The sequence below is a fragment of the Syntrophomonas sp. DTU019 genome (genome assembly GCA_913757435.1).
Lineage (GTDB): Bacteria > Bacillota > Syntrophomonadia > Syntrophomonadales > Syntrophomonadaceae > DTU019.
Map to the genome: position 1 here is coordinate 1 of CAJYDM010000002.1, position 461,373 is coordinate 461,373.

The following is a 461,373-nucleotide window of genomic DNA, read 5'->3' on the forward strand; positions in this document are numbered from 1 at the left end:
ACCGCATCATTCGGAGCCGGAGTGGCTGTAGCCGGCTCAGCTACGGCAGCGGACTGCTGTGCTGCCTGGCACCCGCTGACTGCCAATACCAGCAGGACCAACACCAATATCAAGACCAGCTTTCCTGCGCAATTCTTCATGACCATCCTCCTCCTGGACTTACCTCCCCTTGCACTACCCGCTGCCGGCTGGTACACAAACCCAGCCGGCAGTCTTGATAATGCATGCGGATATGGTTAGCGACAAGCCTGCTTAGCTTAAGTTAGAGCACAGATAACGGTAAATGATGACCGCAGTCTCAGCCCGGCTCAGGGATCTGCTCCCTGCGAAGCTGCCATCCGGGTATCCAGTCATCAGTCCGGTGTGGTGCATGTAGGCCACTGCTTCCCTGGCCCAATCCGGAACCAACTCGCTGTCCGCATAAAGCAAGGCTGCCTCATTGGACAGCGAATTTTCACCGCCTAGATTTAGCAGAATCACTGCGGCTTCATAGCGGCTGATGGATTTACCAGGCCTGAAAGTACCGTCGGCATAGCCACTTAGAAGCTTGTTTTGGCAGGCGCAGCGGACTGCGGGTTCGAACCAGTCCACCGCACTCACGTCTGTGAACATGCAACGGGGCCCATTTTCATCGGGCTGTAATCCAGCCGCAGTCACCACCAGGCGTACAAACTCAGCCCGGGTTATGTTCCTGCCAGGTTCGAAACCCAAGCCGGTTCCGGAAATAATATTCTGGCCGGCCAGAATCTCAATGGCATCCTTAGCCCAGGCATAGTCTTGGATATCGTCAAATCCCCGTCGCGGGGGCTTTTGTACGACCGCGAAGGCAGTGAAGTGATCGATCTGGAAAACCACCAGACCGGTTTCAAGATCGATCACTGCCGGCAGGGGGACCCATTGACCGGTTTCTTCATCGAACCAGGCCGGTACCAGAGCATCTATATCAATATCCGCAGTGAGGGCTACCTTGATGCCTATGGTAACCGGGTGCGCAAAGACGGTACCGGAGGGGCCGAACTCATATACCGAGGAACCTAGTCTCACCGCGTATTGTGAAGGTTGTTCACCTGAGGGAAGTTCTTTTATGGAAATCTCTACCGGCTGGCTGAGGGCCTGCTCAGGAACCATCAACACAATTTCCTGGTCGCCAATATGCATTGCTTCTTCACCGGCCAGGGCCTTAAGATCAACCTGGTTGGCGGCCAGCAAGCCTTGCAAGGCTTCAGCCTCCGCCGGGGTCATTTTATTCTCGGCATTAAGCGGTTTTAGCGATAGAGTAGCATCGATTTGAGCAGTGTATTGCTGCAAGGCGGTTTTCGTCTCTTCATCCGAGGCGTTCATTTCCGGCAGCTTGTTTAGGGTTTCAGATTTGGTGAGTTCATCCCAGCTAGGGCCTTCAAACCGGGCATCAGTACTGTACCACCAGATGATCCGGTCTCCTTCTGAAACCTTATGATCCTTTGCCGTACACGAGGGGGAGATGCCATTAACACTGTAGCACCAGCCGTTTTGCCCGGAATTGCGCTGGCCGTCAATCTCAATTACAAAGCCTTCTGCATCCGGTGAAAAACTCCAGCTCAAACCGGTGGCGTCCAGTGCCGCCATTGCGCTGAAGCCGAACGGTCCGTCTTTTTCAATGGTGACTTCTTGAGGGGCAAACAGCAGTTCCCCTTCTGCTCCCACCACAGCTATCTTAACCTTGATAGTATCGGAACTGCCTGGACTGCCGCCACTTCCGCCACTTCCCGGGCCGGTCGGGGAGTCGCCAGCCCCGCCCAAATCAAATTTTTTATCAAACATCAGCAAGGCTATCAAGCTATCGGCGGTCCCGGCCAGATTGCCTATTTTGCCAGAATCCTCCTGCTGGCTGATCAAGTAGAGAATGGGATTGTTTTCGCTGTCGCCCCAATCACCGGCACATGGATTGATATCCAAATCTACTAGTGCTTTGACAACTTCTGCGGTAGACCAGATATTGGCTGTAGCACTCATGCCATCCGTGAAGGAACCGTCATCATTCCGTTGCGTTGCCAGGTAGGATAGGGCCTTGGTGACGGGTTCGCTGTCTTTCGGTTGCCCGAGGATCAACAAGGCTCTTATAGCGAAAGTGGTCATATCAGGTGAGGTAGGACCGCCGACCACCCAGCTAAAGCCTCCATTGCTGCTGGCTGAATTCAACAGCCATTGCCGGGCTGCCAGAGCATTGGGTATTTCGACTCCAGCTTCATCAAGTGCTGTAATTGCCCAGTAATGGGTGTGTACGTAGTCTTCTTCGCCGCTATCGCCGAAATGCCCATTGGCATCCTGCAATGCGATTAAATCGGCCACCAGGTTATGACCAGCAAAATCAGCCGGGTCACCACCGCCAGCTTTTATTTCCATAATGGTCTGAGCCAGCTGAGCAGTTGTATTTATATTTGCATCATAATCAGCGAGCAATTGCTGCTGTAAATAATCCAGGTCGGTTTTACCGTTGCGGGTAATCGTAGTAAGATCAACCCCAGCCTTATATAAGGCCAGGGCTGATTTTGGCCCTAGCTTGCCGCTATCTTCCTGTTGGTCGATCAAATATGCTACCGCCTTAGCGATGCTGGAGCTCACCGTGGGTGTATCTGACGCTGATGCAGTAACTGTCAGCGGAATGCCCGCAGTTCTCAGCAATCTTGGATAGCTGCCAGGCACATCCTTGCTCACCCGCAAGGTGTAGCTTCCAGCCTCAAGACCTGTCATAACCGCTTCACCTTGTGCATTGGTGGTGTATTCTACACCGTCACAGCTTACTGTGGCACCTTCCACCAGAACTTCAACCGTCTGCGCGGTATTCCAGTCATAATAGCTGGAGCTTACGGTGACGGTTATCTCCTCGCCGCTCCGCGGTTCTTTCGGGCTGATGGATACTTCCGGAATCAAGGTGTCAGGCGGGTACATCCCGTAGTAAAATACCAGCTCATCCCCGTCCTGCACCTCGTAGTCGGCTGCACCCACTTCAGCCATGGCCCCGTTCACCAAAAACAGCCAGCCGTCAAAACCCCCGAATTGACCGGCTTCCTCCCCGGCTATCGAGTTTATATACTTGCCATAGCCGCTTTCGGTAATTTCATAGGCTATATTCCCCTCGTTCAGGGCCTGTTCCAGGGCGTCCAAGGCGCTCGCCGGCGCTCCGCTGGACACGACGTTGACTTCGCCATCAAACAGATTCTGGCTGCTGCCCTCTACCCTTACGGCAACGGTCTTGCCTGCAGGCAATGATACTGTCAGCGGAATACCCGCAGTTCTTAGCAATCTCGGATAGCTGCCTGCCACATCCTTGCTCACCCGCAAGGTGTAGCTCCCAGCCTCAAGACCTGTTATAACCGCTTCACCCTGTGCATTGGTGGTGTATTCCACACCGTCACAGCTTACTGTGGCACCTTCCACCAGAACTTCAACCGTCTGTGAACTGTTCCAGTCATAATAGCTGGAGCTTACGGTAACAGTAATCTCCTCGCCGCTCTGAGGTTCTTCCTGACTGATGGACACTTCCGGAATCAGGGTGTCAGGTGGATACATCCCGTAGTAAAACACCAGTTCATCCCCGTCCTGCACCTCGTAGTCGGCTGCACCCACTTCGGCCATGGCCCCGTTCACTAAAAACAGCCAGCCGTCAAAGCCTCCGAATTGACCGGCTTCCTCCCCATCTATCGAGTTTATGTACTTGCCATAGCCGCCTTCGATAATTTCATAGGCGATATTCTCCTCGTTCAGGGCCTGTTCCAGAGCGTCCAAGGCGCTCGCTGGCGCTCCGCTGGACTCGACGTTGACTTCGCCATCAAACAGATTCTGACTGCTGCCTTCCACCCTGATAGCAACGCTTATATTGTCACTCCCAGCGGCAGGTAGCACTGCCATGGTACACAGCAGCACTGCAACTATAGTAAATAAAACCACTATTTGTCTTCGCATTTTGCTCGTCTCCTCTTCCCTTGGAATTCAGCGCATGACCTATTTATTAGTGAGATCACTTGCCTGTAATTGTCTAAGTCTATAAATATAAAAAGCCTCAACTTCTCCTATGAAAAGTTGAGGCAACATAACCCGTACGCACCTATCCCCCTTTCCTTGCGAAGGTTGATTATGCAGTACATTGGGCAGGTCTCCTGACTTGCAGTTTTGCATCTTCCCCCCTTCCCAGATCTGATCTGACCCAGTGGTATATGGGGAAGCATACCTGCTTACAGTGGCGCGACCGTTCAGGATTTTCACCTGATTCCCTATTATCCTCATACAGAGGCACCCAGTGCACACAAATATTCAGTTCGTGATATAGAGTATATAACAAGCGATTCGAAATAGCAAGTATTATTGTCAATATTTGTCTTTGTAATCCAAATCTGTTATTCAATCATTTCAATGGCCTCTTGACAATTAAAGTTACAATTGAATCCAGAAGCAAGCTTTAAATCCGAAATTAAAAAAACTGGTTGTTTCAGTAAATTTGTGGAGAGGAGTCTGAAGTTATGGAACTTTGTCACAATCTGCCCTTTGGAATATTTTCGTGGTTTGGATGGGTCATGCCACTGCAAAAGAGGTTGGAGTTGATTCGACAGGCTGGATTTGCATCCACCTCACTGTGGTGGGAAGACGAGATGGGCACTCCCCAAATTGATAGGTTTAGAATGGTGTGCATGGTCAGGGATTGCGGCTTAAATCTGGACAATGTGCATGTTCCCTATGATCACATTGATGATATCTGGTCAGAAAACAAATCCTGTCGCAATAATATCATCAATCAATACCTGATATGGATAGATGAACTCGCTCAATACAGCATCCCCACCATGGTCATGCATATCATGGATCACTTCTATCCCCCACTGCCCAACCAGTATGGCTTGGAGAGTATAGAGCGAATTGTGGCTGCCGCCCGGGAAGCCGGGGTTTTGATTGCCATCGAAAACACCGGTGATGTAGGCTTGATCGACTATGTTTTGACCCATATTGACTCGGATCATGTGGGCTTTTGCTATGACAGCTCCCATGATTGGCTGTACAGCGCGAAAAAAGCCAGAATCCTTGATAAATGGGGCCACCGGCTATTATGTACCCATTTATCAGATAATGACGGTAAACTGGATCGCCACTGGCTACCAGGCCAGGGAAGCATAGATTGGCAGGTGATTCGCCGGCTCTTGCCGCCCGATAATTACCGGGGCATAATCAGTCTGGAAGTAATTGCTAGTAAGAGCCAGCAGACAGCTATGACACCACAACAATATCTTGATGAAGCCTATGAAAAACTGGAACTCCTGTTCAGCAAGGGGCCAACAGAGGGACGTTCTTGATTCTCCTGTTTTTCCATTATTATAACAGGGCGATTAATAAATGAAAAATGAGGCCAACAAGAGAACATCTCTCTGTTGCCCTTGTTGGCTTAGTTGCTCAGCCCTTCGATGAAGGCCAAGACATTTTGGCCCAGGACGGAGTGGTTGTAGCCGCCCTCTAGAATACCGAAACAACCGCCCAGGTTGCGTCGGGCCGCTTGCCGCATCATCCGCCCCATGGTGGTGTAATCCTCAGTCTTTAAAAGCCCACCCCAGTCTTTTTCGGCATTATCGAACCCGGCCGAAGCGGCGATCATGTCGGCATCGGTTGCATTGAGAGCCTTCTCCACCTGTTCCAGGTAGCCGCTGCGGCTCTGCCGGGAGGGGTTGAGGATGGTTATGTAGGGCCGGCTGCCCAGGGTATTGATGTTGCCGTCGCCTTCATGCAGGTCGAAGTCGAGGATGAAAGCCTTTTTTATCTGGCCCTGGCCTACCAGTTTCTCTATAGCGATGGCCATATTATTGAAATAGCAAAATCCCCAGGAGCTGTGAGCCGAGGCATGATGACCGGGGGGGCGGATCAGGGCGAAACAAGGCTCAGTCAACCCAATCTGAGCGGCCATTATGGCCCCGCCGGCAGCCAGGGCGGCGATGTCATAGATACCTTTGCGCTCTACCGCGGCCACATGTTCCCGGGTGTGGATCTGAAGGATATCCAGTTCTGTGGCCGGTTGCGGTGTGACCCAGGTGACCTTCCCCTGCAAGGCTTCGACTACCGCCTCCATCCTGCCCCGCTTGGCGGCGGGATCGGACGCGTACACCTGGTTATAATCCTCATGATAAACGACCTTCATTGCGACTCATCCTCCTTTTCAGCAATACCCTAACAGTATTTGCATCGAACTCAGCTGGCTGCCTCTGCCCTCATGGATACCCTCATACCGGCACTCTTGTTGGGTGCGGCAGCATTTCCCGTACCTCTCTCACTTTTTAGACCTGAAATGGGGCTCTGGCCTTAACTGCTAAATAGTAGTATTGTGGTCACTTTATAGGCGCCACTTGCAACTCTCTAAATATCTCATTATGGACAGGGAATCAGGCCCAGGTTTTTAATAAGTTTGGCCCCATCCACCCCCTGCAGCCAGGTGATGACGGTCCGGGATTTGTGATCCGGTGCAAGGTCAGCGCGAATAACCGCATAATAGCCATCAGCCAGCGGATATCTGCCGTCAGCAATGTTTTCCGGGCTGGGCGGAACGCCCTCAAAGGAGAGAATCTTCAAATGCTCGCCGATGCCAGTCATTTCATTCATCTGCTGCAGGTAAGTATAGAGGGTATAGCCCAGTGCATAGCTGTTGGTCGGCTTTCCTGACAGGCCGCCGTTATGATAGAAGGCTACCTGCTCCAGCATGCCCTCCATAGTCAGCTCAACATGATTGCGTTGAATGGCCGGATGCATTTTCTCATTTTTCAATATTAAATTGTCCATCTGAGACTGGCTGCCGCTGTCAGAATTGCGGCAAATAGGAATCAGTTTTCTGTTCGGTCCTCCGAGTTCACTCCAGTTGGTGATCCCATTGTTAATATATATTTCTCTGACCTGCTCCGATGTTATGGAATCGGTTGTGTTTTCAGCGGGGGTGATAAATATTAGTGCTTCAGCCGCAACTTTGTGGAATTCCAATTCAACACCCGCATTGTCGGCCTTTTGCAGTACCTCAGCAGAGGCATATGGTACGATGATCATATCCACCTTGCCATCAATTAAGAGCTCATAAGAGGGTACGGTTTTGGATGCTTGCACAGGATACCCTGGTCTGTTGTGGGCATCGTCGCCAAACATAGCCCGGTATACAGCCTGTACGATGGCAAGTGTCGAAGTTGATCCGTCAATTAGTGGGTAATTTTCCGTCGTGATCCCCAGGGCATCAGCACTGGCAGTAGTGGTGCCGCTAATCATGCCTGAGGAGGCGGGCGGGGTAGGCAACGCTGCCGGCTGTTTTACTGCAGTGGTGTCAGTGTCAGCGCATGCACCAAAGGTCAACATCATGGCAATAGCCAACACCAGAACAACGATTTTCCTCAAAGGTATCCTTCCCTTTCCTGTTTACATTTTCTTGGCTAACTACAGCATTTGATGCTCTGCATGGTAAGCTCGATCACTTTGTATATTTTATGATTTTATAAGTCATCCACAATGCCGATACCATAAAAATCAGCCATATTACCCAAATGATTTTAAGCAAAGGCAGGGTCAAATATACCCCCAGGAGTATCCCGGAAGAAATCATCAGCATTTTGAAAAAACCATAATCTATAGCAGTGTATTGTCGTGCTGCTCCCAGTACTCGGCCAACCAGATTCAACATGTTCATGCCTCTTTTGGTTAATGCTCTTTAAATCACGCCGTTTGTGCTGATGTAGGTATTGATTTTACTAATCATATTGTATCATGCTGCACTGGGTTCAGAATTTGCAACTATGTCAGGCGGGAGCAAGAAAACGAAGAACCTCCGCAGGATGCTAGTTTTTGCAAAAGAAGCAGAAAGAACGTGTCTGCTTCCTTCCCCGGAGGCCAACAGAGGGCGTTCTTATTGTTGGCCTTTGAGATAAGGCCGAGCCACTTGGATTAGTGTTGATATTATATTAATGTCTAGAAAGCCAACGAAAAGACGTCCCTGTGTTGCTGTGTTGGATTTGTGTTGGATTAAACTATTTAAAAACGCCCATCCTTTAAAACATAGGGTGGGCGTTCTTCTTTGGCGTTCCCGGCATGCACAACGCAGTCTTTCAGGCATTTTGTTTTTAATAAGCTGTTGGCGGCTGTAATTCTTGTGGGGTTGAACCTATCGGATTATTATTGCGAATAATAAATAGGAAAACAGGGAAAAGGCACAATAGAATCGATAGCACGGTATAGAGCACAGCCTGAGATGTATAGATTTCAAAAAGTTTGTAAGCAAACAATGCTGCGAAGACCAGAAGCGCAACACTTATAAGAACCCCTAATACTGGAATACCTACCAGAATCCCGCCGCCTACAAATATTACCGGACACCACAGACCAAGATTATCCAGATGATAACCAAAAGCATCCATTTCTTTCACTAATAAACCCATAATGTACAGGTCGGCGATTGGAATCCAGCCCAGCCAGGGGTTCTCAATCCCCCGATTTGCAGCCAGGGTCTGCAATGCAACCGATTTCAAAACATAGAAAACTACTGCAATCACCAACAAAATAAAAAAGGTGGCGGCTCCCGCAATTGCTATGACAGTACTCATACTACTACTCAGCTCCTTTATGTCTCGTTTTATTTTTAAAAAAATCCGGTAATTCACCATATTCGCCACGATTATTCAGTTTTCCTGTTAAATGTAGGAAAAGTCAGGGTTAACTTCCTAAATTGGTGACAGATGGGGACGTTCCTTTTTTGTCACCTTTGGTGACAAAGGTGACAAAAAAGGAACGTCCCCATCTGTCACCAAAACCTGCTCAAAAGCGAACTGGCGGACATGATCGCCAGTTGGTTTTACTTCGATAATACTATATTTTAGTTGCAAATCGGTTAGAGTTCATTAAGCTACATAATGCTAATAGAATCGCTGGTTTCACCAATGGGTTGATATACTAAACCGTTTATAATAACACTTTCGACCATGAAGGTGTATGTTCCCATAGCAGACTTGGTCTGGTCGGAAGTCAGGGTAGCAACTCCGTCCAGGCCGGTACTACCCTTGTCAGCATCGGCAGCGGGGCTGCTCCAACGTCCTAAAATAGTGGCATCAGCAATCAGCGCCCCGGGTTCGCCTACACTAACCCTAGCCTCGACACGGGTGAAAACGTTTTTACCAGCCGTCTTGAATCGCGGTGTCAGGTCAATACTGATATTTACGGTTTTGGTCGTGGCCAACGGCCAATTTAAGGCCGAAAAAGCATCCACCAAACCCCAACCGTAAGTTTCATCCCAACCACACTCACCCAGATCCAGGGCGGTCTCCTGCAAGGCGTTGCGCACCTGGGAGGGGGTGGTGGCACTGCCCCCAGCGATTACCAGAGCGGCAACCCCGGCTACGTGGGAAGAGGACATGGAGGTTCCAAGATAAGGCCAATAACCGAAATCACTGAAATCCCGGGTTTGCGGATTAAAGGTCTGCTGCAGTATTCCGTCGCCAACAAAGGCGCCATTCTCATCTAGAGCAGGTATCCGCCAGGAGCCACCAGGTCGAGTCCTTTTCCATAGTTGGAGTAATCAGCCACGGTCTTGTCTGAACAGGTGGCCCCCACCGCGATGACATAGTCATTATAGGCGGCGGGATAGCAGAGCTTGCGCGAACCATCGTTGCCCGCGGCAGCGACTATAGTGACTCCTTTGCCATATGCATAGGCCAGGGCGTCTTTCAGCACCGAGGAAGGCTGAGATCCCCCCAGACTGAGATTGATGACCTGGGCGCCCTTATCGGCAGCCCAGCGAATGCCGCTGGCAATATCGGCATAAGAACCTGACCCGTCGCTGTCCAGCACCTTGATGGGCATCAGGGTAGCGCCAAAAGCAATTCCAGCCACTCCTATGCTATTATTGGTGCTCTGGGCGATAGTGCCGGCCAGATGGCTTCCATGGCTGTTGTCATCATTAGGATGGGTATCCTGATTGACAAAATCGTACGCGATGCTGAAAGCTTATTTAAGGCCCACATCTATGATGAAACAGCCTTGTTGATCTCCTTGTCGAAAAGATCCATGGAGTGCTGCAATATACCAGCGATCTCAGGAGCGATCATGCCGCGAATAAATTGATTGAAAGACTCGGCCTCCGGCACCAGCTGGTTAATCGCCAAATCACGCCCTTTTTCGGTCAGATATATCTTGGTGCCGCGGCGGTCATCAGGGTCATCTTTCCTTTGTACCAGGTTTTCTTTTTCCAGCCGGTCAATCAGTCCGGTGAGTGCGGAGCTGTCCAATTCTATACGGGCAGCAATATCTTTGACGCTGGAACCCTCATAGTTGTTGACGTCCAGAATCACGAAACTTTGCGGCGCGGTGATCCCATATTCTGAACAGCGGGCTGTCCATAGCCGGCTTACTTTGCGGGAAATGGCATTCAGTCGAAAACACCAAAAATCAGTAAATTGCATTATTTTGATTCAACCCCTCAGCCCAAATAAATCTGTATTACTTAACTTCATATATATAAATTAAATCTCGATCATCAAAAACCGTGCCAGCCTTCTCATCCCATCCTCCTTAATTAGCCTGGTTACTTCAAACTGTGGGAATCAGCGCTTCCTTAGGATATCCCCGGCCAGGATGATCTGCTGCATATGCAAGACTCCTTCAATCTGGGGGCCCATAGCAGCATCCCGGTACACCCTGGCAATCTCGGCATCCTGCATGAGGCCATAGGAACCATGCACATCCAGGGAAATCCGGGCTGCTTCCTGGGCATTGCGGGCTACCACTGCTTTGGCTAGGGCTGCTTCCCGGGCAAAATCCCGGTAACTCTTAGGATCATTGGCCAGGAACCCCAGCCGGTAGCAGAGCCAGCGTGACGATTCATATAGTCCGGCTATTTCCGCCACTTTCAGCTGAATGGCCTGGAACTTGGCAATGGGCTGTTCGCGGTGAGTTCTTTCGTTGGCATACCGCACCGCCAGTTCCAAGGCGGCCAGGGTGCTTCCCAGCGCCAGCGAGTTCATCCCGATCTTACCGTAGGCGATGCCAAATTGCAGAATCGGATAGCCATCGCCGATTTTCCCCAGCACATTGTCCAGCGGCACAACCACATCCTTGAGGTTAAAGTCCACCACATCCCCGCCGTGCCAGCCCAACTTTTCCCACGGCTGGGAGATGGAGTAGCCGGGACAGAACTTGTCAATGATAAATGCGGTAGGAACCCCGCTTTCAGCCTCAATGGCGAAGACAGTCAGAGGCCCCTGGTATCCTGCATTGGATATGAATCGTTTGGCGCCATTCAAGATGAATTCATCGCCCCGTCTTACTGCAGTTGTGGTCAGCTGCTTGGGATCGGAGCCGGTTCCGGGCTCGGTAAAGGCAAAGGAGGCGATATGCTCCCCGCTGGCCGCTTTGGGCAGAAAGCGTGCTTTCTGCTCATCAGTGCCGAAGTTGGCTATGGCTCCCAAACCGAGGTTATGAGCCGACAGGATCAGCCCCGGGCCGCAATGCACACGCGCTATTTGTTCCATGGCCAGGACATAGCTCAAATACCCCGCCCCGGCACCGCCGTATTGTTCAGGAATGTTCATCCCGAACAGATCCAGTCCGGCCAGTCCGGCCAGACCGGCCAGGATCTCGTCGGGTACGCGGTTTTCCTTTTCAATCCTCCTGGTCGCCGGACGCAGGTACTGCTCGGCAAACTCCCGGGCCATCTGTTGAATCAATAACTCTTCTGTGCTAAAGGTAAAATCCACTTTTCATCCGCTCCTCTCAAACCTGGCTTATTATTTCCGGTTGTTTTGATATAGTTAATTCCATTGCTGTAGCTCACGTTTCATATGGCTGCAGCATACATGGTTATCCTGAGGCTTTGGCTTCGTTCCCCCTCATCTCGTTTATTTGGTTGCCGAATTTCTAATAATAGCTATTCTCCAGGTAGGTGGCGCTGACCGAGCTTTGCTGGATTTATTTATGCATTGATTACTTACATGTTATTTGCTTATATGCAACCAAATTAGCATTATCAGTTTGAGCCTGTCAATCAGTTTATTTGTCAGCTTATGGGTTATTATGCCCGGATGACAATATACTGATCATGGCCCGTTCTTCCACTTCTTCGGCAGGGTCTAAAAGCACCTCCGGTGCTTTTGGAGCGGCTTAAGACATGGTTATTACCGAAGGCGATATAGCGGGAATGATATTAAAATAAAGCGTGGCGAGGGGAATGTAAGCCATAAATAAAGTTTACATGTAAGTAATCCCAATCATTATCCCAGTTCAAGGCTCATACGTGATCTGTGAGCGCTACAGCAGAAAACAACATATTAGTCCCCCGTTTGTTCCGGGCTGGCGCAGATTTTCCGGCAGCCACATCCCGATAGGCTCATAAAGAGCTTGCTTGATGCTGCACAATTCGCCCCAGATATCACAACCCACCTCGTTGCAGTAATCGAAATAGTTATCGGCCTTTACTCCCCTTTTTAAAATAAGCCTTCTGGGCGGTCTATCCACCCCCTGCACAAAGATGACTTTAGTATCGGTCTTGTCTGGCATATTAACAGCTCCCTTCATCTTAATGAGGTGATAATCACGGATGCTGGTGGGCATAAAAAGCGGTATCATGGGGGTGTTCTTACGGTAATCCTGCGGGGTCATGCCGAATCTATCCGAAAAGGCCCGGGTGAAAACCTCATGTGAATTGAAGGCGAAATCAAGAGCCACGTCTATGACACGTTTGCTATCATCCCAGAGTTCAATGGCGGCTCGGGATAAGCGCAGCCAGCGCATGTATTCCAGGGGCGTTTTGCCAATGTACTCCTTGAATGTTCGCGAAGTATACCACGGGGAATAGCCCGCTGCCCAAATGGATGTTTTCTCCTGCCGCCCTGTTAGTAATGCGTCCTGTGCTGGGAAAAGAGTATGTTGAGTCTTCCCGGACTTTCCTGGCTCCGGCCATTGATTTCTTTGTAGAAGAAAAAAAGAAGGGAATCGACTATCTTTTATACGCTGCTCCCCTGGCTTTGTATTTTCACGTTTCGCCTTATGCTGATCCACTTGATCCTGTAATCGCCGCCACTTATGCCATGATTACCGCTGAAACCCTGGGCTTGGGCAGTTGTATGATAGGAACAGTAGCCTATGGTTTCGATATAGCAAGGAGCTGAAGAAAAAATACGGTATACCAGCCAGAAATCAGCAGGGGATAATGTTAATAATGGGCTACCCGGCGGTAAAATACAGGCGAGGTATTAAGCGCGCTTTAGCCAATGTCACTTATTACTGAGTATATGACAGATGGGGGGGTGACAAATGGGAGTTCCATCCCAATCAAAACCGGCTGGAGGCTGTTTAGCACCCCGCTTGTTCATGGCAATGATCGCTTGGGCTTGGTATTTATCTCTAATCAGAGAGTAGATTTCACGATGGTCATAGCCAGCGTCCATCAAGAAATATTCTATTTTGGATTTGGTATTTGAACAACACTGCTTCACCAGTTCCAAAGCCACACTGGAATCAGAACAGTTAGCCGGTGTTACCTTCATTGCTATGGGAAGCCCGGACTTTAAATCGGTGCCAATGTGAAGCTTGTAGCCGAACCACTTGATGGGATTGCCGTTGGTATCACTCTTAATACCCCAATCAGCGGCTTTACCATCCTGGATAATATTCTTGCGGGGAACGGACTTCTCATAGGCTTCTACCTTGGTAGCATCAATTGCTACTGAAGAAAGATCCAGCAGGTCCGTTTCCTCTGCTTGTTTAACCAGAGCAGAAAACAGTGTTTGTAAGCAACCGCTCTTAGCAAGTTTTGCATAAAAACGACTGAAACAAGAATTACTTGGCGCAGTGCCAAAGGGTTCAAAGCCACAAACATACCTTAATATGGATCATAGCTAAGACGTTCAACCAGTTGGGTAAAAGTACCCATATTCTCTAGCCTCATCGCTATCACGGCATTTAACATTGCATGAGCTGGATACGGTTTGGGTCCGGCTTTTTTCTCACCGGGTTTATTCAATTTAGCAAGAACTGGTTGTAAATCAAGGGTGTCAATTATTTTCTCAAGCCTTGATTTTGGCTGCATTTTCAATGCGTCTTCAAAGGAGAAAATGCAGTTCTGTCGAATATTCATAAGTGACTTCTCCTCTCACGGGTTATTTGTTTAGTCACTTATTAATTCGACAAAATGGGGGGTGAAGTCCTTTTTCTGTGCGACTAAAACCCCGGTATTTTAGCCTTAGGTATTATGCAAAAGTCTCAATTTATAAGAGGAATCATTTTCAGGAGGATTGTAATGACAGCGGAGATTGGCGTTATCATGAAGAAATATTTTGGCTTCGCGAGTTTTAAACCGGGACAGGCGGAGATCATTGCAAGCATCCGGCAACAGCGGGATACTTTATCGGTATTGCCCACCGGTGGCGGGAAATCACTTTGTTATCAACTGCCCGCCTTAGTGCTGCCTGGCATCACCTTGGTGATTTCACCGCTCATTGCCTTGATGAAAGATCAGGTAGATGCTCTCAATATCCAGGGCATCGCAGCATCTCTGGTCAACAGTTCCCTCTCCGGCAAGGAAGTGCGGACGCGCTTATGGCAGGCTTCCCAGGGAGAATATAAACTGCTCTATGTAGCCCCTGAAAGACTGCAATCGGAGCAATTTAACGATCTGTTGCGGGAATTGCCCATATCACTAGTGGCAGTTGATGAGGCCCACTGCCTTTCTCAATGGGGGCATGATTTTCGCCCCAGCTATCTGGGTATCGGCTCCTGGGTGGCATCTCAGGCGAGGCGGCCTATTATAGCGGCATTTACGGCCACCGCCACAGAACGGGTTAGGGAAGACATTGTTCATAGCCTGGGTTTACAGCAGCCACAGGTCTTTGTAAATAGTTTTGACCGCCCCAATCTGCGCTTTGCAGTAATTAAGAGCGGTGATCGCGGCCAGTTTATAACACATTACTTAAAAGACCATCCGGAACAGTCCGGGATTATCTATGCAGCAACCCGAAAAGAAGTGGACCGCCTCCATGACAATTTGATAGCCCAGGGGGTTAAGGCGGCAAAATACCATGCCGGCATGAATAATCAAGATAGAAGCACCGCCCAGGAGGATTTTATTTATGACCGTATCCAGGCCATAGTGGCTACCAACGCCTTCGGTCTGGGCATCGATAAATCCAATGCCGCTTTTGTGATCCATCACAATATGCCCCGTCATCTGGAAGCCTACTATCAGGAGGCGGGGAGGGCCGGCAGGGATGGAGAGAAGGCGGATTGCATCCTGCTCTATCAGCCCGCCGACATACAGATGCAAAAGTATTTGATCGAACAGAGTATTCTGTCTGAACAGAGAAAACAGGTGGAATATGCCAAACTCCAGGATATGATCGACTATTGCCATACCTCGGGTTGCCTGCGCGCCTATATTCTCAAATATTTCGGGGAAAACCCTGCTGCCGAGAATTGCAGCAACTGCTCCAATTGCAATGATTTTGAAATTCAGGACGTTACCATTGAATCCCAAAAGGTATTTTCCTGCATCTACCGAATGAGACAGCAATACGGCAGTTCATTGGTGGCAGCGGTACTGAATGGCTCCAGGCAAAAGCGCATCATGGAGTTGGGTTTCGATGGGCTGTCCACTTATGGCATTTTAAAGGAGTGGACCGCCGCGCAAACAGTTGAATTCATCCATCTACTGGCAGCCGAAGAATATCTCCATATCAGCACAGGACAATACCCAGTGGTTAGACTCAGCCCGAAAGCCTTCCCTGTTCTGCGCGGCCAGGAGCCGGTACTCATTCGCATGCTTCCCAAGCCGCAAGCCGCATTACCTCGCGATCAGATCTTGCAAGCCTTGCGATCCTTGCGCCAAACTATCGCTCAGCAGCAGCAAGTGCCTCCTTACGTCGTCTTTTCGGACAAGACTCTGAGGGAAATGGCTGATCGCCTGCCTTTAGAACGGGAAGCCATGCTGAGTATTACCGGTGTAGGCGAGGTCAAATATGATAAATACGGCCGGTCTTTCCTAGAGTTGATCGGCCAATATGCAGGCGAAAAAACTATTTCGTCAGAATTTCAAGGCGAGTCCACGGAAAAAAGGCCCCGTCAAAAGGGTCCGGCTTCAAAACAAAAACTGGAGCAAGCCCCTCCAACCCGGGAGGAGAAAACGCCTACTCATATTTTGAGCTGGCAATTGTTCCATACAGGCCAAAGTGTTGCGGAAATAGCCCGCCAACGCCAGCGGGGCATCATAACTATACAAGGGCACCTGATCCAGGCTGCTGGGGAAGGCTATGCGGTGGACTGGAGTCAATTCATCACCGAACAACAAGAGGAGCAGGTGCTGCAGGCCGCCAGGCAAGTTGGATTTGAGAAATTAAAACCTATCAAAGAAATTCTCCCTGATGAAATCGACTACTTCATGATTAAGATCACTTTATTTAAAAATGGCCTGAAGGGAAGCAGAGTGACTGGTAGTGACACATAGGGACGTCAGGCTGTGCGAATAGTCCTTGAATTCATGAACTGTGCTCTCAAAGTGGGGGACGGTCGCAACATTCCGAGCTAAATGCTAGCCTCCATCCCATATATCAGCCTCAAATCAGCCAAAAGCGGGGCGCTTAAAAAACGTAGAATAGTCTTTACACAGTCTGACGTTCGCCTCTGGCTATGCCAGCTTTACAAATACTCTGCTCCGGGAAAGCGAGAATACGAACAGGCTCACCCAAATGAGCCCGAATGACAGCAGGTGGCCGCGGGTAAAAGGCTCGTGGTAGGCTATAACCCCAAGCAGCAGGGTGATGGTGGGGCTGATATACTGCAGAAAACCTACCACCACCAGGGGCAGAAGTTTGGTTCCGGCCGCAAACAAGACCAGGGGGATGGCTGTCACCGCCCCAGCCCCCATCAGCAGCAGACTGACCGGGGTAAAGCTGAACTCGAAGGAGCTGCTGCCAGTGGATAAAACATAGCTCAGATAGGGCACGGCGAAAGAACAGGTCAGGAGAGTTTCCAGGGTAAGGCCGGTTACGGAACCGATATCGACCGTCTTTTTGATAAGGCCATAAAGCCCGAAAGTCACTGCCAAAACCATGGCCACCCAGGGGAAGGCACCATATTGCAAGGTCAGGCTAAAAACACCCGCCGCTGCCAGCAGGAAAGCGATCAACTGCCCCATCGACAGTCGCTCCTTGATGACGATTACCCCCAGCATAACGCTGACCAGGGGGTTGATGTAATAACCCAGACTGGTTTGCACAATGTGGTCGTTATTGACCGCCCAAATATAGGTGAGCCAGTTGAGATTGAGTATCACTGCGGCGATAAATACGGTGGCCATTTTGCCGGGCTGCCGGGCGATCTGAGCAGTCTCGTTGCAGAATTCCTTGAATTTTCCGGTGGCCAGCAAGGGGGCCAACAAGAAGCCGAAAGCCCAGATGATGCGGTGGGCCAGTATCTGGACTGGGGGCACGTTTTGCAGCAGCTTCCAGTAAATAGGCAGAATTCCCCAAAGCAGGTATGCTCCCACCATATATCCTATCCCGGCTGCATTTGGATTGCGTTTTAAAATCTTCATTTCTTTCACTTGTACTTACCATCAGACATACCGCTAATTATAGTTTTCTGATGGTATCTTGGCAAGCCGGATTAGATCTGTGGTAAGTGGGTGCAAAAACGCCTTTTCCAGGGGTCATGAAGTTGACATTTAAGGAACGTCCCCATTTGTCACCAGGAACGTCCCCATTTGTCACCCATTTGTCACCGTCAATTATCGACGTTTTTTCTGGGCTTAAAGGCAGGCTGGGCTGTCCCTTGGTGGCTTGGGCTATAGGCAGTATGCTGCCGCGCTCTTGACTCGATTCTGAGAACCGCCAGAATCGCCCATCTGCCAATTAAGCCTACCGCAAATAATAAAATATAAGAAAAAGCTGGGCCTATATATACAGATTGAATGCCCAAGGATTGGTATAGTGGTGCTATTGCAAATACCGGGGCGGCAATTGCCAGTGCGTTCCAGCCAATATATTTAGCCCAGGAGTCTGAGTATTGATAGGCCAGCATCAAAAGTATAGGCACAATTGAGAAGTCGAACGGAAAAGGTGCTGGAAGAATTGGGAACAGTCTAATGTTAAGCTGCCACAGAGCTCTGGTAGTTCCGGCGATATTTATAAAGACTACCATCACCGAGACAAAAGACCCGAACAGCAATATCTCCAACAGACGTTTTTTGTCCAGTAACTTAATCCAAACCGCATAAAAGATAACCAGCATGGCGATCAGGCCGAACCACTGAGCCGAAAATAGTTCTTCACTGAGTTAATGGTTATATGTTAAATCCCAGAGAGCCACTCTGTATTGGTGAAGCGTATTGACGTAATCCATAACTACCCTCCACTGCTGTCTTATATTGCTTAATATCCCCGGGAGTTATAAAAACATTCCCCAACAGATGGTGACAGATGGGGACGTTCCTGGTGACAGATGGGTGACAGATGGGGACGTTCCTTATTTGTCAACCTGTGTCAACCTGAGTATGGCGAAACCATCCGGGGATGACCTTCGGCTCACAGGCAATTCCGCCAGGAGTCGTAGTAATTGTCTCGATAGGAAGCAGCAGTCAGGTAGCGGTGCACTTTGAGGCGCAGCTTGTTTATGTCTTCCAGGGTATGGTCACTTTTTCGCTCCTTGCTACATCCCTGAATTGGAGCGCAAGACCACCACATAAGTCCCTTCATGGTTTTGGGCGTATACCTGATCATAGCCGCCTTCCCAAAGCCCAATTTTCATAATAAACTCATATTTTCCGTCTCCATTCAGATCGGCGATATCTGTCAGTTTCAGGGTATGGCAATGGTTGATATCCCTAATGTCATACTGTCCCCCGCTGAAGGTGACCGGGCCCGCTTTAAAACGGCGCAGATCATTGTGCAGGATCTGTGTCTTCCCGTCATCATCCTGATAGAGAAGGACGGAAAATGTTCCTACATCATCCTTGGTCCCCTCTCCTTCAATGATAGGCCAGTAGTCGTTTTCTTCCGGATTGGGGTGGTTGGCCGCAAATACATACTCTTCTCTGCCTTCGCCATCAAAATCGCCTTTGAAGCCTTGTATAAATTTCGAAACGGTATTGCCCATATCGGCATCAGCAAACAGCTTTTTCAACGTACTCTCCGCCTCGGTTGTGGCGGGCACATTCTTTTCATATCAGACAGGAAGTTGATAGAAGCTGAGTTGGTCACCAAAATGCCTTCATTCTGCTGATAGCTCCAATTCCCTCCGCTGGGGAAATAGGCCCAGAATGAATATTTAGGGATCTGCAGGCCGCTAAGCTCATTTCCCAGAGTGGTAGGCAGCGAAAATATCCGGTGACTGGCGTGGCTGTTTCCCTCAAAACGATAGAGCTCACCATATTGGGAAAACTTCTCCTTGATCCCCTCCGACTCAAAGCTGCCCAGGCCAAAGTCCTCTTCGGTCAGCCAGATGATACTCTTGGCATCGCCTAAAAGAGCTTGATCCTTGTAAACATGGTATTCCGGTACTGCCAGCAGGTCTTTGGCATAAAAATCGGAGGCATTCCCCGTTCCAGCTCTGTAATTTCCGCTGGTATCACTTAGGCTGTGCCAACCGCTTTTGTCATAACTGCCCAAGAGAAGCCCACCGGTGAAGTAGTAGGCTGTCTGCTCCCCGCTTTGATCTTTAGTTTCCTAGTCAGGCTCTTTTTCACCGCTTGGCTGATTCACCGGGACATCCTTTCCTGCCGGGTTCTTCTGCTCACCCTGGCAGGCGCTTAATGAAAACACCATCATGAGGATCATTATGCATAATATAAAACGTTTCATTTTACACCCGCTGCCTTTACTTAATTATTCATGTTAGACAGCTGCGATATATTTCAGGCTGTCAACTCATTTAACTTCCTACCTTAGGTACGTTTATTAAGTGACTTGCTTACTCTGGCACATCATATTTTATGACCACTTCTCTCCGCCTTGCTTGTCAACAGAGGGACGTCAGACTGTGTTAAAACTTTTCTACGTTTTTGGGGCGCCCCACTCTTGGGTGATTTGGGTATGATTATGGGATGGAGGCTAGCATTTAGCTCGGAATGTTACGACCGCCCCCCACTTTGAGAGCACAGTTCATGAATTCAAGGACTTTTCGCACAGTCTGACTTTCTTGTTGGCCCTCTGTTGGCCCATCAAAACGACCACTACCTCACTTCTGACCGAATACTGGTTTATATAGGAGGAGGGTGGTGGCATTATGTTGGTTATGGATAAAACCACCTTGTTGATTGTTGTATTCAGAGGGCCTTGGCCAGGACGGTACATGATTCCAACCTGATTTACGGCAACTGGACCAGAACTATGTAGCCTCAGATGCGGTATCCTCTCGCGCCTCCTGGAACCGCATGGCGGCCTTGCAATGTATGCGGGAGCTGGGGGCGATGATCACTACCACCGAGATGGCCTGGTTCGAAATGATGAGGACTTACGAAGATGAGTTGTTCCGGCAGTTCATTAAAATCGTAAAATAGGGCATGGCGATAACCCCGGGCCGGCGGACTTGGCAGAGATCGTCCTGGTTATTCAAGTATCCGCAGGCTTTATGATTCAGATGTCAGCGTAATAAATATCCGCCCATGCCAGGGTGTCGTATCGTCCGAACAACAGGGAGATGTGCACATCGCCGGTAAAGATGTCCACATTGTGCAGCGTTGTGGCAAATCTGTAATCACGGGTAAAATAGCTGCCCGGATTTCCCGGTGTCTGCTCTTCTTGGCTCACTGAGGGGAACTCTTTAATCACATCCTGATAGGCATCACCCAGCTTGATGCCCCGGAAAATTGCATCCAAGTACTCCCGGATGTTGATTGATACCAGGTATTGGGTTTTATCATCGCTTTGTTGTCGGGGGAGGGTGCGGAAGGTATAGTACCATCCATCCACATTAACCAGGGTATAATCGGCGAAATCATCTGCACTGCGCTCATAGGCGTCTTCGGGCAGGTTCAGCAACCTTTTGGCCTCATCCAGGGTCATGCCGATGGAAAGCCCGTGGAAGGATTGCAATTCATCAGGGCTCACCTTTTTGGAGTGATCCCTTTCCTGCGGAGGCGGAGCAAATGACCCCTGACGGGGTGTCAGCGTAAATTTGCTAAACTTCAGGTAATACGAGTCTCCTTCCGGAATCTCGGTGAAAGTTGCCTTCACATCCATGGTATGAAACGTTTCCATGGCAGGGTCGGCTGCCACAATCCTGCGGTCAAAATCCGGTAGCATGCGTCCGTTTGGGATTTGGTACAGTTTGAAAACCGCCTGGCGGCTGCCGTCGCCGTTATCGGCAAGCTTTACTAGAAGCAGCCGGTGCACCCGTACCACGTCCTCAACTACACTGCCCAGCTGCACCTCTCCGTTTGTGGTCTCACTCGAAATCCCGGTGCTGTATCGTTTGGGTCTTATCCCGAAATACTTCGTTAGGACATTGTCTATCTGCCCCTTGGTGCGGATGCTGGCCGGCTTGCCTTCGATCGGTTGGGTATTCATGAAGGCGAAGTATATCACATCATCCTGCAGGGTATTTTCGTTGACGGTGAATATCCGATTATCCACCAGGGTGTGACGCTCAACAAAATAGTTGTAGTATTTCGATACCACAGATTCGGTCAGCTTTATTTCTTTCTGTAGAGTTTGGTTTGAAGCATGTGCATAACCCGGGTCGGTGCTGCCTTGATCTTCCCTGTCACCAGCAGCGGGAGGCCCATTTAACACCGGGGATGATGAAAGGGGGAGGGTTCCAGACGGTGGAAGTGTGCCCGCTGCTTCTTTGCTGGAAGAAGTGGGGTCTGCACAGCCGGACAGCAGCACGGTCAAGGCCAAACACAGATACAACAAAACTTTTCTCATGGAATTACCCCTTCTCTTGGAAAATGGCGGTAATCGTCATTCCCTCTAGGGATGGGGCGAAACCGCGGCAAGGCCGGGTACCAGCCGGGAAAGCCCTCATCACCTTGGTATAGGCGGGTCAAACGGCCAAGATCGCGGCGGCCATGTAGACGCTGACCGCACTGCATTGACATGGTATTGCGGAACCAACCGTTTTATCCAAATCTAGCCATATAAGAAGTAGACGCTGACTACGGCGTTTTCTTTCATCGTCTCACGCTAATCTCTGTTACCCCATATTCCCGTGCTATGCTGTCCTGGCTTCCTTTACCTCGCTTGTACCTTTCAACTGCTTCCAATTTCTTTTCATAGCTGATGTTCCTTATATCCATAGAAAAGCTCCCCTCTGCGTAGTCCTGAGTTTTGTTATTTCAGGTGTCTGCTCATTGGGGAGCATGCCAAAAAAGGAACGTCCCCATCTGTCACCCCAACTGATTTAAACTTTATTTTGCTTATAACTTAACGTAAAGCCTTATGACTTTTTAGTAATAGGCAGCCATACTTCACACCTATAATCTTGTGCCTGCTGGTCTCCTTCGAAATACACCTCAATGTCAGGTGCATTAGCATATTCGTATCCGGATGTGGGCAGCCATTCTGTTATAATACGTTTTTGCAATTCCTGAATAGCAGTTGGCATAGCACCAACACATTCAAAAATTGCCCATGTACATTTCGGCACATTGTATTCTAGCATTCCGTCGGGGGTTCTCTGGTCAGTAGCAACTGCAATATAATAATCAAGATCTTGCCCATTCATGCAAGTGCTTACACCCAGCAAGCCATACGGTTCCTTATCCATTAGCTTAAGTATCTCCGGCACGATCCCGCTTTGTATTGCTTTTCCCCAAAACAGCGGTACCTTTTCAAAGCATTCCTCAACACTCATGTTGTAGTGCTCTTTTATACCGACGATTCTAAATGCTTCCATTGTCAGGACCTTATAATTCATCTCAGCATCTCCTTTAATTGTTATTTTGAAGCTGATACGTGGATATGCTTTGAGAGCTGCCCCTTTGGTTCTTGCCTCCGTTGGGGAAACTCCATGAACATTATGGAAAGCTCGATTAAAGGAAGTAGGCGAATCATATCCGTATTTAAGCGCAATATCAATAATTTTTTCGCTGCCGCATTGTAAGTCGAAAGCTGCCAGGGTCATCCTTCTGCGTCTGATATATTCGGCAAGCGGAACATCTGCGATATAGGAAAACATTCTTTGAAAATGAAAAGTTGAACAACATGCAATTTGTGCTGCTTTCTCATAGCTGATTTCTTTTTCGAGATTCGCTTCGATATAATCCACTGCTTCATTTAACCTTGATATCCATTCCATCCTATCACCTCCTTACAATCAAAAGGATATAGTAAACCTGTGCTGTGATCCTCGCATTTGTTGCACAAATATGAGAGGTTCGTTTTTCCAATGAAAGGGGTTGCTGCGAGTATTGTAGAATTATATAACAAATTATTATAAGGTGGTAACCATGTCCCCATGTTAGACGAATTCGTTATAATGAGCTGCAGGTCTTTTAGCTTTTAGACAGCTGGATCCTGATGATCCCCCGGTTGAACAGGATTAATAAAAGTAAAAGGAGTTTGCAATGGACGACAATGATTTAATACTTGACGGGAGCCATCACCTGGCCTTTGAGGAAATCTCCAGGTACATCGAAGAACCCGCTTTAAGCTTTTGGATCGATCTCAACTCTTTTCTGCAGAATAAATATAAAGCCAAACCAAAGATGAGCTATAGTAAATGTTCCATGCAAAGAGGATGGAATGTCAAATATCAAAAATCCGGCAAATCGCTCTGCACACTCTATCCGGAAAAGGAAATCTTCATTTTACTGATCGTTATTAAACTGGATCTGGTTCCCATCATTGAAGCTCTGGAAAACGAATTTGAACCGGCAGTCCTGGATTTAGTAAGATCGGCGCGCCCATTTAACGGCACCAAATGGCTCATGATAAAGGTGGAAAGCGAAGCAGTCCTGAAAAATGTTCGTGAACTGCTGGTTTTAAAACATGACTTACCGGTTTCCTAAAAGCAGAGGACAGATTGAGGTGAAAGGTGACACCTCCCCCGTCCCCGTGTCCCCCGGAAGCGATGGATGCGGCCAGCCGGGTCATCATATTATTCAACTGGTGGAGACTTCGGGCAAAGTAACCGCCTAGTAAGGATTCACCTGATATCCGTTTTACTCAGCCTGGCTGACCGTATCACATCATTCGCTGTGCTTGATAATATGTCCATTATATCCTCCATGGCATAATCCTTGGGAAGTAAACCATTGGCAGCCATAATCGAAAGTCCTAATTGGAATACTTTCATTTTCAGCAAAATGGTTTTTAACTCATCTGCCGTAAACCCTTGCAGTTCAGGGTCCTTTTGCATCTCTTCAATTAATTCAGGCATCATCTTCTCATCGTATTCCTGCATATAGTCATTATTTTTCAGAACCAAATCTCTGAAAAGCACGCTGTATTCCACGGCAAAGCGCAGACTTGCCCGCCCCATATCCCGGAATGGGGCTCCCTGGCTTTCTTCAACAAAAAGCTGTTGACTGATACTTATGATCTTTTCTATCAAAGCTTCCATCAGTTCATCGGTATTCTTAAAATTCACATAGATGGGGGCTACAGAACTGCCCATCTTTTCCGCGATCTTTCTCATGGTTATCTTATCAATTCCTTCTGTACTGGCGATCTCAAAAGCTGCTTCAATGATCTGTTCTCTAGAAAATTTAATTTTTGGTCCCATAACAAGCCATCCTTTGTACATTATTTTATATACTACGTACGTTTTTGTAACTCACGTTATGCTGTTGATCGGAATTGTCCAATACTTTCACCCTACCCCTTTAAAATATCACTAACTTAGCAAATTCCAATAATTCAACATCCACATCAGTGCCATAACAGCCAGGGTAAATACACTGTAATGAACGCGGGAGAGCCGCCCCCACAATCCCTTCCACCAGGCAAACACAGTAAAAGGCAGCAGCAAACCACTGAAGATCCACATAAGGGTGGGCAGTAAATCAAGTAAAGGCGGGTTTTCTATCGCCGTATACGCTTCTTTTGGCAATTGGTATAAGGGATCAATGCCTGAAGAGAAAAAAGTGGAGAACATAAGCAAGATGCTGATGCTGGTACCGATCCCAACCCAGGAAGCAATGGCATAAAGCCTGGAACCTTTATCTTTTCCCTTCTTGAACAAATCGGCTATATTTCTGATAATCCAGTAAATAAGCGAAATTATTATGATCAACATTATACTTCCGGCAGCCAGGGCTGTGAAACTCAGGGTTGAATAAAACGGCGCTTTCGAATAGGTCATAGGGCCATCGGTGGTCAGCATTATCCTGCCTAAAGGATCTGTTTTAAAAATAATCTTCTGAAACTGTCCCAGGGAATCCTGAGTCCTTCCTTCTCTCAGGTTCTGATACATACCCGGCTCGATTTCAACAAATTTATTGATTTCTCCGCCATGGGTCACCAGAAGATAGCCCTCTTCATTTACATCAACATTAATAATCCCCCCGGCTAATATACTGACGATCTTCTCATCAGTGGTGACACTTTTCCGGTTCATCTGGTATTCGCCGGTAAAACGCTCCGCCCTTTCCCGGCTGCCTTCGCCAGGCACTGCCTTTATCGGGGCTGCTATGGGATAGTAAAGATCCATAAACTCTTGAAAGATCTCGGTTTGGAGGAGATGATTACCCCCGCTGCAGGAAATAAAAATTCCGGTATCCTCTTCCGGCAGCAAATAAAGGCCTGAGTTATAGAGCATGGTACTTCCGCCATGAAAAAGCACCTTTTGGCCATTAAAGACCCCCTCTATGAAGCCCAGCGTCATGCCTCCTAACGTCGGGTCATAGGTAAAATGCTGCTCATGCATTTCTTTGACTGTTTCTTCCCTAAGGATCCGCCCTCCATTAACAGCACCACCAGATAAATGGGCCATCATGAAATTGGCCATATCCGCAGCGGTACTGCTCATGCTGCCTGCTGGTTCGAGCATGATGTATTCGAAACCTGCTTCCGTATAAGACCCATTTATAAATCGGTAGGGTTTCGCAATACGGGCGGGCGGGTTCAGCGTGGGAGGCTGCCGGTAGGTACTGTTATTCATATTCAACGGTGTGAAAATATTTTTCTCAACATAATCTGAAAAAGGCATACCCGATACTCTTTCTACAATATGGCCTGCCAAAGCAGTACCATAATTTGAATAGGCGGCAACTTCTCCAGCGGGAAATATCCTGGCAGGCTGGTATTTCTTCATATATTCATTCAGGGGCAGAAGTTCCTCCTCCGAAAGTCGGAAAAGTTTTTCGGGGTAATCTTCAAAACCTGGGGTGTGGGTCATCAAATGGGTCATGGTTATTGGTCCTGTATTCGTGTTCCGCAGAGGTTTTTCAAGCTGGGGTGATATTTCAAAATCCAAATACTCATTAATATTGGTGTTCAGATCCAGCTTGCCATCTTCAACCAGCTGCATTACTGCCGTCCAGGTAATCAATTTTGAAGTAGAGCCAATACGAAAAAGGGTAGTATCGGGATCCACCGGGATATTATTCTCTATATCTGCCTGACCGAATCCTTTCTTATATACGATTTGGCCGTTCTTCACCACTGATACGGCTGCATTGGGAATATGATATTTCTCCATTTTAGATTTCATTGAGTTGTCAAAAAAGCTTTCCAGGCTGGTATCTTTATTGTTGTTTGCACAAGCTGCATTTGTAGATAAGGTCAAAATAAAGGCTATCAAGATAACAACTAAGGTCAGATATTTACTTCTTTTAAACATTCGTCCCCCTCATTTCTATCTTAATCTTTGACCTATACGCAGTCTGCCTTTTAGGAAGCTGCCGATCCGCCCATAAGTTCAGCGACTCTCCGTATGGTTATATCATCTATTGCTTCAGTCTCAACTATCTAAAAAGGCCGAATCAATTATTAGGTCAGCTGCATATTTGAGCTCAGGTACCGTAGCAACACCACCCTTCTAGTAATACATATATTATATAACACTTGTTATATTATATGTAACATAAATCAATATATGTTACAAGAAGTTTTTGACCAACAGAACCAACAGAGGAACCAACAGAGAACCAACAGAGAGAACCAACAGAGGGACGTTCTTTCTGTTGGCCCTCTGTTGGACCATCAAAACGACCACCATCTCACATCTGAGCGAATGCTGGTTTATGATAGACTTACCATAATATAGTTATTAAGGTGAAGGCTGGCATTATGTTGGTTATGTGCCAAAATGGGGACGTTCCTTTCGGGCTTAGGCAGCATACCTATTTCATAAGGATGTCTTAACCCTAAAAGGGAACAAAAAAGGACCGTCCCCATCTGTCCATTCAGAGCATTGGCGATAATATTGCTCTTTTCGGCATTATGTAGCAACGACAAGCCGCCGATGATCATCTGCAGGGCTTTGGCAATGTTGTCACCACACTTTGCCCCGATTTGAATCCCAATTTCACGAGGAGAGCCAAAGCATTCGATGACATTTAAGCGTCTCTGCTCCCTCATAGACTACAACCTCCCTTTCACTCCCAGCCAAAAATATAGCCACATGGTTCCTATATTCTCTTCCTCGCTCATTTCGGGCCGAAAAATGATCCCGTTCAACAGCCCATCGCGAAAGTTCAAATAAGCGAACAGCATTTTTGCCGGATCACCGCGGGGGATTATCCCGGAACGCATCCCCTCGGCAATTGCCTCCTCAATCCATTTTTCCACAACAGCCTGATACTCTTTTATCTCCGCATAAAATCTGCTGTAAATATCAGATGGGGTAAAAAACAGACCCTGAATCCAAAAAGCCTGAATATCAGAATTTTCAGTATAGTATCCAACATATTGTTCAAACATTTGCCGGAGCTTTTCCTCTGCGGAGCTGTCTTGACATTGGTTCATTATCCGCTGCGTCATGGTAATATAGTCTTGCTGCAGGTCCTCATAGATGGCAAAAAAGAGCTCTTCTTTGCCCCTGTAATGCGCATACAGAGAAGCCTTCTTGATGCCCACCAGCTCAGCTATTTCGTTCATGGTAGTGCCCTCATAGCCCTTGCGGGCAAACAATGGCAAGGTGTTACTGCCACCCCATAATGTCCGGTGATAGACGGTGTAATTTGGCCAAAAGTTGACGGATGTGCTGACCGTTTGTAAACGGTAAAATAAAAGGGAGAAAAATTGGCCACTAAAAACGGAGAATATTTACCTTAATGTTCCAAACCAGCTAAAATTGTAGGGTAAAAGACTACAATTATGCGAGGAGAGGAACCAGGTGAAGGGGTGGCCGATGTATCAAGAATTACAGCAGCTAAAGGAGATGGGGCTTAATAAATCACAAGTTCAACGGCAGTTGGGCATAGATTGGAAAACAGTTGATCGTTATTGGGAGGTGACGCCAGACGAATATGACGAAATAAGAAAAAACACAAAAAGAACCAGAAAGCTTGAAAAATACGAAGAACAAATTGTGAGGTGGTTACAGGAACATCCCGACATGTCATCAGCACAAATACAAGATTGGCTTAAACAGCATTATTTAGATTATCAGGGAAAGGAGAGAACGCTTAGACGATTTATCAGGAGTTTACGGATTCAGTATAACATTAAGAAGCCTATTATCCAGCGTCAATACCAAGCAGTGGAAGAACTGCCCATGGGTTATCAGGCACAAGTAGATTTAGGTTTTACCACCCTGGTAAATACCCAGGGGCAGCGGGTAAAGCTCACAGGATTTGGGCTGGTTCTCTCACACAGCCGTTATAAATATGTTGAATGGGACGATAAGCCACTTACAGCAGCCAGATTCATACAGGTGCATTATCGGGCCTTTGAATACATAGGAGGGGTGCCAGAAGAAATTGTGTACGATCAGGACAGGCTCCTGGCTATAAACGAAAACTTTGGGGATATCATATACACAGCAGAATTCGAGAGATTCCGGCAGCAGATGGGTTTTAAGATATATCTTTGCCGCAAAAGTGATCCGGAGACCAAGGGCAAAATTGAGGCAGTTATCAAATATGCCAAAGGCAACTACGCCAGGCACCGGATATTTGACAACATTCAAGCATTTAATCAGGGGTGTATAGAATGGCTGAACAGAACAGCAAACGCCAATATACATGGCACAACAAAAAAGGTACCGGCAGAAGTGTTTAAAGAAGAACAAAAACACTTAAAACCGATACCGACCATAATTAATCAACCTGAAGAAATTATAACAAGACAGGTACGCAAAGACAATATCATTTGGTACAACAGCAACCGATATACTTTGCCCCTGGGCACTTACCATCCTGAAAGAGAAGTGAAGATTAAAGCAGACCAGGGCATACTAATCGTTTTTGACCTTGAAACCGATGAAGAGCTGGCCCGTCATGAAATATCTCTGGATAAAGGCCGATTGATCAGGAATAACAATCATAAACGCGACCATTCTGCCCGGATAGCCGAATTATATCAAGATACCCTGGCCAATATGGGAGGAAGTGAAATAGCAGCTGTTTTCCTCGATGGTATTCGTAAAGAAAAACCCAGATATGTTCGTGACCAGTATAATCTCATTATCCAAACGATTAAAAATTACTCTTTGGAAACAATATCCCAGGCATTAGATTATTGTGTGGAAAGGAGTATTTTTAGCGCAGTTGAATTCAAGACCGCCCTGGAGTATTTTGCCCAGCAAAACAACAGCCCGGCGGAAACTATACTTGATACGTCTGCCATACCTCTTGCCTATCGGATTAAAACCGAGATCAGAAATATTAGCGAATACGCCGCTATTTATGGAGGTATGAGTATTGAACAAGGCCGAAGAAACCAGGACTTATTTAAGAAGCCTTAACCTTTCCTGGTGCAGAGACAACCTGGATCAAACCCTGCAGACAGCAAGCAGTACCGACATATCCTATCTGGATTTTCTTAACCGGCTGCTGCAGGGAGAGATAAACTACCGTGAAAAAAGATCTGAAGAGCGCCGGATGAAGATGGCGGGGTTTCCCTTTGTTAAAAGCATAGATGAATTCGATTTTGCATTTCAGCGTTCTATTACCCGTAAACAGGTTAATCAATTGCTGGATATGCAATGGATTGAGAAGTTCTACAATCTGATTTTCCTTGGGCCTCCGGGAGTGGGGAAAACTCATTTGGCTGTAGCTATCGGGCTTGAGGCTGTGAAAAAAGGTTACAAGGTAAGCTTCGTAAATATGGATGATTTAATCAAGCATCTTAAGCTGGAAACTACCTCAACCCGGAGCCGCCAGAGGATGAAACGGATCATGGCTTCAGATTTAGTGGTAATTGATGAGATAGGTTTTGTCCCCATTACCAGGCAGGAAGCTAATTTGTTTTTTCAATTGATATCATCACTTTATGAACAGACGGCCTTAATAATAACTTCAAACAAGGGTTTTGAAGACTGGGCCGAATTGATGGGAGACCCGGTTATAACTACCGCTATCCTGGATCGAATCGCTCATCATAGTGAGATATTCAATCTGACCGGCGACAGTTACCGCCTTAAACATCGAGATTCTATACTAAGACTGTAGTCCTATGGAAAATTATTGGCCAAAATTTCTCCAAAATACTTGACCGCTTACACCGTTTGGGCAGCCCCTTAAGGGGCAGGGAGAACTAACTCAATTCTCCCTGAACAACTAGCTTAACCATATGATCATCAATAATGTTACGTTTGTTCTGAGCTCCATAAAGCAGACAATGAGTGCAGACCTTGTTAACCATTCGCGCTGCTCCACTTGAAAACTTGAATATCTCATCAACAGCGTTATCAGAGAAAATATCATGTTCGGCACCGGCATAAGCCAGGTGTCTTTTTACATATTCGCCAACCTGAGAGCGATCCAGGTGAGGCAGCTTGCATTGTATGTCGATGCGTTGCCTGATGGCCGAATAGGACTGAAGCTTAAGCCTATCCCAGAGTTCATTCTGGCCTACCAGAATCAAAGCCATCGGGCTTTTGGCGTCCATTTTGAAATTCAACAGGAACCTGACTTCTTCCAACATCTCTTTGTCCAATAGATGGGCTTCATCCACGATAACCACGGGCTGCAGGTGGTGGATACCCTGCATCAGTTCGATCTCTTTATGTAGTTGCCGTTTAGCGTCTCCCCGGTAGAATTTAGCCTCACAGCCCAATTGCTCTAATAGGCCTTTGTAGAAATGCCGAGGTGTTAACTTGGAATCAGCCAAGTACATCACCATATACCGAGATGTGTCCAGGATTTCTTTAAAGCACCTTATGGTAGTGGTCTTACCGGTTCCACAGTCTCCGGTTAATACTGCAAACATCTGCCGCTGGGCGGTGTACTCAAGCCTCCCCAGGGTTTCTTCCAGCAGGTGTGACTGATACAACTGATCAGTGGGTATATCCCTGGAAAAAGGTGTCTTTTGGAGACCATAGAAACTTTCAAACATGCCCTTCGCCCTCCTTGCTTACTGAACGATAGGAAACGGCGGGGGTATAGTTGTCTTTGCGCTCCTGGTGCTTAATAGCTGCTGCTTGGAGCAGCCTTGATGAATCAGTGGGTTCTTTCTGCATGAATTCGGGTAAGGGCGGTCTCTTACCCGCCCGTTCTCCAATCACCAGTTGCCGGGCTTTAAAGGGCTGGTGTCCTTCATATTCGATGGTAAGTTCACTAATATCTGCCGGATCGAAGATGACATCGACTTTGCAGCCGATAAAAGTCAGACCTACTTCGTATTTTCTGCTTTCAAAGCTGATACAGCCTGATTTATCTACCTTTCTTTCCTCACAGTGCATAAATGCACTGGCTAGTATTTCCGGATCAAGGTATTTCAAGGTCTTACGGTCACTCTGGTATGCCACTGCCGGACTAAGCTCACCCTCTATTCCGGAATGAGGCTTGTGCTGGTAGCATTCCTCCAGCCAGACTGTGAACAACTGATTTAATCTGTCTAAGGTTTGTGGTTCCTCTAATCTGGCCTCTGCTAAAAATGAGTCAACCACCCGGTTAAAACGTTCAACTTTGCCAGTGGCTTCGGGGGAATAGGGTTTTGCAAACAGTAGCCTGATTCCCATCTTGGCACAGGCTCGATTCATCCATTTGTTGCGGTACTGACCGCCGTTATCAAAGTATACTTTTTCCGGAACGCCGTATTTTAGGATGGCTTTCTTGAAACAGTCTTCAACAATTATTTGGTCTAATACCGGGTAGAACTCACCATGCAGAATGAAGCGAGTAGCGTCATCCACAAATGTAACCAGGTAGACTTGCTTCTTTTTACCTTCCTTGCCGATGGGCAGGTAGGGCCCGTATTTTATGTCAGAATGCCAGAGCTGGTTACGGTATTTCTGCTGATAACGTCTGGCAGCTACACCGGTACCGGTATACATGCGCATTTGCCGACTACTGTAACCTCTCTGGGCTAACTTTTCCTGCAGGGTGCTACGCTTGATCTGTCCTGGCTGAACTAAGCCCTCCCACTCCATGATCTGAATGATTTGGGATATGCTGCGACTGGGTACTTGGCGGCGCAGCAATATGGCCTGCTCCAGGACGTTAATGGGAACTGCTTCTTCGCTACACCGTTTGCCTCTGCCTTTGGGCTTTAGTCCGTTAAATCCTTCTTTCCTGTACAGGTCTAGATACCTGCGTAAGGTGCGCTCGGATATCCCGGTCTGTTCACATATCCGGGTTTTGATTACCTTAGCCTGTCCGGCATCCAGGCCTTCAGCAAGGAGTGGGGCCAGCATATGCACCCGCTGGGCCGCTATCTCTTCTGCCTTCTTGTCATTTCTCAATGCTCAAGCCTCCTTTTTAAGCTTTAACATTGAGTTTACCTTTACACTTTTATGGACAAAACGCTGAACGGGTATGTGACCATAAATTTAAATTGGCTATGGGTTTGACAACTCTGGCCAGCCAACCGGGTGCATCTCCTACATGCTGCCAGATCCTGTGGAGCTTGGACGGGGGAAGGCTGGATAAACCTCCCACAGATTCCTTTAGATCATACCTTAGGATTATTGATGTCAGGCAACTCTGGAAGTAGTCAGCTCTTTCAAAAAACCAGTTCTGCCACCGCTTAAGGGTAGACTCATCTGCAATTACACTCATCTGTCTTTCCTCGGTAATTGTAGTTTCTATACTCTCCCGCACATGGTGTTTGTAAGGAACTAATATATCCGGAAGTTCATGATGAATCCTTTTGCAGTCAACACATCTCAGTCTACGAATACTCAAAACTATCTTGTTTCCATGGGTATTGATACAGCTTCTTTTGCGGCTGCCTATCACCTTTAATCCCCCGCTGCAGCAGGGACAAGGAATCTGCTCCAAGCTCCTAACAGAAAACACCCTTGGAAGGGTTCTCTATCAGCTCATATTTTGATACAATAACCATACTTGGTGTGGACGTCTCTGGTGCTTCTGTTGGTCGCATTAGCACATTTATACAGAGGCGTCTTTCCTTTCTGTATAATATGGTCATTATATCCAGCTATTTTTGGTCAGGCAACTCCGTCAGCTTTTGGACGGGTTAGGTTGGCTTTAACAGCAAGGCCTTGCTCTTAATAATTTGTTTGGTTGAATTCGTGATAATATCCTTAATGTTTCTTTTCCTACCTTCCGGTAGGTAGCATAAATATACAGGATCAATACCCGTGCTGCCAATACTGTCAATCTCAAGTTTCGCCGCAGCTCAAATGGGGAGGCCAAGCAAGAACCGTTCCTACTTGCGCACCTTCTGAAAGTTATCTTCCCTTAGCCATGTAGATATAGTAAATACACTTGAAAGGCAGAACATGAAGATGAAAAGAAGTGTGCTTGGCTTGATCTTAACTCTGCTGTTGGTAGTGGGCGTGTCTGCACTGGCTTATGGGGCTCAGGGTGCCGAAAACATAGATGTTGCCCTGCCGGAGTTTAAAGTAACTATCAACGGTGAAGAGATTGATAACAGCTACAGCCAATACCCGTTGATAGTCTACAAGGATATCACCTATTTTCCTATGACCTATAATGACTGCCGCTTTTTAGGTTTGGAAACATCTTGGAGAGGCAATGCTGCAGGCCTGTCTATAGAAACCACTGCAGTAACCGCAGCCTACAATCCCTACCGGACCTCGGCCAAAAACAGCCGCCAGCAGGTCGCTTCCATTCCTGTCTTTCCCGTTATGGTAAATGGAAAGGCCATTGAAAACAGTAAGCAAGAATACCCCCTGCTGGTTTTTCGCAATATTACCTATTTCCCACTCACCTGGAATTATGGGGTCGATGAATTCGGGTGGGACTACAGCTTTGACAGTAACAACGGGTTGGTGATCAATTCAGATAATAAAAAACTGGAACAGAAGCAGCTGCCCGGCAACAGGGCCAAGCAAGCAGACGGTAGCTTTAAAAACAATGTGGCAGTAACCAATGCTTATGTTTATTACGAAGATGCTAAAGGGCAGATCATCCAGGCCCTACTATCCGATACTTCCAACACAAAAGCAGTATATCAGCTCCCGGTATGGACCTATGGGTGGCAGGATGTGGACGGGAAAACCCTTGTTTATGCCAACCTTTACGCTGAAGACGGGCAGGCTTTTTTGACCTATCACCAGGGCGGGGCAACCATGGGAACCGATTATCTGCTCAGGCTTAATGACGATGGTACCACCACCCTGCTCAATGACACCAGATACAATATCAAAAGTTTTGGGGACATAAGCATCAAATATTGGGCCGGGCCAGCTCCTGGACCTGGAAATCTTTTTATTCAAGGAAAAGATGGTGAGTGGTTGCCCCTGGGCAATCCGGACCTGCTTTACGGCTGGGCCTGGAGAGTGAGAGAAGACCAGAGCAGAGGAGGCGGTTCTTCACAGGATGTGTATTTGGTCGGTGATGACCTTTATATCCTGGGCTTTGATATCATGGCTGAGGCTGAAAACACAAGCACCACCGGGATATATACTACCGGGATATATAAAGTGAATATCCATACCAATGAAACCCTTCGCATCAGTGAAAGGGAAGTAACGGCCTTTATAATCGAAGGAAATTACATCTATTATGCAAGTAAAGGCAGTATTTATCGCTATTCTTTGGGTGACGGCACCGAGGAATTGCTTAAAGAGTTGGTAAAGGTACCAAATAAAATAGGAAAATTTTCGGTCTTAAACGGCAATGTCTATTGGCAGGACGGGCTGGATCAGAACCTCTATAACCTGAAAGGAGAGAACTTAAACGCGGGGGCAGAGCTTGATGGCATCAAGCTTTGCGGAGATAATAAAGAGTATCTGGTATGTACTTTTACCGAAACTGCCCAGTCAAAATACCGCATCATGGTTTTTGACCACAACGGCAAAGTCGTTTTCAAAACCTCAGACAAAGCCTATAGCAACAACATTTATATAAGCGGCAACAAAATATATTTTTACAATATTAGTTCAGGAACTGTCTGTATTGGTGAGCTGAGATAAATCTGCTGCCCTGAGTCAGTCCCTTTGTTGGCCCTACACTCTAAACTTACTATCTCCAATAACTTTTGCTAAACTGCCAAAGTGAAGACAAAATAATTTGTACTGAATCCTCCTCCAGTACAGGTCTCTAAAACTACATAATCCTTCATCCTGGAGGCAAGGTGATCAGTAAAGCGAATATCAATCCCCATTAAAAAGGTCATATCGTCAGCTATATAATGGCCTCCGAACTTATTATAGACTTGGTTACTATCCATCATTCCGGCTCCATTTTATTTCACTAAATTGCTTTGTTCTCGGTTGTATTATTCTAGATCAACCAACAGGAAACTAGATTAAGCAGCTGTGGTGACTCAAGGGGGGGAGTTGCCCAGACCGGGCCACCTGCAGATCTCTTGTTCCCGACTTGACTTCGGTGAGAGTGGGGGCTGATATACTGCAAAAATCCACCACCCCCAGGGACAGCAGTTTGGGTGCGGCAGCGAACAAGACCAGGGGTATGGCTGTCACCACCCCGGCCCCCATCAGTAGCAGACTGACTGGGGCCAGATTGAACTCAAAGCAGCTGTTCTCGACAGCCTCGCGGTTTTTCCACCAGGCCTTTTTTAGCCCTGCAACAGATTTAAATACTGCGAAAGTCTTTCTTTTACGTACTCTCCGACCATATTGACCATTGGCGAGGCGTCATTGTCCAAATAATAGCTGTCAAAGCAGGCATAGTATTTTCTTCTGTCGGTGAATTTCACATCGATTGGCGGGTAGCCTGCCTGCATAAGCATGAGGTTCAGTATCAGCCGTCCGGTGCGCCCATTTCCATCGATGAAGGGGTGGATTCCCTCAAAGTTGAGGTGAAACAGAGCCGCTGTTTCGATGCTGTGCCGGTTGTCGCGGGACATATCCGCAACCAGTCGTTCCATTTGAACCGGAACCAGGTAAGGCTGCGGAGGTTCGTGGTGCGAGCCCATAATCTTTACCGGGATTTTCCGGTACGCCCCCTTATCTTCCGGCCTATTCATCAGGACGAGAGCGTGGATTTCACGGATGATCCGTTCAGAAATCGGGACCTTAGCGCTGACCAGCGAAACGGCATAAAGGAAGGCATCACGGTGCCCCACCGCCTCCAGATGGTCTTGCAGCGGTTTTCGGTCAATCGTTATGCCCTCCAAGGCCAGCGCGGTTTCCTGCAGCGTGAGTGTGCTACCCTCGATGGCATTTGAGTTGTAGGTAAATTCCACCAGGAATTCGTCCTGCAAACGTTTCGACTCCCCAACCGTCAATGGACGCCGACGGTCAAGCTCCGCCTTCATCTCATCGACAGACGTAAACAGTGCGCGGTATTGTTCCGGGATATCCTTGCCGCGCAGAGCGCGCCCGTCAATCGGCTTCAACGCGTTTTCGGGAATGAGATAGGAACGCCCCTTCTTAATGACGCCTTCTATCCGTCCTTCTGCACAGAGCAGACGAACACGGCGGTCGGATAGGCCCCACCGCTCCGAGGCCTGCTTTACGGTGATATATGGCATCGTTTCACCTCCTCAGTGTTTTATAGTATATCATATTAACGGAATATTATCGGGATTTATTCGGTTATTATGGTCTTATTATTCCGATAAAATTCGAGTCTGCTCTATTTCAAACACCTCATTTAGTGTTTGGATAGCCTCCCAGGCTCTATGGCACGTTTGCGTTATTTGGAGGTAAACCTGCAGACTTCCTCATAATTGAAGTCTCTCCACTTACCCCAATTGGAGGTTTGATAATCTGGAGGTGAATAGATAAGAAGATTTGCAGAGATGTCTCTACTGCTGAACTTAATGTAATTCAGCACAGAACTAGAAGGTTAAAACCTCGTATCAGTGCAAAGGGGTGCAAGTAAGCGGCATAATGCAGAGACAATCAGCATTCGCGGCCCTTCGGGTCGTGGCAGGCTTTTCTTATGTGTGCTGACAGGTTTTTGTCAGCAGTGCTACAGTATTGGGAACCAATATTGATTTGCTATTTATGCCGCAATTAAGAAGTTTCGACAAGTTTGGTGTCGGAGGTTCTACGCATATAGTATTACACTACTCCTGAGGCCGTTGTGCCTAATTGTGTGCGGGAAGCAGAAAGGGCATCCTTAGGGCTTCCCTTCCTAGGGTTCTCTTTTTGATGCTTGGCTGGCTTGGAGTTTTTTGATTCCATCCGACAGCCAATCTAAGGCCCCCGGGGTGTTTTCCCACGCCTTTCGAGCCCCAGCAGTATAGATTACGGCTTCTCCTTCGCTCCCCCAGCTATAGAAGTCAGGGAGTTGAAAAGGGAGCGGTTTCAACCGCAGCAGGAAAGCGGGCACATGAGAGTTTGACACCCAAGCCTGCTGCAAATCATCACCAGAGACACTTTGTCCTCTTCTGAAGTGCAGCAGGGCTCTACTGTATAGAAAAAAGCACGATTCTGCCTCATACTCCATCAGAATTCTGGCAGCCTCCACATCCCGTTCTTCTTCCAGCAGGCAATTGACCAGGATATAGCGAATTCCCTGATTGTCATTGGGGTTTAATCTCAACAACTCTTTATAGTTGTCGATAGCCTCTGGTTTATGTCCATTTTTCCACAGACCTTTCGACCAGCCTGCCAAAGCTCTCATGTAAGGGCGACTTTCAGATTCTATCCAGAAATGGCCGACATACCTTTTGAAATACAAATCCCCCAAGGCCATTGCGCCGAACTTGACCCCTTGCTCATATAAATGCTGGCGTTCCTCGGGTTCCCTGCTTTTTTCCGCCAGAAGATTATAGGCGTCGGCACAAAATGGAGATATACGCAACGCCTTGCGGGCCAAAGCCAGGCTTTTTTGCCAATTAGGTTCTTCCCAGGCCTCATAGACCAAATCCTGCGCCTGTTGAAGTTTCTCGCGAGAAAACACCGGAAAATCCGAAGATACCTTTTTCTTGCTGCGCTTAGGCTTTTGCATTTCTACATCGACGGCGTTCTGGGCATGCTTGGTAAGAACTAAACCGGAGTTTCCGGTGCCGCCCTCGGTGAAAAGGTTGATGAAATCAGGGTATGGCGGAACGATCCGGGAATGACCTTCGGCTGGCAGACAATTCCGCCAAAAGTCATAATAATTGTCTCGATAGGGAGCAGCAATCAGGTCGCGGTACACTTTGAAGCGCAGCTTGTTTATGCCCTCCAGGGTATGGTCCACAGTTCTGCCCATCCAAAACAATAGGTTGTCTTCAATATCTCTGATTACTCTCACCCCGGAAGCAAAACCACTGGTCGGGTGTATTACCTGGATGTTAAGACCGGCTAATCCGGGCTTTAGGCCATCAATATCAAGGGTGCGTGGAATCATAATCGTCTCCGGCATTCCCCAGATGAACTTATCTTCCCCCACCTCTTCGCTCCAGGCATAGTATAAAAAATCCGCCAGAGGGATAAGCCTTTTGGTGGTGGTGATTTTTAGGGTGAAGGTGCCGCTGAAGTGGTCCCGCAAAATATAGTAGACCACATGCTCCTTCCTTGATTTGGCGACGTTTTTTAGATTTACATCCATCGGCTTATCCTGATACTTTACTTGACCATCACCACCCAGGTACAAATGCTTTGATACCGAAACCAGCAGTTGGTGCAGCTGATTGGAATATTCACTGACAATTCGATTGCGCATCTCATTCGCTCCTTAAGGCACTTAGCGGACTAGATTCCTGCAGTCAGACCTTTCTCGATCTCAGCATTAAATTGCTCCTCGGTCAGCATACCCACTGACTGAGGCTCATTTTGCGGGAGCTTCAGTTCAAAAGGAATACCTCGGTGGAGCACCACCTGCCTGAGAAAAAGCCCGATTGCGTTGGACATCGGGATGCCAAGCTGCTCTAAAACACGCTCTGCCTGTTCTTTGACTTCCGGTTCTACTCGGGCAAATATATTTGATGTTCTTGCCATAAAGGCACCTCCTATTCTGAATTATTATGATCTGATGTATTGCGAAAAGCGATCGTTTAGCTGCATGGTTGCTAGCATCAACCGCCTATCTAAATAAAAGCTGGTACAGTGTTGCCATCAGAGTGTCGGGCGGTGGGGTTGTCAACATACGGGGAAAGCCGATTAACATATTTATCAGACTGTTTTTAAGTACAATAAAAGAATCTGTCAATGAAGAAGCAGGGAACGGGCCTTCCCGCACCCCCTTCCCTAGTCTACTTTTTTGATTGTTTATCGGCTTCGAGTGTCTTTATTTTATTCGCTAGTTTTCGGTAGCTGCTGCGTGCTGCACTTACATCCCATACTTAGCCCTAAACTCACCAATCCAGTCATTATGCCGACCGCTGACGGTTATGGCTGCAACCACCTTCTGAATGGTGACAGCACCAATGCGGTCTCGTTTGCTCTCCGGAATAAAAGATTGCAGGAAAGGCCAAAGCCCGAGAGTGGTCCCGCCGTGTTTCGATTGGCGCATAAAAGCCGGGTTTCTCTCATCGTATAACAGTACAAAGATCCCTTTATTATGCAAAGCAAATATGGCTTCTCTGAAAAATTGATAGTAGTTGGCCAACGGGCATATTGGGCTTGCGGTCATATTGCCCTCTAAGAAACCATGTTCCTGCAGACGATTCCAATACTGTCTGCCAATATGATGCAAATAGCAGTTATTAAGGCCAATCTGGCATGGGTTGCGCCCTTCGCAGTCGCCATTTGCAAACAACGTACAGCCGCCAAACTCCTTCTCAGATAATTTGGACTCCACAAACAAAACCACATCTGAACCGGTTATAACCAGATCGATTGAGGTGGGCTGCCCGGAATCTTCATTGAAAACAGTTCTGTCGGTCAACTCGAACCGGGCGCTTATTTCACCTTGCGGCCAATTCATTCCGGCATCATTGAAAGCGGGTTGCAATGACTCCAGATCGTCGCGGACAATCAGCGGTCCTAACAGGTTAAACAACATAGCCTGGCTGCTTAAGCCATGGTGAATATACTTATGTAGGGTATAGGCTTCTTTGCCCTTGCTGACTTCTCGCTGGGCCTTGATATAGGCAACCACATCAGAACATATGATGTTCTTGGGCCAGTTATCGAACTCATCCAAAATGAATGGATATCTGGAATGCACGTTGTAGCCCTTGGACTTAAACCATGCCGCCGCAACCTTTCGCAGATCCCGTTCATAATGACTGTAGCGCGGATATGGCCATGTCCTGGCCAGGCGTCTGCTGCTCATGCACTCTCCTCCTCCAATAATAAATCGATATAGAGGTTATTAAGTCAATCTGCCAACCATCTTTATAAGTGGGTATAGATTTTTATTTTTCTCCTACCTCTAAAGCCCAGATAAAGACTGTGGAGAATGCCCTGCAATCCACCCCTCAACCAGCTGTGTTCTGAAGCAGACTTACATGGAAGGTCTCACCCATCGCTATTTTCTGCCAGGCAGGTTTACCGTCTATGATCTTGATCCCGAAGGTGGGGCGTCCATCCTGCCATCGTTCATCCTGGCCCAAATAGTTGGCGAACCGTTCACCAATAGATGTAACTGCTGACCTGGAACTAGCTTAGTAATTGCGGCATTCAAAGTTGGGTCACAATGACTAGCCCAGATACAGCCCTGGTCGCGTTTCTTCATAACAAACCTATCCCCCCTTGTAGTCTCCTCTAGGATTATTAGAGAGCAAGTTCTGCTCGCAAGTATTGCACATTAATCACCATGTCCACAGCCAGTTGATTCAGCCACACTGTATCCAATCATAAATAAAGCCGATTGTAAGGCCATTAGCTGCATCTTCTGGTCTAAGTTATTGAAATTTGATTGTGTATTTTCAAGAATCGCCTTTAAGAGCCAGTTGGCCTTAATATTGCTTTCGGTATGCCTTTTAGGGTTGTTTACTAATTCCGGGAATATGTAAGGTCCTTTGCTCGGATTCCTCCGGTTGACGCTGCCCGGTTTGTAAGTCTGCTCTTTTCCCCGGCCCCAGGCAAAAAGTAGTTCAGGCGGAACTCGATTTAGTTTTATGGCTTCGCAAAACTTACGAACGAGGACACCTAACGCGGCTCCAACTCTGCCATCGTATATTATGAAATCTTCTATATACAGCGAATATATCTTGGTGAAGCCGGAATTCATTATAATGCTGTCGCGGTAATACTCTCTTAATAATAAATCACTGCTGAAAATCTGCTCAACTTCCCTAAGGTAATTGCATATTTGGCTGCCAAGCTGCTGAATCCTTTTGTCGTTTTTATTCCGTACCCCACCCCACTGCAGTATCAGGAGACAGTGTTTTGAGCAGGCCGCATGGTCCATGTTCTCGATGCTGTTTCTTAGCCCCAAAGATAATCCTCCCAAGTAACGAGCACTTTCTTCAAGGCTGCTGCCGCTCAACTGATGGCCGGTAAATGGGTCAACACATCTAAACGGCCAGTGGTAGGTTTCATATGCTGAATAAATGGAATCGCATGCCCAGTATTTGGCGGGCTTCTTCATCTGGTAGGAATGGCAGAAACCGTTTGGGCTGTCCAGCTTGGGTTCAATCCATTTTACAAAGTCTTTAACCGAAGCACTGTTGATATAATCTAATTTTCTCATCGCCTGCCCTCATTTCGGATAGCACAAGGTTGTTTACACGGTTTAACACAATTTATTACCGCCGCCGTACAATCAGTTGCGTGCCAGAATAATACCTTCGCCTGCTCCAGCAGCCTACACATCTGACCATCATCGTTTTCCCCGGTTCTTCCGCTCAGATCCGTCAGCCATCTATCTGGTAAGGCCTCCTTACCGTATAGTGCACCCATAGCAGTCCCAACAATGGCAGCAATAGTATCGTTATCGCGTGTATCGTTCACTGCTCGTATAATGGCCTGTTCCGGATCTTGACCGTATTTCATCAGAATATATAGTGTCGACGGAATGGTCTCAAGCAAATAAGTCCCTGAATACCAATAATCGCACGCTTTCACCACTGACCAATTATTGGTCCAGGCCTGGTCTATCAGTTTTTCGCAGTAGTCAGCTAGACCACCGCAATAATCCGTGATATGAGGGGTGCGCGGTCTGTAATCGTGCCTGATCTCCAAATCCCTGATCACCTTTGTAAATTCTTCCTTATACCACCAAGGGTCTGGCGGAGATGTCATTCCTAAGAGCTGCCAAACCAAATACACAAAAGCCACGGATGCTGCGATGGCAGCTGAGTCATTATGAGTAATGGCAGCAAGTAATGCTGTATCCACCCACAAATCTGCAGATGGTGAGTTCAAATAAGGGAACACAACCGGGGCAATTCTCATGATTGCACCATTTCCCGCTGATTTTACAGCTGCATCATACCAGGGCTTACCCCCTTTATAGTTTCGCAAGAAACCTCTTACGCTTTGACCGATTCCGAAAATATTCTGGCAAGAAAACCTCCTGGCTATATGCTCCGGATTCATGTGGCGATCCGCTATCATTTGTTCCAATGTCCAGAAGGCCAATTGGCTGTCATCCGATGGCAAACCCAAAGCACTACGATTGGCATGTCTATTGGGAAGGTAATTCGTTATTTCTCCATGTTTTGCGTAGCGCTCCCTAGGGGTCAAGCTCTCACTGGTATTCCCCAAAGCATCGCCTATGGCCAAACCCAGCATCATGCCCTCAACATACGAAAATTGGAACTGTGCAGGCAGTGGGTCGGGAGGTACATCAAATATAATACCGTCACGGACTTCAATCTGATTGTCCTGTAGCAACCTCTTGAGAATAGTCCTATTGGCGCTCATTGGGTCCACTCCTTTGTAGATGAGTGTAAGAGGTGGAAAATGCTTTTGGTTAATACTTGTTTCGGGTTAACTCCTTTAGGCTCTCTGGTCATTACGGTAATGACCAATGGTTTGCAGAATATCATCTGCCAACGCAACAGAAAACTTATCACATAAATATAACACCATACTGATATAAGTAGATGTTGCCTCGGTAAATCTTTCTGCCAGGATATAGTGGTATGTTTTTGCTATATAGTTTTCCCACAAGAACAAATAGATTTTTTCGCTGTCGGGTTCAGTGTCAATTGCTTCTACTATCAATGGTGCAACGCGGTAATACTCTTTAATCAGCAAATTGACGTTTTTGTCCCGTTCTTTCATAAAGTCGCGGTATTTTTTCATCAGTATCAATTCCGGACAATCGTCCTCTTTCTTTAAAGCCAAACAAGTGGCAGTGGTGATAAAGCACAACCCGCCTCGTGAGCTGCTGCTGCTGGAGGAGCCGCTGTAACTATATGAAGAGCTTGATGAATAGCTCCGCTCTGAGCTGTAGGAGGTGGTCCGGCTCGAGTTGCTCTCAATCCAACTAACAACCTTGTCATACTGGGCTTTAGCCTTTGGGTGTCCCTTCTGATGGGCTTTATTAAAATACTCCTTGGCCTTCTGCAGATCTTGAGCGGTCCCTTTGCCGTATTGATACATATTGCCGCAGCGATAGAGTGCATAGGGAGAATTGCACTTTTGAAGATATTCCATGGAGCGACGATAGTCTTCCCGCTTAAAAAACAAATGCCCCAGTTTTTCGGTGGCATTTAAATTATCTGGTTCTTGGGAGATGATGTATTGATATAGTTCAATAACATTATCGTATTTTTCTGCCATCTCTTCTTCAGATAAGTACTTATAATAGGTAGACATTACTTTGTCATAAAATTCCTCCGCCAATACCTTAATGGCGGGTAAATAGCCATAGGAGGCAGCCATTTTCAGGTTTGTTATCGCCTTGGCGTATTGTTTATCCTTGATTTGCATCCCTAAATCATAGTTTGCAACCGGAACCATATTTTGGGCTAAACTTTCTAAACTTATATCCTGACTCACTTTACTTAGCTCGTAAAGTCTTTCCCCGGATGGCATATGCTCCATTTCTAAAGCTTGAAAATAGAGGCGGATGGCTTGCTGCAGGTTGCTGTGCTCTAACCCTTGCGCTTTATAGTAACATTCCCGGGCGGTCGTTGGTGTGCGGATTTTAGAGGCGATGCGAGTATAATCATTATCATTAAGGCCCAGTGTTTCTCCCATGATTATTTTGGCCCTTTGCACCAACAGCAGGCTCTCATCTTCGTTGTGCAGTTTTGCTAAAGCTGCCTCAGAAATCCTTTCGTTTTTGGCATGGTAAATCAGCATATCCAAGATGTAGTAATAGGGATAGTTGATTGCTCTTAATCTTTCTGCATATTCTTTGGCCAGGCGATAATCTTCGGCTTGAATCAGCCTGAAGGCCAGCTTACTCCACACCTCGCTCATATTGTCGTGGTATACCCTGACCTTTGGCGCATGGTCTGCGGAAGGGTTCATGGCCTTTTCAAAAAAAGCCTCCAAATTAAGAGCGTTTTTAACTAAGGCATCCATTTTGGCTTTCAGCTCCAGATAGCTATTCTGGGCCTTTTCGATGGTGTGCTTGAGGCTGTTGCGAATGTTTTTGGCTTTCTCATTAGTATCATCATGATCGATTTTAACTAGATCAGCGTTGATGTTGCCTAAACGCTTACTCAATTTCTGGGTGTAAGCTAGGTAAAACTGATCGATTTCCAGCAATATTAAGCGAATCTCATCAACAAAGGCATAGTTTATACAGGGCCTACATATTGAATTTAGGACTGCGCCCAGTTCCTCAGCGGTAATAAGGGAGATATTAGCGCGCAATCCCGGATGAGACGCCAAAAACTCCGGCTTATAACTTTCCTCAAGAATTACCCAGACCGGTTTAAAACTTCTGTTCTGTAGGTAATGCAAATGTTTCAGGCTTCTTATATTATCCTTAGCAGCGTAAACAATGAAGCAGTCGACTTTTTCTTCCAGAGCGGTATTAAAATCCTTGAATTTGAGGGTGTAATCAGGAAAATGGGCAATCACACAATCATCTAAGCTGATCTCAGCCGGCACCGAAAAAGCATTGACCAGGTTGCGGATATCGATTCTATATTTATATAATTGCCTTGTCACCTCGCGAAATTCGGTATGGTTTAACTGCACCTCTTTTTCCAGCACATTCAGTGCTTCCACCTCATCAGCGGATGAAGGTACGCAAATACTTGGCACATTGGTGTTTAAGGCCATTTTTTTCAAAGCGGCGTCAGATACCAGTTTTGCCAGCACCTCATTAAAAGTCGCCGGGTCAGATCCCATAACGCCTATGACCGTTTTCCCGATCAATTCCGAATATAAGACCAGGATTTCGATCTTATCGAGGATCCTTTTGATTTCGGACAAGATCCGCGCTTTATTTGGAACTAAGCTCTGGGCTAGTTGGTCAGAAAAGTCTTTGTTGATCTCTTTATATAACCCATCAAACAAGCGCTCCAGTTCTGAGCTTTTATCGGCTTCATCGTCTAATAACTTGGCCAGTAGGGTGATTTCTTGTTCACTTCGATCCATAGTCTCTCCTATTGGGTGAGTGTTTGGAAAGAATTTCGAATATTCCAGCTCACCTGATTTAATCTCTTTCGACAATCGTAAATGATCTTAAGCTGATCAAAACAATCCGTGTATAATTCCGCTAAAGATTTAACCGACAAAATATCCTCAGAGCGGAAGATAACATTACCAAGGAAATTACGCTCATTGATAGCATTTGCGTTCATATTGTCAAAGACAGTATTGAGCGAAGAGATGATATTATTTAATTGCTGACCGATATCTTCCTTCCGATCCGAGTAAGCTGATGCCGTTTCTAAGAAATCGCTAATATAGGCTTTTCCGAGGTACTCTTTAGCCCATAAGGAGGAATATGCCGTCACCGCATAAACCTTCAGATCGGTCTTTTTAAGCACTTTCCGGCTCTCTTCAAGGATCTTTTTGATGTCTGCTTCGATCTTTTTGTCAGCTTTATTAAAAACAAACAGGATGGGGGTGGGGATGCCTAAGGATTTAATAAAATCTATGTCCCGGTTTTGTATGATCCCGTTTTCAATGTCCACTAACCAGATCAAAAAATCGCAGGACTTCAATTGATCAAAGGCCTTTTGTTCGTCAGAGACGGATTTTTTGGTGTTGGCGTCATATTTGCTGTAACCTGGGGTATCTAAGATGGCGATTCGGTCATGGACAATGGCCTCACTCTTGATCACCAGGTTCCTGACAAAATGGGAAAACCCCAATTTATACTTATCATAGAACTCGTGAGTCAGCGCCTGCATGGCCTGCAGATCCAATTCCACTTCCTGGTTGTTAGAGGTAAAAGCACACATTGAACTCCTGTCAGAATTTAAGATATAGGTAGGGATAGAGGTGGTCGGTTTTTGATCCTCCGGTAAAATATCATTCTCTAAGAGCGCATTGATGAATTTTGACTTGCCCGCGCTGAATTTGCCCCCAATGCCGATAATGGTTTTGTCGCTTAGCAAACGGATCTTTTTGTATTCCTCGATTTTATCGCTGATCTTATTGAGCTGAATACTGAGACTGACTTCATTGGACAAATTAAGATTGCGAACCGCATTGAGCAGGCTGTAATCCAATAAGTAGTCTAGTTCACGAACTTGCTTGCCCTTTTCATAATCTTTTTCAGCGCTTAGAAGTTTGGCCACTAATTCCAACCCTTTTGCCGGGTCATTGAGATATATATTACCTGCGTCTTGCGCCAAATCCGATTCTAATGCTTCGATATCATCATCATCCCACAGTCCCATTTACTGCCTTCCTCCATATGCTTTTAAAAGTTGTTTATGGTTCTTGATGTCCTCAATAAACCTTTGATAATTGGCAATGCTGGTTTCTTTGTCCTGCAAATGATCCTGAAGAGCCCGAATATTGGCAGAGAGATGGTCATTGACGCTATCCACAAAGGTCGCGGCTTGTTCCTTCAAAATACTCTCGATCTCTTCCCCGGTCCTTTGCAGTTTAGCGCAGATATCTTTAGTCACCTTTTGCAGGACTTCTTCTTGTTTGAGCATCAATTCATGGATCTGATCGCCTTGAACATAGGCTGAAGAAAAGGTTCGCAAAAGCATTTCATTATAGATCTCTGCGTCAATGGCGATCTTGGGCAAAACCAATTTTTGAAGCACCAATTCTAAGGGTGCTAAAATATCATTTTCATCAAAGCTGGTATTACTAAGATCGAAGGCTTGTAATACGCTGTCCTTGACCTTTTTCTGAACACCGCTGATATTGATGGCCTTTCCCAGGTCGCTGTTGATGATCTGCTGTGCTTTGTTGATGTATTCACGAATATTGGCCATAACATCATGGACGCTGGCGGTATGGACAGTCACCGTTTCGGTATAATGTTTGGTGCTTTTAAAGATCCACCAGCCTTCCTGATAGGAGCCATGATTGGTTTTATGTTCTTTCCCGGTTTGTACATCGGTATAGTTTTTGACAACGCACCTGACATCGGCAGAAATATCATTGATATACTTCTGCGATTCGACGGCGGTGATCTCAAAGATGGTTTTGATCTGTTGGCGCATTGAATTGAGTTTAGCGTTTAAGATGTTGAGCTTCTCTTCTAACTTTCCTTTGTCATAGCAATGCAGATCGGTCAGATTACGTGTCGCCTGGATATTGATATCTTCTAAAAGAGTTAGAAAATTGCTGCGCTCCGTCATGATGGTGCGCTTGCTCTTATCCTCCAGGATTTTCTGCTTGTCCGCTAAGATTGTGCTAAAAGTCTTTGCTTTGACCCGTTCCAGGTTAGAAAATTCAAACAGCAGCTCCGGCGTGGGGTCAAAGTTACTGAACCTTTTGCGCAGACTATTCAGGATATGGTTTTCATATTCTGATAAAGGCAGCTTAGCGGATAATTTTCTCGCTGCGCTATATATCAACGCAGAGATATAAAAAGGCGGTAATGAATCATTTAACTTGGTTAGTACCTGTGAGTTGCCAAAGGAGCTGAGTTCCAAGCATTTTTGTATGTTGGTCTGGGCTTGTGCATTCAGCGTATTTTGGGTGGCTCTTAAAGCGGAAGCAAAAGCCACGGTTTGACCTCTTTTGGCAGGAAAATCCAATAAGGCCGAGTCAAATTTGCTGCCGATCAAATAGATATTCTGGATCCCTTCACTGGGCAGAGTGTTGGTGATAAAACTGATATCCTCGCTGTTTAGAAATTGACCGGAGTAACTCAGCAAAAAAACTAAGTCACATTTCATCAAGAACTTTTTGGTGGTAACACTGCGCGATAAGATGGGGTCATTTAAACCCGGGGTATCGATGATCTCCATATCCTTGAGCAGAGCATTATTCAATCCGAGTTCAATGTATTTAACTATAGGTGTGAATCGGCCTGAAGCGCCAACATACTGTTCCAGATCCTTTTCAACGTTAGATATGGAGATGGCAGCCTCAGTATTGAGCAGCTCACCGATGGGTAAGCTTCGTTCTTGCACCATGGTGGTGAGTTCTTTACACACCTTATACTCTGAGGCGATCCCTTCTTCGATGGAAAACCGCTCAGCCTCTTCATCGATATATCCATAAAAATCTGCAGACCCTTGGATCAGATGCCGTTCTTGATAAATCCTCAGATATTCTTCGTCATATTTACCAGATAGAAATTCTACTTGCTTCCAATCGTAATCCGTATAAAATACCACCCTGGCAGATTGCTGAGGTGAATAAACCAACTTGGTCAAGGCGGCAGTCATCGGTGTGGCTGCTTGTGGCAGGATATCTTTGCCCTTGAAAACCAGCCCATTTAGGAAGCTTGATTTACCGACTTTTACCTCCCCTACTATGCCGATTCTCAGGGTCCGATCGGTATTGAGGATAGACTCCAGATTTTCTTTAACCAGGTCATATCGGTTTTGAAACTTTAGAATGTATTCAGGGTTAATCAGCTGCTCATCAGGGTTGAGCTGGTCAGAGATCTTATCGATCAGTTGGAGAAAGTCGTTACTCGCTTGCGCCTTCATGAAAATTTCCTTTCAGTTAGTAACAGGTTTAATGCTTAGAGTGCGGCGGCCATCGCTTGTAATTTGGCCAGATCTTGATCGATCTCTTCATGATACTGTTGCAGATTAAACAGCTCTGCCGTTTTTTGGCTCTTAAGTTCATCCAGTGCGGCTATTTCCATATCAATCAGCCCATTAAAATGCATTTCGATCTGAAGGAGCATTTGTTGTTCCACTTCCAGCAAGGATTTCTTGATCTCGGGTTCAAGCTTGGCTAGCATGTTGGGGACAACCTCGTTAACGATCTTACTCTGCAGTGATTTTAGTTGATGGGACTGATTCATACCGGTCAATAACTGCAGTATATCGGGTAAAAAGATAATTAATAACTCCAGCCACGGCGCAACAGCAGTGGTTGTTATGGCTAAAGCCGTCAAGACACTCTTGTACAGGCCGTTGTAGTTTCCTGCTTTGGAAGAGATATCTCTTAACTTAGTCATTACGATAGAGGCTTTATTAGCAAGCACTCCTGCATCGATCCCATCTATTTGTTCGATTTTTAGATTCCCTACGAACTCATTGAAGCTAAGTTCAATATTCTTCTCAGTCGAACTAAGTAACACCGGACGAATAAGGTTGTTCACCGACTGACTGAAGGCTTGACCACCAGCTTGGGCGCTTGAGGTCAGCGTTGCCGCGTTAGAAATCAGAACCTGCTGCATATCTGCAAGAATGCTGCTCTTTACAGTTGTTTGCATCCTATTATGTAATTTGGACTTCTCAACTCTCATGCTGTCTAATAAGGAAACCCTGGCTTTCTCTCTTTTACTAATAGCTATATCAAGTTCGTGAGCATCAAAATCAAGAGAGTGTTTGATGGTATCTAAAGCACCCGCGGCGTTTTCGATCAAAAAGATCATCCTGTCCTTAAACTTCTTCTCCATGAGGATCTGCGGGTTAAAGGACTTTATGTTTGAAAGGAGGAAATCCTCAATGTTTTCATCATGTTTTGAAATGGGTGTGATCATAGGGCTATAACCTAAGACCCTTTTAACATCCTCGGTTACCTTACTTTTGATGTTTTCAACATCCGAAGGAATGCGTTTATCACATTTATTCAGCAGGAAACTGATATTCTCGCTGTATTTGTTTATTTCACCTAAAAAATTCAGAGCGCTTTGGGAGATAGCCCCCTTTTCGCAGTCTATCACGAAGAGATAGGCCACGCCTTGATCTATATATTGCATTAAGGCTTTATTATGCTGCTCTACTCCGGAATCGAATCCGGGCATATCGACAATAATATAGTCCCATAGTTCCTTTAAAACTGAACTATTGATGAAGTAACGATACTTTAAATAATCTTCTACAGAGTAATTAGCTATTTCGCTCAGCCCACAGCTGGACTCCATATTATTTTTGCTGGTCAACATGACATGTTCGTCTTCTCCGTATACCAGTTCAGTTGCGATCGCCGTTTCAGGTCGCAAATCTTCCTCAAGCAAATCTCTATTCAGTAAGGAGTTTATCAACGCTGACTTACCCGCGCTAAACCCGCCGACAAACAAAACCTTAACCTTAAAACCCACTAATTCCATATTAATCGCAGTCGCTTCATTGGTTAATTTTTCTAATGAATACCTTTTTAAAATCTCATTGGTTTGCGCTAGATTATTGATATACCCGTCTTTATCAATCATTTATCTCTCTTTCCCTTTCTGAATCTTTAGTTTGTTAACCTGCTTCACTCTTAATTTAAATCTATTTACGTTGATTTCCTTTGAGCGACCTGCTAGCCTAATCCTAATGTTTGCTGATAAAGTCTGGGACTTGACCATCTTGTCTCTCTGTCCAGCAAACGGGCATGCTTGTTTTTCTAATCAATTCGGTCATCAATATCCTTCTTTTCGGCTCTGTTGAGCAGCTCTCGGAGTCTACAGGTGGATTCCGCCCTTAAACTCTCGCTTGTATCCCCCATGCCAATCTCCCCCTCACCTATTTCTACTGTTACTTTAACCTGTGTCTGCCTTTCATCCCTTCGTTAAAACCTGAGTGCTCAGGAGTTTACCATCTATTGTTTGTCCAGCAATACCTTTATTTACAAAATTCCCCACTATCGACAATATTCCTTCATTTACCATCAGGTTCCAATTATATCGGTTTACATAAATCCCCCAGCGCAAACTAATCCCGGCGATCTCCGGTCTGGCGTCAAGCCAGCAGTACCAACATGTACAGTCCCTATCCTCTATTCCTTTTGTCCCGGCCTTCAAAGTCCGCCTCGATATCTGCTTTCCAAGCAGGGTCGAGGTCTAGGTTGGCTCGCCAAGCGCTGACCGCATTACTGACCACCTCGTAATTCAGTAAGGTGCCCTGACAGTCGGCATGGTAGTTGGCGGCCCGGGCAGCTCCTATCCCAAATCTGGCCGCGGTAGAGATCGCGTCGATGTTGGCACCGAGAAAAATAAATTCCCAGCCGTATTCCCGCTGCTGCTGTTCGACCATTTTCTTGATCTTCCTGTAGCTGTACTCCCGGCTAGCATTTTCCATGCCGTCAGTGGTTATGACAACCATCACTTTATCAGCCCGTTCTTTGGTGCTGCTCTTCCGCTGCGCGGCGCTGATCATGTTAATGGTCTTGCCGACTGCATCCAGCAGGGCGGTGCAGCCGCCAATAACATATTCTTTGTCAGTAATGGGGCGGATGTTTTTGATATCGACCCGATTGTGCAGCACTTCGTAACCATCGTCGAACAGTATTGTGGTGACCACTGCTTCGCCCGGTTCTTGCTGCTGTTTTTTCAGCAAGGCATTGTAACCGCCAATGGTGTCGCTTTCCAAGCCGGACATTGACCCGCTTTTGTCAAGGATAAATACCAGTTCAGTCCTCATTTTTGTTATCCTCCTTTAATTTGTTAATTAGAGCATAACAATTTGATGAGTCGACTGGGTCGCCTGCAAAGCGACAATTAAGCACCGAGTGGATTCTGCTTGAACTCAGATAAAGCCTCGTTTAGTTCTTGGATGTTATAATTGCCTTCCAAAATAAAGTACTCAATGACCAAATCGGATATACTGCTGTGAGATAGAGTGTAGCCGGCTCTGCCGAGCAGATCGAGTGTTTCATCCAGATTTAATCTAAGTGCTATGGCAAACGCTATGGCGGTCGCCTTGCTGGGGCTGTAATCGCTTCTGCTGCGGATTTTTGAAAACAGCTTGCGGTCGATATCGGCCCTTTTATAGGTTTCAACGTCTGTCAGGCCTTTTTCATCGATCAACCTAAGCAGCATCTGCGAGAAAGACTCCTCAAGCTGGTCTATAACATCGCTGAGGTTCCTTTTTATCATGGCTGCTGCGGACTTTATAACAAAAGCATGTGTTATTTCGCCCAATTGGAATTCGTCAGTTTCAAAGTCCCTGTAAATATGACCTAAAAGATGTATTGCCTCATAATTTTCATCTATATATTTTTGGATGGCAGAATAGAGTTTTTCGTTCAGTCACCACCACCCCCGATCATTTTTGGACTGGCATCAAGCAAAGTGTCCCAGGCTCGCTTTTCAATATTGGACCCAGAGGCTGCGTAGTAAATAAATTGTGGTTTATCTAAATATTTTCTTTCCATTCCAGCAATTTCCTCTAAATAATCCCTACTTTTTACATCGTTGTTCCTTAATGCTTATGTTTGGGGTAAAGGGCAGCCCCTTCTTCTCTTCCAGGGTGCCGTGTAAGTTCTTCACCATCTCCGCAATATACCAGGCATGTTACTAGTCCAAATATTTTTGGCCCTATCTCGATTTCAGGTCTTTATTTCTAAACATTTCGGTGGGGAGAGCTGGTCTGAAAGTGTATTGAAATTGATTTATAAAATAGAGATTTCGGCGCTGATCGCAAGGCCTCATGGGAGTTAACCTCGCCAATGTGATGACTCAACTTTTTCCATATAATAAAGCAAACAGGTGACAAAAAGCTGTCACCCGTCCGATGTAACGCATCAACATACGGATATATCTAATCGCTACAACTATTAATTCTTTTTTAAGACACTGTTAATCCGAAATCAGCAAGACGCTGCCTGCATATTTCCCGCTCTTCGTCAGTAAACAAGGAAGCATATTTTTCCTGTAGAACATGAGCCTCTACCGACAGATCCAACCGTCCATGTTCCCACAAAACCTCGAATCCATAAGTTCCCCCGTCTTTGGATATGAGTTTCTTCGCCGTCTTCAGCCCTCCCTCGCGCGACAACATCTGCAAAAACCGTGAAGCATTGTATCCTAGTTCCTTCTTTGCGGTGTGGTAGATATTCAACATCTCTGCATTAAACTGTTTTTCTAAGAGTTCCATCGTATTCTCCTTCCCATATGAATGGCACCCTGCCATGCCTCGAGGCCAACAGTCCCTCGACTTTAGCCTCTGCTTCTATATTAATGAATACTGCTTCGTAAAACCGCCAGGGTTCTGCCTGGTGAGGTCCTGAGATAGCAATAATCCGTGGTTATGGGGGGTGTGGTAAGTAGAGCCTCCTTTAATATCATAGCGCAGCATCTGCTCAATGGTACCCTTCTCATATAGAGGTTCTACTGTATTACGGGCTATTGTCAAATATGGTGTCGATCCCCCAAAATACATCACCACTCGTTTAATGGCGTTCCGTTCAATATAATCCTTTAAAATGCCAGGCAGGTTTCTAGTCCAAATACTTTTGGCCGGCGAATCGGACATTTGAAGGTTATAGTCTTGGATCAGCTCCAAGGGGTGCAATAAGCCGTATAATGCAGAGACAATCAGCAGTCGGGGGCCATTCGGGTCGTGGCAGGCTTTCCTTATGTGGGCTGCCAGGTTTTTGTCAGCAGTATACAAGGTACCTGTGTAGCGGTCAACAGCGGGCATATACCTGCCAACTGTTTCACCGCCAAAATCAGGGCCGCTGGCTATGTCCTTATTCTTGGCATATTCCCCGCTAGTAAATGAAGTCTTGGTTTTCACCGTTGTCAAGAGTTCGTTTTGAGCTGTCAGTAGTCTTTTGTGAGTATCGTTTGCTATTTCACCGGCTATTGACGGAGTACTTCCATTCCAGCTACTTCCTCCGCTCTTCTTGCGAGCACAGCATGGGAATAACATTAATGTATCCGCCGCAAATCTCATGAAAATCCCCCCTTACATTTTATCAACCAGGCTTTTCAGAACCCTAAGAAACGCCGGATCATCACTGGCAGTAACATGATCTACATTCCACAACCCCGAATTCTGAACATAAGGGTGTGCACAGTGTTTACCCAACCACTGAAGTGACGGCCTATCTATCGGTGGTCTTTGATAGTTGCTCAATAACCCAATAGCATTGTGTTCTATATATCCCCTCAAGCTGTCCGGCCCAGTAGGGTCATCCACCTCCATATACAGTAATGGCATGTGCCCGATGGTTTGGCTGACGAGACATTCTAGGCGGATTTCCCCCTGTCTTATGCTCTGGCTGGCGGAACTGCCCCTGCCCCAGGTGGGAATATCAATTCCCTGTCTGTTCATAATCGCTGTGCCAACATGCAGACGAAAAATTGAACCCCGGTGGTTGCCGCCACCAGCCGCTTTACCATTGATATTCCCCCGGTGCTGGCGCAGCCGTTCCAGAGTGTGGTGTTTTAACCCTGCTTCAGACCATGGGTTCCAACCCTTACAACCCTCAACCTATCGCTACCCGCCCTGGTTTCTCCGGATTCAAAAAAGAAGTACACTCCTCGGCGGGGCCAATCCATTTTGCCATCACATTCAAGCAGCTTTCTAAATCCGGTCCTGCTTTTCAATTCCTCTAATATGCTATAGAAACATTCAAGGTTTAAAGCTCTATTCATTGCGGACCTCTCCCTCACACGCAACCCTTTTTTTGCATACTAGCAGACCGGAGAAATAAAGGATAGATTAACAAGTGTTCTAGTTAATACATATGAATACAGTTACTAAAAGCTTCTCTAATCCCATTATGGAGGAGTTTTATATTCTGCACGGGGGATTTTTTGTCGAAAGATTTTGTTTATTACTACGCTCGAGTAGTAAAAGGACCGACCCCATGTTGAAAGAGGTGAAACAAGATGACTGGTTCACGCTCCCTCTATTCAAGGAAGGACAGATTGGATGTTTTAACCTTTATAAATCGGCAAAAAGGAAAATTGGTGTTCAACACATCTGCGGAGACTAAACGAGAAATAGTGGCAACCTATGTTAAGAATGCCACTATATTGTTCCTTCACGATGCTCCTATCTCAAGGATTGCCTTATTTTTTAATCGGTTGGGCAAGTTATGTGATGATGATGTCAGCAGCTCCCTCGCCCCTCCAGAATATGTACGGCTCACTGGCGACTGCCAAGGCCCTAACCTTGATTCTATTATCGGGTCCGACCCACCTGGCGTGTACTGCGCTGGCGTAAACTCCTAAAACAAAGACTTTCTTAGGCGACCTGTCTGCTTGTACCAGCCTCTTTAATGGCCGCCCAAACGGAAAAACGTAGTCCATAAGATCCTCCATATTAATTTGTTAACGCATTTCGTTATTTTACCACCGACCGGTTGGTTCGCTTTTTGCGCCGCAGGTTAATAGAAACAATATAATCGCTGATCAAGACATTATATTGTCACCGATTATATTTTGTCCGCCACAGCCTCCCCCGCCCCTCGCACTCGACCTCGCCCCGGTTATGAGTCAGGGGGATGGTCGATGGTTCTTTTGACTCACCCTAACTTATGCCCTGCCCACCTTTGACTGACCGAGCGTTTTCAACCCCTTCAAAATATTCGGTAAACAAGGACTTACCGCTTTAGGTAAGGTACAGCCGCTCCACCGCCCGGGTTATAGCGATATAGAGCAGAGCTACATCGCGCTGAATATCCTCCTCCAAAGCCAGGGGGAAGTTGTCCACATTGCAGACGAACACCAGATAATTCAACTCGTGCCGACGCGCACCAATAAATTTATAGTATGAAGGTCGGTGGCTAATCGGCTGAAGGCGGAGGAAGATTTGCTTACAATTGAGGGGTTCGAAAAGAAAGCAGAGAAGCATGAGAAAGAAATGCCGGAGATAATCAATTGAATATGTTTCAGCTGGCGAGTATTCGCAGTATTAGGAAGAAAGGCACAACCAGAACCCCTTTACCCTGTCTGCTTACCACGTAGACCCCGGCCAGGGATGATGATAATGGATTCGCGCAACTCAGGGTAATCGATGGGGCCGTCCCCGTCTGTCCATAATTTTGGTTCTAAATAAGCGCTTATCCCAATACACAGAGGATTCCGTCATTAAAATATAAATAATATTCCTTATTGTCTTCTTTATAATGCCATTGATTGAGCTCTACATTATTAAACAGCAGTTTTTTTACCGAAAGAGGCTTGCCGACCACTTCTTCAACCTCGCTCTCGCTCATACCAGGGTATATTTCATACTTTTCAGATAGTCCGTAAAAATCCTTATTCATACTAAAGCCCCCTGTCTATTTGTTTTTCCACTTTGGCTCATTTATTATCATTCAAACTACCAACTGCTCAGGCAATCTGAGCGGGTCCTTCTTGCGGAATAGACCTTTCAGAGGGATGCCTGCCTGGTCCATCAAGTCTAGGCTTTGTTTTCCACCTCACAACATAAGGATGATCCCTCCAGGTGTATGCCTGCTTGGTCCATCAAATCTAGGCTTGTTCCTCTCTACCTCACAGTAAAAGGATGATCCTGCCGGGCGGATGACTGCCTTGGTCGATTGAAATCAATCTTTGGGTGACAAAAAAGGACCGTCCCCATCTGTCAACATCTGCCAAATCTAGGCTTTGTGTCTTTCCACCACAGTGGGAAGCGGTTTATAGGAGTCAACACCCAGCTGTTTTACTATAGTAGTTCCATCCCCGTTTTTTATAGTGATCCAGGTTTTAACCAAAGCCCCATCCATCCCTTGTACTACCACTTTTTCGGTCCCTTTGGGGAGGGATGGGTTATGGCGGTAAACCACCCTGGTGCTGTATTTTTCGAGTACTTCATGGTGCCATTCGACCGCAGGAGCCGGCTCCTGGCCATAAAACGCCACATACAATCTGTTATCCACGCCTTGCGCCCAAATCAATATGGGGGTGGGGCGGTCATTTTTGAACCTGATATCGGCAACACCGGTGGTCACGGTGGCATCCTGCCCATATGGAACATAGGGCACCGGCATACTGTGGGGGTGTCGTTCTATAACCGGCAAATTTGACAATATGGCAACATTGTATAGAGTTGAAGCCATTTTACAGACTCCCCCTCCCACCGTGGTTCTCAGTTCGGAGCCGATGTATACTGTTAAAGCCAACCTAACCCGTCCAAAAGCTGACGGAGTTGCCTGACCAAAAATAGCTGGATATAATGACCATATTATACAGAAAGGAAAGACGCCTCTGTATAAATGTGCTAATGCGACCAACAGAAGCACCAGAGACGTCCACACCAAGTATGGTTATTGTATCAAAATATGAGCTGATAGAGAACCCTTCCAAGGGTGTTTTCTGTTAGGAGCTTGGAGCAGATTCCTTGTCCCTGCTGCAGCGGGGGATTAAAGGTGATAGGCAGCCGCAAAAGAAGCTGTATCAATACCCATGGAAACAAGATAGTTTTGAGTATTCGTAGACTGAGATGTGTTGACTGCAAAAGGATTCATCATGAACTTCCGGATATATTAGTTCCTTACAAACACCATGTGCGGGAGAGTATAGAAACTACAATTACCGAGGAAAGACAGATGAGTGTAATTGCAGATGAGTCTACCCTTAAGCGGTGGCAGAACTGGTTTTTTGAAAGAGCTGACTACTTCCAGAGTTGCCTGACATCAATAATCCTAAGGTATGATCTAAAGGAATCTGTGGGAGGTTTATCCAGCCTTCCCCCGTCCAAGCTCCACAGGATCTGGCAGCATGTAGGAGATGCACCCGGTTGGCTGGCCAGAGTTGTCAAACCCATAGCCAATTTAAATTTATGGTCACATACCCGTTCAGCGTTTTGTCCATAAAAGTGTAAAGGTAAACTCAATGTTAAAGCTTAAAAAGGAGGCTTGAGCATTGAGAAATGACAAGAAGGCAGAAGAGATAGCGGCCCAGCGGGTGCATATGCTGGCCCCACTCCTTGCTGAAGGCCTGGATGCCGGACAGGCTAAGGTAATCAAAACCCGGATATGTGAACAGACCGGGATATCCGAGCGCACCTTACGCAGGTATCTAGACCTGTACAGGAAAGAAGGATTTAACGGACTAAAGCCCAAAGGCAGAGGCAAACGGTGTAGCGAAGAAGCAGTTCCCATTAACGTCCTGGAGCAGGCCATATTGCTGCGCCGCCAAGTACCCAGTCGCAGCATATCCCAAATCATTCAGATCATGGAGTGGGAGGGCTTAGTTCAGCCAGGACAGATCAAGCGTAGCACCCTGCAGGAAAAGTTAGCCCAGAGAGGTTACAGTAGTCGGCAAATGCGCATGTATACCGGTACCGGTGTAGCTGCCAGACGTTATCAGCAGAAATACCGTAACCAGCTCTGGCATTCTGACATAAAATACGGGCCCTACCTGCCCATCGGCAAGGAAGGTAAAAAGAAGCAAGTCTACCTGGTTACATTTGTGGATGACGCTACTCGCTTCATTCTGCATGGTGAGTTCTACCCGGTATTAGACCAAATAATTGTTGAAGACTGTTTCAAGAAAGCCATCCTAAAATACGGCGTTCCGGAAAAAGTATACTTTGATAACGGCGGTCAGTACCGCAACAAATGGATGAATCGAGCCTGTGCCAAGATGGGAATCAGGCTACTGTTTGCAAAACCCTATTCCCCCGAAGCCACTGGCAAAGTTGAACGTTTTAACCGGGTGGTTGACTCATTTTTAGCAGAGGCCAGATTAGAGGAACCACAAACCTTAGACAGATTAAATCAGTTGTTCACAGTCTGGCTGGAGGAATGCTACCAGCACAAGCCTCATTCCGGAATAGAGGGTGAGCTTAGTCCGGCAGTGGCATACCAGAGTGACCGTAAGACCTTGAAATACCTTGATCCGGAAATACTAGCCAGTGCATTTATGCACTGTGAGGAAAGAAAGGTAGATAAATCAGGCTGTATCAGCTTTGAAAGCAGAAAATACGAAGTAGGTCTGACTTTTATCGGCTGCAAAGTCGATGTCATCTTCGATCCGGCAGATATTAGTGAACTTACCATCGAATATGAAGGACACCAGCCCTTTAAAGCCCGGCAACTGGTGATTGGAGAACGGGCGGGTAAGAGACCGCCCTTACCCGAATTCATGCAGAAAGAACCCACTGATTCATCAAGGCTGCTCCAAGCAGCAGCTATTAAGCACCAGGAGCGCAAAGACAACTATACCCCCGCCGTTTCCTATCGTTCAGTAAGCAAGGAGGGCGAAGGGCATGTTTGAAAGTTTCTATGGTCTCCAAAAGACACCTTTTTCCAGGGATATACCCACTGATCAGTTGTATCAGTCACACCTGCTGGAAGAAACCCTGGGGAGGCTTGAGTACACCGCCCAGCGGCAGATGTTTGCAGTATTAACCGGAGACTGTGGAACCGGTAAGACCACTACCATAAGGTGCTTTAAAGAAATCCTGGACACATCTCGGTATATGGTGATGTACTTGGCTGATTCCAAGTTAACACCTCGGCATTTCTACAAAGGCCTATTAGAGCAATTGGGCTGTGAGGCTAAATTCTACCGGGGAGACGCTAAACGGCAACTACATAAAGAGATCGAACTGATGCAGGGTATCCACCACCTGCAGCCCGTGGTTATCGTGGATGAAGCCCATCTATTGGACAAAGAGATGTTGGAAGAAGTCAGGTTCCTGTTGAATTTCAAAATGGACGCCAAAAGCCCGATGGCTTTGATTCTGGTAGGCCAGAATGAACTCTGGGATAGGCTTAAGCTTCAGTCCTATTCGGCCATCAGGCAACGCATCGACATACAATGCAAGCTGCCTCACCTGGATCGCTCTCAGGTTGGCGAATATGTAAAAAGACACCTGGCTTATGCCGGTGCCGAACATGATATTTTCTCTGATAACGCTGTTGATGAGATATTCAAGTTTTCAAGTGGAGCAGCGCGAATGGTTAACAAGGTCTGCACTCATTGTCTGCTTTATGGAGCTCAGAACAAACGTAACATTATTGATGATCATATGGTTAAGCTAGTTGTTCAGGGAGAATTGAGTTAGTTCTCCCTGCCCCTTAAGGGGCTGCCCAAACGGTGTAAGCGGTCAAGTATTTTGGAGAAATTTTGGCCAATAATTTTCCATAGGACTACAGTCTTAGTATAGAATCTCGATGTTTAAGGCGGTAACTGTCGCCGGTCAGATTGAATATCTCACTATGATGAGCGATTCGATCCAGGATAGCGGTAGTTATAACCGGGTCTCCCATCAATTCGGCCCAGTCTTCAAAACCCTTGTTTGAAGTTATTATTAAGGCCGTCTGTTCATAAAGTGATGATATCAATTGAAAAAACAAATTAGCTTCCTGCCTGGTAATGGGGACAAAACCTATCTCATCAATTACCACTAAATCTGAAGCCATGATCCGTTTCATCCTCTGGCGGCTCCGGGTTGAGGTAGTTTCCAGCTTAAGATGCTTGATTAAATCATCCATATTTACGAAGCTTACCTTGTAACCTTTTTTCACAGCCTCAAGCCCGATAGCTACAGCCAAATGAGTTTTCCCCACTCCCGGAGGCCCAAGGAAAATCAGATTGTAGAACTTCTCAATCCATTGCATATCCAGCAATTGATTAACCTGTTTACGGGTAATAGAACGCTGAAATGCAAAATCGAATTCATCTATGCTTTTAACAAAGGGAAACCCCGCCATCTTCATCCGGCGCTCTTCAGATCTTTTTTCACGGTAGTTTATCTCTCCCTGCAGCAGCCGGTTAAGAAAATCCAGATAGGATATGTCGGTACTGCTTGCTGTCTGCAGGGTTTGATCCAGGTTGTCTCTGCACCAGGAAAGGTTAAGGCTTCTTAAATAAGTCCTGGTTTCTTCGGCCTTGTTCAATACTCATACCTCCATAAATAGCGGCGTATTCGCTAATATTTCTGATCTCGGTTTTAATCCGATAGGCAAGAGGTATGGCAGACGTATCAAGTATAGTTTCCGCCGGGCTGTTGTTTTGCTGGGCAAAATACTCCAGGGCGGTCTTGAATTCAACTGCGCTAAAAATACTCCTTTCCACACAATAATCTAATGCCTGGGATATTGTTTCCAAAGAGTAATTTTTAATCGTTTGGATAATGAGATTATACTGGTCACGAACATATCTGGGTTTTTCTTTACGAATACCATCGAGGAAAACAGCTGCTATTTCACTTCCTCCCATATTGGCCAGGGTATCTTGATATAATTCGGCTATCCGGGCAGAATGGTCGCGTTTATGATTGTTATTCCTGATCAATCGGCCTTTATCCAGAGATATTTCATGACGGGCCAGCTCTTCATCGGTTTCAAGGTCAAAAACGATTAGTATGCCCTGGTCTGCTTTAATCTTCACTTCTCTTTCAGGATGGTAAGTGCCCAGGGGCAAAGTATATCGGTTGCTGTTGTACCAAATGATATTGTCTTTGCGTACCTGTCTTGTTATAATTTCTTCAGGTTGATTAATTATGGTCGGTATCGGTTTTAAGTGTTTTTGTTCTTCTTTAAACACTTCTGCCGGTACCTTTTTTGTTGTGCCATGTATATTGGCGTTTGCTGTTCTGTTCAGCCATTCTATACACCCCTGATTAAATGCTTGAATGTTGTCAAATATCCGGTGCCTGGCGTAGTTGCCTTTGGCATATTTGATAACTGCCTCAATTTTGCCCTTGGTCTCCGGATCACTTTTGCGGCAAAGATATATCTTAAAACCCATCTGCTGCCGGAATCTCTCGAATTCTGCTGTGTATATGATATCCCCAAAGTTTTCGTTTATAGCCAGGAGCCTGTCCTGATCGTACACAATTTCTTCTGGCACCCCTCCTATGTATTCAAAGGCCCGATAATGCACCTGTATGAATCTGGCTGCTGTAAGTGGCTTATCGTCCCATTCAACATATTTATAACGGCTGTGTGAGAGAACCAGCCCAAATCCTGTGAGCTTTACCCGCTGCCCCTGGGTATTTACCAGGGTGGTAAAACCTAAATCTACTTGTGCCTGATAACCCATGGGCAGTTCTTCCACTGCTTGGTATTGACGCTGGATAATAGGCTTCTTAATGTTATACTGAATCCGTAAACTCCTGATAAATCGTCTAAGCGTTCTCTCCTTTCCCTGATAATCTAAATAATGCTGTTTAAGCCAATCTTGTATTTGTGCTGATGACATGTCGGGATGTTCCTGTAACCACCTCACAATTTGTTCTTCGTATTTTTCAAGCTTTCTGGTTCTTTTTGTGTTTTTTCTTATTTCGTCATATTCGTCTGGCGTCACCTCCCAATAACGATCAACTGTTTTCCAATCTATGCCCAACTGCCGTTGAACTTGTGATTTATTAAGCCCCATCTCCTTTAGCTGCTGTAATTCTTGATACATCGGCCACCCCTTCACCTGGTTCCTCTCCTCGCATAATTGTAGTCTTTTACCCTACAATTTTAGCTGGTTTGGAACATTAAGGTAAATATTCTCCGTTTTTAGTGGCCAATTTTTCTCCCTTTTATTTTACCGTTTACAAACGGTCAGCACATCCGTCAACTTTTGGCCAAATTACACCGTCTATCACCGGACATTATGGGGTGGCAGTAACAGTATACCGGTCCGGCTCGAAATCCCTGGGGACTTTTATAAGGGCCAATAGTATTGTTCATGGAAAATACTTTCCCCGGTTTTACTACCGTTCCGGCTAGAATTTGAGCAGCGTGGTGCACATTGTGTTCTTCCCCTGGCAAAGGATCATGCAAGACCGTACAGAAAGCGGCCAACAGAACCGGGGTATTATACTGGGCCTGAGCCTTTTGGAATGATTCATCATTCAGCCAGGGAACGTCCGCTACTGGCCCCGATGAAACAGGCGACGCAGCCTGATTGCTAACATTTACGGGTTCAGTCTCGGATATATTCTTGGTACTGATCTTATTTGTTTCTTTAAATGCAAAACTAAAGGTGAGGATTAAAATTATAAAAACACCTAAAACCAGGACAATCTTCTTCAGCACAACGCTTTCCTCCAGATAAGTTTGGTTATATTCAGTGTGCCCAATATGGCGGTCCATAATTGACCTTGGATGACAGGTGGCCACATGACAAAAAAGGAACGTCCCCATCTGTCAAAGACCCCTTCGTTTTCGCTGCTGCCTCCTTTGCCTCTTCTGTATCACCCCTGATTAAACGTAAAAGAAGCACGGATCCCGTGCTTCCTTAACATAAAAAATAGACCCCAATTAGAGTCTTTGAACTAAATTTTTTTATAAAAGTCTTCTTCTGATACCTGAAGCTGCCTTTTAATGATTTCTTTCCAAAGATGGCCCTTGATTTCACCCGTCCCCATCGAAACTTTGGTGCGCTTCAATGTGCCGTCAGGCATGATTTTTCGATAAAACCAATGATCGGTGGTTTTATAAAGTTCCCACCCGTCTCTTTCGCAGAATCTCTTCAAATCTCTCCAACTAGGCATCGATTAATCCCTTTACTTCGTCCAGATCCTCCGCCAGCAATACTCTAAGAATATAGGGGTAATGCTGCCGGCGGTTATTAGAAGCGAAATACAGTTGGAATTGATCGTAGTATTCCTGGGCGTATTCTATTAATTCCTCGGCCAACCTGGTTACTGCCTGTGCATGGTCTGCAGCATTAATAGCCAGATCAAAACCTTCCAGGATCGCAGTGACCGAACCATCCTCTTCAGCACTATAAATCGGCTTAAATCTGTACCCTTTCAGCAACCCTAAAACCTGTGCATTGGAGAGCAGCATTAGTTTGTCCCGGTTTCTTTTTAATGCCACCGGTTTCTCTCTTACTGCTTTATCGATTGCAGACGAAAAATTCTTTCTGATATCCGTCGCCGGTATTGTTTGCATAAAACTCACCTGCCTCACCTCCATTGTATATTATGTACATAGTGTACGCAATGGCAGAACGGATTATGCCGGGAATGTCTCGAATGAGGGAAGCGTGTAAAAATAGAGAGCCGCCTCTGCCCAGCGATTATCCACTGCTCAGGGCCAAATCTACGGTCCTGACGCCCCATATCGGTTATGCAACTCAGGAAGCCATGCAAAGAAGAGCCAATATAGTATTCCAAAACATATCCGCCTGGTTGAACCACCAACCCCAGAATGTCATAAAATATCGATAGTTTGCACCCGGCCCCCTGTCACGGCAGATAACACTACAATAGCTGCTCCCAATTACGTCTGCCGTATAATATCCTGATAATGGTTACTGTCCGTTCTTTTTCAGCAATGATATAGAACACAATGTAGTTGTCTATCACCAGTCTGCGTATACCCTGAGAGGCCAGACTCCCATCTGCCACCAACTCGTGGCGGGTCGGCATTTCAGCGAGACTCATCACCTGGTCTTTAATTCTATCGACCAACCTCTGTGCTGATACCGGTTCCCGCAGCTCTATGGCAATATAGTGTGCTATTTGCTGCAAGTCTTCCGCTGCCGGTTTGGTCATCATGACCTTATAGTGCTTCATTTGGGAATCCCGCTGATAACTTTTTCAAACACATCCTCAGCCGGCACAACCTTGTTTTTCTTGTGGGCATCCAATCCTTCGTCCAGCAGTTTGTAAAGTTCAAACCGACCCACCAGCTTTTCGTAAACGTCAATACTCATGACCACCAAATCGCCTTGTCCATTTTTTGTGATATATACCGGCTCGGAATAATTGTGGCAGAACTCAGAGATTTCGTTGTACTTATTCCTGAGCTCAGAGCTGGGCACTATTTTCGGCATGGAATGCACCTCCGCCATTATTATATGCATATTTTATCAATATATTGATATGATGTCTGAGTATTCCGACGGTTTTGAGCCAGTGAATCCGATACGTAGAGCCACATAATCCGAAGTTGAGAGCCATTGGTTTTCAAAAAGAAATCCGCAATAGAGAGCCACTATCGTAAGTATTACAATGAAATTGCGGTAACGCCGTAATACTTACGAAGGGAGGACATATTTATGTCCAAGGAAAAACAAATTTTGCAGCTTCGCACAAAGGGCTATAGCCAGCGAAGAATTGCAGATACCTTGAGGGTATCCAGAAACACAGTAGCAAAGGTGTTTAAGGCATTTGAGAAACATCCGGTTTCCGAGGATTCCTTGAATACCTTAAACGATCAGGAACTTCATCAGCAGTTGTTCCCAGAGGAATCACAAGTGCCGGTTCTTGTTAATCCTGATTACGATTATGTCCATAAGGAACTTCTGAAAAGCGGTGTAACATTAAAGCTTCTATGGGAAGAATATGTGGATACCTGCCGCCGTTCAGAAAAGCCTCCGTACATGTATTCCCAATTCTGCAAACTTTACCAGGAATACGTGAACAAGCACAGTCTTACCCTGCATATCAAACATAAACCTGGAGATAAACTGATGGTGGATTGGGTAGGTACACCCTTGCCTCTTTACGACAAGTTGACCGGGAAAAGCTCTAAGGTTTATCTGTTTGCCGCCACACTGCCATTCAGCATGTACTGTTTTGCAAAAGCCTGTCTTACCATGAAAGAGGAAGACTGGATCAATGTGCATATTAGCATGTATGAGTATTTCGGAGCATCCACCAGATTGCTTATCCCAGATAATCTCAAGACGGGGATACTCAGCAACAAAAAATATGAAGATCCCATCGTTAATCGTGCTTATCAGGAATTAGCAGATCATTATCAGACAGCCATTCTTCCTGCCAGAGTACTCAAACCTAAGGACAAAGCTGCTGTGGAAGGGACTGCGGGACAAGTTACATCCCACATAATTGCCAAACTGCGTAACCGTCAGTTCTTTAATATCAATGAGATGAATGCAGCAATTAGGAAAGAACTGGATCGTTTCAATCACAATGAATTCCAGAAAAGAGAGGGTAGCCGGTATTCTGTATTCATGGAAGAAGAGCTTCCATTCATGCCACCATTGCCCCAATACCCGTATGAGTTTGCACAATGGAAAACTGCTACCGTTCAGCTGAATTACCACATAGCGGTAGATTACCAGAACTACTCGATTCCCTATGAGTACGTCAAGAAAAAAGTGGATGTAAGATACACCAAAAACGTGATTGAAGTCTTCTACAAAGGTTCCCGTATTTGCAGCCACAAGCGAATTTATGGAATGCGTGGGCAGTATTCCACGGTCATTGATCATATGCCCGCAAATCATCAGCTATATAGTGAGTGGGACTCTGCACGTTTCCTGAAATGGGCTACAGGCATTGGGGATTCTACAAAAGATGTTGTGCAGAAACTGTTTGATTCATACCGGGTAGAGGAACAGGCCTATAAGGGCTGCCTGTCCCTGTTGAAACTGGCAGATAAATACTCGCCTGAACGCCTGGAAAACGCATGTAGAATAGCACTTATCCGGATTCCCAGCCCCCGGTATAAAAATATTAGACTGATATTGGAATCCGGTCAAGACAAAAAGGATAAAGGTGCTTCCCAATCACATTTTTCATCATCAGCATCTAACAAGTATGCCTACGTAAGAGGGGCTGGCTATTACGGAGGTGGAAGCCGTGAAGAATGAGACATTAAGAAAGCTGAAGAACATGCGTCTTCCTGCATTTGCTGAAGCTTACCAAAAGCAGGTTGAGAATGAGATAGAGTATCAGTCATTGTCTTTCCACGAAAGGTTAGCGCTATTAGCAGATGCTGAATATGATTCCAGACATAACAACAACATCCGGCGTCTGATTAAGAATGCCAAATTTGTGAACTCATCCGCTTTTCTTGGAAATATTGAGTATCTTCCAGACCGGCATCTGAACCGTGATCTGTTGGAAAGTCTGGCCGATAATGAATTTATCCGTCAGAGTCTCAATGTCATCCTCATAGGGGCTACTGGATCTGGCAAAACCTTTATTTCCAATGCCCTTGGGGTCAATGCCTGTCAGTCAGGTTATAAAACGAGATACATCCGCCTACCTGAACTGTTCAGCGAATTTGAAGCAGCAAGGGTCCAGGGGAAGTATCAACAGCTCATGAAGCAGTATCAAAAATACTCCCTGATGATTCTGGACGAGTTCCTGCTGATTCCCACCTCTGATTCTGAACAGAGAGATTTGCTCGAACTGATGGAATCCCGTTGCGGTCAATCATCTACTATCATCTGTTCTCAGTTTGTCCCTGAAGGTTGGCATGAAAGACTGGGAGGAGGTGCCTTGGCCGATTCCATACTGGATAGAATCATCCCATCAGCATATACCATGATAATTGATGGAGATGTTTCCATGCGTCAGAGAAAACGACGAATACCAGAATAATATGAACATACTTCTGGAGCCATCCTAAGGGGTGGCTCCCACCATCAACACAGTGGCTCTATGTAAAAGATTGAGTGGCTCTTTTTTAGGAGATTAGGTGGCTCTGGAAACTCGTAATATTCAATGTCCATGTGAGAAGATGGCCTTGGCTTTTACCCGTCCCCATAGATACTTTGGTGCGGCTTCAATGTGCCGTCAAGTATGATTTTAAAACTCACCTGCCTCACCCCATTGTATATTGTGTAAATAGTACTTTACTTCACACACTCCCTGGTGCTTTATGCGGCAACAGCAGCAAGTATTCTGGCCGGTTCAAATCCATGAACCTCACCGGCATAACGAGCCCGGCGCAGATCCCCCACCCCACTCTTCACTCCGGCCATTCGGGCCAATCTCCGAATCACGGCATATATATGTCCCGGCTTCATCGACCACCCCGGACCAGATCCTACAAACAGGTAGTCGCCCCGCAGTATCGGCCTGAGAATTCCGTAATGTTCCAAAGCCAGGCAGGCCCTGGCATGCAGAGAGACCCGGCGCTCACCCACAGCTATGGAGTCAGAATCAGCATTCCAGCCAACCTCATATCTGAGGCTGCACAGTTCGCGTACCGACAGGCCAGCGTAAAGCAGCTCCACCACAGCGCGATCCCGTATATTAATAACATCCTGGTGGACTTCGGCACGCAGGCGTTGGACCCCGTCCCAGGCCTTTTGCATCTGTTCTTTGTTTATTTCCTCGCGGCCAGCGCGGGAAACCAGTTCCAAAGGATTGCCTTTTAGTAATCCCTTGCTCAGCAGGAAACGAGCAAAAGCAGACAGGGCCGACAAGCGCCGGTTTACGGTGGAAGGACGCAGATCCCGGTCGTATAAGAGATTGTCTTTGTAAGATTGCAATTTATGGGGATTAAACTGTTTTAACAGGCCGCCATTCTTCTTTTGGCTGCCGCAATAAGTGGCAAACTCAGCCAGAGCTCGGCCATAACTCTTGACAGTAGACTCCTTGCGGCCCTGCAGCCGCAGGTAGGCAGCAAAACAAACCCGGTAATTCATCAGCAATCCCCTCTTTGGCAGATGATAGTACATCTTATGTATTTGGAAGGAATTGGCTATTTCTGAAACCTACCTCATTAGCCACCTGTAATCCTGCCTACAATCCACAATATATTCAACGTACACTGTCTGATCCTTGATTTGGTATAAAATTAGATACCATTTTTCAATGAACATCTTGTGGTATTTGTTTGGCGGAATAAACTCGGCCTCCAGAAAAGGGAAACGTTCCGGCATGTGATGGAGGGTACGGATGGCACCTATCAAATCGTTTTTGATTTTGCGGGCGGCGGTGGGACTTTTCTGCGCCAGAAACCGGACCTGGCACGCCAGCATTTGACGGGCGCGTTCGGAAACAATCACCTTATAATGAGGCTTTCTATCCATGTTCCGCCTCATCAATAATGCTATCCAGATAGCTGTCCAGTTCATCTGGCGTTACTCCGGCACGACCGGCCAGACGATCTTCCTCTACGGCCAGCAGTTCTTCCCGCAGCTTCAGCATTTTTTCACGGCGGGCAAACGATTCTATATCCATCACCACCAGATCGCCCTCGCCGTTTTTAGTAAGATACACCGGCTCACCGGTAGACCTGCACAAATCAGCTATCTCATTATAGTTCTGCCGGATGCTTGCGGACGGTTTAATCTGCACGGGATCAACCCCTCATAGTATAATTATAATAATATTATATGTTTATCATGCTATGTCATCAACTGCTTTGTTTGTCGTCGATCTCTTTGATAATTCTCCCCCAGAAGCAAAAACATTTTTCGGATTTGATTACCTGGATATCATCATCCTTGGCTTTAAGGGATTCCCGCATCTTTTGTAAATCGAACCATTGATCTTATTGTAGACCTGCGAACTTCAAATCGCCTGCCTTCTCAAAATGCACTTCAGGCAGAACGATTTTAATCTCGTCTTCCGAGTCTTCCTTTTGCCAGTACACAATAAATCTCACCTGGGCGTCCTTAGGTCGGTAGCCCTTACTGATCCAAGCACCAATTTCCCTGGCTGCCTGTTTAGATACCATTATTACCGGCACCCCTTTGGCAGTGCGGCAGCATTCCCCGTCAAAGCTCAGCACATCGCCGCTTTTTAGGCCATTAATCATATTCTGGCGGGGTATAAAGAAATCCAGCCAAACATCCTTATGAGTAAGCTGCATGGCCAGATGAGCCGGATGCACATATTGCTTGGAGTCGAAGCAAATATTAAGGCCCTCAGTTTTGATGTTGTCGAGATAGTTCCCATTGCAATGAATGGTCAGATTCCTTATTGCCCTGGTCATGCCCACATATAGCAGGCGTTTGCGTTCGTCCGCACCGGTGTTGAAATGGTCCAGCATCAAGAACACGTTGTCAAACTCGCGTCCCTTGGCTTTGTGTATAGTTGAAACAAATATAGTCTCCCTGTTGAAACCGAAGAAATCCTCCAGCTTGGATTCGCGGATAAACATCTCCAAATCGGACTTATATTTTGTACTTGGGTTGGTATATTCAAAATCCTTGACGACATTGGCAGTTATATCGAAATTGGCACTATCGCCGTATTTTCGCTTCAGTGCCCATTTAGCTCTTACCCACATATCATCGCTAACGGTGTAGCTGCCATCATCCATCTGCAGCCGGTTCAAGAAAAACCTTATTTCCAAGAGGTTGTATAGATTGAATCCATCATTGGTTTGAATCAGCCGCGCTGTCATCCCGTTTTTCATAAGCAATCCGGTTATTTGCAGGGCCTCTTCATTGGTATTGGTTAATACACAGGTCGATCCGGTCAGTTCCGCCGACAGGATATCATTCACCAGCGGAGTGATCAGGTTAGTATTTCTGCTATACCGTATCAGCCTTATGGTGCCATTGTCTTTTTGCTGCGCTATTATCGGGGTTTCTTTTAATCTGTACGGTATCCTTTTTACATACTGGTTGGTATAGTCAACTAGATTGCTTTTACTGCGATAGTTCTCTACCAATTCGTACTTGACCGCACCTTTGTCCTCCAGAATCATTTTAAGGTACTTCGAGCTGGCCCCTCTGAACTCATAGATATTCTGGTCATCATCTCCCACCGCAATCAGGCGCATGTCCTCATTCTGCTCCAGCAAAGCCTCAACCAAGGCATATTCGTTTGCATCCATGTCCTGGGCTTCGTCGATTACCAAGACTGTCTTGGTAATTCGGCTGGGCTCCACTTCCCCGTTCTTTATCTTTTTAACCGTTTCTTGTATGATATCTGCCGAATTTTCCACAGTGCCAACCCGTCCCAATAAGTCGAAGCAATAAGAGTGGAAGGTCTTAATTTCAACAAAATGGGCAGCAGAGCCGATCAGCTTAATGAGGCGTTTCTTAAATTCAGTGGCCGCAGACCTCGAAAAGGTCACCATCAGTAATTGTTCGTGCTTGACATCTTCCATGAAAAGCAAGGAAGCCAGCTTGTGCACCAGAATCCTGGTCTTGCCACTCCCCGGTCCGGCTGCCACTACTATGTACTTTGATTTACTGTCATTGATGATTTCCAATTGCAGCGGTGATAACTGGCCAAATACCTCTCTGAACTTCTGTGGTGTAATGGGTCTATTAATCTCATCTTTTCGATTCCCCTTAAAATATTTAGTCAAAAAGGTATTATAGTTCAGCCGGAAATAATCATCAACGAATTCCAGGGCGGCTTTGTACGACTCCAGCATCTTGCGGGCGTATTCTCCGACAATGTGAATCTGCTGGGTTTTATTCTGGTAGTACTGGTTGAGCTTCGAGTAGTCCTCGTTTTTATAATTCTTGCGATTGTTTTTCTCCAGTCGTTCTATAGTGAGCGCGTTGTAGACTACCAGGAAGCCGCCTTCAATGGTAAGGGCTTCTATTCTTGACAAATAAAAAAGTGCGTCCTCAATCTCTTTTAAGCCGACCTCTCTATCGAAAAGCCCTATTTGATTATCTATATGCTCTTTCAGTTCCAACAGGGAAAACTCAACCAGAACCTCATTCGAGCTAGTCTCTTCCCCACTGCTGAGCTGGTAAAAATACTCAACTATATTGTCTGCCAAATCATTGCGCCTGGCCACTAGCTTCACAAATTCATCCTGGTCATACATAAACTTGGCCGCGATATGGTTCGTGGAGACATGCTGTTTCTTTATCCATTGCTTTATAGCCCATAAATTTAAGATAGTCTTGATTTTTGAGGTGGTGGTATCATTGCAGCCAGTTTCCTGGGCATCCTGATTCAGTTTCTTGATATTAAATACTTCTTCTTCGCTTCCTACCATATCTGAAACTAAGAACCTTTCGATGCGGTGGAATGATTTCAATATATTCCGAGAACGGTTGGCGTTGTCTTGCTTCCTGATAAAGACTGTTAAGTCTTTTCTGTCGCCCAGTATTTTCTCCAGGCGCAGCAGATTAACTGCATCGACCACTTCCTCTTTTTCCAAGCCCAAGTGATCTGCGATATAGTCAACCCTGCTTTCCGGTGAATCATCCAATTGCTGCCTGCTTCGGCTTGAAATCAGCTTCTTGATAATTCGTATAGCATTTACCCTTTGTTTCTCATCAAACCTTTGCGATGCGTTTATGCGGTTAATGGCCTCTTCAGCAGTCTTCACTTGGATGCTGTCAGCGTACACCCGGGGCATATTCTGGCCGCGCCGGATATACCCAGACTGTTCCAAAGCCAAAACAGCGGTTTTGACTCTGGTTTCAATCTCTTTCACATTATCGTCCCATCCAGCTCTTCTAGCGATCTCCAGAGCTGACCGGGAAGCGGTAGCCCTAAATCTGGTGATATCTTTAATCGCTTTCCATATCTGCTGGATTTCTTGAATGCTGAGTTTGGTTTGGTTGAGAAGGATAAAGTGCTTGCTCAAATCATCATCATTAAACAGAACGAAACAATCGGCGGATATACTCTCATCCCGCCCCGCCCGGCCGGCTTCCTGAACGTAATTTTCCAGGGAGTCGGATATCTCGAAGTGGATTACCATGCCGACATCCTTCTTGTCCACTCCCATGCCAAAAGCCGATGTGGCCACCATTATCTGTACCTTGCCACTTATAAACAGATCCTGGTTTTCAGATTTTTCGCGATTATCCATCCTGCCATGATAGGGTCTAGCGGAAAAGCCATCGGCCGTCAGCCTCTCTGCCAATTGATAAGCCTTCCTGGTACGTGAAACGTAAATAATGGTGGGGCAGTTCTTTTCCTGAATCAAATCTCGAACGGTATTATACTTCTCTTCTTCGGTGTCTTTATGAAACACTCTGTAGCGCAGGTTGCGCCTAGTTGCTCTAGTAGAGAATAACTCCAGGTCAAGATTGAGTTTCTCTTTGAAATACTGGCGGATGTCTTCTATCACCTGAGGTTTGGCGGTAGCAGTGAAGCAGGACACCGGAATGCTATCGGCCAGGTTCTTCTGCTCTTGTAATGATTTGATGAAATCACCTATATACAAATAATCAACCCTGAAATCCTGCCCCCAGGAAGAAAAGCAATGCGCCTCATCAATTACAAAACGTACTACATTCCTGCCTAAGAGCAGACGTTCGATAGTCTTGGAGCGAAGGGACTCCGGGGAAATATAGAGTATCGAAGCAGAGCCTTCCTCTACCCGTTCGAATGACTTTGCCCGTTCAATCGGGTCGAGCAACCCGTTTATGGTCACTGCCTCAGTAATGCCCATTTTCTCCAGGTTGTCAACCTGGTCTTTCATGAGCGACTGTAAAGGAGAGATTACCACAGTCAGACCTTTGGTATTTTCACCGCTCATCAATGCCGGGATCTGAAAAGTAATCGATTTGCCGCCACCGGTAGGAAATATTGATAAAAGCGATCGGTTGTCAATAGCCGCTTGTACAGCCTTCTCCTGTAAAGGCTCCCCGTCAAATGTTCGGTAGGAATCATAGCCGAAAAACCTCTTCAATCCTGCATGGACATCAAGTGCCTGGTTGCAGTAAGCGCAGCCCTTTATACAGGGTTTGCTGCGCAGTATGTACATTACCCTCTCTATATCAGGGTAGTTCCTGGTTACCCAGCGCGGCGTAATGGAATAGCGGCTGTTGGTATTGATTAGGGCCAGGCAGTAAGACAACTCTACCGGGTGTTCGGCAATAAGCCTCTCCAGATCGGCCCCTTCACACATCCGGCCTTGGAATTGTTGACGGATCATGCCCTCAATATTGTTCTCCGTTGACACAAATCCAACGAATTCAAAAAAGGATCGAAACTCCTCTTCATTCCCCAGGAGTCCATAATAGATCTGTTTTAATAAATCATCGGTTAGGTTAAAAGCGGTGACCTCGTCAAAGAACAGATCCCTGGCTTTGATGGCATCATTTAAAGGATTATTTAGTTCGTCGGTCTGTAGTTTATCGTCTTTTAGAAGGGCATGGTAAGGTTTCTTCGGAAACATCAAGGGGGAGAGATACAACGTATCTAATACCCGAAGCTCTTCAATCCCGGCTGTAGTCATCATAGGCCGTATATATTTTAAATCATGCTTGAAGATGTTATGACCGCATATGTACTCCGAGCCCCGCAAAAATGCTGCAAAATCAGAGCTTGAAGTGGAATGAAACGTACGATTATCACCCTTGATCGCGCCAAGGTCTAGTATCTTCCCGCTATTGGGCTCAACCTCGGTATCAATGAAAGTGATAGGTTTCATAGGTTCACCACCCTAGTAGTTCCACAATTAAATCTGCATCTCAATATCCTTACGTACGTCCATTCCTACAGCAATATTATCGATAAAATTCTAAAACACGGTCACCATACGGCTGTTTTTAGTTCTACGACACACTGATTCTTAATTTTATAACTACTAATCGTACTTAACCTCGCGCCTAAGCTGCTCAATAGAGTACCGTTCTCTATCTTCAATGCATATCTCGCTAAAATACACAGGGTGCTGGCTTAGCAATCGACTTATGTCAGAATTTAATATTAACTGCATATGATTGTGTTCAGCTACTTGCTTAACAGAATCAGTAATCCCTTCTACTACATGTGGAATATCGCCATTGGAATTCTTGCGTCAATCAGGCAATCGTTTCGGCTTTGCGGTTACCCGGTTGTAAGTGAGATGTATTCATCTCATTAATTTGCTTTAAATAGTTCCAAAGCCTACCATTCTGCTTAAGCTCAGGGATGCTTGGATCGAAATTAGGAGGAGTTGGCTTAAAACGACCGTCGTCTCGCTGCAGTTCGTATTCCTTACGCTGGTAATCACGCAGAGCGTCTATGTTGATCTCATCTACCAGAATCGAATGGTTAGTTCCGCCTTTTGTTTTAATTAAATCCCTCAACTCGGCTTTGGTGGGAGATATGACCCGGCTATCTCCAAAGTCGGAAGAGTTGGCCTGGATACAATAACAATGCAAATCCCGGCACAAGGTCTCCATAATACTACCAAAGTAAGGAATATCTCGATTCCATTCAACGGCCACCGTCAAATCCGCGAAGGATTGGAATAGCGCACGTTCTTCAATGGATGCCAACTCAAAGCAGCAATAAACGGAGAACCACAGATCCTTCCAATGAAACAACTGATACTCGTTACCATGAAGTGGTTCCAATCGGTATCCTTTGATTTTTCGTTTTTCTTCTGGAGAGAAATGAGCCTTTTGGTGGTAAACGATATGGGCAAATTTATACTCATCTTTGCGATACGGAAGAATCACTGCAGTCAAGTTATAAACTTGCTGTTGTCTGCCCTCAACCTTGGGCGAGAGAATATGCTCCACGCCTGTAATTAGCGCCATTTGATTGTATGCGCACAATCTAGAAATATTAGGAATCCACTCCCATGGAAGAAAGTTTTCCGGTAGTACCAGCAGATCTACGTTCAGCACAAGTGCCTCTTTTAACAGATTGTAAACCTGTTGATATCTTTCATAGGATCGATTGGGGGTTCCAGTCAGCGCCAGCTTGAAATCATTTTCATATAGTCTCGCATTCCCGATGGCGACTTTGATCTTTTTGGCCGCTGGCGTATCAACAGATACCGCATAACATGGTTTAGCTCTGTTATGGATCTTTTCAACTTTGATATTTTCAAATTCAGATATCTTGCTCGTATCCTTCTCTATACAATAATTATCAAGTAAATAGCGTTCTCGAATGTGAGCCCATTGTTCGCCAGGCGAAGCAATTTCTTTCCCGGCGGCGATATTTTTACATGCGAAAGCGTATGAGATTTCCTGTGGTGTTACCATATAAGGGAAGTACACATAGCTTTTCGACATCTTTGTCCAGTCGACGCTAGCAATGAAAGATTCCAAATGACACAGATTGATAGTTTTATCCTTCTGTGTAAATACATTTTCTTTCAGCCATCCAATGGGTAGTGGCAATACGTATTTGTTAACCATGCGACTGCGGCAATATTGAGTGCGTAGCTCTGTTACTTTATGGAACAAGGTTGCTTCATTTTGGAATACCTTCCCTACAGCATCTTGAATGTGTTTCAAAACGTCATCTATTTTAGGTCCCCAGTATAGAGCCGTAGTACGGCAAACAGCTACGTTCAGATATAAAACCAGTGCATGACGGGATTGGTTCTCCGGCACTTTGATGAGCTCAGGCGGGACATTATATGCAGCAATAGCATCTATGATATTTATTACCAGCTTTTCGTAATTCTCTAGGCGGTCATTGACGATCATTATTTCCAAAAGGCGTTCCCAAAGCGTATAGTTTTCGATAAGAGTGCGCTTGTTTAGAATGGTCAGCAAATCTCGGTCGAAAGCGCTTTCCTTCTTATCACGTATCATACTGCCGGCCTTGCGGTATTTTCCAAGAAATTTAGATAAAGAAAACTTATCCACAGAAACACCTGTGACACCGCGCAGCTTGTGTAGGGTCTCATCATTTTGCATCTTGAAAATTTCGCTATAATTGTTTTTCCCCAATATATGATCCATATCTGGCAAAAAGCGAAACTCACTGGCGTTCTGCCCGATTTGAGTGCGGAAGCAATCAAGCAGAGCCCTGGTCGCTCCTTCTCGGAAGTAAAATACCTTTACCTTATCATTTTGAATTTGGATTTCCGGCTTAACCGTTGATGTACTGTCTTTCAGCAAAACAGCCGGGTTAATGCGATAACCTATACCTTGATACTTGTCGCAGTTTTCTTGATTACTATATTCCTGTTTGCTTGCTTCCTGCTTTTTTTCAAATGTCCTTTTCTGTGAAGGGGTCATTTCATCTAATTCCAGCGGCAGAAAGAGTTGAATCTGCTTGCAGACATCTGGCATCTTCTCTACCTCAGAGCAGGAGCAGAAATAGTATTCGATTACATCCTGGGCTGTAAGCTTGGAGCCATCCGTGCTCTTTCCATGTGCTCGCTTGCGCAGGGGACTATTTTTTTCCACCTTGTCTACTATGATAATATCGTCTACATATCTTCCGTAGTACACCGGATTAAATCGTCGATTGATAGCCTCGTCAAAAGGGGTTAGTATCCAGTTTGAAAGGATGTTCGATGGCAAAAATCCAATAGGTAGAAATACACGTTCACCCAAAGGAAGCTCTGGGTCAGAATTTATCTCACGAACCTTCTGAGAATACTCCTTCAGGACACGATAAACGAAGTCGTGTAACTGCTTTGCCCAGACAGGGAGTTCTTTGTTATGTGAAGCGAATTGAAAAATTCTGTCAAAGCTATCCTCAGGAAAATGCACTCCGTAGAAAAAGCTACGCAGGTCAAGCGTTATAATCAACGCATCCTGCTTGTTATCTAGTCGTTCCTTTGCATATGACAAAGCAGTATCCCGCCAGCTTTCATACTGGGAGAAATAAGGTTCAAACAAATAAGGGGAGTAAGTAATATCTCCACTGTCAGCGTTGTAAAGATTCTTGCGCAGGCGGTTTCCATAGGAATGCTCATACATGAGCAGGTTATCTGTGTCATTACGATTATCCAGTTCCGCACCGACGGTAAGCACCCATATAGTACCGAGAATATGTCCACCTACCGGCAAATCAATAAAGTACTGCGCCTTTTCCATCTCAATCGGCTCATTGTCTGCATTGAAAATCACCTGATTTTCCGGCCAAGAGTGAAGCTTTTTGGGATAGACTAGTACATCAATTTTGCTGGTGATATCTTCTACATAATCCTTCCATTTATCGTCGTTCTGTTCGAGAACTTCTACTATTTTGTCAAGGTTTTCTTCTAGACTCTCGTTTTCAAAGGATACAAGCTGATGAATCAGCGGGAGTCGTGTTTTATCAAAATACACATTGCCTTTGAGTTTTTTGTAAGCTTTCTTGACCCACTCTTTTGTTGAACAGTCGTTATTCATGGCCAATCCCCTTCATCCAATAAGAATATCTTCTAAAAGTTCCTTTCCGTATCGCGCAGCCTTGACCTCTCCCACGCCGGAAATCTGCAAAAATAAATTGTCCATGGCAAAACCCCAAATAAGAACTTCAATTTTGTGATTGCCTTGTCGGTTAATCCTCGTAGATTTCGTCCTTATCCATTTCCTCTCCGCTAGATTCACTGTCACTTAGAGCTACGTCTATGGATGGTTGTTTACCCATTGCTTTTTCAATTAGGTCAAGAAACGCCCGAAGCCGGTATTCAAAAAACCCTTCAAAATCATCTTTTCTTATCATCGATGGTTCGATCAAGTGCGAACACAATATTTCATCCATTCTATCAGGCTCAATTTCTGCGGTCTTCTGCAACCGTGCTAAGTACAGACTTGGAGCTTTGCCACCTATCATACGGTTGGTTTTTGCAGACAGGGGAGTTTTGTTCAAAATGCAATCGCAACGCCTGGCTTTAATGTTGTTATTTCTACAATAGTCTCTAGGGAATATGTGGTGAATATCGATTTTCTCATCGAAGTACTTCTGGTGGTCAACTGGATCTCCACTACGAAAATCTTGTCCACCAAAACGTAACAGCAGCGCTGATAGCCCCTTATAGGCTGCACTATTACGGGTTCTGAGGCTAAATAGCCTTGATGCAACAAAATTGGCATCTGTAATGGTACTTGGCTCGTTGCCTCCGTTAATCCATTGCACTAACTCAGGAAAATCCTTTGAAAACCTGGTTTCAATAGCACCGCCATACAGTTCTCCCAGAACCCCACACCAATACCACCTAGCAATCTTATTCTTAACCCCATCAGTATCAGCCTTATCTTTAAGCAACCCCAAAAAAGCCGCTAGCGGAACCAACTGAGTACGGTAAGGAAGATCCCGGCTGTCATAGATTTTCTGATTGTATAAGAATTGAACCGCCCGTAAAAAACCATCGGTTGCTACATTTGCCCAGCTTTGATAATCTGCTAATGACAAACTAAGTATGTCTTTACGTTTACAACTCACTGCAGTCTTACTATCTTTCAATCTCTTATCATATGTAGCCAGCAGGGTAACCGCCTGTAAGAAATCAGTATTCTCTAATCCCCTCAGCACCTTATGTTTGTATAACTGCTTCTCTCTTTCCGCCCAATCGTCACGTAATTGAAAATCTTCAGCAGCATATGTAGCGGTTAGCAACTCAAAAACTGTCAAGGATACTCCTCCGGTATTGACTTTCTCAAAGACCTGGCAGACCGCTTCCTTGGGAGTATCCTTTCCCAATGTAATCACGGGAATTTGATACTGTTCAAACCGTTTTATAATCTCTTTATTAAACTCGTTAAAACGTTTCAGTTTGTCTTTGTTATACTCGAAGTATTCATCATATCCAGACTTCCATTCAAAGAAATCCTGTATAAGCGAAAGTGGGAATACTCCTGCCTCATATTCTTTTTCCCACGTACTGAAGTCTTCCACTGGTTTTCCCCAAAGATCTTTCTTTATTTTTTCAGCGGGAACCGAAATAATTGCCTCTTCTCTATCAATTTGGGGATCCAAAGCCTTATCGATATCAATATAGTACCAGCGTGTAATTGGCGTATTGCGGCTGTCTTTTGTGGATACCGGTTCTCCCAAAAACAGTGCCTGGAACAGAGAAGTTAACCGTTGCTGACCGTCTAGAATTAAGCAATCCGGGTCTGGTTTGCTACCAGATAGCTTTGCTCCCTCAACCAAACGAGTCTTAAATCTGACGTCGGTATTCCCGGTCTGCATCATCATAACCGCTCCAATTGGGTAAGACAATGAGACACTCGCCAAAATACTTTTAATGTGTTCATCATCCCATACCCACCCACGTTGAAAATCTGGTAGTTGCGTCTTTCCATGTTGTATATCATTTAACAGTTTAAAAAGGTATTCTTTTGTACTATCAAAGGTTGAAATATTCATACTATCCTCCCTGTACAGAGTATTGCAGCCAATTCGGGCCAAAGGTCTCGGCAAACAGCTCCACAAACAGCTCTTCCGCCTCGGTGGCCCTATCCACGGACGGAAAATACTAATAATCTTTCATAAAGTCTCCTCCCCCATCAGCAGGAGCTCTCTCTAATATATCCTCTTGTCCGTATAACCCTGTCTCCGAACGTAAGCGTCAAACACGAACACCTATAAATCAAGAATCACTTGTAGTATCCTTATGATCTGGCATTCTGCAATCAACTGGCAGTGAATCTGACCAGGGTAGCAAGCTATTTATGGTTGCAGAATCTTGCGTATTTACATTGGGTAAGTGTTCAAACAGATAAACAAGGTAATTGTAGGGCTTCAGATTATTCTCCTTAGCCGTTTCGATAATGCTGTATATGATTGCACTCCCCTTGGCACCCCTGGGGGTGTTTGAGAATAGGAAGTTCTTACGTCCAATAATAAACGGCTTAATCGAGCGCTCCGCCCGATTGTTATCTATCTCCAACCTACCATCCAGCAGGAAGTGGTTTAAATCATCCCATTGATTCAAACAATAAGTGATGGCCTGACCAAAGGCGCTCTTAGGCAGAGTTTGTTGCCGCTGTTTTTTGAGCCAGGTGTAAAAGTCGTCGAGCATCGGCTTACTTAACTCCAGCCGTTTTTCGTAACGTTGCTGACTGGATAGCTCTTTCAATTGTCGCTCAATAACAAATAATCGATTACAGTAATCTAAACCCACGCTAGCTGCCACTGGCTTGTCTTTCTGCTCAGTAGGCAATGCCTTTAGTGCTTCGGTAAATTTCCTGCGTGCATGCGCCCAGCAGCCAACCAGTGTCACACCAGTCAGTTTACCATAGCCACTGTAGCCATCGGTTTGCAGATAGCCCGTAAATCCAGACAAGAAACTGTTCGGATGTTTGCTGGCTCTAGTTGTCTGGTAATCATACAGAACAATAGCTGGCCCATCCCTTCCGGTTCGGTAGAGCCACATGTAGGACTTGGATTCGGCTAAACGGCCCGGTTCTTTCAATACTTGCAGGGTTGACTCGTCAGCATGCAGGATATCCCGCTGAAGCAGCTGCTCATGCATTCGGTCATAGATTATCTTAAGCCAGGGATCGGCGGCATTTAGCAACCAATTTGCCATGGTCTGGCGTGACAGATCAATACCCAGACGCGAAAACTGCTGTTCCTGACGGTACAAAGGCAGACTGCTGGTGTACTTTTGATCCATTATGTAAGCCAATATGGAGGGGGAAGCCAGGCTGCCCGGTAATATTGGCTTGGGCATTTCAGCCTTAATTATCGGTGTCGTAATGTTATCTGTTTCGCACTGACGGCAAGCATATATGTATTGGACATGTTTGACGACTGAAACCTGGGCCGGTATGATCTTAAGTTCCTGCCTGACCTGAGTGCTCATCTCATGCAGGGCACACTTACAGCTTGGGCAGAATTGCTCGTGTTCTTCAAGACGGTATTCGATAACTTCAACCGGCAGGTCCTTAAGCTTGTCTTCTCTCTGACCGGCCTGCTTTTTCTTGCGCTGATATGTGATCGTTTCCACGGTCGGCTCTTCAAGCTCGGGGTTCGCACTATCTTCAGCTTCATTAAACAGGCTGATCTGCTCTGGAGTGGTCTTCTCACTAGAAGCACCGAACTGCTTTGCACGGCTCAACCGGAACTGTTCCTCATACCACTTTAATTTGGCATTAAGCTCAGCAATTTGTTGGTTCTGTTTAAGTATCTCAGCATTGAGTTGTTCAATTATCAAGTCCGAATTTTCTTGCATATCCATAGCTATATTATACCGTAAAATCGGCCTTTTTGCACTATGAAAATGCCTAAATATCCGGGTTTAGAACCGTTTTCTGTTAAAGAATAATTCGTTGTTTAACTGCTTTATGAGCCTGAGTTTGTTTTATAGATAAGCCATCCAGTAGCCAGCGGAATTCGCGGTAGCTGATGCTAACCACCTCGGTTTTATCTGTCGGCCAGTTAAACTTGCCGCGCTCCAAACGCCGGTAATGCAACCAGAAGCCATTATGCTCCCACTGCAATATCTTGAGTTTGTCACGCTTGCGATTGCAGAACACAAATAGACTCGGGCTAAACGGATCCAGATCAAACGCTTCTTTGACTAACACTGCCAATCCGTCAATCGATTTTCTAAGATCAGTACTGCCGCAGGCCAGATAAACCTGCCTGATTGATATTTCACTGATCATATTGTCTGCAGGACCTGCATGATCTCGCGCAACAGCTGCTGATCAAATCCTTTTTTGACCTCAATTGTTGCTTGTCCGATATGCATTGCTATGGTGTCTGGGTCAAGACTTACCCGGTCTAATCCCAGGGCAAGCCATTTTACAGGTTGATTGTTGTCCGCCTGGCTGAAGCGCAGCTTCTTACGCCAATAGTAAAATTGATGTACTTTGACTGAATGATCATTGCACCAGGCAGCTATACTTTTACCGCTGACTTGATGTTCTGCCAGACGCTGTTCCCACAGGCTGCGCAGATCATTGCCTATCATTCCTGAACACCTCATTGTTTTTGTGTTCAGGTTATTTTCTCATCTTTTGTTGCTACGCTCATATGTGTGAAGTTTTTGACGCTTACATCTCAAAAGCATTACCTGATCCAATTGTTCCAGTAATTTTATCATGGAAAAACCTGGTCAATTCTTGATCAAACGGAGTTGAAACTTCGCTAAGTATTATATCCTCTGCATCAGATTCAGGATTTTCTTTTATATACCTCTGTGAAAATTTTTTAGGGACATCATGTACGATAAGGGCATCAACGGCCAAAGTATTTAGACTATTTTTCATGTTTACGCTCCTTCGTTCAGCTCAAAACCTCACAAGAACATTGCTGTACTACTCTATCTTAAAAATTTTAGCTCCCTGGGCCAATAGCTGTCGGTTATATTCACTATCCAAAGTGTAGAATATCTGGTGTCTTTGCGACAATTCCAAACACAGTTGTTCTAAATTACCACACGGGTGTGCATACGGAATAAACAAAGTATGCGATAAAGCAGCCAGTATGCTGTTGCGTTTTAGAGAACTGGCTGTGCTAATGCGCTTTATATCAGTTTCAAACGGAGACAGCAAAAGCAAACGATCCTGATCGAGTAGGGTACGATATTCTGGTTTCAGGCGCATGCCTTGAAGGCTGCGCGCAAGCATGATAATAACAGGAGACGTGCCCCGTATTATAATCTGCAGCGCCTCCTGCTCGACCGGCGAATGAAAACCACTGGCAATGGAATAATCACAGTTGCGTATGACTTTGAAGATGTCGCCGATTTTTAATATCAGGGAGGGGGGGCAGTATTGTGAACAGGCAAATCCCATAACTTTATTTTGTAACAAAGAGGAATTGCCGAGGCAGTGGAGATACCCCGGTGCTTTTTCGCCCAGGCGTTGGTAGAGCGGGTGGGGATAATTTTCATTTCCTTTCGCTATAGAAAACGTTTTATTATTAATCATAACTTGGCTTCTAGGTACTTTCTCCCCTCATCGCTAATTTCCCAAATCCCCCGAGGAGAATCGTTTTTTAATAAGCCTTCGTCAACCATGGCTTGACGTGACCACTGAGCGGTATTTCGCCACAGATATAGTATCAGGATCAGGATGGCAGGTGGTCACAATCAACGTCTTTTAATATACCCATGTGCTTTTCCAGCTCAGCCAGAACTACCCCTGCATGCGCCGAGCCTCCGCTTTCACAAAGGATTTTCAGATATGGGCAGACGGATTCTGGTTACGGAAGTGCATTCCCCTGTGGGTAATCTTCCTGGCTCCGCGCTCATCAATCTCAGTATTACAGGGTTCCTATTTCAGCATCCTGTAACCTTCTTCATCAGAAAACAGAGCCTCCCATTTCTTCAGCTGAAACTTCGTCTCTGAAAGATAATGAGTCTGGAGCTTCTTTACTAGGTTGCGCTGAAAGTCCCTCTCTGCCAAACGTGGAGCATTGATTCTGCCCTAGGGTGACGCGCGTTTCAATTTTCCCTCCAGTAACATTTCGAAAGCCGCAGAAACATCGTCCAGATTGCGATCTAGTTTATACCCCCGTCCATTAATTAGTTTTATCCACAGACCCATTTAAAACCCATACGGTACTTTACTATCATAGTTAACAATAGTTTGTTTCCTCATCATAAAACCATAATGTTGCTGCGTTATCAATTCTACAATAGATGGGTTTGGATAACCTTGGATAAAAATTCTTGATAAACAATTTTCCAGTTTTGATGATTGTTTTCATATACTTTTATTTGTATATTCATCCATTAACTTTCTACACAAGTACGATTGACCTTATTTTATACGCTTCTTATACCGTCGTATATTGGAAATTCAAGATCCTCCGATTAAGATCGACAGTTTGTCGTTAATATAAAATACCAATAAAATAGTGAGCTACTTAGAACTGAAATAATAACATTTCTACTTTCTGTGTTCTGAGCATATAAATAATTTTCACGACTTGACACCGATATTTCGCCATTTAACTGGAAATAAGGTCGGAAATTAGTGAATATTTTCCAGTATCTCCCTCCGCCTATTCTATAATAGATTATAAAATCCGATTCGTTAAGTAAGGAGTTTTTTAGCGCTCTCTTGTCTTTAAGAATCTTATTAATTATATCTGCTTCTATTACATGTCCAGCTTTAGGAATAACATAGTCTTTTATATAGACATCATTAACTTCATATCGGATTAAGTTAAACAAATATAATCGTTCGCTGGAAGTCCATTTTATAAATGTGGTAGAATGCCTAGTACTAGGACTATTGCTCTTACTTCCAATTATTATGGTAATTAGTATCTCAGCTCCTGCAAAAAGTTTACTAGGCCGCTCCGCATAACTGCTGAACCATAGATTAGAACATGCTGAATTTAATGTCTGCTGAACTAAATGCATTCGTTGAGTGCAAGTTATACTGATCGGAACAATAAGCCCAACTTTACCGTATCCGTTTAATAAAAAGACGGATCTCTCAACCGTATAACTGTACAGATTGCCACACGACTCCGTAGTATAATTCATTATTCTATAATTTTTTCTTACCTTGCTATATTCTACATATGGCGGATTGCCAATAATCACATCAAACCCCATATTCTTTTCCATAATCCCATAAAACTCAACCAGCCAATGAAAGGGTTGATGTGTATTTAGCCAATGTTCGTATTGTTTCATATTTTTAGTATTCCTGGCATCTATTCCATATTCACCTGCTAGGTATTCATTTAATTCTTTTTCTAGATTCAGTAAACGTGCCTTTAACTGTTGTTTGGTTGAGGTATAATCACTACTACTAAACTGATGGTCAAAATGACCACTTTGCATCTTCTGAAACAGCAAGAACATCCGATCAACTTCTTCTAGCCTTTCCTTAATAGCAGTTAACGGGTCGTCAAATAGTCCTCCCTTAATAAACTAATTATTTCATCCAATGTCTCTTGTTTTCACAGTATTTCATTTTATTCACGGACAGCATATCTCTTGATTATTACATCTTTGTGTAATTATGGATGATGACGGGTAACCTCACTCAAGGCCGCGTGTTTTCTGTATTGTGGCCAGAGGGATTTCACATCGTCTCCCGGCAGCAAACCTCCCATGTCTTCCTGGGTCTTCGCCCTAAATTCCTTCGTCCTGCCTATCCAAGAGGTGAAACGTCAGTCATGCTCCTAGACGGGGTCATTGCCCTATGGAAAAATTCAACCTGACTGTCCCGGCTCTCCGTTTTATGAGTCTGTATTAGTGTTAATTCTATTCAACATCCTATGGTGCTCAGTTTACGGCATTACCCTTGCTCCAAGGATGTGCTTCTTAGTTTCAGTAAGGTCTCAGCTTCCTTTATGCCGCCTGCTGCATAGGTTGATGGATATCATTTAGCATCTTTTCTGGGTCGTAATCTACACCTTTGCTTAACAATGCATAGAATATGCGAATTAATTTCCCGCAAAGGGCGACAATGGACTGCATTTTGTTAAGCGGGTTGTTTTCCCGCGTAAGATTCCTTTGATGAAGTGATCGAAATTCAGGATTATGGGCTAGTATGGCAATCATGGCAAAGAATAAACTGTGTCTCAACCGTTTTCTGCCTCGCCGGCTGATGGTGGTTTTCCCTTTGTGTTTACCGGAACTGTTCGCCACCAAGTTAAAGCCTGCTAGTTTCTGGATCTGACGTGGATCTTGAAATCTGCTGATATCTCCTACTTCGCCCACAAATGTTGCTGCTGTGCCTAAACCCACCCCTTTAATATCTAAGAGTTTACTGGCATTGGGAACTTGCATCAGTAGCTCCAGCATGAGTTGTTCCAGGCCTTCATATTGTTTACAGTATAGATCGTATTGTGCCAGTAGGTTTTTCAAACTGGCTTCGGAGGCTAATTTGCCACTGGTTCTACCTATACTGTTACTGGCTACTTTTACAAGTGCCTCTGCACGTTTAAAACTGGGACGTTTCATTTCTGTTTTCCATGTCTCGCAAATCTTTCTGGCTCCTGCTTCTACAATCTTTTCCGGGGTGGGAAAGGATCTCAGGGTGATCAGTGCTGCGTTTCTGCGCCAGTCTTTAAAGACCTTCTGGAATTCTGGAAACCTTATATCCAGCCATCTTACGACTCGATTGTGGATGGATGTCAATTGCTCCTGCAATCGCTCCCGTTCTGCCACCGCTTCTCTTAGTTCCTGATAGATATCATCGGGTATGTACACTTCCCGGTAACGTCCATCTTTGACCAGCATAGCGATGGTCTTACAATCTTTACTATCGTTTTTACTTGGGCTGTTATCATCCAATTCTTTGGTCCGATTAACATGGAACGGATTCACTATGGCCAGCTTATGGCCCTGGCGCTTAAGATGATCACCCAACACAAACCAATAATGTCCTGTAGGTTCAAAGCCGGCTACGATCTCTGTCTTGCCTTTCTGCTTACATATATCCTGCATCCACTGGTCTAGAAGTTTAAATCCTTCCGCTGTGTTGCTAAATTTCAGCAGTCTGGCCAGCTCAATCCCCCTGTAATCAAAGGCTCGTGCGTAGTGGGTCTCTTTTGCTACATCAATACCAACTACTAATGTTTCATTTTTGATTTGCGAAATCTTCTGATTTTGTGTATTTTTCATATAGGGACGCCTCCTCAATCTTTTGTCTTGTGCCTTTCTTTGACTGGGATCAGCACAATTCAATTGTAATTGACTGGCGTCTCTTTTTTCAAAGACCTCTGTTAAGCATTACAGGAATGCTCCAATATTAGGGGAATTCTTTATACTGTTTTCAACTTCCTGGTAGCTGGTAAAGCCTACCAGGGTATTACCGGTCTTAATATTAAAATCAATATCGGGCAGGGGTTCCAGTTCATTTGCTTCTTCAACTTGGGCTACCAGTTTCAGGAATAGACGCAGTTTGCATATTTCCACCGCTTCCGGCATAATGTCTACCCCATATAGGTTTTGTACGATAATTGATTTTAATATGGAATAACGCCGGTTACGATGACGTTGATACAGCTGGATAATCTCACGAAAATCTTGTAGTTTGTCAGCTCTACTTCCCTTTTCCTGAGTCTCTTCCAGCAAGAAAAGCATCCGGTCCAGACAAGCTTCATATAAAGGTTCCAAAATGTTTAAAGCCGCAAACAGGAAGGCACCCGAGCCGCAGGTCGGATCAAGAATACTCATTCCGCGCTGATAGGCTTCATTAGATTTGCGAGGTATTCTGCCAGCTAGAGTATAATAAAAAGCGCGAATTAATTGGGGGTCATCACTATTTTCAATGACATCCTGGGCAAACTGACGGATATTGAGATTGTAAGTAATCAAATCATTGATAGATTTTATCTCACCCGCCTGCATTTTCTCCATGATTTCAGCACAACGCTGACGACGGGTTATCACTTCGCGCCATATTTCTGTGGGTAAGGCATATTGTTCAGGAGCCAATGTGTTCCATCCACCTCGAAGGGAAATGTCATTAATACCCTTGGCTATATTTTCCGGTAGTTCTAATTCCATGCCCTTTAACATGGGCGGATAAATATACCTCGCAGGATTTTCGGCTAAGATATTAAAGACACTATCATCACCCGAAAATGATTGGGGTAACTTACGCTGCACTTCGTCAAAGAGGAAGGGTATTATCGTGTTCTTGCTAATATATTCGGTGATGTCTTCCTTGGTATAGTAAGCCCCCATTTGTTTCTGGTTAATGTATTTTTCAAAAATGTACCCCAATATGTCCGGGTTGATTTCATTGCCCTCCACGATGGGCCGTTCATCCAAACGCCAGTTAAATCCTTCAAAGAAATTAAAAACATTCTCAAAGGCTTGATCTGCAATATCAATATCGGGAAAATTAATTTCTATTTCGTGCTTCATAAACAGGCCGCCGTTCAGATAGGGAACATCTCCCAATAATTGAATATCTTTAGGAGTTCGTTTATCCTTGGGGCAGGCAAAGCCGCCAAAAAATAGGGGCTGCAGAAAATGGCGATAATAAAGATCCGGACCATCCTGCTGTGATTGCCGCAGTCTATTATGCAGGTAATCATGATCATTGTCTAAACATCCGTTATTATCCCTGAATGCTTTCTTCTGAATAAAGTAAATAAACATCAGTCGATTCATCATTACGGAAGAATACCAGCTTAATTGCTCGTCAGGCAGGCCATTAATAAAGGACATGAAAAGCTCACGTTGCTTTTTAAATTTATCGTAGAAACTGCGGGTAACCTGATCCTCCAGAGCGAAAGCCTGATCGACAGTTTGGGTGGCCTGAATTATGGTTATTTCGGCATCTTCCATAAACTGCTCCATGGTAAAAGTTATCGCATTCAATTTCTCAATTAGTAGCGTTCCGGAACGACCTTTAATGTGTTTGATTTCTCGACAGACTTCAGGCTTTCCCGTTTCACGGCGTACCCGCTGCCATATTTGCTCAGTTTCAGCCTCATCACAGAAGATTATCAAGTGCTCCATCTTTTGTTTGGTCAGCTGTTTCTCGATGGCCCGTCGTATCGGTCGTACAGGGATAATGCCTTCCGCATTGGGTGAGCAACGATAAACCACTAATCCCTGGCCATCAGCTACTGGATGAAGGTGATAATTCTCACTATTTATATTTAGACTTATATCTTCTTCGTCACTATAATTCCAGCCAACTTCTTCTATAAAGAGGTCTTCAAATGCAAATGAATCCAGATATTTTTTGACGCGATCAGGATTAAGCTGCATTAATCATTTACCTCCTCTTCATTCTTCAGTCCCATTGAACACACGATCAAAGGATCAGTCAATTGCCCCTGACTTTGTTTAATGCACAACCTCCGCTCTTCCCAGAGTTCCAATACCAGACGTGCCAGTTCTTCATCACTGGCTTCGGCTTTAAGTTGGCGCATAATAGCCTCAGTGGCAATCTCGGTTAAAGGATACTTGTATACCTCATCGATAGCTGAATTTAATGAAGGTATCTCAAAAACCGTGCTTTCACGGTTTCCCATAAGACGTTTTAAGCGATTATAAATTTTATACCGTGGTTTGCTTTTGGGTCCCAATTGTCCCCCAGAGTTGCGATGTTGTTCAACCAGATTCTTTACTCCGTTTTGCACCAAATCGTGATGGTTTACAGAACGAATTAATGCTGGGGTATCAGGATAGCATCTGGCAGCGCGCAAAATGGCCAGCTGCGACTGACTGACGATGTTTCCGTCTTGATCAACCCAGGTCAAGGAATCATTGTCTGCATTTCCCTTCATATAGACCAATACTCCCGCAGGTTGATCTTTTTTGCTGCGATGACTCCTACTAGAATACACCACCGGCGGTAATGCAGGTATTATATTGGCCAGTTCAGGTTGCTTTTCGATAGCCTTTTTCCATATTTCAAAGGCATAGGATGCCAGATCCACCTCATCATCCTCTTCCCCGTCCAGAACACCTGCTTTCTCAGTATAAAGATCGCGAACTACCTGATCATCCTGATCATCATCAAAAAATATTTCATCGGTTCCTACGACTTCGGCACTCTCATGCAGGCGTTTGTAAACGGTAAAATAAAAGGGAGAAAAATTGGCCACTAAAAACGGAGAATATTTACCTTAATGTTCCAAACCAGCTAAAATTGTAGGGTAAAATACTACAATTATGCGAGGAGAGGAACCAGGTGAAGGGGTGGCCGATGTATCAAGAATTACAGCAGCTAAAGGAGATGGGGCTTAATAAATCACAAGTTCAACGGCAGTTGGGCATAGATTGGAAAACAGTTGATCGTTATTGGGAGGTGACGCCAGACGAATATGACGAAATAAGAAAAAACACAAAAAGAACCAGAAAGCTTGAAAAATACGAAGAACAAATTGTGAGGTGGTTACAGGAACATCCCGACATGTCATCAGCACAAATACAAGATTGGCTTAAACAGCATTATTTAGATTATCAGGGAAAGGAGAGAACGCTTAGACGATTTATCAGGAGTTTACGGATTCAGTATAACATTAAGAAGCCTATTATCCAGCGTCAATACCAAGCAGTGGAAGAACTGCCCATGGGTTATCAGGCACAAGTAGATTTAGGTTTTACCACCCTGGTAAATACCCAGGGGCAGCGGGTAAAGCTCACAGGATTTGGGCTGGTTCTCTCACACAGCCGTTATAAATATGTTGAATGGGACGATAAGCCACTTACAGCAGCCAGATTCATACAGGTGCATTATCGGGCCTTTGAATACATAGGAGGGGTGCCAGAAGAAATTGTGTACGATCAGGACAGGCTCCTGGCTATAAACGAAAACTTTGGGGATATCATATACACAGCAGAATTCGAGAGATTCCGGCAGCAGATGGGTTTTAAGATATATCTTTGCCGCAAAAGTGATCCGGAGACCAAGGGCAAAATTGAGGCAGTTATCAAATATGCCAAAGGCAACTACGCCAGGCACCGGATATTTGACAACATTCAAGCATTTAATCAGGGGTGTATAGAATGGCTGAACAGAACAGCAAACGCCAATATACATGGCACAACAAAAAAGGTACCGGCAGAAGTGTTTAAAGAAGAACAAAAACACTTAAAACCGATACCGACCATAATTAATCAACCTGAAGAAATTATAACAAGACAGGTACGCAAAGACAATATCATTTGGTACAACAGCAACCGATATACTTTGCCCCTGGGCACTTACCATCCTGAAAGAGAAGTGAAGATTAAAGCAGACCAGGGCATACTAATCGTTTTTGACCTTGAAACCGATGAAGAGCTGGCCCGTCATGAAATATCTCTGGATAAAGGCCGATTGATCAGGAATAACAATCATAAACGCGACCATTCTGCCCGGATAGCCGAATTATATCAAGATACCCTGGCCAATATGGGAGGAAGTGAAATAGCAGCTGTTTTCCTCGATGGTATTCGTAAAGAAAAACCCAGATATGTTCGTGACCAGTATAATCTCATTATCCAAACGATTAAAAATTACTCTTTGGAAACAATATCCCAGGCATTAGATTATTGTGTGGAAAGGAGTATTTTTAGCGCAGTTGAATTCAAGACCGCCCTGGAGTATTTTGCCCAGCAAAACAACAGCCCGGCGGAAACTATACTTGATACGTCTGCCATACCTCTTGCCTATCGGATTAAAACCGAGATCAGAAATATTAGCGAATACGCCGCTATTTATGGAGGTATGAGTATTGAACAAGGCCGAAGAAACCAGGACTTATTTAAGAAGCCTTAACCTTTCCTGGTGCAGAGACAACCTGGATCAAACCCTGCAGACAGCAAGCAGTACCGACATATCCTATCTGGATTTTCTTAACCGGCTGCTGCAGGGAGAGATAAACTACCGTGAAAAAAGATCTGAAGAGCGCCGGATGAAGATGGCGGGGTTTCCCTTTGTTAAAAGCATAGATGAATTCGATTTTGCATTTCAGCGTTCTATTACCCGTAAACAGGTTAATCAATTGCTGGATATGCAATGGATTGAGAAGTTCTACAATCTGATTTTCCTTGGGCCTCCGGGAGTGGGGAAAACTCATTTGGCTGTAGCTATCGGGCTTGAGGCTGTGAAAAAAGGTTACAAGGTAAGCTTCGTAAATATGGATGATTTAATCAAGCATCTTAAGCTGGAAACTACCTCAACCCGGAGCCGCCAGAGGATGAAACGGATCATGGCTTCAGATTTAGTGGTAATTGATGAGATAGGTTTTGTCCCCATTACCAGGCAGGAAGCTAATTTGTTTTTTCAATTGATATCATCACTTTATGAACAGACGGCCTTAATAATAACTTCAAACAAGGGTTTTGAAGACTGGGCCGAATTGATGGGAGACCCGGTTATAACTACCGCTATCCTGGATCGAATCGCTCATCATAGTGAGATATTCAATCTGACCGGCGACAGTTACCGCCTTAAACATCGAGATTCTATACTAAGACTGTAGTCCTATGGAAAATTATTGGCCAAAATTTCTCCAAAATACTTGACCGCTTACAGCGTTGTCTTACTCTCCGTCGTAGAGCCAGAATGTTCTCCACACCATCAACCGGCAAAAAGGAATAACATAATATCCTTTCTGCATGTTGACCGATTCTATCCACACGACCAGCTCGTTGTACTAAACGTATAATAGCCCAGGGCAAATCATAATTAACCACTATGGAACAATCCTGCAAATTTTGACCTTCGCTTAATACATCGGTGGCGATAAGAACTCTAATCTCTTGGTTCTTTTTGATGGACCAGTTCTTGCCGTTACTGATCGGGCTAAAGCGCCAAGCCAGCACCGTCGGATCGGCGCTTTGACCGGTTGCCGCTTCGATTTCTTTTACTCCCTGACGCTGAAGCTGTTCCTTCAGATAGTTTGCTGTATCAGCAAACTGGGTAAATACCAATATTTTCTCTCTCGGATGTGTGACCGTAATAAGTTCATGCAGGGCATTTAATTTATGATCATTTTCCACCCGCCATTCTCCGGTCTTGGCTAATAGTTTTATCAATGCTCGGGCATCCTGTTCCAGATCGTCTCTTAGATCAGGTTTGAAGAGGTCACTACGCAGCCATTTAAAGCGCCGCTTATAATGAGTACGATAGCTATCATATATTGTACCGGCGTGATTTAAAAAATCTGCTTCCGAATAGAGGCAGATGGGTTTTTCTATAGGCTGATCATTATCATCTGTTTCATCATCAGCGAATATGCTGACTACCGGATCAACTGCATCCAAATCCTCATCAGAAAAGCGAGCGTCCAACATCTCGGCATCCTGCGTTCCAATGGGCAATGGCAGATTATTCTCAATGGCATATAAATAAACATAGTTGCGTAATATATGACGTTCCAGGGAGAGTATAAATGATTGGCCGCTGCTTTCAAGTCTCTTAAATAGATTGGTACGGCAAAAACCCATTAAGCGTTTCCCAGCGCGGGAAAGTCCTTGTAATTGCTTAACCTCAACAGGTGTAGGAGGCTTATGAGGTTTGGTGGCTTCGTAGTTTCCTAATCCATATCGGGGTAGATTAAGTTCATCAATCACATTTACCACTTCATTCGAATATAAACGCGCATACTGATCACTGGCATCCTGCTCATTTATCGCAAATGTTAGAGTATGTGGTATGCGAATGGGGAAATATGATCGTCTGCCTTCTTCCAAAGGCAAATAATAACGGCCGTTTTCATCGACTTGGGCATAGTTTTCAATAATAAAACTCCGAGTTCTGCGCACCAGATACATACGCATAAGATCCCGCCAGTCATCTGGATAGTCACTCTTTTCAAATGCAGCTATCGTATAAGGGGAGTATTGAAAACGTCTTATAAAATCCGTTTCACGCATATCCTGCATACGCAAAAACATTTCCGGTCTAATCCCCAGATTCTGTTCATCGGATATAAACAACCTCAATTGATTGGATAGATCGTTGTATGTCTTGTTATAAGGAGTTGCGGTCAATAATATGACCCGACTGCCGACAGATTCTAAATATTCCTTAATCACTTGATATCTTTTGCCATCTCGATTGCGTAAGTTGTGACTCTCATCAATGACGACCAATTTATATGATTTGGTCTCAGGCAGATCGTTTATTACGTTCCCAATTGACATTACTTTTCCGCGCAGGCCATAGGTCTCGCGATAATCCTCCCACATCTTTTGAAGTTTTGGCGGACAAATTATCAGTGTTTCCCATCCATGATCATCTTCAAAGATACGAGCCAAGGCGGTAGCGGTAAGGGTCTTTCCCATACCAACCACATCACCGATTACAACCCCACCACGGCGATTAAGATGATGGGCAGCAATTTTCACCGCTGCTTCCTGAAAATCAAATAACCGGTTTTTAAAGACGGCTGGTATCCGAAATTCTGATAAACCCACGCGGGCATCCTGAGAAAGATGATAGACCATTTTCATATATATGTAATAAGGTGGTAAGGGTACTTCGCGTGCCCAGCTCTCATCAATTACTTTGACCAAATCCTCGGAAATATCGATACACCAGCGGTCATTCCAGCGGTCTTCAAACCAGTTCTCCAGTTTGTTACAAGCATCATGATCGAGAACATCAATATTTAATTCACCCTGCTTAGACAATCCTGCAAAGGTAAGGTTACTGCTACCCAGATAGCCTACTGCCGGATTAATGGGGTCAGGCCGAAACAGCAAATACAGCTTGGCATGAAGTGGGTGACGCAAGAATAGCTTCACTATGACCTTTTTACTTTTGATCTGTTTAACCAGTTTTCTCAAACCATCTTCATCATCGTTTGTTGGCACTCCGATGGTAAGCTGTTTACGGAATTCTTCCGCTAACTGTTTTCTTTTTTGAGCTGCAACACGCATATCGATTCGCTGCTCTTTGTCTCCATCTATACTAAATGCAACTCGCAAATCCTGGACGGGAAGACGTTGCATACCTACCAGGAGACGACAGCATTGCCCATTTTCCCCAGACCAGTGTTCAATATGTGATTCTAGGTGTTTCCATCCCCGGAGATTAAAGTATCCAACACAAAAATCGGCACGGTCTGAATGGTCCAACGTTAACTGCAAAGTAGGTAATAAAGTATTTTCGATATTGTCAAAGATTTGCGGCATTAGACACCCTTCCTTCCAAAAATACAGCAAGCTGAAATAATATGAGATTAAAAACCGTTTATTGTCTAAGTCATAGAGAGTTTAAGCAGAACATGTTTAGCACAGCTGAAGGTTCTTAAAATCATTGGCGGTAGTTTGGTTTCTCGTATGTGATATTGTAATTTACCTATCTACCTTTGTTTAATTGCTAATCATTACTGTCAACTTTGGCCGTTTCTACAACTATCTCTTTTCTGATACTGCTTTTTCCTTTAATCATAGTTTCCACCATATTTACAGCCTTAAGAACAGTTTCAATACTAATATCGGGGATTTCTTCGCTATTGCCTAGATACCCGTTCAGATATTCTGCTGACGGATTCTTAATCCCCATCCTCTCACATACCAACCAGCAAACACTTTCGGCTTCAAATTCCTTAACATCCCTTGGGAGCATTGGCCTACCAGTCCACCATTTATCACTCGGACTGCCAAGGTGTCCGCAAAATAGATGCCCTAATTCATGGGCTATCGTGGCAAACTTAGTCTCTATTGGACGGTTTCTATTTATAACTATGTTGTAAAGAATCTTAATCCAATACACCTTATTTGATTTAACTACAGCCTGCTGTTCGGGGTTTCTTTTATTCTGTACTAATCCTGCGCTACTCGACCCGTGGTCAGATTCATAATAAGCAATACCGTAGTTAATAAGGCTGTTTAATAGTCTGTTATAATCAACAATGCCTATTTTACCTTCAACTCTGAATGGGTTTAATAATTCAGGCGGAAATGGCTTTGTGCCTACAGTATCTCCAAGTTCAAAAACAAATGTCACCGGTCCAAATGGGCGCAATATTACGAGCGGCCTAGCTCCGGGCACAATTTGCCTACCGAACCTCTCCCTCCAAACCGACGCTGATGCAACATATTGGCTGCCTGGTTTCTGAATATTGATAAGCATTGCATTGAAGGGCGCCATTTCTGGGAACTTCTTGATGAACTTAAGAAGGTCAGAATAATCCTGGCTTCGGCGATATGTACCGATTTCTTGGAATAGTTTATCTAGTTCGGGGGTATCTTTCTTGGCCATATGGTACCATTCAATTTCATGTGGTTCCTTATACATACATTTACCAGATACTAAATATTTACAATGAGTATTGTGAGCCAGACATCATCCAGCTTTTAATAATTTTTCTGACTTACTGCTTTCAACTATTGCTATCACTTATTAACGGATTTAATGGGTCCTCAAATATCTAATAAGAACCCATATAAGCCAAAGCCCCCCAGTAAAGAGTGTCATAACAAAATCGAATAGGATACCGAACCAACTTTGTTGTTTCATGGCGAAAACTCCATTCAATAGACGAATACAAAAGGAACGGGCTTCATACAGTGCTCAACACAATAAACGAATTCCTAATTCCATAGGCTTCTATTGGGAAGAGTGAGCACCCAGGCTCGTTATAGTTAGGGTGCTCATTAAGTTTATTGGACATCGTTGAGCCAATCATTTGCTTGTTTACGATGTTTATCCGTAATTACAGAATTTACTGCAGCCATTGCTGCCGCTATCGCTCCAGCATCATCTGCAAACCCGACAGCGGCAATCACGTCTGGTATTGCATCGGCTGGCCATATAAAGTAAGCTAGTGCTGCAACAATGGTTGTTTTTGCCCATAAGGGGGTTCCGTTATCTACCATAGTATTGTACATGGTAACAGCATCTGGTACGAAAGGAACCTTTGCAGCAAATTGCTTAACCTTACTGAAAAAACCCCTTTTAACATAGTCCTCTTGGGATTCCCCAGCATGTTGTTCAAAGTCCTTATCATTGTTTGCATAATCTCTTGACATTGTTTTCCTCCCTCTCCAAATTTAATTTGACGCACAGTATTCAACAAACTAAACCACCATAAGGCCTTTCCCCATTTATATCTCAAAGGATGGACAATATGTTGTCACCCTTCGATTCTGTTAATATATAAGAAAATTCCAGATAATGACTAGGAAGTCAATACCCTTAGCGCGGAAACTAAATCCCATGCTTCCCAGTACCTGCGGTTGACCCTCTCCACTTCCCTCTCAACCCCCAGCCACCCCTTAACCTCATCGATCCGTGCCTTAAGTGGCAGTTTTTTATTGGCCGCCGGGCGGGAGAGTTTATTCTCTAATGAACTGAGGTTTTCCACGATGTCCTGATGCAGAGCAGTTGCAGATATCTTGGTCAACCAATCTGGTTTTTCGCTTACAAGACCGGGGAATCTCAAGTAAATATCGTTACATTCTGCTATCTGCAGATTGGCTTGCCGTCCTGCCTGTTTAGCCAACATATTGATCAAGATTTTTGTTCTTCTGCCGCCAAAATGAAACACATAAGTTTCATTCTCGGTCTGAACTATTGGCCAAACATCGTCGGGAATATCAAGAAAGTATCTCAAGGCCTGGGCCTGGTTGCTGCTGTCCGGGCCTTCAAAGCCCACATAACCCCAACTGGCTTCCTCCTGCGCTTTCTTCTGCTTGGTAACCAGCAGCCGGTTGGATTCGATGCCTTGCACCTGCAGTTTCTTACCTCCGGTTTTAAGCCCTTTGCCCTGGCTGTATCTGACCCCGGAGGCGATCCTTTCCCCGGTGGTGGCATCTACCACTTGGTAGCCGCCTTTGTCTTCGATATTGCTATGGATGAATCCAGTTCCCATGCGGTCTAACCAGAATCGTCCCAGTTTTATTCTGCCATGGTCATTGACCAGTTCGCTTTCAGTCACCAGGGTATCTAACAGGCCTTGCAAGGGTTGGCCGGGCACACACTCATTGATCAGCGATTGTATTTTCTCGAGGCTTCTATAACCTTTCGGTGACTGAAATATGTATGAAGCCACTTGCTGGCGGGCCACAGCGTAGTGTGGCCCTGGGACATTATCGCCCAGGAACCCGTATCTAGCCGCCTCCAGCATGGCGGAATTTATCAAAGCATCCTTTTCATTGCTGGCACAGAATAAGACTCGGGTCTTATTAGTGCGGCGGTTGCCGCGCCCGATGCGCTGCAAGAGATCAGACACATTTGGGGCGGGGCCGTTTAACACCACTAAATCGATATCCCCTATATCTATCCCCAGCTCCAAAGTAGAGGTAGCAAAAATTATCACCGCATCTGATTTCCTGGCAATTTCCTCGGCCTGTTCGCGGATGTGCTGGCTCAAGCTGCCGTGATGGGCCAGGATTTCATAGCCATGGTGGGTCAGCTCTTCCCTCATGGTGTAGGCCAAATAGTCCACATCTTTCCTGGCATTGCAGAACACCAGGATTTTTTCTTTTTGGGGCTCTTTTGCTATGTAAGTTAATAGACTGTCTATTAGTCGTTTTGGTTCTTGGGGTGAGGCAATGCATTCTATCTCTCTTTTACCTTTAACCACAACCGGCTGGCCACCGGGAATGAAGGCTTCTAAGACCAATTCCGGGTTGTTTATGGTAGCGCTCAGCCCTACCACCTGGATAGCCTGGCTGCGGCACCAGCCTTTTTCCCGGGCCTGCTTTTTAAGTTTCCTTAGGCGCTGCAACAGCCACCTGACCTGTTCGCCACGGGCACTCCCATACAACAGATGGATCTCGTCGAGCACAATAGCGACCGTATCAGCCAGTATATGCCCGTGTGCAGTTTTGCCCCGGCACAGCAAGGAGTCGAATGATTCCGGAGTGGTGAGGATCACCTGGGCCCGCTCACAGGCCATATCATGATGGTCTCCGGTCCTGCGGGCCACGGTTAATCCCAATTCCTTTAAAGCATCGGCCAGCCGGCCATAAAGGTCATTTACCAAGGCCCGCGTCGGTGTGACATAGAGGATTTTCCACGGGGTGATTCGGTCAATGTTCCGTTCCACCAGAGGGGCGCACACCGCTTCGGTTTTGCCGCTGGCGGTAGCCGAACAGAGCAGGATGTCGCGGCCTTGGCTGATTACCGGAATGGCCGCCCGTTGCACTGCGGTCAACCGTCCGAACCTGCCGAAGAATGCCGACCAGGCCCGGGGCATGCTGGCTGCAAGCTGACGATCCAGTTTAAGATCAGGATCAATTGCCACTGCTCCTTGACCTCCCCGGACCGTATTCATTATCCAGAACCGCCATATAGTATTTGATGAAAGCCCGCACCAGATCGGTTTGGTCGCGGCTTTCCAAGAGCATCTGGGTTTTGTCTATCAGACCCTGGTCATAACTGGCTGCTATCTGGTAAGTGGATTGATATAGGGTATAGATACTGTTGGCCAGTTGCTCTTTCTGGGCATCGGACCAGGGGTTGAGGAAATACTGTTTACCACCGCCGCTATCCACCAAGTTTTCAACCCAGGGGTCGCCCTTGTGCCCGTCCTGGCTAACAGCCCCAATAAAGATGGCTAACGGGGCTGGCGGAATACGGAAATCCTGTGAAACGTAGTGTTCCAAAACGCTGATTAACTCTCTGGCCTTGGCCCGGTCTGAGGCGCTTAACATGCGATGAGCCTCAAATTCATCAATAGTGATTACTAAGCCCTTATAGCCTGCGGCCTTAGCCAGTACGGCATGCCCGGCCAGAGACATTATGAACATTATGAATTTATCGCGGGCTCCTTTGGCTACCATCGGCTTGAAGTTGATTTGCGCCCGCTTGAGGTTGGTTTCCATAGCCAAATCGGCTTTGACCTGGGTTGCGCTGACATTCTCGCTGCCAGCTAAACATTCCTCCAAAAGGTGAGCCAAGCCTTCGATTTGCTGGCTGGTTTTCAGTTTGCGGATGAAATCGAAGTTTTCGGGAAAATAGTCTAAGTCTTTTAGAGGTTTTGGTATGGAGTCATAACCATTTTGCATGGCTTTAAGATAAACATCCAGCAAGGGCATCTCTATGCTTAAGTCCTTGCCTTCAAGGGATAACCAGATATTATACAACAGCCTCTGCGGGGCCGAGAAATTATTACTCTTGCCGTCGATCTCTATTTTAGCCGCCAAATAGCCCTGATCCAGGGCAATCTGTCTGACCAGGGCCATGGTATGACTCTTTCCGGTGCCAAAAGGCCCGCATATTTCGTGAATACGGCATTTCCGGGCGGGAAGGCAATTTCCGATCCATCCCGCCATATCTTGGTATCCCACCGTTAAGAACTCCAGGTGGGATTCCGGCACCAGACCGAAGCGTAAGGCTTCCAGGGCTTTGACTTGCTGGAATTTATCCATATCCACAGCCGCTCTAACCGGTGGCGACATTTCCGGGATGTCGTTTTCCTCATCTATGGCGGCGATGTTGTCATAGGATTGTTTAATAGTCAACCCGGCGGGAGAGACCAGCTTGACCAAAGCGCCATCACCGGTCAGTTTTACAATTATGGCTTCTCCCAGTTGTTTGACCAGGACTTTCATGCCGGTGCGAAATCCCATCATTCCTATACCTCATCTTCCTCAAGCGGAGATACTGCGGCTGCGGCCTCCAAGGAGCCACGGTTGAGTATGTTTAACAGCAGTGTGGAGGTGCGTTTGGTCATCTCCCTGCGGCTGCTGCTGGATATGTCCTCTTCGATGATATCCGCTGCGATCTGGTTGATTTTATTGATGGCCTGGCTCTTATCAACGGCTAGTGGCATCCCGGCATGATCATAAAGCAAATCCGCCAGACGATGGCCAATTTTTCTCAGTTCTGCTTCCCGGTCAGTGGGTGCCGTTAGACTGATCAAGGCAGCGTAATCATTCCCGTCCATGAAGCCCTGTCCCGGGGGGGTGTCGATGCGCTGCTTTAAAGCCATGTATTGCATCATGCTCTGTACCACTTCATCGGTTAAGGCATAGACGAAAAACACCGCACCACCGGCCAGGTCGTTTATTACCCCGATATCGGCCCTTAATAAGGCCAGAATCTTTTGTATTTTATCTTTGCTGGTTTGCTGGAACCCGATGTCGGCTTCATCCAAGCACACCACGGTTCCCTTAAATCCTGCATAGCGGATAAACTGGAACATGGAGAACATGGCCTGGCTGGCACATAGTTTCAATTCGTCACCTTTTACCGGCTGTTCTCCCAGACGACTGGCTATTTCTTTACTATCAAAGGCTCCCTCCAGCCACTGGCAGGCGGTCTTGAAACCGTCTTGATCTTCTTGGTCATAATACCTGACTGCCTTTTGGGCTACACGCGCGAATTTGTCCAACTTAAAATCATGGTCAGTGATGCCATTAAGCCAACCTTGAAAAGCTGCTTCGGCTGCATCGGGGTCAGGCAGCATACCCTGCACGTTCTTTGCAGAGGCCGTCAGCATTTCTCTCATGCCCCGCCCGGAAGAGTCGGGCATGCGCAGGTTGCGGACGATTTCCTTATAAACCAGGAGACGGTTGCTATAATCCAGGTCTTTGTCCAAACTGACCTCTGAAGTGGCAAACCCCTGATTGGCCGCGATCTCCATCAGCTGGCGCAAGAAATGGGTTTTTCCGGAGCCAAATGGACCCACCACGAACTTCTCGGCTGATCCCCCGCGAACGGCAATGCGGTTTTGCAGATATACCTTATTAAGGCGCTCGAAAACATTTTCATAGCCAACCCCGAACAGGCTGCAGCCCGCTGCCGGTGCCACCCCATTGGTAGCCATGGTCTCTAAAATGCCGATGTAATCAATAGTCACCTTTCTCTCCCCCTTATCCGCTCCATCGCTAAGACAGCGAGCCCTTTCATCAAGTCCCGCTTGTAGCCGCTGCCGGCGTTTTGTTCGATTATCCTGGTACCCTGCTGGTTCATGGTCTCAGCCAGACCTTGGCAGGATGCGCCGCATTTTTCGACTACTGCACATAAGCGGCCAATCGACTGTTCCAGGAATAGCTCGGCTTCCCGAGCGGTATTGACTTGTTCCAGGCCTAAAACAGGCCAGCGCCAGGAACCATTTATGCCTTGATCTCTTACCATGGCCAGGCGCTGCCCCAGGGCTTGATAGTGTATAATCATGGTTTCCAGGAATCCCGGCAGTATGGTAAAGACCACAATGGTGCGAGGCAGGGTGCCGGTTATGCACCCGTCCACCAGATGGCGCATCAGATTAGCCGCATTTAGTTGCTTTTGGTTGGGCTTGCCGCCTTTAGGCTGAAATGATTTTTCATTCTCATCGAATAGGAACATGAAGCCAGACAGGCCTAATATGTTAAGGCTTTCAATGAGAGTCTTGATAAATGCTTCGGCATTGCGTTCATTTAAAGAATTCTTGACCCCATAAATACCGGCCCTTTTTAAGTCCGCTGCGGTTACTTTATCGCCATGCAGGAAAGCGCGCAGCAAATTCGCCTTAGTGGTGTTGCTATTACTCTGCTGAACGGCCTGAAAGATGGCGTTTTTAAATCCCGGATGGGGCATAGGGGTGGTTTTTAATTGCGCTAGGCCTTTCGCTCCCTGGCGGCCTAAGGAGGTCACGATATTAAACAATGACCGCACCGGTTCACCATTAATATTGGCCTGCATATTCTGGAGAATATATCGAGTGATGGCCTTCCAGTCCTCCAGGCGGAGGTCCGAGGACAGGTCGGTCCTTACTACTGCAAATCCTGCTTCCAAGGCCCGCTCTTCCAATAGTTTGAGCAGATGGGTTTTACCGGCTCCATATGGCCCCTCAAAAAATCGGCAGGTAGAGCCGCCACCAGCTACCAGGTGGTCGCATATCTCCTCGACAAAAAACCTCAGGTAGTGATCACTGCCAACATCAAAGACTGAGGCGTTGGTCTGTGGCGGTTCACCGTATTCAGCCATAGTTTCCAAGGCGGTTATTATAGCATCAGGAGTGACATCTGTTAGGTACATATCTGATTTCCTTCTTGGTGCCGGGCCTATTCAAGTGCCTTTTGGCCTCGGCTGCCGTGGTCATCTCAAATTTCCTTCTTGCGCTTGTTTTACATAACAGATAAACCTGTATTCATTAGCGGCCTCCAAGCCGTTTACTACTACCCCATTGCCTTTATTGACCTCGCTCATACTGCCCGTCTGCCAGGCTAGCTTGATCTCTGCAGGGATTTGGGATGTCATACTGCGGTACAGATCGAGGTTGTATAAAAAGGCGTACTTAGGGAATTCAACAAAGCGGTCCAGTTTAAGGTGAGGTTTTTTGGTTTCATACCTGCTTCTTACCAGGGCGATGCGAACCTCGCGGTAGAAATCATTAATTGCCACCAGCGATTGGTCCAGGCTGCGGGAATTCCTTTTGCGGGCTTCCACATAAGCCTCCCAGAATACCTTGGTCAACAATTCAGGAGGCAGAGCGGCCTTCTCTAATAGCGTTAAGGCGGTCCCTTCGGCCTTTTGGATATCTTCCACAGAACCCACTGACTGCCACTTGGTCAGATTCTCCTGGTTGTAACAGAAGCTGATCATGGCTTGTTCAAAGTTGATTTGCAGCTCCAAGGGGCCGATCCGCCAGCCTTTGATAAACTCGCGGGTAGCTTTGCCGCTCTGCTGTGCGTCCCTGATGTAGGCAGAGATCAGGCGTTTAATGTTGTTGGCGCGATTATGGCGGGCAGTAGTGACAAAGGATTGCGCCTTGGTTTTATAGGCTTGATAGTGATGAATGAACTCCGCATCATTGGGCATAGTCTGCAAGGCCTTATCTAATTGCGCTAAAGCCTGGGGGTCGGATGCTTTTATCTTAGCTATGCTTTCAAACCATTTGCTTAAACTTTTAGCTTCTTTCTGGATCTCTTTAAAGGATTGAGTTTCGTTGAAACCGTCTATATTCTCAGGCACCTGGGGACCACTCCTTACAAAAATATCCAAATGCGCTTAATCCACACTTTAGTAAAATTTTCTAGAAATAGTTACACAATTCCTGCAAAAACGGTACGTTTTTGCGGAGTGGGCGTGACTCTCCTCGATATTTTTCTCTTATTGTAATGACAGCGCAAAGCAAATATATCTATTTGATTGCATTGATGCATATAATACGATATTATCAAGCTGTAGAAAGGAGTTGATACTGTGGCTAGCACGACCAACTTAAATATTCGTGTAGATGAGGAATTAAAACGCAAGGCTGAGGCCTTATTTGCCGAACTGGGGCTTAATATGTCCACAGCCATGAATATTTTCCTGCGGCATGCCGTTCGCTACGGCGGCATTCCTTTTGATCTCCGTATTGAAAGGCCAAATGCCGAAACCCTAGCTGCAATTGATGATGTCAATCACAATCGAAATATGAGCAAAACCTTTGACAGCGTTAGTGCGTTAATGGAGGATCTGAATGCTTAGAATCAGGTACTCCAGTCGGTTCAAAAAAGACTTCAGGGCAGTTGTCAGGCGCGGCTATGATGTCCGGCTGTTAGAAGAAGTCCTTAACCTGCTGGTTCACGAAAAGGCGCTTCCTTATAAGTACCTTGATCATCCTCTTGCCGGTAACTATGCCGGGCATCGGGAATGCCATATAACCCCTGACTGGCTGTTAGTTTATAAGGTTGAAAGAGACATCTTAATACTGTCTTTGACACGAACCGGGACACATAGTGACCTGTTTTAGTCTGTCGGCACACGATTGCAGAAGCTATGAACTATTAGGTAATGCCAAATAGTTTGAATATCTCGATTTCACAAGTTAAATCGGCTACCAATGCCGGAACAGTTATTCTTTTTTCCGAAGGCGCTAGCTGGAATAAATAAAACCTACGCAAAGGGTATTAGGATGTTCTTCTCGTTCCGTTTCCGCAACAAAACCGTAAAAGAGCTCCGCAAGAACCGGGGCTACACCGCCAATGAGCTGGCGCAGACACTCAAGATAAAACCCAGCATCATACATCGGGTTGACGATACCCCACTTAAAAACGTGCCAGAACCGCTATATTCCAAATTGCTCCCCATCTTGCGCGGCGATGAGGTTGACAAAGCCCCATGGCTGTAGAATTTACCTCACCCATTCACAGCCGATATGCACTTCACTGTGCTATTCCCCACTAATCATCATGTATCCTGAGTAGACCAGATAGGCCCGTCATTATATTACGTCTCGTTTTATTCTTGTATAGTTCTTTTGTAACTAGATTATATATGTCACTTGAGGACGAAAGCCTAAAAGCGTTTTCAATCAAATTATCTAGATCTGAATCGTCCCACTCATCTATTATGTTTTTAAGCGAGGTAGTGTTAATCTTTGATTTTGCAGTCTTAATCTCAACGTATTTTTGCAAAAGTTCCCGCTTCATTACGGTTTTGCCTTTCTCATAGGCTCTATCAATTTCTTCTGTGACTAACTGAATCAAGGCATCTTTAGTGTCACCTATTTCATGGTTTGATACAGTGATATCTGGCTGTAGCGTTGTCGCTGCCTCTGCTCGATAAGCTTCGACTTCGTATTGCGCGATGGCTCTCTCCACCTCATCTATGGCAACTATCGAAAATAGATGACCTTCGATGTTTAAAACGGGCTGAAAGCTATTGTTGTTTATTAGGGTTTCTACATTCACAGATTCAGCACCATCAATTTGACTCATTACTAACACTGAAAGTCTACTATTGTCCTCAAGCTTTTCCCTGCGTTCACCATCGATTCGATACTGGCGTAAATGCAATCTGTAGGATTCCATTTTACCTACAGCCATGTCGACCTCTTGCCCTGTGGCAATGTCTCTAATATAGTTAATGAAATAATTTGACGCACCATTGTCCACTCTGGCTATCTGTCCCATATGCACTACTGGTGGAGCGTGATTAATTAATTCGTTATAGTTTAATATCTGTGATTTTACGGGAATACCACCTGCCTCAAGATTGACGGTGATCACCCCCGACTCATTATCCAAGCCCGGTATCAAATCGATTGACCTAGCCCCGGTTTTATCTATGTGTATTTGATAGATAGGTTCCCATCTTCCACCTTGTTTATCGAACACGATTAATGGTGCTGTCTGCCCTTCACCTTCCATAATGATCTGGTTCCTCTTAGCTTGTATCAAATTGGTTTTAGGGGTGATTAAAGTCCCGGCTTCAACCAATACAACTATTCTCTTGTTCTTATAGTCCCAGATCCCGTAAGTATTTTCACACAGGCGCTCGATCAGATCGCGATATCGAGGTACCAAAGCTAAACTTTGAGCTAGTGTGCCATTGCCGCTGTAGTCATTTATTACTTCGGCATGACTAAAACATTCCTTGAAAAGTTTTGTAATACAGGGCATCCGTGAACTGCCGCCGGCAAGGAATACCTTTTCAACAGGCTTACCATCGTTTATTTGCCGTAGTAGTGCTGTGATCTGTGTACGTATGTAGTCCAGGCCGGGTTTAAGGGCTGCCTCTAGGTCAGAACGTGATATGTTTATTTTGAGTTCTCCAAACCTGCAGGGATGCTTTAAAGTGGTGGTTGTTTTGCTTGAAAGGGATATTTTACTTTCCTCTATCGCATCCCACAGAGGGTAGTCCTCTATCTCTGAGGCTCTCTTGACCTCGTAACTCCTGGTCAGTTGCGGCACGCGTTCTCCGACCCATTCCATCAGGTACTCATCAAATCGGTTGCCCGCCATATCGCATCTTATCTGGCTCAAAACCTTGATATGGAAATCCCCTTCGATAGCTGTCAGGTCAAAGATGCACATATCCAGGGTTCCACCGCCGTGGTCCGCAACCATGACCCGCTGCGTACCTGACTGCTTGTAATCCAAACCGCAGCGCAGCGCTATAGCCAGTGGCTCAGGGAAAAGAATTATAGCATTTTTATCTGCTGCCCATTTAGCCCTTATCAGACTATTGATGATTCTTTTCCTTCCCAATTCTGAATAACCCAGCGGCAGTCCTACCACTACTCGCTCAGCTGCAGCGAATTGACGTGACCGTTCATATAAATCCTTGAATATGAAATCCAATGATTCAACCAGTTCATGCTCCTGATATACCCCACCCCCGCTCTTGGGAATTGGATGCCTTTTAACCTCCAACTGGTACTCAGGATCGTTGTTTATCGGAATCAAACACTGTTCCATCTGATCATACTTAAACTGTGGTACTGCATTTATTATCCGTTTGATCGATACTTCTCCACGCGCTGATTGGTCAGCAGCCAGTTTGAAGTTGCGCAATTCTACACCATTAGATAACCGGGCTATCGTCTTGATAACCTGTTTATCCACTCTGGATTTTTCGTCCAGATTAATCAGTTGGGGTTCCTGTCTCTGATCTCCTGACCATCTTGCTACTGCGCAACGGGTGGTCCCAAAGTCAATACCTATAATAGCCATCCGTATCCCCCCATCGTCCAGCTATTTGACCATAGCATGCCTAACCAGGGTACCATCGTTCATGCAGATGCCTGGAAATATTATTTGTATCCCGTCACCGGGTTGAAGGTCCTGATTGCTTCGATGTATTGCTGGATCAAAACCCGAGTTGGAAGCACCAATTTCAGTTATCAATCGGCCACCGATAGCGTATATCATCTCTGCTATACAGGCCTGTACGGCCTGCTGTGCATCTATCGGCGCTTCCTGGAGGCATATAAAGGCTCTTTCGATATTTAGGCTTATGCCCATCAGGATTCGCAAATTCACCTGATACTGTAGTGGGATGAATGACTGTAGGTTCTGATGATCGAAAAGTACCTGTTCCCACGCCATCAGGTAGTCTTCTGGGTTGGCGATGTCTGTCGTTTCTGATTTTAGAACAGTATCCAGCTGCTGTTCCTGACTGACCAGGATGTCCTCAACTATCGAAAGGCAATCCTGAAAATATCCGCCTATATAATCTGCGGTTGCGGGGTGGCATTGGTTTGCGCAAGCGGTGATGTGAGCTATTGATTTATTGATTCTATTTAAGCACTCGACTCGATACTGGCGCAATTCCCCGGACAATTGAGATCGTTGCATATCTAGATTCGAGCGCGCCTGATTTAAATAAGATAGAAAAATAATGGCTGACGAAGGCCAGTTGATTTCTATAAGATGTGAATAAGCCTTTCGGAAGCCTAAATCCGCCATACCCAATCGGGTGAAAAATATCAGTCCGGATAGAAGGTCTGCACTGCGGCGCAACCAATCATCCATGATGTCTGCAGACAGATCTGTATATTGGTGCAACTGCTCTGATTGCGGAATTTCCAGGTCATAACCCGGCTTGCTATAGAACTCGTTGAGAGCGGTTGCCAGTACATGTCGATAGTTTGATGTTACCGGTTTACTTTTCTGAAACAACTCTATGCTGTCGGGACGGGCTCGTAATTCTCTGAGAACAGCATCGTGGAGTGAACGATCGTGAGTGTATTCGGTATAGACGGCTAATTTCTCCAACAACCATACCAGATCAGACACGCTGTCCAATTGAGGCGTGAAGCGATCCAATGCCTGAATCAAAATATTGGGCACTGAATCGGGACTCCGTTTGTGCAGATCCTCCAGCAATGCATCACGTTTTTTGCAACGGTGCAATACAGGAACTTCGCGGCCGCCGCTATAGCCCAACAACTCTAGATACACTTCAGCGCGATCTTGCCAATGGTCGGCCAGTTCCATATACAGGGCAGTTCTCTTTACAAAATCCTCTGTCTTGGCAGTTGGCAGTAATTTTGAGCGAAGCAGGAGTCTTGCCGCTCTGACTTTGGCTGATATAGAACCTGTTTCGAATGCTTTTACCAAGGAGTCTTTAAATATGGGTATGAGTTCGTGATGCTGCTCCAAATGCCGTATCCCATTCTCCAAGTTAGAGGGGCTGCTGAACAGTTTTCTGATTACCTCATTACGTACCTTTGGCGGAAGAACTGCAAACAATTGCTGCTGCTCGATGCAACTCAATTTGCATACACTGTCGATGAGAACTTTATCTTTTATCCCCGCCCCAAAAAATGCCAATATGGTCGTACAATATCTCAAAATGGACGCAGACATTTTGGGCTTGGGCTTGGATTTCGATGGGGCAAGAAGACTCAATGCATGATTGCGCGCCTGTTCTTCAAAGGCAGGGTATTCTTTCAACACTTTGAGCCAGCTCAGTAATTCATTGATAGATAATTGTGCCAGTCTGGGATGCAGGTCTTCTATAGAAAAATCTTGTATGGCTTGAAGTGAAGGAGTATTGGTTTTCAATAGTGCCAGAATATTATCTCTATCACCAATCTGAATTATCAGACCTTTCACCTTGCGGGCTAATTCCAGTTTACCTTTGTCAGGCTTCTTAGTTGAGGCCAGTTTATTCTCGATTTCTTTAAGGTTATCCAAATGAGAACAATCACCCAGTTTCTCACACGCGCTGAGCAGTGCAAGTTGACCGGCGGGCTCGGCGGTATGGTACTTTTCCAGCAGAGGTGACAGCCATGCCGCATATTGTGAGTCCTTTAAACGTTGAGCCAAAATCCTAATCATAGGCCCTTTAGCATGTGACACCAGGTTAACATACTCTTCAAGATTGTTTTCCGCCAGAAGAGCATCGACTTGCTCCGCAAGTATCTTCTCCAAGCTTTGTGCTTCAGCTCTGAACAGGCTATTGAGCATTTCTGCTCCCATGGCTGCATTGAGTCCCTTAGACTTTGCCCATTCTTTATAGCTCTTATAAGAGAAAAACTCAATACATCGAGCAGTCGCATCCTTATCGTATCGCGTAGGCAATTGTTAGTCCCCCTTATTGATCGGATAAAGCGTCATAAATAATCAGTTTCAGCGAGTAAACGTGTCATTTCTTCGGGTGTGCACGTTTTCATATGTGCAAGTTTATGTCTTAAATCTCTCAAGAAATGTAGACGTTCATAATCTGTAGCTTCAGGAATGTATAATCGCCGTTGGTCATTCTCATCCTTATCCTGTGTCAAATAAACTAGAGTGCCTAATTCAACATCATAGGGATCAGTAATATTTTCTCTATACTGTTTAATAGGCAGGCAAGCTTTCACAACCACCTCATACTTCTTAATAAAAGCAACCCGCTCCTCCTCTATCAGGGCGAAGGCCACCATAAGTTGGGCTCTCCACAAGCGATGGGATAAGCTCTGAAGGTTATTGCTGCGCAGTAACGAAAACGGGTGTGGCTGGGTATTGGTTTGTTCAACGGTTCCTCTGTTTACCAGTATTTTGCCTTCATAATACAGGTTGTTCAGGCTTTCCAGAGGTGATGTGGTTTCGAAATCAGTGATTGAAATCAGTTCATCCGCCAACTCTGCGTCAGTTAGGCAGAGGTTGGCGGCTACATAACTTATATACTGATGGAGATGAATAGGAATATTGCTCTGAGATAAAACCATCAATGCAAACAGTTGGGTATCATAATGAGAAACATAATCATAGTAACGAATCACCGAAACGTATTGGGGAAAACGGGCATCAGGAAAATAACCGGCTGCCTCTATGACAAAAGCCCCGTGTTCGTTAGTATCAGTCCGGTAATCCCGGCAAATCGAAGCCCATTCTCCAATCTGATCTGCCGGTATCCCTTTAATCCATATGACCTGTCCAGAAAGAGCGCGCAACTTATGCAGATAGCTGAGTGGTTTGCCAAGATGGGGGCGATACGCGGCTACATCATTTCTTGATGCATATCGTTCCAGCAGGAAACTGCTTATGTCGCCGCCTTTAAACTCATCTTCCCAGTCGATGTAATCCACGACCAGACTACAGGTATTCTTGATCTGTTCCTCTATGGTATATCGCATTTCCCGGCGCCAGGGCATATCTGGATCGCTGATATATATTACCGATCGACTGTTTGTCAACGCAGAACTAATTTCATCAACAAGACGCCGCGGCCCGGTAATCTGCGTCCACCAGATAACAGACGGATGTGAAGTCACACTGAAGCCACCTCACTTTCCTCCAGCAAAGCACTAAGTACATCATCCTCACTGCCGATTAGCTGTAGAAAACTATTTTTCCTGAAACGAAACATTTTGGAATTCGGCTTGCTTGATAATATCCCCATATCAGCCATCTCATACAGAAGGGCTTCAAGATCCGATTGGCTTAAATCTCCGAGGTGCGGACTGTCAGTGTTTTCCCGGATATTCTTCAGGATATCATTTACATCATAGTACCCCTGCCACTGTGCATTTTCGTTGCGTTCGTCTTCGTAGTTCATAAAGGCGATCACATTTGCGATCATCTTATAACGGGTATCCAGGTTCAAAGTCAAATGTAATTTGTCTTTTATGTTGTTGTTCAAGTCTTCCGAGGCAAAAATTGCCTTCATTTGATCATCTTTCAATATATAGGGAGGATTACCCCCGGTTACACTGTAATATGATTTATAATTATCGGATACTGACTGCACCAAAGTATAGCAGAAGAAATGGAGTATACCTGGATAGTAATTGGTGTTGGCCAATATGAGGGCTAACTGCTGCTCGCCCATCCGAAAACCCAGGTATGAAAGAGGTCGTTCCACTAGCTTTTTGGCATCGGCTGGAGACAGAGGCCTGATGCACAATGGAGCTCCTAATTGTGGCAATATGCCGTTATTATCCAGTGCACGCCTTGACCTGGCTACATTATGAAGTCCAGCCAGAACAAATTTGAACTGGTTTTTGGTCTTCCGCTTTAAATCCACAAAAGGCCACAGTACTGAATAATTATCCATAGAAGATTCACTCAGGAACTCATCGGCCTCATCGATAAAAAGGTACAATTGGACGATTCTTTTCTTGGCGAAATTACTTTCCAACTCTTTGCAGATTTCTTCTAAAGAGTGACAGGTCTTATCAATCAGCCTCATATTTTCCAATGACTGGTTGAGGCGTTCGATCAGCTCTGATTGCCCTTTTTCCCTGATATCAATATAAAGTGCAAACTTTTTCTCAGCAGGTTGATGGGTGATGCTCCTTGCTCGTTCCAGCAGAGCAGTCTTGCCAAGCTGACGTCCGCCATAAACCAAACAAGTTCCCGTAGGCAATAAAATATCATTTAGTTCAGCCTTTCGGCCATAGAACATTTCATCTGCAATCGGTCCGCTCCCCTTCGAATATGGCTGGTAAAACGTGTAGGGAAGTGTGCATTTGAACATCGCTACCAAACGTTCTCCTGCGTCCAGTGTTGCCAGGTAGAGCATAAGCACACGATCAATAAGCAGAAACGCATTCTGACCACTGGTTTCTGCCTTAAACTCTTCGGCTACCTTCCGTCGTTCGATTAGACTCAATGCTCCATCCATCAGCACTATGGTATTTCCGCCTAATTGCAGCTTGTTAGTCATTATGTTTATCAGCTCGTTGGCACTGTTACTGCCGAACAGACACACCACATTTATGTAGTCATTCATAAGAGTGCCATTACTAGCAATGGGGTGAGGATAATCACGTAGATGCTTCTGAACGGGTGTTACATAGACCTTATAGTGGTTATATTTATCGCCTGCCTTTTCCAAAGGATGTCGTTCAGCTTTTACCGTATCAAAGCCTATATACTTCAAAAGATTGACTACCGCGTTGACATTGCCAGAATCATTTTTTCTTTTCGGCCAACTTCGAATAAACTGTTCGGAGTTCCTAATGTGGCGTACCGTCCAATCAGGTTTCAAAAGAGATTCGATACTTTTGAATCCCCAATTACTCATGACATCGCCTTTATTCTTTTGCTGCTGACATATCTGATATAGCCGTTCATATTTTTTTAGGAAAGCATCGTGATAATCGGTCTCTTTATCCACCTCGATCTCTTCATCCGGGATGCTAACCTCACCCTGTTCAAGCCTATTAAGATACTCTTCAGCCACTGCCAGATTTTGGTTTAGTAAGTGTTTTTCGATATTCTTCAATATGGGCGCGTTTTCGTATGTTAAACCGCCGCTATCTGTAATTTTACTCATTCTGGCTACCAGGCTGTTTTCAAGCTCTTTGGTTTCTTTTTCGCTGTTGTTCAGGAGTATCTCTAGGAATGCCCTGTAATGGGCAATATCGCCGGCCGTTCTGAAATGATCACTCAACACGCATGCGGTATGGAAAATCGATTCCTTGGTGCTTTCCTGAATGCATCCATAAGCGTATTTTAACTCTAATTCGCTTTTAAACTCCTCTTCATGTTTTTCAGCTAAATGCTGTGCAGCTATGTGGGTTTGACTCAGGTCATTAATAGGGTGCTCAGTTGTTTCATATAAATAAAGGTTCAGGTGTTCGGCGGTTCCATAGTTGCTGTACCAATTAGATTCATTGGGATCATCGATTAGTGCTATTGCCTGGAGGGGTTCGATTTTAGGAGAGACAATATGCCCCAGTATTCTTCTCCAAGGTTCAAATCCCGTTATGTCTTGCGTCCCAGTAATAATGTTCGGTTTGAGCTCCTTATTGAGGTTGATCTGATAGGAAGAAAGGAGGGCAATATATTCCCACTTCTCATGCGGTGAAATCCCGGCCTGCAGGTATCGATGCAACCTTTTCAATGTATGACTAAGCACGCACATCCCGGCCTGAACTGGCAATTCAAGGGAACCATACAAATCTACAAGCTGATAATAAACTGAATCAAGACCTCTCAGTAGTTGATTACGGGTCTTTTCCAATGTGCCAAAAATCGTGTTTGGCAATATGCGAGAGTTATCGTCAGTAATCTCGAGCCATTCACAGACAACATCTAAACGCTTCTTAATCCCAAACTCGATGGTATTTCTGGGGCTGGATTTCAGAACCGGGGCTCTACCATTAATGGCTTTCCAGGTTTTGTCTATATAATCATTGATTCTTTGTTCTGAATAGGAAAAAGGATCCTCGTTTTCTGAGTTGCCGTCGGAATGATTGTTCTTGTTGAAAAAGGCGAGGGTTTGCTTCACGAAAGATTTCTGCTCAAATTCATTGTTATATATGATTTTCATACATTTATATAGGTCGCTATTTTTCCCAAAGCATGATGAGAGCAGTTGCGGAACTCCGTTGATACGGTGCCTAATTTGCGGTTCCGTCATCAACTCTTCCGCGCGTTTAATCAGGTCTGACTGTTGCTTTTTCCTGTCCTCTTCTGAAATGAAATTTTTCAAAACAGTATGAGAAAACCCAGATGGTGAAGAGTCCTTAAGATCAAACAAGGCTACATAGATTTGTTTTATTTCCACAAAAATACTATCCAATTGTGGGGAAATTGTTCCTAAATCATCGATCTCGTCCAGCAAAGCGGTCCTATAGTTGTAGAGATGGAAATCATGCCTTTCATCAGGCATACAAAGCGCCCATGCGAAGCAACTCAATCGCAGGAGTTTTAGCAGTATGCTATCAAAAACTTCGGTCGATGCCTCATTGTCATCCAGATTGCTCAAGGATAACCCAGTATACCTGTGCGGATCCAGGGACAAATTGGCAGCCGACAACAATCGGCTATAAAACTTTCCGGACTCGAACCTATCACTGACTAAAGATAGAGCTTTGGCCAACACAGCAGTTTCCATTATATGGTTCTCGGCCAGTAAATGAGTCAGTAAAGGTGCAAAATCGGACTCTCGAAAACCGTCTTTATCATTGAAATCAGGTTGATTATATTTGTCCAATAGTTGTGTGGCTATTTGTACGGATGAGGATACATCGGTAATGGGAACCCCTTCGCTATCCTCATTTTTTGATTCTCCGTCGGAAGTATTACAGCTTGTAGACGGTTCTCCGACTGGCTGGTCAGGTTTGGCGTCAGATTCTTGGGAACCGCTACTGATGACTTCAGACTCCAGCGAGGCAACTCGTGGAGGCTCATCTTGTCCAATAGAGTCAGAAGCTTCTACGCCCTGATCCTCATCTGGTGTTTCCGGGTGATCCGATTGTTCGGACCATACTATAGAATTGTGGGAAATGCCCGCTTCATCCCAATAGGTTATCTGCGCATCGCTAATACGAGCGATGTAACAGTGACCTGAATCATAAGAAAGACTTCGCAATAGGTTCCAGGCAACTTCATCGGAGTCTTCAATAGGCAAATAAACAATCTTGTCGAAACGGCTTTTATTGAGTATGCCATTTATCTCCTCTATCGCTCCTTCCCGTTCACTGCCCTCCGTTAACAGCAAATAATGCATATTGGGAGTGGAGAAAGTAAGATAAGGAATCCGGCATGTCAGCGTCTCATAATGGCAATAATCAGCTGCCAGTGGCCGCTTACTATCATGGATGATCGATAAGGCTACCTCATTTAAGAGCAGCGTCTTGTTTAACAAGTCAGGGCGTTCTTTTAGAGGCCTTATCAACTCCTGTTCGCATAGAAGCCATTTGGATTTACGGAACTCGTCAATAAGGCTCTTCTTAGTAAAGATCTGTCGTCCTTTATCCGAAAGACAAAAGTATTTCTCCTGACCTCCTGTTTCACTTATTTCGGTTACATAACCTTGTTTAATAGATGGAGTGATGTAATAGCAGAGCAGGTTCGCATCCTGGAATCCCCATCGTACCAATTGTGACGCAGACATGACCTGGCAATTGTTTAGCATAGACAACAGTTTTCTCTTGTCTTTAGTATCTTTTTTTAAATATTTCCGAATTTCCTTGACTTGTATTTCGGTTCCTTCCTTAGCGGTGCTAAAAGTATATTGAGAGGGAACCTCATCACAAACCTCATCCTTAGGTGCTTCGGGTTCTATCACGGGTATAGCTTTCATCGATGAAATAGTTTCTTCACTATGGCTGGATTCCAGATAAAACTTGCCTTGGTACAATAACCGGGGAATAGGACGTGGGAACTCTGATTCCAGAGCCTCCTCCTCAACAGGAGTCAATTCTATGTCCTGATGATCCACAACCTGTAAAAATACCTTATACGGCAATACCCTCAATTCCAAGCCTTCCGGGGCGGTGGTTTGCGGTATTTCTAAGGCCTTCATTTTACATTCGGTAAGCAGTGGCATTACGTCCGAATTGTCTATACCGACCTGTTGAAACCTGGATAGAATCGCCAAGGAATCCTGCACAGCGGTTTTGGCCTCAGCATCCTCAAGAATCTCTTCTGCCATTGAATAATTATTGTCAACAAGCCCCGGGAAATTGGCCTCCATTTGTTCCCAGAATTCTTCTTGTATTTGTAGATAATTATTGAGAGACTCTGCGGAAGAAATCAGTAATTGAGGATCTATATAGTTTTCAGCTTCTGCGGATTCACATATTTCCGCCAGCTTCTGTTTCATTTCAATAGCATAATTCCTTATATATAGTATCTGGTTTTTTAAATCGTTAATTGTATCCATGGCAATGTCTGACACCATTTCTGAGCTTTTCATAACAGCATCCCCCTGTGGATGGACTTAGAAAAAATCCTTCATTAATCTGCAATTATTTCCAAATATTATTATAATTCTATATAATTCTCCAAGTACCTGCTATTTGGTAATTGACCGATTACTTAGCAATACTAACCAGTTTAATACGCATGTCATTCCAATGGGTTGTTATTTTCTACTTTCACGGCATCATACGATCCAATCCAACAATTAATTAATTAACAGTCGTTCAATCTGCTTTACTGTATGTGCAAGCTTTGCGTTCTTACCTCCTGCTTTAGTAATAATCTATTCCATGATGGCTGTATTCCAAATTGCTCCCTGTGTTGCGCGGCGATGATGTTCACAAAACCCCGTGGCTATAGATTGCTGTGTCATATCACGCAACCAGAGCATACTCCTATCGAACGACACTTCATTGTCATAAAAATTAATGCTACTCCCCCACTGCCATCCCCTCATCATGCAGCACATATAACAAAAATCTGGCCCGGGAGCCGCCCACGTATATATCTGCTGGAGTGCAGGCCCGGCTTGGCCTTATGTCCACCAGAAACACTATATCCGCCTCCAGTCCTTTGAAGGAGCGAATGGTGCCGAAGCGGATCAGGTTGCCGCTCTGCTCCATGCCTACCGCCACCGGCCATTCCTTGATGCGTTCTTTGCCTGCCAGGCAGCTCTTGGCGTAGATATGGGGCGAGAGCACGGTGATCCTTTTGAGTTGGACCCCCTGGCTGACCAGGCGGCCGATCTCTTTTTCCAGGGTACGATACTGCTGGTCTTCACGGCAGGGGATGGAAACCACCGGCAATCCGCGGGGATTGAGGCATTTAAGAGACAACCCCGGCAGGAATTTCAGCATCCACTCGTTGATGGCTTGAGTGCTGCGGATGTTGCGGGTTAAGCGGTGCCGGGAGATCGATAATCCCTGTATCTTATCTATGTCGTGGCAGAAAATGGACTGGGCGGGATCGGCGAACACATACAGCTCGCCCTCGGGGCGTAGCATGGCTTCGATGCAGTCGAACCAGTCGGCCTGGAAATCCTGGCCTTCATCGATTATGATGCTGTCAAAGCGATAACTGTCGTCCTGCTCAGCCAGGATGTCAAAGGCCATCAGGGGCAGGGTCTGGCTGAAGAACTCGGAACGCTCCGCCGTTGCTGCGGGGATCTCGGGCTGGCCGTAAACAGGCTCAATGACCTTAAGGAAATAGTCGTGGATGTTCTGCACATATACCGCCTCTGGCAGCTGGGTGCGCAGGTAGGCGGCCAGGTTCTTGTTGAAGCAGGTTAAAAACACTTTTTTGCCAGCGGCCTCAAGGCGGCGGGCTTTCTCTATGGCTAAAAAAGTCTTGCCGGTGCCGGCCGCGCCCAGGAATATCTTACGCCGGTCCAGCTCGGTCTCATCTAAAATGCGCTCCTGCTCCTCGCTTAAGAGGCGCTCTCCAGAACGGCAGAACTGCTCGATCTGTTCCTCCAGGCGGCTGAATACCCTGAAGCTGGGGTTGAGGATCTTTTTCACCAGCAGTTGATGGGCCTCCGGGTTCTCGGGCCGGAGCGGTTCGAACAGGCGGTAAATCCTACTCTCCAAAAGACCAGGGTCTTCAATTTCGTCAAACAGCCACACGCTGTTTACGTTCAGATCACTGGGAAGGTTGCCATCCAGACGCGCGCTTTCTGGAAAGCACAGGGCGTATCTGCATTTAAGCGGGTAATATTTCTGGCCGGTGATCTGCTCATAACGGTGCAGGATGGCGAACATGGCCCGCTGGGCCTGCTCAAGAGGGTCTTTGCGCATAGGCTGGTAGTTACCCGATTTGAATTCTTGCCAGGCGTTATTCTGGTATTCAACATGACCCTGCTTGACCTCGACCACCACGAAGCCCAGGGCGGGATGGGCAATGACAAAATCGGCCTCTCGCAGTATCTCCAGGCCGTCTTCATTATCGTTATATTTGTAGGAATAGCAAACTGTGAAAGGGTCGGGCAGGGCTGAACAAGCTTGATAGAACCTTCTCTCTCCCTCATTGGCTATCCCCTGGGGATGTAAATCCGGTACCATTACGGCCATATCTTATAAATCCTGCCAAATTAAGCCAATATAATTATATTATAGACATATTTTTTGTCACGTATAGAGTACTTTAGTATATATTGGTGCAAAAAATATCTACGCCGCATACAAGCCTACTTAAGATGCCTGGGGTAGACCGCTGTTTAGTGCCTTACCACTTTAGGAAACTCAGGAGAAAGCCCGTTCTGAGGTACGGGGACTATTGCTTCGACTTAGAATAAACTAAGGACACAGGGGGGGCACAGGGGGACGTTTTATTTGTGTCATTTTTTAGTCGGATATGAATCACTTGGGACCTGGGGACAGCACAAGTCTATTGCCACCCCCTACAGCGGGTACACTGAGGACAGTCTCGCTCTTTAATTTGCTTCGGGACACACAGGGGACAGTCACTCTGTATCCCTAGAGGGACACAGAAGGGACAGTCCCCGTGTATCCCTCTCGTAGATCTCCCTATCCCGGGTTTCCCCATCCCAGGCAAGACAGTCCCCCGTATCCTTTATCCGGTTTCCTTTGCATGCAAGACAGTCCCCGTGTATCCCGTGATTTCTAAGCGCACCCATAAAAACCCCTATCCCACGGTTTGGGATAGGGGTTTAATTTCATATTGATGCAGATTTAACAATAGCAGTGGCCTTACATCTTTAAGCTGATCAATCGTCGAAGGCCTCGCTGACTTTCCACACCTTCCATACGTTGCCGACCAGATCGGGGCCGGGTTTAAGGGTTTTTTTGCCCGGCTTCCAGCCTGAGGGGGTGGCTTCCAGACCATCGGTCTGGCGCACCAATTGGAAAGCCTGGATCTGGCGCAGCGATTCGCTGACATTGCGGCCTACCGGTGCGGTCAGGACCTCGAAGCCCTGAATTATGCCGTCGGGGTCGATTATGAAGCGGCCTCTGGTCTCCACGCCGCTGTCGCTGTCATAGATACCGTAGCTCTTGCCGATGCTGCCGTCCTGGTCGGAGAGCATGGCATAAGGGATATCCTGATTGATCATCTTGGATATTTCGTGGTCATTCCACATTTTGTGTACGAAAACGCTGTCTACGCTGCAGGCCAGGACCTCCACGCCCAGCTTCTGGAATTCGGGGTACTTTTCAGCAACTGCTGAAATCTCCGTCGCTCAGACGAAGGTGAAGTCTCCGGGGTAGAAACACAGGACTACCCATTTTCCTTTAAATTCGGACAGGCTGATATTCACGAATTTACCCTGTAAATAAGCCGGGGCAGTAAAATCCGGGGCTGGTTTGCCAACAGCTACCATTGTTTGCGTCGCCTCCTTTGCTGTTTGCTGTTCGCCTGCATCTGCAGCGGGCTGGGGCTTGTTAATGGGGGGCCGCTTACATCCGGGTTTGAATTCTTCGGGCATTTGGTTTCCTCCCTTCTTTTGCAATAGTGTGGAATCTATGTTTCTATTATATACACTTGTAGACATTGTTTGCCAGCAACAAAACTGCCTTACTAGGTGTCGCAGGGACGAATTTTTAGGCATTTTCTGAGGTGGCTGACGCGGTGTTGTTGACAGCGTAACAGGCAGTTGATACAGTGGCTAGAGCGCGGAGGTAACAAGTCCTCAAGAATTTTATTTGCGTCCCAACAGCCGATTTGGTGATGATTAAAATCGTCATTTCGCCTTGGGAGCAGATTCCATGACATTTGCCCGAACCGGGACAACGGATCTTTTCCCCGTCTATCCAGTCTCAAATATTGTTAATTGCTTAAATATTTTCTGGCTATTTTCCTCAAGCTATTAGCAAAGGAGGAATTTTCTATGGATCAGTTTGAAATTGTGGAAGTGAGGCATGATGAGCAGGGGCGCCTGACCCGGTTCAAATTATCCGATGGCCGCGAGCTGAATTTTCAGCAGGCTATAGAGATGGGCAAACAGGGGCAGATCAGGAATATCGATGTGGTGGATCGGAGCAGCGGCCAACAATTTATCCGCAGCGAACGAGACCAGACCGAAGAGAACAACCTCGACAACCTGCCTGAGTTCTGAGTGACTGGGACAGTTGCTTCGACTTAGAATAAACTAAGGACACAGGGGGACGCTTTATTTGTGTCATTTTTTAAGTCGTAAATGAATCACTTGGAACCTGGGGACAGCACAGGTCTATTGCCACCCCCAGTAATGAGACGCACTGAGGACAGACTTACTCTTAAATTCGCTTCGGGACACACAGGGGGCAGTCCACTCTTAAATTCGCTCCGGGACACACAGGAGATAGTCCACTCTTTAATTTGCGTCGGGACACACAGGGGACAGTCCGAGACCACTGAAAAAGTACCCTTATTAAGCCGCTACTGAGTACTTTTTGAACCATCCCTTTCGGTTAATCAATAATCTGCGTTGCATCAACTGTGCAAAAGTAATATTTAGGCTCTGTGAAGCGGATACCAGCTTGGCTATCCGCTTTAAATTTACCGCTAGGGCCGTTAGTTTGGCCTGAATGCGGATACTTCGTAGACCGTAGCCTTTAGCACGGTCTAATCCGTGGATTCTTTTTAGTTCTGCGTTTTTGGGTTCGATCTTCGCTCGCTTGCGGTATTCGTCAAGGAATTCCTTGGTTTTTGCCCTTTGGCTGTATTCATATAACTCAGGGGTATTGATACTGATGGATAAGATTCGGGCTATTTTTTTGCTCTTGCCTATACACTCAGTCCGACGGGGGCAGTTTCGGCAGCGCTCACGTTCAAAGCTGTAGTCCAGTAGTTTCTGCTTTTTGCCGTTCCGTTCTCGGGTTTTGGATTTTACTTTTACCGTTTCGTTCCCCATAACACAAAACCACTGGTCGCTATCCTTGTTGTAGCTAAACAGTTCTTCATCGATTTTGTAGGCGCTGGCACTTACCGGTATGTAGGCTGAAGCTCCATTTTCCTTGATCAGATTAAGGATATCAGCGCGGAAATAGGCTTTATCACCATATACTCCAGTCACGGTTAGTCCTGATCGCAGGAACTCATTAAGATGATCTTTAAAGTGGAAACCGTCCACATAGTTACCCGGTTCCACGATCATGCTGGTTATTAAACCACCGTCAGTGGTCTGGCATAGCTCTGCCTTGTAGCCATAAAACGATTGGGTCTTGCTTTTGTAGCCTACCCGGGCGTCTTTATCAACCAGGGAACGTATGCCCTTTTGTTCTATGAACAGGTCACTGGCTAAGATCTCCTGGGCTTCCTCTACGGCATGAAGGACTTCTTCTGAGGTATCGTCGCTAACTTGTTCTATCAGTTCTTCCAGATAATCCTTCATAACTTGTTTGGCTTTAACATGGTCTTCTATTTGCGTGTAATCGGGTATTTCAGGTTCTTGCTGGCCCAATGCTTTAAATATGTTCCTGGCCAGATGCTTCATAACTCGCTCCGGCACCTTTTTACTGGTGTTGGCTTCGATATGAGTGGTGTCTATTACGACACCGTTGCTGCTTTTAATAATGCCTCTTTCCACGCATTGCCGTACAATCTCGGTAATGATGGTATCCATACTAATATCCTTAAGGCGTTGGGTGCGAAATTTAGTAAGTAGGCTGGTTTCGGGTAGGGGGTCCTCGGGATTAAGTCCGATGAACCATTTGTAGGCTAGATTTACGCTTAAGTCCTGAATCAGTTGTTCATCTGACAGGTTATACAGGTATTTCAGTATCTGGATTCTTAGCATCATTTCCGGTTCTTTGGCGGGTCTGCCAAAATGTCTGCAATACCGGTCTGCTAATAGTTCATTAACAAAACTGAGGGAGATAGCTGCGTTTATCCGTTTTAGAATGTGATCATCGGGTATCATTTGGTATAATGCGTAGTAGAAGCTGCTTTGTTTAAAGGTGTTTTCGACTAACATAAAAAGCATTCCCTCCGTTTGGTTTATTTTGTTGTGGTGACTTAATTATACCGCAGGTGGGTATGCTTTTTATGTTTTTATTGGACTTTTTCAGTGGTCTCGGACAGTCCCTCTGTATCCCTAAAGGGACACAGAAGGGACAGTCCCCGTGTATCCCTCTCGGTCCCGTGTATTCCTTATAAGGGTCTGCTACAAGGCTTATTTATCAGCCGGTTCTAATCAATCCAATCAGGTTTTCTTTTTTCAAGAAAGGCTTTAATACCCTCTTCGCAATCCCTGGTGGTACTGTTTAAAGCCATCACTTCATTGGCATAGTTGAGTGCCTTGAAATCGTCCATGTTGATCTGTTCGTAAAACATGCGTTTTCCTATAGCCAGACACGACTTGCTGTATTGGGCGATGGTCAGAGCCATGGTATAAGTTGCTTCATTAAGTTGGTCAGCGGGAACAACTTTGTTTACCAACCCATGGATTAGAGCCTCCGCGGCGGGCATAAATTCTGCCGTAAACAGCATTTCCAGGGCTTTTTTGCGGCCTATGTTACGGCTTAAAAAGACCGCCGGAGCACTACAGAAGAGCCCGATCTTCATTCCTGGAGTGCCAAATAAAGAATCATCGGCAGCTACAGCCAAATCACAGGCTGCCACCAGCTGGCAGCCGGCAGCAGTGGCGATTCCATGGACTTGAGCAATCACAGCTTGAGGCATCTCCCTAATGGTACGCATGGTTAGAAAGCAAGTTCTAAAAAGGTCGGCTTTTTCCTGGGGATCAAATTCATGCACCTCGGTTAAGTCATGACCTGCAGAGAAAACCTTCCCTATTCCTTTGATGATTACGACGGATACATTGTTTTCCTGGGCAATAGTATTCAGAACCGCGGTAAGTTCCTGTAATAGTTCTTTGGAGAGTGCGTTCCTTTTTTCGGGGCGGTTAAGACTTATAACGCCGATCTTATCATTTCCTTGTTCCTCATAAATAAGATAGTTGTAAGTCATTTTTATGCCTGATGTGATTGTACATTATGTACATCAAATCAGTTTCACCTCCCTTTCCACTTCTAATTCTAGTTCTTCCCAGATTAGGCAACAAGTTGCTAGTTACTTATTATGATAAAAACGCCTTCAATATGTGGGCGGCCCTTTACGGTGGCATGCGACAGCGAGCGGCAGCAGAGAATGCTTGCATACCACGCTATATCAGCAAGCCGTGTAAAGGCACTGCTATTGTGACCAACACACCAATTCAAATACTGGTGTGGAGGAGGAATTAAGCGTAAGAAACGGCCCCTCCGGTGAACTGCTCAAAGTACTCCTAAGGGGCCGTTTTTTGTGACCGGTGGTCAAGTATTTACCTGAACTTGATGCTCTTAAAGGCAATGGTCTGATTCTTGATGGCTTTCTCCGTAGGCAGCCTTTCAATACTGGAAGCCCCGAAGAATCCATCCACACCATGGGTGCGCTCCAGTACATATTGGGCATCCTCTGGCTCTGAAACCGGCCCTCCATGGCAAATCACCATAACATCCGGATTGACGGATTTTCCAGCATCGTGAATGGCCTGGATCCTTCTTACCGCCTCATCTAAATCCATGGTGGTTTCAGCCCCAATGCTGCCCTTGCTGGTCAAACCCATATGTGCCACCAGTACGTCCGCACCGGCTTTCGCCATCTGCCGGGCATCCTCTTCATCAAATACATATGGAGTGGTGAATAAACCGATCTCATGCGCTTTGGCGATCATCTCGATTTCCAGACCATAACCCATGCCGGTTTCCTCCAGATTGGCTCTGAACTTACCGTCGATCAAACCTACCGTGGGGAAGTTCTGCACCCCGGCAAAACCCATATCCTTTAATTGCCTCAAGAAATAGTCCATCTCCCGGAAAGGGTCTGTCCCGCATACCCCCGCCAAAACCGGAGTATCTTTGACGATTGTCAATACCTCCCGGGCCATTTCTACAACTACCTGATTGGCATCACCATAAGGCATCAGACCGGCCAGAGAACCTCGACCCGCCATTCTATAGCGGCCTGAATTATAGATAATAATCAAATCCACACCACCAGCCTCTGCAGACTTGGCAGATATGCCAGTGCCGGCACCGGCACCTACCAATGGCCTCCCCGCCTTGATTTGTTCCTGCAGCCTGGCCCTAACTGTTTCTATCGTCCACGCCATAGATGACAACCTCCTTTGCTATTTTTCCAGCATGTCTACTAGTTTCTTGGCCATGGCCAGGGCAAATATTTCATCATTGATAGTGTTATCCATCTCGATCAACTCAACTTTATCCCGGTCGATGTTAGTTCTCAGGGTATCAAATAGAACTTGGTTTTCTTCAGGTCCATAGAAAGGCTGTCCTTCAACGTCGATCAATGAGACGCCCTTCAACGGTAAGAACAATGCGGTCGGGCCTGTGGTCATGTTGAGCTTTGCGGCGATGATTTGCCCCAGCTGCCGATTTTCGTCTACTGTGGTACGCATCAAAGTAACCGTAGCATTGTGTTTATAAAGATTGCGATCTTTAAACTGTGCCGGAACCGTATCCATGGCTCCAAAATTGACCATATCCAGAGCACCGGTGGAGACCACCTGGGGAATGCCCATCTTGCCTGCCGCTTCTAGTCTGTGGGGACCGGCGCTGAATACCCCGCCCACCAGTTCATCACACCATTCGGTGGTGGTGATATCCAGTACGCCTTTGATGAAACCGGCGTTCACCAGTGCCTCCATCGATCCTCCACCGGCTCCGGTAGCGTGGAAGACCAGTACTTCATAGCCTTTTGACTCTAAGTATTCTCTAGCGGTGGTAACACAGGGAGTGGTTACCCCAAACATAGTGGCCGCTAACAAGGGTTTTTCCTCTTCCAGGGCTGGCGTGACCCCTTTGGCCATGCCTGCGATGGCGAAAGCAGCATTGGCCAGGATCCTGGAGGATATCGAATTAATCCCGGAGATATCTACCACCGAGTACATCATAGTAATGTCTTTGTTACCTACATAAGGCCGGGTGTCACCAGAAGCAACCGTAGAAACCATCATTTTGGGAATACCCACCGATAATGCCTGCATCGCATTGGTGCCGATAGTAGTGCCGGCGGTCCCGCCTAAACTGATGATGCCCGCTACCACATTTTCCTTTTCCAGCTCGGCTACGATCTTTGCACTGCCTCTCATCATCACATCAACCGCCTGTCCCCTGTCATTGGCGGCGACCAGTTCGGAAAGCTCTGTACCTCCGGCCTGGGCAACGGCCGTATTAGGTATGTCTGGTTCAAAGTAGGGTTTGCCTAGCACTCCGGCATTGATAACCAGAGTTGCCACACCTTGAGATTCAATGATATCCTTGATGAACTTAAATTCCGCGCCCTTAGTATCAAGAGTCCCTAAGATAACGACTTTCTTCAAGATAACACGCCCCCTTTTAATATACTCTGCACTTCCGCTAGAAAACATATCCTACAAATTCAGTCTATGCCTACTACCACTATATGTAAATTACTATTTTCAAATTTCCCATCTAACCGTGATCGGGGACGCTCTTCAGCCAAGTCAAAAGGCCGTTCCTCGCCGGAGCGGCCTTTGTTAATTCCAAGCTTGCGGATTCGCTAATGATTTTATTACCCTCATGCTATTGGCAGTCTACTATGCACATTTCCTGACAGGATCTATTATGCATCTGTTGTAGGGCAGCAAAAACTCTCTTATACCACTTGAATACGGGGCAATATCGTATTGTTGAAAATATACCACCACTCCCTCTGTGGTGCTATAAAAACTATCCACCTTAAAAGTCTGTTTTACCAGTTGCTCATAATTATCGAAATAAATATCAGGATTTTCCCTTATCTGTTCAATAATTTTATTTTTAATATATGATTGATAATCATTGCGACACCCATACAATTGCCTTAGTCTAATCATCTGCCCGGTCCTCAGGTTCCAGGTCTGAGAAGTCCTTACAGTTGAGCCATGGGCTCCGCCGGTGAACTGGTAATTATCAAAATATAAACTGATTACACAGGCTCTATTATAAGTTACGTTAAAGGTCTGCAGGGCTTCGAATGCACGTACCGGAAATCCGTTTTCAATATCAAACAGATACTGATCAACTGCCATTTGGTAAAGCTTGGTGCGAAACTCGTTTTGAAGCGCCACGGCCCTGCCTTGGTAAAACTGGTTTATAGACTTTATGGCCTTTTTGTAATTATCTGACTCGAATTCGGGGTACTCTATTCGATAGCTTAAAACCGTTACACCGTCATATTGCATTTCCTCAGCTATTACTCTGGTATTAAAGCGGGTCATCTTTTTCAATGTAATCACCTCATGATAGCATATGGAATGATGCTATATTCAGTGACTATATATTATTGTAAAAGCCAAAAACGGTTTCACTTCTCACCACAATTGTAAGATGGAGAACGGCTTGTTTCCCAAAATCATGGAAGAAATCAGCGATTATATGGTAGAGGGACTAACAAGTTAAAAGTGACGGTCGCTGAGCATAGCTTTCATTATGCAGCCCTGTCCTCAGAAGCTCTCCTGGCAGAATGGTGTTTTCTGTAATTGGCGGTTCTTCCATGTAAAAAATAATACAAAAACAAGCATGCCAGTAAAACCACAGCTACAACAGTATACATCCCCCGGTAACCAATGAAAGGAATAATAAATCCGACCAACAATGGACCGGTTCCCATTCCTATGTCAGAGAACATTAAATAGGTCGAATTGGCTAGTCCCAGGCGATAGGACGGGGTCATTTTAACCGCGATAGCCAAAGTACTGGATTGAATAGCACCGAATCCAATACCGACTAATACTGCAGCCAGTAAAAGTTGATAACCAACATGGCTATGGCTGAATAAGAACATTCCGGCAGCAAATATGACAAATGCCGGGTACATTACTTTATTTTCGCCCTTAGCATCGAATAAACGTCCGATAATAGGCCTTGAAATAAAGACTACCAGGGCGTAGATAATGAAAAAGAAGCTGGCTGCTTCAACTAAATCTATTTCTTGTGCATAAACTGCCAGGAAGGAAACGATACTTGAATAACTCATGAAAACAATTAAACATATTATGGCAATCGGAATCACCGGCAACTCAATTAGGTTGCTCAGCTTCAAACCACGCATTTCCTCCATTTGTCCTGCTGTGAGTTCCTTTCTAGGCAGGGATAATAAAGGCACCAGCAAAAGGCTGATAGCTGAGGCTATCGCACAGACCGAGAACATCATACTATAACTGCCATGCTGGCTGATGAACATACCCAAAAAAGGTCCAATAGCAGTTGCCAGTATTGGACATAACGAATAATAGGCAATACCTTCGCCCCTTCTATTTATGGGCATAATATCAGCAACAATAGTTGCTGATGCTGTAGTAGTTATACCGAATGATAGGCCATGCCAAAAGCGAACCATTAGAAGAAGATAAATATCATTTACCCCGAAATATAACAAGGTCATCGCCAAACCAGTAATAACTCCCAGGGCGAGAGTGGCTTTATAACCTATCCGTACCAGCAATTTCCCAGCAAAGAGACGCACAAGAAGTGCGCCAATAATGAATATACTTGCCGAAAACCCCGCTTCACTTGGAGCTGACCCAAATTCTTTCATCGCATAATCAGAAATAATAACCATTAATAAATAGAAGTTCACCGCGATGAAAAAGTTTATAAGTGCGTTGACAATGAACTCTTTCGTCCACAACTTTGACTGTTCCAAATCTATTACCTCTTTATTATAATCATTCAGGCTTATCGGTCAGCCTATACCCTTTTGCACCTGGGGCTGGATGAAGGCGCTTCATTCATGGCACCTTTAAGGCCTGGATGATCTCTGCCTCCTTCTCCGCTATCTATCTATCTGTCAACCATTTAGGATCATTTCTTTTCTTGAATGATAACCAAATTCTATCAGGCAGTCTACCATGGGTGCAGGTTACAGATGGGGACATCAGACTGCGGTTTCAGGATTGGGGTTTGTTCCGATGCTACTAAGCATCAATCAAAATTAAATTGACACATTAGGCAAGGCATCACCAGTTGCGGCGTACACGGGGAGTCCAACACACAAGTCTGAAAAAATAAGCAATATGGCCAATTATGTCAAAATAACGCTATATATACATTAAACAGCCAATTTTCGTCATAACTTAACTATACTTATAAGTAATATATTGTATAATAAATTAGAATATGTCGACGGTCAGATTTATTCCAAGTAAGAGAGGAGACTACAGAATTGAAACGAAAAGGACTTGTGGGGATTTTAGTCATTGTTTTACTAGCATCTGTCTTTCTCATGACAGGTTGCGGGAACCAAAAGCCGGCAACTACTGGTGACGAGGAGCTGGCTACTTTAAACGTCAGCTATATCTTTACCAATCACCAAACTCCGTTGATAGTAGCTATGAAGCAGGGAGAGGCATTTAAAGACCAGGGAACTTATTTGAAAGAAGTTGTGCCCAAAGAAAAGTATGAGTTGTATTCCGACGGAAAAAAAGTCTGCAAGGTCAACATCATCACCGCCAAAAGCGGTTCGGAGACAGCCACCCTGTTTGCCCAGGGACATATTGATATTGGTCTGGCCTCGGTAACAGCCGTTATGAACGCTATTGACAGCGGGACCGCTGTTAAAATATTGTCGCCCATCCAAACTGAAGGCATGGCATTGGTATTCCCCAAAGGCAGCAATATCAAGGATTGGACATCGTTTGAAAACTACGTAAAATCATCTTCCAAACCGGTTATAATGGGCTATCATTCCCCTACCAGCGCACCCAAAATCGTCTTTGAAGCCGCTTTGTTCGATGCCGGTTTGAAAGTAACCCAAGATGCCAACGACACCTCGGCGGATATCCTGCTGGTTGATCTAAAAGAAACTTCAAACTTTATCCCCGCTTTGATCAGCAAGCAAGTAGAAGGATGGGTGGGGCCCTCACCTTTTCCTGAAGTTGCCGTTGAGGAAAACGTGGGACAGATCGTTGAACAATTGCGCGATCTTCCGCCTGCGGGCAAGTGGCATGATACCCCCTGCTGTGTAGTGGCAGCCAGTGATAAGATCATATCCGAATGCCCTGAAGAAGTCGAAGCCTTCATGAGGCTGATTGGTCTGAACAGCGCATGGTGCAATCAAAATTTGACCGAAGCTGCCCATATCACCGCGGATTGGATTGGAATATCCAAAGAAGAATCGGAAAAAGCCAGCCTGAAGTATATGAGTGCCCCCTCTGACAGTTGGACAGAAGGCGTGGGGGTTTATCAGAAGACTCTGGACAATATGGGCAAATTCAGCGGGAGCTTAAAGGGAAAAGAACTGAAAGATACTGAGTCGCTTCTCTTTGATTTCCAGTTTGTAGAGTAGTTTAGACCTTTGTTTTACTTACAGGTTCCCGAAAACAATTAGTTGCGGAAGGGAACCTGTTTTTATTTTATACCCAGGGAGAGGAGGAACAGCTTGGCTAAGGCAAGGAATACTTTACTTATCTCTCTAATCATACCGGTGCTCTTCGTAATCCTGTGGTGGTACTGTGCTCAAAGAGTAGATAATTCTATCATACTGCCGCAGGTAAGCGAGGTTTCTAGTTTATTAATCAGACCTATGGACAATCTTATCAGCATGGGTTCGCTGCTGAGCAACATTCTGGTGAGCCTGATCAGAGTTTTGACCGGGTATATAATAGCGGTATTGTTGGCCATACCTATGGGAATATTAATGGGATATTATTCCACCATGTTCACTCTATTCAATAATTTTTTAGGCTTGTTTCGGCCCATACCCCCATTGGCTTGGGTTCCGCTGGTTTTGGCCTGGTTTGGGGTAGCAAGTTTTGCTACTCTGTCCGGAATTGAACAAGGCCAACTCTATACATGGCTGAGCAGTTTAAAGCTATCAATGGTTTTTATCATATTCATCGGTGCCTTTTTCCCGATACTCACCAGCACAATTTACGGGGTAAGAAGCGTCAATAAAACCCTGGTCGATTCGGCATTGGTGCTGGGAGCTGATAGTCGCAAGATATTTAGTAAAATCCTTTTGCCCGCCGCAGCGCCATCGATTGTCAATGGTATGCGCACCGGTCTGGGGGTGGCCTGGATGTGCCTGGTTTCAGCGGAGATGCTGCCGGGTAGCATCTCTGGGGTAGGGTATCTTATCACCCACGCTTATACTATCGCGCATACTGAGATTGTAATCGCAGGTATGATCAGTATTGGCGTGGTTGGGGCCGTGTTGGATCTTATGTTCAGGATTTTTGAAAACAGGAAATTTAAGTGGCAAAGACTGGCTCGCTAAAAAGGAGATAAGCATGCGGGAAGATATTATTGTTATCAATCAAGTGGGCAAGACCTTTATCACGGAAAAAGGCGCTAATATACCGGCATTACAGGAGTTTTCGCTGAAAATCAAAGAAAATGATTTCATCTGTCTGGTAGGTCCCTCCGGCTGCGGGAAATCCACCTTGCTTCGAATGATGGCCGGGTTGGAGCCGGTGGTCCTGGGCCAGATTTTATACCGGGGCTATGAGGTTTTAAAACCGGATAAAAGGATAGGCATGGTCTTTCAGGAGTATTCATTACTGCCCTGGCGCACTGTGCTGGATAATGTGGGGCTGGGTTTGGAACTGGCAGGCACCCCGATCCGCCATTGCCGAGAAACGGCCATCAAATATTTGGAGCTGGTAGGCTTGGAGAAATTCTCCGGAGCCTATCCTTACGAATTGTCTGGAGGCATGCGCCAGAGGGTAGCGATTGCCAGGGCTTTGGCCAACGATCCCGATATCCTATTGATGGATGAACCCTTTGGTGCTCTGGACGCTCATACCCGAATCCTATTGCAAAAAGAGTTATTGAAGATTTGGGAGGCAAATCGCAAAACCATAGTATTTGTAACCCATAGCGTGGACGAAGCAATTTATCTCGCCGATCATATTATCGTAATGACTGCGGGACCCGGGAGGATAAAAGAACGTATAGATGTGAATATGCCCCGTCCCCGTGATAGGGCAAACCCGGTTTATGGGAAACTATCATCCCGTATCTTAGACATGCTGGAAGAAGAAGTCGTTTCCAGTCAGGAAGCCGTCACACCTAAGACATACCATTTCCCAGGCCGCGTAACAGCCAGGTCGTAGGGATTGCAAAGCCTCCCTGTTTTGCTATATCAGGTAGTAGCGGCCCTCAGTCTGGGCAGCCCGGTTATGCTTCACCAACCTCTGCAGATGTTGGAGCACCGCCATCTTCTCGAACCACATATTGAATTCGTCCAGGGTATGGTTCTTGCCATAGACTATCTGTTGGGCAGCCAATTCCTCTGCCGTCGATGGCACCTTTAAGGCCTGGATGATCTCTGCCTCCTTGCGGTAGATAACCTCCTCATACGCCTTCAGCCGCCCTGGTATGTTATCGGTGATTATGCCTTTGTGCGATGATACTACGATCTTGGGGTCAATCTCGGCACAGCAGCGGATGGATTTAATGAAATCATCGATATCGCTGCAGCGATGCGCATACCAGGGTCCAAAACTGCTCAGGTCGATGTCGGACACAAACAGCAGTCCGCTCTTTTCCTCATAGAAAGCACAGTGTCCCGGGGTATGTCCTGGGGTATGTATGACCTGCAGCCTGGTGCGTCCAAAGTCGAGGACCTCCCTATCGACAAACTCGCGATGGACCGGGGAAGCATGCAGGTCGATGCTGGCTATGAAGGCCTGGCCGATGGCGTTCCCGCCGAATTCAGAGAATCCGTAATACTCCCGGAAACCGGGCAGCGTCCGGGCTGCCGGGGCGTCCAGGGTGTGCATCCAGACTTCGGCGTCGGGGAACCGATAGTTGCCCAGGATGTGATCCTCGTGGAAATGGGTATTGACGATGACATCGATAGGTGACTTCAAGAGTTCCCGGAGATTTTCATCTCCACAAGAGGTATCCATGAGGGCGCGCCTCTCATCATCGATCAGCAGACAATGGCAGTACGGGAAACGGGCCTTGTTGGGAGCTTCGACAAAATAAATGTGATCGGTGATCTTGACCATCTATTATCCTCTCCTCATCTTACTATCCTTCGATAATAATGATTCGGCGGCCAATAATAAAATTGATTCACTCCGCTGAGCGCAATAAGGTGTGATCCCTGGTGTCGACGCTGTTGGCCACCTGCTGCATTTCTATGATGTATCCGTATACGGAGGCAAGGGGAATCAGATCCATATATCCGAGGTTGATTTGTCTGGGTTGTTTAAGAGCCTCAACTTAATAATAACCTATCATTGACCAGTTCTTCGCCACTATGTTTTTTGAAACTGGCGATAAGCGTTTCCACAGTCATCCCGGAGCGCTCTTTCCCCTGCAGGTCAAGAATGATGCTGCCCTCATGCATCATCAGGGTGCGAGTGCCAAAGGCTAGCGCATCAGTCATGTTATGGGTAACCATCAGGGTGGTCAAGTGCTCTGCCGCTACCAGATCCCGTGTCAGCTGCAAGACCTTCCGCGAGGTCAAAGGATCGAGGGCAGCGGTGTGTTCATCCAGCATCAGCAAACTGGGGCGAACAATGGTTGCCATCAACAGGGTCAAAGCCTGCCGCTGACCTCCGGAAAGCAAGCCCACTTTATCAGACATCCGATTTTCCAGTCCTAATTCCAATTGGGCCAATCGATCCCGGAAATTCCGCCTATCAGACCGGCTGATACCCGGTTGCAATCCCCGACTTTTTCCCTTAGCTAAAGCCATAGCCAGATTCTCTTCAATGGTCATGGCATAGGCCGTCCCCATTAAAGGATCTTGGAAAACACGGCCAATTAAGCGCGAACGTCGGTACTCCGGCCAATTAGTGATATCGTAATCCCCCAGCATAATACTGCCGCTATCGGAAGGGTGAACCCCGGCGATACAATTAAGCAGGGTGGATTTACCCGCCCCATTACCGCCAATTACGGCAGCGAATTCACCCGGAGCCAGGGTGAGATTAATCTGTTTTAAGACCTGTTTTTCATTCTGACTCCCCTGGCCAAAAACCTTGCTCAGGTTATTTATCTTTAGCATCAGCCTGGCCCCCTTCCCCGCCATACCGGGTAACCCAGCGTTTTTTCCGTTCCAGCAGATAGTCGCGAATTACCGGCATTGAAAGCGCCACTGCTACCACTACAGCCGATATCAATTTCATATCGGTGGGAGGCATTCCGGCCTCCATCGCCAAAGCGATGACCAGGCGATAAACCATCGCTCCCAGGACTACTGCCAGTAAGCGGCGCAACAGGGAACGGATACCGAAGATAACCTCACCGATGATTACCGAGGCCAGGCCAATAACCACCATGCCGACCCCCATGCTGATATCCGTAAATGATTGGTACTGAGCAATGATCGCCCCGGATAATGCTACCAGAGCATTAGATAAGGCCAGACCTATTGTAATCGTAAAGTCAGTGTTGCCCCCGATGGCGCGCACCATTTGGTCATTATCACCGGTAGCTCGCAAGATCAGGCCAAATCGGGTCTGCAAAAATAGGAAAAGCAGCACCATAATTAGAATAAGAATTGTGACCGGGATAATCAGTGGTGCTAAATCGTTGCCTTCCAGCAGGCTAAATATAGTGGTTTGGTTAATGAGGGGGATATTGGCTCTCCCCCCCATTACCCGCAAATTCACTGAGTACAAGGCCAACATGACCAAAATGCCTGCCAGGAGGGGCTGGATCTTCAATTTAGTATGCAGCCAAGCGGTTACATTGCCGGCTACAAATCCCGCTCCCATAGCTGCTATCAGCCCCAGCCAGGGATGTCCTGCTACGGCCAGCATTGCTGAACAAGCCGCGCCCAGCGTAAAGCTGCCATCTACGGTCAGATCAGGCATGTTCAAGGTGCGGAAAGAGAGAAAGACTCCCAAAGCCATGATAGCGTAGATGATGCCTAATTCGATTGATCCCTCTAAGGCTAATAAGGTCATAAACCAGGTTCCTTTCCCGTTTGGGCTACTTGCCGAAGATATGAGCTGCCTCTTTTACTACCGCATCGGGGATGGTAACGCCAATAGCAGCCGCTGTATCTTTATTCAGATAGATCTCGACATCGCTGATGGTTTTGACCGGGATATCTCCAGGCTTAGTTCCTTTTAATATCTCTGCCACCATTTTACCGGTTTCCTGTCCTAGGGTAATATAATTGACACCGTAGGTAGCCAGCCCGCCATCATTAACCATGGAATCAGCTCCGACATATACCGGTAGTTTGGCCTTATTGGCCACCTGGGCCACTACCGGCATAGCAGAAGCTACCGTATTATCGATCGGCGAAAACACCGCATCCACCTTACCAGCCAACGAGCTTACCGCCTGCTGGACTTCGTTGGAATTGGTCACGGTAGCATCAATTACTTTGATACCGTTCTTGGCGCCATAGGCTTTGAGATCATTAATAACCGAAACTGAATTGGTCTCGCTGGTATTGTAAAGTGCACCCACCGTTTTAATGCCCGGGGTAATGCGCTGAGCCAGTTCCATGATCTTTTCTGCGGAAACCGCATCCGAGGTGCCAGTTACATTGGCACCTGGTTTTTCTAAGTTGGTCACCAGACCAGAACCCACGGGATCGGTGCAGGCGGAAAATACTACCGGAATATCTTTGGTCTCACCAACCGCGGCTTGCGCTGAAGGTGTGGCTATGGCTACGATTAGATCGTACTTGTTGTTAGCAAACTTCTGAGCGATAGTCTTCAGGTTGGTCTGATCGTTTTGAGCATTTTGATAATCAATGGTGATGTTCTCCCCATCCTTATAACCCAGGGTGGCCAGTTCAGCTACCATCGACTCCCGGATGGTGTTCAAAGACGGGTGTTCCACAATCTGAACGATACCAATGGTTAGCTTACCATCATCCTTTTGGCCGCTCTTCCCACAGCCTACCACAGTTAAGGCCATAACCAGCATTAAACTCAGGGCCACCATCATGATCAACTTTCTCTTCATTCCTGCATTCCTCCTTTTAATTGTTCACTCAACTCTTCTCGATGGTGGCGGATTAAGGAGGCCAATAAAAAACACCCATCCTTGCCTAAGGACAGGTGTCTAGCCTGCGGTACCACCTTAATTGATACATCAATAAATGTATCCTCTCATGCAGGGTGCCATCACACCCCCCGCCCGTTAACGCTGGCGCTGCGTTGGCAGCTACTGATCTGCCTGGCAGATGTTCGCTCCACCCTCAGAGGCCCATTTGTCCACTCCATCTCCTGCCGGGCTCACACCTTCCCCGGCTCGCTTAAGGTTGGTGGTGGTTTTACTTCCTCTTCAACGGTTTAAATAAATGCTAACCGTTCACTCGCGAGTTTGTCAATAGTATGCTTTGCAATCTCATTCTATTAATAGAACTGCCCATGAAGAAAAAGGCTGATCCATACTCCGCCTGCTCCAACTCTAGATATTCTTGACATGCCCAATTTTCCTTATTGTCATTTTTCCTCCTGGCAGATATTCCACATATGGTTAAGCGGTCCGTTTCCTTTGCCTAGGTCAAGCATAGCCTTTAATGCGCCTGATACATACTCCTTGGCTAATTGGATCGATGTTTCCAAATCTATCCCCCTGGCCAGGTTGGATGCAATCGCACTGGATAAAGTACATCCGGTTCCATGAGTGTTTTTATTGTAAATCCTCTCTCCGATGAACCACCTGCACTTATGATCCTTGTACAATAAATCATTGGCATCGTTTACGCTGTGTCCGCCCTTTAAGAGAACCGCACACCGGTATTGATTGCTGATAATTTCCGCCGCTTTAATCATATCCGCTTCATTTGCTATGGATACTCCCGCTAGGACAGATGCTTCGGGAATGTTAGGTGTCAATACGACAGCCAGACGAAACAAACAATTTTTCAAGGTTTCCACTGCATCATCCTGGAGCAGTTTTGAACCGCTGGCGGAAACCATTACCGGATCCACGACAACGTTTCGCGCATTATAGAATTTCAGCTTTTCTGATATGGTTTCAATCAGTCTGGCTGATGATACCATGCCAATCTTGACTGCATCCGGATAGATATCGGTAAAAATACTGTCCAGCTGTTGGCCTAGAAATTCAGGAGTTACCTCCATTATCCCTGTAACCCCGGTCGTATTCTGGGCAGTGAGTGCAGTAATCGCACTCATGGCATATACGCCATTAGCGGTCATTGTCTTGATGTCTGCCTGGATTCCTGCGCCTCCAGAGCAATCGCTCCCTGCGATTGTTAATGCTGTTTTCATTGCTTTTCTCCATTCCGCTGTAATCGAGCTTTCTATAGCATTAAATATTGTATAGCGGCAAGGTGGTGTCCCCAATCTGCCGCTTTAACTTTAAAATGTGTCATGAACTAGGTTTTGGCTTCAGATGGAGTCTTTACTCCCACCTGAAGCTTAGCAATCGTTATCCAGGGACGCAGCTGCTTTTATCTCCCGCTGTGTTAGAATTAGGAGTCTTACGGCAAGTAGTCCTCGGATAAAGATGCTTTTTAAACCAGCCATTAATATCGTTCAGTTCCTCCAAGTAGATGTCGCTGGTTGTCTTGATCTCATCTATGTTGTCAATATTTGAAGCATCGAAAATCCCGACTGTCTTGAAGCCGACATCTCTTGCAGTTTGAATGGCATACAGGGCATCTTCAAAAACCCATGTTTCTTTGGGGCATGTTCCCAGATGTTCAGCCGCAGCAAGATAAATATCGGGCTTTTCTTTGCCGACACCTATTTCCGTACATGTAAATAGCTTGTCAAAATAATCTATGATCTCAAGTCTCACCAGTGCTTTTTCGATGACCTGTCTGTCACAGGATGTTGCCGCCACCATTTTAATGCCGGCCTGTCGCATGCTTTTTAAGAACGGCTCCACACCTTCCTTCAGTTGGACGTGGTTAAAATAAAAATCTTCAATGGTGTGATTGATGCCAGTTACAATTGCCTCCACATCCATATCCAGACGGTATCTGTTCCTCAAAAACTCTGCCCCTTCGATCATACTCATGCAAAACATAATTTTAGAAAGCCCGGGCTCCGCCTCTATTCCCAAATTGTATAAGAACATTTCACCGGCTTTATCCCAGATGGACATAGAATCTAATATAGTCCCGTCTAAGTCGATAATTGCCCCCTTGATCATGGTTTCACCATTTTCCCTTGCTTATTGAGTTCCAGGCCTCAACTAGCTCAGCCGCCGCCTGCTTTGGATTATCCGCTTCAGAAACTGCGGTCACGACGAAAAAACCATCGACTCCTGTTTGGGCCAGCGAAGGTATATCGGCAAGTTTAACCCCGCCACCGACAACTACTGGAATTGGGCTGAGTTTAGCAAGTCGAGAAATATCAGCCAGGCTTCTAGTGACCACTTTTCCATCCCCATCAAGCCCACAGTCCGGCTTGGTCGCAGTCTCATGCAGTGGTCCGACACCAAAATAATCGATCGGAGAGATATCCACGGTTTGGATATACTCAAATAATTCATGGGTTCTGGCGGATAGGCCAATGATGGCATCTTCGCCTAAGTATTTCCTGCAAACTTCCACTGGGATATCTGCTTGTCCCACGTGGATTCCATTAACCTTTATTCCTTGTGTTCTCGCCGCCAGGATAACATCCAGGCGGTCGTCCACCAGCAACGCAACTTCATCTGCCCGTCCAGCTTGCGCAATTACCACCGCGGCCTGACGGGTCAACTCGATCAATTCGCGGGCAGAGGCTACCTTGGATCGTATTTGCACACATGTAAACCCGGCCTCAACCGCATCTTTTATGATTGCCGCCACGGGCCGGCCTTTCGTATTCTCAGGGCCCACAACCAGGTATGCTGAAATATCAAGTCTATGCCTGAGGTTCATTATAATCTCCCCTCCTCAATGTCAAAGGGATTGTTAGCAATATCTACTGCGGTCGCTTTATACAGTTCATCGAGGAACTGAATTTGAAAGCTTCCCGGACCATCCGCCCCTTTTTCCGCGCGAAGCCCCGCTAAATTGTAAACCGCGGTAGCAGTAAGGGCTGCCACAAATGGTGAGGCGGCCGTTGCATAGACTGCGGCAACTCCGCCCAAAGAACAACCTGATCCGGTAATTATCTCCATAAAGTCCGACCCTCCATAAGAGAGGACGATGATTGCACCGTCGGTAATCAAATCCGTTTTTCCCGATACCGCAACAGCTCCACCGGTCCACCTGGCCAGGGCAACAGCTGCAGTTTTGGCGGCAGTTACCGGATCCGTGGAGTCAACCCCGCGAACCTTGGATACATCCGAACCGCCGTCCAACCCCCATAAACCCGCTAATGCGATAATTTCCGAGGCATTCCCTCTGATCACCGCTGGCTTGTACTCTTTAAACTGCCGCAACAGCTGCGTTCTAAGAGAGCCAATACCGATTGCCACCGGATCCAGGACCCATGGTTTCCCCATCTCATGCAAAACCCTGGCTGCGTGAGGTAAGGTCTGTTCATAAACTGGCAGCAGCGTACCCACGTTAATATAGACGGCTCCGCTGACTTTAGCCAAAAATTCGCCCTCATCGGGCAGATAAACCATAGCAGCGGAGCCCCCCACAGCAAGCTGGGCATTAGCCACAAAATTGATCGTTACACTGTTGGTGATTGACCCTGCCACAGGATTTGTCTGTTTTACTGTTTCAACCGCCTGAATTATTTGGCTTTGAATGTCCTCTTTATTGAGCAAGTTATATTTTCCCTTTCGTTGAAATTACCCAGGTTAAGTAACATTTCGTTAGGACTACCGAGGTTAAGTAACAAGTTGAATGGAATATTCTTATATTTTATATAGTGAGAAAGGCCCACTATGCCGATTTAGATGCACTGAAAAATTGACGACTCTACATATTTTGTTTTCAAAAGCACCTTTCTAAAATCCTTATACTAAAAAATGCCCCCCTTTGGTAAGGAGAGCATTTAGGTATTAATGATAATGGCTTGCTTCCCTACGACAGTATTAACTGACAGGTTCAAAGGGTCAGGTTTTACCTTCTCAACTCCTAAGAGTCCCCCCGCAATATATTTAATTTATATTCTCTTTAGTATTTATCACTTATAGACTTTGGTGTCAACTACAGTGAATTGTTACCCCATCTTTTTGTATTGTGTTAGTGCCAACCAGTTGGCAGCCCGCGGCAGTTAATAATCTTGACAAAGACGGCTTCAGATGCGAACTAACTGCCTATCCCTGATTCCGCCGGCGGCGGCTGGGCCGGGCTATATGGCCCTCACGGATCGGGTCGTTAATGGCCGGGAAAGCGCTGAAGTGCAGGACCTGCGCGCGATCGATGAGGCCGGCTCCAATATAGCAATCCGTCTGTATACGGAAGTCGGTGCCCTCCCCCGGTGATTTGTAGAACTCTGGCTTGGCCTGGGAAAGGTGCTGCCATACCTGACCGGGCCGGGGTGCGTTTTTACGCGGCTTTGCGCCCCTGGACTCCAGAGCCTCCATGGCATAGCTCTTCAACAGTTTGCTCCACAGGCCGTCCAAGGCGTCGCTGTGGCCTAGAATATCAAGGCAGTTGAAGCTGTCATTGACAAGCACCATTACCCCGACTTGATTGGGCAAGACCTCCACCCCCGCGGTGTACTTTTCCATTTCGGCCTGATAATCAACAAACACGTCATGCATGGCTGCGGTGGCTGAATACGATCCCATTGCGGCTTGTTTGCGGTCAATCTCTGCCCAAACCGCACCCTGGTCTGACGCAAAGTCGGCATGCATGCGAAGGTTGGCGGTCACGTCAGCAGTCCTCTTAGAGCGCAGGCGGCTGTAACCGAAGGCCTCCGAAATGTTGAAGGAGGCCGAGGTGTGGTGCCAGCGCCCGCGTTCCACGCAGCTGACCGGGATCACTAATTTCACCCCGGCGGCAATCAGTAGGGTGGCATTGACCAGGCGGTTCTGCTTGGCTCCCACCAGTTCTTCCCCGTCGAGGATCAACACCGGTTTTTCGCCTTTGTTTATAACTTGAATTTCATTGACACTGCCTCCCTCGCCGATCTCTCTGGCTTCCAGGCGTCCCCCTTGCACGGCCTCATCCAGCATCTCATAATACATCGGTCCCGCTTCTGTCTTGGCGATGATCGGTATCAGGGTCAGGTTCTCTCTCACCCACGGCTCCCCCAACTGCAGCTCTTGGAAGTGGCGTTTCAATACTTGTTCCATAGCATTGTCCTCCTGGTCTTTAATCTGGGTAAATTGTAAAACCCAGGCTGGACACTAGGTTGTCACCATAAAATGGTGAACACAGATAGGCAGTTATTGTTGACATAAACCGGGGGTAGTCGGGAAAACGCAGGGGATAGTGGAGATGCAGCGGAAACACCGGGGACAATCCCGTGTTTCCCCAAGGGGACGGAGCAGGAACAGTCCCGATGTTACCTCTCGTTGAGCCGCCTGAGACTATTTTTCTAAATACACTTCGCTGCCGATGCTGCGTATATAAGGCGACCAGGCAGCCCCTTCTCCTGAGGCTTGGGCGGATTTAAACTTCCAGATCTCAGCGTCCATCATATCTGCCAAATGCAATACTTTGGCCTCCAGGAATTGCGGTTTCTTAGGGGACTGCCACTCATAATAGCCGTGATGACTGGCGATCATATGCAACAGTTTGTTGCGGGTGATCCTGCTGACCGGTATGCCTTCCATCAGCCCTTCCAGCATTTCTATGCCCAGGATGATATGCCCCAGCAGTTTACCTTCATCGGTGTAGGTTATGCCCTCTCCCGCCTCCATCTCCCGGACCTTGCCGAGGTCGTGCAAGACTGCCCCGGTTAGAATCAGTTCGCGGTCGATATCGGGGTGCAGCTGCGCCATCTGCAGGGCAACTCTAGCCGTCCCCAGGCTGTGTTCCAACAGGCCTCCATTGTAGTTGTGGTGGTAGCGCTGGGCAGCCGGGGCCAGGCAGAAGTTGGGGTAATAGTCCGCTGCCATGAAGGCTATCCCCAGTTGTCTGAAGGGCTCGTTGTGCAGGCTGTTTAAGAGCTGCCTCAAATCTGATTCCATGGCGATAATGTTATCGCGGGCGGCTGCATTCAGGGCCTGGAACTGCGGCATGGCCTGCAGGTGCGCGATTACACCGGGGTAGGCGGTTTTTTCACAGGTTTTCATATGCTTCTCCTCTGCGGTTATCAATCTTTAAGCTGACAATAACCCGCCGTGGTGACAGGACACAGTCACCAAAAGAAACAAATGTTCTATTTTTAAATATTATTTAATTATTAATCTTTTCCTTTTCCTCCCGCAAATCCTTCCAATTCGTTCCCGGTTCGTGGTAGCGCCGGTAGTAGTGGGTGAGGGAGGTGTAGGTGAAAAGCTTGTTGATTATAGGGGCACGGGTGAGCCAGTTGAACAATCGGTAGACAAAGAAGAGCGACAGCAGGAAGTAGATGTAATTGATAACGGTTCCCGGCCAGTAGTTGACGATACGGTTCATTCCGGGGATGAGGGCGGTGAGCCATTTTAGCAAATAATAGCTGGCGGGAACGCTGGTAATGTAACCGAGCAAGACAGCCAGGGGTTGGCTGACTTCGATAGCCTGCTGGGGACAGAAGCCCATGCAGCGCATGCAGCTTTCGCAGGAATAACTCCAAAAGGGGAGCTTATTTTCTTTGCCGCGCAGGGTGAGCGAGTGAGTGGGGCAGTAATCCACGCACAGACCGCAACCGTTGCACTTCTGTGAAGTGAAGAATATTTTTGCCAGGTAAAAGCGACCGTAAAGGAGGTAGCCGAAGGAAACGGGAATGAGGGCGAGGCCCAATAGCAGCGGGATGAAGCCGCTCAATTTCCGCCTGCCGGCCAGGATTTCACTGAACCAGACGATTGTCTTGGCCTGGGCACGCCCGATGATAGCCGATACATTGACTGGGTGCAAGCCCCAGTGGAGAGCCATCCAATTCGACGGCATATCTACGGCCTGCACTCCCCGCAGCTGATACCCCTTTAGCCAGAGAATGAGCGCGATCAGATAGCCAGCGGTGCCTTCCATTCCGGGCAGGAAGCCAATGATCTTCGTACCGGCCCGGGTAGGGGTGACAAAGGCATGCGTTCGGTAGCGGCGAGGCAGCCTTAGCGTAAAATAGATCACATGCCATGGTGCGGTAAAACCATGGGTGGGAAAGACCAGCCCCAAGAGGTTTTCCGGTCCCTGCTCTATCTCCTTAGCTGGCCGGGCGCTGCCGATGGAGCCTATGTGAGTCTTTATTCCCTGGGCGGCCGCAGTTTCTCCCATCCAGGAGGCGACTCGATAGGAGTTACCGGTACCGGTAAAGTAGTAAATGGTCGCTTTTTTGTACATAAGCGCTCTTGCTTCTCCACTCTTTTTTCTCCAGCTCTTTTTAGGTGAATTTCTACTGTCATTTCCCAGTATTATGGACCGGCAAACGAGGCAAGATCCTGGTCCTTGTAAATGGTTGCGGCGCCACATTAATCCCCCTTGATTCGATATTGGCTGTATGCCTTTGGCTTAAGTATAAGGGGAGAAGATTCTCAGGGGAGCCACTCACCAAGTCTTCCCGATTTGCCAGCCAAGACGTCCCTGCTATGATCATCAATGGTCGCACTATGGCGCCCTGAAGGCGGTCTTGCTGTTCCCAGACCATTTTATGCTACATTGTAACCGAACCTATCAACTTTTAGGGACAGCAGAGCCGTCCCTCCCTGAATCTAGGCCTTCTTAGCTTCGATCAGAAACGAGGCTACGAACTGCTCTGTGCCGGGAGCCCAACCGCGAATCATCTCATCACTGCCCTCTTTCAGGTTGAGGTGAATGCCAACAAAACCGGCCTTCTCCAGCATAGCCCGCACCTTATCCACCTGCTCCGCCCCGGCGATGCAGCTGGCTATCTTGGTCAGGTCATTTCGTATGTCATCGGGGATTTCCGCTGTAGCCATGATATCAGACACCGATATGCGCCCGCCGGGCTTTAAGACCCGGTGCATATCATGAAAGACCTGCTGTTTATCCAGGGCCAGATTAATGACACAATTGGATATGATCACATCGACGCTGTTATCGGCCACTGGCAGGTGCTCGATCTCCCCCAGGCGGAACTCAACGTTATTGTAGCCGCCTTTTTCGGCGTTCTGCCGGGCTAGTTTGATCATTTCCGGGGTCATATCCACGCCGATAACCCTTCCCGATTCTCCCACTGCTTTGGCCGCCAGGAAGCAGTCAAACCCTCCCCCGCTGCCCAGATCCAACACTGTTTCACCTTCTTTGAGGGCAGCAATAGCTAAAGGGTTGCCGCAACCCAGGCCCAGATTGGATTCAGTGGGCACGCTCTGAAAATCACTCTCCGCGTAACCCAGATTTAAAGAAAGCTCCTTGATGTCTATTGATGTGCTGCTCCCGCAGCATCCCGTGTCCGGAGCTCAGCATCCTGTCGATGAGCCCTGCTGGGCCACCGCGCCATAGTTTTTTCTTATGAATTCCCTGATCTCTTCTTTGTCTGTCAAATGCCTGGCCTCCCTACTATTCCTGAACTGACTTCTTGAGCAGTGTGGCAATCTCCTGGGGTTTTAACACTTTTCCATATGAGACCACCTTTTCGTCTATAACCAAACCAGGGGTGGACATGATGCCATATGCAGCTATATCCTTGAAATCCTGGACTTTGACAACCTCGGCATCGATGCCGGTTTCTTTCAAGGCGGCCTTGGTGTTTTCACTGAGGGCGGTGCAGTTTTTGCATCCGGGGCCTAAAACCTTAATAATCATGTTAAATAATCCTCCCTTATTAAGTAATTCTGCTAGTTCTCCTTAAGGCCAGTAGCCATCCGACGGTCAGTGTATTGATGTCCCATTTTATCCTCTACCACGATGGCAGCTGTTCTCTCGACTGAGTTCGAAAAGTAAGGTTGAGACCTCTTTGACCTCTGAAGGGTGGCGCAATGTCCCCTTAAGAGGTGGGTTACAGTTATAGTCACAGCAGATCTGCCCTTGATTGAGACTCATCTCCCATAAACGAGGTTAAAAGCCCTCTGCTTAGTGTTTTGGCAATCTATGTGGAGCAGATTTTGGCTGCAAAACACTTATGCAGTGGAATCACACCTTCAGCCTTAATAACTACATGAAAAGATAGCCCAAAGCGTTGAAGGCATAACCGATAATAATGATACCTGTTACCACAACGCCCACGAAAATGCCCAGCAACTGTAGTTTCACCACATTCTTAAGCATTATCAACGAGGGCAATGACAGTGTGGTCACAGCCATCATCAAGGCCAAGACGGTTCCCAGCCCTACCCCTTTGATTACCAGGGCTTCGGCGATAGGCAAAGTGCCGAAGATGTCCGCGTATATCGGTACACCTAAAACGGTAGCCACCAAGACCGAGTACCATTTGTCCTGGCCTAAAACTGCGGCAATGAAGGGCTCGGGGATCCAGTTGTGAATAAGCGCTCCCACTCCGACGCCGATCAGAATATACATCCATACCCTTTTAACGATTTCTTTCACCTGGTCTTTAGAAAACTCGATGCGGTCTCGGGTGGTCAGCTCGTCTTGTTCCATCTCTATCATCTTATTGCTGAAAACAAACGGCTCGACATAACGCTCCAGTTTAATCAGACCGATAGCCGTCCCGGCAACAACTGCCAGGATTAACCCCACCACAACATAAGCGATGGCAATCTTCCAGTTGAAAATGCTGGCCAGTAGTATGATCGATGCTAAATCGACCAGGGGCGAAGATATCAAGAATGAAAATGTAACCCCCAGGGGCAGGCCAGCACTGGTAAAGCCGATGAATATGGGAATGGAGGAGCACGAACAAAAAGGGGTTATTGTTCCGAACAATGCCCCCAGCATATTGCCCCAGACACCGCTGAATCGGCCCAGAATCTTCTTGGTTCGCTCCGGGGGAAAGTAGCTCTGAATATAGGAAATGCTAAAAATCAGCACTGATAAAAGGATGAAGATTTTTATAACATCGTAGATGAAAAAGTGTATGCTGCCGCCAAGCTGAGTCTGCAGGCTCAAGCCAAAGCCGTCTTCCACCAGCCGCTTCACCAGGTTATATAGCCATTCCATTCTCAGCAGCTGGTTATTAAGCCATTGAAACATTTTCCATCACCCATTCTTAGGGATTACAGGTTCAACCGATTATTCGATCAGGGATAGGATTTCTTGCAAACTGCCGCTTAATAATTACATTCTTAATGAAACCTCTTGGATCGCCATCCTAGGGGAATATCGTAGGCCTGACCGGTTGGCGGTTCAGCCATTAAGATATCTTTAATCGCCCTTTCTCAGGGATTCCAGTTACAACAATTGATATCGATGACAGTGCTTTCCGGTTCGATGTGATTCAAGAACTCCTGCAGCAAAGCCAGGGTCTCGCCGTTTATGGTGTAGCGCATCCAGATGCCGTCACGCCGACCGTTCACCAGCCCGCAATCGCACAATATTTTCATATGATAGGACAATGTGGACTGACTTATGGCAAAGTCGTCTAAAAGATGGCAGGCGCATCTTTCCCCCACTGACAGCATCTTGAATATTTTTAGTCTGGTTTCATCTCCCAGGGCTTTAAATAAGGCTGCATAAGATTTGTACTCATTGTTTTTCAAGGCATTTCACCTCATTATAGGTCAACTTTGTTCCCTTATTATCAATTGCTATCTGTCGGATGGCATATAATGGCCGCTTAATTTGAGCCACTGACTATGATTCTGCCAATTATGGCCCGCTATCTGTTCACTTAGCAGGGGCTGCTGTAGGGGCTGCTATTTCTAATTCACTAGAAGCAAACATATCTAAATATATCGATATGTTAATTATGGTTTGCATATCGATAACTGTCAATGTGTTTAAGTGTTTTTCGGAATCATGATCATCCGGTGAATATTGTACGGCAGTGTTAATCTTCGGCCCAGAAGGGATTTCACGGTGCAGGGCATACACGGGGGCTGTCTCTCAGTAGACGGGTGATTTGAAAGATACATAACCATTTTTGGCTAAAAAACTAGGTGAAGTAATCGCGGATTGGAATGACATGCCATCTGTGCAGGTATAGAATGGTAAGTAGGTTATAAGCGTATTGAGGTTTACATATGAACAGTCCGTCCCTAACCACTATATCAGCCGCAGTCTTGGACGTGGAGACCACCGGGTTTTCGCCCTACTCTGATGAGATCATCGAACTGGGCCTGGTCTTGTTCACTGTCGAACTGCCCCGGGTTAAGATTACAACCATCGACCAATACAGCGGACTGCGCCAACCGGGGTGTATGATCCACCCCCGGGCCAGCCAGGTGAATGGCATTACCATGGCTATGGTTCGGGGCAAATCTCTTGACTTAAAGCGGGTTGAATCCATCTTGGAACAGGCCCAGTTGATAATTGCCCACAATGCTGCCTTTGATAAAGGCTTCACCGGGCGGCTCATTCCTTCAGTATTGGGCAAACCCTGGTATTGCAGCATGAAGGGCATTGATTGGTACGGCTGTGGATTCAATTCCAAAAGCCTGCCATACTTGTTACGGGAGCATAGCATCACAGTGCATCGGGCCCACCGGGCCCAGGATGATGCCATAGCCTGTTTGGAGTTGATCAGCCAGCGCCCCTCCCCGGATAAACCTTATATTCTCGAGATGCTGAGCAAAAAGCCATTACATTTGCCCCGCAAACACCGCCAAACCGTCATGCAAATTGCTGCAGCAGTAACGCTTGATTAAATAGAAGCACCCATCGCTTGCAGAATAGGATACACAGCGACTGTCCCCTGTGCCCTATCTTTATCTGATTAACCACCATTGCTATGATAGTCTTGTAACATCTGGAATCCAGAAGTTGCTATTATCATCATCAATGAAAATACCGTCTCTGTATGATTCATTTTCGACTTGAAAAATGACACATTGAAAGCGTCCCCCCGTATCATTTTTAAACGAAAAGTATAGTTGCCTCAGCAACATTCTCGCCGGTGATATTTTGCCAGTATTGTTGGTAGGCGTCGACCTGAGGCTGGTAATAGCTCAAGAGTTCCTGGCGGTGGGCTTCGTCGATGATGGTGTCGCTTTTATAGTCTACTATCACCCAGCCGGACTCCTCCCGGAAAATCAAATCAATGACTCCGCTGATATAGGTGTCTCCCTGTCTGATGCCGAAGGGCACCTCGGTAAGGATCGCCTCGGCATGCTGCATACGCTGCCAGATGGGCTGAGCCATAACCTGTTGCAGGGTGGCCCGGAGTTCGGCTAATTCTTCGGCTGGGCGTTCCTCCACTTCCAGTATCGCTAAGAGCCGGTCGTCATCGTTCACTATTGCAGGCTCCAAGGCCAGACGTTCCAGGGCCCGGTGCACTGCGCTGCCCCAGCTGGTCCCTTTTCCGGTCACCTGCCGTCTGGGGCTGTCCTGGCCGGATTTAGCCTGCTCGGTGATGGTCTGGCGCTGGTAGCTGGGTGCTAAAAGGGTTTTAAGGGGAGCCTTCAGCTCGTCTTTCAGCTGTTCAATGGAATCTGGGCAGATGCTCTCTGGCAGTTCAGCAGGTGGTACCGCTCCCGCACCAATCATGCTGGAAAACGGTGCCGACCACTCCGTCTCGGCTGCACTACCCGCACCTACAACGCTAGTAAAAGGTGCCGACAACCCCGCTCCTGTGACGCCCGTCCCCGTTGTACCCAACCCCGTCCCCTCGACACCCATCGTGACAGTAGAAAAACCTGTCGACAACCCCGTCCCCGTGACACTCATGTATTGCTCTAAGGGATGCCAGGGGCTAGTTTCGGGTTTTTTAGGGTTGATCGATAGCAGGAGCCGACATTTGGCACGGGTGGCGGCTACGTACAACAGGCGCATGGCCTCAGCCTTTTGGTATTGGCGCTCCTCCTCACAGTGGTCCTGCCAACCTCGGGGCTGTGCCAGGACCTGAGAGGTGAATTCGCTTCTTTTCCGGCTGATCACGAAATATCCCTGTGGGGTAGAACCGCTGCGGTTGACATGGTAGTCCGGTTTATGCTCTCGTGCTCCCAGGGGATTGGCTAATATGACCACCTGCGATTCCAGGCCTTTGGCCTTGTGCAGGTTCATGATGCGCACCCCGGGCTGGCGTCCGCCCTCTATGTCGACGGCATCCTCGGGGGGCTCGTCACGCAGGATCTCAATAAAATCGACTACCTCGGCGAAACGGGTGATACCCTGGGCTTCCATCTGCCGGACCAGTTCCAGGAGCTGCAAAAGGGCTGCCGCCTCGCTCTGCCCCATTTCCAGGGTCAGGGCCAGTGGGATTAAGCCAAGTTCTTCAATGATATTGTGCAAGGCGGTAGAGGGGTTGAGGCTGCGGCTGAAGCGCCAGCATTTACCGAGCAATTCCCAGGCGGCCAGCCATTTTTCACGGTCTTGCAGACGGGTATGATCAGGTACTGTGCTGAGGAAAGACCAATATCCCCCAGCCTGTTTGAAATCATACAGTTCCTGATCGCTGAAGCCGAAAAAACAACCGCGTAGGACGTTGACCAGGGCCAGCCCATTGCCGGGATCTTTAATGGCCTCTAAGAAGTAGTACAGTTCCTCAACCAGAGCGGATGAGGAGAGGTCGCTGCCCCCGCTTATGGTATAGGGGATGCCCAGGGCTTGTAAGGCCTGCGCGTATAAGAGCATATCTTTCTTGTATTGCATCAGCAGCAGGAAATCCTGGGGTTGTAAGGTTTGCTTTTCGGTAGTGCCGTCTGCCGCAGAGAGGGTAATACCCTTCTCCAATGAGGATTTTATCCACGCCGCCACCCTTCGGGCGTCTTCCCTGGCTGACGGTTTGGCTGCTGAACCTGTTTCAACAACCGGCAAGTTTTCTAAGGCCCCTTCACAGGGGCATAGTTCAAGAGCGGCCTGCATAGCCTGATAATCAGCCTGATAAGGCGGCTGCGACTCTTCAAACAGAGGTTCGAAGGCGCTGTTTATCCATTCCACCAGTTCTGAATGGGAGCGGAAGTTAGTCGTCAGAGTCAGGACTTCCCCTCCCCCGGCCACCATCTGCTCACGCACCTGCTGAAAGGTGTCGATATCGGCGCGGCGGAAGCGGTAGATGGACTGTTTAGGATCTCCCACTACGAACAGCGAACCGGGACGGGGCTTAAGCCGGGTCCAATCCTTTTCTTGGCAATCCTCGCCGCTCAGGTACATCATGATTTGAGCTTGTATGGGGTCGGTATCCTGGAACTCGTCAATCAAGAGGTGGGGATAGCGGCCTTGAAAATAGGCTCTGACCTCGCTATTGTCCCGCAACAGGGCGCTGCAGTGCATCAGCAGGTCCTGGAAGTTGAGCTTGTTCTCTGCCAGGCGAAGCTGCCGATAATATGATTCAGCACTCTCCAAGAAGCGCATTACAAAAGGATAGCGATATTCCCGCCAGTTCTGCAGGAGTGGTCCCCAGCTGTTGTCCCACAGATGCTGATATTCTTGTTTAAGGTCTTTGGCTTGCGGGCCATTGAGCCAGCGTTTCATGGTGACATCGGCTTTGGGAGTCTCCAGCTCGGCCAGGAGACGCAAAAATATCACATCATCATCGAGGTCGAAAATCCGCTTCCAGTTCAACACCTTCCTTACCTTTTTCTGCAGGCTGTCCCACTCTGGTTTAGGTTCCTCATCAGGCATGATCTGCCTGGCCTTTTGAGCAAAGTCCAACAATTCCCTGCGCTTGCCGCCCACCACCGGGCGGGGCGCCGTGACCAGGACTTTTTCCACCTCAGGATAGAGGTTCATGGTGCGGTAGGCGTCAAATAGCTGGCGCGGGTCGATGTCTATCCCGGCTAGTTCGTCCAGCTCGGCACGATGGTAAAGGTATCGATCGAGTATGAAGCCGTCCCAGGCCTTCCTCTCCAGCAGGCGCTCTTCCAGGCCCTCGATGGAGATGAAATTCGGGTCCAGGCCGGCTTCCACGGGGCGCTCCCGCAGCAAAGAGGAGCAGAACGAGTGGATGGTCCCTACATAGCAGCGATCCAGGTGTTCCAACGCATTCTCCAGGCGTTTTCTAACAACTTCGTCAGCAGCCGCTCTTACCGCCTTTTCCAGTTCGATCTGCAAGCGCTCCTTCAATTCACCGGCAGCCTTGCGGGTGAAGGTGATGGCAGCCACCTCGTCCAGGCTGGCGGTGCCGCTTGCGACCAGGGCGATGATGCGCCCCACCAGGCTCTGAGTCTTGCCCGAGCCAGCCCCGGCCTCGATAAAATAGTTCTGTCGCAGGTTTGCTATGATCTTCTGGCGTTGGACGCTGTCGGCCAGTTTCTTACTATTCATATTGCTGCAGCTCCCTCCATACGTCCAGTACATGGTTCCCGGAATCCTTATATACAGCTTTGACCTTTTCACTGGCTGTGCTGCCCCGGCAAATCGGGCGGTAATCACAGAAACCACAGCTGCGGGCTTCATGGGTGGGGTTGAACACCGCCTGCCCCATCAAGTCAAACACCTTCTCCAGGGCTTGCAGTCCCTCGCAGCGCCTGCTCCGGCTGCGCATCCGCACCTGCCCCTCTCCTTTGGGGGTGGGGAAAATATACCCAGCCTGATCCACCTCCACCGCCTGCCCCTTGACCTGGCTAAGCAAAATCTCCGCGGCTACACTGTAGACCACATGCTGGATCTGCTTGCCTTGCATGACGTAGCCCCGTTCCGGGTAGCTGTAGGTGCTGCCGGTCTTATAGTCCCATACCTGATAATGCCCCTGACCATCCGTGTCGATCCGGTCGATTTTACCGCGCAGGAGGAAGGCCTCTCCGGAGGGCAAGGGTATCTTTATGGCCTCAGCCTTGCCCATTCCCGCCTGAGCTGTTTCTTCCGCCCCCAGCCCAAAGGGCACCTCAAAAAAGGCCGGCCGGCTTTTCCCTTGCTGCTCCTGTTCCTCCAGCATGGCATGAAAGATCTCCAGCCCCTGCAAGAGATCCTGTTTCTCTAATTGGTAAATGATGGTGCTAGGGGGTGGGATCGCAGCCGCCACATTTTCAATCTCCTCCAGCGCATATTGAGCCAAGATAGTTTTGTCGGTTCCGTGTGTGCCTGAGCAGACAGCCTGCAGGTAGCGGCAGTAGATGGCGTGCAAAAGCGAACCCCGGTTTTTGGCATCTAACCACAGGTCTTCTTCCAATTCCAGTTCCTCAGGGGGTTTTACCCCAAGTATATATTTGAGGAAGTAGCCGAAGGGACATTTGGCCGCCGACTCCAGCGCGCTGGCCGACATCACCAGTTTAGGGTTTTCGCGGGGGTCTAAAAGCCATCCGTCTATAGTTAGCAGCCCATCATAGGCGGTGATGTCCCCTCTCTGCCGCTCAAGATGCGCGGTGAGCCCGCTGTCTAAGAGGGGATACAGCTTGAGGACTCGCTCCTCATCTACCATCGCATCATTGCGGCAGCGGATTTGATGGAGCCACCATTCGGTTTCGTTTAGAATCTGCGCTTGCTGATCTGGATAATAAGTGGCAGGTGGCGGCAGTGATTTAAAAAAAGTGCTGTAATCGGCCTGAAAGTCTCCGCTTATTAGTCTGTAGACCTGCAGCAGGAGGGCCGAAGGCAAGCAGGCCCGGCTATCCAGGACGTCGAAACAGGGGAAACTTAAAGTTACATGGCCGCGCTGCGCGGCCAGAAAGCGTGCTAGCCGGTAAATGCCCTGGCCCTGCTCATCGCGGCTTAGATCCAGATGTGTGGATATTCGCTGTCGTTCTTCATCTAAAAGCACCGGGTCTTGCAGGGAGGGCTGGTCCAAAGCCCCCGCATCCATCCCCAGAACGAAGACATAAGGCTTCCGTATCCACTCGGCATGGCCGAGTGAGGCTACATGCAGATGCCCCGGCCGGGGGCTTGCCGCTCCCACCCTGAGTCCGGCCATGCATTGCTCCAAACGCTGCCAAGCTTCTTCAGCAGGCACCTCCACCAGATGGTTAACGCCCTCTTGAGCCAGCATCTGCTGTAAAGCGGAAATCGCCTGGGAAGAAATCTCGCTGTCGGTCACTGCCCAACCTTCTATTATCGCAGCCAGTCCCTGGCAAACTATAGGGTAGGAAATCAGATTATTTTCATCTCCGGCAGGTATGGCATACATCACCGCCTGCAAGAATTGCTGTATCTCGCCTATACTCTGACTCTCCCGAACCAGTCTTGCCAATCGGGATTGGTGACCTTCGGCCTCGGCCCGAGCCTGGGAATTGAGGTTTTCCTCGAGCAGTCTATTTATAGCTGGCAAACAGCGCTCCCGTCCCCAGCCAATACCGGCCTGCCGCAGCAATCGGCCTGCCTCCGTGGGGTGGGACATTTTCAAGCCCCCACTGATAAAGAGGCGATACAGGCTGGTCTCTCTCCAGCCGCTCTCGATCCACTGCAGCATTCCCTGGAACAGACGCCCCGGGGCGGTATATTGCACTGGAATGCCGCTGCCTAAGGTTACTGGAAACCCTGCCTGGTGTGCCTGAGCATAAATCAGCGAAAGATAGTTGCTGCTGTGAACAGCGGTTATGAGGACCTGGTCCAAAGGCAGGCGAAGCGATTTGATAAGCCGCAGAACTTGGGCTGCTTCGTTGCTCCGTCCATAAGCCTGAAATATCGCCACCTGAGCTTTGTTGACATGAGGGGCCAATTGGGGTTGGAATATGTAGGATAGTTCAGATTGAGGTGCTATTTGCGGTCCGGGAAGCATGAACTGGTTGGGGGATATGCACAAAACCGGCTCTGCAGGCAGCACTTCCCCGCCGTTCTTTAAGACCTCCTCAACAAAGCGTCTGGCCAGGGCGGGCAGTACCAGATGTTGAGGAATGAAGACCGGCTGGCTATTCAAGCCGGTACTGCACCGGGCCAATCGGTCAGCGGCCAGTCGGTATACTTGGGCAGCATCGACCAAGTTGCGGTTTTTCAGAGCCTGTATGTAACCGATGAGGATTTTTCGGACCTCATCACCTTTCACTCCATCCACAAACTGGGTGGGGTCGATCTGTCCCGGCTCGACTCCTGCCAGGCGCAGCTCCATGATACTGTTAAACACCACCCGGGCCAGTATGCCCTTTTCCTGCAGCGGTCCGAAGTACCGCAGCAGCCCTTGCCCCTGCAGATCGTTCAGAACATTTTCCAAAACACTCAAGAGCTGTTGATCTGAAGTCAGGGTGCAACCCTGCCGCAGCAATTCCTCTTGTGCATATTCCGCGGCCAGCCCCAGTGGAGTAGTCGGCCTCAGGTTGACCCAGGGCGTACCCGCCTGGGCCAGAGCCTCCAACAACTGATGTCCGTCCCGCAAATGCGGCACCAAGAGCAATTTGTTCTGCCAGGGATACCTCTTGACAGCCTCAGCCAGCCCTTGCAGCAAAACGTTCATACCCTCTCCCCCTCCCAGGTGTGAACGGCTTATTTTTGGAACATAGCCTTGATTTTGTCGATTACCTTGCTGCCGATCATCTCATCAGCGGAGTCTACAATTTGCTGAACCAGCCTAAGCACATCCTGGTCTCCGGCCCAATGTTTTTTGACCAGTTCCGGGTCGGTCTCATTGAGCATGTTATTGAGGATATAGGCTGCTACTACCAGGTCATCGGCAAATCCCAGGGGGCCTAACAGGGCTTCGGGGATGAGGTCGATGGGGCTGATGAAGTAAGCCAGACCCAAACCCAGCTTTGCTTTGTAACTGTCTGGAACGTCCGGATCCAGGGTTAGCTTGACCAAGAGATGGAACACATCCGGCACCGCCAGGATATAATCGGCCCAGCGGTTGTCCTTGCCCTCCTCAGTCTGCATCCAGGAGTGGATCTTGTTGCGTATGGATTGATAGAAATCGTAATTCTGGTCTTCTACCATAATAGCCTCCTTAAAAATCGAATTTACTTATCGCAAGCGGCTTGGGAATCTACTGCCGCCAACTTTTCTTTCTACAGCTCAGGCTTGCGATTGCTCTGCCGCCTGCTTTTTTCTCCACAACTCGGCTTAATTGTCTCTATCAGGTGAGCGCTTTGGTTTGATAATGAAGCATAACCCGCTATGGGGACACTAAGCTGTCACTAAATAGTCAACTCGCGCCGTGTTTAAAAGACATATCATTAGTATTATCACACTGGAAGCGGATACTGATTCCTAAAAACAGGCAATTCCCGGCAACGCTTCCGTTCCGAAATGCTTAAATTGTATTCGATTTTAACCAGGCGGCGCCCAGGCCGCTCAGGCAGCAACACCTGAACCACCATTGGCAACCCGGCCTGTCGTCCATATCACGATAGCACCAACCAACTCACCGGCTGACCCAAGCCGAGATCTCAGCATACGCTTCTAATAATACTAAAGTCTTCTACCGTAAAGCTCTGCAACTCTAAGCGCCTGTGCCAGGATCTTTTTCCTTAGGCCAGGGGGCTCCAAAACCTCGACCTGATTCCCCCATTGCATGATCCAGCTCTGCATCTCAATGAGGCCGCAAACCTCAAATTGCACTATCACCGAACCGTCTGGCAAATCCTCTATGATCTCCTGACTGGGGTGGTAGCACAGTTTTTTCACCCTGGAAGCTACCTGTGCAGAGAAGCGCAATCGCACCATTTGCACCGGGTCATCACAGAAAACTCCCCAGCTGGCACCGATGTGTTGGCTTAATGAGAAATCCTGGGGATAGTCGAATTTATCAGCCTCGCGGCTCACCAGATGCTGAATCTGATCCACCCGGAAGGTCCTGATCTCTGCATTCTTGCCCTGCCGGGCGATTACGTACCACACATTGCGCTTGCACACCAGGCCCAGTGGTTGCAGAAGGCGCGAGGAGGTCTTGCCGGAGTTGTTCACATAATCTACCTTGACATGATAAGATTCGCTTACCGCCCGAACTAACTGGCCCAGGATGTGTCCGAATTGCTCAGGCTGGCTAAGGGTATCACCCAATATATAGATACGCTCTTTGAGCAATTGGGCGCGCTCTGGCATGCCTTTGAAGAAGCCCTTCTCCATGTTGACCCGAACCGAGCTGACCGCATCATCCAACAGGGTGTTGCGGTGCATCAGGGTGGAGACGTAGAGCACTGCGGCGCTCTCCAGGCTCAGCTTGGGGAGGTATTCTTGTTTGAGACGATAGGTCTTGTTATTGCTGCCGGATGAGGGGCGGTCAATGGCGATGCCGAACGATTCCAGGCGGGCCAGGTCCCTTTGCAGGGAACGCTTTATTGAGGCCTCTTTAGGAAGCTCCGAAGTGTATTGCTCCAACAACTCGCGATAGTGTTTAAACAGAGATTCAAAGCGTATGCCCCCATCGCGGCTGGCCTGCTCCAGGTCATGGTATAGGTAGATGAGCCGCTCCGCCAAAGGCGGCCGTCCCTCAGCTCCATCATCGCCATCCAGATACTCCTCGATCTCGCAGATGGTGAGATAATGCCCGTCTTTTACAACCGTGAAAGTGCCATCCTGACAGAGGTCCTTGTCTCCGGCCAGACCGAGCAGCAAACGGTACAGGCTGGCTTGGGAACGGATTTTGACCGCCGCCATCACCGCTTCTGGCGTAGACCCGGGGTGATTGCTGATGAAATCGCGTGCCTCGGTGGCCTTCTGGGCCAGGGCGGTGGTACGGGTTGAAACCGCCATATTTTCACACCCTTCCTGACAGATTCAGCTCCCATTGCAGGGGGTATTGCCCCGCCTTAATGCCATATTATGTATATTATATACAGATTTCGGATTGTGGCGATAGCAGGGCGTCAGGTGTAGATAACGAGCGGCAGGGTGGAACCGGGCTGCACAATTGGAGTGGGCGTCGTATCAGTTGCTATTAAGTTGCTGCCAGGAGGGTCGGTGCGGGATTGTTGAGAGCAGATAGGCAGGTGTTTTGCGGCGTGGTCTATCTTGCCGTTTGTTGATCCACACCCGACTTTTGAAGGCTCATGTGCCCAAAAGCGGGAAAAAAACCGCCCATACCTGGAATGTCTGCGCTCCTGCGGGCCTGCTTGCGTACCTTTTATACTGGTAAAAATCTTATCGAGCGTATGTTACAAAAAAATGTCCGGTATAACACAAGCCCTTGCTAGGCGGTATCAATTTCAAACCAGAACGCTACTCCTCCGGGGCGGTTCTCCATTCCGTAGAGGTTTTGGTCGAGTTCCATAATGGCCCGGACCACCGCCAGGCCCAGGCCGGTTCCGCCGTAGGCGCGGGTACGGGCCTTATCCACTTTATAGAAGCTGGTAAAAAGTCTGGGCAAAGCCTCTGCAGGAATTTGCGAACCGGAGTTGAAGACGGTGACGCGCAGTTTGCTTCCCCGGGGCTCTACCTCGATAGAGAGCTGTTTGGCTTCATCGATATGGTTCAGGGCATTGTTAATATAGTTCATCAGGACCTGCTCAGTGCGGGTTATGTCTGCATTGACCGGCAGCGAGGGGCTCCACTGCAGAACCGGGTCGATGCCCTTTTCAGACAGAAGAGGCTCGAATTTGTTTATCACCAACTGCAGCAGCCCGGCCAGGTCGAATTCCTCCTTATCCAAGGTAAACCCTCCCGACTCCAGTTGCGACAGTTCCAGCAGTTCCCGCACCAGTTTATCCATTTTGCTGGATTCGTCCATTATTACATCGCAGTAGAAATTCTTACTGTTCTCATCTTCGGCCACGTTTAGCTTTAAGCCTTCGGCATAGCCCTGTATCAAGGACAAGGGGGTCTTGAGTTCATGCGACACATTGGAGATGAATTCACGGCGCATCTCATCGATCTGCCGTTCTCTCTCCACTTCCTCCTGAAGGCGGGCATTGGCGGCCTGCAATTCCGAGATGGAACGGTGTAATTGCTCGGACAGGGAGTTTAGGCTATTGCTCAGCTGCCCCAGTTCATCCTGGCTGTTGACCTCCACCTTTTGACTGAAGTCCAGCCGAGTCATATTCTGGGCGATGCGGTTCATCTCCAGTATGGGCTGGGTGAAGCGTGCTGCAAACAGGAAGGCGACCATACCCCCTAATAGCAAAGTGATCACTCCGGTGAACAGGAAGAAGCGGTTAGCCACCGCAGCATTGGCCTGTATGGCCGCCAAAGGAGTGCTCAGGACCAGTATATCGTGGTTGTTCAACAGATAGACCAGATTCATAAATTCGGCGTTGAGTCGCAGGTCGTGGGTGATGAGGTTAAAGCTGCCGTACCTTTGCAGTTCAACATAACGCTCGGCGATCATGGCCTGACTGAGGTCACTGCGCTGGGAGAGGTTGCGCCTGGGGAGGGAGAGGTATTTAGCCTGCAGGTGGCTGTCCAGGATGATGACGTTTAAGCTGGCGGTGCTCTCGGCGCCTTCCAGGGCCAGGAGGATGTCCTCGGGAGCGCCGCGGTATTGCTTGTCGATTATCTCGGCGGTGGAATCCAAGAGGTCCATCTTTTGATTCAAATAGTAGCTTTCCAGATAGTTGTTGTTTAAGAATATGGAGAAGGCCACGAAGAAAAGAATCACCACTGCCAGGCCGATGAATAATTTGGAACGGATGGACTTGATCATGCCAAAACCTCGAAGCGGTAGCCGAGGCCGCGCACGGTTTGAATATAATCGCCTTTGTCAGCCAGTTTGAGGCGCAGTTTCTTGATGTGAGTATCCACGGTGCGCACATCACCGAAGAAATTGTAATCCCACACCGCGTTCAGAATTTGGTCTCGGCTTAAGGCTAGGCCCTGATTATTGGCCAGATACAGCAGCAGTTCATATTCTTTAGGGCTCAAATGGACGCGTTCCCCGTCTACCCTGACCAATCTGGCACTCTCATCGATTTCCAGGCCGTTTAGGGAATGTACGCTGCGGGACAACTGCCCGCTGCGCCGCAGCAGGGCTTGCACCCGGGCCATCAACACCTGGGGGCTGAATGGCTTGGTTATGTACTCATCTGCGCCCAGCTCGAAGCCGAACAGCTCATCCGACTCCTGGCCGCGGGCGGTGAGCATTATCACCGGCAGAGAAGAATTGCGGCGGATCTCCCGGCACACCGTCCAGCCATCGCATTCCGGCATCATCACGTCCAGGATGGCCAGGGCCAGATCATGGTGTTCATTGAAAACCTCCAGGGCCTCTCTGCCGTCGGCTGCTTCAATGGGTGCGAAACCCTCGCGGCGCAAAAAATCGCCCACCAGGCGGCGGATGCGGGATTCGTCATCTGCGATGAGGATTTTTTTCATGTAATATTCCCTTCTGCTGTAGACAATTCTATTAAATCTTGAATACTTCTTAAAACCACTAACAATACTGAGGCCAACGGCCTGTTTGTCAGTTCTTTTTATAATTAATGATAATCATTCAATGCCAATCCAAGCCCAATTCCATTGCAAAAATTTTCCTTATGAAAATCTGCCCCCCTTAGGATGAAGATTTCCATGATTCCTGGTGTATTTCTAAAAATATCAGGAATAATCCAATGATCATCTAGGGCCCTATGAGTTTTTGCAGTGGTATCAAACCTTAATTTATATCCAATATTCTAGTCCGGTCTTGTGAACATTCCGTGAACACATATCTCTTTCCTTTTTATAGCCTATCTCCGCCCAAATATCAAAATTCCTCATGTAGTTAACGAAACTCATACCTGCCAAATAATTTCACTCGGTGTTCACCTTATGTTCACTTTGCTTGGCTATACTACAAGTGATCAAATCACAATTTGATTAATTTATTGAGAAAGGAAGGATGGAATGGCAGAAAGCAAACGGTGGAACCGCTATCTGGCAGTTGCTCTGGTCTGCGCTTTCCTGTTGGCCTGTGCTGGATTCGCCATGGCGGCTAGCAGCGACTCGGCTGCCGCCAATCCCGCTTCTGCGCCGCTAAAGGCTTTTTGCGGTAAGATGATGGGCAAGGCTGATCCGGCTGAGCGCAACGCAGAGCTGCAAACCGTGGTTGACAAACTGGTGGCCGACAACGTCCTCACTCAGGAGCAGGCCGACAGATTGGTCTCCTATCTTAAAACCCAGGCTGAACAGCGTATCGCCCAAAGGGAGGAGATGAGAAAGCTCACCCCGGAACAGCGCCAAGCCCAGCGTGAAAAGCAACTGAGCAAGCAGGGTTTCCTGAACCAGGCGGTAGCCGACCAGGTAATTACCGAGGATCAGGCTCAGGCCATCCAGGATGCTCTGAGGTCACAGCATCAAGCCAGCCGGGACACCGCGCTGCAGAATCGGCTCTCAGAACTGGTCAGCAAAGGAACCATAAATCAATCCCAGGCTGATGCGGTTAAGAGTGCTTTGGATGCTCAATGGCAACAGCGCCAGGCGGAGATGGATAAGTTCCGCAACCTGACACCTGCAGAGCGCCAAACTTATATGCAGCAGAACCGCTCCCAGAGGCAGGCACCCTTAGAGGCACTGGTGAAGAACGGAACCCTGACCCAGGAACAGGCCGACCAGATCTGCCCAAGGCCAACGCAAGGCCAGGGGCAGGGCAAGAACCTTAAAGCCAAAGGAATGGGGCGGGGATGCCAAGGCTGCCCAATGAATGGGCAATCCACTGCAGCCGACGCTTAATCAACTCAGACAACGTCACAAAACCTATTCTAAATGTTCTCCTCAAAGGACTGCGCCAGCCTCGGCTGGCGCAGTCCTTTAACATTTCATTCAACCCTGAATCAAGAAACGACACACGGGGACGTTTTCATTGTGTCATTCAGTTTTGTATCAAGCCTTAACCGGACCGGTATCCGCCCTTAAACCCGTGCAGATAGCCATTTAGCCACTTACCCGGCAGCCATATTCAGTAATTCGTTCATGAATCAAAAAATGACACAACTTAAATGTCCCCGCGTGTCCCCGTATCATTTGCTGGGTTGGTAAAAGCAACGCTGGGGAGATTCGATTTTGCCGGTGTCTTTCAGTTTTTTGATGAGTTTGTCGACTTCCTTTTTTTCCAGCCCGGTGGCCTCCTGAACCGCTTTGGAATTCAGTGGTTTGTCGGCCTTCTCAAAGGCCTGCATGATTTTTTCCAGGTTGTCCATATCAATAACTCTCCTTTCAATTGTGTGCTGCATCATGAACTGTAAACCGATCCTACAGCTAAACATGTTATGGAGTAATGTGGTCTTTATTGCTACCAACTCGTACAAGGTTTCCTAAGGTTTATGATGCATATAAGCGGCTGTTATTATCCAGTTTGGAGTGGGTGGTAGAGTCCACTCAGCTCCCCTAGCCTGCCGCAGTTTTAATGTTATCCATACCAAAGGGGACGGCATCAAGGCTGCAGCGCGCCAAGACCGTCCCCGGATCAGCCATTATTTAATTACTATACTAGGGCATCATCCAACTATACTTATAATTAATAGGTTTACTATGTTTCCATTCGCCTTCGTAGATTAAAAAGCCGTCATCCGTATAAGCCTTGCCCATGCCATGTCGCACTCCATTTTTCCATTCCCCGTCATAGCGGAGGTTTCCATCGGGATAATACTCCTTGCCGTACCCGCTGCGCAGGCCGTCTTGCCATTCGCCTTCATACCTGCCACCGTTGCGATAATAGGCTATCCCCTGCCCGTGTGGCTTACCGTCCTTGAGTTCTCCTTCATAGTTCGCACCCATCTCCGGTTTCAGAACGATACGTGCATTTCCCATAGACTATCCCTCCTCTCTGCTTAATTCTATTATATTCCATAAACGTCTGTTATCACCACGAATATTTCGGATTTCAGTAAACTTGCACTTCTTCTTGTACCAGACGGAATTCTCCGTTGGGCATCAGGGTCAGGTATTGAATGTGCTGCGGGGACAAGAATTGAATACCCCGGGTCTGCGTGGTATAGAGAAGGTTGTAATCCTGGCCTTCATCGCCATCGAAAACCACGAACTGCCGCTCCCCGGTCTGGGCGGTGTAAACCAGATGCTGCGAATCTGGGCTGAAGGCCAAACTATCACCCACCACTGCATCATAGGAAACACCCTCTACCCCGTCTCGGACCACAAAGGCCTGCCCTTCATGATGCACTGCATATGCCCAGTGAAGTCCGTCAGGGCTGAATACCAGACCTCCTTCTAGAAATGTATTAAAGGGCGGGCCGACGGCGCCATCTATGACTGCCCGCCAGTGCTTATTTTCTCTAACTATATATGCCAGTCGATTGCCTTGCGGGCTGAACAAGAGGGTGCCCCGACCGATTCCGTCAAACAGCGGCCCCTCATCACCGTTGCACACCACCATCACTTGATTGTTCTTCATGGCGGCGTAGGCCAAAAGGCTGCTATCAGGACTGTAGACCAGGCTGTCACCACCCACTGCGTCATAGTGCCTGCCCTCGATGCCATCGGCTACGACCAGCTGTTTGCTGTTCCTGGAGGTGGCAAATTTACCGTCTATGGTCACCGGTTGGCTGCCAATCAAGGCGGCGTAGGCCAGATGACGGCTGTCAGGGCTGAAAACGAGCGATTCCGCCCCTATTGCACTGTAAGGTTCACCTTCGTCCTGACCGCAAACCACCAGCCAGCGATAGTCCTTTCTGGCGGCATAGGCCAGACGCTGGCTGTCCGGGCTGTATTTCAGGGATCCCACCGCTATACCCTGGTAAGGGGAATGCTCCTGGCCATCTTCCACTACCAACCAGGAGCCGTCTTTGCAGGCAGCATAAGCATGGTGCTGGCCATCCGGTGAAAATTGCAGGCTATCGCTCAGTATGCCTTTGTATTTCCTCCTGCTGCGGCCATCGATCACGGCCAACTGCTGACCTTCGCTCTGCACCGCATAGGCCAGCCGCTTGCTGTCGGCAGTAAAAACCAGACTATCGGTAAGGATGCCCGCATAGCCTTTCTTGGCTTTCCCGTCCAGAACTACCATCTGCTGCCCGTTCCTGCTGCCCACGTAAGCCAGACGCTGGCTGTCCGGGCTGAAGACCAGACTGCCTTTAATGATCTCATCATACTCGGGTTGGGGGCGGCCATCCCAGACCACCATCTGGGAGCGCTCCAGTTGGGCTATATAAGCTATATGAAGCAGATCCGGACTAATCACCAAAAAATCCTGTATCTTTTCAGCGCCCACCGCTGACAGGGGATGATCTAGGCTGCATATTCGGGTTTCCTGAATACTTCTCACCGCGCAGGTTCTTTTAGCCAGAGCAATCATTCCTTTCCTGACCTGGGCAACCAGGCTGACCTGGGTAGCCGGTTGCTTTATTTTTCGCCGCCATACTGCGGAAATCCTACCCTATTCGATATTATGGCAGAATTAGATTAAAGCGCGGCGATAAATCTGTTATTCTATTTATAGTCTGGACACTGCAAAATAATGAAAGGGAGGGCTTGTTTATGGAGTTGAAAGGGTCTAAAACCGAGCAAAACCTGTGGCAGGCATTTGCCGGCGAATCACAGGCACGCAACAAGTATGACTATTATGCCAGCCAGGCCAAAAAAGACGGTTATGAACAGATAGCAGAATATTTTACGGAATCGGCACTCAACGAGAAAGAGCATGCCAAACGATTCTTCAAGATACTGATGGGTGGTTCTATTCCCAAGACCGTGGAGAATTTGGTGGATGCGGCTGAAGGCGAGCATTACGAACACACCCAGATGTATCCTGAATTCGAGCGTATTGCGCGTGAAGAAGGGTTTGAGGACATCGCCGAGATCTTCAAGAGTATTGCCGAGGTGGAAAAGCACCACGAAGCACGTTATCTTAAGCTGTACCAAAACATCAAGCAGGAGAGGGTATTCTCCCGCCCAACGGCCATCAAATGGAAATGCCGCAACTGCGGATACATATTTGAAGGTCCGGCAGCCCCGCAGGTCTGCCCGGCCTGTGACCATCCCCAGGCTTATTACGAAGAATGGTGTGAGAATTACTAGGAATAAAACCACCGGCCGCCCCCTAGTGGGGCGGTTTTTTTATGTTACAACCACCATGGTGATCATGGCTAGGTCCTTTTGGCTGCCAGGAGGCGTTTTGTAGCCGAGATTGGCACCTTCGCTATGATGGGCGGTTGATAGCTGAAGCAATTCCTATAGGCGGCCTTTTCCCTTGGGCACATTTCACCAAATTGCAGCCATGGGACCGGAAGGCTTCACAGGCATCTAAACAGCCATTGAACATACATTTGTGGTAGAATATAACTCAAGTTTTTATTGGTGGTGTATATATTGTGCTGCACCAGCTGAGCAAAGACATCTGGATAGTCGCGCCTCCGGTCAAATCCCGCTATCCCTACTGCAACTGTTTGTATATAGATGGTGATGCCCCTATATTGATAGATACTGGGGCCGGCAGCGATGCTCTGGCAGAGATAAAGCCTGATAGTATCGGCCTGGTACTAATCACCCACAGCCACATTGATCACACCCACAGCACGGTTTTGTTCAGCCAGGCTGATATCATGACTAGTGCTCTGGAAGAGTTTTATTATTACGACGAGCAACTCTTCCTGGTGCACAACGGCTTCAGAGCCTGGGAAAACATTCGCGATCTGGCAAATATAGTAGGTTTTAAGAGCAGCCATCAGCCGCCTTTTCAGGATGTCCCCATCATGGACCGCTTCCGGCATCAACCCTTAAAGGGAACTTTCAAAGATTTGCAGCAGTTTCAATGCGGCCCCCACATATTGACAGCCTTGCACCTTCCCGGTCATACTGCCGGTCATTTCGGCTTCTATATCGAGAAACTGGGCCTGCTGATGAGTGGAGACATCGACCTGATGGCAAACGGACCCTGGATGGGCAGCGACAACGCCGATATAGACGAATTGATCTGCTCTGTGGAACGCATCAAAGAAGTCGACCCCGGGGTGATCGTACCCTCACACCGACGTGTGCAGCGAGACGACCTCAGGAAGCAGCTGGATGCTTTCTTAGGTGCGGTCCTGGAGCGCCAGGACCGCCTATTGCAGGTGCTGCAAGTACCGCACTCCCTGGATCAACTACTGCCGCTGTTTCCGCTCTTTCCCGAGATCCGTCCCGAGTACGTAAACGATTGGATACTAACTACGCTGCGCCATCATATTGAATTCGGGTTGCGCCACAGACAGCTGGCCGAGGTGAGTCCAGGGATTTATGAAAGGGTATGATCTTCTAACCCCGTCTGTTTCACTAATATAGATTAAGGTGAGCTAAGATAATGTTACAGAAATTAACTTCAAACTTATTCGTGGTGCGCCCTCCTGCCCAACCGCGCTTTCCTTATGGAAACTGCCTTTATATAGACGGCGAAGAACCCCTGATCGTTGATGCCGGGGCCGGCAAACGGGCCTTTTCTGAAATAAGAATGGAAGGGGTCAGCCGGTTATTATTGTCCCATTGTCATTTTGACCATATTCATAGTGCTGGCTTATTCCCTCACGCCTCTATATTGAGTAGCAAGCAGGAAGAAAACTGCTACCCCCAGGACAACTGGCTTAAAAGCAATGGCTACTGCAACTGGGATGAGATGCTAACGGTTTTCCATTCTTCCTTTAGTCAAAATGAGACACTATTCCCGGGGGATGTTTTCCTTAGGCATTTCCCGGTCTTCAATTTGGCTGGCACCTTCGTTGATGGACAGGTTTTTGACAGCGGGGCCATTAAACTGATGACTTTACATCTGCCCGGCCACACCGCAGGTCATTATGGGTTTTTTATTGAAGCTGAAGGAGTCCTGTTCAGCGGTGATATCGACCTAGTCAAAACCGGTCCCTGGATGGGTGCTCCCACCTCGGATATTGACCAGCTGGAATATTCGGTGCAGCGCATCAAGGAGATAAACCCTCGTATGATCGTGCCTTCACACCGTAGTAGGGTGCAGACCGACGACCTCCACCGGCAGTTGGATGCCTTTCTGGAGGTGGTCATACAGCGCCAGGAGCGAATTCTGGATGTGCTCAAAATCCCCCACACCATAGAGCAGTTGGCCGAATACCGTATGTTTTACTCCAATCCCCAAACCTACAAACAGAGGTACTGGGAGCGTATGATCATGCAAACCCACATCACCTATTCTCTTCGCCATCACCTAATCAAAGAGGTCTCCCCCGGAATATACCAGCGCATCTGACGCTGGCCAGATAGGCTAACAGCACCACTCAGGGTACCTATTGGGTATGGTAAACAACGAAAACTGAAAAAAAAGACAGAGAATAATTTCCCTGCCGAAATATGGAGTTAACTTGTAAGTAGCAACTTTAGATGATTATACCTATGTAGGGTGCCTTGGTGAAGAGGCTTGACACGAACGACCGCTTTTGGGGCATGAAAAACCGCTGGAAAGGCATGAATGGCGATAGGATCAAACGGACGGGTTGGTAGAACGTTTACTTATAAACCAGAATACAGAACGATATGTGCATCTGACTTAAGCCTTTAGGCTGCGGCCGAGGACCAGAGGTTGCACGCCGACTGAGTCTTCAAAGCCAGTGATCAGTCAGTCTGAGAATTGCGGCAGCGATGATCAGCCAGGCGGCTATGCCGCTTAAAAGCGTCCAGCCGATGCTGATCCGTCCCAAGAGACAATAACAGGTGAGAAGAAATGCGGCCACCGCAAACAGTGCCAGGAGACTTAAGGTGACCGTCTGCCGCAGGACTGCGGCCGGCAGGGTTTGCGACAGGAAATAATACCCGACTACCGTCACCACTGGAAATAGAACGGCCAACCCGGCCAGATGTGGATTCTTGCCCTTGCCTATCCAGCTCACCGCCAGGACTAAAATTCCCCCACAAACGAATCGTAACAGGCCCTCCTGCCAGCTCATCGCGGTTCCCCCCGGACAGGTCCTGCTAGACTCCCAAAGTGGGTGTCCAGCCACTCCAGGGTTATGATTTCACGCTGCTTGACCCGGTCGGTGAAGCGATGGTCGGCCCCCTCCACCAGGTGCAGGGTGGTATCCGGACGGAGGGCTGCGATCTGCTGGGCATTATGCCAGGGCACGGTTTCATCCTCTTTGCCGTGCACCACCAGAAGTGGTTTTCCAGACATAGCGGCCAGATTGCGCACCATATCCTGGGCATGCAGGTCAATAAGCAGCTCAGGCTTCAGCTGGAAACTGCCCTCCGCGTCGCTTATACTGACTATTTCACCGGCCAAGAGGCGCTGATAGTCGTCTTTCAGCAAATCCCTGAAGCAGCCGGAAAGGTCAAATGGCGCCGACCACAGGATATAGCCGGCAACTCCCGCTATATGAGGAGCTGCTGCTATCACCGTGCTGCCCCCGAAGCTGCGCCCCAGAAGAATCAGGGGGAGTTCAAAACGGCGCTCCATATAGGCACAGACCATCTTGAGGTCCGTTGCCTGCCGAGTAAGAGTCATATCGCAGAACTGCCCTGAACTCTCCCCGCTGCCGCGGAAATCGAAGGCTAAGACCATTAAACCCCGAGCGGTCAGCTCAGCCGCAAAAGAACCAACATGTCCGCTGTTTTCCTTGGCTCCGCGAAAGCCGTGGCACACCACCAAGCCGCCCCGGGGCGGGGACTCCGGGGCGAACAATAGAGCGCTTACAGTTTGTTGCTCATCAATCGTAATTGAGATTTTTTCCACCGCTATCACTCACTTAAATAGGTTTCTTAGGCTTGTTCTTTTCCTCGGATTCATGCTGCACACGGTAATTGCATAGGTCGCAGATAAAAGTGGCCACCGGCTTCTCCTGTGCGGCCAGCTTTTTGAAGTCCTTGTGGGATTCATCCACTGTGTAGGTTTTGCTGCACAACAGACAACGAGCCGATACGGTATCCATGCTTTGTCCTCCCCAAGCTAATTATTACTCTAATAGTAGCATCTTACGCCACAAATCGAAAGATAGTACCCGAGCCAGTCTGAGCTCTGCACAACTGTTTTTGCTGCTAAAACAGCGCATCGCAGCCATCTCTGATAACTGCCTGAGGCTGGAAAAGGCGCCCATTCGTCCCTGTAACCTGGCGGTTCTCAGTATGTGGGAGTACAGGATGAGTCCCCAATCACAAGAGGCTATCCCGTGAAAGGAGAGCCTCTTTGGCAGTATGCAACTATGCTTATAATGGTCTAGATTTTGAAATAGGCTATAGCGTTCTGCAGATCGGCCACCATCCGGTTTAAGGCATTGACCGACTGGTTGAACTGGTTAATCTCCTCCATCTGTTTGCCGGCCAAATCAGACATCACCTCTACGATCTGGGCGTTGTTCTGTGCCGCTTCGGCGGTGTTGTCCACCGATTTGATGGCTATTTCGGCCCCGGCGGCCATCTGCTGCCCCGCGCTGGACACTTCTTCGATCTGTGCACGGACCTGGTTGACGGCGGCGATGATGTAGTGGAAGGCATCCCCGGCTTGGGTTATGACCTCGGTGCCTTTGGCCACCTCTTTGGTGCCTTCCTGCATGGCCCCTACCGCTTTGTCGGATTCGTTCTGAATCTCGCGAATCAACTGGGCGATACGCTGGGCGGCCTCACCCGATTCCTCAGCCAGTTTACGCACTTCATCGGCTACTACCGCAAATCCCCGCCCCATCTCTCCGGCCCGGGCTGCTTCGATAGCGGCATTCAAGGCTAGAAGATTGGTCTGGCTGGCAATATTGGTGATCAGGTCCACAATCTGCCCGATTTCCAATGATTTGTCACCCAAAGCTTCCACAATGGATGCGGTATAATCGGTGTTGTTGCTGATGATTTGAATCTGCTTGACCGCCTGTTCGATCTGACGTTCCCCTTCTTCGGCCTTCTTGGCGGCCGCAGATACCGAGCTGGCCACTTCCTGTGCGCTGGCCGCTACCTGCTGGATGCCAACTGCCATTTCTCCAATAGTATCGCGGGAAGCGTGCGACAACTGGGCTTGTTCAGAAGCGGAGCTCATAAGGCGCTCGGCCTGAGCGCTCATATTGCTCATTAGGGCGGCGCTGTTTTCAGACAAGGCTCCCACCTGGGCGCCGGATTTGCTTACATTGGCGGCCAGGCGGCTGGTCTTGCTAATCAAATCGGAGATCTTCTCCAGCATGTCATTGAACATAGCCGCTAAAACTCCGGGCTCGTCCTTGGCATCAGCCGGGATGCGTTCGGTCAAATCGCCCTGGGCGGCCATTTCCACGGATGCGCTGATGCGCCTTAGGGGCGCGTAAACCGTATAGGCCACCAGGAACGCGGCCAAAAAGCCCAAGAATATACCGATGCCTGAATAGGTGATCATAGCCAGTTGGAAGTTTTTGATGGCCTCCTCATACGGTGTGGCCGGGACCCCCACATACCAGATGCCTATGGTTTTGCCGGCAGCGTCTTTGATGGGTTCGTAAGCAGCCTCATTCCATACCCCTACCACTTCAGCCCGGCCCACAAAAGGCTGGCCCTGGGTCAGAACCACCTGGCCCACCTCTTCGGAAATCTTGGTGTTAATGGCCCGTTGGCCGTTATTCATTACATTGGTCGACACTCTGGTGTCGCCTCTAAAGATGGTGCAGGTGTCACCGGTCAGTTTGCCGATGCGGTCCACGACTTCGTAATTGCCTTCCATTAGAACCGGGCCTTTATACAATTGCCCGTCAATCAGCTGCCATGGCCCCGGGTATCTCTCTTCCAAGATCTGATTCCCCATGGCCAGGTCAGACTGTAGTTTTTGCTGCGCCGCCATTAGTATCTTCTCAGACATGACCCCGGTGGCATAATAACCCATTATGCCGGTTACTGCGGCTAAAACCAGGGTAAAGGCCACCACCAGGCGAACCCGTACGCTGATTTTGCGCAAGCCTCGTTCAACAAACTCCATTCTCCCAAATCCCCTTTCTGGTGAGATGAATACACCCCATACAATTACTCTCTGCTGATACTTATCGACGATTAGGCGGTTATAATTTAGCGGTGTCCTCATCCCCGGGAGGAATGATCTCCATGTAAGTGACGCGCTGATAATTGATGCTCCCCACCACATTGCCCTGGGCATCGTACAGATAGGACAAGGATGAGCCTCCGGCGTATAGCCTGCCGCTTTTCTCCAAACCCAGTTCATATACGTAGCCATCCACGGTGTCACCACGATCAAAGTGTATGCGCACTTTGATCAAGGCAGACTCAGGGCTGACATCCTTTTTAAGCAATTGCTTAATGTCCAGGTTCTGGCATCCGCTCAAGAGCAGGGCGACGAAGACTATACTCAGCAATAGAGCCAGGCGGCTTTTTTTCATCAGTAGTCTCTCCTTCTCCGTTGCGGCCTCGGCAATGCGGGGGATGGCCTATCCCAAACCGCCTGCCTGCGGCGCTCCATCCATTTATGCAGTTTCTGGTTGACCAGATAATGGATTGACTCGGGGGTGAAATGCCCGTTTTGGTCGCGTTCCCCGGCCTTTTGTCCGGTCAGGATCTCCAGCCCCTGATTGATATGATTGACTGCCCAGATATTGAAGCGGCGGCGTCTAACCGCTTCCACTACGGCTTCATCCAGCATCAGGGACTTTACATTCTGTTGAGGAATAATGACCCCCTGCTTGCCGTTAAGACCTTTTTCCTGACAGGTCTTGAAAAAGCCTTCGATTTTCTCGTTCACGCCGCCCACCGGCTGCACCTCGCCGTTCTGATTTACTGAACCGGTCACCGCTATGCCCTGGTAAATGGGCACTTCGGCCAGGCTGGACAACAGGGCGTAAAGTTCGGCACTGGAGGCACTGTCCCCTTCCACCCCGGAATAGCTCTGTTCGAAGGTGAGACTGGCCGATAAGGCCAAGGGTTTATCCTGGGCATATTGCGCCCCCATATAGCCGCTCAGGGTCAACACCCCTTTGCTGTGTATGGTGCCGCTCATGCGGATCTCGCGCTCAATGTTGACCACGCCTTTTTCTCCCATGAAGGTTTTGGCGGTGATGCGCACCGGTTTGCCGAAATAATATTCCCCGGTCTGATAAACTGCCAGGCCATTAATCTCCCCCACCCGGTAGTGGTCCACATTGATCATTAAGGTGTTACGGTTGATCATCTCCTGCAGGTGCTCTTCCGCCATAGCGCTGCGCTGCTTTTTGCTTTTGACCGCCTGATTGACATGCTGGACGGTGACTAGCGGAGCCTTGTCTTTGGTGGCCCAGTGATGTGCCTCATAGACCACCTCAACCAACTTGTTGAAGTGGGTGGTCATTTTTTCCTGGTCCTCGGCCATGCGGGTGCTGTAGTCCACCACCCCGGCCACTGCATCAGGTGTGAAGTGCAGCAGTTGTTCGCGCTGGCACACCGATGCTATGAGCTGGGCATACTGTTTGATGTGGGTCCGGCTCTTGGCCATCTCCACATCGAAATCGGCCCTTATCTTAAATAATTTGCGGAATTCGTCGTCAAAAGCGTATAGGGCGTGATAATACCAGGGGTCGCCGATTAAAACCACCTTGAGATCTACCGGGATGGGCTGGGGCTGCAGGGTCTCGGTGTTGGTAAACCCTAACACGCGTCCGATGTTCTCCACTTTGATCTCGCAGTTCTTCAATACCTTCTTGAGGCAGTCCCACACATAATAGTTTTTCAACACGTCGCTGATATGCAGCACCAGGAAGCCTCCATTGGCTTTGTGGATGCTGCCCGGTTTGATTTTAGTGAAGTCAGTGGCCAAAATGCCGAATTCACCCTCATATTCGATCTGCCCGAACAGATTAGCATAGGTTGGGTTGGATTCGAATACCACCGGGGCATGGGTGAGGGCCTCGTTGTCAACTAAAAGGTTGACCTGGTATTTTCGCAGTGAAGAGCGCCGGTCCATATGGCGGAAAAACATCAAAGGGCTGGCATCCTCAGTTTTGATAAAACTTTCGGTATTATCGATCAAGTCCTGGCGCATATCCTGTAGATAGGTGCCAATATCTGGATAGTCGCGATATTTCTTCAAGAGCATGGTGAAGCAAGGCTCGGTAACCATGCGGGTGGTCTCGAATTCCAGGTTCTTGATCTTCTCGCGGATGATTTTTTCCGCTTCTTTGTATTTGCGCACCGCTTCATTGAGCCGCTCCTGAATGATGGCACCGGTGCGCATGATCTCCACCCGCTGTTGCTCGCTCATGGCCAGATATTCTTCCTGAGTTACCGCTTCGCCGTTTTCATTGATGGGGGTGGTATTGATGCCGGTCTGCGTGCGTGAAATGGTGAAGCCGTGGCGGCGGGCCTCTTCGTCCAGTTCCAGATACATTTTGTTGGTCTCTTCTAGGAAGGCGTTTAAGATGCTGTTCTTTTTGCTCTCGTAATCCTCACCTTCGAAGGCCTTGACGATACTTTTCACGATGGAGTCTATGCTGGAGTTGATGTCCTGTTTGAATACCTTGCCCTGCCCGGCGGGAAGCCTCAGAGCTAAGGGACTGTCGGCTTCGCGGAAATTATGGACATAGCACCAGTCGTCTGGAATAGCCCTGGTACGAGCTCTTTCCTCGAGCAACTCCCGGGCTAAACTGCTCTTGCCGGTGCCAAAAGGCCCGGCCAAATAGATATTGTAGCCCTGATTATTCATGTCCAAACCGAGATTTAAGGCTTGCACCGCCCGGTCTTGCCCGATGATGCCCCTTAAGGGTTGCAGTTCTGCGGTGCTGTTGAAACGGAACAATGCGGGATTGCATGCTTTGCGGAGCTGTTTGACTTTTAACCTGTACTGGTTGCTGTTCAATGATTTCCCTCCAATGATTCCATTACTATATGAAGTTGAAGTGACTGCCGGCATCTATCTTGACTACGTTCTGGCCCAGTTCGTTGTAGAGCCTGGCAGCGGCGTAGAATCCGGTGCAATGGCCGATCATGATGCGGTCGGGCAGGTTTCGGCCTAAGTATGAAATCGTAGCCTCCAGGCGCTGAGGGGAGGCATTTACCAGGTGGGCGCCACCAATATAGGCCTGGATATGTGTCTTGCCGGTTATCTCCCGGGCGTAATTTAAAGTGTTGACTATACCCGCATGAGCGCAGCCGCTCATCACGATAAGCCCCTGGGGATGGTCTACAACCAGGCCCATATCGTCCTCCAAAGAGTCTTCGATCAAACCCTGTTCGGTTTCCACCCAAAAGCGCCCTCCTACATCCTCAAATGCAGTCTGGCGAGGTATGGCACCAGTAACAAATATCCCCGGGCGGATCTCCTTAGGTGCGGCGGTGTACCTAAACTCTGCCCCGGCGGCAATGGCTGTCGCCTCTGAAAAGGGCACCCCCACCTCCAACTGTTGCCCTCCGGCACCCTGGGAATAACGCTTCACGAATAGGCCGGGATGGGCTGTGACCGGGCGGGGGCCGATCTTGTCCAGCAGGGTCGGCAGAGCCCCGGTGTGGTCATAGTGACCGTGGCTCAAGACGATTTCTTGGATGCTATTTAAAGGTACTCTGAGCTGGTGGCTATTGACAAACAAGGCCTCGCGATGACCGGTATCGAACAACAGCGGATAGCCATCAACCGTCAACAGGGCTGAAAAGCCCCATTCACCCATCAAGGCCATGCCCGAACTGGTATTTTCAACCAGTATGGTCATTTCTACCTTCATTACCTAGCCTCACATCCTTTAGTATTAATAATGGTATTTATTTATTATAAGGTTAATTCCTGCCCCTGTGACGAAGAAAAAATGTTATAGAGAGTAATAGCCGCTTCGGCAACCCTTGCCAGTGCCACTGAGCACAGGCAGCCCGGATGGGAGCTAACCCCCTTAGTCGGTGCCCAAGCAATGGCTATTCAACACCAAACCAGGCCAGCGCATCGATATGGGATTCGCTGTCTGGCTGCAAAGCGGGAGGCTGGGACGGCATTTGATCGCCGGGCTTTTCAGGCTGTTCTTCTCCATCCAGCCGGCCCGGCATGAGCCATTCGGGCAGGTCGGTCATATCAGGGATGTCAGGGAGGCCAGGCCAATCAGGTAAATCAGGCATGGAAAACTGATGCCAATAGCAGATCAGATGAGGTTCGCTATTGCCGACAAAGGCCATAGACACCGGACGCGGGCAGGCTTCCACCGCCACCAGGCCGCTGTCCATACATATATTGAGCCTTTTTATGCCCGCAGGCATGGGAAAATCAGTAGGCTGGAAGGCGGCTGAGGCGCTTCTCATGAAGCTGGCCCAGATGGGGCCGGCTGCCACCCCTCCGGCCTGATTAACTCGGCGATTGTCATCATATCCTACCCATACTGCACAGCACAAGTAAGGGGTATAGCCCACAAACCAGGCGTCCTTGTAGTCATCGGTGGTTCCGGTTTTACCAGCACAGGGTCGGCCTACGGTAGCTTTAAGATGGGCTCCGGTGCCCCCACTCTGCATCACCCCGGTGAGCATATCAGTGATAATATACGCATTCTCCACCGACACCGCCCGCTTCTGCTGGGCACGGTGCTCCTCTAACACCCTGCCGTTGGAGTTCAGTACTTTTATTATGGAGTAGGGGGCGCTATAGATACCTTTATTGGCAAAGGCACTGTAAGCAGCCGCCATCTGCACCGGGGAGACCTCGGTGGAACCCAGCGGCAAGGATAATACCGGCTTAATATTGGTAAACCCGAAATTCTGCGTATGACGGGCTACCCGAGCCGGTCCCAAGCGCTCGTTAACAGTCACTGCCACCACATTGTCCGATTTCATCACAGCTTCTTTGAGAGTAAAATCGCGCCAGTGGTAGGGTTCATTGCCGTAATCAGTGGGCTTATAGGGCGGACTTCCCGGAACCTCGAACTCCACTTCCTCACAGGGGATCATGTCAGCCTCAGTCCAGCCCGAGGAAATAGCCAGGGAGTACATGAACGGCTTAAAGGTGGAGCCCGGCTGCCGGGTAGCAAACGCCCGGTTGTAGCCGGAGGAAGCAAAATCACGGCCTCCCACCATAGCACGGATCTGCCCATTGCTGACGTCTACTGCCACCAGGGCCCCCTGCATCCCAGCCGGCCGTCCTTTCATGCCCTCACTCATAGCCCGCTCGGCGGCATTCTGCATGGTCAGATCCAGGGTGGTATATACTTTCATGCCACCCTGAAAAACTCTTTCCTCGCCGTATTGCTCGATCAGATATTGCCGGATCATGGCCACGAAATAAGGGGCGTCCCCACTGCTGGAGGCGGCCCGGCTGTAGCGCAGGGGGGTTCTGGCGATGGTTTCCCTCTGGGCTGCAGTAATATAACCTTCGGTCTCCATACGATCTAAGACAACTGCCTGGCGCTCCTTGGCCCGTTCGGGATGCACGTAAGGATCGTAACCGCCGGGGTAGTTAGGAAGCCCGGCTAGCAGGGCGGCTTCTGCCACAGTCAGGTTCTGGGCGCTTTTGCCGAAAAAAGTGCGTGAGGCTACCTCAATGCCGGTGGCACCATGTCCGAAGTAAATGGAATTACAGTACAAGGCCAGGATCTCGTCTTTGCTGTATCTGCGTTCCAGTATGGCGGTATACCACAGTTCCTTTATCTTGCGAGTAAAGGTGCGCTCATTGGTCAGGTAAAGAATTTTAGCAGTCTGCTGGGTTATGGTGCTGCCTCCGGCCACTATCTTTCTGGCTTTGAGGTCGGCGATAAGAGCCCTTAGAATGCCTGACAAATCCACGCCGTGATGGCGATAGAAGTTTTTGTCCTCAACCGCTATGATAGCCTGCTTAAAGGAATCAGGTATATCCTCAAAAGGGATAACAATCTGATTCTGCTCGCTTAAACCTCTGATAACTTTACCGTTTATATCGTAGATGATGCTCGGTTGGGGCACCTGAAAAGATGGCAGTTGCAGGCTGAACCCGCTGCTCACAATAATGAAAATGAGGATATATACACCGAGCAAGCGCTTGCGTGTCATGAAACCACCCCTTCATAGCTAAAAATACCCATTTTTGGATGGTTTCATTCCCTCCCGGGCAGCCAATCCCGCCTGAGGCCTGCAGGCTATTGACAAGCCCTCCTAAGAGGGTTATAAATTAAAGGAATCTAAATTGGGAAAGGCGGTGGTGGAAACATGGAACCCATACCATTACGAAAGTCCTTTTTGCTATTTGGTCAATATAATAGTGCATGGGGGATTATGAACCACTACTGCTCTTTGGTCATGTAATCCTCCACCAGAAGGAGGGTTGAACATGATCAAAACCTATTATTTCAGCCACGAACAACAAACCGTCTTGCACGATATCGATCTTTCCCAGCTCGACAGCCTCTTAGCCTCGAAGCAGAGCCTTTTGTGGATCGACCTCTATGACTGCGCCGCCAGTGAACTCCACTACATCGGAGATTTATTTCAATTCCATCCCCTTGCTTTGGAAGACTGTCTGCAGAAGAGCCCCAGGGCTAAACTGGACCGTTATGATGATTATTATTTCTTCGTATTCCATGGGCTGCGCTACCATGAGGAAGCTGAGGAAGAAGACGAGATCACCAGCATCGAGTTGGATGTATTCATGGGGCCCAATTATATTGTAACCATTCACCCGGTGGCTTTGACGGCGGTGGGCAAAGTAGCCCGGGTGTGCCTCAAGGAAGGCAGATACATGGATATGGGTGCAGAGCACCTGTTGTATCGGATCGTGGATAATATGGTTGACGAATGTTTTCCGATCATTGAGCGCTTAGGGGAGCGGATTGACGATTTGGAAGACAATATCTTCATCCATCGCGGACAGGAGATCACTGAAGAGATCCTGGCTTTAAAAACCACCATCATTCTGCTGCGCAAGGTGATGATCCCGCAGCGGCGCATTTTCGGCAGCATCAACGGGTATTATTCATTTCTGGTCAATGAAGAGAACCGACCTTATTATCTGGACCTGGTGGACCATATGGACAATATCCTGGACTCGGCCAGCACTTATCGAGATTTGATCAACAGCTCTACTGAGACTTATTACTCCATAATTAACGGGCGGACCAGCGAGATCATCACTGTTTTGACCATAATCTCCATTGTGATGATGCCCTTGACGGTGATAACCAGTTTCTACGGCATGAACCTCAACTACTTGCCCGGAGTGGACAGCGATTATTTTGTATGGGTGCTTACTTTGGGAATGATTACTCTGGTAGGCGGTATGTTGGCATTCTTCCGCTATCGCCGCTGGATCTGAAAGCAAACCTGGAGAAATGAGCGAGAGGTACGGGGACGGTTCTTTTGCCTTTGCCTTGGTTAACCAAGGCAAAGGCAAAAGAACCGTCCCCGTGCCTCTATGAATATTTAACGCATATATTGCTCAAGAGTTCGGCCACATCCTGAGTGTAGTCCTGGGCCATCTCTATATGCTCGTATACTTCCCGCCATTTTATTATGGATATGGGATCGTCTTCATGATTCTCAAACAGCGATGCCACCCCGGTGCGATACAGTGAGTCCTGCTTCCTCTCCAGGTTGAAGATCTCCGTGCAGATGTTTAAAATCTCTTTCTTATTGCGCTCCACTTTGTCCAGCATCCCAAAGGCCTCCTGCTGCAGGCGCAGAGATTCGGTCAGGACCCTGACCATTTCCTTAACGCGCTCATTAGGCTCTCCAGCTTTATAGAGTATCATGCGATCTATAATCCCGGTAATATAGTCCATGGTAGTAGCCAGCTTCTGTGAGAGCTGAAAAGCATCCTCTTTATCAAAGGGCAAAATAAAGCTAGTGTTTAAATGCCTCACCAGGTCCTCGTTGATGCGGTCACCCTCGTGTTCCAGGGCTGTCAATTTGGCCATCTTGATGTCCAAATCGGTATAGTTGCTGACAACTTCCTCCAAGATGGCGCTGCCCCTAACCACCACCCGGGCACTCTCATTGAACAACATGAACAGTTCTTCATCTTTTCTGCCAAATAGACGCATAAAATTCACCTCCGCCCGGATTAAGCAACGCTGTATAATCAAGAATTATAACATAGAATGTGACTTTTATATCAAGTATACATAATTTGGACCATTATTTTACAGCCGGCGCATATATTCCGGGCGTAAATAATCCGCATTATTGCGTTTGATTACCTCATCGATGAGGCGCAAGATTTTCTCCTTATCCTCTGGCAGACGCCCCTTTATGGCCAGGTAGTTGGAGGCATGATTGCTGCGAAATTCACAGCCCGTGACCTCCAGGTTCTGAATGATAAGACGCAATTCATGAAGGATTTCAAATGGCCCCGGCACCTCGAATTTGCCCTGTTGGATCTGTTTATACAAAACCGTTCCTGGCACCGGCATAATGGTCAAGGCAGCGCAATAGTCGGGGTCGATCTCATTGCAGATCTGAGCGCTCTTGATGGCGTGGTCCACTGCTTTGGGGGTGCGCCCCGCCAAACCCAAAACCAGGGTCACCGACAAGAGGATTCCGGCTTCGCGAATCTTTCTCCCCGCGGCCACCATCTCCTCATAAGTGACCCCTTTGCGAATTTCCTTTAAGAGTTCCTCATCCCCGGTCTCCACCCCCAGGTAAGCCATGGTGAGGCCGTGTTCCCCCAGAGTCTTGAGTTCCTCCGGGGTCTTGTTGAGTATGCTGTCCGGACTGGTGTAAATGCCCACATGCCTCAGCTCCGGAAACTGCCGATGCAGTTCATCGAGGATGGTGACCAGATCGGTGCATTCCATAGCCAGGGCGTCACCGTCGGCTAGAAATACCTTTTCCACATGTCGGTAATATAGTTTTGCCATGCGGATATCGCTTAAAATTTCCTCAATATCCCTTACCCGGTATTTCTTGTTCTTGTACATGCCGCAAAAGGTACATCTATTGTGGCTGCAGCCCACGGTGCACTGCAGGATGTAGCTGTAAGCCTCACTGGGCGGCCTGTATATATCGCCTTCATATCTCATCTTATTAAACCCTCCGTCGTGATGTTTAAACCGTCTAAATCATGAATCGAGCTGTTTACTACTTACATTTTACCGTATTTATACCGGCTATATTTTGCACCGATTTTCAAAAAATAAAATGGATGCGAGCGAGAAAAGGAGGTTAAGTTGTGAGCCGAAAAAGAAGCATGATGTCGGATCGCCTTAAATACGAAATTGCCCGGGAACTTGGTGTAGCCGACGTTGTCTCCAGAGATGGCTGGGGAGCGGTAAGCTCCCGTGACTGTGGGAATATCGTAGCCAAAGCCATTGAAATAGCCGAGCGCAATATTGCCAGCCAGCACAGCTACTAACGCCGTTGCGGACTCGCATCCTGCGGGGGGAAACCCCCGCTTTTATTTTGAGCTGCTTGATTTCAGTCTCGTCCTGGGCAACCGGCTGTTCCAAAACCATCAACCACCCATCAGATAACAAACCTCCTGCTGTTACCTAAGGAATTACTTATCCTCTGATTCTTTTACATAGATGTTCTCGGTTTTAGGACCCAAAAGCTTGTCGAAATTGATGAAATTGCCCAGCAACAGCACCAGGGCGGTAAAGAATGCTGCGCCTGCAGTGACCGTGGTCATCCCAGCTCCTACCAGCATCCCTAGAATGGCGGTAAGCCACAAGGTAGCCGCTGTTCCAGTGCCACGCACCTGTTTATTGTCCCCCAGCCAGATCAGGCCGCTGCCAATGAAGCCCAGGGCAGAAATCACCTGAGCAGCCAGACGACCTGGATCAACACTGCCGGGAAGGATGAAGAGCTGAAAGAACTCGGTGGAGACTATTGAAACCAGAGCGCTTCCCATGGCCACCAGTGCAAAAAGCCGGGCTCCCGGATTAGATTTGGTCGCTTTACCTATGACTGCACCCAGCAGACCGGCAGCGCCGATACGAGCTGCCGCCATGAGTAACATTATACAATTACCTGGTAGTTGGGAGCCTCCTTACTGATGGCTATATCGTGAGGATGGCTCTCCACCAGACCAGCATTGGTTATGCGGATAAAACGGGTTTTACTCTTCATTTCAGCCAGGTCGGCCACCCCACAGTAGCCCATGCTGGCCCGCAGCCCACCGACCAGCTGGAATATGGTATCGGAGACATAGCCTCGATAAGGCACCCGTCCTTCTATCCCTTCCGGGACCAGTTTCTGCTGACCTTCCTGGAAATAGCGGTCACTGCTGCCGTCGCACATTGCCCCCAGAGAACCCATACCGCGGTACACCTTGTAGCTGCGGCCCTGCAGGATCACGGTATCGCCAGGGCTCTCGTCTGTGCCGGCAAACAGGTTGCCCAGCATGACCACATCAGCCCCGGCAGCGATGGCCTTGGCTATATCTCCAGAGAATTTTATGCCCCCATCAGCGATGATGGGCACATCGGTTCCTGCAGCTGCGGCCGCACAATCGGCTATGGCCGTGATCTGCGGCACGCCGATACCCGCGATGACCCGGGTGGTGCAGATGGAACCCGGCCCCATGCCTACCTTGATGGCATCGGCCCCAGCTTCTATTAAGTCGCGAGTAGCCTCTGCGGTAGCCACATTGCCGGCGATAAGGTCCAGATCAGGGTAGGTGGACTTGATTTGCCGCACCCTTCTGACCACATCCATGGAGTGTCCGTGGGCGGTGTCAATCACAACTACGTCAGCACCGGCGTTCTTCAAGGCCTCTACCCGATGCATGGTGTCGGCGGTATTACCCACTGCCGCCCCGACCAAAAGGCGGCCGCGATGGTCTTTGGCAGAATGGGGATATTTGTAAGCCTTTTCAATGTCTTTGATAGTGATCAAGCCTTTGAGGTTGAAATCATCATCCACCAGGGGGAGCTTTTCGATCTTGTATTTGCGCAGGATCTCCAAAGCACCTTGCATAGTGGTCCCGACCGGCGCGGTCACCAGTCGCTCGCTGGTCATAGCGTCGCCGATCAAGCGGTCAAAATCGGTCTCAAAGCGGATATCGCGGTTGGTTATGATTCCTACCAGTTTGGTGCCTTCAGTGACCGGCACCCCGGAGATATGATAATGCTCCATAATTTCCAGGGCATCCTTGATCTTATCGGTTGGGGAGAGGAAAAATGGGTCGGTGATGACACCGTGTTCGGAGCGTTTCACCCGGTCGACCATTTTGGCCTGGGCCTCAATGCTCATGTTTTTATGAATAATGCCAATTCCGCCTTCACGGGCTACCGCGATGGCCATGCGGGATTCGGTTACTGTATCCATGCCCGCGCTCATGATGGGGATCTCCAGACGGATTCTCTTGGTCAGCCGGGTGGAAATGTCGACATTATGGGGTAATACCTCAGAACGCCCGGGTATCAATAACACATCATCAAAAGTGAGACCCTCTTTGGCAAACTTGTCGGTCATAGCTTTGTGGCCTCCTTATAAAATTTAAAATATAGTATCTTATTCTCGGCTATTTTTCAAGGCATGCACTGTTAAGGGAGCGAAAAAGTTAAGAGCCGGGCAGTATCCCGCCCGGCCTCGATATGCTAAATCTAATCCCCGCCCTGTACTGAACTGATCCCATAGCGATAGAAATGCTCATACAAGGCGTCCATGGTTGCGGTCGTAACCTGCATTTTCCGGGCGGCTTCTTCCGTACTCAATCCCTCGGCAATAGCCTCTATCAACTGATCGTGGCCTATACCGATTTCGCGGCACATATCCTGCAGTGAGGGTATACGCGACCAGGGCGGGTAGGAGCCCGGTTCATTATTAAATTCTTTCATTATGCCACCTCTTTTTTGAATAGCTTGCCCTAAAGATAGAGTGCCGATAAATACAAAAATGAGGACGCATTTGCGTCCCCAGGTTTGATGAAAGACGATCACATGGAACTGTTCTTAAGCCGCATATGGGTATGGTCCAGGTCAACCACGATAACCTCACGGCCTATTTTCTTTATAGCCTCCCAGGGTATCACTAGCTTTTGCCGATCGGCCCAGAAGGTAAAGGCATTGCCGCGGTTAGGGAGTATGATCGATATGATGCGGCCGTTCTCCTCATCGATGAGCATGTCCGAATCTCCCACGGTGCCCATTCTCATCCCATCATAGATGTTGACCATCTCTTTGCCCACCAGTTCGTTCAAACGCATATTAATCCCTCCTAAAGGCCGGTATGCCCAAACCCTCCGCTGCCCCGGACAGTGTCATCCAACTCCCGGCTTACCACCAGCCGCGGCTTTTCCACCCGGGCGAAGATCATTTGGGCGATCCGATCGCCTCTTTCCACAATATACTCTTTGTCCCCCAGGTTTATGACGATGAGCATGATTTCTCCGCGGTAATCAGCATCAATGGTACCCGGGGTGTTGAGTAGGGTGAGGCCGTGCTTTAAAGCCAGCCCGCTTCTAGGCCGGATCTGGGCTTCGTAGCCTTCAGGGATTCCCACCGCCAGGCCGGTAGGAATCAGTTTGAACTTCCCCGGGGGGATCGCTACTGCTGCTTCATTGGCAGCATAAAGATCAACCCCGGAAGCACCCGGGGTCATGTATTGGGGCCAGGGCAGGTCCGGGGAATGCAGTCGTTTTATCAGTACCTCCACAGATTCATACTCCTCTCTACAACGCATTAGCTGCCTAATCAGCTATGTCCAGCCAGCAGCTTAGAATAAAGCCCACCTACTGCCTTAAGGCACTGTCCAGTAGTGGTTAAAAGCCCGCTCTACCTCGTTTAATGTCTGTTGCGGGGCAATGGCGGCCAGTGAAAAGGGTTCTTTACCCAACAGGCTCAAAGCCAGTTCATGCACTTGCTGAGCATCCACTGCCAGTATGCGGTCCATGATCTCTTCCGGGGCATGGACCTCACCGTACATAAGCATGGATTTGCCCAAGCGGCTCATTCGGTTCATGACATTCTCCAACCCCAGGTACAGACTGGATTTGATCAGCTGCTGTGTCCTCTCCAGCTCCAGGGGAGTGATGCCGGTTTCCAGAAAGCTCCTGATTTCCTTGAACAGGGCTTCGAAACAGGTGTCAATACGGCCCGGGTTAGTGCCGATGTAAAGCGAGTAAGCCCCGCTGTCGGAATAGGCGGCGGGGTAAGAGTAGACCGAATAGGCCAAGCCCAGTTCCTCCCGCAGGGACTGGAACAACCTGGAACTCATGCCTCCTCCGAAGACATTGTTCATGATATTCAGGGCGTGGCGGCGCTCATCAAAGTAGTTGATGCCTGGCACCCCGATACAGATCTGCACCTGTTCGGTGGGCTTTTCCACCAGATTGGAGAAGCAGCGATAGTTACGCTGCACTTCCTGGCCTACCTTCAGGTCGCCTCCGCTATGCCCCTCAAGGTGGGCGCTGATCGCATCTTTCACCTTTACGCTGTCGATGTTGCCTGCCACCGCTATTACCATATTGGAGGGCTGGTAATGGTCTCGGTAGAAGTCGCAGATGGGCCCCCGTTCAAAGCTCGATACCGAATCCCTGGTTCCCAGTATGGGAGATCCCAGCGGGTGTTGTGACCACATTTGTCGCGCGAACACGTCATGAATAAGATCGTCGGGGGTGTCTTCATACATATTGATCTCTTCTATGATAACCTTCTTTTCATTATCGAAGTCTTTGGGAGCAAATTTGGCGGCAAACAGCATATCAAAAAGTATATCCATGGCCAGGCTCAGATGCTCGTCCAAGGTGCGGGCGTACACACAGGTATATTCTTTGGCGGTGTATGCGTTGAGCTGGCCTCCGATGCTCTCAAAACTCTCGGCGATGTCACGAGCAGAACGACTTTCTGTGCCTTTGAATAGCATGTGCTCAATAAAATGAGCCGCGCCTTTGATGTATTCCGCTTCATGCCTGGAGCCGACCCGGATGTAGATACCAATGGCTGCCGAACGCACATAAGGGATCTCCTCTGTAACCAATCGGCAGCCATTTAAAAGCTTGTAATCGTTGATCAAAACCAATACCTCCAGCAAGTTTATGGGACATCGACGGGATCTGAAAAAAGTCCCCAGCGCCGGGCTAAGCCATTTAACATGCGTATCGCCCAAGGCGGTTGCCGCTTGTATTCAGTCCCGCTTATCAGGCTGACTTCAGCCACGGGTTTTCCCTCCACATATACTCTTATGGTTCCCAAATTTTCATCAATTGCCACTGGTGCTTTTATATCATAGTCTAATGATACCCTTTTTTCAACATTAAGCTGGGCATCCCCCATCCATAGATATATGTCCTGATCAGGGTACAGTGACAATATGTCAGTCTCTCCCTCTCTGAGGAATATCTCCTTGAAGGGTTCGGCTTTATTCACCACCAGTACTGGACTGGTGGTGTTGAAACCATAGTCTAAGAGGCGCTTGCAGTCCCCATTGCGGTCATAGGAATTTAAAGCCACTGCAATTAGCTGGCGTCCCTGTCTAGTGGCTGAGGCCACCAAGCACTTGCCGGCCGCGTTGGTAGTCCCGGTCTTGATTCCATCGGCGCCGGGATAACTGGTGAGCAAGCTGTTGGTGTTATTGAGCAAGAGGGCTTCTCGGTATTGGGGGTGTTTAAAATATGCCTGTTTGCTGCCTACCAGGGGTTTCAACACCGGGTTGGTCATCAAGTAGCGCCCAATGACGGCCTGGTCGTAAGCAGTGCTGTATTGACGGCTGCCGGGCAGCCCGGAAGCGTTTTCATAGCGGGTACTGACTGCACCGATGGCAAAGGCTTTCACCGACATCAAATGGGCAAACAACATCTCATCCCCGGCTACATGTTCAGCAAGTACTACCGCAGCGTCATTGGCCGATTTTAATAGAGCCGCCTTAAGCAGTTCTTCCACGGTCAGTTCGCTGCCTGCCTTGATGCCCAGGGTATATTCTGCGGTCTGATCGGCATGTTTGCTCACTACGGCGATCTGATCCAGTGCGGCATACTCAACCGCCAGAATGGCGGTCATCATCTTGGTGGTGCTGGCCACCTGGCGCTTTTCGTCGATGTTTTTGCCGTACACTACCTGTCCGGTGGCAGAATCCATCAAACAGACATATTTTGAGCTGGTGCTAGGGGCTGCTAGAGTTGGCGGCAGGTTGCAGAAGCTGATCATGCCGAAGATGAGCAGTGCCACTACAGTCCAAATAGCTTTCTTCACCATGTTGCTACCCATTTAATTGCCCTTCTGCGGGAGGGGTCAGCAGTTCTTCAATAGTCACCATCTTATAGCCCTGCTCTTTCAGGCTGGCCAGGATGGCGGGGAGAGCTACCACGGTCGGTTCAGTCGGGTGCATGAGGATAATGGCGTCATTATGCACCTTCTTCATCACCCGCTCTACAATGACCTGCGGGGCTGGCTTCTGCCAGTCGATGGTGTCTATGCTCCACATTATATACTGGTAGCCCATGTCATCCACTGCTGCTACCAGGGGTCCGTTCTGCTCCCCGTAAGGGGGTGCGAAAAACTGGGTCTTGCGGCCGGTAGCCGCAAAGATCACATCTTCGGCCTGTTTGATTTGGGACTGCACCTGGGCGGCCTTCAAACTGTTGAAATGAACGTGTTTATAGCCGTGGTTCTGTATGCTGTGATTGGCGGCGGCCATGTTTTTCATTAATTCAGGATTGTTCTCGGCCCATGTCCCGGTCACAAAGAAGGTGGCCTGGGCATCGTACTTCTTAAAGGCCTCCAGCATCTGCGGGATGTATTCTCCGCCCCAATCCACATTGACGGTAACAGCAACTGCTTTGCCGCCGCTGCTGCCCTGATAGACAGCCCCATTCGCATTGGCCTGTACGTCCTGGCCTTGCTGGAAGTGGGTGATGAGCAGACTCAAACCGATTATGAGTACCAGTCCAGCTGTCACGCCTAAATTCTTCCAGGAAAAATAAATTGTTTTCATTTTGACCTCCCCATAATTTTGACCCATAGACTGCTTCCGCTCACACCTGCCCTGATGATCACCGGCCCCTCCTTATTATTGGTGAAGCGCAAGTCCACACCGGGATAGGCTACTGTGGCATCACGCCCTTCAGGTACATAATGGACCGGCTTGCTATGCGGGTGACGCTCGTCGATATGCAGACCGGCCATCAGTGCGGCATTGTATAAGGTGCTGGCCACCTGGCACACCCCACCCCCGAAATCTATGCCATGGCCCCCCATGAGGAAAACAGGGGCCGGTAAATAGCCCCGTTCCGGGGAACGCGGCCCCACTATATCGTTAAAAGAAAATCGTTCCCCGGGCCATAACAAAACATTGCTGACTCCCTGGGCAGCCAGCGCTATGTTGTGGTGGCGGTCGGCACTGCCGCTGATCCAGGTCTGATATTGGCCCACCACCTGTTTAGCGGCTTCCAGTTCAGCGCTGCTGTGCCGCGCTTTAACCGGAATCAATGGCACTTCCAGCTGTGCTCCGGGAGGGGCATTGATGATCATCTTCTGACACTCGATTACATCGAGCAGGTTGCCGTCTTTTTCCTTGATGATGCTGCCGCTTGCCTTGTCTATCCTGGGTTCTAGCGGATAATGGTGATACTGCAGGGCCATCTCTAATACCACCTGCTGCACCTCACCGGGGAGCAGCCTTTCAACCTCCCGCCCGGCTATAGTCACACCCGGCTTGACCCCGTTGACTTCCCGTTCCAGGTCGTCAAACCACATTGCCAGGGAGGAGAAGCTGATGAAAAAGGTGATTAACAGCAACGCCCTGGCATTGATTTTAAAGAAATAGAAATATGTCTTAACTTTGCTGGCCACCTTCCTGTTTCTCCTCTTACCATACATATTCATGGCTTAAGAGCGGTATGACCAACCGGCTGACTCTTCAGTGACTGACAATTTTACAACGGTTTTCAAGCGTGCTGGCAAGGGGCAAATAAAAATCAACTAATTTTCTAATACGGTCAGACAGATATCAGTTATTGAAAACTAAAAAATGCAGCGGGTCCACATATTCATGGCCTCTAGTTTAAAAATTTCTCAACCATATCGTCCCCAGCAGTTGAAAGCGGCAGTCCGTTAACATACTCTGCCATTGGTGAAACCAGACCAAAAAGACAACTAGTATGGGAGACCGTCACTGACGTGGCTCACACTCAGAAAATGCAAATAAACCGAGAAGCTCTCGGTTTACTTGGATGTGAGCAATTTATGGTGCTGGTCTAGTTCTTGGCGGCGGCCTTTAGAACCGCTTTACGGGAAAGGTTGACCCGGCCTTGTTTATCGATCTCGGTAACTTTGACCAGTATCTGATCGCCGATATCGACCACGTCTTTGACCTTGTTGACCCGTTCTTCAGCCAGTTGAGAGATGTGAACCAGCCCCTCTTTACCCTGACTGCCTAACACACCGGGGATGATCTCCACGAAGGCACCGAAATCCATGATGCGTTTAACTGTTCCCATATAGGTCTTGCCCACTTCAACTTCAGCGATGATGGACTCAATCAAGGTCTTGGCCTTTTGTGCAGCCTCACCGTCAGTGGCCATGATGTATAGGGTACCGTCGTCTTCAATGTCGATCTTGCATCCGGTCTCATCTACGATTTTGTGTATTACTTTGCCCCCTGGGCCGATCACCTCACGGATTTTGTCAGTGGGGATCATCATCTTGGTCAGGCGCGGAGCATAGGGAGAAAGCTCCTTGTTGGGCTCAGAGATCGCTTCCATCATCTTGCCCATAATAAACATACGGCCTTCTCTGGCCTGTGCCATGGCTGCCTCCACGATCTCCCGGCTCACCCCGCTGATCTTGATATCCATTTGCAGGGCGGTCACACCGACTTCGGTGCCGGCCAGTTTGAAGTCCATGTCGCCTAAAGCGTCCTCAATGCCTTGAATATCACTTAATATGGCGAATTTATCCTCGACTTTGACCAAACCCATAGCGATTCCGGAAACCGGGCGCTTGATGGGCACCCCGGCATGCATCAGGGAAATGGTGCTGCCACACACACTGCCCATGGAACTGGAGCCATTGGATTCCAAGACCTCGGACACTACGCGAATGGTATAGGGAAATTCGCTCTCCGGGGGGATGACTGCCAACAACGCGCGTTCCGCTAGGGCACCATGCCCAATCTCTCTGCGGCCCGGGCCGCGCATCGGTCTTACTTCACCGACGCTGAACGGCGGGAAGTTGTAGTGATGGATGTAGCGCTTGGTATCTTCGATGCCCAGCCCGTCCAGGCGCTGTTCCTCGCTCATGCCGCCCAGGGTGGTCACTGACAGCACCTGGGTCTGACCGCGGGTAAATAAACCGGAGCCATGCGGTCTGGGCAGGAAGCCCACTTCACAGCTGACCGGCCTGATCTCATTCAAGGTGCGCCCGTCTACCCGTTCTCCATCCTCCAGGGCCATTTTGCGCACGATTTCTTTCATCATGGCATCGACTATTGAGCCCACCTGTTTGATTTGTTCCGGGTAGATCTCAGCGAAATGTTCGATAATACTGTCGTTAGCCTTGTCCATATCGACTTCGCGGGCCTTCTTGTCCGGGTTCCGCACCGCCTGATTGAGCAACTCGTAGGAGTAGGCTCGTACTGCTGCTTCCAGTTCTTCGTCCACCTTGGGGGCGATGACCTCCATTTTGGGCTGAGCCAGGGCGGCAATAATAGGCTCCTGAAAGGCTACGATTTTCTTAATCTCCTCATGGGCGAAGAAAATAGCATCGATCATGGTCTGTTCAGGCACCTCATTGGCGCTGCCCTCTACCATCATAATGGCCTCTTTGGTTCCCGCCACCGCCATATGCAGATCTGATTGGCGGGACTGTTCCACCGTGGGATTGATAACCAGTTGCCCGTCGACCAGGCCTACAATTACCGCAGCCAGAGGGCCATTAAAGGGGATGTTGGAGATGCTCACGGCGAGTGAGGCTCCAATTATAGCAGTAACATCTGGGGTGTTGTCCTTGTCTACCGACATCACCGTGGCTACTATATGAATGTCGTTTTTGAACCCTTTGGGGAACAAGGGGCGTATAGGCCGGTCGATCTGGCGAGCCGATAAGGTGGCCAGTTCAGTGGCACGGCCTTCGCGCTTGATGAACCCGCCCGGGATCTTGCCGGCGGCGTATTGCTTTTCTTCATAGTCTACTGTGAGGGGGAAGAAATCAATGCCTTCGCGGGGCTCTTTTGAGGCTGTGGCCGTAACCAATACAACGGTGTCACCGTACCTTACTAAAGCTGCGCCATTAGCCTGTTTGGCTACCTGCCCGATCTCCACGATCAGGGGCCGGCCTGCAATTTCGGTTGTATATCTGTTGACGATAATCTTTTCCTCCTTCCTAATATGCTAAGCATATATAGTGAAAGAGCGGCATGCCGCTCTTTATCTGCGTAAACCCAACCGGGTAACGATGGCACGATACCGGTCAAAATTCTTGTTCTTCAGATAGTCCAATAAAGACCGCCTCTGGCCAACCATCTTAAGCAGTCCGCGGCGGGAGTGGAAATCCTTTTTATTGGCCTTGAGATGTTCATTCAGGTAGTTGATACGCTCGGTCAGAATAGCAATCTGCACTTCCGGGGAGCCGGTATCGCTCTCATGCACCTGAAAGGTCTTGATCAGTTCCTGTTTTCTTTCCGGTGATAGTGACACGTGTTTCACCTCCTTTTTTGCCTAAATCGCCATAAACCAAGCACAGCGTCGGTGGCTCGCCGCCCTAGCCTATGGTTCTGTCTCACTATAAATGGAATTGCGGCCTGGAGGTGCTGGACCTCGCTTAGGCTCATATAATGAATTATTCCAGTGAGATGCTGTATTTATACCTATGCTTTGATAGCCAAGGTAAATTGTAGCACAGTGAATTTAGATTGTAAACGCCAGACCGCTAGCATGGAAGGACTTCAAGGTCTGTGCCGCCCTGTCCCGGTCCAGCCCGATCTGTTTGACCAGAGCTTCAATGCCCTCAAACTTCTGTTCATCGCGTAGCCGGGCGGTGAAATAAAGCCGGAGCGTTTTGCCGTAGAGATCCCTCTCATAATCAATCAGGTGGGCCTCAATGGAAACCGGATATTCTGGATGAAAGGTGGGTTTGCTGCCGATGTTGACCACCGCTTTGACCACCTCAGTTCCTATCCGGGCCCAGGCTGCATACACCCCTTTGCCCGGTATGACCAGATCCGGAGCAACTCCCAGGTTGGCGGTAGGGAAACCGATCTGCCGCCCCCTTTTCTCACCTTCGATCACCAACCCTTCCACCTTGGGTAAATAGCCCAGGAGCTGAGCCGCGTATTCGATGTCACCAGCTTCAATGGCCTGGCGCACCAGCGTGCTGGATATGACCTCGCTGCCCTCTTTCACCGGTGGGATGACATGGACCTCAAACCCATACTGTTTGCCGAAGCTCTCCAGCATTTCCGGGGTGCCGGCGCCTTTAAAGCCAAAGGAGTAGTTGAAACCCACGAAGACCGCTTTTACCGCCAGTCGTTCAACTAAAATGCCCGCCGCAAACTGCTCCGGGGTCAAACGGGCAATTTCCGTGGAAAAGGAGTTGTATATCAACAGGTCCAGCCCCAGAGCCTCCAATAACTCTGATCTCATCTCCGGGGTGGCCAGCAGTTTTAATTCTCTATGGGGGAAAAGGACTTTGATCGGATGGGGTTCAAAGATAAAGGCCGCAGCAGTGCCATCATTATTCCGGGCGGCTCTTATCACATTGTTCATCAATTGCTGGTGACCGCGGTGCAGGCCGTCAAAATTGCCCAAGGCCAAATATAGCGGCCGGCCGTCACTTTTGTAATTATCAATTTCTCTTACTATCTGCATAACCCAAATCCCTTCCGGCCACGATTTCAATGGAACACGCGCAATGGTATCAAGCGGGGCTCACCATTATCGGCTTCAATCCGTCCGATGCCGGCAAGTTCACCCTGACGGTTGTGAATGCGCAGCTGCGGGATGTTTTCACGGTAATCCACCGGCAGGCTTCTGCCGTGCCATAGAGAGGTCTCTTCCTGTTCGCTGCGCAGCCGATATACCGGCCAGTCGCTCAAGGGGTAGTCCAGCGGCAAAAGCGCCTCCTGCAAATCCGCTGCACCTGACAGCAAGGCTTCTAAAGCCAATGCCGCTTCAATTCTAAAAGGCCCGTCCTCAAGACGGCGAAGTCGGTTCATATAGGCTCCAGTACCCAGTCTCTCACCGATATCGCGGCACAGGCTGCGTATGTAGGTGCCTGGTGAGCACAGTATATCCAGGGTCATCTCCGGCAGCGGCCCCTTGTAGCTGATCTCCACAAGGGTGAGACGGTATATGTGCACCTGCCGGGGAGGCCGCTCCACCACCTGTCCCTTCCGGGCCAAATCGTAGAGACGCTGGCCTTGATGGTGCAAAGCCGAATACATCGGGGGAACCTGTTCTATCAGGCCGGTAAATCCCTGTATTATTGACTCCAGCCGGTCCATATCAAAATCGCTCCTGCCCGTCAGGGTCACCTCACCCCAGGCATCCTCGGTATCTGAGACCCCTCCCAGGCACATCCCGGCCTGGTAGCGTTTGCGGTTTTTCTCCATCACACTGATGATGCGGGTGGCATTGCCCACTGCTACCGGCAGAACCCCGGTGGCCATAGGATCCAGCGTGCCCAGGTGGCCGATTTTGCTCTTTTTGGGGAGCAGTCTTTTAAGGCGCCTTAATACATCGGTGGAGGTCATTTTCGCAGGTTTATCGATATTCAAGAACCCATGCAAACTCAGCACACATCCTTAACCACTGCCAGTACCTGGGCTACTGCTTCCTCCAGGCTGCCGTTGATACTGGCTCCTGCAGCCAGGCGATGGCCCCCTCCGCCTAACCCACGTGCCAGACTGGCCACATCTATCCGGCCCCGGGAACGAAAACCCACTTTCACCTGCCCGGGAGCCACCTCTCTGAATAAAAGTCCCACTTCCACCCCGCTTATCATGCGGGCGTAGTTGATAATCCCTTCAGGGTGATAATCCAGGGCATCGGCCTGCTGGGCCTCCGCCAGGCTGATGCACATCCACGCCACCTGGCCGTTTTCACTTAAGTGCAGATGCTGCAGGGCAAATCTTAACAGCATAACTTCCTGCAACGGTTTGGATTCAAACAGGTGGTTGCGGGCCAGTTCTACACTGGCACCGCTTCGCAGCAAATCTGCAGCTATCTCCATGGTGAGGCTGGTGGTATTGCTGTTCAAAAAGCGCCCGGTATCCATGATGATACCAACATAGAGACAGTTGGCCACCTCTGCGGTGATAGCTAGGGACATTTTTTTCAATAGCCGATACACGATTTCAGCACTGGCTGCGGCCTCTGTATCCACGAAATTGTAGTCTCCGAAAAGACTGTTGCCGAGGTGATGGTCGATGTTGATTACTTTTGCCGCTCCCTGAAGAGCCTCTCGAACAGACTGATCGACCCGGCATTGATCAGAGCAGTCCAGCCACACCGCAGTAAAACCGCTAGATTCCACTTTGTGAGGCTCTTTGATGTCCTCCCAGTGAGGCAGGTAATGGTATATTACCGGCACCGGGTTTTCCAGTATCATCTCCACCTTTTTGCCAAGTGCACGCAGGGCGCAGGCCATCCCCAGCATGGAGCCGATGCAGTCCCCATCAGGTATGGCATGCCCCACCAAGACTAGTTCATTATCCTGCAGCAGTTGGCTGGCTATGTCTTCGAGACTGTTCATCACTCTTTCCTGCTGCCCTCTTCCTGTTTAATCTCATCCAGTAAGGAAGAGATGCGGATGCCGTGTTCAATGGACTTGTCCAGTCGGAATTCCAACTCCGGAGCATGGCGCAGCTGTATCCCCTGGGCCAATTCGGTACGCACAAAACCTTTAGCCTTTTCCAGGACCTTCATGATCTCCTGTTGTTTCTCTGCACCGCCCAGAATACTGATATTGATCCGGGCATGACCCAAATCGGGGCTGACATCAACCCGGGTGACCGACACCGTCGAAAAATCCACCCGGGGGTCCTTGATCTGATCCCGCAGAATCTGGGCCAAAACTCGCTGTATTTCTACTGACATTCTCTCCTGGCGTCGTTTGCTCATAACATTACCCCCTGTAATGGCACTCCCTCAGCTTAGTTCTTATAATTCACGGGGTATTTCTTCGATGGTAAATGCCTCAATGACATCGCCTTCTTTGATATCGTTGAAATCTTTGATGCCCATGCCGCATTCGTATCCTTCGGCCACCTCTTTAACATCGTCTTTAAATCGTTTTAAAGAGGACAGTTTGCCTTCGTAAATGATGACCCCATCGCGCAATACACGCATCTCGGCATTGCGCAGGAATTTGCCCTCATTGACATAGCATCCCGCGATGGTGCCGATATTGGGCACCTTAAAGGTTGCCCGGACTGCGGCCCGGCCCAGGAATTTCTCCCGGTATTCCGGTTCCAAAAGACCCGCCATGGCCTTTTTGACCTCATCTATGGCCTCGTATATGACCCGGTAGAGGCGCACGTCGATCTGCTCATCCTCCGCGTATTTGCGGGCTTTGGAGTCAGGACGCACATTGAAACCGATGATGATGGCATCCGAAGTCGAGGCCAGCATGACGTCGCTTTCGGTAATGGCTCCCACTCCGGAATGCAGAACAGTGACTTTGACCTCATCGGTGCTGAGCCTCAATAATGAGCCCGATAGAGCCTCCACCGAGCCCTGCACATCGCCTTTGATTATAAGGCGCAGTTCTTTCAGCTCGTGTTCCTGGATGTGCTTGAAGAAATCATCCAGGGAGACCCGGCTGCTCTGGCGCTGTTCTTCGATCTTCTTCTCGGTTAAACGCAGGCCGATCACTTCTTTGGCCACTTTCTCATCGCACACCTGCACCCGTCCCCCGGCTTCAGGGGGTTCAGACCACCCGGTGATCTCCACTGGCATGGAGGGATATGCCAATTCCACCCGCTCGCCGCGATGATTGTTCATAGCCCTCACCTTGCACAGGCTGCTGCCACTCAATATATAATCACCGATTTTCAGAGTACCTTTTTGCACCAGGACAGTAGCCACCGGTCCCCGGCCTTTGTCCAGTTTGCTCTCGATTACTACCCCTTCTGCGGCCCGGTCAGGATTTGACTTAATATCATGCATCTCTGCCACCAGTAACACCATTTCCAGGAGGTTGTCGATGCCCTCCCCGGTCTTGGCCGAAATGGGTACAAAGATGGTGTCTCCGCCCCATTCCTCGGGAACGATGCTGTATTCGGTGAGCTGCTGCATGACCCGATCCGGATTGGCACCGCTCTTATCAATCTTATTGACCGCCACTAAGAAAGGCACCCCTGCGGCCCGAATGTGATTTATGGCTTCAACCGTCTGCGGCATAACACCATCATCGGCTGCCACCACCAGGATGACAAGGTCGGTCAGGTTGGCACCCCGAGCGCGCATGGCTGTAAATGCCTCGTGGCCGGGGGTATCGATAAAGGTGACCCGGTTGTTGTTGACTTTGACCTGATATGCCCCGATATGCTGGGTGATGCCTCCGGCCTCTCCGGAGACCACATCAGAGTGGCGGATTCTATCCAACAGTGAGGTTTTGCCGTGGTCGACATGACCCATAACAGTGACTACCGGTGGGCGTGACACCAGGCTCTCTTCACTGTCAACAATCTCTTCCAAAATCTTCTCTTCCTCCGACACTGCCTTTTCCACCCTGACCTCATAGAGGCTGGCCAGGATTTCGGCAGTTTCGAAATCTATAGGCTGGTTGATGGAGGCCATTACCCCCAGCTCCATGAGCCGTTTTACAATGTCCGCCGAACTGCGCCGCAGCTGGTCAGCCAGTTCTCTGACCGTGATGGGGGCTTCGATGGTAATAACCTCCGGCGGCGGCAGAATGATCTCTTCCTTTTTACGTTTATGCTTGGTTTTCTTCTGCGGTCGGCTGTAATCCCGTTTGGGCTGATTTTGCCCAAAGCGGTTGTCGCCGGCTTTTTTAGCCGGGGCCTGGCCTGGTTTCGATGCAGTCCCGGGCTTGCCCCCCCGGGGAGCGCCTTTATCGCCATCCGTGGCCACCTTTTTGGGCCATGGTGCGGCAGCAGGCCGATTGCCCGCTTCCTGCGGCCGCGGCTGGTTGAAGCGGTCCCGCGCCTGTGGCGCGGACTGGGGCCGATTATGCGAAGGGTGTCCGTCCTGCGGTCTGCCGCCCTGACCCTGTGGCGGACGTCCGCCTGATGGCCGCGATCTCGGGGCTTGGCCCGGTGGCTGCGACTGGGGGCGCTGCCCCTGTCCCTGCTGCTGCGACCTGCCAGCCTGGGGCTGAGGACGACCTCCCTGGGGCTGACTCTGCCGAGGACGCTGCCCTTGCGGCTGCGGCCTGCCGCCCTGAGCCTGCCCTTGGGACTGGGGGCGGCCGCCTTGGGTTTGGGGAATGCCTCCCTGAGGCTGCTGCGGCCTGCCCTGAGTCTGTGGCTGAGTTTGCGGACGAGCGCCTTGCTCCTGCCCCTGGGCCTGGGGACGCGCGCCCGGCTGAACAGGACGGTCAGTCTTTGCTTGGCCCTGCCTGGCTGCCGGCCTATCCTCATTTCTGGGGGTGGGCTGTGGTTGGGCTCCGCCTGCACTGCCGGCTCCAGGGGGACGCCAGGTTTGGGGAGCACGTTCGGGCTGGGAAGACGGCTCTGGTGGCTGTTTTGGAGCAGCGCCGCGAGAGGGCTGTGGGGCGACATCGCCTTTGGTTTTCGGTGGTGCCGGATCGCTCTGCGATCTGGTTTTGCCTTTTTCCGCTTCGGTCAGTTGTTTCCTAACCCAACTGGCCTGAGAATCCTCCACAGTGCTCATGTGGTTCTTCACATCCAGCCCCATTTTTTGGAGAATATCGACCATTTCTTTACTGGACTTACCCAGTTCTTTTGCTATTTCATGCACTCTTATTTTGGCCATTCAACCACCCCCGTCGTATTTGGCTCATCTCCCGCAGCATAGACTTTCATTATTTGCCTGGCTATGCCTTCCTCATTCACTGTAACAGCTACCCGGTAGGCCTTCCCTACTGCGTTGCCGAGGCGATACTTGTCGCCCGCAACCAGATAGGGGATGTGCTGCTTCTCACACCAGGCTACCAGGGACTCCCGGGTTTTTTCCGCTATATCCTCACTTATAATCAATAAACAGGCTCTATTCCGAAGCAGACTATTCTTTACTGCCACCGCCCCCGATGAAACCGCTCCCGATCTCATCGCCAGGCCGAGCAGATTGTATAATTTGAGCAATACCTCACATCCTTACGAATTCATCCCTGCTATCTGGCTTTCGATGCTGGCCAGAACCTCCGCGGGGATATCATGTTCCAGGGCCTTTTGGATGCTTTTTGATTTCACCGCTTTATTGAAGCACTGCAGGTTGGGACACACATAGGCTCCACGCCCGGCCTTTTTGCCGGTGGTATCCATAAAAATCTCACCTTCCGGCGACCTCACGATGCGGATCAGTTCCTTTTTTATTTTCATCTCCCGGCACCCCACACACATGCGTAGGGGGGGTTTACGCATCCTGACCATTTTCCTCATTCTCCATGTCTTCACCGGATTCCATGTCTTCGTCGAACTCCACGTCTTCCTCGAATGGGACTTCATCCTGGTCGGGGTCATAATCATCAAATTCTGCCAGGTATTGGCTTTCGTTCTTGATGTCTACCTTCCAACCGGTCAGCTTGGCAGCCAGACGGGCATTCTGGCCTTCCTTGCCGATGGCCAGGGAGAGCTGGTAATCGGGTACTATCACCCGGGCCACTTTGTCTTCCTCACTGGGAATGACATTTATTACCTTGGATGGACTCAAAGCGTTGGCAATAAAGCGCCTGGGATCCTTATCATACCGAATGATATCGATCTTCTCCCCAGCCAGTTCGGATACTACATTCTGCACCCTGAAACCGCGTGGTCCCACGCAAGCCCCTACCGGATCCACCTTGTCATCATAGGAATGCACCGAGATCTTGGATCTGGAGCCGGCCTCCCGGGCAATGCTGCGGATCTCCACTATCCCATCGTAGATTTCGGGAACCTCCAGTTCAAACAGCCTCTTCAAGAAGGATGGGTGCGCCCTGGACAAGAAGATGTTAGGACCCTTGGGGGTATCCTTAACTTCATAGATATAAGCCTTGATGCGCTGCCCTACCTCGTATCTCTCTTGAGCAATCTGGTCGGAAGGCAGCATGATGCCTTCGGTGCGGCCCAGGCTGATATAGAGGGTCTTAGCCTCGAGGCGCTGCACCGTACCGGTTACGATCTCGCCTTCTCTTTCCCGGAACTCCTGGTAAATCAGGCTCCGTTCCGCTTCACGCAGCTTCTGTATTACTACCTGCTTGGCGGTCTGTGCGGCGATGCGCCCGAAATTGGTGGGGGTAGCCTCAACATAGACCATGTCTTCCACCCGGCATTCGGGGTAGAGTTCCTGGGCTTCGGGCAGGGTTATCTCCAGGCGTGGATCTTCTACCTGATCCACCACCCTCTTCTGGGAGTAAACATGCACATCCCCGCTCCTCTCATCGAACTCCACGCTCACATTCTGAGCTACGCCGAAGTTCTTCTTATAAGCGGTATTTAAAGCCGATTTGATGGCATCTATAAGGGCTTCTTTAGGAATCCCCCGTTCCCTCTCGATCTCATGTAGGGCTTGGATCAACTCGTTGGACATGGTGTTTCCTCCTCTAAAAGTCTGGGTGTAATCTGATTATCGAGATCATATCACGTGGTATGGTCACCAGGTGGTTTTCCCGGTTTATTATGCTGATTTCTGTAGGGCTGAAACCCTGCAGAGTGCCCACCATTTTGCGCGGTCCTTCATAAGCCTGCACAGTCTTAAGTCTGATGGTCTGTCCAGTAAAACGCTGCAAGTCGCGGTCGGTCTTTATGACCCGATTCAACCCTGGCGAGGATACTTCCATATGGTCGTACTCGATCTCAGCCTCGTCGATGAGGCCTTTGACAGCCCGGCTGGCCTGGCTGCAGGCTTCCAGGTCGATGCCCTCTTCACGATCTATGTAAAGCCTCAGGATGCGGTCCCCGGCTTCACGCTGATATTCAATCTCCACCAATTCAAACCCCAGTTTTTCCAGGGGCCTTTGCAGCAGCGCCTCTAACCGGCTGGCTTTGTCCGTATTCATACAATTTTCCTCCAAGTAGGCCTGAGCCCGGCATCATACAATAGAAAAAGTGGGCAAAGAACCCACTTGAGTAACATACTATTACCAGCTCATTAAGAGTATAACACAATTTCAAGTTTCTATTCAACCGCTTTAAGGTCTAAATTACCGGGGTCAGCATGCTCAGGCAAACAAATTTAATTGCGCGCTCTCCGGCAGTCCCTCCAGGCAGCCATATTTGCGCAGCATCTCCAAAGTGGTCTTGTTGAGGTGGGTGCGCATCTGCATCTCCTCAATCGATAAAAAGGGTGTGTCGCCGCGCAGTTTGACGATGCTCTGGGCGGCTGCTTCACCTACCCCGGGAAGGGCCGCAAATGGCAATAAGAGGCCGTTGCCCTTGATCTGGAAGCGGCTGGCGTGGGACTCATAGATATCCACCGGATAAAAACAAAAGCCGCGCGCATACATTTCCAGGGCTACCTCCAGAATCGGCAAGAGCTTCTTATCCTTACCCTCTGCCTGCTGTCCTTTTTTCTCGATCTCCTGAATGCGTTTTAAGATGGGGTTATAACCTCCCAACATGCTCTCGATCTCCATGTCCTGTGCGCGCACACTGAAAAAACTGGCATAGAAAGCCAGGGGGTAATGGACTTTGTACCAGGCTATGCGGAAGGCCATAGTCACATAAGCCGCAGCATGAGCCTTGGGGAACATGTATTTGATCTTGCGGCAAGAATCCACATACCAACGGGGGGTATCGCAGCTGAGCATGATAGCTTCCTCTTCATGATCTACCCCTTTGCCTTTGCGCACCTTTTCCATTATCTTAAAGGCCTGCTTCGGTTCCATCCCCAACTGAATCAGATAGAGCATGATGTCGTCACGGGTGCAGATAACATCTTTCAACTGCGCCTGCCCGGACTGCACCAGTTCCTGAGCATTGTTGAGCCATACATCGGTGCCGTGAGAAAGCCCGCATATCCTGATCAGTTCAGACATGGTAGAGGGACGGGTAGTCTCCAAAATCTGTCGCACGAAACGAGTGCCGAACTCGGGGATGCCAAAGGTGCCCACCGTGCTGTTGATGACCCCGGCATCCAAGCCCAAGGGTTCTAGACCAGAGAAGAGCTTCATGGTAGTCTTGTCCCCCAGCCTGACCGAATTGGCTTTGACACCGGTAAGATCCTCCAGTTGCTTAATGACGGTGGGATCGTCATGGCCCAGAATATCCAGCTTCACCAGTTGATCACCGATGGCATGGTATTCAAAATGAGTGGTGATTATCCCCGATTCTTTGTTGTCGGCAGGGTGCTGCAGGGGGGTAAATTCCAATATGTCACGGTCCTTGGGCACCACAATCAGTCCTCCAGGGTGCTGGCCGGTGGTTTTTCTAACCCCGGTAATGCCTTGAACCAGGCGGTTGATCTCGGAATTCTTGTAATTCAGGTCGCGCTCTTCGCTGTATTTTTTCACATAGCCGAAGGCGGTCTTGGTGGCGATGGTTTGAACTGTTCCAGCCCGGAAGACATTCTCTCTGCCGAACAGTTCCTCCACATACTGATGAGCCCGGGACTGGTATTCCCCGGAGAAATTCAGGTCAATATCCGGGACTTTGTCGCCTTCAAATCCCAGAAAGGTCTCAAAGGGAATATCAAACCCGTCCCGCAACAATTCCTGGCCGCAACGGGGACAGTTTTTATCCGGCAGGTCAGCGCCACAGGAGACCGCCGTCGAAGCAAATTCGGAATACGCACATGCCGGGCACAGGTAATGCGGCGCCAGTGGATTTATCTCGGTTATGCCGGTCAGATAAGCCACTAGAGATGAGCCCACCGAGCCGCGTGAGCCTACCACATAACCGTCCTGGTTGGACTTATTAACCAGCTTATGAGCGATCAGGTACAACACACTGAAGCCGTGTTCGGTAATGGATTGCAGTTCTTTTTTGGTGCGATTCTCAACCACCTCGGGCAACGGATTGCCGTAAATCTCTGCGACCCGCTTCCAGGCCAGGGCAGTTATCTCTTCACTGGCGCTCTCGATTTGAGGAGGATAAAAGCCATCCGGGACCGGCTGCACAGCCTCGATCATAGCGTTGACCCGGTGCGGGCCATCGATTACTACCTCCCGGGCGGCATCTTCCCCCAGATAGCTGAACTCATCCAGCATTTCCTGGGTGGTGCGCAGGTAGAGGGGCTTGTCGGATTCGGCATCATCGTAACCCTGGCCGGCTTGAATGATGGTGCGCAGGATGCCGTCATGGGGATCTAAGACATGCACATCCCCGGTAGCTACTACTGGTTTGCCCAGTTCCCTGGCCAGCTCGATGATGCCCCGGTTTAAGTCCATGAGGGCCTTGTCATCGGCCACCAGCCCCTTATGAACCAGGAACTCATTGTTGCTTAATGGCTGTATCTCCAGGTAATCATAGAAGTCTGCGATACGGTGCAGTTCCTGTGCGGAAGCCCGGTTCAAAAAGGCTTGGTAGACCTCCCCGGCCTGACAGGCGCTGCCTACCAGCAACCCCTGACGCAATCGCTGCAGCTCTGCTCTGGGGATGCGGGGCCGGTTCTTATAAAAATACTGGAGATAGGAAAGGGTGATCAGAGTGTAGAGGTTTTTCAAACCCTGAGCATTCCGGGCCAGGATAATCACATGGTAAGCCCGCTCCTTGAGGTCATTTTCAAACAGGTAGCCCTCCACTCCGTAGATTACTTTGATGCGGTGCTTACGCGCGGCATTATAAGCATCGGGGAAGGCCTGCACACAGCCGTGGTCGGTTATGGCGATGGCGGGATGGCCCCATTTAGCAGCCCGGGCCACCAACTCCCCCACTTCAGCCAGTCCATCCACAGCACTCATCTTGGTATGGGCGTGCAGTTCCAGCCTTTTTACCGGGGCTTCATCGAGCCGCTGCGGGGCCTCTATGTTGTCAATAGCAACCGCGAACAGGACGGCCTCTTTGGCATAAGGGTCGTAACGCACATCCCCGGCGGCTGACATCCACTGCCCTAGGGAGGCTTTATCATCTTCGGGTTTATCAAGAAATTGTTTTACTATCACGCTTCCGGAAAAATCGGTCAGATAGTATTCCACCGCGCAGCGCCCGCCGCGAAGGGGTCGCATTTCCTTTTGCCATAGCTGCCCTTCCACCTTGATATTCTGCTGACCTTCCTGGAGATCGGCCATCCTCACCGGGGAGAATTTTCGCCTGGCTCTGGCAGCAGAGACGGTTTTTTTGCCTGCTCTTGCAGTAGTGTCATAGTTAAGCACCTGGATTTCAGCTACTGGGATCAGGGTTGGGGCAGGTCCCTGGTTTATCTGAAGGGACACCTCCAGCTTGACCCGACAAATGACCATGATTCCATAATTATCGCGGAACCAGGCTGAAATCCGCTGGCAACATCCATTCTCCAGCAGTTGGTTATAGTATCCTTCATTGTCAATGATGAGATCCAGGCGGTGATTCTCCACCGCCCATGACACTGATTGGGCATTCGGTCCCAAAAGCGGCATTATGTCTTGCCAGCGTTCCCCCACCATATCCCGCAGGGTAGCATCATCGCTGCACTGAACGCACAATTCCACCTGCAGGCCATCCATAAGACCCTGCAGGTGCTGTATGGTATCTTCCAGGAGGCTGGTCTTTACGGGCTGCCTAACCTCAACCGACAGGCGCCATAATTTCTGGGAAGGATAAACCTCCACCCGGTTTATAACAGCACCATGCCAGGCCTCGGCCTGGCAGAATCCTGCATGCTTATGTAACAGCGCAAAGAAATCTGCGCTCGACTCCAAAATCTCCAGCCCCCTTTGGAAATCAGCTGACCAATCTGAACCCTAGTTCAACCGGTAGATACTCCTGATATTCTGCATCTCGCCCAGGCGTTCCACCACTTCTTCCACCGTAGTATTGGAAGGGATCTGTAAGAGCAGCTCTATCTCCAGGTCATCGCCCTCAAGGCGGTTGAGTTGTATGTTCTTCATCAATACGTTCATGTCGCCCAAAATTGAACCGATGACGCCCACCTGTCCGGGACGATCCTGGACCACCAACACGATGGCCTTATATTCGCGCCTTCCGGTGAAGCGATGTTCGAAGCGGATGAAGTAAATCAGTACAAACAGGATCAGGAGAGTGGTGGCCACGGCAGGAAGATATAACCCGGCTCCTACGGCCAGCCCGATACAGGCTACCACCCACAGACCAGCAGCGGTGGTCAGGCCTTGCACGGTGGAGCCTTCGCGCATTATGGTACCAGCCCCCAAAAAACCGATGCCGCTTACCACCTGGGCGGCGATACGCCCGGGGTCGGCATTGACGGTGTGGTAATACTGCAGGTAAATATCTATGGATACGATCATGGCCAAGGTGGAACCCACACACACCAGGGTGTAAGTGCGCAGCCCGGCCGGGCGGCTCAGGCTTTCGCGCTCCAGTCCGATCAAGCCCCCCAGAATGCCAGCCAAGGCCAGTTTAAAAACAACCTCATAGATGGTCATGCTCCCACATCCATTACCTTTATTGGTTAACCCATCTTAACCTGACTCGCCTGCTCGATAATAGCGACTACTTCGGCGGCTACCTGGTCAATAGCTATCAGATGGGTCTCGCCTTCCCATCTCTTCTTCAATTCCACCTGCTTTTCCTGCAAGGATTTGGGTCCGATAGTAATGCGCAGCGGGATGCCTATCAGGTCGGCATCCTTGAATTTAACTCCGGCACGCTGGTCGCGGTCATCGAGCAGGACCTCCACCCCCAGTTCTTGCAGCTGTTGATATATCCTCCAGGCGGCTTCCCACTGCTCGGCCTTATTGGCATTAACCGGCACAATAATGGCATGGTAAGGGGCGATGGGCATGGGCCAGATAATGCCGTCAGCATCGTTGTTCTGCTCCACCGCCGCCGCCATGGTGCGGGACACCCCAATGCCATAGCATCCCATAACAAAAGGCTTCTGCTGCCCATCCTTGTCGAGGTAGGTGGCATCCAGGGCTACAGAGTATTTAAGCCCCAGTTGGAAGATATGACCCACCTCTATACCGCGCATCTTCAACAGATGCCCCTGGCAATGAGGACACGGGTCGCCGGCTTCAGCGGAACGCAGGTCCAAAACCGCAGTGGCGGTGAAATCGCGGCCATACTTGACCCGGCTGTAATGGAAATCATCGCGGTTGCAGCCGCAGCTTATAGCAGCCATTTGGGGCACTTCCAAATCAACATACAGGGGCACATCAAGTCCCACCGGCCCCAATGAGCCGAACCCGGCTCCACACCTTTCCCTGACCACAGCTTCATCGGCCATGAGCAATTCATTACAATTCAAAGCGTTTTTCAGTTTTATTTCATTCAGTTCACGGTCACCCCGCACCACTGCTGCCACCAGCTCGCCGTCGGAGGTATAGAACAGGGTCTTGACCTGCTCTTGTGCAGCTATCTGCATATGTTCGGCCAGATCGTTTATGGTCCTCAATCCGGGAGTGCTGATGGTTATCATCTCCCCGCATTCCTCTGGCTCTGCCCCGGCTGCAGGGCTGCAAACTGCTTTTTCCACATTGGCTGCATAATCACAAGCGTCGCAATAGACAATCTCCGATTCCCCGGTTTCCGCTAGGACCATGAATTCATGACTGGCGCTGCCGCCGATAGCTCCACTGTCGGCCTCAACCATGCGGTAGGAGAGCTGCAGGCGCTGATAGATACGGTTATAAGCCTGCCGCATCTTCTCGTACGAAATCTGCAAGCCTGCATGGTCCACATCGAAGGAATAGAGGTCCTTCATGATGAATTCCCGGCCGCGCATCAATCCAAAGCGCGGTCTGATCTCATCTCGGTACTTATTCTGGATCTGATACAGCAGCAAGGGCAGGTCGCGATAGGAGTGAACATCGGCATTGACCAGAGTAGTAATTATCTCCTCATGAGTTGGTCCCAGGCAATAGGCACGGTCGTGACGATCACGAAGCCGCCACATCTCATCCCCATACACATCCCAGCGCCCTGATTGTTGCCACAGCTCAGCGGGCTGGACAATGGGCATCATAACCTCCTGACCGCCTGCCCGGTCCATCTCTTGGCGCACGATTTCAGTGATCTTCTTGATCACTCGGTAACCCAGGGGGAGGTAAGTATACACCCCGGAGGTGGTCTTGCGTATAAACCCGGCACGCAACAACCATTGGTGGCTGACCACGTCTGCTTCGCTAGGCACCTCTCTCAAAGTGGGAAAAAACATTTGTGAACAGAGCATTATTAAGCCTCCTCCTTATCTGCAGCCTTAACGGCTTGACCTTCCTGTTTTAATAGAGCATCTATCTCCGCTAATAGCACCTCGGTCAAATGATTTTCCGGCACTTTGCGTACGATCTGGCCTTTTTTGAACAACAACCCCACTTCCCGGCCTCCGGCCACACCAATATCGGCTTCTCTGGCCTCCCCGGGCCCGTTGACCACGCACCCCATCACCGCCACCTTGATGGGGGCAGAAATCTGGCGCAGGCAGTGATCAACCTGTTGAGCGGTCTTGATCAAGTCTATCTCACAGCGTCCGCAGGTGGGGCAGGATATCAATTCAGCTCCATATTGACGCATACCCAGGCCACGCAGAATCTCGTAGGCGGCCCAAACCTCCTCTATCGGGGAGGCGGTCAAAGATACCCGGATAGTATCCCCAATTCCTTCCGCCAGCAGAATGCCCAAGCCCAGGCTGGATTTGATCAGCCCTCTCTCCATGGTGCCGGCTTCGGTCACCCCGACGTGCAGGGGATAATCCACCATATCACTGATAAGCCGGTAGGCCTCTACGGTAATCGGCACCGAAGAGGATTTCAGGGATATTTTCAGATGGTTGAAATTCATCGCTGCCAATATATTGACATGCTCCAAGGCGCTCTCCACCAAGGCCTTGGCAGAAGCCCCACCGAACTTATCGGCCAAGGACTTGTCAAGTGATCCGGCATTGACTCCGATGCGAATGGGAATGCCCCGGTCCTGGCAGGCCACGACCACTTCCCGCACCTTATAGGCTGCCCCGATATTTCCCGGATTGAGGCGCAGCCCGTCACATCCCGAGGCAATGCTCTGTAAAGCCAGACGGTAATCAAAATGTATATCAGCGACCAGCGGTATGTTAATCTGTGACTTGATATCAGCTATAGCCTGGGCGGCAGTCTGATCCACCACTGCCACCCTCACCACCTCGCAGCCGGCCTTCTCCAAAGCCTTGATCTGCGTTACCGTGGTTTCCACATCCCTGGTATCGGTGTTGCACATGGACTGCACCACCACCGGGTGGCCGCCACCAATCATAATACCGCCCAGATCGACTATTCTGGTCAGCTTTCTCATTACTCTATCCCTTAATAAGCCGCAGTATATCATTATAGGTCACGAACACAATGATAAGCATCAGGAACATAAATCCCAGCCAGTGAATGAAGCCCTCTTTTTCCGGGTCGATAGGCTTACGGCGCAGAATCTCCGCCAGTGAGAATACCACCCGGGCACCATCCAGTGCCGGTATAGGCAGGAGATTCAATATCCCCAGGTTGATGGAGAGAAAAGCGATGAAAGACAAAAGGAAGATGGTCCCGTATTGTGAAGCCTCTCCCACCATCATGGTGATGCCTACCGGCCCTGCCAGATCACCGGCTGAAGCCCCGCCGCTGATCAACATCCACAATCCCGAGAGCAGTGCCCCGGTCAGATAGAAGGTCTGCTGAAAGCCATAGGCTATGGATTGTATTATGCCCTGCTTTTCATATAACACCTGGCCCATCACCCCGATAGCGGGGGTGCCGGTCTGCGCATTGGGAACCGGCACCATCTGCAGATCGATGGTTTCGGCCTGGCGCTGCAGAGTCAGGGTTATTGCTTTACCGGGCTCTTTACTGCTCATGTGGGCGGTAATCTGCTCCCAGCTGGCGATAGGCTGTCCGTCGATGGCCAAAACCCGGTCACCGGGCATTACTCCTGCTGCAGCAGCCGGTTCACCTGCTATGACCTGGCCGATCACCGGTTCATTGGTAGGTGTGGGCAGGCCTATAAAAGCATAACTGTAAATAAAGATTAATAGCCCCAGGAAAAGGTTCATGGCCGGCCCGGCCACAGACACCGCGATCTTCTCCAGCGGGGTGCGGCGGCTATACCCCTTAGGGTCATCGTTATCCCCTGGTTCCTCCCCGGCCATACGCACAAATCCTCCTAATGGTATCAGACGCAGGGAATAGCTCACCCCGTTTTTACGGTGTGATATCAATGTGGGACCAAAACCCAAAGCAAACTCATAGACCGGAATGCCTATGGCACGTGCGGTCAGGAAATGCCCCAGCTCGTGTACGAAAATCAACAAGCCCAGTACAATAATAGTGAGAAGTATGGTCATAATTGGCCTCCTTGCAGGATTGCGTCTACAATTACCATTATACCCGTTTAGACAATTGTTGTATTATGTTTTGCGCCTCTCTCCGTGCCCAATGATCTGCGTCCAGGATGGTATCCAGATCGTCTGCCGGCAGGGGGAGGTGTCTTTCCATAACTTCAGCCACCGCAGTTACTATCGAATTGAAGGAAAGTCCCTCATCCAGGAAAGCGGAGACCGCCACCTCATTGGCAGCATTCATCACCGCCGGCATGGTGCCCCCGGTTTTTCCGGCCTGATAGGCCAGGTCCAGAGCTGGAAATCGTAACCGATCCGGCTTTTCGAAATGCAGTTCTCCCAGGCTGCATAGGTCCAGGCGCTGTACCGGGGACTCTTGTCGCTGAGGGTAGGTCAGGGCATATTGAATGGGAATGCGCATATCATGCGGACCCAGGTGGGCTAAAAATGAACCGTCTACAAACTCCACCAGGGAGTGTACAATACTCTCCCGGTGCACCACCACCTCGATATGGTCGTAGTCAGCAGCAAAGAGGTGGTGGGCTTCAATGACCTCCAGCCCTTTATTCATTAGGGTGGCTGAATCCACAGTGATTTTCGGCCCCATCATCCAGGTGGGGTGCTTTAATGTCATAGCCACAGTGACATTTTCTAATTGCATCGGTGAATAACTTCGAAATGGTCCACCTGAGGCGGTAAGCCAGATTTTATGCAAATGCTCTCGCTCCCTTGCCAGGCACTGGAATATGGCGGAATGCTCACTGTCCACCGGCAGCAGCAAGATACCTTCATCCTCTACCCGGCGCATCACCAGGTCACCGGCTGCCACCAGGGTCTCTTTGTTGGCCAGGGCGACCCGCTTGCCTGCAGCAATAGCGGTCAAAGTCGGCTCAATGCCAATCGCCCCGCTCACTGCCACCAGGACTACATCGGCTTGAGGATGTGCGGCCAGTTCACACAAGCCCTGCATACCCTGGGAAAGCCGTATCCCCCCGTTCAACTGCTGCTGCAGGGCCTTATACGCCTTGTCCTCATGCACATTCACAGCCAGGGGCTGGCAGCGCCTGGCCTGCTCACACAGCAGGGCGGTTTCATTGTAGGCGGCTATGCCCACCAGCCTAAAGCGGTCCCGATGCCTTTCTATCACATCCAAGGCCTGGCGGCCAATGGAACCGGTCGATCCCAATACCACCACCCCGATTTTGCCATCACAACTCATGATCTTTCCTCCAATTAAAGCGATCCAGCAGTCCAGCCCGGTGGCTGGCGATCACTAAGACCAATAATACTGGCCCTAGAATCAGCCCGGTCAGTCCGGCCAACTGCAGCCCTACATAAAGCGATATCAATGTGGCCAAGGGGTGCAGACCGATATTGTCTCCCACTATCTTGGGTTCCAATATCTGGCGTATTCCGGAGATAATCAGGTATATTATCAACAGACTGATGCCCAGGCGGGTCTCGTGTATCAAGAGGCTGTAAGCCGCCCAGGGCAGGAATATCATCCCCGGTCCCAAAACCGGCATAATATCTAGAAATCCGACTAAAAGGCCGATAGTCAAAATATATTTTATGCCCAGCAATTTCAGGGATACCATAGTGATTATCGTGGTTATGGTGATAAGGATGCCATAGGCACGGACGAACCCGGTCAGGGCTTTAAACAATTGAGTGACCACTTTGATGGTCTGGTAGCGGAAACTGTCTGGCAGGCTGTTTACGAAAAAAGTTCGGATCTTGGAACGGTCATTGATGATCAGATAGGTGGCCACAGTGGTGATGATCATGAAAACCAGCATCCCCGGCAGCATCAACAAGAACTGGGTGAGCCCGTCTATAGTGCCGTTCATCATTCTGGTGAGGGATTCCAGGCCTTTTTGCAGGTTATTCTCTATAGCAGTCTGGGCCGCCATAGGCAGATTGAGCTGCCCATAGAACCATTCAAAATTGCTGACTGCATCCATCAACTGGCTGGCGGCCTGGTCGGAATAACGGACTATAAGTGGATAAAGGCGGTTTATCTCGCTGATCACTACTGAAACCACTAATGAGAGCAGGTATACGAAAGCCCCTACCACCAGCAACAGGCTGGCCGCGGTGGCCAGAGCCCGGTTCAGTCTAACCCGCACTTCAAAAAATATCACCAGGGGCTCGATCAACACCGCCAATAAAACCGCGATAATAAAGGGAAGGAAGACCTGGGGGAGCTTGACTAGAACGGTAATCAATGCCGGAGCAACCAGAGACATAAAAAGATATATCATTACTAAAATCAGTACCACAATGCCTAGCTTAATAAAGGTCTTAATATATTTAAGCAGTTCTGGATCCAACTGGGACCCTCCCTTGTGAAATGATGACACGGGTTACATCATCAGGCGAAAACCGTAGTATACCAGAGGCAAAACCAAGAGGAAGCTGTCGAAGCGGTCCAAAACGCCGCCATGTCCGGGAATAATATGACCGCTGTCTTTTACCCCGAAATAACGCTTTATAGAGGACATGAACAGATCCCCCAACTGGGCGGCCAGGCTGGCTAACAGTGCTAATATTACAAGATATGCACTCTTATCAGGGGTTAGGGTAGTAAAATATGCAAAAACCAGGGCGGTGATAACACAGAATAATAAGCTCCCCATAGCACCCTCCCAGGTCTTTTTGGGGCTGAGCTGAGGGGCCAGTCTCCTTTTGCCCCACATCATCCCCACCGCGTAACCCCCTACGTCACTGGCCCAGGTTAAGAGTAGGGCTAATAGCATGATCAAAAAGGGATCTGGCAGATGCAGCATGCGCAGTGCATATTGCAAGGTGAGGCCAAGGTAGGCCGGTCCGAAAAGGTTGATAGCAACCTCGGCGACGGAGAGGCGTGGATAGTATACGACTACCATGGACACCATCACCAGCATCACAGCCATTAAACCGGCCCATAACCATTCCTGGTCAAGCAGGGGGGAGGCCCATAATAAAAGCATGAGGCCGTAACCCGGCACCCACATGACCTCAACCGCTTTTTGTCGCAGCATACGACCATACTCATACAAGGAAGCGACTGCCATGAGCAGAAATAGCCCTTTCCATAAGGCTCCGCCCTGATAGAGGCAGAATATTATGATTGCCACCCCAACCAGGGCGCTGATGACCCTGGTCCTAAGCATGGTCTTCACCCTGCCGGCTTAACCCGCCAAAACGACGGTCACGGCCTTTATATGCGGCTATGGCCTCCATGAGGTCTGATTCTGTGAAATCGGGCCAAAGCCGCTCAGTCACCCAAATTTCGGTATAGGCGATCTGCCATAACAAGAAGTTGCTGAGGCGCATCTCCCCTGCGGTGCGGATCAACAGATCCGGATCGGGCAGTTGGGAAGTGAACAAAAATGAAGAAAAAAGGTCCTCGTCGATAGCATCTACCGACAGTTGTCCTGATGCCACCAGTGCAGCCGCCTTTCTGGCCGCAGTCAGGATCTCGTTGCGGGCTCCGTAGTTGAGGGCGATATTGAAGTTCAGTCCGCTGTTGTGGCGAGTTTTTCTCAAGGCATCTTGCAGTTGCAATCGGCATCTCTGCGGCAGAGAATAGTAGTCCCCCAGGATATTTACCTTAACGTTGTTGTCATGTAATTCCTGCAGTTCTTTGAGAAGATATTCCACCAGCAAGTTCATGAGATAATCCACTTCTTCACTGGGACGTCTCCAATTCTCGGTGGAGAAGGCGAAGACCGTCAGATAAGGTATGTTCAACTCGCCCATTGTCTTGACCACACGCTTTAAGGCACTCATGCCAGCTCTGTGCCCCATGGTCCGGGGCATCAGCCGTTTTTGAGCCCAGCGCCCATTGCCGTCCATTATCACCGCGATATGGCGCGGCATATCCTCGCTCCCAGGCGCCACAGTATCCCTTCTCTCCTAAACGATAATACCCCCGTTAGGGGGGTATAAAAACTTACTCAATATTATAACCGCCGCAGACTGGAAATAAAACCCGTATCTAGACCTCCATGATCTCCTTTTCTTTGGCCTGCAGGATGGTGTCTACATTCTTGATGTAACGGTCGGTGAGTTTTTGCACCTCATCGATGCCCTTCTTGTTCTCATCCTCGGTAAGGAGTTTCTCCTTCTCACCCGCTTTCAGCATATCATTAGCTTCACGGCGGATGTTGCGCACCGCCACCCGAGCCTCTTCAGCCCTTTTCTTGACCACTTTGGCCAACTCCTTGCGCCGCTCCCCGGTGAGCTGCGGCACCGCGATGCGGATCACGTTGCCATCATTGCTGGGGGTTATGCCCAGGTCAGATTTCATTATGGCTTTTTCGATATCGGCTATCATTGATTTGTCCCAGGGCTGTATCACCAGGAGGCGAGCCTCTGGCACGGTTATATTAGCTAACTGATTGACCGGGGTCATTACCCCGTAGTAGTCCACACTCAGTTTTTCCACCATGGCGGGGTTGGCACGCCCGGCCCGCATCGCAGCCAGATCCTTAGTCAGATGCTCCAGGCTCTTTTTCATGCGGTCTTCAGCATCATTGATTATGTCTCTGATCATTGGATTTTACCTCCCTACATAAGTGCCAATTTTTTCCCCCTGGACCGCCCTCAATATATTGCCCTGCTGGTTTAGGTCAAAGACGATAATGGGGATGTTGTTATCCATACACAGTGAGGCGGCTGTGGAATCCATGACCCCTAGGCCCCTATTCAGCACATCGATATAATCCAGCTCGGTGAATCTTTTGGCCTTAGGATTAATCAGCGGATCGCTGTCGTAAATCCCGTCGACCTTTTTGGCCATGAGGATGACCTCGGCTTCAATCTCCGCGGAGCGCAGAGCAGCGGCGGTATCGGTGGAAAAGTAAGGATTGCCGGTGCCGGCCGCAAATATGACCACCCGGCCTTTTTCCAGATGACGGATGGCCCGCCGCCTTATATAAGGCTCGGCCACCTCTCGCATTTCAATGGCTGACATCACCCTGGTAGGATACCCTTTGCATTCCAGGGCATCCTGCAAGGCCAGGGCATTGATGACCGTGGCCAACATGCCCATGAAATCAGCCGTGGCGCGGTCCATACCTTTGGCGCTGCCGGCTACCCCGCGCCAGATGTTACCCCCGCCGACTACTATAGCCACTTCCACCCCCAGGGTGGCCACCTCAACCACCTGAGCGGCGATGATGGAAAGGGTTTCCGGGTTTATGCCATAACTGTCATTTCCCGACAGGGCTTCTCCACTGAGCTTGAGAATGATGCGTTTGTATTTGGGACTCTGCAAGCTGTAAACCTCCCCGTTATGCTCTGCTATTGGGTCTGAATCTGGGCCATTACCTCGGCTGCAAAATCGGCTTTCTCCTTTTCGATGCCCTCCCCTAATTCATAGCGGGCGAAACGGCGTACATTGATGTTTTCACCGATGCGGGCGATGTTCTCGTGTATGAGCTGTTCCACCGTCTTGTCCGGATCTTTGATAAAAGGCTGCTCCATCAGACAGTTTTCTTTGTAATACTTTTCGATGCGGCCTTCGATCATCTTGTCGATTATCTTCTCGGGTTTGCCTTCTTCTAAAGCCTGGGCTCTTAAGACCTGGCGCTCCCGCTCAATCTCTGCGGCAGCAACGTCTTCACGCCTGATATAACTCGGATTGGAAGCAGCGATCTGCATTGCGATGTCATAAGCCAGTTGTTTGTATTCCGGGGTCTTGGCCACGAAGTCGGTTTCACAGTTCACTTCCACCAAAACTCCGATGCGTCCGCCGCCATGGATATATGAAATAACCAGGCCCTCACTAGCAATGCGCCCGGCCTTTTTGGCCGCCTTGGCCAAACCTTTGGCTCTCAGCTCGTCAATAGCCTTTTCAATATCTCCGGCACAAGAGACTAGGGTGTTCTTGCAGTCCATCATACCTGCCCCGGTTCTCTCCCTGAGTTCCTTAACCATTGCTGCTGTAACTTCCATTGTCGATTCCTCCTATTTCCGGTGTATCTTGAAAATCTATGCAATAAGTAATAATCAAAAAGGAGGGGTGTAGGAACAACCCCCAGCACCCCTCACTCCGTTATGCGTTTACCTGTTCCCCTTGCCTGCCTTCCAGAACAGCATCCGCGATTCTGGAGGATATTAATTTCACGGCTCGGATGGCATCGTCGTTGCCGGGGATAACATAATCGATTTCATCAGGATCGCAGTTGGTGTCAACTATCGCCACCACTGGTATGTTGAGCTTTCTGGCTTCTGCTACCGCGATCTTTTCCTTGCGAGGATCCACCACAAAAACGGCTCCGGGCAGGCGTTCCATGTCCTTGATACCGCCCAGGAAGCGTTCCAAACGCTCCTTTTCGTTGAGCAGGCGGGCAATCTCCTTCTTAGTCAGGACTTCCATGGAACCATCGGCCTGCATCCTTTCCAATTCCTTCAAGCGCAGGACCCGTTTACGAATGGTCTTGTAATTGGTCAGCATGCCCCCCAGCCAGCGCTGGTTGACAAAATGCATCCCGCAGCGGTTGGCTTCTTCCCGAATGGTTTCCTGGGCCTGTTTCTTGGTGCCTACGAATAAGACCCCTTTACCTTCCGCGGATACGCTTTTCACAAAATTGTAAGCGTCGTCGAATTTCCGTACCGTCTGTTGCAAATCGATGATGTAAATCCCGTTTCTCTCCATATAAATATAGGTAGCCATCTTGGGATTCCATCTGCGTGTCTGGTGTCCGAAATGCACCCCTGCCTCGAGGAGTTGCTTCATAGTAATTACTGACACCTAGAACACCTCCTTTCAGTTTTATTCCTCCGCTGTTTCATCCCCGCCGACCACTTACTTAATGGTAAGCACTAATCAGCAGATCCTGCAGCGTGTGTAATTACCAAAAATTAATATAACATAAGCGTGATGCTTTGGCAATATTCGATTCTGAAGGGGCTTTACCGGAGGTTTAGTAGGCACCCCTAAATTAATCTACATTGCTATATTGTTGTGACAATCGCCGCCGATTATACCTTCAAGTGGCTTTGTCGAGCCTTTTTTTCCGGGTCAGGTTAAGTATCAACTCAACCTCTCCTTGACCGCGGGAAAGCAGCTGAGCTATCTGTTTGGGCTTCAAGCCCTGATTGTGAAGCTGGTTGACCGCCAGAGTGGGATGCATCTTCCGGTAGTACTCACCGTCACGGTCTTCAGGAATGTCTGCTGTGAGCTGCTGGGGTGGTCGCGGTAAATCGCTGGACAGCGTATTCCAGGCCTGATCACTATTTTGCTCCTCAGCTTCTGGACACTCCTCCATTGACAATTCCCGGTAAAACTGCAACCGCGGATCCGGCCCAGCTTGCGGTATTTCGGGAGATGGCGGCATCGTTTCCCGGGCTGCCTGAAAGCGCTGTTCGAAATCATCCAAGACTCGTTTGGATAGATCCACGGCATTGCTCAGCATGGCCTCCATGTCCTGACTGACTATGCGCGCTTCGTTGATAAGATCCTCCAACTGCCGGGCTGTAGTACGGAGCCCTTCCTGCCTGGCCCACCACAACCAGCCCGCAAAAAGCAGCAATAGGCTTCCTAAGGCCGTCATTTGCCACATAAAGGGATCAACTCCTAAATCTTAATGTCGATAGTATTGCCCTTATGATAGTCCCTAAAAATCGCCTGATCCTGGTCCTGCCTGGCTTCATCGCCTCCACGGCGCTCACCCTGCTGTTGTCGGTCCTGGTGTTTGGATTCCTTTTTCTGCATGGTTTTGGCTTCGGGATCGTTTGACTCCTGTACCGTATGGCGCTGGGCAACCGTCTGAGCGGTGATCAGTTGAGAGAACTCGCTCTGCCGTTGGTTGGCCGAAGTCCCTTGAGCCTGTTGGATGCGCGCTATTTCGCCTACTTTTTGAACCAGAACCTGCATATCCACACTGCGGATACTCATCTGTGTCCCTCCGTTCAACGCAGCGGCACTACCCGCACTTCTCCCCGTTCCATAGCAAAGGCAGAATATTTAATGGGATCGTTTACTATGTAAATCGACTTGCCGATACTGATCCTGACCCCCGGGTAGGCCAAATCATGCGCCTTTACCTGAGCGTTCTGACTGCTCTCGAATTCGTCTTCCAGAAACTCCATGCGCTTTTCCATTTCATCCAATTCCTGTCGCAAGACCTTGCATGATTCCAGCAATTTCATCAATGATAACTTCTGTTTGTCACTAAGGGTTTCGGGATTATTGAGCAAGCGCTGGTAATTCTTCAAGCCCTGGTTGATATTGGAGAGGGTCTGCTTTTTCTCCCTGCGCTCCTTGAGGATGCGCTGGTACTCATCACGATAATGTGGATTTACACCTACCTCCACCACGGTCTGGGTGGCCAGCTGCGAACCAAGTATTTTAGACTCCACCTCCCGGGCGGCCTGTATGAGCCCTCCCACGATCAGAGCCTTTTTGTCAGTAACCTTCACCATGCTGCCCGCCTTGACCTGAGATTGTATGATGGCCTCTTTAACGAATACCGACATACCTGCTTCCAGGCGGGCGTTTTCCACAAAACGGGCGGTGATATTACCCTGGGCTTTGACAAATCCTTTGAGCCCGCCGCCAATCCCTCCCCTTACCAGGATGCTGCCACAGGCTATTACCTCGGCGCCTTCAACCGAACCCCCTATTTCTATATCACCCTCGGCCTTGACTTTGAACCCGGTCATAACATTGCCCAGAATGCGTACCGTGCCTACGAAATCGATGTCTCCGCTGGAGTAATCCACATCGCCCCGCACAGTAAAAACCGGGCTCACCTCGACGCTGTTGCCAATAATACTGGCATGGCCGTCAGTTAGCGCAAAAAGGTAATGGCCGCTGGGATCGAGTCTGGTGTTTTTACCGGCAGATAGTATCACGTCTTTGCCTTTGCGGGCCACCAGCGGCACCCCGGTCACATCCATGCCCGGTACCCCTTCGGTCATAGGGATTTTCTCAGCCAACAATTCACCGCTGCGCACATTGTTAATAAGCCCCAAATCCTTAAAATCAACTGTTCCGTTTTCATCCATGCGGGGTCCATTTCTCATATCCGCTCCGGGGAAATGGTATATTATCTTGGCCGCTTCGCCGTGGCGGGGCTCCTGACCGCTGGCCACCAACAAGGTCTTCCCCCAGTTGTAGTCTTTCAGGGCTTCTAGCAGCCGCTTTTCATCAATACCAAAAACCACCCGGCTGTTGGTAAGTGCCTGCATGGCCTTGTCACGGGTGCACGGGTTTCCATCTCCAACAGGGGCGGTTATGGTCAAATAAGCGTTCATGCGATTGGGGTCAATGACCACTAAGGCCTCACCGTCAACCGTAGAGCCGATACTCTGCATAGTCCTCTTCCTCTATACTATGATACCAGATGCTTTCTCTTGCTGAGGCTGCCGCGCATCCTCATAATAGCCTTGGTATGCAGCTGTGAGATCCTCGATTCGGATAAACTCAACACTGCCCCGATCTCTTTTAATGTCAGACCCTCATAATAATACAGTCCTATTACAGTCTTTTCCTTCTCCGGCAAACGGGCTATGGTTTGGGCCAATAGCTCTTTGACCTCGCCTAATTGCAGCAGTTCCACAGCATCCCCGGCGTTTTCATCCTCCAGCATATCAACGATGCGCTTTTTGCGGTTGTCCCCGTCCTCCCCGGGAATGAAATCATCCAGCGATATTATGGTGGAAGCCGCCACCTCGCGCAATAAGGCTGTGAAGTCATTCAGACTGAGTCCCATTTCCTTCGCTACCTCGGCATCGGTAGCAGATCTCCCCAATCTGCTCTCCAGGGCGTTATAAGTCCGCTCCAACTCTTTGCCTTTCTGTCTCACTGATACCGGCACCCAATCCATGGACCTGAGTCCATCGATTATAGAACCACGGATACGGGTTATGGCATAGGTCTCAAATTTGATGTTGCGCTTGTGGTCGAATTTTTCAATGGCGTCGATGAGTCCTTCAATCCCATAGGAAATCAGTTCATCCACTTCCACCACTGAGGACAGGTTGATAGCCAGCCTGTTGGCCACATACTTGACCAGATGTGCATAGTGCACAATCAATTCGTCCCTGGCTTCCAGTACATGCCCCTCTTTGTACTGCAGCCAAACCGTGCTCATGTCTCTCTTCATTTTAAATGACTCTCTCCCCATTACCGAGTGTTTTGATCAACAACTCCCCTGTAGCAGGATCGAAAACGATGGTGCGGCCCATACTGCCGCCGACATCTTTGGCTACCATCTTGATGTTGTGCTTTTTGAGGTTTTCCTCCACTGCCTGCACATTGCGCAAACCAATCTTCATGATGTCACTTTCGCCCAAAAATTTGAACATCTGTGCGCCCCCGGCTATTTTAGCGATGAGGCGATTGGTGGCAATACCATCCTGGCGCAGGTCTCCTAAGACCATGTCTAAGGCCATGTCAGCAAATTTGGCCTGGTTGTGGGAAATCCCCCGGGAAAGCTCCCCCGAGGGCAGCATGATGTGCGCTAAGGCACCGACCTGCCCCCTGGTATCCCACAGGCAGATGCCTATGCAAGAACCCAGCCCGGCGGTAATCAGTTTGTCCGGAGCTCGGGCTATCTTATAATCGGCCATGCCTACTTTGACGAAACTACCCATTATTCATTCACTCCCAGCGCAGAGAGTATAGTGTCTAAGGCTTCCGGCTCGGGCAGCATGAAGAAATGCCCAACCACCTTATGTTCTTCCTTCTTAAAACAGGTTTCCAGGAGAAGAACATGGTCGGCTACTTCGCCAAACTTGGCTAATATTGCATCCAGAACAGAGCCTGCCATATCGATGGCCAGGGCTGGTACTGAAGGTATAAAGGTGAGGCCGGTGAAAACCGCCAGAGCGTTGAGGTAAGTGGCCGCGATAATGTTGCCCATCTCGCGCATGGCTGACAACTCCAGTTCGCCCAGGGTGTCAGCCCTGGTAGTACCAATCTGCTGGCCCAACAGTAGATCCACGAGTACGACTGCCTCCTCAAAAGGCAGCATAAAGAGAATATTGGAACTGACTGATCCACCCACATTGAGGTATACCCCGATGATATGCCGGTCTGCGCCCCCTACCAGTTCGGGAACGGCATCAAAAGCCAGGATTTTTACCCGGGGGACGTTCATATCGATTTTGGCTTGGATCAGCTGAGCCAGAGCGGTGGCTGCATTGCCAGCGCCGATATTGCCTATCTCTCGTAGCGCGTCTAGCTGCATACTGGAAAGATCACCGATGTACACCAATTTATTCCACCTACCTAATATTATCATTAATGAGAATTTTGTAAATATTAAGCAGAATCAAAATCCTGCCCTCCAGCTTGGCTATACCGATGATATGCTCGGCATTTATACCTTCGTACACACGGTCTGTGGCTTCAATTTCTTGGCAGTTGAGGTGCAGAACCTCAGAGACTTTGTCGACTATTACCGCTGCTTTAATATCATCAAGTTGAAATACTATGATGCGCTGCTCATCAGTGCTGTCCGGTGCGGATAGCTTGAACTTGGTGTGCAGGTTGAACAAGGGGATGATATTGCCGCGCAGGTTTATGACCCCCTCCACCCAGGGTTCGGTACGGGGGATGCGGGTCACTTTTTGCAGCTTGATAATCTCCTGGACATTGATAATATCTACCGCGTATTCTTCCGCGCCGAGTTGAAATGCAACTACCTGTCTCTCTTCCTCGACCGCGTTTTCAACTGCCTGGTTTATAACCTGCATTGATTGACCTCCTTTAAAACAGGCTGGCTATATCCAATATCAAATGCACATTGCCGTCTCCGGCCACGATAGCTCCGGCCAGGCCTGGTATGCCGGCCAGAAGCCTGCCTAGCGACTTGATCACGATTTCATGCTGCCCAATCAAGGCATCGACCACCAACCCCACCTGGCGGTCAGCCTTGCGCACCACCACCACATAGATGGATTCACCAGCCGCTGAGTCACCAGGCACATCCAAGAGGCGGCGCAAACGATACAAGGGCAGAACCCTGCCGCGTATCAAGATCACTTCCTGATTCTGCACCATTTTGATATCCTGTTCCGATATCATAGTGGTTTCATCCACATTGCTCAAAGGGATGGCATAGATCTCCTCACCTAACGAAACCGTCAAGGCCTGGATAATTGCCAAAGTAAGAGGCAGTTTAATGGTGAAGCAAGTCCCCTGGCCCGGTTTGGAAACGACCGAGATTTCTCCGCCTATGCCCTCCATTTTGGCCTTGACCACATCCAGTCCGACTCCCCGACCGGATACGTCTGTAATCTCGGCGGCGGTGCTGAATCCAGGAGTGAACACCAGGCGGAAGGCCTCCTCCGGCGTCATCATTTCAGCTTCGCGGCTGCTGATCAACTCCTTTTTCACCGCCTTTTCCAAGACCCGTTCCAGGTCGATGCCCCGCCCGTCATCTTCTACCTCAATGAAGACATTGTTGCCCTCATGTCGGGCCATTAGTTTGACTGTGCCCCGTGCCAGTTTGCCTTTCTGCCTTCGTTCCGCAGGCAGTTCCAGGCCATGGTCAAGAGCGTTGCGCAACAGGTGGATCAAGGGGTCGCCGATCTCATCGATCACGGTGCGGTCCAATTCAGTCTCCTGCCCCTCAACTATGAAATCGATCTCTTTACCCAGTTCTTTAGCCAGATCCCGGACCATGCGGGGGAAGCGGTTGAATACCTGCTCGATCGGAACCATCCGTACCTTCATAACCACACTTTGCAGCTCTGTGGTAATGCGGTCCACCTGTTCTACGGTATCTTCCAATTCATTGTTTTTGCTGATCAGACCAATCTGTTCCAGGCGCCCCTTGTGCATTACCAGTTCGCCCACCAGATTCATCATCTCGTCCAATTTTTCTATGTCCACCCGCACTTTTTGTTTGAACTTCTGGGTGCGCTGGCCATTGTCCTGAGCCCGTACCTCTGAGTCTGGACTGGTTTCGGCTTCCTCCAGCGGAACAGCCGGGCCTGTCTCCAAATCCAGCCGGGTAATCTCTTTTAAGGAACTGACCCTGACCTCAGAAATGCCATTGACCCGGCGCAACACTTCTTCATTGTCCATCTGGCTGATCAACAACAGGGAGAAACTGCTATCGAATTTACCTTCCTCGAGGTCCTGTACCGGTGGTACAGCCTTGGTGATCTCCCCTTCAGTCTCCAAGGCTTTGAATACCATGAAGGAACGCACCGACTTCATGGCACAGTCGGGATCTATTTCAACTTCCAGCAGCAGCACCTTAAATCCCCTTTTGAAGGCTTCTTCTATGACCACCTGATCATAGCCGTTTATCTCTAGGGCGGCAGGCGGTTCCGGCTGTTCTTCTGTTTGTGAGAACTTGGCCGCGGTTTCGGCCACGGCGGCTAACTCCCGGCTGCCGTCCTTGATGGCTTCCAGGACTTCTACCAGGTCAGAGTTGTCATGTCTTCCCATATGGCCCTCTTCGATGCCCTCCACCATCAACTGGATGCGGTCAAAACACTTGAACAAGACATCAGTGACCTGGCTGTCGACTTGCAGCACCTGTTCTTTGACGCCGCTTAATACATCTTCCATGTGGTGAGTCAGGTCGGCCAGGTCCTCAAAACCCATGGTCGAGGACATGCCTTTAAGGGTGTGGGCAGCACGGAAGATCTCATTTAAGGCCGCAGCGTTGTGGGGCTGCTGTTCCAGGATTAACAGGCATTGGTTGAGGTTGGAGAGGTGCTCACGGCTCTCTTCCAGAAACACATCCAGATACTGCGACATATCTATTGTAGTCAATCGTTACACCTCCGGCTTTCCGTAACATTTTACCTATAAAAGCTGCATGATGGTGTTAGCTATCAACGGCAGGGGCACTACCTGGTCTACCTGTCCGGTCTCCACGGCTGCCCTGGGCATGCCGTAAACCACGCAGGTAGACTGATGTTCGGCTATGGTCCGGGCCTTTTTGGCTCGCACTTTGAGCATCCCCTCGGCTCCGTCAAGCCCCATGCCGGTCATAATCACACAGACCATCTGTGACCAGAATTGTTCTGCCACCGATTCCAAGAGCACATCGAAGGCTGGTCGGCAGCCATGACGTGGTGGCGATTGGTCCAGTTTCACCAAGAGTTCTCGTTTGTCGCTAGGACCAGTGGCCAACACTTTTAGATGGTAATCCCCCGGCGCCACGTAGGCGCATCCAGGCAGGATTTTTTCCCCGGCTTCAGCCTCCTTGACCCGCAGCGCCGAGACCTGGTCGAGGCGTTCCGCCAACGAACGGGTGAACCCGGCTGGCATGTGCTGTACTATGAGGACGGCGGCATTCAGATTGCCGGGCAGTTTAGGCACCACCTGGTGAAGGGCTTTGGGGCCCCCGGTAGAGGTGCCGATCAGTATCAATTTGTTCAATCCCAGGCTTATTCCTGGCAAATGGCGGCGTTGCAATCGGGTCGGATCCTCGCGGCGCAAGGGGATGCCATTTAATTTCCCCGCCGTTCCCGCAGCGATCTTCACCTTATTAACTATATCGGTGCTTGGGCCTGTAACATCCAGCAAAATTTGTAAGGACGGCTTGGCTACAAAATCTACCGCTCCAAATTCCAGGGCTTTCATGGTGGCTTGAGCAGCCTGGTTGTTCACCACGCTGAGCATGACAACCGGAACCGGCCTGGTCTGCATTATGGCCTTCAAGGCCGACAGACCATCCATCACTGGCATCTCTATATCCATAGTGACTACCTGGGGATTAAGGGTCTCGATCTTCTCCAGGGCTTCACGACCGTTGCTGGCAGTGCCAACTACCTCCAATTGAGGATCGTGATTTAAGAGATCGGTGATCAATCGGCGCATATAGGCGGAATCGTCCACTACTAATACTCTGATTTTGGTCATATGCAAATCCCTCTATCCTTCTAGCAATCCCCTCTTGATCAGTAGCCGCTGTCGGGTAAAAACATAATGGGCGATTTTATCACGGTCACTTTCTTTGATATCTTGGTATTGAAGTCCGGCGCGTACTTTGGCCAGGCTGTCTGTTCCGTTAAATACACGTACGGTTTTGGCTTTGCAGTTGACAACTTCGGTTTCAGGCAGGAATAGTTCCAAAAAGAGTATCTGGCCTACTTTGAGCGGAGTCTGACTGGCCATCAGTATTCCTCCGGCACTGATATTGATGGTCTTGGCCGCATGTGCGCTAAAATCATTGTTATTGTCACTGAGCAGGCGAAACCTCACCTCCAGGTCTGCCTCCACCCGCACATGCCGGCGATGCTGCTCCACCGGATACACTTTTAGAGGCCGCTCCACCACGATCACCGGCACCGGTAGGAACCGACGCTCCACAATCCTGGTCTCAAAGCCGAAATAACTGTGCTTCTGTAGGAATCGCACCTGTAATCGCTGTTTATTGTGCATAGGCAGCAGTGCACCCTGCCACATGGGCATGGAAAGTGCTATATATCCCCTGCTCACTTCCTCTATGCGGACCGGAACATACTCCAGTTTCTGGTTGATCGATATACCAACTTCCAGGCGCATATTGAGTCTTAAATCGCTGCTTCGCATGAAGCCCCCTAATTGTTGTCCCGCATGAACCGGGTAATTTTCTGAAAGAATTTTTTTATTCCGCTACCGCGGGGATCAGCAGGTGCTGCCGCTCCATCCAAATTGATCAGACGCCGGGCTATCTGCTGAATGCTCTTGGCAGGATTGCTTTTGGGGTAAGCCTCCAAAAGGGCTTTTTGCTGCCGGACCACATCCCCCACCAGACTGTCAGCAGGGATGCTTCCCAGCATCCTGATGTCTACCTCCAGGAATTGACGGCAGACCAGGCGGAATTTTTCAGCTACCATCAGCCCTTCGTTGTGGTCGCCGACCTGATTGATGACCACCGCTAGGGCCCCCTGGTACTGTTGCTTGGCTATCGTTTTGATGCAGCCATAAGCGTCGGTCAACGAGGTGGGCTCAGGGGTGGTGATGATTATGACCTCATCGGCGGCTAATAGAAAACTTATCACATTTTTGGATATGCCCGCCCCGGTATCGATTATCATGTAATCATAATCTCCGTCCAACTTGCCGATTTCGGTCATGATCCGCTTCAGTTCAGCATCGCTTAGGTTGGCCAATTCGTTAATGCCGGAACCCCCGGGGATTAACTTCAAGCCCAGTGGTCCGTTGATGATGATTTCTTTTATACTCTTGCGTCCCTGCACCAGGTGTTGCACATGATATTGGGGAGAAAGCCCCAACATTACGTCGATATTGGCTAACCCCAGATCGGCATCCAGCAGTATCACCCTTTTACCCTCCCTGCACAGGGAAAGAGACAGGTTTAATGCCAGGGTGCTCTTGCCCACCCCACCTTTGCCACTGCTGACCACTATGGTGCGAGTCTTGCGCAGGTTGCCCAACATTTCCGCCTCGATCTGCTGCCGCACCCCTTGGGCCATCTTTCGTAATTTGTCAGCCTGGTCGCTGATCATCAACCGTCCCCCTTTAAGAGCATACTGGCAATACCTACGGGGTCCGGAACTTCTATATCATCAGGCACGTTTTGACCGGTAGTGAAGTACGCCAGGGGGCGCTTGATCTCATTAAGAACATTGATGATCTGTCCATAACGGCAGGTCTCGTCCAATTTGGTGAATATGAGTTTGTTAATGGGCATGACCGCAAATTGCCGGTAGATATTAATTAAATCCTGAGTATTGGTAGTCACACTCAGCACTAGTATAATCTCATCAGGATTGGCTATTTCGACATAGTGGCACAGTTCTGCCATATGCTCCTGGTTATTGGGACTGCGCCCCGCAGTATCCACAAAAATGATGTCATGTTCTTTGAACTGCTCCAGTGCACCTTGTAAGTCCAGGGGAGTGAAGGCCACATTTATCGGTATGCCGATAATATCAGCAAAGGTGCGCAACTGTTCAGCCGCAGATATACGGTAAGTATCAAGAGTAATCAGAGCCACCTGCTTGTTCTCCAGAAACGTCATATTAGCAGCCAGTTTAGCTATAGTGGTGGTTTTGCCCACTCCGGTCGGGCCAACCACAAAAATGAGGTGTCCTTTTGTCCCCGGCGCAAGTATTATTGGGGCTATATCCTGCATGTATTCCTGCAGGGTATGCAGGCAAACATCCCGGACCCAGCGTTCATCTCCAGACTCTGGCAGGCGCGCTTCCACGCTGGCCGCAATTTCCCGCGCGATGCCACGGTCGACATTGTTTTGGATGAGAATGTCATAGAAATGGCGCACTGGTTCGGCCATGCCTTTAAGCCGGTCGACCTCAAACAGCCGCGTCTGGATCTCTGCCATCATGGCCTTCATCTGCTGCATCTCTTCCATCAGTACTAGTTCCGAAGCCGTGACCGCTGGAATCGGGCTGCAGCCGGCTGGCGGGTCTGGATCCGGTTTTAAGGTGCGCTGCCGGCCCCGGTCAGAATTAACCTGCAGGGTGTCATCAGCTGCCACGGTGACTTCCACCTCACGAGGAGCAAACCAGCCCTTGAGGCCTCTGGGCCTAACCTGCCGGGTCTGCAATATGATAGCATCTGGGCCCAGCTCCTGTTTGGCCATTTGCAATGCGGTCTGGAAATCCCGGGCTACATACTTTTTTATCTTCATACCGAAATCATCCCTATCACTTCAACATTGGCATCACTGTCGACTTCGTTATATGACAAAACCACCAGATTAGAAATAAAGCGGTCTAATAAGCGTTTGAAATACAGCCTCAAGACAGGGGCACAGATCAAGATGGGGGACTGCCCGCGCAGGCTCAGTTCCTCTTGCAGGCGCGAGATGCGCTCCATCATCTTTTGGGCCACATCGGGATCTACGGCCAGATAAGAGCCGAATTCACTCTGCTGTACCGAATCGCGCAGGGTCTCCTCCAGGCCGGGATCAAGGGTCAAAACTGCCAGTTTGCCCTGATCGTTGGCATACTGGCGGGTGATCTGGCGCTTCAAGCCCTGGCGCACATACTCTGTCAACAGATCGGTATCCTTGGTGATCTTGGCAAAGTCAGCCAGGGTTTCCAGGATGGTGATCATATCGCGGATCGAGACCTGCTCTTTGAGCAGGTTGGCCAGGACCCGCTGGATGTCGCCGATACTCATCAAGTCAGGGATCAGTTCCTCGATAACCGCAGAATGGCTCTCTTTAATGAAATTGATAATATTCTGTATCTCCTGGCGGCCTAACAGTTCGAAGGCGTGGGCCTTTATCACCGAGGTCAGATGGGTGGCCAATACTGAAGGGGGATCGACTACAGTGTACCCGGTAAGTTCTGTCTGTTCTTTATATATGGTGCTTACCCAGCGGGCAGGCAGGCCAAAGGCCGGTTCTATCGTGTCTATCCCCGGAAGATCGACATCGTTTTCAATCCCCGGCCCGATAGCCAGGTAGTTTTCCAATAGCAGCTCACCGTGAGCGATTTCTATGCCTTTGATCTTAATGGAATAAGAATTAGGTTTAAGCTGCATATTGTCACGGATACGCACCGGTGGGACGATGAATCCCAGCTCTACCGCGCACTGCCGACGTATCATGACAATACGGTCCAACAGATCCCCACCCTGGTCCGAATCCACCAGCGGTATCAATGCATAGCCCAGTTCCAATTCCATCTTCTCCACCTGCAGCAATTCGATTACATTCTCCGGCTTGCGGATCTGCTCGGCTTCTACGAATGCTTCGTTTTCAGCCTCAGGCTCGGCTTCGGCCTGCTGGCGGCTGAGGTAGAAGTATAGACCACCGCACAAGATGCCCAAGGAATACATAGGCAGCTTGGGCAGTCCTACAGTTCCCAGGGCTATCAGTATCAAGGCCGACATGCCCAGGGCGCGGGGATAATTGAAGAGCTGTTTGCTCAATTCCTGCCCGAGCGAATTGGTGGAGGCACTGCGGGTTACCACTATGCCGGTGGCGGTGGATATCAACAAGGCCGGGATCTGGGTGACCAATCCATCACCGACCGTCAGTATGGTGTATACCTGCATTGATTCCGCCATGGACAGTCCCCGTTGGGCTACCCCGATGATGAATCCCCCCACGATATTAATAATTATTATGATGATGCCGGCGATGGCATCCCCTTTGACAAATTTGCTGGCCCCGTCCATGGCTCCGTAGAAATCGGATTCCCGCTGCACCTTCTGGCGGCGGTCGCGGGCGGTCTGCTCGTTTATCAAACCGGCGTTGAGGTCAGCGTCGATAGCCATCTGCTTGCCTGGCATGGCATCCAGGGTGAAGCGTGCCGCCACCTCAGATACCCGTTCGGCGCCTCGGGTGATGACGATGAATTGTATTACCACCAGGATGAGAAAGATGACCATCCCCACCACCATATTGCCGCCTACTACGAAATTTCCGAAAGCATCCACCACTTGCCCGGCATGGGCGTCGAGCAGTATCAGACGAGTAGTGGAAACATTGAGGGACAAGCGGAACAATGTCATCACTAGGAGCAGGGAAGGGAACACCGAGAACTCCAGGGGGTCCACGTTGAACATGGAGACCATCAGAATGACCAGGGCAAAGGTAATATTGAAAGTCAATAGTATATCCAGTAAAAGGGGGGTCAAAGGAATGATCATCATCATCACGATGGTGACCACCAGCATAGCCACTAAGACGTCGCTATTGGCCATCAAACGGCTTTTCCAGGCTTGTTCCGCGGCCACTCCTATTCCTCCCAACTACAAGGCCATTCTCTTGTGACGGTATACAAAGGCCAGCACTTCGGCCACCGCCTGATATAACTCCTCCGGTACCTGAGCCCCTATCTCCACACTGTAAAACAGCGTTCGCGCCAGGGGCGGGTTTTCCACCACATCCACTTGATGTTCACGGGCGATTTCTCTGATCTTCTGGGCTATGAAATCCTGGCCTTTGGCGGTCATCAGCGGAGCCTGCATGGTTTCGGGCTCATATTTCAAAACCACTGCGAAATGAGTAGGGTTGGTGATTACCACATCTGCTTTAGGGACTTCGGCCATCATGCGGCGCATGGCGTATTCACGCTGCACCTGTTTTTGCCGGGCTTTGAGCTGAGGGTCACCTTCGCTCTGCTTGTATTCCTGCTTGATGTCATATTTACTCATCTTCAGTGACTGTTCGTATTCATACCATTGATAGAAATAATCCGCCACACCGATTATGACAAAAACCAGCCCTACCTTTAAGGCCATTTCAAATATCATTTGGCTCAAAACCTTGACTATGGCCAGGGTGTCCATATCGACAAAACGTGGAAACACCTCGAATTGCCCCCTTAAGGTGGCATATACAATCCAGGCGGTGATCACCACTTTAGCAATAGATTTGGCCAGTTCCACCAAGGCCCGTTTGGAAAAGATGCGCTTAAAACCAGACAAGGGATTGATGCGATCCAGCTTGGGAGCCAGCGGCTCGGCACTGAACACAAAACCCACCTGCACAAAGCTGACCAGCAAGGCAGCTGCAAAGGTGGCCCCCAGGATGGGCATAGTGAGCTGGGCCATGACCAGCATCACCTCACCCAGCAGGAAATAGGCATATTCAGGGGTGAAATCGTACCAGCCCCGGCTTAGAAGATAGGTGGCGGAAAACTGCCGCAGGGTTGATACCATGTGAGGCAGGGTAGCGAAGGTGACCAGTGTTCCAGCGGCTAGTATCACCGCCGCGTTGAGGTCGCTGCTTTTAAATACCTGCCCTCTCTTTCGGGCCTCTTCCCGCTTTTTGGGAGTGGCTGATTCAGTCCTCTCCCCAGTGCCCTGATCTTCGGCAAAAAGCTGCAGATTGAAAAAGTATCCTTTTAAGTACTGATCCACGGTCGATTACCTCATTAAACCCATCATTCCGTCCACATAAGCGAAGAACCTGGAAAACAGCATATCGAACAACCACAGGTAAACCGGCAGCATCAATAGTAAGCAACCCAGACCCATCAATATCTTCAATGGCAGCCCTACGATGAATACATTCATTTGTGGTACGGTACGGGCGATGAAGCCCATGGCCACATCGCTGATAAGGATAGCCACCACCAGCGGGGCCGACACCTTTAAGGCGATCACAAACATCTCTGCACCTATGGAAAACAGGCTCTGATAAAAAGCGCCCTCCAGTTTCATGCCCAGTACCGGTATGACCCGATAACTTTGGGCCACCGCCTGCAGCAAATAATGGTGTCCGTTGACCGCCAGATAAAACAGCAGGGCTATGGCCTGGGTGAGGTTGCCCATCAGGGGGATCTGCATACCCGATTGCGGGTCGATCACGTTTACAATCGCAAATCCCATCTGCATGTCCATCATCTGCCCGGCCAACTGAATAGCGGCAAACAGCATATAGGCCACTAAGCCGATGGTATAGCCCACCAATACCTCCATAACCACCGCTCCCAGCATATACAGGGGATTGGCTATTTCCACCCCCTGGGTGATGGGGAGAAAATAAGCCATCATCGCAGATAAGGCCAGAACCAGTATGATTTTGACCTGGGCCGGCATTTGCCGACTGCTGAATATCGGGGCGCTGAGAAACAATCCCGAAACCCGGGCCAATACCAGTAGAAAACCTTCAACTGTAAAGCCCATACCGCTCCCCTCTCTAGATGGTCACCATCTGAGGTATGGCAGCTATCAGACTGTGGGTGAAATTGACCAGAATGTTCAGCATCCAGGGGCCAAAAATGAGCACCACCAGCAAAACCACCACGATCTTGGGGACGAACACCAGTGTCATTTCCTGAATCTGGGTGGTGGCCTGTAAGATACTTATCAAAAGACCAGTCAACAGAGCCGCACCCAGAATGGGGGCAGAAACCAGCAATACCGTCAATACCGCTTCATGGGCAATCCCCAGCACAATATCTTCGTACACTTGTATAGGACCTCCGTTTATCTAAAACTCAATACCAGAGACTGTATCACCAGATCCCACCCATCTACCAGTACGAATAACAGTATCTTGAATGGCAGGGATATCATCATCGGGGGCAGCATCATCATGCCCATAGACATCAGGGCGCTGGCCACCACCATGTCGATTACCAAAAAGGGAATGAAAATAATGAAGCCTATCTGGAAGGCTGTCTTAAGTTCACTGATGATAAAAGAAGGAATCAAGACATAATTAGGAATGTCATTGAAATTTCTAGGGCGCTCCATATTGGACAGGTTGACGAACAAGGCCAGGTCCTTTTCCCGGGTCTGTTTGAACATAAACTCGCGCAGCGGATCCATACCCTGAGTAAAAGCGGTCTGCTGGTCGATTTCGCCCTTCATCAGCGGCTGCACCGCATGACTGTTAACATCTTGCAGGACCGGTGCCATCACGAAGAAGGTAAGAAATATTGCCAGGCCGATCAAGATCTGATTGGGCGGCATCTGATTGGTGGCTAAAGAGCTGCGCACAAAAGACAACACCACTATAATGCGGGTGAAAGAGGTAAGCATTATCAAAATAGCCGGTGCCAGCGATAGTACTGTTAAAAGCATCACCAGTTGCAGGGCTGAAGAGAATCCCTGAGGACTGGCTGGATCCTCGCCGCCTATCTGCAGGTCGATATTGGGGAGTTGCAGTGGCTCTGCCAGGACTGGCTGGGCAAACCATAATAGCAAGACTGCAGCTCCCAGGCTTGACAGCATTATGATGGGCACCCGCCTTGCGGTTTGGTTAGAAAAAATCATCACCGTTTCTCACTTAGGCCCCTTTTCGGCGTTTTGATCGATCATGTCTTGCAAACGGCTGGCTTGTTCAGACATCAACTGACTGAACTGCGGTTTTCTTCCCGACCGCCACCCCCTATTTGATAGGGCTTGATTCAATAGTTTGACCAGTGGTGAGGTCTGAACAGGAGTTTCTGGAAGAGGCTCCTGGCTGATCTGTTCCAACAGCTTGGGATTGTCGGTCTCAAACAACAAGTTGATTTGGTGTTCGGTGATACCCAGCCCGTACAGGCGACCTCCTACTTCGCACAAAGCTATGCCGCGGTTCTGCCCCAGAACAACCTCGTCCACAATGTGTACAAACACCCCTTGTGAGCGGGCCCTTGCGCTGCTATTCAGATAGCGGATGACCCAGGCGGAAGCTGCTATCAACAGCAGAAGAAAGAACACCAGTTTGATGAATTCCCACCACAAGTTGTTCTGTTCTGGGGCACTAGTCTGTCCGCGCTCCAGTTCCTCCTCAACCGCACTGAAATCTTCCACCCCCATGGCGAGAGGTGTAAACAGCTGCACACAGCAAAAGGCCAGCAGCATGATGAGGAGCACCTTACGCACCCGGAATGAGATGCTGATCAGTTTCATCACCTCTCCAAGGCCTTGCCCACCGCTTCCAGAACGCGTTCAGGCTGGAAGGGCTTTACTATGAAGTCTAAGGCCCCGGCCTGTATGGCATCGATTACCATGGCCTGTTGTCCCATGGCGCTGCACATGATGACGCGGGCTTTGGAATCGAAGGCCCGAATTTGTTTGACCGCAGAGATGCCATCCATTTCTGGCATGGTTATATCCATGGTGACTAAGTCCGGCTTCAGTTCCTTGTATTTTTCCAGTGCGGTCATACCGTTTTCAGCCTCTCCCACCACTGTGTAGCCGTTTTTGTTGAGGATGTCCTTGATCATCATCCTCATAAAAGCTGCATCGTCTACCACCAACACGTTTTTTGACATAATGCGCCTCCTCGCCTCTACTGTAGTTTATTCACTCTGTCCATAGGACTAATGATTGCGGTGATCCTTATACCATAGTTCTCATCGATGACCACAACCTCACCCCTGGCGATGAGTTTCCCATTGACGATCAGGTCCACCGGCTCACCCGCCATCTTATCGAGTTGTATTATGGAGCCCTGCTGGAGTTCCAGTACATCTTTGATGCTCTTGCGGGTCTTGCCCAGCTCTACCGCTACGTCCAGGGGGACATCTAATATGAGTCCGATATTTTGCGGCATAGAACCGAGAGACAGTTCATGCAGGGAAGCAAATTGTACCGGCTGCACGGTAAGCTCTGGCGGGGCTGGCTTTACCTGCGGGGCGGAGGCCGCGAACCCCACCTGTGGAGAGACGGCGGGCTGCTGTACCACTGCCTGGTCATAAGCCATGGGCTGGGGCGGTTCATAGGAATTGTTTTTAACTGTCGGGCCTGCTGCCTCTTCCAGGAACTCCGCCGGGGGGCTGTTCCCGGTAAGCAGGTCCATCATGTGCTTGACCGACTCGATCGGAATGATCTGTATGAGCTCGCTTTCCAACAAGTTCTCGATGGACATCTGAAACCTTACAGTGACCAGTTCTTGGAACCTGGTATTGAAACCCAGGGGCTCTTGACCCAGATCGACCACTGTCAAATGTGGCGGAGATATATCGATACGGGTGTTGAACATGGTCGACAGACTGGTGGTAGCAGAGCCCATCATCTGGTTCATGGCTTCTCCCACCGCACTCAGTTCGATTTCAGTAAGATTAGGGCGCGGCCTGCCCGGCTCTAAGCCCATCATCAGGTCAGCAATTAGACAGGCATCCTCGGTCTTGACCACAAACACGTTGGAACCGTATAGGCCTTCCCGGTAATGCACTTCCACGATCAGATAAGGTTTGGCAAAATCGGTCTGCACCATTTCCGGGGTGCTTATCTTGACTGCCGGGGTGGTGATCGAAACCTTCCGCTGCAACAAAGTGGAAAGTATAGTCGCCGCGGTGCCCATGGAGATATTGCCGATTTCTCCCAGAACATCACGTTCATAATCAGATAACAGGGCAGCTATGGTGGTCTCGGTTTTTTTAGGTCCGCCCGCCAAAAGCGCGTCTATTTCCTGTTGGGACAAAATGCCGTCATTCATCGTCATTTCCCTCCTTAATAATCTGGGAAACTTGCACTGCATTGCGATTTTCAAAAATGCCGGGCTTGGCCAGAAACTTCGTCTTCTGGCCAATCACAACTTCTAACGGTTCTTTGATATTCCGTTCTAAAGAGATTACATCCCCCACCCCCAGTTCCAACAGGTCCCTTACAGTGATGCTGGTCCTGCCCAATATCACTTTGATCGGTATCAAGGTTTTCTCCAGCTTCTGCTGTATAGCCGCTTGATGCGCCGGGGTGCCGGATTTGGTGGTGGTAGAGTAGTAATAGCTGACACTCAGTCGGTCCATGATAGGTTCTAAGACCAGGAACGGTATGCAGATGTTTATCATGCCTACCACATTGACCATTTTAGCCTCCAAAGAGACAATCATCATGATCTCCGATGGTGATACCAATTGGGTAAACTGCGGATTGGTCTCCATTCTTTCCAGGGACGGATCAAGTTCGATAATGCCCCCCCAGGGTTCCTCGAAGTAGTCCAGCATGCGCTGCACGATGCGTTCAATAACGCTTTGCTCAATTTCCGTTAATGCCCTGACCTTGGACAGGGTGCTCCCGGGCCCACCCAGGAGACGATCCAAAAGGGCAAAGCCCAAATCGGGGTTTATCTCCATAATGGCGTTGCCTTCCAGCGGATACAGGGAAAATATGTTCAGGATAGTCGGATTGGGAATAGAGCGGATAAATTCCTCATAGCTCAATTGCTCCACCGACAACATTTCTATCTGTACCGGAGTGCGCAGTTGAGCGGACAGATAAGTGGACAGCGAACGCGCATAGTTATCATATATGACCTGCAGGGTGTTAATCTGGTCTTTGGAGAATTTGCTGGGTCTTCGAAAATCGTAGACCCGAATACGCTTGCGATGCTGCTCTTGCTTGAGTTCGTCCGCATCTACCGAGCCGGTGCTCAAGGCTGATAAGAGGGCATCGATTTCATTTTGTGACAGTACCTCGCTCACTGAAGATCCTCCCTCAGGTCTGATCGGCTATTGCATGATGAATTTGGTAAAATACACATTCTTAATTACCTCGGCCCCCAGTGTGGCATTAATCTGATCGGTTATCTCCGCCTTGAGGTTGTCACGGTTGCGGTTGTCCAAATCAGCCACCGTCTTGGCAGCCAAAGTGTTCAATATGGTGTCTTTAATTACAGCCATGTTTTTATTGACAGCCTCTTTTTTCTTCTCTTCGGTCTCAACAGTCACTTCCACCTTTAGAAAGCGGGTCCCGTTGACATCGTTGATGTTGGTGGTGAACTCCCCTACCGATAACAGAGCTCCCAGCTTAACCTCGCTGCTGGTTTCTTTGGCCGGTAAGATCGGAGCTAAAACGCGGTTCATAATCAGATAGGAAGCACCCATGGCCACCAGAAAGAACACCAATCCGACAACTATGATTTTCAGGTCAAACCCAGTCTTGGCCTTGTCGTCCAGGCCGCTTTCGTCCGCCATCAAACTTCCTCCTTAAAACCTTTACTTTTTTAATGTGGTGAATATAGCGCGTTTCAATTTGATGATCCTGGCCGCAATCTGGGCGACACTCTCCTTAACCACCAGTTTGCGCCCGGTGGTTAAGGTTACCACCGTATCCGGGGTGGCTTCCATCAACTCGATCAGCTCTACATTTACCGCCAGCACTTCACCATTTAGACGGGTCAGATATATCATGCTTCACCTCATAGCCGGGCTGTTCCGGGGGACAAGCCCCCTGAACAGTCTCGGCGGCTTATCGCTTCAGATTTACCAGTTCCTGCAGCATCTCGTCCGAGGTGGTTATGACCCGGGAATTGGCCTGAAATCCCCTTTGGGTAACGATCATATCGGTGAATTCCTCGGACAGATCGACATTAGACATCTCCAGACTGCTGGGCAGTATGGCGCCCATGCCTTTGCTGCCCGGTCCCCCGATGACCGGGTCACCAGAATTGCTGGACTGTTGAAAGAGGTTGCCCCCCATCTGCTGCAGGCCCGAGGGATTTTGAAAGTTGGCCAGGGCTACCCGGGCCAGACTCATTATGGTGCCATTGTCATAGACCCCCTGTATAGTGCCGTCGATTCCCACACTATAGCTTAGCAGACTGCCCATGGCGTAGCCGTTCTGATTTGCCACCCAGGCGCTGGACTGTGTATTGTACTGGGTCAGGGCGCTGAAATCGATGTCTAACACCAGATCCTCAGCCCCCTGTGAGGAGCGGTCTACACTCAACTGCAAGACTGCGTTTTCCGGCATGACTATGGCTCCATCCTCATTGAACTGCAGGTTGTAAGCCCGGAGCATACGGGTGCCTCCGGCAGGGACATCACCGGCTGAAAGGTCGATGGCCTCAAAGTCGGTTCCCTGATCATAACCTGCCATATTCTCGAAACCCGGATCTAAGGAGATATCACAGGCCCAATCCGTGACTGGCGGCGGACCGTTTTCCACTTCATGCTTGAAAAAGCGGAAATACAGGGTCATCTCATTGCCCAGGGAGTCGTATACTGTCTTGGAAGTAATGACAAGGTCATCCCCAAAAGGGTGTTGCGTCCCATCGGTGGGGTCGATAGCCGCACCATTGATCTGCGGGATCAACAGAGTGGAATCCAAATTGCCGGCAAAGGCAGCATTTTCAGTGGCCTTGGGAGCTATGGTCTGAAAAGCTGAGATATTGATATCCTGAGCAGGCTTGATGGTGTCGATATTGCCGTTTAAGTCGGCCACCCAGCCCTGCACCCGGTAACCGTTGGAAGTGCTGACCAGGTTGCCCAGGGTGTCAAAATCGAAATTGCCTGCCCGGCTGTAGCAGATCTGTCCGCCGTTGTTGAGCATAAAATATCCGCTGCCGTCGATGGCCATATCGGTGGATTTATTGGTAGAGGTGGCCGGAGACGGCGTATGGATCTGATCAATGCTGCTGATGGCCATACCCAGGCCGATGCTCATAGGGTTGGTGCCGCCTCTGGCATCTGTAGCCAGCGATGCCCCGCGCATGGTCTGGTAGAGGGCGTCTTTGAAAACCACCCGGCTTTTCTTGTAACCCACGGTATTTACGTTGGCAATGTTATTGCCGATAACATCCATCCGGGTCTGATGGTTTCTCAAACCAGACACGGCTGAATACATAGATCGCATCATGTTTCATGACCTCCTTTAACAAAGAATTGTTAGGATGCTTCCATCACTCCGCATCCAGGGCTTCCCCAAGAGGTCCAGCCCTAAATGATAACTGCACTATCGATGTTGGTAAAAACGTTCTGCTTAATATTGGAATCATCTACCGCGGTGATCACGGTGTTGTTCTTGATGCTGACTACCAGTGCCAGGCGGTCCATGATAATCAGCGAATCCCGGGAACCCTTACTTCTGGCCTGGGTGACTGCCTCTTGAATCCGCTCCACATCTTGCGGGCTCAGCTTGATGTTGCGCGATTGCAAGCGTTCTTGAGCATGTTTGGAGAACTTCAGCCCGCGGCTAATCTCCTTCTCCAGAACTTGATCGAACCCTGCCGTCCTGTTGTGACTTACACCGGGTTGCCTGTTTACCCTACCCAGAGGCTGAATCGGTTGAGTGGGAAATATTGGTCCTTCAATCATCGGAATCCTCCGTATCAGCCCCCAAAAGTGTGGCCAGTTGGTCGAGTTTGTCCAGGGCCTTAGCGTAAAAGGCAGTTTCCATACCGACCGACCTGCCCAATTGGGTGATGTTTTCCATGGGTATTCTCTGCCCTTGAATCACCAGCAAGGGAGCACCCTGTCCGACTTCCACCGAATCGACAATTCCAACCAAAGTCTGTAGTTCGCCATCCTCATTCAGGGAGTAATAGGCGACCTCTCGCCCTACCATCTGTCCGGCCTGCTGCAGCATCATGCCAGGGAGCCACTGATTGCTGATGGTGTCTACCAGCCCATTCACAGTGGTGTTGAGGTTTTGCATCTGTTCCAGTGAGCTGAAGGTGGCCATCTGGGCGATGAACTCCTTGTCCTCCATAGGCTCCAGGGGGTTTTGGTAGCGGAGTTGAGTCACCAGCAGCTTGAGGAAATCATCTTTTCCCATGATAGGTTTAGCCGAATTATTTACGGTCTTGGTTGCCTGGCCCGTATACTGGGTAGCCGCAGTTGCATCTACTGTCATCTCTTCACCTCCTAAATCAGCCAATTCATCTGGCCTTCGGCATGGTATCGGTGATATTGGTCCGCTGTCAGGCTTGACTCCGGGGCTGCTTCCATGTCAGCTGCAGAGGCTTCATCATCAAGGTCAAAGGGGAGGTGTTCCAAACCATCCCGGCCGCCCCAATTGCCTCGATTCCAGTTGCCAGCTGCGCCAAAATCGGCTTGATTGCCAACCTGCACCTCAACCTCAGTGCGGTCCACCTTTAGGCCCTGGTTTTCCAGGTTGTGGCGCAAGCTGCTCAGACTCGATTCGAGCACCTGCTTGACCTGATGGTTGTCAGTCACGAAGCGGGCTGTGACCAGGCCGTCTTCGAACAACACCTTGATCGATAATTTTCCTAAAGAGTCCGGCACAAGATCGATAGTCATCTCCGCCCCGTTCATTTTCACCATCAGCCTGGCCCGATCGACGATCTGCTCAAACAGATCTTCCACCTGCACCGCATTCTGAGCTGAAGCTGCCGGGGTTGGGGTAGACCGTGCCATAATACGGATCCCTGGCTGGTTTTCCCGGACGCTTACGATCGGGTCGGGACCGGTCTGAGTTTCAGGCCTGGCGGTGTTCTCCTGATCCGTCTGGACCGTCTCAGGAAGCTTCAAGGCTGCCAGACGGTGGTTCTCAAACTCCATCAGTTTCCTGGCCTGCCCGGAGGCATGCTGAGCTGCGGGCTGCTGTTGACCGTTATGTGGCCCGGCCTTCAGCTTCAAGAATGCATGGCTCCGATGTTCCCGGCTCATCAACCTGATCCTGTCCGTTTTCGCCTCGCTTTCCTCAGCATTTTGCACATCTTGCTCTGCGCCAGGGAAGGTCTTGTGCGGTTCTGCACCTGAGAACTCGACGGCTGGCTCGACAGATGCCAGAGCAAATATTACAGAGCTGGCCGAAGCCTGCTGAGGCTGTACGGCAGCCTTTGTTGATCCGTCTGGCACAGCTCCGGGGAGCAGTTCCTGCATCTCTGCATGAGTTTCCAAGATCGGTGGTAAGGCCTGTTCCATTCCTGTACCGCTTTCACTCGGCAACTGCGCCGGGAGCGCTTCTGCCACCGCCTCAACCGGTGCAATAGATGTCTCCTTAGTCTTGGCCTGTTCCAGAGCCGGCTCCACAACATTCGGTCCGCTTTGATCTACAGTGACCTGGGCCTTCTTACCTTCGAGCTGCTTTTTAGGCTGATGGGCAGCAGTTTTCAAATGCTGCTTGAATCTGTTTTGTGCCTGGTGCGGTGAGCCAGGGGAAGATTTCTTATCCCTGGCCAACGCCGGGCAATGATCGGGTATGGACGAGGATACCTGGAGTACACTACTTTGCAAATACATTCACCTCCTTTGTTATAAAATCTTAGGGTCAATAAGGTGCCTTGAAGCGAAAGACACCTTAGGCCTAAACCGGAATTCTAAGGCTGTGTGACCAGCATTTTGGAGGTTATGGCTGCCGCCTGGTCACGATCCATAAAAGGCAGTATTTCAGCCGCAGTCTCTTTTGGCATGGCCGACAGAATACCTATGATATCATCATCTTTGAGGCGGGACAGGATGTCGGCCGCGTCTTTGGGCTTCATACTGGCGAAATAAGAGCCCATATCCTTATAAGTGGCCTGTTTGCCCGCTACTTCCGATTGCAGGTTTAAAACCTCTTCATTAAGCCGGGCCAGCTCAGCTTTTAAGTAGGCTTCGCTGTCCTGGCTCTGCCTTAGGGCGGTATCGGCAGCCGACAGGCTGGTCTCCAATTCACTGATCTTATCTGCCTTATCGGCCAATTGCTGCTGCAACAACAACAGTTCGTCTCCGCTGGCAGGGGCGGTTGAATGTCCCACCAGGGGAAGGCCTGAAAGGGCTGGAGGTACAGCGATGACTCCCAATCTGACCAAAAAAAGCCCCGCTCCGGCCATAATCACCATTGTCAGCAGACCTAGCGCGAATATTTTTACTGTCTTTACACTTTTCGTCATGAAGAAGCTCCTGCTTTACACCTGATGGAGATTTTTACGGAAATGGCCTGAGGTGGCCAACTCATCAATTAGCTTCTGCTCTTCATGCATGGCCTCTTTCAGATACTCCTGCCATTGGCGCTGTTTAAGTTTTTCCAGAGTATTGGTTTCCCGGGCCCGCTCCAACAACAGGCTGCGGGCTGAATCCACCACGGTGTCCGCCTCTTGTAAATGCTCTTTCACCTCGGTTTTGCGTTGCTGCAAAAGGGGCAGGTACTGGCGCCGGGTCACTAGGATAGAGAATGCTGCCGTGTCCTGATTCTGCTCGCGGATACTGCTCTCGATCTCCTGCACCCGATCGGCCAGTTGGTCGAGACGGCGGGCGATCTCAGTACGAACCTGCAAGCTGGCCTGCAGGTTTTCCCTGGCTATGTCCTCCTGCCGTACGGAGATATCGAGTTTGGTCTGCAGCCTGAAGTCGAAAGCTTTCATATCACACCTGCCTGTAAGCAATATTTTTCAAGGCTTCAATGGTGTCAGCCAGTTGCGCCTCTTCATGTATATCCTGGCGCAGAAAAGCCTGACACTGCCCGATTACAGCGATAGCCTCATCAATGCGTGGATTGGCACCCTCTTTATAGGCCCCGATATCGATCAGATCCCTGGCCTCCTCGTAAGTAGCCAGAATGCTGCGGAAATAATTGGCCGCCTGCATGTGGTCGGCGTCGACTAAATCTATCATCACCCGGCTGATGCTCTGCAGTATATCAATAGCTGGATATATGTTCTGCGCGGCAATGCTCCTGCTCAACACCACATGTCCGTCCACTATCCCCCGGACCGCATCGGTGATAGGCTCATTGATGTCATCGCCCTCCACCAGCACCGAATACAGTCCGGTGATGCTGCCCCGGGCTGCAGTACCGGCGCGCTCCAGAAGTTTAGGCAGCAAGGCGAATACTGAGGGGGTAAAACCCCGGGTGGCGGGGGGCTCACCGATGGCCAGGCCCACCTCGCGCTGCGCCAGGGCAAATCTGGTCAGAGAATCCATCAACAAAAGCACATCAAAACCCTGATCGCGGTAGTATTCGGCAATACTGGTGGCTACGAAAGCCCCTTTGAGCCTGACCAGGGCGGGTTGATCGGAGGTTGCCACCACCACTACGGAACGGGCCAGACCGTCTGGGCCTAGATCCTTCTCCAGAAACTCGCGCACCTCGCGGCCGCGCTCCCCGATTAAGGCGATGACATTTATATCGGCTTCAGTATTCCTGGCCGCCATGCCTATCAGGGTGCTCTTGCCCACCCCGCTGCCAGCGAATATCCCGATGCGCTGGCCGCGTCCCAAGGTATTCAAGCCATCGATGGCCCTGATCCCTACCGGCAAGACTTCCTTGATGCGGGTGCGACTGAGTGGATTGGGGGGCTGGTTCATGACCGGGTAAGTAGCTTCCGCCTTAATTCTCCCCAGGCCATCGATAGGCTCTCCCAGTCCATCCAACACCCGCCCCTTGAGGTCCATACCTACATTGACGCGCAGGGTTTTGCCGCTGGCAATCAGCTCACTGCCGGGGCCGATGCCTTCCAGTTCGCCCAGCGGCATTAACAGGCTGCGATCGTTTTTGAAGCCCACCACTTCCGCGGCTGTCAGCGGCTGGTGGGGATTGTTGCTCGCTACATAACACAATTCTCCCAGGCTCAGTTGCGGGCCCACAGCTTCCAGGGTAAGGCCGATGGCCTGCGAAATCCTGCCCTTAAGCTGACACAACTGGGCGTTCCGTATAGTATGCAAATGGCGGTCAAAAACGGCCTTGTCAATCATCTCCAGACCCGTCCTGAATGAGCTGTGCCATGTTGGTAAGCCGGGTCTCGATCCTGGCATCGACCATGCCGGCGTCACCTTCCACGGTGCAACCGCCCTCCTTAATACGGTTATCGGGTATAACCCGGAGATTGATTAACTCCCCTTCCGGGCCGCAATGAAACACCGCAGGGGCACAGTCTAAGACTCGTTCCAATTCTGCAGGATTGACACGAACAGTGATATTATCAGGATTGTCCAGCAAAGCGATGGCTTCGCGGATCACACTCAGGATAACTTCAGGATTAGTCTTGACCTCCGCAGCCACTACCTTGTTGGCAATGGCCAGGGTCAGCCGCAGGATGTCGGTTTCACAGTCCTTAATGGTTTTGAGCTTCTGGATTCTGGCCTCTTCCAGGCAAGCCCGGCTGGTCTCTTGGGCCAGAGCCTGCAGGTCAGCCATCTCCCGGCGGGCCTTTTCTATCCCTTCCTGGTAGCCGTCTTCCTCAGCCTGGGCTTTTATCTGCTGGGCTGCCTGTGAGGCTTGTATATGAATCAATTCGGCCTCATCACGGGCCGCTTCTATTATGCTCCGAGCTTCCTCGCGGGCCTTTTCCAGCAAATCGACGATCATGGCCTCAGTCTCCTGCAATACCTTTTGGCTCTCCATTTGCAGGGTGGATAAATGTTCGCGCTCCTTTTCCGCAGCTATCTCCAGCCCGGTTTTTATAGGCTGCGGGCCATCCAGGCGGCCTATAACGGCCAGCTCTATCACTTTGGGGTTGGAGCGCTGTAATGCACTGCCTTTGATAATATTAGACAATGATCTCATCTCCTCCGCCGCGTGCCACCACTATCTCCCCGGTCTCCTCCAGGCGCCGGATCACATTGACGATGCGCTGCTGAGCTTCTTCCACATCTCTAAGCCGCACCGGACCCATGAATTCTATATCTTCTTTCAGCATCTCTGCAGCCCGGTTAGACATATTGCTAAATATCTTGTTGGCCACTTCAATGCTGCTGCCTTTCAAAGCCAGGGCTAGTTCCTGCGATTCCACATCGCGCAGGAAACGCTGTATGGAACGGTCATCTATGGTCACGATATCCTCGAACACGAACATCAATTTCTTAATCTGTTCGGCCAGTTCCGGATCCTGCACTTCCAGGGCTTCCATAATAGTCTTTTCAGTACCCCGGTCGACCAGGTTGAGGATCTGTACCACCGATTTTACCCCCCCGGCGCTGGTCAATTCCTGCGGGCCAATGGAGGAAAGTTTGCGTTCTAAGACGTTCTCCACCTCTTTGATCACTTCCGGAGAGGTGGTATCCATGATGGCAATGCGCTTGGCTACCTCGGACTGAAGCTCCGGGGTCAAAGAGCTGAGGATGGCGGAGGCCTTATCAGGTTCCAGGTAGGCCAGGATAAGGGCAATGGTCTGGGGATGTTCACCCTGTATAAAATTCAAGAGATGGGCTGCTTCGGTCTTGCGCATAAAGTCAAAGGGTCGCACCTGTAAGGAGGCCGAGATACGCGAGATAATCTGCACAGTCTTCTCTTCACCGTAAGCCTTTTCCAATATCTGTTTGGCATAGGCGATACCGCCCTGGCTGATGAAATGCCGGGCCAGGCACATTTCAAAAAACTCTCGAAAGATGTCGTCCATGCGTTCTGAAGAGATGTGACTGATATTAGCGATCTCCAGAGTCAACTGCTCGATTTCATCCTCGCTCATATGTTTGAATATCTGGGCCGATTTTTCTGGTCCCAGAAAAATTAGGAAGTTGGCAGCCTTCTGCCTTCCGCTGAGGGTCTTTTTGGCTACCATGGTTTTCACCTCTAACCTTCTAACAGCCAGGATTTGATCACCTGGGCTGCGTTTTCGGGGTTGCTCTCCACCAGTTTATCGATCTCTTCTTTGATCTTCTGATTCTCACGCTCAGAGGGAGTCATGTTTTTGTCGATCAGTTTTTCTAAACTGAGTTCATCATCCACCACAGCTTCAAAGCCGCTTATGGGAAGGCCGGTTTCAACCTCCGACAGCGGGCTTTTACCCCTCATGCTCACAAATACTGCCAGACAGGCCAGTAAGGCCAACCCGGCTAGAGCCCAGGGCATCCAGCTTTTCTTCATGAGCGCCTCCACTGGATTGGGATTTGCACTCTCCGGCACGGGCAAGGGCTGAAAATCTATAAAGGCCACCGAAATATTTTCCTCCAGGCTGACATTCTCGTTGGCCCGGTTTTCACGCAATCCAGAGGCAGTAGCCACGATGTTACGGATGGTGTTTATCCTATCCGCCTCAGTCGACCCCAGTTTCAGATTCTGTGTCGCCGCATTATTTACTAGAACCGATATGGTGAGATAATCGTATTTGACCTCACCGGGCGCATAGCGGGTAACCGTCTCGGTCTTGTCGATCTCATAATTGCGTGATGTCTGGGACTTATCGAAACTGCCTGCGCTGGTATCGACCTCCGTGTATTGCGGCACGTTGGTATCAGTCCCTGGGGCCGCCGCCGTCAGCGGGGAGTTGCCGGATTCCTTGATGACCTCTTCGCTGCGTACAAAAGGCCCCCCGGGATCATGGCTGTAGATTTCGGTGCGTTCTTCGCGGTCATTGAAATTTATCTCTGCATTGACCCTTACTACGGAATTATCTACCCCTAAGGTCTTGTCCAGCATGCTCTGTATGGCGGTCTGTTTCTCTTTTTCATATTCCTTTTTCAGCGCCATTTGCATCTGCAGTTGTGTGGATGCGGCCAAGGAAGAGGAGGGCAGGGTGTCGGACAGCAGAGTACCGTATTGGTCCACTATCACCACATTTTCTGCCTTGAGCCGCTCCACGCTGTTGGCCACCAGATTGGTAACCGCTTGAACCTCCTGCGGACTGAGGCTGTGTCCGGGTTCGGTGTTGATCACTACTGAGGCTTTGGCGGGTTCTTCCTGATCGGAGAACAGGGATTGTTCAGGCAGTGCCAGGTTCACCTTGGCAGCCTTGACTTTGTCCAGGCGTTGAATGGTGCGGGCCAATTCCCCCTGCAGGGCTTCCAGATACTTAACCCTTTTATCAGTCTGGGTCTCGCCAAAATTAGTGCTGGTACGGAATAGTTCAAAGCCCGACTCTCCCTGGGGCAAATTCTGCTCGGCCAGTTTCAAGCGGGTATTGTACTTTACTTGAGTTGGTACCAGTATGGTGCCGCCATTGTCCTCCAGACGGTAGGGGGTGCCTGCTTCCTCCAGTTTGGCCACTATGGCGCCGGCATCCTTATCACTGAGCTGGGTGTAGAGCGGTTCATAATCCGGCCGGGTAAAACTGACCCAGGCAACCCCAACAATACATAACGCTAAGGTCAGCAAGCCTACGGTGAGGACTTTGCGGTTCAAGCTCATCTCTTGCCACAACCCTCTTATACCAGCCAGTAATTGTTTGGCGGTGCTTATGAAGGTTTCCATCTATCTTTGCTCTCCTGTGTTCTACATCTGCATGCGCATGATTTCCTGGTAGGACTCCACCAGGCGGTTGCGTATCTCGATAGTCAGCTGCAAGGCCAGGCTGGCCTTTTCATATGCAATCATGGTGTTGTGCAGGAAATCTTCATTGCCCAACGCCAGTTGCTGGGCGCTCAGCGATGCCTCTTGCTGCATCTTGTCAACCTGGCCTAATGCCTCTTGCAAATTATTCCAAAAGCTGCTGTCCGTGGCTTGCAGAGCTGTTTTGCTGGCAGCGCTGGAAACAGCGGGACTCGATAAAATGTTCAAACCGATAGGATCAACCGCCATGCTTCACCTCTCCTCTACCTGCCTATGCTCAAGGCGCGCTGAGCCATAGCCCGAGTAGCTTCGATCACCTTGGCATTGGCCTCATAGGCCCGGGTGGCAGAGATCATATTAACCATCTCTTCAACCACGTTGACATTAGGATATGTGACGTAGCCCTGCTCATCAGCATCGGGGTGTCCGGGTTCATACACCCGTTTAAAGGGGGCCGCCTGCTCATCCAGAGAGCGGATACCCTTGACCCTGACCCCTCCCCCGCTGCTGGCTGACATGCTCCGCTGCAAAACACTGGCAAAGCTGCTCCTTGGGGTGCTGCCCGGCCGGGATTCAAAAAGCACCACCTGCCTGCGGTAAGGGCCACTGCCTCCAGCCACTCGCGTGGTCTCAGCATTGGCCAGGTTGTTGGCGATGGTGTCCAGACGCAGCCTCTGTGCGGTCAGGCCGCTGGCGCTGATATCTATTCCATCCAAAAAGCTCATGACTTACCCCCTTCCGGTTATAGCGAGGCGCAATAGACGGATCTCATTGCTCATGCTCTGGCTGAGAGCCTCGTAGAGGAGATTGTTCTTGGTCAGGAGAGCCATTTCATTATCAATATCCACGTTGTTGCCGTCATTGCGGTACGATAAAGCGGTAATGCGATCGACCACTATACCGCCACCCGCGCTGCTGCGGCCGGCTTGTCCCTGAACGTGCCTGGGATCGGTATTAGTCAGCCTTTTGGTCCCTGGTCCTAAAAGCCTAGCCTCTTGCAGGTTCTTGGCGAACAACACCTCACTGCGTTTAAAGCCCGGGGTGTCGGCATTGGCAATATTGTTGGCAGTGACTTCTTTCGCACGCCAAGTTATGTCCATTGCTCTATTCAAGAGGGACTGAGTTCCTGAATTGAATACTCCATTGAGCAATATATCACCCCTTTGATGCAATATCAGAACTAAACCAATGCTTCTACTCAACCCAACAAAATTCCTGCATTTATTAGCAAAAACATCACATAAATCCGTAATTTTACATTATCTTTTGAGTGTTGGTATTCTGTCCAGAAAATAACACGGGACCGGTTAGAACCGGTCCCTGACCAAAAACCCTGATATTATCTTATTTATGTGAACAGATCCCTCTTCTGTGGGATTGCAACTTACTATCCGAATGCACCAAAGAGCCTCAAACTACCAGAGCTGGTCCCAGGTTCGGAGGGACTATTTTCTTAACCCTTCAAACAGATAGTCATTCAATACTTTGATATAAGTGCCCTTCATACCCAGGGAACGCGATTCGATTACCCCGGCGCTTTCAAATTTACGCAAAGCACTGACAATAACCGAGCGGGTGATTCCCACTTTATCAGCGATGCGGCTGGCCACCAGTAATCCTTCGGTGCCGTTTAGTTCAGCGATGATATGCTCAATAGCGCCTTTCTCCGAATAAGACAAGGTAGCCAGGGCAATCTGCACTGAGGCTTTCTTGCGGGCTTGATCTTCGACTCGTTCCGAGGTCATGCGCATGATCTCGTTGGCCACTACTATGGCTCCATATTCAGCCAGGACGATATCCTCATCAATGAATGGATTGCAATCGGTTCTGACCAAAATCAAGGTGCCGATGCGCTTGGCACCTCCGAATACCGGGGTGATAGACCAGATCCGCTTCGAGCAGTCACAGTCCCCGTGGTTGTAATTGAAGATGCACTTGCGCCCCTTTTCCAGGACCACATTAGTCTGGGTCTCCTGAATGTTGGTGAACTCCTGGTTGAAGCTCTCCGGGAAGCGCTCCGCATGGTAGATCAACTTCTGTACATCCTCACAGGTAGTATCGGGGTGAAAGGCGTAACCCGTGATCTGCCCGCGCCGCCCCACGATAAAGACGCTGCACTCCAGGTTGACAGACAGCACCTCGCAGATCTCATAGAAATTAACCGGATTGCCCCCGATCTTCTGCAGGGTTTTGTTGATGGAGCGCGATTTTTCTAAAAGTGTTCTGCCCATTGATCATGACCTCCTACAATATAAATCTGCTCAAATCCTCGTCCTGCACGATCTTCTCCAGGCGCTGGCTCACAAACCCCTGGTCAATAGCCAGACTCTGCCCCTGCATATAGGGAGCGTGGAACAACAGGTCTTCCAAAACCCTTTCCATGATGGTATGCAGGCGACGAGCTCCGATATTCTCTGTGCGTTCATTGACATCGGCGGCCACAGCGGCGAGATAGTCGATGGCTTCGGGGGTGAAGGAAATACTGACCTCTTCCGCCGACAAGAGCACAGTATACTGTTTCAGCAGTGAATTGTCCGGCTCAGTCAATATGCGTTTCAAATCTTCCTTACCTAGATTCTGCAGCTCCACCCGAATGGGGAAGCGGCCCTGCAGTTCCGGGATAAGGTCTGAAGGTTTGCTGACATGGAAGGCTCCGGCGGCAATAAACAATATGTGATCGGTCTTGACCGGCCCGTATTTGGTCATGATGGTGGAACCCTCCACTACCGGCAATATATCCCGCTGAACCCCGCCGCGAGACACATCAGGCCCGTAGCCCCCATCACGACCGGCAATCTTGTCGATCTCATCCAGAAAAATGATGCCATCTTGTTCAGCCCGGGTAACGGCCTGGCGGTTCACTTCGTCCATATCGATCAATCGTCCCGCCTCTTCATGGGTCAGCAAGCGACGGGCTTCCGCGATGGTCATCTTTCTTTTCTTGCGTTTTTTGGGCATCATATTGCCGAACATGTCCTGCAGGTTGACCCCCATCTCCTCAACCCCGCTCCCGGTAAAAACCTCCAGCATAGATGGGGTCTTCTCCTCCACTTCGATCTCCACGATGCGGTCTTCCATCTCCAGACGGTTTATCTTCTGGCGCAATATGGCGCGCTGATCCTCAACCGATTTGGGCTCCGGCTCTTCTTCCGGGGCAGGTTGCTTCTGCGCCCCGCCCAACAACATTTCAAAGGGATTAATGGCTGCCAGGTTCTTATGCTTGCGCGGCAGGAGATATTCGGCGATGCGTTCCTCTGCCAGCAACCGGGCGCGGTCAGCTACTTCCTCCATCTTCTCCGCTTTGACCATGCGGATGGCGGTCTCCACCAGGTCCCTGACCATGGAGTCCACATCCCGTCCCACATAGCCCACTTCAGTGAATTTGGTTGCCTCCACTTTTACGAAGGGGGCTTTGACCATTTTGGCCAGACGGCGGGCTATTTCCGTCTTGCCCACTCCGGTGGGACCAATCATGATGATATTTTTAGGATAGATCTCATCCTGCCACTCAAGGCTCAGCAACTTGCGCCGGTAGCGGTTGCGCAATGCTACCGCCACGGCTCTCTTGGCTTCCTGCTGCCCCACAATGTACTTATCCAGTTCGGCTACGATTTCTTTAGGGGTAAGATTCTGCATGTTGTCCTCCTAACTGACCGATCTTATTCGATGGTCTCCACGGTGATGTGATGATTGGTAAATATGCAGATATCTGCAGCGATGGATAGGGCCTCACGAGCAATCTCCCCAGCATCCAGGTCGGTATGTTTGACCAGCGCACGGGCTGCTGCCAGGGCATAAGCTCCCCCCGAACCGATAGCGGTGACTCCGTCATCCGGTTCGATCAACTCCCCATTTCCTGAAATCAACAGCATTTTCTCCCGATCGGCCACGATAAGCAGGGCTTCCAGCTTCCTTAAGATCTTATCATTGCGCCAGTCCCGGGCAAGTTCTACCCCGGCCCGGGTGAGGTTGCCGCCGTGTTGTTTGAGCTTTTCTTCAAAGCGCGAGAACAAGGTAAAGGCATCAGCGACTGAACCGGCAAAACCGGCGATGATGCGCCCTTCATAAAGACGCCGCACCTTATTGGCGGTCTGCTTCATGACCGTGTTCTGGCCGAAAGTGACCTGACCATCACCGGCAATGGCTGTTGTTCCGTTTTTTCTCACAGCTACAATGGTCGTACCTTTAAACATATGCTACCTCCTGGGAAGAGTCCGATTATGGACCCGTTTTATATCTTCTTTGGTGAGATGGGTATAAATCTGGGTTGTGGACAGCTTGACATGGCCCAGAAGTTCTTGCACCGAGCGCAGGTCAGCTCCCCGGTTCAAGAGGTGGGTGGCAAAGGTATGCCTTAGTGTATGGGGGCTGACCTTAGTATTGATGGCCAGTGCCTCCACGTATTTATTGATAATATTCCGCACTCCCCGCATCGATAATTGTGCCCCGAAGCGGTTCACCCACAAAGCCTGGGTCCCCTGGCCTTTAGTAATCAGTTTGTCCCGGGCTTTGAGATAATGCTGCACCCATTGGGCAGCAGCCTTTCCCAGGGGCACGATGCGATCCTTGCCCCCCTTGCCCTTTACCTTGACCACGCCTGACTGAAAATTGATATCGGCAGCACTAAGCCCCACCAATTCAGATACACGTATGCCGGTGGCATACAACAGTTCCAGGAGTGCCCGGTCTCTTAAGCCCAGAGGTGTGGAGGTGTCAGGGGCTTCGATCAACTGCGTGACTTCAAGGGGGTATAGAAAATTGGGCAGGCGCTGCTCCTGTTTGGGGGTGGAAACGGCAGCGATGGGGTTGCTGGGCAGGATATTCTCCCGGCACAGGTAGCGCACCAGGGAGCGCAGAGCAGCCAGTTTGCGGGCCAATGTGGAGCGGCGCAGACCCTGCCGCTGCAACCAGGCCAGATAATCCCGTACCGCTCTGTGGTCGATCAGGGTCACGCTCAGCTCCCCATAATCCACAGCCTGGCGCTGGGCTAGGAATTGAAAGAATTGATCCAGATCGGTCCGGTAGCTGATCAGGGTCAGCCGGGAAGCATTCTTGACCACCCGCAGATAGTTTAAAAAATCCTCAATATATTGTGAAATCATTGTCTTTCACCCGATTTTGCTTATCTAAGCACAAATGCTAGCACAAATGGGCGACTTTTACAATGTGTTTTGCAACAATTCAGAAAACTCATGCATATGCTTGAGGGACCTAGTCATATAGGCCAAATTTCTTTGCTTTTTGTCCTTAATTTTTCCGGGCAGAGCTGGAAGTAGGCCGAAATTGGCGTTCATGGGCTGAAATTTAGCATTAGCAGCGCTGCTGATATGTTTTATCAAAGCCCCCAGCATAGTGGTTTCAGGCAGTTCCAGGGGCTTTTTTCCCTGCATCCAACGTGCCAGGCATAAGCCCGCCCATAGACCACTGGCGGCAGATTCCATATACCCTTCCACCCCGGTCAGCTGTCCGGCTATAAACAGTCCCGGGCGAGTGGTGAATTGCAGATCAGGGCTAAGACAGCGGGGGCTGTTGATATAAGTGTTGCGGTGCATCACCCCATAGCGAACAAACTCAGCATTTTTAAGACCAGGTATGAGGCGCAGCACTCGGTCCTGTTCCCCCCAACGCAGGCGGGTCTGAAAACCGACCAGACCCCATAATTGCCCTTCCTTATCCTCCTGCCGCAGCTGCACTACCGCATACGGCCGAGGGCCGCCCTCGACCGGGCTTAAACCCACCGGCCGCATGGGGCCGAAGCGCAGCGTGTCTACTCCGCGCTGGGCTATGAATTCGATAGGCATGCAACCCTCGAATACCATCTCCCGGTCAGCCGCATGCGGCTCCAAAGCGTCGGCTGCTACCAATTGTTCATAAAAGCACAGGTATTCCTCCCTGGTCATGGGACAATTGTAGTAATCGGCACTGCCTTTGCCATAGCGGGAGGCCTTATAAACGATGCTTTCATCCAAGCTGACCCGGGTAACGGTGGGGGCCACAGCATCATAAAAATACAGATTTTCTGCACCGCTGATCTCCTGCAGGGCTTTCGCCAGAGGAGCGGAGGTCAACGGTCCGGTGCAGATGATGCAGGGCGCCTGCGGGATGGTCGTGATCTCTTCGCGACGCACCGTTATTAAGGGGTGGGCTTCGATTTGTTCAGTTACCATCCGGGAAAAACGGCTGCGATCCACGGCCAGGGCAGAGCCGGCCGGCACCCGGGTCGCCTGGGCACAAGGCAGCAACAGAGAGCCCAGGATGGTCATTTCCGCTTTGAGCAGACCCTGGGCAGTATCGGAATGTTCTGATTTAAGGGAGTTGCTGCACACCAACTCGGCCAGGTCTCCCCCCTGGTGCACGGGGGTCTGCTTATCCGGGCGCATCTCCCAAATAGTAACCCGAATGCCCTGCCGGGCAAGAGCGTATGCCGCCTCGCACCCCGCCAGGCCACCACCGATTATATCTGCATGCACTTAGCGGCTCATCTCATTTCTTAACGTATTTGCACTCCTGATTCTGGCATACGGCCTTTTTGGATTTATCCGAACCGAGCTTCTCTACCATGACCTGCCCACATTGCGGGCATAGTTCACCGGTGGGCTGATGCCAGGAGACCAGTTTGCACTCCGGATAATTGCTGCAGCCATAAAAGCGGCGGCCTTTCTTGCTCTTTAAGCCTACGATATTTCCGCCGCACCAAGGGCAGACGATACCGGTCCCTTCATTTATTGATTCGGTGTGGCGGCAGTCGGGGAAGCCTGAACAGGCCATGAATTTTCCGAAACGGCCGTGTTTGATGAATAGCGGGCGGCCGCACTGGGGGCATTCTTTACCGGCCTCTTCGTCCTTGAGCTCTACTTTGCCGATCAATTCCTTGGCCTTTTCCAGATCCACGGCAAAGGGTTCATAGAATTCCGCCACCACCTCACGCCAATCCAGCTTGCCCTCCTCGATCTGATCCAGTTCTTCCTCCATGTGGGCGGTAAAATCCACGTCCATGATTTTAGGGAAATTGGCTTTGAGGAGATCGACCACAATTGTCCCCAGCTCAGTCGGGGCAAATTGGCGGTTTTGGCGCTCAACATAATTGCGCTTTAGGATGGTATCGATAATCGGGGCATAAGTACTGGGACGGCCGATATTATTATCCTCTAAGAACTTTACCAGACTGGCCTCAGTGAAGCGCGGCGGGGGCTGGGTGAAATGCTGCTGGGCATCCAGTCCTTTTAAGCTTAAGGCCTGATTCTCTTTCAAAGCCGGCAGAGGTTTACTGCTGTCTTCCTCGTCGTTGTCATTATATACCTTCTTATAACCCGGGAACTTCAATTGGGATGAGGTCGCCCTGAGCCCGTAGTCCCCGGCCTTGATATCTATAGTTACACTGTCATATACCGCCGGGGTCATCTGACTGGCAACGAAGCGTTCCCAGATCAATTTATAGAGCCGGTATTGGTCGCGGCTGAGACTGTTCTTGACGCTCTCCGGAGTGCGAGATACCAGGGTGGGACGTATAGCTTCGTGAGCGTCTTGAGCGCCTTTCTTGCTCTTGTATTCGTTGGGCTTGGCAGGGGCATAGTCGGCACCGTACTGAGAGCTGATAAACTGCAAAGCTTCCTGCTGCGCCACGCTGGCGACGCGGGTGGAGTCAGTCCTTAAATAGGTGATAAGGCCGATGGTCTCTTTACCGATTTCCAGTCCTTCATACAGCTCCTGGGCCACTTTCATGGTGCGCTTGGAATAGAAATTTAGCTGTTTACTGGCCTCCTGCTGCATAGTGCTGGTAGTAAAAGGCGGGCTGGGTTTCTTCCGTTTCTCTTTGTTCTCGATCTTGGACACCAGAAAGGAAGCCGCCTCAAGGTCATTGACTACCCGCTCTTTGTGGTCCGCGTTGCCGATCTCCAGTTTGTTGTCCTGGTAAGAGTTCAGTTTGGCAATGATATGGTGCTTTTTATTGTCAGCCAGCTCGGCGTTAATGGTCCAGTATTCTTCACTCACGAAAGCCCGGATTTCTTCTTCGCGCTCGCAGATGAGGCGCACCACCACCGATTGCACCCGGCCCGCACTCAGGCCCTTGCGCACCTTGCTCCACAGCAAGGGGCTCAAGTTGTAACCCACCAGACGGTCTAAGACCCGTCGGGCCTGTTGCGCATTGACCCGGTCCAGATCGATTGGGCGCGAATTCTTGATGGCCTGCATCACGGCATCTTTGGTGATTTCGTGAAACTCGATGCGGCATTTGCTGCCTGCAGGTATTTTCATGGCGTTCTGCAGATGCCAGGCAATGGCCTCCCCTTCCCGGTCAGGGTCAGTTGCCAGTAAGACCCGGGTGGCTTTGGAAGATTCGTCTTTTATTTCTTTAAGAATGTCCCCTTTGCCGCGGATGGTGATGTATTGGGGTTCAAACGATTTATCCACATCAATGCCCAACTTGCTTTTGGGCAAATCCTTAATATGGCCTACCGAGGCCTTTATCTTATAGGTTTTCCCCAGAAATTTTCCTAATGTCTTGGCCTTGGCGGCCGATTCCACAATGACCAGGGTGCTGCCCGCCAATCATCTCACCTCTCCTGTGTTTGTTAATCTAGCCAATCTTTACATAGTAATTGCCCGGCAATGATTGTACTATACCTTCTAGCTCCAGCTTTAGCAAGGCTAAGCTTAATTCTCCAGGGTTTAGTCCGCTCACTCGCAGCAGTTCGTCGCGGTGGCAGCGTTCATAGCCCAGATGGATCAGGATCAATTGCCGGGCTCTATCATGCAGGGGCAGAGACATTTGCTCCGGAGCCTTTTCGGTTGCTACCGGCTGGTATCCGGGCAACTCTTCCAATATATCTTCCACACCAGACACCAGCTTGGCACCCTGCTTAATCAACTGATTGGTTCCCATACTGTATGGACTGCTGATTGGGCCAGGTATGGCAAAAACCTCTCGCCCCTGCTCAAGGGCGAAATCGACGGTGATCAGGGCTCCGCTTTTCTGTTGGGCTTCCACCACTAAGACCCCCAGAGAAAGCCCGGAAATGATGCGGTTCCTCATCGGGAAATGATTGGCCAAGGGCGGGGTGTCCCACGGGAACTCGCTCACCACCAGCCCGCGCTCACAAATCTGCTGATAAAGAGGGGCATTTTCACGAGGGTAGATAATATTGATGCCAGATCCTAAGACACTTATAGTATTCCCCCCAGCATCCAGGGCACCTTGATGGGCTTGACTGTCTATACCCCGGGCCAGCCCGCTCACAATGGTCAATCCCTGGGCGGCCAATTGCGCCGAAAACTCCCGGGCATTTTTGCGTCCATACTGTGTAGCCCGGCGCGATCCCACTACGGCCAGGCCAGGCTCCGAGCCTAACTCCGCTCTGCCACGCACATACAGGATCTGGGGCGGATTGTGTATGTGCTGCAGCTGAAGAGGATAACCTGGCTCGCCCCACATAATCATGTCCACTCCCATATCATCCATGCTGGCACCGATTTGCACAGGGTCCAGGTTGCGCATTCGTTCAACCAAGGCAGCAGCCACCATCGGTGGTAAAATGTCCTGCAGTACTGTTGGGGAAGACCGGAATAGGTCTTCACAGGTGTATTTCCCCAGTAAGCCTGATAACAGCTTATTACCTATTCCCGGAGTTCCGTGCAGGATGCTCAGCCTGCCTTTTTCCACGCTGTCCATATACACCAACCCTATAATGGTACTTGAACAGGAACGATTTTCCAATCTATTGCCATTGATAACATAAATATTTCTGTGCTGCAAGCGTTAAATCCCCATCGATTTAAAATACCCAGTATTTTCTTTACGTTTAATATCTATGCCGGGGAAAAATAAATTTGATGATTCATGCATTATTAGATGAAAGGAGTGACAGACTTGCTATCCGATATGATGGACCGCCGCAATTCCGCGATCAGGAAAATCATGGGCAATGACAAACCCGATCCTGGGACCTATAGTTTTCTGCAGCCTGGCTGGTGGGCTTTGCATGCCGCCGCCATTACCGGCCTGTATATAATGGCGAAACGCGCCGGCAGAGATGACTGTTATTAATTGTAGTATGGCCTTTAAAGTTAACCATGCAAACCGATAGGCTCCACACCTCGGCAGGGGGCGATCGATAGATCGCCTCTACATAACAAGCATTTTAGTAGGGATTTTGTACAAACCCCTATGGTTTTCATCTTTTTTCTTCGATACAGTAACCATATGGTATTGTGCAAGGAGATCCGAAATGCTGTTAACAAGCGCCAACTATTTCGCCCTACTAATTTATCTATTCATGGCTTTTCATGTCTACCACACCAATCCGCGGGATAAACTCAACCGCCTACTCGCGGCGATATGTCTGTTGTTCTTCCATATTGCCTTTGTTGAGCTCCTGGTTATAAACACTGCCGACCCACGAACTGCTTATTTTTTTAAGCAGATTCAGCAATTAGGCTGGTTAAACTATCCGGGACTGCTATTGATGATGGCCTTTATTGTGAGCCGCCGAGATTATTTAGTTAATAGTCTCACCAAGCAAGCAGCTTTATATGTTCCCGGGATAATGCTCAGTCTTTATGAACTGTTTATTAACAATTACGCGCTTCGGGACCATTCGATTACGGGTATGATGATCCAAATCGAATATGGATACATCTATTTATACTTGTCTCTTTGTCTGCTTTTGAATCTGGACTGGACTCGAAATACTGATTCGCGGCGGCAAAAGAAACAATCTTCCATAATCCTCACGTTTGCACTCACAGCGTTCGCTATTGGGGTCTTAAACGACTTGTACTTGAGCAGGCACATCCCCAATTACCCCTGTTTGAGCCAATTCACCTTTCTTTTAATCATTTTCGCCATATGGTATGCCAGGGTTAAATACCGCTTTATGAGCATTGCTTCCCTTATCACCGCAGAAGATATAGTCAGCAAGATCGATGAAATCGTGCTGGTGGTTGATGCCGATGGCTGTATTGTGTACATGAATACTGCTGGGGAGAGTGCCCTGGGCTTTGACAAAGCTGATATAACCGGGATTTCTATAGACAATATCCTCAATATAGATTTCACTGCAGCCCTTCACGAAACCTTAGGCACATCTATGTTGGTCTGGAAACAGGAACTATTTCTCCGCACCTGCCGGGAAATGAGTCTGCCGGTTAAAGTCAGTATCTCAACGATAAAAGATTCCCATGACGACTTGACAGGTTTGTTGCTGATCTGTCAGGACCAGACCATGGTCAAAGAACTGCAGACGGAAATAAACCAGCGCAAAACCAAGGAGCGCCAGCTCCAATACCTCAGTCTGCATGATTCATTGACCGGTCTCTATAATCGCACTTACTTTGAACAGCAGATGAGCCAGGCTAAAGGCCACAAAAGCATCATTGTCTTCGATGTCGATGGTTTAAAACTTATTAACGATACTTTTGGTCATGAATGCGGAGACCGTCTTTTGGTCAATGCGGCAACCACCATACATTCCGCCCTGGATAATGGCCTTAGTCTGGCACGTATCGGCGGTGACGAATTTGCGGTCTTGATTCCCCACAATGATCGGGAACGCATCCACCAGATGGGGTCTGCCGTAAATCGCGCGGTGGAGCAATACAACCAGGCCCACCCCCAATTAATGCTAAGCATATCCATGGGTTTCGCGATATCCAGTTCTCCTTTTCAGGATGTCAATGAATTGTACCGCGAAGCCGATGACAATATGTACCACGAAAAACTCAACCATATGCAAAGCTTCAGGAGTGGCATGGTACAGGGCATGATGAAGACTTTGGAGGCCCGCGATTTCTTGACTGAAGGACATGCTGAACGCCTCCGTGAACTGGTTTGGAAAATGGGCAACTACGCCGGGCTGAGAGCCAACATGCTCACCAACCTGCAGCTTCTGGCCAAATTTCACGATATCGGCAAGGTAGGCATATCTGACCAGATACTGTTTAAACCGGGCAGGCTGACAGACAGCGAAAGGATGGACATGCAGCGCCACAGCGAAATCGGCTACCGCATCGCGCAATCCATTCCCGAATTGAGCAGCATCTCCGATCTGATCCTCAAGCACCACGAACGCTGGGATGGTACAGGATACCCGCTAGGCATGAAAGGTAAAGATATCCCCTTGGAATGCCGTATACTGGCCATAATAGATGCCTACGACGCCATGACCAACGACCGCCCCTATCGTCAGGCCATGCCTGAAGAAGAAGCCCTGGCTGAAATAGAACGCCACGCTGGTACTCAGTTCGATCCCGTACTAGTTGCCACTTTCCTTAATATGTTGAAAGACTACAGTGAAGGCAAGACCTCAAGGCCTATCGAGGAAGCCGCACTTTAGTATTCCCAACCGATTGAGGACTCTTCCGACCCTGGTCAGCTTATCTAAATCTGATTACACACCTCTGATTCACACCTTCGCTATCATACGGAGGTGCATCGTCAGAAGGCGTCCGTAAAGGTCCGCTTTTATGTTAACATTAAGGTGCCGCAGAAACCTTGGGGGGTTATTAATAAGACTTATGACGGGGAGGAGGAATCGTAGGATGGTCATCGGCATCGATATAGACAACACCATTACCCATACCACCGAGATGATCATGCATTATGCCCGGATATTTGGTGCTCGCAAAGGACTAAACACTGTATCCGACCCGCGCTTTTATTATCTGGAAGACGCCCTGGGCTGGGATCAAGCTGTAGCAGATGAGTTTCTGTTTCAATACCTGGGCCATATCTATCGTGAGATGCGCCCCAAGGAAAAGGCCGTGGAGGTTATCCGTGAGCTGAAAAAGGACCACCACATCATTCTCATAACCTCACGCAATCAGCAATATCCTCAAGTAGAGGAGGCCACCTCGGTCTGGCTGAAACAGCATGGTGTGGAATACGACCGGCTTATCCTGAATGCCACCAGCAATATGCACTATTTCAGCAAGCTGGCGGTATGCCTGGAAAATCAGGTGGACTTGATGATAGAAGACCATCATGACCTGGTCAGTGAAATCAGTGCCCATATGCCGGTATTAATGTTCGATTACCCCTATAACAGCCATCTCAAGGCGGATAACATCATCCGCGTACGACACTGGGAGCATATCCGCCTCTGGGTGCGCTCATGGCAGCAAGCCTAGCGGTTTATATCCGGGTTGTATCGGCAAACAGATCGTGGTTTCCACGCTTTTGCGGACACCATGGCGGATATTAGGCTTGTAAAATATTGGTTAGCAAATCTATAATACAAGTAATTGGTAGGGCCTATGTTTTATTGAAGGAGGTAGAACCATGAGAAAAATCACTGCAGCTATGTTGATCGTGATGGTGATGCTATTATCCATGCCCGGGATGGCAGCCGCCGCAGAAACCCCCAAACAGGACTTCATTTCTTATTTCACCGCATATTATACTCAATCCATGCAATTGCAGCAGACCATTTTTGAAGCCATGAACACAGAGACTCTCCATTTCAATGCCAATGCCAACCTCCGGGAATTCGAGATGGTGCAAGATGACGGCACCACCATCAGTAACATCCCCGGCAATGGCTCCGTGACTCTGGACTTCAATCTCGCTCAGAGCAAAGGCGCCAGTCATTTCGAGGGCAGCCTTTTCGATAAGCAGGTTAATGGTCATATTTATATCTCCGGTGATGATATTATCATCCCTCGTGAAACGATTCTGTCACTGAACAATATCGGCGCTGACTTCTCCGAATTGGGGGATTTAAACCAGCTGCCCGCCTATATTGTCTTTCCCCTGGATATCAGTGCGGATGAAAAATCCGCAATAACTGCGGCCTGGAGTGAGAGTATCGTCTATCAGGAACAGCAGATGGCAGTTGCACAGGATCTTGTGGTGGAAATCCTGGAAATCATTCCAGATCGCTGTTACTCTTACAGCGGAGGTTTTGCCGTGCTGGACCTTCATCAAATCGCCAGGGACCCGGCGCAGCTATTGACTAACCTTAAGAACCACAGCGAAAGTTTAAGCGATAAATTCGCTGCTATCTTGTTAAGCAATCCCACCCTGAAAAATGATTCCAATTTTCAGTACCAGATTACTCAAAGCAAAAATGAGATAGTGGCCGCAATAAATAGCCTTACTATCGAAGATCTAAAAGAATTCCAGAAGAATACGCCCATAAACCTGAAACAGGGTAAGGTGTATGCCTCACCTGCCCGCATCAAAGCTGATCTGGATCTGAGCGGAACTTTTGGAGATGCTGAAATCAGCTTCAACTTGCAGCAAGATACGCGATTGACCTCCAACCAGATGAATTCGCTGCAAAAAGCACAATTATCGGTACATACTGATGAATTCAAATTAAATCTGAATCTGTCATCAGAGGGCAGCACCGATTTCAACAAGGTTGCCGGTAAAATGACTCTGTCGGGGCAATGGAACGAGGTAAAAGATAAGGGTGATGTAAACCAAGCCAGGGCTGTGCTGGATATGGACATGAACCTCGATTGGTCAGGCAAAAACGCTATTAATATTCCACAACTGAACGCCAATAACAGCAAAACCGTGCAACCGTCAAACCATCAGGTCAAAAAGCCCGATCAGCCCATACAGGTCGTCCTGGACGGACAGAAAATACCCCTTCAGGGGATCAATCCAATTGTATCAAATGGCAGGACCATGCTGCCCGCCGCAGTATTGGCGGATGCATTGGGAGGCAGTGCCTCCTGGCAGCCCCCTGACACAGTCACACTGTCCAATGGCAGTGCTGATCAGATGGTAATGCGGATCGATTCCACCGAATACACTGTAGGCGATCAGTCATATACCATGGATGCATCTCCTTTTATTCAAGAAGGCCGCACCTACGTCCCGGTCCGGGTGATAGCTGAATACTTTTCCCTTTCAGTTATGTGGGACCCCGACAACCGTATAATATTCCTTTTTAGTGTTCCCAACGTATAGAACATGACCTTATTTATAGAGGCTGTGCTTAAGCCCTTGGGACTTAAACACAGCCTCTTAAATAGGTTCCAGACAGTATAACCTCACGGTTGGCCGCAATGGCCTGTCCATCGTTTTGCATCTATAACTATATGTTGGCCATTTCTTGCATAATAATTAATCTAGCCGGGTACCATCGAATACTATAACTATATACTTGCCAATCTTTAGCGCATTGGTTTACAACGTCTTCTGCCACACCAAATATCCGGTATATGGTTTGCCCCGTAGTGTGACCGGCGGGGTTGCCAAAACCAGGTTGCCGTTGGAGAAAGACGGGAAACGGATGAAGGTCGTACCTACCCAATTGGGGAAATATCCTATTTCGATGTGATGAAAGATCCGGTCCTCCAAAACCTTATACCTGCCCGCATAAGTCATAAATCCTTTAGCCAGACCAATTTTTTCATGGTCGGGAAGCATCCCGAAATCCTCAGTAGAAACACACGGCCGGTCAGTGCGCGTTATAACTGCTGTCATATAACCTTTGGGATCATAGATAATGATACCGTCAGCTTCTTTGCCGTAAGGATAGAAACAAGCACCGTCTTCAGCCTCATATACGAAAGACAGTAGTTTCCAACTACCCCAAATTTGTTGATCGATCATATTTGTTCACCTCCTGGCCTTAATTGCTTCTAGAATCCCTTCAACAGTTGATATCCAATTCTAGAGCAAAAACTGTGCCAAGACATCACAGATAGATAAATGTCTGGAATAACCTCGGGTAGCCGCAAAGAATGGGTATTCTGAATACAACATGTCAAAACCCTGGTATTTTCAAAAGCCTGCATTAGTGTATGAAAAAAAGGACACTGTACAGCCTGGTGCACAATCAAGTGACTCAGGGATGCTTTTTTCAACTCTTACAATCCGGCTGATTCCACCCCCATCAATGTGTCACCGTAGCCAGCCGGAGCTACTGAATAAGTGTTTTTTGTCCAAATGGCAACGGTATTATGCGGGTTTTGCAGGCATCAATTTGCCAAAGTCACTTAAGAAAGTGACTATTTCAGTATCACCGGAATCATCCCTTGACTCACCGGCCTTCAAAAACCGGTACTCTTTTTTCGCGTATGGCAGACAGCCCTTCTTTATAATCCCGGGTCGAACTCAATATGGTCTGGCACATGGCTTCTGCCGCCAGGGCACTGTATAGATCTCGCTCCAATCCATCGTAAATAGCTTTCTTGATGTACCTGGCAGCAATAGGAGCATTCGCTGCAATTCGGCCAGCTATATCCAGGGTGAAATCCATTAGGACATCGGGGGCAACGACATGGTTTACCAAACCTATGCGCAGTGCTTCGCCGGCATCAATAGCTTCACCCAACAAGCACAGTTCCAACGCTTTAGCAGTCCCCACCAACCGGGGCAAATTATAGGTACCGCCCATGCCGGGATTAAGTCCTAGTTTAATAAATGACATGGATAATTTCGTATCGGCACTGGCAATACGCATATCACAGGCCATGGCCAGACATAGACCGGCGCCGATGGTGTGTCCTTTGATAGCTGCAATCACCGGTATTTCCAGTTCTCTTACTGACAGAAAGCGCTTATAAAACGCTTCTCCGGTAGTCTGGCCTTGGGCAGGCGATCTATCATAAAGTGAAAAAATGGTATCCAAATCACCGCCGGAACAGAAGGACTTACCCTCCCCGGTAATGACTAAAACTCGAATATGCTCTTGCTGTTTTATGGTTTCGATAGCCGCCCTGAATTGATCAGCCATGTCATAATTCATCGCGTTATGGGTTTTGCTGTGATTAAGGCTGAGAACAGCAATATCGCCTTTTTGCTGCAAAGATACTGTTTCCACGTAAACATAGTCCCTTTCTTCAGTACTATTATTGGCCAAGGGGCAAGGTCACTACATTTTAATTTTTACCTGTGCCCACATACTAACGTAATGATAGTAACTAGGCCATTAATTCAGCCATCTGTTCTTCAGAAGGCTTATTGGGTATGGTGGCGATGGTCTGACCATTGAATTCAAAAATACAGCAGTCTTCATCATTGATTTCGCCAATAACAGCGGCTATACCATTCTTGGCACGGATAGCGGCCAAAACTTCGTCGACATACTGCGGCTCCACTTGCAGCAGCATACGAGCTTGAGTCTCGCAAATAAACACTTCTTCCGGCGTTATAGCCGCATCCTTTACCGGCACCTGATCAAGTTTGACCCGGGCTCCCAGTCCCCCGTATCGAGCTGATTCGCATACCGCCGCCCCTATGCCGGCTGCTCCCAGGTCAGAACAAGCCTTTATCTTTCCGGTGGCAAATGCTGATAGAGTAGCTTCCATGGTAGTGCGTTCTTCAGCGAATACGGCTACGGCTGGTTGCAGTACATCCACCAGGCCGGCCCGATAAAGGGTGTCATTGCCGTCCGTGCCGGTTTCTCCAATAATGATGATTTTATCACCAGCCGACTTGGCTGGTTTAGTAAGCGGGTGTTGCGTGACCTGTTGGCCGATCACAGCCACCACCACAGCGGGAACGATATCGCTGAAAGAAGTCGAAAAGCCGCCCCCGACCACGAACACCCCCATGGTTTCACACATCTCAGCCATGCCTTTGAGCATCAGGTTGACCCTGTCCTGGCTGGTCATAACCTCGCAATGCCCGCAGGTGCATTTTCCATCGAAGCCACAGGGACCCACGATCACTTCCTGCTCCAGAGGGCGGGTGCCGATGAAATCCAAAACGAACAGCGGCCTGGCACCCATTGCCACCACATCCCGCATCGCTCCTCCGGCTCCGGTAGCAGCCGCGTCATAAGGTCTCGGGACACTAGGAGAACAATGGCTCTCCATTTTTGCAGCAATAAAGCAATCGGTTCCTGGAATTTTTACCACCGCAGCATCGTCATTGGCATCTGGGCCCACCAATAAAGCCCCCGGCCAAGTCTGTTCGATTTTCTGATTAAGCTGTTTAAACAGATTAAAATCGATAGCTTTGTCAATATTGTGGTGCAGGTGTACAAACAATGCGTGCATGAGCGCCTTTTCAACAGTATTCATTCTTAAATGCCTCCGTTCTAATTGCTTTGATGACCTTACTATTATTTGTTGTTTAGCTAAATTAATCCTTGCTGACACACTATATTATAATATCAAACTTTGTTGAATCAATATAAAATACAAGAATACAATTCGACAGAGCGAACATTATCATAGGGCTTCCTCAAACGGCCATATCCGGTCACCGATCGGATATGGCCTGATTGCACTTCTTGGGATACTCGCTTTCCGCAATTATTTTCCGATTTCCTGATTGTTGCGGGAAGCAGGAAAGTCCTTCGTCCATAAGGATCAGGTCAATAAAAGCCTCATTTTTCCACACAAATCTGATGGCCACATGATTGTCCCTAAACCCCATTATTTCCTATTTATAACGTATAATCCCTCTCTTTGCCATTATTTACCGCCATAATTCGGCAGGTATTATCCAATTTTTGTTGAATTTTGTCTTGGTTTACTTTTTTACCAATATAAATTTATTTAGGAAAGGTTTGATTTTTTATGTAGTATCTTGATTCGTTTAACTTTATTGCCTTAATAAGATTTAAAAGGAAGGGACTGATTATTCTTGAAAAATATCCACGATTTCTTAAAAAGGTTCGCAATAGCAGCCTTCTTGATATTGTTCTCATTGACGATGGTGATTCCGTCAGTACATCCAGCAACTGTTGCTGCCGCCACCGCAAATTATGGGACCAAGGATTTGACCTCAGGCAGTCAAGGCTCAGCTGTCACTCAGTTACAGAAAGATCTGGCTGGGCTAGGCTTTTACTTATATAGTATTGATGGCTGGTTTGGGCCCAAAACCCACGATGCAGTCGTCAAGTTCCAGAAATCCGCGGGATTAAAAGCAGATGGATTGGTAGGTTCAATCACCAAGTCCTCTCTAAATAAAATCTTAACCCAGGATTTGACCTTAGGCAGTCAAGGTTCAGCCGTCACTAAACTACAAAAAGATCTGGCCGGGTTGGGTTATTACTCATACAGCATTGATGGTTCATTTGGGCCCAAAACTCACGATGCAGTCGTCAAGTTCCAGAAGTCCCAGGGATTAAAAACAGATGGCCTGGTAGGTCCGATAACCAAGTCCGCTCTAGAAAAGGCCTCAACAGCACCCTCCAAGGCTTCCAGGAAGACAGTCACTATTGCAGCCGGCACTACTTATGCAACGCCTATGTATATTATTGACAGCGGCGTCTCAGGACCAGTGGTTATGATCGTGGGCGGTGTGCACGGCAACGAACCCGCCGGGTACACTGCAGCAGGGAAGGTAAAAGATTGGAAAATAAAAAAAGGTAAACTAATTGTGCTGCCCCAGGCCAATAAAAAGGCGGTACAAAACAAAACCCGCACTTATAATGGAGACCTCAACCGCGCTTTCCCTCAAAGCAGCAGCGGAACCGGTAATAATACCCTTGCTAAATCGATCTACTCTGCGGTTAAGAAGTATGATGTCGACTGGCTGATGGACATGCATGAAGGCTACAACTACACAAAAATCAGTGATTCAGTGGGACAGAGCCTGATTTATTATCCCACAACTACTACAAAAACGATGGCCAACGCTATAGTGAGCAAGCTGAACAGCGGCATCAGCACCTCGTATAAGAAATTCACTCTGTATCGCTACCCGGTTAAAGGCAGTCTGGCCAGGGCTTGTGGTCAATATCTGGGAGTAAAGGCCTTTATTTTTGAAACTGCCAGCAAACCGAGTCTCAGCGTGCGAGTCAATTACCAAATGAAAGCGGCCGATACCCTGCTGTCACGCCTGGGGATGATCTAGACTTCCAGGTTGGCAACTGCTTAACGAATATGTTAAGGCCCAATAACCCGGCCTTTGTCAGGGTTATTGGGCTTTTTAGTCACCTTGGGCATACCGTTACACCTAGTTACAGCGGGAAGTTGGCTCTGGTCTTGACTGCCAACAGTTGAATCACAATATACTCCCCATTAAACAAACCACAGTATAACCGTTTACATTCTTGCAAGAAGATTGTTCAATTTAACCATTCCTTGTTCGGGGTCCAAGTTCTGAGCTGCCACCCACTGTTTCAGCTTTTGCAGCGCAAGTCCGCTATAGACCATATCACGAGCTATTTGCAGGCTTGCAGCGATAGTACTGTCAGGTGTGCCGACATAGATTACCAATGCGGCGTTCAAACAAGCGATATCAGTCCGGGGGCCGTTTTCAAGACCCGCAATTACGCGCAAGAATTGCAGTACTTCCTGTTCTCGGTCGGCATGGGGAGCGATATCCTCGAGGCCCGCCCGTCTAATGCCATATTCTTCCGGAAAGAAACCGTATTCGCGAATGGAGCCGTCTGGATGCAATTCCGCCACCAGAGTCTCTCCTATAGTCGATGCTTCATCCATGCCCCGCTCTCCGCTGGAATCCAATCCATGCACCACCACCGCACGCTGGTATCCGATCTCGTTCATCACCTGGGCTACCGGGTTCAATAATGCCCGATCGTAGACGCCCCGAACGCCAATCCGGGGCAGGGCAGGGTTGGCCAGGGATGCCGCAATGTTGAGCACTGTGCCAAAGGCTATCTGTGATAGTATTCTTCCCAGACCTTGGTGTATATAAGGACTCATGCCGTTAAAAATACCTATACCGGCTGTTTCAATACTGTGCTTCACCAGGGCTGGTGGCCCTTCAACATCAATACCCAGACTCTCTAAGAGGTCGATCGTGCCGCAACTGGAGGTAATAGCGCGGCTGCCATGCTTGGCCATTACCACCCCGGCGGCCGCTGCTATTATTGCAGCTGCCGTACTGATATTAAATGTTTTCATACTGTCCATCCCGGTGCCGCAATTTTCAACCACATGGCTGCCGACATCCAAAACGATTTTACAGGTGTCGTATTCATATATCGCTTCCCATATCCCGGCAATTTCCTCCGCAGTCTCGCCCTTTGCAGCCAATGCGCTCAAAAACGCTCCCTGCTGCAGGGCAGATTGCTTATCTAAAATCACCTCAGCAAACAAGGCTTTGGACCGTTCCCGCGACTGATCTACCTGATTGATTAACTCAGTTATAGTCCTTCCAAATTCCTGGGCACACAATGACATTTCGCATTACCTCCCTTTCTTCATATACAGCACTATTTTCATTTCCTTCCCCAAAGCTATCAAATCCAACCCTTGTTGCAGTTCACCCAATGCAATGCGTCTAGTGATCAGGTCTTTGACCGTCACATCGCCTCCATTTATCAACTGCATTGCAGATTGATTGTGTTTTGCGGAACAACCGTATGCACCAACAACGGTCAGTTCCAGGTAGTGAATCAAATTCCACTCTGTATTGGCAATGTCAGGGCAGGGGGTCAATCCACTAAAAAATCCGATACGGCCCCGCTTCGCACATACTTTCAGTGATTCCCTAAAGGCTTCCGGATTGGGACAGCAAGGAATAACCACATCCGCCTGGCCTCGTTTTGTGACTGCTGCCAATATTTCCAAAAGGTCTTTTAAGTCAGCGGCCAAAAGGCATTGGTTTTCCAAACCCTCTAAAAGCCTCATCCTATCAGGTTGTGGCTCGACTATGATGATATCTTTAGCCCCCCGGCTTCTGGCCAAACGGGCGTTCAAAACACCCAGGGGGCCGCCCCCCCAAATCAGAACTACATCCCCATCACCAATATGCAGGGCATCCTGCATATTTATGGCGCATGCCAGGGGTTCCGTCATACAAGCTTCTTCAAAAGACAAACCGGTAGGGATGTAATTAAGTACGCCAGTTTTTACCGCTGCAGCGGGTATGTGCAGATACTCCTGAAACCCGCCATCTCTATGAAAGCCCATGATTTTCACCCGATCGCACAGGTGATCAAAGCCCTGTTTGCAAAAACGGCATCTGCCACAGGATATTCCCGGAGCCACCTGCACTCTGTCGCCAATACAAAAGCCGGTCTGCTGCTGGCTGGCGTCAAGCACTGTGGCGGTGATTTCATGCCCCAATACCCGGGGAAGCCTGAGATCCCGTTGTCCGACAGTATAGGCTTTCATATCGGTGCGACATAGGCCGCACACTTCTACGGCCAGTAACACATCCCCCTTTTGACATCGAGGTTGCGGACGTTCTTCAATCCTTATCTTGCCTATGTTCTCTAAAACTGCAGCCTTAATATTAAACACCCCCTAAAAAAATAAAGTCCATACCTTAAAAAGGTATGGACTCTCCAATTCCCTACCAGGTTAAAACCGAAAGGTTTCAACCTTCAAGCTACAGGCAGGTCTCCTGACTCAGCTTCTTCACCGATGCGCCCCTTCCCCCTTGCGGAGTGGTTTATGGCCTGGCTCAGCTTTACAGTGGCGGGCCCGTCCGGGAATTGCACCCGGTTCCCTATTCTCCCTATTGGGCACCTGTAACCCTGAAAGACTATATTTTATGGTTTATACTAGGTGTAATTCAAGGCTTTGTCAAGTATTATCTATGGCTCTGTCTTATTTAATGACTGCCGAGCTACAACGGTCAAAACTGTGCAGTAGCCACTGCTGTGGCGCCGAATACATCGTGTATCCGAACCGCTATCTGAATAGGCTTGGCAGGCTTTTTAAGGCGGGTGGTGATTTGCAGCGGCAAATCGCCGTCCATACGCTGGCTGGTCCTTAGTACCTGCAGATCAGAATTAAATATTTGACCATCGTAATTGAGATCGATCTCCCAGAAATCTATATAATGAACCCATGGAATCGGCTTCACTTCCTGTCCGGGCTGGTAGCTTTGTATCCCGACTTGCAGCAGCATATCTGCCGCATCGAACTCATTAACCAACAGTGGTTTTAGTATCAGCCGTCCAGCATTTTCAGGCTGGCCTTCGCAACTCTCCACCGTAAAGGGGCGGGCAGGCATCTTTAGCAAACGTTTCATAGCGGTTTCGATGGCAATGACACTGTTATCACAGGTTATCCAGGTACGGCCTCCTGATTCACAAGCCTGGGCCGTGGTGGCCGAACCTGCATAGAAGTCACCTATCAAATCACCGGGGTTGGAGGCGGCGGAAATGATGCGTTCCAATAAGGCCAAGGGCTTTTGAGTAGGGAACTTGAGGTTTTCGTAGGCGGTGGGACTGAGGATCTTGTTGATGTCAGTCCACCAATCCTGCATCAAGGCACCTTGTGAGTGCAGCCGGTAGCGGTCTCCTTTGACCCGGGTCAGGCCTCTTTCCACCGTCCCCGGGGAATAAGGGCGGTATTGGGGGTTGAATGTATAGTCAGGGCCCTTGGCATACCACAGGATCAGGTCATGTTTGCGATGGAAATGGCGTTTAGTGCCGGTGCCACCCCCGTAGCACCACACAATTTCATTAATTAGAGCCTCAGGGCCGAAGATCTCATCCAGCAAGATTTTAACATAGTGACTGACATGCCAGTCCAGATGCACAAAGAGGCTGCCATTTTCATTTAATAGGATTTTCATCATTTCCAAACGCTCAAACAAATCCTGCAGGAAAACATCCAGCTCGCGGGGGCCCACATCGCTGAATACCTGGCGCTCCACGGACTGGGAGTGGTCTTTATCGCCGATAGCTATTCGGGACATATACTTCTGGTTGCTAAGGTAAGGAGGATCTATATAGATTAGATTGAATTGACTTTCATAGCCATTTTGCAGGAGGTGGTTCATCACCCTCAGATTGTCCCCATGAAACATGCGGTTTTGTGGGTCCCCATAAGGGCGAATGGGTTCTTCCAGCCACAGTGAGTTGTCCGGGTTCACTGGATGAGGATATATGCGCGATACTGCAACTGGTCCCATGCTGCCGAAACTTGTGGGCGGATTATCATTACGCCCCTCCCAGAACAGCTTCACTTTTTGGTTTGCCAAAACCCTCATCCTCCCGGTTGCAGAACATCGATCCGGTATTATCCAGACTCCTCTGCCTCAACCCTTTTTCCGCATTGTACCATAAAAAAAGGGTTAGGCCCTACAACCCAACCCGCTTATTCTGAGGGCACCTCCAGGTGCACCAGGTTGTCTGCCATGAATGCGTATCCAACTGTATCTTGCCAACGAAAAAGCATAAGTTCACAAGATGTTGTTCCCCACCCTCAACCTTTTTATGGCCTCTTTGATGCTGGTATTGCATTACATACTATACAGACGTAATATTGTTGTTAAACAACCTATGAAAGGATGGGAAAGACATGTTTAGGACCAGGGTGACCGAAAAATTAGGAATCGAGTATCCGATTGTGGTTGGGACCATGATGCACATCTCTGATCCGGTGTTCGTGGCTGCGGCTTCAGAAGCGGGATGTCTGGGCGTTTTGGCTTCAGCGATGTATAAGTCAGAAGAAGATTTGAAAAATGCGGTTCAACAGGTACGTTCCCTAACCAGTAAGCCGTTTGCAGTCAATCTAAACCTCTTTCCCGCCAGAGTACCAGTTGATAATGCAGCCTATGTGGAAATGCTCATCGATGCAGGGGTTAGGATTATCGAGACCTCCGGCCACGGCATCCCAGAGCAGTTAGTCCCCGTTTTAACACGGCCTGATGTCACCTGGATCCATAAATGTGTGGGATTGCGCTATGCACGTAAGGCTGAGTCTTTAGGAGCCGATATGGTTACGGTGGTGGGATATGAAAACGGCGGGGCGACCGGAATTTTGGACATTGGCACATTTGTCCTCATTCCTACAGTAGCCCGCTCCCTGCATGTACCGGTGATCGGTGGGGGAGGGGTGACCAATGGACAAGGGCTGGTAGCAGCTCTGGCTCTGGGCGCCGAGGCTGTGATTATGGGCACCGCTTTTCTGGTGGCCGAAGAGTGTCCGATACACATCAATCTTAAGAAGGCGCTGCTGGAGGCCACAGAAACGGATACCACTTTGATCCTAAGATCGGTTGGAAACACCCACCGAGTTTGGAAAAACAAGAAAGCCAAGGAGATCATGCAATTAGAAAGTGACCAAGCTTCTGGCGATACTGTGATCAGTGCAGCTTCAGGCGACAATAACCTGCTGATGTACCAAAGCGGAGATATTGCTAAAGGTACTATCTCCTGCGGGCAGGGCATAGGAATGGTAAATGAAATCAAACCTATCAAAAGTATAGTAGGCGATATTATTAGCGAGGCCGAGTCGGTAATTAAAGGGCTTTAAGAATTGGCTTGAATGCGGGTGGGGTGTACCGTGAACGTGAAAGACGACGGTTTTAACCGTTGGCCCCAATGTCAGTTGCAATGCTGCTGTTTACCGACGCTATGATCGCGGCAACCTGCCAGAGGTTACCCGCGCTTTGCCGATCTAATTCCAGGGGTAACTTATGAACTGCTGGCGTCCAGACACGGAAGCTGGTTTTTGGATCTGGCAGCGTGGCAAATGATAATTGCACTTCTTCTCAAGCAGTAGCGGAAGCCTGGGAGGATAGGTTGGGGAGGCTACCGATTGATTGAGCAGCCGACTCCTGGCAGAAGAGGCCATCCCATTGCCTGATCCGCCGCATTCCTTCCTGCAATTGGGCAATACTTGACCCCTCAGGTTTATTCAGAGGACATTTCCAGGCGCACCAGATTGTCTACGGTGAAGGCATTTTCCGCTGATAAGTAACCCTGAGTCAGGGGCAGCAACAGGCCTAGAACGGTCATCAGCAGCACTAACGTCATGATCCTATTGCCCATATCCAAGCCTCCTTACCACCTTCAGATATATTTTTTGAGCTGTTTTAAGGCGGCTTTTTCCAGGCGTGAGACCTGTGCCTGGGAAATGCCGATTTCATCAGCTACTTCCATCTGTGTCTTGCCGGCGAAAAAACGCAAGTTCACAATATGCTTTTCCCGTTCATTGAGCTTTTTCATGGCCTCTTTGATGCTGATCTCCTCTAACCACAGGTCGTCGGTGTTTTTGTCGTCACTGATCTGATCCATGACCAGAATCGGGTCGCCGCCATCATTATAGATCGGTTCGAACAGTGACACCGGATCCTGTATAGCATCCAGGGCGAACACCACCTCTTCACGAGGTAGTTCCAACTCCTTGGCGATCTGCACCACGGTAGGTTCGGAGGAATTATCCGAAACCAGCCGTTCCCTGACCTGCAGGGCTTTGTAAGCGATGTCGCGCAGCGACCGTGATACCCGCACCGGGTTGTTGTCACGCAGGTAGCGCCGTATCTCGCCTATGATCATCGGCACCGCGTAGGTTGAAAATCGCACATTCTGGCTCAGGTCGAAATTATCTATAGCCTTGATCAGTCCGATGCAACCCACCTGAAACAGGTCATCCACGAATTCGCCGCGATTACTGAATCTCTGAATGACACTCAAAACCAGACGCAGGTTGCCCTGTATCAGCTTCTCCCTGGCCTGCTGCTCTCCCGCTTGAAACTCTTTAAACAACACTCTCATCTCATCGTTTTTCAATACGGGAAGTTTGGAGGTATTGACCCCGCATATCTCAACTTTATTGATCAAGCTGGCTCCTTCCCTTCTCTGCAACATTGTCCCTGGTAAATCATAAAAAATAGTGCCTCATAAAGCACTAAATTCCCTTATATTAAATTGTTTACGCCACAGCCAGGATTTATTCGTTCTTGATGAGGGGCAGAACATTAAGCCTGCCCCCTTATTCAGACCTTATTCGATCTTTCTGATTTCACGCTGCAGCCTTTTAAGGATTCTCTTTTCCAGGCGAGAGATATACGATTGCGAAATACCCAGGATGTCGGCTACTTCCTTCTGAGTCTTTTCCAATCCGTCCCCTAAGCCAAAACGCAGTTGTATAATAGTCTTTTCTCGACTGCTCAGCTTATGCATGGCCTGCCACAGCAGGCTCTTTTCCACCTCATGTTCAATGCGCTTGTAGATCATGTCCCCGTCAGTCCCCAGCACATCTGATAGCAGCAGTTCATTGCCGTCCCAGTCCACATTGAGCGGCTCATCTAATGAAACCTCGCCACGGTTTTTAAGGTTGCGGCGCAGGTACATGAGGATCTCGTTTTCGATGCAGCGTGAAGCATAAGTGGCCAGCTTGATATTTTTCTTGGGTTCGAAGGTATTGACAGCTTTGATCAAACCGATGGTGCCGATGGAAACCAGGTCTTCGATATTGATGCCGGTGTTTTCAAATTTCTTGGCGATGTATACCACCAGGCGCAGGTTGTGTTCGATGAGTTTGGACTTGACCCCCACATCTCCCTGCTCCAGGCGCGAGATCAGACTCATCTCCTCGGTTTCTTGCAGGGGTGGAGGCAATACCTCAGTCGAGCCGATGTAATGGATGAACTGCGGTATGCGCTTTTTGATGTACAAGCGGATCAGGCTCATCTGACAGTTCTTCAACAGGTCTCTGATTCCCATGCCATTTCCTCCTATCCTTCCACCATATCCGCAGGGATCAAGAGTTGGTAATTGCCCTGCGGATTCAACTGCTCGCGATAGATCCCCACCACTGCGTTTCTATGCAAGATGTCTTTAGAGCCGATGTTCAATACCACCTCGTCAGCGCGGACACCCAATAACATTCCGTTTTTTCTGCCGATGGAAGAGAAGGGTATCAATCTCAGGCGATTGGCCCAACTGCTATTCATGATCTGTTCCAGCATGGCCTCCTCGCTCTGAGTCCCTTCCATCATGTGCTGCAAATCCTGAGGCAGACAGGACTTGATAAGTGCATACTCGGCCACGATCACCGGTCTTCTGGTCAATGGGTCTTTGAGTGCGTTGCCAGTGTCCACGAAACCATGCCCGCAGCAGTGCTGTTTGCCAAAACGCAGATCCACCTGAAATTTGAGCAATCCCGGCAGAAGATGGTCCTTGACGTAGCGGCCAGCGAATAGGCCGATGGCCAGTGCGGCGAAGACTGCCACCAGAATCCAGACGGCCGGGAAAAGACTTTCGATCACAGTGCCGGCCAGCAGTGAGGATGCTGCGATGGTGGCGCCGGCTACGGTAAAATTGATCAGGTAGAAGTAAAGCAAAACCTTGCCATAATCCTGCCAGCGGCCTGGTCTGATGGCCAGCATGACCATGAACAGGGAAAAAACGATTTTACCGGTCAGGCTAAAGAGAGGATTCCCTCTGAGCCACACATAACCGACCGCATAGGCCGCACCCAGGGCTGCTGCCACCGCCAGGCGGGCGTGATTGGGCCTTAAGCCGGACAACCGGGATGTCGCCCACAGGATAACGAAATCCATTATAAAATTATTAAGGAAGGTCAAGTCCAAATACACTTTAGAATCGCTCAATTGCCCTCACCTTGATATGAAAAGATCCTTCCGCTTGACAGCTGTCAGCTTTAATCACTATAAACATTCATATTCTAAGACCTGCGACGGTATGCTTACCAGATTATACCAGACCTGGTTAAAAGAATTTGTTGGATTTGCTTTGCATTTAGCGCTTTCTTATTCCTCTAAAAAACAAAAACCGGGAATAAAGCATTCCCGGTTGTATCCTGGTTATTTGGCCGTTCAGTCTGGTCCAGACCTATCTGTCAGTGCGTTTGCGGCTGCGTAAAAAGGGTGGTATCTCCAGGTCGCCTTTTTCCGCAAAGGTAGGCGGGGCTTCAATACCGCTGCGGCTGCTCTTGCTGGTTTCGCCCAATCTGGGCTTATAGGCGCTGAATCCGGTGGCGATCACGGTGACGCGCACCTCGTCTTCAAGGCTCTCAATAATATTGGCTCCGAAGATAATATTAGCTTCAGCATCGACTGCCTGATGAATTATCTCGGCGGCTTCATAGATCTCAAACAAGGTGAGGCCTCCTCCCCCGCTGATGTTGAACAAGACCCCTTTGGCCCCATCGATGGAGGTCTCCAGAAGCGGGCTGGATATCGCCATGCGAGCTGCTTCTGCGGCGCGGTTTTCACCTTTGGCGGTGCCGATGCCCATCAATGCTGAACCAGTGTTTTTCATTACGGTTTTCACATCGGCGAAGTCACAGTTGATGACTCCCGGCACCGCGATGAGGTCGGAAATGCCCTGCACGCCCTGGCGAAGAATGTCATCGGCAATACGGAAGGCGTCATTAAAGGCGGTGTTCTTCTCAACCACCTGCAAGAGGCGGTCATTGGGAATAGTTATTAAACTGTCCACTTCTTCGCGCAGGTTATGTATGCCGCTCTCGGCCTGCGAGTTCCGTTTGCGGCCTTCAAAAGTAAACGGCCGGGTCACTACGCCTACGGTAAGTGCACCCAGCTCCCTGGCTATACGCGCGATTACCGGCGCTCCACCAGTGCCGGTGCCTCCGCCCATTCCTGCGGTGACGAAAACCATGTCAGCGCCCTGCAGGGCCCTTTTGATTTCATCAGCATTCTCTTCTGCGGCCTTGAGGCCGATCTCCGGGTCGGCACCCGCACCTAAACCCTTGGTCAGCTTTTCACCCACCTGTATCTTCTTGTCGGCTTTGGAGATCCACAATGCCTGTGAATCAGTATTAACGGCTACAAACTCAACCCCTTTTAATCCGGCTTCAATCATGCGGTTTATGGCGTTGTTGCCGCCGCCGCCGATTCCTATGACCTTGATATCAGCAAATTGTTGCATCTCAACGTCAAAATCCAGTGGCATTAAAAAACCTCCTCTGTCCTTTACCTAAAAAAATCCTTATACCATTCGCCCATTCTGTCAAATAAACTTGACAGGCCACGTTTGTTTTCGATTTTGTGGGGCTCAATGTGCCGGGCTGCACAGATCAATCCCCCTATTACCGCGCCATAGCACGGTTTGCGGTATTCTCCCGCCAGTCCCGGAACCCGGTCGGGATAACCCAACCTCACCGGTATCCCCAGATATTCCTCGAATAAGTCCGTCATCCCAGTAAGTTTAGCGCCCCCTCCGGTCAGAACTATCCCTGCCGGAATCCTCTCCAGCACATCGGATTGCCTCAGTTCAGCATACACCATTTGAGCGATTTCCAATACCCGGGCAGAGATAATTTCTGTCACCAACTGCTGAGAAACCTGGCGCCCAACCTGACCCTGGACGTCTTTGATATCGATCAAATCTTCATCCCCATCATCACCTGCCGGAGAATAGTTGAGGTCGCTGCGTTCTTTCAGGCAGGCCGCTTCTTGCAGCGAAGTCTTGAGGATGATAGCCAGATCCCTGGTTATGTGTTCTCCGCCCAGAGGCAGCACCGCAGCACACAACAGACTGCCGCGTTCGAACACGCTTACATCGATGGTTCCGCCCCCGATATCGACCAGGGCTACCCCCATCTCCATCTCGGTGGGCATTAATACTGCTTCACAATCCAGCAGTGGATTGAAAACCAGCCCTTCGACCTCCAGGTTGATCCGGCTGGCACTGCGCTGTAAATTCTGTACCGCGGCGATAGCCGCTACCACCACCGTAATCTCAGCTTCCAAGCGGCTTCCCACCATGCCAATCGGTTCTTTGACACCATCGTATCCATCGATGATGTACTGTCGTTCCACGGTCTGCACGATGCCTTTGTCAGGAGGTAAAGAAATGGTGCAAGCCGAATGCAGAACCCGGTTCTTGTCCTCCGGTGAAATTTCATAACTGGGGGTTCCGACGGCTACCACGGTATGATTATTCAAGGTTGAAAGGCTGGTTCCGGAAAAACCGATCAAAGCCCCGCTTATCTCCACACCGGTCAGCCTCTCCAAGGCGTTCAAAGCTTCTTCCATGCCCTGGGCGGCCGCTTCGATATCAACTATGTGTCCTTTTTTAATTCCCTTGGCGGGCAAGGACGAAATACCCAAAACGTTTATCTGATCTATTGCCACCACTTCAGCCATGGCGGCTTTGATGGTGTGGCTCCCTATGTCCAGGGCAACCACTATATGGCGGTTCCTGATAGTGATTCCCCCTCACTTTAAGGTCTACATAGAAATACCACAAAATCCTGAATATCCCTTTATTTGAGTCTAATATTTTTTCATGAGATATCGACGAATTATTGCCATATTTTGGAACAATCGCACTCCAAAGACCAGCACTGCGGCCAGATAGAGATCGACCCCCAGGCGGTCCCCCAGATAGGCCATACCTGCCGCCAGGAGAGCATTGACCACAAATCCGGTAACAAAAATGGTGCTATCGAAGCCGTCCTCCATATAAGCGCGGATGCCCCCCAATACGGAGTCCAAAGCCGCCAGGATAGCAATAGACATATATTTCGCGTATACCACCGGAAATAGCACCGGCATCTGCAATCCGATAAATACCCCTATCAATAAACAAAAAATTACTAGCAGCCACATCTCTTATTGCGCCTCATTCGCTTGTTCTACCGGCACCGCATGGGTGAACTTCATAATCCCGTTGTAGCCCGGCAATTCCATGTTGTCAGTTTTCTGCAGATTGGTCTGGACACCCAGGATTTTCAGGGTTTCCAGGTGGCCGCCCCTGATGTTCAATCCGCTGGTCAGCATATCCGGATCGCCGATAGCCTTGATCACATATGGGGGCCCGATGCGAACCCAGTTTACTAATATTAAAGTTCCGGCACATCTGATTTCTGAAACCGCAGTCAGGCGCTGTTCATTGATTGCGATTGCTTCCGCACCCGAGGCACGCATCTCGTTGACCAGGGTCAACAAATCGTAATCATGTACGATACCATAGTTGGGATTCTCCCCGGTCTGCAAGGTGTGGGTGCTGTCGTTTAAAGTCAGCACTATTCCAGGCCCGCTTACGGCCACCTTTCCTGCCGCCATATTGGCTTTGATCACCTCATCATGCATGTCCGCCATAGCCTGATTGTCCTGGCGGATGTTCTGCAGTTTGTCACGCAGACTCTGCACTTCCTCCGCTAGCGTATCGCGCTGCTTGGTGACCTCGTAAAGTTGTTGGCTCAATTCCTCCATTCGCCCCGGCATCAGGGTGTCGTTTATATTCTCCTGGGTTTTGAACTGTATGGCCAGCATAATGCCCAAGATAATACAAATAACTGCAATTGTGATTTGTGCACTGCGGTTGCGCATTTCTTGTACCTTCTTACCTACTCCTTGATTAGTCCAGCGTTTTCACTACCGGCTGACCCTTAAAACGTAAATCAACATAGCTTAAGCCAGTCTGGCCCTGTTCTTCATAATCCTCCTCGATACTTATGATCTGCACCAGCGACTGCACTTTTTCATCCAGCCGTTCCAGACCCCCGAATTTAATCTCAGTCCCTCTGTTGGTATACAAGACCAATTCTTGGCTGGCATTCACATAATGATAATCAGAGATGTCGGCCCGGCTCTCGGCCGGTATGGCATCCCACACCCGACGTACAGAGGAAACCGCTTCCTGGTCAAAAACTTGTCCCAACACCACCTGCTCTGGTTGCTGGTCCAAAGTAATTATACAATATTGATCTGCGGAAAATGTATTAATCTTATCGAGGACGATCCCGTCCATATCCAGGCACAAAAATGCGCCCTGATACGGCGTTAAGGCCCAGGCCTGGCGCTCTTCAACCTGGATCTCCAGATGCCGGGGCCAATGCCTGATCACTTTGACCTCCTTGACCATGGGGTGCACCCGCAGGGCATGGCTGATCTGATTTCCATCCACCGAAAAGATATTTTGGCCGATATGCAGCCCGGAGAGGCGGATGACCTCCGCTGAACCCAATTTGTCCGCCCCCTGGACCGTGATTACATCGATATAGAAGAAAGAACTATGCACAAAAAGGAAAAGCGAGAGGAGTGTAACCAACAGGAAAACCGTATACTTTACCAAACCGTTATACCATAGATTCTTCATTTGCTGCCTCTGCCCCAGATTGATGTGATAGATTATAGCAGAATTCGGTAGGAAAATCATCTTTGGGAACGGATTTCCTGCTTACTAAGATCAAAAATTATCGGCTGCCGGCTGCAGTCCTGCGTTCTATATCTGCACCGAGTTTCTGCAGTTTGCAGTGCAGTTTGTCATATCCCCGGTCAATATGTTCTAGTGTTCCAACCCGGGTCTCCCCGCGAGCCCTTAGTCCGGCTAAGACCAGAGCTGCTCCGGCGCGGAGATCACTAGCCTCCACAGCCGCCCCTTCCAGTTTTTCCCGGCCTTTAATTATGGCCACCCGGCCTTCTATCTTTATTTCCGCCCCCATCCTGCGCAATTCGTGTACATGCATGAAGCGGTTCTCAAAAATAGTCTCCACCACGATGCTGGTCCCCGGCACGGTCGACATCAAGGCCATCATCTGCGGTTGCATATCGGTGGGAAAACCGGGATAGGGCATGGTCTTAATATCGGCGCTGTGCAGAGCTTGATGGCCCGAAACCCTGACCCAGGAACCATTAGTACTGATATCTACACCGATTTCGCGCAGCTTGGCGACCAGGGATTGGATATGTTCCAAGACGATATTATCGATCATCACATCACCATGAGTAATAGCTGCCGCTACCATGAAAGTCCCGGCTTCGATACGGTCAGGAATCACGGTGTGTTCCACCCCATGCAGTTTGCTCACTCCCTCAATGCGGATTGTATCCAGGCCTGCGCCGCGAATTCTAGCGCCCATGCGGTTGAGGAAATTCTGCAAGTCTATGATCTCCGGCTCGCGGGCAGCGTTGCGCAGGGTGGTTATGCCCGGGGTCAATGCGGCTGCCATCATAATGTTTTCGGTTGCTCCCACACTGGGGAAATCCAGCAGGGTCTCCTGGCCGCCGAGTTTTTCAGCCTCGCCGTACATGACTCCGCACTCCTCAGTGATGTTATATCCCAAAGCTCTGAATCCCTTGAGATGCAGGTCCATGGGACGGCTGCCGATGGCGCACCCTCCCGGATAGGCTACCGCAGCCCTCTTATAGCGGGCTAGCAATGCCCCCATCACCAGGTTCGAAGCCCGCATCTTTCTGGACATATATTCCGGAAGTTCGATGCTATTCGCATTGCGGGTATCTATAATCAATACGTCATTTTCTCTTTCAACTTTCGCCCCTAACAACCTGAGAACATCAGACATGACATTGATGTCCTCCAGATCAGGTACACCGCATAAAACAACTTCGTCAGCCGCCATTAAGGTAGCGGCCATAATCGGCAGGGAGGCATTCTTGGAACCGCTGATATGAACTTGGCCTTTTAGGGCTTTGCCCCCCCTGATCAAATAGTTATCCAACCTAGCACCTCCACAGGCGTCATAACTTTTCCAAAATATTTTTGCCCAACTTCCAAATATCCCCAGCCCCCATAGTAATGATAAGGTCACCGGGCTGGGAACACTCAGCCACCAGGGGAACAACGGCTTCCTTATCGGGCACATAATAAACCCGGGCTTCAGCCCCGCAGGCAGCGTTATACACAGTCTGCGAGCTGACCCCTGGAATAGCTGCCTCACCGGCAGAGTAAATATCAGTAATTATGACCGTGTCAGCCCCAGTAAGCGATTTGCCCAGCCTCTCACCCATAAGCTGGGTGCGGGTAAAGCGATGGGGCTGGAAGATCACCGTAAGGCGGCCTTGATGAGCCTGCCGGGCTGCCGCGATAGTGGCTGCAATCTCGGTAGGGTGATGGGCGTAATCATCTATGACGGTAATGTCATTCTTGCTGCCCACCAGGTGAAAACGGCGCTTGGCACCGCTGAATTCCTGCAAGGCACGAAGAGCCGATTCATAGGGCAGGCCCAGCTCACAGACCACCGCCACCGCAGCCATGGCATTGAGGGTGTTGTGCCATCCCGGCACCGACAGCTGCAGACTGCCCAGGTGCCGCCCCTGGTGGTATACCTGGCAATGAGAACCCATCATCCTGGCTTCCCAGTCGGTGAAATAATAGTCATTGTTTTCCGCTGCCCCGTACCTGACCACACGGGTGGCGATTTCATCATCAAGCAATTGCTGCACCTCGGGATCATCCCCGCAAACCAGTGCCAGACCGCCTGCCTTGACCCGGTCGAAATAGCGCCGGAAGGCCTGACGGATATTTTCCGTGGAGCCATAATAATCCAGGTGGTCATCCTCGATATTGGTAATCACCGCGATATAGGGCGTAAGCTCCAGGAATGAGGCATCACTCTCATCGGCTTCCACCACTGCGTAATTGCTCTGGCCCAGCCGGGCGCCCAGCTGACTGCCCTGCAATTCTCCTCCCAGGATAAAAGTCGGGTCTTGCCCGGCGCCACTCAACGCCTTATACACCATTGAAGTAGTAGTGGTTTTACCATGGGCTCCGGCTATAGCAATAGTCTGCATATTGTTGACCATTAAGGCCAGCATCTGACCTCTCTTGAGGATAGGAATGCCTGCTTGTCGGGCAGCTGCCAATTCACTGTTGTCTTGAGGAATAGCTGAAGAAGCCACCACCAAATCAACCCCGGGCTTAAGGTTTGCGGAGGAATGCCCCATATACACAATAACACCCTGGTCAGCCAATTTTCTGGTAACTTCAGAACTCTGCAGATCCGACCCGCTGACCTTGATACCCTGTTCAGCCAGTACCTTGGCAATGCCGCTCATTCCGGCTCCTCCGATTCCCACCATATGCACCCATTGTGCCGACGAGGCGGTCATTTCCTCATCTCCTTCCTCCTGCTGCTATCTACACCTTATAGTATGCTTGATTGCTAAAAGTGGTTACACTGTGTAACCTAAACCCGTTCGTATTAAGGCCTGTCCTGATAAATCGCAGAATCGTCCTGCTTTAGGACAATATGATATCCAGGATATCATCTAAGGCCTGCGGTCTAGCCTCCCGTTTGATATGGGCGGCCATATTCCGCAGCATTTCGGGCTGATGCCTGAGCCCTTGTATTTTTTCATAAAGAGTATCCCCATCCAGGAACTCGTCGATAATCATCTCCACTGCCTTTTTTTCCAGCAAAGCCCGGGCATTTTTTTCCTGGTGGTTATCACTGGCATAAGGATACGGCACCAGAATAGCTGGCAGGCCGAGAACAGCCAACTCACTCAAGGTGCTGGCTCCGGCCCGGCATAAGGCCAGATTGGCTGCCGCCAGAGCATCTTCGATATGGTCCAGATACGGTTTCATCACCAGTTTGATGTGACTCTGCTCCAGTTGCAGAGCTTTGACCTGTTCGACCAGTTCCTCATACTGCTTGTTTCCCGTCATCCAAATAATCTGAGATCGTTCACTGCGCGATCTATCCAAGTAACCCAGCATAGCCCGGTTGATGCTGGCTGCACCCTGGCTTCCGCCGAACACCACCAGGGTGAATAGCTGGGGGGTGAACCCCCACTTGCGGTAGGCCTCGTCCCGCCTTACGGTGGTAATCGCCTGGCGCACCGGCAAACCAGTGATCTCTATACGCTTTGCCTGCAAATACTGGGCAGCTTCTTCAAAAGTCAGCATGACGCAATCCACCCGGCTAGCCAGGTTGCGGTTGGCCAGACCCGGCTGGGCATTCTGTTCATGAATAAATGAGCGGCACGAAAAAAAAGTGCTGGCCAGCACCACCGGGAATGAAGCATATCCTCCTGTGCCAACCACCACATCCGGTTTGAAATCTTTAATTATATCCCAGCCCTGAAAGAAGCTTTTGGGGAATTTGACCAGCGATTTGGAGGCTTTGAGCATTGAGGAGCGGTCTATGCCTGAAATGTCGACTTCCGCGTAATCAAATCCCCTTTCGGGCACTATTTTCTTCTCCATGCCTTGTTTGGAACCTACATACAGTATCTTTGCCTCAGGGATGCGTTGGCGCACTCCTTCAGCAATAGATAAAGCCGGGTAGATATGCCCCCCGGTGCCTCCGCCGCTTATAATCAATCTCATTATTGATCGCCTCACTCTTCAAGCTTGCTGAACAGGACTGCTTTGCCTGTCATCGGTTGGAGCTATACCTGGAGATATTGAGCAGCAAACCGACCCCAATCATAGTGAACAATAGTGACGAGCCGCCATGACTGATAAACGGCAGGGTTATACCGGTTACCGGCAATACCCCGCATACCACTCCTATGTTGATCGCGGCCTGGAAGGTAATCATCACTGTCAAGCCTGTTGCCAGCAGGCTGCCGAAAGTGTCAGGGGCATTGATGGCGATTTTGAATCCCCGCCAGGCAAACAAGAGAAACAGTGAAATCACCAATATCGCCCCTAAAAAGCCGAGTTCCTCACCTAATATGGCAAAAATGAAGTCGGTGTGCTGTTCCGGCAGATAGAAAAATTTCTGGCGGCTGCGTCCCAACCCCATGCCAAAAAGCCCTCCCGATCCCAGCGCATACAGCGATTGAATGGTCTGGAAGCCCTCATCGCTGGCGTATTTCCAAGGGTTGGTGAAGGCTATCAGCCTCTCCAGGCGATATGGGGCTACCACAATGGCTGCGAACACTGCTGCCATGCCTGCGGCAGCAATACCTCCCAGATGGCTCCAGCGCATACCTGCCGCCATCATCATAAAGAATATGGTGGCAGCCACCACAAAAGTAGTCCCCAGGTCAGGCTGCAGCATAATCAACCCGCATACCACGCCCATTATGGCCAGGTAGGGTACCACCCCTTTCATGAAATCCTTCATCTTATCCAGGTTCACTTCCATGGTACGGGCCAAAAACATAACCGTGGCCAATTTAGCCAGTTCCGAAGGAGCGAAAAGGCGCGTGCTGCCTATGCCTAACCAGCGGCTGGAGCCTTTGGTGGATATCCCCAGAGGTGTTATTACCAGGATCAAACACGTTAAAGCTATGATCATGGCGGGCAAGGCCAATCCCCGTAATTTCTGATAATTGATCTTCATGGTAATCAACAGTGCGGCGATGCCGATTACCGACCATACAATTTGGCGCTTGAAGAAATAATAAGCATCCCCATAGCGGACACTTGCGGTGACCGCACTGGAACTGAACACCATAATCAATCCTATTCCCAACAGGGTCAAGGCGGTTATAAAAAGAATCAGATCAGGCGGTCCTTTTCTTAATCTCAAATGTATGCCTCCCGCATTACCTACTCTCCCTATGCTACTGCGGCTTCACCAGACTGCAGAACAAGTCTCCGCGTTGTTCATAATTGAGAAACATATCCCAACTGGCGCAGGCTGGTGACAACAACACCACATCCCCGGGCTGGGCTTTCCGCCTGGCCGTATTGACCGCATCAGTCAGGGTTTCTACCTCATATATATTCTGGAAATCAGCATCCATGACTGCCCGGCGAATCTCTGCGCGAGCTTCTCCCAGCAGGATCAGGGTTTTGACCTTTTGCTTGATCGAATGCGCCAATTCGTCAAAGCTGCTGCCTTTACTGCGGCCTCCGGCGATGAGGATGATGGGCCGGCTGAAGGCATCCAGGGCTTTTATGACCGAATCCGGATTGGTGGCCTTGGAATCATTAATATATAAAACCCCATCAATATCGGCAGCCTCTTCCATGCGGTGCCGCACTGCACAGAAGGTTTTGAGAGCTGAGCCGATCACCTCCGCGGACACCCCGCAGCAGAAGGCCATGCCCGCTGCGCAGAGAATGTTTTCCATATTGTGCCGACCCCGTAACAAGACCTCCTGCTGGTTGCAAATGGGGTAAGTCACTCCTGCGCTGGTAATCACGATGCGGCCGTTATCGAGATAGACACCCTCTTCAACCGATTGTTGTTGGGAAAAAAACCAGACCCGGGCCGGGCACTGGTCCGCCATCTGGCGAATCACCTCATCATCATAATTCAAGAGGGCAAAATCCTCCCGGCTCTGATTTTTGAAGATGCGGGCTTTGGCAGCGGTGTAGGCCTGCATGGTCTTGTGCCTATCCAGATGATCCGGGGTGATATTGAGCATACCAGATACCCCGGGCTTAAATTCATGGATGGTCTCTAATTGAAAACTGGACATCTCCACGACAATAATGCCGTCGGTCATCTCCTCTACCAGCCTGGTCAGGGGAGTACCGATATTGCCTCCGGCGGCTGCCTGGCGACCGTCAGCCTGAAGGATGTATTCCAAAAGTGCGGTGGTGGTGGTTTTGCCATTGGTGCCAGTCACAGCTAGCATGGTAAGCTCAGGTTGCTTGATTTGATAGGCCAGTTCCACTTCCCCAATTACGGGGAGGTTACAGGCCAGGGCTTGCTGAAAAGGCTCTATATCCAGTGATATACCTGGGCTGGCCACTAGCATATCATAAGTGGCGGAGCTTACTGGCGGGTAGCCTCCGGTATATATTTTCACACCAAGTCGCTCTAGGGAAGCGATCAACTCGGGGTCAAAGCTTTCTGATGGTTTCAGGTCGCAAGCCTCCACCTGGGCTTGACAATGGGTAAGTGCAATTGCGGCCGCCTGCCCGCTTTTACCGAGCCCCACTACCAAAACGCGTTTATTAAATAGTTCCAATAATTTCACTCCATTCTGATTACCACAAGGCTTTGAGGCTGATTATGCCCAGAACCGCACTGGCCAGGCCACCAAGCCAGAAGGCCCTTACCACCTTCTGTTCGGACCAGCCTTTCAATTCGAAATGGTGGTGCAGCGGCGCCATAAGAAACAAGCGCCGACGGGTGATCTGAAAGGAGATCACTTGCAAGACCACACTCAGTGTCTCGATCACATATACTAATCCCACCAAGATTAATATCAGCTCAGTGCCGGTCAGGGCTGCCATAGCTGCCACCGCCCCGCCCAGAGCCATCGACCCGGTATCTCCCATAAACACCCGGGCCGGATAATGGTTGTAGATCAAAAAAGCCAGGCAGGCGCCGCACAGGGCTCCAGCGAAGGTCATAATCTCCGGGTGACCGGTCAGCCAGGCTATGATCGCATAGGCCAGAGACACAAAGACGGTTACCCCGGCTGCCAGGCCATCCAGGCCATCGGTCAGGTTGACTGCATTCGATGAGGACACTAAGACAACTATCAAAAACAAAATATATCCGCCGGCCATCAGATCCAGGCTGTATCCGCTAAAGGGGATCAGAATCTGCGAGCCGCGGTCGAAATAATAAATCAAAGCCAGGCCGAAGAGCAGCCCGATTAAGAGCTGAAGCCCCAGTTTTTCGCGGGCACGCAAGCCCAAGGAGCGTTTTAATACCACTTTGATATAATCATCCCAGAAACCTATAGCCGCCAGGGCAATCATCACCAATACTGCGGTCAATGCTTTCAGTTCAGATCCGGCCATTATGAAGGTGGCCACCATCACTCCGGTTATGATCATGACCCCACCCATAGTAGGAGTGCCGGCCTTGGCCATATGCCGCTTGGGGCCGTCATCGCGTATGTTCTGACCGAATTTGAGCCGGGTCAAAAGTGGTATTATCAGGGGCCCCATACCTGCAGTAACTGCGAAGGCTATCGCTGCAGCCAGCGCAGTATGCCAAATAGCTTCCATCGTCACGTCTCCTGCCTTGAAATTAAGCCTTAACCAGTTCGTTCAGCACCTTCTGCGCCACCTTGCGGTCATCAAAGTCCAGGCGCTGTCCCTTAATAAGTTGATAGGTCTCGTGGCCTTTGCCGGCGATGATGACCAGGTCGCCAGGCCGGGCTAGATGTATACCGTGTTTTATGGCCTCGGCCCGGTCTGAAATAATGGCATAGCGGGAATGAGGCACTTTTTCCAATCCGGGTACGATATCGGCGATTATGGCCTCAGGTTCCTCACTGCGGGGATTATCGGAGGTCACCACACAGAAATCACTGTACTGTGCCGCTATCTCTCCCATCAATGGCCGTTTGCTGCGATCACGGTCCCCGCCGCAGCCGAATACCGTAATCAATCGGGTGGTGGTCAGTTCCCGCCCGGTCTGCAGTATATTCTCCAGGCCATCAGGGGTATGGGCATAGTCTACCACTACCGTAAAATCATGGGAAGAGAAGACTTGCTCGAAGCGTCCTGGTACGCCCTGGACTTTGGCCAGAGCCCGGGTGATAATTTCCGGCGAAATGCCTTCAGCCAGGCCCACGGCAATCGCCGCCAAAGCGTTATAGACACTAAACATGCCTATAAGGTGCATCTTCACCTCAAAGCAAACCGTCCCATATCTCACTGTAAAACTGGTCCCTTTAAGGCTGATGTCGATATTCTCAGCCCGCACCCCGGCATCGCCTTGAACCCCGTAGGTATAAACCGGGCCTGAAGCAGCAGCCAGGAAAGCGGCGGCGTTAGGGTCATCGCGGTTCACGACGCAGAAATGGGGGGCTGTAGGCGGGATCATGCCAAACAACTTCAATTTGGCTGAGAGGTAATTATCCATATTCTGATGGTAATCCAAATGGTCCTGAGTCAGGTTGGTAAATACCGCCGCATGAAAATGGATGCGGTCCACCCGGTTTAGACTCAAGGCATGGGAAGAAACCTCCATGACCAGAGATTGAGCACCCTTATCCCGACACAGGTCCATAAAAGATTCGATTTCCAACGCTTCTGGGGTGGTGTGTCCTAAATCCACATTATAGTCACCCACCCGGGCGTACAGAGTACCCATGATGGCGGAAAGACAACCTGCTTCTTCATAAATGGCCTGTATCAGGTGGGTAGTGGTCGTCTTGCCGTTAGTCCCGGTAACTCCTACAACTCTCAAATCGCGGCTGGGCTCTCCATAAAAACATGCTGCCAAATCGGCCAGCACCGCCCGGCTGTTAGCTACAGTAACCACCGGGATATCCTCCGGGATGTGATCCACCTCCTGTTGGGCAACCACCGCAGCAGCACCGGCTTCAACAGCTGCAGCAATATATAGGTGTCCATCGGTCTTAATACCGGGGATAGCTACAAACAGTGCACCCGGTGCAACCTGACGGGAATCATAAGCGATCTGTATGATGTCGGGATTGCCGTCGGTGGAAATTGATTTGATGTCGAGTCCTTTGAGAAGATCCAACAGTTTCATGCACAAACCTCTCCATCCTCTGGTTTCGCTACATATTTGCCTGTCACTGATATCATTCGCCCACCGGCTGGAATTTTACTGTCACCGTCGAGCCCCCGGTTATCACCTTGCCAGGGTCGGGACTCTGCTGGTAGGCCAGCCCGTATCCCTCCGGCATAAGATGCAGACCCAGGTCGGATAATATCTTGGCTACCTCCCGCATGGATTTACCTTGCAGGTCAGGCACAGTCACCGGCCCGCCATGATTAGTCCTGTCTACCGCCGAAAGGCTGATTATGACCTGCTGTCCGGGTTTCAGTTTTGTGTCCGCCCGGGGGGTCTGCTGCCACACTACATTGCCGCTGCCGTTGACTTTGGTCTGCAGGCCTCGAGCCCTTATGGCGGCAGTTGCCTCTTCCAGCGGCAGGTTGACTACATCTGGAACAACAGCCATTTCCTCTTGTGGTAGGGTTTGCTCTGCATTGCCATCTTTATACATGGGCTCTTCCAGATAACGCAGGGCATCCTGCATTATATTCTTAAATACCGGAGCTGCAACCCAGCCTCCATAATAAGGATAACCTTGCGGGGCATCAACTGCTACAAAACATAACAGACGCGGTTTATGGGCCGGGGCATAGCCGATGAAGGAAGCCACATATTCATTGGACAGGTACCCCCCCCCAGGTGCTATCTTCTGCGCGGTACCGGTTTTCCCCCCGGCGCGGTAACCCTCAATGTAGGCATTTCTTCCGGTGCCGTTGATGACTTCTCCCTCCAAGATTGTAGAGAGGCGCTTGGCAGTTTCCTCAGTAATCACCCGGCGCACCACGGTGGGCTCATTCTGCTGCACTATCTGGCCGTCGGCGCTCACCACCTGTTTCACCAGGTAAGGTTTCATCAGATTGCCCCCATTGGCTACTGCAGCCACCGCGTTGCAAAGCTGAATCGGAGTGACGGCATTAGCCTGCCCCATGGACATAGTGGCCAGGTCGATCTGTTTGGCACGGGACTGCGGTACCAAAATCCCTGAAGCCTCTCCCGGCAGGTCGACGCCGGTAATCTGTCCGAAGCCGAAAGCATGGAGATAATGATAATATTTTTCCATACCCAGGGTCAAACCCAGCTGCACAAACGAAACGTTACAGGAATTCTCCACTATCTGCGCGAATGTTTGCTGTCCGTGGGCCTTATGGTCAGTGCAGCCGATTGTCTCTTTGCCCACTTTAGTTGATCCAGAGCAATAAAAAGGAGTATTCTCATTGACGATAGCCTCCTGCAAAGCCATGGCAGCGGTGGTTATCTTCATGGTGGAACCGGGTTCATAGGCGTTGCTGATGGCCCAATTGCGGCGGCTGCTGGCCGGGTAATCCCCGAATTTATTGGGATCAAAAGTGGGGCGATTGGCCAGAGCTAGTATCTCCCCGCTATTAGGGTCCATCACCACGACAGTAGCGGCCTTGGCCTGGCGTTCTTTAAACACCTTATCCAGTTCGCGTTCAGCTATATATTGAATGGTCTCATCGATAGTGAGGATGAGGTTGGAACCGTCCACGGGGGGCACGAAATCATGCGTAGCCTCGGGAATCGGACGGTTGGCTGCATCGTGTTCAATGACGATACGGCCCTTTACTCCGCCCACCAAATCATTGTACTGGTAATCGATACCCTCCAAGCCGGTGTTATCCACCCCGGAAATACCTAGAACATGCGCTGCCAGGGTGCCTTTGGGGTAATAGCGACGGCTTTCTTCGGTTAGTCCGATCCCGGGGAGGTCAAGCTGCCGGATCTGTTGGGAGATCTCAGGTTCGATCTGGCGTTTGATCCACTCGTAGGAACTTCGGCGGGTAATGCGCTCATACAGCTTGTTTTCATCCATCCCTAAAAGGGACGCTAGTTTTTGGGCTACTTCCTGCTCGCGTTTGCTGGCTAATACCTCGGCGGGAATGGCATAGACTGAGTCAGCGCTGACTGAGATGGCCAGGTCATGGCCGTTGCGGTCGTATATGATGCCTCGTTTGGATTCCACCGGAACATCGCGAGTGCGGTTCTGGGCTGCTTTTTCGGACAATTCCGCCCCGCGCACAAACTGCACCCAGAACATCCTTCCTCCCAGAATAAAAAAACCCAGGGTAAATAGCAAAAAAAGCGTGGCAATACGCTTTCTGACCAGCAGACTGGTAGTATGCATTGTGACGCACCTCGTTTATTAGTATATCAATGACTGTGCTCTGCGAGCTGTACCAGACTGGCGTAAATCTTATGCAGGGTTTTATCCTCATTATGGCTTACGGTCACCGGGGTGGAAACTTCTACAGCACTGCCGGATACCTCGGCCTTGGCTACTTTGATATTCTGCTCCGGTCTATACATGCCCAGATTGGCAATGGCATACTGCTCCACATAATCCAGAGAGACCTGCTTCCCTATCTCATATTGAAGACGCTGGTTGGTTGATTCCAGGTGACGAATCTCACCCTCAAGCTGCACAATCTGATAGCCCAAGGTAGAAGCTTGCAAGCACAAGAACACCAGGACTAATCCATACACAAATGCTGCCACGCCTAGCTTAGCCAGCAGTTTCCCCTTTGACACCTTGCGGTAGGTCTTCTTAACTCTTTGCACCCTGGGTAGCTCCTGTTGGGGTTGTGGCGCCTCCCAGCTGTTTGTGTATTGATATTCCGCCTGTACCATGCTTATTCTTGCCTCCTGTCTCATAGAACTGCTATCTTCCTGGCCACCCGCAGTTTGGCGCTGCGGGAACGGGGGTTGAATTCAGATTCGTCCTCCCCTGGGGCAATGCCCCTTCTTGTCACCACCTCGAGGTTGGGTCGGTAATTACAATTACATACCGGCTGTCGCGGAGGACATATGCAGGTTCTGGCCTGCTCAATAAAAAACTTCTTTACTATACGGTCTTCCAGCGAGTGGAAGCTGATGACACACAGCCTGCCTCCTGGCTTCAAGGCCTGCACCGCCTTGGGGAGAGCTTCCTCCAGGGCATCCAGTTCCCGGTTTACAGCAATGCGCAGAGCCTGGAAGGTCCTCCGCGCGGGGTGCTTTTCCTTACGGTAGCGAGCCGGAACGGCCTGTTTGATGATTTCAGCCAACTGCGTAGTAGTCTGTATAAACTGACTTTCGCGATATTTTACAATCGCCCTCACGATCTTCCGGGCGAATCTCTCTTCGCCATAAGTAAAAATGATATGGGTCAGTTCCGCCGGGCTGAGCTGATTGACCAGATCTGCAGCAGATACAGGTTGACTGCGGTTCATCCTCATATCCAGTTGCGCCTCTTCATGATAGCTGAAGCCGCGTTCCCGTATATCCAACTGAAATGAGGATACTCCCAGGTCCATCAGAATGCCTTCCGCTTGCCCCTGTTCCTCAGGGGTGAGGAAACGGTCCAAATCCCGAAAGTCTCCGTGTACCAGGCGCAGTCCCGGATGAGACAGTGTTGCCGCAGTTTGCTGCAATATCTCGCTGTCTTTATCTATGGCCAGGATACTGGCCTCAGCAGATAGGTGTTCCAGCAATTGCCGCAAGTGTCCGCCGCCGCCTAATGTACAATCAATGTAAAAACCCTGACGGTCACCTAGCCAGTAATTAATGACTTCATCCCGCAGAACCGGTATGTGCACGCTTTTCACCCACTCCTATATCCCCAGCCCGTCAGCTATTTTGGCTACGGTGCTGGCAGTTGCTTGATTATAGCGTGCCCAGTTTTGCACAGACCAAATTTCAACCCGGCTCCCCACTCCGACGATCAAGAAATCCTTATCTATTCCGGCATATTCTCGCAGGTGGGCCGGCAATACCGCCCGTCCATTTTTGTCAGTCTCAAGTTCGGCCGCGCCGGAAAAGAAAAAGCGCTCAAAGGAACGGACATCCCCGCTGGTAAACGGGAGCTCGCGCAGTTTGTTAGCCAGGCGCTGCCATTCTTCCAGGGGATAGATGAAAATACAGTTGTCCAGTCCCTGGGTGCAGACAAAAGCCTCGCCGAGTTCGTCTCTGAACTTGGCGGGAATGGTTATTCTGCCTTTATTATCCAGTGAGTGCTGGTACTGACCCAAAAACATCCGGTTCGCCCCTAGGTTTGTTATCGAGTGGGATAGTAAACCACTTTACACCACTTTATACCACTTTTCTATTCTAGGTTGGGAAATCGTTCCCCTGCTTTGTGAACATTGGAACAAGTGGCGCTTTCTGTCAGGTTAAACGGGGAAAATTGGAAATATCGCGAGATTATAGGGTTTGTGTTGTTTTTGGGTTGCCAGGCAGCGCAATTATTTTACAAAAATCGTACCATTCGCATAATAAAACCAGGAAATTATTCCCAACAAATATTTATTTAATTTAGGCCTTAAGTATGATGAAGGGAATATCACACATGGCTGATTTAGGCGATAAAAACATTGCATATCCCAATTTATGTCCGATATTGATAGCCGTTCAAACCGCCTGAGTTGATTCGACACAGTGTCGGCGCACCTCAAAGGCCTCTTGCACCCCTAACTGACAAGCAACTTCTTATGGTCCGTAATTATCTTGGCCTATAAGCCAGGTTTGAAAGTGTTGTTACATGGCGTTTAAACATGCTTTAGCTCTATACGCCAGCCTTACTCTCGTAATATATGCAGTATGTGGCGGAGTCTGTCTTTTGTTTGGGCACAGTGGCTCGGCATATTCAGCTTGAGGGGGTTATGCCCAAACCAACTGCTGCGCAAGCTGCTAATATTCATCACTAATCTATGAGCGCAGATGGGCACAATCATCGCCGGGGCTGACATTATTACGAAGCTGTTTGGAAAGGTCGGTAAGCATTAACATTTGGGATTCGCGATTTAGGTAAATTGGTTTTTGTAGTTCTGCTATTTTGCAGCATGCTTCTTGGGGGTATCAGGGGAGGGATTTCCCGTATCACATCACGCGTTGTCACACCACATCATGCCGCTGAAGAATGGGGCTGCATCACAATCTGCATAAAGAAATTATAGTTTGGTAGAGATTAACTGTCATTGATAGTATCTGGTTTGTTCCAGCCTGATGGATTATAATTGGGCCAAGCTTGGCTACACGATCAAACTTTTTCTAAAATACTTTGATTTTGACTAGTTTTTGCCAAGTTCACAAGGAAACCTGGTGAGAATATTTGACTCCAATGTGAGCCAAAAGCAACCTAGGTATATGGCTGAGATTAATCAATTGAGAGGAGTTAGCCTATGACAGCAATACCTATGCAAGATGGTGTTTATTGGGTGGGGGTGCGCGACCCCGAACTTCGGATTTTCGATGCAGTCATGACCACCGACGTCGGCACCAGTTATAATGCCTATCTGATTAAAGGCAGCCAAAAAACGGTGCTGATGGAGGTATGCGAGGACAAGTTTTTTGACCAGTATGTGGCCAATGTCAATAGTGTTGCCAACCTTGCCGATGTCGATTATCTGATCATGAATCATACTGAACCGGATCATTCTGAAGCGGTTGCCAAATTGCTCGACCTTGTGCCTAACCTGACGGTCCTGGGCAGTCAAACCGCGCTCAGCTTTCTGCGGGAAATCACCAATAAACCGTTCAAAGCTCAGGAGGTAAATGACGGCGATCGACTGGATTTGGGCGGGAGAACCTTGCGCTTTATCAGCGCTCCTTTCCTGCACTGGCCGGACACCATTTATACTTATCTGGAAGAGGATCAAATCCTTTTCACCTGCGATTCGTTCGGTTCGCATTATCCCGATGAACGCCTTTTCAATGATTTGCTGGAAAGCAATTTTCTCACCCCCTATAAAGAATATTTTGACGCTATCATCGGGCCATTCAAACCTTACGTTTTAGAAGCCCTGGACAAGATCAAAGACCTTCCTCTGGCTATGGTGGCCCCCGGACACGGCCCGGTTTTGCGTAAGGACATCGACCGTTATATCGATCTGTACCGGCAATGGTCAACTAGAGAGCCTATTCCTAAAAGTGACAAGCCCAAAATCGTTTTGGCATATCTCAGTATCTACGGTTTTACTGAAAAATTGGCCGACAGCATCATTGACGGGGTAAGCAGTATCGGAGATTTTGATATCAGGAGATACCGCTTGATAGAAGACAAACTTGACGACCCGGAGCTGTTGGATAGGATTGCGGAGGATCTGTTAGATGCCAGCGGGTTTCTGATCGGGTCAAATACCGTTAATGGCGATGCCCTGCCCCAGGTCTGGAGGCTGCTCAGCCGTCTGTCTCCGCTATCTCATGGGGATAAAGTGGCCATGGCCTTCGGTGCCTATGGATGGAGCGGGGAAGCGGTGCCCAGCATAGAAAACCGCCTGCGGGCCTTGCGCATGCAGGTTATGCCCGGCTTGCGGATAAGGTTTAAACCAGGTCAGGGCAACCTGGAGGATGCGTTCATGCTGGGTATGGATTTTGGACGGGCCATTCTGGAAAAGAGACAGGATAAATCCGTGCAGCGCTGGCGCTGCCTGGTATGCGGACATATTCATGTGGGGGCTGAACCGCCTGCGGTGTGCCCGGCCTGTGGAGTGGGACCGGAAAACTTCGTGCGCGAGTCCATAGAAGATGAATTTATCAACGACACCCAGGATAAATTCGTGATTGTTGGCGGGGGTATTGCCGCCCTGTCGGCCGCCCAGGCCATTCGCAAGCGCAACCGCAGCGCGGCCATCCTGATGCTGAGTGAAGAGGAATATAAACCGTATTACCGGCCGGCCTTATCTGATCTGCTTAGTGAAGATCTGCCCGATAATCGGCTTTACGTATTTGATTCGGCCTGGTATGAAGACAACCGAGTGGAACTTAAAACTAAAACCCGGGTGGTAAAGATTGAACCGGACCAGCAAGTAGTGGTCACAGAGCAGGGAGAGAACATCCCTTACACCAAATTGATTTATGCCACCGGGGCGCGCAGCAACATCCCACCTTTTAAAGGGCTGGAAAACCGCGGCGTTTATAGCCTGCGCAGCCTGTCAGATGCCTTGCTCCTGAAGGAAGCCATCAAAGCGGCTAAGAAGACAGTAGTTATCGGCGGGGGCGTGCTGGGGTTGGAAGCGGTATGGGAAATGGCCTCTAGCGGGGTTGAGGTAGCGGTGGTGGAGTACAGCCAGCGCATTATGCCCCGTCAGTTGGACGAACCGTCCTCCCTGCGTTTGCAGCAGTTGATGGAGGCTAAAGGGGTAAAGCTGTACCTGGGCCTGGGCATCGAGGAAATCGTGGGCGACGGCCAGGTGCAGGGCGTGCGCCTCAATGACGGGCAGTTGTTAGAAGCGGACCTGGTGCTATTATCGACCGGGGTCAAACCTAATGTGGAATTGGCACGGGAGGCTGGTATTGAAATGGCTCAAGGGGTGGTGGTGGACAACCAGATGCGCACCAATCTGCCCAATATCTATGCGGCTGGGGACTGCGCCCAGTTTGGTGACCGGCTGGTGGGACTATGGCCGGTTTCGTTGGAGATGGGGCGAATAGCCGGAGCCGCTGCCGCTGGTGATTGGCTGGAATACAAGGCTCCCCTGTTGTCAACTATGCTGGCTGCTTTTGATATGGAGGTATTCTCAATCGGAGACGTCAATCTGCCCTCTGACCAATGCCGGATAGTGGAAGTCCAAGATCCGGTGGAGAACTTCTTCAAGCGCAGCTATTTCAAAGATGGGGTTTTAGTGGGAGAAATCATCATTGCCCCGCGGGTGGACACAACTCAATCAATGCAGAGTCTGGGCAAAGACAGCAGCGGGAAGAAACGCAGCAATCACTGGAAGTGCCGGGTCTGCGGCTATATACATCAGGGGCCCGAACCTCCCGATTTCTGCCCGGTATGCGGTGTTTCAAAAGACATGTTTGATCCTGTAATATGACCTGTGACAAGGGAAGCAGACTGTGTGAGACGCCTGAATCCAATCGGCGAGAAATAAACGACGCAGAGCAATATCCACCTGATTGTATACCAGGTTAAATGCCGTTCTGCTCTTTTTCGGTATGTTTGGGGTTCATTGTCCTTTAAGCCTTGGAATTACCGATATAAAGTCGACATAACATTAAGGACATATGCTGATATTGACCGTACTGAAAGCGAGGTAATAGAATGTCAGACCAGGGAGTCATTAGTAATAAGGATAAGGAGAAGATCAAATTTGCTTTCGAAAATGCCAAGGAATTGCTAAAGACTCAGCAAGCTCGCGGGGAGAGGATCGAGCTGTCTATTTTAAAAGGCGATACGCCGACCTTTATGGAGTATCCCCTGGCAAAAAAACCACAGGACTTAATAGGTGCTGATGCTGTAATTTTGGGCATACCTTTTGAAGGCCTGACAATTCAAACTCCTATGATAATGGCTCCGCCTACTTGCGGCAGACCGCCTCAGGGGTCGGTGTACTGGCGCATGGGAGCAGATATTGGCACGGATATGATTCGAAAGTATTCAATTTATTATTCCATTAATCATAACCGCGGTTATTTCCCTGAAATTGATAAAGATCTGGTCTTTGAGGATCATATTCGGGTGGTGGATTATGGTGATGTGCCATACACCCCGGATGATATTGAAGGCAATCTTGAACGGGCGGAAGAAAAAGTAGCGGATATTGTAGCGGCAGGAGCAGTGCCTATAATTCTAGGCGGTGATCACACTGTGCCTACACCCACCTTAAGAGCCATACTCAAACCAAGAACCCAGAAAATAGGGCTCATCGTTTTCGACTCCCATATGGACCTTTCATATGAGCCAAAAAACTGGGCTTCAACCGAATGGAGCCAGGTGCTTGAACTTGGGAAAATAAGTCCTGATAATTTTGTTTGCATTGGAATAAGGGGGGTGCGCAATTCTATTTTCGAAAGAAATGTGGCCCGTGAATTGGGACATCGTGTTATCACGATTGACGAGGTGAAAGATCGCGGTATTAAAGATGTTATGGATGAAGCCATAAAATTAGCAACCAACGGTACTGATGGGACTTATTTTTCTTTAGATATTGACGTTATGGATCCAAGTCAGGTGATGTCGCAGAAAGCCCCGGAATTTTGGGGGCTGACTATGGATGAAATGTTCCATGCCCTGCGCCGCATCACCAGAGAGAAGATTATCGGCTGTGATATCAATGAGTATACCCCTGATTATGATTTAAATGGTATGGGGGCGCAATTCTGTGCTCGTGTTGCGGCTGAATTTCTGGGAGGAATAGCCTTAAGAAAACGTGATAAAAAGGACTGAGTAAGGCGGCCACCCATTTATAGTATTGTTATGGGATGATAAATAGCACTAGAGGAGACAACAACATGCGCATTAATGAATTCAAACTCGAAAAATGGCTGAATCCCAGGGATGAAGGATGTAAGTACAACCTGGGTGCAAGCTGTGTGAAGGCATTTACGGTTAAGGAATTATTTGATTTGATCGGAGAGGATTGTGGCACATTTTTAAAAGAAGTAGAGGAAATGAGCCTTCATTATGGACATTTTTTCGGCTTTAGAAGACTATTGGAGGCCATCAGCAAAATGTACCGGGAAGTGACCGCGGATATGATTTTGACGGTTCATGGTGGTACTGGGGCCAACAACATGGTAATTACTGAGCTGTTGGAACCGTCCGATAATGTGGTCATCTTTATGCCCAATTACCAGCAGCATTATTCAATCCCGGAATCGATGCAAATAGAAACGCGGTATATTGAATTAAAGGAAGAAAACGGTTATTTGCCGGATCTCGATGAATTACAAAGATCAGTTGATTCAAATACCAAGATGATCATAATAACCAATCCCAACAATCCGACTGGAGCTTTTATTGAAGAAGACATGTTGAGAGAGATTGCTAAAATCGCTGCAAATGTGAATGCTTATATACTGTGTGATGAAATCTATAGGGGTTTAAGCGATGATTACATGGCATCGATAGTGGATGTGTACGAAAAAGGCATTGCGACCAGCAGCACCTCAAAGGTGTTTTCGATGGCGGGAACCAGGGTTGGCTGGGTTGTAACCCGGGATAGGAGTACATATGAAAGACTGCAAAACAGGCGTTCTTATGACACCATTTGCGGCGGTGTATTTGATGAATTGATCACAGCCATCGCCTTTGAAAACTACGAAAAGATTTTACGCAGAGCCCGGCAAATAGTCCGGGAAAACAAAGCCATCCTGGATAAATGGCTGGATACTCAACCGCACTTGTCATGCCAATACCAAAGCTTAAGCTCCACAGTTTTCATAAAGTATGATTTTGATATTCCCAGTGATCAATTATGTTTGGACATATATGAAAAAACCGGGGTCTTGCTTTGCCATGGTGATTGTTTCGAAATCCCAAATGCGTTCAGGTTAGGATTTGGATTTGGTAAGCCGGAAATGCTTAAGGAAGGACTTCGATTGTTGGGTGATTATTTCGCTAAAATGGAAAAATAGAATGATATTGCCTTTTTCCAGGAAATGACTCTCTGGGTTGCTGGCTGATAGGTAAATATCTGGGCGCAATTGGAAGATTACCGATAAGGAGAGCAATACATATGTATCCACTTCGTATTTTAAATAGTGAGCAAACCAGTTATTTGCTCAACATGGAAGATGCCATTTCCGATGTGGAGTTGGCGTACAGGCTGTATGCCAGAGAAGAAGCCGGAGTATTTCCGGTAATAGTCCATCACTTTGAAAGCGGAAAGCGCGAAATTGATCTGAAATCAGGCCACCTGGCCGGCGCAGGTGTGTTTGGTATGAAAATGCTTGGCTTTTGCTCTGAAAATCCCCAGCGGGGGTTGGCCTCTTTGTCAGGATTAATCGTGGTTATGGATGTGGATAAACAGCAGCCCATAGGAGTCCTTGACGGAACCCCGATTACTTTTATGAGAACAGGAGCGGCTGGCGCAGTGGCAGCAAGAGCACTGGCAAGAAAAGATGCTAAAAAGGTACTTATAGTTGGTGCCGGTAATCAGGGCAGAGCCCAGCTGCTAGGGCTTGCTACAGCCATGCCGACCCTCGAGGAGATTTATATTTGCGACATTATTTATGAAAAAAGTTGCCAGTTTGTTGAGGAACAAAAGGGTAAGTTTCCAAATTTACGGTTAAAAGCGGTGCTTTATGCTGAGCTTGCAAAAACTGCCGGTCAAGCAGATATTATTGTTACCTGTACACGTTCCCGGAAGTTTTTTATTAATAAACAATGGATCAAAGCAGGTACCCACATTAACGCGATTGGGGCTGACATGCCGGGGAAACAGGAAATCGAACCGGAATTATTAGCATCTATAAAATTATTCGGCGATTCACGTGCGCAAGTAATACAAAAAGGTGAGTGCCAACATGCGGTCAAATCCGGGAGGATTTCTGCAGATGATATTGCTGAGATCGGGGAGGTGCTTGAAGGTATAAAACCGGGAAGAAATTCGGAAGATGACATTACCCTTTTTGATGCCACCGGGATGGCCATTCAAGACTTGATCGTTTCAGCCCATTTGCTTGAGAAAGCCAAACAATTGAACATCGGCCTGGAGGTTGAATTTTAAAAGTGTCAGGGGACGGTTCTCTGACACAGCTACTTAATTCTGATCCTCTGTACTAACCCGCGATTAACTTCTAACAGTTCGGCTATTCGTCTGATAGACAGTGTGGATCGCGTTTTGAGTTCTCTAATGGTTTCTTCAATTACCGCCCGATGGCTTTTTAGCATCCGGTAGTCACCTTCGATACCATGTATAATGGCCTGATTCTTTAGGAAATCCATCACCTGATACGAAGTTAGCAAATCCTTTGGTGCATCTTCTTTCACATCCAAAAATGTTTCCAGACTTTCATCCTCCATGAATTGGGCAAAAAGCAATCTTGCTTCTCTTTGGTCCTTAGCGAATATTGATAGGATAAAGTCAGTATCTACATTGGAATTAGTCCGAGTCCCCACATATTCACAATAACTACTCCAATTGTATCGTCCAGCGTGGTTTACCATTCCGGCCTTAACCGGATTTTGATGGATATAACGTAATACAGCCAACAAGTGCCTTTCATCTTTGATCGGCTCGCTCTTAAAACGGTCCTGGAAAAGGTGCCCAATGCGATGATATTTTTGGTTAAAGTAGTTTGCGAAGCTAACATTAATCCTTTTCATTGTTAGGCCCAATGTTTCATTACCCTCTCGAATAAGTAGATGCACATGATTATCCATCAGGCAATAGGCATACAAAATAAACCCTACTTCCTTCTTCTTGATCGACAATGTTTCCAAAAACCTCAACCGATCTTCATCGTCGAAGAACAGGTTTTTACGCTCGTTGCCTCTTAACATAACATGGTAAATTCCAGTCTCACTTATAACTCTCTGATATCTAGGCATTCACTTGTTTTCCCCGGTAAAAGTATTTTACATATTTTACCAGGTTGTGTTCTGTGTGTCAAAGCCCCGTCCACTGATAAAAACCGGGCTGAAGGATATCTTCAGCCCGGTTACTTGCTTTGTTGATCGACAATGTGTCAAAGAACCGTCCCCTGACACCATCTGTCAAAGAACCGTCCCCTGACACCATCGAAAATGTGTCAAAGAACCGTCCCCTGACACTTTGTCAAAGAACCGTCCCCTGACACTTATCAAAGAACCGTCCCCTGACACTTACCCTGACACTTATAGTTCATACAGCTTCTTCTCATCCAGAAAGCGTATACCCTGCTTATCAAAGGCCTTTTTGGCCTTTTCTATATCTTCCACTTTAAAAATGATCAGGGCGTCATCTTCTTTGGTCCCTAAAAAAGCATAAAGGTATTCGATATTGAGGTTTTCCTCGGCCATCCTTTCTAATACCGTGGCTAGGCTGCCTGGTGTGTCCGGAACCAGCACGGCGATAACTTCGGTCTGGCTGACGGTAAATCCTTTTTCTTTTAATATGCGGTAGGCTTTCTCGGGATCGTTGACAATCAGGCGCAAGATGCCAAAATCAGAAGTATCTGCGATCGACAATGCACGGATATTCACCTCTGCATCCCCTAAGACCCGGGTCACATGAGACAGCCTGCCGGACTTGTTCTCCAGAAAAATCGAAATCTGTTTGGCCATTGTAATCCCTCCTATAACTTCCTGTTGTCAATTATTCGCTTCGCTTTGCCTTCACTTCTCTCAATGGTTCTGGGCTCTACCAGCCGCACCCGCACCGCTATACCCAGACCGCTGTCCAGTTCCCGGCTGATCCTGGCCTCCAATTCTTCCAGCCTCCTCACCTCGTCGCTGAAGACCTGCTCGGAAACCTCCACCTGCACCTCAAGGCGATCTAAATTGTTGACCCGGTCTACTACCAGCTGGTACTGCGGCTCAATTCCAGGTATCTGTAATAGAATACTCTCCACCATGGAGGGGAATACGTTGACCCCGCGAATGATGAGCATATCATCGGAGCGGCCCAGTATTTTCTGAATACGGGCATGGGTCCGTCCGCATGCACAGGGCTGACGGTTTATCTGCGTCAGATCCCGGGTGCGGTAGCGCACCAGGGGCAGGGCCTGTTTGGTCAACGAAGTGATGACCAGCTCGCCTCGCTCGCCATAAGGCAGAACCGCTCCGCTGTCAGGATCTATTATTTCCGCCAGAAAATGGTCTTCTGCCAGGTGCAAGCCCTGCTTGCAGGCACATTCGCTGGCCACCCCCGGTCCGATGAGTTCGGTCATGCCATAGACATCGTAAGCATCAATCTCCCATTTGCTCTCGATCTCTTTGCGCATGTTCTCCGACCAGGGCTCGGCTCCAAATAGCCCTGATTTGAACTTGAATTCTGAGCGATCCAACCCGGACTTAAGGAATTCCTCATACATGACCAGGGCGTATGAAGGAGTACAACCTAAAAGCGTAGTGCCGTAATCGTGCATCAACATTACCTGACGGCGGGTGTTGCCGCCTGATGCCGGCAGGACTGCTGCACCTATCTTCTCAGCTCCGTAATGTCCTCCCAAACCTCCGGTGAACAAGCCGTATCCCCAGGTGATCTGAATGATCGAATCGGCAGTAGCTCCGGCACCGGTCAAAGCCCGGGCCATCAATTCGGCCCAGTTTTCGATATCATGCTGGGTATATCCGGCCACGGTTGGTTTGCCCGTAGTGCCGGAGGAGGACTGTATGCGCACCACATCACGCATCGGGACTGCCAACAGCCCGAAGGGATAATTATCACGGAAATCCTGCTTGGTGAGAAAGGGCAGATATTTAAGGTCTGCCAAATTGTTAATGTCCCGGGGATTCACCCCGGCTTCATCCATCTTGGACTTATAGGCCGGAACAGAGTCATAAACCCGAGAAACTGTATCTTTTAATCTGCTTAATTGTAGTTTATCTAACTCCTCCCGAGGCATACATTCCTGCTCTTTATTCCAAATCATTATTCTACCTCCTAGTATTATTTTCCTGCTCTTGGTAGTACCTACACCCGGATGAGATCGGGCAGGTCCCGCACTGGGGGCGTTGTTTTTTACAGTATTCAGCTCCCAGTTTGACCAATAGCGCATGGTATTCGTTGTACAGTTCAGGCTGCGGTGGCAGATTCTCCTGAAAATAGCTCTGTAAACGTTGATAATCGATCTCTTGTGGAACTGATCCCATGCGGGTAAAAATGCGCTTGGTATAGGCGTCCACCACGAAAACGAGGTGGTTGCCCGCATATAACAATATCGAATCGGCCGTTTCCGGCCCTATGCCCCACAGCTGGAGCAGTTCCCGGCGCAGTTCTGCGGTGGGGTTATCCAGCATCTGCTCCAAGTCGCCTTCATAGCGGTCACAAACCCAACCCAAGAAGGACTTCAGCTTGCGAGTCTTCTGGCGGTGGTAACAGGTAGAATGAATCAACTCGGAGAGAAGTTGGTCTTCCATATTTAATAGGGCTGAAAAATCTAGATTGCCGGTCTGCTTAAGGTTGGTTATGGCCTTCTCCACGTTTTTCCACGAGACTCCTTGGGTGAGGATAGCGCCGACGATTATTTCCAACTTGCTCTCCCCGGGCCACCAGTGACGAGGGCCAAACGCAGCCAGAAGTTGTTCATATACAGTTAATACTGACGAATGCTGGGGTTGAAACAAATGTAAACCTTCCTTCCTGATGTGGCTCGCAATTTTAGACCAGACCCAGATAACGGTTTAAGGCTTGCTGGGCCATCAACAGGCCGGCGCTGGCAGTGACAGTTACCATACTGCCTAATGAGGCCGGACCCGCTGCATCGGCCAGCTTTCTAGGCTGTTCCCGGGAGAACACTACTTCCACACCGTGGTGGATATCATTCTTGCGCAGCTCCCGGCGCACTTTGCGGGCCATAGGGCAAACACTGGTCTGGCTGATATCGGCTACGGTGAGCAGGCGCGAATCGATACGATTGGCAGCCCCCATGCAGCTGATCAGCGGTATTTCCTGTTGAATACAGGTTTTTATCAGATGAATTTTATCAGGAAGGGAATCTATAGCGTCGAGGACGTAATCATAGTCCTGATGGGCGAATACCTGATGACTGGTTTCGAAGTGAAAACGAAGGGTGAACAGGGTCAAGTTTATAGAAGGATTGATATCACGCATTCTGGAAGCCATGGCCCGGGTTTTGTATTCCCCCAGGGTGCTGTGCAGAGCAGGCAGTTGACGATTGAGATTACTGTGTTCGATCTGATCGCTGTCTGTTATGGTGATTCTTCCCACCCCGGCACGAGTGATGGCTTCTGCAGCATATGAACCCACGCCGCCCAACCCAACAATTAAAAAATGGGCTTGTTGCAGTTTGTCCATGGCCCGTTCTCCTAACAGGAGTCGGGTACGCTGCCAAATATCGGTCATAACACCAGCCTCGACCTGCATATAAAAACCCCACCGAGCCGTGGGCAACCGTTGTTTAAACCTGCTACGCAGGTGGGTACCCTCCCACATGATTAATGTTTCCCATCTTAAACGGGCTTACAGCCACATATGGAGATCAGGTTCCCTAATTTTTGGTGTTGGCAAAAACTAAACGGCTGTTCTCACGCACACAGCAGGGATAATTGATTACTAGTATCTCTCGTTAGCAAAACTATAACACATTTGGGGCTTGGCTTTCAAGAAATGGCCCCGCCCATTATCTCTCCAAAATGTATCATGCAAGGTTATTTTTCCTTAATTTTAAGTGATAATTCCCGCAATTGCTGGGAACTGACCTGAGAAGGCGCTCCAGTTAAAGGACAGGCAGCACTCTGCGTCTTGGGAAAAGCGATCACATCACGGATACTCTGCCGGCCGGCCATTATCATCAAGAGGCGGTCGATGCCAAATGCGATGCCGCCATGGGGAGGAGTACCGTACTCAAAAGCTTCCAGCATATAGCCAAACTTCTCCGCGGCTTCATCCATGCTCATCCCCACCTGTTCAAACATCATTTCCTGCAAATCGCGGCGGTGAATACGGATGCTGCCGCCCCCGATCTCAGTGCCGTTTAATACCAGGTCATAAGCCCTGGCTTTGACTTTTAAAGGCTCAGACTCCAGGAGTTCGATATCCTCCGGACGCGGTGCGGTGAACATGTGATGCACCGCCACATAACGCTGTTCCTCATCATCGTATTCCAACAAGGGGAAATCGTATACCCAGGTAAAATTCAGTTCCTGGGGGTCAGCCAGGCCAAGCCGCCGCGCCAATTCCAGGCGTAAAAATCCCATCACCCGGTTGACCACTGCAGTGGAATCGGCCCCAAACAAGAGCAGGTCTCCGGGTTTAGCATCCAGTGCTTGCATTATACCGTCGATTTCAACCTGGGTGAGGAATTTTGTGATGGGGGATTTCAATTCATTTTCCGTGCAGACGATCCAAGCCATGCCTTTGGCACCGCTGTCCACGGCCAGCTTGCCCATTTCATCGATTTCGCGCCGGGTCCAGGAAGCGCATCCCCGGGCGTTGATAGCCCGCACCACACCTCCATTCTGAACCGCCTGGGAGAATACTTTAAACTGGCTGTTGTGAAGTATAGCGGTGAGATCCACTATCTCCAGGCCAAAGCGCAAATCCGGGGCGTCGCTGCCGTATTTAGCCATGGCTTCGTCATAACGGATGCGCGGGAAGGGGGTTTTTATTTCCCGGCCAGTGGCAGCGAACAACAAGACCATCATTTCCTCTACCAGAGTGAAGATATCCTCTTCATCGATAAACGACATCTCCATGTCCAACTGAGTGAATTCCGGCTGGCGATCGGCACGCAAATCCTCGTCGCGGAAACAGCGGGCGATCTGAAAATACTTATCCAGCCCGGCTACCATGAGCATCTGTTTGAATATCTGTGGTGACTGGGGTAAACCGTAAAAGCGTCCTGGATGAACCCGGCTGGGAACCAGATAATCGCGAGCCCCTTCCGGTGTGCTGGAGGTCAAGATCGGGGTCTCCACCTCGATGAAACCTCTGGCATCCAGAAAATCGCGGATAGTTTTGACGATACGGTGTCTGAGCATGAGGTTATCCATCATCTCCGGGCGGCGCAGGTCCAGGTAGCGGTATTTCAGACGCAGATTCTCATCCACGTCAAGGTTGTTTTCAATGTAAAAAGGCGGGGTTTTGGCCTTGTTGAAAACCAGCAATGCGGATACAGATATCTCCACCAGACCGGTTTTAAGATTGGGGTTTTCAGTGTCTTTAGGCCTCTTCTGCACCGTGCCTCTGATGGCTGCTACATGCTCCGGCCTGATTTGTTCGGCTACGGCAAAGGCATCCCTATCCACCTCGGGGCTGCATACCGCCTGAATTATGCCGGAACGATCGCGCAGGTCAATGAAAATCAAACCTCCATGGTCGCGGCGGGTGTTGACCCAGCCGTTGAGAACCACCTCCTGGCCTACCTGGCTGGTCCCTATCTGTGTGGCGTAATGGGTTCGTTTCATTGTGCCTGTGCCTCCTCATTATGATGCAAAAGTTTGGTTATAGCTGGGACCAGGTCAACTCTAGGTATGGCTACCTGTTCCTTATCGATCATATTGCGTACGGTCACGAAGCCTTGTTTGACTTCGTCTGCACCGACAAATAACACCAGAGCAGCCCTGCTCTTGTCAGCATATTTCATTTGTGCCTTGGCTTTGCGGTCCATGTAATCCTTGTCGGCGGAGATGCCGGCTGCCCTCAACTGCTGCAGGATAATTACCGCTTCTTCTTCATACTGAGCTTCCATAACCGCCACAAAGACTTCCACTCCGCCATTCCCCCGGTTCACTGTGCCCTGCTGCTCCAGGGCCAGCAAGAGCCTTTCCATGCCCAAGGCAAAACCTATGCCGGGCAGATCGGGTCCTTCGATGGCTTTTACCAGGCCATTGTAGCGTCCCCCGCCTCCCACCGCGCTCTGAGCGCCGATGCCGGGGATATGGATCTCAAAGGCGGTATTGGTGTAATAATCCAGGCCTCTGACCAGTTGGTCATCATGTTCAAAACAGATGTTATGCGATAAAAGGGTGTGACAAACCCGCTGATAATGCTCGGCGCAATTAGAGCAGAGATGATCTAACAAACGGGGATGTCCTTTTATAGCCTGTCGACAGCGTTCTTCTTTGCAGTCCAATACCCGCAGCGGATTCTGCTGAACACGCTGCTGGCAGTCCGGGCAGAGTTCCTTAGAAAACGGGTCGATGAATGCCAATAAAGCCTGGCGGTAGCTCTCCCGGCAGGAAGGGCAGCCCACCGAATTGATATGCAGGCGGTATTCGGACAGGCCTATGGCCTGCAGCATGTGCACCACCATCATCAATACCTCGGCATCCACCATGGGACTGGTACTGCCGAAGACTTCCACCCCGAATTGATGGAATTGCCGGTAACGACCGCTCTGGGGTCGGTCATAGCGGAACATCGGCCCGTAATAGAACCATTTTACCGGCAGCAACCCGGTGTGAAGGCTGTGCTCGATCAGTGCCCGGGCGCAGCTCGCTGTCATCTCAGGCCTTAAAGTCAGGCTTCGCCCTGATTTATCAAAAAAAGTATACATTTCCTTGCTGACGATATCGGTGCCTTCACCCACTCCCCGTTCGAACAGTTCTGTATGCTCGAAGATGGGGGTGCGGATCTCCTGATAGCCGTAGAGACCGGCCACCTCTTTTAGGCTTTGTTCCATAGCCTGCCAGTTGCGGGAGTTGGGAGGCAGAATATCGTAAGTGCCCCGGGGGGCTTTGATAGGCATAAAATCCTCCAAGATTGTGAATATTGGGTAGAATAACGTCCATTGTCATGGATAATTCTAATTTAATGCCCCAAGCTTGTCAACTTTACGAGAGATCAGCTTTTGCACGGTTTGACAGTAGGCCTTCGGGTTTTTGGGATTGTAAAAAGATTCCAGGGAGCCGGCCTTCAAATCAATAAATTTGCTACCGGCCCCACCTCCCACGCCAATGATGGTCTGTCTCTCCTCGATCATCTGAATATTGTAGAGACAGAAGGAATCCTGCCTGGCATACCCCAGGTTCTCCATGCTGGCTTTCATGTACTTCTGCCGGTACAGGTAATAAGGAACATAGCCAGCCTCACGCAAGAGGCGGCTAAACAGTTCCACTCCTGCCTCAACCTGGCTGGTCCTCTCAGCGGGAGTTATGCCGTTTTCCCGCTCAGCCATGAGCGAACCCCTTTTTAACGCCAGGGTGTGTACCGTGATATTATCTGGGCGCAACTCCAGAATTTTCTGTGCAGTGTGCGTGTTTTCCTTCAGGCCTTCATCAGGAAGGCCTATGATTACATCCATATTTATTTTTTCGATTCCAACTTCCCTTGCCCATTCAAGGGCTTGTATCACTCCTTTCTGATCATGACGTCGGCCGATAGTCGTTAATGTAGAATCATTCATGGATTGAGGGTTGATGCAGATGCGGTTGACCCCATGCGCCTTCATAAGACGCAGTTTGTCAGGGTCAAGGGTATCCGGCCTGCCTGCCTCTACAGTGATCTCCACCGTTTCCGGGGTTATCCAACCCTTTGCGCTAAGCTCGGCAAATAACTGTTCCAGGTGGGGTGTGGAGAGCACTGTAGGGGTACCTCCGCCCAAATATACGGTTTGAACCTTCAGGCCGCGCTCTTGCAGACAGCCTGAGATAGCCCTGATTTCATGAAGTAACGCATCCATGAAAGGAGTGATTTCGCGGTCATAATCTTCTAACACCGCCCCGGGAAAGGAACAGTAATAACAGCGTGAAGGGCAATAAGGTATACCAATATAGATGCTGACCCATTTCCCGGCCTCCTCCAGGGGGAGCAAATAAGGCCGGTTGGCAAATGCTATCTCGGTTAGTAAACGGGCTTTTTCCTCCGTCAGACGGTATTCTGACTTGAGTCTGGCTTCGATCTCAGAGGCTGCCAGGCCTTGATCGATAAGCCGGTGTACCAATTTCACCGGCCTCATCCCAGTCAAAATGCCATAGCGGTTGATATTTTGCCCGGTCAATTGGCATAGCATGTCATAACTGAAAGCCCGCACTTGCTGTTTGGCCCAGTTCAAGACCCGATCCCGGGCTTTCTCCGGTATAAGTAAACCTTTTTCCCAGTTGCGTTTGTCATCGGGGGTGCGGATCTCAGCGCTGATGGTGGCGTGCTTTGCCCTGATATCCAGCCGCAAACGAAGATGCAGATCTGCTTCCCCATCCCGGGTACGCTCAATTTCACAACCGGGAAAGGCCATCCTTATCAGCTCATGAATGCTGTCGTACAGTTCCGGGGGCTTAAGGTCCAGTATGATACGCAATTGGTGTCCTCCTAGCTTTTGTCAATCTTTTATCAACTGATCGACCTCTGGGGCCGATCAGTTTGGGCCTTGGTCGGGGGCATCTCCAGGTCTGCTGATTAAGGCTGAAGTAGCTGCATAGCCCTAATCTGCCCTACCCATCGGTCTCAGGAAACTGCGATATGCACGAACCGGGTAACATTGCCTGGCCTGTTGATATCGTGCTGTAGTATCTTCAAGCCATAATTACGGGCGGCATGGAAACTGCTAATGGAGGCAGCCCGGCGGGGTTCGGTCAGTAAAGCCCGGGCCGCACCGGCGGTACTGGCGCAAGGCTGCAACTCAACCCAGCCCAACTGACTGGTGATGAAGTGGCGGCACTGCTCAATGGCCAGGGGATGGGATATGATCACCTCCACTTCATGCAGGCGGCAGGGTTTACAGACCATGAGATGCTGCCGCACCGGCATCTCGAAATGGCCTTTGATCAGCAGGGAGTTTTTGTAGAGCAGATTCAGGGTAGGGTTCACCCATCCGGTCAAGGTGTTGTAAAGGGGGGCCAGGGCTCCCTGCACCTGACGGTTGGCGAGCATGGCACCGATTGTATCGAGACTTTCCACGGTGGTAAGCTCAACTTTCGGTCCCCAAAACTTGCGGGCCGCTTCTTCGCTGAAGGTGCCTGCCGGGCCGAGTACAGCATAGGCCATTAGCGCACCCTCCTTCCCATCACTGCCACCAGAGCTTCCAACTGCCGCATCAATTGGCTGAAGCCTCTGGGGGTAAGAGACTGTTCTCCGTCTGACAGGGCGGTTTCTGGCCGGGGATGGACTTCGATCATCAATCCGTCGGCTCCTGCAGCTACAGCGGCCATAGACATGGGGCCTACCAGACTGCGCACCCCGGTGCCGTGACTGGGATCGACTATCACCGGCAGGTGGGAGAGCTGTTTGACCAGGGCCACCGCATTCAAATCAAGGGTATTCCTGGTCCAGGTTTCAGCACTGCGTATGCCCCGTTCACACAGGATAACCTGCTTATTGCCACCGGCCAAAATGTATTCCGCCGCCAGGAGCCATTCTTCGATAGTGGCCGAGAGGCCTCTTTTCAAGACCACCGGTTTATTGATTTTTCCCAATTTGCGCAATAGACTGTAATTATACATGTTGCGGGCGCCGATTTGGATTATATCGCTATATTCCATCACCGCATCCAGGTCTTCACCATCCATCAATTCAGTGATCACCGGCATATTCATTTCCTCACCTACTCGGGCCAGGCATTGCAGCCCGGAGCGGCCGTGGCCTTGAAAACTGTACGGAGAAGTGCGCGGCTTATAGGCTCCCCCGCGGAGCATTACCGCACCGGCCGCCCTGACCTTGAAGGCGGTTTCGCGCAGGTTATCTTCGTTCTCAATGGCACATGGGCCTGCTATTACCGGAATCTGCTTGCCTCCGAAGCATACATTCTTTACTCTTATCATGCTGGTTTCTCCGTCTGTAGCCGCTACCAGCATGGAGGCAGTCTTTTTCAATGCAGTATTTATCATGATAGACCATCTCCTTCAATAATCTAGCCAATGTTGAGCTGTTATTATCGAAGGGAAACATCCCCGGGCTGTAAAGCTCTGCTGACATCCTCGAATCCACCCTCTTTCACTGTGTTCATATACCCCAGAAAACAAACAAACCTCTCTCCACCAGGGACGAGAGGCGAACTTCCCGCGGTACCACCCAATTTGCCATAAGGCCGCTTTAGCTATCAGGATACAGGATCTGTAGAGCAGGCTGGAAATAAAAAGGCTTCACATCCTCATGGGACGTGAAGTCTGGTGCTTACACGCTATACCACCCAATAATGGTTCAGGGCCTGCTTAAAGGATACAGGTTTAATCCGATATCCCCCCTCTTTTAACGGCAAGGGCTCCGCCTCGACCTACTTGCATATGTTTCAGCCGGGTGCTCCTAAGTGAACTTCAATCTGCTTCCTCATAAGGATGCTTGCAGCCGGTGGCATCCTCTCTCTGTCTGATTTCCCAGACCTACTTTACTTATTCACAGCATTTAAATTATTGATATCGCAATAATAGCATAATGCTCACGGCCTGTAAAGGCCAGGACGGGCTAAAATTATTAATTATCACTTAGTCGCGGAGGAAAGGATTGCGCCTGCGCTCAAAGCCTATAGTCGAAGCCGGGCCGTGCCCGGGATAGACCACCACTTCATCATCATAGCAGAGCAGTTTGTTCTTGATATTGGCGATCAGCTCATCGTATGAACCTCCGGGAAAATCGGTGCGTCCGATCGAACCATAGAAAAGCGTGTCTCCAGTAAAAATCATCCCTTCGGTGGCTAAACAGATCCCACCCTGACTGTGCCCCGGGGTATGAATCACCTTCAATTCTACCGTATTGCCTATCTTGATGATGTCGCCTTCATCTATATACTCCTCCGCCGGCGGACTGGTGACTTGCTGACCCATCATGAAAGAAAAGTTGGAGACCGCATTGGTCAACATTTTGGCATCTTTGTGGTGGATCAAAACCTTGGCTCCGGTGGCATCTTTGATAGCCCGATTGGCTCCTATATGGTCAATATGGCCGTGGGTATTGATAATGTAGATGGCTTTAAGTCCGTTATCATTCAGGACTTTTAAAATGCCGCGGGAGTTCCCCCCTGGATCTATCACCGCCGCCTCCCTGGTCTCTTCGCAGCCAATTATATAGCAGTTGACTGCCATGGAACTAATCTCGATGCGCTTGAGAATCACTGTTCTTCCTCCTTATCAAAATGCTCGGGCACTATCCAGCAAAATGGTGCAGGGGCCATCATTGCATATATCCACCTTCATGTCGGCCCCGAATTCCCCAGTTTCGACCTTGATTCCTTTGGAACGCAGGTTCTCTATACAATAGTCGAACAGAGGTTCTGCCTCTTCAGGGGGTCCGGCTTCAGTAAAACTGGGCCGGCGCCCTTTACGGGCATCTCCGTAAAGGGTGAACTGGCTGATCAATAAGACCTCTCCGCCTATATCCTGAACCGAGAGATTCATTTTACCCTGCGGATCAGCAAAGATCCGCAGTTGGGAGATCTTTTCCATCAGGTAATCGGCCTCATCTTCAGTGTCGCCCTTCTTAATACCCAAGAGGACCATCAGACCCTGGCCGATACTTCCAACAACCCGGCCTTCCACCGTTACTTTACTAGCGACCGTGCGCTGAACCACTGCCCTCATTTAATCTCCCCTGTATTCACCTGGCAAGACCCGTCTTACTTCCATCACATCTTTAACCTTCTGTATCCTCTGAATAACCGCCTGCAGATGACTCATGTCCTTTATCTCCAGTTTAAAATTCATTATTACCCGGTTATTCTTGGTGATGCGGGAATATACCGAATTGATGTGGATTTTGGTATCAGCGATGACGATCATCACATCGGTGGTCAGCCGGGGACGGTCCATTGCCCGGACCTCCAGTTCCACCCCATAAATCCCCCGGTCATCAGACCATTCCACATCAATAATACGGTCCGGTTCATGATTCATATAGTTTTGCATGTTGGGGCAATCTTGACGGTGAACGGATACTCCCCGTCCTCTGGTAATATACCCTAAAACTTGGTCACCAGGCAAGGGGTTGCAACAGCGTGCCAGGCGTATAGCGACATCGTCCACCCCTTTGATGCGCAAGGCCCGGGTATCCTTATCGGCGTGCGACGCCGGGCGGTTGACGCTGGTCTTCAATATGTCCTCAACGCTGGCTTCCGGAAAGTATAATTCCTTCTGTTTATTAATGACCTGATTGACCGTCAGAGCCCCATCACCCAAGGCGGCCAGGAGATCGTCGACGGTACTATAGCCAAAGCGCCGGGCTATATCCATCAACTTGTCTTCCTTTAATAACTCGCGGGGATCGAGGTGTTTCTTTTTCAAATCCTTTTCCAGGAGTTCGTGGCCGCGCATGATATTGACCTGGCGCTTCTCCCTCTTAAACCATGCCTTGATGCGGCTTTTGGCAGATGAGGTCTTGATGAAATTGAGCCAATCTTTAGACGGTCCCGGTGAGCTTTTGGAGGTGATAATCTCCACAATCTCACCGTTATTCAAAGTGTAATCCAACGGTACGATGCGCCCGTTGACACGCGCGCCGGTGCACTGGTGCCCCACTTCGGTGTGCACCCGGTAGGCGAAATCCACCGGACAAGCGCCTTTGGGCAGCTCTATTACTGCCCCCTTGGGGGTAAAGACGAAAACCGAGTCATCGAACAGGTCTATTTTTAAGGATTCCATAAATTCGTCGGTATCCTTGATATCTTGCTGCCACTCCAGGATCTGCCGCAGCCAGGCCAATTTCTCATCCAGTTTACGCTCCCGGCCGGTGTCGCCCTCTTTATAGCGCCAATGCGCAGCGATGCCGTATTCGGAAGTACGGTGCATATCCCTGGTGCGGATTTGCACCTCGAACGGTTCACCCCCCTGTCCGATCAAGGTAGTGTGCAAGGATTGGTACATATTCGGTTTGGGTGTGGCTATATAGTCTTTGAATCGTCCCGGGAGCGGCTTCCACATAGTATGTATTATGCCTAAGACCCCGTAACACTGACGGATGTCGTCCACGATGACCCGGATGGCAATTTTATCATAGATCTCATCAATTTCCTTGCCTTGCTTGATCATCTTTTTATAAATGCTGTAAATGTTCTTGGGGCGGCCTTTGATTTCTGCCTTGATGCCGATCTGATCCAGGCCGCTGCGAAGCTGCTCGATCAATTCATTGACATAGTCTTCCCGCTGTTTCCGTTTCAGTTTGAGCCGCGTGGCCACCTCGCGGTAAGTATCGTTGTCCAGGTAGGCGAAAGCCAGATCCTCTAGTTCCCATTTGAATTTAAAGATCCCCAGGCGATGAGCCAGCGGGGCAAATATCTCCTGGGTCTCAGTGGCAATCTCTTTCTGTTTTGGTTCACTTTGATAGTCCAGGGTGCGCATGTTATGTAAACGGTCAGCCAGTTTTATAAGAATAACCCTGATATCCTTGGCCATAGCGATAAACATCTTGCGCAGGTTTTCAGCCTGGGCGTCTTGTTTGGTCTTGAAGTTGATGCGCGACAGCTTGGTAACCCCTTCAACCAAGAGGGCGATTTCTTCTCCGAAGTTTTTTACCACATCCTGATAGGTCACAATGGTATCCTCTACCACATCATGCAAAAGAGCAGCACACACTGATGCGACATCCATTTCAATGTCTGCCAGGATAAGGGCTACCTCGACCGGATGGCTGATATACGGGTCGCCGGATATACGCTTTTGGTTTTCGTGTGCTTTGCTGGCATATAGATAAGCTCTGGTTATGAGGTCCAGATTGGCATCCGGGTCATAAGCGGCCACCTTATCCAGAATCTGCTGTAATTTTGGATCCATTGATGTCACCTAAGCGGCAATAACTGAAGACTTTCCATCAGATCATGGAAAGCTTTCTTTTCGGCCAGGCCTTCAAGATAATAAGGGGAATCAACCATATCAAAGCTGGTTTTAACTTGGGGCACCAACTTTATTGCCATAATACTACCCTTTTTCTTAACCTGGCACAAGCCCAGGTCGACAAGTATCTGCAACAAAGCCCCCAAATTTGTCGGGTGCAGGCGTACCCCACTCCGGTCTGACAAAGCCTGGCAGAGGTGGGCAGGTTCGCCCTGCAGGGCTTGCGGACCCAGGGAACACAAGGCCGTATACACTGGACGGAGCAATTCCGGGCCGGGATAGAAGCGCTCCAAAAAACTGCGATTGGCCTCGGCCTGTTCGGGTTCAAACAGCAAACCCAAAGGCGTAGCGCCACTGCCCCCCAATTCCCAATATAGCTGGGTTATCTCCATCAGGCTAAAGGGCAGGTCAGCCAGCCAAATCCCGTCAATATCCGTTACCGGGTCACCACAGGCATTGCCATCGGTGAGCAGGAATCCAGCAGCCGCCCTGGAGAATTGCATCCTCATCCGGCGGCGTTGCTGAGTATCATTCAAACCAACTTCGTTGTAAAGGTTTTGATGCCGTTGCTGCCAGCCTTGCAAAGTCCTGGGGCGATTGACATACACTGCATATCGCCCCTTCGGAAGCATATTTCCCGCCTTAATAGGGTATGCCAAAGATAATGGGAAGGGTGCCGACCGATCACTGCTCTCATCAATGTCGTATGTGGCCGCTCCTTCCTCCCTGGCTTGCAAGTCTATAGCATAACCGCCTTGCCATGAAAGGCCGTTATGCTGCATATAATAGTTGTAAGCCCGGGTAATTATATAAATGCCCGGAACGCCTGCATGCAAGGCCCGCTCTCCGGCCTGACGCCGGCTCAAGGGCATATGGCCGTGCAGGCTGTACAGTACTGATTCACACAACCACAGTTGCAGGTAATGTCTAACTTTTTTCCACAACCGATAGGTAGGCACATTTAACACTACCACCTGCTGCTGCTCCAGCCGGGAAACAGCAGCTGAGAGCCATGAAGCCGGTGTATGGCCGGACTGTGCTTCAGTCTGATAGGAAGTACGCATCTCTTTGACTTTGAGTTGCAGACTGGTCCGGCCTCGGAATTGGTTGCGGTCCAGTTGAAAGCTGATATCGGCCCGGTAATGGCTTGACTTAAAATCCACCAGATGCGGCTTGCCGAAAGCGATCACGCCCAGGTCGGTGCCTTGCAGGCGGGCCTTAAAGTGCTGGCCTTCAGAACCTACCATACCCGCTTGATACAGCGCCGCTCCCCTAACCGCCAGTACCGGGGCATGATTACCGGGCCCGAAAGGCTCCATAGCCTGGATCTCCTGCCATAGCTGGCAGTTTAACTCCTCGGGGGTAAGTTCAATATCTATGTGATGTTCTGATCGTTTTAGCTGAGCCGGACAGTGCTGCTGGCTCCAGGCCTGCAAAGCCTCATCAAAGGCAGACAGTTTCGACCGCTCTATGGTCAGGCCTGCCGCCATGGGGTGCCCCCCGAATTGACGAAGATGTCTATGGCAGGCCTGCAAGGCGGCATTGATGTCAAAGCCCTCAATGCTGCGACATGAACCCCGCCCGATATCGTCCTCCCAGTTTATGAGGATGACCGGTTTATGGTGCTGTTCACAGAGCCGTGAAGCTACAATGCCCAGAACTCCATGGTGCCAGTCACTGCCGTCTATAAGCAGCACTGGTTTATCCTTTAAGGATGGTTGGTGAGCTATTTTAAGGGACGCTTCGCCTACTATTATTTCCTCGATTTGTTTCCGTTCCTCATTGAGGCGGTCAAGTCTCTCCGCCAGGTAGCTGGCCTGTTGCTCCTCGCGGCTATAGAGCAGTTCCACGCTGAGCCGGGCGTGGTCCAGCCGACCGGCTGCATTGAGGCGCGGAGCCAATATGAAACCGATTTGCCAGGAATCCAGCCGTTCCTCAGGTTTGATACCACCCAGATCCATCAAGGCCCTTAGTCCGGGCCTGACGGTATCAGACAGGCATTGCAGCCCGTGTCTTACCAAGATGCGGTTGTCACCGGTCAGCTCAACGATATCAGCAATGGTGGCCAGAGCCACTAGATCCAGCCAAAGGTCTGGTTTAGACTGCTTCGTTAGGGCACGGGCCAGCTGGTAGGCCACCCCAGCCCCGCACAGTTTGCGGCTGCCCGGGTTGTGGTCATCCAGTTGAGGATTTATTATGGCGTCTGCCTCGGGGAGTATTTCACCCGGCATATGATGGTCGGTGACAACCACCTTCATACCGAGCCTCCTGGCTGCGGCCACCTCATCCACTGACCTGATGCCACAATCAACAGTTATGAGCAGCCCATAACCTTGCCCAACCAGTTGCCGTACAGCTTGCATATTGAGCCCATAGCCCTCCTGAAATCGGTCGGGAATATAATAATCCACCTCAGCGCCAAGCATCTCCAGACATTCTCTCAATATAACCGTACTGCAGACCCCATCCACGTCATAATCTCCGTATACGATTATAGGTTGCCGGGCTAAAATCGTCTCTTCGATCACCTCTATTGCTGTAACCATGCCCTTTAGGGCATGCGGGGAAGTGAGTTCTTCCCAGCGGGGTGAAAGATACCGTCGGCATTGCTCCTCGGTACACAGGCCACGCTGCTGCAGCAATATGGCTGCAGTAATGCTTATACCCAGGTTTTTAGCTATAGTGCGGGCTTGTTCAATATCATATTGGCGAACGATCCATATCGGCTGATTCATTTAATCCCCTTTGAGAATCGGGTAGACTGTGGCCTCAAAGAGGCCATTCCGATTTCTTATACATTATAAATGAAGACGATACGAATAGCAGTAGTTTCTTATTGCGCAGTATCAGCCGGGGTATGACGTTGAAAGCAAATACTAGCACGGTCTATTGGCTAGCAGGCAGGATACCTAATTGGATATGCTGCGGTCTTAGGGGATTGGGGCAAACCCCATTTGGCGACCAGGTTGCTGACTCCAGCCCATTGGCTGGTCGTGACAGGTTTAGCTCATACTCCCGGGTAGAGGAAGGATGGGATTGAAAACATGGTCGGATGAGGCTTTAATATGGTTAATATGTTGTTTTTATATCCATACAATTGTACGCGATACCTTACAACCGTCTGCTTCAGGCAATCTTCAACCCAAAGTCTTCTTAAGCCCTGCAATATCTCATTCAGCTTTCCTGCAATCAAAGCCTAAAGCTCTAAATAAGGGAGTTGGCATGATAGCCCCCACTCTATCCTTGACCAATACAGTCCGAATCCGGCGCAAACGCCATCATAGATGTTGCAGTCATTGATGGCACAACATTTGCATTACTATTACGGTAATATTATGACCATGTGTTAAGAAGGGGGGTCTAATGATAAGCCCGGACGGTTTAATCTCTAAACTACCTTAATCAGAATAACGGATTATAACAGGGGGGATTATAATTCCGTAAACTAATGCCTTATAGATTGTTGCAATATACCGAGTTCATTATCCCCCCTTTTAAATAAAAACTGATAGTGATTATATAAGGTTTGGGAGGTAGATCTTGTGAATTTTGATTTAACAGATGAACAAAAGATGGTTCAGGAAATGGCCAAAAACTTCGCAGAGAAGGAAATTGCCCCTTATGTTGACCAGGACGAGGAAAACCACTATTATCGCAGAGAGATTTTAACCAAGATGGGCGAATTGGGTCTCTTAGGTTGGAGCATCCCCGAGGAATACGGCGGAAATGGCATGGGTTGGATGGAGGCGGTTTTGGCCCTTTACGAAATTGCTAAAGTTCATACCTCCTGGCGGCTGAGCATAAGCGGCAACTGCTGGGGGCCGGCGATGACTATCAATCAGTATGGCACCAAGGAACAGAAGGAGAAATACATCCCCAAACTGATCAGCGGAGAGCATGTAGGCAGCTTCGCCATAACTGAAGCCAATTCCGGTTCGGATGTGGCCAGCATGAAGACGTTCGCTGAAGACAAGGGTGACCACTGGTTGATGAATGGCAGCAAGATGTGGATATCCGGAGGTCATGTTTCCGATGTGGGCCTGGTATACGCAGTAACCGAGAAGGGTGCTGGCCACAATGGTCTATCCTGCTTTATCGTCGATTACAATAACACTCCCGGCATTACCAGGATTCCTATAACCACTAAAGTTGGCATGTGGACCGCTCCCACCTCGGAGCTGGTTTTCGAAAACGCCATAATACCGAAAGAAAACCTGTTGGGACCTTTAAATAAGGGCTTTTTCATCTGTATGTGGCAGCTTAACAACACCCGCATGGGCTGCGCTACTGGAGCGGCTGCGCTTTCCGCCGCCTGCCTGGAAGGTTCGGTGCAATATGCTAACGAACGCACCCAGTTTGGCAAACCGATTGGTAAATACCAGATGATTCAGGCGCAGCTGGCAGAGATGAAACTGGAAGATGAAGCCGCCAAGTACCTGGTTTACCGCGCTGCCTGGCTAAAAGACAAAGGATTGCCCAGCCAGCAGGCTACCTCCATGGCCAAGTTATTCGGTTGTCAGGCTGCAGTACATGCCGCTAATATGGCTATGAAGATTTATGGATCCTATGGATATTCCACCGAATATCCATGCGGAAGATGGCTGCGTGATGCCAAACAGTTCGAAACCCTGGAAGGCACCTCCAACATGCACATGCAGATCATCGCCAACATTGAGCTGGGTTATCAGCCCAACAGATAAGCATACCAGGTTTTAAACTATTAATGTTTTTGGAAGAAGGGAGAAGAAGATGAGCGAATACGGTTTTTCACTACATCCATATTTTAAGGAAATGCCTGGCATCGGCAAAGCACTGAGAAAGGCTAATAAGGCCAATACTGAAGAGCTTAAAAAGGTCGAAGCGGTCATAGCCGCAGAAGTGGAAAGAGTTAAGAATTCAGGCAAAGCCACCGATTTGATGAACAAAAAAGGGGAATTGGACGTCTGGCAGCGCCTCGAATACCTGGTAGATCCGGGCACCTTTTGCCCTTTGCATACCATCTATGATCCACAGGGCAATGAAGAAGGCAGCACCGGTGTAATTGACGGATTAGGCAAAATATCGGGCAAATGGGCAGTAATCATCGCCTCTAACAACAAAATCATGGCCGGAGCCTGGATCGCCGGACAAGCCGACAATATTCTCAGGGTCACCGATATGGCCAAAAGACTGCACATACCGCTGGTATGGGTGCTAAACTGCAGCGGTGTGAAACTGATGGAACAGGAAGAAGTTTATCCCAACCGCAGGGGTAATGGCACTACTTTCTATCGCCACGCCGAACTCCAGCAGATGGGTATACCAGTGATAGTGGGCATTTATGGCACTAATCCGGCTGGCGGTGGTTACCACGGCATCAGCCCCACTACCTTAATAGCCCATAAGAATGCCAATATCGCCGTAGGCGGCGGAGGTATTGTGGGTGGCATGTCGCCTAAAGGTTATTTCGACGAGGAGACTGCCGAGAGCCTGATCGATGCCACCAGGCAGTTGTCTTCAACTCCTCCGGGCAGGGTTGAAATCCATTACAACGGCACTGGATTCTTCAGAGAGGTATGTGACACTGAGGAAGCTGTACTGGACAGAATTAAAAAATACATGCAGGATATGCCAGCCTACCATCCCGACTTTTTCCGGGTAGCGGATCCGGTAGAGCCGAAGTTTCCGGCTGAAGACCTTTACAGCCTGGTGCCTGCCAATCAGAGAAGAACCTATTCTATGCCTGAGGTTCTGGCTCGGCTGTTTGACAATAGCGAGCACTTGGAATACAAGCCTGATTACGGGCCCGAGGTTTATTGCGGTCTGGCCAAAATCGACGGCTATCTGTGTGGTGTGATTGGCAACAATCAGGGTGCTCTGGGTGCTGAATATCCTGAATACACCGACCAGTACCAGGGTATGGGCGGAAAGCTCTACCGCCAAGGCCTGATAAAAATGAGCGAATTCGTTACCTTCTGTGGCCGTGACCGTATCCCCATGATATGGGTGCAGGATACCACCGGCATCGATGTGGGTGACATCGCTGAAAGGGCCGAACTCCTGGGGTTGGGCCAATCACTGATTTATTCCATCGAAAGCACAGAACTACCTATGATGCTAGTGGTCTTAAGGAAGGGCACGGCTGCAGCCCACTATGTTATGGGCGGGCCCAACGCCAACAACAATAACATCTTTACACTGGGCACGGCTGCCACGGAAATTTATGTCATGCATGGGGAAACCGCCGCTGCCGCCACCTATTCGCGCCGCCTGGTCAAAGAAAAAGATGCTGGCAAGCCACTGGAACCCATTATTGAAAAGATGAATGACATCGTCAAGGATTACTATGAGAGATCCCGGCCGGCTTTCTGCGCCAAGCGCGGCTTTGTCGATGAAGTTGTGAATTTGGACGAGCTGCGCAAATACTGCAAGGCTTTTGTGGGAGCCTCGTATCAAAATCCCACTTCCATATGCCCGCCCCATCAGATGATAACCCCAAGGATTATCAAAGGCTAATTAAATCCTTACTCCCCTCCTCAACAGTATGGATTTAAAACAGACACAAACCCGCTGGTTTACCCCGAGCCAGCGGGTTTGTCTTTTTTGTTGCAGCGCTTGAAGGATTGAAGGTATGATAAGGATACACGTTAAAACTAGGATTTTGGGGGTATTTGGGAGACAGAGCGGTGAGTTTTCTGGTTTGCTTCATTTTTCCACAGTTTTAGATGATGAAATTAGTAGCTAGTGGATGTATACTTAAAAGCGGTAATATATTTCACTCCCAACTTGCCATTCATGTCTAATTTTGTTTATATTTGTTAAAACAGCTTCTCTATTTTGATGTAACCAAGCCGAAGATGATCAAGGACCAGCGAGAAAGGAATATAAATATGGAATTTGTTACTTTTCCAAATTCGTTTATTTTCGTAAAGGACTTGATTAATAAAGACTTCCAGTGTTTACGTCCCGAAGATTCCTTACGTACGGTGGTGAGCAAATACAAAGAGACCAAGGTAGAGACACTGCCAGTGGTTGACGAAGAAGGCAAGCTAGTGGGGGTATTTCCCCGGGGTAGGCTTTATAATGCCATCCTCGACGGGAAAAGTATGGACGAACCCTGCAGTTCCTATATGGTTACATCCCCCCATACCCTTCCTTCTGATCTCAGTTATAATGAACTAACTTTTAGCCTGCGGGTAAATCATAGCCGGGTGGGAACGATTCCGGTTGTCGATGAGAATCATAAACTGGTAGGCATGGCTGGAAAATTGGAATATGTCCGCACAACTCTGGGACTGACCAGAAAAGCTATGGCACACCTGGAATCTGCCTTCCAGGCCATGAGTGAAGGAATCATAGTTACTGACGAACATGGCAACATAGGCCGCATCAACCTGGCGGCCGAAGGCCTGTTTGGCATAGGCGATGTAATTGGCAAACATATTTCGGATGTGTTTCCGGAAATCGTGTTTGATTTAGTGCGCCGCCAAAATGTGTATTGCATCGTACGCTCTTTACCTGTAATAATCAATCAGGTGCCGATAACTGTTGATGACCGGATCACTGGCATGACCTATACTTTTCTTGATTTATCCGATTTAGAGGAGGTCACCGCCGAGCTGGAGATCGTTCAAGAGCTGCAGGCCAACCTGCAGGGCGTCTTGAGCGCTTCTTCTGATGGCGTAATCGTTTCTGATCAGCAAGGCTTGATCAGATATCATAATGAAGGCGCTATCAGCCTGCTAAAGAATCCCCCCCCTAGTCTGGTCGGTCAACATATTGAAAATATCGTGGGCAATTCTAGCAGCTTCAGTAATGCCATAGAAACCGGCCTGCCTGAAGTTGAAGTATGCTCCATAAATGGGCGCAATTGTATTGTTTCACATGTCCCGGTGAAAAGAACCCGAGCCGAGGGCGTATCGGCTGGCATAGTGAGCACGGTGTATCTAGATGATAACCGCTTGACCGAACAACTATCCCAAAGCTGGTTTTCGCTTAAACAACAAGTTCAGTATTATCGCCAGGAACTTGAAAAGCATGGTGGCTCAGATACTGCTGAGTTTAATAAGATAATTACTGCAAACAGCGGATTTAAAGCCCTGAAAAATGAAGCCGAAAGAGTGGCCCGCAGTACCTCAACGGTTTTGCTCACTGGTGAGAGCGGAGTGGGAAAGGATATGTTCGCCAGGGCCATTCATGCCGCAAGTCAGCGGGCCCGGCTTCCTTTTGTGAAAGTCAATTGTGCCGCCATACCAGAAACCCTGCTGGAGTCGGAACTATTTGGCTATGCACCAGGGTCTTTTACTGGCGCTTTGAAGAAGGGCAAAATGGGGTATTTTGAGCAAGCTCATGAAGGCACTATCTTCCTGGATGAAATTGGTGATATGCCGCTTTCCATTCAGGTAAAAGTCTTGCAGGTTTTGCAGGAAAAACAGTTTATGCGGGTTGGCGGCACCCGCACTCAGACAGTGGACGTTAGAATAATAGCAGCGACCAACCGGGACTTGCGTGAGGCTATGGCCAAAGGGGAGTTCCGAGATGATCTCTTTTATCGCTTGAATGTGATCGAGTTCAACCTCCCCCCACTGCGCTCCAGACCTGAGGATATTCTGCCCTTGGCAGAGGTATTTATAGAAAAATACAACCGCATTTTGGGCACACGTGTAACCCGGCTTTCCAGGGAGGCAGAAGAGTTGCTGGTCTCCTATTCCTGGCCAGGCAATATAAGGGAATTGGAAAACGCCATCGAAAGAGCTGCTAATTATGTCTGGGAAGGCGAAATAAAGAAAACTCACCTTCCTGCACATATAAACCCAGATCGTATTGAAAACAAGATAGAGACCGTACGTCCGTCTTTGTCCTCATTAGATTTTGTTGAAAAGGATATTATTGTTGATGCTTTGAAAAAGACCGCAGGCAACAAAAGTGCTGCTGCACGGTTGCTACGGATCAGCCGTTCTTCGTTTTATGATAAACTGGCCAAACATGGCATAAGTTAAATAGCCTTTTGATCGTTATAATGAGCCTGTTTGGTCAAGAAGAAGAACCGTTTTGGGGTTTTGCGAACAAATATCATACAGCACACCGCCAGTGCTGATACTACAGCTAGGAACTTCCAGGCAATACTGTATGAGTAGGCGGGATCGTACAGACGGGCAACCCAAATTGGCCCCAGGGCGCCGCCCAGTAAACCTGCCATGGTAATAGTGCCCCAGATTTTACCCATAGCACTTACTCCGAAGCGGTCAGCAACGACAGCCGATATGGTCGCAGCTGCTCCATGAGCGGCACCTACAACCACCATCACCAATAGTATCATACTGCTACCTCCGGTGGTGAAGGCGAATAATGCACATCCCAGGCAATAAAGAGCATAGGAGATGACTATAGTGGTTTTTCGATCTTTGACCAGGTCGGCCAACCATGCCCAAACCACGCCGCTGGCTGCGGTAATTAAGCCGGTATATCCGAAAAAGGTAGCTGCTTTTAGCTTGCTCAGACCCATATCAGTCATGGCCATTACCGCATGATTGGTCAATGAGTACCAGACGAACAAATACCCCAGGTAGCCAAACAGCAAGAGCCAGAACTCTCTGGTTTGAAGTGCGTCCTTAAACGACCAATCCTTCTGGTTTACTATTGGCGTTTTGCCAGGGATCTTTTGAATGGCTTCAAACTGCTCGGCTTCATGGGGCTTCATGCCATCGACATACTGACCCACATCCTGGGGCAGGTTCTTGACCAGCAGGCTGACCAGGATAATAAGCAGTGCTCCGGTACCGATGCCCAGTACGGTTACTGCAGTCCTCCACCCCCAGGCTTCCATAAGATAAGCTAAGAGCGGGTTGAAAACAAACAAACCGACTCCCGTTCCGATAGACACCAGTCCAGCAGCAAGTCCTCTTTTACGCACAAACCAGCGCGATACCATGGTTGTGTTCACAACCATTCCGGCTCCTACCGCTGCCAGAGAAAACAACATGCCATAAGAGAGATATACGCTGAACAGACTCCTGGCCTGGCCAAACAAGGTCAAAGAAATGGCCATCAAAGCAGCCCCGGCCATAATCATCTTCTTGGGTCCAAAACGGTCCACCAAAGCCCCGCCAAAGGGCTGTAATATAGCCTGGCTGAGTATACTGAGGGAGAATACGCTGGTAACCATTGCTCTGCTCCAGCCGAATTCATCCAAGAGCGCCCCGAAAAGTGTACCAAAACAAAACTTGTTGCCGTATATGATGCTCACTACAATAAATCCAACCGCAACAATGACCCACCCGTAGTAGATGTTTGACATCACTCTACGCACAAAATAATCCCCTTCCCCCGCAAAGCATTAAGATTCCCCTTCGTTTGAACTTGCGGATTCTTTAAAAATAATGCTGTTTAATATCGTGGTATTTTCTAAGTTGACTACGTGTTCCGCAAGTATTTCCTCATATCAGTAGAAGGTCTTATAAACAGATGATTTCTTATCCTGCCAGGCAGGATAAGAAATCATCGTAACAATTCTTAAAGACTATGAGTTACAGTTTTTCCAATAGCACCGTTAGAGACTGACCACCCAAGGCTCCGACATTGACCAGACCCAGTTTGCCTTGACCGGTTTGCAGGCGGCAGACCATATTGGCTACCAATGCTCCTCCGGTTGCTGCACCAGCGTGTCCAAAGCCCAGGCTGCCTCCGTCCACATTGGCCTTTTCGGCCGCCTGGCCCAGTTGTTTCAAGACTGCCAGACCGTATGCGGCGGAAGGCTCATGGAAATCAATGAAGTCTATATCGTCTAAAGTGGTCCCGGTTGCCTTCAAGGCCTTTTCGATCGATTTAGCGGTTGTGATCTCTAAGAGCCGGGGATTGCCTGCAGCAATCCCAAAGCCCAGCATGCGGGCCAGCGGTTTGGCCCCCAGGGCCTGGGCACGGTCTGCTGAAAGCATGGCAATGCTGGCTGAACCGTCAGCCAGTGGGGCAATATTCCCCTCGGTGGCAGTACCGTCCGGATTAACCGCAGCCAGTTTCATCAATTGGGCAAAGCCGGGGGCTTTGGCGGCATCATCGGCTTCTATCACGACTTCGGCCTTCTTTACCTTTTTGGTAACTGGAACTATAGCGTCTTTAAACAGCCCATTTTTAATAGCGGCGGCCGCTTTTGACTTGCTGGCAGCGGCATACTCATCCAGTTCACTGCGGCTAATGCCGTAATTTGCTGCAATGATATCAGCTAATGTATAGGCACTGAGTTCACCATAAGTGTCCACCGGCTGAGCTTTGATTTCTACGTCAACCTTGGAATCATGGAAACAAGCGTTTTCAGGCCCGAATTTGTAGCGCGGGTGGACCAGATACCACTGTGCCTGGCTGTTGGTTTCAATGCCACCAGTCATGAGGGCCGAATACTCACCACTGATAATCTTGTTAAAAGCACTGATCATGGCTTGAAGGGCGCCTGCACACAGAGCGTTCAAAGTAAATCCGGCTGTACTTTCTGCCAGTCCTGCCAGTAGCCAACCGTGCCTGCCAATATTGGCGGGTAGACTACTCTGTTTGGCCTCACCGTATATACAGGCATCAAATTGTGAGGAATCAAACCCGGCCCGGGCAACAGCTTCTTTCATTGACATGGCGGCAATATCCTGAGAACGTAGATCAGCAAGTGAACCCATATACAATCCCACAGGAGTACGTGCTGCACTGGCGATTACGACGTCTTGCATAACTATCCCTCACTTCCCTAGTCTATTGTCTTGATTATGCCGGCAACGCCGATTCCGCCGCCGCAGCACATAGTAGACAAACCGTATTTGCCATTGGTACGTTGCAACCCATACAGGAGTTTAGTAGTAATAATGCATCCGCTGCCTCCTAAGGGATGGCCCAGCGCTATTGCACCGCCATACAGATTGACATGAGAATCAAGCCAGTCTCTGTCTACATCCCAGTCGCTCATCCATTCTCTGTAGACGGCCAGGCTCTGTCCGGCAAAAGCCTCGTTTAACTCCACCAGGTCCATATCTTTTAGAGTTAAGCCAGCTTTACCCATTGCTATCTCAACTGCAGGTACTGGTCCGCGCCCCATTATAGAAGGATCAACACCTGCTATACCGCCGGCTACAAACTCTGCTCTAGGCTTAACGCCCAATTCTTCAGCTTTTTCCTTGGACATCAAAATGGCCATGGCGGCTCCGTCATTTCTTCCTGAGGAGTTAGCTGCAGTCACAGAACCGTCTTTTTTAAATACCGGTTTTAATTTGGCCATGGCCTCCAGGGTGGTTTCGCGCGGATATTCGTCTACTTTAAAGATCCCTTTGCTGCCATCGGCCTTCTCGTATTCCACAGGAACTATTTCGGCCACAAAATCGCCATTGGCAATGGCCTGTTTGGCCAATACCTGGCTTCTGTATCCAAATTCGTCCTGTTCTTCACGGGAAATCTGGTGAATATCGACTAGATTTTCAGCAGTAATGCCCATGGGTATGTTGCCATACCTTTCCACCGGCGCTCCACCAGGGCCTCCGGCAATGATGGCATCATAAAGGGTCAGATTGGTGGTTCCAAAGGCCTGATTGGTCTTGCCGCTTAAGAAAAACTCCCCGGTGCTCATGGATTCTACGCCTCCGGCCAGTACCACATCGGCAAATCCATTTTTAATAAACTCGTAGCCCTCGATCATCGACAACAGCCCAGATCCACAGGCAACCGTTACTGTAGCCGCCGGAAGTTCTTCCGGAAGCCCGATATTTAGGACCATATTACGGGCAATATTGGCACAGATGGTATTTTGTTTAACCTGACCTACAAAACAATAATCATAATATTCCGGCTTTACCTTAGCCTTATTGCGGTCTACAATAGCCTTGGCCACCTGGGAGACTAAATCGATAGGTTTAACATTTTTAAGAGAGCCACCCATAGTGCCTATGGCGCTTCGGGCCATGTCAACTATTACAACTTCACGCATTATATCCCTCCTAATTTGCTGAACATTGATAGATCCAGCTTATTTACCGGTGTATTCTGGTTTTCTCTTTTCCACAAAAGCACGCATGCCTTCCTTAGCGTCTCTACTGCCAAAAATGGCCGCCCAGGCATCCTGCTCTACTCTCATGGCGGTCTCGTTGTCTGCGCCCCAATTCTGGTTAATTACTGCCTTGAGCATTTTCAGTGTAAAGGGGGGTTTTTTTGCCAGCTTCTCTGCCCATTCTCGGGCGGTGCTCATTAATTCGGCGAGCGGGACCACTTTGTTTATGAGCCCGATCTCCAGAGCTGTCTGAGCGTCTATCATGCCTCCAAAAAAGAGCATTTCCTTAGCTTTGCACATGGATACATTCTGCACCAGCCGATGGGTCGCTCCTCCACCTGGAAAAATCCCAACGTTGATCTCTGAACAGGCGATTTTGGCATTTTCCGCAGCTATACGCAGGTCGCATAACAGCACATTTTCTGCTCCGCCGCCCATGGCGTATCCCGCTACAGCCGCAATAGTCGGTTTAGGCATATCAGCCAAAGCCCTCTGACCAGCACAATTCAGGTCAGCATGAGCGCGGGCATCGACCACACTGTATTGTGAAATAGCTGGCAAATCTCCGCCAGCACTAAAAACCTTCTCACCACCGGTGAGTATTACCACTCTGACATCGGGGTCGTTTCCCAGCGCGGTAAAAATCTCCACCCGTTCACGATTTACCTCATTATTTATGGCATTTAATACTTCCGGCCGGTTGAATTGAACCGTGGCAATATGGTTTTCTACTGTGACCAGCATGGTATTAAACTTCTTATCCCGGTATGATAACAAAAATACAACCTCCTTCCCGATGTCATCGGCCTCAGTTATAGGTTACGGTCTATCCGGAGCTTTGCCGGATAAACCGCAACCAGCATCTGTTAGGTGTTTCAGCCTGTCAGGGCCCTACTTAACACAGGCCGCGTTTGATAAAACCTCACATTTCGATTTAGAACTTGATGTCGGTTCTGGGTTTCTTTTCCCCAGAGGTGTAGTCGTACCATCCCTTGCCGGTTTTGCGGCCCAAATCGCCAGCGGTGACCAGTTTCTCTAGAATAAGACTGGGCGCAAAATGGGGATTCTTATAACCCGCATACAGCTGTGACAACACGTTGTAGTTGACATCCAGACCTACGAAATCGGCCAGTTCAAATGGTCCCATGGGCATATTGGCACCCAGTTTCATGGCTGTGTCGATATCTTCAATGCTTGCTACGCCTTCCAACAAGCATTTGTAAGCTTCACAACGCAGCGCTGAATTGATCCGGTTTACGATAAAACCGGGAACGTCTTTGGCCACAACCGTAGTCTTGCCCATTTTCTGAGCAACTTCAGCAACTACCGCGATAGTTTCATCCGAGGTTTTGATAGCACGGATGAGTTCGCACAGTCTCATTACCGGCACAGGACTGAAAAAGTGCATACCGATAAATTTGGATTGATCTTTAACTGCTACAGCCAAAGAGGTAATTGGAATAGATGAGGTGTTGGTTGCCATGATGCATTCAGGTTTGCATATAGCGTCCAGTTTGCCGAAGATTTCTCTCTTGAGATCAGCGTTTTCATACACAGCTTCAATGACCAGGTCAACATCGGCTGCATCCTCAAGGGCAGAACTGGGTTTGATAAGAGCCATGGCACCGTCAAGAGCTTCCTGAGTCAGGGTTCCTTTGGCAACCTTTTTGGCCAAAAGCTTATTGATTCCGGCAATTCCCTTTTCAACAGCGGCGGGGGCAATATCATAAAGATACATTTCATAACCGGCCTGGGCCCCTACCTGCGCAATCCCGGCACCCATAAATCCTGCTCCAACCACGAATATTTTCTTAACTTCCATTTTCATTTGCCTCCTTTGTGCTAATCGCAAATACTCAGGGACAACTACATTTGTTAAGTTAGCGGTTGGCCTGTTTCCGACTATGCTGTATCAATGCTGCGTTTACTAATGAATCTGCCAACCGCTTCACTTGTCGAAGCTTTCTAATTGCTAGCCAACCCATTCCCAGATGGCGGCAACGCCCTGGCCGTGTCCGACGCACATGCTTTCTACCGCATATTTGGCGCCGTAATAAGGCATCTCATGCATGAGTGTGGTGGCTATACGAGCACCGGTGCAGCCCAAGGGATGTCCCAAGGCGATTCCGCTGCCGCGCGGGTTTAATAAAGGATGATTCCTGATGCCCAGTTCCTTGGTGCAGTATACTGCCTGGGAGGCAAAGGCTTCATTGATTTCCCAGATATCGATCTGATCCATTGTCATTCCGGCTTGTTTTAAGACCTTGGGAATCGCGATAGCCGGTCCGATGCCCATATAGACCGGATCCACACCGACAGCAGTGTAGCCTATAAGTTTCATTTTGGGTTTAAGGCCCAATTCTAAGCATTTTTCCTTGCTGGCTACCAGCACGCAGGCAGCGGCGTCATTGGTCTGGCTGGCGTTTCCGGCCGTTACTGTAGCCAGTTCGTCCTTCAAAAACACTGGTTCCATTTTGGCCAGGGTCTCCATAGTGGTGCCCGGTCTAATGCCCTGGTCTCTGTCGGCAACCTGCCTGACGGTGCTGCCGTCTCTCTGCAAAACCTCGACCTCAATGGGCAGGATTTCATCTTTGAACAAACCTTCGGCAGTGGCTTTATGAGCTTTGGCATGGCTCTCCACCGCCATCTGGTCCTGCTCTTCGCGGGTAATGCCATACTTGCGGGCTACCATCTCAGCCGTCCAACCCATGCCTTTGGCATTGTCATCTGTGAACTCACCCAGACGCGGGTTATGTTCATTGCCCCATCCCATGGGGACATGGGTCATATGCTGTACGCCACCAGCCAGGATTAATTCAGAACCCCAGCCCATATTGATTTCAGAAATGGCGTTGAAAATGGCCTGTACACCGGAAGAACAGAAGCGGTCCACGGTGCATCCCGGAATGCTATAAGGGAAGCCTGCCATAATTACCGAATAGCGTCCGATGTTGCTGGCCATGTCTTTAACCAGAGCGGTTCCGCCCAGGATTACCCCATCCAGCTCTTCTTTCTTGTCCTCCAGTCCGGCCCGTCGCATCAATTCATTCATAGTCAGTGCTGCCAGGTCATCGGCTCTAACATTGGCGAAATATGAGTACTTACCAGCCTTGGCAATAGCGGTTCTAACACTTTCAACCAAATAGATTTCTCGCATTTAATAATCCCCTTTCCCCAATTTAATTGATGATCAAGGCCTCTTCCGGAACTTCCAAAACACTGGTGTCGGCATCCTTGATTACTGTGGTCAATGTAAATACGTTGGGCAGGATGTTGTTGGCATAGTAACGCGCTGCGGCCAATTTGCCGTTATAAAAGTTCATATCATAATGATCCGCGGGCAGATCCGCAATAATCTTTTTCACTGTTAAAGCCTGGTCTAAGAGGCAATAGGCAACATAGAGCTGCGCGAATACGAACAGAATACGGATGGCAAAGACATTAATGAGCTGGCCTTTGTCAGCTTTGTCGGCATGCCAGGAATAAACCAGGTTCATAACCTCTTCCGCGCAATTGTAAGCCTTTTCCATGTTAGCGAATTCCTTGGCCAACCCCTCAACATTTTTATTATCATCTATGAACGCCTTGATGCTTCCCATCCACTTTTTGAAGGGTTCGCCGTCTTTCATGGTCATCTTGCGGCCTACCAAATCGTTGCCATGAATGAAGGAGGTGCCCTCCCAGATGGTTAGAACCTTGGAATCGCGAAGATACTGTTCAACCGGATATTCCTTGGTGTATCCTACTCCCCCCAGAACCTGAATGGCTTCCGCAGTCATCAAGGCTGCAGTCTCACTGCCATAACACTTGACCAACGGGGTCAGGATGGCGGCCACATCAGCGCATTCCTTGGCTTTGGCCTTGTCTTCCGGTTTGGAATTTTCAGCTATGTCCAGGCTCCAGAAGCCTTTGAATATCATAGCCCTGATGCCTTCGGTGTGGGCCTTCATATCCAGGAGCATTCTTCTCACATCATCATGCTTGATAATGGGAACGCGCTCGCCTTTTATATAACCCTGAACCCTGTCAATGGCATACTGAGAAGCCAGGGCATATGCCGCAGAGGCCTGGTTGTTGGCATTGTGTCCGGTGCCTATACGGGATTCATTCATCATATTAAACATCATCATCAGGCCCTTAGAGCGGCCTTTTTCATCGGGGTCCGGTCCGACCTGGATTCCGTAGCACTCGTCGTTTTCACCGTAATTCAGCATACAAGTAGCCGAACCGTTAAGTCCCATTTTATGTTCGATGGCAATGGTGGTAACATCATTATCTTTACCCAGGCTGCCGTCTTCATTGACCCAGATTTTGGGAACAATATAAAGGCCCAATCCTGCTGAGCCTTTGGCTCCTTGAGGCGGACGGGCCAGAACCATATGAATGGTGTTTTCACATATGGAGCCGTCACCGGCAGTGATGAACATCTTGGTCCCTTTGATCTTCCATATACGCGGGTCTTCGGTAGGATAAGCCCTGGTCAGGGCATCGCCGACGTCTGAACCGGCGGAAGGTTCAGTCAGGTTCATGGTGCCCTGCCAATCGCCACTGAGCATCTTGGGAACGAATCTTTCTTTATCAGCTTCGGTGCCGAATTTGATAATCAGGTTGGCAGCCCCGGAGGTTAATTTGATGTTTGAGCCCATGGCCGGACAGGCGGCAGCGATCATTTCAGCTACTGCTTTGTAAAGGATCAAGGGCATACCACCGTCAACTTCCACGCATTCACTGCTGGATCCCCAGCCATTTTGCTGCAGGAAGCGGAATACTTCTTTATATCCGGGGGGATTGGTGACTACGCCGTTTTCGAACTTGACGGGGTTCTTGTCGCCTTCAACATTGATGGGGCTGACTACTTCCCGGGCAACTTTGTACCCTTCGGTTAAAATGGGATCAACATCGTCAATGCTAAAATACTCTTTGAAACGATCCAGAGCGAATACTTCTTCTGAAGGAAGCCATTCTTTCAAGATGAATTTTAAATCGCGAACATTATATTTGTATTCCATTTAGTATTTCCTCCTAATTAGCTACTCGCCGGTATACACGGGTTTGCGTTTTTCCAAAAAGGCATTCATGCCTTCTTTTGCATCTTTGGTACCGAAGGTCATCGACCAGCCATGGGTCTCGATCTGCAGACCTTTTTCCAGACTGCTGCTCCAAGCTGCATTCAATGCCTCTTTGGCCATGCGCAAAGAAAAAGCAGGCTTTTTCGCCAACTGCCTGGCCAACTTCAGAGTAGTCTCTTTTAGCTCCGCCAGGGGAACAACTTTATTGACCAGGCCATATTTCAACGCGGTCTCAGCATCGAACATCTGCCCGGTAAAAACCAGTTCCTTGGCTTGACAAAGCGATATGTGCTGGGGCAGTCTCTGTGTAGCGCCTCCACCCGGGAATATCCCCACATTGATCTCCGGCAGAGCAAATTTGGCATTGTCCGCCGCGATTCTCAAATCGCAGCACAGGGCATTTTCGAAGCCGCCGCCCATGCACACCCCAGCGATCATAGCGATAGTAGGCTTGGGAAGATTGGTAAGTGTCAGGCCGCCCTGCACATTCTTATCAATGAATTCCCGTGCTTCTTTGACCCCATAATGGACCATCGACGCCAGGTCGCCGCCGGCACTGTAAGCCTTTTCATTACCGGTCATGATCAAGACTTTGATCTCGGGATCCTGACCTGCTTCGAAAATAGCTTCACTGCGTTCGATCACCAATTGAGCATTGGCGGCATTCAACGCTTCCGGACGATTGTACTGGATTATGGCTATATCGCCATCGCCTTCAATGGTGACCTTGATGCACTGATAGTCCTTATCACGGTATGACATCCTGCACCCTCCTTTCCGAATTTATGTTACATAATTCACGAACTGAGTCATCCACTTGATCTAACACCGTGGAATTTACCAACCTTTTAACCTGTTCAGGTTGATCAATTATGCAATTCCATAATCATTTGCCATTGCTGTGCTTCATCTCAATCAGTTTTGGTAATGACAAAAGAATATTGCTGTAACCGGTTTGGCATTTGGGGGCGGGGAGAAAGCAAATGTTTCGCCACCCGTCCCCAACGCCAAACTTATATGCAGTACTACAAAATCTTGCCCTTGACCCGATTCAGGCTATAGCATTATAGTTTGCCTGCCGCATCGGCTTCGGCCAGGGCCTCTTCATATACCACAAATCCGTCTGCTTTCGGTTTAGGAGCCATCAAGGTCAAGATTACCAGGATCGGTACTCCCACCGCCAAGGACGGCCACAGTGAAGTAACATAAGGATTGCCTGCAAAGTGCCAAACCGCTGCTACAACACCGCCCACCAGTATAGACCAGAAGGCGGCCCGGCTGTCAACCCGCGGCCAGAATATGGCTACTAACAGCACCAATCCGGCGATGGCCCGGATCTGGAAAGCACCGGCCATCTGTCCCAGTATGGAGGTGGCTTGCAAGCCGAAATAGGTTGCGGCCAGACCAACAACAGTCATGGATATGCGGGAAAACATCAAGCGTTCACTTTCATCCGCGCTCGGTTTGAATAACTTGTAGACGTCCTCACTGAGCATGGTACTGGTTAGCAGCAATAGTGCAGGACCGGTAGACATAATCGCAGCCAAAATGCCCATGGAAGCCAGAACCGCGAAAGTCGGCCCCAATTGATTGGCTACCGTATAAAGGATACTTCCGCTGCTAGCAGTAGGCAGCATAGCTTTGCCAACAACACCGATGATTGCCGGGAAACACGCAAATATAAACGTTAATACAGAAGCCCATATAAACCCTTGCTTGTAAGAATGTTCATCCCTGGCTCCGAAAATGGCGGCGATTAACACCGATGCGGCAAAGAATGACAAAGCCGTACCTACCACCCAGCCGGCCATGGTCAACAGGTCAGGCTGATCCATCCGGAAATAGGTCGTAGGCAGGGCGACCTGTAATTGCCCTATGCCACCAGCCCATTTCACGGCGAAAATAGCCACTGTACCCAGACCAACATACATCACTATGGTGTGCAAGGCGTTCATCCAGGCCATACCCTTCATCCCACCGGTAATGCACAAGACGATAAACAGAATGCCCAAGACCCAGGTAATCATAGTCTTGTCCACGCCCAGCAGGGGCGACAGTATATTACCTGCAGCCACCGGCTGCATAGCAAAAAGAATGGCGTAAACCAGAACCAGCACAAACATCATGACCATTCTGGTTTTGGCGTCAAACCGGGCAGCATAAACCTGGGGCACTGAAACGGAATTAAATTTATTGCCGATAACCCGGTAGAACTTGGCGGCGGTAAATAAAACCACCAGACAACCGATGCTCATGCCCCAGTTGACCCATACCGCTGATATTCCGAACTGGAAGGCTTGAGCGGCATTGCCAACCGTGCCTGCACCGGCAATGATTTCAGCGAACAACAGCGGGATAATCAACATCGCACCTAAGTCTTTTTTGGCAACAAAATATCCGGCCAGAGTACTTTTTTGCCGCATCATATATAAGCCAATCCCGGTAGTAATTGCAAAATAAGCTACTACACATGCTATAACCATAAAACTCTAACACCCCTTTTATTTGATTTGAACGTCGGGTCTAATCAATCTTGTTGGTCCGGGTCCAGATATGCTGCTCCTGGGCCGCTTTAATCAAATCATCGCGGAAATCGGGGTGCGCGATATCGATTAAGAGCTCAGCTCTTCTGTAGGTTGATTTTCCCATAACGTTGGCTATGCCGTATTCGGTTACGATGTAGGGTGCGTAGGTTCTGGGCATAGTTACGATGGTTCCCGGACTGAAATGGGGAACGATTCTGGACACCATTTTGCCCTTCTGCATCTTGGTGGAAGTAAGGCAGATAAAAGGCTTGCCACCTTTGGATTTTAACGCCCCAATGGTGAAATCAAGCTGGCCGCCGGTGCCAGATATATTGCGGAATCCGGAGGATTCAGAATTGATCTGACTGTAAAGATCAATTTCAACCGCGTTGTTTATGGCGATTACTTTGTCGTTTCGTGCGATGACGTCTGGATTGTTGGTGATATCCACCGGATATGTGGCCAAGCGTGGATTATTGTGCATATAGTCGTAAAGCCGCTGCGAACCAAGAGCAAATGTGTAGGTGATTTTCCCCTTGTCAATGTTCTTCTTTTCCCCATTGACAATCCCTTTTTCTGCCAGGTCAATGAAGCAATCGGCCATCATTTCAGAATGGATACCAAGGTTTTTCAGGTCGGTGTCGGCAATCATCTTGCCTATCATGGAAGGCATTGCGCCTATGCCAAACTGCAGAGTGGCGCCGTCTTCGATTTCATTAATGAGTATAGAAGCAATCTTTTTCTCAGCATCGGATACGGGAAATTCCGACGGAAAAACCGGCATGGGACTCTCATGCTCTACCACATAGTCAACCTGGGAGATGTGGATGGATTCCTGTTCCCCACCCAGGCACCACGGTACATTGGGATTAACCTCCAGGATCACCACGTCTGCCGCGTCGCAAAAGGTTTTGGCATAAGAGCAGGCCGGTCCAAAATTGAAGTAACCGTGTTCGTCCATTGGCGTGGTCATGAGCATGGCTACCTTGGGCGGGTACATATTGCCGGAACGGGTATTGCCTGGGCACTGCCCGTAGTTGCCAGGAATGTAATAAGCCAGGTCACGGTCTCCCATATGGCGTTCGTGTCCGCTCATATGTCCGGAATGATATAGAAACGATTTTTGTTCGGGGTCTGCTTTGACTATTTCAGGTTCGTACAAAAGACACACGCCTTTTACATTGACCCCAGTCAACTCACCAGCTCTACGGGCCAAAGCCTGATCCAGAGCACGGGGGCCCATGGCGAAATGTCCGTACCATACCCACTGATTGGATTGGACTACTTTTACGGCTTCATCGGCTGTTCGAAGTTTGCTGGCATAAAGGTCACTATAGGTTCCCAACTAACATCAACCCCCTAATAAATAATCATGACTGGCCATATACTACAGCCAGACTTTTATGTTTACAGTGTTGATTCATTACCTCCTTCCCGATTCTTGTCGTATTTTTGTTCCAACATCTTAGAACGCAACATTCATGCCAAGAAGTCCGGGGAAGAGGTGATATTAGTTTGCGCTATAATTTAGCCGTCTCATGGGGATTTAGCATAAAAAAGAACACAGCTGCCTGCCTTGATGTTGTTCGATAATTATTACAGGTGTCTGTAAAGTCAGACACGTGTGGCGGCGACCAGTATATCCATATCTTGGAATGACTAGAGCAGATTGGTTTCAATCAAAAAAGACCACTAGTCGTTCGTAGAATAGTGGTCTTTTGGTTTCCGGGGTTCTATGATATTAATTATATTTTCTGCCAATTAGAACGGTTTGAATGTTTAAAGTTTCATTAGTATATCAAACCAGCTTCAGCAGGAAATGACCCTACCCATTAATTCAGCCCGTATTTGCTTAGTTTGTCATAAAAGGCAGATCGGCTCAGATTGAGCATTCTGGCAGCAGCGCTCTTATTCCCCTTAGTTTTTTGCAGGGCTCCGATGATAATGTTTTTGTCAACGTCTGAAAGCGCAGAACGGTAATTTGAAGGTTCAATCTTTCTCGCTTCTGACTGAAACAGATGCACCGGCAGGTGTTCAACTCCAATTTCTCCATCCCAGACGTAATTAGCAGCTCTTTCGATGGCATTTTCCAATTCCCTTATATTGCCTGGCCAGGAATGACGCTGCAATGCTGTACAAGCTTCTTTGTTGATCCCTGTGACGTGCGCCCCCAGTATATGATTGTATTTTTCAATGAATTTATTTGCCAGCGGTACAATGTCTTCGAACCGCTCCCTCAAGGGCGGAAGATGAAACTCAATTACATTCAGGCGATAAAAAAGGTCTTCACGAAAACTTCCATTATTTATGGCTTCTCGCAGATCCTTATTGGTTGCGGCAATTATTCTGACATCTACTGTCTGTGCACTGGTTCCCCCAACCCTCATGAATCGTTTTTCCTGCAAGACCTGCAATAACTTGACCTGAATAGACAGAGGCATGTCCCCTATTTCATCGAGAAATATGGTTCCCTTGTGGGCCTGCTCGAAATAACCAGGCTTGCCCTTTTTCGAGGCGCCGGTGAAAGATCCGGGAGCGTAGCCGAAAAGTTCAGATTCCAATAGTGTCTCAGGAATAGCTGCACAATTCACCTTTACGAATGGGTATTTGGAGCGGGGACTTGCAGAATGTATGGCCCGAGCGAACATATCCTTGCCCACGCCGCTTTCACCTGTCAGCAGAACAGTGGAACTGCTGCGGGCAATTTGAAAGGCTTCGCTTTTCATATTATTAAACTCCGGGTTCCTGCTCAGTATCTGTTTGAAACTGCTTTCGCCGCCCTTTTTCTCAAGTTCACTGCGGTAATAATTGACCTGCTGTTTTAGTGACAGGAGTTTAGCAGCAATCTCTTCGGTAAACACATTTTCATCGAGATATATAGTACTTACAACTCCTGTGATCGAATAATGATGGTCCCTGGCCTTTTTGATCGGTATATGAGATATAACGCATTTCTTATTGCCTATGATACATTCCGATATTTCAGGTATACCGTTGGTGATAGTGTTTTCAGCCGCTCTGTTGTTGAGGATCTCATTGATCGGTCGGCCCACAATCTCTGGTGGTGTCTGCCCGAACAAATGGCTGGCTCTATTATTGCAATATTTGACTTTTCCGGAAACACCGGAAACCAGTACCCCGTCAGAAGTGGCATTGATGACGCCGTCCAGTACAGCGTGCATATCTTTGACCATCTCCAGTTCATGCGCTATCTCTTCTACATCCGATTTGTCCAAAAGCGTGATCACGGTTCCAATATAGAAGTTTTCCTCATAGATTGGCATCTGATTGACAATTACGGGCAGTTCCTTAATTATGTGCTTTACCCCTAAAAGCCTTTTATTCATGATATTGATCTCAGGCAAAACCTCGTTTAAATGCTTACCTTTAATATTGCTGAACTGCACCCCGAACATTTCTTCTGCCACCGGGTTGAACCTTAAAATATAGCCCTTGTTGTCAACGATTATAACCGCTTCATAGTTGGCGTTGAACAAGGACTCTAAGATAGCTGATGACTTTATTATTACATTCATGCTTTCGCGCAGATATTCTGCTGTTCCTATCAATCCAACCACTTTGCCGGAACGGTCTACCACGACTACATAATCCACTTTGCTGCGTGTAACTCTAACCGCCAGGGAGACCTCATCGTAGCTTAGTTCCGAGGATACAAAAATCGGATTATAAACCACATACGGTCTGCACACATCATCTAAATCGGCCCCTTCTAATAATGCTGTGAATAGTCTCTTTTTAGGGAATACCCCGATTAGCCGGTCCTTGTCGTCAACGACCGGAAGCGTGTTCAATTTGCATTCCTGGTAATAGCTAATTACCGTACGCAAAGTATCGTCAAGATGAAGCAGTTTAAAATTGGTATTCATCATTTGTTTGACAGTCAACCATGAAGCCGAATTCAGAGCTTTTGGGCTCATCGATTCATCCCCTCCTCTAATCAACAGCAACAGCGATGCAAAATGTACCGCTTCCAAAACAATATTCCGGTCTAGATGCCCTAAGATTAGCTCTGCGATTGATCCTAACAGTTTTAATGTAATGTAATGCTAGATTGTAATACTAGATGATTATTAAATGTGTATGGTCGACCGGACAGTTGTACGAGTAAGCAAACAAAAGCCTGAATGTACTAATAAGGCATCATCAGACTGTTTTTCCTTCTCATTTTGCAGCCTGTTGGCATCACCCACCACCAGCCATTGCTACGACGAAGGATTTACCCCATTAAACGGCGGGATACGTCTTACCGGCATTTCCGGCAGCCCCAGAAACGCAAAATATCCTTGCCACTAGAAATTGCAAGTATTATGCCAGGTTAAATTAATTCCCGGTTAAAGCGGCAGAATTGACATAAAAACCATACAGTTCAGATAATCTTTTCCTTGACCAGCACCTCAATTTCGTCCAGTGTGTATCCGAGTTCTTCAAGAATCTTACCGCTGTGTTGACCTAGCCGGGGAAACTCATATTTCGGCTGATTAGAACTATTTGAGAACTTTATGACCGGGCCGGGCAGAGCCAGATCAATGCCTGTTTCCCTGAAATTGCCGATTTTAATAATGGTTCTACGGTCTTTGACCTGAGGGTGTTCACTCACTTCATCCAGGCTTAATACCGGAGTTATGCATGCCTCATCACCGAATATTTCCAGCCATTCGCTCTGACTCTTTCGCTTGATTCTGTCTTGGATCCCATTTATCATCTCTTCCTGCATGGAGGGTTCTTTATGAGGTTTTATATATTCGGGTTTGTTGATTACCGTACAGAACCTCGTCCAGTACTTTTCTTCCGATGCGCCGACACTTATATATCTGCCGTCACTGGTCTCATATATATTGAAATATGCAAAAGCACCGGTCAAACGTCCCTTCCCCCTCCGGGGCAAGCTTTGGTTGCCGGACCATTCTGCCATCGTATAGGCCAACAGATTGACTGCACTATCTAACATTGCCACATCACAGAACTGGCCTTCCCCGGTCTTATCTCTGTGGTGCAAAGCCACAAGGATGGCAATAGCAGAATATAAAGCCCCGCTAACGGCAGATATTTGCACTGTCGACATAGCAGGCGGACCATTATGATGTCCGGTTAATTCCGTAATCCCGGCCAGACTGCTGATATTTATGTCGTGAGAGGGAGCATTGCGCAGCGGCCCTGTCCACCCGTATGCAGTCAATGCGCAGTATATTAAGGACGGATTAAGCTGTTTCAGCGCCTCGTAGCCAAGTCCAAACTTATCCATCGTACCCGGCCTAAAACCGTCTATTACGACATCACTGACCCGAACCAATTTCCGAAATATTTCCTGTCCCTTTTTCTGCTTTAAATCAAGGGTGAGACTTCGCTTGTTGCGGTTGACTGAATAAAACTGTGCCCCCTCCCCTGCCAGACGGGGGAGATTCTTACGTGAGGGATCGCCATCGCGGTCTTCGATCTTGATGATTTCGGCCCCGTAATCAGAGAGCAGTTGAGAGCAGTACGGTCCGGGAAGCGCCCTTGACAGATCCAGTATTCGAATGCCAGATAAGGGAAAATCCACATTTATCCCACCCTTCTAATAAATGATTAAAAATGGCTCCGCATACTGATGGAGCCTGCTTACCTTTATGGAGACTTAATTTAAGTTGCATGCGCTTATCATGTCTCTCAACACTACGTTTAATATTGCAAATTTCGTGCCGGACACCTTTACCCTGCCTGTATATATTTCCCCAGTAAAAACCAGCTTATATATTCCCCTACTGTCATATAGATATAGATGAGGAATACGATTTTAATGAAGGGAGGTCTCTATATGGCGGCTCACCGTTATGTATATCCTGGCGGCAACACCCGTTTTGGATTCTACTCCTTCTATGACCATATGGTTGGTGCCGAGGTGGAGCAGAAGATCATATTGAAGGGCGGCCCCGGGGTAGGCAAGTCCGTCTTCATGAAAAAGGTTGGAGAGGATTTCGCCCGTCTGGGAGTGGATATCGAAGAACACGGATGCTCATCCGATCCGGATTCATTGGACGGGATCGTCGTGGGCAAAGGCCAATTCTGTCTGGTTGATGGCACCAGGCCCCACATAGTCGACCCGGTATATCCGGGAGCAGTGGACCAGATACTCAATCTCGGCGATTATTGGGATCAAACGCTTATCAAGTCCCATCGCCGGGAGATCGTCAGCTTAACCAACGAGATCTCCAGGTGTTTTATGCGGGCTTACGGAAGACTGAAAGAGTGTGGTGTAGCTAGTGATGAGCTTAAAAGGTATTTCGGCGAGAATAGAGTTAACAGGTCTCTTTACCGCAATGTGCAAGGACTGACCGCTGACTTTCTGGCAGGTGCATTATCGGAATACCGACCTTTAAGACATCTCTTTGCCGGTGCGTTGACTCCGGGCGGGCCGAAGACCCGGCTTACCAGCCTGATCAATGAGCAAACCGCAGTTTTCGCCGTCAAGAGCAGTCCGGGAGCAGGGATTCAGGAGTTGTTCGCCCACACCAGGCGCCTCATGGAGCAGGGCGGGATCTACGCGGAAGTCTTCCATAACCCTATAGACCCGGAGGATATCGATTATATACTGGTGCCCTCTAATAACTCCCTTCTGATCGATATTGGTTCCAGGCTGCTTCCTTATAAAGACCTGCTCAAAGGGAGGAAGCTGAAACGTCAATTGGACCTGGATCAATTACTCGATAATGACGGGGTGTCAACTCGGGCCAAGCTGATTTTTTCTGCCACCCAGCGCTGCGATCAGGGGATAGCCGATGCGGTGGAGATCTTGCAGACCGCCAAAAAATGGCATGACGACCTGGAGAGCTATTATGTGCCGGCTATGGATTTCGATGCGGTCGAAGAACAACGGCGGCAACTCGTGGCTGCCTGGCAGGAGCAACTTACCGCCACAGTCTAGAACAAGCAAACCGAACAGACTGCACCGTTGTTTAAACCCTGTTCCACTGCTCTGATGTGAATGTAACCATCAGCCCTGGCCAGAATTCCCATCAGACCGGATTTTCCCAACAGGGGGCGGGCCGACCACTGGCCTGCCTCTTCTGCTAAGGACACTGGCACGAAATCATCACGTCCTGGTTGTGAGGCAATATTCTGCGTCAGGCAGGCATATAGCGTATAGTGTTTCCTGCTATCCAGCAGGGGCCGGGCTATCACCATAAACATCATCAAGGCCGATACCGGGTGGCCAGGAAGGCCGATAACCAGGCGATCCCCGATCTTAACTGCCAGGGTCGGTTTGCCCGGTTTCACTGCCAGTCCATGAAACAGCAGCTCCGAGCCAGGAAACGACAGCAATACATCCAGGGTAAGGTCGGCTACACCTACTGAACTGCCCCCAGACAGCAAGGTGATCTGATTGGAATCCAGCGATTTTGCCACCATGGCCTGCAGTTGTTCAGCGTCATCCCCAACCAGCGGATAGCTATGGGGATTATGCCCCATTCCAGCCACCATGGCCGCCAGGCTGTAAGAATTGACATCTCTCACCTGACCGGGTTGAGGATATTCCTCTATGGGTATGACCTCATCGCCGCTGCTTATGATCCCTACCTGATACGGTTTTACGACCGGTACCGTAGTGATGCCCAGCGAAGCCAGCAACCCGATATCCTGAGGGCGCAGCACATGCCCAGGGGGGAACAAAGACTGACCCCTGCTAATGTCCTCTCCGGTCTGCATCACGTTTTCCCCCGGGCTGACGGGGCGATAAGCCAGTACGGTATCATCACCGAGTTTTTCAGTATATTCCACCATCAGGGCAGCGTCACTGCCTGTTGGCAGCATGCCCCCGGTTGGAATCCAGGCGCATTCTCCGCTGTTTAGGGCGAAAGCGGGCACGGCCCCCATGGGCACAGTTCCTACCAAGCGAAAAAAGGCTGGCAAGGATTCACTGGCACCGAAGCTGTCCTGCGCACAGAGCGCATAGCCGTCGACTGTAGAGCGGTTGAAAGCAGGCATGTCTTCGGGGCTGTTGAGCTGGCCTGACACAACCCGCCCCCGGGATTGTTGTATCGGGCACTCCTCTTGGCCGGCTCCGCTTAAAGCCTCTTTGAGCCTCTGTATGGCTTCGGCATAACTCAATACCTTTAAAAATTCACCCATAATAAAATGCCTCTCAACATATTGCTAGGGCGGATTCTGTATCAGCCCTTAATCCCATTATACTTAAACATTGCTGCGGTTAAAAATCAATACTGGCTTTTGACTACTTTCATTGGTAATTTTGGCCCGGGTCAGGTTTTGATTTCGTCCCGGTTGCGATACAATAATTAAAAACCTCCAGGAGTCTACAATTACATGAAAAGAAATATATATATCAGGAACACTCCCTTGCAGGATGCTATCACCAGTTTTAATCAGGCTTTGGAGGGGGCAGGTTATTTCGCCCCAGATGAGGAATGGGTGCCAGTGCGGGAGTGCCTGGGACGGGTCACCTCCCGAGCGGTCCTGTCAAAGCGTTCTTCTCCACATTATCAGGCCTCAGCCATGGACGGTATTGCCGTACAAGCTAGAGACACTTATGCCGCTAGTGAGACCAATCCGGTGCGGATAGACGAAAGCCAATACCTGATGGTGGATACCGGTGATTATGTGCCTCCGCCATTTGATGCGGTGGTGATGATCGAAGATGTCAATTTTATTAATAATCAGGCAGAGATAATAAAAGCCGCAGTTCCATGGCAGCATATCCGTTCAGTGGGTGAAGATCTGGTTGCCCAGGACATGATAGTACCCAGCTATTATACTCTGGGCAGTTTCGAAGTAGCAGCTTTGATCAGCGCCGGTTTGGATCAGGTGGCAGTTTTCAAACAGCCGCTGGTAGGCATCATACCTACTGGCACGGAACTGGTGCAAAACGCCGCTATCGATTTGGAACCTGGAAAGATTGTGGAATCCAACAGCTATATGCTGGCTTCGCTGTGCCGGATGTGGGGTGCTAAGACCATACGCCACCCTATCGTTGAAGACGATTGGGATAAACTGCTGGCAGCAGTGCAGGACATGCAACCGCAATGCGACCTCCTGGTGATCTGTTCAGGATCGTCTGCCGGAAGGGAAGATTATACTTCTGCCCTGATAGAAACGCTAGGAGAGGTGTTGCATCACGGTCTGGCCATCAAACCGGGTAAGCCGGCCATCTTAGGCATGATTGGTGCCAAACCGGTCATCGGGGTGCCAGGCTACCCGGTTTCGGCGCAACTGGTGTTCACACTGTTTGCCCGGCCATTAATATACAGAAAGCAGGGTTTGGCGGTTCCTCAATCTGAAGCCGCTGATTGCCAGCTCACCAGGAAGTTGGCTTCGCCCATGGGGGTGGATGAATTCATCTATGTCAATCTGGCCAGGGTGCGGGAACGCCTCTTGGCGTATCCTTTGAGCCGCGGCGCAGGCATTTCCTCCAACCTGGTCAGAGCAGACGGGGTTATTACTATTGCCAGTGGTCAAGAAGGCATCAATGCCGGTGAAAAGACCACTGCTATCCTGACCCGCAGCCGCCGCGAAGTTGAACGCTCGCTGGTTTGTATGGGCAGCCACGACCTATGCATAGATTTTTTAACCGATTACTTGCGCCGCCAACACGACATCCGTCTGTTATCTGCCAATGTAGGCAGCATGGGGGGAATCATGGCCTTGTTGCGCGGCGAAACCCATATGGCCGGTATCCACCTCCTGGATACGGAGCGGGGCGAATATAATGTCAGTTATCTGCAGCGTTATTTGACAGGCCAGAATTGGCGCTTGATCAATGTCGCCAAACGGCAGCAGGGCTTGATCGTCAAAAAGGGTAATCCCCTTGGCATCACTGCTCTGGCTGCCCTGACCGACCCTGAGGTGCGTTTTATCAACCGTCAGAAAGGAGCCGGTACTCGAATCCTGTTGGATTATCTGTTAAAACAACAGGGGATCAAACCTGATCAGATTAACGGCTACACCCGGGAGGAATATACTCACCTGGCGGTTGCGGCAGCGGTCAAGAATGATGCCTGTGACTGCGGGCTGGGCATCATGTCGGTCGCACGGGTGATGGAGCTTGATTTTGTTCCTTTGGCTGAGGAACAGTATGATCTTTGCCTATTGATTGACTTCTTTCCTGAAGCCTGGCTGGACATCCTCTCAGAAGCCTTAGCCAACATCGCCTTCAGAAATAATTTAAAAGAAATGGGTGGTTATAACCTTGAACTCACCGGGCAGTTGATAGCAGATAATAAATTACATTAGTTAATACTTATGATATATTTGTGTTATACTACAAAACCTTTAAAGCCCGGCAAGGATTTTATAATTCTCTGTCGAAATAATAAGTAGGCGAATTAGGGCTTTTTCTAAATGCAGCTATTAAGCCTTTGAAGGGAGGGAAGAGCCTTTTTGTCCCGTTGTGGTGCCAGCCATGACCAGGTCCTGATCGGTAGTACTTTACTAGATAAACCCCGACAGTGAGGTGTTATGGGTGTTGATATGGCCTGCGGGATGCTATAATGTGGTGGGAGTTTATAAAAATAAATACGGGAAAGGAGAGTGGGGAAGGAATGAAGGTTACGCGTCGTCAGTTCCTTAAACTAGCCGGTGGAACAGCAGCCAGCTTTGCGGTTGTGGATCTCGGCTTTGATATGCAGGCTACAGCTGCGGCTATTAAGGAACTCAGGATCAAAAACGTAACCCCAACACCGACGGTGTGCCCCTATTGTGCTTCTGGATGCGGTCTGGTTGTTTATTCCGAGAAAAATGCCGAAGGCAAATTTGTCAGACTGCTGAGCGTGGTAGGCGACCCTGACAATCCGATCAATGAAGGTTGTGCTTGTTCAAAGGGTTCGGCAATGTTCAATCTCAGAGAGATCTATGAGCCTGAGACCGGGCACCAGGTGGTCAACCCAAAGAGGGTACAAAAACCGTTGTATCGGGCACCCGGTAGTGAGAAGTGGGAAGAAAAAGAATGGGATTGGATTTTGGATGAAATTGCCCAGCGGATCAAACAGACCCGCGATGCAAGTTTTATTCATAAGGAAAAAATTGCTGATGGTACAGAGATAATTGTAAACCGTACTGAAAAGATCGCCTCCATCGGTGGCTCCGGTCTGGATAATGAGGAGTGCTACCTATTAACTAAGATGATGCGTTCCCTGGGTGTGGTATTTTTAGAAACCCAGGCCCGTATCTGACACAGCTCCACGGTGGCAGGTTTGTCACCAGCATTTGGACGAGGCGCCATGACTAATCACATGATCGACCTCAAAAACACCAATGCCGCTCTGATCATGGGCAGCAATATGGCGGAGAATCATCCCATCGGAATGAAATGGCTTATGAAAGGCAGGTTCGATCCTAAGCGTCAGACCAAGATCATCCATGTGGATCCCCGCTTTACCCGTACTTCGGCGGTTGCTGATATCTATTGCCCCATACGCTCAGGAACGGACATTGCATTTTTGGGCGGCATGGTCAAATATATCATCGACAATGAACTTTATCATAAGGATTATGTAGTCAACTATACTAATGCAGCTTTTCTGATCAGGGACGACTTTGATTTCAAAGATGGCCTGTTTTCTGGCTGGAACCCTGAAAAGAGAAGTTATGATGTGAGTTCCTGGGATTATAAATACGATGAAAGCGGAAATATCATGCGGGATGAAACTCTGCAAGATCCACGCTGTGTGTTTCAGCTCATGAAGAAGCATTATTCCCGCTATGACATCGATACAGTATGCTCCATCACCGGCAGCCCCAAGAAAAAATACGAAGAGGTATTGAAATCATATTGCTCCACCGGAGCGCCTGACAAAACTGGCTGCATCAATTATGCTATGGGAATCACTCAACACACCGTTGGCGCCCAAAACGTTAAAGCCTTTACTGTGGTACAGCTTTTACTAGGCAACATGGGGAGGCCTGGCGGCGGCATTAACGCACTGCGCGGAGAGAACAACGTACAGGGGGCCACTGACATGGCTCTGCTTTTCCACATCTTGCCCGGCTATATTGATTCCCCCACTGCAAGTGATGCATATAAAGATTTGATATCCTATATTCGCAAGACAACCCCCGGGGTGAGCAAGCTGCCTTTCACCAATCTGACTGAATTGCGGGCTCTGGTCGCGGCCGGTGTCAAATATTCGGGTTGGAAAATCCACACCTCCAAATGGATTGTCAGTTTGTTGAAAGCCTGGTACGGCGATGCGGCTACCGAAGCAAACGACTTTGGGTACCACTATATTCCCAAGCGGCAGGACACCAAGAATTATTCACATATCGCTCTGTTCGAAGCTATGCATAAAGGCGAGATCGACGGTCTCTTTATCAATGGATCCAACCCGGTGGTAGGCGGCCCCAATGCCAATAAAGAGCAGACCGCATTGACCAAGCTGAAATGGATGGTATCCATAGACTTGTGGCTCAATGAGAGCGCTGAGTTCTGGAGTCACACCGCCTGGGAAAGAGCTGTGAATAATGACAAGGTACAACGCTTGACACCTAAGAATATTGATACTGAAGTATTCTTCCTGCCAGCGGCTGCGGTATACGAAAAAGAGGGCACGGCAGCTCAAACCGGCCGTTGGGTACAGTTCCGCTGGAAAGGTGCCGACCCTGTAGGGGATTCTAAGGCTGACTTGTGGATATACAATGAGTTGGGCAAAAGGCTCAAGGCATTATATGCTGACAGCACACGTCCCGAAGACGAACCAATCACCAAGCTTACCTGGGATTATGACGGACATCCCGGCGAAGAAGAGCCCGACATCTTGAAAGTAGCCAATGAATTGTGCGGATATACCATCGCCGATGGAAAGCCGGTGGAAGGCTTTGCTTTACTGAAGGATGATGGTAGTACAGCCTGCGGAAACTGGATATACTGCGGGGGCACCACTTTTAAAGACGGCAAAATGGTTTACAAACCAATGCTGCGCAAGAAAGAAGACCCCAGCGGATTAGGCTTGTTCCCCAATTGGGGTTGGGCTTGGCCAGTCAACCGTAGAATTATATACAACCGTTGCTCAGTACAACCTGATGGAGTGACACCCTGGCCTGGCGATGAAGACCGTCGTCTGGTATGGTGGGATGCTGCCGATGGCGCCGGTGCTTGGGCGGGACATGATGTTCCCGACTTCATTAAGACCACCGGTCCTGATAAACCGGCCTTCAAGGATCCTTTTATCATGCGTCCGGAAGGTAAGGGTTGCCTGTTTGCAACCACCTCCTCTTTCAAAGACGGGCCATTCCCTGAACATTATGAACCGTGGGAATCCCCTGTCGCACCAATTATTAATAAACAAGCCATAAACCCTGCGGCCAAGGTTTGGGAGCCGGATAAACAGGGTAAGGCTGAAGAATTTCCGATCATCGCCACCACCTACCGGGTAACCGAGCATTGGCAGACTGGCGCTTTGACCCGCAATTTGCCTTGGCTGGCGGAGTTGATGCCCAATATGTTTGTAGAGCTTAGTGAGGAACTGGCCCGGGAGAAAGGGATTAAAAACGGTTCCAAGGTTATTGTCTCTACCACCCGAGGTGACATCGAAGCCCTGGCTTGTGTGACCAAACGCTTTAAGCCCTTTAAAGTGGGTGGTAAAGAAGTTCACCAGATCGGTATGCTGTGGCAGTTCGGTTTCAAAGGCTATGCCACTGGGGACATCGCCAATCGTCTTACCCCCCATATAGGCGACGCCAATACCATGTGTCCAGAATATAAAGCATTTCTATGCGACATAAGGAGGGCGTAACAATGGCAAATATGACAAACCTGTATGATAGCAGTATATGTACCGCCTGTCGTGCTTGCCAGGTAGCCTGCAAGAACTGGAACCAGCTCCCGGCTTCCATCAAGCCCTTCAAAGGCAATTACCAGACCCATGAGGATACCGATGGCGATACCTATACCATCGTCCTGATGAATGAGGTCGACAATGCCGCCCACGGGGTGGACTGGAATTTTGCCAAATTCCAGTGCATGCATTGTTTCGATGCAGCATGTATGAAGGTTTGCCCCAAAGGCGCTTATACCAAAACGGAATGGGGAGCCACCATCCATGACCCCGATAAATGTATCGGCTGCCAGTATTGCACCTATGCCTGCCCGTTTGGAGTGCCTAAGCACCGCAAACGTGAAGACAAGATCGCCAAGTGCACCCTGTGCGCTGATCGCGTGACCGAAGGCCTGGCACCGGCTTGTGCTACGACTTGTGCCCCGGGAGCCCTGAGATTTGGGGACAGGGATGAGCTCATCGAATACGCTCGCGAGCGCGTCAAATCCCTGCAAGCCAACGGCTATCCCAATGCCACCATCTATGGCATCAATGAACTGGGAGGGCTCAACAAACTGTATATATTGACCGATACGCCTGATAAGTTCGGTCTGCCGGTCAATCCCCAGACTTATGGCACCATCAACTTCTGGCAGAACTGGGTGCAGCCCTATTTCGGCTGGCTTATCCCCGTTGCCCTGGGAGCATCGGCAGTCAGCTTTGTGACCACCCGGTTGATGGCCGATAAACACCAAGATCACCCTGTGGAAGGAGGTCATGAGTAATGCAATGGTTACCAGAATACCGGGATGATGTACCTCGTGTAGAAAGATTCACCTGGCTGGCCCGGTTTACCCACTGGGGACATACTGTGACCTTTCTGCTCTGCCTGTTCACCGGCCTGATTCTCTTTTTAGACGGTGTCAACTGGCTGGCAGCCATCTTTGGCGGCTATTACGGAGCCGGTTGGGTGCACCGGATTTCAGCTCTGGCAATGACCGCATTGATTGGTTTCGGGTTTGTGTTCGGTTTTAAAGGAGTTTTGGTCTGGATCGTAGACCTGCTCCGGTTCGGCTTCAATGACCTGAAATTCCTGGTTTTGTTCCCTCTGGAGTTTTTTGGCTTCAAGGTCAAAGTCCCGCCGCAGACCCGCTTTAACGGCGGTGAAAAAGGAAATTCCATGATAACCCCGTTTATGGTCTTCCTGCTCATGATATCCGGCTATATCATGTGGTTCCCAAGCTATTTCCCGGCCAGCTGGGTAAGGGTAGCGTATCCCACCCATGATATTGCTATGATTCTTTCCACTGTCATGGTGTGTATGCATGGTTACCTGGGTTCTTTCCACCCCGGCTCTGGCGAGTCCTTCTGGGGCATGTGGAAAGGCACCGTCAGAGAAGACTGGGCCAAACACCATCACGCAGTATGGTATGAAGAGACTTATGGCTCCATGGCAGGAGAAAAGCCTAAAACCATCCTGGGACTGCCTGTTTTCGAAGAGTATAAGAGCAAACCCAAGGATGCAGAATAGTTAGAGCAGACACTGTTTAGGGGGGAGGCTTACTCTCCCCTTTTGTTTTATACAGCTATAAAGGGAATATGATTTGTAGCCAGGCTTAATTAGAGGAGTGAATATTGATGCCAAGCAAAATACCTGTAGAACTGCCCAGTGGTTATGTGGAGTTCTTCTCCGATCTGGAATCGTGGCAGAATGAACAACAGATCAAACTCCAAGCGGTCATGCAACTGGAGAAGGCGGAGGAACCTATGCGCAAAATCGCCAAACACCGTCGGCCGATGATTATGATCACCGGGCTTGAGGTAGATCCTGCCTTATATCGCCAACTGCTGGCTGATCTGTTGGATTTTCTTGTCGAGCAGCGCCCCGATATCAAGACTAATCTTGAAGAATTGCAGCATAAGCTTCCCGATTTCGACTATCCGCTGCTGGTCGCCCGTTTGCTGGAGCAGGACATGGAGTATTTTGGTGACCTGGCCGGGGCATTGAATATCTCCCCGGAGTTGCTGATTTTTATATTGGACCATGCCTTGCGACCTTATCTAAGGGTATATGCCGCCCCATATCAGGCGGAATTATTTGAAAACACCTATCATCACTGGGATCTGCCCACCATCTGCCCGGTATGTGGCAGCAAGTCCCATTTCAGCCGTTTGCGGGCTGAGGATGGGAGGCGATTCATGTTCTGTGATCGTTGTTTTACCGAATGGGAAACCCGCTACCTGGAATGCGTTCACTGCGGCAATGATGAACCCGGCAAAATCAACTATATAGCGGTGGAAAATGATGCCTCCAACCAGCTTTATATCTGTGACAAGTGCCGCGGCTATCTAAAGACTTATGATGAGCGCCCCACCGGAATGCCTACTGACCTTTTCGTGGCCAACATACAAACCATTTACCTGGATATGTTGGCAGAACAAAAGGGCTATCGCAATCATAACGGCCATGGGAGCGATCAATAATTGCAGCCTAAAAAGGTACAGGTGCTCTCCGGCTAAGCCGCCGGATGGCCTGTACCTTTTATAATTGCGCTATTCCCTTCTATAAGAGCTTGAATCTTTCCACTATGAAGCGCGCAATTTCCAGGTCTTGATCGAACCCAAAAGAGGTGATGCCGTCATCGCCGGGATGGTCGGATACACGGGCTACCAGATCGGTCAGATCGGCTAGGAATCCCCCGGTGGCCTGCCGAACCACTTCTATTTTAGGATAAGGTCCGGTCTTATAGCCTTCAGTTATGACCAGATCGACCTCTCCTTCTATTTCCGCGAAGATTTCCCGCAGGTTTCTCTCCTCACTTTCCCGACGATAGCGCAGCGACATATGCGGTGAAGATGCATACACCAGTTCGGAACCGGCTTTGAACAACCGCTCCGAATCTTTTTCCAGCGGAAGGTCAAAGTCGTGCTGAGAGTGTTTGATTACTGCGGTACGGATTTTCCAGGCTGTGAGATGACGGATAACCTTCACCAGGAAGGTAGTCTTGCCGCTGTTATGATGTCCTACGAATGAAATGGCTGGAACCACTATGCCTCTCCTCTCAAAAGTTGTTTCGACTGGGGCCTTTTTATCTGCGGATCAGATCCGCCGCGACGGCCTGGCACCTTTCCAGTACCTCTTGTTCGTCAAAAGTAGTGATCTGGCGCTGTTTCATAATTATTTGGCCGTCCACTATCACCGTGTCGACATCGGAGGCCTGGGCCGAGTAAATGATATTGGCCACTATGTCATAACGCGGTATCATATGGGCTGCAGTAAGGTTAATGAGGATCAGGTCCGCTTTATAGCCGGGCTTGAGCATACCTATCTCGCCCAGGCCCAGGGCCTTAGCACCTAGCGTGGTAGCCATCTCCAGGACCTGATAGGCGGGCAGGACGGTGGGATCCATAGTGCTCACCTTATGCAGCAAGGCACAACTGCGCATCTCCTCGATCATGTCCAGATTGTTGTTACTGGAGGCACCGTCGGTGCCCAGGCCAACTGCAACGCCCGCCCTTAGCAGCTCCGGAACCGGGGCGATGCCGCTGGCCAGTTTCATATTGCTCTCCGGATTATGGGCCACACCTACCTGATACTGTTTTAGGATGGCGATATCATCCGGACCCAAGTGAACGCAATGCGCTGCCAGGGTGGGCCGGGAGAAAACACCGCTATTAAGCATCAGTTGGACAGGCGACATGCCGTATTGGTTTTGGATATCTTCCACTTCCTGGCGAGTCTCAGCGATATGTATATGCAGCCCGGTATCGAGTTCTTCTGCCAATGCCACTACCTTTTGCAGGTATTCCGGCGGACAGGTATAAGGGGCATGCGGCCCCAGGACGAAACGGATCCGTCCGTTAGCCGCCTGATGCCATTGTTCTACTAAACGGCGGCTGTCATCCAGGGCCGCTTGACTGTCCGGAGAAACCCCGATCATGCCGCGGCTTAATACCGCCCGTATACCGGTTTGCTCTACCGCTTGGGCGGCCCGGCTCATAGCAAAGTACATATCATTGAAGGTGGTAGTGCCGGATTTTATCATCTCGGTTATGGCCAGCATAGTGCCCCAGTATATATCATCATCATTGAGTTTGGCTTCCAGAGGCCAAATCTTGGTGGACAGCCAATCCATCAGGGGAAGGTCGTCAGCATAACCCCTGAGCAAGGTCATGGCCGCATGGGTATGGGTATTTATCAAACCAGGCAGAGCGACCTTTCCAGTGCCATCGATGGTCTGTTCATAATTCCCCTGAGGGGCAGCTCCGGAACCGACCTCGGCGATGAGATCGCCTTTGATAAGCAAATATCCCTTTTCAATATAGCTATCCTGGCCGTTCATAGCGAGGATAGCTATATTATCGATAAGAATTGACATCTTTATAAAACCTCCTTAACATCCCCCGGCCGATTTAAGCACTATTGAACCATACCTACCGCAGCCCAGTTATTTCTTCTGGCCGTAGTTCTTAAAGCCCTGATGAAGCCGATTGATTTCCTCTTCCGGCAGACTGGGAACAGAACCCAGCATATGCGCATAGAGAGCTATCTGGGCAGTCTGTTCGGTGACATAGCATATTCTCAAGGCCTGGGATACTGTGTTCGCGCAGCCGATCACACCGTGATGAGCTAGCAAAGCTGCACAACCTGCTGTTCCCAGAGTCTGTACCGCATATTCCCCCAATTTGCGGCTGCCGGCCAGGGCATAGGGCACGACCGCTATCTCATGGCCGATCGCCTGGGCGGTCTCTTCAAGTATCACCGGAATAGACCTGCCAGCCACGGCAAAAGCGGTAGCAAATGGGCTGTGAACGTGTACAATGGCATGCACATCGGGTCGGGCTTTATATATCGCCAGGTGCAGCGGGGTCTCACTGGACGGCTTAAAGCTCCCTTCCAAGACCTGGCGGTCGTAATCCACTACCACCATATCCTCAGCGGTCATACTGCCATAATCCATCCCGCTGGGGGTAATCACAAAACCTTCTACATCCCTGCTGCGGGCACTGACATTTCCCCAGGTGCCGATCACCATTCCGCTTGCGGCGATTTCTCGGGCTGCATTCAAAACCTCTTGCCGGGCTTGTATAGAACTGATCACCCCCTCACCGTCCTTCCTTGAGTCTCTGCAGTTCTTCCGCAAATGGAGCCTTGATAACGCCGCCTTCGGTGATTATGCCGCTTATCAAATTATGCGGGGTCAAATCAAAGGCAGGGTTGAATACTTCCACCTCAGGGACTGTGAGGTAAGTGGCAGCACAACACCTGACTTCATCCTGGCTGCGTTCTTCGATAGTAATAGCCTCCCCGTCAGGTAGACTGATATCGACGGTGGATAAGGGGGCAGCCACATAGAATGGGATCTTATGGTATTTAGCCAAGACAGCCAGAGAGAATGTGCCGATTTTGTTGGCGGTGTCGCCATTAGCTGCGATGCGGTCCGCACCTACGATGACGGCATCCACCTTACCCAGTTTCATCGTATAGCCTGCCATATTATCAGTGATCAATGTCACCGGGATATTATCCTGCATCAACTCCCACACCGTCAGGCGGGCACCTTGCAGCACCGGGCGGGTTTCACATGCCCACACCATATTTACTTTGTTGCGCGCACAGGCTGCACGTATTACTCCCAGGGCGGTTCCATAACCGCAGGTAGCAAGATGTCCGGCGTTGCAGATGGTCATGATTCGGGAGTCAGCCGCCAACAGAGCCTCTCCATTAGCTCCAATAGCCCGATTCACTGCTATATCCTCTTCATACATACATTGGGCTTCTTCCAGCAAGCGGCTAGCCACCTGCTGCAGCCCAGCCCGCTTTTCATAGCGGTACAGCTTTTCCATCCGTTTTAAGGCCCAGAACAGGTTAACCGCAGTAGGCCGAGTCGATGCCAGCAAATCACGATTATACTCAAAGTATGTATCCATACCGCTGACCGGGCCCTGGTAACGCAGCATGGACAAGGCTAGGCCAAATGCCGCTACCACCCCGATGAGCGGAGCCCCGCGCACCTTCATGGAGCGTATCGCCTGGGCCACCTCCTCTGGCGTATGGCAGCGGTGGAAATGAACTTCCCCGGGCAGCTTGCTCTGGTCCAGAACCACTACGGCATCATTGTCGAAGCGCACTGTCTCTATCATAATTTAACCTTTACCTCATCGAGAATGCGCGCACAGTCGCATCCTGTGTCCTGGGCCTCGATGTGCAAGGCGCTCTCCAATAGGAGTTTGCGTACTGCGGAGGTGTTGTTCTTCATAACTTCATAAACCTCACTGTGGGTCAGTATGGTCGGTGAAATGCCGGCAGCAAAATTGGTGATGGTGGCAACAGTGGCATAACACATGCCCAATTCCCGTGCCAGGCAGACTTCGGGTACACTGGTCATACCCACCACATCGCCCCCCAGCAGTTTATACACCGAGATTTCGGCAGCAGTCTCAAAGCGGGGGCCTTCTGTGCAGACATATACCCCACCGTTAATAACCGTATAATTCAGATTATTTGCCGCCTGTACCAGGGCAGACCTGAGGCGGGGGCAGTAAGGGACAGTCATATCACAATGCACCACTCCCATATCACCACCTTCATAGAAGGTGCTGGGACGTGACTTGGTGAAGTCCAGGAATTGGTCCACCAGCACAAATTGGCCGGGTCTGAAATCATAATTCAGTGAGCCCACGGCGGCAGTGGCGAGAATATTCCTTACTCCTAATTTGTACAAAGCCAAGATATTGGCCTGATAATTTATCAGGTGCGGCGGTACGCTATGCTTGGACCCATGCCTGGGTATAAAGGCCAATTCAATCCCCTGGTGAGTTCCGATGGTAATTGCCACGGCCCCATAGCGGGTTTCTTGAAGTACCTCGCGGCGGTTTTCAAAGGCATCTGGATTGTATATCCCTGTGCCTCCAATAATGGCTGTCTTGATCAAATTAATTCCTCCTTATGGAAATACTATTATGACTGAACATTGTTGTGGTCGGTGTCAAACAGCGCTTGAGCGAATAAGCCAGGGTCAAAATCCCTTAAATCATCCAAAGTTTCTCCGATACCGATCAACTTGACGGGCATATCCAGCTCCTGGGCGATAGCCAGTACGATACCACCTTTGGCGGTGCCATCCAGCTTGGTGAGTATAATGCCGGTAACTCCGGTGGCTTCCTGAAATATGCGTGCTTGACTGATGGCATTCTGTCCGGTAGTGGCATCTAAAACCAACAAGACCTCCTGAGGCTCCTGGCCGATCTCCCGATCTATAATTTTTCTCACCTTGGATAGTTCTTTCATGAGGTTGGTTTTATTCTGCAAGCGTCCGGCGGTATCGATAATGAGTATATCGGCCTGGCGCGCCCGGGCAGCATTGATGGCATCAAAAACCACCGCTCCGGGGTCGGCCCCCTCCTGATGCTTGATCAGTTCCACCCCTACCCGGTCGGCCCAAATCTGCAACTGATCGATGGCAGCGGCTCTAAAGGTATCGGCCGCCGCCAGGATCACACTTTTCCCCTCCTGTTTAAACCTGTAAGCCAGTTTAGCTATGGAAGTGGTTTTTCCAGCCCCATTTACTCCCACCACCATTATTATGGCAGGCTGTGCACCGCCCAGATTGAGAGTCTGAGCATTTTGCAGCAGATTGGTCACTTCTTGTTGAATCAGAGCCAGCACCTCATTGGCATCGTTGATGCGCTGCTTTTTGGCGGACTGACGTATTTTGGCCACCAGTTCCACCGAGGTGTTCATACCCACATCGGCCTGTATCAGTATTTCTTCAAGTTCTTCCCAAAAGTCATCGTCTAATTTGCGGGTATTTTTAACCAGCTCCTGAATCTTGCCAGCCAGGTTTTCGCGGGTTTTACTTAGCCCTTGTTTAAATCGCTGCAGGAAGTTCAACCGCGGTTTGGGTTCCACAGCAGCGGAGGTTGTGGCATCCTGATCTGCCCCCAAATACTCGGCTTCAGGGCGGGGGGTCTCTTCCCCTTCCGCTGTTAGTCTCTGGTCCGCCTGGTCTTCACATTCCAGGTTATCCCCTGCCGCTGCAGGGGTTTCTTTCCGGGAAAAGGGATTGATGCGGTTTAATAGACCGCTTTTTTCCGTCTCTACTTCAGAAGCGGGTGACGGCTTTTCCACACCGTTGTTTGGTTCTGAGCAATTCTTTTTCTTGCGATTGAAAAACGACATGGTCTCATCCTTTCGATATGGTCAGACTGGTTTAACCCGCCTTGATGGGAACATCTTCTAAAGACAGAGTGTACACCCCGCTGATCCCTTTCTCAGCCATGGTGACCCCATATATAGTATTGCCGCATTCGATAGTGGTTTGGCGATGCGTGACCACAATAAACTGGGTTTCCTGGCACATACCATGCAGAAAACCAGTAAAGCGCTTCAGGTTGGTTTCATCCAGGGCGGCATCGATTTCATCCAGTAAACAGAAGGGCACCGGTTTAAGGCGGATCAAGGCAAATAGGAACGCAATGCAGGTCAGGGCCCGTTCCCCGCCTGACAGCAGGTGCAGTGACTGCACCTTTTTACCCGGTATTTTAACCTCGATGTCCACACCGGCATCCAGATCGGGACCGGCCTGGAGGAGCAGGCGCCCCTCACCGCCATTGAACATTTCGGTAAAGGTTTGGGCGAAGCTGTGGTTGGCCAAAGCCATGAATTGAGCGAAATCCCGGGCCATAAGCCGTTCAGTGTCTTTTAGCAGATCCAGCAGCGAGGACCTGGCCTCGCCTAAGTCCTGGTATTGCTTTTCCAAAAAGGTCAACCTGGTATCCAAGGCCTGGCTTTCTTCAATGGCAGAAACATCAACCGGCCCCAGAGCTTCCAGCTTTTCTTTCAATTCTCTGAGTTCATGCCTAATATTTCGCAATTCTGACGGTTTTATCTCCCGGGTCTCGATCTCAGTTACCGGTATTTCACCAATTTTCTCCTGCCACTGCCCATACATTCCACCCAGTTCGGTCTCCAATCTGGCCAGGTTTAATTCCAACTGGCGGATACCCTGCTCCATTTTCTCCATTTCAGCAGCTGCCGGTTCCAGACTGTTTTTCAGATCACTGACCTCATTTCTGCACTGCGTTTCCTTGTTTTTAAGCACTTCCATCTCTTTCCGTTGCGATTCCGCAGTGGTGCAATACTGCTGTATCTTCTTTTCCAGGTCAGCTATTTTCCCAGTTTCAACCTCGATATTGTTCCTTAAGCGAGCCATCAGGTCCTGGGTCTCCTGCCAGGACAGTTGATATGACCTTTTCACTGCTTCAAATTGGAGCAGATTCTTATGACTATTTTCCAGCTCACGTTGTTTCATTTGTAATTGTTCGCGGTAGGATGAGGAACGCTCTTTCAACACCCCCAGATCCTGGCGCATTTTGATGAGGCTTTCTTTCTGTTCTTCAAGCTGGCTGGAGTCTTCATACTGCTGCTGCTGCAGGGCTTCATATATCTTTTCCAGAGCGGTCAGGTCGCCTTTGATCTGCACCACCTCTTCCTGCAGGCGCGACATTTCACGGCTGGACTCCTGGCTCTGTTCCATCCAGTGGTGCATTTCTTCATCCCCCGCAGCCAACTGGGCCTGGAGCCAGTCTTTTTTTAAAGTATGTTCTATATACTCCTTTTTTAATTGCTGGGCTTGTTGCTCGCTGGCCTGCAACTTAGCCAGGGCTGAATCCAGGGCCTGCTGCGAGTGCTCCATCTGCACTTGCAGTTCCTGTAATCGGGCGGTGAGCTTATTCTCTTCGGCACGTCGCTGCAGCCGAGTCGGACCACGGTCAGCAGCCGTGCCTCCACTCATGGCCCCGCCGGGATTGATTATGTCCCCTTCCAGGGAAACCAGAATCCAAGGATAGTTTACTTTTCTGAAAACCTGTATGCCATGCTGCAGGCTGTCGACTACCAGTATCCTGCCCAACAAATATTCTGCCACCGACTGGTATCGGGGAAGGCATTTGACCAGGCGATCAGCGCTTCCCAACACACCCTTGAAAGCCAAAGCCCGGTCCAGCACCTCTGGCGGCACCCGGCGTATCCTGAGATTGTCCAGGGGGAGGCAGGTTACCCGGCCACGGCGCCTGTTCTTAAGCAGTTCTATAGCCTGACGGGCATCCGCACTACTTTCTACCACGATGTTCTCCATGCTCCGGCCTGCAGCGATCTCAATAGCCGTCTCTAACCCCGGAGGTACCTCCAGGATTTCTCCCACTACACCCAGAATACCCTTCAGCTCCCTTTGGGCGGCCCATTGCATCACAGCTTTTACACCTGGTGCATAGCCGCTGAAGCTCTCTCTGAGCCCTTTCAGGCTCTCCAAGCGGGTGCTATTAAGGCTGAATTCCCGGCGCTGCTCTTGCACCAGCTTTTCTAATGCTGCAACCTCACTTGCGGCCTCATTCCTGGAGCTTGCGGCCTTATCGCCAGCTTCTTGCAGTTCTTCCATAAGCTGTTCCAAATGGCTTTTATCCTCCAGGTAAACGGCCGCTCTGTCTTTAGCCTGCCTTAATTGCTGCTCCAACTGTTCTAATTGGGTTTCCAATCTGAATTTTCTTTCCTGTTGCTTATGCAGATACTCCCGTTTCTCCTGTATGGAATTTTTTATCCGGCTCTCTTCCCGGGTATGAGCAAACAGGTTAGCCTTCTCGGCCTCGAAGCGCTCTGTCTCCAGAGCTAGAGACTGTTCCAGGCTAATGCTGTCCTGCTCGATCGCCTGGCATTGTTTCTCCAGGTCTTGATAGGTTTGCTGCTGGGCGGCGTAGTCCTCCCGTTTGCCGATCAGATCCTGGTCAATCTTCTCCAACTGGGCTGCGTATTTACGAGCATCAGTCTCTACGCTATGTAGTCTCTCCCCGTAGTTGTGAATGCGTTCTTGGCTCAACTGGGTGGCGGCACGCAGTTCGCTCACATGGGCCTGAATTTCATACAATTGCTCTGCGGCTTGCTGGGCTTCCATACGGAGGCCCTCCAATTGGGCCTCTTTTTCCTGCAGGCAGCTAGCCTCTTGCAGCTGCTGTTCACGAAGCAGTTGCCAGGCCTGGCTGCGCTCCCTCAAATCTGTACGGCGTACTGCCAGGTCCCTTTCCAGTCTGTTAATCTCTGCCGCCAGAAGGGTCTTTTCCAGCCCCTCGGCTCGTTGTTGGTAATCCAGGTACAAGTTGGCCTTAGCTGCCTTTTGCCGCAGTTCCAGGCTCCGCTCACGCATTTCCTGCAACAGGTCGGCGAGGCGAATCAGATCCTGGGCAGTAGCTTCCAGCCGCCGGTTCACCTCTTCGCGTTGCTGACGATGCTTGATTATCCCTGAGGCTTCCTCCAAAATAAGGCGCCGCTCCAAGGCCTGAGCATTGAGGAGTTGATCAAGCTCGCCCTGACTGATAATGGCGTATCCTTTGCGGCCCAAACCGGTGCCGGCAAACAACTCATGGATATCCTTCATGCGCACCCGCGAGCGGTTGATGGCAAACTCGCTCTCTCCAGTTCTGAATAGCTTGCGGGACAGGTCTATCTCCGTATAATCCAGTGGCAGGAACCCGTCGCCATTATCGATCACCATCTCTACCAGGGCCATACCCTGAGCCCGTTTGCTGTCCGTACCACAGAAGATGATATCTTCACCTTTTTGCCCGCGCAGATTGCGGATGTTGTTCTCTCCCAAGACCCAGCGCACCGCGTCCACCACATTGCTTTTGCCGCAGCCATTCGGTCCTACCACAATATTAATGCCGGGTTCAAAATGGATAGAAGTATACTCGGCAAAAGACTTAAAGCCTTTGATATCCAGGCGCTTTAAATACACTCTGTTCCTCCGTGTGTTACAGTTCCGCTTACAAATGCAGATCTTATTGCTGCAGCCCCTGCTGCATCGTCTTGCTCAGCGCCGGCCTTCTTCCCGCTCTTGTCCGCAGTGGTCGCCGCTTAAGGCCGGTGCAATAAAAACTGCGTTTTTGTAGCCCAAGCCAGTGATATGGCTTTGCTGGTATTTATTAGTTAAACAAAAGCCTGGTAAATACCTGCCCCGGTGGATAGTTTAACTGCGGTTTCGTTAAAACCGACCGGGGTTTGACACACGACCGGGTTTGCTCGGCTGGTTAGAGTTGGGCTGCATCATAGGGGAGCAAACCCTTGTCGATCATTGACCGGATAAATTCCCCCCGCTTAAGCGTCAGCTTCTTGATCTGCCCAGGAAATTCCATGGCTATCTCGTCTAAAGCCACCTCTGCGCTGGGCCTGACCTTGAGCGGTTCCAGTCCCAATTCCTGCTTTAAGGCCTTTAGGTTGCTGCGCTGCTGTCCAACCATCCGGGAGACATCGCGGGGATTGACCAGAATATTGATGGGCCCGTGCAGTCCCGGCTGGCTTTGCGCAGCGTGCAGCAGTTCTTTAGCCTGCAGCATAAATATATATTGTTGTACCAGTTCCCCAAAGGCGGGATGATACGGTCCGGCCAGTACGGTCTGCTCAGATTGTAGTTCCTGGCTGGGTTGCAGACCCAGCCGTATGACCGGGATACCACCGTATTGAAACATCAAAAGCATTTGCGCCGCAGTGGTTATGGCCTCATGCAGGGGCAATTCCCGATAGCATCCCTGTTGCCAGTGATCGGCCAGTACGGTCCCGGCTATCACCAAGGTGGGGTAGATCCTGACCATGTCCGGCTTAAGCCTTATCGCGACCAGAGTGCTGTACAGGTCCTTAGCACGCTCATCATGAGGCAGACCAATCATTAACTGAATACCCAGTTTAAATCCATATTCTTTGACTAACCGGCTCGAATCAACAGCCTGTGCCGCTACAGTTCCTCGTCCCGCGGCCGCCAGGACTTGGTCGTCAAAAGACTGCACTCCCAATTCGATGACGGTTACTCCCCGCTTCTTTAATCGCTTCAGTGTAGCGGCATCGATTCCATCCGGCCGGGTGGACAACCTCAGGCCACTCACTATGCCCTGACGCAGATACGGTCTTGCTGCCTCCAGATAGGCTTCCTGCAGGGATACGTCCATCATGGTAAAACTGCCCCCGAAAAATGCGATCTCTATCTCGCTTCCGGGAGCAATAGTGGATAAATACCGCTCAACCATCTCTGGGATGCTGGAGGGGGAAAGGGGTTCAAGCTGGGAGGCTATTTGTCTTTGATTGCAGAATATGCATGTAAACGGGCACCCCACATGGGGGATAAAAATCGGGATATTTATGTGCCTCATAGCCTGGGGATTCTCTCCAGCCCCAGACTGAGCAGCAAGGGTTGGTTTTTCAATACCTTTTCGGCGGCATTTTGCTCGGCTTCCTTTTTGCTTCTGCCCTGGCCGACAGCCAGCAATTGGTCGCGGTAAAACACCCCCGCCTCGAAAACCTTGGCATGGGCAGGACCGCACTCCTTGATTATCTTATAGGCCACATTCTGTTTGTTCTTGCCCTGCACCAGTTCCTGCAGGCGGGACTTGTAATCCTGGTAGTCACCCCGTGCGGTTTCATCCACATACTCCTGCAAGTGAGTCATCACAAAACGGGTGGCGGCTTCATATCCCTGGTCAAGGTAAAGCGCACCTATTACCGCTTCCACGGCATCAGCCAGTATGGAGCGTCGTTTACGTCCCCCGGACATCTCTTCGCCTCGCCCCAAAAACAGATAATCACCCAGCCTCATGGCATGGGCAACGTTGAGCAAGGCCTTCTCGCACACCACCCTAGCTCGGATCTTGGTAAGTTCTCCTTCCGGCTTCTCGTCAAAATGATTGTATAAATATTCGGCTACTATCATATTAAGGACCGCATCACCCAGGAACTCCAGGCGCTGGTTGTTTACCACGTAGCTCTTTTCCTGGCTGAAGGAGGGGTGGGTCAATGCCATGTCGATAAGCCCCTGGTCTTTAAAAGTGAGCCCATTGTCGCGCATGAAGCGGACAACTGTGTCCCGGTGTCTAGCCATTCTTGACCTTTTCCAGGTGCTCGTAGAGCGCTGTCACAAGTGCTCCGAAGGTCGACAGGTTTTCCAGTCCCTCTTCCGGGAATTCCACATCATATGTATCTTCCAGGGCCATTACCATCTCCACCACATCTATGGAGTCTGCGTCCAGATCCTCCAAATTGGTTTCCAGAGCTATGTCCTGCGGGTTGAGATCCAGTTGTTCCGCCAGAATCTTCCTGGCCAACTCAATAAACTCCTGCAAATCGATGCCCTCCTTAATTATTGAAATTATTATATTATCCTTTCAAAATCTAAATCAATGCCCCCAGGGCTTGTTCCTGTTGTTCAACGATACGGCTGGCAACACACTGAAGAGCTATTCTCATTCCACTTTGAATAGCCTGACTCTTGGAGCTGCCATGACATACGATACTGACCCCTTTGACCCCCAGCAAGGGAGCCCCGCCCACCTGACGGTAATCCACGGCCTGATAAATAGAGGGCAAATGGCCTATTTCCCGCATGGTTTGCTGAGCCAGAAAAAGCACCAGTCCCTCCATGGCTTTGAGTACTATGTTGCCGGTAAAGCCATCACAAACGATCACATCACAGTCGCCGCTAAAAAGGTCGCGTCCTTCTACATTACCTATAAAATTGATTTTGGGCTGCTGCTTAAGCAGACCATAGGCTTCCACTGCGGCAGCATTGCCTTTAGTCTCTTCAGCCCCATTGTTGAGCAGCCCCACCCGGGGATTGGCTATAGCCTGAACGGCCGAAGCGTATGCACTGCCCAGAGCCCCGAATTGCACCAGCTGAGTGGGCCGGCAGTCCACATTGGCACCTACATCGATCAGCAGTGATTGAGTTCCGCGAAGGTTGGGTATACCGCCGACGATGGGGGGACGTTCGATACCCTCCATGCGCCCCAGGATAAACAGAGCTGCTGCCATCTGTGCACCGGTGCTGCCACAGGATAACACCGCATCAGCCTGGCCCTGCTTGACTAACCCAGTAGCAACTACAATTGAGGCGTCCTTCTTGCGGCGTATGGCTATTGCCGGGGATTCGTCCATGGCTATGACCTCAGTGGTATTGATCACCTGCAACCGGTCAGCATCATAGTCTTGTCCGCTTAAAGCCGCTTCGATCTCCTCGCTGCGGCCGACTAAAAATATTGAACCCGCACTTTCCTGCAACCAACTCAAAGCCCCGCTGATAACCTCACCCGGTCCGTAGTCGCCGCCCATCACATCAACTGCTATTCTCATGCTGCCCTCCTCATTTTCGGCCAGAATTACAAAAAGTAAGCCATGGGCCTGAAGCGACACCGATACCTTACTTTTTGACTACCCGTATTTTGACTACATTACGTTTTTACCTTTATAAAATCCGCAATTCAAGCAGGCCCTATGTGATAATTTAAGCTCCTTGCACTGTGGACATTCAACCAATCCGGGTTTGTCCAGCTTACGCCATTCGGCACGCCTCATATTCTTCCTTGAATGCGATTGTCTCCTCTTAGGAACACCCAATTTGTTCCCCTCCTTCCTAGGTTAATTTTTTCAGGGCTTCCCAGCGCGGATCGATGTGATCCTCCTGGCAACGGCAAGCCTCCTGATTTTTGTTTACCCCGCAACCCGGGCATAGACCCTGACAATCCATATTGCAGAGCGGATTTAAGGGGATGATGGCAAAAATGGCTTCTACTACCGCCGGCTCAATATCAACCTCACCTTGCTCCACTAGTAGTATATCATCCTTAAACTCATCTGGTTTTCGGCTGCCAGCATCTATCATCGTTAAATCCAGGGCTTCATCAACCTCAAAAATGGATGGCTCCAAACAGCGGGAACAGAGCAGTTGCAGCTTGGTAGTCACTTTTCCCCGACCGACATACATCTGCCCGGTGAATACTACTTCCAGGTCTACTTGGACAGGTTCTGCAAATCCAGCCCCCAGCCCCTGAAGCAGTTCATCAGGCCAGGATTCCACGAATAGAAAGCTCTCCCCCTGTTTAGGTTGATTTCTTAGTTGTTTAAGGTCAATTTTCATATTGCACCCCTAAAAAACACCAGATTAATTATATTCTTCACCGGTTAGTATTGTCAATAAAGCCAGCAAGTATATGCTGCGGTGTGCAGATTGGATGCTTATCCCCCAAAATTAAAGAGGCGGGTAATGGCCCGCCTCTTTAGCCAACAGTGCAATATTATTTGGTGAGTCTGTAAGTATCTCTGGCGATTACCAATTCTTCGTTGGTGGGAATGACAAAGATGCGTACTTTAGAATCATCAGCGGCCACATCGACCTCTTTGCCACGGACTTTGTTCTTCTCCACATCCATCTTAATACCGAGAGCTTCCAGATTAGCGCAAATGTTCTCGCGCATGCTGATGCCGTTTTCGCCTACCCCGGCGGTGAAGACCAGGCAGTCGCAGCCGTTCAGCTTGGCGAAATAGTTGCCGATGTAGCCCTGAATGGCATTGTAATATACCTTGAGGGCGATCTGGGCTCTGGCATTGCCAGCCTTGGCGGCTTCTTCCACGTCGCGCAGGTCATTCGATACGCCGGACAATCCTAGCATACCTGATTTCTTATTGAAATAGTTGTTGGCTTCAGCAGAATCCATGCCCAGTTTTTCCATCAGGAAGAAGACGATAGCGGGGTCGATGTCACCGGAGCGGGTGCCCATGACCAGACCTTCCAGGGGCGTGAAGCCCATGCTGGTTTCTACTACTTTGCCGTTCTTAATGGCGGCCATGCTGGCACCGTTGCCCAGATGCAGAGTGATGATCTTGCATTCCTCATAAGGCTTGCCCAGCAATTCGGCAGCACGGTGGGATACATAAAAATGCGAGGTGCCGTGGAAACCGTATCTTCTGATGCGGTATTTTTCATAAGCTTCGTAGGGCAGAGCGTACATATAATTCTGCGGTTCCATGGTCTGATGGAAAGCGGTATCAAATACTGCCACATGTTTGACATTGGGCATCAGCTTCTGGCAGGCTTCGATTCCCATCAAGTTGGGGGGATTATGTAACGGAGCGATATCGAAGCATTCTCTGATCACCTTGGCGACAGCGTCATCAATTACCACTGAATCGGCGAAACTCTCACCGCCATGGACCACACGATGACCGGCGGCACCGATCTCATCCATATCTTTTACTACGCCATATTCGGGATTGACCAGAACTTCCAGAACCAACTCCATACCGGCTGTGTGGTCGGGAAGATCCTTTTTGATAACAACGGCATCTTTACCCAAAGGTTTGTGTTCCAGGGTGCTTCCTGGTATACCTACTCTATCTACCAGCCCCACCGCCAAAACGGATTCATCAGTCATATCGACGACTTGATATTTAATCGAAGAACTACCGGCATTAACAACCAAAACCTTCATTATATTCCTACCTCCTCAATTTTCTTCAGAATTCCCCTTTATTATCCTTTGATCCCCTAAGGGGATGCAAAAAGTATCTGAGATTAGGCTTTCAGAGCCGTCATGGCTACTACATTGACTACGTCCTCGACGCTGCAGCCTCTGGAGAGGTCGTTGACAGGTTTAGCTATACCTTGCAGAATTGGTCCAATGGCTTCAGCCTTGGCCAGTCTCTGCACCAGCTTGTAACCAATGTTGCCAGCCTGGATATCAGGGAAAATCAAGACATTACAGTTGCCGGCAATATCGCTGCCGGGAGCTTTGGAGGAACCTACACTGGGGACAATAGCCGCATCCAGTTGGAATTCTCCGTCCACTTTGATTTCCGGGAATTTCTCCTTGGCAATTTTGGTGGCCTCAACCACTTTATCTACCATTTGATGGCTGGCGCTGCCTTTGGTGGAGAAGGACAGCATCCCTACTTTAGGATCTTTGAAGCCACATACATTGACAGCAGTTTCCACTGATGCTTTGGCAAACTCGGCCATCTGCTGAGCCGAGGGGTCAATGGTGACGGCACAGTCGGCAAACACGAATAAGCCATCTTCACCATAGTCTTTGTTGGGGCAAATCATGATAAATGAACCTGAAACGGCAGAAATCCCAGGAGCTGTCTTGATAATCTGCAAAGCTGGCCTTAATACGTTGCCGGTGGTGTTTTCTGCTCCTGCCACTTCACCGTCAGCTTTACCCATTTTCACCATCATGGAAGCAAAAAAGAGCGGATCCAACATGGTCTGTTTGGCCTTATCCAGGGTAACCCCCTTGTCCTTGCGCATTTCATAAAAAGCCTGGACAAAGTCATCAAGTAGCGGAGTAGTAGCCGGGTTGATAATTTCGGCACCAGAAATATCGGCACCTATAGTACTTGCTAACCCCCTGATCGCGCTTTCATCACCCAGCAGAATCGGGTTGGCAATCTTGTTATCCACGATTGCCTTGACAGCTTTAAGGGTTCTCTCTTCCGTTCCCTCGGGGAGAACTATGGTTTTTCCCTTGATTGCTGCCTTTTCTCTAATTTGCGCTAGTAAGCTCATCCTTTTCCCTCCCAATTTTTCTAAAGATCTTAGTTTGTAGCAAACTTCACAATTATGCTCTAATTCTAGCATAAATGGCCTATAGAGTGTATAATTATTGGCACCATTGACACAGTCCAAGGAGCCTGAAACATGAGCGTAGTCGGTATCGTCGCCGAGTTCAACCCTTTTCATAACGGCCACCTCCTGCTAGTGGAAGAAGTCCGTCAAAAGCTGCAGCCGGAAGCGGTTATTTGTGTTATGAGCGGTCCATTTGTGCAGCGCGGTGAACCAGCCCTGTGCGACAAATGGGCCCGCACCCGTATGGCCTTATCTAATGGGATCGATATGGTCATAGAACTGCCGTTTTGTTTTGCCGCTCGCAGTGCCTACTATTTTGCTCGCGGGGCCTTACTCACCCTGCAGGCTGCCGGGGCTGATCAGTTGGCGTTCGGCAGTGAGAGCGGAATCCTCGACCCCCTGTTAGAAATTGCGGGTCTGCTCAGCCATGAGACAGCTGCTTTCCAGCAGAAACTCAAGGCCAACCTGGCTCGGGGCTTAAGCTATCCGTCAGCGCGGGCCGATGCCATAAAATCCATCCTTGGAGATCACAGCCCGGAAATAAGCCAGCTTCTGTCTGGCCCCAACAATATTCTGGGGATCGAATACCTGCGTGTCATTAAACAACTGGACTTAGGACTTAAGCCGATTACCATAGCGCGCCGTGGTGCTGGCTACCATGACTCTGGGGTCTCTGCACTAGCCAGTGCCACTGCCATACGTCAGGCAGTATACCAGGGATACTTACATGACCTTTCCCAGGGCTTGCCGCAAATCAGCTTTCGCATCCTTAAGGAAGAGATCCAGGCAGGACGCGCCCCGATCAAGCATGATGGTCTGGAAGCGGCTTTGCTCAGCCAACTCCGGCTGGCCTCTAAAGAGTGGCTCAAGACTATTTACGAAGTCACCGAGGGGTTGGAAAACCGGCTCTTATTGGCGGCACAACAGAGCGGCACCCTGGCCGCATTGCGCGATACAGTAAAAAGCAAACGATATAACCTTACCAGAGTCAACCGCATGCTCCTGTACTCGCTATTCGCTGTATCAAAGAGCCAGATGGCCCGGTTTGACAAGGCTGGGCCGCAATATATACGTCTGTTAGGGTTTTCGTCACAAGGGCGTAAAATCCTGCAAAAAGTGAAAAATAATTCAGAGCTGCCGATACTTAGCACCGGCAGCCAGATAGCGGCTATGATCAGAAATCCCCCTGGAAATACCGGTTCTGAAATGCTGGCTCTGGATATCAAAGCCTCAGACATTTTCAGCCTGTTAGCTCCGATGCCACAACAGAGACAGGGTGGCCAGGACTATTTCCGTCAGGTGGTGGAATCAGATCCTGTTTAGAGCAGCGGTTTTAGATAGAATCTGTTCCAGGCTGGCCTCAGCAGCCTGTCGTCCCAGATCGATAATCTGCCCTGCCTTGTCAAAAGCGCGCGGTGAAAAACAGCCCACTTGGGGTTGAATAAGTACATCGCTCAGTCCTTTTACCTGCTCAAACTGGGCTCTTTGCATGATGTCCAGCGAAGTAATGATCACATCCAGGGTATTGCGGATGTTAATCTCCTTCCCCCCACCGAACATTACATCTACCGCGATCACCATATCAGCTCCGCGGCTTCTGGCTATTTCTACCGGTAAACGATTGCTTACCGCTCCGTCTACCAGAATCATATCCTCTTTTCTAACCGGGGAAAAAACGCCCGGCACAGAAATGCTGGCACGTATAGCATCCGCGACCGGCCCCGACTCCAGGACTACAGTATCCCCGGTAATAAGGTCGGTGGCTACCATATGCAGCGGCACTCGAGTATCCGTAAAGGTCATTTTCTTGGTTAAGAGTTTCAAGAGACTGTCCATCTTCTTGCCGGCTATGAAGCCCATGCGCGGCAGGCGTACATCGAAGAATACCCTTAAGTCCATGCTGTCGATCATTTTGCCCAGCATCACCATATCCGTCCCGCAAGCGTATAGTCCCCCCACCATGGCGCCCATACTGCTGCCGACAATGAAGTCAAAAGGGATGTTGTTCTCAATCAGCACCTGCAAAACTCCAATATGAGCCAGACCACGAGCACTGCCTGCCCCCAGCACCAATGCTATTCGGGGTGACTGAGTCATTATTGAACCTCCTTCAATGCGCCGCATTACGGCATTTATCGCCCGGCTAAGGCTTCTAACCCAACCCTTATCAACATATATTGAAGTGGAAACCTTGTCAAGTTAAGGGAGGGAAGCCGGATTGCACGGCGCCATGCTTATCAAGCCCCAATTTTGGCTGTTGCTGGGTTTTACGGGCTTATTGGTTTTTATGATGGCTCAGCCCAGTGCAGCGGTCAATTCAGCCGCGGCCGGCATACGGCTATGGGCTATGGTCATAATTCCGGCCTTGCTGCCTTTTTTTATAGTCTCGGAATTGCTCGTCAATATGGGGCTGGTGAGATTTTTGGGGGTTCTGCTGGAGCCGGTGATGCAGCCCATCTTTCGGCTCCCCGGGTGCAGTTCACTGGTAGTGGCGATGGGTTTCACCTCCGGGTTCCCCATCGGGGCCATATTGACCCGACGCCTGTATGAGCAGGGCCTGCTAAATGCCGATGAAGCCCAGCGGCTGGTCTCCTTCACTAATAATTCCAGCCCGCTATTCATCCTCGGAGCAGTAGGTATGGGAATGTTCGGATCCGCCAAGTTGGGCTGGCTCCTGGCCATCTCGCATTATGCTGCCAACCTGGCGGTAGGTGTGCTGTGCCGCTGGAAAGCGCTGGATACGGTCAGTTCCGTCGCCTATAGCAGGGGATTGTGGAAGGCGGCCGGGGTTGAACTATCGTCTTGCCTAGATAAGGAGGGTTTCGCCAAGCGCCTGGCTGAGGCCATAAGCAAGAGTACAGCCAATATTCTGGCTATAGGCGGGTATATAATGATCTTCTCAGTAATAACCACCATGCTTTCCGAATGGGGGTTCTTGGAGCTACTGGCTGAACTGATCACGGCTTTTTTTAGTTTTATAGGGCTTTCTTATCAGGTAGCCTATGGAATCGGCATGGGCTTATTTGAGATAACGCTGGGTGCCAATACCATCGCCCAGGCCAGTGATGCGGACCTCCTGCATCAACTGGCTGCAGTCAGTCTGATCGTGTCACTGAGCGGTTTGTGCATCATCACTCAAGTCATGGGAGTAATGGTGGGTACTCCGGTAAGGCTTGGATTCTACCTCAAAGCCCGCTTATTGCAGGCGTTCATCGCGGTATCCATCACCCTGGGAGGATACCACTGGGTGGCCGCTTCTGCTCCGGTTTCCCACACATTCCTTTTGCCGAGCCCTTTCTACGCCGTTCACGCCTGGCGCTGGTCCATATATTGCCTGGCTGGTGCAGCTCTGATCCTCTTAATTATGATCGGTATGGCAGCTGTTATTAAAAGGGATTAAAGGTCGCTCTCCATCTCCAGACGGATTTCTTCCTTGCCTTTAATGATGTTCTCCAACCCTTTTTTCAGCACCAACTCCATATGGTTTAATACGTTTTCAGCGTATTGATTGGCTTCGTCTCTGATCTCACGGGCAATCTCTTCAGCTTTGGCCAGGATCTCCTCTGACATCCGCAGGGCATTCTTAGTTATTTCGCTGTCATCCATCATACGGGCTACTCTGTCTCTGGACTGCTCCAGGTATTCATCGGCCTGCCCGCAAGCCTCTTTAATTATCCGCTGTTTCTCGGATATTATTAGGCGAGCGGTCTCCAGTTCTTCTGGCAATACAGCGCGCAGCCGGTCTACCCTATCCAGTAAAATATCACTCTCAACCACCACTTTGGTGTTGGAAAATGGCATCTTTTTTGATTCCTTGACCAGTCCCTCGAGTTCATCTAAAATCTTAAAGATCTCCATCATTGCATATGCCTCCTCTAAGCCATCAATGAATAATAATGCATGGCAGACTCCCCATAATAATTATGCCGATATTTGATCAAACGGCTAAATGCTTGCGGGAGTTCCTTATGTCGACGAGTTCGAATAATGATGGTCCCTTGCGGTTGGAGTAAATCCACCTGATCCAGTTTTTTCATCACATCCATAAATATCCCTTCAACAGTGAAGGGAGGATCTACATATATGTAATCGAATTTGGCGCCATTTTTGTGCAAGACATTCAAACCGCGCAGCACATCATTGCAATACACTTCATAATCGTCCCCAAAACCGCAGTTGTCTAAATTCTCATATATGATCCGCACTGCCCCAGGGTTATTATCAATAAAAATCACTTGTTGAGCTCCACGGCTCAATGCCTCTATGCCCACGCTGCCGCTTCCAGAAAACAAATCCAAAAAACGGGCATCTTGTATTTGGGGGCCGATAACATTGAATAGAGCCTCTTTAATCATGTCGGTTATAGGTCTGGTTGTGTTACCAGATGGTGCCTTGAGTCGTTTTCCTTTGGCACAGCCGGCTATAACTCGCACTATTGCCCTCCTTCCTGGCGCATATACCTTAAGGGCTATATTATTGTCATCTATTGTAGCATAAAAAATTTTTTAAAAATATTGTATATAATCCTATTTTAGGGGTAAAGATATCAATACCAGATGATAGTCTGGTAAACAAACCCTCCCCAACAACTTTACAAAATTCTCCTCTCCCCAAAATGGCGACGCGAGTCGCCATTTTAATTTGCGTAGATCCTCGTATATTCTTCCAGTGATGGCGCAGACTAACTACCGAGGTGATAATATGAAGACTATTCTGAGTGCTTTCGGATTGAGTGTCGATTTGGCCGTGGAAGCCCATGAACTGGTGCGTGGCGCTGCCGATGTAGAAGTCCCTGGGGTAATCGAACAGGTTGAGGAAAAGGAATATGTGAAAATTACCACCATTACCATCAAGGACCAGGCCGGAGCCGAAAAGATGGGCAAACCGATCGGGACCTATGTTACTATCCAGTCGCCACCGCTGAAAATCAATGACCCTTATGTAAAAAATGAAATAATCGAAGCTATGCAAAGAAGTATGCATACTCTTTTGGGCGATGGTATTCACCCGGGGGACACGGTTCTGCTAGTAGGCCTGGGAAATTGGCGGGCTACGCCGGATGCACTAGGCCCGAAATTCATTGAATATAGCCCTATCACCCGGCACTATCATCAACATGCCCCAGAAGCCCTCGTAGAAGGCATGCGCCCGGTATGCGGGATAGCTCCTGGTGTGTTAGGCATCACCGGCCTGGAAACTTTTGAAGTCATAAAAGGGGTGGTGGAGAATGTAAAACCGGCCGCTATGGTAGTAGTCGATGCTTTGGCCGCTACCAATGTTGAACGTATCGGGACCACTATTCAGATGTCCAATACCGGAATACAGCCGGGTGCCGGGGTAGGTAATGCCAGAATAGCTTTGACTGAACAAAGCCTGGGAATGCCAGTCATCGCCATAGGTTGTCCAACCATTGTGAATGCCAGTGTTATTGCCAGCGAAGCTATACGCAAGTTTTGCTTTAACAGCGGGGCTATGTTCAATGAGACCCAGGCCCTGGAAGCCACCAGGACAATATTGTCTCGCTTTGGGGGGACTCTGGGAGTGACCCCGCAGGAAATCGATGATATCGTAGAAAACACCTCTCGCATCCTGGCTATGGGGGTAAGCACGTCTCTGTTCCCAGGAATATCACAAGAACAATTGGAATTGTACGCAACCTAAAAAGATTTCTAAGTAAATGAAAACAAGCGGAGATATTAATCTTCCGCTTGTTTAAACCTAGAATGATTACGTTGTGGCTATAATGCTAGCTAAGCTGACCACCTGACTTGCGCTGTTCGTAATCATAGATCATTTTCTTGACCATTTGTCCGCCGATGCTGCCGGCCTGACGGGAAGTCAGATCACCATTGTAACCATCTTTCAGCTGTACGCCGACTTCCTGGGCAGCCTCCATCTTGAACTGGTTCATGGCCGCCTGAGCCTGGGGAACCAAAATACGATTGTTGCTTCTTTTTGCCATTCTGTCTCACCTCCTTTGTTTTGTAGTCATATTCTGTCCCCTACCGGAACTTATATGCTAGAAGTATTTTCATGAGTTTTTATTTTCTTTCTGGGCGGGCGAGGGTTTTTTAGGCTTCGAAATTCCCATTTCCTGTGCAACCTCGAATTTTATGTGCTCCAGCTTTTTGGACTTGTCATCGGCCTTGCTCATGCCATCACCTCCGTTTTATGATAAGCCGATAAAATCAAAAACTGCAGGGAAACCTGCAGTAATAGCTTTTAGTATTTTATGAAGATATACTCGAGGAACAATATAATAAAATAACTAATTTGCGGCTATATACGACGCTTTTTTAAATTTCATATCGAAATACTTTTGCTGCAGAGAGTTCATGGCAGGAAAGGCTGCTGCCAGTTGCCGGCTCATTTCCACAATTTCCAGATCCCGGGAAAGATCAGCAACCTGCAATTGATTAAGTCCGTGCTGGCGCACTCCCCAGAAGTCTCCGGCTCCCCTTAAGCTGAGATCAGCTTGAGCTAATCGGAAGCCGTCATTAATGCTGGTCATGAGTTGCATTCTCTGCTCAGCTCCGGGGTTTTTAGGATCAGCCAGCAGGAAGCACAGCGATTGCCGCGATCCCCTCCCTACCCTGCCGCGAAGCTGGTGGAGCTGTGACAAACCGAAGCGTTCGGCTTGTTCTATGATCATCATCGAGGCATTGGGCACATCTACACCGACTTCTATCACCGTGGTGGAAACCAAAACTTGTATGTAGCCCAGTTTAAAGCTTTCCATAATGCTCTCTTTCTCAGCACCTCTCATTCTGCCATGCAGCAATCCCACTTTGAAACCTTTTGCCAGTTCTGTACGCAATTCGTCATAGAGGGTTTGGGCCGCCAGGAGGTCTTGTTTGACGGATTCCTCGATCAAAGGGCAGACCACATAACACTGCGCTCCATCAGCCAGATGCCGCCGCATCAATTGGTAGGCCTGGGAGCGCCGTTCCCGTCTCAGGAATACTGTTTTTACAGGCGTCCGCCCTGGAGGGAGTGAATCGATCACTGACATTTCCAGATCACCATAAACGGTCAAGGCCAAGGTGCGGGGTATGGGGGTGGCGCTCATAACCAGGATATCAGGCTTTATGCCCTTGTCGCTCAGCAGGGCGCGCTGCCTTACCCCGAAACGGTGCTGTTCATCCACAATTGCCAATCCCAGCTTAGCAAATTGCACTTGTTCTTGAATCAGAGCATGGGTGCCAACCAGCAACTGCACTTCTCCACTGCTGACTCCAGCCAGTACAGGCTGGCGTAGGGAACTGTTCAAGGATCCGGTCAACAGTGCCATATTGCACTTCAATCCGGCGAAAAAGCTTTTCATATTGCGAAAATGCTGTTGGGCCAGGATCTCAGTAGGAGCCATAAAGGCAGCCTGATAACCGCTGGATAGCGCTTTGGCAATGGCCAGCGCCGCCACCGCAGTCTTGCCTGCGCCTACATCACCTTGCAATAAACGGTTCATGGGCCGAGATGCTTCCATATCGGCAAAAATTTCTGTGGTGACCCTGCGTTGAGCAGGGGTGAGCATGAATGGCAGCTGCTGTGTCACTTCTTGGACCAGATTATCCTGTTCCCGGTGAGCTACACCGAGATAGATCTGCTGCGCCGCCTTAAGCTTTTTCAGGCCCAGGTTGAAGAGCAGCAGTTCTTCGCAAGCCAATCGACGCCGGGCCTCTTTATAATTTTCACCGCTTTGTGGAAAATGCATATTCCAGAAGGCGGTCTTTATGTCGATCAGTCTAAAGCGGCGAGCTTGATCCGGGTCCAAAAGCTCCGGATAATTGGGCAAAAACTCGTGCAGCGCGGTTTCGGTCAGCTGCCGCAGGGAGCGTTGGGTAAGTCCTTCAGTGAGGCCATAGATCGGCATCACCATATGGCTGGTGCTATCCTGATCTAACAGGTCATATTCTTGAACCTGTAGCTGGAGGCGGTCATAGACCAGCTTGCTCCGCCCTCGTGCCCATATATTCTGGCCTTTTTTAATGGAGCGGCTTAAAAAAGGCTGATTGAACCAGACCGCGGTAACAGACCCGCTGTGGTCCTGCAGGATTGCCTCAAATACGCTCATCCCACGGCGGCTGCGCTTCAAGCTGGCAGCTACCACTATTCCTCTGATGCTGCAATTTTGACCATCCTGAAGCTCCTTTATGGATTGGACACGATTGCGATCGTAATAACTGCGGGGTATGTACCACAACAGATCAAAAACCGTTTCAATGCCCAACCTGTGCAGTAACAGGCTGCGTTTGGGGCCCACCCCCCGGAGAAATTGTATTTTTTTGTCCAAGGCTTCCATGATGATTCCCCTGTCTCCAAAATAAAAAGCGGGCCATAAAACCCGCTTCGAGTTCAACATTCTAAAGTCAGTCTGCGCCGGGCTGCAGTCGCGGGCATGATTAGCCCGCCATCATTCCACTGAAATATAATAACTGTAATGGGGCTGCCCCCCATAATGGACCTGAATCTCATAATCAGCGTACCGCAGCTGCAACTTGGATTTAAGCTCCTGAGCCTCATTCTCATTTATATCCGCCCCGTAAAACAGGGTGATCAATTCGCTGTCTTCATCAGCCATCTCCGCTAAAACCGCCTCAACCGCCGACTGGTTATCGTCAGCCTTGATCTTTATGGAATCCTCTACTATGCCGATAATATCGTCGGCTTTGATATCGAGACCATTCACAGCTGAATCCCTGACCGCCCGTGTTATTTCTGCGTATTTGACGCGGCTTACCTCTTCTTCCATGGCTGCCACCATATCATCCAGATCCCCGTCAGGGTTAAAAGCTATCAGTGCGGAGATGCACTGCATTACCGAGCGGGTGGCTACTACCCGTACTTCCTGGTCCTTGGCCAGCAGAGCCGCCTGCTGTGCGGCGAGGATTATATTGCTGTTATTGGGGAGTATGATCACCGCCGGTGATCTTATTTCCTGGCAGGCTTTCAGCAGGTCCTCAGTGCTGGGATTCATGGTCTGACCGCCTTCCACCACCCGGTTTACCCCCAAGCTTTTCAGTATTTCCACAACCCCCTGCCCGCTGCCCACTGCTACCAGGCCTACTTTAGGCGCCTCAGACAGAGAAGGTTGTGCTGCTCCTGATTCTACCGGCCAGTTATTCCTGTGCTGGTGCACCTCTTCCTGCATATTATTGATCTTGATGTCATTCAGATCCCCCACTTGCAGACAGTATTCCAGAACCCTGCCGGGGTGATTGGTATGCACATGAACCTTGACCAGTTGGTCATCCCCGACCACTAATAGAGAATCCCCCAGCTTGCCAAGGTGGTTCTTGATGCCCTCTATATTAAGCTTTTGACCTTTGAGCAACAACTCTGTGCAATACCTATAATCCAGATGGGGAAGCTCTTCAACCGGCACAACTTTAACTTCTTCAGCGGCCGTCCATCCCCAGCGCAGTGCGTCCAGGTTGAGTTCATGATCGAAAGCCAGAGCTTCGGCAAATCCCTCCATAAAAAACAACAATCCCTGCCCCCCGGCATCCACCACACCTGCTTCGCGCAGTACCGGCAGCATCATCGGGGTTTTCTCCAGGGCATTATACCCACATCTGATCCCCGCCAAAACCACCTTGATCACATCATCGTTCTTCTTGGCCTCTTCCTCACAACCCCGCCCGATTTCCCTGATAATGGTCAGTATGGTCCCCTCTACCGGTTTCATTACGGCTTCGTAAGCCGTGCGTGAGCCTGCCTTCATGGCTTGCGCCAGTTCTTTGGCATCGACCTTTTCTTTGTGGTCCAGGTAGATAGCTATGCCGCGGAAGATCTGGGATAGAATCACTCCCGAATTTCCCCGGGCTCCCATCAGAGAACCGGTGGAAACTGATCTGGCTACCTTTCCCAAGGGCTGATCTTGTGACTTTTCGCCTTCCCTGACCGCTGACTGCAGGGTGAGAAACATATTGGTGCCGGTGTCTCCATCTGGTACCGGGAATACATTGAGCTGGTCGACCTTATCGCGATGGCTTTCCAGCTTAATAGTACCCCCTTTGAGGGCTCTGACAAAATCACTTCCATCTATATACAACAAACTCAACTCGACGTCCTCCCCTACCTGTTGCCGGGAGCTTTAACCCCTTTAACGTTAACGTTTACTGCTGCTACAGGAATGCCGGCGGTATGACTTAAAACGTAGGTCACCTTCTGAATGACGCTGCCAGCCACCTCTTTTATTTTAATTCCATATCCCATCATAACATAGAGGTCAATCACAAAGCCGTTCTCAGTGAATCTAACCTCCACACCTTTGCGCACATTTTCTCGTCCCAGAATACTGCTGATGCCGGTCTGTAAATCCTGCGATACCATGCCCACCAGGCCATAGCAATCGATGGCAGCCAGCCCTGCGATGGTTTGGATAACCTCTTTGGACACCTGAATAATTCCTATTTCGGTATCTTTGATCTTATGCATTCCGGTCCCTCCTGTCTGACTTAGTTAATTCTACAACACAATATTTATTCCTTCTTCTTGCCCTTTAACCACCATTTTGGTAAAATAGTTAAGTGCATTTATGAAGAGAGGGGGCAAGCAAGGTGGCCAAGTGTTATGTTTGCGGGAAAGGCATCACATTCGGGAAAACATACAGCCACTCCCATATAAGAACCAACCGGCAATGGAAGCCTAATATTCAGCGGGTAAAAGCTATTATTGACAAAACACCTCAAAGGATCTATGTATGTACCCGTTGCCTGCGTTCTGGCAAAGTACAGCGCGCCCTGTAATTTTGTTTGATAAAAGCCTCAGTCCCTCGGCTGAGGCTTTTTGGCGTCCATAATCTGTTCGGGGGTATAGTGATACTGCTGATTACAGAAATTGCAGGTGACTTCCATGGTACCTTCATCATCACATAAACGCTCCAGTTCTTCCTTGCTGTAACTGGATAGAATGACCGCCAGGCGCTCCCGACTGCAGGTGCAGCAGAATTCCAAATCCTGCTCCCCTATAAGCTGGTATTCGATTCCCCCCATTACTTTCTGCAACAGTTCTTCCAAATTTTCCGTCATTTCCAGAGCGGAGCTTATATTGCCCAATTTCAGCACCTGCTGTTCAATACTGGCTAGCAGTTCATCATCGACTCCGGGCAGGGCCTGCACCATAAGTCCTCCGGCCGCTTTGATGCTCAGGTCGACATCTACCAGCACACCCAACGCCAGCAAGGTGGGGACCTGTTCGGAATGCATAAAATATTGCACCAAGTCCTCGGCGATCTCACCTGAAACTAGTGGCACCCTGCCGGTGAAAGGCTGCTTCATGCCAATATCTTTAAGCACTTCCACATAACCTTCAGTTCCAACCAGTCCTCCCACGTTGAGCTTGCCGGGAGCAGCAGCCGGCAGATCAGCCTGTGGTTCGGAAATATAGCCGCGCACCGTTCCCATTCCGGTAGCAGTAGCGATGATCACCCCGGCAGGGCCATCTCCATTAAAACGCACCGAAACCACATCGGCAGGGTCCTTAAGATCATGGGTCATAATCAGAGCCGCAGTCAAGACCCTGCCTAAAGCAGCCGAGGCAGTGGCAGAGGTGTGATGGCGCTGCCGGGCGTGTTCGACCAGGTGGGTAGTGGCCGCCAGCACGACTTTTACGCCGCCGCTGCCATCCAAAGCTTTTATCATATAGTCTCTGGGAATCATGGCATTATCCCTTTCGCGTGTTAATTGTCATTATACCCAATCCCGGCAGATGAAAAAATATATCTGAAGAATGGGGCTTAAAGCTATTGTTTTTATTATCGTAGCACACTATCCTCCAACTTCACCTCTGCGCGACAATTTTCGCTCAATTCTTTTTCGGTAATTGCAGGCGGAAGACGTTGGTGCTGCGCCGTAATGGGCCTCAGGAGGCATCAGCGTTAAGGTGTTGTTAGGGCTCTTTTTTTATTGAATGGGACAAAATATAATCAGTAATTGAGAAATCCATGCTGTTCAGCAGGGAAATCGCCCTATTAAGGCGAACAGGTATTCATTTAATAGAGATAGCTAAGCTGAGGGGGGTAGCAGGTGCGTCTGGCAGTATATCCAGGGAGCTTTGACCCGGTAACCAACGGTCATATTGATATCCTGGAACGCAGCAGTAAGTTGTTTGACAAAATAGTGGTGGCAGTTATCCACAATGTCACCAAGAGCGCTTTGTTCAGTCTGGATGAAAGGGTTCAACTGATCAGGGAGAGCGCCAGGCATATCGATAATGTGGAGGTTGATTGTTTTTACGGACTGTTCGCCGACTATTTGCGCCGCAAAGGAGCTTGTGCGATTATCAGGGGACTGCGGACTGTAACCGACTTCGAGTACGAAATGCATATGTGCATGATGAACAAGATGCTCATTCCGGAAATCGATACTATATTTATCATGTCTGACACCGATTATATCTTTGTAAGCTCCAGCGCAGTCAAAGAAGCCGCCCTTTTAGGGGGCGATGTGAGCACTTTAGTGCCGGGGGTGGTTAAAGAAGCCTTGGATGTCAAAGTGGCTCAACTTCTGGCACAAAGATAGAGGATGTCGTGGGGACGGGGTTGTTGACACCTTTTGACACCTTCGAAAAGGTGTCAACAACCCCGTCCCCTGCTGTCAGGACATCAGGTTTGGCAGAAACAATGTTATCTGAGGGAACACCATGAGTATTGCCAAACAAACCACAATAGCCGCCAGGAAAGGCCAAATGCCCCGGAAGATACTCTCTAAGGGCACATCCGGTGCAATGCCCTTTATGATGAATACATTCATTCCTACCGGCGGAGTGATTATTCCCATGCCTACCACCAATACCACAATGACTCCAAACCAGATGGGATCATATCCCAGAGTGTTGGTGACAATGGGGAAGAATATCGGTATGGTCAGCAAAACCATGGCCAGGGCATCGATGAAACCACCTAGTATAAGGTAGATTACCAGTATGATTGCCATCACCGCAAAAGGCGGCAAGTCCAAAGCCCCGGTCCAGGAGGCCAGTTCAGAAGGCACCCGGCTAATGGCCAGAAATCGCCCAAATATCATGGCCCCGGCGATAAGCAGCATTATCATGGCGGTAGTTCTGGTGGTGTCATATAATGATTTCTTAAAACCTTCCCAATTCAGGCTTTTGCCCAGCAACGCTGCCAACAACACCCCGAAAGCTCCTACCGCACCAGCCTCCGTGGGCGTGAACCAACCCATGAAAAGCCCTCCCATGGATATCAGGAAGACCAGTAAAACCTGCCCCAGGGCGCCTTTTAAAGCCTCCCAGCGTTCTGCCCAATTGGAGCGCGGCCCGGCTGGCCCAAGTTCTGGTTTGCGCCAGGTCAACAGCCAGATAGTGAGCTGATACAAAACCATCAAGAGGATTCCCGGCAAAATGCCGGCCATGAACAATTTACCCACTGATATTTCAGTTGCCATGCCATAGACTATAAATATGACACTGGGTGGGATCAAGACCCCCAGGACCCCTCCGGCTGCTACAGAAGCGGTCGCCATAGAGTTGTCGTACTTGTATTTCTGCATCTCCGGCAAGGCGATGGCACCCATGGTGGCTGCAGTGGCAGTGTTCGATCCGCAAATGGCCCCAAATATGGCACAGGCAGATTGAGTGGCTATAGCCAATCCCCCCGGCCAGTGCCCGATGAGTTTGTAAGCAAAGATGTACAAACGGGTGCCAATGCCCGAATAATAAGCCAAAAACCCCATCCATACGAACATCGCGATCACGCTCAGGCTGTATGAAGAAAAAGTGCTGAATAATTCCTTAGCCACCATATCAAGGGCTGCGGTAGCCGAGGTCAGGTAGGCAAACCCGGCGAACCCTACCAGGGCCATGGCGTATGCTATGGGCATGCGCAGAATCAACAATAGCATAAATATCACAATACCGATTAATCCCAGTTCTGATGTGCTCATGCCAGATTCCGTACCTTCCTCAGCGATACCGATATGCGCTGCAGCAGTACCAGACATAAAGCCAAGAGGCCGAAGGTAATCAGGTAGGATACCGGGTACAGAGGAATCTGGGCTGTGGAACTGACCAGACCACTGTTCAGCATCTCATGACTGTAATCCAGCATGTAGCTGGCTGCCAGCCCCCAGAAACCCAGGGCCAGGATTCCAGTGATGACATCTGAGACCGCCTGGGTACGCGCGGGCAATTTTTCCATTACGAAATCGACTGCGATCTGGCCGTTGCAGAAGGCACAGTAGGCCAGAGCCAGCCCGATGGTTACTGCTGTTAGTATATTGACATATTCGATGGTCCCCAACAAAGGACGATTAAATAAAGCCCTGAGCAGGACATTAACCACCACCACCGCCATGGTTAGAGCAACACAGCAGGCTGCGATATTATCCAGAAACCTTCCCAGGCGTTCCACTATTCCGCTGAATCTCTTCATGGATAAAAACCTCCTTACAGCTCGGCGTTGTATTTAGCAGCCAGGGCTTTTACCCCGTCCAGTATCTGCTGCCCGTCTATCTGCATGGCATTCATACTGTTTACATATTCTCTCTGAATGGGATTTACCAGTTCGATCCAACGCTGACTTTCAACAGGGTTCAATTCTATTACCTGCATGCCCTTCTGCTCCACTGCCCATTTGAGAGCGGCTTCGTTTTGCTGATCCCACAAGCCTGCGGCTACCTGATCAAAGTACTTCTGATTGACATTAAGTATGGCCTGCTGCGTGTCCGCTCCCAGCGCATCCCATTTGGCTTTATTTATGGTCACAAAAAACAGCGTATTGTACAGGAAGGGAGTCTTGGTCAGGTGGGAGGTGACCTCAGCCTGCTTCCATCCCTGCAAGACTTCATCAGGCCCCAGGTTTCCCTTTACCACCCCTTTGGATAGAGCCTCATAAGCTTCCGATTGAGCCATGCCGACCGGGCTAGCACCAAGGGCAGCGAGTGTCTTAGCGCTCAAACCGGTAGCTCTAATTTCCATGCCTTTGATATCCTCCAGCTTGGTGACCGGGGCCTTAGTATAAAGGTCGCCAGGTCCGGTAGTGAATACCATTAACAAATTGGTATCCTGCACCTCTTTAGGGTTTATCGACTGTATGGTCTCCCAGGCTACCTTGCTGCTGACTCTGGAACTCTCATAAGTGATACCCGGCAATTCGAATACCTCCAGGACCGGGAAGCGTCCGCGTGTATATGAGAAACAGGAGACCCCTATATCTGCTACTCCTTTGACCACGCCGTCATATATGTCGTTGGCCTTCAAGAGGGTTTCTCCCGGATAGCTGGTGATCTTTACTTTTCCATTCGTAACCTGGTTGATTTCTTTGGCCCAAGGTTGGATCAACTGCGTTTCCACAGGATGAGTGGCGGGCCAGAAATGGGCTAATTTCAATTCCACAACTTTGACGTCGGCCCCGCTAGAAGCGCTCTTTTGGCCGCACCCGGCAAGGGCGCCGCAACTTAAAAACAACACCATGATAAGTGCCCAGGCGATGTTGATTCTCCATCCCCTGCCTACCTTCCTACTGACAACTTTCACATTTTCGTCCTCCCTTTAAATATTCCTGCCCAGGAAAAGCAAAAAACCCCCGGAGGAGTTATAAAAATGGAAAATCCCCAGATAGGCATACGACCAACCAGGGGTATACATCCCAATTCCTACCATTCTACTCTTCCTACGCATATGCAGTTTTGGCATCACCCAGTGAAAAAACCATACTACTGAAAATATCTTACCATTCCCGCCATATTTGTGGCAAGTCTGCTAAATTATATGTAGGCGGCAGTAATCTTATGATAATTACGTCAAATTTAATTTTACTGCCCCACAAGCTTTTTTTGACTAATACCGGGGTCCCTCGGTTCTAATCAACTCTACCGCCCAGGAGGAGAGCTTTTCTTTACCTTTATATACCAGGACGCCGCGATTTAAGTAGCGATCGGAAGCAGTCTGGATCAGAACCTCCGACCCTGAAAATTGCCCTTCTTCGGCCCGATATTCGGAGAGGATACAATCCCCTACAACTGTGAAAGTACCCTCCAGAACTCCCAGACTGGGGTTAACCGAAATCCAGGTGGTCAATTCCTTGCCTTCATCCCAGGGAATGATCTCGTAGCGGTTGCGAATCTCGACGGATTCTTGCCCGACTACCTTCATGACCCCATCATTGATCCACAGATCGTCTTCGTGATAAATACGCACCTGCCCCTCGACCTGATGGGGCTGTCCCTTTTCGGTATAGTAAAAACCGCTGGCTTTCCAATAACCTTCTTCAAATAACAATTTATGCTCCATTCCCATACTCCTCTTCTGTTTATTCATTATTATAGTGATTACCTCACCATTGTTGAAGCACATCAGGAATATTCATACTAATATCCCAGTTCCTTTAATATTCTGGCAAGGGTTATTAAACGTTCTCCAATCAATTCGTCGTCATTGCTCAAAGCTTGATGGAACAATTTTATATCCTCATCGATTTTCTCATTATCGGTACAAACCTTGACCGACATAGCGTCACCCTGCAAACCTACTCTGTCTATGTCCGATTTATTAGGATCATATAGCTTTTCATAACGATAAGCCTCGCTGAAATAAAGCCTGCTCCTGCAGATGAGTATAGCCAAGTCTAAAACCCGGTGCAGCGGCAATTCTTCAGATTGCCGGGACCATTTTTCCCCAGTATGCCTCCACACTTTAGCGGAGATGTCCAGCTTGCCACGGTCATTCCATTGAGCCAAGCCAAGTGATAGGCCTTTGGCATCTGATTTATAGGCATACCTGCCGTCAACGTTTTCGTAGTCCTCCACCACAATCACCGGTTTGTGCTTCAAAGTAGTCGGAATCCTCATCACTCAATTTCCTTTCAATTTACTAGATTAGTAGTTTACTAAATAACAAATAAAATTATACACCCAATTGAAAATTATTGAAAGTCAAATATTAGATCCTGTTTGCCTATTCGCAATTGTTTTTGAATGTTTTAAAATCGGCCGTTATCTACTACTCTCGTCCTTAAACATCTGTCATGAATACAGTTGACATTATGGCAATCATCGGGATTGGTGTATCTTTTTACATACTGCTTTAAGGGATTGTTTTCTAGGCTAATGTAGATGCTGAACTTAAAATGGTATCCGTGGAGGATATGGTGTTTAAACTTCTGAAAAACGGCCACTGTTATTTGCCCCAGGAAGTCAGGAAAATGGATATATTGGTGGCTCATGACAGAATTTGTGACGTGAAACCGGATATTGCGGCTGAGAAGCTGTGGGATGTGGAAATCATTGATTGCAGGGATTGTCTGGTAATGCCCGGGATCATTGACCAACACGTTCACATCACCGGTGGTGGAGGTGAACAAGGCCCTATCAGCAGGATTCCTGAGATTATGCTTAGCGAGGTGCTGAAAGCGGGAGTCACCACGCTGGTCGGGGTACTCGGTTTTGACAGTATATCTCGCAATATCGCAGGTCTGCTGTTAAAAGCCCGCGGGCTGGAAGCTGAGGGTATTACTACTTATATATACACCGGCAGTTATGGCAGTCCCACCGAAACCCTGACCGGGCGGGTTTTGACTGATATCGTGTTATTGGACAAAGTAATTGGGGTAGGCGAAATAGCGATTTCGGATTACAGGTCCAATCATCCCACACTTCAGGATTTGAAAGTTTTAGCCTCGGAAGCCAATGCGGGCGGTATGCTGGGCGGCAAGGCAGGGGTCCTCCATATTCATGTTGGAGATGGTCAGGAAGGTCTTATCCCTTTGTTTCAGCTTATTGAAGAATCTGATTTTCCCCTGCAAATTTTCGTGCCTACTCACATAAACCGGAATCCCCAATTATTTGAACAGGGTATAGAGATGTTACAGCGGGGCGGCCATATCGACCTGACTGCGGGCGAAGCTAAGGGCTGCAGCGTAATTGAGTCTTTGCTATATTTAACCCGCCAAGGAATCAATATCGATAAGTTGACCATTTCATCGGATGGGAATGGAAGTTCGCCTGAAAGCAAGGTGGCTAAAATGGATCAGCTCTTAGAAGACGTGCGGACCTGTCTGGCGAATCCCAGACTGAATAATCACGTCATAATAAAAACGGTGACTGAAAACCCGGCAAAATTATTAAAGCTATACCCTAAGAAAGGAGCTATTTTATCGGGTTCCGATGCTGATATTCTGGTTTTGCGGCAGGACGATCTCAGCATATTCCGGTTGTTGGCAAAGGGGGAAGTAATGGTGGAGAATGAAAAAGTTTTAAAATACGGTCAATTTGAATAATAAATCTATCTTTCAGGGAGCCAACAGGAGGCAAGTATGGGTGAAAAGAGAAAAGGCACTTTGATAATCATCGGCGGGGCTGAAGATAAATACGGAGACAGCAAAATATTGGAAGATGCCCTGGACATCATGGGAGGCCGGGATGCCCGGGTAGGCATAATAACCACCGCCACTGAACACCCCCGGGAGGTGGGCGAGGACTACCGCGAGGTCTTTCGGAGACTGGGTGCTTTAGATACTGACATATTGAATATCAACTCACGTGATGATGCCAATGGTGAGGATAACGTCCGCCGTATCCAGGATGCTACCGGTTTTTTCTTCACCGGCGGGGACCAACTCAGGATTACCAGCATCCTGGGAGGCACCAGGGCTTATGAGGCTTTGTCGTGCTCGTTTAGGAACGGAACCGCCGTAGCTGGTACCAGTGCCGGTGCATCAGTTATGAGCAACACCATGATCGTGGAAGGCAATAGCAATGATGCCGCCAGGAAATGCACACTAAAGATGGCCCCCGGATTGAGTTTTCTGGAGGGCGCGATAATTGACCAGCATTTTGACCAAAGAGGGCGGCTGGGTCGACTGATGTGCGGAGTGGCTGAAAACCCAGGGATACTAGGCATAGGGATAGATGAGGATACTGCCATCGTTGTATCCCCCGATGATAAATTCAGGGTAATAGGCAGTAACGCGGTGACCGTCATTGACGGCACCTCAATTAAAAGCTCCAATGTTTCCGAATTGAATCCGGATGAGATACTGACCATCACCAATGCCACTATCCATATTTTATCCGCTGGATATGGTTTTGACCTTAGAAAACGTGAGGTCTTGAGACTTCATTAGATAGAGGCTGACACGAGGAGGATACGCAGTTGATAATTCTAAATATTTGTAATTACAGTGGCAGAAATATCTTCTCACATAAACCCGTAGTCAAGATGGTAGTCGACCTGGAAGATTTAACCTCGGTAAGCAGCGCAGAGATAACCGGCTTTAACCAGCACTTACTGGAATTCTTCCCCGGTTTAGCAACCCATTGCTGTTCCACCGGCCACCCCGGCGGATTCGTGGAAAGGCTCTACGAAGGCACTTATATGGCTCATGTCATCGAGCATGTGGCCCTGGAGCTGCAGAGTGTGTTGGGTTATGATGTCTACTTCGGCAAAACCCGCATGGCTGGGGAGCCATCCCAGTTTACAATTATTTTTGAATATATCAATGCATACTGTTGCCAAGACTATGGCCGTGCTGCGGTTGAGATTGTATCCGTCTTGGTCCATGGTCGGCCCGAACTCATCAATGATATTATTAGCCGTTTGCGCCGCCTCAGCCTGGAATCCAACCTCGGTCCGGGCACCCAGGCTATTTGGGATGAAGCCCGAAAGCGCCACATCCCCATCAGGCGGCTGGGCAGTGATAGTATGCTGCAGCTCGGTTATGGAAAGTATATGAGGACCGTGGAATCATCACTTATTGACACTACCAGTTGCATTGCGGTCGACCTGGCGCAAAACAAGCAGCTAGTAAAAAATATCCTTAAGGAGCATAACATCCCGGTTCCTGAGGGAGGCCTGGCTGATTCGGAGGATGCGGCAATAATTCTGGCCGAACAGCTGGGATATCCGGTGGTGGTAAAACCGTTTGACGGCAACCATGGACAGGATATCACGGTAAACATCAATGACCGTGCTCTGCTTCAGGCCGCCTATCTTCGGGCCAGCCGCTACTCTAAACAGGTCATCATTGAGAGGCATATCCCCGGCAAAGACTATCGCATCCTAGTAGTAGGAGACCAGGTAAGCGCTGTAGCCGAAAGGAGGCCGCCTTCTGTAGTAGGCAACGGTCTCAATACCATTGAGGAGTTGGTGGCTGCAGAGAATAAGAATCCTCTTAGGGGAACCGGCCACGAAAAACCCCTGACCAGAATCAGATTGGATAAATGCGCCCAGGAAGTACTGGCAAGATGCGGCCTTGAACCGAACTCTGTCCCAGAAGCGGGAGAAAAGGTCTGTCTGCGTGAAAACGGCAACTTGAGCACGGGTGGAAGCGCCCGGGACTGCACCATGGAGATCCATCCAGAAAACAAGACTTTGGCGGTAAAAGCCGCCCAGGCTATCGGCTTGGATATTGCCGGTATTGATGTGGTAATGGATGATATATCGCAACCCCTAAGCCCGCTCAATGGTGCCATGATCGAGGTTAACGCCTGCCCGGGCCTGCGTATGCACCTGTATCCAAGTGAAGGCCAACCCCGGAATGTGGCTCAAGATATACTGAACCTTATTTATCCCAGGGGAACTCCATTTACCGTCCCCATTATCTCCGTAACCGGCACCAATGGTAAGACTACCGTCACCCGTATGATACATCATGTCCTGTCTCTAAGCGGGAGAAAAGTGGGAATGACCTGTTCCAGCGGGACCTACGTCGGTCAGGAATGCATCTCACGGGGTGACAATACCGGCCCTATCAGCGCCCAGTCGGTACTTTATAATCGGGAGGTGGAGATCGCAGTTCTGGAAACCGCCCGGGGCGGCATTATCCGCAAAGGTCTGGGGTACGATCTGGCCGATTTAGGGATAGTTACAAATGTGAGTGATGACCACCTGGGTCTTGATGGGGTAAACACCCTCAAAGATATGGCCTTTGTCAAAGCCCTGGTGGTGGAAGCGGTCAAACCCAATGGTTATGCAGTATTGAATGCCGATGACGAGATGACCGAATATATAAAGAGCCTGGTGCGCTGCAATTTGGTCTATTTTTCTCAGAAACGCGGCAACCCACTGATAGAGAACCATATTGTACAGGGTAAAATGGCCATATTAGCTGAAAATGGACAGGTGATGGTATATCGCAACAACGCCAAGTACCCTCTCTTGAAGCTGCAGGATATCCCCATTACTTTTAACGGAAGGGTGTTATGCAATATCGAAAACTCCCTGGCCGCTATCTCCAGTCTTATCGCCCTGGGTGTGCCGGATAACATCATCAGGTTGGGGTTAAGAGCATTCCGTCCCGACCCTCAGGTCAATGCAGGGAGATTTAACCTATTTGAGATGGGAGATTTTAAAGTTATGCTCGATTACGGCCACACCCCCAGTGGTTACCTTTCAGTCATACATTTTTTGGAAAGCCAGGACGCTTCCCGGCGGGTGGGCATCATCGGAATGCCCGGGGACCGCAGCAACGAAGCCATAAAAAAAGTAGGCCGTATAGCAGGGCAATTCTTCTCCCGGCTGTATATCAAGGAAGATATCGACCTACGCAACCGCGCACCCGGTGAGGTGGCCAACCTGCTCTACCAAGGCGCTGTGCAGGGTGGCATGGACGAAGCTCAAATCGATATCGTCCTGTCTGAGCGGGATGCATTGCTTACCGCCATGGACCAAGCCCAATCCGGGGATTTTATTGTTGTGTTTTATGAGGATTTCGATTCCGTCCTACAAGTTGTGCAAGGCTTTAGAGGAGATGGTCCGGCACGGGTCTATTCGCCAACTCTGTCAGAGCAGACCAGCATCCCCTTTAAGACTGATATCAGGCCGGTTTTGCAGGTCGAATACACTGATACCAGTGGGGTTAACGTCCAGCATCACTAACCTTTCAATGGTATATCGTTAGTTGTAGGCAGCCAGCGAACCTCAGATCAACATTCCAGCATAGCTAACAGTGCAATCGTTGATTGACAATATTCATAATTTGGGATTTTATATCCGCAGCTTCAGCCAGCAGTTCCTGACATTTCGCTGCGGCCTGTTTGCTTAAGTCCTGCTCTTTTATGCCGGGAAGGTTTATTTGCACGTTTAAAACCGCACCCTGTAATCCTGCGTAAGCCAGCAGGGCACCAACACCTACATCTGAAACCGCGTTCCGATTTCCATAACGGGCTATATTAATCTGGTGTTTCAATGTATCACAGCATTTTTCGGCCACCAACAGTGGCACCTGCAGTGCACGCCGGTTAGCTGCCCGCATCCGCTCAAGGCGGTTCTGCCTTTCCGCTTCGCTTTGCTGCGGGAGTTTTAGGGCTTGCATGACCTGGTTGAAGGCTTCTGTATCTTCATGGAAAAGCTCCAAAAGTTCCTTATTTATTGCACTGAGGATTTGATGATCAAGCTTTATCTGCTCTTTTATCACTTCATCCAGTTCTTCGTAGGCCCTCTTACATGTGCTCAGTTCGATAACCATTAGGCTCAAGGCAGACCCCATAACCCCTGCCAGAGCAGCAGAGCTGCCCCCACCAGGGGCAGGCTTGGAACTGGCCAGAACATCGTTAAAATCCTTTATTTTCAGGTCGTATAGCATACTCTTGTCCCTTTCTAAACCAAATTCCCTTTTTCGACTACAATACGTCCGTTTTTTATCACCTTATCCACATGATTGATACCAAAATGATAGACCACGTATTCCCAATTGGGCGCGTCGAGAATAGCCAGGTCAGCTTTCTTACCTACCTCGATACTTCCGATGTCTGCGGCCCGATCCAGCGCATAAGCGGCATTGATAGTCATTCCCTGCAAAATTTCGGCTGGTGACAATCGCATGCCGAAGCAAGCCATGGTCATGATGGCCTGCAGGTTTTCACAGGGACAGGAGCCCGGGTTATAGTCGCTGGCCAGGGCCACCCTGATTCCCTTGTCTATCATCTGGCGCGCCTCAGCATATCTCCCCAACATCAGATAGAAGGAAGTACCAGGCAGCAACACAGCCGTTACCCCGGCCTTGACCAAGGCATCCTGGCCTTCTGCCGAAGCAGCCAGGAGGTGATCTGCGGATGTAGCCCGCATTTCGGCCGCCAGTTCAGCACCCTGCAGTGGAACCATCTCATCAGCATGTAGCTTCAGTTTAAAGCCCAGCTCTCTGCCGGTTTCCAACAACACCCTGGTTTCTCGGGGAGAAAACACCCCTTCCTCGCAGAACACATCCATGAACTCGGCTAGTTTATACCTGGATACAAAGGGCATGACCTGTTCTGTCATTAAATCTATATACCCCTGGGGGTTTGCAGCGTATTCATCAGGTATGGCGTGAGCGCCCAGGTAGGTACTGATTATATCCACCTCATGCTCTTCATGCAGTTCCCGGGCGGCCAGCAAGCACTTTACTTCTGTTTCCAAGTCCAAACCGTAGCCGCTTTTGGCCTCAATGGTAGTAGTGCCATGGAGCAGCATCTGGTCCAGGCTTTTTTGAGCCTGCTTTTTTAGTTCCTCTTTAGTGGCCTTTCTGGTCCGGGCCACGGTATCCAGGATTCCTCCCCCCGACTTGAGTATATCCAAATAGGATACTCCCTTCAGTTTAAGGTCCAGTTCGCTTTCCCGGGAGCCTGCATGTATCAAGTGGGTGTGGGCATCAATCAGTCCTGGAATTATCGTCTGCCCCCTGGCGTTGATTATTTTGGCCGCAGGCCTACACAATTCTGGGGGTATCTCTCCCTGCCCCAAAGCAGCTATCCTTCCGCCAGCAATCGCTATATACCCATCAAAGGGCTCAATAGGGCGTCCTTCTTCACAAGTCATAATATTGCCGGATCTTACAATCAAGTCCATTGCCATCCTGTTTCACCTCACTCCAGCATTCTTTTTTCGATTACCTGATTTAAACTAAAATCCTCAATGCGCAGATAGTACGCTGCGGCGTCTATCAAGGCTTCCATGGGGGTGAGACCAATTATCTCGCTGCCTACTATCTCTACCCCATAGCGCCGAGCTTCAAATTTGACCATCTCAAATACCCGGTAGAGCGAGGTCCGGGTATAATCGGTCATATTGATGGAAACCTGTACTATGCCCCTCTGCTTAAGCTCCACCCCCATCGCCTTGCAGTATCTCAACCCGCCTGAGCTGTGCCTTATAGACCTGGCGATTTGGTTGGCTATCTCCAACTGCTTAGTATTGAGATTGATATTGAACGCAATAAGGGGCATTCTGGCGCCTACGACGCTGGCTCCAGCGCTGGGATGCGGGCTCTGCGGGCCAAAGTCGGGCTTCCATTCCGGTTGCAGCATCTTTTCTGCCAGACCTTCGAATTCTCCTTTCCTGATATTGGCCAGGTTTTCTCGGCTTGCGGCGGTTGCCGCCTTTTCGTAAAGGAATACTGGCAGGTCGTATTGTTGAGCCAGAGTTCGAGCAGTATCCCGGGCCAATTCTACCGCCTCCGCCATAGAATAATCCTGTAAAGGTATGAAGGGCACTACATCGACTGCGCCCATGCGAGGGTGAGCCCCTCGGTGGTTTTTCAGGTCAATGTGCTGGATCGCGGTCCCGGCTGCCTCTATGACTGCCCGTTTGACACTCCCCGGTTCTCCCATAATGGTTACTACGGTGCGGTTGTGATCTTGATCCGGTTTGTAATCCAAGAGCTTCACCCCCGGAGTGGTAAAGAAAGGGGTAAGAATCTGCTGTATAATACTAGTGTTTCGTCCCTCACTAAAATTGGGCACACATTCTACTAAGGCTGCCATTTGTTAAAACCTCCCCTGGATAGCGTCGCTTTGATCAAGTCCTCGCTGGGGATATAGGGCAGGGTGATTTGCGCCCTGCCGCAATATTCCCGGTTATAATCCATTGAAGTTGCTATTGAATGGGGATTCCGCGCCCAGGCGCGCCGGGCCACTCCCCCCATCACATCCCACATCATGGCTGACTCGATGATGCTGTCAACTCGTTGGCTGCCGTCTAAAACCAGGCCAAAGCCTCCGTTTATCGCCTTGCCAATACCAACCCCGCCGCCATTGTGCAACGCCACCAGGCTCATGCCCCGGGCTGCATTGCCGACGAAGCATTGCACCGCCATATCAGCCATAACATTGCTGCCATCTTTAATGTTGGCGGTCTCTCTGAAGGGCGAATCGGTTCCGCTCACATCATGATGATCTCTGCCCAGCATTACGGGGCCGATCTCTCCGTTGCGCACCATTTCATTGAATTTAAGGGCTATTTTTTTCCTGCCCGCACTGTCTTGATACAGTATTCTGGCTTTGGTCCCTACCACCAACTGATGCTTCCTGGCATCCCTGATCCATATATAATTGTCCCGGTCCTGGGAGCGCCGCTGCGGGTCAATACAGCTCATAGCAGCTTTATCGGTTTTCTGCAAATCCTCATCGGACCCGCTTAAGCACACCCATCTAAAAGGACCGTAACCATAGTCAAACAGTTCCGGCCCCATGATGTCTTCCACATATGAGGGGAATATAAAGCCGTCTTTTTCATCCCTGCCATTGCGGGAGATCTCCTTCACCCCGGCGTCGAACACTGCCTTCATAAATGAGTTTCCGTAGTCAAAGAAATACGTCCCTCGCTCGGTCAAGGTCTTGATCAATTCAAAGTGCCGTCGCAGGGACCTGTCAACTTCCCGTCTGTACTTATCCCGGTCAGCGGCCAAGAGTCTCCCCCTCTCTTCAAAGCTGATTCCCTGCGGGCAATAGCCGCCGCTGTAGGCGGCATGACAAGAGGTCTGGTCTGATAACAGGTCAATACTAACATGGTTTTGCACCGCATATTCCAAGAGGTCGACCACATTGCCATGATAGGCGATGGATATAGGCTGTTTTTTTTCTAGATAGTGATCCGCTATTTCAAATGCTTCGTCCAGATTGTCAGTAACGCGACTCACCCAACCCTGATCATAGCGGGTCTTGATTCGCGAGTAATCGACTTCTGCGAAGATGCCCACTCCACCAGCTATCTCTACCGCTTTTGGTTGAGCCCCGCTCATCCCCCCCAACCCAGAAGAAACGAAAAGTATGCCATTAAGGTTACCATCCGGGGCAATGCCCAGTTTAAGTCGACCTGCGGTAAGTATGGTATTGAAAGTGCCATGAACTATGCCCTGAGGCCCGATATACATCCATCCCCCGGCGGTCATCTGCCCGTAGTTGGCCACTCCCATCTGCGCCGCCACTTCCCAATCAGCCTGATTGTCGAACATTCCTACCATAAGGGAATTGGTTATGATCACCCGCGGGGCATCCGGTTTGGAGGGAAACAATCCCAGGGGGTGCCCCGACTCAATGACCAACGTCTGCTCCTGGGTGAGACTCTGTAAGTATTTTTTAATCAGGCGGTACTGCAGCCAATTCTGGCATACCGCTCCGGTTTCCCCGTAAGTTACCAGCTCATAAGGATACAGGGCAACATCATAATCGAGATTATTATCAACCATCACCTGAAAAGCCTTCCCTTCCAGGCAATTTCCTGGGTAATCATCAATGGGACGGCCGAATATCCTCCCTGGGGGACGGAAACGGTAAGCATATATACGACCGTAACTTATAAGTTCCTGCAAGAACTCCGGTGCCAGAGCCTCATGGAGATTCTCCGGGACATAGCGCAAGGCATTCTTTAAAGCGGTTTCAGTTTGGGCCTGATTCAGTCTGAACCCCCGATCTGGAGCCCTCCTGATGCCGGGCTGGAATTCAGGTGTTTCGGGGAGTTCCTGATCCAGTTTGATCTCCATGGCGTTGTAAATATCGAGGTTATCCATTTTACATCCCCCTTTATATGGCCCATTGGGCTAACTTACGAGTATTATCCAAGGCCAACAGGTCCTGCCAGCCACTTTCCATCCATTTGCTCACCTTTTCTATGTCCTTGGCGAAAACCCGGTCTTTGGCAATAGAGGGTGTGATGGTGCGGGCTTGTTGATAGATTTGCCTGGTATAGGGGGACATCTTATCTGTGCCGCGGAATTCCACCGCTTGAAGAGCGCATATCAATTCAATGGCCACCACCTGGCGGGCATTGTTGATAATCTGATAAGCATGGCGTGCCGCAATGGTGCCCATACTAACATGGTCTTCTTGATTGGCAGAAGAGGGTATGGAATCGACACTGGCTGGATGGGCCAGAGTTTTGTTTTCCGACACCAGGCTGGCAGCGGTGTACTGCAGTATCATAGCCCCTGACTGCAGACCCGGTCGGGGGCTGAGAAAGGGGGGCAGATCATTGAGCTGTGGATTCACCAGGCGTTCAATGCGCCTTTCCGCGATATCGGCCAGTTCTGCCATAGCTATCTTCAAAAAATCCATGGCAAAGGCTACCGGCTGACCATGAAAGTTGCCCCCGGAAATCACTTTGTCTCCACCTTCAAAAATCAACGGGTTGTCAGTTGCGGCGTTGATTTCAATTTCCAGCTTGTGCTTCACATAGCCTAGCACTTGCCAGGTAGCCCCGATTACCTGGGGAATGCACCTCAAAGAGTAGGCGTCCTGCACCCGCAATTCTCCCTGCCTGGTGGTGAGCATGCTCCCGGCCAAAATCTCTCTCATCCTTCGGGCCACATCTATCTGTTCCTGGTATCCCCTGGCGTGGTGCACCTCTTCATCGAAGGCGTCAATGATCCCCCTCAGCCCCTCCATGCTTAAGGCCGCCACCATTTCCGACTGGTAAACCAGTTCTTCCGCCTGTAAATAGGCCACCGCTCCCATAGCGGTCATGGCCTGGGTTCCATTGATCAAGGCCAGACCTTCTTTGGCCTGCAACACCAAAGGCTCGATCCCTTCCGCTCTAAAAGCCTGAAGAGCAGAGCATATCGTACCCTGGTAATATACCTCCCCTGCACCGATCAAGGTTAAAGCTAAATGAGCCAGAGGAACCAGATCCCCGCTGGCGCCTAAAGAGCCCTGCTGAGGTATCACCGGATGAATACGGGCGTTTATCATCTCCACCAGGGTTTCCACCACCACCCGGCGCACCCCGGAAAACCCCTTCAACAGCGTATTGGCACGCAGCAACAACATGGCCCGACTGACTACTTCAGGAAATGCTTCCCCCACACCACAAGCATGGGAATGGATCAGATTGAGCTGCAATTCTTGGCAATCTTCACAGTCTATAAGGACATCGCTGAACTTGCCGAACCCGGTAGTTATCCCATAGACGATTTGGCCCTTTTTCACAATGTCCTCAACTGCCCTGCGACTGGCATCGACACTATCCAGACTGGCCGGGGAGATATATACCATGGCATCTTCACAGAGTACTGCCCTGACCTGTTCCAGGGTCAATGCATGCCCGTTTAATGTGACCATATCATCTTAACCTCCTTTCTGAGATAAAAAGGGCTCTATTAACAAAAGTCGCCCGACTTTCACTAATAGAGCCCCCTAATAACTAACACGCTATAGGCTCCAAAATATTCAGATTCTTATCTATTAAATGTGATTTATGCCCAGACCGACCACTTCGTGTTCCAGGCCTTTTATCGGTGCTCCGATGGTGCCGTACAGGGCCACTGCCATCCACTGCCCCTCATCAGCGCTTTCATAAGGATTGCCCTTTATGACCGCAAACCTCAACCCGACCGTTCGTTGCACCGAACCCAGTTGTATCTGCCCCCGGGTTACGCCCTCCAGAGCTTCCAATATGGCATGATACAAGGCGTGAGACTCACGGTATATCTCCGGTCTGATAAGCTGATGTTTTTTAGCTGCAGTTTCGATGGCGGCTACCACTTTATGTGATTCCATCGAACCGACTTTGCCTGTGCAGAATTGCCATTGCAGTTGCTCCAGGCTATGCAGATACTCCTCGCTTTTCCCCTCTTCGGATAACACCAACCAAAGGGCTTTCTTACCAATTAAGTTCTTGGACAGATGGGTCATTGCATACCCGCTTTCTAATAACTAACAGCTGCTATTAATATTGTATGGCAAACAGCCAGTCCCTGTCTATCACCACTATGCTGCCTGAAAGTCACTTCAGCGCTTCAGGCACCGCCTGCTGACATGGGACGGTTTTAGCGGTCCATAAGCCCTGCAGCTGCGAAACCAACATCCCTGAGAATATCAAGGCACAGCCCAGGATCTCCAGCAGATCCATGATCTCACTTATAAGTATAAACCCGCCAATTGCGGCGAATACCGTCTCCATACTCAATATGATGGCAGCCGCAGCAGGCGGAGCCTTTTGTTGTCCTACGATTTGCAAGGTGTAGGCGATCCCCACCGAAAAGACCCCTCCATAAACGATAGGCGTCGCCGCTGCCATGATGCTCTTGACGACTATGGTTTCTGTCACCGCGGCAGTAATCAGACTGAGCAGTGCACAGGTGATAGTCTGAAGCCAGGAAAGCTGCAAAACATTCACCCGGCGAGAAAAATGAGCGATAATCAGAATATGAAAGGCCCAGAAAAGAGCCCCGGCGAGTTCCCAAAGGTCTCCGCTCTGAATGCTGGTGGCCTCTTTGACGCAAAGAAAATACAGTCCCACAACCGCCAGAAAACACCCCAGCCATGTAAAGGCGGATGTCCTTTGCCCGATAAATATGCCCACAACCGGCACCAACACCAGATAGAGGCTGGTTATGAAAGCCGCTTTGCCCGCAGTAGTAGTCACCAGGCCGATTTGTTGGAATGAAGACGCTATGAATAATACCAGCCCGGCCAGTATCCCTGGCAGGGCAGCTTGCTTAAGCCCCATGGCCAAGGGCTGGCTTTTGTCACGGAAAACGAATAACAACGGCAAGAGGGATATTCCCCCCAGCAAGAAGCGCACCCCGTTAAAGGTGAAGGGGCCCACATAGTCCATCCCCACCCTCTGAGCCACGAAGGCCAGGCCCCAGATGGCCGCGACCAGCAAAAGTATGAGATTGGATTTAAACACACTCACAAGCGGACTCCCTCCAAATCTAATGTAATCATATTGCTCTGCTATTGCTTGTGGGTTCAACACCTAAATTATAGGATACTCCAACCGCTTCCCAGAAGAAAGCACAAAAAATCCCTCACAGAGGCGAGGGAGCAGAACAGCCCTAAAACAGAACCACAGCTCGGCGTCGTATGTAGCATTTCCATCATAGACGAATCACACCGCCAGTCTGTCTAGTCTGGTTTATCTGTGATACCGTTACATTTTGAGAAACTCCAATACTTTGTAAACCAAAAACGCCGGCCAGAACAAGGCTTTGAGAACGCCTACCACCCCATCGCCCAAATCGGAGGCATGTTGCAGGTAATATACCAGTGCACCTAGAAAACCAAGCCCATATATTCCACCGGCGGCGCTATTGTATCTCGGACCCTTGCAATCATTGCTCATCATATCATCCGACCTTCCATCATTAATGTAGTCTCCCACATGCCTGCAGGCTATGTTTTTATGGCCATATCATGGGTCCCAGGGGACTATCGCCAATCATCAAGCTGTAGATAATTTACAGTCCAAGGCATTATATTAGGACAGCGGTAACGTTATCCATTAATTTCCATATTATGCTATAAAGCACTGCCAACCCTGATTTACTGTCTGTCTGCCTGGTAAAACTGATTACAGGAGGAGGTTGGGGCATGTTAAAGCAATTATGGTGTTCCCTGTCGGGGCACAGATTTGTGCCCTTTTTCGAAAAGCATACCCATGTTATCACCTACTGGTATTGCCGCAAGTGCGGCAAGTGTTGGCGATATTCACCTTAAAGCTGATAATAGCCGAGGTCTAAGGCTATCTATATAGGGTATTCAGCTGTACTTTGTTTATGTACATCAACAATAAATAAAAAGCACCGGACGTTCGTCTATTTCGTCCGGTGCCATTATAGCTACTTCTGCATCAAAGCCACTCTTCGATTGACATCATCCCAATTGACCAGGTTCCACCACGCTTCTACCCAGGCGGCGCGCTTGTTCTGATATTTAAGGTAATAAGCGTGTTCCCACACATCCACAATCAAGAGGGGCACCACACCCCATTGAGTCAAGTCCTGATGTTTCTCCGCCTGCAGGACCACCAGTTTCTGAAAAACCGGATTGTAGGCCAGGACCGTCCAGCCTGATCCTTCCACTGCGACTGCCGAGGCAGTAAAAAGCTTTTTAAAATTTTCGAACGCTCCGAAATCGCGGTCTATCAGCTCTGCTACCACACCGGTGGCAGGGCCTCCCCCCCCGGGTTTCATGTTTTCCCAGAACATGGTATGCATGATATGACCTGAGCCGTGAAAGGCCAGTTCCCGTTCAATATGTTTTATTAAAGAGAAGTCGCCTTTTTCAATGGCCTCAGCCAATTTGCTTTCAGCATTGTTGAGCCCGTCCACATATGCTTTGTGGTGCATATCATGATGCAGCCTTACCGTAGCTTCGTCATAATAGGGCTCGAGCGCATTGTAATCATATGGCAAATCGGGCAGGATATGTGACATATTATCCACTCCTTTCTTGACCTAATAATACCAGTTTATAGCCACCGGACTCAACTTGCGGTTTTGATACCCACCGGCCTATATTCTAAAGCAATGGTGATCCCCCAAAATAATGTTTTGCAGTGAAAGCCGGCCCCATATGAATCGAGACTTTTGCATAACTCAGAAAAATGCTGTTGATAATACAAGACGTTTTATGGGCGGCAGATGGCAAATACACTTATTTCCAAATTAGCCCTGTAACCACGGTCAAAACGCTATGAGTTCCGGAATTAGGGCAGACTACCCCCTTTAACGTAGTTCGTTCTTTAATAAACCAATAAATGTGAACTAAGCAGCTAGATACTGGGTACTACTTTCTTGATTGACTGCTATTGTAGCTGCAATCATGGTTATGGCACAAAGGTAAGCATGGACTTCAACTTTCTTGATTTTTCTTACCCTCAACCCGGTTTCTAATCCCAAGTTCTCCTTAAAGCGGCTGAAACAGCGCTCTGAGTAGGTACGCATATTGTATAACTTCTGCCAGTTAGCCGTCCCCCTATGTGGAGTTGAGAACAACCGGGGATCGTCCTTTACTCTGGTTTTAACCACCATTCCATAGTTACTCTTTGAACACCATGCAGAGCCAAAAGGACAGTCGCATTTACCCAGTACATGTGGGCATCTAAATTTATTTACGCCCTTATAGGAACCCCAATATACCATGCGATAACCAGCAGAGCAGATTGGGGTTCCATCCCAGTCAAACCCGGCTTGGGGCTGTTTGGCCCCTCGTTTATTCAGCGCAATAATCGCCTGGGCATGGTATTTATCCCTGATCAGAGAGTATATCTCACGATGGTCATAACCAGCGTCCATCAAGAAATACTCTATGGGGGTTTGTACATTTGCATAACATTGTTTCACTAAGTCCATAGCCACGCTGGAATCAGAACAATTGGCCGGTGTTACCTTGATAGCTATAGGAAGTCCTGATTTTACATCGGTGCCAATATGTTGCTTGTACCCAAACCACTTGATGGGGTTGCCGTTGGTGTCACTCTTAATACCCCAATCAGCGGCACTGCCATCCTGGCTGATATTCTTACGGGGAACGGACTTTTCATAGGCTTCTACTTTGGTGGCATCAATTGCAACGGCAGTAAGATCAAGAAGGCCCATATCCTCTGCTTGTTTAACCAGTGACGAAAACAGTGTTTCCAAGCAACCGCTCTCAGCAAGCTTCGCATAAAACCGACTGAAACACGATATACTGGGCGCGGTGCCAAATGGCTCAAAACCGCAAACATATCTGAGATGAGGGTCGTAAGTAAGCCGTTCAACCAGTGAAGTAAATGTAGTCATATTCGTAAGCCTCATAGCAATCAGGGCATTTAGCATTGCAGCGGCTGGGTATGGTGTTGGTCCACCCTTTCTCTTATCAGGCTTATTCAATATGGCAAGAACTGGTTGTAAATCAAGGGTATTGATTATTTTCTCAAGCCTGGATTTTGGTTGCATTTTTAAAGCATCTTCAAAGGAGAAAATGCAGTTCTGTCGAATATTCATAAGTGACTTCGCCTCCTACGGATTGTTTGTTTGTGTCACTTACTAATTCGACAAAATGGGGGGTGAAGTCCTTTTTCTGGGTAATTAAAACCCCACTAATTCCAGGCATGGCTATTATGCAAAAGTCTCAATTAATATTAACAGACTGTTAAAATAATATTAAAGGATGTGTTGACTTTAATCCCTTGGGATGATAATATAAGTCTTGCGCGCACGACTGGTAAACGGTTAGCGCGGGGCAGAAAAGCCGGAAAGCGTAAGTACGAAGGCTCAACGCCAGGTCCCTAAAGAGGGAATGGTTCTGATAAAACTGAACAGCAAGAAGATAAGTGCGAAAAGATTGGAACTGTATTAAGGAGACTTAATAAAAGCCGATCAAGGCCCTTTGAGACAAAAGGGAAAACAAGCCAGAACGATTTTGGCTAGGTATAAACTTTCATTGGAGAGTTTGATCCTGGCTCAGGACGAACGCTGGCGGCGTGCCTAACACATGCAAGTCGAACGGTTCAGCACTCGACACTGAATGTTCTTTTTAGCGAAATGTGGTATAGCCAAGTGACGCGAGCCTAAAGAAGGCAAACATTTGGGAAAACTGCTTATTAAATATCGAAGCAATAGTAACGGGATAAACCAAATGGCGAGCGTCACGCTATTTCCAAGTGCCTAACACCAACAAGTGTAAAGGCAGAGATTAATGAAAGAACATTAAGTGTTGAGTGTTGGATAGTGGCGGACGGGTGAGTAACGCGTGGATAACCTACCTATATGTGGGGGATAACAGTTGGAAACGACTGCTAATACCGCATGTGATCACGGTTTAAGATTGTGAGGAAAGATGGCCTCTTCATGAAAGCTATCGCTTATGGATGGGCCCGCGTCTGATTAGCTAGTTGGTGGGGTAACGGCCTACCAAGGCAACGATCAGTAGCCGGCCTGAGAGGGTGGACGGCCACACTGGGACTGAGACACGGCCCAGACTCCTACGGGAGGCAGCAGTGGGGAATATTGCGCAATAGGGGAAACCCTGACGCAGCGACGCCGCGTGAGCGAAGAAGGCCTTAGGGTTGTAAAGCTCTGTTGTAAGGGAAGAAGAACTTAAGCGAGAATATTGTTTAAGAGTGACGGTACCTTACTAGAAAGCCCCGGCTAACTACGTGCCAGCAGCCGCGGTAAGACGTAGGGGGCGAGCGTTGTCCGGAATTACTGGGCGTAAAGAGCACGTAGGCGGATATTTAAGTCAGATGTGAAAGACCGCAGCTCAACTGCGGGGTTGCATTTGAAACTGGGTATCTTGAGGGCAGGAGAGGGCAGTGGAATTCCTGGTGTAGCGGTGAAATGCGTAGAAATCAGGAGGAACACCAGTGGCGAAGGCGACTGTCTGGACTGACCCTGACGCTGAGGTGCGAAAGCGTGGGTAGCAAACAGGATTAGATACCCTGGTAGTCCACGCCGTAAACGATGGATACTAGGTGTAGGAGGTATCGACCCCTTCTGTGCCGCAGCTAACGCAATAAGTATCCCGCCTGGGGAGTACGGTCGCAAGGCTGAAACTCAAAGGAATTGACGGGGGCCCGCACAAGCGGTGGAGCATGTGGTTTAATTCGATGCAACGCGAAGAACCTTACCAGGTCTTGACATCCTACGGATTTCTATGAAAGTAGGAGGTGCCTTCGGGAGCGTAGAGACAGGTGGTGCATGGTTGTCGTCAGCTCGTGTCGTGAGATGTTGGGTTAAGTCCCGCAACGAGCGCAACCCCTGCTATTAGTTGCTAACATTAATGATGAGCACTCTAATGGGACTGCCTGTGACAAGCAGGAGGAAGGTGGGGATGACGTCAAATCATCATGCCCTTTATGATCTGGGCTACACACGTGCTACAATGGATGGTACAGAGGGCAGCGAAGCCGTGAGGTGAAGCGAATCTCAAAAAGCCATTCTCAGTTCGGATTGCAGTCTGCAACTCGACTGCATGAAGTCGGAATCGCTAGTAATCGCGAATCAGCACGTCGCGGTGAATGCGTTCCCGGGCCTTGTACACACCGCCCGTCACACCACGAAAGTCGGCAACACCCGAAGCCGGTGACTCAACCGAACGGAAGTCAGAGGTCAGAAGTCAGAGGTCGGAACAGACTACAGAGGTAGGAAGTCAGATAGCAAAGAAGAAACTGGCTGGCCAGTTTCAACAAGAATCCGACATCTGACGTCCGATTTCCGACTTCCGTTTGGAGAGAGCCGTCTAAGGTGGGGTTGGTAATTGGGGTGAAGTCGTAACAAGGTATCCGTACCGGAAGGTGCGGATGGATCACCTCCTTTCTAAGGAGAAACGAAGCAGTAACAGCGAGCGAAGGGGATTAGGATGAAAGAGAATTGACTTCAGTCAATTTTAACGATTCCGACCTCTGACCTCCGACTTCTGACTTCTGAATCCTACGGTCGATCGCCTTACTTCTTGTTGTTCGTTTTAATAAATTTGAGCATACCCTGTTAAAGGGAATGCCAAAGTTGTTATCCCGCCTTGGCGGGGAACAAATTTTAACCGAAGCCAGTCAGACTGAAGGAGAAGGTAATATTGAATTAATCGGCGTAGCCGATTAACATATAAATCCGACTTCTGACATCTGACTTCCGACTTCTGTTAGAGGTTCTTTGAAAAGTGCATACAGAGAAAAGCAAAGGGAACAATTTCACTTAAAGCTGTGAAGACAGTGAAAAGTTGAGAGTTTTCTAAAGCGCGTAAATTAGGTCAAGATACAAAGGGCGTACGGGGGATGCCTTGGTGCCAGGAGGCGAAGAAGGACGTGGCAAGCTGCGAAAAGCTACGGGGAGCTGCAAGCGAGCATAGAGCCGTAGATATCCGAATGGGGGAACCCAATACTTGCGAACAAGTATTATCACTGCCTGAATATATAGGGCAGTAGAAGCCAGACCCGGTGAACTGAAACATCTTAGTAACCGGAGGAAAAGAAATCAATTGAGATTCTCTAAGTAGCGGCGAGCGAACGGGGAAGCAGCCTAAACCAGCTGTGTGTGATAGCCTGCAAGCGTTGCACAGTTGGGGTTGAGGGGAACACCAGACTAAGTTGCAGCTTAGTCAAAGAGTTACAAACCATATCATTAGCTGAACCTGGATGGAAAGCCAGGCCATAGAGAGTGAAAGCCTCGTAAGCGAAAATGATAAGGCTCTTGGTGTAAACCCCGAGTACCGCCGGACACGTGGAACCCGGTGGGAAGCAGGGAGGACCACCTTCCAAGGCTAAATACTACCTGGCAACCGATAGCGAACAGTACCGTGAGGGAAAGGTGAAAAGCACCCCGGGAGGGGAGTGAAAAAGAACCTGAAACCGTATGCCTACAAACAGTCAGAGCACTATTTAAAGTGTGATGGCGTACCTTTTGTAGAATGGGCCAGCGAGTTACGGCAGCAAGCGAGGTTAAGTTCAAAAAGGACGGAGCCGCAGCGAAAGCGAGTCTGAAAAGGGCGTCTAGTTTGTTGCTGTAGACCCGAAACCGGGTGATCTATCCATGGCCAGGGTGAAGTCTCGGTAACACGAGATGGAGGCCCGAACCAGAGTACGTTGAAAAGTGCGTGGATGAGTTGTGGATAGGGGTGAAATGCCAATCGAACCCGGAGATAGCTGGTTCTCCCCGAAATAGCTTTAGGGCTAGCGTCGTGTAATTCCTTATGGGGGTAGAGCACTGGTTAGGCTAGGGGCCTTACCCGGTTACCGAACCCTCCCAAACTCCGAATACCATAAGGTGAAGCGCGGCAGTCAGACTGCGGGTGATAAGGTCCGTAGTCGAGAGGGAAACAGCCCAGACCAACAGCTAAGGTCCCAAAATCTATGCTAAGTGGAAAAGGAAGTAGAGTCGCACAGACAGCCAGGATGTTGGCTTAGAAGCAGCCACCATTCAAAGAGTGCGTAATAGCTCACTGGTCAAGTGACTCTGCGCCGAAAATTCAACGGGGCTAAGCATAGTACCGAAGCTTTGGATACGGAGGACGGATGACAGAGGACAGAAGACGGAGGGTCTTTCAATGGCAATCAAAAGCTATGAAGATCTGGTAGTCTATCAAGAAAGTTATAAATTAGCTTTAGAGATGCACCAGATATGCTCTAGATTACCAAAGGAAGAGAGATATGAGTTAATACCTCAGATAAGGAGAGCAACCATATCTATACCAGCCAACATAGCCGAAGGTTATGGAAGAAGGAACTCTGAAAAAGAGTTCAAGCATTTTTTACGAAATGCTATGGGCTCAACGAATGAAGTTAAGGTATATATTGATATGATTCATGATCTTGGGTATGTGAATAGACATACACATGACCAGTTAAAAGAAAGATACGAATCAGTTAATAAGCAAATGTACCGGCTCATTCAGAGATGGACCAAGTATGAGACAGAGTAATCCGATTTCTGACTTCCGTCATCCGACTTCCGTATGGTAGGGGAGCATTCTTAATGGATTGAAGCTATACCGTAAGGAGTAGTGGACTATTAAGAAGAGAGAATGCTGGCATAAGTAAGCGAGAAGGCAGGTGAGAATCCTGCCCGCCGGAAACCTGAGGTTTCCTGGGGAAGGCTCGTCCGCCCAGGGTAAGCCGGGACCTAAGCCGAGGCCGAAAGGCGTAGGCGATGGACAACTGGTTGAGAATCCAGTGCCACCTGAAGCCGCTATAAGCGATGGGGTGACGCAGGAGGATAGGTGAAGCGCACGGATGGAAGAGTGCGTCCAAGCACGTAGGGTAATGGGTAGGCAAATCCGCCCATTGCGAAGCCTGAGGTGTGATGGGGAGTGAAATATAGTAGCGAAGTCACTGAGTCCAAACTGCCAAGAAAAGCCTCTAGCAAGGTAACAGGTGCCCGTACCGAAAACCGACACAGGTAGGTGAGGAGAGAATCCTAAGGCGCGCGAGAGAACCCTCGTTAAGGAACTCGGCAAAATGACCCCGTAACTTAGGGAGAAGGGGTGCTCCATTAGCGTGAGTCATAAAACTTTGATGAGCGTGAGGGAGCCGCAGTGATCAGGCCCAGGCGACTGTTTACCAAAAACACAGGTCTCTGCGAAATCGAAAGATGAAGTATAGAGGCTGACGCCTGCCCGGTGCCGGAAGGTTAAGGGGAATGCTTAGCTGAACGGAGGTCAGAGGTCAGAAGGAAGAGGACAGAGAAAGAAAGAAAAAAGAAAAGAGAAGAAACTGGCGGAGCCAGTTTCAACGAGTCCGACGTCCGACGTCTGATTTCCGACTTCCGTTCAGCGAAGGTATGAACCGAAGCCCCGGTGAACGGCGGCCGTAACTATAACGGTCCTAAGGTAGCGAAATTCCTTGTCTGGTAAGTTCAGACCCGCACGAAAGGCGTAACGATCTGGGCACTGTCTCGACGAGGGGCTCGGTGAAATTGTAATACCGGTGAAGATGCCGGTTACCTGCGATAGGACAGAAAGACCCCGTGGAGCTTTACTGCAGCTTGATATTGGATTTTGGTAGTTCATGTACAGGATAGGTGGGAGGCTGAGAAGCGAGTTCGCAAGGATTCGTGGAGCCAACGGTGGGATACCACTCTTGAATGGCTGGAGTTCTAACCTGCTACCCTGACCGGGTAGAGGGACAGTGTCAGGCGGGCAGTTTGACTGGGGCGGTCGCCTCCAAAAGAGTAACGGAGGCGCCCAAAGGTTTCCTCAGCGCGGATGGAAATCGCGCGAAGAGTGTAAAGGCATAAGGGAGCTTGACTGCGAGAGAGACATCTCGAGCAGGGACGAAAGTCGGGCTTAGTGATCCGGCGGTACCGAGTGGAAGGGCCGTCGCTCATCGGATAAAAGCTACCCCGGGGATAACAGGCTTATCTCCCCCAAGAGTTCACATCGACGGGGAGGTTTGGCACCTCGATGTCGGCTCATCACATCCTGGGGCTGGAGAAGGTCCCAAGGGTTGGGCTGTTCGCCCATTAAAGTGGTACGTGAGCTGGGTTCAGAACGTCGTGAGACAGTTCGGTCCCTATCCATCGCAGGCGCAGGAGAATTGAGAGGATCTGTCCCTAGTACGAGAGGACCGGGATGGACAGACCGCTGGTGTACCAGTTGTCTCGCCAGAGGCATCGCTGGGTAGCTATGTCTGGGACGGATAAGCGCTGAAAGCATCTAAGCGCGAAGCCAACCTCAAGATGAGTTCTCCCACTCCGAGAGGAGGTAAGATCCCATCAAGAACAGGTGGTTGATAGGCCGGGTGTGTAAGTGTAGTGATGCATTAAGCTGACCGGTACTAATAGATCGAGGGCTTGACCTAAATGCGCTTTAAAGCTTTATCTCTGTATGTACTTTTCAGAGAATCTTTCTGTGAGCAAACAGGAGGACGGTCCTCATGTTTGCAGACCCATAAAAAACTTAATATGTAACGAAATTAAATTTCCTGGTGACAATAGCGGAGAGGTCACACCCGTTCCCATCCCGAACACGGCAGTTAAGCTCTCCAGCGCCGATGGTACTGCAGTTTTCCTGTGGGAGAGTAGGACGTTGCCAGGATTAATCTATTTTCCTGACTTTTGCAGATAAGCTGAAAAGAATACCCGTGTAAATGCTGTAATATTAGTATTTATCGGGTATTTTTTATATCCCTCTACTGTATATCTAACGTATGTATGTTATAATATGGTTATACTATACTTGGTTCATACGAGGGGGGCAGGCATGAGCAGTCTACAGGTATATAACAGCCGAGGGATCAAATATGTGAGAATCGTGGAGTCTTATCGGGATCCAGTTAATAAGAAGCCCAAGACCAGGGTACTTAAGGTATTAGGGCGTGCAGACGAATTGGAAGCGCAGGAGCCTGGAATTCTGAATCGTTTGCGCAGAGAATGCCGGGAGTCCAGGGCTTTCAACGAGAGTCTTAAACAAGAAGCAATATTTAAAGATATCCAGCATTACCTGGAAGGATCTGATAACGACGCTGCTAAAGGCTTTCCTATTCGTAATTACGGCGTTAAGGTATACGAGAGTATCTGGGATGAATTGAAACTTGATTACTTCTTCGATTATCGCCAGAAGCGTGATTCCAACCTTAAGTTCAAAGTCAAAGATACGACATCTATGCTCGTTTACTTCCGGCTGCTAAAACCGGCATCAAAGAAAAAGAGCTTTGAACAAAAGGAGTTCTTTATCAACTCCAAGGAAATGAATTTAGAACAAATATACCGGAGTCTTTCTTTTCTTGCCAATGAAAAGAAATCTCTGGAAAGGCACTTGAACAAGCAGCTATCACTTAAAATGACACGCAACCTTGGAGTTGCTTTCTACGATGTTACCACTTATTACTTTGAGTCAGTCAGAGCCGATGAACTTAAGAAGTTCGGTTATTCTAAAGACAACAAAGTAAATCAGGTCCAAGTCGTAATGGGGCTCTTAATTGACGATGAGGGCATCCCAATTAGCTATGAACTGTTCCCCGGAAATACCAATGATTTTAAGACGCTGGTGCCAGTTATGGAATACTTACGGGAAACCTATGGCATAAAGAAGATTATAATAACCGCTGATCGTGGGCTAAATTCTAAACAGAACCTGGCCTACCTCAGGTCAAAAGGTTTTGATTATGTCATGGCATACAAAATCCGATCTGCAAGTAAAGCAATTAAGAACCTAGTTCTTGGGGACGAGGGCTACACTGTGGAGAGCCCGCAATTTAAATGGAAGGTCTGCAATTTTCAGAACAGTGTTAAGATTAATGGCGAAAAAGTCTTGCTCGATGACAATATGGTGATAACTTGGTCAGCTAAACGTGCTGAGAAAGACCGTAGAGACCGCGAACGATTGATAGAGAAGTCCCGGCGCCTTGTGGACTCCAAATCCAGTCTCAAAGCAGAAATGAAAAAGGGTGGCAAAAAGTATGTGCAACTGGCCATTTTTGATGACGATCACGTTTCATTCAACGAAAATCAGGTTGAAATGGATGCACAATTCGATGGATATTATGGAATTCAAAGCTCGGACAAAAGCCTGTCAGCGGCGCAGGTGATAGGGATCTATCAAGGCCTTTGGAAGATTGAGGAGAGCTTCAGGGTTATGAAAAGCAATTTAGAGGCCAGACCCATCTTTGTTTGGACAGAATCGAGTATTCGCGGCCATTTCGTAATGTGCTACCTGGCTTTGGTAATCCAGCGGTATCTAGAATACAAACTCAGAAAAGAAAAACTTGAGTTGTCTACCGAAAAGATCCAAGATGCTCTTCGAAGTGCTAATCTTACTGTTATTGATGATGCAAAAAGCAACAGCTCATATTATCTAAAGAACCAATCAAATGAAGACTTTTCGGCAATCCTAAGTACTTTACAACTTCCTGAAATCTTACCGTATGGTAAACTGAAAGACATCCGCAAAGCTTAGATATACAATCCTACAATTAAAAGAAAAGCTCTCAATTGCCTATCATCTAGGGGCGCGGAGAGCTTTCTTCTTCCTCTATTTTGCAAAAGTCAGGAACACGGCAGTTAAGCTCTCCAGCGCCGATGGTACTGCAGTTTTCCTGTGGGAGAGTAGGACGTTGCCAGGATTAATCTATTTTTCTGGGAGAGAGCGTATGGGCAACCTTGCCCGGACGCCCTACACAGAGAAGAAGGTTGTGAACATCCTTCAGTGTAAATGGAATAATCATCCTAAAATTTGACCATAATATTATTGCAGCATAAATCGGGCAACGCTGAGGAGCGACCCAACGCTCGCTGTGGCTTATACGGTGAGACGGCGGGCAATGAGTCTGCCGTTTTCTGCTTCACCGGTAAGCCCTGAGCGGGTAAACCTCGGGAGTTTGAGGGCAGAGCCCTCAAGGCCTTATGCCACTAACCTGTCTGCAAAGAATATCATAATCTGGCTGTACGCCATTGCCCAGTCCCTTGATGGCTGCGTCCACTTCTTCGTGATTTCCTTAGTCGAAAGAAATACCACTTTCCGGATTGAGTCATCTGTGGGGAAGATGGATTTTGTCTTCGTAAATTTCCGCACCATCCTGTGGTACGCTTCCACTGCATTTGTCGTATAAATCAAATGCCGGATCTGTTCAGGATAATTGAAAAACGTGGTGAGTTCTGCCCAATTAGCATCCCAGGACCGCAAAATGGAGGGATACTTCCTATCCCATTTTTCCCGGAATTCTTCCTTGGCATACTCTGCGTCGTCTAAATTTACTGCACCGTAGATTTTTTTAAGGTCAGCGCAAATTGCTTTTCGATCCTTATACTGCACAAATTTAGTGGAATTGCGAATCTGATGGACTATGCAAAGCTGTTGCTTTGTCCTTGGGAAAACCGCATTTATGGCTTCGCCAAGTCCTCTCAGGTTATCATGACAGGCGATAAAAATGTCTTGCACGCCGCGCTTTTTCAGGTCGGAACAGATGGATGCGTAAAAGCTTGCGCTTTCATTCTCGCTGATCCAGATGCCCAGGATGTCTTTTTGGCCGCTCATATCAATGCCTAGCACTGAGTAGACGCATTTGTTGATGATCTGACTGTCCTTGCGGCTTTTGAATACGATCCCGTCAAAGTAGATGATCGGGTAAATCGACTCCAGCGGCCGATTCTGCCACTCGTTCACTTCCGGGAGGATTTTATCTGTTATCTTAGAAATCAAAGCCTGCGATATTTCTGCCCCGTAAATCTCCCGTAGATTATCTTCAATGTCGCGCTGGCTCATTCCTTTTGAATACATCGCCATGATTTTATGTTCGATTTCATCCGTCCGTGTCTGCCTCTTTTCGAGGATTTTAGGCTCAAATTCTCCGTTGCGGTCACGGGGCACGGCAATTTCACTCTCGCCGTAATCGCTGATGATGGTCTTTCGGTTATACCCATTGCGGGAATTACCAGTGTTGTTTCCTTCGGTGCTGTGCTTTTCGTATCCCAAATGATTTTCCATTTCGGCTTCCAGCATCTGCTCAATTGTTCCCGCAAAAAGGCGTTTTAGCTTCGACTGAATGTCACCCGTGCTTTGGCAGTCCTGCATTAATAGGCTCACTAATTCCATTTCCTTGTCCGTAAGAATGTTTTTTGACTGTCTCATTTTAATAACCTCCATTTTGTTTTATATGGAGATTATTGCCATTTACACGGGTTCTTAATCAGCCTCCAGAAGAATCTACACTCCCTTCTGCGAAGTCTGCAATTCATCGGTGAGCGCCTATATTGAGCCAACTTTCTTATGGCGCGCTATTGACAGTTTATTATTCAATAAGTACAGTAGTTCTGCCATACCCTAAAGGAACACCGCTAAAATCTCCACTACCAGCTGTAATAGTGAAATTATTCTTTAAACAAGCATCAGCAAAGGACTTTCCGATAAGTCTTCCATGCAAATTCCAGTTATTCTTCTGTACGTCAATTATTCCATTTGGAGCATAGATAATACAATACATATTAACATTGTTCTTCTCTATGGTAATATTTTTTTCCGAGTAGATAAAGACAGGTATATCAGCTGAACCGATTTGAGTGTTATTACCACTGATTTCAATATCACCAGTGGCATAAATAAATCCTTTTCCGGTGATGTTATTGCCCGTTATCTTAACGTTGCCTTGGACATAGATTGATTCACTTAGATCTAGACCGTTACCGCCAAAAGTCTGATCGCCTATATATTTTTTTGGAGCTGCCGTAACCTGAGCCAATAATTCGTCTTTGAAATCTGTCGGTATTGGAATATAAGGCGAAGCAGCATCGCGACTACCTATAGTATTTGAACCAGTTTCAGTTATACCAGAACAAGCTTCTACTCTAGTTACATTCAGATGTTTACCTAGATGTAATGTATTGTTTGTGTGAATAACGCCGTTACATATACTTTGTCCAGCTTTTCCAACATACAATGGTATATCGCCACTTTCGGAGAAAATAGCATAATCTGTAAACGCACTTGGAAGACTTGAATCCTTTTTTGCAACTGCGCGCGCTGTTACCTCTGCCTTGTCAAAACCCCACACTCTAGCAAAAAAATAGGGCACATCAATTCTTCTACAAATAACTTCTATTTGGCCGTCAGCATAATTCTCGTTTACATCGTCCGGATTTATATCCACGCCATTAAAAGAACCATATGCAATTGCTTTTTCTTCAGCCTCATTTTTATCAGGCAGCGCCTGAGCTCCTGCTAATGCGGCAGCATCAGCAACGTTCTGTAAATGAGCCTTATTTACATACATAACCCCGGCGTCTACTACTAAAGCCATGCAACCCAGCAGTACTACCAACGCCAACGCGACGATAACGACTACTGCACCGTCCTCCTCCTTAAAAAGCCTTTTAAGCCATCTCATGTCTGTCACCTCACGGTTTAATTTAGGCATTTAGGAATATAAAATACCAAATTATACTATTACAATACTATATCGTAAATAAGATTTCGATACTTTTGCACATAATTAGAACAGGTTAAGTGCTGCGCTAACACTTCGGACCGTTGGCGCATTCGCACATTTACAGCTCAGCCGTTTATTTGGCCGCACTAGGCGACAGAATGTCGCCGTTGGAGTAGGTCGTTACCGGGATTATATTATTATCTGGGAAACAGTTTTTCCTTTGGGGCCTCCAGCCAGGCCTTTAGGGGCCTTGTCAGATCGAGATGTGGAACAAGCGAAGGGCAGGGCAACGTCCACCCTTCGGATACCACTGATGTTCCCTGCGGTCTTAATGTTGCGATGTGACCGAGTGCAGACGGGGGACAAGGTGCCTGGCACTTGGTTAGAGTAAAAAGGACCGGATGAACCGGTCCTTTTTGTAAGCTATTGTTTACCAGGCTTCGGGGAAGGCCATGCTGGTGTAGATCTCCTCGAGTCTGGTCTTGTGGTCTTGCTCCATTTTGGCCAGTTCCTCAAAAACCCCCTTTTGTTCAGCACTGTCACTGTCCTGAGCAAAAGCTAAATATGTTTTCATGGCTTCTTCTTCCTTCTTCATTGCTAGAGCAATAGCATCAGCTGGTTTCATATCCAGGGTGAGGGGCGGGAGTTCTACCGATTCGGCGACCTTGAAATCGTTGGCAGCAGCCTTGAACTTCAGGGGCTTGTCCGGATTCCTCAGGAAAGCAGTCAATATGTCACGATGGTTCTTCTCTTCCCGGGCTAGTTCATCAAAGATCTTTTTCATTCCGGAGTCCAGGTTCTTCTGAGATAGGGCATGGTAGAAGTCATAGGCTTCTATCTCGTTGTCGATTGCCATACTGATAACAGATTCATACGGACTAAGGCTCATGAAACAACCCCCTTTCTTGTTTTTATTTTACAGGAGCATGTACTATTAAACAAGCATGGAAGGCTGGCCAAAGAGAGCTTTACAAAAGGCAAGCTATCCAATAGGTTGGGATATGCGGAGGGACAAGGCAATTCTGTATCAAGATATGATATACGCCTGGATGCTGGCAGCCAAATAATTAATGTGCCAGGCACATATGGTCCAAATTGTTCCGCCAGCATCAGCCAACGAAAAATAAGCAGGCTGCATCATGCCCATATCAGCATGTGTAACCTGCTTTAATAAAATCCAGGCTGCTAATCTTTTGATTTTCTGTCTGCTCCGTTTGCCTTTGGCAGGCGTCCGGCTTTGAGCAGTGCGTCTCTTAAGATATACTCTATGTGGGCGTTGACGCTGCGCAGTTCATCTTGCGACCACCTTTCCAGGGCGGCGTAAACCTGGGGGTCGATGCGCAGGGGAAAGCTCTTTTTAACAATAGCCATGATGCGACCCCTAGTATATGCTGCTGGTATTCAATATTGGTTGTGCGCCGCGCTCGGAAATAATGGCTACCAGGAGGTTGTTGATCATCGCCACTTTACGCTCTTCATCGAGCTCCAAAATACCGTCTTGCTCCAGCCTGGCAAGAGCCATCTGCACCATCCCTACCGCTCCATCGACAATGATCTGCCGGGCTGCCAGTATGGCTGAAGCCTGCTGGCGCTGCAGCATGGCGCTGGCTATCTCAGTGGCGTAAGCTAGATGGGTGAGGCGTGCTTCCATTACTTCTACCCCGGCCAGGGATAGACGCTCGCGCAGTTCACGGGTCAGTTCTTCGGCCACTGCATCCGCGCTGCCACGAAGTGAAAACCCGTCTTCACCGTAGGTGTCATAAGGATATCTGGTGGCCACATGGCGCAACGCGGTTTCGCTCTGGATCTCCACGAACTGTTCATAGTTGGTTACATCAAACATGGCCTTGGCGGTATCCACTACTCTGAAAACAACTACTGCCGCAATCTCTACCGGGTTCCCCAGCACATCATTGACCTTCAAGGTCTTGCTGTTAAAGTTGCTTACTCTCAACGATACCTTGGGACGTGCCGCGAACGGGGTGATCATCCAGAAGCCGCTGCTGGTAACGCTGCCGATGTAGCGACCGAAAAAGGTAATTACTTTGGCCTGATTGGGCTGTACTACTATAATCGAAGAGAAGATGACAATCGCCAATAGTATTGAGCCAATGCCCAGCCAGATAGTTTCGCTGGCAAAGCCCCAAATCGCAACCGGGATTAACATGATGCCGATAAACAGAGCCAGGAACCCGTTAATTTTCCATGCGCTTTTTTCCAACATGACAAACCCTCCTCGTATAGAATTTAAATCTGATATGTAAATGATATCATAATAATATATAAAGAACCAGAATTAATCGCGATGCAGGCACGGGAAGTTGGAGTGCGGTGGATGCGGTTTTAAGGCGGCGTTGGGCTTGAAGCAGGAATATGAGCAAGAGTACAATGTTTAGAGAAAGTAGCCAGTGGCTCAATTAAAGGGGAATCTGACGAAATATGCTTGAAAAGCTGATCATGAGTATGAAGGCTTGGGACCACAATATACAATACTGGGTAAGCGCAAACCATCAGTCGGAGCTGATAACGTTCTTCACCTGGATGACCTCGTTAGGGAATTCAGCCACCATCATCGTGCTCTGCTCCCTGGTTTCAATAATGCTGCTGATAAAGCGGCATTGGCAAACCATGCTGATACTGGACGTGGGGTTAAGCGCCGCATGGTTTACTATGGCATTGCTGAAGCTGATATTCGGGCGCGTCCGCCCGTTGGGCGAGCACCTGGTTTACGCTGGCGGATACAGCTTTCCCAGCGGTCATGCCATGCTTTCCATGGTGTTCTACGGATTTGTGGCTTACATTTTTTCACTTTATCTGCAAGGCTGGCCAAGGTTGGGCGTTCAGTTTGCAGCTGGCTTATTGATACTATTAATCGGCTGCAGCCGTGTATACCTGAATGTGCACTATTCTAGCGACGTAATGGCAGGCTTTTTTCTCGGCAGCCTATTCCTGCTGGTCATGATACATACTCATAACCGGATGGATAGAAGGCACTACTGATGCAGGTGGGAAGTAAAGTCATGAATCAGGGGGCAGTTTGCACATTTCCTGCCTCTTGCAGCCGATCTGATCATCTCCGGTCCTGGTTCAATAGCTCTTGCGCTGGCGGGCATTTCTTTCTTTGGCGGCTTTGCGGTGGCGGCGGGCTTCATCTGAATAAATCTGGCGGTTTTTTTCTTGGACTTTCTTCCCGCCCAGGTACTGCTGTTCCAGGCCTTTGGCCACAACCAGGGTGTGACCGGCGTCAAAGGTCAAACAAACCGGAAAATCAGACTCCCCATAAACCACTTTATAGCCCGCGGCTTTTATTTCCGGCAGGGTTTTGAGCAGCTTTCTGACCTCAGTTTTGATGACCGAAAAGTTGCGTTCGCTGTGATGGCCTTTGCCATGGTTGATGTCTAAGATGTCGACATCATGATCCAAACACCACTGTAAGCTATTGCGGGTTTTCTCCAGGGCTTCATTGAGGCCTAAGCCATGCAGGTCCAGGGTTTCCATCTTTTACACTCCTCTGCCTCGATTGTTGAGATCGCGGGTGATAGATAAGCCCATAGGGGCGTGATCCACCATTACCTTGAGCCTCAATTGTTTACGGGGTAGCGGTAATGCCCGATAATTTCCCATCTTAACAAAGCTTCTTCTTCTTTGCACACACTGGCGTTGTGTATCACCAGAGGTATACCATGTTCATTACGTCGGTCACTGATAATCCCGCAGTGCTCCAGTCCATTGGGAAAGCGCCAGTAGACCACGTCCCCCCACTGCCACAACTGTGGATCATCATGATTATTTAAAGCCAGACTTTGGCCATACCGTTTAAAATAGGTCATCTGATTGGGGACGCGGCGGTGGTCAATGTTGTGGTCAGGAGCTGTTAGACCCCATTGTTGCGGGTATTTGTTGAAATGGGCCTTCATATCCTCATGGATTGACACCTGCAGGTCGATCCCCGCCCGGCGATAAGCGCGGATGACCACATCGGTGCAGGCACCGCGATCCGGAGCTACGTCCCCGCCGGGGTAAGCCAGCGCTTGATAGGAGGCATCATAACGGGTGGCATTCTCAGCTTCGGCCCGAGCTCCGAGGAGAATTAAGTCCGGGGTCTTTAATTGGTCTACCGGGATTTGCTCCACCGGAGAAGGGGGCCAGACGGTTTGGCTGGGCAGGCCGCTGTAAAATGGCCCCGGGGTTTGGAAACGGGTCAGGCCGAAACCGATAATAAAGATCGCTACCACTACTATTAAGATATTCTTCCACAGCAGGCGCAATGCAAATTCTCCTTCAAGCAGACAGTCGTTATTAGGATTGTAATCATAAGCGGGGCATTCTTCAAGCCCATGAGGAGTTGGAGATGTCAGACAGTTTAAGATTTAAGCGGGCAAAAAAGGCCCAAAGGAGTACTGAGCTCAAAAAGGGTGTTGATAGATCATCCGCTCCACAGCCCGAAGGAATGTAACAACCCGTAAGGGCCTAGGTTTTGCGGGAATGATCCGCTTTCCCAGTCCTAAGAAGCGTAGCTACAGACAGCCTGACCGCTCTTGAGGTAACCCCTTCCCCGGTCCAAAGGAGCCCAGGGCCTTATCGGTCCATGAATAATAGCCGGACTTGTGTTATTATATAAGGGTTAATGATAGGTAACAGCCATGTCCAATCGCTTCGATGTGGTTATAATAGCCGGGGGCTTCCCGGAAGAAGGAGCTTTCCCTTGAATCAGGATATTATTTCTCAATTGAATGAACAACAGCGCGAGGCGGTCCTGCATGTGGACGGGCCTTGCATGGTTTTGGCCGGGGCCGGAAGCGGCAAAACCCGGGTCTTGACCCGGCGCATCGCCCACCTCATCTCTCAGGGCATATCACCTCATTCCATAATGGCGATTACTTTCACCAATAAGGCTGCCCAGGAGATGCGCGCCCGTGTGGCCCGTCTGATTCCTGATTTCAGCGGGCAATGGATCCAGACCTTCCATGCCGCCTGTTACCGCATTCTGCGTATGGACATCACCCTTTTGGGATATCAGCCTAACTTCGTGATCATGGATGACGGTGATTGTAAGATTATCATCAGAAATATCCTTAAAGAAGAAAACGATCACGAGAACAAGCCGGAAAACATACTGTATCAGATCAAAAGGGCCAAGAACAGCATGAGCACCGCGGAGGAGTTTTTCGCTGCTATGCATGCCCCGCCAGCGGTGCGGGAAAAGTATATCCGGGTGCAGCGCCTCTACCAGGCCCGCTTGAAAGAACTGAATGCCCTTGATTTTGAGGATCTCATCCTGTTGTGTGTGCGGCTTTTCAATGAATATCCCGATGTCTTGGAAAAATATCAGAACTGGTTTAAATACATCATGATCGATGAATATCAGGACACCAATTTTGCTCAATACCGATGGGCGAAGCTGCTGGCCAAGGCGCATCATAACCTGTTTGTGGTAGGGGACCCCGATCAATCCATCTACAGCTGGCGGGGGGCTGAACCGTTTAACATCAAGCGCTTTTTGAACGATTATCCTGAGGCCCAGGTGATCAAACTGGAACAGAATTACCGCTCCTGCCAGGCTATACTGGATGCCGCCAATGCGGTCATAGTCAACAATGAGGAGCGTGAAGACAAACGCCTCTATACCGAAAAAGAGGGTGGGGGCAAACTGGTTTATTTCTGCGCCGGGGATAGTTTTCAGGAAGCCCGCTTCGTGGCCGACACCATCTCCGACCTGGTGGACCGGGAAGGGTACCATTACAGCGATATGGCCGTATTCTACCGCACCCATGCCCAGTCGCGCCTCTTGGAAGAGGCCTTGCTGAAGAAATACATACCATATCAGATTATTGGTGCGCGCCGTTTCTATGAACGCAAAGAGGTCAAGGATATAATCGCTTACCTGAAACTGGCCTGTAATTACAATGACCGCTTGAGCCTGGAACGAATAATAAATGTGCCCCGCCGGGGCATCGGCGAGAAGACTCTGGAAAAGATCCATCTCATGGCAAACGAGCATGGATTGTCACTGATGGAGGTACTGGACAAGGTCTCTTCCATTCCCGGCATAAGCGGCAAGGTAGCCGACAAACTGACCGAATTCTATGGCATGATGCGGTTTTTTACCGACCTGGCCCAGGCTGGAGCCTCACTTAAAGAAATCCTCGACCAGGTGCTGGATATGAGCGGTTACCTGGACGAACTCAGGAACAGCCATACTCCTGATGCTGAAAGCCGCATTGAGAACCTGCAGGAACTGCGTTCCCTGGCTCTGGAGTTTGAAGCCCAGGGTGGGGAAGGCCTGGAGGAATTCCTGGCTCAGCTGGCCCTGGTCCAGGATGCCGACGAGATGGACCGTTCCGACACGGTTTGCATGATGACCTTCCATGGGGCCAAAGGCCTGGAATTCCCGGTAGTATTCATGACCGGCATGGAAGAGGGGGTTTTTCCCTCTTATCGCAGTGAAACCCCTGAGGAGATACAGGAGGAACGCAGGTTGTGCTATGTAGGCATAACCAGGGCCATGGAAAGGCTTTACCTCACCAATTCGGTCAGCAGGCTGTTGTACGGTTATGAACGCAGTAATCCACCATCGCGTTTCTTAAAAGAGATCCCCCAGGAATTCCTGGTATCTCCGCATCAACAGGAGGTGGTCACCGGGCAGCTGGCTACCGGGGACCAGGTCATACACCGCAAGTTTGGCATGGGCATTATAACAGCCATCATCGAGGATGGACAGATCGCAGTGATCGACTTTGAGCGCGCCGGGGTGCGCATGCTCAGACTCGACCTGGCGCCATTGGAAAAAATCGGTTAAATCCCGGGGGGCATGGCAAATGGCAGATCCCAAAGAACGCATACAGTATCTGCGTGATGAGATCAGACGGCACGAATACCAGTATTATGTGCTTGACCACCCGCTCATCACTGACGCCGAGTTCGATGCCCTGATGGCTGAACTGCTGGCATTGGAAAACGCGCACCCGGAGTTAGTCAGCATTGATTCTCCCACTCAGCGAGTGGGGGGAGCAATCCTGGATAAATTTAAGACTATCGCCCACCGCTTTCCGCTATTAAGCCTGGACAACGCCTTTTCCTTCCCTGATCTGGCCCAGTTTGACCAGCGTGTACAGAACATGGTGCACCAGGCTGATTATATCACCGAGCTGAAGATCGATGGGGTGTCTGTCCTGGTGGTCTATGAGAACGGGGTGTTCCTCCACGCTGCCACCCGCGGCAACGGCCTGACGGGTGAGGACGTCAGTGCCAATATCCGCACCATTAAAAGCATCCCTTTAACCCTGAAAACTGCTCTGCCGCGTTTGGAAGTGCGCGGTGAGGTGTATATGCCCAAGAGTGAATTCGCCCGGCTCAATGTGGAAAAAGAAGAAAAGGGTGAACGCACTTTTGCCAATCCCAGAAATGCCGCCGCCGGCTCGCTGCGGCAACTGAACCCGCAAATTACGGCTTCCCGCTCCCTTTCGGCCTATTTCTATGATGTGGTATATGTTGAAGGGGCCACACTGAATACACAGCAGGAAATGCTTGCTCTGATGCTGGAGCAAGGTCTGCCAGTGAACCCAGAATTTCGCCTGTGCCGGAATATAGCTGAGGTTTTTGAGCATTGCGAACAATTCACTGAAAGGCGTCATGAACTGCCTTATGAAATAGACGGCATGGTAGTCAAGCTGAATTCCCTGGCGGGGCGGGAAGAGCTGGGGCAGACCGCCAAGAGCCCGCGCTGGGCGGTAGCCTATAAATTTCCTCCGGAAGAGAAAGAAACCCGAGTCTTAGACATTGTGGTCAATGTAGGCAGAACCGGCATCATTGCCCCCACAGCCGTATTAGAACCGGTGTCTTTGGCAGGCACTACGGTGAGCCGGGCCAGCCTGCACAATTTCGATCTGGTGGCCGAAAAAGATATACGCTGTGGCGATCTGGTCCTGGTTCACAAGGCGGGAGATATCATTCCGGAAATAATCAGATCTTTTCCTGAGAAGCGCTGCGGCACCGAATTCATAGTAAGGCCTCCCGAGAATTGCCCGGCCTGCGAAAGTAAGGTGGTGCGGCCCAGGGGAGAGGTAGCCTACCGCTGCGAGAATATCAATTGTCCGGCCCGATTGAAAGAGAGCCTGATCTTCTTTGCCTCCCGTGAAGCCATGGATATAGAAGGCATGGGGCCGGCTATTATCGAACAACTGGTAGAACGCGGCCTGGTGCAGAAGCTGGAGGATATCTACCAGCTCGATCAGGAGCAGCTGCAGGGACTGGAGAGGATGGGGCCCAAATCAGCTGCCAAGCTTTTAGATGCCATTGATAAGAGCAGGCAGCAGCCTTTGTTCCGTCTGCTCACCGCTCTGGGCATTCGCCATGTTGGTCCCAAGAACGCTAAAATTTTAAGCAGGCACTATGGGCACATGGATCAGTATTACCATGTGACGGTGGAGCAATTGGTGCAGATCCCAGAAATCGGCCCCAGGATCGCCGAGAGCATCACCGGTTTCTTTGCCGAGCCGCGCAACCGGGCCACGGTTGAAAAGCTTAAAGCCGCAGGCTTAAACATAACTGCAGCCAAAACCGCGCCGGGGCCACTGCCACTGACAGGCAAGAGTTTTGTATTGACCGGGGCTTTGCCCTCATTGTCCCGCAGCGAAGCCACCCAGATGATTGAGGAACTGGGTGGACGGGTTTCGTCCGGTGTGAGCAAGAAGACCGATTATGTGGTGGTTGGCGATGATCCCGGCAGCAAATATGACAAGGCGCTGCAATTGGGTATCACCTTGCTGGATGAAGCCTCCTTGATTGCATTAATAGAAGCGGAACGTAGTTTGTATACAAGTAATTAGTATCTGTCTGTACCCATATATTTAAGGTATAATAAGCACATCGTGGGCATTAATAGATTGGTGGGGTTTACGCACATGGGAGTAAAAATTGTAGCCGACAGCTGCTGTGATCTGCCTTATGATGTCATCGAGCAATATAATATAGGTTTAGTACAGCTACTGGTGCGCTTCGAGGAAAGGGTATATCAGCCCGGGGAACTGAGCAATCAAGAATTTTATGAACTGATGGAGTCTTCACCCATTCTGCCTTCCACCACCCAGCCTACTCTGGAGGAACTTACCCGGGTCTACCGGCAAGCCCTGGAGGAAGGTTCACAGGTCCTGGCCTTGCACTTTTCATCAGGTATATCAGGCACTTTTCAAGGTGCACAGCTAGCACAGAAAATGCTTGACGATCCTCGCCTGACGGTATTCGATACCCGCAAGGCTTCAGTAGGATGCGGACTGCTGGTTTTAGAGGCGGCCCGCATGGCCGAGAGCGGACATGACCTGGAGGCCATACTGGAACGAATGGAGGAAATGCGGGAGAAGATGCAATGCATTTTCACGGTAGGAAAAATGGAGTACCTCATCAAGGGAGGGCGCATCTCTCGCAGCAAAGGCACCCTGGCCAATGTCTTAGACATCAAACCTATTTTGCATTTCGACCACGACGGTTACATAATGCCGCTGAATAAGGCCCGGGGACATAAATCAGCCTTGCGCAAAATGCTGGATATAATGGAGCAAAAAGGAGCCAATCTGTCTCAGCAGACGGTGGGAGTGAGCCATGCCGGAAGCCCGGAAACCGCCGCATACCTTTTTGAGTCCATTCAATCCCGGTTTAAGCCCAGGGAAATCATAGTCGGGGAAATCGGCCCGGTGATAGGCGCCCATGTCGGATTGGGAACCTACGCCATATTCTTTGAATCTTGAGGAAGACCACAGCTGCTCTCCCTCAATGAGGGAGTTTTTTTATTGGTTGTCTTCAGGAGGGGTTATATTTTCTTTAAGAGTAGACAAGCTTGTTGGCGTTTATAAATGGGGGAGCGACCATGTGGGGAACGGTGATAAATGCTGCCGCCATCGTCCTGGGAGGCATGTTGGGGCTATTGTTCCGCAGGGGCATAGCAGAGAACTACAACCGCACTATTCAGGACGGCTTGGGCATGGTGGTGGTGGCAATTGGCTTGCAATATGCGTTGAAGGCCGATCAGTGGGCGGTTTTGGGTGCCAGCCTGGCTTTAGGGGCTGCTATCGGAGAACGGCTGCAATGGGATCAGGGCTTGCAGCGGTGGGGCGAGAGTGTACAAAAATCCTTGAAAAACGCTGGAAACCATTTTACCGAGGGCTTTATTTCCGCCAGCCTGTTGTTCTGTGTCGGTGCGATGGGAATTGTGGGGGCATTGGAAGACGGACTTACCGGCAATTATGACGTTTTGACTGTAAAGGCCTTGTTGGACGGGATATTTGCCCTGATATTGAGCGCCAACTATGGTTTGGGCGTGATTTTCTCCGCTGTGCCGGTATTGATATATCAGGGCAGCATAAGTTTGGGTGCGGTATGGATACAGCCTGTCTTAAACGATCTGATGATGAACACTATCACTTCTTTAGGGGGGCTGATCATCAGCGCCCTGGGACTGAATATTGTTGGTGTGACCAGAATACGCATCGCCAACCTCTTGCCCGCTCTGTTGCTGGCCCCGCTTATGATTTGGATCATGGCTGCGTTGGGGTATTAGGCAAAGGCAATGTTGTTGCAGGGTTTAGTGTACCTGAGATGGATATAATGATATAATATGGTGATAAATTTTTATGCGAAGCGGGGGAAAAAGAGAATGGCTCTAACCATAGCAGAGGTTGAACATGTGGCTATGCTGGCTCGTATCAGCCTGAACCAGAGCGAAAAGGAACAATTCGCCCTGGAGCTGGGTCTGGTCCTGAACTATGCTGATCGCTTGAAATCGCTTCAGACCGACAATATCCAACCATTGGATCATATATTGCCCGTATCCAACGTCTTTCGTGAAGATGTGGTGATAGGCAGTCCTGACCGGGAAGACATGTTCGCCAATGCCCCTATGGCAGAAGACGGGCAGTACCGGGTGCCCAAGATAATTTAGGGGGTTATAAGGTGAAGCTTAATGATTTATCGGTTCACGAATTGAAAAATCTCCTGCAAAGCAAGCAAACCAGCTCAGAAGAGATAATAAAATCCTGCCTGGAGCGGATCGCAGAGGTCGAAGCAGAGGTCAAGGCTTTTATAACTCTCTTAGAGGATGATGCCTTGAAGGCCGCTCGCAATTTAGATAAAAAGGGCGAATATCAGGGCCTGGCAGGCATACCTTATGGCTTGAAAGATAATTTCTGTACCAGTGGGATCAAGACCACCTGTGCCTCCAGGATGTTGGAGAATTATGTGCCTTTCTACGATGCCACCGCGGCCCGCCGCCTGAGTGAGGCCGATGCCATCCTGATGGGGAAAATGAATATGGATGAGTTTGCCATGGGCAACTCTACCGAATTATCAGCCTTTTTTCCCACCCGTAACCCCTGGGATCACAACCGGGTGCCGGGGGGATCATCAGGAGGTTCTGCGGCTGCTGTAGCTGCGGGAGAAATTCTCTTCAGTCTCGGAACTGACAGCGGAAGCTCCATCCGTCAACCTGCATCGTTTTGCGGGGTGGTGGGCCTTAAACCCAGCTATGGCCGGGTTTCCCGCTGGGGAGTGATAGGTTCCGCCTCTTCGCTGGATCAGGTGGGGGTTATAACCCGCGATGTAACCGATTGTGCCCTGGTTCTGCAGGCGATTGCGGGAAAAGATCCATCAGATTCGACCAGTGTGGCTTTGGAGGTTCCTGATTATTCAGCCAGCCTCAAAGCTGACATAAAAGGCTTGAAAATCGCCTATCCCCGGGAATATTTCCAGGCCGGGATAGATCAGCATGTCAAGGCCTGTGTTATGGAGGCTTTGAAAACCTATGAATCCCTGGGAGCTATCATCGATGAAGTGTCGCTGCCCCACAGCGAATACGCTCTGCCGGCTTTTCTCCTCATCGCCTGTGCCGAGGCCAGCGCCAATATGGGCAAATACGACGGGGTCAGATTCGGTTTGCGTGATTTCTCCGCAGACAATGTGGTGGATATGTATTCGCAAAGCCGTGGCCTGGGCTTCGGGACCGATGTTAAACGCCGCATTTTACTGGGGACGCATGCTTTGAGTGCTGGGTATTACGAGGACTATTACCTCAAGGCCCTAAAGGTGAGACGCCTGTTGAAGAATGATTTCGATAAGGTATTTGAAAATTACGATGTCATAGTCGCCCCCACCGCTCCTACCGTAGCCTTTGAACTGGGGGCGCAAAGCGGAGATCCGCTGACCATGTACATGAACGACATCTTGACCGGGTCCACAAATATGGCCGGTCTGCCCGGGATGTCAATTCCCTGCGGTTTCGTTCAGGAAATGCCGGTTGGAATGCACTTAATCGGCAAACCGTTTGACGAGCCGACCATGCTCAAGGCGGCTTATGCCTTCGAGCAAGCTACCAGTTTCCATCTGTCCAGGCCTGGCAGGAGGGTGAGATAATGAAAGCTTATGATTATGAGATAGTGATCGGGTTGGAAGTGCATGTTGAACTAAAGACCAAGACCAAGATTTTCTGTGGCTGTTCCAACCGCTTCGGGGCTGAACCGAATACCAATGTGTGCCCTATATGCTCGGGTTTTCCCGGCGCGCTGCCGGTGTTGAACCAGCAGGTGGTGGAATACGCCATCCGCGCCGGTCTGGCGTTGAACTGTGAAATCGCGTCCTACACCAAGTTTGACAGCAAGAACTATTTCTATCCTGATCTGCCCAATGCCTATCAGGTCTCGCAGTATGACCGGCCCATCTGCAGCAATGGCTATATGGACATATACGTTGACGGCAAGCCCAAACGGATAGGCATCAACCGCGCCCATATAGAAGAGGATGCCGGAAAACTGGTGCATCAAGGCAGTATCACTGAGACTGCGTATTCACTGGTTGACCTGAACCGCTGCGGGGTGCCGTTGCTAGAGATTGTTTCAATGCCTGACATGCGCCAGGCTGCGGAAGCGCGTCAGTACCTGGAAAAACTGCGTTCGACCATGCTATTCGCCGGGGTTTCGGACTGCAAGATGGAGGAGGGTTCATTGCGCTGTGATGCCAACGTTTCGGTCAGACCCTGGGGAGAGCAGGCACTGGGTACCCGCGTCGAGATCAAGAATCTCAATTCTTTTCGCTCCCTGGAGAAAGCTATCGAATATGAAGCGCGGCGTCAGATGGAGGCTCTTGATGACGGCGAGGTGTTAGTGCAGGAAACCCGCACCTGGGATGAAGAGAAACAGGTCACCCGCTCCATGCGCAGCAAGGAAGAAGCTCAAGATTACAGGTATTTCCCCAATCCGGACTTGCCTCCCCTGGTCATACCGCGTGAATGGGTGGAAAGCGTAGCCCGCAGTATGCCTGAACTTCCTCAACAGGCTCAACTGAGGTTGATGGAAAAGTATGGCCTGTCGGCATATGATGTATCCATCTTGACTTCTTCTCCGGAGTATCTGGCCTTTTTTGATAGGTGTGTGGCAGCCTTTGCTCAGCCTAAAGCGGTGGCCAACTGGATGATGGGCGAACTGAACAAATTCCTCAACCAGAGCAATCTCCAAATTACGGAATGCAGATTCTCACCGGAGCATCTGGCCGAACTGCTGAAAATGATCGATGAGGGTGCAGTCAGCGGCAAAATGGCCAAAGACATATTCGCCGAGATGTTTGCCAGCGGAAAGCCTGCGGCGCAGATTGTGAAAGAAAAGGGCCTGGCCCAGATATCTGATCAGGATACCTTGATAGCAATGATCGAAGAGGTTTTGAAAGCCAATCCCAAAGTAGTTGAAGATTATCGGGGCGGAAAACAGAAAGCAGCTGGTTTTTTGGTGGGTCAAATCATGAAGGCCACTAAAGGCCAGGCCAACCCGACACTGGTCAACCAGTTGATCGACAAATGTTTATCCGCTGAATAGTATTGGATATACAGAAGTATATGAAGGGGAAAACACCCGGACCATGAAAAGAGGAGTGGATTTATGGATAATAGTATGGGGCGGGAATGGTTTAAACAAGAAGGCATTAAAATCAACATTGTTGACACTACCCTGCGTGATGGTGAACAGACCGCCGGGGTGGTTTTTGCCAACGCGGAGAAGGTAAGGATCGCCAGATTCCTTGATAGTATCGGGGTGGATCAGATCGAAGCCGGAATACCGGTGATGGGCGGTTCTGAAAAGCAGTGCATCAAACAGATTGTAGATCTGGGTCTGAAGGCCAGCATAATGGCTTGGAACCGCGCAGTGATCTCCGATATCCAGGAATCCATCTGCTGCGGTGTCGATGCCGTAGCTATATCGATTTCTACATCAGATATTCACATTGAGCACAAACTGCAGACTACCCGGCAGGATGTCTTGGAGCGGATGCGTCAGGCGTGTGAATTTGCCAAAGATAAGGGCCTGTATGTGTCAGTCAATGCTGAAGATGCCTCTCGTTCCGATCCGGAGTTTTTGACTGAATTCGCCCTGGTGGCCAAGCATGCCGGGGCGGACCGCTTGAGGTTCTGTGATACGGTGGGCATTTTGACTCCACTTCGGGCTTACCGCTATATCAAGACTCTGATCGATGCAGTGGGTATCAATGTGGAGATGCACACCCACAACGATTTCGGCATGGCTACCGCCAATGCATTGGCCGGGATATCTGCCGGGGCCAATTATGTAGGGGTGACCATAAACGGATTGGGAGAACGGGCCGGCAACACCTGCCTGCAGGAAATGATCATGGTCTTAAAGTACCTTTTGCAGATGGAAGTGCCTTACAATACCATGATCTTCAGGGAAGTCGCTGAATACGTGGCTCGGGCTTCAGGAAGGATATTGCCGGTCAGCAAACCTATTGTTGGGCAGAATATATTCTGCCATGAGTCTGGCATACATGGCGACGGGGTCTTAAAGAACCCCCTCACTTATGAGGTGTTCTCGCCGGAGGAAGTCGGTCTGGAGAGGCAGATCGTGATCGGCAAGCATTCCGGTTCGGCTGCAATAGCCTCTAAATTTAACAAAGAATATGGTATCGAATTGTCTAAAAGAGAAGCTGAAGAGATGCTGGTAAAGGTGCGCCAGTTGGCCATCGACCTTAAACGCTCACTTTTCGACAAGGAATTGATGTATATTTATGAAGATCATATCAAAGGAAGAGGGGACCGGTTTGGGAAAGACAATAGCTGAGAAGATTTTATCCTTAAAAAGCGGAGTAGATGCCAAAGCCAATGACATCGTGGTGGCAGATCTGGACTTCGTGATGGGCCAGGACGGCACTTCACCACTGGCCATTCAGGCCTTTCAGGAAATGGAGGCTACAAAGGTCTTTGACCCGGCCAAGATCGCCATGGTCATAGACCATAGCTCTCCCAGCCCTTTGCAAGGGGTTTCTGAGCTGCATTACCAGATGCGTCAGTTTGCATCCCAGCAGGGCATCTTCCTGTATGATATCGGCGAAGGGGTGTGTCACCAACTGATGCCGGAAAAGGGCCATGTGGTCTCCGGAGATCTGGTTATCGGAGCAGACTCACATACCTGTACCTATGGAGCTATAAACGCCTTTTCCACCGGGGTGGGATCGACCGACTTGGCAGCAGGTTTGATTTCCGGCAAACTCTGGTTCAAGGTTCCTGAAACCTTCAAATTCATCGTCAATGGCACCCTGCCGCCAGGGGTTTATTCCAAAGACCTGATACTCTACCTGATCGGCGACGTGACCGCGGATGGAGCTACTTACATGGCTGCCGAATATGTGGGACCGGCCATTGATGCCTTATCTATCGAAGCCCGCTTCACTATCAGCAATATGGCGATTGAAATGGGTGCCAAGGTTGGCCTGATGGAAGCCGATGACAAGACCCGGGAGTGGGTGGAAAATCAAAGCGGCAGGCCTTTCGCTCCGGTAACTGCCGACTCTGACGCAGTTTATGCCCGCATCAAAGAATACGACGTATCCAATCTGGAACCGCAGGTGGCCAAACCGCACACCGTGGATAATGTATCACCGGTATCGGAAGTCACCGGTATTCCCATTCAACAGGGGGTCATCGGGACATGCACCAACGGCCGCATCGAGGATCTGCGCATAGCCGCCTCGATTCTAAAAGGCCGTAAAGTATGCCCCGGGGTTCGGCTCATCGTAGCTCCTGCCTCGCGGCAGGTGATGTTGCAGGCCATTCGTGAGGGGCTGTTGGAGACCTTTGTGGAGTCCGGCGCGGCAGTGGTTACCCCTGGCTGCGGTCCCTGTGTGGGCACCCACAATGGTGTGCCCTCAGATGGTGAGAATGTGATATCTACCGCCAACCGCAACTTCAAAGGCCGCATGGGCAACAACAAAGCATTCATATATCTGGCATCTCCGGCTACAGTGGCAGCCTCGGTATTGACCGGCTCCATTACTGACCCCCGTGAATTTATTAAATAGGTGAGGAGGGCAAACTGGTGAGTTTACGCGGTTACAGCCATAAATTCGGGGATGATGTCAACACCGATTATATCATCTCAGGAAGACACAAGTTTAAGACCCTGGATATGAAGGAATTGGCTAAACATGTTATGGAAGACCTTGATCCCGACTTTTACAGCAAGGTTGCGAGTGGCGATTTTATCGTGGCAGGCCGCAACTTTGGCTGCGGATCATCACGCGAACAGGCCCCTCTGGCGATAATCAACGCCGATATCAGCGCGGTGTTGGCCAAATCCTTTGCCCGTATATTCTATCGCAATTGCATCAATACCGGCTTGCCATTGGTGGAATGCAACACTGACCTGATCGATGCCGGTGACGAATTGGATATTGATTTAGAGGCCGGAGTGGTGCGCAACCTGACCAAAAATATCGACATACCCACCACCCCGCTGCCGGCGGTGATGCTAAAGATCCTCTCTGAGGGAGGGCTGGTTGAACACTTTAGAAAGTATGGAACTTTCAATTTCGATTAGGTGAGAGTTCTGCTTGATAAGCCTTTCTAGCATATTATGATGCAATTATGACTGTCATCCTGAGGCGAAGCTGAAGGATCTTAAGATTCTTCAGCTTCGCCTCAGGATGCAAATATGATTTTCTAAATTTATGAAAAACTCTCAAGCATAAAAGTGATTAATATCAACCCTTGCCAATTTTGGCTATTTGACGAGGAGGTTATCTATTTATGACTCTGACCGCAGGTGAGAAGATCACGGTTAAAGACGGCGTTTTAAACGTTCCCGACCATCCTATTATCCCCTTTATAATTGGGGATGGTACCGGTCCTGACATCTGGGCGGCAGCTTCCCGGGTCTTGGATGCGGCGGTCAACAAGGCCTATGGGGGGCGCCGCCGGATCGTATGGCATGAGGTCCTGGCCGGGGAAAAAGCCTTCGACCTGATCGGGGAATGGCTGCCGGCTGCTACTTTAGATGTGATCCGCGAGTATATCATAGCTATCAAAGGGCCTTTGACCACTCCCATCGGCGGGGGCATTCGTTCTTTAAACGTGGCCTTGCGCCAGGAACTGGACCTGTATGTTTGCCTGCGGCCGGTACGCTATTTCCCGGGAGTACCTTCCCCGGTGAAAAGGCCTGAGGATACCGATATGGTTATTTTCCGCGAAAATACTGAGGACATCTATGCCGGTATCGAGTATTCCCGCGGCTCAGCCGAAGCCAAAAAGCTGATCGATTTCCTGCAGCAGGAACTGGGAGTGACCAAGATTCGCTTCCCGGAAAGTTCAGGCATGGGCATCAAGCCGGTATCCGAGGAAGGCAGCAAGCGCCTGGTGCGGGCTGCTATCCAATATGCTGTGGAGAATGGGCGCAAGAGTGTGACCCTGGTGCACAAGGGCAATATCATGAAATACACCGAAGGCGCATTTAAGAATTGGGGTTATGAGCTGGCCGAGAATGAATTCGGTCCAAAGGTCTTTACCTGGGCAGAATACGACCGCATCAAGGATGAACAGGGCAGCGAAGCTGCGGACAAAGCTCAGGCCGACGCGGAAAAGGCCGGTAAAATCATAATAAAAGACGCCATCGCGGATATTTTCTTGCAGCAGATACTAACCCGCCCGCGTGAATTCGATGTTGTAGCCACCTTGAATCTAAACGGGGATTATATCTCCGACGCCCTGGCCGCTCAGGTAGGGGGCATCGGCATTGCCCCCGGAGCTAATATCAACTATGTGACCGGCCACGCCATATTTGAGGCTACCCATGGCACCGCACCGAAGTACGCCGGTCTGGATAAAGTAAATCCTTCCTCGGTAATACTGTCCGGGGAGATGATGCTGCGCCACCTGCAGTGGCATGAGGCCGCCGACTTAATTGTGGCAGCTATGGAGAAAACCATCGCCGATAAAGTGGTTACCTATGATTTTGCCCGTTTGATGGAAGGAGCAACTGAAGTCAAGTGTTCGCAGTTTGCGGATGCATTGATTAAGAATATGTAGGACCGGTGACATTACGAGGCACAGAGGCATAGGGACGGTTCTTTGCCTGTTTCTCCGAAAAACAGGCAAAAGAACCGTCCCTATGCCTCTGTGTCAGCGACGAAGATATTCTGTGTCCTGGTGCCGCAAAATAGGCCGGAAGTGCCTGCATCAAGCAGTCATATGGCATATCCCGGTTATTATGGCGGTAATGATATCGACGCGCTTAAAAGGCGTTATCAGATAATATCCATCTACATAATCATATATCTGGCTGGCCATATCTATGGATACCTGCACCGCCAGGCGGTGGGCTTCTTCTCTGGGAATATCTTGGTATTGTTCCACGATTTCCTCCGCAACATATATGCCCGCTACCTCATTGTTCATGAAGCAGGCATTGCGGTGGCTCATGATAGGCAAAATGCCTCCCAGAATATTGGCGTTTAACTGCTCTCGGGCCTTTTTTATATTTTCCACCGCCTGCTGACTCAGCACCGGTTGGGTCAGGAACATAGTCACGCCCTGATCGATTTTCTTTTGAGCCCGCTGCAGCTGGCTGCCGAAATTTCTGGCATTTACATTTAAGGCTGCGCAAATATTGAAAGGGGACGAAAACACGGTTTCGTTCAGATTACGTATATAACCTGCCAGTACAGCCGAATTGAAACTGAATATCCCCTTGATTTCGTCGCGTTGGGCGGTGGGAATAGGGTCCCCGGTGACTACTAAAACATTGTTGATACCTTCGATGCTAAGTCCCAGCAAGAGGGCTTTGGTGGCGTTGATATTGCGGTCCCGGCAGGTCATATGGGGAATAGGGGTAATATCCAGTTCTCTTTTCAATTTGCAGGCCATCAGACTGCTGTCCACCCTGGCCCTGGCCAGGGGGCAGTCGGCAATGGTAATAGCATCTACCCCGGCTTGTTTGAGAAGCAGCGCTCCTTCCATAAAGAAGTCTATGTCTGTGTCAATAGGCGGGTCCAGCTCTACAGCGAGCACCTTTTCACCCCGTTTGATTTTATCCAAGAGCGGATTCTCCAAGGGGAGCCTGACCTTGATCGCTTGAGGCTGAGCGGGGCCGGGCAGGATTTCTTCCACTGCCAGGCCTTTAAGGCGGGCCACGGTTTCGCTGATGTGGGCCGGAGTTGTGCCGCAGCAACCCCCCAGGATGGCGACTCCTTGTCTGGCCAGCTCCAGCATTTTGGCAGCGAAATATTCCTTGCTGTTATTGAAGTACATGCGGTTGTTAACCGTGGTGGGATAGCCTGAATTGGGCATGACCGAGATGATTTTGTCCCGAATGTCGAAGGTTTTGATGTATTCTAATAAATGGGAAGGTCCGGAATAGCAGTTAAAGCCACAGGCATCGATGCTGGGCCATTGCCATACATTTTCCAGCAGCTGGTGGCCGGATAGGCCCATTCGGGTCAAACCCTCCGGTGACACAGCGAATTCTATCAGTATATAAGCCTGGGGGGCTTTTTCTTTAATATATTGGGTAACTTCCAGCAAATAATCAGCACTGCTAAAGGTTTCAAATATAAAGTGTGACGCTCCCATATTCAGGAATACATCCGCAATTTCCAGGTACTCTTTCCCAATGTCGTTGGTATCATCCTCTGGTATGGGACCAATGTCGGCGAATACCTGCACCTGAGTACCGCGTACAGCCTCTTCGGCCAGATGATAACCCTGGCAGATGACTTCTCTGACAGTATCAAAATCGCTATTCAGGCCAAACCGGTTAGCCCCAAAGGTATTGGTCTTAATGGCCTGACAACCGGCTGAGATATATTCACGATGGATGCTCAATATAGTGGCTGGGTCGTACAGATTGGCCAGTTCACACGGGGTTATCGGATTCACGGCCCGGCTGGCATAATAAGTTCCCATGGCGCCATCAAAAATGTAAGGCGGTTCGATTGAATGTTTCATGGCGATTGATACCTTTCTTGCAGAATCCCATGACCTAGGCCAGGTTTAAATATCGACTATCCGTATATTATACCCTACTGTATTTTTATATTGGTAAACATTTGTGCATAGCGGTTCAACTATGAGCCCGGCTACAGGGCTGATCGCGATTCATAAAGATCATAATCGAATTATGTTATAATTCAATATATCCTGCCTGGGGACAATCATTGGCTCCTGGGCTTGGTGGTAATCGCCTGAATTTTTTGGTTTATGCCCTTCAGGGCAGTTGTTAAAAGGAAGTGAGAGAGATCAACAGCCGCTTTGCAGAATCGTTATTAAATAAAGATAGTTTCTGTGTTACCTGGGAATTGGTGCCAGGCCGGGGAGCATATGAAAAATCCCAGCAAGATGCGGTAAAAGCGGCTGAACAGGCCGCCGCTGACAGCAGGATTCATGCGGTGACGATCACCGATAATCCAGGGGGGCGGCCCGCCCTGTCAGCTGCCTGCCTGGGGATGGAGATTGAAAAGCTGGGCATAGAGGCCGTGATCCATTTTACCTGTAAAGACAAAAACCGCAATCAAATCGAATCCGAGTTATACGCTCTGGAGCGGGCCGGGGTGGAAAACCTCCTGGTCATGAGCGGCGACTACCCCACCAGTGGATTTAAAGGCCGACCGAAACCGGTTTTCGATCTGGACCCGGTGCAGCTGCTGGATTTGATACAGAGTTTGAATAACGGCGCTAGTCTATCCTCGGCGGGGGCCAACCCGTGCCAGCCTACCCGCTTTTTCGCTGGCTGCGTGGTTTCACCATTTAAAGCCAATGAAGCCGAACTGATGGTACAGTATTATAAACTTAAGAAAAAGATCGATCACGGAGCCCGTTTTGTAATTACTCAGCTCGGTTTCGATGCCCGCAAATTTCATGAGGTCTTGCAGTTTGTAAAGCTTTACCGCCCTGAACTGCCAGTAATAGGCAACATTTATGTGCTTCCTTTCGGCGCTGCTAAGATGATGAACTCCAACCAACTGCCGGGCAGCGTGGTCACTGATGCGCTTTTGGCGCAAATAGACCAGGAACGGCATGAGGAGGACAAAGGTGTGGGGGCTCGCCTGCTGCGGGCCGCTAAAATGTACGCCTTTATGAAAGGGATGGGCTTTGACGGGGTGCACCTGGGGGGGCACAATCTCAAATATGAACAGGTTAAGTACATCATCGAAAAAGGGGAAGAACTCAGTTCTGATTGGATCAAGCTGATACCTGAGTTCGATTACCCTCAGCAAAACGGCTTTTATTATTTTGAACCAGATCGTGCCAACGGGCTAAATACCAAGACACCAGTCAACCGAACCGGTTTAGCGCCTGAGTATCCGGTTAGTGCAAATCACCGCTTGATGCGCTGGTTCCATCATGTAATGTTCACGCCTGGCGGTAATCTGTTCCCCATCATGGTAAAGTACTATAAAGGGTATGAAAACCCCGAAAAATACCGGCTTGAGCACTTGCTGAAGGTGATCGGCAACGGCTGCCAGGATTGCGGTGACTGCGCCTTGCTGGATATTGCTTATCTGTGCCCCATGGCGCAATGCCCCAAAAATCAACGCAATGGTGCTTGCGGCGGCAGTTATAACGGCTGGTGCGAGGTATATCCTCAGCAAAAAAAATGTATTTGGGTAAAAGCCTATGCCATGCTCAAGGCTTACCGGGAAGAGAGCAAACTGGAAAATCTTTATGTACCGCCGGTTAACTGGGATCTGTATCATACCTCAGCCTGGTATAATTATTTTACCGGCCGCGACCACTCCGCTGTCGGCAAAAAAGATGAGTAAAATGGGCAGACGCATCAGGACAACCAGCCCCAGATGCGTCTGTTGGCATTAATAATAAGACAGGCCGATGGTGCCCGGTCCTACATGGGCACCGATCACAGGACCGGATTCCTGTACATATATGTTACCGGAATAAATCTCGCTCAAGCGCTGCCGCAATTCTTCGGCTTCATCAGGGGCGTCTACATGAGTAACCGCCAAATTCTGCACCTGTGGCGACAGCTCCCTGAAAGCCTCGACAATGCGCGTTACGGCTTTCTGCTTGGTGCGGATTTTGTCAAACACATCGATTTTTCCCTCTTTAAGATAAAGTATGGGCTTGATTTGCAGCATGTTGCCGAAATATTTGGCGGCAGCCCCTATACGCCCACCCCGTGACAGGTATTCCAAATCATCCACTACAAAAAATATGTTGGTCCTGGGGATCAGTTTTTTCAATTCAGCCAGGATGGCCTCGGTGTTGCAGCCCGCCTGGCGCATCTCGCAAACCCGCATGATCTGCAGAGCCAATCCAATGGTAGAGGACCAGGAATCGATTACATGTATGGTCACGTCGGTCCTGTCTAAAAGCCCCTGGGCTAATTCGGCAGAATGCCAGGTTCCTGAAAGCCGTGAGGATATTACGATCACCAGGGCTTCATCCCCGGGTGCAAGAGTGTTGTAAACATCTAAGAAATCACCTGCTGAAGGCTGTGAGGTGGTAGGGAAAATCGGCTGGGTGCGCATGGCCTGATAGCATTCCCGATTGCTGAGGTCAATGCCTTCCCGGTATGGTTTGCCTTGCATCATGACATTCAACGGGACTACTTGAATCTCCTCGCGTTTAAGCACAGCCTCGGGCAGATAAGCAGTGCTATCTGTGATAATTCTTATCGCCATGTATAAACTGTTCCCTTCGTATTGAGTATGATGGTAAATATATATGATGGTAAATATAATTGAACAGTCAGCAACTGTCAATATTTTAAAAAGTATATTATCAATAGAATACCAGCCTTTCCGCATTGTGTGCCAGGCACTCCACTCTGACCTGTCCGTACTTATCATCCAATTGACTGATCAAAGCCGATATTGCCGAGTACTCATGCTCCCGGGCGGCTTTTTCCAGTTGCGCGGCCAACTGGGAGATCTCGCTCAAACCATACATACCGGCGGTCCCTTTGATATCGTGGCCCAGGCTCTGTAAGCCGGCCAGGTCTTTCTTCTGCCAGCAGGCATAGAGGGATTCCAGCATCTCCCCCAGCATCTCCAGCAATTCTGGCATCAGTTCATTGATGATCGAACTGTCACTCTGCACGGCAGCGTCCCGACTCCGGCTTTGCAGATGCCGGGTGATCATTTCCGCTAACTCTCTGGCTTTAAAGGGCTTGCTGATATAATCATCGCAGCCGCTGGCCAGGCATTTCTCGCGGTCACCCACCATGGAGTGGGCGGTCACGGCTATAACTGGGATCTGGCTCAGACTGGGATCCTGACGAATCATGGCTGCGGTTTCGTAACCATCCATAACCGGCATCTGCATGTCCAAAAGAACCACATCAAAAAATTCCCGATGCAGAGCTTCCAGGCATTCCAGGCCGTTTGCCGCCACTTGACAGTGAAAACCATAATTGTATAACATCTGTGCCACGATTTTCTGGTTCAATAAATTGTCTTCAGTGAGAAGTACTCGCGGCGCTTCGAATCCCAGCACCTCACCGGAATCTCTAAAGGGGTATTCTTCATTACTCTCCAAGTTACTCGGCGGTGCAGCTTCGTGCAAGGGAACCTCGATATAGAAAGTGCTGCCCACCCCGGGCTGGCTTTCCACCCGGATGGACCCGCCCATCAAATTGGCCAGCTGCTGGCAGATATACAGTCCCAATCCGGTGCCCCCATATTCACGGGTAGAAGAACTATCTGCCTGAGTGAAAGGGGCAAATATCTGCGGCAACGCTTCTGGAGTAATGCCTATACCAGTATCCTGTACTGTCAGCAGCAGGCGGCAAGAGGCATTATCACCGCTCCGCCGGGCGCTAATGGATATGGAGCCGTGCTGCGTGAACTTCACCGCATTGCCGAGAATATTGGTAATGATGTGCTGCATTTTGGCTTGATCCAGCAATACCGTTTCCGGTAATTCTTCGTCCACCTGCATCTGCACCTTCAGAGCTTTGGCCTTTAATAAGGGTTCCACTGTTTTGAGGCACCGGCTTAGAAAGGCGCGGATGCGGCAACTGGTGGGGGAGACTTCCACCTGGCCAGTTTCGATATTAGATACATCCAGTAAGGCATTGATAATAGTTAAGAGCTGCTCGCTGCATTCCCGGATAATATTTAAATGCTCAACTTGTTTAGGGTTTAAGGGGCTCTGCTCCAACAGATCCACAGCGCCCAAGACGCCAATCATAGGGGTTCTGACCTCGTGGCTGATATTGGCCAGAAACTGGTTGTTATAACTGTTGGAGGAGTCTGTCTCAAGCCGAATCATCATCACTTCAGTTACATCGATGGCACTTATCAATCGGTAGGTCTGTGAGCCTTCCTCGATTACACTGATCTTATATTTGAACAGTCTTTCCTGGCCTTGCACCAGGCGTTTCCCTTCCAGTTCAAAATGACTGCCAGGTCTACAGGCATCATAAATGGGGCGCAATTCTGGCAATGGCAGCGACAATATCCGGGCTATGCCTTCTTCATCCAGTTTAGCACCCTCACCCAGTCCAAACAGCTGCCTGGCGGTGTTATTCTGGTAGCACACTATATTATCAAGCCCCATCAGCAGCAAGGCTTCAGGCAATTGGTCAAGTATTATGGAGAGAGTGGAGCCCAAAGGGTCGCTCCAAGGGGAGCGGGGGGGTGCAGACGGACTGCAGTGCTTTTCATGGCCCGATTGTGCCCTAATAGCCAACCAGGCTGGCAGCATGGCAGCCGCAAGTAGTGCAGCTGGCAGGCCATTGTTATAGCCTGCAGATCCGGGGGTCAAATCAAGGGGATACAGTATCGATACAATTAGGCCGCCAAGGAGAAAAAGCGCGATTATAGTCCCCCATTTATAAGCCCAATATGACATAATTCCCGCCCTCCGCTAGAATAATCAAAATCTCCCCGAAAAAGGAGGTATCTAATAATATACAGTATCGGCCTTGAAAAATATGTCTGCTTATGGGCGTAAACAGGCGTTTTTTTTATGTTATACTGACGAAGCCTGTATAAATAAGTCAATTGCTGGATAATAGCACAGTCGGCCTGCAGATATTGGGGATCAGACGGGCGTGGCGCAAGGGCCGCGGCGAAATAACTCTCAATTTGGCAGGAATTATAAATAATATAGTGAAATATCCATAATAGTGGTGCGTATACACCAGTATGTATGGGAGGTTCTTTTTATTTTGGGGGTGCGGTTCTTGCGTCCCCCAATAAGGGCAAAAGAACCGTACCCCAAAAAAAGGAGGTTTAATAATGCGTTCCAAGAAATCATTGGCCGTTCTGGCTGTCTTATTAATAGCCGCCGGTTTGCTGTTCATACCGCCCCTGGCATTGGCCCAGCGGGCCGTAACCATCTTTTTGGATGGCCGCCAAGTAAAATGCGACGTAGCTCCGGTGATAATCGACGGACGGACCATGGTGCCCCTTCGCGCCATCAGTGAGGGACTGGGGATGGATGTACAGTGGGATGCCGCCAATTATCATGTACTGATCAGCAGTCCTGCTACGCCGGTCAGTGGGACAACTCCTACTCAGGCAGAAAATCTGGGCATTATGGGGCAGTCCACACTCAGCGCTGACCAATTGCTGGCCCTTATGGTAAAGAACAACCCGCAGGCTCCCCGTGAACTGCCGGCGTTGTATCTGCGCATCGGGGCTGAATATGGCATCCGTGGAGACATTGCCTTTTGTCAGGCTGCCAAAGAGACCGGATGGTGGAAATATGGCGGTCTGGTTCAGCCCTACCAGAATAATTATTGCGGTCTGTCCGCAACCGGTCAGGCTGCCACCGGCGCAGAAGACCTCAGGGGTGCCGACCCCAACCGGGTGCGCTTTGAGAACGGCGTACACGGCGCGATATTTTCCACCCCTGCGGATGGGGTAGAGGCTCATATCCAGCACTTGTATGCCTATGCCTGCAGTAAAAAACTGCCGGCTGGCAAAACCCTGCTGGACCCGCGCTTTGTTCTGGTTCCCCGCGGTATCGCACCGGAATGGAGCGATCTGAATGGGCGCTGGGCTGTGCCTGGAGTCGGTTATGGGGAGAGCATATTGCTGGACTACTACTACAAAGCCTTTAGCAATACACCCAAGAGCGGACTGAGCCTAGAGGAACAGGTTCAGAGATTGCAGATAGAGAATCAGTTGCTGAAACAAGAGATAGGCAGGTTAAAGGCAATGTGAGAAGTGACAGAGGAAGTGACAGCAGACGGTTCCAAACCTTCCATTTGTGTCACAGAACCGTCCCCAAAGACGAAAGACGACAAAAAACCGTTTTCAGCATGAAGCTGAAAACGGTTTTTGAATTCTGTCTTATCTGTCTTAGGCAGCGATGCCAGCCTTCTGCTTAACAGCCACCGATTTGCGGTAGAAGCTGCCAAAAGGTGCTCCGACTGGAAGCACGGTATACCCGTACTGAATGTTTAGTACCGTGGCCCCCGACAAATAGAAAGAGAATATTGAGATCATCAGCTCTGCATAGGCCGCAAGTTCGTGCCACATATGAGCATTCCCGATTTGCAGGGTGCTGAAAGACAGCCCTAAAAAGAGCAGGTCGATCAAGAAGAATATCAGAAATAGTACTTTATTGGTCGCCATGGCACCCACGGTCATGAATATGGTGAATATCAGATAACCGAGGAAGGCAAAACCCAGTTGTTGCGAATCAATAACGGCATTCGGACCTAAACCGATGGTGCCATTACCGGTCATCCAGGTCATAGCTACGCCGAACCAGAAGAATCCATAAGCGCAAAAAGCAGTTCCCCCGAAAGTGTTGTTGTGTTTAAAATCAAGCAATCCTGCGACAAATTGAGCGCTTGCGCCCAGGAATATAGCCCACGGAATCACATAGGCGGTTCCTTCGGTTATCCCCAGCTTTTGCGAGGAAGCCACCAGAGTGACCAGGGCCAGACCCAGCAAACCCAGCGGGGTTGGGTTCCCCACCACTTCTTGAATATGACCGGTTACCTTCATTTCATTTGCCATCTTCTAACTCCTACCCCCTGTGTCTTGTTAAATGCACTATTAATCGACATCAAAAGTATTTCAGCTATCCCCCTTTCCGGATTACCTGTGAAAAAATTATCTTACGCCAAATCAAATTCAACAATTACCGCAGGAAATCCTGCAAAACTGCAGCAACATATAATATATTGTCTAATTAATGCTTGGAAATCCGAGGATTAGGGCTGTTGTCGATGTGCAACAAAAAAGCCGTCCTATTATGGACGGCTGCTCATATACATCTATTAAGTAGTATATAAGCTCAATTAAGAAGGGGTAGGGAAAGTAACGGCTTCACAATAATTGGCTTGATAAGTTGATAATCAGGTTAAGAACGGACCCCTAAAACAGAACGGTTGAAAACTATTTATGAGGTCTAAAGCACCTGATCTTCGGTTTTGGCTCATTATTGATCTACCTGATAACAATTTATGAAGTGATCTTTAGAAAGGTGACACGGTTATGGAGAGATTTTATAAAATCGGCGAGGTGGCTGAGATGCTGGGGATAGAACAGCATACCCTGCGCTACCTGGAAACCACTCTTAAGATCAGAATCAAGCGGGACGAACGGGGTGACCGCATGTACAGTGAAGCCGACCTGGAGACCCTACGCCTGGTCTTGCAGCTCAAAGAAAAGGGGCTGAATACCACCGCCATCAAACTGGCCCTGGAGACCGCCCAGGAAAACAGGATGGTTGAGGAAACCGGGCTGGTCAATGTTACCCCCTCAGAGAATAATCTCAAAGAAATGGTGGGCATTGCAAAACGCATCGTAGAACAGAATGAGGAATTGATGCAGCAGAACCGCAAGCTGGAAGAAAAGATGGCCCGGCTGGAGAAAAAAATCGATGAGCGCAACCTGGAGAGGGAGAAGAAAATAAATGAATTTCTCGACCTGTGGAAAGCGGAACAGGAAGGTAAGGGGCGCTCCTGGTTCTCCTGGCTGCGCGGTAAATAATTGCTTAACCTGCATTATGGTGCTGGTTTTTCCTGCATGAAACAAGGCTGTTCACATTCGGCACAGGTCTGGCGCCTGATTTTGAGAGGTGAGACCTGATTGGCCTTTTTGGCCATCTGCAATACCTGACGACAATGCGCCTCATCGTTGCATTCTACTGCCAAAACGCTGGCCCCTTCCATTCCTCCCACCCCGCCTGCTGCTACCTGTACTGCTTGCGCACCGCTGAGTATTTTTATACTCTCGATTTCGTTCACTATCATGGTGTTGGCCACAGTCAGATAACCGCACTTCAAGCCCAGATGCAACCTGCTGCGGACCGCACCCTGCATCCACCTCTCGGCAGTAATGCAGCAGGGTATGAGTTTTTCCAGACCTATGGGAGCAATCCAGGTTATTCCCCGGGCTTTGATCGTGCCTACTGCCTGGCCTGCTGTCCCGCCACGATCATTTCCCAGCATTATGCCTATCAAGCCGGCCTGGTCGTAAGCGTTGGCCCCTTTGATAAAAACATCCCCGGCTTGCATACTGTCCAGGAAATCTAGCCAATCAGCCTGGACTGGAACCCCTTTGTCCAAACACCAGGGCCCGACTCGGGACGATCTCGTGGTGATGCAGGCAACCCGTTGGGTAATGATGCCTGCCGCATAAGCCTCCAAGTCTTTGACTTCCACACCTAGCAAGGCTTTGGCCACCATTACATTGGTAGTTCCCGCCCCGATAATTATCTTCCCATTACTAAAGGCTTGCTGCACCTCGGGCAGCGCTGCCACCGCCTGTCCGATTATAGTCTTAGCCGCGGCCGGATGCAACGCCAGAGTAGTGATCATAGTAATTATTCATCCTTTCCAGACAAAATCATTACTCAAATTATACCGTATTTATTCGGTTTGGTTCGGTTAAACAATGCGGCTGAATGAGTTTAGGCAAGCGTGATATACCATATAGTACCATGAAAGATTCGGTTGACCTTAACGCAACGTAAGGGTGTATAGTGATTTCATGAGGAGGTGACAACACATGGAATATACGGTGCAGCGATTGAGTCGTCTGGCTGGAGTAAGTCCACGGACGCTGCGATACTACGACGAGATCGGTCTCTTAAAGCCAGCGCGCTTGAACTCGGCCGGGTACCGCATCTATGGACGGGATGAGGTGGACCGCTTGCAGCACATCTTGCTATATAGGGAATTAGGCCTCGGTCTGGAGCAAATCGCAGCGATAATGTCTACTCCCGGTTTCGATGAGGTCGCCGCCCTGCAGGAACATCACCGCCAGTTGCTCAACCGCAGGCAGCAACTGGATCAGCTCATAACCAATATCGAAAAGACTATCGCTAGCCGAGAAGGGAGCATTGCTATGTCTGATGAAGAGAAATTCGAGGGTTTTAAACGCAAGCTGGTAGAGGACAACGAGAAGAAATATGGAGCAGAGGCTAGAGCCCGATACGGTGATCGGGAAGTCGAGGCCTCCAACCAGAAGGTGCTGGATATGACCCCTCAGCAAATGGCTGAAGTTGAGAAACTGACTGCCGATTTCAATAAGACTCTGCAAGAGGCGATGAAAACCGGCAATCCAGCCGGCGAACTGGCCCAGCGGGCTGCTGACCTGCACCGCCAGTGGCTGTGCTACTTTTGGAAGAGCTACAGCAAAGAGGCCCATGCTGGAGTGGTGCAGATGTATGTGGATGATCAACGCTTCACTGAACACTATGATAAGATTCAACCCGGGGCGGCGCAATTCTTGCGCGAAGCAGTATTGAGATATACCGGCATTGAGCAGCCGGATTAAGCATTGGCGAGCTTCACCAGCCAGGATTGACGGCCTGGTCCTTAACAGCATGCTGGTATGGGGATCAGGCCGCTAATTGTTGCGTATCTCAGGGATTCATTATCTGCAAGGCACAGAGCAGCCGGTAATAAGAGGCCTGGAGCTGGCCAAAGCAAGCGTCAGCAGAGTTCCCCGGGCTGGATTCTAATTGGTTTGTTAAGTGGGTTATTAAGGTCTTTATCAGTTCCTGGTCAACATTTTTATAGGCTGACAGGTATTTAGCCAGAGACAGCTGCCGGCTCGGCCAGTCGACCAGGATTTCTGTATCAACTCGGCTCACCGGGTCAGTTGTGAAGTTGATAAATATTTGTGAAGTGGACACATCCAATTCGATGTTGAGCAGTTCATCTCCTCCCCAGCCCTGCTGATGCCAGTGCATCACCAGATCAGGAGCCGACCATTCTTCCATTTCAGCCCTGCCTGCTCGGTTTTGTGATGCATACAGCCTGATCTCAACTTCCTCTGGGGCTGTGGCCAGATTATAGTCGGAGCGCACTGCAAGCGAAGTGAGAATATACCTTTCACCTAAAGTGAGCTCCAAATTGACAGTATCAAAAGGTATTAATTCCAATACCGAGCCACCCTGCCCGGTCTGCTTTTCTAAGTAAAATTTGAAGGGATAAATAAAGCTGATCTGGTCGGCCGCTTCCTGCCACAGGCAGTCCCCCACTGCGTGATAGGGATGTTCAGTCTCGCCCTGGTAAACAGGAACACCCGGAAAGAGATCTTCGATGTTCCTGAGCAGACCTGAGGTCCCAGAGTCACTGTTCAGCAGCAGGATGTTGTCCAGTCGCCAGCTGTGCTGGTCAAATAAGCCCAGCTTTTGGGCATGGGGTTTAACAATGGTATCTATGAAAAAATTGAGACTGCTCTCTTCAGCCAGCGGCAGCTCTGTTTCCAAAACCATCTGCGCTGGCCTCACGGTGCTTAGGAAACTGAATTGAGCAGTCCCGGCGAAGCAATCTACTAGCAGTACATCCCCTTCCAGCAGCGTCTCCGGATTCAAGGCACGATAGCCTATGAAGGCTGCCAGTGGCTGAGGCAGGAGATATGAGGAGGTTTCCGGGAAGGTGTGCTGCAGTGCTCTCGAAAGGATCTGCCGCTCTTTTAGCCCCAGGCAATTGGGAATTGAAACGGTAACGGATTCGATCGGCTCATTTGCATGTGGCGGCAGGTAATTTTGCAGATGTTTTAAGTAGGCTGACCACATGAGTTCAGACTGTAGGCAATCCCAGGCTGGCCCTAAGCTGCTCCTCCCAGCTGGCAGGGATGTGCCGGACTGGTGGTTGACTAGGTGGCCTTCCAGGCTGAGACCCTGTAAGGCAGGCTGATGAGGGATTACACTGATGAATGGCTGCGGCCGATCACCGCCTCCGTATATTAAAGGGCCTTCGCTGTAGGCTGCGATTGTGGAAGAAACAGTGCCGATATCAATACCCAGTCTCATCTCAAACCTCCTGAGCCGAAGGCTGCCGGGTCAGAATCATAAATGGAATCTCCACCTGTTCTTCATTGAGTACCTGGATGATGAACAGGTCTCCTTCCTCATGGAGGATGGTGTAGTCGGGCCGGGAGGTATCAGTTCGCGGTTCCCACCTGGCCTGCTCCAACAGGTGAATATAATCGGAGGGGAATGCCTGTCCGTTTTGCAGAGGAACCTTTACCAGCCGGACTCCCATGTCCTTCCAGGTGCGGGCTACATTGCGCGGCGCCAGCAGCCGATCCAGGTCTGATTTCAGCTGCCCCAGATGGGCCAGCTGAGTCTCAGCCAGGGTTCGCATCCGTTCCACCTGATCCTGATTATAAGCTGAACGCCGCCTGGCCGTTTCTATCATGCTGAGCTGGTGAGAAAGCATGGAAATAGCCCCTCTGGCCTGGTGTAACAGAGCATTAAGGTGAGGCGTCTGGCGAACCTCGGCTTCATTGCTCATACTGCGCAGGAAAGGCGACCAGAAAGCCAGCCATTCCCTGACCTGAACCAGGATCTGGTAACTCGGTTCGGGGTTATGCTGCAGGGCGGTTGTGAGCTGGCCTAACTGGTTAAGAGCGAATTCCACATCGCGCAGCGATTCCTGCAGACTTTCGGCTGAGGTTGGGCCCATAAACATCAAGGAACTTAACTCTGCACCTGGGGACAGCTGGTTTGAGGCCCGCAGTTGTAAAAACTTCTGCCAGCCCTTCAAGCGTTCCAGTATCAGAGCTTTTATATCAGCAGCAGTCTGCTCCGATAACAGGGCCTGGCAGTAGAGTGACAACTCCAGGGTGAACTGGCCAGTGATCCAGGCGCTTATGGGATCGTCGCTGTCATTAGCTGCTTTCAGGTGTTTGATACGCTGCTGCATATCCATGGCCAACCTGGTCTGCCCGGCTTGATTATTTAGCACTGGGCTGTTAAGCAATGCTATCAGATAGGTCACCTCGCTGATCGCCTGGATGAGTGCGCGGGGGCAGCGAGCCGGCCCCTGAAAAGGCGCTTCGGCTACATTCAGGATAGCGGCATAGCCGGGGTATTGAGCCAGGTAGCTCATCAGTTCCTGGTCCTCCAGATATGGAACTATTCTTAACAAATAAGTCTGCAGAGACTGCAATTGATGCTCCAGATCAGTCAGAACCAACAATAACTCAGTGCCCTGACGCATAGTTTCTTCTTGCATCAGTCGGGCTTCCTGCTCATTTATATGGAAGAAAACCTGAATGCTCTGCAAAAGGGTTTTTAGCAGGTTGTGTAAACGGGTATACCGCTTTAAGGTGGACATGATATTGGTTTCCAGAACCCCTTGCTGCTGGGAGAGCATGAGCAGTTCCTTGACCTCTTGATGCCAGCGCTGCTGGTATAGGGGCAGATAATGCTCCAGGAAACTCTGGTAATAGAAGCTGTTTATGTGCAAGAGGTATTGATCTATATCAGCCTCGCCAGGTATCTTTGCCATGGTGCTTTGGGCGTCAACTTCCCGCCGCAGGCGAGCCAGCAATTCTTCTAGTATCTGAGTATAGGCCTGCATATCGACTACATTGGAATCCAGTTTTATCGCACCCCCAAAAATGCACCTGCCAGTATATTGCGCTCCCAGATACGGTCACGCTGTTTGAACAGATCCGGCCGATGCTGTAATTCGAATTGCAGGTCGTCTCCCTGCAGTTCACTCATCCGTGACAGGAGACGATCCCCCGCCTGCCTGTCGCCATGGTCAAGATACCTGCTTAACTGCTCCCATAAGCGAGCATTAAAAAATATCGCACTCGGCACCCAGGCCCACATTTCCTGGCAGAGGGACATTAGCCAGGTACAGCTTTGCTTATTTAGACCGGATTCAAAGCTGCGATTCACCCATAGCGCACACATAGCCAGGGTAAAGGCTTGCTGTGGCTGGGCTTGTTTGAGGCTGTCAACCAGTTGGCGCATTAACCCCAGTCTAATCATGCCCTCGGCATCGAACCAGGCTTGCTGTTCCTGGTTCAGCTCGCGGCTGATTTGCAGCAGCCATAGTCTGAGGGAGGCCACAATAGCTGGCCCAGAGGGGCTGTCCGATTGCAGCCGCTCCAATATCCCCAGGCTGGTATAGGTGGGAGCATGGTCGGGAAACAGGGGAAAATAGCGCTTGTGTATAGAACGGTAGGCTGCCGCGGCTGATGGGCCATGCTCCAGCATGGCGTATGCCGGTGCCACCTTGAGCAGTAGTCGCGACCACCGTTTATATAGCCGATTACCGGCTTCAAGCCCTTTGAAGCGACCCTTTTTAACCCCATCCTCATAGGCTTCGAGCAGAATAGCCATGCTGTCAGGCACCAATCCGGCTTCAAATATAGCCTCGGCTGTCTCTATGACCTGGAGCATATGATCTGTTCCTGGATGGTTTTGTATATCCCGACTGCACATACTGCTCATCTGTAAAGCTTGTAACAAACACTTATTTTTATCGCCATACAGGCCGGGCAGAGTATTTTCCGAGAGGCGGTTCAAAACCGTGCCATACAACTCTTTAGCCTCAGTATGTGCCGGGGCTTTTAGCAGTTGGCGCAGGCTGGGGTTGGCGGTCCGGGACATCAAATAATGACTGGCTTCCTGACTCAGGCTTTCAGCGATGGCGCTATACCAGGGGGATAGTTCCTCGCGGTATAAGCTGACCAAAAACTGTAATTCCACCGGGCGGGGCCGGTAGAGCAATAAATACCAGGGAAGGAACTCGAGAAAGCCCTGTATGACAACTGGCGGTGAAGTTGTCAGCCACTTCAGTATGGGCATTTTGTTCATATTGTGGAATAAGGCCACATACAGGTCACGGCTTCTGCCGCAATAGAACCAGGCTCGTACCAAAAGGTCCACTTCTTCAGGGCGGTTTAAAACCATGTCTGCCGGATTGAGCTGCGAATCGCGTATTTCCCGACGTTCTGCCAGTTCCTGTCCCCATAGCTGAAATAGGTCTATTGCTTTATCGGCACGGTTCTCAGCTTTCATGCGGTTCTCCTTCCGGCAAGCCATACAAGGCCAGATTCATCAAGCGGCAGGCCTCACCGGCCTTAGCCCAGTTCGATTCGGTCAGGTAAATATAGAAATAGATGGATTTCTCTTTATTGGTAAAAATGCCTCCCAGGCGGTCTGCTGCCACGACTTCTATACGGTCCTGTTTGGCTTTATGTACGGTCAGATACCTTATACTCTGCAGCCGGGTGATGAAACTGAAACGGCTCAAACGATCGAAATGGGCCTTTAAGCCGGGCTCTTTGAAGGGGTTGCGGTCTTCGAACAGCATGACCACCTCGCCATCATGGGGAGGGGGCAGTTCGTTAAGGCGCTCCGGCTTCATCGCCATTTGGTCCACGATCTCATAGAACAAGCGGCCTTCGGCTTGCATTTCTGAACAGGCCTTGAGAAAAGGCTGGTAAGGGGTTGGAAAGTACTGCCATTGCACCGGACGCTGCTGGGCATATATCAACAGTTCCGGCTCTCTTGCCAACAAAGAGATCACATCACCCAGAGTGTATTCGAATTCGGGAAGGTAAGTGGCATATTGCTCATGGAGCACCCTGCTGTATCTGCGGTGAAACACCTGATAGGAAAATGAAGAATGGACCTGCAAATGTCTAATGTAGTCCATCAGGTTTTTGTATTCATCCTGGCACAGCTCCTGCTGCCGCAGCAGTTTCTTCAAAATGGCCCGCATATGATGCCCTCAATACTTTTTTACTATTTTACCGCAAAGCTTAATGGAAATCCGTATTTATATCCTGGATGGCGGTGAGGAACGATTCGTCTTCAACATGCCTGGCTGATGAAGGTCTATCTTTGAGCAGGGGGCATCTGCTTGCCGTATGTCCAGCCGCAGCTTGATGCCGTTTTCTGCATATCACTATGATAGAATAATGTTAGAGGTGATGTTAATGCAAGTTAAGGACATCATGACCAAGGCGGTGGTCAGTGTAGAAAGCCGTAAAACGCTGAACCATGCCCTGGAACTTATGGTGGAGAACAATATCCGCCGCCTGCCGGTTCTGTCTCAAGGCAGTTTGATCGGCATGATCGTACAGCATGATATAGAAAAAGCACTGCGCTCACCTGAATTCGTGGGTGATAGCCCGGTTGACTGGGTCATGACCAAAACGGTGATCACCGTACCGGCCCAGGCCGATCTGACTGAAGCCATCGACCTTCTGCTGAAGCATAAGATCAGCGGAATACCGGTAATTGAAGGCGGTGCCATGGTGGGGATAATAAGCGAGACGGATATACTGCAGCTCTGCAAAACATTATTAGAAAGGCCGTAAAGCAAGACCGAATCCAGCTGTTGGGGCGGCCATTTTATTTGAACTGGGGTTTAAGATGAAGCAGGCTTTCAATATTTGGATATTTCCGCTGTTGACCTTACTGGCAGGTCTGGCCATTTTCATTAATCATCAAGAGATCATAACTTCTGCCCATGGGGCTACCAGCACTTATATCAACAGCGCACGGTCAGGCAATATCGGCTATGGCAATCCCCAGCAGGCCCACAACAGCATCTCCTTTGAGGGCTTGGAGCCGGGGGATATTATATTGGGCGCATACCCCGACTGCGCCTACGGATATTACTCACATGCTGCTATGTATGTCGGCTCTGGACAGATTATTGAGGGCTATGCTGATCTGGGGATTACCCTGCAGCCTGTAGATCATTTCCGCGAATACCCTCAAATTTGTATTTTGCGGGTCGAGGCTGATAAGGCCCTCAAACAGGCTGCGGTCGATTATGCGCTGCGGCAGCTGGATGAGGTGTTTTATCCGGTGGCCTTTAAATCTGGGGACAGAAGCTGGAATTGCAGCAAGATCATGTGGAAAGCTTATCAGACCCAGGGATTGGATTTCGACACTACCGGGGATTTATGGGTGCCCCCGGATATTTTTTATCACAGCCCCTATGTCAGTGTAATCAGGGAAGGGGGGCAGTTATGATCACCTTGCGCCTCTTATGGATTCACATCTTTGCCTGGGGAGCGGTATGGCTGATGAGTTATTGGTCCGGTTGGGAGTATCTGGCCGCGGTTTTGTACCTGTTGGTAATCACCCTGGAAGCTGACAGTCTGCGGGGAGTTGAGTGGGGAAAACGCTTGTTATCGTCATTGGCCTGGCAGATACCAGGTTTTTCCATGGCCTTTATACTGCTAACGGGCTGGGATCCTGGAGGGATTTATAATTATGCCATCTTCTTGTTGCTATTCTGGATGACCCCTATTTTGCCCTGGCTGGCTCTTTTACCACCCAGTGACCTGGCCTATCCTTCCTATTACTACGGATTGATTGGCGGCGCCCCTCTGCTCGCTTTATGGATATGGACCTTCAGCGGCAAAATAAATCCGCTGGCAGTGTTCAAACACAATAAGTTGGGCAGTGCCAAGGATTGTGTTTGATTTAATCTGCCAGCGGTTTTTAAAGAAACCGGCAGTTTTTTATCAATAAGACTTATCCGTTTTTCAGGTGCTTATTGATCTGTGGTGACTGCCGGTTTCTAATCATATTGTGTACCAAAAAGATAATCATATACTGTTAAATAAATCCAATTATACAATCCGGACAGCATCCGTCCAGTTCTGGGGGCAGGCGGATCACTGCAGTATGACACCGCCAATTCAGCACCAACCGGAATGGTCTGTTAATCGCAGTTCGGCTCGGATAGGTTTTATAGGTCAAGCCATTAATTTTGTGGAGGAGGAAAAATATGCCATTGCCGCAAGTGCTAGTGGAAAAAACCCCGGGGATCGCATGGATTACCATGAACCGTCCGGAGGCCCTTAACGCTTTAACCCCGGAGATGATGAACGGGGTCAAGCGCGAAGTGCTGGCTGCAGACCAGGATGCCGATGTAGGGGTGATGGTCATCACTGGAACCGGTCGTGCCTGGTGCACTGGATTGGACCTGAAATCATTGGGGCAGATACAGTTCAGTGGAGGGGCAGTGGGCCCGGAAATAGATGAATATGGCAGGTCCTTTATAGCAGCGGTGCAGAATGCCTCCAAACCAGTTATTGCCATGGTGAATGGATTTGTATACACCGGAGGACTGGAGCTGCTGCTCAGTGCGGATATAGTCGTTGCCGCGGAAGAAGCCCGTTTCGGGGACACGCACTGCAAATTCGGCATCCGCCCCAGCTGGGGGATGAGTCAGCGCATGCCGAGGATAATCGGGCTTAACCGGGCGAAGTATTATACCTTTACGGCCCGCACCATGTCGGCTCAGGAAGCCATGCAATTCGGACTGGTTAATGTGGTGGTGCCGTCATCCAGGCTGCGCGCCGAAGTGGAAGAGATCTGCCAGGACATCCTTAGAAACAGTGCACAGACGATTGCAGCCTGTAAAGTCATGTACAACCAGGGTTGGCAGACCACTCTCCAGGAAGGCCTGGAGAATGTCGAGTATAAGCTGAATTTTAAGATCGATGACACCGATCAGCGATTGAAGGGATTTAGTGGGCAAAGTTAAACCCGTGGAGTGATCTTGCCCAATCTTCGTAGCCTGTATCTGGTGACTGAGAAATTGGTGCGGGGAAAAATCTGTCTAATAATTTGCCAAAATATGAACAGGGGCTGTAGTCCCGCTGTTATCGGCGACAAAGCGGTATCTTGCGCATAATTACTTAATGACACATCTTGCGTTAATTGTATTTAGCATACTCTTTTTCCAATCTGCTGGTATCATTAACAAACTTTTAACACCAATATGATGCACATTTATATTATAATAAACTAGCTGTGGTTCGACTATTTTAAAGAAATGTCGAAAAACGGTACACTATTGCTGCGGTAATCGATTCGATGTCAAATCCCGCCATGCGGGTTAATAATAGATTGTTTAAGGGAAGGAGAGAAGACTATGAAGGAGGCTGTGACCCTGATTCCAATGCCTGGATCGGCTCAAGCCATGATCGAGCAAATCGAACATGAAGCCCATACCAATATAAAATCATGCTATCAATGCGGCAAGTGTTCGGCAGGGTGCCCGGTGGCATTTGCCATGGATTACCCGCCCCGGCAGATAATCCGCCTCTTGCAGTTGGATTTGGTAGAGGAGGCCTTAAAAGCTGACAGCATCTGGGTCTGTGCTTCATGTGAGACCTGTTCGGCTAGATGTCCCCGCAATGTGGATATAGCATCACTGATGGATGCAATGCGTCGCAAAGCCTTAGCTGAAGGAAAAGTAACCGACAAAAAGGTGGCTGCGTTCAATGAAGGTTTCCTGGGCGGGGTAAAGAATTTCGGACGCTCCTTTGAAGCCGGGATCCTTCTTTATCATAATCTTAAAACCGGGCAGTTGTTCAAGGACATGGAACTGGGGCTGCCCATGATGCAGCGTGGCAAAGTGGAAGTTTTGCCCCATAAAATCAAGGGCAGTGCCCAAGTAAAAGCGATCTTTGACCGGGTCGATAAAATGGGGGGGGAATAGCATATGGAAATCGGTTATTACCCCGGTTGCTCCGGAGGCGGCAGCGGAGTTGAATATAAGCTGTCCACCTTAAAGACTGCGGAGATGTTTGGTATAAAACTGCGGGAATTGGAGGATTGGAATTGCTGCGGGGCCACTTCAGCCCACAATACCAACAAACTCCTTTCCCTGGCCTTGCCGGCGCGCAACCTGGCCATAATGGAAAAAATGAATCTGGACACCTTGCTGGCTCCCTGTGCGGCTTGCTATAACCGCCACCGGGCGGTGGAGGTGGAGACTAAAAACGATGAGGCCTTGCGCGAGAAAATACAGCAAGCTATCGACATGGAATTTTCAGCCCGGACCACTACCATCTCAATACTGGAATGGCTTGTCAGGGATGTGGGTATCGAGGCCATACAAAACAAGGTGGAGAAGCCCTTAAAAGGCATGAAGGCCGCTTGCTATTATGGCTGCCTCTTGGTTCGGCCCACAGCTCATACCGGATTCGATGATCCCGAACAACCGAACACCATGGATCAGGTAATGACTGCCCTGGGTGCGCAAGCAGTGGACTGGCCGTATAAGACCGAATGCTGTGGAGCGGCCCTGGCAACCTCGCGGCCCGATATCGGCAGCAAAATAATATACGAGGTAATCCGCAATGCCAAAGATGCCGGGGCGGAATGCATTGTAACCGCCTGTCCCCTGTGCATGTTGAACCTGGATATGCGCCAGGCCAAAGTAGCAAAGACCATGGGCGTGAAACTGGATATGCCCATCTACTATATCACTGAAATGGTGGCCTTGGCCGGAGGCTATACACCTAATGAAATTGGTGTGCCGCGGCACTTTGTAGAAGCTATGGGCTACTTGAACAGTCTGCCCGAAAAGGCCGCTGCCCTGGCAGCGGAAGAAGAGGCCCAAAAGCCTAAAAAAGCGGCGAAAGCGGCAGTCAGCCCTGGTGCCGGCCAGGCGGACGGCGCAGCCGAGCCTGCAGTTGATGCAGAGGCTGTACAGAAGAAAATCGAGGCTATGCTCAAGGGCATTCAGAAGAGCCCGGATAAAATCGCCGCCCGGTTGATCGAAGACCCTGAGAGGGCCAAAGTATTGGCCGAACTGATGGCTCACGACGAGAAGAAAAGCCTTAAAATAGCAGAACTGATGGTTACAGATAAAGACAAAGCCACTAAAGTGGCAGATGCCTTTGTGACCGGGGAGCTCAAGAAACGGGACAAAGCATAAGCTCATGTCGGGCAAGGAGGGTTAGTGAATGAAAAAGCGAGTGGGCGTATTTGTGTGCCAGTGCGGCACCAATATTGAAGCCAATGTGGATACCGAAAAGGTTGCTGAATACGCCAGAAACCTGCCCGGGGTGGTATATTCGACCACATATAAGTATATGTGCTCAGACCCGGGACAGGAGATGATAAGAAACGCGGTCAAAGAACAGCAATTACAGCAAGTGGTGGTGGCCTCTTGTTCACCGCGCATGCATGAGAACACCTTCCGTCGCGCGGTCGAGGCCGGGGGTTTAAACGGCTACTTGTTCGAGATGGTCAACATCCGCGAACAGGACTCCTGGGTTCATCATGACCGCGGGGAAGCCACCCGCAAAGCCATGGACCTGGTGCGTATGGGTGTGATGAAGGTCTTAAAGAACAAACCTTTGAATATATCCACCATCCCCATTACCAAGAAAGCCCTGGTGGTGGGGGGAGGCATTGCCGGGATGCAGACCGCGCTAGACATTGCTGAAGCCGGGCATCCGGTGATACTGGTAGAGAAGGAGGCCTCCATCGGGGGCAAGATGACACAGATCGATAAGACCTTTCCCACCATGGACTGCGCCGCCTGAATAGGCACCCCCAAGATGGTTGCTGTGGCGCAGCATCCTAACATCGAACTGATGACCTATAGTGAAGTGGTGAAGGTTACAGGATATATCGGCAATTTTACCGCCACCATCAAAAAGAAAGCCAAGTACGTGGACTGGGATCTGTGTACCGGTTGCGGCACCTGCTGGGAAAAATGCCCCAGCAAAAAAATTAAAGATGAATTTGAGATGGATATGGCCAACCGCACCGCCATTCACAAATTGTTCCCGCAGGCAGTGCCCGGTAAGCCCCGGATCGACGCGGCCAACTGCACCAAACTGACCTCGGGCAAATGCGGCATCTGCGAGAAGCTGTGTCCCACCAAAGCCATTCGTTTTGATGATAAAGACGAATTGGTGGATGTGGAAGTAGGGGCTATGGTTATGGCCACCGGTTATGATTTGATCGACTGGCAAAACAGCTATGGCGAATACGGCTACGGCAAATACCCGGATGTTATCACCAGCCTGCAGTTTGAGAGGCTGGTCAGTGCGGGCGGGCCTACCACCGGCAAAATCAAAAGGCCTTCAGACGGTAAGGAACCCAAGAAGGTGGCTTTTATCAAATGCGTGGGTTCGCGTGATGACAGCAAAGGCAAGAGCTACTGCTCGCGGGCCTGCTGCATGTATACCGCCAAGCATGCTTATCAGGTGAAAGACAAGATCCCCGGCAGTGAAGCTTACGTCTTCTATATGGATGTGCGCACCGGCGGGAAGAATTACGAAGAGTTTTATCAGCGCTCCCTCAACGCAGGAGCCAAATATATTCGCGGCAGGGTCAGCAAGATCTACCCTAGAGGCGATAAGCTGATACTGAAGTCTGAAGACACCTTGCTGGGTCGTCCCATGGAATTCGAGGCGGACCTGGTGGTTTTAGCCACTGCCATGGTGCCAGCCCAGAATTCTTTGCAACTGGCCAAGATGATCGGCTTTTCGGTGGACAAAGACGGCTGGTATCAGGAGGCCCATCCCAAGCTGCAGCCGGTGGAGACATTCGCTGCCGGGGTGTATCTGGCCGGAAGCTGCCAGGGGCCTAAGGATATTCCTGACAGCGTAGCCCAGGCCAGTGCGGCCGCGGTCAAGGTATGCGGGCTGTTCTCCAAGACCAGGATGGCAGTTGAGCCTATGACTTCGGAGGTAGATATCAGCAAATGCTCGGGATGCCAACTGTGTGTGCCCATCTGTCCTTATAGCGCCATCTCGATGAAAGAGATCCAGGAGCGGGGCGGACATGGACACGGACCATTTACCCGGCAGGTAGCCGAGGTCAACAGCAGTCTTTGCCAGGGCTGCGGAGCCTGCTTGCCGGCTTGCCGCACTGCGGCCTTAAACCTAAAAGGGTTTACCGACGAACAACTGGTAGCGGAGGTGGATTCACTGTGTCTATAAATGAAGCCAATGCATGGCAGCCTAAAGTAATCGTTTTTGCCTGCAACTGGTGCAGCTATGCGGCTGCCGATCTAGCCGGCTTAAACCACCTGGAGTACCCGGCCGAGGTTAGAATTATCAGGACTCCCTGTTCAGGCAGAATGGACCCGCTTTTAGTGATGCGGGCACTGAACCGTGGAGCGGACGGAGTATTGCTCTCGGGGTGACACCCGGGTGAATGCCACTATGGTAGTGGCAATTATTACAACCGGCGCCGGCATACCATGATGAAGAGCATAATGGAATATATCGGCATTGAGCCGGAAAGATATCAGACCGCATGGATTTCAGGAGCTGAGGGACCCAAGTTTCAGGAAACCATGAGTAATTTTGTAGAAGGTGTCAAGAAACTGGGCCCCAATAGAAAGCTGAGGGATGCGCGATGAAAGCAATAAGCGATAAAATCAAAACTATTGCTGCCGGGCTATTCGACGCAGGTAAAATCGATGTATTCATCGGCTGGGAAGAAGGCAATCCCGATTTTGCCATAAGGCCCTATATAGCCAAGAGCAAAGCAGACCTGGAGAGAATGGCATTCAATGAATATGCCATCCACAACAGCAGCAACTATCTGCTCAAACTGCGCGACGGGCATGAAAAGATCGGCATAGTGGTCAAAGGCTGCGACTCCCGGGGTGTAGTAAGACTCCTGGAAGACAACCAGATCAAACGGGAGCGGCTCTACATCATCGGAGTGTCTTGCCCGGGGATGAAAGATCCCTTGCTGGCGATAAAAGCCCAATCTGGCCTGCTGCCCCAGCGGGACAGCGATGGGTTAGCGGTTAAATGCCAGAACTGCCTGGTCCCCAACCCGGTGATCTATGATGAACTGATCGGCGAAGAGCAGCCCCCGCATATGACGACAGAGCGCTTTGCACAAGTCAAGGCCATTGAGAACATGACCGTTGAGGAACGTTATCAATTCTTTGAGAAAGAGTTTTCAAAATGCATCAGATGTTATGCCTGCCGCCAGGCTTGCATAGCCTGTGACTGCCGCACCTGCATCTATGATGAGATGCGTCCCCAGTGGGTGGGACGGGAAAACAGCACATCCGACAATATGATGTACCATTTGGTAAAAGCCCTGCATATGGCGGGACGGTGCATCGAATGCGGGGAATGCGAACGGGTTTGCCCGGTCGATATACCTCTGATGCTGATCAACAACAAACTGGCCAAAGATGCCAACCACTTCTTCGGCCCTTATGAAGCAGGAATGAGTTATGTGGAAGGGCAGAAGCCGGCTTTGAGTGTCTACCGGGAAGACGATCCCGATGACTTCATATAAGGGGGGAGAAGCGTGAAAATACTAGCCAAGGATAAAGTGCAAGCTTTACTGGATAAAATCGCCCAACAGGCTACTGTGTACGTACCCATGGCAATCGAACAGGGTAGCGGCTTCTACCCCTGGAATGAGGATAATAAAGAAAAGCCATTATTGCTGGACGCCTTAAATGTCTATAATTCGCCTAAATACGTCGTGTTTCCGCAAACCGAGCGGATGTATGATCTCAAACAACAGGGCCAGGAACTGAGTATCGACAAAACCTATGAAGATAGCAGCGAACGGGTGATTTTCGGGGTCAGAGCCTGTGATGCCCGGGCTATGCGCAGCTTGGACGATGTGTTTTTAACCCGGGGCTTTGAGGACAGTTTTTACAAAGCCCGGCGCGACAATGTAACCGTTATCGGCAATGCCTGCTACAATCCGGGAGTTAACTGCTTCTGCGGGGCTATGGGGGTAGCTATGACCGAGCCGGAGACCGATGTCATCATAAGAGACACCGGTAATGACGGTTACATCTGGGAAGCAAAAACCGAAAAGGGCGAAAAGCTGACCGCTCTGGTGGCAGAATTCCTGGTCGATAAGGAGCTAAAATACCCGGAGGCCAAATCGTTCACCACTCAAGTGGATTATGAAGGAGTGGCTGAGAAACTTAAAAGCATGTTCGATCACCCGCTGTGGCAAAAGATGGCTGAACCGTGTGTTAACTGCGGAGCTTGCACCTATATCTGCCCCAGCTGCCATTGTTTTGACATACAGGTCAAGATGTGGGGAGATTCCGGCTATCGGTTCCGCTGCTGGGACTCCTGCATGTATGCGGAATACTCCGCCGAGGCTGGGGGAGGCAATCCACGTCCCACCGGAGTGGAACGCTTCCGCCAACGCTTTTTGCACAAACTGGAGTTCTTCAACGAACGCTACGGGTATTCCTTATGCACCGGCTGCGGGCGCTGCACTATAGTATGCCCGGCTGGGGTGAGGATAACTGATATAATCAATGAGATCAAGGAGGTGGACAGCAGTGTCGAACTGTAATTGCGAACAACCGCTGGTGCCTCACATCGTGGAAGTGATAGACATCGTTGAGGAGACCCCGGATGTGAAGAGCTTTTATGTAAAAAGCGTGGGTGGCGGCCTGCCATATCAAGTCATGCCCGGACAGTGTTCCATGCTGTCCCTGCCGGTAGGTGAAGGCATGTTTTCCTGCACCTGGCAGGAAGGACAGGAATACCAGCAGTACGCCATCAAGAGAGTGGGCCTTTTAACCGAGGAGTTGCACCGAATAGAAGTTGGACAGAAGCTGGGCTTAAGGGGACCCTATGGCAATGGCTTCCCCATCGAAACCAGCCGGGGCAAGGATATGCTGTTTATTGCCGGAGGCATCGGGCTGGCGCCATTGCGCTCCTTTATCAAGCACTGCTTCAAAAACCGTTCTGATTATGGCAAGATCACTATCATTTACGGTTCCAGAAGCTATAACGACCTGTGCTTCAAAAAGGAGTTGTTCGAGGAATGGCCCAGTCAGCCTGATACCGAAGTCCATATCACCATAGACAACCCTGAAGAGATCTGGAAAGGTCATGTGGGGTTCGTGCCGGCCTACGTTGAAGAGTTAGCGCCCGACCCGGCGGGCAAGGTATCAGTAACTTGCGGTCCGCCTATAATGATCAAGTTCGCCCTGCAGTCCTTGCAGAAACTCGGATATCAAGACGAACAGATCGTAACCACCCTGGAGATGCGCATGAAATGCGGCATCGGAAAATGCGGGAGGTGCAATATCGGCAGTCAGTACATCTGTCTGGATGGCCCGGTATTCGACCTGACCCAACTGAAACAACTGCCGCAGGAGTGGTAAAAATTAAAGTTTCCACAGCGGGGACGCGGGGACGGTTCTTCTGCCTGGGGTGGAACCCCAGGCAGAAGAACCGTCCCCGCGTCCCCGTGCCTTCCAACCGCTTATCTGAATATAGCACCCCCAAACAGATAGCCCAAATAGAATACGCCAGCGATGGCGACTATATGTAAGATCCACCATCCGCTGCGCAGGAAACTGAAACTGCCCAGCTGCATATCACTCAAATTTCCGTCGTCTCGTCTCATCTCATCAGTCATTTTTACTCACCCTTTTCTTGCCACAGTGCGGCTTTTTACAATTAATATGGCTGTATTTGTTAATTGATATACATGCTGCCAATTTGCTGAATCGGGGCATCATATTTGACAAAGGGTATATATTCACTAGAATGTATATAGCAGAAACTATTGCACAAATGTGTGCACATTCAAAGGAGGCGCCTATGACCAACCTGCGCAAAGATCTTTTGAACCCTACGCTGAAAGAGGTCCTGGAAAATTTCTGCCTGGATAAAACCTATACCTTAGGTCAAGGCAGTTACCTGATAGACGATAAAGGCATCCGTTATCTGGATTTCATAGCTCAATACGGATCGGTGCCCTTTGGCTACAATCCTGATTTCGTTTGGGATCGGCTGGAAATGGTGCGCCGGCAGAGCATCCCCAGCCTGTGCCAGCCATCCCTGCCCGCCGAGGCTCTGAAACTGGCCAATCTGCTGGCTGAACTGACGCCTGGCGACCTATGCTATTGTACCTTTTGCCAGAGCGGCACCGAAGCGGTGGAGGCAGCCATCAAACTGGCCAGATCATCCACCGGCAGGGAATTGATCGTATCCACTACCAACAGTTTTCATGGTAAGACCCTGGGATCCCTGTCTGCAACCGGCAAAAGCTCTTATCAAGAACCGTTTCGGGCTCCAGCCCCGGGTTTTATAAGCCTGCCTTACAATGATATCGACGCTCTTCGAGAGGTGTTTATAGCCTGTCAGGGAGAAATCGCGGCTTTTATAGTTGAACCGGTGCAGGGTGAGGGCGGCATTGTCGTGGCCAGACCGGGGTATCTCCGGGAAGTCCAGGATTTGTGCCGCGAGCATGGAGTAATCTTCATGGTTGATGAGATTCAGACCGGGTTAGGACGGACCGGGCGTTTATTTGCCTGCGAACATGAAGGCATTGAGCCTGATGTCTTGCTATTGGCCAAGGCCCTGGGTGGCGGACTCTTGCCCTTGGGGGTCTGTATTAGCACTCCTAAGGTGTGGAATGAGGATTTCGGCATGCTGCACAGCTCCACCTTTGCCAATAACAATGTAACCTGCGCGGTCGGTCAGGCGGTATTGGAAATGCTGCTAATGAACGACCAGGCTCTGATAAAGGACGTGGCCCGTAAGGGCAGTTATATGCTGGAACAACTGCAGATAATCGCCGGACGCTACCCCGGTGTGATCAAAGAGGTACGCGGGCAGGGGCTTATGATGGGAGTGGAGTTCAATTCGCTGGAAGACTGCGGTTCCTACGATATGGCTTATCTGGTCGATCAAGGCGGGTTCTCGGCCTTATTAACCGGCTTCCTGCTGAATTGCTATCAGATCAGATTGGCGCCATATCTTAATAACTCTATGACGCTGCGTTTGGAGCCTACCCTTACCATTGAAGATGAGGATATCGAGAGAGTCCTAAGGGCCGTGGATGACACCTGCCGGATAATGTATTATAAGGATTACGCCAGACTTTACCGCTATCTGATCGGGGATAACAGCCGACCTGGCAGAATCACCAATTATCGGGCCAAACACCGTAAAACTCAGGCCTCTGAGCTCCGTGCGGGTGAAGCCCCCAGCAAAAGGTTCGCCTTTATAATTCACTATCCCGGACCTGAGGATGTGGTATTAAACAATCCTTCGTTCGATACTTATTCGCGCGAGGAGTTGTACCGCTTTATGGAGTGGGAGAGCCGCGCTGCGGAGCCTGGAATGGTATGTCACCTGCCGGCCTTGCGATCCAAAGACGGCACTGTAGCCGAAGGCTGGCTTATCGGGGTTCCCTATGGCGGACGGGAGATCATGGGTTCATGCCGTGAAGATGCGGTGGAAGCCATCCGCAATGCGGTAGACATCGGGCGCGAGTTGGGCGCCGGGATCATCGGCCTGGGGGCCTTAACCTCGGTGGTTACCCGCGGCGGACGGTCAGTCTTGGGCAGGGATGTTGCCATCACCAGTGGCAACAGTTTCACTACTCTGATGGCCATGGAAGCTCTGGCTGCGGGCGCCCAGAAAATGCACATTGATCTGCAGCAAGCCCGGGGAGCAGTGGTAGGTGCAACCGGTTCCATCGGTCGGGCTTGTGCAGTTATGTTGTCCGAGCAGATCGCCAATATCACCCTACTGGGAAATCCAGCTCATGTCAGAAGCAGCCATAACCGCCTGAATTCACTGGTTTCCGAACTGTTGAACTGGGCCTGGCAGCGCTGTCAGGAGGGTAATCCGACCGGATTAGCGGCATGGCTTGCTGAGGCCTTGAACCAGGCTGACCAATTCAGCCTGCCCCTGACTGAGGCTATAAAGCATAACCTGTCTAACGATACGCAGATATCACAGCAGATGTTGCAGGAATGGTGCCAGCAAATGGGCATCTGCTGTCCTTTGCACATCTCGCTGGACATCGAAGCTACCTTGCCGGAATGTCATTTGGTGGTAGCAGCCAGCAATTCCCCCGAATACTTGATTTTCCCTCACCACCTGCGTTCTGGAGCGGTGGTATGTGATGTAGCTCGTCCGGCTGACGTTTCACCGGAGACCATCTCTTCCCGGCGTGACGTCCTGATTTTGGAGGGGGGCTTGGTTCAGCTTCCTGACCAGGTGGCTTTTGGGGCCAATCTGGGCTACCGCGAAGGGGTCACTCTGGCCTGCCTTTCTGAGACCATACTATTAGCTTTGGAAGGGGATTATCAGGACTACAGCATAGGCAACAATCTCAGCATGACTACTATCACTTACCTGCGCGATCTGGCCGCCAAGCACGGTTTTGGCCTGGCGGGGCTGAAGATGGGCAATGATGAATTAAACGATGAGGCTATTGCCCGGATTTACCAGAATTCACTAATCAGTCTGAAAAGGGTCGGCAGCCTCTAACTGCCCTCAGGAATATTGGGTTTTGTATTGAGTGGGAAAAAAAGTTATCATAAACAGAGAGAACCCAGTTGATTTCAAGGGGGTAGGGATGTGGACCTAACAGAGATAGTAATTAAAGAGAATGGCAAATGGTATTTCGGTCAAGCCGAGATGTTTCGACGCAACATTGTAAATATTCTGGCCCAGCATATTGAGAAGGGCGAAGACGGCAGCTATGGCATACGCCTGGGCAACGATTACAACCCATTGACGGTGGAAGACGTGCCGTTTTTGGCCAGCGGATACTCTGAAGAAGAGGATGGCAGAATCAAGCTCACCTTTCACGATTTACAGGAAATGTACCTGGAGGGGGAGATACAACTGTTCTTAAAAGGGGATGTGCCCTATGTCTCGTTTCGCTGGGAGGCCGATACCCGACTGAGCCGCGGGGTATACTGGAAACTGAGCCAGTATTTCACTTTTCGGGGTGATGAGGTTTTCATCAGCATTCCCGCCATGCAGAAATCGTAAGCTGACGGGACGGGTCTTTTGGATGCACCGCTAAAGACCGGCAAGATTGCCCTGGCCCACCTTAACGGGTTCCCGGTTATTACTAGCTGGGAAAAACAATATGCGTTTAAATCTCTTTTTTATAAGGCGCAGATTTGGTTTTAACTGAGCAGACCCTGGGAATTAATCTCCCAGGGCCTTTAATTTGGCTTGAAAATCCTTTTCTGACCGGATTTTGATACCCTTCAGGTTCTGGGACTGCTGTATACCCCCGCCGCCCGGCTCCATGATCAGATAATTGAGCAGTCTAAGCCCCCAGCCTTCGTTTTGATTACTGCGCCAGCGTACCAAGAGTCGGGTGTTTTCACGGCCAATCTCTTTGAGGTAATAGGTCCAGACTACAAGGTAATCATCTCTTACTCGGCCAGTCATCATCAAGGTATGAGGCGGTCTTACTATTTCAGCTTTCATCCCTAATTGTGGGGTGAGATTGACTTTATCCCCCTCCCGTAAATGCTGTAGTTCCGGTATAATCCTCTGTGCTGACCGTTTGCCCTCATAAAAGTAGTCAGGCCCGGCTAGGCGGTTAATGAAATCCCAGTTGTACCAGCCCGCACGCTTATAGCCCATCTGTACCACATAGCCCCATACTATCTCCCGGGGTGCATGCACATCCACCGCCTGGGTGTATTTCCAATTGGGGTTTACTACCAGACCGTCGCCCGGCAGGGCAGCGCGGATTTCCTCAGGAGTGGCGCCCATGCGCAACATCCAGGGGCGTACCAGAAGAATATAAAGTGCTAACAGAATGGCAGTGACCAAAATAGCCCTTATTATCATAACCGAATCCATTGCCCAATCATTGACCACAACCGTAGAACCGGTTTAAGCGCATAACAACTGTCGCCAGGCATTGACATTACAGCACGCCTTTATGGGGCGTCCTGAATAGCCGTTCATCATAGGTCAGCAGCTCATCCAAATCAGCAATCATGAGGGCTTTATCCCGGGGTAAAAGACCGTTGACATTACAGTAATTGTTGCTGTGGTCACTTAGGAAGATGCTGCCTTCACATTCCAGGTTTTCTAATAGCAGTCTCACCTCGCGCAGGGTCTCATGAGGTGTCTGCAACACAAATTCCCCGCTCTTATATGCATCATACATAGGGGTACCGCGGTGAGGGAAAAAGGTTCGCAAGCGGATGAATTCGGGACTGAAGGCATTCAGGGTTTTGGCGCTGTTGATGGCATGCTGTTCGCTATAAATCCTGCCCCCAACACCGGCTAGAAAGTATTCGCTGACCTGAATGCCGGCCTGTTTCAGTTTTGTCCCGGCGGATATAATCTCCGCACTGCTGGTGCCCTTGCAAATTTTCTCCAGTACCACGTCATCACCGCTCTCCATTCCCATATGCAGCCGATTCAAGCCCGCCTCCTTAAGAGCCCCCAACTCTTCCGGGCTTTTCTTATTGACGAAACGGGCTGAGCCGTAGACGGTTATTCTCTCCAGATACGGAAAACAGGAGCGGGCATAACGAATTATGTCTACCAACTGCTCGGTCTTCATGACGATGGTATTCCCGTCCGGGAAAAACAGGGACTGAACCCCTTCGCCATAATATTCCCGGGCTGCCCTCAGGTCGGCTTTGATATCCTCTACAGGGCGGACCCGGAACTTGCGGTCTTTGTATAGCCCGCAAAAGGCGCAGCGGTTGTGGGGGCATCCGATGGTAGCCTGTATGAGCAAACTCCCGGCTTCACTGGGAGGGCGATAAACGATTCCTTCATAGCGCAATTCTCATTCCTCCTTATAAATCAAACATAACAGATTGCGGAATGTTTTTGAAGGATTAGGCCATACCAATACCCAATTTCCAGTTGTTTAAACGGCTTTTTACCGATATATTTACAATAAGTAGGCATATCACGTTTCACGGGGCGGTGTTGTTGCCACTTAATACCTGTACCATCCCGGGGAATCACTATAAATGTCGCCAAGGAGCGAAGATATGACCATACAGGTTTTAATTGCAGCAGACCAGGAAAGAGAACGGGTTGTTTTGAGGTACCTCTTAGAACAGCTGAAAGCCGTGGAAATTGTCGGGGAGGCAGGAAGCGGTCAGGAGGCCCTGGCCTTCATACAGGAGCACAACATTGACCTGGTGATCCTTGATGTAAACGGAGCGGCCCGGGCAATGGAGGCGGCCGCTGCTATATTGGATTTGCACCACCCGCCGTTGCTGGCCTTGTTAGGTTCGGAAGCGGAGTTGGCGGTCAAGGCCTTTGATATCGGAGCTTTCGATTTTGTGCTCAAACCAATGGAGTTGAAGCGTTTACAGAAGATGCTTGAGCGCGCCCAGGAGCGCAGCCTGGAACAGGACCACCTTAAGTTACTCATACAATCCCAGCTTAAGGAGAAAATGAATCTGTTATTGGACAGATACCTGCAGACGGAAAAAACGTACCAACTCCTGCCGGTGCGGGGCAAAGGTAAAATCACTCTGTTGCGGCAGCAGGACATAATATACTGCGAGAGTCAGGCCAGAAAGACCGCCGTATGCACTAAAACAGGCAGTCATCTCTGCAATTTCACCCTCAACGAACTGGTCGACAAATTGAACCAAGAGTCATTTTTTCGTGCCCATCCGGCCTATATAGTGAACCTGGATTATGTAAAGGAAATCCTCAACTTTGGAGAAGGCTCTTACATTCTTCGCATGCATTACAGTGAGCGGGATATTATCCTGAGCCGCTCCAGGTCAAAACTATTGCGGCAAAGGCTGGGAATATGATTTATACTGATAATAGTGCAAACAAGACCAAAAAACTCTTCGGCCAGACCGTATTTTATGCCTGTAAAATGTTTGCCCTGATTAACTGGACTCAGCCATGTACCTGTGAAAGCCGGTAATAAATCGAATGGTGGGTCTGTGTGGAGATGACTAATTGATTCAAACCGGGTTTGGGCGCAATCAAAGGCTTGCACAGTCAAATTGTCCAACGAAAACTACAAACGAAATAAAAATAGAGAAAATAATCACAAAATCTATTAATATAAAATGAGGGATATAGTACGTGCTTTAGAAAAAGTGTGAGGAGGGAAGAAAGAGGAGCACAGAGAATGGATGGATGGGACGGAGCGTCCTCCATTCGCAGACTCCCGAGTGGATATGGCATAACATGAGGGGTGGAGTGTGCTTGAGTCGAGGGGACTTTAGCCGCGTGAGATTGGAGTGATAGAGAATGTTACCGTTTTATGCATTAGAAAGGTATGAAGGTAACGAAGCCTTATTTAACCTGGTAATGATGTCGATCGTTTCTACCTATGCCGGAGAACCCCTGCATCTGCATGCTGAGGGACTGCGCGGCACTGGCAAAACTACCATTATGAGATCTGCCCGGGGAATACTGCCGCCAATTGAACGCATCAAAGGATGCGTATACAATTGCGATCCTTATGACCCCCATTGCCCACACCATCGCTACCTGAGCCAGGAGGAGATCGACGCTATAGGAACGGAAATGATTCCCATGCCGTTTTTGGAGATTTCCCATTCTGCTAAAGTGGGCACGGTAGCGGGCAGTATTGATCTGGCCAGATTGACCGATCCGAATCATCCAGAAGCCCACATGCTCCCGGGTTTAATCCCCCAGGCCCACCGCGGCATATTATTCATCGACGAAATAAACCGCCTGGCCGATACTTCACCGGAGATCACCGACATCCTCCTGGATGTGATGGGCAATAAGCCTGGCCACCTGCAGATCGAAGAAGCCGGCCTGCCGGCAGTGGAGATCATCGTCAATGTGTCGGTGTGGGCGGCTTCCAATCCTGACGAGGATCCAGGCCCGTTAGAGGAGATCCGCCGTCAGCTTTCTGACCGCTTTGACATGGTATGTTATATGGGACGACCGCATTCCGTGGATATTCTTTCCAATATGTTGGCAGAGAATTCTCATCAAAAGAAAGCCCGACTCTACAAGCAGAGAAAAGTGGTGGTGGATGAGAGCAAAAATGAGGCTTACCGTCAGCAGATCGTGCGCTGGGCGGAACAGTATGACAAGACCGAATTGCCTGACTTCCTGCGCAACTTTATCGCCCGGCTGTATATAAAACACAATCTGGAGAGTATACGTGCAATAGAGGCCATGCAGCAGGGTGCGGTCCTGCGCTGCTTGATAAAGAACCGTGATAAGGTGCAAATCAGTGATGTTACCGAAACTATCCCGCTGGTCTTGAAGCATCGTGTTGATGGAGATACTTTGGTGCGTATCATTAACGACCTGGATACTCGCGGCACCAAGGAAGGTATCTTAAGTTTCAAGAACCGTAAAGACAAAAAGAAAGAAGTGGAAGAGCCGGAATACTTCCAGCATGATGCCCGCTCCTTGAAGGATTTGAGCCGGGGTGAACTTATAAATACTGAGAAAAACCTGAATCCGACTGACTACTAGAAGGGAGTGGTCTTAAAATGGCGTGGATGGAAAAATCCAAAGTCGACAAGGCCGCTTCGGTAGGCAATTATTTGGGGCTGTATCTAGGTCAGGGACAGGGGGTGCGCCTGGGAGAGAGCACGGTGGTGAGCTGCCATACCCATGGACGCATGCCGGAAAAAAGGGTCAAAGGGCAGATCAAGATATTCACCAACCGCGATGCCGGAAAATGCTTTTTAGATTTCGTCGACGAAGGTCAAGTGGTTCATATCGATGTTTTCCACCGCCCCGGTGAGATAGATCCGGTTGAGCTGGCCAAAGCCATTTTCTGGGCCTTCAACCAGTATTTTATGGTCAAAGATCCTCAATTGCAGTACGCTGAAGATGAACGCTTCAAAATAGCTGCTGATTATGCCACCAGAATTTTTTTAACTACCGGAATGGGTAAGGGTACAGTCTACAACCTTATGCAGGAAAAAGTGGGTGCTTATGGAGAGGCAGATGAAGGCCACGATCATGTACATATCCTGGCCCAACTGCAGAGAGACGAATATTATCTGGTCTATGTAATAGCCGAAGTAGTTGAAGAGTTTATACTCAACAACGAGTTGAAATTGGCCCGGGTGCGGAATATAACCCATGGCAACCAGAAAAAAGAAGAAGAGAGCTATGCCGGCTACATGCGCCTGCCCTGGAAAAGGCTCAAAGGGCAGAATGCCCGGCAGCTTCCCGATAAAGAAAATGTAAACCAGCTGATTATCAAACTGGCCGAAAAATTTGGTGGTGTCGAAGAAATCGAGGAGTTCATGGAGAACTACTCCACCAATATTTTAAAGCGCAAGGGTATTGAACAGCAGAAGAAAAAATGGGGAGACATAGAAAACGATATCGAGCAACTTGAAGAGCTAGGCATACTCAAAGAAACCATGTTCGGTAAAGTTTTGACCAAGCAAGGCCAGGCCTTAAAGGATTTCGTTTTGAACAACAAATGTGAACTGGAAACCGAAATCCGCCGCAATATCCGCAAAATGCCTTCGGGAGGTAAAGGCCGCTACAAGAAGCTGGGCAAATCAGAGAGCAAGATGTCGGCGGTGGAACTGACTAACCGCAACCGCACCATCAACAACCCCGACAAAAACTGGTCCGGCGATCTGGCGGTTCCAGAGACCATTATTCAGGCCAAGAAAAACAGTATCCTGCGCGGCGACAATCATCTTGTAATTAAAAAAGACGATTTGCATTATCATGATAAAAAGACTTATGTCCCGGTGGACATCTGCTTTTTGATCGATGCCAGCGGAAGTATGGCCGGGGATAAGAGGCAGGCGGCCTGTTTTTTGGCCGAACATCTCTTGCTGTCAGGCAAGGAAAAAGTAGCTGTGGTAATATTTCAGGAAAGAACCAGCCAGGTGGTAGTGCCCTTCACGCGCAAGCAATCAGTGCTCAAAAAGGGATTGGCCACCATTAACCCGGCTGGCCTGACCCCGCTGGCCAGCGGTATAATGACTGCGGTTAACCTGATTAAAAACTCCCGGGTCAAAAACCCTTTGCTGGTACTTATTACTGATGGGCTTCCCAATACTCCATTGTGGACCATGGATGCCAAAGCCGACGCTTTAGAAGCAGCCAGCAAGATCCCGGAAGCCAATATCCGTTTTATCTGCATCGGGATCGAAGCCTACCGCCAATACCTGGAAAAGGTGGCAGAAAAGGCCAATGGAATCTTATATGTGGTCGATGACCTCAATAAAGACAATCTGATCAACATCGTGCGCGCTGAGAAAAAGCAGCTGCAGACCGCCAGACAAT

400 protein-coding genes, 3 rRNA genes, 1 other RNA gene, 2 pseudogenes, 3 riboswitches and 1 other annotated feature (1 of these 410 only partly in view) are annotated in these 461,373 nt (G+C 49.3%); of the genes and pseudogenes, 92 read left to right on the forward strand and 314 right to left on the reverse strand.

Annotated features, from left to right (window positions below):
• Positions 1-252 precede the first annotated feature (252 nt).
• Positions 253-3,942 (reverse strand): DUF4430 domain-containing protein, encoded by a 3,690-nt coding sequence (locus AC15IQ_RS05715; RefSeq protein WP_483177776.1) that lies wholly within the window; start codon positions 3,940-3,942, stop codon positions 253-255.
• Between the two features lie 167 nt (positions 3,943-4,109).
• A riboswitch (cobalamin riboswitch) is annotated at positions 4,110-4,292 on the reverse strand.
• Between the two features lie 204 nt (positions 4,293-4,496).
• On the opposite strand from AC15IQ_RS05715, the gene AC15IQ_RS05720 reads away from it, so the two are divergent.
• Positions 4,497-5,321, forward strand: coding sequence for a sugar phosphate isomerase/epimerase family protein (locus AC15IQ_RS05720; protein ID WP_483177778.1), 825 nt, complete (start codon positions 4,497-4,499; stop codon positions 5,319-5,321).
• An 89-nt stretch (positions 5,322-5,410) separates the two neighbouring features.
• Here AC15IQ_RS05720 and AC15IQ_RS05725 read toward each other — a convergent pair whose 3' ends face one another.
• The 9 genes from AC15IQ_RS05725 to AC15IQ_RS05765 all read right to left on the reverse strand — a co-directional run bounded on the left by AC15IQ_RS05725 (position 5,411) and on the right by AC15IQ_RS05765 (position 12,840).
• Positions 5,411-6,154 carry a histone deacetylase family protein gene (locus tag AC15IQ_RS05725; protein ID WP_483177779.1) on the reverse strand — a complete coding sequence of 248 codons (744 nt, stop codon included), beginning with the start codon at positions 6,152-6,154 and terminating at the stop codon, positions 5,411-5,413.
• 227 nt (positions 6,155-6,381) lie between these two features.
• Entirely contained in the window at positions 6,382-7,386 is a 1,005-nt protein-coding gene (locus AC15IQ_RS05730; protein WP_483177781.1) for a PstS family phosphate ABC transporter substrate-binding protein, read from the reverse strand.
• Positions 7,387-7,459: 73 nt separating this feature from the next.
• The gene (locus AC15IQ_RS05735; RefSeq protein ID WP_483177783.1) at positions 7,460-7,669 is read right to left on the reverse strand and encodes a hypothetical protein; all 210 of its coding nucleotides are present in this window, start codon (positions 7,667-7,669) and stop codon (positions 7,460-7,462) included.
• A gap of 436 nt (positions 7,670-8,105) precedes the next feature.
• A complete protein-coding gene (locus tag AC15IQ_RS05740) occupies positions 8,106-8,654 on the reverse strand; it encodes a hypothetical protein (protein ID WP_483177784.1) in 549 nt (182 codons plus the stop codon).
• 230 nt (positions 8,655-8,884) lie between these two features.
• A complete protein-coding gene (locus AC15IQ_RS05745; RefSeq protein ID WP_483178604.1) occupies positions 8,885-9,508 on the reverse strand; it encodes a S8 family serine peptidase in 624 nt (207 codons plus the stop codon).
• Positions 9,496-9,972 carry a S8 family serine peptidase gene (locus AC15IQ_RS05750; protein ID WP_483178605.1) on the reverse strand — a complete coding sequence of 159 codons (477 nt, stop codon included), beginning with the start codon at positions 9,970-9,972 and terminating at the stop codon, positions 9,496-9,498. The genes AC15IQ_RS05745 and AC15IQ_RS05750 overlap by 13 nt, the downstream gene beginning before the upstream one ends.
• A gap of 26 nt (positions 9,973-9,998) precedes the next feature.
• The gene (locus AC15IQ_RS05755; protein WP_483177786.1) at positions 9,999-10,436 is read right to left on the reverse strand and encodes a MarR family winged helix-turn-helix transcriptional regulator; all 438 of its coding nucleotides are present in this window, start codon (positions 10,434-10,436) and stop codon (positions 9,999-10,001) included.
• A 141-nt stretch (positions 10,437-10,577) separates the two neighbouring features.
• The gene (locus AC15IQ_RS05760; RefSeq protein ID WP_483177787.1) at positions 10,578-11,729 is read right to left on the reverse strand and encodes an acyl-CoA dehydrogenase family protein; all 1,152 of its coding nucleotides are present in this window, start codon (positions 11,727-11,729) and stop codon (positions 10,578-10,580) included.
• 550 nt (positions 11,730-12,279) lie between these two features.
• On the reverse strand, positions 12,280-12,840 hold the full coding sequence (locus AC15IQ_RS05765; RefSeq protein ID WP_483178606.1) for a helix-turn-helix domain-containing protein: 561 nt from the start codon (positions 12,838-12,840) through the stop codon (positions 12,280-12,282).
• Here AC15IQ_RS05765 and AC15IQ_RS05770 point away from each other — a divergent pair.
• Positions 12,798-13,139 (forward strand): nitroreductase family protein, encoded by a 342-nt coding sequence (locus AC15IQ_RS05770; RefSeq protein ID WP_483178635.1) that lies wholly within the window; start codon positions 12,798-12,800, stop codon positions 13,137-13,139. The genes AC15IQ_RS05765 and AC15IQ_RS05770 overlap by 43 nt on opposite strands.
• Before the next feature lie 141 nt (positions 13,140-13,280).
• On the opposite strand, the pseudogene AC15IQ_RS05775 reads toward AC15IQ_RS05770, so the two are convergent.
• Positions 13,281-14,107: pseudogene (locus AC15IQ_RS05775) on the reverse strand (transposase); the annotation flags it as partial.
• Positions 14,108-14,269: 162 nt separating this feature from the next.
• Between AC15IQ_RS05775 and recQ the strand changes: the two are divergent.
• Positions 14,270-16,468, forward strand: coding sequence for a DNA helicase RecQ (gene recQ, locus AC15IQ_RS05780; RefSeq protein WP_483177789.1), 2,199 nt, complete (start codon positions 14,270-14,272; stop codon positions 16,466-16,468).
• A gap of 180 nt (positions 16,469-16,648) precedes the next feature.
• Here recQ and rarD read toward each other — a convergent pair whose 3' ends face one another.
• The 5 genes from rarD to AC15IQ_RS05805 form a co-directional block, all read right to left on the reverse strand.
• Positions 16,649-17,557, reverse strand: coding sequence for an EamA family transporter RarD (gene rarD, locus AC15IQ_RS05785; protein WP_483177791.1), 909 nt, complete (start codon positions 17,555-17,557; stop codon positions 16,649-16,651).
• A gap of 188 nt (positions 17,558-17,745) precedes the next feature.
• Complete coding sequence (locus AC15IQ_RS05790; protein ID WP_483177792.1) at positions 17,746-18,252, reverse strand: CBO0543 family protein; 507 nt, start codon at positions 18,250-18,252, stop codon at positions 17,746-17,748.
• A 417-nt stretch (positions 18,253-18,669) separates the two neighbouring features.
• The gene (locus tag AC15IQ_RS05795; RefSeq protein WP_483177793.1) at positions 18,670-19,143 is read right to left on the reverse strand and encodes a hypothetical protein; all 474 of its coding nucleotides are present in this window, start codon (positions 19,141-19,143) and stop codon (positions 18,670-18,672) included.
• Positions 19,140-19,628 (reverse strand): hypothetical protein, encoded by a 489-nt coding sequence (locus AC15IQ_RS05800; protein WP_483177794.1) that lies wholly within the window; start codon positions 19,626-19,628, stop codon positions 19,140-19,142. Before AC15IQ_RS05800 ends, AC15IQ_RS05795 begins: the two co-directional genes overlap by 4 nt.
• Positions 19,629-19,685: 57 nt before the next feature.
• Entirely contained in the window at positions 19,686-19,820 is a 135-nt protein-coding gene (locus AC15IQ_RS05805; RefSeq protein ID WP_483177796.1) for a hypothetical protein, read from the reverse strand.
• Positions 19,821-20,392: 572 nt separating this feature from the next.
• Between AC15IQ_RS05805 and AC15IQ_RS05810 the strand changes: the two genes are divergently transcribed.
• Positions 20,393-20,518: a hypothetical protein gene (locus tag AC15IQ_RS05810; RefSeq protein WP_483177798.1), complete on the forward strand. Its 126-nt coding sequence runs from the start codon at positions 20,393-20,395 to the stop codon at positions 20,516-20,518.
• Between the two features lie 76 nt (positions 20,519-20,594).
• Here AC15IQ_RS05810 and AC15IQ_RS05815 read toward each other — a convergent pair whose 3' ends face one another.
• From AC15IQ_RS05815 to AC15IQ_RS05825, 3 genes are all read right to left on the reverse strand, one after another.
• Positions 20,595-21,887, reverse strand: a complete 1,293-nt coding sequence (locus AC15IQ_RS05815) for a hypothetical protein (RefSeq protein WP_483177799.1) — start codon at positions 21,885-21,887, stop codon at positions 20,595-20,597.
• 245 nt (positions 21,888-22,132) lie between these two features.
• Positions 22,133-22,258, reverse strand: a complete 126-nt coding sequence (locus AC15IQ_RS05820) for a hypothetical protein (protein ID WP_483177801.1) — start codon at positions 22,256-22,258, stop codon at positions 22,133-22,135.
• A gap of 140 nt (positions 22,259-22,398) precedes the next feature.
• Complete coding sequence (locus tag AC15IQ_RS05825) at positions 22,399-23,259, reverse strand: AraC family transcriptional regulator (protein WP_483177802.1); 861 nt, start codon at positions 23,257-23,259, stop codon at positions 22,399-22,401.
• 268 nt (positions 23,260-23,527) lie between these two features.
• Between AC15IQ_RS05825 and AC15IQ_RS05830 the strand changes: the two genes are divergently transcribed.
• On the forward strand, positions 23,528-23,971 hold the full coding sequence (locus AC15IQ_RS05830; protein WP_483177803.1) for a DUF3788 domain-containing protein: 444 nt from the start codon (positions 23,528-23,530) through the stop codon (positions 23,969-23,971).
• Positions 23,972-24,108: 137 nt separating this feature from the next.
• Here AC15IQ_RS05830 and AC15IQ_RS05835 read toward each other — a convergent pair whose 3' ends face one another.
• From AC15IQ_RS05835 to AC15IQ_RS05850, 4 genes are all read right to left on the reverse strand, one after another.
• Positions 24,109-24,687 (reverse strand): TetR/AcrR family transcriptional regulator, encoded by a 579-nt coding sequence (locus AC15IQ_RS05835; RefSeq protein WP_483177804.1) that lies wholly within the window; start codon positions 24,685-24,687, stop codon positions 24,109-24,111.
• A gap of 111 nt (positions 24,688-24,798) precedes the next feature.
• Entirely contained in the window at positions 24,799-26,745 is a 1,947-nt protein-coding gene (locus AC15IQ_RS05840; protein WP_483177805.1) for a serine hydrolase domain-containing protein, read from the reverse strand.
• A 401-nt stretch (positions 26,746-27,146) separates the two neighbouring features.
• The gene (locus AC15IQ_RS05845) at positions 27,147-27,485 is read right to left on the reverse strand and encodes a hypothetical protein (RefSeq protein WP_483177807.1); all 339 of its coding nucleotides are present in this window, start codon (positions 27,483-27,485) and stop codon (positions 27,147-27,149) included.
• Between the two features lie 3 nt (positions 27,486-27,488).
• Positions 27,489-28,043: a TetR/AcrR family transcriptional regulator gene (locus AC15IQ_RS05850; protein WP_483177809.1), complete on the reverse strand. Its 555-nt coding sequence runs from the start codon at positions 28,041-28,043 to the stop codon at positions 27,489-27,491.
• Between the two features lie 214 nt (positions 28,044-28,257).
• Here AC15IQ_RS05850 and istA (AC15IQ_RS05855) point away from each other — a divergent pair, with 214 nt between their 5' ends.
• Both istA (AC15IQ_RS05855) and istB (AC15IQ_RS05860) read left to right on the forward strand, forming a co-directional pair.
• Positions 28,258-29,814: an IS21 family transposase gene (gene istA / locus AC15IQ_RS05855; protein ID WP_483176949.1), complete on the forward strand. Its 1,557-nt coding sequence runs from the start codon at positions 28,258-28,260 to the stop codon at positions 29,812-29,814.
• The gene (istB, locus tag AC15IQ_RS05860) at positions 29,771-30,520 is read left to right on the forward strand and encodes an IS21-like element helper ATPase IstB (protein ID WP_483176950.1); all 750 of its coding nucleotides are present in this window, start codon (positions 29,771-29,773) and stop codon (positions 30,518-30,520) included. The genes istA (AC15IQ_RS05855) and istB (AC15IQ_RS05860) overlap by 44 nt, the downstream gene beginning before the upstream one ends.
• An 85-nt stretch (positions 30,521-30,605) precedes the next feature.
• On the opposite strand, the gene AC15IQ_RS05865 is transcribed toward istB (AC15IQ_RS05860), so the two are convergent.
• The 3 genes from AC15IQ_RS05865 to AC15IQ_RS05875 are packed head-to-tail and all read right to left on the reverse strand — an operon-like array spanning position 30,606 to position 33,310.
• A complete protein-coding gene (locus tag AC15IQ_RS05865; protein WP_483176941.1) occupies positions 30,606-31,406 on the reverse strand; it encodes an ExeA family protein in 801 nt (266 codons plus the stop codon).
• The gene (locus AC15IQ_RS05870) at positions 31,399-32,754 is read right to left on the reverse strand and encodes a DDE-type integrase/transposase/recombinase (RefSeq protein WP_483176942.1); all 1,356 of its coding nucleotides are present in this window, start codon (positions 32,752-32,754) and stop codon (positions 31,399-31,401) included. Before AC15IQ_RS05870 ends, AC15IQ_RS05865 begins: the two co-directional genes overlap by 8 nt.
• A gap of 49 nt (positions 32,755-32,803) precedes the next feature.
• On the reverse strand, positions 32,804-33,310 hold the full coding sequence (locus AC15IQ_RS05875) for a DUF6431 domain-containing protein (protein ID WP_483176943.1): 507 nt from the start codon (positions 33,308-33,310) through the stop codon (positions 32,804-32,806).
• Positions 33,311-33,756: 446 nt separating this feature from the next.
• Between AC15IQ_RS05875 and AC15IQ_RS05880 the strand changes: the two genes are divergently transcribed.
• Complete coding sequence (locus AC15IQ_RS05880; RefSeq protein ID WP_483177810.1) at positions 33,757-35,415, forward strand: hypothetical protein; 1,659 nt, start codon at positions 33,757-33,759, stop codon at positions 35,413-35,415.
• 68 nt (positions 35,416-35,483) lie between these two features.
• Here the strand turns inward: AC15IQ_RS05880 and AC15IQ_RS05885 are convergent, their stop codons facing one another.
• From AC15IQ_RS05885 to AC15IQ_RS05995, 23 genes are all read right to left on the reverse strand, one after another.
• Entirely contained in the window at positions 35,484-35,672 is a 189-nt protein-coding gene (locus AC15IQ_RS05885; protein WP_483177812.1) for a hypothetical protein, read from the reverse strand.
• Between the two features lie 73 nt (positions 35,673-35,745).
• Complete coding sequence (locus AC15IQ_RS05890) at positions 35,746-35,925, reverse strand: hypothetical protein (protein WP_483177813.1); 180 nt, start codon at positions 35,923-35,925, stop codon at positions 35,746-35,748.
• A 95-nt stretch (positions 35,926-36,020) separates the two neighbouring features.
• Positions 36,021-36,938 carry a Fic family protein gene (locus tag AC15IQ_RS05895; protein ID WP_483177814.1) on the reverse strand — a complete coding sequence of 306 codons (918 nt, stop codon included), beginning with the start codon at positions 36,936-36,938 and terminating at the stop codon, positions 36,021-36,023.
• Between the two features lie 608 nt (positions 36,939-37,546).
• Positions 37,547-39,064 carry a hypothetical protein gene (locus AC15IQ_RS05900; RefSeq protein ID WP_483177815.1) on the reverse strand — a complete coding sequence of 506 codons (1,518 nt, stop codon included), beginning with the start codon at positions 39,062-39,064 and terminating at the stop codon, positions 37,547-37,549.
• 29 nt (positions 39,065-39,093) lie between these two features.
• Positions 39,094-39,339, reverse strand: a complete 246-nt coding sequence (locus AC15IQ_RS05905) for a type II toxin-antitoxin system RelB/DinJ family antitoxin (RefSeq protein ID WP_483177817.1) — start codon at positions 39,337-39,339, stop codon at positions 39,094-39,096.
• 331 nt (positions 39,340-39,670) lie between these two features.
• Positions 39,671-40,618 (reverse strand): PGN_0703 family putative restriction endonuclease, encoded by a 948-nt coding sequence (locus AC15IQ_RS05910; protein WP_483177819.1) that lies wholly within the window; start codon positions 40,616-40,618, stop codon positions 39,671-39,673.
• A 474-nt stretch (positions 40,619-41,092) separates the two neighbouring features.
• Entirely contained in the window at positions 41,093-41,980 is an 888-nt protein-coding gene (locus AC15IQ_RS05915; protein WP_483177820.1) for a hypothetical protein, read from the reverse strand.
• A complete protein-coding gene (locus AC15IQ_RS05920) occupies positions 41,977-43,155 on the reverse strand; it encodes an ADP-ribosylglycohydrolase family protein (RefSeq protein ID WP_483177822.1) in 1,179 nt (392 codons plus the stop codon). The genes AC15IQ_RS05915 and AC15IQ_RS05920 overlap by 4 nt, the downstream gene beginning before the upstream one ends.
• A gap of 75 nt (positions 43,156-43,230) precedes the next feature.
• The gene (locus AC15IQ_RS05925) at positions 43,231-45,795 is read right to left on the reverse strand and encodes a tetratricopeptide repeat protein (protein WP_483177823.1); all 2,565 of its coding nucleotides are present in this window, start codon (positions 45,793-45,795) and stop codon (positions 43,231-43,233) included.
• Between the two features lie 8 nt (positions 45,796-45,803).
• Complete coding sequence (locus tag AC15IQ_RS05930) at positions 45,804-47,048, reverse strand: dynamin family protein (protein ID WP_483177825.1); 1,245 nt, start codon at positions 47,046-47,048, stop codon at positions 45,804-45,806.
• Positions 47,049-49,274, reverse strand: a complete 2,226-nt coding sequence (locus AC15IQ_RS05935) for a dynamin family protein (RefSeq protein ID WP_483177827.1) — start codon at positions 49,272-49,274, stop codon at positions 47,049-47,051. It abuts the gene before it with no gap.
• Between the two features lie 35 nt (positions 49,275-49,309).
• On the reverse strand, positions 49,310-50,953 hold the full coding sequence (locus tag AC15IQ_RS05940; RefSeq protein WP_483177829.1) for a dynamin family protein: 1,644 nt from the start codon (positions 50,951-50,953) through the stop codon (positions 49,310-49,312).
• A gap of 541 nt (positions 50,954-51,494) precedes the next feature.
• On the reverse strand, positions 51,495-52,145 hold the full coding sequence (locus AC15IQ_RS05945) for a vWA domain-containing protein (protein WP_483177830.1): 651 nt from the start codon (positions 52,143-52,145) through the stop codon (positions 51,495-51,497).
• 77 nt (positions 52,146-52,222) lie between these two features.
• Positions 52,223-52,600 (reverse strand): hypothetical protein, encoded by a 378-nt coding sequence (locus AC15IQ_RS05950; protein ID WP_483177832.1) that lies wholly within the window; start codon positions 52,598-52,600, stop codon positions 52,223-52,225.
• A gap of 149 nt (positions 52,601-52,749) precedes the next feature.
• Positions 52,750-52,878: a hypothetical protein gene (locus AC15IQ_RS05955; protein WP_483177834.1), complete on the reverse strand. Its 129-nt coding sequence runs from the start codon at positions 52,876-52,878 to the stop codon at positions 52,750-52,752.
• Between the two features lie 413 nt (positions 52,879-53,291).
• Positions 53,292-53,600, reverse strand: a complete 309-nt coding sequence (locus AC15IQ_RS05960) for a hypothetical protein (protein WP_483177835.1) — start codon at positions 53,598-53,600, stop codon at positions 53,292-53,294.
• Positions 53,601-53,675: 75 nt separating this feature from the next.
• Entirely contained in the window at positions 53,676-54,401 is a 726-nt protein-coding gene (gene yaaA / locus AC15IQ_RS05965) for a peroxide stress protein YaaA (RefSeq protein WP_483177836.1), read from the reverse strand.
• 12 nt (positions 54,402-54,413) lie between these two features.
• A complete protein-coding gene (locus AC15IQ_RS05970; RefSeq protein WP_483178607.1) occupies positions 54,414-54,884 on the reverse strand; it encodes a GIY-YIG domain-containing protein in 471 nt (156 codons plus the stop codon).
• 11 nt (positions 54,885-54,895) lie between these two features.
• Positions 54,896-55,105 carry a GIY-YIG domain-containing protein gene (locus tag AC15IQ_RS05975; RefSeq protein WP_483177838.1) on the reverse strand — a complete coding sequence of 70 codons (210 nt, stop codon included), beginning with the start codon at positions 55,103-55,105 and terminating at the stop codon, positions 54,896-54,898.
• A 444-nt stretch (positions 55,106-55,549) separates the two neighbouring features.
• On the reverse strand, positions 55,550-55,765 hold the full coding sequence (locus AC15IQ_RS05980; protein WP_483177840.1) for a hypothetical protein: 216 nt from the start codon (positions 55,763-55,765) through the stop codon (positions 55,550-55,552).
• 301 nt (positions 55,766-56,066) lie between these two features.
• On the reverse strand, positions 56,067-56,195 hold the full coding sequence (locus AC15IQ_RS05985; protein WP_483177842.1) for a hypothetical protein: 129 nt from the start codon (positions 56,193-56,195) through the stop codon (positions 56,067-56,069).
• A 322-nt stretch (positions 56,196-56,517) separates the two neighbouring features.
• Positions 56,518-56,724 (reverse strand): hypothetical protein, encoded by a 207-nt coding sequence (locus tag AC15IQ_RS05990; RefSeq protein WP_483177843.1) that lies wholly within the window; start codon positions 56,722-56,724, stop codon positions 56,518-56,520.
• Positions 56,725-57,060: 336 nt separating this feature from the next.
• Positions 57,061-57,717 (reverse strand): VanW family protein, encoded by a 657-nt coding sequence (locus AC15IQ_RS05995; protein WP_483177844.1) that lies wholly within the window; start codon positions 57,715-57,717, stop codon positions 57,061-57,063.
• Positions 57,718-57,768: 51 nt separating this feature from the next.
• Here AC15IQ_RS05995 and AC15IQ_RS06000 point away from each other — a divergent pair, with 51 nt between their 5' ends.
• The 3 genes from AC15IQ_RS06000 to AC15IQ_RS06010 are packed head-to-tail and all read left to right on the forward strand — an operon-like array spanning position 57,769 to position 60,473.
• Positions 57,769-58,275 (forward strand): DUF6431 domain-containing protein, encoded by a 507-nt coding sequence (locus tag AC15IQ_RS06000; RefSeq protein WP_483176943.1) that lies wholly within the window; start codon positions 57,769-57,771, stop codon positions 58,273-58,275.
• A 49-nt stretch (positions 58,276-58,324) separates the two neighbouring features.
• On the forward strand, positions 58,325-59,680 hold the full coding sequence (locus tag AC15IQ_RS06005) for a DDE-type integrase/transposase/recombinase (RefSeq protein WP_483176942.1): 1,356 nt from the start codon (positions 58,325-58,327) through the stop codon (positions 59,678-59,680).
• Positions 59,673-60,473, forward strand: coding sequence for an ExeA family protein (locus AC15IQ_RS06010; protein WP_483176941.1), 801 nt, complete (start codon positions 59,673-59,675; stop codon positions 60,471-60,473). The genes AC15IQ_RS06005 and AC15IQ_RS06010 overlap by 8 nt, the downstream gene beginning before the upstream one ends.
• Positions 60,474-60,558: 85 nt before the next feature.
• Here the strand turns inward: AC15IQ_RS06010 and istB (AC15IQ_RS06015) are convergent, their stop codons facing one another.
• The 7 genes from istB (AC15IQ_RS06015) to AC15IQ_RS06045 form a co-directional block, all read right to left on the reverse strand.
• Complete coding sequence (gene istB, locus AC15IQ_RS06015) at positions 60,559-61,308, reverse strand: IS21-like element helper ATPase IstB (RefSeq protein WP_483176950.1); 750 nt, start codon at positions 61,306-61,308, stop codon at positions 60,559-60,561.
• Positions 61,265-62,821: an IS21 family transposase gene (istA, locus tag AC15IQ_RS06020; RefSeq protein ID WP_483176949.1), complete on the reverse strand. Its 1,557-nt coding sequence runs from the start codon at positions 62,819-62,821 to the stop codon at positions 61,265-61,267. The genes istB (AC15IQ_RS06015) and istA (AC15IQ_RS06020) overlap by 44 nt, the downstream gene beginning before the upstream one ends.
• Positions 62,822-62,976: 155 nt before the next feature.
• Positions 62,977-63,441: a VanW family protein gene (locus AC15IQ_RS06025; RefSeq protein WP_483177846.1), complete on the reverse strand. Its 465-nt coding sequence runs from the start codon at positions 63,439-63,441 to the stop codon at positions 62,977-62,979.
• A 239-nt stretch (positions 63,442-63,680) separates the two neighbouring features.
• On the reverse strand, positions 63,681-63,899 hold the full coding sequence (locus AC15IQ_RS06030) for a type II toxin-antitoxin system HicA family toxin (RefSeq protein WP_483177848.1): 219 nt from the start codon (positions 63,897-63,899) through the stop codon (positions 63,681-63,683).
• Positions 63,892-64,302 carry a hypothetical protein gene (locus AC15IQ_RS06035; protein ID WP_483178608.1) on the reverse strand — a complete coding sequence of 137 codons (411 nt, stop codon included), beginning with the start codon at positions 64,300-64,302 and terminating at the stop codon, positions 63,892-63,894. Before AC15IQ_RS06035 ends, AC15IQ_RS06030 begins: the two co-directional genes overlap by 8 nt.
• Before the next feature lie 311 nt (positions 64,303-64,613).
• Positions 64,614-64,928 (reverse strand): type II toxin-antitoxin system RelE/ParE family toxin, encoded by a 315-nt coding sequence (locus tag AC15IQ_RS06040; protein ID WP_483177850.1) that lies wholly within the window; start codon positions 64,926-64,928, stop codon positions 64,614-64,616.
• Positions 64,925-65,188: a type II toxin-antitoxin system Phd/YefM family antitoxin gene (locus tag AC15IQ_RS06045; RefSeq protein WP_483177852.1), complete on the reverse strand. Its 264-nt coding sequence runs from the start codon at positions 65,186-65,188 to the stop codon at positions 64,925-64,927. Before AC15IQ_RS06045 ends, AC15IQ_RS06040 begins: the two co-directional genes overlap by 4 nt.
• Positions 65,189-65,413: 225 nt before the next feature.
• Here AC15IQ_RS06045 and istA (AC15IQ_RS06050) point away from each other — a divergent pair, with 225 nt between their 5' ends.
• Both istA (AC15IQ_RS06050) and istB (AC15IQ_RS06055) read left to right on the forward strand, forming a co-directional pair.
• Positions 65,414-66,973 carry an IS21 family transposase gene (gene istA / locus AC15IQ_RS06050; RefSeq protein ID WP_483177853.1) on the forward strand — a complete coding sequence of 520 codons (1,560 nt, stop codon included), beginning with the start codon at positions 65,414-65,416 and terminating at the stop codon, positions 66,971-66,973.
• The gene (gene istB, locus AC15IQ_RS06055) at positions 66,963-67,709 is read left to right on the forward strand and encodes an IS21-like element helper ATPase IstB (RefSeq protein ID WP_483177854.1); all 747 of its coding nucleotides are present in this window, start codon (positions 66,963-66,965) and stop codon (positions 67,707-67,709) included. Before istA (AC15IQ_RS06050) ends, istB (AC15IQ_RS06055) begins: the two co-directional genes overlap by 11 nt.
• A 278-nt stretch (positions 67,710-67,987) precedes the next feature.
• Here istB (AC15IQ_RS06055) and AC15IQ_RS06060 read toward each other — a convergent pair whose 3' ends face one another.
• The 16 genes from AC15IQ_RS06060 to AC15IQ_RS06135 form a co-directional block, all read right to left on the reverse strand.
• On the reverse strand, positions 67,988-68,761 hold the full coding sequence (locus AC15IQ_RS06060) for a tyrosine-type recombinase/integrase (RefSeq protein ID WP_483177856.1): 774 nt from the start codon (positions 68,759-68,761) through the stop codon (positions 67,988-67,990).
• A gap of 69 nt (positions 68,762-68,830) precedes the next feature.
• Positions 68,831-69,148 (reverse strand): type II toxin-antitoxin system RelE/ParE family toxin, encoded by a 318-nt coding sequence (locus tag AC15IQ_RS06065; protein WP_483177858.1) that lies wholly within the window; start codon positions 69,146-69,148, stop codon positions 68,831-68,833.
• Positions 69,141-69,416, reverse strand: coding sequence for a type II toxin-antitoxin system Phd/YefM family antitoxin (locus AC15IQ_RS06070; RefSeq protein WP_483177859.1), 276 nt, complete (start codon positions 69,414-69,416; stop codon positions 69,141-69,143). Before AC15IQ_RS06070 ends, AC15IQ_RS06065 begins: the two co-directional genes overlap by 8 nt.
• Before the next feature lie 196 nt (positions 69,417-69,612).
• Positions 69,613-74,427, reverse strand: a complete 4,815-nt coding sequence (locus tag AC15IQ_RS06075; RefSeq protein WP_483177861.1) for a RecQ family ATP-dependent DNA helicase — start codon at positions 74,425-74,427, stop codon at positions 69,613-69,615.
• 373 nt (positions 74,428-74,800) lie between these two features.
• Positions 74,801-78,067 carry an RNA-dependent RNA polymerase family protein gene (locus tag AC15IQ_RS06080; protein ID WP_483177863.1) on the reverse strand — a complete coding sequence of 1,089 codons (3,267 nt, stop codon included), beginning with the start codon at positions 78,065-78,067 and terminating at the stop codon, positions 74,801-74,803.
• 151 nt (positions 78,068-78,218) lie between these two features.
• Complete coding sequence (locus AC15IQ_RS06085) at positions 78,219-80,030, reverse strand: GmrSD restriction endonuclease domain-containing protein (RefSeq protein WP_483177865.1); 1,812 nt, start codon at positions 80,028-80,030, stop codon at positions 78,219-78,221.
• Positions 80,031-80,253: 223 nt separating this feature from the next.
• Complete coding sequence (gene tnpC / locus AC15IQ_RS06090) at positions 80,254-81,846, reverse strand: IS66 family transposase (RefSeq protein WP_483177867.1); 1,593 nt, start codon at positions 81,844-81,846, stop codon at positions 80,254-80,256.
• Positions 81,847-81,922: 76 nt separating this feature from the next.
• Positions 81,923-82,276, reverse strand: coding sequence for an IS66 family insertion sequence element accessory protein TnpB (tnpB, locus tag AC15IQ_RS06095; RefSeq protein ID WP_483177868.1), 354 nt, complete (start codon positions 82,274-82,276; stop codon positions 81,923-81,925).
• On the reverse strand, positions 82,273-82,584 hold the full coding sequence (tnpA, locus tag AC15IQ_RS06100) for an IS66 family insertion sequence element accessory protein TnpA (protein WP_483177870.1): 312 nt from the start codon (positions 82,582-82,584) through the stop codon (positions 82,273-82,275). The genes tnpB and tnpA overlap by 4 nt, the downstream gene beginning before the upstream one ends.
• Before the next feature lie 82 nt (positions 82,585-82,666).
• Entirely contained in the window at positions 82,667-82,882 is a 216-nt protein-coding gene (locus AC15IQ_RS06105; RefSeq protein WP_483177872.1) for a hypothetical protein, read from the reverse strand.
• Positions 82,883-82,930: 48 nt separating this feature from the next.
• Positions 82,931-83,545 carry a DNA-processing protein DprA gene (locus AC15IQ_RS06110; RefSeq protein ID WP_483177873.1) on the reverse strand — a complete coding sequence of 205 codons (615 nt, stop codon included), beginning with the start codon at positions 83,543-83,545 and terminating at the stop codon, positions 82,931-82,933.
• Positions 83,542-83,691 carry a winged helix-turn-helix domain-containing protein gene (locus tag AC15IQ_RS06115; RefSeq protein WP_483178609.1) on the reverse strand — a complete coding sequence of 50 codons (150 nt, stop codon included), beginning with the start codon at positions 83,689-83,691 and terminating at the stop codon, positions 83,542-83,544. The genes AC15IQ_RS06110 and AC15IQ_RS06115 overlap by 4 nt, the downstream gene beginning before the upstream one ends.
• Before the next feature lie 741 nt (positions 83,692-84,432).
• Positions 84,433-85,431, reverse strand: a complete 999-nt coding sequence (locus AC15IQ_RS06120; protein ID WP_483177875.1) for an Eco57I restriction-modification methylase domain-containing protein — start codon at positions 85,429-85,431, stop codon at positions 84,433-84,435.
• Between the two features lie 498 nt (positions 85,432-85,929).
• Positions 85,930-87,207: an IS110 family RNA-guided transposase gene (locus AC15IQ_RS06125; RefSeq protein ID WP_483177877.1), complete on the reverse strand. Its 1,278-nt coding sequence runs from the start codon at positions 87,205-87,207 to the stop codon at positions 85,930-85,932.
• Between the two features lie 108 nt (positions 87,208-87,315).
• A complete protein-coding gene (locus AC15IQ_RS06130; protein WP_483177879.1) occupies positions 87,316-89,313 on the reverse strand; it encodes an Eco57I restriction-modification methylase domain-containing protein in 1,998 nt (665 codons plus the stop codon).
• On the reverse strand, positions 89,313-90,155 hold the full coding sequence (locus tag AC15IQ_RS06135) for a hypothetical protein (protein WP_483177881.1): 843 nt from the start codon (positions 90,153-90,155) through the stop codon (positions 89,313-89,315). Before AC15IQ_RS06135 ends, AC15IQ_RS06130 begins: the two co-directional genes overlap by 1 nt.
• Before the next feature lie 101 nt (positions 90,156-90,256).
• Here AC15IQ_RS06135 and istA (AC15IQ_RS06140) point away from each other — a divergent pair, with 101 nt between their 5' ends.
• Together istA (AC15IQ_RS06140) and istB (AC15IQ_RS06145) are read left to right on the forward strand one after the other, a co-directional pair.
• The gene (gene istA / locus AC15IQ_RS06140; protein ID WP_483176949.1) at positions 90,257-91,813 is read left to right on the forward strand and encodes an IS21 family transposase; all 1,557 of its coding nucleotides are present in this window, start codon (positions 90,257-90,259) and stop codon (positions 91,811-91,813) included.
• The gene (gene istB / locus AC15IQ_RS06145; RefSeq protein WP_483176950.1) at positions 91,770-92,519 is read left to right on the forward strand and encodes an IS21-like element helper ATPase IstB; all 750 of its coding nucleotides are present in this window, start codon (positions 91,770-91,772) and stop codon (positions 92,517-92,519) included. The genes istA (AC15IQ_RS06140) and istB (AC15IQ_RS06145) overlap by 44 nt, the downstream gene beginning before the upstream one ends.
• Here istB (AC15IQ_RS06145) and AC15IQ_RS06150 read toward each other — a convergent pair.
• The 8 genes from AC15IQ_RS06150 to AC15IQ_RS06185 form a co-directional block, all read right to left on the reverse strand.
• Positions 92,503-95,178 carry a helicase-related protein gene (locus AC15IQ_RS06150; protein WP_483177882.1) on the reverse strand — a complete coding sequence of 892 codons (2,676 nt, stop codon included), beginning with the start codon at positions 95,176-95,178 and terminating at the stop codon, positions 92,503-92,505. The genes istB (AC15IQ_RS06145) and AC15IQ_RS06150 overlap by 17 nt on opposite strands.
• Before the next feature lie 187 nt (positions 95,179-95,365).
• Complete coding sequence (locus tag AC15IQ_RS06155; protein WP_483177883.1) at positions 95,366-96,250, reverse strand: ImmA/IrrE family metallo-endopeptidase; 885 nt, start codon at positions 96,248-96,250, stop codon at positions 95,366-95,368.
• Positions 96,251-96,651: 401 nt separating this feature from the next.
• Positions 96,652-97,020, reverse strand: coding sequence for a YkvA family protein (locus AC15IQ_RS06160; RefSeq protein WP_483177885.1), 369 nt, complete (start codon positions 97,018-97,020; stop codon positions 96,652-96,654).
• Positions 97,021-97,169: 149 nt separating this feature from the next.
• A complete protein-coding gene (locus tag AC15IQ_RS06165) occupies positions 97,170-99,239 on the reverse strand; it encodes a DEAD/DEAH box helicase (protein ID WP_483177887.1) in 2,070 nt (689 codons plus the stop codon).
• A complete protein-coding gene (locus AC15IQ_RS06170; protein WP_483177889.1) occupies positions 99,229-100,569 on the reverse strand; it encodes a BREX system ATP-binding domain-containing protein in 1,341 nt (446 codons plus the stop codon). The genes AC15IQ_RS06165 and AC15IQ_RS06170 overlap by 11 nt, the downstream gene beginning before the upstream one ends.
• A 2-nt stretch (positions 100,570-100,571) precedes the next feature.
• Positions 100,572-101,798 (reverse strand): BREX system ATP-binding domain-containing protein, encoded by a 1,227-nt coding sequence (locus AC15IQ_RS06175; protein ID WP_483177891.1) that lies wholly within the window; start codon positions 101,796-101,798, stop codon positions 100,572-100,574.
• Positions 101,795-102,958 (reverse strand): BREX system ATP-binding domain-containing protein, encoded by a 1,164-nt coding sequence (locus tag AC15IQ_RS06180; protein WP_483177892.1) that lies wholly within the window; start codon positions 102,956-102,958, stop codon positions 101,795-101,797. The genes AC15IQ_RS06175 and AC15IQ_RS06180 overlap by 4 nt, the downstream gene beginning before the upstream one ends.
• Positions 102,959-103,018: 60 nt before the next feature.
• Complete coding sequence (locus tag AC15IQ_RS06185; RefSeq protein ID WP_483177893.1) at positions 103,019-103,894, reverse strand: hypothetical protein; 876 nt, start codon at positions 103,892-103,894, stop codon at positions 103,019-103,021.
• A gap of 231 nt (positions 103,895-104,125) precedes the next feature.
• Between AC15IQ_RS06185 and AC15IQ_RS06190 the strand changes: the two genes are divergently transcribed.
• The 3 genes from AC15IQ_RS06190 to AC15IQ_RS06200 all read left to right on the forward strand — a co-directional run bounded on the left by AC15IQ_RS06190 (position 104,126) and on the right by AC15IQ_RS06200 (position 105,038).
• Positions 104,126-104,395, forward strand: a complete 270-nt coding sequence (locus AC15IQ_RS06190; RefSeq protein WP_483177895.1) for a type II toxin-antitoxin system RelB/DinJ family antitoxin — start codon at positions 104,126-104,128, stop codon at positions 104,393-104,395.
• Complete coding sequence (locus AC15IQ_RS06195; protein ID WP_483177897.1) at positions 104,388-104,660, forward strand: type II toxin-antitoxin system RelE/ParE family toxin; 273 nt, start codon at positions 104,388-104,390, stop codon at positions 104,658-104,660. Before AC15IQ_RS06190 ends, AC15IQ_RS06195 begins: the two co-directional genes overlap by 8 nt.
• Before the next feature lie 162 nt (positions 104,661-104,822).
• Positions 104,823-105,038 carry a helix-turn-helix domain-containing protein gene (locus AC15IQ_RS06200; RefSeq protein WP_483177898.1) on the forward strand — a complete coding sequence of 72 codons (216 nt, stop codon included), beginning with the start codon at positions 104,823-104,825 and terminating at the stop codon, positions 105,036-105,038.
• Between the two features lie 52 nt (positions 105,039-105,090).
• On the opposite strand, the gene AC15IQ_RS06205 is transcribed toward AC15IQ_RS06200, so the two are convergent.
• From AC15IQ_RS06205 to prxU, 6 genes are all read right to left on the reverse strand, one after another.
• Positions 105,091-107,364 (reverse strand): Hsp70 family protein, encoded by a 2,274-nt coding sequence (locus tag AC15IQ_RS06205; protein WP_483177900.1) that lies wholly within the window; start codon positions 107,362-107,364, stop codon positions 105,091-105,093.
• A gap of 21 nt (positions 107,365-107,385) precedes the next feature.
• The gene (locus tag AC15IQ_RS06210) at positions 107,386-109,719 is read right to left on the reverse strand and encodes a hypothetical protein (RefSeq protein WP_483177902.1); all 2,334 of its coding nucleotides are present in this window, start codon (positions 109,717-109,719) and stop codon (positions 107,386-107,388) included.
• A 32-nt stretch (positions 109,720-109,751) separates the two neighbouring features.
• Complete coding sequence (locus AC15IQ_RS06215; RefSeq protein WP_483177904.1) at positions 109,752-110,894, reverse strand: hypothetical protein; 1,143 nt, start codon at positions 110,892-110,894, stop codon at positions 109,752-109,754.
• Positions 110,891-116,272, reverse strand: a complete 5,382-nt coding sequence (locus tag AC15IQ_RS06220) for an ATP-binding protein (protein WP_483177905.1) — start codon at positions 116,270-116,272, stop codon at positions 110,891-110,893. Before AC15IQ_RS06220 ends, AC15IQ_RS06215 begins: the two co-directional genes overlap by 4 nt.
• 436 nt (positions 116,273-116,708) lie before the next feature.
• Positions 116,709-118,343 carry an AAA family ATPase gene (locus AC15IQ_RS06225; protein WP_483177907.1) on the reverse strand — a complete coding sequence of 545 codons (1,635 nt, stop codon included), beginning with the start codon at positions 118,341-118,343 and terminating at the stop codon, positions 116,709-116,711.
• A 656-nt stretch (positions 118,344-118,999) separates the two neighbouring features.
• Complete coding sequence (gene prxU, locus AC15IQ_RS06230; protein WP_483177909.1) at positions 119,000-119,716, reverse strand: thioredoxin-dependent peroxiredoxin; 717 nt, start codon at positions 119,714-119,716, stop codon at positions 119,000-119,002.
• 402 nt (positions 119,717-120,118) lie between these two features.
• Here prxU and AC15IQ_RS06235 point away from each other — a divergent pair, with 402 nt between their 5' ends.
• Complete coding sequence (locus AC15IQ_RS06235) at positions 120,119-120,346, forward strand: DUF3892 domain-containing protein (RefSeq protein WP_483177910.1); 228 nt, start codon at positions 120,119-120,121, stop codon at positions 120,344-120,346.
• Positions 120,347-120,640: 294 nt separating this feature from the next.
• On the opposite strand, the gene AC15IQ_RS06240 is transcribed toward AC15IQ_RS06235, so the two are convergent.
• The 6 genes from AC15IQ_RS06240 to AC15IQ_RS06265 all read right to left on the reverse strand — a co-directional run bounded on the left by AC15IQ_RS06240 (position 120,641) and on the right by AC15IQ_RS06265 (position 127,920).
• Positions 120,641-122,185, reverse strand: a complete 1,545-nt coding sequence (locus AC15IQ_RS06240; RefSeq protein ID WP_483177912.1) for an IS1182 family transposase — start codon at positions 122,183-122,185, stop codon at positions 120,641-120,643.
• A gap of 215 nt (positions 122,186-122,400) precedes the next feature.
• The gene (locus AC15IQ_RS06245; protein ID WP_483177914.1) at positions 122,401-123,180 is read right to left on the reverse strand and encodes an enoyl-CoA hydratase; all 780 of its coding nucleotides are present in this window, start codon (positions 123,178-123,180) and stop codon (positions 122,401-122,403) included.
• A gap of 352 nt (positions 123,181-123,532) precedes the next feature.
• Positions 123,533-124,363, reverse strand: coding sequence for a phosphoenolpyruvate hydrolase family protein (locus AC15IQ_RS06250; RefSeq protein ID WP_483177915.1), 831 nt, complete (start codon positions 124,361-124,363; stop codon positions 123,533-123,535).
• A gap of 18 nt (positions 124,364-124,381) precedes the next feature.
• The gene (locus AC15IQ_RS06255; RefSeq protein WP_483177917.1) at positions 124,382-125,593 is read right to left on the reverse strand and encodes a Tm-1-like ATP-binding domain-containing protein; all 1,212 of its coding nucleotides are present in this window, start codon (positions 125,591-125,593) and stop codon (positions 124,382-124,384) included.
• Positions 125,594-125,830: 237 nt separating this feature from the next.
• Positions 125,831-126,493 carry a DUF3298 and DUF4163 domain-containing protein gene (locus AC15IQ_RS06260; protein ID WP_483178610.1) on the reverse strand — a complete coding sequence of 221 codons (663 nt, stop codon included), beginning with the start codon at positions 126,491-126,493 and terminating at the stop codon, positions 125,831-125,833.
• Between the two features lie 209 nt (positions 126,494-126,702).
• Positions 126,703-127,920 (reverse strand): MFS transporter, encoded by a 1,218-nt coding sequence (locus AC15IQ_RS06265; protein WP_483177919.1) that lies wholly within the window; start codon positions 127,918-127,920, stop codon positions 126,703-126,705.
• 579 nt (positions 127,921-128,499) lie between these two features.
• Between AC15IQ_RS06265 and AC15IQ_RS06270 the strand changes: the two genes are divergently transcribed.
• The 3 genes from AC15IQ_RS06270 (at position 128,500) to AC15IQ_RS06280 (ending at position 131,329) form a co-directional block, all read left to right on the forward strand.
• Entirely contained in the window at positions 128,500-129,561 is a 1,062-nt protein-coding gene (locus AC15IQ_RS06270; protein WP_483177921.1) for an ABC transporter substrate-binding protein, read from the forward strand.
• Positions 129,562-129,654: 93 nt separating this feature from the next.
• Positions 129,655-130,491, forward strand: coding sequence for an ABC transporter permease (locus AC15IQ_RS06275; RefSeq protein ID WP_483177923.1), 837 nt, complete (start codon positions 129,655-129,657; stop codon positions 130,489-130,491).
• 13 nt (positions 130,492-130,504) lie between these two features.
• Entirely contained in the window at positions 130,505-131,329 is an 825-nt protein-coding gene (locus AC15IQ_RS06280) for an ABC transporter ATP-binding protein (RefSeq protein WP_483177924.1), read from the forward strand.
• Between the two features lie 24 nt (positions 131,330-131,353).
• Here AC15IQ_RS06280 and AC15IQ_RS06285 read toward each other — a convergent pair whose 3' ends face one another.
• The 15 genes and pseudogenes from AC15IQ_RS06285 to AC15IQ_RS06355 all read right to left on the reverse strand — a co-directional run bounded on the left by AC15IQ_RS06285 (position 131,354) and on the right by AC15IQ_RS06355 (position 145,766).
• Entirely contained in the window at positions 131,354-132,229 is an 876-nt protein-coding gene (locus AC15IQ_RS06285; RefSeq protein ID WP_483177926.1) for an MBL fold metallo-hydrolase, read from the reverse strand.
• Positions 132,230-132,441: 212 nt separating this feature from the next.
• Positions 132,442-133,236 carry an ABC transporter ATP-binding protein gene (locus AC15IQ_RS06290; protein ID WP_483177927.1) on the reverse strand — a complete coding sequence of 265 codons (795 nt, stop codon included), beginning with the start codon at positions 133,234-133,236 and terminating at the stop codon, positions 132,442-132,444.
• The gene (locus AC15IQ_RS06295; protein WP_483177929.1) at positions 133,220-134,140 is read right to left on the reverse strand and encodes an ABC transporter permease; all 921 of its coding nucleotides are present in this window, start codon (positions 134,138-134,140) and stop codon (positions 133,220-133,222) included. Before AC15IQ_RS06295 ends, AC15IQ_RS06290 begins: the two co-directional genes overlap by 17 nt.
• A gap of 25 nt (positions 134,141-134,165) precedes the next feature.
• On the reverse strand, positions 134,166-135,158 hold the full coding sequence (locus AC15IQ_RS06300) for an ABC transporter substrate binding protein (protein ID WP_483177931.1): 993 nt from the start codon (positions 135,156-135,158) through the stop codon (positions 134,166-134,168).
• 482 nt (positions 135,159-135,640) lie between these two features.
• Positions 135,641-136,435, reverse strand: coding sequence for a bifunctional hydroxymethylpyrimidine kinase/phosphomethylpyrimidine kinase (thiD, locus tag AC15IQ_RS06305; protein WP_483177932.1), 795 nt, complete (start codon positions 136,433-136,435; stop codon positions 135,641-135,643).
• Between the two features lie 160 nt (positions 136,436-136,595).
• Positions 136,596-137,324, reverse strand: coding sequence for an HAD family hydrolase (locus AC15IQ_RS06310; RefSeq protein WP_483177933.1), 729 nt, complete (start codon positions 137,322-137,324; stop codon positions 136,596-136,598).
• Between the two features lie 4 nt (positions 137,325-137,328).
• Positions 137,329-138,039 carry a thiamine phosphate synthase gene (locus AC15IQ_RS06315; protein WP_483177935.1) on the reverse strand — a complete coding sequence of 237 codons (711 nt, stop codon included), beginning with the start codon at positions 138,037-138,039 and terminating at the stop codon, positions 137,329-137,331.
• Positions 138,039-138,881 (reverse strand): hydroxyethylthiazole kinase, encoded by an 843-nt coding sequence (gene thiM / locus AC15IQ_RS06320; RefSeq protein WP_483177936.1) that lies wholly within the window; start codon positions 138,879-138,881, stop codon positions 138,039-138,041. The genes AC15IQ_RS06315 and thiM overlap by 1 nt, the downstream gene beginning before the upstream one ends.
• A 238-nt stretch (positions 138,882-139,119) precedes the next feature.
• Positions 139,120-139,218, reverse strand: a riboswitch (TPP riboswitch).
• Positions 139,219-139,376: 158 nt separating this feature from the next.
• Positions 139,377-140,360 carry an ARPP-1 family domain-containing protein gene (locus AC15IQ_RS06325; protein WP_483177938.1) on the reverse strand — a complete coding sequence of 328 codons (984 nt, stop codon included), beginning with the start codon at positions 140,358-140,360 and terminating at the stop codon, positions 139,377-139,379.
• A 237-nt stretch (positions 140,361-140,597) separates the two neighbouring features.
• Complete coding sequence (locus tag AC15IQ_RS06330; RefSeq protein WP_483177939.1) at positions 140,598-141,305, reverse strand: HD domain-containing protein; 708 nt, start codon at positions 141,303-141,305, stop codon at positions 140,598-140,600.
• A 103-nt stretch (positions 141,306-141,408) separates the two neighbouring features.
• Positions 141,409-142,491, reverse strand: a complete 1,083-nt coding sequence (locus AC15IQ_RS06335) for an EFR1 family ferrodoxin (protein WP_483177940.1) — start codon at positions 142,489-142,491, stop codon at positions 141,409-141,411.
• Positions 142,492-142,859: 368 nt separating this feature from the next.
• Positions 142,860-143,546, reverse strand: a pseudogene (arsM, locus tag AC15IQ_RS06340) (arsenite methyltransferase); the annotation flags it as partial.
• A 121-nt stretch (positions 143,547-143,667) separates the two neighbouring features.
• Entirely contained in the window at positions 143,668-143,913 is a 246-nt protein-coding gene (locus AC15IQ_RS06345; RefSeq protein ID WP_483177942.1) for a thioredoxin family protein, read from the reverse strand.
• Positions 143,914-144,261: 348 nt separating this feature from the next.
• Positions 144,262-145,260 (reverse strand): permease, encoded by a 999-nt coding sequence (locus AC15IQ_RS06350; protein ID WP_483177944.1) that lies wholly within the window; start codon positions 145,258-145,260, stop codon positions 144,262-144,264.
• A gap of 185 nt (positions 145,261-145,445) precedes the next feature.
• Complete coding sequence (locus tag AC15IQ_RS06355) at positions 145,446-145,766, reverse strand: ArsR/SmtB family transcription factor (protein ID WP_483177946.1); 321 nt, start codon at positions 145,764-145,766, stop codon at positions 145,446-145,448.
• 483 nt (positions 145,767-146,249) lie between these two features.
• Between AC15IQ_RS06355 and AC15IQ_RS06360 the strand changes: the two genes are divergently transcribed.
• The gene (locus AC15IQ_RS06360; RefSeq protein WP_483177947.1) at positions 146,250-146,873 is read left to right on the forward strand and encodes an exonuclease domain-containing protein; all 624 of its coding nucleotides are present in this window, start codon (positions 146,250-146,252) and stop codon (positions 146,871-146,873) included.
• 208 nt (positions 146,874-147,081) lie between these two features.
• Here the strand turns inward: AC15IQ_RS06360 and AC15IQ_RS06365 are convergent, their stop codons facing one another.
• The 6 genes from AC15IQ_RS06365 to AC15IQ_RS06390 all read right to left on the reverse strand — a co-directional run bounded on the left by AC15IQ_RS06365 (position 147,082) and on the right by AC15IQ_RS06390 (position 158,271).
• Positions 147,082-150,429: a UvrD-helicase domain-containing protein gene (locus AC15IQ_RS06365; protein WP_483177949.1), complete on the reverse strand. Its 3,348-nt coding sequence runs from the start codon at positions 150,427-150,429 to the stop codon at positions 147,082-147,084.
• Positions 150,422-153,484: a PD-(D/E)XK nuclease family protein gene (locus AC15IQ_RS06370; RefSeq protein WP_483177951.1), complete on the reverse strand. Its 3,063-nt coding sequence runs from the start codon at positions 153,482-153,484 to the stop codon at positions 150,422-150,424. The genes AC15IQ_RS06365 and AC15IQ_RS06370 overlap by 8 nt, the downstream gene beginning before the upstream one ends.
• 29 nt (positions 153,485-153,513) lie before the next feature.
• Positions 153,514-153,960 (reverse strand): YkvA family protein, encoded by a 447-nt coding sequence (locus AC15IQ_RS06375; protein WP_483177953.1) that lies wholly within the window; start codon positions 153,958-153,960, stop codon positions 153,514-153,516.
• Between the two features lie 474 nt (positions 153,961-154,434).
• Positions 154,435-155,718 carry a helix-turn-helix transcriptional regulator gene (locus AC15IQ_RS06380; RefSeq protein ID WP_483177955.1) on the reverse strand — a complete coding sequence of 428 codons (1,284 nt, stop codon included), beginning with the start codon at positions 155,716-155,718 and terminating at the stop codon, positions 154,435-154,437.
• Positions 155,719-156,154: 436 nt separating this feature from the next.
• A complete protein-coding gene (locus tag AC15IQ_RS06385) occupies positions 156,155-157,603 on the reverse strand; it encodes a sensor histidine kinase (RefSeq protein WP_483177957.1) in 1,449 nt (482 codons plus the stop codon).
• Positions 157,600-158,271 carry a response regulator transcription factor gene (locus AC15IQ_RS06390; protein WP_483177959.1) on the reverse strand — a complete coding sequence of 224 codons (672 nt, stop codon included), beginning with the start codon at positions 158,269-158,271 and terminating at the stop codon, positions 157,600-157,602. The genes AC15IQ_RS06385 and AC15IQ_RS06390 overlap by 4 nt, the downstream gene beginning before the upstream one ends.
• A gap of 510 nt (positions 158,272-158,781) precedes the next feature.
• Here AC15IQ_RS06390 and AC15IQ_RS06395 point away from each other — a divergent pair.
• Positions 158,782-159,606: a hypothetical protein gene (locus tag AC15IQ_RS06395; protein ID WP_483177961.1), complete on the forward strand. Its 825-nt coding sequence runs from the start codon at positions 158,782-158,784 to the stop codon at positions 159,604-159,606.
• Positions 159,607-159,893: 287 nt separating this feature from the next.
• Here AC15IQ_RS06395 and AC15IQ_RS06400 read toward each other — a convergent pair whose 3' ends face one another.
• From AC15IQ_RS06400 to AC15IQ_RS06410, 3 genes are all read right to left on the reverse strand, one after another.
• Entirely contained in the window at positions 159,894-160,073 is a 180-nt protein-coding gene (locus AC15IQ_RS06400) for a MarR family transcriptional regulator (protein WP_483177963.1), read from the reverse strand.
• A 289-nt stretch (positions 160,074-160,362) separates the two neighbouring features.
• A complete protein-coding gene (locus tag AC15IQ_RS06405; RefSeq protein ID WP_483177964.1) occupies positions 160,363-160,683 on the reverse strand; it encodes a hypothetical protein in 321 nt (106 codons plus the stop codon).
• Positions 160,684-160,756: 73 nt separating this feature from the next.
• Complete coding sequence (locus AC15IQ_RS06410) at positions 160,757-162,184, reverse strand: hypothetical protein (RefSeq protein WP_483177966.1); 1,428 nt, start codon at positions 162,182-162,184, stop codon at positions 160,757-160,759.
• Positions 162,185-162,366: 182 nt separating this feature from the next.
• Between AC15IQ_RS06410 and rbr the strand changes: the two genes are divergently transcribed.
• The 3 genes from rbr to AC15IQ_RS06425 all read left to right on the forward strand — a co-directional run bounded on the left by rbr (position 162,367) and on the right by AC15IQ_RS06425 (position 165,079).
• Positions 162,367-162,906: a rubrerythrin gene (gene rbr, locus AC15IQ_RS06415; RefSeq protein ID WP_483177968.1), complete on the forward strand. Its 540-nt coding sequence runs from the start codon at positions 162,367-162,369 to the stop codon at positions 162,904-162,906.
• Positions 162,907-163,199: 293 nt separating this feature from the next.
• Positions 163,200-164,117 (forward strand): MBL fold metallo-hydrolase, encoded by a 918-nt coding sequence (locus AC15IQ_RS06420; protein ID WP_483177970.1) that lies wholly within the window; start codon positions 163,200-163,202, stop codon positions 164,115-164,117.
• A gap of 50 nt (positions 164,118-164,167) precedes the next feature.
• Positions 164,168-165,079 (forward strand): MBL fold metallo-hydrolase, encoded by a 912-nt coding sequence (locus AC15IQ_RS06425; RefSeq protein WP_483177972.1) that lies wholly within the window; start codon positions 164,168-164,170, stop codon positions 165,077-165,079.
• 349 nt (positions 165,080-165,428) lie between these two features.
• Here AC15IQ_RS06425 and AC15IQ_RS06430 read toward each other — a convergent pair whose 3' ends face one another.
• The 8 genes from AC15IQ_RS06430 to AC15IQ_RS06465 all read right to left on the reverse strand — a co-directional run bounded on the left by AC15IQ_RS06430 (position 165,429) and on the right by AC15IQ_RS06465 (position 174,738).
• The gene (locus tag AC15IQ_RS06430) at positions 165,429-165,773 is read right to left on the reverse strand and encodes a GlpM family protein (RefSeq protein ID WP_483177973.1); all 345 of its coding nucleotides are present in this window, start codon (positions 165,771-165,773) and stop codon (positions 165,429-165,431) included.
• Positions 165,770-166,555, reverse strand: coding sequence for an alpha/beta hydrolase (locus AC15IQ_RS06435; protein ID WP_483177975.1), 786 nt, complete (start codon positions 166,553-166,555; stop codon positions 165,770-165,772). The genes AC15IQ_RS06430 and AC15IQ_RS06435 overlap by 4 nt, the downstream gene beginning before the upstream one ends.
• A gap of 13 nt (positions 166,556-166,568) precedes the next feature.
• A complete protein-coding gene (locus AC15IQ_RS06440; protein ID WP_483177976.1) occupies positions 166,569-166,751 on the reverse strand; it encodes a DUF2197 domain-containing protein in 183 nt (60 codons plus the stop codon).
• 284 nt (positions 166,752-167,035) lie between these two features.
• The gene (locus tag AC15IQ_RS06445) at positions 167,036-168,745 is read right to left on the reverse strand and encodes a methyl-accepting chemotaxis protein (RefSeq protein ID WP_483177978.1); all 1,710 of its coding nucleotides are present in this window, start codon (positions 168,743-168,745) and stop codon (positions 167,036-167,038) included.
• A 79-nt stretch (positions 168,746-168,824) separates the two neighbouring features.
• Positions 168,825-169,160 (reverse strand): hypothetical protein, encoded by a 336-nt coding sequence (locus tag AC15IQ_RS06450; protein WP_483177980.1) that lies wholly within the window; start codon positions 169,158-169,160, stop codon positions 168,825-168,827.
• On the reverse strand, positions 169,160-171,604 hold the full coding sequence (locus AC15IQ_RS06455; protein WP_483177982.1) for a Lon protease family protein: 2,445 nt from the start codon (positions 171,602-171,604) through the stop codon (positions 169,160-169,162). Before AC15IQ_RS06455 ends, AC15IQ_RS06450 begins: the two co-directional genes overlap by 1 nt.
• A gap of 25 nt (positions 171,605-171,629) precedes the next feature.
• Positions 171,630-172,463 carry an MBL fold metallo-hydrolase gene (locus AC15IQ_RS06460; protein WP_483177984.1) on the reverse strand — a complete coding sequence of 278 codons (834 nt, stop codon included), beginning with the start codon at positions 172,461-172,463 and terminating at the stop codon, positions 171,630-171,632.
• A gap of 184 nt (positions 172,464-172,647) precedes the next feature.
• Positions 172,648-174,738, reverse strand: a complete 2,091-nt coding sequence (locus AC15IQ_RS06465; protein ID WP_483177985.1) for a transglycosylase domain-containing protein — start codon at positions 174,736-174,738, stop codon at positions 172,648-172,650.
• 277 nt (positions 174,739-175,015) lie between these two features.
• Between AC15IQ_RS06465 and corA the strand changes: the two genes are divergently transcribed.
• On the forward strand, positions 175,016-175,996 hold the full coding sequence (corA, locus tag AC15IQ_RS06470; RefSeq protein WP_483177987.1) for a magnesium/cobalt transporter CorA: 981 nt from the start codon (positions 175,016-175,018) through the stop codon (positions 175,994-175,996).
• 97 nt (positions 175,997-176,093) lie between these two features.
• On the opposite strand, the gene AC15IQ_RS06475 is transcribed toward corA, so the two are convergent.
• A complete protein-coding gene (locus AC15IQ_RS06475; RefSeq protein WP_483177989.1) occupies positions 176,094-176,723 on the reverse strand; it encodes a DUF47 domain-containing protein in 630 nt (209 codons plus the stop codon).
• Between the two features lie 99 nt (positions 176,724-176,822).
• A complete protein-coding gene (locus AC15IQ_RS06480) occupies positions 176,823-177,701 on the reverse strand; it encodes a radical SAM protein (RefSeq protein ID WP_483177991.1) in 879 nt (292 codons plus the stop codon).
• Positions 177,702-177,850: 149 nt separating this feature from the next.
• Between AC15IQ_RS06480 and AC15IQ_RS06485 the strand changes: the two genes are divergently transcribed.
• Positions 177,851-178,033 carry a small, acid-soluble spore protein, alpha/beta type gene (locus tag AC15IQ_RS06485; RefSeq protein ID WP_483177993.1) on the forward strand — a complete coding sequence of 61 codons (183 nt, stop codon included), beginning with the start codon at positions 177,851-177,853 and terminating at the stop codon, positions 178,031-178,033.
• A 144-nt stretch (positions 178,034-178,177) separates the two neighbouring features.
• Here AC15IQ_RS06485 and AC15IQ_RS06490 read toward each other — a convergent pair whose 3' ends face one another.
• From AC15IQ_RS06490 to dprA, 76 genes are all read right to left on the reverse strand, one after another.
• Positions 178,178-178,630 (reverse strand): MgtC/SapB family protein, encoded by a 453-nt coding sequence (locus tag AC15IQ_RS06490; protein ID WP_483177996.1) that lies wholly within the window; start codon positions 178,628-178,630, stop codon positions 178,178-178,180.
• A gap of 8 nt (positions 178,631-178,638) precedes the next feature.
• Positions 178,639-180,096, reverse strand: coding sequence for an IMP dehydrogenase (guaB, locus tag AC15IQ_RS06495; protein WP_483177998.1), 1,458 nt, complete (start codon positions 180,094-180,096; stop codon positions 178,639-178,641).
• Between the two features lie 131 nt (positions 180,097-180,227).
• Complete coding sequence (locus AC15IQ_RS06500; protein ID WP_483178000.1) at positions 180,228-180,461, reverse strand: helix-turn-helix domain-containing protein; 234 nt, start codon at positions 180,459-180,461, stop codon at positions 180,228-180,230.
• Between the two features lie 98 nt (positions 180,462-180,559).
• Positions 180,560-180,829 carry a YlmC/YmxH family sporulation protein gene (locus AC15IQ_RS06505; RefSeq protein WP_483178002.1) on the reverse strand — a complete coding sequence of 90 codons (270 nt, stop codon included), beginning with the start codon at positions 180,827-180,829 and terminating at the stop codon, positions 180,560-180,562.
• An 11-nt stretch (positions 180,830-180,840) separates the two neighbouring features.
• Positions 180,841-181,278, reverse strand: a complete 438-nt coding sequence (gene dut, locus AC15IQ_RS06510; protein ID WP_483178004.1) for a dUTP diphosphatase — start codon at positions 181,276-181,278, stop codon at positions 180,841-180,843.
• An 84-nt stretch (positions 181,279-181,362) separates the two neighbouring features.
• Complete coding sequence (locus AC15IQ_RS06515; protein ID WP_483178006.1) at positions 181,363-182,637, reverse strand: M16 family metallopeptidase; 1,275 nt, start codon at positions 182,635-182,637, stop codon at positions 181,363-181,365.
• 20 nt (positions 182,638-182,657) lie between these two features.
• Entirely contained in the window at positions 182,658-183,827 is a 1,170-nt protein-coding gene (locus AC15IQ_RS06520; RefSeq protein WP_483178008.1) for a D-alanyl-D-alanine carboxypeptidase family protein, read from the reverse strand.
• Positions 183,820-184,554, reverse strand: a complete 735-nt coding sequence (locus AC15IQ_RS06525) for a polysaccharide deacetylase family protein (protein WP_483178010.1) — start codon at positions 184,552-184,554, stop codon at positions 183,820-183,822. Before AC15IQ_RS06525 ends, AC15IQ_RS06520 begins: the two co-directional genes overlap by 8 nt.
• A complete protein-coding gene (locus tag AC15IQ_RS06530; protein ID WP_483178012.1) occupies positions 184,551-185,411 on the reverse strand; it encodes a VanW family protein in 861 nt (286 codons plus the stop codon). The genes AC15IQ_RS06525 and AC15IQ_RS06530 overlap by 4 nt, the downstream gene beginning before the upstream one ends.
• A gap of 404 nt (positions 185,412-185,815) precedes the next feature.
• Positions 185,816-187,927 (reverse strand): polyribonucleotide nucleotidyltransferase, encoded by a 2,112-nt coding sequence (locus AC15IQ_RS06535; RefSeq protein WP_483178611.1) that lies wholly within the window; start codon positions 187,925-187,927, stop codon positions 185,816-185,818.
• A 57-nt stretch (positions 187,928-187,984) separates the two neighbouring features.
• Positions 187,985-188,254, reverse strand: coding sequence for a 30S ribosomal protein S15 (gene rpsO, locus AC15IQ_RS06540; RefSeq protein WP_481040003.1), 270 nt, complete (start codon positions 188,252-188,254; stop codon positions 187,985-187,987).
• A gap of 210 nt (positions 188,255-188,464) precedes the next feature.
• The gene (locus AC15IQ_RS06545) at positions 188,465-189,424 is read right to left on the reverse strand and encodes a bifunctional riboflavin kinase/FAD synthetase (RefSeq protein ID WP_483178014.1); all 960 of its coding nucleotides are present in this window, start codon (positions 189,422-189,424) and stop codon (positions 188,465-188,467) included.
• A gap of 26 nt (positions 189,425-189,450) precedes the next feature.
• Positions 189,451-190,332 carry a tRNA pseudouridine(55) synthase TruB gene (truB, locus tag AC15IQ_RS06550; protein ID WP_483178016.1) on the reverse strand — a complete coding sequence of 294 codons (882 nt, stop codon included), beginning with the start codon at positions 190,330-190,332 and terminating at the stop codon, positions 189,451-189,453.
• 14 nt (positions 190,333-190,346) lie between these two features.
• Complete coding sequence (locus AC15IQ_RS06555) at positions 190,347-191,309, reverse strand: DHH family phosphoesterase (RefSeq protein ID WP_483178017.1); 963 nt, start codon at positions 191,307-191,309, stop codon at positions 190,347-190,349.
• Positions 191,309-191,677, reverse strand: a complete 369-nt coding sequence (rbfA, locus tag AC15IQ_RS06560; protein ID WP_483178019.1) for a 30S ribosome-binding factor RbfA — start codon at positions 191,675-191,677, stop codon at positions 191,309-191,311. The genes AC15IQ_RS06555 and rbfA overlap by 1 nt, the downstream gene beginning before the upstream one ends.
• 39 nt (positions 191,678-191,716) lie before the next feature.
• A complete protein-coding gene (gene infB, locus AC15IQ_RS06565) occupies positions 191,717-194,515 on the reverse strand; it encodes a translation initiation factor IF-2 (protein WP_483178021.1) in 2,799 nt (932 codons plus the stop codon).
• Complete coding sequence (locus tag AC15IQ_RS06570; RefSeq protein ID WP_483178023.1) at positions 194,503-194,844, reverse strand: L7Ae/L30e/S12e/Gadd45 family ribosomal protein; 342 nt, start codon at positions 194,842-194,844, stop codon at positions 194,503-194,505. The genes infB and AC15IQ_RS06570 overlap by 13 nt, the downstream gene beginning before the upstream one ends.
• 12 nt (positions 194,845-194,856) lie before the next feature.
• On the reverse strand, positions 194,857-195,132 hold the full coding sequence (gene rnpM, locus AC15IQ_RS06575) for an RNase P modulator RnpM (RefSeq protein ID WP_483178025.1): 276 nt from the start codon (positions 195,130-195,132) through the stop codon (positions 194,857-194,859).
• Positions 195,116-196,270, reverse strand: a complete 1,155-nt coding sequence (gene nusA, locus AC15IQ_RS06580) for a transcription termination factor NusA (RefSeq protein ID WP_483178027.1) — start codon at positions 196,268-196,270, stop codon at positions 195,116-195,118. The genes rnpM and nusA overlap by 17 nt, the downstream gene beginning before the upstream one ends.
• A 13-nt stretch (positions 196,271-196,283) precedes the next feature.
• Positions 196,284-196,739 carry a ribosome maturation factor RimP gene (locus AC15IQ_RS06585; protein ID WP_483178028.1) on the reverse strand — a complete coding sequence of 152 codons (456 nt, stop codon included), beginning with the start codon at positions 196,737-196,739 and terminating at the stop codon, positions 196,284-196,286.
• 162 nt (positions 196,740-196,901) lie between these two features.
• On the reverse strand, positions 196,902-200,516 hold the full coding sequence (locus AC15IQ_RS06590) for a PolC-type DNA polymerase III (RefSeq protein ID WP_483178030.1): 3,615 nt from the start codon (positions 200,514-200,516) through the stop codon (positions 196,902-196,904).
• Positions 200,517-200,558: 42 nt separating this feature from the next.
• Positions 200,559-201,221, reverse strand: a complete 663-nt coding sequence (locus AC15IQ_RS06595; protein WP_483178032.1) for an MgtC/SapB family protein — start codon at positions 201,219-201,221, stop codon at positions 200,559-200,561.
• A 26-nt stretch (positions 201,222-201,247) separates the two neighbouring features.
• Positions 201,248-202,969 carry a proline--tRNA ligase gene (locus AC15IQ_RS06600; RefSeq protein WP_483178034.1) on the reverse strand — a complete coding sequence of 574 codons (1,722 nt, stop codon included), beginning with the start codon at positions 202,967-202,969 and terminating at the stop codon, positions 201,248-201,250.
• Between the two features lie 2 nt (positions 202,970-202,971).
• Positions 202,972-204,066, reverse strand: coding sequence for a flavodoxin-dependent (E)-4-hydroxy-3-methylbut-2-enyl-diphosphate synthase (gene ispG, locus AC15IQ_RS06605; RefSeq protein WP_483178036.1), 1,095 nt, complete (start codon positions 204,064-204,066; stop codon positions 202,972-202,974).
• Between the two features lie 4 nt (positions 204,067-204,070).
• Positions 204,071-205,102, reverse strand: a complete 1,032-nt coding sequence (gene rseP, locus AC15IQ_RS06610) for an RIP metalloprotease RseP (protein ID WP_483178038.1) — start codon at positions 205,100-205,102, stop codon at positions 204,071-204,073.
• A gap of 37 nt (positions 205,103-205,139) precedes the next feature.
• Positions 205,140-206,315 (reverse strand): 1-deoxy-D-xylulose-5-phosphate reductoisomerase, encoded by a 1,176-nt coding sequence (locus AC15IQ_RS06615; protein ID WP_483178040.1) that lies wholly within the window; start codon positions 206,313-206,315, stop codon positions 205,140-205,142.
• Entirely contained in the window at positions 206,305-207,429 is a 1,125-nt protein-coding gene (gene ytvI / locus AC15IQ_RS06620; RefSeq protein WP_483178042.1) for a sporulation integral membrane protein YtvI, read from the reverse strand. Before ytvI ends, AC15IQ_RS06615 begins: the two co-directional genes overlap by 11 nt.
• Positions 207,430-207,462: 33 nt before the next feature.
• The gene (locus AC15IQ_RS06625) at positions 207,463-208,251 is read right to left on the reverse strand and encodes a phosphatidate cytidylyltransferase (RefSeq protein ID WP_483178612.1); all 789 of its coding nucleotides are present in this window, start codon (positions 208,249-208,251) and stop codon (positions 207,463-207,465) included.
• The gene (locus AC15IQ_RS06630) at positions 208,244-208,981 is read right to left on the reverse strand and encodes an isoprenyl transferase (RefSeq protein ID WP_483178044.1); all 738 of its coding nucleotides are present in this window, start codon (positions 208,979-208,981) and stop codon (positions 208,244-208,246) included. The genes AC15IQ_RS06625 and AC15IQ_RS06630 overlap by 8 nt, the downstream gene beginning before the upstream one ends.
• 97 nt (positions 208,982-209,078) lie before the next feature.
• Entirely contained in the window at positions 209,079-209,636 is a 558-nt protein-coding gene (gene frr / locus AC15IQ_RS06635) for a ribosome recycling factor (RefSeq protein ID WP_483178046.1), read from the reverse strand.
• Positions 209,637-209,642: 6 nt separating this feature from the next.
• The gene (gene pyrH, locus AC15IQ_RS06640) at positions 209,643-210,359 is read right to left on the reverse strand and encodes a UMP kinase (protein WP_483178047.1); all 717 of its coding nucleotides are present in this window, start codon (positions 210,357-210,359) and stop codon (positions 209,643-209,645) included.
• A 26-nt stretch (positions 210,360-210,385) separates the two neighbouring features.
• Complete coding sequence (gene tsf, locus AC15IQ_RS06645) at positions 210,386-211,039, reverse strand: translation elongation factor Ts (protein ID WP_483178049.1); 654 nt, start codon at positions 211,037-211,039, stop codon at positions 210,386-210,388.
• 100 nt (positions 211,040-211,139) lie between these two features.
• A complete protein-coding gene (rpsB, locus tag AC15IQ_RS06650; RefSeq protein WP_483178050.1) occupies positions 211,140-211,838 on the reverse strand; it encodes a 30S ribosomal protein S2 in 699 nt (232 codons plus the stop codon).
• Between the two features lie 238 nt (positions 211,839-212,076).
• Complete coding sequence (locus AC15IQ_RS06655; protein WP_483178052.1) at positions 212,077-212,649, reverse strand: hypothetical protein; 573 nt, start codon at positions 212,647-212,649, stop codon at positions 212,077-212,079.
• A 14-nt stretch (positions 212,650-212,663) separates the two neighbouring features.
• On the reverse strand, positions 212,664-212,984 hold the full coding sequence (locus AC15IQ_RS06660; protein WP_483178054.1) for a hypothetical protein: 321 nt from the start codon (positions 212,982-212,984) through the stop codon (positions 212,664-212,666).
• 14 nt (positions 212,985-212,998) lie between these two features.
• Entirely contained in the window at positions 212,999-214,405 is a 1,407-nt protein-coding gene (locus AC15IQ_RS06665; protein WP_483178055.1) for a DUF342 domain-containing protein, read from the reverse strand.
• Positions 214,406-214,422: 17 nt separating this feature from the next.
• Entirely contained in the window at positions 214,423-215,196 is a 774-nt protein-coding gene (locus AC15IQ_RS06670) for a FliA/WhiG family RNA polymerase sigma factor (protein ID WP_483178056.1), read from the reverse strand.
• A gap of 1 nt (position 215,197) precedes the next feature.
• Positions 215,198-215,686, reverse strand: coding sequence for a chemotaxis protein CheD (locus AC15IQ_RS06675; RefSeq protein WP_483178058.1), 489 nt, complete (start codon positions 215,684-215,686; stop codon positions 215,198-215,200).
• Positions 215,686-216,306 carry a chemotaxis protein CheC gene (locus AC15IQ_RS06680; protein WP_483178060.1) on the reverse strand — a complete coding sequence of 207 codons (621 nt, stop codon included), beginning with the start codon at positions 216,304-216,306 and terminating at the stop codon, positions 215,686-215,688. The genes AC15IQ_RS06675 and AC15IQ_RS06680 overlap by 1 nt, the downstream gene beginning before the upstream one ends.
• A 13-nt stretch (positions 216,307-216,319) precedes the next feature.
• On the reverse strand, positions 216,320-216,790 hold the full coding sequence (locus AC15IQ_RS06685; protein ID WP_483178062.1) for a chemotaxis protein CheW: 471 nt from the start codon (positions 216,788-216,790) through the stop codon (positions 216,320-216,322).
• A gap of 13 nt (positions 216,791-216,803) precedes the next feature.
• Positions 216,804-218,825: a chemotaxis protein CheW gene (locus AC15IQ_RS06690; RefSeq protein WP_483178063.1), complete on the reverse strand. Its 2,022-nt coding sequence runs from the start codon at positions 218,823-218,825 to the stop codon at positions 216,804-216,806.
• 33 nt (positions 218,826-218,858) lie between these two features.
• Positions 218,859-219,920, reverse strand: coding sequence for a protein-glutamate methylesterase/protein-glutamine glutaminase (locus tag AC15IQ_RS06695; RefSeq protein ID WP_483178064.1), 1,062 nt, complete (start codon positions 219,918-219,920; stop codon positions 218,859-218,861).
• Between the two features lie 12 nt (positions 219,921-219,932).
• A complete protein-coding gene (locus AC15IQ_RS06700; protein ID WP_483178066.1) occupies positions 219,933-220,592 on the reverse strand; it encodes a flagellar brake protein in 660 nt (219 codons plus the stop codon).
• Positions 220,593-220,600: 8 nt separating this feature from the next.
• Positions 220,601-221,512 (reverse strand): MinD/ParA family protein, encoded by a 912-nt coding sequence (locus tag AC15IQ_RS06705; protein ID WP_483178068.1) that lies wholly within the window; start codon positions 221,510-221,512, stop codon positions 220,601-220,603.
• Positions 221,512-222,657 (reverse strand): flagellar biosynthesis GTPase FlhF, encoded by a 1,146-nt coding sequence (flhF, locus tag AC15IQ_RS06710; RefSeq protein WP_483178070.1) that lies wholly within the window; start codon positions 222,655-222,657, stop codon positions 221,512-221,514. The genes AC15IQ_RS06705 and flhF overlap by 1 nt, the downstream gene beginning before the upstream one ends.
• The gene (gene flhA / locus AC15IQ_RS06715) at positions 222,654-224,684 is read right to left on the reverse strand and encodes a flagellar biosynthesis protein FlhA (protein ID WP_483178613.1); all 2,031 of its coding nucleotides are present in this window, start codon (positions 224,682-224,684) and stop codon (positions 222,654-222,656) included. The genes flhF and flhA overlap by 4 nt, the downstream gene beginning before the upstream one ends.
• Positions 224,685-224,732: 48 nt before the next feature.
• Positions 224,733-225,845, reverse strand: coding sequence for a flagellar biosynthesis protein FlhB (flhB, locus tag AC15IQ_RS06720; RefSeq protein WP_483178071.1), 1,113 nt, complete (start codon positions 225,843-225,845; stop codon positions 224,733-224,735).
• A 6-nt stretch (positions 225,846-225,851) separates the two neighbouring features.
• Positions 225,852-226,613 carry a flagellar biosynthetic protein FliR gene (gene fliR / locus AC15IQ_RS06725; protein ID WP_483178073.1) on the reverse strand — a complete coding sequence of 254 codons (762 nt, stop codon included), beginning with the start codon at positions 226,611-226,613 and terminating at the stop codon, positions 225,852-225,854.
• A gap of 13 nt (positions 226,614-226,626) precedes the next feature.
• A complete protein-coding gene (gene fliQ / locus AC15IQ_RS06730; protein ID WP_483178075.1) occupies positions 226,627-226,899 on the reverse strand; it encodes a flagellar biosynthesis protein FliQ in 273 nt (90 codons plus the stop codon).
• 17 nt (positions 226,900-226,916) lie between these two features.
• On the reverse strand, positions 226,917-227,666 hold the full coding sequence (fliP, locus tag AC15IQ_RS06735; RefSeq protein ID WP_483178614.1) for a flagellar type III secretion system pore protein FliP: 750 nt from the start codon (positions 227,664-227,666) through the stop codon (positions 226,917-226,919).
• 51 nt (positions 227,667-227,717) lie between these two features.
• Complete coding sequence (locus AC15IQ_RS06740) at positions 227,718-228,329, reverse strand: FliO/MopB family protein (RefSeq protein ID WP_483178076.1); 612 nt, start codon at positions 228,327-228,329, stop codon at positions 227,718-227,720.
• Positions 228,329-228,694, reverse strand: coding sequence for a response regulator (locus AC15IQ_RS06745; RefSeq protein WP_483178078.1), 366 nt, complete (start codon positions 228,692-228,694; stop codon positions 228,329-228,331). Before AC15IQ_RS06745 ends, AC15IQ_RS06740 begins: the two co-directional genes overlap by 1 nt.
• 17 nt (positions 228,695-228,711) lie before the next feature.
• Positions 228,712-229,860 (reverse strand): flagellar motor switch phosphatase FliY, encoded by a 1,149-nt coding sequence (fliY, locus tag AC15IQ_RS06750; protein ID WP_483178080.1) that lies wholly within the window; start codon positions 229,858-229,860, stop codon positions 228,712-228,714.
• Positions 229,853-230,845, reverse strand: a complete 993-nt coding sequence (gene fliM, locus AC15IQ_RS06755; protein ID WP_483178082.1) for a flagellar motor switch protein FliM — start codon at positions 230,843-230,845, stop codon at positions 229,853-229,855. Before fliM ends, fliY begins: the two co-directional genes overlap by 8 nt.
• A gap of 27 nt (positions 230,846-230,872) precedes the next feature.
• Positions 230,873-231,337 carry a flagellar basal body-associated FliL family protein gene (locus AC15IQ_RS06760; protein WP_483178083.1) on the reverse strand — a complete coding sequence of 155 codons (465 nt, stop codon included), beginning with the start codon at positions 231,335-231,337 and terminating at the stop codon, positions 230,873-230,875.
• 21 nt (positions 231,338-231,358) lie between these two features.
• On the reverse strand, positions 231,359-231,553 hold the full coding sequence (locus AC15IQ_RS06765; RefSeq protein WP_483178085.1) for a flagellar FlbD family protein: 195 nt from the start codon (positions 231,551-231,553) through the stop codon (positions 231,359-231,361).
• A 58-nt stretch (positions 231,554-231,611) separates the two neighbouring features.
• Positions 231,612-233,000: a flagellar hook protein FlgE gene (locus AC15IQ_RS06770; RefSeq protein WP_483178086.1), complete on the reverse strand. Its 1,389-nt coding sequence runs from the start codon at positions 232,998-233,000 to the stop codon at positions 231,612-231,614.
• Positions 233,001-233,080: 80 nt separating this feature from the next.
• A complete protein-coding gene (locus AC15IQ_RS06775) occupies positions 233,081-233,458 on the reverse strand; it encodes a TIGR02530 family flagellar biosynthesis protein (protein ID WP_483178088.1) in 378 nt (125 codons plus the stop codon).
• The gene (locus tag AC15IQ_RS06780) at positions 233,451-233,996 is read right to left on the reverse strand and encodes a flagellar hook capping FlgD N-terminal domain-containing protein (protein ID WP_483178090.1); all 546 of its coding nucleotides are present in this window, start codon (positions 233,994-233,996) and stop codon (positions 233,451-233,453) included. The genes AC15IQ_RS06775 and AC15IQ_RS06780 overlap by 8 nt, the downstream gene beginning before the upstream one ends.
• An 11-nt stretch (positions 233,997-234,007) precedes the next feature.
• Positions 234,008-235,342 carry a flagellar hook-length control protein FliK gene (locus AC15IQ_RS06785; RefSeq protein WP_483178092.1) on the reverse strand — a complete coding sequence of 445 codons (1,335 nt, stop codon included), beginning with the start codon at positions 235,340-235,342 and terminating at the stop codon, positions 234,008-234,010.
• A gap of 83 nt (positions 235,343-235,425) precedes the next feature.
• Complete coding sequence (locus AC15IQ_RS06790; protein WP_483178093.1) at positions 235,426-235,980, reverse strand: MotE family protein; 555 nt, start codon at positions 235,978-235,980, stop codon at positions 235,426-235,428.
• Between the two features lie 15 nt (positions 235,981-235,995).
• Positions 235,996-236,451 (reverse strand): flagellar export protein FliJ, encoded by a 456-nt coding sequence (gene fliJ, locus AC15IQ_RS06795; RefSeq protein WP_483178095.1) that lies wholly within the window; start codon positions 236,449-236,451, stop codon positions 235,996-235,998.
• A 1-nt stretch (position 236,452) separates the two neighbouring features.
• Positions 236,453-237,781 carry a flagellar protein export ATPase FliI gene (gene fliI, locus AC15IQ_RS06800; RefSeq protein ID WP_483178096.1) on the reverse strand — a complete coding sequence of 443 codons (1,329 nt, stop codon included), beginning with the start codon at positions 237,779-237,781 and terminating at the stop codon, positions 236,453-236,455.
• Positions 237,774-238,583 (reverse strand): FliH/SctL family protein, encoded by an 810-nt coding sequence (locus tag AC15IQ_RS06805; protein ID WP_483178098.1) that lies wholly within the window; start codon positions 238,581-238,583, stop codon positions 237,774-237,776. Before AC15IQ_RS06805 ends, fliI begins: the two co-directional genes overlap by 8 nt.
• On the reverse strand, positions 238,576-239,586 hold the full coding sequence (gene fliG, locus AC15IQ_RS06810; protein WP_483178615.1) for a flagellar motor switch protein FliG: 1,011 nt from the start codon (positions 239,584-239,586) through the stop codon (positions 238,576-238,578). Before fliG ends, AC15IQ_RS06805 begins: the two co-directional genes overlap by 8 nt.
• An 11-nt stretch (positions 239,587-239,597) precedes the next feature.
• Positions 239,598-241,214 (reverse strand): flagellar basal-body MS-ring/collar protein FliF, encoded by a 1,617-nt coding sequence (gene fliF, locus AC15IQ_RS06815; protein WP_483178100.1) that lies wholly within the window; start codon positions 241,212-241,214, stop codon positions 239,598-239,600.
• Between the two features lie 21 nt (positions 241,215-241,235).
• Positions 241,236-241,541 carry a flagellar hook-basal body complex protein FliE gene (gene fliE, locus AC15IQ_RS06820; RefSeq protein ID WP_483178101.1) on the reverse strand — a complete coding sequence of 102 codons (306 nt, stop codon included), beginning with the start codon at positions 241,539-241,541 and terminating at the stop codon, positions 241,236-241,238.
• Positions 241,542-241,555: 14 nt separating this feature from the next.
• Complete coding sequence (flgC, locus tag AC15IQ_RS06825) at positions 241,556-242,017, reverse strand: flagellar basal body rod protein FlgC (protein WP_483178103.1); 462 nt, start codon at positions 242,015-242,017, stop codon at positions 241,556-241,558.
• A gap of 3 nt (positions 242,018-242,020) precedes the next feature.
• Positions 242,021-242,443, reverse strand: coding sequence for a flagellar basal body rod protein FlgB (gene flgB, locus AC15IQ_RS06830; protein WP_483178104.1), 423 nt, complete (start codon positions 242,441-242,443; stop codon positions 242,021-242,023).
• 294 nt (positions 242,444-242,737) lie between these two features.
• A complete protein-coding gene (gene codY / locus AC15IQ_RS06835; protein WP_483178106.1) occupies positions 242,738-243,523 on the reverse strand; it encodes a GTP-sensing pleiotropic transcriptional regulator CodY in 786 nt (261 codons plus the stop codon).
• A gap of 13 nt (positions 243,524-243,536) precedes the next feature.
• Positions 243,537-244,928, reverse strand: a complete 1,392-nt coding sequence (hslU, locus tag AC15IQ_RS06840) for an ATP-dependent protease ATPase subunit HslU (RefSeq protein WP_483178108.1) — start codon at positions 244,926-244,928, stop codon at positions 243,537-243,539.
• Between the two features lie 23 nt (positions 244,929-244,951).
• Complete coding sequence (gene hslV / locus AC15IQ_RS06845) at positions 244,952-245,485, reverse strand: ATP-dependent protease subunit HslV (protein ID WP_483178109.1); 534 nt, start codon at positions 245,483-245,485, stop codon at positions 244,952-244,954.
• 3 nt (positions 245,486-245,488) lie between these two features.
• Complete coding sequence (xerC, locus tag AC15IQ_RS06850; protein ID WP_483178111.1) at positions 245,489-246,394, reverse strand: tyrosine recombinase XerC; 906 nt, start codon at positions 246,392-246,394, stop codon at positions 245,489-245,491.
• Between the two features lie 57 nt (positions 246,395-246,451).
• Positions 246,452-247,762: a methylenetetrahydrofolate--tRNA-(uracil(54)-C(5))-methyltransferase (FADH(2)-oxidizing) TrmFO gene (trmFO, locus tag AC15IQ_RS06855; protein ID WP_483178113.1), complete on the reverse strand. Its 1,311-nt coding sequence runs from the start codon at positions 247,760-247,762 to the stop codon at positions 246,452-246,454.
• Positions 247,763-247,775: 13 nt separating this feature from the next.
• A complete protein-coding gene (gene topA / locus AC15IQ_RS06860; protein WP_483178115.1) occupies positions 247,776-249,842 on the reverse strand; it encodes a type I DNA topoisomerase in 2,067 nt (688 codons plus the stop codon).
• Positions 249,843-249,870: 28 nt separating this feature from the next.
• On the reverse strand, positions 249,871-251,046 hold the full coding sequence (gene dprA, locus AC15IQ_RS06865; protein WP_483178117.1) for a DNA-processing protein DprA: 1,176 nt from the start codon (positions 251,044-251,046) through the stop codon (positions 249,871-249,873).
• Positions 251,047-251,142: 96 nt separating this feature from the next.
• Between dprA and AC15IQ_RS06870 the strand changes: the two genes are divergently transcribed.
• The 4 genes from AC15IQ_RS06870 (at position 251,143) to AC15IQ_RS06885 (ending at position 256,209) form a co-directional block, all read left to right on the forward strand.
• Positions 251,143-251,337 carry a hypothetical protein gene (locus AC15IQ_RS06870; protein ID WP_483178119.1) on the forward strand — a complete coding sequence of 65 codons (195 nt, stop codon included), beginning with the start codon at positions 251,143-251,145 and terminating at the stop codon, positions 251,335-251,337.
• A gap of 181 nt (positions 251,338-251,518) precedes the next feature.
• Positions 251,519-253,624, forward strand: coding sequence for a histidine kinase N-terminal 7TM domain-containing diguanylate cyclase/phosphohydrolase (locus tag AC15IQ_RS06875; protein WP_483178121.1), 2,106 nt, complete (start codon positions 251,519-251,521; stop codon positions 253,622-253,624).
• Between the two features lie 205 nt (positions 253,625-253,829).
• Entirely contained in the window at positions 253,830-254,417 is a 588-nt protein-coding gene (locus tag AC15IQ_RS06880) for a 5' nucleotidase, NT5C type (RefSeq protein ID WP_483178122.1), read from the forward strand.
• Between the two features lie 151 nt (positions 254,418-254,568).
• Positions 254,569-256,209 (forward strand): stalk domain-containing protein, encoded by a 1,641-nt coding sequence (locus tag AC15IQ_RS06885; protein WP_483178124.1) that lies wholly within the window; start codon positions 254,569-254,571, stop codon positions 256,207-256,209.
• 219 nt (positions 256,210-256,428) lie between these two features.
• Here the strand turns inward: AC15IQ_RS06885 and AC15IQ_RS06890 are convergent, their stop codons facing one another.
• From AC15IQ_RS06890 to AC15IQ_RS06900, 3 genes are all read right to left on the reverse strand, one after another.
• On the reverse strand, positions 256,429-256,857 hold the full coding sequence (locus AC15IQ_RS06890) for a lipocalin-like domain-containing protein (RefSeq protein ID WP_483178125.1): 429 nt from the start codon (positions 256,855-256,857) through the stop codon (positions 256,429-256,431).
• A 430-nt stretch (positions 256,858-257,287) separates the two neighbouring features.
• Complete coding sequence (locus AC15IQ_RS06895) at positions 257,288-258,109, reverse strand: enoyl-CoA hydratase/isomerase family protein (RefSeq protein WP_483178127.1); 822 nt, start codon at positions 258,107-258,109, stop codon at positions 257,288-257,290.
• A gap of 61 nt (positions 258,110-258,170) precedes the next feature.
• On the reverse strand, positions 258,171-259,274 hold the full coding sequence (locus AC15IQ_RS06900) for an AIR synthase-related protein (RefSeq protein ID WP_483178129.1): 1,104 nt from the start codon (positions 259,272-259,274) through the stop codon (positions 258,171-258,173).
• 568 nt (positions 259,275-259,842) lie between these two features.
• On the opposite strand from AC15IQ_RS06900, the gene AC15IQ_RS06905 reads away from it, so the two are divergent.
• A complete protein-coding gene (locus AC15IQ_RS06905; protein ID WP_483178130.1) occupies positions 259,843-261,057 on the forward strand; it encodes a peptidoglycan-binding protein in 1,215 nt (404 codons plus the stop codon).
• A gap of 191 nt (positions 261,058-261,248) precedes the next feature.
• Here the strand turns inward: AC15IQ_RS06905 and trpD are convergent, their stop codons facing one another.
• The 3 genes from trpD to AC15IQ_RS06920 all read right to left on the reverse strand — a co-directional run bounded on the left by trpD (position 261,249) and on the right by AC15IQ_RS06920 (position 265,110).
• Complete coding sequence (gene trpD / locus AC15IQ_RS06910; protein ID WP_483178132.1) at positions 261,249-262,352, reverse strand: anthranilate phosphoribosyltransferase; 1,104 nt, start codon at positions 262,350-262,352, stop codon at positions 261,249-261,251.
• A gap of 6 nt (positions 262,353-262,358) precedes the next feature.
• A complete protein-coding gene (locus AC15IQ_RS06915) occupies positions 262,359-263,417 on the reverse strand; it encodes an alcohol dehydrogenase catalytic domain-containing protein (RefSeq protein ID WP_483178134.1) in 1,059 nt (352 codons plus the stop codon).
• Between the two features lie 76 nt (positions 263,418-263,493).
• A riboswitch (cobalamin riboswitch) is annotated at positions 263,494-263,664 on the reverse strand.
• 90 nt (positions 263,665-263,754) lie between these two features.
• The gene (locus tag AC15IQ_RS06920) at positions 263,755-265,110 is read right to left on the reverse strand and encodes a DNA methyltransferase (protein WP_483178136.1); all 1,356 of its coding nucleotides are present in this window, start codon (positions 265,108-265,110) and stop codon (positions 263,755-263,757) included.
• Positions 265,111-265,430: 320 nt separating this feature from the next.
• Here AC15IQ_RS06920 and AC15IQ_RS06925 point away from each other — a divergent pair, with 320 nt between their 5' ends.
• Positions 265,431-266,387, forward strand: coding sequence for an NAD(P)H-dependent flavin oxidoreductase (locus AC15IQ_RS06925; protein ID WP_483178138.1), 957 nt, complete (start codon positions 265,431-265,433; stop codon positions 266,385-266,387).
• A 380-nt stretch (positions 266,388-266,767) separates the two neighbouring features.
• Here the strand turns inward: AC15IQ_RS06925 and AC15IQ_RS06930 are convergent, their stop codons facing one another.
• From AC15IQ_RS06930 to mraZ, 20 genes are all read right to left on the reverse strand, one after another.
• Positions 266,768-266,905, reverse strand: coding sequence for a hypothetical protein (locus AC15IQ_RS06930; protein ID WP_483178140.1), 138 nt, complete (start codon positions 266,903-266,905; stop codon positions 266,768-266,770).
• A gap of 21 nt (positions 266,906-266,926) precedes the next feature.
• Positions 266,927-267,697, reverse strand: a complete 771-nt coding sequence (sigG, locus tag AC15IQ_RS06935) for an RNA polymerase sporulation sigma factor SigG (RefSeq protein ID WP_483178141.1) — start codon at positions 267,695-267,697, stop codon at positions 266,927-266,929.
• A 162-nt stretch (positions 267,698-267,859) separates the two neighbouring features.
• Complete coding sequence (sigE, locus tag AC15IQ_RS06940; RefSeq protein WP_483178616.1) at positions 267,860-268,549, reverse strand: RNA polymerase sporulation sigma factor SigE; 690 nt, start codon at positions 268,547-268,549, stop codon at positions 267,860-267,862.
• 44 nt (positions 268,550-268,593) lie between these two features.
• Complete coding sequence (locus tag AC15IQ_RS06945) at positions 268,594-269,472, reverse strand: sigma-E processing peptidase SpoIIGA (RefSeq protein ID WP_483178142.1); 879 nt, start codon at positions 269,470-269,472, stop codon at positions 268,594-268,596.
• Positions 269,473-269,713: 241 nt separating this feature from the next.
• The gene (ftsZ, locus tag AC15IQ_RS06950) at positions 269,714-270,796 is read right to left on the reverse strand and encodes a cell division protein FtsZ (protein ID WP_483178144.1); all 1,083 of its coding nucleotides are present in this window, start codon (positions 270,794-270,796) and stop codon (positions 269,714-269,716) included.
• 20 nt (positions 270,797-270,816) lie between these two features.
• Entirely contained in the window at positions 270,817-272,034 is a 1,218-nt protein-coding gene (gene ftsA / locus AC15IQ_RS06955; protein ID WP_483178146.1) for a cell division protein FtsA, read from the reverse strand.
• 87 nt (positions 272,035-272,121) lie between these two features.
• A complete protein-coding gene (locus AC15IQ_RS06960; protein ID WP_483178147.1) occupies positions 272,122-272,457 on the reverse strand; it encodes a small basic family protein in 336 nt (111 codons plus the stop codon).
• Between the two features lie 3 nt (positions 272,458-272,460).
• Positions 272,461-273,180 carry a DUF881 domain-containing protein gene (locus AC15IQ_RS06965; RefSeq protein ID WP_483178149.1) on the reverse strand — a complete coding sequence of 240 codons (720 nt, stop codon included), beginning with the start codon at positions 273,178-273,180 and terminating at the stop codon, positions 272,461-272,463.
• A 28-nt stretch (positions 273,181-273,208) separates the two neighbouring features.
• On the reverse strand, positions 273,209-273,949 hold the full coding sequence (locus AC15IQ_RS06970; protein WP_483178151.1) for a cell division protein FtsQ/DivIB: 741 nt from the start codon (positions 273,947-273,949) through the stop codon (positions 273,209-273,211).
• 97 nt (positions 273,950-274,046) lie between these two features.
• Positions 274,047-275,312, reverse strand: coding sequence for a UDP-N-acetylglucosamine 1-carboxyvinyltransferase (murA, locus tag AC15IQ_RS06975; RefSeq protein ID WP_483178153.1), 1,266 nt, complete (start codon positions 275,310-275,312; stop codon positions 274,047-274,049).
• A gap of 19 nt (positions 275,313-275,331) precedes the next feature.
• On the reverse strand, positions 275,332-276,702 hold the full coding sequence (murC, locus tag AC15IQ_RS06980) for a UDP-N-acetylmuramate--L-alanine ligase (RefSeq protein WP_483178155.1): 1,371 nt from the start codon (positions 276,700-276,702) through the stop codon (positions 275,332-275,334).
• 130 nt (positions 276,703-276,832) lie between these two features.
• On the reverse strand, positions 276,833-277,924 hold the full coding sequence (gene murG, locus AC15IQ_RS06985; protein ID WP_483178157.1) for an undecaprenyldiphospho-muramoylpentapeptide beta-N-acetylglucosaminyltransferase: 1,092 nt from the start codon (positions 277,922-277,924) through the stop codon (positions 276,833-276,835).
• 49 nt (positions 277,925-277,973) lie between these two features.
• Positions 277,974-279,077 (reverse strand): putative lipid II flippase FtsW, encoded by a 1,104-nt coding sequence (ftsW, locus tag AC15IQ_RS06990; protein ID WP_483178159.1) that lies wholly within the window; start codon positions 279,075-279,077, stop codon positions 277,974-277,976.
• Positions 279,078-279,111: 34 nt separating this feature from the next.
• Positions 279,112-280,470, reverse strand: coding sequence for a UDP-N-acetylmuramoyl-L-alanine--D-glutamate ligase (gene murD, locus AC15IQ_RS06995; RefSeq protein ID WP_483178160.1), 1,359 nt, complete (start codon positions 280,468-280,470; stop codon positions 279,112-279,114).
• A gap of 19 nt (positions 280,471-280,489) precedes the next feature.
• Positions 280,490-281,464, reverse strand: coding sequence for a phospho-N-acetylmuramoyl-pentapeptide-transferase (mraY, locus tag AC15IQ_RS07000; RefSeq protein ID WP_483178162.1), 975 nt, complete (start codon positions 281,462-281,464; stop codon positions 280,490-280,492).
• Positions 281,465-281,486: 22 nt separating this feature from the next.
• Positions 281,487-282,962: a UDP-N-acetylmuramoyl-L-alanyl-D-glutamate--2,6-diaminopimelate ligase gene (locus AC15IQ_RS07005; RefSeq protein WP_483178163.1), complete on the reverse strand. Its 1,476-nt coding sequence runs from the start codon at positions 282,960-282,962 to the stop codon at positions 281,487-281,489.
• A 52-nt stretch (positions 282,963-283,014) separates the two neighbouring features.
• The gene (locus tag AC15IQ_RS07010) at positions 283,015-285,132 is read right to left on the reverse strand and encodes a stage V sporulation protein D (protein ID WP_483178165.1); all 2,118 of its coding nucleotides are present in this window, start codon (positions 285,130-285,132) and stop codon (positions 283,015-283,017) included.
• A 26-nt stretch (positions 285,133-285,158) separates the two neighbouring features.
• Entirely contained in the window at positions 285,159-285,566 is a 408-nt protein-coding gene (locus tag AC15IQ_RS07015; protein ID WP_483178166.1) for a hypothetical protein, read from the reverse strand.
• Between the two features lie 89 nt (positions 285,567-285,655).
• A complete protein-coding gene (gene rsmH, locus AC15IQ_RS07020) occupies positions 285,656-286,591 on the reverse strand; it encodes a 16S rRNA (cytosine(1402)-N(4))-methyltransferase RsmH (RefSeq protein WP_483178168.1) in 936 nt (311 codons plus the stop codon).
• 6 nt (positions 286,592-286,597) lie between these two features.
• Positions 286,598-287,020: a division/cell wall cluster transcriptional repressor MraZ gene (gene mraZ / locus AC15IQ_RS07025; RefSeq protein WP_483178170.1), complete on the reverse strand. Its 423-nt coding sequence runs from the start codon at positions 287,018-287,020 to the stop codon at positions 286,598-286,600.
• A gap of 1,143 nt (positions 287,021-288,163) precedes the next feature.
• Between mraZ and AC15IQ_RS07030 the strand changes: the two genes are divergently transcribed.
• From AC15IQ_RS07030 to AC15IQ_RS07045, 4 genes are all read left to right on the forward strand, one after another.
• Positions 288,164-290,800: an FAD-dependent oxidoreductase gene (locus AC15IQ_RS07030; RefSeq protein WP_483178172.1), complete on the forward strand. Its 2,637-nt coding sequence runs from the start codon at positions 288,164-288,166 to the stop codon at positions 290,798-290,800.
• Positions 290,801-291,027: 227 nt separating this feature from the next.
• Positions 291,028-292,152, forward strand: coding sequence for an agmatinase family protein (locus AC15IQ_RS07035; protein ID WP_483178173.1), 1,125 nt, complete (start codon positions 291,028-291,030; stop codon positions 292,150-292,152).
• A 65-nt stretch (positions 292,153-292,217) separates the two neighbouring features.
• Complete coding sequence (locus tag AC15IQ_RS07040) at positions 292,218-293,342, forward strand: aminotransferase class I/II-fold pyridoxal phosphate-dependent enzyme (protein WP_483178175.1); 1,125 nt, start codon at positions 292,218-292,220, stop codon at positions 293,340-293,342.
• A 101-nt stretch (positions 293,343-293,443) separates the two neighbouring features.
• Positions 293,444-294,436 (forward strand): ornithine cyclodeaminase family protein, encoded by a 993-nt coding sequence (locus AC15IQ_RS07045; protein WP_483178177.1) that lies wholly within the window; start codon positions 293,444-293,446, stop codon positions 294,434-294,436.
• Between the two features lie 29 nt (positions 294,437-294,465).
• On the opposite strand, the gene AC15IQ_RS07050 is transcribed toward AC15IQ_RS07045, so the two are convergent.
• From AC15IQ_RS07050 to recJ, 15 genes are all read right to left on the reverse strand, one after another.
• Entirely contained in the window at positions 294,466-295,260 is a 795-nt protein-coding gene (locus AC15IQ_RS07050) for an REP-associated tyrosine transposase (protein ID WP_483178179.1), read from the reverse strand.
• Positions 295,261-295,545: 285 nt separating this feature from the next.
• Entirely contained in the window at positions 295,546-295,974 is a 429-nt protein-coding gene (locus AC15IQ_RS07055; RefSeq protein ID WP_483178181.1) for an ACT domain-containing protein, read from the reverse strand.
• A gap of 11 nt (positions 295,975-295,985) precedes the next feature.
• Entirely contained in the window at positions 295,986-297,284 is a 1,299-nt protein-coding gene (locus AC15IQ_RS07060; RefSeq protein WP_483178183.1) for a phenylacetate--CoA ligase family protein, read from the reverse strand.
• Positions 297,285-297,288: 4 nt separating this feature from the next.
• Positions 297,289-297,978: an endonuclease III domain-containing protein gene (locus tag AC15IQ_RS07065; protein WP_483178185.1), complete on the reverse strand. Its 690-nt coding sequence runs from the start codon at positions 297,976-297,978 to the stop codon at positions 297,289-297,291.
• Between the two features lie 34 nt (positions 297,979-298,012).
• Positions 298,013-298,738, reverse strand: a complete 726-nt coding sequence (locus tag AC15IQ_RS07070) for a tRNA threonylcarbamoyladenosine dehydratase (RefSeq protein ID WP_483178186.1) — start codon at positions 298,736-298,738, stop codon at positions 298,013-298,015.
• A 2-nt stretch (positions 298,739-298,740) separates the two neighbouring features.
• Positions 298,741-298,920: non-coding RNA, 6S RNA (gene ssrS, locus AC15IQ_RS07075), on the reverse strand.
• A 102-nt stretch (positions 298,921-299,022) separates the two neighbouring features.
• Complete coding sequence (aspS, locus tag AC15IQ_RS07080; protein WP_483178187.1) at positions 299,023-300,780, reverse strand: aspartate--tRNA ligase; 1,758 nt, start codon at positions 300,778-300,780, stop codon at positions 299,023-299,025.
• Positions 300,777-302,063: a histidine--tRNA ligase gene (gene hisS, locus AC15IQ_RS07085; RefSeq protein WP_483178188.1), complete on the reverse strand. Its 1,287-nt coding sequence runs from the start codon at positions 302,061-302,063 to the stop codon at positions 300,777-300,779. Before hisS ends, aspS begins: the two co-directional genes overlap by 4 nt.
• A gap of 57 nt (positions 302,064-302,120) precedes the next feature.
• Positions 302,121-303,611 (reverse strand): coproporphyrinogen dehydrogenase HemZ, encoded by a 1,491-nt coding sequence (hemZ, locus tag AC15IQ_RS07090; RefSeq protein WP_483178189.1) that lies wholly within the window; start codon positions 303,609-303,611, stop codon positions 302,121-302,123.
• Between the two features lie 146 nt (positions 303,612-303,757).
• Positions 303,758-304,297, reverse strand: a complete 540-nt coding sequence (locus AC15IQ_RS07095; RefSeq protein WP_483178190.1) for a prephenate dehydratase — start codon at positions 304,295-304,297, stop codon at positions 303,758-303,760.
• Positions 304,297-305,136, reverse strand: coding sequence for a 3-deoxy-7-phosphoheptulonate synthase (aroF, locus tag AC15IQ_RS07100; protein WP_483178191.1), 840 nt, complete (start codon positions 305,134-305,136; stop codon positions 304,297-304,299). The genes AC15IQ_RS07095 and aroF overlap by 1 nt, the downstream gene beginning before the upstream one ends.
• 149 nt (positions 305,137-305,285) lie before the next feature.
• Positions 305,286-305,654 (reverse strand) — a binding site (T-box leader).
• A gap of 76 nt (positions 305,655-305,730) precedes the next feature.
• Positions 305,731-306,357: an MBL fold metallo-hydrolase gene (locus tag AC15IQ_RS07105; protein WP_483178192.1), complete on the reverse strand. Its 627-nt coding sequence runs from the start codon at positions 306,355-306,357 to the stop codon at positions 305,731-305,733.
• A gap of 15 nt (positions 306,358-306,372) precedes the next feature.
• Positions 306,373-306,822, reverse strand: coding sequence for a D-aminoacyl-tRNA deacylase (gene dtd, locus AC15IQ_RS07110; protein ID WP_483178193.1), 450 nt, complete (start codon positions 306,820-306,822; stop codon positions 306,373-306,375).
• Positions 306,823-309,006, reverse strand: coding sequence for a RelA/SpoT family protein (locus tag AC15IQ_RS07115; RefSeq protein WP_483178194.1), 2,184 nt, complete (start codon positions 309,004-309,006; stop codon positions 306,823-306,825).
• A gap of 5 nt (positions 309,007-309,011) precedes the next feature.
• A complete protein-coding gene (gene recJ, locus AC15IQ_RS07120) occupies positions 309,012-311,801 on the reverse strand; it encodes a single-stranded-DNA-specific exonuclease RecJ (RefSeq protein WP_483178195.1) in 2,790 nt (929 codons plus the stop codon).
• 807 nt (positions 311,802-312,608) lie between these two features.
• Between recJ and AC15IQ_RS07125 the strand changes: the two genes are divergently transcribed.
• The 3 genes from AC15IQ_RS07125 (at position 312,609) to AC15IQ_RS07135 (ending at position 318,044) form a co-directional block, all read left to right on the forward strand.
• Positions 312,609-313,766: an acyl-CoA dehydrogenase family protein gene (locus tag AC15IQ_RS07125; RefSeq protein WP_483178196.1), complete on the forward strand. Its 1,158-nt coding sequence runs from the start codon at positions 312,609-312,611 to the stop codon at positions 313,764-313,766.
• A 49-nt stretch (positions 313,767-313,815) separates the two neighbouring features.
• Positions 313,816-315,561 carry an acyl-CoA carboxylase subunit beta gene (locus tag AC15IQ_RS07130; RefSeq protein ID WP_483178197.1) on the forward strand — a complete coding sequence of 582 codons (1,746 nt, stop codon included), beginning with the start codon at positions 313,816-313,818 and terminating at the stop codon, positions 315,559-315,561.
• A 374-nt stretch (positions 315,562-315,935) separates the two neighbouring features.
• Positions 315,936-318,044, forward strand: coding sequence for a sigma 54-interacting transcriptional regulator (locus AC15IQ_RS07135; RefSeq protein ID WP_483178199.1), 2,109 nt, complete (start codon positions 315,936-315,938; stop codon positions 318,042-318,044).
• Here the strand turns inward: AC15IQ_RS07135 and AC15IQ_RS07140 are convergent.
• The 12 genes from AC15IQ_RS07140 to AC15IQ_RS07195 form a co-directional block, all read right to left on the reverse strand.
• On the reverse strand, positions 318,041-319,342 hold the full coding sequence (locus AC15IQ_RS07140) for an MFS transporter (RefSeq protein ID WP_483178201.1): 1,302 nt from the start codon (positions 319,340-319,342) through the stop codon (positions 318,041-318,043). The genes AC15IQ_RS07135 and AC15IQ_RS07140 overlap by 4 nt on opposite strands.
• A gap of 229 nt (positions 319,343-319,571) precedes the next feature.
• The gene (locus AC15IQ_RS07145; protein ID WP_483178202.1) at positions 319,572-320,756 is read right to left on the reverse strand and encodes a thiolase family protein; all 1,185 of its coding nucleotides are present in this window, start codon (positions 320,754-320,756) and stop codon (positions 319,572-319,574) included.
• 17 nt (positions 320,757-320,773) lie between these two features.
• Positions 320,774-322,000: a thiolase family protein gene (locus AC15IQ_RS07150; RefSeq protein WP_483178204.1), complete on the reverse strand. Its 1,227-nt coding sequence runs from the start codon at positions 321,998-322,000 to the stop codon at positions 320,774-320,776.
• A 39-nt stretch (positions 322,001-322,039) separates the two neighbouring features.
• A complete protein-coding gene (locus tag AC15IQ_RS07155) occupies positions 322,040-322,837 on the reverse strand; it encodes an enoyl-CoA hydratase/isomerase family protein (RefSeq protein ID WP_483178206.1) in 798 nt (265 codons plus the stop codon).
• Positions 322,838-322,994: 157 nt separating this feature from the next.
• Positions 322,995-323,882, reverse strand: coding sequence for a 3-hydroxyacyl-CoA dehydrogenase family protein (locus AC15IQ_RS07160; RefSeq protein WP_483178208.1), 888 nt, complete (start codon positions 323,880-323,882; stop codon positions 322,995-322,997).
• Between the two features lie 150 nt (positions 323,883-324,032).
• Entirely contained in the window at positions 324,033-325,217 is a 1,185-nt protein-coding gene (locus tag AC15IQ_RS07165) for a thiolase family protein (protein WP_483178209.1), read from the reverse strand.
• Between the two features lie 22 nt (positions 325,218-325,239).
• On the reverse strand, positions 325,240-327,069 hold the full coding sequence (locus AC15IQ_RS07170; RefSeq protein WP_483178211.1) for an acyl-CoA dehydrogenase: 1,830 nt from the start codon (positions 327,067-327,069) through the stop codon (positions 325,240-325,242).
• Between the two features lie 21 nt (positions 327,070-327,090).
• Positions 327,091-327,891, reverse strand: coding sequence for an enoyl-CoA hydratase/isomerase family protein (locus AC15IQ_RS07175; RefSeq protein ID WP_483178213.1), 801 nt, complete (start codon positions 327,889-327,891; stop codon positions 327,091-327,093).
• Positions 327,892-328,193: 302 nt separating this feature from the next.
• Complete coding sequence (locus AC15IQ_RS07180) at positions 328,194-329,552, reverse strand: sodium:solute symporter family protein (protein ID WP_483178214.1); 1,359 nt, start codon at positions 329,550-329,552, stop codon at positions 328,194-328,196.
• A 100-nt stretch (positions 329,553-329,652) separates the two neighbouring features.
• Complete coding sequence (locus AC15IQ_RS07185; RefSeq protein ID WP_483178216.1) at positions 329,653-330,999, reverse strand: acetyl-CoA hydrolase/transferase family protein; 1,347 nt, start codon at positions 330,997-330,999, stop codon at positions 329,653-329,655.
• A 487-nt stretch (positions 331,000-331,486) separates the two neighbouring features.
• Positions 331,487-333,592, reverse strand: coding sequence for a sigma 54-interacting transcriptional regulator (locus AC15IQ_RS07190; RefSeq protein ID WP_483178218.1), 2,106 nt, complete (start codon positions 333,590-333,592; stop codon positions 331,487-331,489).
• A 449-nt stretch (positions 333,593-334,041) separates the two neighbouring features.
• Positions 334,042-335,214, reverse strand: coding sequence for a CaiB/BaiF CoA transferase family protein (locus AC15IQ_RS07195; protein WP_483178220.1), 1,173 nt, complete (start codon positions 335,212-335,214; stop codon positions 334,042-334,044).
• A gap of 255 nt (positions 335,215-335,469) precedes the next feature.
• Between AC15IQ_RS07195 and AC15IQ_RS07200 the strand changes: the two genes are divergently transcribed.
• Entirely contained in the window at positions 335,470-336,576 is a 1,107-nt protein-coding gene (locus AC15IQ_RS07200) for a PRK06851 family protein (protein WP_483178221.1), read from the forward strand.
• Here the strand turns inward: AC15IQ_RS07200 and AC15IQ_RS07205 are convergent.
• Positions 336,573-337,781 (reverse strand): molybdopterin molybdotransferase MoeA, encoded by a 1,209-nt coding sequence (locus tag AC15IQ_RS07205; protein WP_483178223.1) that lies wholly within the window; start codon positions 337,779-337,781, stop codon positions 336,573-336,575. The genes AC15IQ_RS07200 and AC15IQ_RS07205 overlap by 4 nt on opposite strands.
• A 195-nt stretch (positions 337,782-337,976) precedes the next feature.
• Here AC15IQ_RS07205 and AC15IQ_RS07210 point away from each other — a divergent pair, with 195 nt between their 5' ends.
• The 5 genes from AC15IQ_RS07210 to AC15IQ_RS07230 all read left to right on the forward strand — a co-directional run bounded on the left by AC15IQ_RS07210 (position 337,977) and on the right by AC15IQ_RS07230 (position 345,901).
• Entirely contained in the window at positions 337,977-339,899 is a 1,923-nt protein-coding gene (locus AC15IQ_RS07210) for a molybdopterin biosynthesis protein (protein WP_483178225.1), read from the forward strand.
• Between the two features lie 308 nt (positions 339,900-340,207).
• The gene (gene fdnG, locus AC15IQ_RS07215; RefSeq protein ID WP_483178227.1) at positions 340,208-343,396 is read left to right on the forward strand and encodes a formate dehydrogenase-N subunit alpha; all 3,189 of its coding nucleotides are present in this window, start codon (positions 340,208-340,210) and stop codon (positions 343,394-343,396) included.
• Between the two features lie 2 nt (positions 343,397-343,398).
• The gene (locus tag AC15IQ_RS07220; protein WP_483178229.1) at positions 343,399-344,202 is read left to right on the forward strand and encodes a 4Fe-4S dicluster domain-containing protein; all 804 of its coding nucleotides are present in this window, start codon (positions 343,399-343,401) and stop codon (positions 344,200-344,202) included.
• Positions 344,202-344,948: a formate dehydrogenase subunit gamma gene (locus tag AC15IQ_RS07225; RefSeq protein WP_483178231.1), complete on the forward strand. Its 747-nt coding sequence runs from the start codon at positions 344,202-344,204 to the stop codon at positions 344,946-344,948. Before AC15IQ_RS07220 ends, AC15IQ_RS07225 begins: the two co-directional genes overlap by 1 nt.
• Positions 344,949-345,055: 107 nt before the next feature.
• Entirely contained in the window at positions 345,056-345,901 is an 846-nt protein-coding gene (locus AC15IQ_RS07230; protein ID WP_483178232.1) for a formate dehydrogenase accessory protein FdhE, read from the forward strand.
• Positions 345,902-345,980: 79 nt separating this feature from the next.
• On the opposite strand, the gene mobB is transcribed toward AC15IQ_RS07230, so the two are convergent.
• From mobB to pta, 15 genes are all read right to left on the reverse strand, one after another.
• Complete coding sequence (mobB, locus tag AC15IQ_RS07235) at positions 345,981-346,466, reverse strand: molybdopterin-guanine dinucleotide biosynthesis protein B (protein WP_483178234.1); 486 nt, start codon at positions 346,464-346,466, stop codon at positions 345,981-345,983.
• A gap of 40 nt (positions 346,467-346,506) precedes the next feature.
• Positions 346,507-347,796 carry an amidohydrolase gene (locus AC15IQ_RS07240; RefSeq protein WP_483178236.1) on the reverse strand — a complete coding sequence of 430 codons (1,290 nt, stop codon included), beginning with the start codon at positions 347,794-347,796 and terminating at the stop codon, positions 346,507-346,509.
• 69 nt (positions 347,797-347,865) lie between these two features.
• On the reverse strand, positions 347,866-348,519 hold the full coding sequence (locus tag AC15IQ_RS07245) for a class II aldolase/adducin family protein (protein ID WP_483178238.1): 654 nt from the start codon (positions 348,517-348,519) through the stop codon (positions 347,866-347,868).
• A gap of 4 nt (positions 348,520-348,523) precedes the next feature.
• On the reverse strand, positions 348,524-349,558 hold the full coding sequence (gene mtnA / locus AC15IQ_RS07250) for an S-methyl-5-thioribose-1-phosphate isomerase (RefSeq protein WP_483178617.1): 1,035 nt from the start codon (positions 349,556-349,558) through the stop codon (positions 348,524-348,526).
• Positions 349,558-350,352: an S-methyl-5'-thioadenosine phosphorylase gene (mtnP, locus tag AC15IQ_RS07255; RefSeq protein WP_483178239.1), complete on the reverse strand. Its 795-nt coding sequence runs from the start codon at positions 350,350-350,352 to the stop codon at positions 349,558-349,560. The genes mtnA and mtnP overlap by 1 nt, the downstream gene beginning before the upstream one ends.
• Positions 350,353-350,378: 26 nt before the next feature.
• Positions 350,379-351,599, reverse strand: a complete 1,221-nt coding sequence (ftsY, locus tag AC15IQ_RS07260; RefSeq protein ID WP_483178241.1) for a signal recognition particle-docking protein FtsY — start codon at positions 351,597-351,599, stop codon at positions 350,379-350,381.
• Positions 351,600-351,630: 31 nt separating this feature from the next.
• The gene (smc, locus tag AC15IQ_RS07265) at positions 351,631-355,206 is read right to left on the reverse strand and encodes a chromosome segregation protein SMC (protein ID WP_483178243.1); all 3,576 of its coding nucleotides are present in this window, start codon (positions 355,204-355,206) and stop codon (positions 351,631-351,633) included.
• 292 nt (positions 355,207-355,498) lie between these two features.
• Complete coding sequence (locus AC15IQ_RS07270; protein ID WP_483178245.1) at positions 355,499-356,611, reverse strand: elongator complex protein 3; 1,113 nt, start codon at positions 356,609-356,611, stop codon at positions 355,499-355,501.
• The gene (gene rnc, locus AC15IQ_RS07275) at positions 356,608-357,336 is read right to left on the reverse strand and encodes a ribonuclease III (RefSeq protein ID WP_483178247.1); all 729 of its coding nucleotides are present in this window, start codon (positions 357,334-357,336) and stop codon (positions 356,608-356,610) included. The genes AC15IQ_RS07270 and rnc overlap by 4 nt, the downstream gene beginning before the upstream one ends.
• Positions 357,329-357,577 carry an acyl carrier protein gene (locus AC15IQ_RS07280; protein ID WP_483178249.1) on the reverse strand — a complete coding sequence of 83 codons (249 nt, stop codon included), beginning with the start codon at positions 357,575-357,577 and terminating at the stop codon, positions 357,329-357,331. Before AC15IQ_RS07280 ends, rnc begins: the two co-directional genes overlap by 8 nt.
• A gap of 49 nt (positions 357,578-357,626) precedes the next feature.
• On the reverse strand, positions 357,627-358,583 hold the full coding sequence (gene plsX / locus AC15IQ_RS07285; protein ID WP_483178251.1) for a phosphate acyltransferase PlsX: 957 nt from the start codon (positions 358,581-358,583) through the stop codon (positions 357,627-357,629).
• 93 nt (positions 358,584-358,676) lie between these two features.
• The gene (gene rpmF, locus AC15IQ_RS07290) at positions 358,677-358,847 is read right to left on the reverse strand and encodes a 50S ribosomal protein L32 (protein ID WP_483178253.1); all 171 of its coding nucleotides are present in this window, start codon (positions 358,845-358,847) and stop codon (positions 358,677-358,679) included.
• A gap of 16 nt (positions 358,848-358,863) precedes the next feature.
• Positions 358,864-359,367: a YceD family protein gene (locus AC15IQ_RS07295; protein WP_483178254.1), complete on the reverse strand. Its 504-nt coding sequence runs from the start codon at positions 359,365-359,367 to the stop codon at positions 358,864-358,866.
• Positions 359,368-359,524: 157 nt separating this feature from the next.
• The gene (locus tag AC15IQ_RS07300) at positions 359,525-360,718 is read right to left on the reverse strand and encodes an acetate/propionate family kinase (RefSeq protein WP_483178256.1); all 1,194 of its coding nucleotides are present in this window, start codon (positions 360,716-360,718) and stop codon (positions 359,525-359,527) included.
• An 83-nt stretch (positions 360,719-360,801) separates the two neighbouring features.
• Positions 360,802-361,794 (reverse strand): phosphate acetyltransferase, encoded by a 993-nt coding sequence (gene pta, locus AC15IQ_RS07305; RefSeq protein ID WP_483178257.1) that lies wholly within the window; start codon positions 361,792-361,794, stop codon positions 360,802-360,804.
• 132 nt (positions 361,795-361,926) lie between these two features.
• On the opposite strand from pta, the gene AC15IQ_RS07310 reads away from it, so the two are divergent.
• Entirely contained in the window at positions 361,927-363,177 is a 1,251-nt protein-coding gene (locus tag AC15IQ_RS07310) for a nucleotidyltransferase (protein ID WP_483178258.1), read from the forward strand.
• Here AC15IQ_RS07310 and AC15IQ_RS07315 read toward each other — a convergent pair.
• Complete coding sequence (locus AC15IQ_RS07315; RefSeq protein ID WP_483178259.1) at positions 363,163-363,951, reverse strand: patatin-like phospholipase family protein; 789 nt, start codon at positions 363,949-363,951, stop codon at positions 363,163-363,165. The two genes, AC15IQ_RS07310 and AC15IQ_RS07315, sit on opposite strands and share 15 nt — an antisense overlap.
• A 121-nt stretch (positions 363,952-364,072) precedes the next feature.
• Between AC15IQ_RS07315 and AC15IQ_RS07320 the strand changes: the two genes are divergently transcribed.
• Positions 364,073-365,254 carry a nucleoside recognition domain-containing protein gene (locus tag AC15IQ_RS07320; protein WP_483178261.1) on the forward strand — a complete coding sequence of 394 codons (1,182 nt, stop codon included), beginning with the start codon at positions 364,073-364,075 and terminating at the stop codon, positions 365,252-365,254.
• Here the strand turns inward: AC15IQ_RS07320 and AC15IQ_RS07325 are convergent.
• Together AC15IQ_RS07325 and rsmD are read right to left on the reverse strand one after the other, a co-directional pair.
• Complete coding sequence (locus tag AC15IQ_RS07325) at positions 365,251-365,715, reverse strand: hypothetical protein (RefSeq protein WP_483178263.1); 465 nt, start codon at positions 365,713-365,715, stop codon at positions 365,251-365,253. The genes AC15IQ_RS07320 and AC15IQ_RS07325 overlap by 4 nt on opposite strands.
• A gap of 14 nt (positions 365,716-365,729) precedes the next feature.
• Positions 365,730-366,287, reverse strand: coding sequence for a 16S rRNA (guanine(966)-N(2))-methyltransferase RsmD (gene rsmD, locus AC15IQ_RS07330; RefSeq protein ID WP_483178264.1), 558 nt, complete (start codon positions 366,285-366,287; stop codon positions 365,730-365,732).
• A gap of 268 nt (positions 366,288-366,555) precedes the next feature.
• Between rsmD and gpr the strand changes: the two genes are divergently transcribed.
• Positions 366,556-367,515, forward strand: coding sequence for a GPR endopeptidase (gpr, locus tag AC15IQ_RS07335; RefSeq protein WP_483178266.1), 960 nt, complete (start codon positions 366,556-366,558; stop codon positions 367,513-367,515).
• Positions 367,516-367,600: 85 nt separating this feature from the next.
• Here the strand turns inward: gpr and AC15IQ_RS07340 are convergent, their stop codons facing one another.
• From AC15IQ_RS07340 to AC15IQ_RS07360, 5 genes are all read right to left on the reverse strand, one after another.
• Positions 367,601-367,816, reverse strand: coding sequence for an alpha/beta-type small acid-soluble spore protein (locus tag AC15IQ_RS07340; RefSeq protein WP_483178268.1), 216 nt, complete (start codon positions 367,814-367,816; stop codon positions 367,601-367,603).
• 69 nt (positions 367,817-367,885) lie between these two features.
• Positions 367,886-368,008: a hypothetical protein gene (locus tag AC15IQ_RS07345; protein WP_483178270.1), complete on the reverse strand. Its 123-nt coding sequence runs from the start codon at positions 368,006-368,008 to the stop codon at positions 367,886-367,888.
• Between the two features lie 114 nt (positions 368,009-368,122).
• The gene (gene recG / locus AC15IQ_RS07350; RefSeq protein WP_483178272.1) at positions 368,123-370,153 is read right to left on the reverse strand and encodes an ATP-dependent DNA helicase RecG; all 2,031 of its coding nucleotides are present in this window, start codon (positions 370,151-370,153) and stop codon (positions 368,123-368,125) included.
• Between the two features lie 111 nt (positions 370,154-370,264).
• Positions 370,265-371,914 (reverse strand): DAK2 domain-containing protein, encoded by a 1,650-nt coding sequence (locus tag AC15IQ_RS07355; protein ID WP_483178273.1) that lies wholly within the window; start codon positions 371,912-371,914, stop codon positions 370,265-370,267.
• A 14-nt stretch (positions 371,915-371,928) separates the two neighbouring features.
• Entirely contained in the window at positions 371,929-372,291 is a 363-nt protein-coding gene (locus AC15IQ_RS07360; protein WP_483178274.1) for an Asp23/Gls24 family envelope stress response protein, read from the reverse strand.
• A gap of 122 nt (positions 372,292-372,413) precedes the next feature.
• On the opposite strand from AC15IQ_RS07360, the gene rpmB reads away from it, so the two are divergent.
• On the forward strand, positions 372,414-372,602 hold the full coding sequence (rpmB, locus tag AC15IQ_RS07365; RefSeq protein ID WP_483178275.1) for a 50S ribosomal protein L28: 189 nt from the start codon (positions 372,414-372,416) through the stop codon (positions 372,600-372,602).
• 18 nt (positions 372,603-372,620) lie between these two features.
• Here rpmB and hslO read toward each other — a convergent pair whose 3' ends face one another.
• A complete protein-coding gene (gene hslO / locus AC15IQ_RS07370) occupies positions 372,621-373,496 on the reverse strand; it encodes an Hsp33 family molecular chaperone HslO (RefSeq protein ID WP_483178277.1) in 876 nt (291 codons plus the stop codon).
• Positions 373,497-373,880: 384 nt separating this feature from the next.
• Here hslO and coaD point away from each other — a divergent pair, with 384 nt between their 5' ends.
• Positions 373,881-374,375, forward strand: coding sequence for a pantetheine-phosphate adenylyltransferase (coaD, locus tag AC15IQ_RS07375; RefSeq protein WP_483178278.1), 495 nt, complete (start codon positions 373,881-373,883; stop codon positions 374,373-374,375).
• A gap of 75 nt (positions 374,376-374,450) precedes the next feature.
• On the opposite strand, the gene AC15IQ_RS07380 is transcribed toward coaD, so the two are convergent.
• From AC15IQ_RS07380 to AC15IQ_RS07400, 5 genes are all read right to left on the reverse strand, one after another.
• Positions 374,451-375,758, reverse strand: coding sequence for a TRAP transporter large permease (locus AC15IQ_RS07380; protein WP_483178280.1), 1,308 nt, complete (start codon positions 375,756-375,758; stop codon positions 374,451-374,453).
• Positions 375,755-376,246 (reverse strand): TRAP transporter small permease, encoded by a 492-nt coding sequence (locus AC15IQ_RS07385; protein WP_483178282.1) that lies wholly within the window; start codon positions 376,244-376,246, stop codon positions 375,755-375,757. The genes AC15IQ_RS07380 and AC15IQ_RS07385 overlap by 4 nt, the downstream gene beginning before the upstream one ends.
• Before the next feature lie 14 nt (positions 376,247-376,260).
• Positions 376,261-377,349 (reverse strand): TRAP transporter substrate-binding protein, encoded by a 1,089-nt coding sequence (locus AC15IQ_RS07390; RefSeq protein WP_483178284.1) that lies wholly within the window; start codon positions 377,347-377,349, stop codon positions 376,261-376,263.
• A 303-nt stretch (positions 377,350-377,652) separates the two neighbouring features.
• Positions 377,653-378,105 carry a hypothetical protein gene (locus AC15IQ_RS07395; protein WP_483178286.1) on the reverse strand — a complete coding sequence of 151 codons (453 nt, stop codon included), beginning with the start codon at positions 378,103-378,105 and terminating at the stop codon, positions 377,653-377,655.
• 77 nt (positions 378,106-378,182) lie between these two features.
• The gene (locus AC15IQ_RS07400) at positions 378,183-378,662 is read right to left on the reverse strand and encodes a DUF6530 family protein (protein ID WP_483178288.1); all 480 of its coding nucleotides are present in this window, start codon (positions 378,660-378,662) and stop codon (positions 378,183-378,185) included.
• 299 nt (positions 378,663-378,961) lie between these two features.
• Between AC15IQ_RS07400 and iadA the strand changes: the two genes are divergently transcribed.
• The 3 genes from iadA to cphA are packed head-to-tail and all read left to right on the forward strand — an operon-like array spanning position 378,962 to position 383,688.
• The gene (gene iadA, locus AC15IQ_RS07405; RefSeq protein ID WP_483178289.1) at positions 378,962-380,089 is read left to right on the forward strand and encodes a beta-aspartyl-peptidase; all 1,128 of its coding nucleotides are present in this window, start codon (positions 378,962-378,964) and stop codon (positions 380,087-380,089) included.
• 36 nt (positions 380,090-380,125) lie between these two features.
• On the forward strand, positions 380,126-380,935 hold the full coding sequence (locus AC15IQ_RS07410; RefSeq protein WP_483178291.1) for a cyanophycinase: 810 nt from the start codon (positions 380,126-380,128) through the stop codon (positions 380,933-380,935).
• Positions 380,936-380,964: 29 nt separating this feature from the next.
• Entirely contained in the window at positions 380,965-383,688 is a 2,724-nt protein-coding gene (cphA, locus tag AC15IQ_RS07415) for a cyanophycin synthetase (protein WP_483178293.1), read from the forward strand.
• 64 nt (positions 383,689-383,752) lie between these two features.
• Here cphA and AC15IQ_RS07420 read toward each other — a convergent pair whose 3' ends face one another.
• The 10 genes from AC15IQ_RS07420 to AC15IQ_RS07465 all read right to left on the reverse strand — a co-directional run bounded on the left by AC15IQ_RS07420 (position 383,753) and on the right by AC15IQ_RS07465 (position 394,771).
• Positions 383,753-384,394 carry a cyclodeaminase/cyclohydrolase family protein gene (locus AC15IQ_RS07420; RefSeq protein WP_483178294.1) on the reverse strand — a complete coding sequence of 214 codons (642 nt, stop codon included), beginning with the start codon at positions 384,392-384,394 and terminating at the stop codon, positions 383,753-383,755.
• Positions 384,395-384,408: 14 nt separating this feature from the next.
• Complete coding sequence (gene hutI, locus AC15IQ_RS07425; RefSeq protein ID WP_483178618.1) at positions 384,409-385,635, reverse strand: imidazolonepropionase; 1,227 nt, start codon at positions 385,633-385,635, stop codon at positions 384,409-384,411.
• Between the two features lie 17 nt (positions 385,636-385,652).
• Positions 385,653-386,549 (reverse strand): glutamate formimidoyltransferase, encoded by an 897-nt coding sequence (gene ftcD, locus AC15IQ_RS07430; RefSeq protein ID WP_483178296.1) that lies wholly within the window; start codon positions 386,547-386,549, stop codon positions 385,653-385,655.
• Positions 386,537-388,573 (reverse strand): urocanate hydratase, encoded by a 2,037-nt coding sequence (locus tag AC15IQ_RS07435; protein WP_483178298.1) that lies wholly within the window; start codon positions 388,571-388,573, stop codon positions 386,537-386,539. The genes ftcD and AC15IQ_RS07435 overlap by 13 nt, the downstream gene beginning before the upstream one ends.
• 13 nt (positions 388,574-388,586) lie before the next feature.
• On the reverse strand, positions 388,587-390,119 hold the full coding sequence (hutH, locus tag AC15IQ_RS07440; RefSeq protein ID WP_483178300.1) for a histidine ammonia-lyase: 1,533 nt from the start codon (positions 390,117-390,119) through the stop codon (positions 388,587-388,589).
• A 123-nt stretch (positions 390,120-390,242) separates the two neighbouring features.
• Positions 390,243-390,692 (reverse strand): hut operon transcriptional regulator HutP, encoded by a 450-nt coding sequence (gene hutP, locus AC15IQ_RS07445; protein ID WP_483178302.1) that lies wholly within the window; start codon positions 390,690-390,692, stop codon positions 390,243-390,245.
• Between the two features lie 91 nt (positions 390,693-390,783).
• A complete protein-coding gene (locus AC15IQ_RS07450; protein ID WP_483178303.1) occupies positions 390,784-391,698 on the reverse strand; it encodes a DMT family transporter in 915 nt (304 codons plus the stop codon).
• Positions 391,699-391,935: 237 nt separating this feature from the next.
• Positions 391,936-392,130: a hypothetical protein gene (locus AC15IQ_RS07455; protein WP_483178305.1), complete on the reverse strand. Its 195-nt coding sequence runs from the start codon at positions 392,128-392,130 to the stop codon at positions 391,936-391,938.
• A 493-nt stretch (positions 392,131-392,623) separates the two neighbouring features.
• Positions 392,624-393,220: a superoxide dismutase gene (locus tag AC15IQ_RS07460; protein WP_483178307.1), complete on the reverse strand. Its 597-nt coding sequence runs from the start codon at positions 393,218-393,220 to the stop codon at positions 392,624-392,626.
• 330 nt (positions 393,221-393,550) lie between these two features.
• Positions 393,551-394,771 (reverse strand): transposase, encoded by a 1,221-nt coding sequence (locus AC15IQ_RS07465; RefSeq protein WP_483178309.1) that lies wholly within the window; start codon positions 394,769-394,771, stop codon positions 393,551-393,553.
• Between the two features lie 436 nt (positions 394,772-395,207).
• Here AC15IQ_RS07465 and AC15IQ_RS07470 point away from each other — a divergent pair.
• The 4 genes from AC15IQ_RS07470 (at position 395,208) to AC15IQ_RS07485 (ending at position 403,154) form a co-directional block, all read left to right on the forward strand.
• Positions 395,208-397,084, forward strand: a 16S ribosomal RNA gene (locus AC15IQ_RS07470).
• Between the two features lie 428 nt (positions 397,085-397,512).
• Positions 397,513-401,058, forward strand: a 23S ribosomal RNA gene (locus AC15IQ_RS07475).
• A gap of 122 nt (positions 401,059-401,180) precedes the next feature.
• Positions 401,181-401,294, forward strand: a 5S ribosomal RNA gene (gene rrf / locus AC15IQ_RS07480).
• The 16S, 23S and 5S rRNA genes sit together here, the layout of an rRNA operon.
• 165 nt (positions 401,295-401,459) lie before the next feature.
• Positions 401,460-403,154 carry an IS1634 family transposase gene (locus AC15IQ_RS07485; RefSeq protein ID WP_483176844.1) on the forward strand — a complete coding sequence of 565 codons (1,695 nt, stop codon included), beginning with the start codon at positions 401,460-401,462 and terminating at the stop codon, positions 403,152-403,154.
• 444 nt (positions 403,155-403,598) lie between these two features.
• Here AC15IQ_RS07485 and AC15IQ_RS07490 read toward each other — a convergent pair whose 3' ends face one another.
• The 5 genes from AC15IQ_RS07490 to AC15IQ_RS07510 form a co-directional block, all read right to left on the reverse strand.
• Positions 403,599-404,789, reverse strand: coding sequence for an IS256 family transposase (locus tag AC15IQ_RS07490; RefSeq protein WP_483177709.1), 1,191 nt, complete (start codon positions 404,787-404,789; stop codon positions 403,599-403,601).
• A 196-nt stretch (positions 404,790-404,985) separates the two neighbouring features.
• A complete protein-coding gene (locus tag AC15IQ_RS07495; protein WP_483178311.1) occupies positions 404,986-406,077 on the reverse strand; it encodes a pilus assembly protein TadG-related protein in 1,092 nt (363 codons plus the stop codon).
• Positions 406,078-406,549: 472 nt separating this feature from the next.
• Positions 406,550-407,008, reverse strand: coding sequence for a ferritin-like domain-containing protein (locus AC15IQ_RS07500; RefSeq protein ID WP_483178313.1), 459 nt, complete (start codon positions 407,006-407,008; stop codon positions 406,550-406,552).
• A 296-nt stretch (positions 407,009-407,304) separates the two neighbouring features.
• Positions 407,305-407,490, reverse strand: a complete 186-nt coding sequence (locus tag AC15IQ_RS07505) for a type II toxin-antitoxin system antitoxin (protein WP_483178314.1) — start codon at positions 407,488-407,490, stop codon at positions 407,305-407,307.
• A 10-nt stretch (positions 407,491-407,500) separates the two neighbouring features.
• On the reverse strand, positions 407,501-408,343 hold the full coding sequence (locus AC15IQ_RS07510; protein ID WP_483178316.1) for an SPFH domain-containing protein: 843 nt from the start codon (positions 408,341-408,343) through the stop codon (positions 407,501-407,503).
• A gap of 233 nt (positions 408,344-408,576) precedes the next feature.
• Here AC15IQ_RS07510 and AC15IQ_RS07515 point away from each other — a divergent pair, with 233 nt between their 5' ends.
• Positions 408,577-409,119, forward strand: coding sequence for a phosphatase PAP2 family protein (locus tag AC15IQ_RS07515; protein ID WP_483178318.1), 543 nt, complete (start codon positions 408,577-408,579; stop codon positions 409,117-409,119).
• A gap of 87 nt (positions 409,120-409,206) precedes the next feature.
• Here AC15IQ_RS07515 and AC15IQ_RS07520 read toward each other — a convergent pair whose 3' ends face one another.
• Positions 409,207-409,617: a Smr/MutS family protein gene (locus AC15IQ_RS07520; RefSeq protein ID WP_483178320.1), complete on the reverse strand. Its 411-nt coding sequence runs from the start codon at positions 409,615-409,617 to the stop codon at positions 409,207-409,209.
• Between the two features lie 83 nt (positions 409,618-409,700).
• Entirely contained in the window at positions 409,701-410,387 is a 687-nt protein-coding gene (locus AC15IQ_RS07525; RefSeq protein WP_483178322.1) for a DUF1287 domain-containing protein, read from the reverse strand.
• A 437-nt stretch (positions 410,388-410,824) separates the two neighbouring features.
• Here AC15IQ_RS07525 and AC15IQ_RS07530 point away from each other — a divergent pair, with 437 nt between their 5' ends.
• The 11 genes from AC15IQ_RS07530 (at position 410,825) to icd (ending at position 424,465) form a co-directional block, all read left to right on the forward strand.
• Positions 410,825-412,918 carry an ATP-dependent helicase gene (locus AC15IQ_RS07530; protein WP_483178324.1) on the forward strand — a complete coding sequence of 698 codons (2,094 nt, stop codon included), beginning with the start codon at positions 410,825-410,827 and terminating at the stop codon, positions 412,916-412,918.
• A gap of 19 nt (positions 412,919-412,937) precedes the next feature.
• Positions 412,938-414,947, forward strand: coding sequence for an NAD-dependent DNA ligase LigA (gene ligA, locus AC15IQ_RS07535; protein WP_483178326.1), 2,010 nt, complete (start codon positions 412,938-412,940; stop codon positions 414,945-414,947).
• Positions 414,948-415,022: 75 nt separating this feature from the next.
• On the forward strand, positions 415,023-415,862 hold the full coding sequence (locus tag AC15IQ_RS07540) for a DegV family protein (protein ID WP_483178328.1): 840 nt from the start codon (positions 415,023-415,025) through the stop codon (positions 415,860-415,862).
• A 92-nt stretch (positions 415,863-415,954) separates the two neighbouring features.
• The gene (locus tag AC15IQ_RS07545; RefSeq protein WP_483178330.1) at positions 415,955-416,671 is read left to right on the forward strand and encodes a DUF554 domain-containing protein; all 717 of its coding nucleotides are present in this window, start codon (positions 415,955-415,957) and stop codon (positions 416,669-416,671) included.
• A gap of 96 nt (positions 416,672-416,767) precedes the next feature.
• Positions 416,768-417,052, forward strand: a complete 285-nt coding sequence (gene gatC / locus AC15IQ_RS07550; RefSeq protein WP_483178331.1) for an Asp-tRNA(Asn)/Glu-tRNA(Gln) amidotransferase subunit GatC — start codon at positions 416,768-416,770, stop codon at positions 417,050-417,052.
• An 11-nt stretch (positions 417,053-417,063) separates the two neighbouring features.
• Complete coding sequence (gene gatA / locus AC15IQ_RS07555) at positions 417,064-418,518, forward strand: Asp-tRNA(Asn)/Glu-tRNA(Gln) amidotransferase subunit GatA (protein ID WP_483178333.1); 1,455 nt, start codon at positions 417,064-417,066, stop codon at positions 418,516-418,518.
• A complete protein-coding gene (gene gatB, locus AC15IQ_RS07560; protein ID WP_483178335.1) occupies positions 418,518-419,969 on the forward strand; it encodes an Asp-tRNA(Asn)/Glu-tRNA(Gln) amidotransferase subunit GatB in 1,452 nt (483 codons plus the stop codon). The genes gatA and gatB overlap by 1 nt, the downstream gene beginning before the upstream one ends.
• Positions 419,970-420,032: 63 nt before the next feature.
• Positions 420,033-421,226, forward strand: coding sequence for a homocitrate synthase (nifV, locus tag AC15IQ_RS07565; RefSeq protein ID WP_483178336.1), 1,194 nt, complete (start codon positions 420,033-420,035; stop codon positions 421,224-421,226).
• Complete coding sequence (locus tag AC15IQ_RS07570) at positions 421,207-422,463, forward strand: 3-isopropylmalate dehydratase large subunit (protein ID WP_483178338.1); 1,257 nt, start codon at positions 421,207-421,209, stop codon at positions 422,461-422,463. Before nifV ends, AC15IQ_RS07570 begins: the two co-directional genes overlap by 20 nt.
• A 17-nt stretch (positions 422,464-422,480) precedes the next feature.
• Positions 422,481-422,981, forward strand: coding sequence for a 3-isopropylmalate dehydratase small subunit (locus AC15IQ_RS07575; RefSeq protein ID WP_483178340.1), 501 nt, complete (start codon positions 422,481-422,483; stop codon positions 422,979-422,981).
• 209 nt (positions 422,982-423,190) lie between these two features.
• Positions 423,191-424,465, forward strand: a complete 1,275-nt coding sequence (gene icd / locus AC15IQ_RS07580) for an NADP-dependent isocitrate dehydrogenase (protein WP_483178341.1) — start codon at positions 423,191-423,193, stop codon at positions 424,463-424,465.
• A gap of 150 nt (positions 424,466-424,615) precedes the next feature.
• Here icd and AC15IQ_RS07585 read toward each other — a convergent pair whose 3' ends face one another.
• On the reverse strand, positions 424,616-426,382 hold the full coding sequence (locus AC15IQ_RS07585; RefSeq protein ID WP_483178343.1) for a bifunctional homocysteine S-methyltransferase/methylenetetrahydrofolate reductase: 1,767 nt from the start codon (positions 426,380-426,382) through the stop codon (positions 424,616-424,618).
• 290 nt (positions 426,383-426,672) lie between these two features.
• Between AC15IQ_RS07585 and AC15IQ_RS07590 the strand changes: the two genes are divergently transcribed.
• Positions 426,673-428,196, forward strand: a complete 1,524-nt coding sequence (locus tag AC15IQ_RS07590; RefSeq protein ID WP_483178619.1) for a methylenetetrahydrofolate reductase C-terminal domain-containing protein — start codon at positions 426,673-426,675, stop codon at positions 428,194-428,196.
• A gap of 48 nt (positions 428,197-428,244) precedes the next feature.
• Here AC15IQ_RS07590 and AC15IQ_RS07595 read toward each other — a convergent pair whose 3' ends face one another.
• A complete protein-coding gene (locus AC15IQ_RS07595; RefSeq protein WP_483178345.1) occupies positions 428,245-429,075 on the reverse strand; it encodes a DegV family protein in 831 nt (276 codons plus the stop codon).
• 100 nt (positions 429,076-429,175) lie between these two features.
• Positions 429,176-431,248 carry an ATP-binding protein gene (locus AC15IQ_RS07600; protein ID WP_483178348.1) on the reverse strand — a complete coding sequence of 691 codons (2,073 nt, stop codon included), beginning with the start codon at positions 431,246-431,248 and terminating at the stop codon, positions 429,176-429,178.
• A gap of 389 nt (positions 431,249-431,637) precedes the next feature.
• On the opposite strand from AC15IQ_RS07600, the gene AC15IQ_RS07605 reads away from it, so the two are divergent.
• Positions 431,638-432,567 carry a stalk domain-containing protein gene (locus tag AC15IQ_RS07605; RefSeq protein WP_483178350.1) on the forward strand — a complete coding sequence of 310 codons (930 nt, stop codon included), beginning with the start codon at positions 431,638-431,640 and terminating at the stop codon, positions 432,565-432,567.
• Positions 432,568-432,705: 138 nt separating this feature from the next.
• On the opposite strand, the gene AC15IQ_RS07610 is transcribed toward AC15IQ_RS07605, so the two are convergent.
• A complete protein-coding gene (locus tag AC15IQ_RS07610) occupies positions 432,706-433,371 on the reverse strand; it encodes an acetate uptake transporter (protein ID WP_483178351.1) in 666 nt (221 codons plus the stop codon).
• Between the two features lie 480 nt (positions 433,372-433,851).
• On the opposite strand from AC15IQ_RS07610, the gene AC15IQ_RS07615 reads away from it, so the two are divergent.
• The gene (locus AC15IQ_RS07615) at positions 433,852-434,349 is read left to right on the forward strand and encodes a helix-turn-helix domain-containing protein (protein WP_483178353.1); all 498 of its coding nucleotides are present in this window, start codon (positions 433,852-433,854) and stop codon (positions 434,347-434,349) included.
• 14 nt (positions 434,350-434,363) lie between these two features.
• Here the strand turns inward: AC15IQ_RS07615 and AC15IQ_RS07620 are convergent, their stop codons facing one another.
• Entirely contained in the window at positions 434,364-435,179 is an 816-nt protein-coding gene (locus tag AC15IQ_RS07620; RefSeq protein WP_483178355.1) for a hypothetical protein, read from the reverse strand.
• A gap of 190 nt (positions 435,180-435,369) precedes the next feature.
• Here AC15IQ_RS07620 and AC15IQ_RS07625 point away from each other — a divergent pair, with 190 nt between their 5' ends.
• Positions 435,370-436,140: a MerR family transcriptional regulator gene (locus AC15IQ_RS07625; RefSeq protein ID WP_483178357.1), complete on the forward strand. Its 771-nt coding sequence runs from the start codon at positions 435,370-435,372 to the stop codon at positions 436,138-436,140.
• Between the two features lie 88 nt (positions 436,141-436,228).
• Here AC15IQ_RS07625 and AC15IQ_RS07630 read toward each other — a convergent pair whose 3' ends face one another.
• From AC15IQ_RS07630 to AC15IQ_RS07645, 4 genes are read right to left on the reverse strand one after another with little or no spacing between them, the layout of a single operon-like run.
• The gene (locus tag AC15IQ_RS07630) at positions 436,229-437,626 is read right to left on the reverse strand and encodes a hypothetical protein (RefSeq protein ID WP_483178358.1); all 1,398 of its coding nucleotides are present in this window, start codon (positions 437,624-437,626) and stop codon (positions 436,229-436,231) included.
• Position 437,627: 1 nt separating this feature from the next.
• Positions 437,628-439,181: a hypothetical protein gene (locus AC15IQ_RS07635; RefSeq protein WP_483178360.1), complete on the reverse strand. Its 1,554-nt coding sequence runs from the start codon at positions 439,179-439,181 to the stop codon at positions 437,628-437,630.
• Between the two features lie 23 nt (positions 439,182-439,204).
• A complete protein-coding gene (locus AC15IQ_RS07640) occupies positions 439,205-440,635 on the reverse strand; it encodes a hypothetical protein (protein WP_483178362.1) in 1,431 nt (476 codons plus the stop codon).
• Positions 440,625-441,341: a hypothetical protein gene (locus AC15IQ_RS07645; RefSeq protein ID WP_483178364.1), complete on the reverse strand. Its 717-nt coding sequence runs from the start codon at positions 441,339-441,341 to the stop codon at positions 440,625-440,627. The genes AC15IQ_RS07640 and AC15IQ_RS07645 overlap by 11 nt, the downstream gene beginning before the upstream one ends.
• A 211-nt stretch (positions 441,342-441,552) precedes the next feature.
• Here AC15IQ_RS07645 and AC15IQ_RS07650 point away from each other — a divergent pair, with 211 nt between their 5' ends.
• The 11 genes from AC15IQ_RS07650 to AC15IQ_RS07700 all read left to right on the forward strand — a co-directional run bounded on the left by AC15IQ_RS07650 (position 441,553) and on the right by AC15IQ_RS07700 (position 451,514).
• On the forward strand, positions 441,553-441,942 hold the full coding sequence (locus AC15IQ_RS07650) for a CBS domain-containing protein (RefSeq protein ID WP_483178620.1): 390 nt from the start codon (positions 441,553-441,555) through the stop codon (positions 441,940-441,942).
• A gap of 55 nt (positions 441,943-441,997) precedes the next feature.
• On the forward strand, positions 441,998-442,606 hold the full coding sequence (locus AC15IQ_RS07655; RefSeq protein WP_483178366.1) for a YiiX/YebB-like N1pC/P60 family cysteine hydrolase: 609 nt from the start codon (positions 441,998-442,000) through the stop codon (positions 442,604-442,606).
• Entirely contained in the window at positions 442,603-443,061 is a 459-nt protein-coding gene (locus AC15IQ_RS07660) for a hypothetical protein (protein WP_483178368.1), read from the forward strand. The genes AC15IQ_RS07655 and AC15IQ_RS07660 overlap by 4 nt, the downstream gene beginning before the upstream one ends.
• Positions 443,062-443,369: 308 nt before the next feature.
• Positions 443,370-444,131 (forward strand): enoyl-CoA hydratase/isomerase family protein, encoded by a 762-nt coding sequence (locus AC15IQ_RS07665; RefSeq protein WP_483178370.1) that lies wholly within the window; start codon positions 443,370-443,372, stop codon positions 444,129-444,131.
• Positions 444,132-444,521: 390 nt separating this feature from the next.
• Positions 444,522-445,091 (forward strand): 4Fe-4S dicluster domain-containing protein, encoded by a 570-nt coding sequence (locus AC15IQ_RS07670; protein WP_483178371.1) that lies wholly within the window; start codon positions 444,522-444,524, stop codon positions 445,089-445,091.
• 3 nt (positions 445,092-445,094) lie between these two features.
• Positions 445,095-446,315, forward strand: a complete 1,221-nt coding sequence (locus tag AC15IQ_RS07675; protein ID WP_483178373.1) for a CoB--CoM heterodisulfide reductase iron-sulfur subunit B family protein — start codon at positions 445,095-445,097, stop codon at positions 446,313-446,315.
• Between the two features lie 28 nt (positions 446,316-446,343).
• Entirely contained in the window at positions 446,344-448,335 is a 1,992-nt protein-coding gene (locus tag AC15IQ_RS07680) for a 4Fe-4S binding protein (RefSeq protein WP_483178375.1), read from the forward strand.
• A complete protein-coding gene (locus tag AC15IQ_RS07685; RefSeq protein ID WP_483178621.1) occupies positions 448,332-448,760 on the forward strand; it encodes a hydrogenase iron-sulfur subunit in 429 nt (142 codons plus the stop codon). The genes AC15IQ_RS07680 and AC15IQ_RS07685 overlap by 4 nt, the downstream gene beginning before the upstream one ends.
• Entirely contained in the window at positions 448,757-449,662 is a 906-nt protein-coding gene (locus AC15IQ_RS07690) for a 4Fe-4S binding protein (RefSeq protein WP_483178376.1), read from the forward strand. Before AC15IQ_RS07685 ends, AC15IQ_RS07690 begins: the two co-directional genes overlap by 4 nt.
• A 12-nt stretch (positions 449,663-449,674) precedes the next feature.
• The gene (locus AC15IQ_RS07695; RefSeq protein ID WP_483178378.1) at positions 449,675-450,694 is read left to right on the forward strand and encodes a 4Fe-4S dicluster domain-containing protein; all 1,020 of its coding nucleotides are present in this window, start codon (positions 449,675-449,677) and stop codon (positions 450,692-450,694) included.
• On the forward strand, positions 450,681-451,514 hold the full coding sequence (locus tag AC15IQ_RS07700; RefSeq protein WP_483178380.1) for an FAD/NAD(P)-binding protein: 834 nt from the start codon (positions 450,681-450,683) through the stop codon (positions 451,512-451,514). Before AC15IQ_RS07695 ends, AC15IQ_RS07700 begins: the two co-directional genes overlap by 14 nt.
• 101 nt (positions 451,515-451,615) lie before the next feature.
• Here the strand turns inward: AC15IQ_RS07700 and AC15IQ_RS07705 are convergent, their stop codons facing one another.
• Complete coding sequence (locus AC15IQ_RS07705; RefSeq protein WP_483178382.1) at positions 451,616-451,771, reverse strand: hypothetical protein; 156 nt, start codon at positions 451,769-451,771, stop codon at positions 451,616-451,618.
• A 185-nt stretch (positions 451,772-451,956) separates the two neighbouring features.
• Between AC15IQ_RS07705 and AC15IQ_RS07710 the strand changes: the two genes are divergently transcribed.
• Both AC15IQ_RS07710 and AC15IQ_RS07715 read left to right on the forward strand, forming a co-directional pair.
• Positions 451,957-454,641, forward strand: coding sequence for an aminotransferase class III-fold pyridoxal phosphate-dependent enzyme (locus AC15IQ_RS07710; RefSeq protein ID WP_483178384.1), 2,685 nt, complete (start codon positions 451,957-451,959; stop codon positions 454,639-454,641).
• 90 nt (positions 454,642-454,731) lie between these two features.
• Complete coding sequence (locus AC15IQ_RS07715; RefSeq protein ID WP_483178385.1) at positions 454,732-455,151, forward strand: DUF1285 domain-containing protein; 420 nt, start codon at positions 454,732-454,734, stop codon at positions 455,149-455,151.
• Between the two features lie 162 nt (positions 455,152-455,313).
• Here the strand turns inward: AC15IQ_RS07715 and AC15IQ_RS07720 are convergent, their stop codons facing one another.
• Complete coding sequence (locus tag AC15IQ_RS07720) at positions 455,314-455,982, reverse strand: hypothetical protein (RefSeq protein ID WP_483178386.1); 669 nt, start codon at positions 455,980-455,982, stop codon at positions 455,314-455,316.
• Between the two features lie 67 nt (positions 455,983-456,049).
• Positions 456,050-456,925 carry a radical SAM protein gene (locus AC15IQ_RS07725; RefSeq protein WP_483178387.1) on the reverse strand — a complete coding sequence of 292 codons (876 nt, stop codon included), beginning with the start codon at positions 456,923-456,925 and terminating at the stop codon, positions 456,050-456,052.
• A 214-nt stretch (positions 456,926-457,139) separates the two neighbouring features.
• Here AC15IQ_RS07725 and AC15IQ_RS07730 point away from each other — a divergent pair, with 214 nt between their 5' ends.
• The 3 genes from AC15IQ_RS07730 to AC15IQ_RS07740 all read left to right on the forward strand — a co-directional run.
• Positions 457,140-457,922, forward strand: coding sequence for a LytR/AlgR family response regulator transcription factor (locus tag AC15IQ_RS07730; protein ID WP_483178388.1), 783 nt, complete (start codon positions 457,140-457,142; stop codon positions 457,920-457,922).
• A 451-nt stretch (positions 457,923-458,373) separates the two neighbouring features.
• Entirely contained in the window at positions 458,374-459,585 is a 1,212-nt protein-coding gene (locus AC15IQ_RS07735; RefSeq protein ID WP_483178389.1) for a magnesium chelatase ATPase subunit I, read from the forward strand.
• A 17-nt stretch (positions 459,586-459,602) separates the two neighbouring features.
• A protein-coding gene (locus AC15IQ_RS07740) for a vWA domain-containing protein (RefSeq protein ID WP_483178390.1) crosses the window boundary here: on the forward strand, positions 459,603-461,373 show its 5' portion. The gene runs 2 nt beyond the window's last position; 1,771 of the gene's 1,773 nt are visible here — the first part of the coding sequence; it begins with the start codon at positions 459,603-459,605; its stop codon straddles the right edge of the window (only 1 of its three bases is visible, at position 461,373).

What these genes read in the sequence shown, in the direction of transcription:
- AC15IQ_RS05715 (WP_483177776.1), bottom strand. Translation starts at nt 3,942, where the DNA reads ATGCGAAGACAAATAGTGGTTTTATTTACTATAGTTGCAGTGCTGCTG.
- AC15IQ_RS05720 (WP_483177778.1), top strand. Translation starts at nt 4,497, where the DNA reads ATGGAACTTTGTCACAATCTGCCCTTTGGAATATTTTCGTGGTTTGGA.
- AC15IQ_RS05725 (WP_483177779.1), bottom strand. Translation starts at nt 6,154, where the DNA reads ATGAAGGTCGTTTATCATGAGGATTATAACCAGGTGTACGCGTCCGAT.
- AC15IQ_RS05735 (WP_483177783.1), bottom strand. Translation starts at nt 7,669, where the DNA reads ATGTTGAATCTGGTTGGCCGAGTACTGGGAGCAGCACGACAATACACT.
- AC15IQ_RS05755 (WP_483177786.1), bottom strand. Translation starts at nt 10,436, where the DNA reads ATGCAATTTACTGATTTTTGGTGTTTTCGACTGAATGCCATTTCCCGC.
- AC15IQ_RS05770 (WP_483178635.1), top strand. Translation starts at nt 12,798, where the DNA reads ATGTTCGCGAAGTATACCACGGGGAATAGCCCGCTGCCCAAATGGATG.
- recQ (WP_483177789.1), top strand. Translation starts at nt 14,270, where the DNA reads ATGACAGCGGAGATTGGCGTTATCATGAAGAAATATTTTGGCTTCGCG.
- rarD (WP_483177791.1), bottom strand. Translation starts at nt 17,557, where the DNA reads ATGAAGATTTTAAAACGCAATCCAAATGCAGCCGGGATAGGATATATG.
- AC15IQ_RS05790 (WP_483177792.1), bottom strand. Translation starts at nt 18,252, where the DNA reads ATGCTGGTTATCTTTTATGCGGTTTGGATTAAGTTACTGGACAAAAAA.
- AC15IQ_RS05805 (WP_483177796.1), bottom strand. Translation starts at nt 19,820, where the DNA reads ATGAAACGTTTTATATTATGCATAATGATCCTCATGATGGTGTTTTCA.
- AC15IQ_RS05810 (WP_483177798.1), top strand. Translation starts at nt 20,393, where the DNA reads ATGGCGGCCTTGCAATGTATGCGGGAGCTGGGGGCGATGATCACTACC.
- AC15IQ_RS05815 (WP_483177799.1), bottom strand. Translation starts at nt 21,887, where the DNA reads ATGAGAAAAGTTTTGTTGTATCTGTGTTTGGCCTTGACCGTGCTGCTG.
- AC15IQ_RS05820 (WP_483177801.1), bottom strand. Translation starts at nt 22,258, where the DNA reads ATGGATATAAGGAACATCAGCTATGAAAAGAAATTGGAAGCAGTTGAA.
- AC15IQ_RS05825 (WP_483177802.1), bottom strand. Translation starts at nt 23,259, where the DNA reads ATGGAATGGATATCAAGGTTAAATGAAGCAGTGGATTATATCGAAGCG.
- AC15IQ_RS05830 (WP_483177803.1), top strand. Translation starts at nt 23,528, where the DNA reads ATGGACGACAATGATTTAATACTTGACGGGAGCCATCACCTGGCCTTT.
- AC15IQ_RS05835 (WP_483177804.1), bottom strand. Translation starts at nt 24,687, where the DNA reads ATGGGACCAAAAATTAAATTTTCTAGAGAACAGATCATTGAAGCAGCT.
- AC15IQ_RS05840 (WP_483177805.1), bottom strand. Translation starts at nt 26,745, where the DNA reads ATGTTTAAAAGAAGTAAATATCTGACCTTAGTTGTTATCTTGATAGCC.
- AC15IQ_RS05845 (WP_483177807.1), bottom strand. Translation starts at nt 27,485, where the DNA reads ATGAGGGAGCAGAGACGCTTAAATGTCATCGAATGCTTTGGCTCTCCT.
- istA (WP_483176949.1), top strand. Translation starts at nt 28,258, where the DNA reads ATGTATCAAGAATTACAGCAGCTAAAGGAGATGGGGCTTAATAAATCA.
- AC15IQ_RS05865 (WP_483176941.1), bottom strand. Translation starts at nt 31,406, where the DNA reads ATGTTTGAAAGTTTCTATGGTCTCCAAAAGACACCTTTTTCCAGGGAT.
- AC15IQ_RS05880 (WP_483177810.1), top strand. Translation starts at nt 33,757, where the DNA reads ATGAAGATGAAAAGAAGTGTGCTTGGCTTGATCTTAACTCTGCTGTTG.
- AC15IQ_RS05885 (WP_483177812.1), bottom strand. Translation starts at nt 35,672, where the DNA reads ATGGATAGTAACCAAGTCTATAATAAGTTCGGAGGCCATTATATAGCT.
- AC15IQ_RS05895 (WP_483177814.1), bottom strand. Translation starts at nt 36,938, where the DNA reads ATGCCATATATCACCGTAAAGCAGGCCTCGGAGCGGTGGGGCCTATCC.
- AC15IQ_RS05900 (WP_483177815.1), bottom strand. Translation starts at nt 39,064, where the DNA reads ATGCGCAATCGAATTGTCAGTGAATATTCCAATCAGCTGCACCAACTG.
- AC15IQ_RS05905 (WP_483177817.1), bottom strand. Translation starts at nt 39,339, where the DNA reads ATGGCAAGAACATCAAATATATTTGCCCGAGTAGAACCGGAAGTCAAA.
- AC15IQ_RS05910 (WP_483177819.1), bottom strand. Translation starts at nt 40,618, where the DNA reads ATGAGCAGCAGACGCCTGGCCAGGACATGGCCATATCCGCGCTACAGT.
- AC15IQ_RS05915 (WP_483177820.1), bottom strand. Translation starts at nt 41,980, where the DNA reads ATGAGAAAATTAGATTATATCAACAGTGCTTCGGTTAAAGACTTTGTA.
- AC15IQ_RS05920 (WP_483177822.1), bottom strand. Translation starts at nt 43,155, where the DNA reads ATGAGCGCCAATAGGACTATTCTCAAGAGGTTGCTACAGGACAATCAG.
- AC15IQ_RS05925 (WP_483177823.1), bottom strand. Translation starts at nt 45,795, where the DNA reads ATGGATCGAAGTGAACAAGAAATCACCCTACTGGCCAAGTTATTAGAC.
- AC15IQ_RS05930 (WP_483177825.1), bottom strand. Translation starts at nt 47,048, where the DNA reads ATGGGACTGTGGGATGATGATGATATCGAAGCATTAGAATCGGATTTG.
- AC15IQ_RS05935 (WP_483177827.1), bottom strand. Translation starts at nt 49,274, where the DNA reads ATGAAGGCGCAAGCGAGTAACGACTTTCTCCAACTGATCGATAAGATC.
- AC15IQ_RS05940 (WP_483177829.1), bottom strand. Translation starts at nt 50,953, where the DNA reads ATGATTGATAAAGACGGGTATATCAATAATCTAGCGCAAACCAATGAG.
- AC15IQ_RS05945 (WP_483177830.1), bottom strand. Translation starts at nt 52,145, where the DNA reads ATGAGGACTGAACTGGTATTTATCCTTGACAAAAGCGGGTCAATGTCC.
- AC15IQ_RS05950 (WP_483177832.1), bottom strand. Translation starts at nt 52,600, where the DNA reads ATGATAAAAAGGAACCTCAGCGATGTTATAGACCAGCTTGAGGAGTCT.
- AC15IQ_RS05955 (WP_483177834.1), bottom strand. Translation starts at nt 52,878, where the DNA reads ATGGAAAGAAAATATTTAGATAAACCACAATTTATTTACTACGCAGCC.
- AC15IQ_RS05960 (WP_483177835.1), bottom strand. Translation starts at nt 53,600, where the DNA reads ATGGAACTCTTAGAAAAACAGTTTAATGCAGAGATGTTGAATATCTAC.
- yaaA (WP_483177836.1), bottom strand. Translation starts at nt 54,401, where the DNA reads ATGAGATTTGCGGCGGATACATTAATGTTATTCCCATGCTGTGCTCGC.
- AC15IQ_RS05975 (WP_483177838.1), bottom strand. Translation starts at nt 55,105, where the DNA reads ATGAATAGAGCTTTAAACCTTGAATGTTTCTATAGCATATTAGAGGAA.
- AC15IQ_RS05980 (WP_483177840.1), bottom strand. Translation starts at nt 55,765, where the DNA reads ATGGACTACGTTTTTCCGTTTGGGCGGCCATTAAAGAGGCTGGTACAA.
- AC15IQ_RS05990 (WP_483177843.1), bottom strand. Translation starts at nt 56,724, where the DNA reads ATGAATAAGGATTTTTACGGACTATCTGAAAAGTATGAAATATACCCT.
- AC15IQ_RS06010 (WP_483176941.1), top strand. Translation starts at nt 59,673, where the DNA reads ATGTTTGAAAGTTTCTATGGTCTCCAAAAGACACCTTTTTCCAGGGAT.
- istA (WP_483176949.1), bottom strand. Translation starts at nt 62,821, where the DNA reads ATGTATCAAGAATTACAGCAGCTAAAGGAGATGGGGCTTAATAAATCA.
- AC15IQ_RS06030 (WP_483177848.1), bottom strand. Translation starts at nt 63,899, where the DNA reads ATGCCTAGTTGGAGAGATTTGAAGAGATTCTGCGAAAGAGACGGGTGG.
- AC15IQ_RS06035 (WP_483178608.1), bottom strand. Translation starts at nt 64,302, where the DNA reads ATGCAAACAATACCGGCGACGGATATCAGAAAGAATTTTTCGTCTGCA.
- AC15IQ_RS06040 (WP_483177850.1), bottom strand. Translation starts at nt 64,928, where the DNA reads ATGAAGCACTATAAGGTCATGATGACCAAACCGGCAGCGGAAGACTTG.
- AC15IQ_RS06045 (WP_483177852.1), bottom strand. Translation starts at nt 65,188, where the DNA reads ATGCCGAAAATAGTGCCCAGCTCTGAGCTCAGGAATAAGTACAACGAA.
- istA (WP_483177853.1), top strand. Translation starts at nt 65,414, where the DNA reads ATGTCCAAGGAAAAACAAATTTTGCAGCTTCGCACAAAGGGCTATAGC.
- AC15IQ_RS06060 (WP_483177856.1), bottom strand. Translation starts at nt 68,761, where the DNA reads ATGAATTACCGGGTTTGTTTTGCTGCCTACCTGCGGCTGCAGGGCCGC.
- AC15IQ_RS06065 (WP_483177858.1), bottom strand. Translation starts at nt 69,148, where the DNA reads ATGGATAGAAAGCCTCATTATAAGGTGATTGTTTCCGAACGCGCCCGT.
- AC15IQ_RS06075 (WP_483177861.1), bottom strand. Translation starts at nt 74,427, where the DNA reads ATGAAACCTATCACTTTCATTGATACCGAGGTTGAGCCCAATAGCGGG.
- AC15IQ_RS06080 (WP_483177863.1), bottom strand. Translation starts at nt 78,067, where the DNA reads ATGAATAACGACTGTTCAACAAAAGAGTGGGTCAAGAAAGCTTACAAA.
- AC15IQ_RS06085 (WP_483177865.1), bottom strand. Translation starts at nt 80,030, where the DNA reads ATGAATATTTCAACCTTTGATAGTACAAAAGAATACCTTTTTAAACTG.
- tnpC (WP_483177867.1), bottom strand. Translation starts at nt 81,846, where the DNA reads ATGGATATGCAAGAAAATTCGGACTTGATAATTGAACAACTCAATGCT.
- tnpB (WP_483177868.1), bottom strand. Translation starts at nt 82,276, where the DNA reads ATGATCAGTGAAATATCAATCAGGCAGGTTTATCTGGCCTGCGGCAGT.
- tnpA (WP_483177870.1), bottom strand. Translation starts at nt 82,584, where the DNA reads ATGATAGGCAATGATCTGCGCAGCCTGTGGGAACAGCGTCTGGCAGAA.
- AC15IQ_RS06105 (WP_483177872.1), bottom strand. Translation starts at nt 82,882, where the DNA reads ATGAAAAATAGTCTAAATACTTTGGCCGTTGATGCCCTTATCGTACAT.
- AC15IQ_RS06110 (WP_483177873.1), bottom strand. Translation starts at nt 83,545, where the DNA reads ATGATTAATAATAAAACGTTTTCTATAGCGAAAGGAAATGAAAATTAT.
- AC15IQ_RS06125 (WP_483177877.1), bottom strand. Translation starts at nt 87,207, where the DNA reads ATGAAAAATACACAAAATCAGAAGATTTCGCAAATCAAAAATGAAACA.
- AC15IQ_RS06130 (WP_483177879.1), bottom strand. Translation starts at nt 89,313, where the DNA reads ATGCAGCTTAATCCTGATCGCGTCAAAAAATATCTGGATTCATTTGCA.
- istA (WP_483176949.1), top strand. Translation starts at nt 90,257, where the DNA reads ATGTATCAAGAATTACAGCAGCTAAAGGAGATGGGGCTTAATAAATCA.
- AC15IQ_RS06150 (WP_483177882.1), bottom strand. Translation starts at nt 95,178, where the DNA reads ATGCCGCAAATCTTTGACAATATCGAAAATACTTTATTACCTACTTTG.
- AC15IQ_RS06155 (WP_483177883.1), bottom strand. Translation starts at nt 96,250, where the DNA reads ATGGCCAAGAAAGATACCCCCGAACTAGATAAACTATTCCAAGAAATC.
- AC15IQ_RS06160 (WP_483177885.1), bottom strand. Translation starts at nt 97,020, where the DNA reads ATGTCAAGAGATTATGCAAACAATGATAAGGACTTTGAACAACATGCT.
- AC15IQ_RS06170 (WP_483177889.1), bottom strand. Translation starts at nt 100,569, where the DNA reads ATGATGGGATTTCGCACCGGCATGAAAGTCCTGGTCAAACAACTGGGA.
- AC15IQ_RS06180 (WP_483177892.1), bottom strand. Translation starts at nt 102,958, where the DNA reads ATGTACCTAACAGATGTCACTCCTGATGCTATAATAACCGCCTTGGAA.
- AC15IQ_RS06195 (WP_483177897.1), top strand. Translation starts at nt 104,388, where the DNA reads ATGCTTAGAATCAGGTACTCCAGTCGGTTCAAAAAAGACTTCAGGGCA.
- AC15IQ_RS06200 (WP_483177898.1), top strand. Translation starts at nt 104,823, where the DNA reads ATGTTCTTCTCGTTCCGTTTCCGCAACAAAACCGTAAAAGAGCTCCGC.
- AC15IQ_RS06205 (WP_483177900.1), bottom strand. Translation starts at nt 107,364, where the DNA reads ATGGCTATTATAGGTATTGACTTTGGGACCACCCGTTGCGCAGTAGCA.
- AC15IQ_RS06220 (WP_483177905.1), bottom strand. Translation starts at nt 116,272, where the DNA reads ATGAAAAGCTCAGAAATGGTGTCAGACATTGCCATGGATACAATTAAC.
- AC15IQ_RS06225 (WP_483177907.1), bottom strand. Translation starts at nt 118,343, where the DNA reads ATGGCCGTAATGGTACCGGATTTACATCCCCAGGGGATAGCCAATGAG.
- AC15IQ_RS06235 (WP_483177910.1), top strand. Translation starts at nt 120,119, where the DNA reads ATGGATCAGTTTGAAATTGTGGAAGTGAGGCATGATGAGCAGGGGCGC.
- AC15IQ_RS06240 (WP_483177912.1), bottom strand. Translation starts at nt 122,185, where the DNA reads ATGTTAGTCGAAAACACCTTTAAACAAAGCAGCTTCTACTACGCATTA.
- AC15IQ_RS06245 (WP_483177914.1), bottom strand. Translation starts at nt 123,180, where the DNA reads ATGACTTACAACTATCTTATTTATGAGGAACAAGGAAATGATAAGATC.
- AC15IQ_RS06250 (WP_483177915.1), bottom strand. Translation starts at nt 124,363, where the DNA reads ATGGCGTGGACGATAGAAACAGTTAGGGCCAGGCTGCAGGAACAAATC.
- AC15IQ_RS06260 (WP_483178610.1), bottom strand. Translation starts at nt 126,493, where the DNA reads ATGACCCGCTTTAATACCAGAGTAATAGCTGAGGAAATGCAATATGAC.
- AC15IQ_RS06270 (WP_483177921.1), top strand. Translation starts at nt 128,500, where the DNA reads ATGACAGGTTGCGGGAACCAAAAGCCGGCAACTACTGGTGACGAGGAG.
- AC15IQ_RS06280 (WP_483177924.1), top strand. Translation starts at nt 130,505, where the DNA reads ATGCGGGAAGATATTATTGTTATCAATCAAGTGGGCAAGACCTTTATC.
- AC15IQ_RS06285 (WP_483177926.1), bottom strand. Translation starts at nt 132,229, where the DNA reads ATGGTCAAGATCACCGATCACATTTATTTTGTCGAAGCTCCCAACAAG.
- AC15IQ_RS06290 (WP_483177927.1), bottom strand. Translation starts at nt 133,236, where the DNA reads ATGCTAAAGATAAATAACCTGAGCAAGGTTTTTGGCCAGGGGAGTCAG.
- AC15IQ_RS06295 (WP_483177929.1), bottom strand. Translation starts at nt 134,140, where the DNA reads ATGACCTTATTAGCCTTAGAGGGATCAATCGAATTAGGCATCATCTAC.
- AC15IQ_RS06300 (WP_483177931.1), bottom strand. Translation starts at nt 135,158, where the DNA reads ATGAAGAGAAAGTTGATCATGATGGTGGCCCTGAGTTTAATGCTGGTT.
- thiD (WP_483177932.1), bottom strand. Translation starts at nt 136,435, where the DNA reads ATGAAAACAGCATTAACAATCGCAGGGAGCGATTGCTCTGGAGGCGCA.
- AC15IQ_RS06310 (WP_483177933.1), bottom strand. Translation starts at nt 137,324, where the DNA reads ATGATCAAGGGGGCAATTATCGACTTAGACGGGACTATATTAGATTCT.
- AC15IQ_RS06315 (WP_483177935.1), bottom strand. Translation starts at nt 138,039, where the DNA reads ATGAACCTCAGGCATAGACTTGATATTTCAGCATACCTGGTTGTGGGC.
- AC15IQ_RS06325 (WP_483177938.1), bottom strand. Translation starts at nt 140,360, where the DNA reads ATGGAACAAGTATTGAAACGCCACTTCCAAGAGCTGCAGTTGGGGGAG.
- AC15IQ_RS06330 (WP_483177939.1), bottom strand. Translation starts at nt 141,305, where the DNA reads ATGAAAACCTGTGAAAAAACCGCCTACCCCGGTGTAATCGCGCACCTG.
- AC15IQ_RS06335 (WP_483177940.1), bottom strand. Translation starts at nt 142,491, where the DNA reads ATGTACAAAAAAGCGACCATTTACTACTTTACCGGTACCGGTAACTCC.
- AC15IQ_RS06345 (WP_483177942.1), bottom strand. Translation starts at nt 143,913, where the DNA reads ATGATTATTAAGGTTTTAGGCCCCGGATGCAAAAACTGCACCGCCCTC.
- AC15IQ_RS06350 (WP_483177944.1), bottom strand. Translation starts at nt 145,260, where the DNA reads ATGTTTCAATGGCTTAATAACCAGCTGCTGAGAATGGAATGGCTATAT.
- AC15IQ_RS06360 (WP_483177947.1), top strand. Translation starts at nt 146,250, where the DNA reads ATGAACAGTCCGTCCCTAACCACTATATCAGCCGCAGTCTTGGACGTG.
- AC15IQ_RS06365 (WP_483177949.1), bottom strand. Translation starts at nt 150,429, where the DNA reads ATGAATAGTAAGAAACTGGCCGACAGCGTCCAACGCCAGAAGATCATA.
- AC15IQ_RS06370 (WP_483177951.1), bottom strand. Translation starts at nt 153,484, where the DNA reads ATGAACGTTTTGCTGCAAGGGCTGGCTGAGGCTGTCAAGAGGTATCCC.
- AC15IQ_RS06375 (WP_483177953.1), bottom strand. Translation starts at nt 153,960, where the DNA reads ATGGTAGAAGACCAGAATTACGATTTCTATCAATCCATACGCAACAAG.
- AC15IQ_RS06380 (WP_483177955.1), bottom strand. Translation starts at nt 155,718, where the DNA reads ATGGCGGTTTCAACCCGTACCACCGCCCTGGCCCAGAAGGCCACCGAG.
- AC15IQ_RS06385 (WP_483177957.1), bottom strand. Translation starts at nt 157,603, where the DNA reads ATGATCAAGTCCATCCGTTCCAAATTATTCATCGGCCTGGCAGTGGTG.
- AC15IQ_RS06390 (WP_483177959.1), bottom strand. Translation starts at nt 158,271, where the DNA reads ATGAAAAAAATCCTCATCGCAGATGACGAATCCCGCATCCGCCGCCTG.
- AC15IQ_RS06395 (WP_483177961.1), top strand. Translation starts at nt 158,782, where the DNA reads ATGGCAGAAAGCAAACGGTGGAACCGCTATCTGGCAGTTGCTCTGGTC.
- AC15IQ_RS06400 (WP_483177963.1), bottom strand. Translation starts at nt 160,073, where the DNA reads ATGGACAACCTGGAAAAAATCATGCAGGCCTTTGAGAAGGCCGACAAA.
- AC15IQ_RS06405 (WP_483177964.1), bottom strand. Translation starts at nt 160,683, where the DNA reads ATGGGAAATGCACGTATCGTTCTGAAACCGGAGATGGGTGCGAACTAT.
- AC15IQ_RS06410 (WP_483177966.1), bottom strand. Translation starts at nt 162,184, where the DNA reads ATGATTGCTCTGGCTAAAAGAACCTGCGCGGTGAGAAGTATTCAGGAA.
- rbr (WP_483177968.1), top strand. Translation starts at nt 162,367, where the DNA reads ATGGAGTTGAAAGGGTCTAAAACCGAGCAAAACCTGTGGCAGGCATTT.
- AC15IQ_RS06425 (WP_483177972.1), top strand. Translation starts at nt 164,168, where the DNA reads ATGTTACAGAAATTAACTTCAAACTTATTCGTGGTGCGCCCTCCTGCC.
- AC15IQ_RS06430 (WP_483177973.1), bottom strand. Translation starts at nt 165,773, where the DNA reads ATGAGCTGGCAGGAGGGCCTGTTACGATTCGTTTGTGGGGGAATTTTA.
- AC15IQ_RS06440 (WP_483177976.1), bottom strand. Translation starts at nt 166,751, where the DNA reads ATGGATACCGTATCGGCTCGTTGTCTGTTGTGCAGCAAAACCTACACA.
- AC15IQ_RS06445 (WP_483177978.1), bottom strand. Translation starts at nt 168,745, where the DNA reads ATGGAGTTTGTTGAACGAGGCTTGCGCAAAATCAGCGTACGGGTTCGC.
- AC15IQ_RS06450 (WP_483177980.1), bottom strand. Translation starts at nt 169,160, where the DNA reads ATGAAAAAAAGCCGCCTGGCTCTATTGCTGAGTATAGTCTTCGTCGCC.
- AC15IQ_RS06460 (WP_483177984.1), bottom strand. Translation starts at nt 172,463, where the DNA reads ATGAAGGTAGAAATGACCATACTGGTTGAAAATACCAGTTCGGGCATG.
- AC15IQ_RS06465 (WP_483177985.1), bottom strand. Translation starts at nt 174,738, where the DNA reads ATGACACGCAAGCGCTTGCTCGGTGTATATATCCTCATTTTCATTATT.
- corA (WP_483177987.1), top strand. Translation starts at nt 175,016, where the DNA reads ATGATCAAAACCTATTATTTCAGCCACGAACAACAAACCGTCTTGCAC.
- AC15IQ_RS06475 (WP_483177989.1), bottom strand. Translation starts at nt 176,723, where the DNA reads ATGCGTCTATTTGGCAGAAAAGATGAAGAACTGTTCATGTTGTTCAAT.
- AC15IQ_RS06480 (WP_483177991.1), bottom strand. Translation starts at nt 177,701, where the DNA reads ATGAGATATGAAGGCGATATATACAGGCCGCCCAGTGAGGCTTACAGC.
- AC15IQ_RS06490 (WP_483177996.1), bottom strand. Translation starts at nt 178,630, where the DNA reads ATGGCGGCAGCTCGTATCGGCGCTGCCGGTCTGCTGGGTGCAGTCATA.
- guaB (WP_483177998.1), bottom strand. Translation starts at nt 180,096, where the DNA reads ATGACCGACAAGTTTGCCAAAGAGGGTCTCACTTTTGATGATGTGTTA.
- AC15IQ_RS06500 (WP_483178000.1), bottom strand. Translation starts at nt 180,461, where the DNA reads ATGAAAGAATTTAATAATGAACCGGGCTCCTACCCGCCCTGGTCGCGT.
- AC15IQ_RS06505 (WP_483178002.1), bottom strand. Translation starts at nt 180,829, where the DNA reads ATGCGTTTGAACGAACTGGTGGGCAAAGAGATGGTCAACATCTATGAT.
- AC15IQ_RS06520 (WP_483178008.1), bottom strand. Translation starts at nt 183,827, where the DNA reads ATGGGTAGCAACATGGTGAAGAAAGCTATTTGGACTGTAGTGGCACTG.
- AC15IQ_RS06525 (WP_483178010.1), bottom strand. Translation starts at nt 184,554, where the DNA reads ATGAAAACAATTTATTTTTCCTGGAAGAATTTAGGCGTGACAGCTGGA.
- AC15IQ_RS06545 (WP_483178014.1), bottom strand. Translation starts at nt 189,424, where the DNA reads ATGCAGATAGTAAGAGAAATTGATAATTACAAAAGTGACGGCCGGCCG.
- AC15IQ_RS06555 (WP_483178017.1), bottom strand. Translation starts at nt 191,309, where the DNA reads ATGAACAGTCTCGAAGACATAGCCAGCCAACTGCTGCAGGATAATGAA.
- rbfA (WP_483178019.1), bottom strand. Translation starts at nt 191,677, where the DNA reads ATGAGCAAACGACGCCAGGAGAGAATGTCAGTAGAAATACAGCGAGTT.
- infB (WP_483178021.1), bottom strand. Translation starts at nt 194,515, where the DNA reads ATGGCCAAAATAAGAGTGCATGAAATAGCAAAAGAACTGGGTAAGTCC.
- rnpM (WP_483178025.1), bottom strand. Translation starts at nt 195,132, where the DNA reads ATGGTCAGGATGCGTAAACCCCCCCTACGCATGTGTGTGGGGTGCCGG.
- nusA (WP_483178027.1), bottom strand. Translation starts at nt 196,270, where the DNA reads ATGTCCAACGAGTTGATCCAAGCCCTACATGAGATCGAGAGGGAACGG.
- AC15IQ_RS06585 (WP_483178028.1), bottom strand. Translation starts at nt 196,739, where the DNA reads ATGAATACGGACAAAGCCAGCCGGTTAGAGGCGCTGCTGCAAAGGCCC.
- AC15IQ_RS06595 (WP_483178032.1), bottom strand. Translation starts at nt 201,221, where the DNA reads ATGACCATCTATGAGGTTGTTTTTAAACTGGCCTTGGCTGGCATTCTG.
- AC15IQ_RS06600 (WP_483178034.1), bottom strand. Translation starts at nt 202,969, where the DNA reads ATGCTCTGTTCACAAATGTTTTTTCCCACTTTGAGAGAGGTGCCTAGC.
- ispG (WP_483178036.1), bottom strand. Translation starts at nt 204,066, where the DNA reads ATGAGAAAGCTGACCAGAATAGTCGATCTGGGCGGTATTATGATTGGT.
- rseP (WP_483178038.1), bottom strand. Translation starts at nt 205,102, where the DNA reads ATGACCATACTTCTCACTATTATTGTACTGGGCTTGTTGATTTTCGTA.
- AC15IQ_RS06615 (WP_483178040.1), bottom strand. Translation starts at nt 206,315, where the DNA reads ATGAGTTGTGATGGCAAAATCGGGGTGGTGGTATTGGGATCGACCGGT.
- AC15IQ_RS06625 (WP_483178612.1), bottom strand. Translation starts at nt 208,251, where the DNA reads ATGCTTAGGACCAGGGTCATCAGCGCCCTGGTTGGGGTGGCAATCATA.
- frr (WP_483178046.1), bottom strand. Translation starts at nt 209,636, where the DNA reads ATGATCAGAGACATAATCAATGATGCTGAAGACCGCATGAAAAAGAGC.
- tsf (WP_483178049.1), bottom strand. Translation starts at nt 211,039, where the DNA reads ATGGAAGTTACAGCAGCAATGGTTAAGGAACTCAGGGAGAGAACCGGG.
- AC15IQ_RS06655 (WP_483178052.1), bottom strand. Translation starts at nt 212,649, where the DNA reads ATGTGGCAAATGACGGCCTTAGGAAGCCTATTGCTGCTTTTTGCGGGC.
- AC15IQ_RS06660 (WP_483178054.1), bottom strand. Translation starts at nt 212,984, where the DNA reads ATGAGTATCCGCAGTGTGGATATGCAGGTTCTGGTTCAAAAAGTAGGC.
- AC15IQ_RS06665 (WP_483178055.1), bottom strand. Translation starts at nt 214,405, where the DNA reads ATGCAGAGTATCGGCTCTACGGTTGACGGTGAGGCCTTAGTGGTCATT.
- AC15IQ_RS06670 (WP_483178056.1), bottom strand. Translation starts at nt 215,196, where the DNA reads ATGAAGAGAGACATGAGCACGGTTTGGCTGCAGTACAAAGAGGGGCAT.
- AC15IQ_RS06675 (WP_483178058.1), bottom strand. Translation starts at nt 215,686, where the DNA reads ATGGGTAGTTTCGTCAAAGTAGGCATGGCCGATTATAAGATAGCCCGA.
- AC15IQ_RS06685 (WP_483178062.1), bottom strand. Translation starts at nt 216,790, where the DNA reads ATGCAGGTTATAAACCAGGCAGTTGAAAACGCGGTCGAGGAAGAGAGA.
- AC15IQ_RS06695 (WP_483178064.1), bottom strand. Translation starts at nt 219,920, where the DNA reads ATGACCAAAATCAGAGTATTAGTAGTGGACGATTCCGCCTATATGCGC.
- AC15IQ_RS06700 (WP_483178066.1), bottom strand. Translation starts at nt 220,592, where the DNA reads ATGCGAAGCAGCGATTTAAGACTCAATATGCGCCTGGAAGTTGGTATA.
- AC15IQ_RS06705 (WP_483178068.1), bottom strand. Translation starts at nt 221,512, where the DNA reads ATGATCAGCGACCAGGCTGACAAATTACGAAAGATGGCCCAAGGGGTG.
- flhF (WP_483178070.1), bottom strand. Translation starts at nt 222,657, where the DNA reads ATGAAGATAAAAAAGTATGTAGCCCGGGATTTCCAGACCGCATTGCAA.
- flhA (WP_483178613.1), bottom strand. Translation starts at nt 224,684, where the DNA reads ATGGCCAATAGCGACGTCTTAGTGGCTATGCTGGTGGTCACCATCGTG.
- fliR (WP_483178073.1), bottom strand. Translation starts at nt 226,613, where the DNA reads ATGGGCTTTACAGTTGAAGGTTTTCTACTGGTATTGGCCCGGGTTTCG.
- fliP (WP_483178614.1), bottom strand. Translation starts at nt 227,666, where the DNA reads ATGCTGTCAAGCCTGGGAGCTGCAGTCTTGCTATTATGGTTTGCCCAG.
- AC15IQ_RS06740 (WP_483178076.1), bottom strand. Translation starts at nt 228,329, where the DNA reads ATGAAACTGATCAGCATCTCATTCCGGGTGCGTAAGGTGCTCCTCATC.
- AC15IQ_RS06745 (WP_483178078.1), bottom strand. Translation starts at nt 228,694, where the DNA reads ATGTCAAAAAACGTGTTGGTGGTAGACGATGCAGCTTTTATGAGGATG.
- fliY (WP_483178080.1), bottom strand. Translation starts at nt 229,860, where the DNA reads ATGAATGACGGCATTTTGTCCCAACAGGAAATAGACGCGCTTTTGGCG.
- AC15IQ_RS06760 (WP_483178083.1), bottom strand. Translation starts at nt 231,337, where the DNA reads ATGGCGGACGAAAGCGGCCTGGACGACAAGGCCAAGACTGGGTTTGAC.
- AC15IQ_RS06765 (WP_483178085.1), bottom strand. Translation starts at nt 231,553, where the DNA reads ATGATATATCTGACCCGTCTAAATGGTGAAGTGCTGGCGGTAAATGTA.
- AC15IQ_RS06770 (WP_483178086.1), bottom strand. Translation starts at nt 233,000, where the DNA reads ATGATGCGATCTATGTATTCAGCCGTGTCTGGTTTGAGAAACCATCAG.
- AC15IQ_RS06775 (WP_483178088.1), bottom strand. Translation starts at nt 233,458, where the DNA reads ATGATTGAAGGACCAATATTTCCCACTCAACCGATTCAGCCTCTGGGT.
- AC15IQ_RS06780 (WP_483178090.1), bottom strand. Translation starts at nt 233,996, where the DNA reads ATGACAGTAGATGCAACTGCGGCTACCCAGTATACGGGCCAGGCAACC.
- AC15IQ_RS06790 (WP_483178093.1), bottom strand. Translation starts at nt 235,980, where the DNA reads ATGACGAAAAGTGTAAAGACAGTAAAAATATTCGCGCTAGGTCTGCTG.
- fliJ (WP_483178095.1), bottom strand. Translation starts at nt 236,451, where the DNA reads ATGAAAGCTTTCGACTTCAGGCTGCAGACCAAACTCGATATCTCCGTA.
- fliI (WP_483178096.1), bottom strand. Translation starts at nt 237,781, where the DNA reads ATGATTGACAAGGCCGTTTTTGACCGCCATTTGCATACTATACGGAAC.
- fliG (WP_483178615.1), bottom strand. Translation starts at nt 239,586, where the DNA reads ATGGTAGCCAAAAAGACCCTCAGCGGAAGGCAGAAGGCTGCCAACTTC.
- fliF (WP_483178100.1), bottom strand. Translation starts at nt 241,214, where the DNA reads ATGGAAACCTTCATAAGCACCGCCAAACAATTACTGGCTGGTATAAGA.
- fliE (WP_483178101.1), bottom strand. Translation starts at nt 241,541, where the DNA reads ATGGCGGTTGATCCTATCGGTTTGAACATTTTATCGAGTCCCGCTGTT.
- flgC (WP_483178103.1), bottom strand. Translation starts at nt 242,017, where the DNA reads ATGAGCTTTTTGGATGGAATAGATATCAGCGCCAGCGGCCTGACCGCA.
- codY (WP_483178106.1), bottom strand. Translation starts at nt 243,523, where the DNA reads ATGGGCAGAACACTTTTAGAAAAATCGCGCTCCATCAACAAAACCCTG.
- hslU (WP_483178108.1), bottom strand. Translation starts at nt 244,928, where the DNA reads ATGCAGAATCTTACCCCTAAAGAAATCGTAGCCGAACTGGATAAGTAC.
- hslV (WP_483178109.1), bottom strand. Translation starts at nt 245,485, where the DNA reads ATGTTTAAAGGTACGACCATTGTAGCTGTGAGAAAAAACGGAACAACA.
- xerC (WP_483178111.1), bottom strand. Translation starts at nt 246,394, where the DNA reads ATGATTTCACAATATATTGAGGATTTTTTAAACTATCTGCGGGTGGTC.
- AC15IQ_RS06870 (WP_483178119.1), top strand. Translation starts at nt 251,143, where the DNA reads ATGAAAGGAGTGACAGACTTGCTATCCGATATGATGGACCGCCGCAAT.
- AC15IQ_RS06875 (WP_483178121.1), top strand. Translation starts at nt 251,519, where the DNA reads ATGCTGTTAACAAGCGCCAACTATTTCGCCCTACTAATTTATCTATTC.
- AC15IQ_RS06880 (WP_483178122.1), top strand. Translation starts at nt 253,830, where the DNA reads ATGGTCATCGGCATCGATATAGACAACACCATTACCCATACCACCGAG.
- AC15IQ_RS06885 (WP_483178124.1), top strand. Translation starts at nt 254,569, where the DNA reads ATGAGAAAAATCACTGCAGCTATGTTGATCGTGATGGTGATGCTATTA.
- AC15IQ_RS06890 (WP_483178125.1), bottom strand. Translation starts at nt 256,857, where the DNA reads ATGATCGATCAACAAATTTGGGGTAGTTGGAAACTACTGTCTTTCGTA.
- AC15IQ_RS06900 (WP_483178129.1), bottom strand. Translation starts at nt 259,274, where the DNA reads ATGAATACTGTTGAAAAGGCGCTCATGCACGCATTGTTTGTACACCTG.
- trpD (WP_483178132.1), bottom strand. Translation starts at nt 262,352, where the DNA reads ATGTCATTGTGTGCCCAGGAATTTGGAAGGACTATAACTGAGTTAATC.
- AC15IQ_RS06925 (WP_483178138.1), top strand. Translation starts at nt 265,431, where the DNA reads ATGTTTAGGACCAGGGTGACCGAAAAATTAGGAATCGAGTATCCGATT.
- AC15IQ_RS06930 (WP_483178140.1), bottom strand. Translation starts at nt 266,905, where the DNA reads ATGGGCAATAGGATCATGACGTTAGTGCTGCTGATGACCGTTCTAGGC.
- sigE (WP_483178616.1), bottom strand. Translation starts at nt 268,549, where the DNA reads ATGAGCCTGATCCGCTTGTACATCAAAAAGCGCATACCGCAGTTCATC.
- ftsZ (WP_483178144.1), bottom strand. Translation starts at nt 270,796, where the DNA reads ATGCCACTGGATTTTGACGTTGAGATGCAACAATTTGCTGATATCAAG.
- AC15IQ_RS06960 (WP_483178147.1), bottom strand. Translation starts at nt 272,457, where the DNA reads ATGTGGCTGCTAGTAATTTTTTGTTTATTGATAGGGGTATTTATCGGA.
- AC15IQ_RS06965 (WP_483178149.1), bottom strand. Translation starts at nt 273,180, where the DNA reads ATGCGCAACCGCAGTGCACAAATCACAATTGCAGTTATTTGTATTATC.
- AC15IQ_RS06970 (WP_483178151.1), bottom strand. Translation starts at nt 273,949, where the DNA reads ATGAAGAATCTATGGTATAACGGTTTGGTAAAGTATACGGTTTTCCTG.
- murC (WP_483178155.1), bottom strand. Translation starts at nt 276,702, where the DNA reads ATGACCGCCTCGTCGGCACAATGGGTGCATATGGTGGGAATCGGAGGA.
- murG (WP_483178157.1), bottom strand. Translation starts at nt 277,924, where the DNA reads ATGAGATTGATTATAAGCGGCGGAGGCACCGGGGGGCATATCTACCCG.
- mraY (WP_483178162.1), bottom strand. Translation starts at nt 281,464, where the DNA reads ATGGAAGCTATTTGGCATACTGCGCTGGCTGCAGCGATAGCCTTCGCA.
- AC15IQ_RS07005 (WP_483178163.1), bottom strand. Translation starts at nt 282,962, where the DNA reads ATGAAACTGTTGGATCTTCTCAAAGGACTCGACATCAAATCAATTTCC.
- AC15IQ_RS07010 (WP_483178165.1), bottom strand. Translation starts at nt 285,132, where the DNA reads ATGCATACTACCAGTCTGCTGGTCAGAAAGCGTATTGCCACGCTTTTT.
- mraZ (WP_483178170.1), bottom strand. Translation starts at nt 287,020, where the DNA reads ATGTTTTTGGGTCAGTACCAGCACTCACTGGATAATAAAGGCAGAATA.
- AC15IQ_RS07030 (WP_483178172.1), top strand. Translation starts at nt 288,164, where the DNA reads ATGACAGCAATACCTATGCAAGATGGTGTTTATTGGGTGGGGGTGCGC.
- AC15IQ_RS07035 (WP_483178173.1), top strand. Translation starts at nt 291,028, where the DNA reads ATGTCAGACCAGGGAGTCATTAGTAATAAGGATAAGGAGAAGATCAAA.
- AC15IQ_RS07040 (WP_483178175.1), top strand. Translation starts at nt 292,218, where the DNA reads ATGCGCATTAATGAATTCAAACTCGAAAAATGGCTGAATCCCAGGGAT.
- AC15IQ_RS07045 (WP_483178177.1), top strand. Translation starts at nt 293,444, where the DNA reads ATGTATCCACTTCGTATTTTAAATAGTGAGCAAACCAGTTATTTGCTC.
- AC15IQ_RS07050 (WP_483178179.1), bottom strand. Translation starts at nt 295,260, where the DNA reads ATGCCTAGATATCAGAGAGTTATAAGTGAGACTGGAATTTACCATGTT.
- AC15IQ_RS07055 (WP_483178181.1), bottom strand. Translation starts at nt 295,974, where the DNA reads ATGGCCAAACAGATTTCGATTTTTCTGGAGAACAAGTCCGGCAGGCTG.
- AC15IQ_RS07060 (WP_483178183.1), bottom strand. Translation starts at nt 297,284, where the DNA reads ATGATTTGGAATAAAGAGCAGGAATGTATGCCTCGGGAGGAGTTAGAT.
- AC15IQ_RS07070 (WP_483178186.1), bottom strand. Translation starts at nt 298,738, where the DNA reads ATGCAGGTCGAGGCTGGTGTTATGACCGATATTTGGCAGCGTACCCGA.
- aspS (WP_483178187.1), bottom strand. Translation starts at nt 300,780, where the DNA reads ATGAAACGAACCCATTACGCCACACAGATAGGGACCAGCCAGGTAGGC.
- hisS (WP_483178188.1), bottom strand. Translation starts at nt 302,063, where the DNA reads ATGCCTATCAAAGCCCCCCGGGGCACTTACGATATTCTGCCTCCCAAC.
- AC15IQ_RS07095 (WP_483178190.1), bottom strand. Translation starts at nt 304,297, where the DNA reads ATGGCCTATGCTGTACTCGGCCCGGCAGGCACCTTCAGCGAAGAAGCG.
- aroF (WP_483178191.1), bottom strand. Translation starts at nt 305,136, where the DNA reads ATGATAAATACTGCATTGAAAAAGACTGCCTCCATGCTGGTAGCGGCT.
- dtd (WP_483178193.1), bottom strand. Translation starts at nt 306,822, where the DNA reads ATGAGGGCAGTGGTTCAGCGCACGGTCGCTAGTAAAGTAACGGTGGAA.
- AC15IQ_RS07115 (WP_483178194.1), bottom strand. Translation starts at nt 309,006, where the DNA reads ATGGATCCAAAATTACAGCAGATTCTGGATAAGGTGGCCGCTTATGAC.
- recJ (WP_483178195.1), bottom strand. Translation starts at nt 311,801, where the DNA reads ATGAATCAGCCGATATGGATCGTTCGCCAATATGATATTGAACAAGCC.
- AC15IQ_RS07130 (WP_483178197.1), top strand. Translation starts at nt 313,816, where the DNA reads ATGAGCGAATACGGTTTTTCACTACATCCATATTTTAAGGAAATGCCT.
- AC15IQ_RS07135 (WP_483178199.1), top strand. Translation starts at nt 315,936, where the DNA reads ATGGAATTTGTTACTTTTCCAAATTCGTTTATTTTCGTAAAGGACTTG.
- AC15IQ_RS07140 (WP_483178201.1), bottom strand. Translation starts at nt 319,342, where the DNA reads ATGTCAAACATCTACTACGGGTGGGTCATTGTTGCGGTTGGATTTATT.
- AC15IQ_RS07145 (WP_483178202.1), bottom strand. Translation starts at nt 320,756, where the DNA reads ATGCAAGACGTCGTAATCGCCAGTGCAGCACGTACTCCTGTGGGATTG.
- AC15IQ_RS07150 (WP_483178204.1), bottom strand. Translation starts at nt 322,000, where the DNA reads ATGCGTGAAGTTGTAATAGTTGACATGGCCCGAAGCGCCATAGGCACT.
- AC15IQ_RS07160 (WP_483178208.1), bottom strand. Translation starts at nt 323,882, where the DNA reads ATGGAAGTTAAGAAAATATTCGTGGTTGGAGCAGGATTTATGGGTGCC.
- AC15IQ_RS07165 (WP_483178209.1), bottom strand. Translation starts at nt 325,217, where the DNA reads ATGCGAGAAATCTATTTGGTTGAAAGTGTTAGAACCGCTATTGCCAAG.
- AC15IQ_RS07170 (WP_483178211.1), bottom strand. Translation starts at nt 327,069, where the DNA reads ATGGAATACAAATATAATGTTCGCGATTTAAAATTCATCTTGAAAGAA.
- AC15IQ_RS07175 (WP_483178213.1), bottom strand. Translation starts at nt 327,891, where the DNA reads ATGTCATACCGTGATAAGGACTATCAGTGCATCAAGGTCACCATTGAA.
- AC15IQ_RS07180 (WP_483178214.1), bottom strand. Translation starts at nt 329,552, where the DNA reads ATGCGGCAAAAAAGTACTCTGGCCGGATATTTTGTTGCCAAAAAAGAC.
- AC15IQ_RS07190 (WP_483178218.1), bottom strand. Translation starts at nt 333,592, where the DNA reads ATGAGCCCAAAAGCTCTGAATTCGGCTTCATGGTTGACTGTCAAACAA.
- AC15IQ_RS07200 (WP_483178221.1), top strand. Translation starts at nt 335,470, where the DNA reads ATGGCGGCTCACCGTTATGTATATCCTGGCGGCAACACCCGTTTTGGA.
- AC15IQ_RS07205 (WP_483178223.1), bottom strand. Translation starts at nt 337,781, where the DNA reads ATGGGTGAATTTTTAAAGGTATTGAGTTATGCCGAAGCCATACAGAGG.
- AC15IQ_RS07210 (WP_483178225.1), top strand. Translation starts at nt 337,977, where the DNA reads ATGAAAAGAAATATATATATCAGGAACACTCCCTTGCAGGATGCTATC.
- AC15IQ_RS07220 (WP_483178229.1), top strand. Translation starts at nt 343,399, where the DNA reads ATGGCAAATATGACAAACCTGTATGATAGCAGTATATGTACCGCCTGT.
- AC15IQ_RS07225 (WP_483178231.1), top strand. Translation starts at nt 344,202, where the DNA reads ATGCAATGGTTACCAGAATACCGGGATGATGTACCTCGTGTAGAAAGA.
- AC15IQ_RS07230 (WP_483178232.1), top strand. Translation starts at nt 345,056, where the DNA reads ATGCCAAGCAAAATACCTGTAGAACTGCCCAGTGGTTATGTGGAGTTC.
- AC15IQ_RS07240 (WP_483178236.1), bottom strand. Translation starts at nt 347,796, where the DNA reads ATGTCAATTCTTATCGATAATATAGCTATCCTCGCTATGAACGGCCAG.
- ftsY (WP_483178241.1), bottom strand. Translation starts at nt 351,599, where the DNA reads ATGTCGTTTTTCAATCGCAAGAAAAAGAATTGCTCAGAACCAAACAAC.
- AC15IQ_RS07270 (WP_483178245.1), bottom strand. Translation starts at nt 356,611, where the DNA reads ATGAGGCACATAAATATCCCGATTTTTATCCCCCATGTGGGGTGCCCG.
- rnc (WP_483178247.1), bottom strand. Translation starts at nt 357,336, where the DNA reads ATGGCTAGACACCGGGACACAGTTGTCCGCTTCATGCGCGACAATGGG.
- plsX (WP_483178251.1), bottom strand. Translation starts at nt 358,583, where the DNA reads ATGAGAATAGCAGTTGATGTGATGGGCGGCGACTACGGACCGGGTGAG.
- AC15IQ_RS07295 (WP_483178254.1), bottom strand. Translation starts at nt 359,367, where the DNA reads ATGAAAATTGACCTTAAACAACTAAGAAATCAACCTAAACAGGGGGAG.
- AC15IQ_RS07300 (WP_483178256.1), bottom strand. Translation starts at nt 360,718, where the DNA reads ATGAAGGTTTTGGTTGTTAATGCCGGTAGTTCTTCGATTAAATATCAA.
- pta (WP_483178257.1), bottom strand. Translation starts at nt 361,794, where the DNA reads ATGAGCTTACTAGCGCAAATTAGAGAAAAGGCAGCAATCAAGGGAAAA.
- AC15IQ_RS07310 (WP_483178258.1), top strand. Translation starts at nt 361,927, where the DNA reads ATGAGCGTAGTCGGTATCGTCGCCGAGTTCAACCCTTTTCATAACGGC.
- AC15IQ_RS07315 (WP_483178259.1), bottom strand. Translation starts at nt 363,951, where the DNA reads ATGACTCAGTCACCCCGAATAGCATTGGTGCTGGGGGCAGGCAGTGCT.
- AC15IQ_RS07325 (WP_483178263.1), bottom strand. Translation starts at nt 365,715, where the DNA reads ATGATGGAGATCTTTAAGATTTTAGATGAACTCGAGGGACTGGTCAAG.
- gpr (WP_483178266.1), top strand. Translation starts at nt 366,556, where the DNA reads ATGAAGACTATTCTGAGTGCTTTCGGATTGAGTGTCGATTTGGCCGTG.
- AC15IQ_RS07340 (WP_483178268.1), bottom strand. Translation starts at nt 367,816, where the DNA reads ATGGCAAAAAGAAGCAACAATCGTATTTTGGTTCCCCAGGCTCAGGCG.
- AC15IQ_RS07345 (WP_483178270.1), bottom strand. Translation starts at nt 368,008, where the DNA reads ATGAGCAAGGCCGATGACAAGTCCAAAAAGCTGGAGCACATAAAATTC.
- recG (WP_483178272.1), bottom strand. Translation starts at nt 370,153, where the DNA reads ATGGAAGCCTTGGACAAAAAAATACAATTTCTCCGGGGGGTGGGCCCC.
- AC15IQ_RS07360 (WP_483178274.1), bottom strand. Translation starts at nt 372,291, where the DNA reads ATGCATAAGATCAAAGATACCGAAATAGGAATTATTCAGGTGTCCAAA.
- hslO (WP_483178277.1), bottom strand. Translation starts at nt 373,496, where the DNA reads ATGATAAAAGCTTTGGATGGCAGCGGCGGCGTAAAAGTCGTGCTGGCG.
- AC15IQ_RS07380 (WP_483178280.1), bottom strand. Translation starts at nt 375,758, where the DNA reads ATGAGCACATCAGAACTGGGATTAATCGGTATTGTGATATTTATGCTA.
- AC15IQ_RS07385 (WP_483178282.1), bottom strand. Translation starts at nt 376,246, where the DNA reads ATGAAGAGATTCAGCGGAATAGTGGAACGCCTGGGAAGGTTTCTGGAT.
- AC15IQ_RS07395 (WP_483178286.1), bottom strand. Translation starts at nt 378,105, where the DNA reads ATGGAGCATAAATTGTTATTTGAAGAAGGTTATTGGAAAGCCAGCGGT.
- AC15IQ_RS07400 (WP_483178288.1), bottom strand. Translation starts at nt 378,662, where the DNA reads ATGAGGATTCCGACTACTTTGAAGCACAAACCGGTGATTGTGGTGGAG.
- AC15IQ_RS07410 (WP_483178291.1), top strand. Translation starts at nt 380,126, where the DNA reads ATGGGTGAAAAGAGAAAAGGCACTTTGATAATCATCGGCGGGGCTGAA.
- AC15IQ_RS07420 (WP_483178294.1), bottom strand. Translation starts at nt 384,394, where the DNA reads ATGCTATACGACCTGAAAATAAAGGATTTTAACGATGTTCTGGCCAGT.
- hutI (WP_483178618.1), bottom strand. Translation starts at nt 385,635, where the DNA reads ATGGACTTGATTGTAAGATCCGGCAATATTATGACTTGTGAAGAAGGA.
- ftcD (WP_483178296.1), bottom strand. Translation starts at nt 386,549, where the DNA reads ATGGCAGCCTTAGTAGAATGTGTGCCCAATTTTAGTGAGGGACGAAAC.
- AC15IQ_RS07435 (WP_483178298.1), bottom strand. Translation starts at nt 388,573, where the DNA reads ATGGATAACCTCGATATTTACAACGCCATGGAGATCAAACTGGATCAG.
- hutH (WP_483178300.1), bottom strand. Translation starts at nt 390,119, where the DNA reads ATGGTCACATTAAACGGGCATGCATTGACCCTGGAACAGGTCAGGGCA.
- hutP (WP_483178302.1), bottom strand. Translation starts at nt 390,692, where the DNA reads ATGACCCATCTGTCCAAGAACTTAATTGGTAAGAAAGCCCTTTGGTTG.
- AC15IQ_RS07455 (WP_483178305.1), bottom strand. Translation starts at nt 392,130, where the DNA reads ATGATGAGCAATGATTGCAAGGGTCCGAGATACAATAGCGCCGCCGGT.
- AC15IQ_RS07460 (WP_483178307.1), bottom strand. Translation starts at nt 393,220, where the DNA reads ATGTCACATATCCTGCCCGATTTGCCATATGATTACAATGCGCTCGAG.
- AC15IQ_RS07465 (WP_483178309.1), bottom strand. Translation starts at nt 394,771, where the DNA reads ATGAATATTCGACAGAACTGCATTTTCTCCTTTGAAGATGCTTTAAAA.
- AC15IQ_RS07485 (WP_483176844.1), top strand. Translation starts at nt 401,460, where the DNA reads ATGAGCAGTCTACAGGTATATAACAGCCGAGGGATCAAATATGTGAGA.
- AC15IQ_RS07490 (WP_483177709.1), bottom strand. Translation starts at nt 404,789, where the DNA reads ATGGAATTAGTGAGCCTATTAATGCAGGACTGCCAAAGCACGGGTGAC.
- AC15IQ_RS07495 (WP_483178311.1), bottom strand. Translation starts at nt 406,077, where the DNA reads ATGAGATGGCTTAAAAGGCTTTTTAAGGAGGAGGACGGTGCAGTAGTC.
- AC15IQ_RS07500 (WP_483178313.1), bottom strand. Translation starts at nt 407,008, where the DNA reads ATGAGCCTTAGTCCGTATGAATCTGTTATCAGTATGGCAATCGACAAC.
- AC15IQ_RS07505 (WP_483178314.1), bottom strand. Translation starts at nt 407,490, where the DNA reads ATGGCTATTGTTAAAAAGAGCTTTCCCCTGCGCATCGACCCCCAGGTT.
- AC15IQ_RS07510 (WP_483178316.1), bottom strand. Translation starts at nt 408,343, where the DNA reads ATGTTGGAAAAAAGCGCATGGAAAATTAACGGGTTCCTGGCTCTGTTT.
- AC15IQ_RS07515 (WP_483178318.1), top strand. Translation starts at nt 408,577, where the DNA reads ATGAGTATGAAGGCTTGGGACCACAATATACAATACTGGGTAAGCGCA.
- AC15IQ_RS07520 (WP_483178320.1), bottom strand. Translation starts at nt 409,617, where the DNA reads ATGGAAACCCTGGACCTGCATGGCTTAGGCCTCAATGAAGCCCTGGAG.
- ligA (WP_483178326.1), top strand. Translation starts at nt 412,938, where the DNA reads ATGGCAGATCCCAAAGAACGCATACAGTATCTGCGTGATGAGATCAGA.
- AC15IQ_RS07540 (WP_483178328.1), top strand. Translation starts at nt 415,023, where the DNA reads ATGGGAGTAAAAATTGTAGCCGACAGCTGCTGTGATCTGCCTTATGAT.
- gatC (WP_483178331.1), top strand. Translation starts at nt 416,768, where the DNA reads ATGGCTCTAACCATAGCAGAGGTTGAACATGTGGCTATGCTGGCTCGT.
- gatB (WP_483178335.1), top strand. Translation starts at nt 418,518, where the DNA reads ATGAAAGCTTATGATTATGAGATAGTGATCGGGTTGGAAGTGCATGTT.
- nifV (WP_483178336.1), top strand. Translation starts at nt 420,033, where the DNA reads ATGGATAATAGTATGGGGCGGGAATGGTTTAAACAAGAAGGCATTAAA.
- icd (WP_483178341.1), top strand. Translation starts at nt 423,191, where the DNA reads ATGACTCTGACCGCAGGTGAGAAGATCACGGTTAAAGACGGCGTTTTA.
- AC15IQ_RS07585 (WP_483178343.1), bottom strand. Translation starts at nt 426,382, where the DNA reads ATGAAACATTCAATCGAACCGCCTTACATTTTTGATGGCGCCATGGGA.
- AC15IQ_RS07595 (WP_483178345.1), bottom strand. Translation starts at nt 429,075, where the DNA reads ATGGCGATAAGAATTATCACAGATAGCACTGCTTATCTGCCCGAGGCT.
- AC15IQ_RS07600 (WP_483178348.1), bottom strand. Translation starts at nt 431,248, where the DNA reads ATGTCATATTGGGCTTATAAATGGGGGACTATAATCGCGCTTTTTCTC.
- AC15IQ_RS07605 (WP_483178350.1), top strand. Translation starts at nt 431,638, where the DNA reads ATGCGTTCCAAGAAATCATTGGCCGTTCTGGCTGTCTTATTAATAGCC.
- AC15IQ_RS07610 (WP_483178351.1), bottom strand. Translation starts at nt 433,371, where the DNA reads ATGGCAAATGAAATGAAGGTAACCGGTCATATTCAAGAAGTGGTGGGG.
- AC15IQ_RS07615 (WP_483178353.1), top strand. Translation starts at nt 433,852, where the DNA reads ATGGAGAGATTTTATAAAATCGGCGAGGTGGCTGAGATGCTGGGGATA.
- AC15IQ_RS07620 (WP_483178355.1), bottom strand. Translation starts at nt 435,179, where the DNA reads ATGATCACTACTCTGGCGTTGCATCCGGCCGCGGCTAAGACTATAATC.
- AC15IQ_RS07625 (WP_483178357.1), top strand. Translation starts at nt 435,370, where the DNA reads ATGGAATATACGGTGCAGCGATTGAGTCGTCTGGCTGGAGTAAGTCCA.
- AC15IQ_RS07630 (WP_483178358.1), bottom strand. Translation starts at nt 437,626, where the DNA reads ATGAGACTGGGTATTGATATCGGCACTGTTTCTTCCACAATCGCAGCC.
- AC15IQ_RS07635 (WP_483178360.1), bottom strand. Translation starts at nt 439,181, where the DNA reads ATGCAGGCCTATACTCAGATACTAGAAGAATTGCTGGCTCGCCTGCGG.
- AC15IQ_RS07640 (WP_483178362.1), bottom strand. Translation starts at nt 440,635, where the DNA reads ATGAAAGCTGAGAACCGTGCCGATAAAGCAATAGACCTATTTCAGCTA.
- AC15IQ_RS07645 (WP_483178364.1), bottom strand. Translation starts at nt 441,341, where the DNA reads ATGCGGGCCATTTTGAAGAAACTGCTGCGGCAGCAGGAGCTGTGCCAG.
- AC15IQ_RS07650 (WP_483178620.1), top strand. Translation starts at nt 441,553, where the DNA reads ATGTTAATGCAAGTTAAGGACATCATGACCAAGGCGGTGGTCAGTGTA.
- AC15IQ_RS07655 (WP_483178366.1), top strand. Translation starts at nt 441,998, where the DNA reads ATGAAGCAGGCTTTCAATATTTGGATATTTCCGCTGTTGACCTTACTG.
- AC15IQ_RS07660 (WP_483178368.1), top strand. Translation starts at nt 442,603, where the DNA reads ATGATCACCTTGCGCCTCTTATGGATTCACATCTTTGCCTGGGGAGCG.
- AC15IQ_RS07665 (WP_483178370.1), top strand. Translation starts at nt 443,370, where the DNA reads ATGCCATTGCCGCAAGTGCTAGTGGAAAAAACCCCGGGGATCGCATGG.
- AC15IQ_RS07670 (WP_483178371.1), top strand. Translation starts at nt 444,522, where the DNA reads ATGAAGGAGGCTGTGACCCTGATTCCAATGCCTGGATCGGCTCAAGCC.
- AC15IQ_RS07675 (WP_483178373.1), top strand. Translation starts at nt 445,095, where the DNA reads ATGGAAATCGGTTATTACCCCGGTTGCTCCGGAGGCGGCAGCGGAGTT.
- AC15IQ_RS07690 (WP_483178376.1), top strand. Translation starts at nt 448,757, where the DNA reads ATGAAAGCAATAAGCGATAAAATCAAAACTATTGCTGCCGGGCTATTC.
- AC15IQ_RS07705 (WP_483178382.1), bottom strand. Translation starts at nt 451,771, where the DNA reads ATGACTGATGAGATGAGACGAGACGACGGAAATTTGAGTGATATGCAG.
- AC15IQ_RS07710 (WP_483178384.1), top strand. Translation starts at nt 451,957, where the DNA reads ATGACCAACCTGCGCAAAGATCTTTTGAACCCTACGCTGAAAGAGGTC.
- AC15IQ_RS07720 (WP_483178386.1), bottom strand. Translation starts at nt 455,982, where the DNA reads ATGGATTCGGTTATGATAATAAGGGCTATTTTGGTCACTGCCATTCTG.
- AC15IQ_RS07730 (WP_483178388.1), top strand. Translation starts at nt 457,140, where the DNA reads ATGACCATACAGGTTTTAATTGCAGCAGACCAGGAAAGAGAACGGGTT.
- AC15IQ_RS07735 (WP_483178389.1), top strand. Translation starts at nt 458,374, where the DNA reads ATGTTACCGTTTTATGCATTAGAAAGGTATGAAGGTAACGAAGCCTTA.